We start from the raw sequence: 415,715 nt of genomic DNA on the forward strand, positions 1-415,715 counted from the left end.
GCTATTTTCATGGTGTTTATCATTAGATATTAAATATGCAATTCAATTTAATTGACTGCATCCATATTTTATTATGTTTCATCGCTCATTTTTCTATTTAAGTTGATATTACTATGGTAAATTGATTTATCAAGGGTACAAAAACAATTTGAAAGTTTTAAATTTAATTTATTTTTATTTTTACGAACTTTCTGTTGTTTAGTTCTTGACGAATGTCTGTGTTCTCGCTATTAGACACGAATATAACCGATGTTGAAGTGATCATTTGTTTTGGGTATGCTCCAAAAGGTCCTTCGAATGGATGTTAAGAAGATTAAAAGCAAATGCTAGTGCAAAAGGCTATTGCCTTCTCTGCTTGTGATCGGGTAGACTGTTTTTAGCAGCTGTGCCCGATTTTGTATGTAGAATCGGTATCCATTTCGATTCTGTTGAAGTGGGTAAAAATAAATAAAAAGCCCAGGTTGGGTAAGAAGAATGTAGATCGAAAAGAGGAAGGTTGCATGCCTACCGTAAACCAATTGATTCGCAAGCCGCGTATAGCGCCAGTTAGACGGAATAAGGTTCCTGCTTTGCAGTCGAATCCACAGAAGCGTGGTGTTTGCACACGTGTTTATACAACAACGCCGAAGAAACCTAACTCTGCTCTTCGTAAGGTTGCTAAGATTCGCTTGACGAATGGATTTGAGGTAATTGGTTATATCCCTGGAGAGGGGCATAATCTTCAAGAGCACTCTGTTGTGATGATTCGTGGTGGTCGTGTGAAGGATTTGCCAGGGGTTCGTTATCACATTATTCGTGGTTTGCTTGATACGCAAGGTGTTAAGAATCGTAAACAGCGTCGTTCAAAATATGGCGCGAAGCGTCCAAAATAATATTGAGAGACAAAGCCAATGTCCCGTCGTCATAGAGCAGAAAAGCGTGAAATTAATCCAGATCCTAAGTTTGGTGATTTGGTTATTATGAAATTTATGAATGCCATTATGTTTGATGGTAAAAAATCAGTTGCAGAGCGTATTGTTTATGGTGCGCTTGATTCTGTAGAGAAAAGAGTGAAAACAGATCCTGTAGAGTTGTTCCATCGGGCCTTAGAGAATGTTTCTCCTCATATTGAGGTTCGTTCACGTCGTGTTGGTGGTGCTACTTATCAAGTTCCAGTTGATGTTCGTCCTGATCGTCGTCAGGCTCTTGCTATTCGTTGGTTGATTTCTGCGGCGCGCGGTCGTAATGAGACAACGATGATTGAGCGTTTATCTGGTGAATTGATGGATGCAGCTAATAATCGTGGTTCTGCTGTGAAAAAACGTGAAGATGTTCATCGTATGGCCGAAGCTAATCGTGCTTTTTCTCACTATCGCTGGTAGAAGTTTTAAACTAAGGCAAATATAATGGCTCGCGAATATAAAATTGAAGATTATCGTAATTTTGGTATTATGGCGCATATTGATGCTGGTAAGACCACAATGACTGAGCGTATTTTGTTCTATACGGGTAAGAATCATAAAATTGGTGAGACCCATGATGGTGCCTCTACGATGGACTGGATGGAGCAAGAGCAGGAGCGCGGTATTACGATTACATCTGCTGCAACGACCACTTTTTGGGAAGGGCGTGATGGTCGCAAGCGCCGCTTCAATATTATTGATACGCCAGGGCACGTCGATTTTACGATTGAGGTTGAGCGTTCTTTGCGTGTTCTTGATGGAGCAATAGCGTTATTAGATGCCAATGCTGGTGTGGAGCCTCAGACAGAAACCGTTTGGCGGCAGGCTGAGAAATATCGTGTGCCTCGCATGGTTTTTGTTAATAAGATGGATAAGATCGGTGCTGATTTCTATCGTAGTGTAGAAATGGTTGGTTCTCGTTTAGGGGCTAAGGCGCTTGTTTTACAGTTACCGATTGGTGCTGAAAATGACTTTGAAGGTGTTGTTGATCTTGTTGAAATGAAAGCTTTAAAGTGGGATGGTTCTATTGGTGCTTCTGCGGTGATCAGTGAAATCCCTTCTGATTTAAAGGAAAAAGCTGAAGAGTATCGCGAGAAGTTGATTGAGATGGCGGTGGAGGTTGATGAGGCTGCGACAGAGGCGTATTTGGAGGGTGTTATGCCAACCAACGAGCAGCTTGTTTCTCTTATTCGTAGGGGAACCGTAGAGGTTCAGTTTCATCCTGTTCTTTGTGGTACAGCTTTTAAAAATAAAGGTATTCAGCCGCTTTTAGATGCTGTTGTTTCTTATCTTCCTTCTCCAATTGATATTCCAGCGATTAAGGGCATCGATGTAAAGACTGAGTTTGAGACGACACGTGAGTTTTCTGATGAGGCTCCACTATCTATGCTTGCTTTTAAAATTATGAATGATCCTTTTGTTGGTTCGTTAACTTTCTGTCGTATTTACTCTGGTAAAGTTCATAAGGGTGTTTCTCTTGAGAATACTGTGAAGAAAAAGAAAGAGCGTTTAGGGCGTATGCTTCAAATGCATTCAAATTCTCGTGAGGATATTGAAGAAGCGTTTGCTGGTGATATTGTTGCTCTTGCTGGTCTTAAGGAAACAACAACAGGTGATACGCTTTGTGATCCTTTAAAGCCTGTTATTTTGGAGCGGATGGAGTTTCCAGAGCCCGTTATTGAGATTGCGATTGAACCAAAGACAAAAGCAGATCAAGAAAAAATGGGTATTGCTCTTAATCGTTTGGCAGCGGAAGATCCTTCATTTCGTGTTAAGTCGGATGAGGAGTCGGGTCAGACTATCATTGCTGGAATGGGTGAACTTCATCTTGATATTATTGTTGATCGTATGCGGCGTGAGTTTAAGGTTGAAGCCAATGTTGGGCAGCCTCAGGTTGCTTATCGTGAGTCAATTACTAAAGTGGCAGAAATTGATTATACACATAAGAAACAATCGGGTGGTGCTGGTCAATTTGCTCGTGTAAAAATTGTTTTTGAACCGCATGAAGGTGATGATTTTATTTTTGAGTTGAAGATTGTTGGTGGTGCTGTTCCTAAAGAATATATTCCAGGCGTCCAAAAGGGAATTGAGAGTGTTATGGGGTCAGGACCTCTTGCAGGATTCCCTATGCTTGGTGTAAAAGCAACGCTTATTGACGGTGGTTATCACGATGTTGATTCTTCTGTGTTGGCTTTTGAAATTGCTGCTCGTGCAGCATTTCGTGATGGAGCAAAGAAGGCTGGTGCACAGCTTCTTGAGCCAATCATGAAAGTGGAAGTTGTTACGCCAGATGATTATGTTGGTGATGTTATTGGTGATCTTAACTCTCGGCGAGGGCAGATTTCAGGAACTGAAGCACGTGGTATTGCAACGGTTGTGAATGCGATGGTTCCTTTGGCAAATATGTTTGGTTATGTGAACAATCTTCGCTCTATGAGTCAGGGGCGTGCACAGTATACAATGCAGTTTGATCATTACGAGCCTGTTCCTTCGGCTGTTGCTTTGGAGATTCAAAAGAAATACGCGTAATTTCAGGTTGGTAATTAATTTTTAACTTAGTCCTTGCTTTGGACGGAAAATGGAGAGCTCAAATGGCGAAGAGCAAGTTTGAACGTACGAAACCACATGTTAATATTGGTACGATTGGTCACGTTGATCATGGGAAGACTTCGTTGACAGCAGCGATTACGAAATTTTTTGGTGAATTTAAAGCTTATGATCAAATTGATGCGGCACCAGAGGAGCGTGCCCGTGGGATTACCATTTCTACAGCACATGTTGAGTATGAAACGGAAAATCGTCACTATGCCCACGTTGATTGTCCAGGACACGCTGACTATGTAAAAAATATGATCACTGGGGCAGCGCAAATGGACGGTGCCATTTTGGTTGTTTCTGCGGCTGATGGTCCTATGCCTCAGACCCGTGAGCATATTTTGCTTGCTCGCCAAGTTGGTGTTCCAGCGATTGTTGTTTTTTTGAATAAAGTTGATCAGGTTGATGATGCAGAGCTTTTGGAGCTTGTAGAGCTTGAGGTTCGTGAGTTATTATCCAAATATGACTTCCCAGGTGATGATATTCCGATTGTTAAAGGTTCTGCATTGGCAGCACTTGAGGATAAAGATAAAAGCATTGGAGAAGATGCGGTTCGTCTTTTAATGAGTGAAGTTGACAGTTATATCCCAACACCTGAGCGTCCTGTTGATCAACCATTTTTGATGCCAATAGAAGATGTTTTTTCTATTTCGGGTCGTGGAACGGTTGTTACGGGTCGTGTTGAACGTGGTATCATTAAAGTTGGAGAAGAAATCGAGATTATCGGCATTCGTCCAACCTCTAAGACGACGGTGACAGGCGTTGAAATGTTCCGCAAGCTTTTAGATCAAGGTCAAGCAGGTGATAATATAGGGGCTCTGCTTCGTGGTGTTGATCGAGAAGGAATTGAGCGTGGTCAAGTATTGGCAAAGCCTGGTTCTGTTACACCACATACCCGTTTTAAAGCAGAGGCTTACATTTTGACGAAAGATGAAGGAGGCCGTCATACGCCCTTTTTCACGAATTATCGTCCACAATTTTACTTCCGTACGACGGATGTTACGGGTATAGTTACGCTTCCTGAAGGAACAGAAATGGTTATGCCAGGCGATAATGTTGCGATGGATGTGTCTCTGATTGTTCCGATAGCGATGGAAGAGAAACTTCGTTTTGCTATTCGTGAAGGTGGTCGTACTGTTGGTGCCGGTATCGTCTCTAAGATCATTGAATAAATAATGTGTGTGGAGCGCCTCGATTATCGAAGGCGCTTTATATGACAGGGAAATAAAGAGCATGAACAGTCAGAATATTCGCATTCGCTTGAAAGCGTTTGATCATAGGATTCTTGATACGTCGACGCGTGAGATTGTATCAACTGCTAAACGGACTGGTGCAAATGTCCGTGGTCCCATTCCGCTTCCGACGCGGATTGAGAAATTTACGGTTAATCGTGGACCGCATATCGATAAGAAGAGTCGTGAGCAGTTTGAGATGCGCACACATAAGCGTCTTCTTGATATTGTTGATCCAACGCCGCAAACAGTGGATGCGCTTATGAAGCTCGATCTTTCTGCTGGTGTGGATGTAGAAATTAAGCTCTGAGGTTTGAGGACAGAAGGAACAGACCCGATGCGTTCAGGTGTAATAGCACAGAAGCTGGGCATGACCCGTATTTATAATGATGCTGGTGAGCATGTGCCGGTGACAGTACTTCGTTTGGAGAATTGTCAAGTCGTTGCTCAGCGTACAGTTGAAAAGAATGGTTATACTGCTGTTCAATTAGGTGTAGGCTTTGCTAAGGTTAAAAATACTTCACAAGCTCTTCGTGGACATTTTGCTAAGGCTTCTGTTGAGCCTAAAGCAAAAATAGCAGAGTTTCGTGTGAGTCCCGATAATCTTCTTGAAGTCGGTACAGAAATTACAGTGGAACATTTTGTTCCAGGACAGAGAGTTGATGTGACCGGTACCAGTATTGGTAAGGGATTTGCTGGAGTTATGAAACGGCATAACTTTGGCGGACATCGCGCTTCTCATGGTAACTCGATCACGCATCGTGCTCATGGTTCTACGGGACAGTGTCAAGATCCTGGTAAAGTTTTTAAAGGTAAAAAAATGGCTGGCCATATGGGGCAGGTGCGTGTAACAACACAGAATATTGAAGTTATTTCCACTGATATTGAGCGTGGTTTGATTTTAGTGCGTGGTGCTGTTTCTGGTTCTAAGGGGTCTTGGATTTTGGTGAGAGATGCTGTAAAAAAGCGTCTTCCTGATAATGCTCCCAAGCCTGCTGGTATTCGCCGTCTTGTAAAGGAGAACACGGAAATGGTTGCTCCGGTGACGGAAGCCTCTGAAGTTGAGGGAGCCTAATAATGGATCTTGTAATTAAAACTCTTGATGGTAATGAAGCTGGTAAATTAAAGGTTTCTGAATCTATCTTTGATCTTGTCCCTCGTGAGGATATTTTGCAACGTGTTGTTCGTTGGCAGCTTGCACGTCGTCAACAGGGAAGTCATCAATCCCAAGGGCGCTCTGATGTATCACGAACGGGAGCAAAGATGTTTAAACAAAAGGGAACTGGGCGTGCTCGGCATTCATCTGCCCGTGCACCACAGTTTCGAGGTGGGGGTAAGGCGCATGGGCCAGTGGTTCGTAGCCATGCGCATGATCTTCCTAAAAGGATTCGTGCTCTTGGGTTGCGTCTTGCTTTATCTGCAAAATTAAAAGCAAAAGATTTAATTATTGTGGATGAGTTGACTGTTAAGGATGCTAAAACGAAAAAGCTTGTTTCTCATTTTTCTAAGCTTGGGTTTAATAATGCTCTCTTGATCGGTGGTAAGGAGATTGATATTAATTTTTTTCGTGCAGCATCGAATATTCCTAATATTGATATCTTACCAATTCAGGGAATTAATGTTTATGATATTTTGCGTCGCAGCAAACTTGTTTTATCAAAGGCAGCTGTTGAGGCTCTTGAGGAGCGTTTTAAATGACAGATCTTCGCCATTATGATATAATTATTAGTCCAGTTATTACTGAAAAGTCGACTATGATTTCTGAATATAATCAAGTTGCTTTTAATGTCGCGCCGAAAGCGACGAAACCTGAAATTAAGGCTGCTGTTGAGGCGCTTTTTAGCGTAAAAGTTGAAGCAGTTAACACGATAGTCCGTAAGGGTAAAGTGAAGCGTTTCAGAGGTATTGTTGGTCGGCAGAGTGATGTAAAAAAAGCGATCGTAACTCTGGCTAGTGGTCAGACTATCGACGTTTCGACAGGTCTTTAAAGAGGCTCGGAGATAGGAATAATGGCACTTAAGCAATTTAATCCAACGACACCTGGGCAACGTCAGCTTGTTATTGTGGAACGTTCTGGTCTTTATAAGGGGAAACCTGTAAAGATACTAACTGAAGGTTTGTCTTCAAAGGGTGGACGTAACAATCGCGGCCGTGTTACGGCTCGTTTTCAGGGTGGTGGCCATAAACGTAGTTATCGGTTTGTTGATTTTAAACGTCTTAAACGTGATGTTTCAGCAAAAGTTGAACGTTTAGAGTATGATCCTAATCGGACTGCTTTTATCGCTTTAATTCGCTATGAAGATGGTCAATTAAGCTATATTCTTGCACCACAGCGTCTTGGTGTTGGCGATTGTGTTGTTGCTGGTTCGAACGTTGATGTTAAACCAGGCAATGCTATGCCCCTTGGTAATATGCCGGTAGGCACAATTATTCATAATGTTGAAATGAAGCCAGGAAAAGGGGGGCAGATTGCACGTTCAGCAGGTGCTTATGCACAGTTGGTTGGACGAGATCACGGTATGGCTATTCTTCGTTTAAATTCTGGTGAACAGCGGTTAGTTCCTAGTAGTTGTTTTGCAACTGTTGGTGCTGTTTCAAATCCGGATCATGGGAATATTAATGATGGTAAGGCAGGTCGGTCCCGTTGGCGTGGTAAGCGTCCGCACGTTCGTGGTGTTGCTATGAACCCTGTTGATCATCCACACGGTGGTGGTGAAGGTCGTACATCGGGGGGACGTCATCCAGTGTCTCCTTGGGGTAAACCTACGAAAGGTAAGCGTACGCGCTCCAATAAAGCCACTGATAAGTTTATTATGCGTACGCGTCATCAACGCAAGAAATGAGAAAGGTAGTCTGAAGTGGTTCGTTCAGTTTGGAAAGGTCCGTTTGTTGACGGCTATCTTCTTGGTAAAGCAGAGAAGGTTCGTGCAAGTGGGCGCAATGAAGTTATAAAAATATGGAGTTGTCGCTCTACTATTTTGCCACAATTTGTTGGATTAACTTTTGGTGTTTACAACGGCAATAAGCATATTCCTGTTTCTGTTTCTGAAGAGATGGTTGGACATAAGTTTGGTGAGTTCGCTCCTACCCGGACTTATTATGGTCATGGTGCCGATAAAAAAGCGAAGAGGAAGTAGGAATGGGAAAAGCTAAGGTTCCGCGCCAGCTTAAAGATAATGAAGCAAAGGCTGTCACACGGACAATTCGTGTTAGTCCGCAAAAGCTTAATTTGGTTGCTGCAATGATTCGTGGTAAAAGAGTTAATGTGGCGCTTGCTGATTTGATGTTTTCGCGTAAACGTATTGCTGTTACTGTGAAAAAAACGCTTGAATCAGCGATTGCAAACGCAGAGAATAACCACGATCTTGATATTGATTCGCTTATTGTAGCAGAGGCTTATGTTGGTAAGTCGATCGTGATGAAACGTTTTCATGTTCGTGGTCGCGGGCGTGCTAGTCGAATTGAGCGTCCATTTTCACATCTTACTATTATTGTTCGTGAAGTTAGCGAAAAAGTGGAGGCCGCGTAATGGGTCAGAAGATCAATCCAATAGGACTTCGTCTTGGTGTTAATCGGACTTGGGATTCTCGTTGGTATGCTGATAGTGGTGAATATGGACGTCTTCTTCATGAAGATTTGAAAATTCGCTCTTATGTGCTTGAAGAGCTTAAACAGGCAGCGATTTCTAAAGTTGTTATTGAGCGCCCTCATAAAAAATGTCGTGTTACAATTCATTCTGCACGTCCTGGTCTCATTATCGGTAAAAAGGGTGCTGATATCGAGAAACTTCGTCGTAAGCTTTCAGAAATGACTAATGCTGAAACTTCATTGAATATTGTGGAGATTCGTAAACCAGAGATTGATGCTACGATTATTGCGCAATCAATTGCTCAGCAGTTAGAGCGTCGTGTTGCTTTTCGTCGTGCGATGAAGCGTGCTGTTCAATCTGCTATGCGTCTTGGGGCGGAAGGTATTCGTATTAACTGTTCTGGTCGTCTTGGTGGTGCTGAAATTGCGCGTATGGAATGGTATCGTGAAGGTCGTGTTCCACTTCATACCTTGCGTTCCGATGTTGATTACGGTACAGCAGAAGCTAAGACTGCTTATGGTATTTGTGGTATTAAAGTTTGGGTCTTTAAGGGTGAGATTCTTGAACATGATCCGATGGCTTCAGAGCGTCGTGCTACGGAAGCTGATCAATCTGGTTCTTCATTGAATCGTCGCCGCGAGAATACTTGATTTTGAGATTGAACTAAAGTTTGGAGTAGAGAACAATGTTGCAACCAAAGCGCACAAAGTTCCGTAAACAGTTCAAGGGCCGTATTCACGGTGTTGCGAAGGGTGGTACGGATTTGAATTTTGGTGCCTACGGTTTGAAGGCTGTTGAGCCGGAGCGGATTACTGCTCGTCAAATTGAAGCGGCGCGTCGTGCAATTACACGTTACATGAAACGCTCTGGTCGTGTGTGGATTCGCATTTTTCCAGATCTTCCTGTTACATCTAAGCCGACGGAAGTTCGTATGGGGAAAGGCAAGGGAAGTGTTGATTATTGGGCAACACGTGTTGCTCCTGGACGCGTTATGTTTGAGCTTGATGGTGTCCCTGAAGACGTTGCACGTGAGGCACTAAGGTTGGGCGCTGCAAAGTTGCCTATAAAAACGCGTTTCATCCAGCGTATTGCTGAATAAAGAGGTTAAGCGATGAAAGCCACAGAGTTACGGGCGCAAACGCTCGACCAAATGAAAGATGAATTGGCTAAGTTAAAAAAAGAGCAATTTAATTTGCGCTTTCAAAAAGCAACAGGTCAGTTAGAAAAGACTGCACGCGTTAGGCAGGTTCGTCGTGATATTGCGCGCATTAAGACTTTTCTTCGTCAAAGATTAAGTGAAAGTAAGGTTTAAGGAAATAAGAGATGCCTAAACGCGTTTTGCAGGGTGTTGTTGTTAGCGACAAAAGCGATAAGACTGTCGTTGTCAAAGTTGAGCGTCGTTATTCTCATCCGCTTCTGAAAAAGACTGTTCGACAGTCTAAAAATTATAAAGCGCATGATGAAAACAACCAATTTAAGATTGGGGATCAAGTTTCTATTCAGGAATCGAGACCAATTTCGAAAGATAAATGTTGGATTGTTGTAAAAGACAATGTAGCGTAATAAGTTGAGTTTATTGTTTTAAAATTTAACAGTGGTTTTTCGTTGATAAATTTGAAGATGATAACTTTGTCGTTATTTGGCAGGAAAATTCGATTGTATAAAAAATATAAGCGGATATATATGTTAAGAAAAGGTGGCCAGTCATGATTCAGATGCAAACAAACCTCGACGTTGCTGATAATTCTGGCGCTCGTCGTGTCATGTGCATCAAAGTATTAGGCGGTTCAAAGCGGAAATATGCTTCGGTCGGTGACATCATTGTTGTTTCGGTCAAAGATGCTATTCCTCGTGGCCGTGTTAAAAAGGGTGATGTTATGAAAGCTGTTGTGGTTCGTACGGCTAAGGATATTCGTCGCGCAGATGGTAGTGTCATTCGTTTTGATAGTAATGCTGCAGTTTTAGTGGATAACAAAAAAGAGCCGATCGGTACGCGTATCTTTGGACCTGTTCCCCGTGAATTGCGTGGGAGGAATCATATGAAGATCATCTCGCTCGCTCCTGAAGTGCTGTAAGGAGTCAATGTTATGCAGAAGATTCGAAAAGGTGATAGAGTTGTTGTTTTGTCCGGTAAGGATAAAGGGTCTAGTGGTGAAGTAATTAAGGTTAGTCCAAAAGAGAATAAGGCTGTTGTTCGTGGGATTAATATGGTTAAGCGTCACCAACGTCAAACACAGAAGCAAGAAGCTGGAATTATTTCTAAAGAAGCTCCGATTGATCTGTCTAATTTGGCAATTGCTGATCCTAAAGATGGTAAGCCTACACGCGTAGGCTTTCGTATGAATGCGGATGGTAATAAAGTACGTTTTGCCAAGCGTTCGGGAGAGTTGATTAATGGCTGAGGAAAGACAAACACCGCGTATGAAAGCGCATTATTTTGAGGTGATTCGTAAAGCACTTCAGGAGAAGTTTAATTACAAAAATGCGATGCAAATTCCGCGGATTGATAAAATTGTAATTAATATGGGGATAGGTGAAGCGACGGCTGATTCGAAAAAACCTTCCCTTGCTGCTGAGGATTTGGGACTTATAACAGGTCAGAAGGCCGTTGTTACCCGTGCGCGTAATTCTATTGCGACCTTTAAGGTTCGTGAAGGAATGCCTCTTGGGGCAAAAGTGACATTGCGGAAAGACCGTATGTTTGAGTTTTTAGATCGTCTTGTTACGATTGCTCTCCCTAGGGTTCGTGACTTTCGTGGTTTAAATCCAAAGAGTTTTGATGGCCGTGGCAATTTTGCTATGGGTATTAAAGAGCACATTGTGTTTCCAGAAATCAACTATGATAAGGTTGATCAAATTTGGGGTATGGATATTATCGTTTGTACGACAGCAAAAACGGATGATGAAGCGCGTGAGTTATTGCGTGCTTTTAATTTTCCTTTTCGTTCGTAACGGCAAATGTAGCGAGGTAAAATTATGGCCAAAGTAAGTGCCGTTGAAAAAAATAAGCGTCGTGAGGTGATGGTGAAGCGTTATGCTGCACGTCGTGCGCGTTTAAAAGCAATCGTTATGGATCAGAAGGTTTCTCTTGAAGAACGTTTTAAAGCTTCTGTTCAATTGGCAGAGTTGCCGCGTAATTCTTCGAAAGTTCGCGTTCGTAATCGCTGTGAGGTTTCAGGTCGTCCTAGGGCTTATTATCGTAAATTAAAAATGTCACGGATTGCATTGCGTGAACTTGGCTCTATTGGTTATATTCCTGGTATTGTAAAGTCTAGTTGGTAAGAGGAGATTATTTAATGTCTATATCAGATCCTCTTGGTGATATGTTAACACGTATTCGTAATGCACTTAGTCGTAAAAAAAGCAAAGTTGTTACTCCAGCTTCAAAGCTTCGTGCGCATGTTCTTGATGTTCTTCAGTCGGAAGGTTATATTCGCGGATATCATCAAATAGATTTAGGTGATGGAAAGGCTGAGCTTGAAATCGAATTGAAGTATTTTGAAGGGTTGGCGGTTATTCGTGAGGTTTCACGTGTATCAAAGCCCGGTCGTCGTGTGTATGTTTCTGCTAAGTCACTTCCACAGGTGGCAAATGGTCTTGGTATTTCGATTTTATCGACTTCTAAAGGTGTTATGGCGGACCATGAAGCGCGTGAACAGAATGTTGGTGGAGAACTCCTTTGTCGTGTTTTCTAAGTGTGTCCAAGAAAACAGAAGAAAAGTAGGTTAGAACAATGTCTCGTATTGGAAAGAAACCCATTTCAATTCCTTCTGGGGTTACTGCTACTGTTGAAGGTCAGCTTGTTAAGGCAAAAGGTCCAAAAGGTGAACTCAGTTACGTCGTTAATGATGAAGTCTTAGTTAAGTTTGAGGAAAATGTTATATCCGTTATGCCGCGGGATCAGTCAAAAGATGCACGCTCTAAATGGGGTATGTCACGCTCAATGATTGAGAATATTTTTTGTGGTGTGAAAGATGGTTTTGAAAAGAGATTGGAAATTAGCGGGGTTGGTTATCGTGCTGCTTTGCAGGGTAAGGATATTCAACTCTCTTTAGGCTTTTCCCATGATGTGGTTTATAAAGTTCCATCAGGTGTTACTGTAACTGTTCCTAAGCCTACAGAGATTGTTGTTTCTGGAATTGATAAACAGCAAGTTGGACAAGTTGCAGCGGAGATTCGCGAATATCGTAGGCCTGAGCCTTATAAAGGTAAAGGTGTTAAACATGCCGATGAACGTATCTTCCGTAAAGAAGGTAAAAAGAAATAAGGATTTTGTATTATGGTTTCATCTAAGGACATTATCCAGCGTCGTGCAAGGCGTGTTCGTCGTAGAATCAAGATGGTTTCTCATGATCGTCCTCGGCTGAGTGTTTATCGTTCAAATCAGAATATTTATGCTCAAGTTATTGATGATTTACGAGGATGTACACTTGTTTCGGCTTCTACTCTTGAAAGTGATTTGAAAAAATCATTAAAAAGTGGTGCTGATAAAGAAGCCGCTTTTGCTGTTGGTAAGTTAATTGCTGAGCGTGCTAAGCAAGCTGGTGTTAATGAAGTGGTTTTTGATCGTGGAGCCTATGTGTATCATGGTCGTATCAAAGCTTTGGCTGAGGCTGCTCGTGAAAGTGGTTTGAACTTTTAAAGTTTCCTATTTACGAATGTATCAGGATACTTTAGAATACTTCATTTAAGTTCTTCTTATCGGATGAAGAGCTTTTTTATCGTGCTTCCGGAAAAGAAAAAGGAATGAGGAATGGCACAAAAAGAACGTAATGATAAAGAAGAACGCGATAATGAATTTGTCGATAGGCTCGTTCATATTAATCGTGTTGCTAAAGTTGTGAAGGGTGGTCGGCGTTTTGGTTTTGCTGCTCTTGTTGTCGTTGGAGATCAAAAGGGGCGTGTGGGTTTTGGACATGGTAAAGCTCGTGAAGTTCCAGAAGCTGTTCGTAAAGCGACGGAATCTGCAAAGCGTGGGATGATTTATGTTCCACTTCGGTCTGGCCGTACATTGCATCATGATCTTGAAGGTCGTCATGGGGCTGGGTGTGTTTTGCTCCGTTCAGCATCTGCTGGTACTGGTATTATTGCTGGGGGGCCGATGCGTGCTATTTTTGAAGCTCTTGGGATGCAGGATGTTGTTGCAAAATCACTAGGATCATCGAATCCTTATAATATGGTTCGTGCGACATTTGATGCATTGAAGCATCAAATGCATCCAAGAGATATTGCTGCTCAACGTGGTATAAAATATTCGACTTTACAGGCGCGTCGTCGCCATTTAGTCGACATAGAAGGGTAGTTTCTGAGATTATCAGAAAAGGAATTAGGAAATGGTTCAGAAAAAATCTCAGAGTGGTAAAACTGTGACGGTAGAGCAAATTGGAAGTCCAATTCGGAATTCACAAATTCAGCGTGCAACCTTGAAGGGGCTTGGACTCAATAAAGTACGTCGGCGGCGCGTTTTGGAAGATACACTTTGTGTGCGGGGTATGATTGCTCAGGTTCGGCATCTTGTTCGCGTTATAGATGAAGATTAAAAGTTGCGGGAGTATTAGATATGAAACTCAATGAACTGCGTGATTGCGAAGGGGCAACAAGAAATCGTAAGCGTGTTGGACGTGGTATTGGTTCGGGTACAGGTAAGACAGGTGGTCGTGGTGTGAAAGGGCAAAGATCGCGTTCTGGTGTTTCTCTTAATGGTTTTGAAGGTGGGCAAATGCCTATCTATCGTCGCTTGCCAAAACGTGGATTTAGGAATTTCTTCGCTAAAACTTACAATGAGGTTTCACTGGGACGTATTCAATTGGCTGTTGATTCAGGTAAGTTAAGTATTGAAAAGCCTGTTGATATGGTTGCTTTGAAAGAGGCTGGTATTATTCGTCGTGTAAAAGATGGGGTTCGTCTTCTTTCTGATGGTGACTTGAAAGCTAAGGTTACCTTTCATGTTTCTGGTGCTTCACAAGCTGCTCGTGCTAAGGTTGAAAAATTGGGTGGCCAAGTTATTTTTCCTGATGTTGTTCGATAGTTTTTTGATATGAATAGTGATTTAAAGAAGAGCTACATCCACTCTTTTGAGTATCTTGTGGGGAATTGTTTAAATTCAGCTATTATTTGTGTATAAAGATATAAGTTTTAGGGTTATACTTCAGTTCTTTAAATCACTGAAGTATGAAGTGGAGACGTTTTATGGCATCAGCGGCAGAGCAATTTGCTTCCAATATAAACTTTGGTACCTTTTCGCGTGCAACTGAATTAAAGAAACGTATCTGGTTTACTCTGGCGGCGCTTCTTGTCTATCGTTTCGGTACTTATATTTCTCTTCCAGGTATTAATATTGATGCTTTGCGGCAAACATTTGAACATCATGCATCAGGTGTGTTAGGACTTTTTAATATGTTTGCTGGGGGCGCTGTTGGGCGTATGGCAATTTTTGCGCTTGGTATTATGCCTTATATATCGGCATCTATTATTGTGCAATTGCTCACGTCCGTTATTCCTTCTTTGGAAATGCTTAAAAAAGAGGGGGAGGTAGGTCGTAAGGTTATTAATCAATATACGCGTTATGTAACAGTCGTATTGGCTATTCTGCAAGCTTTTGGTATTGCGATTGCCCTTGAAAGCGGTATTGGGACAGGGCTTCAAATTGTTGTGGAACCAGGTCTCATGTTTCGTATCTCTTCTGTTATTACGCTTGTTGGCGGGACAATGTTTCTCATGTGGCTTGGAGAGCAAATTACATCACGCGGTGTTGGTAATGGGGTTTCTCTCATCATTTTTACAGGAATCGTAGCCAATTTTCCTTCTACTTTTGCTCAGCTTTTGACCGCGCATAGTCAGGCTGATTTATCGACTTTTCTTTTAATAGGAATTGTTCTTATTGCTGTTTTGGTTATCGGGGTTATTGTTTTTATAGAGCGTGCACAACGGCGAATTCTTATTCAGTATCCGAAACGTCAGGTTGGTAATCAAATGCTTCAAGGTGATATGTCGCATCTTCCTTTAAAATTGAATACTGCTGGTGTTATTCCACCCATTTTTGCTTCATCTTTATTGTTATTACCTGCCACTATTAATAATTTTTCTGATAAAATGCCGCAATGGATTCAGGCGATTTCTTATTCTCTTGGTCATGGACAACCACTCTATATGATTGTTTATGCGTTTTTAATGGCATTTTTTTGCTTTTTTTATACGGCTATTGTATTTAATCCAAGTGATACTGCAGATCAATTGAAAAAACATTCTGGTTTTATTCCAGGAATTCGTCCAGGTGAGCGCACAGCCGAATATATTGATTATGTTTTGACTCGTATTACTGTTGTGGGCGCTATTTATATTATCTTGGTTTGTTTACTTCCTGAATTTATGATATCTGCATTACGGGTTCCTTTTTATCTTGGGGGGACGTCCTTGTTGATTGTTGTGACTGTTACTCTTGATACGGTTGCTCAAATTCAAGGGCACCTTGTTGCACACCAATATGAAGGGTTGATAAAAAAATCAAAACTTCGTGGAGGTCGGAGAAATCGATGAGAATTGTTCTTTTAGGTCCTCCTGGAGCAGGAAAAGGGACGCAAGCTAAAATGCTAAGTGAGGAATATAATGTTCCTCATTTATCAACGGGGGATATATTACGTGAGGTAATTGCCAGAGAAACGGAAATTGGTAAAAAAGCTAAAGCTATTATAAGTTCTGGTGCTTTGGTCCCTGATAGTATTGTTAATCAAATCATATCAGATCGGATTGATGAAGCTGATTGTATAGACGGTTTTATTTTGGATGGATATCCAAGGACTGTAGGGCAGGCAGAGGCATTACAACATATCCTTAAGTCAAAAAATATGCGGCTTGATGCTGTTATTGAATTGTGCGTTGATGAGGACGCATTAATTGAACGTATGAAGAAGCGTGTTCAGGAGACACTAGCAGCTGGTGGACAGGTCCGTTTAGATGATAATCCTGTCGCTTTTGCAAAAAGATTAGTAGAATACCGTGAAAAAACAGCACCCTTATCAAAATTTTATTCAGATAGAGGCATGTTGAAGGTCATTGATGGAATGATTGATATTGCTGAAGTAACGCGTATGATTAAAGATTTTCTTTAATAAGATTTTTTTGAGAAAGCAATGAAAAGAGTTGACTTTTGAGATAAAATCTATCACAAACAATTTAATTTATTTCAATTAAATAAGCGGATTCGGAAGTATTTTTGTTCTGAGTCTATTCTTTTTTGTAAGGTACATCGGGTATTTTATAATAATTTGTCAACATAACTAAGGAGAGTAGGCGTGGCTCGTATCGCTGGCGTCAATATCCCAACAAATAAGCGTGTAATTATTGCGCTTCAATATATTCACGGGATTGGACCAAAATTTGCTCAAGAGATTATTGAAAAGGTTGGTATTCCCATAGGGCGTCGTGTGCATGAGCTTTCGGATGCTGAGGTTTTGCAAATTCGTGAGGCGATAGATCAGGGTTATCAAGTTGAAGGTGATCTTCGCCGTGAAGTTGCTATGAATGTTAAACGTTTGATGGACCTTGGTTGCTATCGCGGATTGCGTCATCGTCGATCTTTGCCTGTTCGAGGACAGCGTACACATACGAATGCTCGTACCCGTAAGGGGCCAGCTAAAGCAATTGCTGGTAAGAAAAAATAAGAATCTTTACGAAAGGTTTTTTTTATGTATTCTTTTTTCTTGTTAAGGTTGGTGTAATAAGAAAAAAGAAGGTGGAGCTGCTGATATTACGGCAGTGATGAGATCGTTGAAAGGAAGAATATGGCCAAGGAAGCCACACGTGTTCGTCGTCGCGAACGTAAGAATATTTCATCGGGTGTTGTGCATATTAATTCAACATTTAACAATACAATGATTACGATTACTGATGCCCAGGGGAATACCATTGCGTGGTCATCTGCTGGTGCTCAAGGGTTTAAAGGGGCACGTAAATCTACTCCTTTTGCCGCTCAGGTTGCTGCAGAAGATTGTGCGAGAAAAGCACAAGAACATGGTATGCGTTCTTTGGAAGTTGAGGTTTGTGGTCCTGGGGCGGGGCGTGAATCTGCTCTACGTGCATTGCAATCTGTTGGTTTTGTTATTACTTCTATTCGTGATGTAACACCGATCCCTCATAATGGATGTCGTCCGCGGAAAAGACGGCGTGTTTAATTGGGTGTTGTTTTTTTGTTATCAGAGATTTCTCTGGTGTTCACATTGGTCGTTACGATTGAATGGTAACGGAACTAAAGAACGGGAATAAAAATATGATCCAGAAAAACTGGCAGGAACTTATTAAACCCAATAAGGTTGAATCATCTAAGCATGATAATCCAAATATTACAAGTGTCATTGCTGAACCTCTTGAGCGGGGATTTGGCTTAACATTAGGAAATGCACTTCGTCGTGTGTTGTTATCTTCGCTTCGTGGTGCCGCTATTACTGCTGTGCAGATTGATGGTGTCTTACATGAGTTTTCATCAATCCCAGGCGTTCGTGAGGATGTTACAGATATTATTCTGAATATAAAGGAAATTGCACTTCGTATGGAAGAAGAAGGGCCTAAACGTGTCGTTGTTTATAAAGAGGGTCCTGGTGTTGTGAGAGCGGGAGATATCAATACCGTTGGAGACATGGAAATTCTTAATCCAGATCATGTTATTTGTACGCTTGATGAAGATGCTGAAATTCGTATGGAATTTATTGTCAATACAGGAAAGGGATATGTTCCATCTGATCGTAATTACGTTGATGATGCCCATATAGGACTTATTCCAATTGATAGTCTTTATTCGCCAATTCGTAAGGTATCTTATAAAGTAGAAAATACACGTGAAGGTCAAGTTCTCGATTATGATAAATTAACGTTAACGATTGAGACAAATGGTGCTGTTCATGGGGAAGATGCTGTTGCTTTTGCAGCACGCATTCTTCAGGATCAATTATCGTTATTTATTAACTTTGAAGAACCACAGAAGGAGCTTGTTGAAGAGGCTGATTCTGAGCTTTCCTTTAATCCTGCACTTCTCAAGAAAGTAGATGAATTAGAACTTTCCGTTCGTTCGGCAAATTGTCTTAAGAATGATAATATTGTTTATATTGGTGATCTTATTCAAAAAACAGAATCTGAAATGCTTCGGACTCCCAATTTTGGTCGTAAGTCATTGAATGAGATTAAAGAAGTTTTGGCATGTATGGGGTTGCATCTTGGGATGGAAATTTCAGCATGGCCGCCTGAAAACATTGATGATCTTGCTAAACGCTATGAAGATCAGTATTGAAGTTAGAATTTAAGGAGAGGACTTATGCGCCATAGTAAGTCAGGACGCAAGTTGAATCGGACTGCTAGTCACCGTAAAGCGATGTTTGCAAACATGGCAACTTCGTTGATCGAGCATGAGCAGATTGTGACAACACTTCCAAAGGCTAAAGAAATTCGTCCTATTGTTGAAAAACTCGTTACTCTTGGTAAACGTGGTGGTTTGCATGCGCGTCGACAAGCAATTGCAGCACTGCGTGATACAGGGAAAGTTGCAAAGTTATTTGATACACTTGCACCACGTTATGCATCACGCAATGGTGGGTATTTGCGTATTATGAAAGCGGGGTTTCGTAGTGGTGATAATGCGCCCATGGCTGTTATAGAGTTTGTTGATCGTGATGTTGAAGCAAAGGGAGCAGGAGATCGTGCTCGTATAGAAGCTTCAGAGGATAAAAAGGGAACTTCTTCATAACGTTTTTTATTCTGTTGAATTTTAAAAGGCCGCCTTGTCAGGGGCGGTTTTTTTTATACGTATTTTAAAAGTTTATTTTTTTTAAGAAATAGATGAGAAGAGAAAATTATAGGATATCAAATTATTTTATTTTTATAATATTTTTTCTTAAATAGGTTGTTTTTATTCTCTATTATGAAATATTAATAGAGATCTTGCGGGAATGTATTTTAAAAATTCTATGAATTCTCAACGAATGGGCTGATTTTATAAGGAGTAGATTTATGAGGTATTCTTTTGGGGTGCGGCTTTTTTTTGTGACTATGATGCTGATATCGTTTAATCATGCATATGCTCATGTTCCTCAAACACAAAAAGAGATCACTCTTTCATTTGCTCCTTTAGTTAAAAAGACTGTTCCATCTGTTGTCAATATTTACGCAGCTCGACAAATTAGAGCGCGATCTCCTTTTGAAGGTGATCCATTTTTTGAGCAATTTTTTGGTCGTTTGCAAAATAATTTTCCTGTTCGTAAGCAATCATCATTAGGGTCAGGAGTGATTGTTGATAAGCGTGGTTTGATTGTTACAAATTACCATGTCATTAAAGATGCAAGCGAAATTAAAGTAGCTTTTTCTGATGGGCGGGAATTTGAGAGTAAGGTCGTGCTTAAAGATGAAGCAACAGATATTGCCATTTTGGAAGTTGATGCAAAAAATACGCAGTTTTCAGTTCTTCCTTTGGGAGATTCTGATACTGTTGAAGTAGGTGATCTTGTTCTGGCTATTGGTAATCCTTTTGGTGTTGGTCAAACAGTTACAAGTGGTATTGTTTCAGCGCAAGCGCGTACACGTGTTGGGATTTCTGATTTTGACTTTTTTATTCAAACAGATGCTGCCATTAACCCAGGAAATTCTGGTGGCGCTTTAATTGATATGAAAGGTCAATTAATTGGAATTAATACCGCTATTTATTCGCGTTCCGGTGGTTCTGTAGGGATTGGGTTTGCTATTCCGGTTAATCTGGTAAAAGTGATGCTTGAGACTGTTAAACGCGGTGGAAAATATTTTGTGCCGCCTTATATTGGGGCCTCCTTTCAAAATGTTACACCTGATATTGCAAGTGGTTTAGGTTTAGAGCGTCCCTATGGTGCTCTTGTTATTGAAGTTATTAAAGACAGTCCTGCTGAAAAAGCCGGCTTAAAAGTAGGCGATGTTATTTTGAGTGTGCAGGGGGTACGCGTTGATAGTCCAGATGGTCTTGGTTATCGTTTGATGACAGCGGATGTTGGTCATAGTCTTGCTGTAGAATATTTACGAAGTGGAAAAACTTTAAAGACACAGATAACGGTTGAATCAATATCAGAGACAGCATTTTTAAAATCTGAAAAAATTATGGGTGAAAGTCCTCTTTCTGGTGCTGAGGTATTAGATTTAACACCGCAAAATAGTCGGCGTTTTCATCTTCCTATATCGGCAAAAGGTGTGGTGATTACCAATCTTGATGAGATGAGCAATGCTGCTGGAATTTTTCGGCCCGGAGATATTTTACGTGTTGTCAATGGTCATAAGATTCAAACAGTTCATCAATTGAAAAAGATTCTTATGCAAATGCGTTCGCGTACTTGGCAATTGGAATATGAACGTGATGGTATGTATATTCGCCAATTTATTCGTTGAGGTTGTTTTTGAAGAAAGATTTTTTTACTTCGTCGTTTGATCCTAAAGTTAATAAAAATCAGCCCCTTGCAGAAAGAATGCGTCCTTGTTCTCTTAATGAAGTTGTGGGACAAAAGCATTTAATTGGAGAAGATGGTGTGCTTTCACGAATGGTGGCAGCGGGCTCAATTGGATCGATGATTTTTTGGGGACCTCCAGGGACAGGAAAAACAACGGTTGCGCGTTTATTAGCACTTGAAATAAATTTTGCGTTTGAACAAGTTTCTGCTATTTTTACAGGCGTTTCTGAACTTAAAAAGATTTTTGAAGTTGCACAGAGGCGTTTTATGTCTGGAGATAAAACGCTTCTCTTTGTTGATGAAATTCATCGCTTTAATCGTGCACAGCAGGATAGTTTTCTTCCTGTGATGGAAGATGGTACGGTGGTTCTTATTGGTGCAACAACTGAAAATCCTTCTTTTGAACTTAATGCTGCCCTTCTTTCGCGTGCACGGGTTTTAACATTTCTTTCTCATGATCATGAAAGTTTAGCTATGCTTTTGAAGTGTGCTGAAGAGGTGGTAGGAAAGCTTCTACCCTTGGATAATGAGGCCAGAGACGTTTTGATAGGGATGGCTGATGGTGATGCACGGGTAGCCTTGACATTAGCAGAGGAAGTCTGGTCTGTTGTGCGTTTTGGAGAGATTCTTGATGCGGGTGCTTTGCAAAAAGTTATTCAGCGTCGTGCGCCTATTTATGATAAAGGAAGAGATGGGCACCATAATCTTATTTCAGCATTGCATAAATCCGTTCGTGGCTCTGATCCGGATGCGGCGCTTTATTATTTAACACGTATGTTGGATGCTGGTGAAGATCCTCTCTATATTGGGCGAAGATTAGTTCGTATGGCTGTTGAAGATGTCGGTTTGGCAGATCCTCAAGCGCTTGTCATTTGTAATGCGGCAAAAGACGCCTATGATTATTTAGGTCCACCAGAAGGAGAATTGGCTTTGGCGCAGGCTTGTCTTTATGTTGCAACGGCACCAAAGTCAAATGCCACATATCTCGCCTATAAAGCGGCACTGCGTTGTGCACAAAAAAATGGTTCTTTACCGCCTCCTAAACATATTCTTAATGCCCCGACAAAATTAATGAAGGAGGAAGGGTATGGAGAGGGGTATTGTTATGACCATGATGAACCAGATGCCTTTTCAGGACAAGAATATTTTCCTGAAAAACTTGGGCGTCAGAGTTTTTATAAACCCGTTGAGCGTGGATTTGAGCGTGAAATTATAAAACGTCTTGAATGGTGGAAACAATTGCGCAGAAAACGTAAAAGTTAACAATAAAATTTGAGTTAAAAGACGTTTTTATTGATTTTGGATTTATTTTTGTATCCTTCATGTCATTGTATGAACAATTTATATTTTAAACATTTATAATATTGCTCATTTTTTGATCTCTTAAAAAGAAATATCTTTTTACAGATTCACATTTAAATTAAGTCATTAAATTCTTAAGATACTTTATTTTTTATGGCTTTAATTGAGTAATCTATTGATTTATAGGGATAATCCGCTGTTTTGTATGTTGGATAAGAGTTCCAAATACCGTATGCTTTTCTCATTCTAAACCTAATCAATCAAAGCTATTTTCTTGTATGTTATAAGTGGGATTAATGTGTGGTAAAAACTCTATAAGAAAAAACTAAAAATGACTTTTATGAATTATTTCAAGTGTTGAAAGACGTCGCAACATTTTAGGGCTGGAAAAGTGTCTGATGGTAATCGTTGTTCCAAGCATAAAGTAAAGACATTGGTGCTTAATGGATTTTATAGTCTATCATGTATAAGTGCTGTCGCGAAATGGGTGTGACAAACGTTGATAGATGTCTTTTAAAAACAAGTGCGCGAATATACAATACAAGAGCATTTTGTTCTTCAATGTAGTAGGGTGTGGTTTTGCGTGATAATGTGTTTTTGTATGATTACAAGGGTGAGTCTTTTTCTTTCAGGACTTAGCCTAAGGGATAAGCTTAAACATTATGTTGAAATTTAAATTGTTTCTTTTCTAGAGAGAAAAAAATGTGTTAACTTGCTCTTCTATAGAGTATTTACTGGAACCTACTTTATATCATAAGGTAAAAGGACAGATCTTTATTTTGATGGTTATGATATGTTATAGAGGGATAGGGATGGAAAGAGTCTGTGAAAATTTGAATGCAAGACTTTCGTTAAATTAAAAGTGCAGTATACAGTTTAAGTGTTAGATTATTATGAAATCGGTCAAGGATATAATTGTGGATAAAACAAAAGCTCTCGATGCTGCTCTCTCACAAATTGAACGTTCTTTTGGTAAAGGCTCGATTATGCGTCTTGGGCAAAAAGAGCAAGTGGTTGAGATTGAAACGGTTCCAACAGGGTCGTTATCCTTGGATATTGCTTTAGGGGTTGGTGGGTTACCAAAGGGGCGTATTGTTGAGATCTATGGACCAGAAAGTTCTGGGAAGACAACATTAGCTCTGCATGCTATTGCTGAGGCACAAAAAGGAGGGGGGATTTGTGCTTTTATTGATGCTGAACATGCGCTTGATCCCATCTATGCGCGTAAGCTTGGTGTTGATTTAGAAAATTTGTTTATTTCTCAGCCCGATACCGGTGAACAGGCATTGGAAATTACAGAGACGTTGGTTCGTTCTGGTGCTGTTGATGTGCTTGTTGTGGATTCTGTTGCAGCTTTAACACCGCGAGCAGAAATTGATGGTGAAATGGGGGATGCTTTACCAGGATTACAAGCGCGATTAATGAGCAAAGCTTTGCGGAAACTTACAGCTTCTATTTTTCGCTCTAACTGTATGGTGATTTTTATTAATCAAATTCGCATGAAAATTGGTGTGATGTTTGGTTCGCCTGAAACAACAACAGGGGGAAATGCTTTAAAGTTTTATGCTTCTGTTCGTTTGGATATTCGCCGTATTGGCTCTATTAAAGATCGGGATATGATTGTTGGCAATCAGACACGTGTTAAAGTGGTGAAGAATAAGTTGGCTCCTCCCTTCAAACAGGTTGAGTTTGATATTATTTATGGGGAAGGTATTTCCAAGCTCGGTGAATTGATTGATTTGGGAGTCAAAGTGGGTATCGTAGAAAAATCTGGCTCATGGTTTTCTTATAATTCTCAACGTTTAGGGCAGGGACGTGAAAATGCGAAGCAGTTTTTACGTGAACATGCGGAGATAGCAGCAGAAATTGAAACGGCTTTGCGTCAAAATGCAGGTTTGATTGCGATTGAATTGTTAGAAAATGCAGGGGCAGACAATGCAGAGAGCGATGAAGCCATTTGATGGAGCGTCTTTTCGTTTATAATTTTTTCATTTAATGTTTTTTCTGTTTTTATTTGTTTGAGTTTTTTAATATACGATCATTTTTTTCTCAATTTTTTTGAAAAAATATTCCATTCTTTGATTAAATTGACTCTATGCGTGGCAAAGGGGATCTTTAATGAGGGAGATTTTCTTTTATGGTTTTGTGCTGTATTGAGCAGGTATTCATATGAATAGTGTTAATAATATCCGGTCAACATTTTTGGATTATTTTCATCGGAATGGGCATAAAGTTCTGCCTTCTAGCCCACTTGTTCCACGCAATGATCCTACACTTATGTTTACAAATGCAGGGATGGTGCCGTTTAAAAATGTTTTTACTGGACTTGAACAGTCTTCTTATAAAAAGGCGACAACGGCACAAAAATGTGTTCGTGCGGGTGGAAAACATAATGATCTTGATAATGTTGGCTATACGGCACGTCATCATACATTTTTTGAAATGCTGGGTAATTTTTCTTTCGGTGATTATTTCAAAGAAGAAGCCATTTTTTTATCATGGAATCTTTTAACAAAGGAATTCTATTTACCAAAAGATAAATTGCTGGTCACTGTTTATCAGAGTGATGATGTGGCTGCTGAATTGTGGCGTAAAATCTCAGGTCTTCCAGATGAAAGAATCATCCGTATTGCAACAGCTGATAATTTTTGGGCGATGGGCGATACAGGTCCCTGTGGTCCTTGTTCGGAGATTTTTTATGACCATGGTGATAAAATTTGGGGTGGTCCCCCTGGAAGTATGGAAGAAGATGGTGATCGCTTTATTGAGATTTGGAACCTTGTTTTTATGCAGTATGAGCAGCTTTCTAAGGAGACCCGTGTTGATTTACCACATCCTTCTATCGACACAGGCATGGGATTAGAGCGTATTGCTGCTGTTTTACAGGGCGTGCATGATAATTATGATATTGATCTTTTTCGTGCATTAATTGGAGCATCAGAAGAAATTACAGGGATTAAGGCCAAGGGTGATTTTATTGCCAGTCATCGTGTTATTGCTGATCATCTTCGTTCATCGGCATTTTTGATTGCGGATGGTGTTTTGCCTTCTAATGAAGGAAGGGGATATGTTTTGCGTCGCATTATGCGTCGTGCTATGCGTCATGCGCATCTTCTTGGTGCTAAAGAGCCTTTAATGTGGCAGCTTTTTCCTGCTTTAATCCGCGAAATGGGGCAAGCTTATCCTGAATTGGTGCGGGCTGAATCTTTGATTTCGGAAACTTTAAAATTAGAAGAAATACGTTTTCGTAAAACGCTTGAACGAGGATTGGGTTTGTTAAATGAAGAAAGTGCGCCGCTTAAGGAAGGGGATCATTTAAATGGTGAAGTTGCTTTCAAGCTTTATGATACCTATGGTTTTCCACTTGATTTAACGCAAGATGTGCTTCGGCGTCGTGGAATATCTGTTGATATTGATTCTTTTGATAAAGCAATGGAACGCCAGAGGCAGGAAGCACGTGCTCATTGGTCTGGTTCTGGTGAAGCTGTCACGGAGACAATTTGGTTTTCTATTCGTGATCAGGTAGGGGGGACAGAATTTTTAGGATATGAAACAGAAAAAGCTAAAGGTATTCTTACAGCTCTTGTGTGTGAGGGTAAAATTGTTGATGAGGTATCTGCAGGGCAGAAAGCTATTCTTGTGCTCAATCAGACTCCTTTTTATGGTGAATCTGGTGGGCAGATTGGTGATAGCGGTATCATTTCTGGTGAAAACTTTATTTTTGAAGTACATGATACTCAGAAAAAGGCTGACGGTGTTTTTATTCATCTTGGAGAAGTTAAATCTGGTCATGCATCGAGGTCTGATTGTGTAGAATTAACCGTTGATGTTATGCGGCGTAAAAAAATTCGTGCAAACCATTCTGCTACTCATTTGTTACATGAAGCTTTACGTCAAGTATTGGGATCTCATGTGACGCAAAAGGGCTCTCTTGTTTCGCCGGAACGGTTGCGTTTTGATTTTTCTCATCCAAAAGCTGTTTGTGCAGAAGAATTGAAAAAGATAGAAGATTTAGCCAATGAGATTGTTTTGCAAAATAGTAAAGTGACAACGCGCCTTATGGATGTTGATGATGCCATTTCTGAAGGAGCAATGGCGCTTTTTGGAGAAAAATATGGTGATGAAGTTCGCGTTATTTCTATGGGGGTTCCACTTGAACAGGAAGGATTAAAAAAACATTGGTCCATTGAGCTTTGTGGAGGAACACATGTGGAAAGAACAGGTGATATTGGTTTGATTCATATTGTTTCTGAAAGTTCTGTTTCAGCTGGAGTGCGGCGTATTGAAGCTTTAACAGGTGCTGCAGCGCGTCTTTATCTGAGCCGCCAAGATGAACGTATTCATGAAATCGCAGATCTTTTAAAAACTTCTTCTTCTGATTTAGAAGAACGGGTGAGAGTTTTGCTTGATGATCGTCGTAAATTTGAAAAAGAGTTGAATGATGTACGCAAAAAAATGGTGTTGAGTGGAGAAATGACAGAAAGTGGTCAAGATGATATTACCATCATCAATGGACTTTCTTTTATGGGGCGCATTGTCAAAAATATTTTACCACGGGATCTTAAGGCTCTCGTTGATTCTGGAAAAAAACAAATTGGATCTGGAGTGGTTTCTTTTATTAGTATTTCAGAAGATGGAAAAGGGAGTGCTGTTGTTGGCGTTACGGATAATTTAACGGATAAGTTAAATGCTGTTGATCTTGTTCGTATTCTGTCTGCTGCTCTTGGTGGTAAAGGTGGAGGTGGTCGTCCTGATATGGCGCAGGCTGGTGGTCCTGAGGGAAACAAGGCTGCTGAGGCATTTGCAGAACTAAAAAATTTTCTGGAAAAAATTTAAAAAGTAAAATTCTTTCTTATCGATGCTTTTTATATTTTTATCTTCAATTTAGCATCTAAGGATCATGAATATTGGTGTATTTATTACACTTTTGTTTTTCATGTTCCTTATAGAACCTTCATGAAGCACAAACCATCCCCCATATTAGCGCATTCACATGACCTAAAAAACATTTCTCGATGCTCTTAAAGCCCATTTTCACTACAGTAACCACGAATGATTTTAATTAATTGAGCGTACACAGATTTAAAATAAGAAAATTCTCCAAATATTGAGAACACTTATTCAACATATAAAACGATAAATTATTATAAATCAATGTGTTGAGATAATCAACTCACAACAAATGAAATATTAATATAAAACTTTAGATTTAGGCAATATTCATTTGGTTTATATCGATAATTCACTCATTTATAACTCTTGAAAACGATAAAACCAAATGAAAAAGTGATCATAAAAACAATCACTGTTTTTATCTTTTTTCTCTCAATGACTCTGTATCTACATTCAGCAATAATATTTTATTATTTTAAAGATATTCATTCGTTTTGAAATTTGTAAAGTTGAGATAGAAGAAAATATTAAAGCTGGAAGCTTTACATCTTTGATATTTTTTTAATGAAAGCGTGTACACGTTACTATGCAAAAATATATGCAATAGTTTTGTTCCAATCTCGTAAAATTGCAATATTAGAGAAAGCTCTCAATGGTTTTAATGGTTGTCTTAAATACCTAAAATGGATTATGGTATTCTTAGAAATCTGTTGATTTGTATCACACAAATACTCTTGTTGTGTTATATTGAACAGTTTATTTAGGGAACGTGTTTTGTGAAGTGTATCATTTTTACGACGCTATGGCTTCATGTAAGGAAATGACATTTTCTTTCTCTTTTTTTGGTGGTTGGATTGTTAAAGCACTTGCTTTTAAAAATTTAGAAAAACGACCTCCTTTATCAATCAATTCTTGAAAGCTTCCTTTTTCAATTAAATGACCCTGTTCCAAAAAAAGGACCACATCAGCATTGCGTATTGTTGAGAGGCGATGTGCTATAATGAAAGTGGTGCGGTTATGGCTGATGCAATCGAGCGCTTCTTTGACACGTGCTTCTGTTTCAACATCAAGAGCGCTTGTTGCTTCATCGAGAATGAGAATGGGGGCATTTTTTAAAACGGCACGTGCAATTGCTAGTCGCTGTTTTTCTCCACCAGATAGTTGAGATCCTCGCTCTCCTACCATGGTGTTATAGCAATCATCTTTCTTTAGAATAAAATCGTGGGCTTGTGCTATTTTTGCTGCTTCATAAAGTTCTTCGTTTGTTGCGCTTGCTTTTCCTATTGAGATATTGTCATGAATACTGCGGTTGAAAAGACCTGCATCTTGAAACACTGTCGCTAAAGATTTTCGTAAAGATTCGCGATTGATTGAGCGTATATTTATTTCATCAATGGAGATATGCCCAAAGCTAGGGTCATATACGCGTTGTAACAGATTGATTAAAGTTGTTTTTCCAGCCCCTGTTGGTCCGACAATCGCAACAGTTTGTCCTGCTTTAATCTTAAAGGAAACATCAAAAATACCTTGAGAAGAATTTGGGAATTTATAGGTAACGTGGTGAAATTGTATAGAACCCTTAACATTTTTTAGAGAAGGAAGATTTTGGGGTTCATTATTATGAAAGGTCGAGTCTTCCATTTCAAAAAAATCTTGCAGTTTTGCTTGTGAGGATATCGTACAATTAATAAAATTGCTCATTTGATCCAGACGACTAATCATGAGTTGTGCAAACCCAACAAAAGCAACGACTTCACCTACCCTTAATTGACCTCTTGTTACAAAAAAAGCTCCAAGGAGAAGAACACAAACGATTGAAACTGTGGAAGCCATTCGATTTAGTCCACTGGCGAGCGCCCACCAATTGAGAACAGGATTTTGTGCTTTAAGAAGGTCATTTGTATGTTGGTGTAGTATGGACGTTTCTTCTTTTATTCGGTTATAACTTTGTACAATAGAAACATTAGAGATTGAATCACTGACATGTTTAAAAAGATTATGATGATAGCATTCTACAGCGGCTTGTCCGTTTTTTGTTTTTTGCATAACTAAACGTGCAATTAATCCATAGATGATGGCAAGCACAACCAAGACTGTTGAAAGACGCCAATTCATGCTAAAGGCTGTGGGGATGAGAACCAATAAAGCAACAAGTGTTGAGAGATGTTGGCGCATAAAATCAAGCCATATGCTTGACATGGAGTCTATCGCGCGCAAAAGTGTATGGAGTGTGTTGGAAGTTCCGCGTTGTTGATGCCAAATTAAAGGCATGGCAATGATACGTTCAAAAGATTCTGTTAAAACCGTTAAACGGCGTCTATGGGTTAAGTGGTCCGCACTACGAGCCACAAGAATATAAGCGATAATATGGAAAAGACCAAAACAAACCCAAATGGCAAGGGTAGGGATAATTCCTGATTTTTCTGTAATGGAATCAATAACGTGTCCAAATAAAATAGGTTCTTCAATGGTGATAATCGCCAGCATAATATTAGCGCTACAGATTAAAAAGGATGCATTTTTTTCTCTGTTTAGGTAAGTGAGAACACGTGCATAGGTTTTGAATAAGGACACTGTTAAGGATCTCCATTCGCTGTTAAGTGCAAAGGCGGTTAATTTTTATAACACTTATAATTTTTAACTAATAAAATTTGAACGTTAGGAAAAGGCAATTTTGGATACTCATTGTAATATGGTGTGATAAAGCCAACAAAAATATGAATTTTTGCGTTTATAAAGGCGCAAAAATAGATCAATAAAATTATCAGTCCCAAAATTATTAGGTAAGGGAACTTTCATGGCAGGTGTAGAAATAAAAAAAGTTGAGGCAGACGAGGATGGAATGCGTTTAGACCGTTGGTTTAAAGCTTATTATCCAGGGCTTGGGTTTGGAGCTTTGCAAAAATTGTTGCGTTCTGGTCAGATACGGGTTGATGGTGGACGTGTCAAAGCCGATACGCGTCTTTGTATGGGGCAGTCTGTTCGTGTTCCACCTCTCCCTCTTGATGATACGACAAGTCTTCCAATAACGGATAAAACACTTCGTGGTCAGGATGATGGAGTTGTTTTGAAAAAAATGCTGCTATATGAAGATCCAAAGATTTTTGTTTTTAACAAACCAGCAGGTCTTGCTGTACAAGGAGGTTCTGGTTTAACACGTCATATAGACAGTATGCTTGAAGTATGGCGCAATAAAAAAGGTGAAAAGCCGCGTTTGGTTCATCGTCTTGATCGAGAGACGTCCGGCGTACTTATTGTTGCACGCTCAAGAGGGGCAGCGCAGGCCTTAACAGCGGCTTTCAGAGCACGGGAAACAAAAAAGACTTATTGGGCGTTGGTTCGAGGTGTTCCTAAAAAAAAGCAGAACAAAATTTCAACATGGATGGTCAAAGATGTAACAGCACAAGGTGATAAAATGCGTGTTTGTGAACATGGTGAACCCGATTCACAGCATGCGGTTTCCTATTATCGCGTTTTAGATGCGCGAGGGCGGGCTCTTTCATGGCTTGAAATGGAACCTTATACGGGGAGAACACATCAGCTTCGTGTGCATGCTGCCCATATAGATCATCCTATCATTGGCGATTCAAAGTATTTTTTTTCTGATAGTAACTGGACATTACCAGGAGGAATTCAAAACCGTCTTCACCTTCATGCACGCCGTATTCGTATTCCTCATCCATCAGGAGGCATATTGGATATCGTTGCTCCTTTACCTCCTCATATGGTTCAAAGTTTTAATCTTTTGTCTTTTAATGAGCGTGATGCTGAAACGGAATAAAAAATTTCATTTGTTCTTTTTTATTGATATCAATTTTGTCTATAAATTTGATTGAGATAGATAGGGTATGGTTTGAAGAGAATTTTAGTAATGGCTATGAGAGAATTATGGTTTTGAACGATGAATTTTAAAATCTCATAAGCTTTCTTTCTACAGTTTTTTTCATATTGATTGTATTGTTATTTTTAGTATAGAATGTATTTCAAATAGTCTTGTCTTATGAATCTGTTCCTTTGAATTATTTACAGGAGCCATATATTGGGAGGTGTATCTGTTGAGGGAGATCAATGAGATAAAATCTGAAGAATATTTACTGAAAAAGTAAGGATAGTTTTTGATTTTTTTATGAGGAATAATTGAGGGCTTCTACGAGATTTTTTAAGGAAAGCAGCTTCTTAAAAAATCTTATTTTCAAGAAAGTTTGTTCTATTATCGGTGTGATTTAATATATTTTTTATAGATTTATGGTTTGTAGCTTTGCTTACACAATGAGAACTGATGAGCAAAATTTTCCTTTTAATGATCAATTATTCTTTTTCTTATTGAGTTTATCTAAAAGATTATCTTTCACAAAAGAAGAAACAAGTTTTTGGAATCTTAGCGCTTCATTGAAGTGAACTCATCATATTGAAAAATATGCTATACTAAAAATTGTATAGAAAGCGTTTGGTGTGTTTTATGGCTCTGAGGAGGGAAAACACATTTTTTAAGATTATGGAAATGTTCCAAGAGGCGATAAGTTGCAATGAGGAGTGACTGATGGGATCATTGTTGATTGATGTTCATAACGTCTCAAAAACATACCGCAGCATAAACAGTGCCATTGGTTTTACCAACAAAGTGGTTTCTCTTTTTAGGCCTACTTATTCAAATTATCAGGTACTGAAAGAGATCAGTTTTACCTTGTTTTCAGGGCAAGCACTCGCCATCGTTGGTCCCAACGGAGCGGGCAAATCAACATTGATTAAAATACTTTCTGGCATACAAGCTGCTGATGAGGGAGATGTTAAAGTCCTAGGTCTTCATCCTTATAATGCCAAAAAAAATCTGTTCAAGTCTTTAGGAGTTGTCTTTGGTCATAAAAATTGCTTATGGTGGGATTTACCTTTACGCTACAGTTTGGACATGGTTCGTCCTTTATATGATCTTGAAGTGCATTCTTTTCACCGCGATCTTAAAGAAATTACTGAGCTCTTGAACATTGAGCATATCATGGATAAGCCTGTGCGTATGTTAAGCCTTGGTGAGAGAGTAAAAAGCGAATTAGCATTTAATTTGTCTTTTAGACCTCAATTATTGTTTCTTGATGAGCCAACGATTGGTCTTGATATTACGTCTAAACATGAAATCAGGGAGCTGCTTAAAAAACTCAAAAAAGAGCAAGGTATGGGATATATCATCACCAGTCATGATATGGGAGACATCGATGGTTATGTCGATGATATTATTCTTTTGCATAAAGGAAAAAAGAAGTTTCATGGCGATATTGATACGTTGAAAGAGATGATCCCCTCAAGTGTGAGAATAACGCTTTTTTGTGAACATTTGCCAACAGCTTCAACGCTTATAAAAGATATTGATGAATTCGCAATAAAATTATCTATCCCTTTCAAAGAGAAACACTTTAATGATGAAAAATGTACCCTAGAGATTTCACTCCTACGTGACGATGTTCCCCGTTTTATAAGAGAAATTGCAACAGAATTTAATTGTCCCTTCTCTGTATCCACCCCCTCACTTGAAGAGATGCTCCGTGTTAAATTTAAAGAATTTCTCTAATCATTGCTTTGCTCTCTTTCTCTTTGGCAAAAATGGATTGCTCACGATCCTCAGTGACAGGACAATGTTTTTTATCGATGTTGTTATGGGAACGCTATCGCCTTTTGTCATTCAACTTCTGTTATGGAGTGCCATTTTTTCTGATACGCGCGACAACATAAACGGTTTTGGCTTTCATGATATGATATATTACTATGCCTTTACCCTAGTTTTCTCACGCTTAAATAATGGTTATGGCATCATCCAATCTTTCTCTCAGCATGTTAAAGAAGGGAAATTAGAAGTCTATCTCACCAAACGATTCAGTTACATGACACAAATGCTGTTTACTTTTTTGGGTGAAAGTGTGCTCTATGTCTTGCCCTTACTGGCTGTTTTTGCTGTAAAGCTTAGTTTATCCTTTGAGAATATTTTAGGATTGGTCATCGCTTTTCTATTGTTCTTCTTCATTGTTGTTCTTTCACAATTTCTGTGTTTTTTTCTTTCTTTTGCTATTGCCTTATTGAGTTTCTGGGTAATTGAATACAATATCTTGCTCTCTTTTAGTATTCTTAGTTCTGCGCTTTTGGGTGGTACTCTTCTACCGCCATCTTTTTGGCCAACATGGCTCATTCCCTTGATGCAGTTTAATCCTTATCGTTTCACGATATCGGCTCCTGCTGAATTTTTTTCAACGCATGATGTGAAGGTGTTTCAGCAATTTATTGTGGGCAGTGTTTTTTATATTTTGGGTCTTTTATTCTTCATTCATATTGCTTGGAAGAAAGGAATGAAAGCCTATCATGGAGCGGGAGGATGAGGTGAAAAAAATCTTTTACTTTATCAGTATGAATGTGCATCGACAAATTGTTTACAGTAAAAACTTCACGGGAGCATTTATTCTTTCTCTGTGCTATTATTTTATTCAATTCATCTTTATTGATAAAATCTCTTCTTTTTCAGGAAACATTGGAAACTATAGTAGAGATGAAATTCATCTTATTTTTGTTGTCTTCATTTTACTTGGGATATTTTTGAATATTTTTACTACTTCTATTGAAACATTCTTTAAAAAAGTTGCAGAGGGAGAAATTGAGATTTATCTGACAAAGCCGATTTCAGTTTGGCTGTTAATGCTGTTTGGTTGGTGCAAACCTCTTTATCTGATCAAGCTCTTTATTGTTTGTGTGAGTGCTTTTCTCTTTGTCTCGCTACCGGATATGTCAGAGATAAAGCTGAAATGGCTTTTCTTTCTCGTTGCAATTTTTTGTGTCTTTATCGTCAATTTATGTTTTTTTATGATGTTCAACTTTATAACATTCATCACCAGTCGTAAGATGCCCGTTGCCTATTTTCATGCAATGCTTTACCAACTTTCCTTTATTCCCATAGCAATTTATCCCTTAAATTTTGTGAAATGGCTGCTGTTTTTGCTGCCTCTAGTTTTTTCTGCTTCCTTGCCTGTGTCCCTGTTGCTTGGTAAAAATGAGTGGTATATCAGCTATCTTTTGTTGAGCACTTTTCTTTCCATTGCCATGACTTTCATAATCTATAAAAAAACAATTCGTAAATTTAACGGATTAGGGGGATGAGATGAAAGTCAGCCTGATCATAAAAATAAAGAAAATTGAATGACTAATTCTATTATATCGTAAAATATTGTTATTGATGCTGGTGCTATAAGACAGGTAAAATCTGTGTTCATAGGTGTTTTTTATGAGATATATTGACGAATAATATTGGCATGTTCTCACAGCCACTAATAAGGGGGATGAAACAGAAATTAGAGATTTAATCTACTTAATTTTAGATGGAAGCTTGATGATAAAAGCAATGGTAAGGTGATACCACTAGCACTTTACAATACGAGCCGAATTTATTTTTTTGCGGTTATAGTGCTAGAAAATTATCAAAGATGGCTAATTTCTACATGTATCGAGCGTCGTTATAATAAAATAGTACAAATTTTGTTGGCATATTGGATATATTATTACGTAGGATGATTTCTTGCTTAAACAGCCAGAAACTTAACTGAATAAAAACGCTTAAGTAACTCTATAGAGTGTTAAAAGCTCCACTAAACACCATGATAGCAATTAGCACGATAAAGATTATATAGAGAATTTTAGCAGGCTGAAAGGGGATGATTTAGTTAATAATTACTTGAAAAACAAAAGGATAAGCTAAATTAGGTCGAGGTATGACAATGACAACGTAACTGAGTTCAATAACAAAATAAATATATTTCTAGTATTTTTTGTAAACCAATAGAAGAATAGTCATTTCTTTTGCGAATAACTCATTTGAGTTTATTAAGAAAAAGAGATTTTATTATATCATATTTTAACAGTATTATTACTTATATCATATATAATGTTTTTATTGATGTTATTTTAAATTTATATTTTATAATTATCTAAAACGTATCATAAATACTTTAATTATATCACTATAATGCCTTAAATAAAGTAGAATAAAATGGGTATTTCAAGCTCATCGCATGATTTAAGTAGTCGTTCATATTGATTAAGTTGATTTCACTCTGACAAGTTGTGATGTGGATGGTTATGACAAGGGCGTAAATGGCCTTCTGTAAGTTGGAAAAGGGCCACTCAGTGGTTCGGCTGTTTTAGGTGTTTATCATATTTTGGATTTTATACGGCTCAGTAATAGGAATTTCCTTAGTACATAAAATAAAAGAAAATAAAGTTATTAAAACTGCTAAGGCGATTGTGAGTCAATTCTTAGAACAAAGCAATGAAGAAAATGTCCCAAAAGGAGCGAGTTTAATAGGGAGATGGAGCAGTTTGGAGGCTAGTAGCATATCTAATATACTTTCTTTACTAGAAAGTCCCCAACCCATTACCAAACCAAAAGAGCATTTACTGCTTTTTCTCAAAGCGTATGGGCTTTTAATAATTAAAAGAATATTTTCTTATAAACTTTAAATTATCTTGTTCTTGAGTTTTTCGTATTACTAAACTGTGATTTTAAATCACGGTTTGCTGTTTTGTATTTATTGATAGGGCTATCAAGCTTTAATTCTGTAGCTTAGAATACCTTTTTTGACTATTATTATAAAATAATTCATTTGGCATATATAGTTTTTTATCATTTGTTTTGTTTAGAAAGAATATATATTTCTTTTATTTTTCTTAAAGTGTGGCATTATATTAATGTTAAAAAGCTATGATCGTGAAAGATAATAAACTTAAATTGAAGTTATTCTGTGATTTTTTAGAAGTGAATGGCTATAAGATCATTGAAATGTAGAACGATTTCTTTATGAATTAAAGTTAGCGTGTTCATTAATACTCTTTCTTATTTCACCTCGTTTAGTCTTTTCAGTCAAAGGACTAAGCTGTTTCTTGTGCTTACGCTAACTTCTACTCGTTTAGCTATTTCTTCTCAATCTATCATAAAGGGAAAATATTGTGTTAGAATATTCCAATAAAATATTTTTTAACTTTTCTATAAGCTTTAAAAATATTTATCTTTTTATGTTAAAAACACAAAATAAATAATTTACAAATTACATAAATATGCATTGTATTTATTATAAATATTTTATAACATAAAATGATACTTAAAATAAAGTTATCAATTAAAATTTTATGTTATATTCTTCTTGTCAGAAAATAAAGAGACATTATCGATAGGTGATGTGATTTTTTGTTTAAATGAGAAGTAAATAAAATTTATTTTGTTAAGTATTATATAGGTGTTTATGATGAAAGTATTTAATCATTGTATATTGTATATTGTTGCAATGGCTATTTTTTTTTCACAGGTTTTTTGTGTTAATGCCAATTCTTTAAATGATGGATTTCAGAATACTGGTTTCATTTCTGTCATGACACAAGAAAATAGAGTTACTAAAGCTGTTAATATGATTATGAGCCAATTTGAAGGACAAAGTGCTGAGAAAAATATCCAAAAGGTTGCGCTTTTAATGGGGATGGAGGCAGCGCTTTTTGGTTTTTTTGCATATTGTGTATATTTCTTTACTAGAAAGCCGCCTGATGCTACAAGAAGTAGCAGTGGAAAAGTGTTTGATGCTGCTACTCATAGTGTATGGGCTATGTAATCCTTGATGAATTTTAAGTTGTTCTATTATTGAATGTTTTTATTAAATAAGCCGTGATGTTAAATCACGGTTTATTTATTTTACAATCTGAATGATATTGATAAATTTATCCTTTTATATCCTTAAGATATTGTCTTCGAGATGGCAGTATAGAGTGCATTAAATTTAAATAATCAGTTGCTTTTTAAGGTTACTTAATTTTTTCTTTTCAAAATATGCATTTGAGCTCGTTTGTGGTTTATATTTTTTTATGATGAAATGCAGATGCTTTATTGAGATATCCATAAACAGTGCGTATCCATTCAAAAAATACAGGGTAATACAATCTTACTGTTATTGTGAATTTCATTTTGATGAACCCAAAAAGCATAGTGATACGTCTTACAAATATTTGCAAAAAATACTTTTATTGGAAGCTTTTAGTCTCTTTGTAGTTTACAATTTTTTTTATCATTTTATCTTAAGCAAAGAGAATATAGATTCATTTCTATTTCTCTATTTTATCTGAGAAGGGTGGAGTTGTACGAATGTCAAAAAAAGTCATGATCGTGGAAGATAATGAGCTTAATATGAAGTTATTCCGTGATCTTGTAGAAGCGAGTGGCTATGAAACCGTTGAAACACGTAACGGTCTTATGGCATTAGATTTGGCGCGTTCATCGATGCCATCTCTTATCCTTGTGGATATTCAGTTGCCAGAGGTCTCGGGAATAGATGTTATTAAACAATTAAAAGAAGATGAGGAATTGAGGTCAATCCCTGTTGTTGCTGTAACAGCCTTTGCTATGAAGGGGGATGAAGAACGAATTCGTGCCAGTGGATGTGAAGAATATATGTCAAAGCCCATTTCCGTTCCTCATTTTATTACAATGGTAAAACATTTTGTGGACTAAAGTTTTGTCAAGCAATGATGGAAAAAACATCGAAGAGTCTATGAGATTGCTAAGGTTATAATATAAAACATTCTTGTGCTTTAGCGCGTTGGTATATTTAGGTTCCCAAAACAGACTTTAAAAATTAAAATGAAGTTTTGATTTTTTGGGGTCTATTCTTCTTAGCTTTGTCTTAAGATAAGTAGTTGTTTTGCATTCTTGTTTTCTTATCGTTGGTATAGTTTTTTCTACATTCATCTAAAACTCTGTTTTAGCAAGAAGAAAAAAGCCCCGATGAAAACACGGGGCTCTGTACATTGCATAAAATATTGTACAAAAATTGAAATTAACGTTTTGAAAATTGGAAAGAACGACGCGCTTTTGCTTTACCGTATTTTTTACGTTCAACAACACGGCTATCGCGGGTAAGAAACCCCCCTTTTTTCAAAATTGAGCGAAGTTCTGGTTCGTAATAAGTTAAAGCTTTGGAAATACCATGGCGTACTGCACCTGCTTGTCCAGAAAGACCTCCACCTGCAACGGTTGCAATAATATCAAATTGGGTATCTCTATTTGTTGCAACAATTGGTTGACGAAGAATCATTCTTAAAACAGGGCGCGCAAAATATTTGTCAAATTCCTTGTTGTTAATGGTAATTTTTCCAGAACCTGGTTTAATCCATACACGGGCGACAGCGTCTTTACGTTTTCCTGTTGCATAGGCACGCCCTTGTGAATCAAGCTTTTGCACATGGACAGGAGTGACATTTTCATGAGCTTCCACAATATTTGTTACGACACTAAGCTCAGCAAGAGAATTAATTTCAGCCATAATCAAGCAATCCTTTTGTTTTTGCGGTTTAAAGCACTAACGTCAAGAGATTCGGGCTGCTGTGCTTCATGTGGATGTTGGTTTCCAGCATAAACACGGAGATTCTTCAATTGACGGCGACCAAGGGGACCACGTGGAATCATGCGTTCTACAGCTTTTTCAACAACGCGTTCGGGAAAGCGTCCTTCAAGAAGTTGGCGTGCTGTACGTTCTTTGATTCCACCAATATAGCCGGTATGCCAATAATATTTTTTATCCGTATATTTTTTGCCGGTAAGAGCTATTTTATCAGCATTGATGATAATAACGTTGTCACCATCATCAACATGTGGTGTAAATGTAGCTTTATGTTTACCACGTAAGCGGTTTGCAACGAATGTGGCAAGACGACCTAAAACAAGGTTTTCTGCGTCAATAATAACCCATTTTTTTACCACTTCAGTTGGCTTTTGTGAAAAAGTTGCCATAGAAGTATCCTTTATTAAAACCCTTGCACTATGAGTGTACTATGAGGGCATTTTGATTGTTTGCGTTGAAAATTGTTATCACAGCGAAAATATTTAACGCATCTTGTCTGCTCTGATATAATGTCTTTTGTTTAACGTCAAGAGAAAATAAAAACTTTATAAAACAGTATTTTATAATAGCGGTATTATGATACCTCATTAAATAAGCTTATGAATAATGTGGACAAGTTGCAGCGAAGATTCGCGAATATCGCAGACCTGAACCTTATATAAGGTAAAGGTGTTAAGCATGCCGATTAAATTTAAGATGAATGTTGCAAAAGGCTATTTTGTCTTTAACGCATGGTTGTATTTTATCGATCTTCATTATAAAATGAATACTGATGCAGTCGTCTCGTTATTTTCTCAATGTTGAATCTTCTGCTTGTGGTCAGGCTTGGTTAGATGCTCTTGATATTCAAGGGAGCAATAACGCGCGCGCTATTGCTCAAAAGTTTGGTTTTCCAGATCAGTTAGCGCGAGTCCTTTCAGCAAGAGATGTTGATGAAGCTGAAGCGGTTGCCTTTATTAATCCAACACTGCGTACACTCATGCCTGATCCAGAAAGTTTTATCGATATGCAATGTGCAGCAGAGCGCATCGTAAAGGCTATTTTCAATCAAGAACAGGTTGCAGTTTTTGGTGATTATGATGTGGATGGTGCCTGTTCATCAGCACTCATAGCGCGATTTTTTCGTTATTTTGGGCTTGAAGTCAAAATTTATATTCCTGATCGTATTGTTGAAGGTTATGGGCCGAATGAACAGGCCATGAGAATGCTCGTTCAAGAAGGTGCTCGTTTAATTATTACTGTTGATTGTGGCTCAAACAGTCCAGATGCCGTAAGAGCAGCAAGGCTTGCAGGTGCTGATGTGGTGATTTTAGATCATCATCAAATGTCAGAGGTTCATCAAGAAGCCGTTGCTCTTGTCAATCCTAATCGTCCTGATGATTTTTCTGGACAAGGGCATTTGTGTGCAGCAGGCGTTGTCTTTATTACGTTAGCGTGGGTTCATCGTTTGCTGCGGAAAAAACAATTCAAAGGGGGGCTTCCTGAGCTTCTCAGTATGCTTGATCTTGTTGCTTTGGCAACCATATGTGATGTCGTTCCGTTACAGGGTGTTAATCGCGCTTTTGTGGTAAAAGGACTTCAAGTTGCTCGTTCTATGCACAATCTAGGGATAGCAGCTTTAACAAAGGTAGCGCGGATAGGGGAGCCACTGAATAGTTTTCATTTAGGTTTTTTATTAGGTCCTAGAATTAATGCAGGAGGGCGTATTGGCGATCAAGCTTTGGGAGCACGTTTGCTGAGCTGTGAGAATAAAGATAAAGCGGACACAATAGCAGAACAATTAGATCAGCTTAATAAAGAACGCCAAGAAATGGAGAATATTCAATTAGCACAAGCAGAATCTTATATTGCCTCTCTTTATCAAGATCAAGAAACACCCTTATCACTTGTTATTTCTCATAAAGAGTGGCATCCGGGGATTATTGGTATTCTTGCGTCTCGCCTCAAAGAGCGTTTTTTTTGTCCTGTTTTTGCTATTGCTTTGAAAGAAGATGGAAGGGGTGTGGGGTCGGGACGCTCAATTAATGGCATAGATTTAGGCGCACTCGTTCGTGAAGCTGTTACACTTAATTTATTAGAAAAAGGAGGGGGACATGCTATGGCAGCGGGAATTACAATTCAATCAACAAAAATTGAAGTTTTTCGAAAATGGCTAGAAGACAAAGTTGCTGGAATGGTTTCACAATTACACGCAAAAAAGTCTCTTAGTATAGACGGTTCTCTTTCTGCTTCTGGTGTCAATCAAGAACTATTTGAGTTGCTTGAAAAAGCGGGGCCTTTTGGGACAGGGAATACAACACCTGTTTTTGTTTTACCTTCTCATCGATTAATGAATCTATCTGAAGTTGGTAAAGGACATCTTCGCCTCATTGTATCCAATGTGGAAGGTAAAAAACTACAAGGGATAGCTTTTCGTGCTGTAGGGACAGCGCTTGGTGATTTTCTGTCGAGAAATATTGGGGAAATAATTCATTTAGCGGGTCATCTTAGTTTGAATTATTGGAATGGAACCATTAATCCGCAGCTGCGCGTGATTGACGCTGCTGCAGTGGTTTAAGAAATACTCTTAAATGTCTAAATTAGAAGCAAAAGTAGAGTTTTCTTGTATGAAACGAAATCGTGCTTCTGCTTTTGTTCCCATAAGACTTTCTACAGTTTTTTTTGTTTCTTGTATTTCCACGGCATCAATAGAAACACGCAGCAATGTACGCTTTTGAGGATGCATCGTCGTTTCTTTAAGTTGTTCCGCACGCATTTCACCCAGTCCTTTAAAACGCCCGATTTCAATTTTAGCTTTTCCCGTAAATTCAGTTTTGAGCAGTTCATCCTTATGGATATCATCGCGTGCATAAGCAACTTTTCCTCCTTGTGATATTCTATAAAGAGGAGGGACGGCGAGATATAAATGTCCTTGATGAATAAGGTCAGGCATTTCTTGGAAAAAGAAGGTAATGAGCAATGATGCAATATGAGCACCATCAACATCAGCATCTGTCATGATGATAATACGTTCATATCTGAGATCTTTTTCACGATATTTAGAGCGTGTTCCACAGCCAAGAGCAAGGATAAGATCGCTAATTGTTTGGCTTGAGTTCATTTTTTCATGGGCAGCACTGGCAACATTGAGGATTTTTCCACGAAGAGGTAAAATTGCTTGATTTGCTCTATTTCTTGCTTGTTTGGCTGATCCTCCCGCAGAATCCCCTTCAACAATGAATAACTCAGCGCCAGCAGCATGGTTTTGGCTACAATCTGCAAGTTTCCGGGTAGGCGTAGTTTACGGACAGCTGTTTTTCGACTTATTTCTCTATCTTGGCGTCGTTTCACGCGTTCTTCAGCACGTTCAACAACCCAATCGAGAAGTTTTGTTGCTTCTTGAGGGGAATTTGCTAACCAATGATCAAAAGGATCACGGATTGCATTCTCAACCATACGTTGCGCTTCAATGGTTGCTAATCGATCTTTTGTTTGGCCAACGAATTCAGGATTTTTGATGAAAACTGAAAGTATTGCGACTGTTGAAATCATAATATCGTCAGATGTAATGATTGCTGCGCGCTTGTTTCCTATTAACTCAGCGTAGGACTTCAATCCACGCAAAAGAGCTTGACGCAGTCCTGTCTCATGCGTTCCCCCTTCTCCGGTAGGAATAGTATTGCAGTAAGACTGAACACAAGGATCACCGCCATGCCAAGCTATGGCCCATTCAACCGATCCATGGCCATTACTTTGTTGTGTTTTGCCAGAAAAAATTTCTGACGTTACGCGATATTCATCTTTTAGTGATGAAAGTAAATAATCTTTCAACCCATTGGGAAAATGAAAAACCGCTTTTTCAGGAATATTTTTGACGCCTTCAAGTATGTCGGGATCACAAGTCCAGCGAATTTTTACGCCGCCAAAAAGATAGGCTTTGGAGCGCGCCATCTTATAAATTTTTTCTGGATCAAAAGTTGCTTTTTCACCAAAAATTTCATGGTCAGGATGAAAACGAACGCGTGTACCACGGCGATTATAAATATCCCCCAAATCTTCCAATTCAGATTGAGGAATCCCCCGTGAAAAGCGTTGTCGATAAAGCCTTCGTTCTCGTGCTACTTCAACTTCCATATCATCTGAAAGAGCATTGACAACAGAAATTCCTACACCATGAAGTCCACCTGCGGTTTGGTAAGCTTTTCCATCAAATTTTCCTCCTGAGTGGAGTTGTGTCATAATAACCTCAAGAGTAGATTTATCCGGCATTTGAGGATGATTTTCAACAGGAATGCCGCGTCCATTATCTGTAACGGTTATATAACCGTTTCTCTCTAATGAGACCTCAATAGAGTCTGCATAACCTGCGACAGCTTCATCCATCGCATTATCGATAATTTCGGCAAATAAATGATGAAGTGCTTTACTGTCTGTTCCACCAATATACATTCCAGGGCGTAAACGTACAGGCTCTAAACCCTCAAGCACTCGAATAGAGAGGGCATTATAGTCGTCTTCTTGTGTATTTTTTGCACTTTTTTTTGAAATCATTGCTTTTGATTTCGTTGGAGATTGTAGAGTGCTTTCTTTTGTATTTACCCGAGATTGGGCTTTATTTAAAATACTAAAAAGATCCTTGTTGTTATCGCTCATAGCGTTTAACTATCTACCTCATAAATATAATCTTCATTAAAATAAGTTTTATGCCTGCTTTTTATTTAAAAATCAATGAACTTAGGAAACATCAATTGTTGGACCAAAAATTTGTTCAAAAGCCTGTTTGAGAGCAATATCAATATCATGCATTGTTACAGAACACCCTAAATCAAGAAAGCTGGTTATACCGTGATTTGCAATTCCACAAGGAACAATCCCTGAATAATGCGCTAAATTAGGATTAACATTGATAGAGACGCCATGAAAACTTATCCATTTACGCACGCGAATACCAATAGCTGCAATTTTATCTTCGGAAGAAAGCCCCTTTTGTTTTGATGGATAATGAGACTGTCTAACCCAGACACCAACGCGATCTTCTCTGCGTTCCCCTTTAATATTAAAGTTTGCAAGCATCCGTATGATCCATTCTTCTAAAGCACTAATGAAAGCACGGATGTCTTGTTTTCGGCGTTTAAGGTCAAGCATAATATAAGCAATACGCTGTCCTGGACCATGATATGTAAATTCACCCCCACGTCCTGCTTCATATACAGGGAATAAATGAGGTGATAAAAGATCCTTTTTATCTGCACTCGTACCCGCTGTATAAAGGGAAGGGTGTTCAAGAAGCCAAACTTGTTCATGGGCAGTTTTTGCAAGAATTTTTTCTACACGCTCTTCCATATAACGCAGCGCTTCAGGATATTCGACCAAATCATCACTTATTTTCCATTCAACGGGTGGATTTCCTAGAATTGCATTAAAATGATGTGATAAGTGATTACGATTGCTATGTTTCAATTCAAATGTCATTGGCAATATTTATCTTAATATTTGAGTTTGTATTATAACTTTAAAAAATAACAAGAAGTAAGATTAAGAGACAATTGATAAGAAGTGCAATGAATTTTATTTAAAAATTTATTATATTTATTTTACCATTTTCCTGTTGCACCACCACCACCTGATGATCCACCACCACCTCTAAATCCTCCCCCTCCTGAATGTCCACCAAAGATTCCGCCATAGCCTCTACTGCTTGCATTTAAATTTAGAAACCAAGGTGTGAAGATAAACCCCATCCAAAGATACTTTCGTGGACCTACTTTCTTACCAAAAATCATAGCAAGAAGGGGCAAACCAAAGATGATAAAGAGAATGAGAAACATGATTGTATTTATAATCATTTCTTCTTTTTCAGCTTGTTTACGTTGTTCTTCAATAACTTTAGCTTTTTGATTGATTCGAAAAGAAAACTCAGCATCACTGTGTGTAATCACTTTTATAATTGCATGAATGGCTTCGACAATTCCTCTTTGATAATTTCCTTCACGAAAATTAGGAATCATAAAGCTATTAATGATAACAGAGGAAATGGCATCTGTTAATTCTCCTTCCAGACCATAGCCTACTTCAATACGTGCTTCACGTTCATTGGGGGCAATGACGATTAATACGCCGTTATTGATCTGTTTTTGACCTAACTTCCATGTACGAAAAAGGGAATTACTGTATGTCTCTATATCATTGCCTGAAAGAGTAGGGAGGGTTACAAGAACAATTTGATCTCCTGTTTTTTCCTCGAGAGCTGTAAGCTTTTCCGTTAAATTTCTTTTTGTTGTATGATCGAGTAAATGAGCCATATCGTTGATATAGCCAGTTAAGCGAGGAAACTTCGTGTGTGCGTAAGTGACATCACAAAATGAGATGATCAGATAGAGAATGCTCAAAGGGATCCATAAACGTAGAAAAATATGACGTTTTATGGAGTATTGAAATAACTTCATTAATTAAAATTAACCTTTGGTGTTTGTTGGTTCTCCGTATCGATGGTAAAAGTTGGCATAGGTTTAGCATCACGAAACCATAATTTAGCCCAAATCATTGTTGGCATTGTTTTGAGTGCTGTATTATAGGCTCGGACTGTTTCGATATAATCACGGCGTGCAACGGAGATACGATTTTCAGTTCCTTCTAGCTGTGATTGAAGAGCAAGAAAGTTCTGGTTTGCTTTAAGATCTGGATAGTTTTCGACAACTGCCATAAGCCGAGAAAGTGCACTTGATAAATTGGCTTGGTTGTTGAGATATTGCTTTATTACTTCCGGATTATTCAACATATCAGCATTAATATTGACTTGCGTTGCTTTGGCACGCGCTTCAATGACATCTGTAAAAACAGCTTGTTCATGGGCTGCATAAGCTTTAACTGTTTCCACAAGATTGGGAATGAGATCTGTACGGCGTTGATACTGATTGAGCACTTCACTCCATGCAGCTTGTGCTTTTTCTTCATTTGTTGGTATTGTATTAAATCCGCAGCCACTTAAAAATGGTATTAAAAACACCAAGAAAAGTGCGATTGAAAATTGTCTTAACATTTTAATTGCAGGATAAGAAAATACGGTTGAAGCAATTTGTAAATTAAACATAAAAATATCTCCACAGCTATTTTATGTATTATATAGGATATATTTTCTCAGTAAAAAGTATTTTAATTTTTTTTAATATAAACTCATTGCTAAAAAAATATATTGCATGAATTTTTAGTTTTTTATCGTCTTGCGTTGTTATAGAAATAATAATGTTCTTCTTATAACTTATAAAAGTATATGTTTATCCCAAATAACAGAATGCAATATAAGGTAAGGTAGTATTTGATGATTTAATTCACCTTTATTTCTGAAATTAATCTATCTTCAAGATATAATTCTATTTCATCAAATGGGGAAAGTTTACCCACACCTTGTGGTGTTCCTGTATATATGATATCTCCACTCTTTAATTGAATGTAGCTGCTCAAAAAAGAAATTATTTTCTCAAAGCTAAAGATCATATTTCTCGTATTACCAAGTTGCCTTGTTTCACCATTCAGCTTCATTTCGAAGGTTATTGGATCATTTATTTTTTCCTTGTTTATGAAGTTAGAAACGTATGCGGCTCCTTTAAATCCTTTAGACAAAAGCCAAGGAAGCTTTTTTTCTTTTAATTTTGTTTGTAAATCTCTGGCAGTTAGATCAAGACCTATTGCTACGGCATCGTAGCATTTTTCAGCTTCTATCTCATCAACCATAAAGGTGTCCTTTGAGATTCTGAGCACAATTTCAGTTTCGAAATGGGTTTCTTTAGAAAAATTAGGGAGCTCAATTTGATTTCCTAAGATGAGTGAACTATAGGGTTTGCTAAAGATAACGGGCTCATCTTCGACGACATTGCCAAGTTCATAAGCGTGTTCTAAATAGTTGTATCCGACGCAATAAATACTATTAATCATAGGAGAACCCCTAAATTTTCATTTTCTTTGTACTGGAAAGATATAATTGTGTAAACAACATCTATTTCTCAATAGTTCAGAAGTAAGTTTTGATACCATTCATTAATTTGGGCTATAGCTTTTGACATGCATTTTTACGTATCACTGTTGAGATTAAAATAAAGTCTATATTAGATTAAAGTTCCTTTATTATACAAAGGCCATTTTGCTATGTATACGAGATATGGCATACAGTATCTTTTTTAAGTTAGTAAACACAAGGATAGTTTTACATACGCTTTTGAATTAAGTGAGATAATAAAGAATTTTATTCTTCGTAGGAGATCTCGAAGTAAATGTTGTTTTAAAGAATATTTATACAGTTCAATCGTAACTTTTAAATAAAAATAGGTGATGATCCAAAGAAAAAATGATAAAATTTTAGTCTATGATATTCTAGGTATATTGAGTATCTACCCGTTTGAGGTATTTGAGTTGTAGAGATGTTTGCTAAATTTATTTGCTATAGGTTTGAATATATTCAAAGGAATGTTTTGTTTTATTTTTAATATTATAATATATTATTTTATATATGTAAAAATTATATTATTATAATAAAAAAATGTAAGATTTTTTTCTATATATTAAAGTATAAAACAAATAAAAGAGGTTTAACGCATCCATTAATGTTGACGATAAGTCGCTAATATGTTGCTCTGTTAGCTCAAGCGGTCTTCTTTTCTTCTCTAAAGATAAACATTGTTATAATGAAAGAGAATGCCTATGGAAGGGGATTAGCAGTTAAGGAGATGAGGGTAAGGGGGAAAGGATCATCATGAAGCTTTGAATTATTTTAAAATTACTGTGTTTTGTATGGTTATTGTGGTCTGAGGGATGGGGCGCGCTTATGTTTTCTATTTTCTTATATAGCCAGTGCTAACTATGGTGGCTATTTAGTTATGGTGGCTGTTTAGTTATGGTGGCTGTTTGGTTGTGGGAGTATGTTTTTTTCGTTTGGAAGAATTGGAAAGATATTTTTATATTATTGGGTGCAGCTATCACGATGCGTGCGCTTATTATCGCTATGGCATTCATAACAAATTTTTTACTTGGTTATTTTGATCCACTTCTCTACCGGTACTAATGAAGTGGAGACAGATAATTGAGGCATTGGTGGTGTTCTGATTACAGAGTTAAGAAAAGCGCAAAATAGTAAATAATTCTTGTATATTTGATGATAAATGACTTTGAAGAGTATCGTTCATCAGTATATACGTGTATGTTCCTAAGCAATATTTGATTAGACTGCGTCATAGCTTTTGATGTCGATGTATTTAAAAAAATTACTGAAAAATCATCATTGACTGTGGCTTTTGGTAGAGTCGGCAAAAGAGTTGATAAAGGTTTTTATAATTGTGTACCTATGCTTTTGTCTCTCATCTTTTTTGTTTTAGTGACAAGCTGTGAGAGGAGGAAGTATTAAGTCCGTATATTTCTTTGTTACAGCATGATTTAATCAAAATGCACAAGAGAATTGATTTTAAATAAAAACATTTATAGGCAACCATAGAATATCTAGGTTGCACCTTAGTCTTTTATTTTTTGGGTATTCAATCTGTTTTAAAGCATTTGCAATATGTATGTTTTCAGGAAAAGCTATAACTCTTTTAGCTTTAAAAATATTTATTCAATTTAATTCTAATAAGCTTTTGGCAAAGAGAAGCTATGTTGAGTAGAATCTTATTAATACGGTTAAACTATATTAAATTTTTTATGGAAACATATTGTTAAACTTTTTGATCATTTAAACAGTTCATTTTATTTAGATTAAGATTCTTCAATTATTTTCTTCAGAAAATTTTTGTAATTCTATTGGTTTTTTGAAGATAGATTTTGTGATGATGATAAGGTTTTTTAAAGTTATCCAAGGCCTTTTTATTTTTAGTTTGAATGAATGTGGTAAGGTAGAGGAAGGGAAAAGATTGCGATTTTTTTGAAGCATTTGAGATGCTTTGGATATTTAGTATGGTTTGAAAATCTCGCAAAAAAGTTTTATCTGCAATCATTAAAAGATATATTCGAATTACTTTATTTCTGAATTTTGATTTAGTATACCTTTAAAAGTTGTAGTGTGATAGTCGTTTCTGTATTAAGGAAGATATGGAGTTAAATAAGAATACAAGGATAACCTATTGTTTTTATATCTATTTTTGCCATAAAATGAGTGTTTTGTTAAAAGAGACTTTGACAGGAAAAATTAAAAAAATTATCACGAGTAGAATTGGGTTGTAAAAAGGGTAAAGAGCTTTAAAAAAATCTGTAGAAGCTTGAGAAAAAGTATTTTTGAAGAATCTAAAAAAACTAGCTTTGAAATTAACTCTAAAATCAGATCCAATATAATAGAAAAGAAAAATAGAAATACATTATATAAGGCATTTTTATTTTTTATAGAGTTCTATTGTGCGTTTTGCTTTATCTTCAAGGGGGAGTTTAATTTTTTATACCCATGATGGCTTGTGTAAACTCTTTTATAAACCCAGTAGGAATTGTTGAATGATAAACCCATTAAGGTTCCCATTTTTATACTTAATAAAAGTGCTCGTTGGTATCATAAAATTTCTTCTAGTTTTTACTGTTACGCTAGCCTTTGGCACTTGAAATGTTTTATAAGCTTTTTTCGTTCTTTTTTTATACAATTTTATCCATACATCAGTTTTGCTTATAACGTACAAGCAAATGGTTTTCATTGATTTAAATACACAGATTTAAACTAAGAGAATCTTGCGATATTCAGATCTCTGAATTCAATATAAATAACACCATATTATTATACATCAATATATTATCTATTTTTTAAAATCTACAGTCTTTATTGTATTTGTCGTTAACAGTTCTTTGGGCAATAACTTTATCGTAAGGAATATTTTGTTAAATTATTCTTCTTTCAAAGAAACGTTATAGTTTTTGGTTTTATAGAAGGGGCAATAATGTTAGCATTGTACTTTAATTAAAAAAGAAAGAAAATTATGACGATTATACTAAAACCGGGCGGGGTAACGCTTAGCGAACTTGAAACTATTTATTTTAATGGTGAAATCAGTAAACTTTGTAATGATACGCATTTAGCGATTGAGAAAGGAGCACAGCGCATTGCTGAAATTGCTGCTGGAAGTGAGCCTGTGTATGGTATTAATACTGGTTTTGGGAAGTTAGCTTCCGTTAAAATTGATGCAGATAATGTCGCTGTTTTACAGAGAAATCTTATTTTGTCGCATTGTTGTGGGGTAGGAGATCCTTTAGCTGAGAATATTGTGCGTTTGATGATGAGCTTAAAGCTTATCTCTTTAGGAAGAGGGGCTTCTGGGGTTCGTCTAGAATTGGTCAATTTGCTGGAAAATATGCTTGCAAAGGGCGTCATTCCTGTTATCCCAGAAAAAGGATCTGTTGGTGCTTCAGGTGATCTTGCTCCACTTGCTCACATGGCGGCTGTTATGATGGGAGAGGGAGAAGCGTTTTTTCAAAATATTCGTATGAGTGGAGCGCTTGCGTTAGAAAAAGCAGGATTGTCCCCTATTATTTTAGCGGCAAAGGAAGGTCTCGCTCTTATTAACGGGACTCAGGCATCAACAGCACTGGCCCTTGCTGGACTTTTTCGAGCTTATCGGGCATTATGTGGTGGATTGTTGGCAGGGGCTTTGACGACAGATGCTATCATGGGGTCAACGGCGCCATTTCATTCTGATATCCATATTTTACGAGGCCATTATGGGCAGATTGCTGTATCGAAAACATTAGAAGAGCTTGTAGAGGATTCAGAAATTCGTGCAGCACATTTACGGGGTGATGAGCGTGTCCAAGATCCTTATTGTATACGTTGCCAGCCACAAGTTATGGGAGCATGTTTTGATATTTTGCTAGCGGCTGCAAAAACACTGATTATTGAAGCAAATGCTGTTACAGACAATCCTTTGATTTTAAGGAATGGTGAGGTTGTCTCCGGTGGGAATTTTCACGCTGAGCCTGTAGCATTTGCTGCTGATCAAATCGCTCTTGCTTTATGTGAAATAGGATCTATTTCTCAACGGCGTATTGCTCTTATGGTTGATCCAGCAGTTTCTTGTGGTCTTCCAGCTTTTTTAGCACACAATGCAGGTCTTAATTCAGGTTTTATGATCGCTGAAGTAACAGCAGCAGCTTTAATGTCTGAAAATAAGCAAATGGCTCATCCAGCTTCCGTTGATTCAACGCCAACTTCAGCTAATCAAGAAGATCATGTTTCAATGGCTTGCCATGGTGCTCGTCGGTTATTAGTAATGAGTGAAAACCTTTTTACGATTATTGGCATTGAAACACTTATTGCAGCACAAGGAATTGAATATCGTGCTCCTTTAAAAACAAGTATTCTTTTGCAGTCTGTTATGGAATATTTACGCAAGAATATTGCGTCTCTTAAGGAAGATCGCTATATGGCTCTAGATCTTCATCAAGCACATATACTTGTAAGCGAAGGGGCTTTATTATCTGTTTTACCAAAAACAATTTTTCCTCAATTAGAACTGAAATGATATTTATTGTTGAATTTAAGAGAGACCTAATGATGAGTTTTTTTATATAAGAATAGGGTAAATAATAATATATCTTCATAGTAACTAATAAATATTTTCTCATTTATTAGTTACTATGCAGTGGTTTTATATCCAATTATTTCCCTAATATTATCATTTCATAATGTAATCCATTTTATATAATATCGTAGAATAACATATTAGAAAGGCTTTTGGAGAGAGTTTTTAGAGTTTATTTTTATTATTTTATCTTTATTTATACTTATAAATATTATATTATGAATTGTCATTACTCAATAATAACCATTTTTATTGGGTATTTCTCTTTTTAAAAGATGGTTTACAATTTTTACTTTTAAATCACAAGAAAGGGGAAATAAATGTCTAAAAATCGCCTACTATGTGTTTTAATAGCAATCACTTTTTATTTTTTACAAATGATGGAAATTCTTGGAGTCTTTGGAGAGAAAGGTATCAACAAGATATTTTTATTGCTATGCGGGTACAGGAAAGGGATAGTTTTTTTCCGGTAAAAAGGAAAAATGTTATGGGTATTTCAGATAAAATAACTGAAGAAAAGGGAAATTCTCTTATTGGGCTAAATATTGTAAAGGTGATATTTATCGCAGTCGCTTTTTTCATTGGGATGCGTGCGTTTAAGTTGATCAGAGATTTTGCTACACGGGGTAAAAATGAATCTTCTAACATCTCTGAAGAATGGCGAAATTCACTTTATTCAGTAATAAATCTCTATCAATTGGCGTAAAAAGCTTGTTTTATGGGCTAAAAGAGGGTTTGCTTAAAGTAACAAAAAATTAATTGTACACAGAGTGAATGTGTCTGTTATGGATTTTTAGGCTTCTATTTCGGTGGACTGAAATAGAAGCCTAAAAGTTTAAACTGCATTATGGCTAATTTTCTCTGTAAAAAATTGAATAATACGAAACGAATTAAATGACAATTGTAAAAAAAATCATTATCACGTTATTCCGATAAAATAATACGAAATTGCAAGCTTATAAAAGCTGAATAATTTGCAATAAAAGTATTTTTTCATTGTTTAAAGCAAAGTGTTGGACTGGCTAATCTTCAATGTTTTTTTAAATATATTTTTGAAAGAAACATGAGCTTCATTTTTCATAAAGCTGTTATTGTGCTGTGGATTTTGTCAGCGTTTCAATAAAGAAGGAAAAAAATGGCAATAGATGAACTAAAACGAGGGATGAATAAGCGCCAAGTTATTTTTTTAGCTCTTGGTTCTGCTATTGGAACAGGTCTTTTTTATGGATCAGCCCAAGCAATTAAGCTTGCAGGCCCCAGTGTTTTGATTGCCTATTGTATTGCTGGTTTAGCTATTTTTATGGTTATGCGGGCTTTAGGAGAGATGATACTACATAATCCCTTGCCTGGTTCTTTTGCTCGTTATGCAGCAAATTATATATCGCCATTGGCAGGTTTTTTAACGGGGTGGACATATGTATTTGAGATGATTCTTGTTGGTTTGGCTGATATTACGGCTTTTGCCACTTATATGGGGTTTTGGTATCCTGATGTTGCTCCTTGGGTATGGGCATTGAGTATTACATTAATCATCACAGCTATTAATTTAGCCGCTGTAGAAGTTTATGGTGAACTAGAGTTTTGGCTGTCTTCTATTAAAGTTATTGCTATCATTGCGATGATTATTTTAGGGATAGTCATTATTTTCTTAGGGGGAGGTGCAGGTAGCGATTCTTCCACTGTTACAGTTCATAATTTATGGAATAATGGTGGTCTTTTTCCCAATGGTTGGTTTGGTTTTTTAGCTTGCTTTAGTGTTGTTGTCTTTGCTTTTGGTGGTATAGAAATCATTGGCATGGCAGTTATGGAAGTTCAAAATCCTCATCAAACGATTTCAAAGGCAATTAATTCTACTCCAGTTCGTATTTTGCTTTTTTACATCATGACGTTAGCTATTTTAATGTCTCTTTATCCTTGGAATGAGATTGGTCTTATGGATAGTCCTTTTGTATCTATTTTTGAAAATCTTGGAATCTCATATGCAGCAAATATTTTAAATATTGTTGTTGTTACAGCGGCTATTTCAGCAATGAATAGTGGAATGTATGGTGCTTGTCGTATGATACATGGTTTATCGCAGGAAGGTTATGCTTTAAAGAAATTTCAATATTTATCAAAAAACGGTATACCAGTTTTTATTATTTTGATGATCTTCGTTATTTTTCTTCTTGGTGCTGTCCTTAATTATTTTTATCATGAAAAGCTTTTTTTTCTTATTGCAGCGATGGCAACATTTGCGACGGTTTTTGTTTGGATGATGATTCTACTTTCGCAAATTTTTATGCGAATTAAGATGCCTAAAGAAGCACAGCATGATTTAAAATTTCCAATTCCATTTTGGCCAATAGGATCGATTTTTTCTATTGTATTTATGGTTTTTATTTTTATTCTCTTATGGTATTTCGATGAGACGCGCCCCGTTTTAATTGTCGGTATTAGTTGGATTTCTTGGCTTGTGGTTTGTTTCTATGCCCTTCAAATTTATAATTTAAAGAAAAGAAATTGCGATAAATAAAGATTACGCTAAAAAATAGCTGATGGCATAAAGGAAATGTGGTTGGGTATTATTCTCTAAAGATTGAACAAGCTAGATTAAAAGGAATCTACTCGTTATTATTTCGTTAGAAATTTTTGTGAATTATTGCTTATGATAACGACCCAATCATATAAATATTAGCTGCTGTTTGATGATGATTGGTGCCCTCAATTAAGCGCTTCATATTAAATGCCTAAAAGTATCAATAGATTTTACTAGGTACAAGATTATAGGGAAATATCTTTTTTACTTATTAATGAAGTTATATTTCACTAAAATAGGTATTATAAGAACTATTTTTATTATTTTATTTATATTTTTTATCTACACTCAATGAGCTAATAGCTCACATTGTAAGTTTTTTAAAAAATTAATTTTTAAAATTGTGTTATTTAAAAAGTCGATAGCCTTAGAAGCAAAAAGTATGCTGGACAGTGAAACAGTAAAAGCTGAGCAAGCTCAATACGATAAGTTAGAGTCATCTTGAATAGCCAATGAAGTCAAAGCAAGAGCGTAATCTGCGGTGTTTAGTAAAATAGGAAAAGAGTAAAGCCGTAGCAATAAAAAAGGTTGCACAAGAATCTAAAATCTAAAGGTCGTTTAGATGATTTAAAACAATTAGCCAATGGTGTGAAATTTATAGCAGAAGGGATAAAGAAGGTTTCTGAAAGATCCTAGAAGAAGGCTGTACGGTTAGAAACAGTAAGTGGATGAATTCAAAAAATTGCTAAGGAATCAAAAAATAAAGCATGTTTTGCCAAACATGGATGCCGTAGCAAGCATCATGCAGTGCTTATGAAGCGCGGAATAAAGCTCAAGATGCGAAGGGAGTAGAAAATAGCGCTAAGGTTACAACAGGCTTAGCGGAAATGGCAAGAAAAGAAGCTGATAAAATAGTAGAGAAAACCGATAATCGAGCGTATGAAGCCAATGTGATGTTAATCGAAAAAGTGATGTTGATGTGCACTTTGAACTCTTTGCTTGGATGCGTGATAAATAAGCAGATCTCTTATGTTGCTTGGTTACCTATTTAATGAAAAAATAAGACTTTATTATCGTTAACCCAAACCTAGCAAGAGAGATTTTAAAATATAATAAGCAAGGTGAACGCTTGTGTGGATGGAAATATGATTAGAAAAAGAACGACAAAACAGATAAAACTTACAGAAGCAGAGAAAATGCTTTAAGAAATGATGTACACCTATCAAAAAATGTCACGCTTTATGAAAAGGAGTGCATTTTTAATCTTTTTATCGATTTTTGATTTTTCTCCTCTCATGGATGCAATAGGTAATGTTTTTGTATATTTAAAACAGTGGTTCTCAAAGAATTAGATATCCTCAATTTCTTCTTAAAGTAATTAAAAAAACAATTTAAAAAGAGATTCTGATTCGTAATAAAATGAAAACTTCAAAAGTATTTGTTAGATTCATGAGCGTATTTTTTTACAGGATTTTGTAAATGTTTATATCCTTTGGAAAATCTTACGAAAACTTCGTATTGGTCCTTCATAATGCTTATTCGATATGCCTGAAAAATTAGACGTATCTACGCTATATCTTGTTTTTTTATAAGAATTAGCAAAAAATAACTACTCGTTGGTATGGAAGAAAAGGTCGTGAAGTGCTACTCTTTAAATCAAAAGATAGCATGCTTTTTAAGAAAAAAGCCGATTCTTTCTGCAAGAGTTTTACAATAAAAACTTCTGATTCATTTAGACGTGAAGTTGTTAGTATGTTTGTTAGAAACTTAGAGAAGTTTACAACAGGATTTAACAAGATTTAAAAAATTATTAGAGAAATTCGATCAAAAAACAGACGCCCTATAGAGGCATACCGTAAAATCCTATTCCCTTACTTTTATTCAGGTATCTCTAACCCATTAAAACATACATAAAATCAGTAAGTTACATAAGAAGTAAACACATATGGTGGGCGATGAGAGACTCGAACTCCCGACATCCTCGGTGTAAACGAGGCGCTCTACCAGCTGAGCTAATCGCCCAATATAATGATCAACAACTGAGTAGGACCTCTTTAAGGAAAAATTTTTCTAAACGCAAGAATAAAGATGGTATTTAATAATTTTTTTAAAAAATGCATAATCCTTCTTGACATAAACGAACGAACATCTTACACGACCGCTTGTACTAATAATGAATTAGTTCAAAAAAGTGCGCGGGTGTAGCTCAGTTGGTTAGAGTGCTGGCCTGTCACGCCGGAGGTCGCGGGTTCGAGCCCCGTCACTCGCGCCATTTTGTATTTTCTGGTAGAAATCACTTTTTAAGATATTCGTGTGCCGTAGGTTAGTGTGGGGTATCTAATTTAGGGGGGAATATTTTTTCTTCCTTTTTATATGGTTTATAAGAATAGGACTTGCGTCTTTCTTTGCTCTGCGTTACCTATGCCGATAAGAAAAATATCGCTCTGTATGCCTTTTGAGCATTATGAGTAAAATTAATAGAGCGATTATAAAATTTGTCTGTTTGAACTCGCAATGTCGAGTCGTTGTGTTAAACTCAGGCATTTTGTTACGATGGAAGAGGGTTATGGCTTATTTACTGAGCTCTTATTTGCCAGTTTTGATTTTTGTTATTGTGTCAGCGGTTATTACTGGGGTTTTGTTGATTATACCTTACATAGTAGCATATCGTTCCCCAGACCCTGAAAAGTTATCGGCTTACGAATGTGGCTTTAATTCATTTAGTGATGCGCGCATGAAGTTTGATATTCGTTTCTATTTGGTGTCAATTTTATTTATTATTTTTGATCTTGAAGTTGCTTTCCTTTTTCCTTGGGCTGTTTCATTCGAATCGATAGGTCTGTTTGGCTTTTGGTCAATGATTGTGTTTTTGGCGATTTTGACTATTGGATTTATATATGAATGGAAAAAAGGAGCTCTTGAATGGAATTAAGATCTAATAATTCAACAATTATGGCTCCAAAACCAAAAGGAATCATTGATCCCAGTACTGGTGAGTTGATAGGATCAGATGATCAGTTTTTTCGTGATATTAATGCGGAATTATCAGATAAGGGTTTTTTAGTTACTTCGGCAGATGCTTTGATTACTTGGGCACGTACCGGTTCTCTAATGTGGATGAGTTTTGGTTTGGCTTGTTGTGCTATTGAAATGATGCAGTGCTCAATGCCGCATTATGATAATGAGCGTTTTGGGTATGCCCCACGAGCTTCACCCCGTCAGTCAGATGTGATGGTGGTGGCAGGTACTCTAACAAATAAGATGGCACCTGCTTTAAGAAAAGTGTATGATCAGATGCCAGAGCCACGTTATGTGATTTCTATGGGATCATGTGCAAACGGTGGAGGATATTATCATTATTCCTATTCAGTGGTGCGTGGATGTGATCGGATTGTACCTGTCGATATCTATGTTCCAGGGTGTCCACCTACTGCAGAGGCCTTATTATACGGCATATTGTTATTACAGAAAAAAATCCGTCGTACCGGATCCATAGAGCGATAGAGAGTTTTCTTATCATGATGAATGAAGCATTGGCTGAACTTGCTGCTTATTTGGAAAATAAGTTAGGAAATAAGCTTGAAGAGACCATTCTTGCTTTTGGTGAATTGACCATTGTGGTACGTCTTGATGCAATTACTGATGTCTTAATGTTTGTTCGTGATGATTCTCGTTGTCAGTTTATTAATCTTACAGACATTAGTGGTGTGGATTATCCTTCTCGCGATAAGCGTTTTGATGTTTCTTACCAATTATTGTCTCCTCGTGAGAATTTGCGCTTACGTGTTAAAGTTCGTACGGATGAGAATACTCCTGTTGCTTCAGCTTGTACGGTTTATCCGGGTGCAGAGTGGTATGAACGTGAAACTTATGATATGTATGGAATTTTATTTTCTGGTCATCCGGATTTGAGACGGATTTTAACAGATTATGGGTTTGAAGGGTATCCTTTACGCAAAGACTTTCCTGTGACAGGATTTGTTGAGTGCCGTTATGATAATGAAGCAAAGAGGGTAATTTATGAGCCCGTTGTTTTGCGCCAAGAAATGCGTAATTTCGATTTTCTTTCTCCTTGGGAAGGAGGACAATATGCTTTGCCTCACGATGGGAAAGTAGATGGAGAAAAATAAGATTGGTTTTGATAAGGTAATATATTAGAGTCGTTTATTTCTTAAATAATTATTTTTTTTAGTGTGATAGATTTCTTTGATATTTGATATGAAGTTTTTAAGAAAGCAAGGGGTTGATTGTGGCTGAAGTTAATGTTCGAAACTTTAATATCAATTTTGGTCCGCAGCATCCTGCAGCGCATGGCGTTTTGCGTATGGTTTTAGAGTTGGACGGTGAAGTTGTTGAGCGTGTAGATCCACATATTGGGTTATTACATCGTGGCACAGAAAAATTAATGGAAACAAAGACTTATCTTCAGGCGGGGCCTTATCTAGATCGTTTAGATTATGTTGCTCCCATGAATCAAGAGCATGCTTTTGTTCTTGCAATTGAAAAGTTATTGGATATTGAAATTCCTAAAAGAGGGCAATTGATACGTGTTTTGTTTTCTGAAATTGGGCGTATTCTTAATCATTTGCTTAATGTAACAACACAGGCGATGGATGTTGGTGCTTTGACCCCACCGCTTTGGGGATTTGAACAACGTGAAAGATTGATGATTTTTTATGAGCGTGCCTGTGGCGCTCGTTTGCACGCAAATTATTTTCGTCCCGGTGGTGTGCACCAAGACTTACCGGAATCTTTAGTTGAGGACATTGGTAATTTTATTGATCCATTTCTTGTTTCTCTTGAAAAACTTGATGCGCTTGTGACGCCAAATCGGATTTTTAAGCAGCGTAATGTGGATATCGGTGTTGTCAGTATCAACGAAGCTTGGGCACGTGGTTTTTCTGGAGTTATGATCCGTGGCGCTGGTGTGCCATGGGATTTGCGTAAAAGTCAGCCTTATGAATGCTACGATGAAATGGAATTTGATATTCCTATAGGTAAAAATAGTGATTGTTATGATCGCTATCTTATTCGTATGGAAGAAATGCGTCAATCAGCGAAAATTATGCGTCAATGTGTAGAACGACTACTTGGTACTGAAAAGAATGGCCCTGTTTCAAGTTTGGATCGCAAAATTGTACCACCAAAGCGGAGCGAGATGAAAAGCTCGATGGAAGCACTGATTCATCACTTTAAGCTCTATACGGAAGGCTTTCATACGCCTCCTGGAGAAGTATATGTCGCCGTGGAAGCTCCAAAGGGTGAGTTTGGTGTTTATCTTGTTTCTGATGGAACCAATAAACCTTATCGCGTTAAGTTGCGTGCTCCTGGGTTTGCTCATCTCCAAGCCATGGATTTTTTGACTCGCGGCCATATGTTGGCAGATGCTACAGCTATTTTGGGGTCGATTGATATTGTTTTTGGGGAGGTTGATCGCTAATGTCCGTACGCCGTCTTGCCGATGATGTCTATCAGCCCGCAGAGTTTTCTTTTACAAAGGAAAATCAGATATGGGTGAAAAATACCATAAAAAAATATCCTGTAGGGCGTGAACAATCGGCTGTTATTCCGTTATTAATGCGTGCACAAGAGCAAGATGGTTGGGTGACGCGTGCGGCCATTGAGCATATCGCTCAAATTCTTTCTATGGCGTATATCCGAGTCTTAGAGGTTGCTACTTTTTATACTCAGTTTCAGCTTAAACCTGTAGGAACAAAAGCGCATGTTCAAGTGTGTGGTACGACTCCTTGTATGTTACGTGGTTCTGAGGAATTGATTAAAGTTTGTCAGAAAAAAATTCATCATGAACCTTTTACGACCAATCAGGATGGAACCTTATCATGGGAGGAGGTGGAGTGTCTTGGTGCTTGTGTTAATGCTCCTATGGTCATGATTTTTAAAGATACTTATGAAGATCTCACAGCGGAACGCCTTGAAGAGATTATTGATGCATTTGAGGCAGGAAAAGGTTCTGATATAGCGGTTGGTCCACAAAACAGTCGTCAATCGTCGGAGCCAATTAGTGGTTTAACATCTCTGCTTGAGGATGAAGAAAAAAGCAAATTGCCTAAGTCTTCAAAGAAAAAGAATCATAAGGGAGTGGAATCTTAGTTAAATATTTTTTTGAAAAGATATTTCATTATTTTATCCATATTCTAATGACATTTGATTTAAAATAGAAAGTTTTAAGAAGTTTTTTTAAATTGCATTTGAGGAAAAGCTAAAATGCTACGGGCAATAGAAAAAAAGGTGGGGTATGCTAGCTGATAAGGACCGTATCTTCACCAATATTTATGGTTTAAAAGACAAGTCATTAAAGGCTGCGATGTCGCGTGGGCATTGGAATGGTCTGAAAGAGATTATTGATAAAGGTCGTGATTGGATCATTGATGAGGTCAAAGCATCGGGTTTGCGCGGTCGTGGTGGTGCTGGTTTTCCTACCGGAATGAAGTGGTCTTTTATGCCAAAGCAGAGTGATGGTCGTCCTCACTATTTGGTTGTAAATGCTGATGAATCAGAGCCTGGAACATGTAAGGACCGTGATATTTTACGTCATGACCCCCATACTTTGATTGAAGGATGCGCAATTGCTACTTTTGCTATGGGAGCTAATGTCGCTTTTATTTATATTCGTGGTGAATATATTCGTGAGCGTGAAGCACTTCAAGCAGCTGTCGATGAGTGTTATGAAGCAGGTTTGCTTGGCAAAAAAACAAAATATGGTCATGCTTGTGATATTATTATTCATCATGGGGCTGGTGCTTATATTTGTGGTGAAGAAACAGCACTTCTCGAAAGTCTTGAAGGAAAAAAAGGGCAACCTCGTCTCAAACCGCCATTTCCTGCAAATATGGGCATTTATGGTTGTCCAACAACAGTCAACAATGTGGAGTCTATAGCGGTTGTTCCAACGATTTTACGTCGCGGAGCTTCGTGGTTTTCGTCTATTGGGCGTGCGAATAATGTCGGAACGAAGTTGTTTATGGTTTCTGGACATGTGAATGCCCCTTGTACCTTTGAAGAAGCTCTTGGTGTTTCTTTTCGTGAATTAATTGAAAAACATACAGGGGGTATTCGTGGCGGATGGAATAATCTTTTAGCGGTTATTCCAGGAGGGGCCTCTTGTCCTGTTGTTCGTGGTGAGGATATGGTTGATGCGATCATGGATTTTGATGGAATGCGTGATGTTGGATCTTCTTTTGGTACTGGTGGTGTGATTGTTATGGATAAATCAACCGATATTATCAAAGCAATTTGGCGTATAGCGGCTTTTTTCAAACATGAAAGTTGTGGTCAATGTACGCCGTGTCGTGAAGGAACAGGATGGATGATGCGTCTTTTAGGGCGTATGGTTGAGGGAAGAGCACAAAAACGTGAGATTGATCTTTTGTTTGAAGTTTCTAAACAAGTCGAAGGACATACGATTTGCGCGCTTGGTGATGCAGCAGCATGGCCAATACAGGGATTGATCCGTAATTTTCGTCCAGAAATTGAGCGTAGAATTGATGAATATACGCGAAATGTTGTTCAAAGAAAGAATATTGCTTTGGAAGCAGTAGGATAGAGATTTTTTAAAAGAGCAACTGAATGCAAATTTTAAGTGGATTGTCCGCAGGTTGGATGGGTGATGATAAATATCAAAGTTGATGGTAAAGAGATTGAAGTCCCTGATTACTATACGTTGCTTCAGGCAGCGGAGGCGGCGGGTGCTGAAATTCCGCGTTTTTGTTTTCATGAAACTTTATCAATTGCTGGAAATTGTCGTATGTGCTTGGTTGAGGTCAAAGGTGGTCCTCCAAAACCTCAAGCTTCTTGTGCGATGGGGGTTCGTGATTTACGATTGGGGCCTAATGGTGAAGCACCGGAAATTTTTACCAATACTGAGATGGTAAAAAAAGCACGTGAAGGTGTGATGGAGTTTCTTCTCATCAATCATCCTTTAGATTGTCCTGTTTGTGATCAAGGGGGCGAATGCGATCTTCAAGATCAAGCAATGCTCTACGGGCGAGATTGTTCTCGTTATACGGAAAATAAGCGTGCTGTAGAAGATAAATATATTGGGCCTCTTGTTAAAACGGTTATGACACGGTGTATTCATTGCACACGTTGTGTTCGTTTTACAACGGAAGTTGCCGGTATTTCTGAGCTTGGTTTGATTGGTCGTGGTGAAGATGCTGAAATTACGACATATCTTGAAAAAGCGATGACATCTGAATTACAGGGCAATGTGATTGATCTTTGTCCAGTGGGGGCTTTAACCTCAAAACCGTATGCGTTTCATGCCCGTCCTTGGGAATTGGTTAAAACAGAATCGATTGATGTGATGGATGCGCTTGGCAGTGCTATTCGTATTGATAGTCGCGGTCGTGAAGTTATGCGGATTATGCCGCGTACAAATGACGATGTAAATGAGGAATGGATCTCTGATAAAGCCCGTTTTATTTGGGATGGATTACGGACTCAGCGGCTTGATAGACCCTATATCCGTAAAGACGGAAAGCTTCAACCTGCCAGTTGGACAGAAGCTTTTGCGAAAATTAAAATGATGACCTCTAAGGTTTTGCCAGAAAAAATTGGAGCTATTGCTGGGGATCTTGCTTCTGTTGAAGAAATGTATGCCCTTAAAACGTTACTGATCTCGTTGGGTTCAAAGCTTTTTGATTGTCGTCAAAGAGGGGGAGCTTTATCGCCTGAATTTGGGCGTTCGAGTTATATTTTAAATCCTACAATTGCGGGGATTGAACAGGCTGATGCTCTCCTTATTGTAGGCTCTAATCCACGCCATGAAGCTGCTGTTTTAAATGCGCGCATTTTAAAGCGCCAACGGATGGGAAATTTTCCTATCGCGCTCATTGGAGAGAAAGTCGATTTACGTTATCCTTATTCTTATCTTGGATCTGGGAGTGATGCATTAAATACACTTATTTGTGGAGAGGATGCTTTTTATAATGTTTTAAAGGACGCAAGGAGGCCTCTTATTCTTATCGGAGAGGGGGCGATTTGCGGAAATGAAGGGTTATCTGTTTTAAAAAGTCTTGCTAAATTAGCGGATAATATTGGTGCCCTTAGCGAAGAATGGAATGGTTTTGGCGTCCTTCATAATGCAGCCTCAATTGTTGGAGGGTTAGACATAGGTTTTACTTCTCAGTTTGGGGTTGAAAATATTCTTAAAACCTGTGAGGTTTTATTTTTGCTTGGTGCTGATGAGGTGGAATTAGCCAATATAAAAGCTTTTAAAGTTTATATTGGGAGCCATGGTGATAATGGGGCGCACGCTGCTGATGTTATTTTGCCTGCATCGGCCTATACTGAAAAGTCAGGGCTTTATGTCAATACAGAAGGGCGTGTTCAAATGACAAATCGGGCTGGTTTTGCTCCAGGTGAAGCAAAAGAAGATTGGGCCATTTTGCGTGCCTTATCGGATGTGTTAGGACAAAGGCTTCCCTTTGATTCTCTTTCTCAATTAAGGCAATGTTTGTTTAATGAGTATCCACATTTTGATGCTGTTGATGATATCATGCCTGCAGATATAAGTGATCTTAAGGCGCTTGGTTCAAAAATGGTTTCCCTAGAAAGTCAAATATTTACTTCTATGGTTAAAGACTTTTATTTAACAAATCCGATAGCGCGTGCTTCTGCTGTTATGGCTGAATGTTCATCTCTAGCAAAAAGCCGTGCTATAGAAGTTGTAGAGTAAGGGCAAAGGAAAAGGAATAATGATGTATGATTTCTTTATAACTTGGTTGTTGCCATTACTCGTTATCGTTGGGAAGACACTTCTTCTTTTAGTTGTTCTCTTAGTATTGATTGCCTATCTCCTCTATGCAGATAGAAAGATTTGGGCTGCTGTGCAATTGCGGCGTGGTCCCAATGTTGTTGGTCCGTGGGGGTTGCTACAATCTTTTGCAGACTTAATTAAATTTGCTGTAAAGGAACCTATTATCCCTGCTGGTGCCAATAAAGGGGTTTTCCTTTTGGCTCCTTTTGTTTCAGCAACACTGGCTTTATCAACTTGGGCTGTTATTCCTGTCAATGAAGGTTGGGAGGTTGCGAAGATTAATGTTGGCTTGCTTTACATCTTAGCCATTTCATCTCTTGAAGTTTATGGGGTTATTATGGGGGGCTGGGCCTCAAATTCAAAATATCCTTTTTTAGGGGCTCTTCGTTCAGCGGCACAAATGGTTTCTTACGAAGTTTCTATTGGTTTTGTGCTTGTGACCGTTATTTTAGTAAGTGGATCACTGGATCTTACAACAATTGTTTTAAAACAAAGTTATGGGCTTGGTACAACTCTTGGTCTTCCTTTTAACAGTTTTCTTGATTGGAATTGGCTTATTCTTTTTCCAATGTTTATTATATTTTTTATTTCTGCGCTTGCAGAGACAAACCGTCCGCCTTTTGATTTGGTAGAAGCAGAATCTGAACTTGTTGCTGGTCACATGGTTGAATATTCTTCAACGCCTTATATGCTCTTTTTTCTTGGTGAATATGTTGCTATTGTTTTAATGTGTGCTTTGACAACCATTTTATTTTTAGGCGGTTGGCTTCCTCCCTTGGATGTTTGGTGGCTTAATTGGGTTCCTGGCATCATTTGGTTTGTTTTAAAAGTCTGTTTTGTGTTTTTTTGGTTTGCTATGGTCAAAGCATTTGTTCCACGCTATCGCTATGATCAACTCATGCGGCTTGGTTGGAAGGTTTTTCTTCCTCTCTCATTAGCAATGGTTGTAATAACTGCGGCTTTTTTAAAGTTTACAAATTTCGTTTAAGAGGAGATTTTACGATGTCAGGTTTTATTCAGGCGGCAAAGTCACTCCTTTTATTGGAGTTTGTGAGTGCTTTTTTCTTAGCTATGCGTCAGTTTTTTTCGCCAAAACCTACGATTAATTATCCTTATGAAAAAGGTTTTGTTTCTCAGCGTTTTCGTGGTGAGCATGCACTGCGTCGTTATCCCAATGGTGAAGAGCGCTGTATCGCCTGTAAATTATGTGAAGCGATTTGTCCGGCACAGGCGATTACAATTGAGGCTGGACCGCGACGTAATGATGGAACACGTAGAACTGTTCGTTATGATATCGATATGGTTAAGTGTATTTACTGTGGTTTTTGTCAAGAGGCTTGTCCAGTAGAGGCTATTGTTGAAGGCCCAAATTTTGAATTTGCAACAGAAACGCGTGAAGAACTCTATTATGATAAAGAAAAGCTTTTAATGAATGGTGATCGTTGGGAGCGAGAAATTGCTCGAAATATATTGATAGATGCGCCTTATCGTTAAGTGTATCGTTAAATGAGATGTCGGATAATTTTCCGATAAATTGTAATCTGGTATAAAGTTTGTACCAATCGTTTGGATAATTAAGGAGAAGCCTATGCTAACAGATCTAGCGGTGGCATTTTTCTATTTGTTTGCTTTTATTATGCTAACAAGTGCAGTGATTGTTATTACAGTACGAAATCCTGTGCATTCTGTTTTGTTTTTAATTCTTGCATTTTTTAATGCCGCGGCTTTATTTTTGCTTGCGGGAGCAGAGTTTTTAGGGCTTATTCTACTTGTTGTTTATGTTGGAGCCGTTGCTGTTTTATTTTTATTTGTCGTTATGATGCTGGATGTTGATTTTGCTGAGTTAAAGAGTGGTGCTCTTCGATATGCGCCTATTGGTGCTCTTATTGGCGTTATTATGGCCGTAGAATTGATTGTTGTTTTTGTGAGTAGTTACTTCTCTCCAGTTTTAAGAGCGCATGTTACGCAACCAATGCCAGATTTAGCGCAGCGAACAAATACACAAGCATTAGGTGACGTTCTTTATACGAATTATGTTTTTTATTTTCAAATTGCTGGAATAATTTTATTGGTTGCAATGATTGGTGCTATTGTTTTAACACTTCGTCATAAATCGGGAGTTAAGAGACAGTCTATTGCAGAACAAGTTTCTAGAACGGTAGAAAGTGCCATTGAAATCAAGCAGGTTGAATCAGGTAAAGGTATTTAAGGGGGGCTATGGATATGTATATTGATATTACGCATTATCTTGTTGTTTCTGCTTTGATGTTTACAATTGGTATCGCTGGAATTTTTCTCAACAGAAAAAATATAATTATTATTTTGATGTCTATTGAGCTTATATTACTCTCTGTTAATATCAATTTTGTTGCATTTTCAGCATTTCTTCATGATCTCGTTGGTCAGATATTCGCTTTATTTGTCTTAACCGTCGCAGCTGCTGAAGCTGCCATTGGTTTAGCAATTCTTGTTGTTTTCTTCCGTAATCGTGGTTCTATTGCGGTTGAAGATGTTAATGTAATGAAAGGCTAACCAGTGATGTATCATATAATTGTCTTTCTTCCGCTTTTAGGTTTTTTAATTGCTGCACTCGGTGGAAAAACGATAGGAGATCGTGCCAGTGAACTGATAACGTGTGGCTTTATGGTGCTTGTTGCCATATTGTCGTGGGTCGTTTTTTTCAATGTTGCACTTGGTCATGCTCCAGTGGTTGATGTGTTGGTCTTACATTGGCTCACTGTTGGTGGTTTAAGCTTTAATTGGGCTCTCCATATTGATACATTAACAGCTGTTATGCTTATTGTGGTGAATAGTGTTTCAGCATTAGTGCATATTTATTCAATTGGTTATATGCACCATGATCCTTCAAGATCCCGTTTTTTTTCTTATCTTTCTTTGTTTACATTTATGATGCTCATGTTGGTGACATCCAATAATTTGATTCAGATGTTTTTTGGCTGGGAAGGTGTAGGGCTTGCTTCTTATTTGCTTATTGGCTTTTGGTTTCAGCGCGATTCTGCAAATAAGGCTGCAATGAAAGCTTTTGTGGTCAATCGTGTTGGAGACTTTGGTTTTCTCTTAGGAATTTTTAGTATTTTCGTTTTATTTCAATCGGTCGATTTTGCCTCTATTTTTGCAAAAGCTGCAGATAATAGCTTTGTACAAGATATGACATTTTTAGGTTTGCAGCTTGATGGACAGGCAGCACTTACCATTACATGTCTTTTATTATTTATTGGTGCGATGGGAAAATCAGCACAATTTCTTTTACATACTTGGCTTCCTGATGCAATGGAGGGACCTACGCCTGTCTCAGCACTTATTCATGCCGCTACAATGGTAACGGCAGGTGTTTTTATGGTTGCGCGCATGTCACCCATTTTTGAACTGTCTTCAACTGCTTTGACCGTGGTTATTATTGTTGGAGCAACAACAGCCTTTTTTGCAGCCACTGTGGGATTGGTGCAGAATGATATTAAGCGTGTTATTGCTTATTCTACATGTTCTCAACTTGGGTATATGTTTGTGGCATTAGGTGTTGGGGCTTATGGCGCTGCTGTCTTTCATCTTTTTACGCATGCATTTTTTAAAGCATTATTATTTCTTGGTGCCGGTTCTGTCATTCATGCTGTATCTGATGAACAAGATATGCGAAAAATGGGTGGATTGCGCAAGCATATAAAGGTCACTTATTGGATGATGATGATCGGGACCATTGCATTGACCGGTGTTGGAATCCCAGGAACTCTTTTTGGAACGGCTGGTTTTTTCTCCAAAGATGCGATTATAGAGTTTGCTTTTGCATCCCATAATATTGCTTCAGGATATGCTTTTTATCTTCTTGTTTTTGCGGCTTTTTTGACAAGCTTTTATTCATGGCGGCTTATCTTTATGACATTCCATGGGAAGCCACGGGCAACGGCTGATGTTATGCATCATGTTCATGAGTCACCTCCAGTTATGTTAATCCCACTCTTTATTTTATCTCTTGGAGCAATATTTGCTGGTGTAGTTTTCCAACCTTACTTTTTTGGTGACTTCTATGATGCTTTTTGGAAGGGCGCATTGTTTACAAGCAGCCATAATCATATTCTTCATGATGCTCACCATGTCTTTAATTGGGTAAAATGGTCGCCCTTTATAGCAATGGTGCTTGGATTTATGTTCGCTTATTTATTCTATATTTCTTTTCCATTTCTTCCCAAGAAACTGGCTAATGCTATGCCAAGAATATATCAATTTTTGTACCAAAAATGGTATTTCGATCAATTATATGATTTTTTGTTTGTTCGTCCTACCTTTAAAATTGGTTCTTTTCTTTGGAAAGTGGGAGACGGTAAAATTATTGATGGCTTAGGTCCCAACGGTATTGCTGCGCGGGTTGTTGATATTACAAATAGAGTTGTTCGGTTGCAAACAGGCTATCTTTACCACTATGCATTTGCGATGCTTATAGGTATTGCATTGCTCATTACATGGATGATGATCGGGGGCGTAAACTAATGACCGATTGGCCTATTCTTTCTACGGTTACATTTTTGCCGCTTGTGGGTGTGCTTCTGATTTTGCTTATCAAAGATGATAGTGAAGCTGCGCGCCATAATATACGTAATGTCGCATTTTTTACGACGATATTTGTTTTTATTATTTCTTTAATTATTTGGATAGGATTTGATTCCACTAATCCAGACTTTCAAATGGTTGAAAAATTCAGTTGGTTAGGGAATGGCATTAGCTATCATATGGGGGTTGATGGTATTTCTATTCTTTTTGTTGTTCTTTCGGCTTTTCTTTTGCCTTTCTGTATTTTAGCAAGTTGGGAAAATGTTAAAGAGAGATTAAAAGCTTATATGATTGCTTTTCTTCTCCTTGAAGTTGCGATTATTGGAGTCTTTTGTGCTCTTGATGCAATATTATTTTATGTTTTTTTTGAAGGCAGCCTCATTCCAATGTTTATCATCATAGGGGTATGGGGTGGAGCACGTCGTGTTTATGCAAGTATCAAGTTTTTCTTATACACTTTACTTGGTTCAGTGCTTATGTTGGTTGCTCTTATGGCTATGTATTGGCAGGCAGGAACACTTGATATACCAACTTTACTCAATTATCAGTTTCCGGCTCATATGCAAATGTGGTTATGGCTTGCCTTTTTTGCTTCTTTTGCTGTTAAAATGCCAATGTGGCCAGTTCATACTTGGCTTCCTGATGCGCACGTGGAAGCACCGACCGCAGGTTCTGTTATTTTAGCCGGTGTCTTACTGAAATTAGGGGGATATGGTTTTCTTCGTTTTTCTTTACCGATGTTTCCTATTGCCTCAGCAGATTTTGCGCCTTTTGTTTTCACATTATCGCTTATCGCTATTATTTATACCTCGCTCGTTGCACTTGTTCAAAGTGACATCAAAAAACTTATTGCATATTCTTCAATAGCCCATATGGGATATGTAACGATGGGTATTTTTGCTGCGAATGAACAGGGGATACAAGGGGCTATTTATCAGATGTTGTCACATGGAATTGTTTCTGCGGCTTTATTTCTTTGTGTTGGGGTGATCTATGATCGCTTGCATACGCGTGAAATTTCAGCGTTTGGTGGTTTAGTCAATAATATGCCTAAATATGCTGTTGTTTTCTTAATTTTCACGATGGCAAATGTTGGACTCCCTGGAAGCTCAGGCTTTTTAGGTGAATTTTTAACCTTAATAGGTGTTTTCCAAGTAAATAAATTGGTTGTCATTTTAGCAACAACAGGTGTTATCTTATCAGCGGCCTATGCCCTTTATCTTTATCGGCGCGTGGTTTTTGGCTCCTTGGATAAAGAGAATTTAAAAGTGCTGGTAGATCTTTCTTCAAGAGAAAAATTTATTCTTTATCCGATGGTTGTTCTTACAATATTCTTTGGTATCTATCCAACGCCACTTCTTAAAGCGACGGCGTTTTCTGTAGAAGCCCTCATCAATAAGCTACACTAGATAAGGGAAGAATTCTTATGCAAAGTGAAATAATAACGCAATTAGTCTTAATTCTTCCAGAAATTTTAATTGCATTAGGCGCCATCATGTTGCTTATGATTGGTGTTTATTCCAATGGACGTGCTTCTTTAACTGTTACAGGTTTAGCCATGGCGCTTCTTGTGGCAACCATTATTATTCTCATCGTTTTTCCGAAGACAGGCTCATTTCAAACCAATGCGCTTATTATTGACTCTTTTGGTCGTTATATGAAAATTTTAATGCTTATTGGCGCGCTCTTTTCTCTTATCATGTCTGTTGGCTTTGCCAATGCGCAAAAGTTTAATATATTTGAATTTCCCGTGCTTGTTCTTTTAGCAACCCTTGGCATGATGTTTATGATTTCAGCGGGTAATATGCTATCGCTTTATATGGGGTTAGAACTGCAATCCTTAGCTTTATATGTTTTAGCAGCGATTAATCGTAACAATGTAAAATCGTCCGAAGCTGGTATGAAATATTTTGTTTTAGGCGCATTATCTTCAGGATTATTGCTTTACGGTATTTCTTTACTTTATGGTTTTACCGGTCAGATTGGTTTTCACGAAATTGCTCTTGCTTTAAAAGGTGAAAATTTACAATTGGGGGTCATTTTTGGAATCGTTTTTATTTTAGCTGGTTTGGCTTTCAAAATTTCTGCGGTTCCATTTCATATGTGGACACCTGATGTTTATGAAGGTGCACCAACACCGATTACAGCATTTTTTGCCGGTGCCCCTAAAATTGCTGCAATGGCTTTAATCATCCGTATTATTGTGATGACCTTTATTCCACTAGGGCGTATTGATGGTGTGATGCCTGCATGGCAACAAATTTTGGTTTTTATGGCGCTAGCATCAATGATACTTGGTGCGTTTGCTGCAATTGGTCAAAATAATATTAAGCGCTTAATGGCTTATTCATCGATCAGTCATATGGGCTATGCCCTTGTTGGTTTATCGGCTGGAGATATGATTGGGGTAAAAAGTGTTATTCTTTATATGACCATTTATCTTGGTGTTACGCTTGGCTCATTTGCTTTTATTCTTGGAATGCGATCTCAGAGTGGTAATGTTGAAAATATTTATGATCTTTCAGGATTAGCAAAGACAAATCCATTTATGGCGATTGTCATGACAATACAGCTTTTCTCACTAGCCAGTATACCCCCTATGGCTGGTTTTTTTGGGAAGTGGTATACATTTTCTGCTGCTGTTCATGCCGGTTTGACACCCCTTGCGGTTGTCGGTATGATCGCCTCTGTTGTTGGCGCTTTTTACTATTTGCGAGTCATTAAAATTATGTGGTTTGATGAAGCAAAAGCGCATTTTGTTATTCTATCAAAAGAGCTTCAGTTTTGTCTTGGTCTTTCTGCATTATTTATTTTATTTTACACCTTTTTTGGAATTTGGTTTGCTGAATTGGCAGAAAAAGCAGCCACTGCATTATTTTAATAAATATGGTTTATATTTTATCAGATTTTGCACAAAAGCAAGGATACACTGTTCAGTCGTACGAAAGTGTAGATTCCACAAATCTCATTGCACAGAAAAAAGCGCATGCTGGTCATTGTGGTTATCTTTGGATTGTTGCACAAGAACAATCACAAGGAAGGGCAAGAAGGGGGAGGTCTTGGTCTAGTCCAAAAGGGAACCTTTATTCTAGTCTTTTGTTAATTGATGATATAGCTCATGAAACAGCTGCACAGCTTGGTTTTGTTGCTGGAGTCAGTGTTGTAGAGGCAATAAAACAATTTATCAAAGATGAAAAGCAAACAAATAATATTGTGCGCTTAAAATGGCCAAACGATATTTTACTGAAAGGTGCTAAAAGTTCTGGAATTTTGCTTGAAATTTTTAAACTATCATCAGGACAATATGCATTAGTTATTGGTATTGGAATAAATGTAAAATATAATTATGAAGATGCACCTTATCCTACTTCAAGCTTACAAAATGTCGGTTTGCATATTGAAGCAGAACAGTTATTTACGGTTTTGACGGAAACTTTTTCTAGAAATTACCTTCTTTGGAAACAAGCAAAAGGATGTGAAATAATCCGAAATAAATGGCTTTTATATTCTGAGCACCTTGGAAAACATGTCAAAATTGTGAATGATAAAAAAATCATTGAGGGTATTTTTGATGGACTTGATCGTAATTTTAACTGTATTATCAAGCAAGAAGATGGGAGACAAGCTATTGTAACATGTGGAGATGTACATTTTGGTTCGGCTGCTTAAGTTCATGCGGGATGTTATTAATTTATAAAAGTTTATTACACGATCAGATTATCTTAAATCATTGAGGAGCTATTATATGATTGCAGCCAGTGAGAATGAATTTGTTTTTGTCCCCTTGGGAGGAGTCGGTGAGATAGGGATGAATTTGGCTGCTTATGGATTTGGCTCCCAAAATCTTCGCGAATGGTTGCTGGTTGATATGGGCGTTAGTTTTGCGGGTTCTGAGTTACCAGGAGTTCGATCTTATTCTTCCGGATATTCGTTTTCTAGAAAGTGAAAAACATAATATACGGGGTCTTGTTTTAACACATGCACATGAAGATCATTATGGGGCTGTTCTTGATTTATGGCCAAAATTACAAGTTCCCCTTTACTGTACAGCTTTTACGGCAGGGTTATTGGAAAGTAAAAGGCAATCCGATTTTATATCTTATAAAATGGCATGCAATATTTTTCAAGCAGGAGACTGTTTACAGGTTGGACCCTTTGCTATAGAGGCTATTGCTGTTAACCATTCAATACCAGAGTCTGTATCTTTAGCCATTACAACATCTTTGGGGACTGTCGTTCATACCGGTGATTGGAAAATTGATCATACTCCTTCGCTCGGGGCTATAACGAATGAAAAAAGATTTCGAGCTTTAGGTAATAAAGGTGTGTTAGCGTTGCTTTGTGATTCCACAAATGCGTGTCGGGATGGTATATCTCCATCAGAGCAGCAGGTTCAAAACAGTCTTTCTGAGATTATTTCAAAAGCTGAAGGGCGTGTTGCAATAGCAACTTTTGCTTCTAATATCGGTCGAATACGTTCTATTGCTCTTGCCGCTGAAGCTGTTGGGCGTAAGGTTCTTGTTATTGGGCGTTCCCTTAAGAGAACGATTATGGTTGCACAAGAGCTTGGTTATATGGATGGGTTAGCACCGTTTGTAACGGAGGATGATTATGGTTATATTCCACGAAAAGAACTTGTTTTAATTGTCACAGGGAGCCAAGGTGAGCCACATGCTGCTTTGGCTAAACTGTCACGTGAGGGGATGAGGAATCTTGCGCTTTCTGCTGGTGATACTGTTATTTATTCATCACGAAGCATTCCAGGAAACGAAAAAGCAATTCTTGAGATACAAAATCGTTTCATCGATTTGGGTATTAAAGTTATTACGAATGAAGATGCACTGGTTCATGTTTCAGGTCATCCCCGTCGTTCAGAACTTTTACAGATGTATGATTGGATAAAACCGCAGATACTTGTGCCTGTACATGGTGAGGCAATACATCTTACGGCTCAAGCGGCTTTAGCGCGTCAAGCAGGGATTAAAATTGTTAGGGATATCAGAAATGGTCATATGCTGCGTCTTGCACCAACACCTGTAGAAGTTATTGACCAAATACCTGTTGGGCGTATTTATAAGGATGGCTGTCTTCTTGGAGATGAGTATGAGCTAGGAATTCGTGAACGTAGAAAGTTAAGTTACGCTGGTCATGTTGTTGTTTCTCTCCATATGAATAGCAAGCATGAATTATTAGATGATATCGGTTTCAGCATATTGGGATTACCTGAAAGGAATGAAGAGGGGGAAAAATTGAAAGATATTCTTTTAGATATTGTGGAAAATACCGTTTATAACATCCCACGCATGAAACGAAAAAATAATGAAGTTATTCGAGAGGCAACACGACGTGCTGTGAGAGCGGCTGTTTATGAAATTTGGCAAAAAAAACCTCTCTGCACGGTTTTTTTACATCAGTCAAAATAAAGCATTTCCAGATTACATTATTTAAAAAGAGAAGAGCATTTTTATTTTACTGCTTAATTAAGAAAAATAGAGAATAAAGCACAACAAATTTTTAAACAATAAGATCGTTATATTTGCAAGTATTCAGATTGCAGTTATAGATGAATAGAGGGTATGTTAAATTATTTCAATATGATAGATCTGAGTAGGAGTTAATTATTTCAATGCGTCTTTCTCAATATTTCCTTCCACTTTTAAAAGAGAATCCTAAAGAAGCAGAAATTGTTTCTCATCGCTTTATGTTGCGTGCTGGGATGATTCGACAACAAACATCAGGAATTTATTCTTGGCTTCCTTTGGGAAAAAAAGTGCTTGATAAAGTTTGTAAAATTATTCGTGAAGAGCAAGAGCGTGCTGGTGCAATAGAAATATTGATGCCGACAATTCAATCCGCTGATCTTTGGCGTGAAAGCGGTCGGTATGATGATTATGGTTTGGAAATGCTCCGCATTAAAGATCGTCAAAAGCGTGATTTACTTTATGGTCCGACCAATGAAGAGATGGTGACAGATATTTTTCGCTCCTATGTTCGTTCTTATAAAGATCTTCCGCTTAATTTGTACCATATTCAATGGAAATTTCGTGATGAAATTCGCCCACGTTTTGGTGTGATGCGGGCACGAGAATTTTTAATGAAAGATGCTTATTCTTTTGATCTTGATTATGAAGGTTCTAAAACATCCTATAATCGTATGTTTGTTGCTTATTTACGCACTTTTTCTCGCCTTGGTTTAAAAGCAATTCCTATGCGTGCTGATACAGGTCCAATAGGGGGGGAACTTAGTCATGAGTTTATCATTTTGGCTGAAACGGGAGAGAGTGCTATCTTCTGTGATAGACAATTTCTTGAACTTAGCGTTCCCGATAGTTCAATCGATTTTAGTGATAAAACTATTTTAGGTGATACTGTTAAACAGTGGACATCTTTTTATGCAGCGACAGAAGAAATGCATAATGAGGAAGAGTGGGCTAAAGTTTCTGAAGGAAATCGTCTTTCAGCGCGTGGTATTGAGGTTGGGCATATTTTCCACTTCGGGACGAAATATTCTGCTCCTATGGAGGCAAAAGTTATGGGACAAGATGGAAAAGAGCATGTGGTCTCTATGGGATCTTATGGTATTGGACCTTCACGTCTTGTGGCAGCCGCTATTGAGGCTTCTCATGATGAAAAAGGAATTATTTGGCCAAAATCAATGGCACCGTTTGATTTTGGCATTATCAATATGAAACCCGATGATGAAAAATGTACAAAGGCGTGTGAGTTTCTCTATAAGGGATTAAAAGATGTCGGTTTTGATCCATTATTAGATGATAGAAATGAACGCCCTGGATCAAAATTTGCAACAATGGATTTGATTGGTTTGCCAACTCAAATTATTATTGGTCCCAACAGCATTGCACAAAATGAAGTTGAAATTAAAGATCGAAAAACAGGTGCAAAAAAATCTCTAAAGGTTGAAGATGTCATCAGCCAACTTTCTATAATTTAATAGGAAATGTTATGAAGAGGCTGAAAAATAAATGGTTTTCATCTTATGAGTGGATGATTGCTATTCGCTATATGATTCCCAATAAAAAGCATGCTGTTGCATCTGTTATTTCAATTATTTCTCTCATTGGGATTATGTTGGGGGTCTTCGCTCTGGTTGTTGTTATGGCAGTGATGAACGGCTTTCGTACAGAACTTCTTAATCGTATTCTTGGTATGAATGGGCACCTTATTGTCCAAACAGTTGATTCTGGTTTTGATGATTATAAGAGTCTTATTTCTTCTTTAGAAGCGACAAATGGTGTGAAATTTGCTTTGCCTGTTATTGAAGGTCAAGCGCTTGTTCAAGGTGAAGTTCAAGGTGGTTCTGGTGCATTAGTTCGCGGGATGCGCAAACAAGATTTAGAAAAACTTAAAACAGTCTCTCAAAACATTAAATTAGGATCAATTTCTCGGTTTGATCAAGAAGAAGGTGTTGCAATTGGAAGTGGCTTAGCAGAAAAATTGGGACTTACCGTTGGGAGAGATCTTCGTATCATTTCCCCTAATGGTGATGAAACCCCTTTTGGTGTCACACCGCGTGTGAAAGCTTATAAAGTCACTGCGATCTTTGAAGTTGGTATGTCTGAGTATGATTCAATATTCGTTTTTATGCCTCTTCATGAAGCACAAATGTTTTTTAATTTGGGCGATAAGGTCCAGTCTTTAGAGCTCTTTTTAAATGATCCTGATGCTGTTGATCAAATAAAACCTGTTGTAGAAAAAGCCATTGATCAACAGATCTATTTAATTGATTGGCGTACACGCAATCAGGCTTTTTTTTCAGCCTTACAGATTGAACGGAATGTTATGTTTTTCATTCTTTCTCTGATTGTTCTTGTTGCTGCTTTAAATATTATTTCAGGGCTCATTATGCTTGTAAAAGATAAAAGCCATGATATTGCAATTTTACGTACAATGGGTGTCCAACAAAGTGGGATTTTGCGTATATTTATTATTACAGGAATGATGATTGGTTTTATTGGAACAATATTGGGGTTAATTTTGGGTATTATTGCGACCTTGAATATTAATCATATTCAAGACTTTATATCTTGGTTATTTAATGTCGACGTGTTTAATCCTCAACTTTATTTTTTAACAAAACTGCCTGCACAAATTGAGTGGAAACAAACTGTCTTGGTTGCTATGATGGCTCTATTCTTGTCATTTCTTGCTGCTCTCATTCCGGCATGGCGTGCTGCTAAGCTAGATCCTGTACAAGCCTTGAGGTATGAATAATGACAGCAATTTTAGAGCTTGTAGAGATTGAAAGACACTTTTTTGAGAGTGATAAGCCGCTTATTGTTTTAGATAAAGCGAATTTTATTCTTAATCGTGGAGAGCTGGTTGCACTTGTCGCACCCTCTGGTGCTGGAAAATCAACGCTTCTTCATATTGCAGGCTTATTAGAAAAACCAACCGCTGGTGATGTGATGTTACGGGGTGTTTCTTGTGCAAAGCGCTCTGATCGTGAGCGAACAGCTATCAGACGAAATGATATTGGTTTTGTTTATCAATTTCATCATTTACTTCCAGAGTTTACGGCTTTAGAAAATGTTATGATACCACAGATGATAGCAGGATTAAAAAAAACCATAGCAGAAGATCGCGCGCGTAAATTATTGACGTATCTGCGTGTTTCTCATCGAGCACACCATCGTCCTTCAGAGTTATCGGGAGGAGAGCAACAACGTGTTGCTATCGCACGTGCTGTAGCCAATGGACCATCAGTTCTTCTGGCGGATGAACCTACAGGGAATCTTGATCCCGTAACTTCAGCTTATGTCTTTCAAGCTTTATCTGTTCTTGTTCGTCAATCTGGCCTTTCTGCTCTTATTGCAACACATAATTATGCTTTGGCAAAGCAAATGCATCGTAGAATTACACTTAAAGAACAAAAGATTATTGAACTTCCTTAAAGGAAAGATATAAATTTTAATACTTATATATTGAATGGTTTATATTAATTTATTCAAGGAGACTTTTTATGACAGTTTGTGTCGTTGACAAAAATCAACTGGATGTGCGTCGTCGTCGGTTGGTTTTTCGTGCATGGCATCGTGGTATTCGTGAAATGGATCTCATTTTTGGACATTATGTTGATTCTCATATCATTGAGATGAATGATAAAACACTCTGTGAACTTGAATATATTATGTCTTTTGATGATCGTGACTTACTCACATGGATTACCGGAGAAATTGCACCACCTTCTGAAGTTGATAGTCCACTTTTCCGTGATATTGCCAATTATCGTACTCGCTTAAATTATTGATTTTTATGCCTATATTTAAAAAAAATGTCATTCCCCCCAATAGTTCTGTTCCTATGATTTTTGATGGCGTTACAGATGGATTTGAAGCTTTTGCTCTTGCACAATTAAGTTCAGAAATTGCACAAGGTAAACCCCTCATCTATGTTGTCCGAGATGGAACAAAAATTGCTTATTTACAACAAGTTTTAAATTTTATTGAACCCAATTTGCCGGTATTTCAATTTCCTGCATGGGATTGTTTGCCTTATGATCGCGTATCACCAGGAATTGCTATTATGGCACGTCGATTATCGGCACTGGCACATATAGCCAATTTACGTCAAAATCCACATCCTGCAATTATATTAACAACAGCTAATGCAATTATGCAAAAGTTGCCTCCCCGTGAAGTGATAGAATCTCAGCTTATTCACGCACATGTAGGCCAGTGCCATAACATGGGGCATTTCATTCAATTCCTAGAAACCAATGGCTTTGAACGCGTTACGGTTGTCCGTGATGTTGGTGAATTTGCTGTAAGGGGAGGAATACTTGATATTTTTTCTCCTATGGATATTGAACCTTTACGTCTTGATTTTTTTGGAGATACCCTAGAGAGCATCCGCGTATTTGATCCAGAAAGTCAAAGAACAACACGCCAAAAAACTGAACTTTTATTACAGACAATGAGCGAAGTTGTTTTGACAGTTGAACACATCAGCCGTTTTAAAAGCAATTATACGCGTACATTTGGTGTATCACAAAAAAATAACATGCTTTATGAAGCGATTGCTCAAGGACGGCGTTTTGCTGGTATGGAACATTGGCTTCCATTTTTTTATGAAAAACTTGATAGTTTTTTTGAGCATTGTGGCGACGTACCCCTTGTTTTTGACCATCTTATAGAAGACGTTTTCGTTGAGCGTTATCGTCTTATTGAAGATTATTACAGTGCGCGTAAAGAGCGTGAAAATGATACAGAAAATACGACGTCTTATCATCCGATAGACCCTAATCTTCTCTATTTAACGCCAGAGCGTGTTTTGGAATGTGTGCAACAATCTTCACAGCGAATTGATTTTTCACCTTTTAATATTCCACAAAGTTTGGAGCAAACAGTTATTCACGCACAAGTTAAACAGGGGTATGATTTTGTAAAAGAGCGTAATGCGCAGGAAAAAAATGTTTTTTCAAGTGTTATTGATCACATTGCCTCTTTACGCGCTGCTGGCAAAAAAGTGCTTTTAGCGTGTTGGAGTGAAGGATCTCTCAATCGTTTGCTACAAGTTCTTGATGAGCATGGATTGAAAAAAATAGATGTTGTAAAATCCTTGCAAACTGTCAAAGCAACTCCACGAGATCGCATATTAGCTGCTGTTATCATGATAGAGCATGGTTTTGAGGCTGAAGATTTAGCTATTATAGCAGAGCAAGATATCCTTGGGGATCGCTTCATAAGATCACCAAAGCGGCGTAAGAGCAATACAAATTTTATTTCTGAGATTTCTGCTTTAAATTCTGGTGATCTTGTTGTGCATATCGATCATGGTATTGGCCAATTTGTTGGTCTAAAAACCATTACCACCACTGGAATTTTGCGAGATTGTCTTGAAATAAAATATGCTGGAGGTGATTTACTTTTTTTACCTGTTGAAAATATTGAGCTTCTCTCACGTTATGGCTCAGAAGGAACAGAGGTAAATTTAGATAAATTAGGAGGTGTTGCTTGGCAAGCACGTAAAGCTCGGCTTAAAAAACATTTATTGGAAATGGCAGGGCAATTAATCCGTATAGCTGCAGAGCGGACAACACGTGCTGCACCTGCTTTACTTCCACCAGTTGGACCATTTGATGAGTTTGTTGCTTGTTTTCCCTATGAAGAGACAGAAGATCAAATGAATGCCATTGATGCTGTATTAGATGATTTAGCCTCAGGTAAGCCGATGGATCGCTTGATATGCGGTGATGTTGGTTTTGGAAAAACCGAAGTGGCTATTCGCAGTGCTTTCGTTGCAGCATTAAATGGTTATCAAGTGGCTGTTGTTGTACCGACCACTTTACTTTCACGTCAACATTACAAGACGTTTGTTTCGCGTTTTCAAGGATTGCCGGTTAAAATTGGTCATGCTTCAAGGCTTGTAAAAGCGAAAGAACTTGTACAAGTTAAAAAAGGTCTTTCAGATGGTACAGTTGATATTGTCATTGGAACCCATGCACTCTTAAGTGGTGCAGTCAATTTTTTACGGTTAGGCCTTCTTATCATTGATGAGGAACAACATTTTGGGGTAAAACACAAAGAGCGTTTAAAAGAGCTTAAAAGTGATATTCATGTTCTGACACTTTCAGCAACCCCTATACCACGGACTTTGGGGTTGGCATTATCAGGGGTACGCGAACTTTCATTAATCACCACTCCACCCATTGATAGAATGGCGGTTCGTACTTTTATTTCACCATTTGACGCACTTGTTATACGCGAAACATTGCTTCGAGAATATTATCGTGGTGGACAAAGTTTTTATGTTTGTCCTCGTATTTCTGATCTGGCTTTTGTCGAAGAATATCTTAAAACCCATGTTCCAGAGCTCAAGTTCGTTATAGCACATGGACAAATGCCGGCTGGGAAACTTGATGATATTATGAATGCATTTTATGATGGGCAATACGATGTTTTGATATCGACAACCATTATTGAATCTGGTCTTGATATTCCAACAGCCAATACGTTAATTGTGCATCGTGCTGAAATGTTTGGTCTTTCTGCACTCTATCAGTTACGCGGGAGGGTAGGACGCTCCAAACAACGTGCTTATGCACTCTTTACATTTCCATCTGGTAAAGTTTTAACGCCTGCGGCTGATCGTCGTCTTAAAGTTTTACAATCTCTTGATACATTGGGGGCAGGCTTTCAATTGGCAAGTCACGATATGGATATTCGTGGTTCAGGCAATTTTTTAGGTGAAGAACAATCAGGACATATCAAAGAAGTTGGATTTGAACTCTATCAGAAAATGCTTGAAGAAGCTGTTGCTGAATTAAAAGATGGAGAGCTCAGTGAGGATAAGCAATGGTCGCCTCAAATTTCACTTGGCATAACTGTGATGATACCAGAAAGTTTTGTACCTGATTTATCATTACGGATGGGGCTTTACCGACGCTTGACAGAATTCGAGAATTTAGAACAGATTGATGAATTTGCAGCGGAGTTAATCGATCGTTTTGGTCCTTTACCCCTTGAAGTTCACCACATTCTAAAAGTCTTTCATATCAAAACATTGTGTCGAAAAGCAAATGTAGAAAAATTAGATGCTGGACCAAAGGGTATTGTCCTACAATTTCGCAATAACTATTTTGTCAATAGTGTTGCTCTTGTTCAGTGGGTGGGAAAACAAGGTTCAATGGCAAAAATTCGTCCAGATCAAACGATTGCTCTTATTCGGGATTGGGCTAAAGTCGATGAAAGACTTATTGGAGCAGCAACGATTATGACACAGCTTGTAGAAATGACAGAACAGCATTCTTTTTAAAGAAGTTTCTCTACTTTTCAAAATTACTCCTTAATTTTTATAAAATTATTTTATAAAAATAAACACTTATTGGTTTTTTGTAAGAAAAAAAATTAAGTTTACAATAAAAGAATCCTTTACATATGTATTTATTGTTCTTTTGTTATAGCACGTATTGATACAATTGAGAAAATACGCTAGGATGTATAACTGCGGTGAACACTTACTTATAAGTGTTTTTTATAAGTTTTCTAGAAAGAAAAATTTAGGGTTAAGATAACATGCTTTCTCCATTACAAAGATTACTAACAATAGTTTTTTTGTTACTCACTTTAATCCATGACGTAAACAATGCTCACGCCAAGTTTAACTTAACAGAATTATCGCTTTCTAATTTAACGCTTGATGAAAAATATAAACGTCTTAAAGAAAGACTGCAAGCTATTGAAGCGAGGAGAAAGTTTATTGAAAATAAATTTCCTGATTTAATGCTTTCGCAAGTACGCATTCATAATATAGAGCATGATAAGCTTATGCAAGAGCGAGAGGATCTCATTAAGGAAGGACTTCAGTTAAGTCTTGAATTGTACGATTTAGTAAACGAAAAAGAGGATTTGGTATATAAAACGCATAAAGCAAAAGAGTATGAGATAGGGGAGTATGAAAATAAATTAATTAAAGCAAAAGAATATCTGAAATCTCAACCAGCTTATGATTTGGGATTGGGTGGTGATGCAGAGGATATAGAGATTTTGAGCGATAGAGATCTTGATAAAATAATTAGGGAGAAGCTCATGTATATTTTTGCTTGCAAAATTAAAGAGAGTATGTTGCACAGTGATGTAGGGGGGGTATTACAGAGAGATTTTGGTTGGAAACAAGAAGACTTTAGTTGGGCGAAGGATGCAATTAATTCAATAGATCCTGAATTAATCAAACATCTTGAAGAAATGATGATGGTTAGTATCTCTGAGTTCGAAAAAAGGGTAATAAATCATATAAGTAATATGATAAAAGTTAACTCTCCAGATGTAAAAAGCGCTTCTTTATTAAAAAGCGCTCCTTTATTTTGCAGAACTATTAGAGAAATACATAATATAATGCTTTCAGAAAAGAGAAAGAATATTATAAATCGCACGGGATCTTATGTTGAATAATGGTTTAATTAGAGGAATATATATAATAGAAAGGCATTTATTTTTCATAAGTAATGCATTTGAAGTATTTTGTAAAAAAAAGTCAAAAATAATATCAGCTATTTTGTTGTTATGCATGAATATTTTTGTGTTTATGTATTTTTCTTTTCATATGATAAATATATTTCGTATTTTAAATATTATTTATTAATACGATAAGGGTTGTTAATCATAGATCGTAGTCATTTTATATAGGGACCAGAATGATATTTTATTCACGTTATAGAGTTGAAAGATGATATTCGTACGGTGGTGCAATAACATATTGAATGTTATAACTATATAAGCATAGGTTTATTCAGGAAATTTAAAGCAGTAACTCGAGAAATTAAGAGCATTGTTCAAGTTACGAATTAATGCAATTAAACCAGCATCTAAATATGTATAGAGTTCCGCTATTATTATTATATTTATAGTGGGATTAATGATCTCAGAAAAATTAGAATTCTTTTAAACTTCGAAGAACTGAAACATTGACAGTTTATTATTCATTTTATGAAGAAAGAAAAGTTTTTAAATTTTTCTATGGTCATATCATATTCAAACATTAAAAAATGCGTTTGATCTACTTATCATTAACAGTTCTTATTTCAACACGAATGCTCATATTTCTCAGTATACCTAAGCTTATTTTATGATAGTGTCTGTGAAGGGTACAACGTAAAATTTTCGATGAAGTGTATAAAATCTATTATTATCATTTTTGTTTAATAAAGGTATAACGGTGGCATGATCATACAATTGTTATTCCTCACTGTTGTACAACAACATTGGACACGTTAAATTATTTTATAAGGGGGGGCCTTTATTCCATTGTTCAACGATTTTTTATTTTATACAACCAACATCGTTTGTGATGGGGAAAGTGAATAGATTTGATTGTTTTAATACAAAGAGAGGTTTATTCTATTAGAATTTATATAAAATATTGACTTATAATAATTAATTATTTTTCTTAAATAAGAATATAATGTAAGCTGCTCTTATTCCAAACCTATTTACGTTGAATTAATCAAAACCATTCGTTGGTACATTACTAGGAAAGAAGAGCCGTGTGGAAACAACTGCACAAGAAAGGAATAAAATTTGCTCTTATGAATCGCTTCAAGTGCCAAAAGCTGTCGCCACACAGCGTTGAACGCAGGCAAAGCTGTGATAGCATCAGATGACTCTTTCATAAGCGTAAAGATGGGGATATTCAATAACTTTATCATTGTATCATATCAGTCAAGGGAGAAAAATTACCAATAAGGAAGAAATACTTTCCTTTTTACAGGCGCCATCGTGAAATGGTTTTAGGTACCTTAAGAAATGTGTTGAAAAAAAGCGTATAACTATACAATGGTGCTCTGTTTTTTATGAGGGCTATGACTTCGTAAAAGTAAGCGCGATAAACAAAAGCGTGAGACAATGCGTAATTTTCAATATGAAAAATACTAACTTCTTTTAATTAATATATTATTCTCTTTTAAAGAAAGTTTATTATAAAAATATTTTCGACAGTTATAGGTTTTCTGTCCGAGAAATAAGAAAAATAATTTCTTAGTAGTGTATTTTAAAACTCAATTTTTTTAGCCAAAAGCTACAAAATATACAAGTTTTATGACAAAAGCATACGATCATTGTTTCATAAACCAAGGATAAAAAGGACCTACAGAAAAATTTCTTACAATTTTTCAAAAACTGTAGGTTAGGAATGAGTTTAGTTTGTAAATGTCCTTATAATTTAACTTTATCCTTTTTATTTCATACAAAGGACATATAAAAACGTGGTTTTCATATGATATTTTGGAGTTTCATGCACTACAATATTCGTTGCTAAAGCTTTGTAGCCTCACATGAAGTGTAAGAAATTTAAATTCGTAAGATTTTTAAACTAGTATAAGACTTTATTGTAATTAGTATTGCAATATTGATTCGTTTGTGTAATCTTAGCGCCAATGTACAGAAGTGTTTTATGGATAGATTGCGTCAAACACGAGTGTGATCATAGGGGAATGCTATATCGGTATGTAAATTAAAATGCTCATCGTAGTTTTTTCTCTAAATTTGACTTTTTTTTTTATATTAAAGTAAAAATAATAAAATTAATTATCATTTCATTATAATTTAATAAATTTAAGTTGGAATTATATTTAATATTTTTTTAAAATTACTTAAAAGCGCATTGAAAGGATTAACTTAATCATGTCGCATAAAAATGTTTATTCTGCTGTTTCAGCATTAGTTGGAGCCGCTGCCCTTTTTCTTATAGCTGGTGTTTCTGCAAATGCACAAACTTTATCGCAAGGTTGGTACAAAGTTTGCAGCAAGCAGCATGATGTTGATATTTGTAATACAATGAATACGGTATTATCGAATACGGGACAACCTTTAACGGCTTTTAATATTGTTGAAATAAAAGGGAAACAAAATGAAAAGCGTATAGGTATTCAAGTGCCTACAGGTCGTTTTTTGCCAGAAGGTGTTCTCATTAAAATTGGTGATGATTTCTCTAAAAAAATTCCTTATATCATTTGTAATGGACCGAGTTGTATTGCCAATGATGTCTTAGATGATAAGCTTATCGCAGCTATGAAAAGTGGTACAAAAATGGTTGTAACCACTGTTAATTTCCGTGGTTCAGCTAATCCTATTGAATTTTCTCTTAATGGATTTACAGCTGCATATACCGGTCCTGGGATGGAAGAAAAAGATTTTCAACAAGAGCAAATAAAGCTACAGCAAGCCATTCAATCAAAACAAAAAGAAATTGAAGAGCGTATGCAGGCTGAGCAGGAAAAAGCAAAACAAAAGTGATACACACGACGCCATAGAATTAATTGAATTTTTCTATAATTTCTTATTTAAACCGCCACAGTTTCCTGTGGCGTTTTTTATTTTTAATCTTTTGTAAGAGTTTTACGTTTCCACCAACCAACACGCTCAGTTTTGGGAACATCATTAGGCGTTGATGAGATAACAACGGGTTGGTTGATTACTTCTTCAATTGGGGAAGGAGAGGATTCGACAGCTTTTTTCGTTTTCATTATATTTTCTTTCTCTAAAGTTTTTTGTGTTGTCTCTTTAGAGGGTGATTTTTTGCGTGTTTTACATGTTGATTTTTTACTGTTTTCAGGAATTTTATCCTCTACCTCAATAGATTTACCTTCTTTTTTTGTTTTAGTTTTACCGACTAAACGAGTTTTAGAATTTTCTTCAAGAGATTTTTGTTCGGCAGCATCTTGCTCATTCTCTATAGAAAGTTGACTTTCTACTGCTTTTGAAGAACGTGTTTTACGTTTTTTAGGTTTTACACTTTTATCAACTTTTTCCGTTTCATCTTGTTGTTGTACATGGAGAGTTTGTGTATCATTTTTTGTTTCTTCAAGTTGAGAAGGTGGAACACGACGTTTGCGATGTTCTGCTTTAATTTCTGCTAAAGCCTGTTTAGCAAAATCTCCCACTGGTTCTGCGTAAAGAATGCGAATCTGATGAGAGCTATTATCTTGATGACGTCGACCACCTCGACGCCCTCGACGGCGTCCTCGACGATAAGAATCATTACTCAACATATCTTCTTTTTTATGAACGATGGAGAGAGAATGATCAATAACTTCATTTTGATGATTTTTGCGCTGGCGCTTTTGGTTTGCTTCAATGGAAGAGGAATTTTCAATAGATTTACTCTTTATGAAAATAGCCTCTTCAATTTCTTGCTTACTATCATCTTCCAATGAAGAATGAGACATGCTCTGTGCTATTGTACCTTTAGAAATAACAAGATGTTGTGTTCCAATGCTATCATCTGCTTCAATACTAATATTAAGTTTAAAGCGAGTTTCTAAATTAACAAGAATATTACGCTTATGGTTTAATACATAAAGCGCTGTTGCTACGGGTGTACGTACGATAATATTATATTGCGAATTGTGAAGAAGATATTCTTCAATTGAGCGCATGACATGTAAAGCAATTGATGATTCAGAACGTATATTTCCTGTTCCCGCGCAATGGGGGCAGGGCTGTGTTGTACTTTCTAAAACCGATATGCGAATACGTTGACGACTCATTTCTAATAGGCCAAAGTGTGAAATATGACCGACTTGAATACGGGCACGATCATTTTTTAAACAATCTTTTAATTTTTTTTCGACCAGTCGCACATTGCGTTCTTCAAGCATGTCGATAAAATCAATTACAATTAAACCGGCAAGGTCACGTAAACGTAATTGACGGGAAACTTCTTCTGCAGCTTCAAGATTCGTTTGTAAGGCTGTTTTTTCAACAGAGAATTCTTTCGTGGAGCGGCCAGAGTTTACGTCAATAGCAACAAGGGCTTCTGTTTGATTAATAACAAGATAACCACCAGATTTTAAAGAAACTTGTGGTTGCAACATTTTATCAAGTTGAATTTCAATATTATTTCTTGCAAAAATGGGGGTTGGATCGCGGTAAGGTTGCACAACTTTTGCATGACTTGGCATGAGCATGCGCATAAAATCTTTCGCTTCACGATATCCTTGGTCTCCAGAGACAAGAATTTCACTAATATTCTTATTATAAAGATCTCGTATAGAACGCTTTATGAGATTGCTTTCTTCATGAACAAGGCATGGTGCTGTTGATTCGAGCGTCAAATTGCGAATGGTATCCCATAACCGCATAAGATATTCATAATCGCGTTTAATTTCAGCTTTTGTTCTATTGGCACCAGCGGTTCGTAGAATAACGCCCATACCTTTGGGGACGGCTAATTCTTTTACGATTTCTTTAAGACGCTTACGGTCTTGCACATTGGTAATTTTTCGTGAAATGCCACCGCCACGTGCTGTGTTGGGCATTAAAACAGAATAACGACCCGCCAAAGAGAGATAGGTTGTAAGTGCAGCACCTTTATTACCACGTTCTTCCTTGATAACTTGCACCAGCAAAATTTGACGTCGTTTAATGACTTCTTGAATTTTATACTGACGCCCTTGTTTTCTTTGATAAGTTGGGAGCTCTTCACGGATGTCCTCAGCACCAACCATTTCAATCTCATCATGAGAAATATCAGCTTCTTCTATATCCTCAACTGCTGCTGCTTCGGATATGGCATCATTTTCAATATCCGCTGCTAAGATATTGTTTTTTTCTTTTTTCTTTGTTTTTCTGGAACGTTTTTTGTTTTTAGTGGCTTCTTCCGTAAAAGAATCAGGAGAATTTTCTCCTACAGCTGCTTTTTCTTCTTCTTCAAGGAGAGCAAGGCGATCAGCAATAGGAATTTGATAATAATCCGGATGAATTTCAGAAAATGTCAAAAAACCATGACGATTTCCACCGTATTCAACAAAAGCTGCTTGGAGAGACGGTTCCACACGCGTGATACGTGCAAGATAAATATTCCCCTTGAGCTGTTTTCTATGTTCTGATTCAAAATCAAGTTCTTCAATTTTGTTGCCGTGAACAACAACAACACGCGTTTCCTCCGGATGGGAGGCGTCTATAAGCATTTTGTTTGACATAAGTTAATATCCTGAAGGCGACATGCACAATTTTATTCAAACGAATGGTATAATCATTCGTAAACATAAAAGGTGGTCTGCCATAAAAGGGAGGTACCAGAAAAACAGGATGGAATACTACGCGCAGATGCATGAGTGCATTTACACCATTTCTCATCATTATCTCCACCCGTTTTGTATGACTCATATTTCTTAAAAGTCTCCGGTAAATAATCTTTAAAACAGTTCGGAGAACCGAACCAACGAATCTTAAGTGATGCAATCCTAATGTTATAACATAGAATTTTTTCATCCATAACAAAGTCTCAACGCATAATATGCAACAATCCTTCTGAAGACAACTTACTATACGTTATAGATAATTTAGATGGCTATTATCAGCTAGGAAGCATAAATATTTCTTTTATGTTGATATCATACGTTTGGCAAGTAACAATGTAAATCATATACCATGATAATATCTTTGTTACCTTAAATTTCGTTTTGGGCTGTTTATAATGAAGAGAGTGAATATTTATTATAAATTAAAGAATAAATAGGTTCATCGTTTTATATAACCAAAATAAATTATTATAAATAGAATGCAGAGTATTTTTCTTATGATAAGAGTGTTTTTTACCCAAAATTTGAAAACAGCCTATTGGAATATTATTTCGCAATTCATATGCTTTTTATTATTATTTTTGCTATGTCAAACCAGTGTTCAAGCGGCGGATTCTTTAAGACTTATCAATTTTCGAACCATTGGTGATAGTGCTCACACACGTATTATTGCGGTTTTCAATTCAAAGCCAAATGTTCGTTTGCAGATTTTGGATAGGCCTGCACGTTTAGTTATTAATTTACCGACAGTTGATTTTTCAATGCAAAATACGCCTTTAAAAAAACAGAATAAATTATCTGTTATGCTATTAGATGTGCGTTATGCTGTCTCTGATATACGAACTTCACGCATTATTTTGACAAGTAAAACGGGTTTTATTGTTGAAAAAACTATCGTAAAAAAATTAGATAATGGCTTATGGCAATTGCTGATTGATATTCGTAAAAGTACACAAGAAAAATTTGATGAGATATTAAAGAATCAACAAAAAACTAATTTTGATATAAAAACGCCATTATTTCCAGTCCAGAATTTTCGTGTTGTTCTTGACCCTGGTCACGGTGGTATTGATGGTGGTGCACGGGGTGTAACGGGGATCTTAGAAAAAGATGTAACCTTAGATTTTGCGCGTGCATTACGAGATGAATTACAAAAGGACTTTCATATTAGTGTTGCTTTAACGCGTGATTCTGATACCTTTTTGAGATTAAGTGAAAGAGTTAAAAAAGCGCAAGAGTTTGATGCTGATCTTTTTATATCCATTCATGCAGATACAATTAATGTGCATTCTCTTCGCGGTGCCACAGTATATACCATATCAGATAAAGCTTCTGACGCGATTGCAAAATCTTTAGCTGAAAGTGAAAATAAAGTTGATTTGCTTGATGGCTTGCCAGCAGATGAAACGCTTGAGGTTACAGATATTTTGATGGATCTTACGCGGCGTGAAACGCATATGTTTTCGGTTAATTTTGCTAATAGTGTTATTTCAAGTTTACTAAAGAGTCATATTCACTTGATCAATAACCCTCATCGTTATGCTAATTTTCAAGTTTTAAGAGCTTCAGATATACCCTCTGTCTTGATAGAGATAGGATATTTATCCAATAAAGAGGATGAAAAGTTATTAAACAACCCTCATTGGAGAAAACAAATGGCAGCCTCTATTGCTCATTCTATTCGTCAATTTGCTGATTATCGGCAGAAAATGGTACAGCCTCTTTAAATTTGTGAGAAAATAGAGTAATCAGTATAGGATTTCAGTGTATCCTAGTCTAAATAAAATAGAAAACAATTTTTCTTTATCTCAATCTTGTGGTGATATCTACGTAATGTGGTTGAGGTAGCGTATTTTTTCTTTGATCAGTTCTTAAGAAAGCGATAGCTGTTTTTATGATGATTTTTTTAAGATATCTTGTTCGTTTTTTTGTTGCTACTGGGCTTTGTGGCGCAATAGCATGGGGTGTTATGACCAGTTGTCGAGCAAATGCACTTCCTGATTATGAAATTCTTTCACTTTATGAGCCACCGGTAATGACCCGTGTCCATGCTTCTGATGGAAGTCTTATGGCAGAGTTTGCAACAAAACATCGCCTCTATTTACCGATCCAATCCATACCAAAGCTTGTTAAAGATGCCTTTATTTCGGCTGAAGACAAAAACTTTTATCATCATTTTGGTTTAGATCCAGAAGGACTTTCTCGGGCTTTGATCAATAATATTCGTAATATTGGTTCTGGAAGACGTCCAGAGGGAGCGTCAACCATAACGCAACAGGTCGCTAAAAACTTTCTTTTAAGTTCAGAAACAACATTAGAGCGTAAATTTAAGGAAGCTATTTTAGCAATGCGTATTGAGAAAACTTACTCAAAAGATCATATTCTCGAACTTTATCTCAATGAAATTTACTTAGGTCGAGGTACTTATGGTGTAGCCGCTGCTTCTTTGACCTATTTTAATAAGTCCGTTAATGATCTAACGCTAGAAGAATGTGCTTATTTGGCGGCTCTTCCAAAAGGACCAGCCAATTATGATCCATTTAAGAATACAAAGCGCGCTATTGATCGGCGCAATTGGGTTATAGACCGGATGGTTGCAAATGGGTATGTAACGCGTGAACAAGGTGAAAAAGCGAAAGCTAAGCCTTTAGGAGCGACAATCCGAGGAAGTGATAACTATGTTTTTGCGGCTGATTATTTTACTGAAGAAGTACGTCGTCGTTTAATGCATCGCTATGGAGCGAAAACACTTTATGAAGGTGGGTTATCCATCCGTACAACGCTTGATCCGCGTTTACAACTTATTGCTCGGCGAGCTTTGCACAATGGATTAGTTAAATTTGATCATTCGCAAGGATGGCGTGGCGCTTACGCGCATATTGATCAGAAAGGTGATTGGGGGGAAGAGCTTGCGAATATCTCAGGCTTAAGTGATGTTCCTGAATGGCGTTTAGCCGTTGTTCTTTCTGCTAGTCCCAATAAAGTAAAGATTGGTTTACAGCCACAGCACAAAGCTTCGGGGATGCTCTCAAAAAAACGTGAAATTGCTATTTTATCTGAAGCTGATTCAAAATGGGCACTCCATGTTGTGAAGGAAAATGGTTATCGAAGAACTGTTCAGAGCTTGTCTGATGTTCTGCACGTTGGAGATGTCATTTTTGTTGAAAAGCTACCCAATACAAATAACATTTATCGTTTACAACAAATTCCAAAGGTTGAAGGTGCCATCGTTGCGATGGAGCCTCATACAGGGCGCGTTCTTGCGATGGTAGGAGGCTTTTCTTTTGCAGCATCTGAGTTTAACCGAGCAACACAAGCTTATCGTCAACCGGGGTCGGCTTTTAAGCCGTTTGTCTATGCAGCCGCACTTGATAATGGATATACGCCAGCATCGGTTATTTTAGATGGTCCCATCGAAGTTCACCAGTATAATGGTGAAGTTTGGCAACCTAAAAATTATGGTGGTACTTTTGCAGGACCTTCAACATTACGTTATGGTATTGAACGTTCTCGTAATCTGATGACCGTAAGACTTGCCAATGATATGGGAATGCCTCTTGTTGCTGAATATGCAGAACGTTTTGGTGTAGTCGATAAACTACAGCCTTATCTTCCCATGGCTTTAGGAGCTGCTGAGACAACCGTATTACGAATGGTTACAGCTTATTCTGTTATTGCCAATGGGGGACGCTCTATTAACCCTTCTTTGATAGATCGAATTCAAGATCGTTATGGGAAGACAATTTATCGTCATGACGATCGGATTTGTGAGCATTGTAATGCTCAGACATGGAATAATCAACGTGAGCCCACATTAATTGATGAAAGAGATCAAGTTCTTGATCCTATGACAGCTTATCAGATTACTTCGATGATGGAAGGGGTTGTTCAACGTGGTACTGCAGCGCGTTTACGTTATCTTAATCGACATATTGCGGCTAAAACAGGAACAACCAATGATTCTAAAGATGTCTGGTTTATGGGATTTACGCCCGATCTCGTCGTTGGTGTTTTTGTTGGTTACGATCAACCTGCTCCATTAGGATATAATGGAACGGGAAGTTCATTAGCAGCCCCTATTTTTGGTGAATTTATGGAAGATGCTCTTAAAGGAAAGCCAGATGTTCCCTTTAAGATGCCAAAAGATATGATTTTAATGCCCATTAATCGAAAAACAGGAATGCTTGCAGAAAGAGGAGATCAAGATGTTATTATAGAGGCATTTAAACCAGGAACTGGTCCTGCTGATATATATCAAGTCATTGGAGGTACGAATTCTTTTCAAGAAGGTGTTCCTGCAGTAACCACTTCTCCACAAGTCAATAAAGCTCTTGAAAGCGGGGCAGGTGGTCTGTATTAATTGACAAGATCTTTTTTGCTATGAACCTTGGTTTTTTTCTATTTTTTATAGTATCAGTTCTGTAAATAGAATGATGAATCCAAGCCATTTCTTTCTAGAATTTATTAAATTTGTATAAAATATTAAGAGATGTAATCAGAAAGAGTGTAAAAAATACGGTGTTGAATTATGCGAGCAGAAATAGAAACATTAGTTGATGAAATTCAAAAAGCAATTCAATTGCTAAGGGGGCATCTTTGACTGGGATCAATCATTAAAGCGTCTTGAATATCTTAATCAAAAAGCAGAAGATCCTACACTTTGGGATGATGCGCAACGAGCACAGGATATGATGCGTGAGCGTCAGCGTCTTGATGATTCAATCAATGGTCTTTTATCATTTACAAAAACACTTGAAGAATGCATAGAGCTCATTGCGATGGGTGAAGAAGAAAGTGATGTTGAAGTTATTGCTGATGCGGAAAATTCAATACGTAATCTTAAAAGTGAAATCGATAAAAGGCAAATTGATGTGCTTCTTTCAGGAGAGGCCGATCCCAATGATACCTATTTAGAAATTCATGCTGGGGCAGGGGGAACAGAAAGCCAAGATTGGGCTTCTATGCTCTTGCGTATGTATATGCGCTGGGCTGAACAGCATGAAATGAAAGTTGAGCTATTAGAAATTCATGATGGGGAAGAAGCGGGAATAAAATCAGCGACTATTCTTGTAAAGGGGCATAATGCTTATGGATTGTTGAAAACAGAATCAGGTGTTCATCGCTTGGTACGAATTTCTCCCTTTGATTCGAATGCAAAGCGTCATACTTCTTTTGCGAGCATTTGGGTTTATCCAGTTATTGATGACAATATTGAAGTTGATGTTTCAGAAGCAGATGTGCGTATTGATACATATCGTGCATCTGGAGCAGGAGGGCAACATGTCAATACGACAGATTCTGCTGTTCGTATCACACATATAAAAACGGGTATTGTTGTTCAATGTCAAACTGAGCGTTCTCAGCATAAAAATCGTGCTACGGCTTGGTCGATGTTACGGGCACGTCTTTATGAAGAAGAGCTCAAAAAAAGAGAAGAAGAAACCAATGCTGTTGAATCTTCTAAAACAGAAATCGGATGGGGACATCAAATTAGATCTTATGTTCTTCAACCTTATCAACTTGTAAAAGATTTGCGTACAGGCGTTGAAAATACTGATCCACAATCTGTTCTTAATGGGAACTTAGATGCATTTATAGAGGCCGCACTTTCTCAACGTATTTATGGAAAAGACAAAGAAGTTGAGGATATTCATTAGTCTCTCTTTCAAGCTGTGCAGATTTACTTTTTAAGCTATTTTTTTATTGATATCGTGAGGTACAGATAAGTCTTTATACTTGGAGAGGTTCAAAAAGACATTTTTCTGTTCTTTTTTTTCAAGTTTTTTCTTACAAGCTAATTCTGCTTATGATGTACCAGTGAATTTATTTTGATTAATTCAAGATAAAAAAGGATTTGAAAGGGGAGAATTTTAACAATTCAGGGAACTAATTTAAATGATAACTAATCAGTTATCTGTATAAATCACGACATCACGATATATTGTAAAAATTGAATTTGTTGGAAAAATAAAACAAATTGGAGAGAATGACTTTTTCTTTTAAAAGTAAGTTAAATACTCAGCTTACAAGTCATTATTACGATGTAAAAGAGTTGCAGCAGCTAAAACATTTTCAGCGTGTCCAGATACGCTGACCTTGCGCCATTCTTCTGCTATTTTTCCATTTTCATCAATTAAAAAAGTGCTCCGTTCAACACCCATATATTTGCGTCCATACATGCTTTTTTCTACCCAAACACCATAAGCTTCAAGGGTTGTTTTTTCTTCGTCGGAAACAAGGATGACATCAAGCCCATGTTTGATTTTAAATTTATCATGTTTTTTTACATTATCTGGAGAAATGCCAATAACAGTGACACCAATTTCATCAAATTTCATCTTTAATTGTGTGAAATCGAGTGCTTCAGTTGTGCAGCCACTGGTGTCATCTTTAGGATAAAAATATAAAACAACTGGTTTGCCTTTAAAGTCAGAAAGACAAACTGTCTCTCCTCCATCACGTGGCAAATTAAAATTGGGAGCAAGAGTCCCTTTCATTGATTTTGTCATTTTCTTATCTTTCTTTTTGAGTGAAAAAAACAATGACTAGCATACAGAGAAGGCACAAAGTTTCAACTCTCTAAAATAAAATTATTTCAAAGCTTTTTCGCGATCATACAAAAATTATTCTGTCATAAAAAATAAATGAAAAATGCGAGAGAAAAGCGCACAAAACATCGTTATCATGGATAAAAATCTATGGAATGAATGAGATATTCATAGATTATAGTGGTTTGATCAATACATGTTTTTTCTTACCAAAAGAAAGTTTAATGATGCCTTTTGTCGTAATATCATTTTCAATAACAAGGTGTGTTTCATCCTTTATAATTTGATCATTAACACGTATGCCTCCACCTTGAATATGACGGCGCGCTTCGCTGTTGGATTTTGCAAGTCCTGCTTTGACTAGAAGAGAGAGCAATCCAACCCCTGTTTTTAATTCTGTTGCGTTCATTTCAACGGTTGGAAGATTTTCTCCAAGTGTTTTTTCTTCAAAGGTTTTGCGGGCAGTTTCTGCAGCTGCCTCAGCAAGAGCGCGTCCATGCAACATGGCTGTAATCTCTGTTGCAAGAATTTTTTTGGCTTCGTTAATTTCAGTCCCTTGTAATGAAGAAAGTCTGAGAATCTCATCCATTGGCAATGTCGTATAAAGCTTTAGAAATCGTGTAACATCCGCATCTTCTGTATTGCGCCAATATTGCCAAAATTGATAAGGAGAAAGCATATCAGCATTCAGCCATACAGCACCATTCAATGATTTACCCATTTTGGCACCGGAAGAGGTCGTCAGCAATGGTGATGTTAATGCATATAATTGTGGTGCTCCTAAACGATGCCCTAATTCGATCCCGTTAATAATGTTTCCCCATTGATCAGATCCCCCCATTTGCATACGCAAGCCATAACGTTTATAAAGTTCAACAAAATCATAAGCTTGCAAAATCATATAATTAAACTCTAAGAAGGACAAAGAATGCTCACGCTCAAGTCTGAGTTTAACAGAATCAAATGACAACATACGGTTGACAGAAAAACATTTTCCTACATCACGCAGGAATTCTAAATAGTTTAAATTGCATAACCATTCAGCATTATTCACAATACAAGCATCGGTTTCTCGATCACCGAAGGTTAAATAGTTAGAAAATACCTTTTTAATACCCTCAATATTGGTTGCAATATCCTCTTGTGTTAGAAGCCGTCGTGCTTCATCTTTGAAGGAAGGGTCACCGATCAATCCTGTTCCTCCGCCCATCAAAGCAATGGGGCGATGACCCGTTTTTTGGAGCCAATAAAGCATCATAATCTGAAGAAGGCTTCCAGCATGTAAGCTTGATGCTGTTGGATCAAATCCAGTATAAGCGCTTACAGTTTCTTTTAAAAAAAGATCATCTAAGCCTTTTTCATCCGAAATTTGGTGGATAAAACCACGCTCGCTCATAATGTGTAAAAAATCAGATTTAAAGGCAAACACAGATTAAATTTCCTCATTAATAGGGTGAATTTATTGTATATAATAGATGATTATATAATGGATCATTAATCCCTTATCTACCATAAATGACACAAATCTCACAAGAGAGCGAGATATATTGGTCATGAAGAAATAAGATAGATGATCCTTCTTTTAGGCTAAACAAAGAGATGATCCAATAATAAAAAGGTATTTGTTTATCCTCACTTTATATTATGAAACAAAATTTAAGGAAAGCCGAAAAGACAGTCTAAAAAATAAGTTACTTCTTTATATCTAGAAATAAGCTTTGCGTTTTTTATCACTCTCTCGTGTTTTTCTAAGTGAGTGAAAGTATTTCCGGAGGAGGGGCGATAAGTTCATTGGTGATATGGCTATCTAAATAGTGGGCACATCGTTCAATAAGTTTTTCATGACATCCACTAAAAAAGTGATTAGCTTCTTCCAGTATTTCTTGTGTAATGACGATACCTTTTTGTGTTTTCAATTTATCGACAAGTATTTGAACATCCTTTGGGGGGCAACTTTATCGATACCACCATGAATGATAAGCCCAGAGGAGGGACAAGGTGCAAGAAATGAAAAATCATAAACATTCGGCTGAGGGGCAACAGAGATAAATCCCTCAATTTCCGGTCTGCGCATTAAAAGCTGCATACCAATCCATGCGCCAAATGAATATCCTGCTACCCAACAATTTTTAGAGTCTGGATGTTGTGTTTGCACCCAATCGAGAGCTGCAGCAGCATCTGAAAGTTCCCCTATTCCATAATCAAATTCACCTTGACTGCGGCCAATACCACGAAAGTTAAAACGTAAAGTTGTAAAGCCACGTTGCTGGAACATATAAAAGAGATCATAGACAATTTTGTGATTCATTGTTCCACCAAATTGGGGATGAGGATGCAAAATGATCGCAATGGGGGCATTTTTTTCTTGTGAAGGTTGATAACGCCCTTCGAGCCGCCCCGCGGGACCGTTAAAAATAATTTCTGGCATAAAAGGCTCCTTAAATGCTATAAAAGGCTCTCATTGACCTTGGTCGACTTTTACCATAGAATCTCTTAAATAATCATTAGATATTCTTTTTTTAATGCACTTTTCAAGCAAATTGCATTATTTTTTCATCCATTCAGAAGATAATAATGGCCGATGTAAAATGGATATAAAACGTCGATATTTTGATTATAATGCCACAACACCGCTCAAAAAAGTAGCGCGGATGGCGTTACTGGAATCTTTAGAGATATTTGGTAATCCTTCATCGGTTCATAAGGAAGGGCGTGCTGCTAAAATTTTATTGCAAAAGGCGCGCCGACAAATTGCTGAAAGTCTTAAAACAAATCCAGATAATGTTGTCTTTACTTCTGGTGCGAGTGAAGCAGCAATGACTTTGTTAACACCCTTTTACACGATGGGGAAGGCAAAGGTTCAGTTTTCTCATCTTTACCTTGGAGCAACTGAACACCCTTCTGTTGCAGAAGGAGGGCGTTTTCCAAAAGAGTTAATAAGTATTATTACTGTTGATCAAGATGGGCTTATTCAACAAGATAAATTAACATCACTCTTAAGGGATCACGATAAGACCAAAGGTTTACCTCTTGTTGCTATTCAAGCTGCAAATAGTGAAACGGGTGTTATTCAACCATTAAAAGAAATAGCTGCGATTGTTCGGGATTTAGGAGGTACTCTTATTGTTGATTTGACACAATATGTGGATAAAAATTTTGTTGATATTAACCAGCTAGGAGGAGACTTTTTTATACTGTCTGCACATAAAGTTGGCGGTCCTAAGGGAGTGGGTGCTTTTGTTTCATGTGGTCATCTTCTCATGCCATCCCCTCTTATTATCGGAGGGGGACAAGAAAAAGGTTTACGTGGAGGAACAGAAGCATTGCCTCTTATTGCTGCTTTTGGAGCAGCAATGGTTGACAGTTATAGCCAAGAAGAGATAAAACAGTTAGTATATTTGCGTAATAAATTAGAAGATGGACTCCAAAAAATAAGTCCAAATATTAAAATTTTTGGCAAAAGAGCTCAGCGTTTACTAAATACAACTTACTTTACTATAGAAAATATCAAAGCTGAAACGATGCAAATTGCTTTTGATTTAGAAGGTTTTTCTGTATCAGCTGGTTCTGCTTGTTCTTCGGGAAAAGTAAAACAAAGCAAAGTTTTGGAAGCAATGGGATATCATGTACCAAATGGTGCCATTCGCATTTCAATAGGGCGTAACACAACTTCTGAAGATATTGACGACTTTCTATTGTTTTTTTCTCAAATGATCAGCAAGAAAAAAGGATAAAACTCATCATGAGAAAATTATAAAAATTAGAATTATTTTAAAAATCAAATAACTTTGATTGAAATTTTCGCACTTTACCTATAGCCTTAAGAAATAACTTGCTTAACTTTACTCTTGAAAAAAACAAGACTTTTAAGTTACCGGTTTTTGATGCCCAAAAATGGAGAAATTTTATGCCGGCAGTACAAGAAACGATACGCCAAGTCCGTGAAATAGATGTTGACCAATATAAATATGGCTTTGAAACGAAAATTAAAACGGATAAAGCGCCCAAAGGTTTGAATGAAGATATTATCAGATTTATTTCTGCTAAAAAACATGAGCCTGAATGGATGCTAACATGGCGCCTACAAGCTTATCGCCGTTGGTTGACAATGCAAGAGCCTCATTGGGCACGTCTTGAATATCCTAAAATTGACTTTCAGGAGCTTTATTATTACGCAGCTCCGAAAAATCATACAGGACCCAAATCTTTGGACGAAGTAGATCCTGAATTATTAGCAACATACGAAAAACTTGGCATTCCCCTTAAAGAACAAGAGATTTTGGCAGGGGTAAGAAAACAGTCTGATCCCTCTACATTTGATGACAGCATGTCGGTATCGGGGCAGGTGGCTGTTGATGCGGTTTTTGATTCTGTTTCTGTTGTGACAACCTTTAAAAAGGAGTTGGCACGTGCAGGTGTAATTTTTTGCTCTATTTCAGAGGCGATTATTGAACATCCTGAGCTTATTAAAAAATATTTGGGAACCGTTGTACCAGCGGGAGATAATTATTATGCAGCTTTAAATGCAGCTGTTTTTACAGATGGTTCATTTGTTTATATTCCCAAAGGGGTTCGTTGTCCTATGGAGCTTTCAACTTATTTTAGGATTAATGAACGCAATACAGGGCAATTTGAGCGAACATTAATTATTGCTGCTGAAGATTCCTATGTTTCTTATCTTGAAGGGTGTACAGCCCCCCAACGTGATGAAAATCAACTTCATGCTGCTGTTGTTGAGCTTATTGCTCTTGAAAATGCAGAGATTAAATATTCTACAGTACAAAACTGGTACCCTGGCGATAAAGATGGAAAGGGCGGTATTTATAACTTTGTGACGAAGCGTGGAGATTGTCGAGGTGATAACTCCAAAATTTCATGGACACAAGTTGAGACTGGTTCCGCGATTACTTGGAAATATCCATCCTGTTTACTTCGCGGTGATAATGCGCGTGGAGAATTTTATTCTATTGCTGTTGCAAATGGTTACCAACAAATTGATTCTGGTACAAAAATGATTCATTTAGGGAAAAATACTTCCAGTCGTATTATTTCCAAAGGCATTTCGGCGGGTTTTTCAAATAATACTTATCGGGGACAAGTTTCAGCCCATCGAAAAGCACAAAATGCGCGTAACTTTACACAATGTGATAGTTTGTTAATCGGCAATGATTGTGGGGCGCATACAGTTCCTTATATTGAAGCAAAAAATGCAACAGCTCAGTTTGAACATGAAGCCACAACATCAAAAATTTCTGATGACCAACTTTTTTATGTTATGCAGAGAGGCATTCCCGAAGAAGAAGCCATTGCATTAATTGTCAATGGTTTTGTAAAAGAAGTTATTCAAAAACTTCCCATGGAATTTGCTGTTGAAGCGCAAAAGCTTATCGGTATTAGCCTTGAGGGGAGTGTTGGATGATTTTATTTAATGAGATAAGTAGAAGACTTGATGCAAAAAGGCTGTAACAGTAGAAAATAATGTAAAAAAGTAACTTCTATGGTGATGACCAAAAGAAGCTGTATGCTAAAGAAAAATACGCATTGATATCTGAAAAAACAGCCAGAACAAGACTTACAGCGAGAACAGGATTTAATGATGTTAGAGATAAAAAATTTGCACGCCCGTATCGCAGGGACGGATACAGAAGTTATTCGTGGTTTAAACCTGACGGTTCAAGATGGAGAAGTTGCCGCGATCATGGGGCAGAATGGTGCCGGAAAATCAACTTTGTCTTATTTGCTTGCTGGTCGTGATGATTATGAAATAACACAAGGGGATATTCTCTATAAAGGACAATCACTTTTAGAAATGGATCCAGCAGAACGTGCGGCATATGGTATTTTTCTTGCATTTCAATATCCCATGGAAATACCAGGGGTAGCAACAATGGAATTTTTAAAAGTCGCGATGAATTCTCAGCGCAAAGCACGTGGTGATGAAGAGCTTAAAATTCCTGAATTTATAAAATATGTTAAAGAGGTCTCAGCTAAGCTTGAAATAGATATGGACATGCTAAAACGTCCATTAAATGTAGGCTTTTCAGGGGGAGAAAAAAAACGCGCTGAAATTTTACAAATGGCACTTCTTGAACCTAAACTTTGCATTTTAGATGAAACGGATTCTGGTTTAGATATTGATGCATTAAAAATTGTTGCAGATGGTGTTAATAAACTTAAAGATTCAAACCGTTCATTTTTGGTGATTACCCATTATCAACGGCTACTTAATTATATTATTCCTGATACGGTACATGTCCTCCATAAAGGACGAATTATCAAAAGCGGAGACAAATCCTTAGCGCTTTATTTAGAACAAAATGGCTATGCTGATCTTATCAGGGAAGCGGTTTGAGGGTATTATGAAGGTACAGCAAGAACTTTTACCGGTTGAAAAAAATATTATTAGTAATTTCAATCAGTATATCAATGACTTACTGGGTGATAAAGTCGTATATGAAATTCGCAAGAGGGCTCTTGAGAAGTTTCAAGCGGCACGGCTTCCTTCCCGTAAAATCGAAAATTGGCATTATACCAATCTGCGCACGTTACTGAAATCTGTGAGTAATTTTTCAAAAGATCAAGATAATCAATCAATTGACGCCTTACTTTCAAAAAGCGCTGTTTTTTCCTTAAATAATGGAAAAGTAGCAACACAGTCAAAGGTAGATGAGATTACAATAAAATGCCTTTCAGATGCATTAGAAGATAATTCTGTAAAGATTGATCAAAACATTTCTGATGAAGATTTTATTGGGCAATTGAATACAGCTTTTGTTACAGATGGTTGGCTTTTTAACATTCCGGAAAATACAAAGCTAAATATACCTATTGAATTACAAAATATACAAATGGGAGGACAATCTCATACTTTTTCAGACATAAAAGTTGATAAAAATAGTCAAGTTATGTTTATTGAACATCAAGTTGGCAATGATCAAGATACTTTTGTCAGTTCAGTATTTTCATTAGACATTGCCGCTCATAGTGAGGTTACGTGGATTCTCATTCGCAATCGTGGTTTTAATTCGACGCAATTTGGTCGATTGCGTGCTGTTCTTGCTCGAGGAGCGAAGTTAGCACTTTATGTCATTAACATAGGAAGCCAACTCAATCGTCAGGAAGTCGATATTGAATTACAGGGGGAGGAATCTGATTTTCAATTGCGTGTTATCAATTTATTATCAGGACAAACACATAGTGATCTTACCATGACCGTTCGTCACGTGGAAGAAAAATCAACTTCAACTGAAATTATACGCAATGTGGTTACAGATAAGGCTGTTGGTGTTTTCCAAGGCATCATACGTGTTGCTCAAAAAGCGCAAAAAACTGATGCACGCATGGCCTGTAACAGCCTTATTCTTTCAGATGATGCTGAATTTAATGCAAAGCCTGAGCTGGAGATTTTTGCTGATGATGTTGCCTGTGGTCACGGGGCGACGGTTGCTAATATTAATCACGATTATCTATTTTATCTTATGGCGCGCGGTATCCCTTTTAAAACGGCTCGTGCTCTTTTGATTAAAGGATTTATTGCTGAGCTCATTGATGACATCAAACAAGATAATATCCAAACTGTTTTGGAGAATATTATTGGTCAATGGCTTGAAAAAAATGTTTAAGAGAGAAAAAATGGAAAATGACGTACAAACATGCAATTATAATGTCGACGAAATTCGACGTGATTTTCCTATTTTACACCATCAAGTTTATGGAAAGCGATTAGCATATCTTGATAGTGGTGCTTCTGCTCAAAAACCACAATCAGTCCTCAATGCAATGAATCATTATTATCACTATAGTTATGCTAATGTGCATAGAGGAATGTATTTTTTAGCTAATACAGCAACACAATTGTATGAAAATGCTCGTGAAACTGTTCGTGTTTTTCTGAATGCTCAAAAAGCTGAGGAAATTGTTTTTACGAAAAATGCAACAGAAGCAATTAATACGGTTGCTTATGGTTGGGCAATGCCCAAACTCAAGGAAGGTGATGAAGTTGTTCTAACGATCATGGAACATCATGCAAATATTATTCCTTGGCATTTTCTGCGTGAACAAAAAGGTGTAAAACTTATTTTTGTGCCCGTTGATGAAAACGGTATTCTGCACATTGAAGATTTCCAAAAGGCTTTAAGTGAAAAAACCCGCCTTGTTGCTATAACCCATATGTCCAATATATTAGGCACTGTGCCTCCTGTTAAGGAGATGATTAAGCGAGCCCATCAAAATTCTATTCCTGTTCTTGTTGATGGTTCTCAAGGAGCCATACATTTAACTGTTGATGTGCAAGATCTCGATTGTGATTGGTATGTTTTTACAGGACATAAGCTTTATGGTCCCACCGGTATAGGTGTTCTTTATGGTAAGGAACACCGGTTAGAAGAAATGCGTCCTTTTCAAGGGGGAGGGGAAATGATCGAGGAGGTAACAACCGATAAGGTTCTTTATAATGCTCCTCCTTATCGTTTTGAAGCAGGAACGCCTCCTATTGTTGAAGCTATTGGATTAGCTGCGGCTATTGACTATATACAAGAGAAAGGTCGCAGTACAATTCATGCCCATGAAATGTCTCTTTCAGCTTATGCGCATGAAAAACTGAAAACGATTGAATCATTGCGTATTTATGGTCACTCTCCCAATAAAGGCGCTATTATATCGTTTGCAATTGAAGGTATTCACGCCCATGATATCGCTATGTTTATTGATAGAAAAGGGGTTGCAATACGTGCGGGAACGCATTGTGCCCAGCCTTTATTACAGCGCTTTGGTTTAACATCTATTTGTCGTGCGTCATTAGCCATGTATAATACTCAAGAAGATATAGACCAATTCGTCGAAGCATTAAAAGAAACAAGGACATTTTTTAATGGGTGAGTTAATAGAAGAGCGTCATTCTACAGAAGCTGCTGAAACTGTAAGCGAAAATAAAAACTCTTACATATCAGCAATTCCCGCAGACGAAATTGATCGTATGACGAATGATATTATTGCTGCTCTTAAGACAGTTTATGATCCAGAGATTCCTGCTGATATTTATGAGCTAGGACTTATTTATCGTATTGATATCGAAGATGATCGTTCAGTAAAAATTGAAATGACTCTTACAGCACCGGGCTGTCCTGTTGCCGGTGAAATGCCAGGATGGGTAGAAAATGCTGTCAGTGCCGTTGAAGGGGTTTCGCATGTTGAAGTCACTATGACTTTTGATCCACCATGGACCCCTGAGTGTATGTCAGAAGAAGCACAAATTGCTGTTGGATGGTACTAACAATACTGTTTGTGGATACGTTATTTTTCACAAACAGTTAGATTTAAAAACGATCACATGCATTATAATAAACAAAAATTAGAACTTAACTGGATTGGAAAAGAAAAACGCCCCAAACTGGAACCTCGTATCTTATTAGAAGATGTTGAAAAATCTTATCATGCTTCGCATCAAATATCATCTCAAGATATTTTTGATAATAAACTTATTTTTGGTGATAATTTGCTCGCACTCAAGGCGCTTGAGCAAGAATATACGGGGAAAATAAAATGTATCTATATCGATCCACCTTATAATACCGGCAATGCCTTTGAACATTATGAAGATGGCTTGGAGCACTCCATATGGCTCAGTCTTATGAGAGATAGGTTAGAATTGTTACATCATTTGCTTGCGGATGATGGAAGTATTTGGATATCGATTGATGATGATGAACAAGCCTATCTGAAAGTGATGATGGATGAAATTTTTGGTAGAAAAAATTTCATCAACAATATTATTTGGCAAAAGAAATATGCCCCACAAAATGATGCAAAATGGCTTTCCGATAACCATGATTTTATAATGGTTTATGCTAAAGACAAAACGATTTGGCGTCCTCAATTGCTTCCTCGTTCAAGCGATATGGATGCCCGCTATAAAAATCCTGATAATGATCCTCGGGGTCCTTGGAAATCCGGAGATTTATCCGTAAAAAGGGTAACTCTTAAGGATATTTATGAAATCATCACACCTTCTGGTCGCAAAGTGATTCCCCCTCATGGCAGAAGTTGGGCTATGAGTGAAAAAAAGTTTTCTGAATTATTAAAAGATGATCGCATTTGGTTTGGTCCAACAGGAAACAACGTTCCTTCGCTAAAGCGTTTTTTATCAGAAGTAAAAATGCTATGGTTTCCATGACGATTTGGCCCTATACGGAAGTAGGACACAATCAAGATGCTAAAAGAGAAGTCAGAGCCTTTAATTCTGAGAGTGTCTTTACAACTCCCAAACCTGAGCGTCTCATGGAACGTATTATTCAACTTGCCACCAATCTCGGTGATCTTGTCTTAGATTCTTTTGCAGGTTCTGGTACGACCGGTGCCGTTGCTCATAAAATGGGCCGCAAGTGGATTATGATCGAACTTGGTGATCATTGTCACACCCATATTATCCCTCGTTTAAAACAAGTGATTGATGGAATCGATCAAGGGGGAATTTCCAAAAGTGTCAATTGGCAAGGTGGTGGTGGATTTCGTTACTATCGTCTTGCACCTTCTCTGTTGCAAAAAGATCCATGGGGGCAATGGATTATTAGTCGCGAATATAATGCGGCAATGCTTTCAAAAGCGATGTGTAAACATATGGGATTTACCTATGCGCCGGATGAAAATCACTATTGGATGCAAGGATATTCCACGGAAACAGATTATATTTATGTAACAACAAGTGCTATGACCCATGAACAACTGCGTATTATAAGCGAAGAGGTTGGTTCTCATCGCACATTGCTGATTTGTTGTACAGCCTTTGATACAAAATCAGCATCCTTTGAGAATCTGACACTGACTAAAATCCCCCGTGCAATATTAGAAAAATGTGAATGGGGAAGGGATGATTACAGTTTAAATATTGCCAATCTTGAACCAATGATTGAGGTAAAGGAAAACAACAAAGATAAAGATGATACGCAAGCAGAATTAGATTTATTTGGATAATATATAAAAAGCGGAGTCTCTCATGAACACTGTTGAAAAAAGGATTTCTGCTCGTCTATCCTTGCGTGATCCTCAACGTGAACTTTAAATATTTTGGTAAACATTTTAGAAAAGTTAGAGCTTTCTAAAAATGCTGATTTGGTTGCAGAATTAGAATTGGTAAAAAATCTTTATCCTTCTGTACAAGACTTTGAAAGAAACTTTCCTTCTTTTTGTTTTGCTTTAGCAACAGGCGTTGGAAAAACGCGACTTATGGGTGCTTTTATCAGCTATCTTTATTTGACAGGTCGTAGTCGTCATTTTTTTATTTTAGCGCCGAATTTGACGATTTATAAAAAATTAAAACAGGATTTTAGCCCCCAAAGTTCAAAGTATGTTTTCAGTGGCATGAGTGAATTTATTGCCAATAGACCCGTGATCATTACCGGTGAAGATTATGAAAGTGGTAAAGGTATTCGCGCCGATAAACAGAACTTTCACGGGCAAACGCGTTTGTTTGAAAATAGAGATACAGCTTTTATCAATATTTTTAATATTTCTAAAATAAATACAACGGATAATAAAAAAGGTGCACTAAAGTCGAGTACTCCACGGATTAAACGCTTACAAGAGACAATAGGTGAAAGTTATTTTGATTATCTCGCCAATCTTCCTGATTTAATTTTATTAATGGACGAGGCACATCGTTATCGTGCTTCTGCTGGAGCTGCGGCAATTAATGAGTTAAAGCCTGTATTAGGAATAGAGCTTACAGCAACGCCCAAAACAATAGGGGTAAAACCTGTAGATTTTAAAAATGTTGTTTATAGTTACTCACTTGCAGAAGCAATGAGGGATGGTTTTGTAAAAGAGCCTGCGGTTGCGACACGTAAAGACTTTCAACCTCAAAATTATACCCCTGAACAATTAGAATATATTAAATTACAAGATGCTATTCATGCCCATGAAAATGTGAAAGAAGACTTAATGGCTTATGCCAAAGATTATAATAAAAAGTTTGTTAAGCCTTTTATTTTAGTGGTTGCTCAAGATACAAATCATGCACAGAAATTGCGTGATTTATTAGAATCAGATGATTTTTTTGCGGGGGTTTATAAAGGAAAAATCTTAGAGATTCATACAAAGAAATCCAATATAGAAGAAGATCAAAATATTCAAAAGCTCATTGCGATTGAGGCTCCTCATGAGTCAACAGAAATTGTTATTCACGTTAATAAATTAAAGGAGGGGTGGGATGTTACTAATCTCTATACGATTGTACCATTACGTGCATCGGTGTCAGAAATTTTAACTGAGCAAACCATTGGGCGTGGATTGCGTTTGCCTTATGGATGTAGGACGGGTGTAGAAGCTATTGATCGTTTAACAATCATTGCACATGATCGTTTTCAAGATATTATTGATCGTGCAAACGATCCAAACTCAATTATAAAGAAGCATATTGAAGTTGGAGTAGGTGGGGATATACCCTCTGAAAAGACAGATATAGTGATGGTTCCAAGTCAAGCAGAAGCTTTATTGATGCAAACGGTGGTAACGGGTCACTCTAATATAAATGGAGCATCTGATTTACAAAATATCATCTCACGTAATACAGATTTCCCTATATTAACGTCTGAGGAGCAAGAAATTGCTGCTATCGCGTGGGATGTTATCGAAGAGAATGATAATTTACCAAGTTCTCAAATGCTTTGTTCTGAGTCGATACAAGAAAAAATAAGCAATCAAATTATGAGTGCTATGCCGTTAGCACAAAAGGCTCTCGTATCAAAAGTGGTTAAAACTCTAACAAAACAATTACCAAAATTGATCATAGATATTCCCAATATTGTACTCATTCCTTCGCGTGAGGTTACTTATGGTTTTTCTGATTTTGATTTGGAAAATCTAGAAAGCTTAAATTTGCAACCTGTTAGTCAAGAGCTTTTAATTCGAGAATTGCGCACACATAAAAGTATTTTTCTTAGCTCTAAGAATGAATATATCAAAGAGCCTCATCTTGAAAATTATATCATTCGTGGCTTAATTGATAATGACTTTATCGATTATGATAGCCATACACTGTTATTACGAAAATTAGCTGTCCAGATGGTCGAGCATTTCCGATCTTATTTACCCAATGATGCGGCTGTTGAGAACGTATTAATTCACTATCAGCATAAACTTAATAATTTTATTGTTGCACAATTAAGAAAACATCAATGGGAAACAGAAAAAGATTATGAAGTTAAAGTGACACGAGGTTTTACAACTTTAACACCTATCCATTATGTGTTGCCGCAAGGAACATCGCCTGTTGATTTTCGCAGTATTCCTGCCATTAAAAGCGATATTAAAAAACTTGTATTCAGCGGTTTTAGAAAATGCTGTTACCCTTTGCAAAAGTTTGATTCAGTAGAAGGGGAATTACGATTTGCTCAGATATTAGAGGATGATGCACAAGTATTGAAATGGATGAAACCTGCTCGGGGATTTTTTAGAATAGAATATGATAAAGGCTCAACCTATGAACCGGATTTTATTGTAGAAACGAAAGAGGCAAAATATCTTTGTGAACCCAAAAAAGCCTCAGAAATGCAAAATTCTATTATTTTAAAAAAGAAAGAAGCAGCAGTTCAATGGTGTTATCATGCAACGCGCTATGCGGCTACTTATGGCTGTAAAAAATGGCATTATGTGCTTATCCCTCATGATGTTATTCAAGCAAATAGGAGTTTTGAAGGTTTATGCGCAGAGTTTACCATTTCAGAATCTATACTTGAGAGTTCATAACGTTTAAAACAAATAAGTTTTTTATTGATGGATGTGAGGCTCAATAAAGTGTTTAAATATTATTTTTAATTTTGTGCGCTATTGCACCATTAATTTAAAAATATTGGGGATTGCTTAAATTATAAAATTATTATTTTTTTCTGAATACACGAAAATAAAAGAAAAAATATATAAAAGAATTATGCAATATTATGTTTTTTTTAAAAATCAACAGGTTATTATTCTTAACTCTAAAACATTTAAATACAATGGAATATCCAGAGGATAAAAGGGGGAGATTTTATATATGACTTTGAATTTAACAAACACTGTTTTTAATTTTTTAAAGAAAAACCCGTCAAAAAAATTTACGGCTCGAGAAATTGCTCAATGGATATTTGAAAATTACCCAGAAAAATGCCGCCAAAAACAAAAGCGTTCAACGGCAACGATCATGCCCCTTAAGAACGATACAGCTCTTATTCAGCAAATTGTCGCTGAAATAGGATCTAAGCGACCTCAGTTACAAAGGCGTTATCCAGAAATAAAAACCACAGAAGGACGACCACGGCAATATTATTTTACAAAACAAACAGATAACGCTGAAATTGATGCCGTAGAGGATAATACAGAGAGTAGAACAAAAGATGGTTCTGTTAAAGAACAAGATCTTTATCCGTTATTATCTAAATTTTTATGGTCAGAGCTTGCCGTTTACAGCAAGCGCATTAATGAGAAATGTTCTCACAATAAACATGGTTCGGGCGGAAACAAATGGCTTTATCCGGACCTCGTCGGGATACAAGATTTAAGTAAAGAATGGAATCGTGAAATCAAAGATTGCGTTTTGCAATATTTTGATAAAAAGACGAAGCTTTGGTCTTTTGAAGTTAAAGTTCTCATCAATCGTTCAAATTTACGAAAAGCATTTTTTCAAACAGTTAGCAATTCTTCATGGGCTAATTTTGGTTATTTAGTTGCGAGTGAAATTGAAGGTGTTGATACATTAAAAGAGTTGCGGATGCTTTCAAGTTTGCATGGAATTGGATTTATAAGACTCGACGAGGAAAATGCTTCTGAGAGTGAAATTATAATTCCAGCTAAAGAACGGACTGATATTGATTGGGATACTGCTAATAGATTAGTGGAGGAAAATAGAGACTTTCTTCATTATGTTAAGCTCATTCGTCAATTTTATCAAACTGGTGAGATACGTTCATCTGATTGGGATCATATGGGTTCATGAAAGGTATTTAAAAGACACTATTTGCTTAAAAGCTCTTTTTCAGAGTAATAAAAAATTACTCTCACTGTTTTATTTGCCTTATTATATTAATTTATAATAATATTCAGTCTTCTTTAATGTATCTTAGAGGTTAGAATATTGTAATATTCAATCGTTTCAAGCTATTTTATATTGATATTAAAACAATAAAATTTTTCGTGTATGTCTCAAGCGAAGGTGAGTAAAATTTCTTGCTCATATTGAGAGGCTTTATTACGTAGAATTTATATTTGTATCTTCTCAGTTCCGATTGTTGTTCGTCTTGATTATTGTTAAGCGCTTTATTATCCATATTAAACATTCAAAAAGAAATATCAATTTTATAAAATTATTAATTCTTGAAATAAATTTCTATTACATCTTATGCTAAAGAGAGTATATACTATCATAGTTTATCACAATACTCTCTTTATTTTCCAATAATACCGCACGCTATGCGTGCACCACCTCCACCAAGCGGTAATGGTTTATCTGATTGATTATCTCCTCCTAAATGAATTATTAATGAGCGCTCTGTAATTTCAGAGATTTTTTTCAGTCGTGGAGCAAGAACGCTCATCGTGGCATTCCCATGCTTATCAACATAAAGTGCTGGTAAATCACCAAGATGACCATTGATATTATAAGGTCCTAGATGTTTTCCGGTATGTTCAGGATCATAATGTCCACCTGCGCTTCCACCAATTATGTCATCTTTTGTATTACATGAAGGATTTTCATGTATATGAAAACCATGCATCCCTTCTGGTAAGGTAGACAAATGAGGAATGAAAACCAAACCATGTGTGTTTTCTTCAATTTGAATGCTACCAATAAACTTTTTTGAATTATTATCTTCTAGTTTATAAATATTTACTTTTGTTGATAGTGCTAATGCAGAGTTTTTATAATTTAAAAATGCTGTAAAAGCTAAAAATAATAGTATTATTCTTTTCACAAAATACCTTATTAAATAACATATAAATATAGATAAGTTATTTAACTTAAATTTACATAAAAATAATAGTTTATATAAAAAATATTAAAAATTATTACTAATTATAAAAAGTAAATAAGTTAAAATTTAAAATATAATTTTTTATTATAAAAAATTATATCTTTTTTTATCTGCAAAATAGTAAATATATCTCATTTATCTTTCTTCAAGAGATGCGTTTCAAAAAAAATTATTTTTTGAGGTATAATAAGAACTTAAGCCTATAAATTTAATAGGTGCGCGATGATTTTATTTATAATATGATGAACATTTCATCAAAAAACAGCATATATAATTTATGGATAAATTTAAGCTTTGTTCATAGAAAAAATGACGAAAACTTTTTATTTATCGTGAAATTTATAAGGGAAAGGACGATTATGATTCATATAAACTTCCCATAAAATACAGCATATACCGATAGCTCCCCCCATTCCTGATCCTATTAGTGCTCCTATGATTATTCCGGCAGAAAGTGCTATTCCGATACCCATGGCGATAACTGGACCAAATCCTGGAAAAGCAATATAGCCATAAGTAGCAAGAGTTGCTGAGATTGCTCCTGATATGCTACCGTTTAAACCGCCAATGAAAGCAAACTCTTTAATAGAGTGATAGCACTTTTTGAAAAAAAATTCCTTACAACGATGAATAGAAATATTGCTGTAAGTTTTTAAATTAATCATATTTTTTTCTTTCATGTTGAATGCTAACTGTGCCTGAGTAGTCAACGGATACAAGAAAATGGGACTTTTTAAACTTTACTAAGGCACGCCAGATTCCTTTGTCATCTAAACGCAATCGTTTAATATTCTTAAAACCATTTTGCATGAGACAGTTTTTAACTTGTGAAGCAGTAAATGAATTCTGACCAATTTTAGTGATATTTTGAGTAGTGTCGTAGATAAAGGTTTGACAATAAGGAAGATGAAAAACTTCACTAATTGAAGTAATGACGATCAATGAGACACATATAATCATCATAAAAAAAATACTTAAGTTTAAAAAATTATTTAGTTTCATCTTGTCACTCTTTAGTAAAAACAACACTTTATTAACCATTGTATTGCGAATCAGTTCCTAAGATGATTTTATTTTTAATATTATGCTTAACAACAAAACTTTTTTAAAATTTATTGATTAAATAAAACTGTTTTTTATTATTTAATTTATTATAAATAATATATTTTATGCTATTCATACTACTAAATAAAATTTAAATTACATTATGATTATATGCATAATTTATAAATATGCTTAAGTAATATAATTCTGATATTTTATACATTATATATAATAATATATAGATTATTTTTAATTAAATATGAGCTATAAAAATATTAATTTTTATATATTATAATACAAATAATAAATATTATTAAGATATAAGTATTAATATAAATAATTTTTATATTACTCATTTATAAAACATAAGTTATATCATAATAATTTATTTACTCTTAATTAATTAAAATTATTGGTATGTTATAAAATAATCTTGTGTATGAGTAAAAGTCGATGAAGGAACAAAATATTTCTTAGAAACGCTCTAAAATATAAGGAGATCAAAACATTAAGATAGAAAACAACTATAATGCGTACGGATTTTCAGATTTATAAACATAAAAATAATAGTTCAGTAGTTTTCCGTTTATACAATTAAGGGAGAGGGCTATTGCTAAATGAGTTTAAGTATTAAATGTCACTTTAAAACAAGCACATAAATGAGTGAAATAAACTCTTTAGTATACATGTTCTGTAATGCATAAGCTGAAATTTAAAATACACTTATATTATTGGACTATTTATGTTTTATGCCCTTATTATTATTTTTTGGCTTTCATGAGCAATTTAGATACAAAGCTAGCATTTATTTTGCATTATTATCCCTTATTTCTCAATAGAGTTATTTAGGCGATTTTATTGAAAATATTGGCATCATTTCCTTCAATCCATAACCGGGATATATTCCTTCACGCATAAATAAATTACGTAATGGCGAGCAATTATGTAATAAACCAAGTCCAACACTTCGTATGATATGAACAGGAAACATATGAGAAAGTAAAGTAGAATTAAGGGTATGAACAGCTGCACTTCGAATTAATATATCTGGTTTTCGGCATTTATTATACTGTGCAATAATTATCTCAGAGTTAGAATTGGATATTTTATCGGATAAAACATCAATCAAAGTTTGAACATCACGGAATCCTAAATTTAATCCCTGTGCTCCAATAGGGGGAAAAGCATGAGCAGCTTCACCTACTAGGATCGTTCGATTAGCAGCAAAACGATGAGCGAGAAGTCCTGAAAGCGGCCATGCTTGAATTGATGTTTCTAAGGTTAGTTTTCCAAGCATTGATTGCATTTGGTTTTCGATTATTTTTGCAATTGCTTTTGATTCTATATTCAATAATTCCTCAGCACGAGAAGGATGAACAACCCATACAAGACTGGATCTTCGGCCTGGTAGTGGAACCTGTGTAAATGGACCTTGTTCTGTATGAAATTCAGTCGATGTGTTTTGATGAGAAAATTCATGAGAAAAGTTGAGAACAAGTGCTTTTTGTGGATAGTTCCACTGTTTGACACTTATCCCCGCTGCCGCACGCGTAAGAGAATGCCGTCCATCAGCAGCAATAACAAGTGGTGCTTGAATGACCTTATCATCAGCAAGAATAATAGATACATGGCTTTTGGTATGATGAAAAGATTTGGCTTCAGAAACAAATCTTTTAATATTGGGCATTTGTGTAACAGCATCGTTTAAAGCATTGCTCAAGTCTACATTGGGTATATTATAGCCAAAAGCTTTTTCACCAATTTCAGCAGAAGAAAAATGCACTGTAGGAGCCCGCACAATCCTAGAAGTTATATCGATAATTCTCATGCATGATAAAGCTGCAGCTCGTTTTTGAAGACTATGCCAAATATTGAGTTTTTGCAGTGTGTGTATTGCAGGCATCATAAGAGCTGTTGTTCGTAACTCATCTGTATGAGCAGGAGGGCCAACAAGAAAAACAGAAAAACCCTCATGCGCAAGCCTCAATGCGGCTAACATCCCAACAGGACCTGCACCAATAACAATAATGTTTTTATATTCTTTCTTCTCAACGATCACAACAATTTGAGCCTTTCCTCATTGCGCAAATATTTTAACATTTCTAAATGATCGCTCTCTTTTTATTGTATGAAGCTCTTCTATTATATTATTAATAAATAATGCGATATAAAAAAGTAACCTTTTTATGATTTTTTTTATGCTGATTCATATCATGGATAAAAATGGCGTATTGATAAATGGATGAAGACTTTAAAAACGAGGATAAGAAAACCTTGAAACGTAAACTAACAAAAAAAATCAAAACAAATGCTAAATTATTACGCCATAAAAAAGTAACAATGCCACAAGCAAAAGCTTTTTCTGTTCATTTACTAACAGCTTCGGGATCATTTTTAGCGTTTCTTTCTCTTATATCGGCTTCTCAAAAAGAATGGACAGCTATGTTCTGTTGGCTTGGACTTGCACTTCTCGTTGATGGTATAGATGGACCCATTGCACGCAAACTTGATGTAAAATATGTACTTCCAACATGGTCAGGAGAGCTATTAGATAATATCATTGATTATGTAACTTATGTTTTAATTCCTGCTTTTGCACTTTATCAAAGTGGTTTTATGGGAGTAGGGCTCTCATTTTCATTGAGTGCAATCATTGTTATTTCATCGGCTATTTATTACGCAGATACGGGGATGAAAACCAAAGAGAACTTTTTTAAAGGGTTTCCAGTTGTTTGGAATATGATGATTTTTACACTTTTTGTCGTAAGACCAGAGGAGTGGATTACTTTTACCATCATTGTTTTATCGGCCATTATATCTTTCTTGCCAGTTTATTTCATTCATCCCGTAAGAGTTCTTCGTTTGCGGAGAATTAATTTTACAATTTTTCTCTTATGGTGTTTTTTTGGTGTTTCTGCATTTTTTTATCGCTTAGAGGCTCCATATTGGGTTAAAATAGGAATTTCAATAACAGGAATTTATATATATTGTATTGGCGCGATCATGCAGATATTTCCTCAGCTTGGAGCAAAAAATATAAAAAGAACAATAAAATAGTTTTTTAAGAAGGGGCGTGAGATGCAAATTGATTTTGGAGCAGGTGATGATATTTCTTTTACGAAAGAGGGCTGTGCTGGTATTATAAAGCTTACACGCTCTTCAGCATTAAACGCTCTTAATCAACGAATGGTTTTCGCTTTAAAAAAAGCTCTCAAGACATGGGAAACAGATGATGAGGTGTCTTGTGTCTTAATTGAAGGGGAAGGGCGTGCTTTTTGTGCTGGTGGAGATGTTGTAGAAATTTATCATATGGGAAAAAGTGCTTCTGCTTATGAATATTTTAGGGATGAATATAGTTTAAATGCTTATATTAAGCGTTTTTCAAAGCCCTACATTTCTTTTTTAAATGGTATTTGGATGGGAGGAGGGGTAGGCATTTCGCTGTATGGTTCCCATCGAGTTGTTACAGAAAATACAGTTTTTGCTATGCCAGAAGGGGCAATTGGATTTTTTACAGATGTTGGTGCAAGTTTTTTCTTCCCCTCTCTTCCCAATTATTTTGGCGTCTACCTTGCATTAACTGGTGCACGTATAAAATGGGGTGATTGCTTAAATTTGGGGTTAGCAACACACGCTGTTCCTGAAGTGGAATTCGATGTGATTAAGAAAGCAATTATTGAGAAAGGAAATCCTAATTTAGCTTTAGACGAGCGCGCAATTATAAGAGACTATGAAACGAGTCATGAAATACGTGATATTATTAACACTTGTTTTAGTGTCCAGACATTAGAAGAATGTCTTGAATCTCTTCATAAAAAAAGTAATGAAGGCATTTTATTTGCTCAAGAATGTTATGATATTTTACAGTCACGTTCCCCGATAAGTTTAAAAGTTATCTGGAAACAAATGAAACAAAATACGCATCGGACTTTGGAAGATTGCATGAAAATTGAAAACCGCATTGCACATCATATGATTAATTCACATGATTTTCATGAAGGAATACGTGCTATGTTAATTGATAAAGACAAGACGCCTCGATGGCAGCCAGATAAACTTTCAGATGTCACAGATGAAATGGTAAATTCTTACTTCCAACCTGTTGAACAAGAGTTATTATTGTGAAAAACAATTCACATAAACGGATTTCAAAAATTAACTTAATTTATAACTGTTATTTACGGTTTTTGGCGCTTATTTGCTTGAGCTTGAGTATTTTTTATTGGATACGCCTTGTTGGTGTTTTTCCAGGTGTTTTGTGGCGGTTTGACCTTATGCCTTGGCAGTGGCAATTTGCATCAGCTATATTGGCTATTCTCTATCCTATTGCCTTGATTGGACTTTGGATGTATTCGCTATGGGGCATTATTTTATGGTGTAGTGCAGCATTGATTGAAACAATAACAATCTATTATTCTAATTTTATTGATCAGCCATTTGTACCATTATTTCATGGAATATTATTTTTAGTCTTTGTGATCCTACAAATTATGATGATTTTCTTTAAAAGAGTAAAAAATAAAAAATGATATCGTCATTAACTTTAATGAAAAATATTTATAGAAAATAGTGATCATTAACTTTTGATGCCATAAGATTTATTTCCTCAAAAAAAGTTCCATAATATATATTATGCGATAATATGATAGAGAAAAAAACTCTAACCCAAATGAAGAGAATATGTTCTTAATGGTCTTTAAGGTATCTTCCTTAAAGACCAAATAGTTATCATGAAATACCGTATTATAAATTAAGAAAGATTATCGTGCTATCTTACAACGTTTCATACGCGCAAGATCACTCAAAACAATATTACGATTATTTAAAGCTGAAATTTCATTGCTTTCGCTTGATTTTACATCCATAAAAAACAAAGCTGGTACAAATATAACACCTGCTGCCGCTAAAGCTACGTTTTTGTTTCTTGCTTTAGAACGCTCTGCAATTGTATCATTAATCTGGCGTTTATTCGCATAAAACTCCCGTTGAATATCAGCGCAACTCATTCTTCCGTCATGTAATGTTGTCGTTGAAATATTTTTTTCTAAACGCCCCCTACAATCCTGTTAAGGAAACCGCTAAAGCCACAACACACATACCCCGCTTAAAACTCTTATGTATAAAAAACCTCATTTTTGACATAAAAAGACCAATTACGACAAAAACGAAACAAAATAAAGGGTAATTTTAAAAAAGTGCTTTTGTTTCAAAAATAAGACCTTGATATGCAGGCTTAACATGTGGTGGAAGGTAATTGATAACCTCATTGTAATCTAGAGATCTATCCATATGTGTCAGTATGGCTTGTTTGGGCTTTAAATATTCTATCCAGTGTAATGCTTGATCAACAGAAAAATGACTCGGATGGGATTTAAATTGAAGAGCTTCAATGATGAGGACATCCAAATCCATTAATTTAGATAATGTCTTTTCAGGAAACTCACTTACATCTGTACAATAGGCAACATTACCAATACGAAAACCTAAGGAATGAATGTTTCCGTGGTATTGTAAATGCGTCTTGATGTTTATTGTGCCACCCTGCCCTTGAATAATAAATTGGCTATCTTCATCGATAAGATGCTCTTTTAAGATGGGGGAATAAGATGAATCTTTTGCTGTTTGAAAACAATATCCAAAAGAATTTTTAAGATGCTCTAGTGTAAAGCTGTCGGCATAAATATCGATTAAACATTTTTGTGCAAGTGCATAACTGCGCAAATCATCAATACCGTGAATATGATCTGCATGAGAATGGGTGTAAAGAGCAGCATCAAGATGGTTGACATGCGCATCGATCATTTGTGAGCGAAAATCTGGACCTGTATCAATAACAATCGTTGTTTTTTTTCCTGATGGTTTAATGCGTTCAACTAATAAAGAACTCCTATAGCGTTTATTTTTAGGGTTATCCGGATCACATGCTCCCCAATCACCATTGGGCCGCGGGACTCCTGGAGAGGGACCACAGCCTAATATTGTAAATCGGTATTGATCACACATAGCTTTTACCTTATTTTATTTTTCTAAATAAATTAAAAGCATTACGCGTTGTTACTTGAGCTGTTTCTTCAAGACTTAAGCCAATTGTTTCAGCCAAAATAGCTGCAGTATAGCGTACAAAAGATGGTTCATTGGTTTTCCCCCGATGGGGAGTGGGGGCTAAAAAGGGTGCATCTGTTTCAATCAGCAACTGCTCATGGGGCACAATTTTTGCTATTTCACGAATTTCAAATGCATTTTTAAAAGTAAGAATACCTGAAAAAGAAATATAACCACCAAGTTCAATGCCCGCACGAGCAAGCTGCATTCCAGATGAATAACAATGAAGAATAAAGGGAAAAGTCCCTTCTTTTATCTGTTCGCGTAGGATTTTCTCCATATCGATATCTGCATCGCGTGAATGTATAACGAGAGGAATCTGTGTTTCTCGAGAAGCAATGATATGTTCTTGGAAAACTTTTTTTTGCTCTTCTGGTGTCGAATAATCATAATGGTAATCAAGTCCCCCTTCCCCAAACGCAACAATTTTAGGGTGATCTGAGAGCTGTATGAGTTCTTTGGCTGTAATATTTTGTTCCTCATGCGCATGATTGGGGTGTGTCCCAACAGAACAAAAGACTTGATTATAGCTTTGCGCAATGGCTAATAGCTTATCTAACTTATGAACATGAGTTGAAATTGTTATCATACGTCCAACGCCAGCATCCAAAGCCCGTTGGATAACATTATCTAAATCTTGTGAAAAATCTTCAAAATCAAGATGACAATGTGTATCAATGAGCATGAGAATCTTCTTTCTTCAAGATATAACGAGGGAAAATTGGTTCTGGTGGTGGAAGATCAATCCCTTCTTGAATTTTTGCATGAGCTATATGATACAACAATCGATCATTTTCAGCAACTGCAAGGCTATCAAGAAGCTTTGTTGCTGACTGGGGAATGAAAGGCAAAAGCATAATTCCTATTTGTCGCAAGATTTCTACAGTTATATAAAGAACTGTAGAAAACCGTTCTGGATCATTTTTCCGTAAACTCCAAGGTTGTTCGTTGGCAAAATAGCGATTGGCATCTGCTACAATTGAAAAAATAGCTGAAAGGGCTAAATGCATACTATGAGAAGACATCGCTTGGTGTACAGTTTCAAGAACTTGAAGAGACTGTTCTAAAAGCTGTTTATCTTGAACTAAAAATGCAGCGGGTCTAGGGACTTTTGCCTCACAATTTTTGGCAATCATAGATAAGGAGCGCTGTGCTAAATTACCAAGATCATTCGCAAGGTCGGCATTAATACGGTTTACAAGGCTTTCATGGCTATAACTACCATCTTGTCCAAAGGGCACTTCACGAAGAAGAAAATAACGAACCTGATCAAGACCATAATGATCAACCATTTCAAAAGGATCAACAACATTTCCAACAGATTTTGACATTTTGGCACCACGATTAAGTAAAAAACCATGTGCAAAAATATTTTTAGGCAGTTTAATTCCAGCAGACATTAAAAATGCTGGCCAATAGACGGCATGAAAACGAATAATATCCTTACCAATAATATGCGTATTGGCAGGCCAAAAATCACGTTTTTTTGAATCTTCGTTGAAAAAATTAATTGCTGATAGATAATTTGTAAGCGCATCAACCCAAACATACATCACATGTTTAGGATTTTCAGGAACAGCAATTCCCCAATTAAAGCTTGCTCGTGAAATAGAAATGTCTTTTAAACCAGATTTGATAAAACTTATAATTTCATTACGCCTCTCAAGAGGAGCAATAAAATTGGGATGTTTTTCATAATATTCAAGAAGGGCTTTTTCATAGCGAGAAAGTCTAAAAAAATAACTTTCTTCTTCATTCCATTCGACGGGAGAACCTAATTCCTTTTCGCGACGAATATTGTCTGGCCCAACTTCTGTATCTTTCTCTTCATAATAGGCTTCTTGGCGAACCGAATACCACCCCTTATAACGGCCGAGATAAATGTCGCCATTTTTTTCCATTTTTTTCCAAATTTCTTGACAAGCTTGATAATGACGTTCTTCTGTCGTACGGATGAAATCATCGTTAGAACAATTTAATACCGCAAGCATTTTTTGAAACACAGCACTATTACGATCTGCAAGTTGCTGAGGTGTCATACCCAATGCTGCTGCGGTTTGTTGCATCTTTAGACCATGCTCATCTGTACCCGAAAGAAAAAATACTTTTTTTCCGTTTAAGCGTTGAAAGCGGGCTAAAACATCGCTTGCAATGGCACTATAGGCATGTCCAATATGCGGCGTACCATTAGGATAAAAAATAGGAGTTGTTATGTAATATGTGTCACGCATGTTATACCCGTTGTAAAATGCCATAAATAGATATAATGACATAATGTCTGTTTATCATATTGTCACGGAAAAACTAATCCTCATGAATGATCTTATGAACTCTAAAAAGTAAGTTAATAACAAACTGCTTCTTATCGAGATTAAACAGTTGTATTTCCTCTATTTCTTGATGTATCTCTTGCCATTTTTGCGCATATTTTTTTGAGAGAAATAAGTTTCCTTTTTCAACGAACGTGATAGCTTTTTGTTGAATTTTATCAAGAATTTCATCACAAAACTGTTGAAATTGGAATGAGGAAGAAACAGATGAAAATGTTTGTGCAAGAGTGTGTACAAGTGTTGCGTTACAAACAGGTTGCTCTAGGAGAGCATCAATCGTTTTAATAATTTCAAGACCGTCATGGCAAATAAGTAAAGCAGCTTTTCGGGGACTTCCTTTAGATTTTTTAATAATCATTTCAATCGCTTTTTCATCAGATAAATCCTGGTTGGAAAAAATATGTGTAATGACTTTTTTCATTTCATCATAATTTAACGGGCGAAAAGAAATTTTTTGACACCGTGAATGAATGGTTGGAAGTAATTTTCCTGAGGAGTGCGCGATAATAATAAAGAGCGTCTTTGCAGGAGGTTCTTCAAGTATTTTAAGGATTGCATTGGCGGCATTTCTATTCATATCATCTGCGCAATCAATAATCACAATACGCCATCCATTATCTTGCGATGTTCGGCTTAAAAAATGCAGAATATCGCGGATATCATCAATGAGTATTCCTGTTTTAAACTTTTGTGTTTTTACATCAAATCGGCGCGAAATATACAAAAGACCAGGATGGCTTCCCTGAGTTATTTGGCGCCATGAAGTAGAATGAGGATCGGGTTTTAGAAAATCCCCTTTTTGAGAACTTAAAATATTCCAAGCAAGGTGAAATGCTAATGTGGCCTTTCCAATTCCATATTCTCCTTCAAATAATAACGCATGATGCAAACGCTCTTCTTTAAGCATTTGTGCCAAAAAATGACGAACATCTTCATGACCAAAGATAATATTATTCTGGGACGGAGATAAAATTGTATCAATATCATCATATTGGCGTAAAATATTTATATTACTCATGAAAACTGATCCAACAATCTCTGATGACAAATATTTTTGATTTGATGCGCAATGGTTTCTACTGAAGCAGTCGCATCAATGACTCGAAACCTATCGGGTTCTTGTTTAGCCAATTGAAGAAAAGCTTGACGCCTTTGTTCTTGAACTTCCAATTGATCTTTTTCAAAATAATCGATTTTTTCTGTTTTTTTTCTTCGCAAATTTGCACGCTTCATACCAAACGCTGCTGGCATATCTAATAAAAATGTTAAATGAGGCATGATACCATTGAGTGCAACACTCTCTAAAACAGAAAGAAGAGAAGGATTGACAGCTTCATTAAGTCCTTGGTAAACGCGTGTAGAATCAATAAAGCGGTCACATAAAACGATTTTATCTTTTTGCAAAGAAGGTGCGATAATCTCAGCAACATGGTCAGCGCGTGCTGCTGTAAACAAAACAGCCTCAATCAATGGTCCGTACTGTTGTACCTGCCCCGACAACAAAATATGCCGGATTGCTTCTGCTCCTGCTGTTCCTCCTGGTTCTCGTGTTATAACAACATCATAACCTTGGCATGTGAGAGATTTAGCAAGTAAAGAAATTTGCACTGTTTTTCCTACCCCGTCCCCTCCTTCGAATGTAATAAAATAACCTGACACGTATGAACCTTAATCTTATGAGTTTGTAATTACAAATATTTCCGTAACCATCCAATTGTTATTTCATAGAATGCATCTTTTACTTTTGTAAAGAAACTTCCTTTTTGAACATTTATTCCGGCAAAAACCGGTTTTTCCAAAAGAACCTTGTTATCTTCTAAAATTTGAATGACTCCAACGGATTGTCCTGAAACGATAGGAGCTTTCAATGGACCATGATATTTAATTTTTGCTTTAACATTAACTTCTTTTTCATTTGAAAGCATAAAACTTATTGGATTTTTGACAATCAGTGGAACAAAATTTTGCGTTCCACCATAAACAGAAGCACGACCAACCACTTTTCCTTTTGTGAAAATCGTTTTGAGATCAAAAGCTGTTATTCCCCATTGAAGAATGTGTTCTATTTCTTTTGTATGTTTTTTACCATCTTGCAACCCATTGATTGCTAAAAAAAGACGCCGATGATTTTTATAAATGGTGGTAACCATTGAAAATCCTTCTTTTTCACTGTAGCCAAAACCAAATCCTTCTACACCAATTTCCTTAGAAATAAGAGGATTTTTATTTCGTTGAAAAATATTATTCCAAGTAAAATGAGGTTCACGATAAAGTGCATAATAATCAGGATATTCCTGAGCAATATGACGCGCTAATATAATCATATCGCGCACTGTTACAAATTGTCCCTCTTCTGGAAGTCCTGTTGCATTAACAAAATGGCTTTGAGATAATCCAACTATTTTAGCGCGCTGATTCATCAGCTGTGCAAAATGAGCCTCATCTCCTGATATTCCTTCAGCAAGGATAATAGCAGCATCATTTGCATTGACAATAATTAAACCACGCAAAAGATCAGAAATACTGATTTGTGTCTTTATCTTTGCAAACATAGTAGTTGTACCGGAAGGGGCCCCACCCTTGCGCCAAGCATTTTCACTAACTTTAAATTTTTGTGTATTCCTTAACAATCCTTCTTTTAACTGATAAAAGACGACTTCCGCTGTCATCAATTTTGCTAATGAAGCAGGAAAAAAAGGAAGATCACTTTGTTTTTCATAAAGTATTGTTTCTGTATCATCATCGAGTAACAACACTTGTGAGGCAGAAATTTTAAAGCCTTGCGCTTGTCCCCACGTGTCAAATGCCAATATTCCCCATAAAATTAATAAGATCCTTAATGCTATACACATGAGCCCTCCTCTCATTCAAAGATCAGCAGAATCTACTATATAGGAAAAATTCTTCTTATTTCCGCAAATTAAGGAATTATTGACAATTTAAGAAAAGATTTTATTTTCATTCAGTATGAACAAAAATACAAGGATGTACTTTTTATCTTCTACGCAAGAGCTAATTTTAAAGCATAAAAGACAAAAAGGCTATTTATTGCTAGTATATTGATTTATCTATGCTAAATGATCATTTTTCTAACTTAAATCTGACCAAAATACTGTAATTTTTTCTCATTAGCCCCCCTTTGAAACAATTAAATTTGCTTTTTACTCTTCAGAAACAAGATTAGTATAGGGATAAAAATTAATATTATCAAAGAGATAATAAAAATACTTTTTATAAATCTCTCAAGTACTAAGAATTATTGCAAAACATAAGAACTTTGAAAAATGTATGATGCTAGTGGTTTATATCTTTCTACCTGTAAAGAGTGTGATGCTTAATCTGTCATAAAAATGGCCGGATAGTTATATTTTTCATGAGTTTGGTATGAAAGTCAGGTATACTTCCTTAAAATGAGCACGTATGAATTGGCAATACAAAAGTGTATTTGTTTGAGATGTTTAGTTGACATGAAGGGTGTTACTGCATTAAGAAATCAATAAAAGGTACGAGGAAATGTGTAATTTCTTCATGAGATATTACCTTGGATGTTTTCGAAGATTACAAAGTCGAATCAAAAGAAAATATTTCCTTCCTTTTGGACTTCATATTCTTTTCCAATTAGATTGTATAACCGTTTTTAGAGATTGTACAAACAGCTCACAAAATCCACTTGCCTATCATTGAGAAAAAGCTGTCATAGCAGAAAAAATTATGCGCTCTATTTAGAAAGCAAGAATAAACAAGTACCATCCTAGCAATAGATTGGAGAGACTTTCTAAATTATTCATAATAACACTTAACTCTGATCTTCTTTATCGCTTTTTATTTGAAAATGATATTGATCAAAAATCAACACTTTTTCTTAAAACGGTTGTAGCCAATTGAACTTTGTTTTTTTGTTGAGCTTACTTATAGAAGCAACTTGATCGAATGGAACGGGCTTATCAGCCATGATAGGACCAACTTCTGGCAATTTCACTGCAATAGTTTTTCTTCTTTTCGAAATATTTTCTAACGCTAATGAATATGAGGGAGCATTTCCAGGAGTATAAGAAGCCATTAAATATGCACCATCATAGTGGCCAACGGGAGCTTCAGAAATATACTCTACTTTAACATCTGCGACCCCCTTATCTACATAACCAAGGATTGCTGCAGCTTGTTTGGATAAATCAATGATACGGTCTTTCATAAAAGGTCCGCGATCATTCACTCTAACAATAAGTGAAGATCCATTTTTTAAATTAGTAACACGAGCATAGCTAGGCAAAGGCATTGTAGGATGAGCAGCCGTCAAAAGATTCATGTCATAAATTTCACCGTTAGCCGTTAAACGCCCATGAAAATCTGAACCATACCATGATGCTTCGCCAACACGTTTATAGGTTGGATCATGTTCAGGATAATACCATTTCCCTTTTATTCGGTAAGGTTTACCAACAACGGCCCGTCCACGTTTGTTTTCTTTTGATTGATTTTTCTTATTGGACATTTGCTTTGGTAGAACAGAAGTATCTACGTCAATTGGTTTATTATAATGGGAATCTTTTATTGAAAAATGTGCAGTTTGGCTTGCGCAACAAGATGCCAATGACTGAGAAATAACGATCATAGAAAATAATTGAAGTGTCGGTTTAATAATAGAAGCAAAATTCTTTTTATTTTTTGAAGGCATTTATTCAGTCCACTTATTTTTGTTAAGTACTGCTGTAAAAAAAACGTCACGCTCTCTGCACACGAGAGGACAATTCACGTTTCTAAATAATTTCTCTCGCTCTCGCGCATACACCACCCTTAAACCCAGCCTTCTATCAAAAAATTAACATATTGCTAACCATTTTGTGACTTTCATAGGAAATAAATGCACTATGTAAAAATGTTAAAAAATAAAAAATAAAAAAATCAATACGTTAGTGAAAAGTCATCTCATAATATAAATTGTGAATAAGTATGATGATTTGCTTATTTCATCTAATATAGAGAGTATAAAAAAATCAAACCATGAATTGTGAAAACGAGCAGCCACATCTGCTATCAATTCAGATGTCATTGCATCATGGAGTTTAAAGCACTTTTGGTTTAGACTGGAGAATATTCTATCAAAATGTTTGATGGAAAACAGTTGCCTGAAGAATCAATAAAAAACTCAAAAACAATTAGGATAGTTAAAAAAACTAAAAGGAATCGAAGCAGCAAAGATTCTCTAAATTTTGTATAGGCTATTGGTATTATTTAAATTTGGTGAGCGCGCAGGGATTCGAACCCTGGACCTACTGATTAAAAGTCAGTTGCTCTACCAGCTGAGCTACGCGCTCTCATACAAGCTATCTAGTTTGCAGAAAGTGAGGGGAACATACGGTTGACTTTTCATTTGGTCAACACCTTTTAAAAAAAAATATTATTATTTTTTCTAGTTATCAATAATTTTTGTTTTTTCTCCCTTTCCTTATCATAGCATAGTTACTCTTTGATCTTCTTTTGAAATCTCGATAAAAATAATTTAACTATAAAAATATCTCATAGATTTGAAGCACTAAAATTATAAGCTCTCCCCTTTTTCTCCTTACATGGGCAGTTGAGCATCATGGGGTGAGTAGAAAACACTCTTTTTTATCGCCTCATGTTTTAGTTTTCAATTTTTAATATGCATAAAGATTAATATAACCTATTGATTTTTTTTAATTTCTTTATCATCTCGAATGAGAGATATCAAATACTGCGAGGTTTTCGCATTTCAAATTGTTGTATATTGAAACAATAAAATCATTTGTTTGGCCAACATAAGGAGAAGAATAAAACGATTAAAAATGAAAATGCTTCGTGTATTTCTTTTTAACAACAAAAACTTATCGTAACATGAAGGTTGGGAAAAGTAGTATGATGCTATAGGACTGTTGAAATGTGAAGATAGCATTGCTCAATAGGTTTTATTGTAGTGGTAAGATTATTTTGATGGAAGCAAGCATCAAGCATATTGAGAGATATTCTTTAAAAAAAATATTTGAATGTGAAGTAAGGGCATTTTGAGGATGCGACTTTTTATTCATGCAAAATGATTCTATAACGAAAGTCAATTGTTCTATAAAATGAAGAAGATATGGAACAAAAAAAATTTAATCTCATTGAAAATATCAAATATGATTATACGTGACATTCATTATTGTAGCTGTAGATCATTGAACTAAAAAATAAGAAAATAGAAATGATATGCAAATTTTTTAAGTTTTTATACGAGAAATTAAAAAATACATAGATCTATTAAAAATAGAAAGGCGATACTGATCATAACTTTAGTTTCGGATAATTCAATCAGAGTTATAAAATATTATTTTTTAAATATTAATGTATTTTAATAATATATAAAAATATTATGATACCTTTATTAAAGTAAAATTTTATAATTATCACACATTAAATATGTATATAAATAAACATATTGTCTAATTAACTTTATATATAAGATAAAAATTAAGGAAAATAATTTTGATTTAGCTCAAAAAATGTAGAATTATTTTATATACATGTATTTTTTACGGTAATATTTTTTATTCTTTTGATTGGAACACTGAATGCTAACATGTAAACAATATGAGCTGCTTTTATTTATTCACAATCATATAAAAGAAATTGGTGTTTCTCCTTCTTTTGAAGAAATGAAAAATGCTTTAGAACTTTCTTCAAAGTCTGGCATTCATAAGCTCATGATAGCCTTAGAACAACGAGGTTTTATACGTCGTTTACACAATCGTGCTCGTGCAGTGGAGGTGATTCGACTCCCTGAAAAAATAACATTTAACCTTTCTCTAGCACGTAAGATTTCCCCTAGTATGATAGAAAAAAATAAAAGGGAAATATCAAAAAACTTGACTAATCCTGATAATTTAGAGGTAGAGAAAAAACAAAATACTACCATTCCTATTATGGGACGTATTTCTGCGAGCGTGCCCGCCTCTGCTATCCTGCAACAAATAAGCACACTTTCTCTTCCACATGATATGGTTAATAAAGGTGAACACTATGCATTAGAAGTTAAGGATAATTCTATGGCGGAGGCTGGTATCCTTGATAAAGATACGATTATTGTCAAACGTCAAAATACAGCAATATCAGGTGAAATTATTGTCGCATTTATTGATAAAAAAGAGGCAACATTAAAACGTTATCGACGCAAAGGAACCTCAGTTGCATTAGAAGCCGCTAATCCTCATTACGAAGCGCGTACATACAAATCCGAACGTGTAGAAATACAAGGAAAACTTACCGGACTTATTCGTAAATATTAAAAAATAAACCTATATACGCGATAGATATTGCAATAAAATGCAGCATAAAAAACTACGGAGTGTTTTTTGATATTATTATGCTATCTATACGTAGTTGATTTTCTTCCTACAGCTAAAAATGTGCCTCAATCGGTCTATAAACAATCAAAATCTCTGTTGAGCGAGTTTCAACTTTCCTCCCTCCCCTTCCCTCTTATATTTTTTACTTAATGCAAGGCTCAATAAGTAAGCATAAATATATTGATTTATAATGATAATTTAGTGTTATTCATATTGAATTAGACATTCAAATAACATAAGCTTTTCTCATTTCAAATCTCTCTATCTTGATCAATCAAAATCACTTGTTTGCACGTCAAAAGCGGGGTTGGCGTGTGGGTGAAAATTGTATAAGAAAGAGCTAAAAATGGCTTTTATGAACTGTCTTCCGTGCCAAGGTTTGTTGGCAACATTTTAGAGCTAGCAAATAGTGCGATGATGCCGGTTTTTTTTAATATTCAGCACGTACCTAAAAAACTTGAATGCTTTAAGGGGCTGTCTTATATCATCGTCCTTAATAAAAATATTTGACAGCGCAATAAGATAAAATTGTAAGCATACACAAAATATTATAGAAAAAAATCAAATAAATTTGTAACAGATTGTTATGTATAAAAATAAAGCACATTTATTGACTTTTTAAGTCAAAAAAATGGAATGCAATCGTTCATCATAATTATAGGGTTATCATGGTCGCTCCTCGTATTAGTTTTGTTTCCCTCGGATGTCCAAAAGCACTCGTAGATTCTGAGCGAATTATTACAAGCCTCCGCTCTGAAGGGTATGAAATTTCACGCCAACACCAAGGGGCTGATGTCGTTATTGTGAATACCTGTGGTTTTCTTGACTCTGCCAGAAAAGAATCATTAGACAATATTGAGGAAGCTCTCAAAAAAAATGGAAAAGTTATTGTAACAGGGTGTCTTGGTGCTGATCCTGATGTTATTCGACAAACATACCCTAATGTATTGGCCATTACAGGACCCCAAGCTTATGAAAGTGTTATAGAAGCTGTTCATAAAGCGATTCCTCCCGTTCATGATCCTTTTCTTGATTTAGTTCCTCCCCAAGGGATTCGTTTAACACCTCGCCATTATGCCTACCTAAAGATTTCTGAAGGATGCTCTAATCGGTGTAGCTTTTGTATCATCCCTACACTGCGTGGTGATCTTACTTCACGCCCCATCAGTGACGTTCTTCGCGAAGCTGAAAAACTCGTACAAGCGGGTGTAAAAGAACTTTTGGTTATTTCGCAAGATACGAGTGCTTATGGTATTGATCTGAAATATCTCGAAAACTCTTGGAAAGATCGCACAATTAAAACAAAATTTTTTGATCTGTGTCGCGAACTAGGCGATATGGGGATCTGGATACGTATGCATTACGTTTATCCTTATCCTCATGTGGATGAAGTTATTGAACTTATGGCAGCTAAAAAAATTCTCCCTTATCTGGATATTCCTTTTCAGCATGCATCACCGACTGTTTTACGTCATATGAAACGTCCTGCTCTTATGGAAAAAACAAACCGTAGAATTGAAAAGTGGCGAAAAATATGTCCAGATCTCGCTTTACGATCAACATTTATTGTTGGGTTTCCAGGCGAAACAAATGACGATTTTAATATGTTGCTAGAATGGTTAGAAGAAGCAAAAATTGAACGCGCTGGATGCTTTAAATATGAAGAAGTAAAAGGAGCTGTTGCAAATGATTTGGGATTAGAAAATATTCCTGAAGACGTAAAAGAAAACCGCTGGCATCGTTTTATGGCAAAACAACAACAAATTTCTGCACATCTTTTAAAGAAAAAAATTGGAAAAAGACTCCAAGTGCTTATCGATGAAAGTCAAGGAAAAGTAGCCAAAGGACGAAGTCAATATGATGCTCCAGAAATAGATGGTGTTGTCCATATATCATCGCGACGCCCCTTGCGTGTCGGTGAATTTGTCACCGTTAAAATTGAACAATCGGATTCTTATGATCTTTATGGTATAGCTGTTTGAAATTTTGGCTTTTTCTTTTCTCAATGCTGAAGATTTCTATCCGTATCGGTTAGAAAATTGTTTTCCATGATAGAGTCTGAATTACTTATATAATTTACTTCATGAGAATTTGCGGACAATCCCTGTCCTTAAGAATTTCTAGACACTCTAAAAATATTTAATTTAACAAGAAGTTAGCTATTATTTTGGTTGATCGTCATTTTAAATGACAGTGTTTTACGGCACAACAAGATAAGATAAAACCTACAAACCTCTTTCGTTTTTATTTTAAAAAGCGTAAATCAAGAATCATATTATTATTGGACTGTCATTGGTTATTTAAAAAAGCTTTTTAAATTGTGTTTTATGCATATCAGAGCGTCGCTTACGATATCATGGGGACTTTTTATGGATACAATATAAGAAAATTCGAAATAAAACGCCTATGGCTGTTAAATTGCAAAGCAATAAAATCATTATAAATAAGTATCTTATCTCAAATTCTTTAAACTTATTTTTTAATATCTCATTTTTATGAACATGTTTTAAAATCAAAGAATTTCTTATCGAGTAAGTGACTTGGACGCACATTCGTTAAAGCGCGAATCATTGTATCTTTACGTCCTAGCATTTGTTTTTCGATATTTTTTAACATTTCTTTCATGGCATTACGTTGTAAACCATCTTGGCTACCGCAAAGATTACAAGGAATAATCGGAAATTGCATTGCTTGAGCAAATTTTTCCATATCTTCCTCAGCGGCATAGACAAGAGGACGTAACACAAAAAGATCTCCTTCATCATTTTTAAGTTTGCCAGGCATAGCGGCTAATCGGCCCCCGTGAAACAAATTCATAAAAAATGTTTCCAAAACATCATCTCGATGATGACCAAGAACTAATGCAGAACACCCCTCTTCACGTGCAATGCGATAGAGATTACCACGTCGCAATCGAGAACAAAGTGAACAATATGTCTGTGTTTCTGCTAATTTATCTGTAACAATGGAATAAGTATCCTGATACTCAATACGATAGGGAATTTTATAAGAGCTTAAAAAATCTGGAAGAATATGTTTAGGAAATCCTGGTTGTCCCTGATCAAGATTACAAGCAAGAATTTCAACGGGTAGAAGACCACGCCATTTTAAATCTAAAAGAAGTGCTAATAAACCATAAGAGTCTTTTCCGCCTGATAAAGCGACAAGCCATTTTTTTCCAGTAGAGAACATAGAAAAATCATCCAAAGCTTGTCGCATATGACGCAAAAGCCGCTTGCGTAATTTATTAAACTCCACATTTGAAGGAGCCCGCCGAAATATGGGATGACAATTATCTTCTTCGCTTGCCAAAAGATTATCTTTCTCTTTGTTTTCTTCTATTGCCTGATATTCAACGAAAACATTATTCATAAGACTATGTCCTGCACAAGTAATAGCTTGTTTTGCAAAGACAAAAACAAACATAAAGCAAGTTTATATTTATATTTTTTGAATTTATAAAAACAGATACGAAAAAAAGAAATGGAACTATATAAGCCTATAACACTAGAATAGTGTAATAAACTCAACATAGAACCATTTCCAAAACACTTCCTAACTTCAAAGATTATAAAAACAACACAATAGTTTGAAATTATAACAATAGAAGAGAAACAATTTTTCTTATAGAAAAATTATCGAGAATAAAATTCAACGACCAGATTAGGCTCCATTTGCACAGCATAAGGGACATCTGCAAAAGCAGGAATACGTGTAAAGGTCGCTTTCATCTGTTTATGATCTGCTTCAATATAATCAGGGACATCACGCTCTGCCAATTGCACAGATTCTAAAACCAAAACAAGTTGTTTTGATTTTTCCCGAACCTCAATAACATCACCTGGTTTACAACGATATGATTGAATATTTGTACGTCGTCCATTTACATTCACATGACCATGATTAATAAATTGGCGAGAAGCAAAAATGGTAGGGACAAATTTTGCACGATAGACAACAGCATCCAAACGAGATTCTAACAAACCGATAAGATTTTCACCCGTATCACCCCGACGACGAGCAGCTTCCACATAAGTTTTATGAAATTGTTTTTCTGAAATGTCGCCATAAAAGCCTTTCAACTTCTGTTTAGCGCGCAATTGTACTCCATAGTCAGAAAGTTTTCCTTTACGGCGCTGTCCATGCTGACCTGGACCATAATCACGACGATTGACAGGAGATTTTGGACGACCCCAAATATTTTCCCCCATACGTCGGTCAATTTTATATTTTGTTGTTTCGCGTTTACTCATCGCATTTCCTTTTAAATAAAACACGAGATCTTAAGATCCCAAGGAAACGCGCCCTCCTCTGCCTTTAATGCTTAAAGACTGACAGAATAGCTTAACATACCAACATGCAAAGTTATTCACGGGACACGTCAATGATTGCTATTTTCTTGAGAGAAAAAGCTAAAGCATCTTTATTGCTCTCGTATCCCAAAGTCAACTCCTTTTATAAGCTTTAAGCCAAACCCTTTTAATAAATACTCCGTTGAAGATGTGAACTTTTTCGATGTTAGCAACGCAAAATCTTGATATTTTTTTATGGGTTGCTGATGTATTTTGTCCGAAAAGGGCAATAATGATCTGATATGTTTGGCAATTGCTTTTGCTGGATCAATCCATTTGACGGACCATAAAGCTTGTTCACGAAAGAGTTTAATCAAAAAAGGATAATGCGTACAGGCTAAAACAATAACATCAGTATATTTACCATCTTTTTCCACAAAACATGGTAAGATTTCTTTTCTTAACTCTTCTGAATCAATAGGTTTTTCCCGTAAATAATCTTCAGCAAATCCAGCAAGTTTTTCACTTCCTACAAGTTGAACATGACACTGTCCAGCAAACGCGTTAATCAATTCATTTGTATAGGCACGTTTAACGGTCCCAGGAGTTGCCAATACAGAAATAAAACCAGATTTTGTTTGTTCAGCAGCTGATTTAATTGCAGGAACCGTTCCGACAAAGGGGACATGCGGAAAGTTTTGCCGTAAATCTGCCATCATCAGTGTAGAAACAGTGTTGCAAGCAATTACACATAAGGAAGGGTTATAGCGTGTTAAAAGATTTGTAAAAATCTTTAAAATGTGCTCTTTTAAAGCGCTTTCTTCCCAATTGCCATAGGGGAATCCTTCATCATCAGCCACATAAATAAATTGTATTTCAGGGATAAGAGTGCGCGCTTGTCTCAACACTGTTAAACCACCAATACCACTATCAAAAAAAAGAACAGGCCGTTCATCCATCAATTTTCACACTTATTTTTAATTTTTTGACGATCACGTTCTTCAGGAGCTCTACTACCCCGTGGATATTGTGGAGAAAAATGATCTAATGAAGATATAACGCCTCGCAATAAGCGAACCTCAGATTCACTAAAGTTAGCGCGCGTAAAAACAGAGCGCAAATTTGTAAGCATAACCTCTTTTCGTTCTCGGGGTCTGAAATACCCACGGATATCCAAAGCTTCTTCTAATTGAGATAAAAAACCATGAAACACTGTTTTATTTGCAGGCTCCATCTCTACGGCACGAAATGCCGTATCGTTCACGTTTTCTAGACCTGCTTTCATCCATTCGTAAGACATCAAAAGAACCGCTTGCGCGATATTAAGTGACGCAAAAGCAGGATTAACCGGAAAAGTAATAATTTCATCAACAAGGCTGATTTCATCATTTTCTAATCCCCATCTTTCTCTTCCAAAGACAATACCTGTTTTATGTCCGATATTTTCACGCTGACGCAGTACATTTGCCGCTTCTACAGCACTTTTTACAGTTTTAAATCCACATCTTTCACGGGCTGTTGTTGCAAAAACATAGTGTAAATCTGCAATTGAATCACGCAATGTGTCAAAAATTACAGTGTTGTTAATGACATGATCTGCTTTACTTGCAGCAGCTATGGCTTTTTCATTTGGAAATGCTTCTCGAGGTTTGACGAGCCGAAGTTTAGAGAGTCCAAAATTTGCCATTGCCCTTGCGACCATACCAATATTTTCAGGAAGCTGCGGTTCAACTAAAATAATAATGGGACCATTTGTTAAATTTTTACGATTTTTATTCGTTCCAGCCATCAACTTTACCTAGTGCCATTTAACGATTTCTTTTTTCACTATTTTTTAATACAATATTCTTCATAGTACTTGAGTATTTTTAATGGCAAATTATAAACAATATTATTTTTTACTTAAAGAGTGTAAACTCCCTCCTCATAATAAATTTAAAAAGCCCTTAAAGTACACGATGGGGTTTGTAACAATTTATATAAGATATCGTAGCGTTTTTTTACATTAATTTTATCTTTTTTAATAAAGAATAGCCCCTATAAATCATAATCTCAGTTGAATTATGAAATTATAAACCCTAAAAAAGAGTATGCACTTTACGCCCAAACTTTTTCCTGCAAAGCTTATCCGTCGTTATAAACGTTTCCTTGCAGATGTTAAACAAGATGATCAACATGTCTTCACCGTGTCGGTACCAAATACAGGATCAATGCTTGGATTGACAGATTTCAACGCCAATATTTGGCTTTCATATCATAAAAATCCTAAGAGAAAATATGCCTATCAATTAGAAATTGTTGAATCCGATAATAGTTTGGTTGGCATTAATACCACTTTACCGAATAAACTTGCATTAGAAGCTATTCAAAACGGATTGCTACCAGAATTAAGTGGATATAAAACAATTTTAAAAGAACAACGTTATGGAAGACAATCACGCATTGACTTTCTTTTACAAGATGACAGTCTTCCTGATTGTTACCTAGAAGTCAAAAATGTTCATTTTATTCGCCAAAAGGGATTAGCAGAATTTCCTGATACCGTAACAAAACGGGGAGCTCGTCATCTTGAAGAACTCATACAAATCGTAAAACAAGGAAAACGAGCGGTGATGCTTTATGTTATTCAACGAGAAGATTGTACAGCTTTTTCAATTTGTCATGATCTTGATCCACTCTATGGACGTCAGTTTGATTTAGCATTAAAATCAGGGGTAGAATGTTATGCTGTAAAGTGTCACGTAAGTGTAGAAGGTATTTTTCCGATTCAGAGAGTAAAAATAGAAAACAGAAGAAACAATGACTGAATATATTGAATATAATAAAATCCCTTTAAAATTTAACGGGAAAATTCGCATTTTCGATGATTACGCTTTTGCTAAAATGCGTGAAGTTGGTCGTATTGCTGCAGAATGTCTTGATGCACTTACGGATATTATTAAACCTGGCGTCACGACGCAAGAAATTGATGATTTTGTATTTACTTTTGGAGCCCAAAAAGGTGCTCTTCCTGCTGACTTAAATTATCATGGATACAGCCATTCATGTTGTACATCCATTAATCACGTCGTCTGTCATGGTATTCCCAATAAAAGACCTTTGCAAGAAGGCGATATTGTGAATGTTGATGTGACCTTTATTCTTGATGGCTGGCATGGTGATTCAAGCCGTATGTATCCTGTTGGAAAAATCAAACGTGCTGCAGAACGCCTGTTAGAAATAACCTATGAAAGTCTTATGAAAGGAATCGCTGTCGTTAAACCTGGAGCGACGACAGGTGATATTGGTGCTGCCATTCAACAGTATGCAGAATCTGAACGGTGCTCAATTGTGAGAGATTTTTGCGGACATGGTATTGGTCAGCTTTTTCATGACGCTCCCAATATTCTCCATTATGGAAATCCTGGAGAAGGAATCGAATTAAAACAAGGGATGATATTTACCATTGAACCTATGATTAACCTTGGTAAGCCACACGTTAAGATTTTATCTGATGGTTGGACTGCCGTTACTCGTGATCGCTCTCTGACAGCACAATATGAACATACAATTGGTGTTACAAATGAAGGGTATGAAATATTTACACAATCGCCTAAAAATATTTTTTATATTCCAAATTTGCAGATCTAATGCACTGTAGAGGTGTTATGGCTAAAAAAACAAATCAAAAGGAAGATATTCAAAGTAATAACTTTGCATTAACATCAAGCTCTCCACTCATTCCAGTATCAGAAAGAAAAAGTAAAGAACCTAAGACAAGTGTACAGCTTGATAAACATTATCAAGGACATCGTGAACGTCTTCGAAAACGCTATTTAAAGTCAAAAGGAAATGCAATTGAAGATTATGAATATCTTGAACTGTTGCTTTTTCGTACGATACCCCGCGCAAATACAAAACCGATAGCTAAAAATTTGTTAGCACGTTTTGGTTCATTAGCTGATGTACTAGGAGCTGATATTCATCGACTTCAAGAAGTTCAAGGATGTGGTCCCGCAACGGCAATTGATTTAAAAATTATTTCAGATGTTGCTGGACGTATTGCTCGTGCGCAATTATTTAAACGTGATATTTTTTCATCATGGGATAAGGTATTAGCTTATTGTAAAGCGGTTATGGCTCACGAGACACGTGAACAGTTTCGTATTTTATTTCTCGATAAGAAAAATGGCTTACTTGCCGATGAGGTACAACAAATTGGAACGATTGATCATACTCCTGTTTACCCTCGTGAAGTTATTTCTCGCGCTTTAGAGTTGTCTGCATCAGGACTTATCTTAGTCCACAATCACCCTTCTGGCAATTCCACCCCCTCTGATGCAGATATAACAATGACATATAGATTAAAAGATGCGGCAAATGCACTAGGCATTACGATCCATGATCATCTTATTATTGCACGACATAACTATACAAGTTTTAAAGCATTAAAACTTGTATAAATCTTATGGGGAAAAGGATTTTATTCAAAGATGAATAGAAAATCAATTTTCTAAATCAATATCCAATATAGCCATTGAGAAATTATAGGATAGCTCATTTTCATCTTCATCTCGATAGATAACGCCTAAAAACTCATCCCCCATATAAACCTCACAAGAATCATCCTTTTTAGGTCGTGCTCTGACTTGCAATGCTGAGTTTTGGAATGTATTTTTTAAATAATTATCAAGTTTTTTTATTTCATCAGCATTCACTATGCTCTCCTTTTTTTGAGATGATTAAAATAATTGTGTGCCGCGTGAATAAGACACTCCTATGATTCTGTAAAGCCAGTAAAAAAGCTTAACCTGAATATTTTCTTAATATTATATATATTTATAGATCTTTCTTTAGATATTCATAAAGAGCTTTTATAAAAGGATTCTATCATTGTTAAATATATCCGTATAGATAAAAAAGTGGCAGAAAACTGTATATTTTAAATAATTTTACTTTATCTCCAACTTTAGCATCTGCATTTGTGATTCATATTGGTAAGAAAAATTAATTAAACCTTTATAAATTTGTTCTTTCTATAAAAGAATTTAAATAATCATAATTTTTTATTTAAAAATGCATTTTAAAACAAAAGATATTGTTACATTATCCAAGATAATATACAAAATAAGCAAATAAGAGTTTATTTCTCTTCCTATTTTGCATAGAAATTTACGTCACAATGGAAAAACTTTAAATAAGTTTTTCAGTTTATATGCAATAACGAATTAAGTATTTTGGTAAATGCTAAAATCTAAAAAAATTCTTATTTTATAGGGTAACGAGAAAGAAAATCGATCACACCTTTTTTATAAACTTTATCGCCTACAGCAAGCATATGATCTCGATTAGGAATCGATAAAGCTTCACCACAAGGCAACAAAGCTGCTAATGGCTCTGCAGCACCGCCAATCTCATCTAATGAACCAACGGCAACAAGTGCAGGTTGTTTAATTTTATAAACTTCAGATGCCGTTAACTCTTGTTTTGATGTGATAATACATGCAGCCAGAGCACGTCTATCGCTTTTCGTTTGATCAGCAAATTTACGGAACATTAAACCACGTGGATTAGTAATAGTAGAGGGATCTTCCGCTAAAAGAGCTTCAGCAACTGGTTCCCAATTTCCTGCTCCTGTTACCATACCAATCCCTAAACCACCAAAAATAACACTGTTTACATATGTCGGATGCAAAAGAGCCATAAAAGCACTAATACGAGCTCCCATAGAATATCCCATAACATGGGCTTTAGATAACTCTAAATGCTGTAATAGTCTTACTGCATCGCTCGCCATAGCCTGAGGTGTATAAAAGTTAGGATCATAACTTTTAACTGAATCCCCGTGACCACGATTATCTAGTGCAATAACGCGATATCCTGCTTCAGTAAGAATACGAAACCAACCCGTTGCATACCAATTTACCCGCGCAGAAGATCCAAAACCATGGATCAATAAAATAGGCGCGCCTTGCCCTTCTTCTCGATAAGCAAATCGCAAACCATCATATTCAAAAAAACGAAGATCTTCAGCTGTCATTTTTTATTGCACTCTCCACAAAGAACAGGATGAATAACACGCTGCCCTTTTTGTATCTGATTTTTAGAAACTTCACCAGCATTAATCTCAAGAGCAAAAGCAGCGGGAACGCCCGATGAAATAGTCTTTTTTGAAAATGGAGAAGTATTTTCAATAATCGATACAATAATCCCTTCAGAGTTTAAAAAAATCATATCTAAGGGTAAAGGTGTATTGGCCATCCACATAAAAAACTGTTGTTCATCTTCCGATTGATCGTTTTTTTGCTGCTTAAAGAGCATGGCGCGATCACGTGGAAAATCAGTTCGATACATTAAACCAGCTGCTGCTTGAGAGGGCGTAAAAGCAAGCTCTACCTTATAAGAAACTGTACCGTGCTTTGTGTGTATTTCTAAAGGAATTGGATGAACAGGAATCTCGATAGGCTCTTTTGCGACAGCAACGTGCATTTCTAACATACAAAGTATTGTCAATAAAATAATATGCCCTTTTTTAAAAGGCTTTAACATTCTCGTCTCCACCATAGAATTTTTTTAATTTTGTTTCTAAAATAAAAAACACCAGCACTTTAAAAGCCCAAAAAACAAGAGAGCTATTCCTTATATTTAGAATATGCACATTTTTTTCATTTACTTTATTAAATTTATGAGAGCCATAATAAGAACACTTCTCTAGCTATTTACGCAATAGCCCCCCTTTTAAAACACAGAAAAATACTGATTTTACTTGTAAAGTTCAATGTGCAACGATTTAATGTGTCGCAAAAGGAATCCCTATATCTGGATAAATTTCCGCTGTCATCAAACCTTTTTCCCCTTTACCAAAACGGACAAGAACAACTTGTCCCGAACGAAGCTCGGCTAAACCAAAACGGCGCAACGTTTCCATATGAATAAAAATATCTTCTGTCCCCTGCCCACGGCTAAGAAAACCAAAACCTTTATCACGATTAAACCATTTAACAATTGCACGTTCTAGTCCACTTTCTGGCGTAACAACAACATGCGTACGGGCTGGAACTTCCGATGGATGAACCGCTGAAGAACAATCGATGGATTTCACCTGAACACACTTTAATCCTCGTTCCGTTTTTTCCACAGCACAAATAATTTTAGCACCCTCCAAAGCTGTTTGAAAACCATCCCTTCGCATCACTGTAACATGTAATAATATATCAGGAAAATTAGGTAAATCAGGTACAATAAATCCATAACCCTTACTACCATCAAACCACTTAATGACACCACTGATTTCGATAATCTCCCCACAAGCACCTACACTATCCTCAGATAGGGAAAAATCCTTTAATGCATCCTTACTCGTCATAATAACGTGATCCTGTAGCTTATAAATTGCACAATATTGATTCTCAAAGCTTAAGTAAACATTGCTCTTGTATCAACACGCAAGCCCCAAGATAAGATTTCCCCATATTGTCGTATCACTTAAAGAATATTTATAAAATTATTTGATTGTACGCTTTACATATCTTACAAGGAATGCCCTGCAAAAAAGGTCATATAAAGTTTTTTTACATAATGATATTTTCATGAATGTGTAACTTGCATGATGATGAAGTTCAATATAAAGTAAAAAAACGACAATTTAATTCAAGGAAGATGCGCAATGCAATTGAAGAAAGTCCTTACGACAATCACAGCTTTTATGGCATTTACAGCGAATGTTTATGCGAATGAACCGATCAAAATTGGTGTTTATCTTCCATTAAGTGGTCAAAATGCCTTTGGAGGTCAGCTTGAAATTCGCGGTATCGAATTAGCCCATAAACAAGTTCCAGAAATTTTGGGACGTAAAGTAGAGCTTGTTATTATTGATAATAAGTCTGATAAAGTAGAAGCAGCTAATGCTGTTATGCGTTTAACAGCAAGTGAAAAGGTCAGTGGAATCATTGGTAGCTATGGTTCTTCACTCTCGTTGGCGGGTGGTGAAATATCTGAAAAAGCGAAGACTCCAACCATTGCAACGTCCTCGACGAGCCCCCTTGTTACGCAGGGTAAAAAATATTACTTCCGTGCTTGCTTCATTGATTCTTATCAAGGGAAAGGAATTGCAACCTATGTAAGTCAAACTTTACATGCAAAAAAAGCCGCTATTCTTAAAGATATTTCAAGCGATTATGCCATTGGTCTTTCAAGTTACTTTACGCGTGCTTTCAAAAAATTAGGTGGTGAAGTTATCGCAAATTTAAATTATAATTCTGGAGATCAGGATTTTTCTGCTGTTCTCACGCAAATTATCGCGCAAAAACCTGATATCTTATTTATCCCGTCTTATTTTTCTGAAGGTGCCATTATTATGAAACAAGCCCGAGAATTAGGGGCAAAGTTTCAAATCATAGGGGGAGATGCTATGGATAATCCAGAAACGGTTACGATTGCAGGAAGTGCTGCAGAGGGTTTTTTACATACAACACTTCCCTATAGTGAGGATATGCCCAATATGTCAGAAGCAGCGCAAAGATTTACAGAAGAATGGAAAAAAGCTTATCCTGACAAAGAGCCAAATATCAATTCAGTTTTGGGGTATACGAGTTATATGATGTTCATGAAGGCTATTGAAAGTGCTGGTAGTGCTGATCGTGAAAAAATTACGATTGAATTGAGTAAATTAAAAGACTTTCCAACACCTTTTGGTGATATGTCGATGGATGAAAATCATAATCCTAAAATTCCTATTGGTATTATTAAAATAAAGAATGGAAAACGTGTTTATTTAGAAGAGGTTAAACCTGCTTTTTAATTTAAGCATTGTACTTATCAAAATACAAAAGGTTGGTTTAGGATCTTTTTTATAACCAAGAGTTTAGTAATTTCTTATTATCCTATGTAAATTAACAAATGTGGAAGGATGAGAGATGAGCACTGAAATGTTCATCCAGTACTTTTTTAATGCGCTGGCATTGGGGTCTCTTTATGGACTTATCGCGATTGGTTACACTATGGTCTACGGTATACTGAGGCTAATTAACTTTGCTCACGGTGATATCTTTATGCTGGGAGCTTACTTTGTTTTCTTTTCCACAATCAGTTTTATGCCTGCTTGGGCTGCGCTTCTCCTTTTGTTTCTTGCTGCCCTTATTTATTATTCAGTTTTTATAGGTTTTAAAAGGCGCCCTCCAATTTATTGGGTTGCTGTTTTTTTAATTCTTGCGTTAGGGTTTATTTATTATTTTAAAATTTCTCCACAAGATTTTACTCCGGTCTGGGTTTTAGCTCTTTGTTTTTCGATTTTTATTACAAGTGCAGTGGGGATTATTGTTGATCAATTTGCTTATAAACCTCTACGCCATGCGCCACGTATTTCGGCACTGATCGGTGCAATTGGTGTTTCGTTTTTTATTGAAAACCTTGCTACTGTTCTCTTTAGTGGTGTTCCCAAAGGTGTAAAACAGCCAGATTTTTTGGTAACACCATTTTTATGGCATCTAGGTTCAGGAACAGAGGGTATCATTAGAATTGCTCCCATGTCTCTGATTGTTCCCATTGTGTCATTGATTCTTATTGTCTTACTGCTATGGATTATCCATAAAACAAAACCTGGTCTTGCTATGCGTGCAATCTCTCACGATATTGAAACGACGCGTTTGATGGGCGTTTCTGTCAATAAGGTCATTGCCTTTACATTTGGGATAGGCTCAGCACTTGCTGCTATAGCAGGAATTATGTGGTCTTTACGTTATCCTCAAATTCAGCCTTATATGGGCGTTCTTCCTGGTCTCAAAGCCTTTATCGCTGCTGTTATCGGAGGTATTGGCTCTATACCAGGAGCAATGTTGGGAGGATTGTTATTAGGATTTATTGAAATTATGATTATCGCATTTTTTCCCGCGTTATCTGGATATCGAGATGCTTTCGCTTTCATTTTATTGATTCTGATTTTATTGGTATTGCCCACGGGATTAATGGGTAAAAAAAGTCAGGAGAAAATCTAATGGCTAAGTCAGCGACAATTTTTTTATCGTGTATCAGTATTTTTCTTCTTATCATTTTTTTATTCTATGCGGATAATCATTTTAATGACTATACACTCCGTATCATAAATTTGATTGCTATTAATGCGATTTTGGCAATTTCACTTAATTTGATTTACGGCTTTACAGGTATGTTTTCCCTTGGACATGCCGGTTTTATGGCTATTGGTGCTTATGTCTGTGCAATTTTACTTCTGTCTCCAGAACAAAAAGAGATGATGTGGATTCTTGAGCCTATTGCTGAACCATTATCCCATTTGCAACTTCCTTTTTTTATTGCTGTTATTGTCAGTGGTTTGTGTGCAGCAGTTATCGGTTTATTGATTGCTTTGCCAATATTACGTCTTGGTGGGGATTATCTTGGAATTGCAACATTGGGTTTTGCAGAAATTATTCGCATTGTTATTACAAACGCTACATCACTCACAAATGGCTCTTTGGGAATCAAAGGGATCCCTCAAGAGGCGACATTATGGTGGAATTATGGTTGGTTAGCATTTACAGTTCTCTTTATTGTCCTCTTACTGAAAAGCAATACTGGCAATGTATTACGCGCTATTCGTGATGATGAAATCGCTGCAAAAACCATGGGTGTAAATGCTTTTTTCTACCGTAGTTTTTCCTTTACTATTGGAGCGTTTTTTGCAGGGATAGGTGGTGCATTGATGGCTGCTCTTATTTCAACCATTGATCCTAAAATGTTTAATTTTCTTCTCACTTTTAATATTTTGATGATTGTTGTTGCTGGTGGTCTTGGTTCAATTACAGGAAGTATTATTGGCAGTATTATTATTACAGTCATGCTGGAATGGCTTCGTATTATTGAAAGTCCCTTTGACTTAGGTTTTATACATATTCCAGAAACACCAGGACTTCGCATGGTTGTTTTCTCACTTTTATTGCTGGTCATTATCTTGTTTTGGAGAAAAGGGTTGATGGGACAACATGAATTCTCATGGAATGGAATTTATAGTTTTTTGACACGCAAAAAGCTTTCTAAGACTGAGGGAAAGCTATGAACGATACTCTTCTTTCACTCAATGATATTGTGATGCGTTTTGGCGGATTGGTTGCTGTCAATAATATTAATATAGGCATTAAACGAGGAAGTATTACTGGATTAATTGGTCCTAATGGCGCTGGTAAAACAACCGTTTTTAATATGATTTCTGGATTTTATGCTCCTACAAGCGGCACCATTATTTTTGATAAGCAAAAAATTTCTGGAGCGTCCCCTTATATTATCTGCAGACATCATATTGCGAGAACATTTCAAAATATTCGTCTTTTTTCAGGCTTAACAGTCTTACAGAATGTTATGGTGGGAGCACATGTTCGACAAAAATATCCTTGGTTTTCTTCAGCTCTCTTTTTTCCAAAAGCCTTAAAAGAAAAAAGAGAAGTTTATAGAAATTCTATGGAACTTCTTGAACGTTTACAACTTGATCATCTTGCTAGTCATTCTGCAACGGCGCTGCCTTATGGTGTGCAACGACGTTTAGAAATTGCACGTGCATTAGCAACAAAGCCCAAATTGCTTCTTCTTGATGAACCTGTTGCTGGTATGAATCCACAAGAAAGTGAAGATCTTAGAACATTCATATCAAAAGTACAAAAAGACTTTGATCTTACAATTTTGCTTATTGAACATGATATGAAAGTGGTTATGGGGCTTTGCCAACATATTTTTGTCATGGAATATGGCTGTTGTATTGCCAATGGTACACCAGATGAAATTCGTAATAACCCTAAAGTTATTGAAGCTTATCTTGGCGGAGATGTTTATGGATATTCTTAAAATAAAAAATCTTCATGTTCATTATGGTGCCATTAAAGCGGTCCAAAATCTTTCTATGTCGATAAAACGGGGCAGTATTGTCACTTTAATTGGAGCCAATGGTGCTGGAAAGAGCAGTATTGTACGCTCTATTACAGGACTTAATCGCTCTGTTTATGGAGAAATTAGCTATAATGGCCAATCCATTGTTAAAAAATCACCCGAAGAAATTTTGCGATTAGGGATTGCCCTCAGTCCTGAAGGGCGGCGTATTATGCCTCATCTTACTGTTTTAGAAAATCTTCATCTAGGTGCTTATATTCGTCATGATAAGCAGGGGGTTTCTCGTGATATTGAATGGATATTTGATCTTTTCCCACGCTTGCGTGAAAGATCAAAACAGTTGGGAGGAACAATGTCAGGTGGGGAACAACAAATGGTTGCTGTAGGGCGCGCACTTATGAGCAATCCAGATATGGTCATATTAGATGAACCCTCGTTAGGGTTAGCCCCCCTTCTCGTTCGGGAAATTTTTTCGATTATCCGAAAAATTAATGATATGGGAAAAACTGTTCTTCTTATTGAACAAAATGCATTTGCTGCACTTTCTATCGCTGATTATGCTTATATTTTAGAGGTCGGGCATATTTTATTTCACGGTGAAGGAAAAGCTATGCTTTCTGATCCGCGTGTTAAAGAAGCCTATCTTGGTGGATAAAGGCAAGAAATTAAGCAAATAGAGCTCATCTTTTCTCCTTAAAAAAATATTTCTCATCAGTTATAAACCATTGGTGCGAGATAGAAAAAAATAAAAAAGTAGGATAAGGGCGCAGCAGCGCTCTTATCCATTGTATTATTAAAAAACAATTTAGGAGGAGAAATGTTTCGTATTAATCTCGACGAGAATAGCATAACTAAATTAAATGATTTTCAGACTATTGTGCTTAATGATTCAGCTATAATTTTAATTGATTCAGTTTTTACAGAATCAGAAAATTGAAACTGTTGCGGTAAAACTTAATGTAGAGACAGAGATTTTAGCGTCAGATTTTTCAATCTTGTTAAGAGAACTAGAAAAGAATGGTTTTCTTTTAAAGAAGGAAAACTTGATTAGAGCGTCAGATTCGATTTTTGATCTTAAAAAATTATAGGTATCTGTGACACCTATTATACGTATTATCCAGAATTACAATAGCCCTCGTCCTATGTGCGATTGCTGGAAGATTAAGGAAAAAAATTGGCATACTCCAGAAAGTTTAATACCCATTATTTAGAATGTTGAAAGAAAAAGGAGCTGTCTCAGTGAGGCTTTCTGGGGGAAAACCTTTAATGCATCCAAAGCTTAAAGATATTTTATTAACGTTGAATGAACTAGATCGGCCTGTTGAATTAAATACCAATGGCATCTTATTGCATAAAAATTTATGGATTTCACAGTATGACATAAAAGAAATTGTTATTTCTATGGATTCAACGAGTGTCCAAGGATATTATGATATACGGGGAGCGAATAAATTTGATCGCGTGTGGAAAAACATTGAAATAGTTAAGAATCTTAAACCTCTGCAAAGTATAGGAATAAGAGCGACAGTTATCAAAGAGATTCTAGAAAATATTATTAATTTTATCGATTTTTGTATAAGCAAAGATGTCGATTATATCGGATTCAATCCGCTCGATACGTCATCATTTAGTTTTTCTAGAAAAAATAATACAAAGAATCGATCTGAGGCTTTAAGAAACAAAACTCTTCCGTCAAACGCCTCACTTTTTCATTTGAGAGATGAATTACCAAGGAAAGAATCCCCCTCCAGATTTATATAGATAAAAAGTTCCAAGAAAGGAAAATCGCATGGACGTCACAAAATTTTGTAAATTGTATTAATTATTACTTAGGCGAAAACTCTACGTACGTTTCGTCGCCGTTAATGTGTTTATTTCCATTTTTATCCTTGGTATTGGACTATAATGGAGATTAAAAAAATTGCTTTTATTCAGAATCTTTTGGAAATCTACAAAATTATGAGGCAATAGATTGGTCTGCTCAAAGCGTTTTAAAATCTTTGAAAGAATCTGGCGCATGTAGCGGATGTCGTGGGAAGGTATTTTGTGGATAAGGTTAAGCAGTTTAAGATTTATAGTGTTAGCAAGTCTACTGCTCTAGTGGTTGCTGTTTTACCACTTTTTTTGTCGGAAAAATTGCATTTGTCGCAAGCAGATATTGTTTTAATCGGTAGTTATTTTTTATTGCTTCCTTTGATCTTAGAAGTCCCCTTGGGTTTATTATCAGATGTTTATGGAAGTAAGCGCGTTATTTATACTGGGCTGTTTTTCTTTCTTTGCGGTTTTTTAGCTCTTTTTATGAATTATGCATATTTTGCTTACGCTACTTATTTGTTGTGTATTACATTAGCAGCCGCTTGTTTCTCAGGTGCGGAAGATAGTTTACTCTTTTCTGTAGTACCAAAGCATCGCACACTGTTTTCCGTTAAGTCCGAAGTGGCTGCTGTTACCTATAGTGTGACAACGGTACTTATTTTTTTAGGGGGAATACTTTATTATGTGCATCCTGCATTGCCTGTGATTTTTCAAATCCTTTCATTAATTTTTGCCATTTTTATGTTTTCAAAACTGACGAAGGGATTAGATAGTTTTCATATCAACGCTCATCCGAGTATTTTCACAGTTATGTGTGCTAGCCGTAAAGAAGTCAAAAATCCTTATCGCTTCACTCTTATTTTTTTAAGTGCAGTTTCAGCTTTTGCTATTTTGGTTAATAATCGAACTGTTTCTATCGCATTTTCTGATTTTTTGCCATTTCAACCTGCTATTTTGATTTCGATTATTTTTATCATTGGGAATTTTTTTTCAGCAAGTTCCAATATATTGTTTCAGAAATATTTTTCAAAATTTCAAAATCCTATTTTTCCCGTCTTAATGATTGGTTGTATGGTAACCATTGCTTTTTTTCTCATGTCATTTCAAATCATTGCGGCTCTTATATTAGGTTTTTTACTGCTATGTGTTTTTAAATCTGCTTATCGATCTTATCTGTCGTCTCTTCTTATAAATTCACTGATTGATCCCAAAGCTATCGCGACTGTTTTATCATTTTCAGCCATTATTACAGCCGTTGTATCCTTTGCATTTAGTTTTTTATACGGTCATATTTTTTCAACATTCTGGCAAGCTAATTTGTGGTTGGCAGTGGTTATGGCTGTGATTTTTGGGGTGTCTGCTTTAATTATTTTTGTCAGAAAACAAGAAATCATTTGGTTACAGCCTAAAAATGCACAATCGTCAAAACAACATTTCTTGAAACGCAAGCATCAAGAGTTTTGCTATGGGCAAATTTATCCGGAAGCATCGTGCATTAATGAACACATCAAGGATGGCTCTTTTCGACAAAGTCTCTATCCTGCCCCAAATTTGATAACACTTTGCGATGAAGTAATCGAATGGGAGTTTATTCGGGGTACTGTATTGAGCCAAATGGATTTGCTACATCAAAAGGCGATTATTGATCAAATCAATAAGATCTTTCAAGATCGATTAAGCAAAAATATAATCTTATCACATGGAGATTTACATCCTGATAATATCATTGTTACTCCTGATAATTATTTTATGGTCGTGGATTGGGATTTATGTCAAGAAGCCAGTCCGGAATTGGACATCTTAACATTTTTCACCAGTCCAAGATTATCTCTCAATTTAGAAGAACGGATAGACTATATTTCTCATTTGCTGTCTATATCAAAGGATGAAGCTTTACCAATGATAAAAGCGTTTGTAGCTAAAAAAATTTCTGATCTTTGTCTATACCAAAATATTTTCATGAAACAATTAGTATTGGATTATATGAACTTGAATGAGAAATTTCATGAGCGATAATATTGTAATTTGTAATGAAAATTGCAGTGCGGGCTGCAATCATTGTCCGTATTCGATGGAATGTATGGTGAGAGATGATGCGTTTCCTGAATCTTTATATACAATAAATGACATAAAATCTGATTTTATTATTTTTTCTGGTGGAGAGCTTTTTGAGCTCGATAATGATTTACTGCATAAATATACACTTGTATGTGTCTCATTTGTAAAAAATATTTTCGGATTGCAACAGGGGGCACATCTATATTCAACCATATTTGAAGCTATTAAAGAGCAATCCGTTCTTTTTAGGGATACAAATAGGCACAGATGTTATTTAAGAGATAAGGAAATGTTTTTGTGAAGTTTGATGATTATATCCACCACTTTTCTGCACAGAACATTCCTGCAGCTTCTTCAATAATGTGCGCTATTTGAAAAATAACTTCTTCAGAAAAAGGTTTACCAATCAATTGCAATCCTAAGGGTAAACCATTTGATGACAGACCAGCAGGAACAGAAATTCCTGGTAAACCAGCCATATTAACGGGTACCGTAAAAATATCATTAAGGTACATTGCCACAGCATCATTTTTTATTTTTTCATCAGCAATACCAAAAGCGGGTGTTGGTGTTGCTGGTGTAAGAATAGCATCAATGCCTGAATCGAAACATTGGTCAAAATCACGTTTTACAAGTGTTCTTACTTTTTGAGCTCTTAAATAACCGGCATCATAATATCCCGATGAAAGAACATACGTTCCAACCAAAATACGCCGCTTAACTTCATCACCAAAACCAACAGAACGTGTATTTTCATACATCTCAATGATGTCTTTTCCAGGTACGCGCAAACCGAAACGAACACCATCATAACGCGCTAAATTAGAAGAAGCTTCTGCAGGAGCTATAATGTAATAAGAAGGTAGAGCGTATTTTGTATGAGGTAAAGAAATATCGTGTATTTCAGCGCCTGCTTCTTTTAACCAATTTATTCCCTTTTGCCAAAGTTCAATAATCTCAGAAGACATTCCATCCAGATAATATTCTTTTGGAATACCAATTTTCATTCCTTTAATTGATTGACCAAGATAACTTTCATAATCAGGGACTGGTAAATTCATGGAAGTAGAATCTTTTTCATCAAAAGAGGCCATTGATCTAAGCAAGATAGCACAATCACGAACATCTCTAGCAATAGGTCCAGCTTGATCAAGGGATGAAGCAAATGCGACAACGCCCCATCGTGAACAACGTCCATAGGTTGGTTTTATTCCTACAGTTCCTGTAAAAGCTGCTGGTTGACGTATTGAGCCACCTGTATCTGTTGCTGTTGCACCAGCACAAATTTGTGCGGCAACAGCCGCAGCAGATCCCCCCGAAGAACCACCAGGGACGAGTTTTTCATTCGAGCCTTTTTTTCTCCAAGGACTAATAACGGGACCATAATAGGATGTCTCATTAGAGGAGCCCATAGCAAACTCATCCATATTAAGTTTCCCTAACATTACGGCACCATCTTGCCATAAATTAGCCGTGACAGTTGATTCATAGTGCGGTTTAAAACCATCAAGGATATTTGAACAGGCTTGCGTATGAACACCGCGGGTTGCAAAAAGATCTTTAATTCCTAAGGGAATTCCTTCCAAAAGTCTCCCCTCTCCTTTTGCCAAGCGGCACTCTGATTCAGCCGCCATTTTTCTTGCTTGTTCTGCTGTTATTGCTACATAAGCATTCAAAGTTGGATTAGCCAATTCAATAGCTTTTAAATAAGCTTCCGTTAATTCCGTTGCTTTAAGCTTTTTCTTTATGAGAGCATCACGAGCTTGTGCAATTGTGAGGTTTGTTAAATCAGTCATATTGGTTCTCAAATTTCAAAAATATAAAAAGTTACTCAACAATTTTTGAGACAAGAAAAAAATTTTCTTCTGTAACAGGGGCATTGGCGACAATATCTGCTGCTTTATTGCCATCTGTAACACTATCTTCACGCATTCGTAGAGTTATCGGTATTACAGATGTTAATGGATCAATTTCATCGACATTAACTTCATGCAGTTGCTCTACAAAACCTAAAACAGCATTAAATTTTTTCGTCATAGGTTCTACCTCATTATCGTGGATGGCAATCCGCGCTAAACGTGCAATCCGCTTGACGGTTTCTTGATCAACAGACATACTCTTTAGGCCTTTCTGTTTTTTATTTTATGAATTGATCTTTATTTGGCTATACAAGGCTGCGCTTGCAAGCGCAAGAATATTAGATAACATGAATAAAGAATATAATTATAGATCTGAAACATTAAAGAACATATTATAATTTTTATGGCTATTATTAATATAAATGAAGTTATGACCCATCTTTTGCCTGGACAAACAATAGCAGGCTTAGATTTAGGAACAAAAACGATTGGAATTGCGATTTCTGATATGGGGTTGACTGTTTCAAATCCACGTCCTGTACTCCAGCGAAAGAAATTTACAGAAGATGCTCACACACTTATTAAAATTTTTGACCATGAAAATGTAGGCGTTATCATCATTGGTTTACCTCTTAACATGAATGGAAGCAGTGGCTCTCGTGTTCAAGCAACCAAAGCTTTTGTGAGCAGTATGAAAGAGCATACAAAAATTCCATTTGTTTTTTGGGACGAGCGTTTATCAACAATTGCTGCAGAACGTTCTCTTTTAGAAATGAATGTATCACGCGCTAAAAGAGCAAATAGAATTGATTCGGCAGCTGCTGCTTTTATATTGCAAGGTGCTCTCAATAGAATTCAAAACTTTCATCATATGGAAGGATAGAGAACATTGAGCAAATGGCTTGCATTATAGCGCGCAATGAGCATTCCGTAGGAAGACCTCCATTGTCCCCCAAGGCGGCTTTCCATGTAGGCATTGGCAACATGTTCTATATCTGTAGAACGTAGTGATGCGGCTGCAGCAGCATAGGCTACTTGTTCAACAAAAAACCTTCCTGCTCCTTCATTTTCGGCTGCCATATCACCAGCAGACTTAATAATTTCGATGGCTCGTGGTCCTGCAGGACCAATATCAAGAGCAATTTTTTCTAACAATTTCTGAAACAATCCTGGTGCTTTTTTAGCAATAAGAATAGCATCTTTTACCAATTGATTAGCAGAGCTATTTCTCACAATTCGCGCAGGACCGTTATGCAGCATTTGCGATAATGGATTATTCTCTATAAAGCTTTCAATACCAAGTTGTGCAATAATTTCACCAATAATAGGTAAAACCAATTGACTGACGTGATAAGCAATAATAGGGGTCATAATGCGTGCAAAAGCGGCTTCAGAACGGTCATTTGCTGCATTGTCAAATGCGCGTGCTAGACGTAAAACCAATGCTTGCGAAGCAGCAATATCTAATGCAATATCTGCAAAAATACGTTCTGTTAGTGGTGGTAAAGGCTGATTGGGCATTTTTTTTCGGAAAAAATCTATACCAAATTGAAGGGCTGCTCGCAAAACACCGGCCGATATGACGGATTGATCGAAACGCATCATCGTTTCAATATCTTTAATAACTTTAAGCCCTTCCCCAGCATTTCCTAAAAGCCAGCCATAACTGCCTTGAAAATCAACAACTCCCTCTGGGGTTGAAAGTTCTCCAGAACGCTGAATTAAATGGCGAATCGATATAAATCCATTTAATGCACCATTTTCCTGTATGCGTGGAACAAAAAAGCAACTTAAATGACCATTTAACTCTGCACTAACAATATATCCATCAGCTGTAGGATTAATAACATTGGTTTTAACAACATTTAAACGATACAGATCACGTTCCATATTTTCATCGAAAGAAATTTTCTTAATATTTGGAAAATTGAAAGCGTTTTGTTCAATGTCATCAAAGGCACATGTTAGGGAAGCAGATTTTTTATGATGAATAGGCTTTGATGAGGAATCATATTGGCGAGACAAAAGAACATTTTGCCATTTTTTGAAGAGCTCACTATCACTAATTAAGACAGCAATCGCTGCACTGGTTATAATCACCTCGTTTAAATGCCCTGTTTCTAAACCAGCAGATAAAGCCAAACGAATCGCACGCGCTTGATAGCGTACCCCATTTTCTAAGCTCGTATTTTCCCAAAGCGAGGTAACCAATCCCGCTTGTCTAGAATATTGTTGAAGATCTTGATAGGAAGAATGTATTTCTAATTTTTCTGCCTTCTGTCCCCATTCATCATTATAATATAATAAAGGCTTATGATGATTGGCTAAGCAAGAGAGCCTCCATGCTTCTTGACTCGCAGCAAAATCTCCTATTTCCTCAAAGCTTGCTAATAAAAACTTAGGCAAATTAGAGGCCATACGAAACATAAGAGTATCGTTAAGAAATGTATTTTTTCGACGAGTATTTTGCGCAGATACAGCAGTCATAGGTCTATTCCTATATTCAAATCATTCATATCATAGACTATTTGTCTTTTTAGAGTTAAGAAACATTTATCATATTCAAACAAATGCCTGTTTAACCTGTTTTAAAGAGAGATAAAAAAGAATGCTATGATTCAAGATAATTTTTTTCCACTTTTCCCTCATGAACATCTTTTAGCTGTTAAAGATCTGAGTGTACAAGACCTTAATACATTGCTTGATCGTGCAGAAGAAAACATTACCTTTTCTAACAAAATTGATAAAAAAAAATCTATTTTGCGTGGACGGACTCAAATTAATCTCTTTTTTGAAGCTTCTACGCGAACACAATCTTCTTTTGAACTAGCAGGAAAAAGATTGGGCGCAGACGTGATGAATATCGCGATCGGTAACTCATCTGTAAAAAAAGGAGAAACACTCCTTGATACGGCCGCAACGCTTAATGCGATGAAGCCAGATATACTGGTTTTTCGCCATAGCAGTGCGGGAGCAGCAGCTTTATTAGCGCAAAAAGTTGATTGTTGTGTCATTAATGCAGGTGATGGTGCTCATGAACATCCAACTCAAGCTTTATTAGATGCTCTCACAATTAAAAAAGCAAAAGGTCGTATTGAAGGATTAACGGTTGCCATTTGTGGAGATATTCTGCACTCACGTGTTGCACGCTCTAATATCATTAGTCTTAATGCTTTGGGGGCTCGTGTTCGCGCTGTTGCCCCTTCCACACTCTTACCATCCGAAATTAATCATATGAGTGTTGAGGTTTTTAACACCATGAAAGAAGGTCTTAAAGATGCTGATGTTATCATGATGTTACGCTTACAGCATGAACGGATGACAGGTTCTTTTATTCCTTCCACGCGTGAATATTTTCATTATTTTGGCTTACATAAAGAAAATTTAGCCTATGCCAAAGAAAATTGCATTATTTTGCATCCTGGTCCTATAAACCGCGGTGTGGAGATTGCATCTAACATAGCTGATGGACCACAAAGCATGATTCATAGACAAGTAGAAATGGGAATTGCAGTGCGTATGGCGGTTATGGAGGCTTTATTAGATTCACGTTTGAAGACCAATGGAGAAAAAAAATGATAAAACCAATTGTTTTTCAACAGGCTCGTATTATTGATCCTTCACGTGCACTCGATGAAATTGGTACCGTTATTGTTGAAAATGGACAAATTATAGCCGCTGGAAAAGAAGCTTTAAATCAGGGAGCTCCTGCAGAAGCAGAAATTATTAATGCACAAAACAAAGCAATTCTCCCTGGACTTGTTGATGCGCGTGTTTTTGTTGGAGAACCAGGAAATGAAAATCGTGAAACAATTGCATCTGCAAGTCAAGCAGCTGCAGCAGGTGGTATTACTTCCTTCCTTATGATGCCAGACACTAAACCAATTATTGATAATGTTGCCCTTGTTCAATTTATTAAGCGCACAGCAGGGGAAATGTCATCGGTTAATATTTATCCTGTTGCGGCAATCACCCAAGGTTTCAACGGGAAAGAGATAACCGAATTTGGTTTGCTCAAGGATGCAGGAGCTGTTGCTTTTAGTGAAGGAAAAACAACACTTCAAAATTCATCTGTTATGCGACGTGCAATGACCTATGCACGCGATTTTGATGTCCCATTAATCCACGAAACGCAAGATAAAGATCTTACAGGACAAGGCGTAATGAATGAAGGACTACTCGCCAGTTGGCTTGGTCTTTCTGGTATTCCCCGCGAAGCAGAAGTTATCCCACTTGAAAGGGATCTACGCTTAGCAACATTAACGCAAACACGTTATCATGCTGCCCAGATATCGACAACACTTTCTGTTGATGCCCTTCGTTTAAGCAAACAACGTAGTGAGAAAATTTCAGCCGGTGTATCGATTAATCATTTATCTCTCAACGAAAATGACATTGGCCAATATCAAACTTCTTTCCGAATCATGCCTCCATTACGGACAGAAGAAGACCGTATAGCAATGATTGAAGCCATAAAAGATGGAACTATAGATATCATTGTCTCTTCCCATGATCCCCAGGGTATCGACGCAAAACAGTTACCATTTAATGATGCAGCAGCTGGTGCTATTGGTATGGAGACCTTATTGAGTGCGGCCTTACGTCTTTATCATGATGAGAGCCTATCTCTTCTACGGATAACTGAACTTTTGTCAACGATGCCTGCAAAGCTCTTTGGACTGAATGCAGGAACATTGAAGAAGGGTGCTTATGCAGATCTTATTGTGGTTGATCTTGAAGAACCATGGGTTGTTTCAACAGAGAAGTTTTATTCACGTTCGAAAAATACCCCTTTTGAGAATGCACGTTTTCAAGGATGTGTGCTCCAGACCCTTGTGAAAGGGAAAACCGTTTTTAAACTTGATCAATAAACTTAAAGAGATTCTTACATGAATGAAGCAGAAATATTTTTTCAGTCCACTCCATGGCTTATTTTCCTTGTATCTTATCTCATTGGTTCAATTCCATTTGGTCTTCTGTTTACGAAATTGGCTAAACTTGGCGACATAAGAACAATCGGTTCCGGCAATATTGGGGCAACAAATGTTTTACGAACAGGAAATAAAAAAGTTGCTGCTCTAACCCTTCTTTGTGATATGCTGAAAGGAGCTATCGTTGTTTTCATTATAAAGTTTTTTAGTGATCCGCTAGACAATAATATTCTTGTTTCTCTAGCGGGTTTTTTTGCATTTTTAGGACATCTTTTTCCCGTATGGCTTAAATTTAAAGGGGGCAAGGGTGTTGCGACCTATCTAGGTGTTTGCTTAGGAGTCTATTGGCCTGCAGCTATTATTTTTATTATTGTATGGAGTGCTATTTTCCTCCTCATGCATTATTCTTCATTATCTGCGCTTGTTGCTGTTACGGTCACGCCGATATTTGTTTTTTATTTTTCCGATTCTTATTTCTGTTGTATGCTAATTGTGATGAGCTTATTTGTATTCATAAAACATTCTGCAAATATCAGTAGATTATTAATTGGGAAAGAAAGTAAGATTGGTACGCAAAACGGAGATAAATGAAGGAATTCTGCTTACTGATCATCAACGTTTAAGCTGGTTACGGTTATTACGCAGTGAAAATATTGGTGCAGTTAGTTTTCGCAATCTCATTGATCATTATAAAACAGCAGAAAACGCTTTAGCAGCGTTGCCAGAGCTTAGTAGAAAAGGGGGTGGTTCTGCGTCTATTAAAATAGCAAGCTTAGAAGATGCAGAAAAAGAAATACAAAAAGCTGAAAAATTGGGTGTTCGATTTATCTGTATGGGGGAACCAGATTATCCAGCGTTTCTTAAGGTTACGCAATCCCCTCCACCACTGATTGCGATCAAAGGTAATGTTTCAATTTTTCAAAAAACTTCTGTTGGAATTATAGGCTCTCGAAATGCTTCAGCTGCTGGAAAAAAGCTTACGGCTCAATTTGCGCATTTTCTTGGAGAAGCAGGCTTTGTCATAATTTCTGGACTCGCTCGTGGAATTGATAGCATTGCGCATCAAGCAAGTTTAAAAACAGGCACTATTGCCGTCATGGCTGGGGGAGTTGATCATATCTATCCTCCTGAAAATAAAAAGTTATATGAAGATATTATTTTCAACGGTGGCGCCATTATCAGTGAAATGCCCATTTCCTGGAAGCCGCGCGCTATCGATTTTCCCAGAAGAAACCGTATTATTGCTGCTTTATCACTTGGTGTCTTGGTTGTGGAGGCTGCTTTGCGCTCAGGGTCTTTAATTACCGCACGTCAAGCCGCTGAAATGGGACGGTTAATTTTCGCCATTCCCGGTTCTCCGCTTGATCCAAGATCTGTTGGTACAAATAACCTTATCAAGGACGGTGCTCTACTCACCACACATCCTTCTGATATCGTAGAAACACTTACGCCCTTGATTGCACTACCTCAAAATTCTCAACTCAACTTTTTTGAAGAATCATCCTCTTTACAACTTGAAAAGGAGAGCTTTAATTCAACAGACGAAAGAAACGCTCATTTTTCTTTAACAGATGATGATGCGGCACGTGCAGCAGTTCTTTCTGCTCTTTCAACAACGCCAATAGACATAGACACACTCAGTACCCATTCAGGTGTTTCACTTCCAACTCTCTACCTCTTTTTAGTAGAACTCGAGCTTGCTGGAAAGCTTATTCGACACTCTGGTGGTTGTGTGTCATTGTCGAATCTTGATCTTCCCCAAGAGTCTCTGCACTATTAATAATGCTTTGTCCTTCTTTGGCAACCATATCCAAAAGCAAAGCTAAAAGCGGACTATGCGCCTGACGCGCCATCTGATTCATTTGCTTTGACATATCTGTAATATATTGGATAACTTTTAAATGATTTATAAACATAATCTTCTATCCTTGAGCATTTCCCCTCCTACCTCTCAATAGACGTTATCTTAGTATTTCGCCGTATGTTTTTGTAATAACAGTGGAAAATAAATCGTGTAATTCTATATAGGGTGCGTTTTAATAATAACAATCACAAGTTGTACAATATTCATGTTTTTTATATGGCTAATATTTTTTTTATGTGTTCTTAAGCAATTGCTATTAGCTATTCACATGAAAGGCGTTTATAAAAAAGTTTTTATTTCAATATTCGGGTAAAATTATGAATATCGTTATCGTTGAATCTCCAGCAAAAGCAAAAACAATTAATAAATATCTTGGATCTCAATACAAAGTTGTTGCATCATTTGGACATGTTCGTGATTTACCTGCAAAAGATGGCTCTGTTTTACCAGATCAAGATTTTTCGATGAAATGGGATATAGATTCTGCAGCCGCTAAACGTTTAAATGAAATAGCAAAAGCTGTTAAAGAAGCCGATAGCCTTATCTTAGCAACAGACCCTGATCGTGAAGGGGAAGCTATTTCATGGCATATTCTGGATGTTCTTCGCCAAAAAAAAGTTTTAAAAGATAAACCTATTAAAAGAGTTGTCTTCAATGCTATCACTAAAAAGTCTGTGCTTGATGCTATGGACAATCCACGTGATATTGATACATCACTTGTCGATGCTTATCTTGCCCGTCGTGCTCTCGATTATCTCGTGGGTTTTACACTTTCACCGGTTTTATGGCGTAAACTTCCTGGTGCACGGTCTGCTGGGCGTGTTCAGTCGGTTGCCTTGCGTATTATTTGTGACCGTGAATCAGAAATAGAACATTTTATCAAAGAAGATTATTGGTCTATTACAACACAGTTAAAAACCATCCGAAATGATCATTTCCAAGCAAGATTGACAAGGTTTAATCAAAGTAAGATTGGCAAACTTGATATTCAATCTCAAGAACAAGCAGACCAAATTCGTCTTATGTTGGAGAAGGCCCAATATCAGACACTTAGTGTTGAAGCGAAACCTACAAAGAGAAATCCTTTTCCTCCCTTTACAACCTCTACACTACAACAAGCGGCTTCTTCAAAATTAGGTTTTTCAGCTTCTCGTACAATGCAAATTGCCCAAAAACTTTATGAAGGCATTGAAATTAATGGTGAAACAGCAGGGCTTATTACCTATATGCGTACTGATGGTGTGCAAATAGCGCCAGAAGCCATTGATGCAGCAAGAAAAGTAATTCATGAATCTTTTGGAAAAGACTATATTCCTGAAAAGCCACGTTTTTATTCAACAAAGGCAAAAAATGCACAGGAAGCACATGAAGCAATCCGCCCAACTGATTTTCAACGGTCTCCCAATCAAGTCCGTAATTTTCTCGACAATGATCAGGCAAAACTCTATGAACTAATATGGAAGCGCGCGATTGCCAGCCAAATGCGTTCTGCTGAAGTTGAACGCACAACCGTTGAGATTGAAGCACAACATGGACAAGAGCGTGCAAATCTTCGTGCAACGGGATCTGTTATTCGTTTTGACGGATTTCTTTCTGTCTATACGGATCAACGAGACGAAGAAAATAATGAAGAAAATGAATCAACACATTTACCAGAAATAAATACGGGTGAAGCACTTACAAAAGAAAAAGTTGAATCTGTACAACATACCACAGAGCCCCCTGCTCGTTATTCTGAAGCCTCATTAATTAAAAAACTTGAAGAATTAGGAATTGGTCGTCCTTCAACTTATGCCTCCACATTGGCGACATTGTGTGATCGTGGATATATTGTCATTGATAAGCGGAAGCTTATTCCTGATGCTAAGGGGCGTATTGTTACAGCTTTTCTTGAAAATTTCTTTAATCGCTATGTAGAATATGGTTTCACAGCAGATCTTGAAGAAAAGTTGGATCTTATCTCTGATGGAAAACTTTCTTGGAAAGACGTATTACGCGATTTTTGGGATGGATTTAATGCATCTATTAGCAATATTCAAGAACTGCGTATCGCTAATGTTCTTGATGCTTTAAATGTAACATTAGCCCCTCTCGCCTTTCCTGAACGTGAAGATGGAAGTGATGTACGTTCCTGCCCTCTCTGTAAAGATGGTCAATTATCATTAAAACTTGGTCGTTATGGTGCTTTTGTTGGTTGTTCTAATTATCCTGAATGTAAATACACACGTCAACTTGGTACAGATATAGGAGAAGAGAATGAAGCTGTTCGCAATGACGAACCTATTATGCTTGGTATTGACCCTGAAACAGGAAAAGATATCTCTCTTCGTAATGGTCGCTTTGGTCCTTATATTCAACTGGGTGAAGGCAAAGAAGTTAAGCGTGCAGGACTACCAAAAGAATGGCAGGCAGAAAATATAACCTTTGAAAAAGCTTTGGCTTTACTGTCCCTTCCCCGTGAAATTGGTATTCATCCTGAAACTGGCAAAATGATTACGGCGACAATCGGACGTTATGGTCCCTACCTTAGTCATAATGGAAAATCTGCGCGCCTTCTTCATGCAGATGAAGTTTTTGATATTGGTATCAATCGCGCTGTTACAGTATTGGCAGAACAACAAGAAAATAAAACCAAGCAAAGCAGAACGGCATCTGCGGCATTGGCAACATTAGGGGAGCATCCAGAAGGAGGAACTATCACCGTGCGTAATGGACGTTATGGTCCTTATGTCAATTGGGGCAAAATTAATGCAACATTGCCAAAAGATAAAGACCCCATTAGTGTAACACTTTCAGAGGCATTAGAACTTATATCGGCTAAAGCATCGAGTAAAAAGACAACGTCAAAAAAAGCTTCTTCCAAAACAAAAGCAAAAACAAAAGAGACATAAATTTTGGCTAAAGGTGAAAAAAACGTAAAACGCCTCTCCTCAGTCAAGGGAGAAAAATTGCCCAATAAGGAAGAAATACTTTCCTTTATCCGTGAAAACCCTAATCGATCAAGCAAACGAGAAATCGCCAAAGCTTTTAATTTAAAAGGTGATTCTCGTATTTGGCTTAAAGATATATTGCGTGCCTTAAAGGATCAAAATCTTATATCTAAACAGCGCAAAAGAGAAATAAACAAAGGAAAATTGCCCCCTATTGCTTTAGTAAAAATTAGCGAACGGGATAAAGATGGCAGTTTTATTGCACAACCTCTTGAATGGGAAGGTACGCCAAAGCCCAATATTGAAATACACTCTTTTCGTCATATAAAAGGAGGAAGCATTGGCGTTGGGGATCATGCTCTTGTAAAAGTTTTTCGAAATAAAAACTCTCAAGGCTTTCCTTATACGGGGCGAATTATTCGTAAGATCGAAGTGCCCCCAAAGAGCATACTGGGTGTCGTACGAAAGTTAGAAAATAATCAATTGCGCCTTGAACCTATAGACCGCAAAAACAATGAGCTCATGGTTGAAATGTCTTCAAAAATGAAGGTCAAAGCGGGAGATCTCGTTGAAGTTGAAATAACAAAAAATACTGGTTATGGACTAAAAAGTGCGCAAATAAAAAATGTTTTAGGGCACATTAAGAGTGAGAAAACACTCTCAATGATTGCTCTTCTCTCAAAGGGAATACCTTATATTTTTCCTGAGAGTGTTCTTGAGCAGGTCAAACATATTAAAGCTGCCAATATGGATAATCGCGAAGATTGGCGACAATTACCATTTATTACGATTGATCCACCAGATGCAAAAGACCATGATGATGCCGTCTATGCAAGCAAGGATAAGGACCCAACAAATAATGGTGGCTGGATTATTATTGTGGCTATTGCCGATGTTTCTTACTATATCAAAACAGGAAGTGCTTTAGATAAAGAAGCATTAAAACGCGGAAATTCTGTTTATTTTCCTGATACCGTTGTCCCAATGCTTCCTGAACGCCTTTCTCATGATTTATGTTCTCTGCGTGAAGGAAAAGAAAGGCCCGCTTTAGCCGTTCGTATGATTTTTGATGCAAATGGTCATAAACAAAAACATAGTTTTCATCGTATTATGATGCGTGTAAGAGCCAAACTCTCCTATCAAGAAGTGCAATTGGCAAGAAAAGGACATATTCATAAAAAAATCACGCCCCTGCTTGAGAATATCTTGCAACCCTTATGGGAGGCTTATGCATGCCTTAAGATCGCGCGGGATCGTCGACAACCCCTAGAATTAGAAATAGTAGAAAAAAAGATTATTCTTGATAAAAATGGATGCATCCAAGATGTTGTGAGCGAAGAACATTTAGAAGCCCATCGTTTGATCGAAGAGTTTATGATACAAGCCAATATTGCAGCTTCTGAAACATTAAAAAAACATCACCAACCCCTCATTTATCGTATTCATGATAAACCCTCTCTTGCCAAACAAGAAATATTGCGGAATTTTCTTCAAAGTTTAGGGATATCCCTCTCCAAAAGTGCAGAATTAACATCAGCACGCCTTAATAGAATTTTAGAAAAAGTTGCTCATACCGAACAGCAAGAATTGGTCAATCAAGTTATTTTGCGTTCACAATCACAAGCAGAATACAATCCTAAAAATAGTGGCCATTTTGGTTTGAATTTGCAGAACTATACACATTTTACCTCACCAATCCGTCGTTATGCTGATCTCATTATTCATCGAGCACTCATTAAAGCTCTCAAATTAGGCAATGATCAATTAACAGATACCCAAGAACAAAATCTTGCAGAAATTGCTGCGCAAATTTCTCTATACGAGCGTCGTGCAATGATGGCTGAAAGAGAAACCATTGATCGGCTTGTGGCTCATTATCTAACCAGTAAAATCGGCCGTGTTTTTACAGGGCGCATCTCTGGAGTTATAAAAGCAGGTCTTTTTATCTCACTTGATAAACTCAATACAGATGGTTTTGTCCCTATTTCTACACTTAAAAATGATTATTATCATTTCGATGAAGCGCAACATGTTCTTATAGGACAACATAGCCATAAAGGCTATCAGCTCAGTGATATTGTAGAAGTAAGACTTATAACGGTACAACCTTTTGCTGGTGCTTTAAGCTTTGAGCTCTTAACAGAACCTCGTCCAATTAAATTCTCATCGAGCTCCTACCATAAAAACAAATTAAAAAAACAAAAGCATCGTTTTTATGGAAGAAAAAAATATTAATTAAAAATATTTCTTAAATTTTCATGATTTTATTTTAAATTATAATCCTTCAAAAATAAGCTCCTTGACCTCCTCTCCAAGAGCACATTTAATAAAAATACTATAATAATGCTTTAAAAGAAGAAATTTCCTATAATTAAGATTATTTATATATACAATATGCTTTTTTTAGCATATAAATCCATGCATTTTATATCTATAATATTTTATATCTACAATAAATGTATTAAATCTTGCAAAGTTTTTTATATTCAATGAATTGAAAAAATCTAAAAAAGATTATTTAATCTTTTTTTATTTCAGTTTTCCTCTTCATTGTTCGAGTAAACAAAAGTTTCTTAAACTATTCTTATGAAAAATTTTTTAGCCCCTCAAAATAATTCTTTGCGTGCAATTGCTGCCGCTATTGCAACCATTGGTACTGTTGGAATAGCATTGGGAATGGGAACACAACTTGTCTCTTTTCTTATGGCAGAGAAAGGGTTTTCCAACAGTACGATCGGTTATAGTGGAACAGTTGGTGGAATCGCCACAATTATTGCTGCTATTTTTACGTCGCGAATCGCCTTATGCTTAGGTATTTCTCAAACAATATTGCTTATGATGGTTATAGGATCTTTAAGTTTTCTAGGATTCTATTTTTTCGAATCCATATGGATTTGGTTCATTTTAAGATTTATATTACATTTTACCATGACAGTGATGTTTATCCTGTCAGAGTTTTGGATCAACAGTTATGCTCCCCCTAAAAAACGTGGTTTGGTTCTTTCCATTTATGCTATTGTCTTAGGATTAGGATTTGCCGTAGGTCCAACGCTGCTAATAAAAGTAGGAACACAAGGATTTATTCCTTTTGGCATTGGCTATAGCCTTATTATATTGGCTGCTATTCCAATTTTTACCGCTTGGAAATTAAGTCCAGAATTTCAAAAAAGCCAATATACGCCATTTTTTCGTTATCTTTTTCATGTTCCAAGTGCAATGATGGCTGTCCTTGTTTATGGTGCTATTCAAATGGGGGCATTGACTCTTATAACACCCTTTAGTTTATCCATTGGTTATGATGAGAATAAAGCAGCACATTTTATGGCAACGCTTGCACTTGGGAATGTCTTGCTCTTAATTCCTATCAGCATGATAAGTGATTATGCCCAAGATCGACGCTACCCGCTAATCAGTTGCGCTATATTAGGTTTTACGGGAACTTTCATGGTACCATGGATTATTCAATATCCATGGATTTTGATGACTGATCTATTCCTTCTTGGGGGTGTATCTGCAAGCCTTTATACTATTGGTCTTGCACATTTAGGGGCACGCCTCAAGGGCCAAGAACTTGCTGCTGCTAATTCTGCTTTTATTTTTTGCTATGGAATTGGCATGCTCATCGGACCTACTTTTATCGGAAAATTTATGGATATCTTTCATCCCTTTGGTTTTTCAATAGCTATGGCTGTTTTTTTTGGTTTATATGTTATTTTGGTATTTATCCAACTTATAAGAAAATTAATCAGCTCTTGACTTTTTTAAGAACATCCGTACTGTTGCCGGAAAATCTGATGATGTCGGAAATAATTTTTGACAGTGGTAATATTTTTTTCAGTATAAATAGGGTTTTTACATTATGGCTAAAGCAGCAACCATTAAGATCAAGCTTTTATCAACTGCAGATACTGGTTTTTTCTATGTAACAAAGAAAAACAGCCGCACAATGACAGATAAAATGAGCAAACGTAAATACGATCCAGTTGTAAAAAAGCACGTTGAATTTAAGGAAACAAAAATTAAATAAATAAGCCGCTCATTGTTGATAGGTTTTATATTCCAGAAAAAATATGAGGTTATTCCTCTTCAGAGTTATTCTCTGAGGGGTGTTTTCTTGTTTCCTTAAAAAAATTACTTTAAAATCTGTATAACTTTAAATTTGTATGTTCTGTGCAAATTTAGTTAAGTTGATTTATTGTTTAAGTTTCTTACATATCATACTGCATGAGTATTTGATTGTTATAATATCTAAAAAAATTTTATCATTAAAACGAGATGTTATTTCGTCATATGAATAAAAGTTTTTTGAAAGGATTATAAGTAATACTCAATAAAATGGGTTATAATAACAGTTTCAGTTTCTCTATTTTTTCATGAAAAAATTTCTTTCTCATCTTGGCCTAAGAAGTTTAAAAAAAAATATCGTTTTTAGTATTTTGATCGCTGCTAGCATATTTGTCATTATGGCAACTTATTTTAAGCAGACTCAACCAGTTTTTCAAAAAGAAAAATTTTCTTCTCAAAATTCTATTGAAGGAAAGGCACTCATTATTGATGGCGACTCCATCATGATTTCTTTTATTAAGATTCGATTGCTTGGAATTGATGCCCCTGAACTTCACCAATTGTGCGGAAAAAAGGAGACACGCTACCCTTGTGGGCTTGAGGCAAAAAAATATTTAGAACAATTGGTAGAAAATCAATCTGTTACATGTCACGGGCATAAAACTGATAAATACCACCGTATCCTTGCAACATGTAAAACGAAACATGTTGGCAATATCAATGCAGCGCTTGTACAGAATGGTTGGGCTGTAAGCTATCACAAATACCCTAAAGAGGAGAAAGAAGCCAGAAGAAAAAAAAGAGGAATATGGGCATCAAGTTTTCAACGACCGAAAGAATGGCGCAAAGCAAATCCTCGCATGGAATAAGAGAGATTCTTTATTTTTTACCGATGAAAAAATATAATCAGCTCATTAAACTTGAAAAAGAAATCTATTCCTGTCGGGTGTGTATCCAACAACCACATTATTTTCCTCCTCTTTCTCATGAACCAAATCCTATTGTTTATTTATCTAATACGGCTTCTATTGCCATTGCAGGACAAGCACCGGGCTTGCGTGTTCATGAAACTTCTATCCCTTTTAATGATCGTTCTGGTGAACGATTACGTGATTGGCTTAATGTAACAAAGGAAGAATTTTATAATAGGTCTCTCTTTGCATTTGTTCCTATGGGATTTTGTTTTCCAGGGTATGACAAAAATAAAGCTGATTTGCCACCAAGACGTGAATGTCGTGAAATGTGGCATGAAAAGATATTTCAAGCGATGCCGCAAATAAAGCTTGTTCTTGCTATTGGAAGTTATGCACAAAAGTGGCATATTACAGAATTAAAACATAAAACTGTCTCAGCAACCGTCAAAGACTGGAGGAATATTCTTTCCATACAGCAACCTAGAGGTTATAATGTTATGCCTTTGCCTCATCCATCATGGAGAAATACTGCTTGGTTACAGAAAAATCCATGGTTTAATAATGAGCTTGTTGTATATCTGCGTCATTTAGTGCGTGAATTTTTATAAATTAAAATATTGAGAAAAAATATGGATCGTCTTGATCGAAAAATTTTACATCTTCTACAAGAAAATGCTACGCTTTCTGTTGCTGATATTGCTAAAAAAGTGGGACTTTCGACCACTCCTTGCTGGCGTAGAATTCAAAAACTTGAAGAAGATGGCGTTATTCAGCGTCGTGTTGCTGTTCTTTCTCCAGAAAAGGTCAATGCGCATGTCACGGTTTTTGTTTCTATTCGCACAAACACCCATAGTCATGAATGGTTTAAGCGTTTTTCAACAATTGTACAAGAATTTCGTGAAGTCATTGAATTTTATCGAATGAGTGGAGATATTGACTATTTATTGCGTGTTGTTGTTCCCGATATTGAAGCTTATGATCTTTTTTATAAAAAATTAATTTCTAAAATTGACATCCGTGATGTTTCATCCTCTTTCGCAATGGAACAGATTAAATATACAACAGAACTTCCACTTAATTATATTAAATTACACGAAAAGGCGAATGAACAAAACTCTTAAGAGTTTTTTGATATTCTTCTCATCATCCTTTTAGGTATTCAGACTTTCTTGTTCCAAAACTGCCATTTGCGCATGTGTTAAAACAGCAGCTTTAACGATACCAGCAGCCATAGCGGCTCCTGCCCCTTCACCAAGGCCTATCCCTAAATCTAGGAGTGGCTCTTTCCCAATTTTTTTCAAAAGTCGACGATGAGCTGTCTGAGAAGAAACATGTCCAACAAGGGTATGTTCAAGCGCTCTTGGATGCATTTTATAAAGGATAGCAGCAGCAGCTGTTGCCACAAAACCATCTAAAATAACAGGTATTTTTTCCATTCTTGCTGCTAAAATAGCACCAACCATAGCAGCAATTTCACGTCCTCCTAGGCGACGCATTATCTCAAAGGGATCATTAAAATGCTCCTTATGCAAAGCGGTGGCTGTCTTAACTGCTGCTATTTTACGCTGATAAAAATCGTCATCAGCCCCCATATTATTTTCTATCCACTCTTCAACTTCTCCACCAAATAATGCAAAACATAAAGCTGAAGCTATTGTTGTATTTCCAATTCCCATTTCACCGATACATAAAAGATCTGTTCCACCAGCAATAGATTCCATGCCAAATGCCATTGTAGCAGCCGCACTTCGTTCGTCCATTGCGGCATCCTTTGTAATATTCATTGTTGGATATTCCAGTGCTAAATCAAAAATTTTTAATCCAAGATCATAAGCTATACAAATTTGGTTGATAGCAGCACCACCAGATGAAAAATTTTCGACCATCTTTTGTGTCATAGATTGTGGAGATGGTGTAACATTTTCTTCTACAATACCATGATTTCCAGAAAAAATAGCGACCAAAGGTCGTGTTACAATAGGTTTTTCCGTACCTCTCCACCCCGCATACCAAACAGCAATATCTCCCAGTTTCCCTAATGTTCCTCGTGCTTTTGTTAAGTTTTCTTGCCGCTTTTTAGCCAAAATTATAGAAAACTCATCAGCCACAGGTAAATTTGTAAGCAAAGCACGAAAATCATCAAATGGACGAGCGGTCATGAAAATACCTTTTAAAATCTACAATGTTTAATGAAAATTATATCATATAGATAGGGTATGAATAATTTATTGCTTTTTTAAATAGTGTTTTTAAAATGTTGAATCTTATAAAAGCGATGATTTTTGTATTCTATTTTCTACCCCAATAATAAATATGTAAAATATGAAAAAATCTAAAATATTATCAATATATTATAATTATCTTTAATATCACATTCTTAATCTATTTCTCTATTTAATAGACATCATCAGCATGCCGTTTAATATATAAATGCTAACCTTCTTATTCATAATAAAAGTAATAAATTTTCAAAAACTTATAAAGCAGAAGTAATTAAAATCATTGCAAATAAATCAAAATGCTAAAAATTCAAACTTTATAATATATATTAATTTGGGGGATGTTCTTCAATGAGAGCGGAAAAAGCTTCTTTCAAAATAGATATATCTGCATTTGGTTTTGTCGCATCATTTGATAATATTTGCCGCCATCGACGTGCTCCACTCCGCCCGTGAAATAAACCAATCATGTGACGCGTCACATGAGAAAGCCGTCCTCCCGATGCAATATGTTGAGCCGCATAATCACACATGGTCTCAATAAGATCACTCTCACTCAAAGTATTTTGTGATTCACCATAGAGTTCAAAGTCAATATGTTTTAACAAAGTTGGATTATGATAAACTTGGCGCCCAACCATGGCTGCATTACAGAAAGTCAAGTGCTTTTTTATCTCATCAATTGATTTAATTCCACCATTTATCCCAATGAACTTATGAGGATATTTACGTTTTAATTTATAAACTCTTTCATAATTAAGGGGTGGAATATTGCGATTTTCTTTCGGGCTTAATCCTTTTAGCCATGCTTTACGTGCATGGACCCAAAGAGCATCACACCCTGCATTCCAAACTTTATCCGCTAAAAGATCTAAAGCTAATTCTTCATCCTGTTCGTCAACTCCAAGCCGACATTTGACCGTTACAGGTATAGTAACGGCTTCTTTCATTGTTTCCACTGCATTTGCCACAATATCAGGTTGTAACATCAAACAAGCTCCAAATACACCCGCTTGAACACGATTTGATGGACAACCAACATTGAGATTTATCTCGTTATAACCAAAATCTTCAGCAATTCGTGCTGCTTCTGCCAACTTTTTCGGATCTGTTCCTCCTAATTGTAATGCAACGGGAGATTCTTCATGGCTGAAAGCCAACAATTGTTCGCGAACACCATGAATGACAGCATCTGCTACGATCATTTCTGTGTAAAGGAGTGCTTTTTTCGTTAAAAGACGATAAAAAAATCTGCAATGCCGGTCTGTCCAGTCCAACATTGGTGCTACTGCAAATTTTATAGGTGATGGAAGGTTGTAAAATATCACGAGGGTATTACTCTCATATCCCCATAAGTTTCTCTTTATACATAGAAAAATAGTTACTTTTTAGTTTATAAGAAGTTTTATTCTCTGATACCATCATGAGCATAATAAAAGCCTCTCTATTCAAATTCTTTATTCAGTTGATATAAAGGATTACGATAATCAATCATACTAAACCATACTTTCATGGAGTCATGCTTAGATATATAAATGAGAAAAGAAGATCTTCATCTATAATAAAAAAACTCATTTACCAGTTCTTTTTTATACTCATGAGCCTTCTATTTTTACATGTTTTAGCACAGAGTTTAGGATAATAAACTAAAACATGACATAACTTCCCTGATGAACTTAATTTTCTTTAGCCTTTTTCAATGTGTATAGCTTGTATCAATGTCTTCTGAAGAAAAATGCTTTACAACACTGCAGATAAAATCCGTCAAGCTAAATGACTATAAATGTTTTTCAATTCTTTTTGACTTTGCATATAGGAAGAAAGAGCAGCAACCTCTTGCTCATCAAAGAAGAGGCCAAGTTTTGAACGACGCCATAACACATCTTCACATGTTTTAGCCCATTCCTTTTCTATCAACCATTTTACTTCTACTTCATAAAGCCCATGTCCAAAATTTTTTCCCCTAACCACCTTACCATCTGCAAATATTACCAATGCTTCTGTACCATAAGATCGTGCAAGTCTGCGATGTGTAAAAGTATCTAAATCTGGCATCAAAAAAGCAATCCTATTTTCGATTGTATCTAATTGGTTATAAGGAAAATTACCTCCTGGAAGGACTGCATTAGCCGTCCATGATGCTCCTTTTTTGCCAAGCGCTTTTTCAACAAATTTCATCGCATCTTCAGCTAATTTACGATACGTTGTAATTTTTCCACCATAAAGATTAAGAAGCTTTGGTGTGCTTTCTGTTCCCATTTCTTTTAAAACGTAATCACGCGTAACTTCTTGTGCTTTTGAAGCTCCATCATCATAGAGTGGACGAACCCCAGAGTAAGACCAGACAATAGTTTCTGGTAATATTGGTTGTATGAAATATTCACTGGCTGCTGCACAAATATAATTAATCTCTTTATCTGTAATACGAACCTCAGCCGGATCATCCTGATAGTTGCAGTCTGTTGTTCCAAGCAAAGTAAACTCTTCTTGATAAGGAATAGCAAATATAATACGCCCATCACCATTTTGAAAAATATAAGCACGATCATGCGTATAAAGCTTGGGAACCAAAATATGAGAACCTCTAACAAGTCGTATTGGTGGATGTTCTTTACAATCTAATATGTTTGTCAAAACACGATCGATCCATGGCCCAGTCATATTTGCGATATAAGAGGCTGTAACACTGTATTCTTTCCCACTTAACTTGTCTAAAAGATCGATACGCCATTTATTATCTTCTTTTGTTAAAGAGAGAACTTCTGTTCGTACTTTTATATCAGCTCCCCACATTTCTGCATCACGTGCATTGGCAATGACTAAACGGGCATCATCTACTCTGGCATCAGAATATTCAAAACCTTTCTCATATTCTTTTTTCAGTGTAGAGCAAAAACTTTTTGAAAAATTAATTGTTTTACTGCGCCACAGTTTCTGATTCCATTTGCCTAAATAATCATAAATAAAAAGTCCACAACGCAACATCCAAGCAGGACGTAATTCTTTATGATAAGGAAGAAGAAAACGCAAAGGACGCACAATATGTGGCGCCATACGTAAAATAATCTCGCGTTCTTTCAGTGCTTCACGAACAAGTTTGAACTCATAGTGTTCAAGATAACGAAGCCCTCCATGAATAAGCTTTGTTGATGCACTTGATGTTCCTGATGCAAGATCGTTCATTTCAGCTAATCCCACTTTAAAACCGCGTCCAGCTGCATCTCTTGCCAATCCACATCCGTTTATTCCTCCCCCAATGATAAACAATTCATAATGTGTTGTGGTTTTCATAATTTTACTTTTCATTATTTAATTTTGTTTCACCTTACTCAATAAGGTAATAGGCAAAAATCAACACAAGCGTTCTTCATTGTACGATCAAGCTGCTTTTTTCCACAATAAATACGTATGAAAAGCTTTTTAAATACGTATGAAAAGCTTTTTGCCACCCTTTTATCAAAACAACATTTGACAAATTAACAGGGAGTTTTTTTCCTCCTTTAGAGATAATAATTCTTTCAAATATGTATCATATAAAAGCTTTTAGAAAAAAATTGATGTTTTCTCTCATTCGTGAATACACACTATAGCTAAATGCTTTATTGCACTTAGAGAACGCTTTTCATATAGTTCACTTAATCACACAATAGAAAATATGAAGGGATACAGATGACCCATCAACCTCAAAACTCGAAATTAATGCTTGTTTCAAAAATTTTACTCCCAGTTATGTTCAGTCTTTCAATCTTTTCACCTTCTTTATCAAATGCAGAATCGCACCCCAAAGCAGCAAATCATCTAAACTTAGAAAAGCTTAAAACACAACTTTTGGAAGATTCTAGCTTTTTATCTAAGCTTAAAGAAAAAATGATACCCGATACTGATTCTCATTATATTCAAAAAATTGTCAGAGAGTATCTTCTTACTCATCCAGAAATTATGATTGAAATGCAGCTTATCCTTCAAGACAAGCTGGAAAAACAGAATGAATACGAAAACCAAAGACAAACTTCAGTTATTCATTCTTTAGAAAAGGAAATTTTCCACTCCCCTCATGACGCAATTTTAGGAAATCCGAATGGTAAAAAAGTACTTGTTGATTTTTTTGATTACAATTGCGGATATTGTAAGATGTCATATTCATATATAGAAGACTTGATAAAAGAATACTCAGATCTACGCGTTATTATCAAGGACTTACCAATTTTAGGACCTGATTCCATGGCAGCTCATACGGTTGCTTATGCATTTCGAAAACAACTTCCAGAAAAATATCCACAGTTTTATAAAGCGCTCCTAATGAATCAGGGACGCGCAAATGAAGCTAAAGCTATAAAAATAGCTGTTTCATTAGGAGCCGATGAAAAAAAACTCCGTAATGCAATAAAAGATCCTAATTTACAAAACGCCTTTAAAGAAAATATTCAAATTGCCTCTACACTTCATATCACGGGAACACCCTCTTACATCATCGGTAATAAAGTATTTATCGGTGCAGCCAGACAAGATATTCTAAAAAAAGCAATAGATAATATACAGTGAGTAGCAGTTCTATATCTAATCTGTTCTAGAAAGAATACTGTAAGTGGAGTGATTTTAGGCTTTCTCTTTTTTGACAACAGGCTTATAAGTTCAATTTTGCATGAAGCAGATACGAATTTAAAATTGCAAAGTATAATGACTTAAAGGAAATAAATATCTTTAAAGCCTCAAAAGATATTATCCTTAAATCTAGAGATATTCGGTCATAAAATGAGATAATGACGATCTTTATCGATCAAGGAGTTAGAAATAAAATGGCAACAAAAAAAATAGATTCGGAAAAATATACCGCAATTGATACGGAAATTATTCGTGATCTTGCTGAAATTTTGAATGATACGAATTTAACGAATATTGAAGTTGAGCAAGGGGAGCTTCGTATTTGTGTTTCACGCCAAAATACCTCAACTTTTTCCGAACAAGCAGTCTATACCCCTGTTTCTACTCCTAGTTTTTCTGTAACATCTTCTCCAGTTGCAACAACTGAATCTCCCATACAATCTCCCCAAGAAGATAAATCAAAAAATACAATAACTTCTCCAATGGTTGGAACAGCTTATCTTGCTCCTTCACCAGGTGCACGACCGTTTGTAGAAGTAGGTCAAAAGGTTTCTGAAGGTGAAACATTACTGATCATTGAAGCCATGAAAACAATGAATCAAATTTCATCACCACGCTCAGGTACGGTAACGACTGTTCTTGTCAAAGATGCTCAACCCGTTGAGTTTGGTGAACCACTTATTATTGTTGAATAAAGCGAGGGGCAACCATGATTCGAAAAATCCTCATTGCTAATCGGGGAGAAATTGCTCTTCGGGTTTTACGTGCCTGTAAAGAACTTGGCATAAAAACCGTAGCCGTTCATTCTACTGCTGATGCAGATGCAATGCATGTTCGCCTTGCTGATGAAAGTGTCTGTATTGGCCCTCCTCCTGCTCGTGATTCTTATTTGAGTATTCAACAAATTATTGCTGCATGTGAAATTACAGGAGCTGATGCGGTTCATCCAGGTTATGGCTTTCTTTCTGAAAATGCAAAGTTTGCAGATGTTCTAGAAGCCCATGATATTACATTCATCGGTCCAACGGCTGCTCATATCCGAATCATGGGCGATAAAATCGAAGCCAAAAAAACTGCAAAAAAACTTGGTATCCCTGTCGTTCCTGGTTCAGATGGTGCTGTTACTGAAGAATCAGATGCTTTGCGCACTGCTCGTGAAATTGGTTACCCCGTTATTATCAAAGCTTCTGCTGGAGGTGGGGGGCGTGGTATGAAAGTCGTTCATTCTGAAGAGGAATTTTCTATAGCTCTCAAAACAACACGTTCAGAAGCAAAAGCAGCTTTTGGTGATGACGCTGTTTATATAGAGAAATATTTAGAAAAACCCCGTCATATTGAAGTTCAAGTTATAGGTGATGGTGCGGGAAATGCTATTCATTTAGGAGAACGAGATTGTTCACTTCAACGACGGCATCAGAAAGTATGGGAAGAAGCTACATCACCTGCCCTTAATGAGACTCAACGGGAAAAAATTGGCAGTATTGTTGCAAATGCCTGTGCTAAACTTGGATACCGTGGAGCTGGAACTATTGAATTTCTTTATGAAAATGGTGAATTTTATTTCATTGAAATGAATACGCGTTTACAAGTCGAACATCCTGTAACTGAAGCAATTACAGGTATAGATTTAGTTCATGAACAAATCCATATTGCATCAGGCTGTAAGCTTTCAGTGACACAAGACGATATTTGTTTCTCTGGTCATGCCATTGAATGTCGTATTAATGCAGAAGATCCTATTAATTTTACGCCATCACCTGGAATCATTACACATTTTCATACCCCTGGAGGTTTAGGAATCCGTGTTGATTCAGGTGCTTATTCAGGTTATCGTATTCCTCCTTATTATGATAGCATGATTGGAAAGCTGATTGTTCACGGGCGTACCCGTTTAGAATGCATGATGCGTTTACGGCGTGCGTTAGATGAATTTGTTGTCGATGGAATAAAAACGACACTACCTCTCTTTCGCGATCTTATTAATAATAAAGATGTTGCTGATGGTGATTATAATATTCACTGGCTAGAAAAATATCTTGCTCATCAGTCAGAGTCTTAAGATTCGTAGTTCAATAGAAAAATGCTAAATTCTCATCAAAGATTCTATAAGATACCACTAGGGATAATTTCAACGTTACTATAAACAATCGTGAGAAGAGGAATAAGCCTGATTATTTTTTTATTTGTTATATAATTTTTTTAAATATGCACATAATATACACAAGAATTGATAATTTTCTGTTTTCCTTTTTATGAGTTTGTGCTAACCCATACATGATTATGCCCTTATAGCTCAGTTGGTAGAGCACCTGATTTGTAATCAGGGGGTCGGGAGTTCGAATCTCTCTGGGGGCACCATTTTTGTGTCTTTAGTACATTGAAATCTATAGATTTTTATTTAAACAATCATTTTTAGACCACCTTCTACGGTTTATATAATTTTACCTAATTTGTTGTTATTTGCTCCGTATTTTTCTTTGGAGTGAATGCCAGAATCTCTTTTTTTCTCCATCTTACGGCTCTCCCTAGTTTATATGGTTCTGGAAATACTCCTTGAAGCACCCAATTGCGAATCGTTGTTGTCGATACACTAAAAAGCTCTGCACATTCACGGGTTGTTACATATCTATCGCCATCATCAAATATCATCTCATGACCTTTCTATCTTTTTATGTTATGTAAATAAGTAGGCTGTTAAGAAACACCTCTGTATTTAAAATTTGCAAATTTATTTGTTAGATGTGTTTAATTTCATATTTCCAATTTGTTAGTTGTGTAAGAGCCTTCGCAATTTCTCCCCTATGACACAAGCACACATCAGATTCAAAACAAGTAATAGCAACACGTTTTTTATCTAAAAAAAGCTGGTATAATTTTTCTATTACATGAAGATTATCCTTAAGAGTTGTATTTTGGTAATCTTCAAAAAGATATTCATAATCTTCTCGTGTTTTCAGATTACGCCTTTTTTCAGAGGCAATTCCAAGTTTAGGCATGTGCATATATTCAATGCCAATGTTGCTTACAGCTTTCTCTAATTGCCTTTTCGAAAACCCATATTTTCTACTTATTGGATTTTTACGAACATCACACAAAGCTTTGATATTATTTTCCATGAGACAATTCAGATAATGGTCTAGTGATTTTCCTTCATAACCAATGGTAAAAAAACAAGGCTTCTCATCTTTGGTGTTACACATATTTAATTTCCTTATGTAAATGGGTGGGGGTGCTGGGAGGAGAGAGCACCCCCATAATATCAAGCAGTTTTCGCTAAAATCTTTTGCATCTCTTAGTCTATTTCGGCTAAAAAGATTTCAACCGCTTGATTGATTTTTTTAATTTGTTCTTCATCACGGTTGACGCGTTTGATTTTCATACGGAAACCAGATGATTTGCCTACAAAACGTGGGTCATAACTGATAAAATCACACCATTTGCGCCCCGTACAAGCCATTTGAAATTGCATTTGTGCGTGATATTCAGGCTTGATATTACTATCGATAAAGAAGCGTAGATGATTTGGTGATTGTGGGCATTTAACCTCTACTAGACCGTTCTTACCAACAAGCCCATCTGGACTTGCACCAGCCATTTGAATTGTGGGATGTTGAATGAAACCACATCTTGTGACCTCTGTATCATAAATGAATGCATATTCTCTCAAAGCATCTTCTTCATGTTCAATGCCCCATTGCATAGCAGGCGTTGTATAAGATTGGCTTATTTCCTCTGTTAATCGCTCTGTCATAAGCTTTATTTTGTAATCTTCATATTTGCTTGTAGGTGTTCCTTTTGCCGTTTTACTGAGTATGTTATAAACGTTTGAAGCGGTGACTTTTCCTAAACGGGCTTGAAACCATTCTGCTGTTCTTTGTTCCATTTCACACCGCCTTTTGTTGCTCTTGTTGTGTTTTATTCATCTGAGAGCGTTTCTTTTTTTTTCAAAGCAAACAAAACGGTTTGTGCTTGTTTATAAGACATCTGTGTTAGATTTTTTACTCCTATGAAAGAAAGAATATCGCTTTCCTTTGCTTGCGTCTGTTCTATTAATTCTTTGATTTCATTCATTTGTTCAGGTGTGACACCTGCGATAAGCGTGTTGCCATCTGTATCATCTTCTTTGTTTGCGACATTAAGAAGCATGCCTAACAAGTATCTTCGTGCATAAGTAATTCTAGAACCAACAGATTGAGTGCTATTTTTGCTCCCTTGTCCATCAATTGGAAATGTTCCTTGTGTTGATATTTCATTTCCCGTGGGATGTCTCAAAGCCATTTCTAAAGTTATGTTGTTTGAATTCTGCTCTTTGATCTTAGCAGACAAGGAAAAGTGGTATTTTGCAAGAGTATCCTTTACTGCTTCAATATACTGATCAAGCGTTGCATATGTACTCTTTGTATGGGTATTAATAGCGTTTTTTTGGATTTTTTGATATTCCGTTTGCATAGCAGAAAGATCAAAGACAAAGTCTTGATAATTTTGTCGTTCTATTTCCTTTTCTCGCAATGCAATAAGACGCTCTAAGCGATCCATATCGACGTCATTTTCTAAAGCTTTGGTTAAAATGCGATCCATGGCTGTTTGTTTGGCTTCACCATCATTTGTTTGTTTTTCTAATTCGGTTTTCGTGATAGTTAACTCACTCATCTTGATTTCCTCCATTAAAGCGCAATTCCCCCGTGGCGTGAATCACGCATGTGTTAAAAGTTGTTTGGTTTGCTAGAAAGGGCTTATATGACGCTTCTCGTTCGCATGTACGATAAAAAGCACCAATTAAAACAGACTTTGGAACGCTCGCACGCGCTTGCAATTGTTCGCAGAAAAAATTTGCAGCTATTGTCGAATATCTCATGAAGAATGATAAACTTATTGAGACAGATGGTGGATTGTGGAATACGCGTGTTGAAAAAGAGCTAAAAGATTTTTCGGATAAAAAAGACCACATATCACAAGTTCGTAGTGAAACTGGTAAAAAAGGTGTGCAAGCAAAAAATGCGATAAAACAACATGTTAATAATTTTTCTGAAGCAAACGCTAAGCAAAATCAAGCTATAAAGAACCAGAATAAGAATATATATAAAAAAACTAATACTATCGTATTAGTAAAAAAAGAAATTGGTTCTGAAAATTTAGAAACAACCGATTTGGTTGAAGAGCCAATCGAGGTTGATACCCTCCAGAGCCAATCAGAACAAATCGAAACGGTAGAAACTAACCAACTACCCATTCACGAGCAAGAAAACGTTCCTAAGAAAGCAAAACGAACAAAAGCTAATCGAGATTGTCACTTACCTGCTGATTTCGAACCTAATTTGCAATACGCAATCGATCAAGGGTTAACGCATGATGAAGCGTTATTAGAATTCGAAAGATTTAAACTTCATTGGCAAGATAATCCAAGTCGAAATGCTAAAAAAAGTGATTGGCAAAAGGCTTGGTACAAGTGGATTACACACCAAGAATATGGATTGCTAGCCAAGAAACGAGAAAAATTAGAAAGGGAAAAACGCTATGCGAATGAACGCTATAAGCAACCATCAAACAACTTCTCCAGCAACCTCGCAGAAAGCTTCAGTGAACTCAAAGCAGCAATCTATGCTGGCGATACTTACGGATCAGAATGCAGCAGAAATACAGAGACTATCAGTTCATTTGAAAGAACTTGTAGAGAGGGTGGACCGGAGTTGGTATCCTCGGATCTCTGTGAGAGGAAAGCCGTTGACGCAGGCGGAAGAAGTGCAAACTTTGCAAGATTGTAATCGCTTACAAACACTGCTTTCACGGCAAGTTACAGTTGAACATATCGGGGCGGCAGCTTATTTGCTTTCTGGTCTCAAAATACCGGCAAATACAGACCCTGATGTTATTGCTTTGAACTATAGCATAGCGTTAGCAGACGCTTCAGAACACGCTCTTAAACGAGCTGTTAAGGATGTTATACGTGGACAAGCAAAGGGATTATCAAAGACATTTATGCCAACAGAAGCAGAGCTTGCAGAGTATTGCAGACAGGTAAAAGAAAACAATCTTTTTGGAGTTTCAGTTGTGAAATCGTATTTAACGTCACCTAATAGAACAGCAAAATAGTGAAAAGTGCTGATCATTTTTGGAATAGATATGTGTTTAAATCGACAAAAAGGCACCGTACAAAGTGATTTAAAGATTTTATGATAAAAATATCTGTAATATAAAACACTCTGTACGATCAAATTTGAGATAAATAAATCCATAGGTAAAATTAGGATTAAAGCATGACAATTTTAAAACATTTATCCTTAATAAACCGTAAGCAGCCCATGCAGAAAAAGTTCGTAGCAACAGCTGTTGGTTATGTTCCATGGGGAGATGGAGCAGCAGAGTATTTTTACAACCTCTACGAATATGAAGACGGTACAAGAGAGTGTGAAAAGTTTGATGGTGATCAGTATTACACTATACCAGAGAATGCGGATTTCAGCACAAAAGCGCAAGTGAAGGCATGGGTTTACGGTGGTACAGTACCTAAAAGCGTTCTCAATTACGAACCTCTCATTGATGAGATCAACAAAGAAATTAAAAAGTTATCAAAAGCCGCAGAAAGTAAAGAAAATAAACATGTTTACAGATAAGCAGATAAAAGCCTTATTTGGCATTGAAATTTTTATGTTTTTTAGGAATTAGAAAAAATCCCTACTTTATTCAAAGTATTTTGATATTTGCATCTTTTGGTTTGATAATGGTAACAAATATTTTTATAATTTTATGCAATTCTCATATTCCTTTTGAATTGCAAAATAATCCAAAATATAAACATGATGATACAACGGGTTGGGTGATACTAACACGTGATTTGCAACAATATATGCACAAACTCTTAAAGCTCATAATTTTAGCACTTGTCGTTTTAATTTTTCCAAATAGTTATAAAAAACAGTTTCTTTACCTGCCATTTCTAAGCCCGTGGAACATCAGTTTTCTTTTTCATTGGATACCGTATTTTGGTACTCAGATATTGCTCTTTGGTATGCTTTTTTAGTTTGTGTATTGTTTCTTATGTTTCATACACGCAGTTTAATAAACATATCCATTTATGCGCTACAGTCTTACACTAAAAACCAAAAGTAAAATTCCCGATTTATTAGCAAATTATTTATCGCATTGAACGAAGCATAGCATCACGTAAAATGGCATTAATTCGCGTTTGATAGCCTTTCCCTTGACTTTTAAGCCAAGCTAGCACGTCTGAATCCACACGCACTGTTGTGACAGTCTTTGTTGGTTTATAAAATGGATTGCGAACGGCGTTTTTCCAGAACGCATCATCAAGTGGTGGAATATCACTATGATCAATTGCACTCTCCGGCATTGCTGCGAGTTCATCAATTTCAACCCTCTGTTTATTCGTCAAAGGTGATAAATGACCTACATCAATTTCATAACGAACTTTCTTCTTCATAACGTTTTCTCTCTTTCAAATTAGCATGCCGCGCTGAAATAATACGGATAACCTCTATGCCATCTTTATCGTCGCAGACAGTATGCACTACAAGCAACAATAGAAAACCATCTACAAGTCCTAAAGTTTGCCAACGATATTCTCCGTTTTCAATACGGTCTTGTTTAACCATGGCGAATGGGTCGGCAAAAACACGAGAAGCGACTTCAAAACTTACACGGTGTTTTTTAAGATTACTTTTTGCTTTAGCTTCATTCCATTCAAACCTTATTTTCATATCTTATGTTAATATATTTATGTATGTATATCAAGAGTTTTAAATAACCAGTGAATTCTTCATGTTTTATGCACAATTAATATAATGTAATACTTTAAAAAAGTATGATTAATAAATTGAAATAATTGAAAAAATAAACAAATTATGATAAAATTTTATATGTATAAAATGCAAATCAAATGGAACTTACAAACATGTTGAATAAAGTGACTTTAATTGGCTATTTAGGGGATAATCCAGAGAGCAAAACGATGAATTCTGGTGCAGAAGTGGTCAATTTTCGGTTGGCAACCTCTGAGAGCTATACAGATAAAAACACGCACCAAAAAGTAGAGAAAATAGAATGGCATTCCGTGGTAGTGTTTAATCCACATTTGGCAAAAATTGCGCTTCAATACTTAAACAAAGGTTCAAAGGTTTACGTAGAAGGCAAATTACAAACCCGTAAATGGCAAGATAAAAATGGTCATGACCGTTACACAACAGAAATTGTTTTGTCACAATACAAAGGTGAATTGTATTTGCTTGATGCAAAGAAAGAGCAATCTCCCCCCTCACCCGTGACTTCTCAAAATTATGCTACAGCCTCTGGTGCCTCCGATTATAGCGCATCTCTTAATGACAGCGTGCCATTTTGATTGAAAAAATATGACAAAAAGAAAAAAACGAGCAAAACGCGGTCGTCCTCGCATTGAAGGTTGTATCAGAGAACCAAATGGTCGTATCTCACGAACCAAAATGCCTCGTGACCCTATCGATAAATTGGCAATTGAAATGCGTGCCAAACGCTTCTGTTTGACCATAGAAGAAGCAAAAAATCCGCTTTCCGGTACCTATATCGGACGGCTTTATCTGCAAGGCAACCTTAATCAAGATCAATACGATGCAGCACAAAAATATCTTGAAGTGAAAAATGATTATTTATGTGCAAAAACATTACCTAGTGCAATTTATGATGAAATGCCCTCATCTTCTGATGAAGCAGCTAGAAAAAAATGGGTTGAATTTACAACAAAACAATTTTCAAATATGCAAGAGGTAATAAAAGAAACACAACATCTTTACAGACAGTATAATTTTTATGCTGCATTACAATACCTTGTTATAGAAGATCAAGGATTATCATATCTTGTACCTTCATTACGTATCGTTCTTAATGCTCTTCAAAAATATTTTGACCCCAAAAATAAATGGTAAAGTTTTATGAGTATTTTTATAAAAGCATCAAAAACTCTTGAAATAGCTTTTAAAATGTTATATTTTTATATAATATTTTAGAGAGGGTGTTTTTATGCATACAACAAAATTGCGTAAAGTTGGAGGGTCAGTGATGCTTTCTATACCGCCTGCATTGCTTGATGTTCTTCATCTTACAGAAAATACGCAAGTTGGTTTGGCTGTTGATAATGGACAATTGATTGTGAAACCGCAGAAATTTCCTCGTTACACTCTTGATGAATTATTAGCCCAATGTAATCCTTCAGATGATTTTGCGGATGAGGATATGGAGTGGTTTGATGCTAAAGCTGTTGGTAGCGAGCTCTTGTGATGAAGCGGGGAGAAATTTGGCTTGTGTCTCTTGACCCATCTGCGGGTTATGAACAAAAGGGAACGCGTCCTGTATTGATTGTATCACCAGAAGCGTTTAATCGTGTAACGAAAATACCCATTGTCTTACCTATTACAAGCGGAGGAAATTTTGCTAGAACAGCAGGTTTTGCTGTCTCATTAATGGGGGTGGGATTGCATACAACCGGTGTGATACGTTGTGACCAACCACGCGCTTTGGATATTAGAGCGCGTCAGGGTAAGAAAATGGAAACAGTTCCCCCCATGATTATGAACGAAGTCCTTGCTAAACTATCAACATTCCTTACGTAGTTTCTTCAAATTTTTATCTTGTTGTCGTAAAACACCGTTCTTTGAGAGGCGAGAAAAGTCATGTAAAAGATTTATTTGAATAGAGAAATTTTGCGTCATTTTATTTCTCTGAGCACCAAATTGAGGTAAAATTAAAAAAATACAAAATATAGATTTTTTCTATTGACAATACGTAGAAAATTTTATTTAATGCCTGTGCTGTCACTGGTCGTATTGTGTCTAAAATTCAAAAAAATCCCTTAAAATTTGTTAAAATATTAAGCTTTAAAAGTAGTTTAACTTACTGTTTTTATTAAAAAAACTGGATTATCTATTTTGCACACATCAAAAGCCATTCATTGACCAATAATGTCATTAATTAACTTCCTCAAAAGGAGTGAAGATGAAAGCAATCATCACCAAACCAATGTGTGTTGTTGGCGACAACAAAAGCACTGTTCGTTTTGAAACATCAACTTTAAATAATCCATTTGTGGAGGTTTCCAATCAAGTCTACGCACGCCTCAAACGCGCCAATGCCGCAAAACCTTTTTTGGAAAGTAAAACAACAATAAAATCTGAAAAGATAAATGAACCAATTAAGCCAATAGAAAAAGAAGCCGTACAGATATCCTCTGAACCAAGTGCAGAAGAAATTTCACTTCAACAGACCGAAACATCTAAAGTTTCCAAATCATCAACACCTACGACAAAAAAGCTTAAAAGTTGAAATTAATCATCCATCAAGAATGGTATCTTCAACAGGTAAAAGATCCCTTTACCAATCTTCAAGCACCACGTCTTAATTGGGCTTTGCGGAACGCTATAAATACTTCAGCAAAACAAATCGAACGCTTTACTGAAAAGCAAGTTTCCGACCTCTCATCAGCCCAACTAAAGCGTATCAAAAAAGGTATTTATATTAAAGGAAAAGCTACCGCAAAGTTTCTCGAGACAGATATCATTGGTTCTGGAACACCCTTGCCTCTTAAATTTTTTCAAGCAAAAGAAACAAAACGCGGTGTGACCTACACAATGTTTGGAAAGAAAGAAATCTTGCCCCATGGTTTTATTAAGGGGGGAAATTTTCCAAAGCGTGTTGAATTAAAAAAAATGAATGGTCATGTTTTTCAAAGAGTAGACGACGATAAATTCCCCATTGCAAAACAAGAAGGACCTTCAATTGCTATAGTGATGTCTAAGCCAGAGATTACAAATTCTATTATAAAAAAAGCCAATGAAAGATTAACCAAAAACATACAGATTCAACTTTCTCGTCAAGAATACGCTGCCAATAAAAGAGGCTAGATCATGTTCTTAAGCTTTATCTATACATTACATATAGTTATTAGTTTACGCATTCCATATTCTTATTGTAATTTCAAAAACAGATCATCGCTTATGCTTTGCTTTTTCCATAAAAAAACCAATAAAATCAATGCAAAAGGTACTTTCCAGCGGGTTGGCTTCGTTGCGGGGCGGACGAGCGCGAACTATCGCTAGCGACAGAATTTTCAAATCGACTGGACATTGTACACTTAACATATTGATAAATAACGAATTTAATGCGAATTAATATACACACTATACAATCTATGATTATTTAGCTTCTGATCTCCCATTACAAAAAATGCCTATTACAGGATCTATTGCAAAGGAAAGACCTGATATATGTAGTTTAAAATTGTGTGATAATTATCTCTATGAGAATCCTTTATTAGTATCAGATAGCAAAGGGGATTCAGAATATTCTCCTTTGGCATCTCTTACTATAGTAGAAATTAAGCGTCCCATGAGAAATGATGCAAAAGCTGGTATTAAAACAGATCCTATTCAACAGGTCATGACTTATTTAAAAGAAATTCGTAAGGGTAAAGTATGTACCCCAAAGGGACGTCCAATAGATTTGGAGGGAAAAGTTCCCGGTTACTGTTATATCATCTGTGATCTAACTGACACAGTGAAAAGCTGTTGTAAACGTTGGGATTTAACAGAATCAGGCGATTGTATGGGATATTTTGGATATCACCAGAGCTATAAATCCTATATAGAGGTGATTTCATTTAATAAGCTCATAGCTGACGCCGAAAAAAGACATAAGCGCTTCTTTGAAGCTTTAGGATTACCATTAGGGTAGAATAAGAACGATTATATCTTTACTCTAATGGCTGTGAATACTTTATCATGCCGCTTCTGTTATAAACGCTGCCCACTGTTCCATGAGGGCATGGTGTTCTTCTAAAAAATCTGTCCGCATATAAGCTTTTGTAACTGAACTACCAACTGAATGGGCAAGAACAGTTTCGGCAATTTCAAATGGTGTTGACGTTGTTTCTGCTATCCAATCCCATAAGCGTGAACGGAAACCATGGGGGCGATAAGTCAAACTACAAACGGTCATATATTTTGCCATACTTGTATCAGAAATTGGCTTGCCGGTAAGACCAGCAAATAAAAAACCATTTTTTTCAAAGGGGAGTTTCAAAAGGAAGAGATTTTTCAATCACTTTTAAGACTTCATCACTCAATGGCACATGAATTTCCTACAATACTTTTCATATTTTCTTTCGATATTATCCATATATTCTTCTCTATTTGTTCAAGACGTAAATATCGCAATAGATATGACTGTACCCCAGTTAAAATAAGTAATTTCAGTGCTAAATTTGAAAGGATTTTATCATCCAAATTCTGATAAAATGCTGGAACCTCTTGCCAAGACATAGCCGGAATATTTGTGATGTAGTACGAGGCTTTCCTAAAAGGGCGCGTGCTTTCATACAAGCCTGTAGATAAACATCCAAACCAAAGACCGCAGCATATTTGAAACAAATGTTAATACGATTAAGTGCTTTTCATACCGTATCTGCTTTTTTACTTTCAAAAGCCGCCTGCACAACTCTTTAAAGCTATTACTTTGCTGTTTTAAGACAGTTTGTTCTCAGAAAGACAATAGGATCATTGCCTTCTTTAAGAATATCGCTATAATATTTAGCAAGCTCACGCGCTCCTTTAAAGAAAGTCTTGTGGCAGAACCAAGCCCCATTTACGGCGCTTATTGTAGTATGTATAGCGAAAAAACTAAGAATGTGTATTCTCTTTTCGAATATTCGACTACAGCCCCGCCCCATCATAATATTTTTCTTAAGAAGATGCTTTTACCAATGCTGCTGATAATCTATGAATCGCCCTCTCTTAATCCACCTTCTTGTTCACCTTTTAGATCACCTTAAATTTTTGATTTAAGATTTTTTCTTTAATTTTTAATTTTTTTATTAATGTTTTAATGCGACAAAGAGTGTGCTTATCAAATAAGCATGTCTTATATGATAATGAAAATTCTTTTATTAAAAAACCATAACCTTCTAGTATCCCTTTTTCTGTAAAATTAAAATTATCTATCGGCTCAACTAAAAGAACTTTTATTTTTTAGCTTTTATGCTTTTTCTCAAAGAGATGTGGGCTTTCAAGAATGAGCTTTTCTCGAGCTTTTTGTAACTGTTTAATGACTTCATCAATTTTTGATGGAGAACAAAAAGCTTCTTGACTATTCAACAAATGTAGCTTCTCTTTACCCTCGTATAAGCATTGTATCTGAGATTGAAGCATTCTAATTTCTTGAAAGAAAAGCCGTCCTGTTTCCTTAAAACCATTATTAAGTGAAAAAAGTTGATCGGAAATAGATAGCAACACCTGTTTTAAAAAGCGCTCATTTTCTTGGCGCTTACGGTATTCTAAAATAAGAGCGTGGCTTATCTCGTCTAATTGTTTTTTTGTAGAATTAATTTGACGCAATAAATTTGGTTTTTCCCCCATATCACCTTTTCTCACCTTCACAAGCATCGCATGAATGTTTAACAAATTAATTGCGGAATGAGATAAATAGTCAATAACTTTAGGCGTATTACCGTAGCGTTCCGGTGCAATCATCTCAAAACCACCTAATAATTGGTTTTTACATCCATCCCGCTATCTATTTTCTATTTTACAAAGCTATTCTAAAGAAAGTACTAAAAAATATTATCCCAATACATTATTCGATGAGCCTCTTCTCTCTTTTTACGATCAACGTGAAATTCGCGGAGAAAGAAAACGTATGGGGGCATAAAGGATAAGATGTGTTGTTTTTTCCAATACGCTACTACCATCAGCAAGAAGCGCTTGACTAGGTGACAACTCTGTGCCTTGCATAATTGTTGAAGCTAAAGAACCTTCTCGAGAAAGAGCCATCAATGTTGGTGAAGACGCAAATACATTGTGTGCCCCTCCATCCACATGAGAAAAATCAAGAACAGCTATTCCATTTTTACGCAACATTTCAATATCTGAACCATCTCCGACACGATGATGCCCACCTGTAAGACGCCCTGAAACAGCAAGAGCTTTATCCGCTCTAGATACTAAAATAGCTGTTGGCTGTGGGAGTTTTTTAATATCATTAAGTTGGCGCTCAAATACGTCAATATCAATATCTGGTGCAGCCATTAAAAAACTTGTAATACGACGAATAGGTTTATATTTTCCTTGTAAGGCTAAGGTTCTAAATGCTTCCATTATAACAAAATTGCCCATAGAATGCGCAATAACCGAAATTTGATCAGCACTGGTTTCACTAATAAGTGTCAAAAGCTCTATCAATCCATCACGAGCGAAATTAGCACTGTCACGATCATAAATATAAAGAGGGATTGACCCAGCAGAGGGCCAAGAATAATGTACAGCGACAACATCTAAAGAATAATCGTATGTAAACTGCGCCGTACGAAATGTCCCATCTGCAAAATTATTATTATATCCATGGATAAAAAGAAAAATTTCTCTTTTTCCTTTTGGCTTTTTTGCTAAAGCAGCATTTAATTGCTGCTTAAACTCTTTTTTATTATCGTATTTTTGCAATGCTACTGCTGCAAAATACTTATCATGTGTAGGTTTATACGCATTTATTTCAACAACTCCCTTTACATGTTTCTGAGGAATTCCTACATCAATGCGGTTATAATGTACTTTATTTGATCGCTCTGAGCCATAAGGTTGAGCGTAATTATTTTGCATCATACGGCTTGTTGCAACATACACTGGAACGATGGCTTTTGGAGAAATAGGTTTCTCTTCAACTTCCTTTTGTACAGCAGTCATAGAAGGGGTTGCATGCACTCCATGCCAAAGAACAGCACGCGAATCGCTACATGCTGATAATAAAGAAACCAAAATAAGAAGTGTTAAATACCTTAAAATCACTATACTTCTCACTGTAGCTCCACCAAATTCTTAAAAAAATAACATTTCAAATACACAGACAAAGTAATAAAAAATGAACTGTTACGAGAAACACATCAATAAATAACATACAAAGAAAGATTTTTCTATAATGGGAAAGATTTTTCTATAATGCGCATAGTCCCCCTCTCTATACAGATTCCTCTCGTTAATGAGAAATTAATTCTAATGGTGCGGTCGAGAAGACTCGAACTTCCACGGGTTGCCCCACAGCGACCTCAACGCTGCGCGTCTACCAATTCCGCCACGACCGCACATGCTTATTAAGCGAAGCATTTTGATCTTCAGCCTTTAACAAATCACAAAGAAAGGTACAAGCCAATTTTCTCTTTCCTATAATTTATTTTATCCGGATGGTTTATAACTTAGTAGTGATTACTAAAAATATAGGCTTTATTATGATCTTTGGACCATCATTATAAAATGGGCTTGTGCAGCTTGATTTTTTTCATAATAACCATGAAATTTTTTTGTAATTGTTGTAGATCCCTGCTTTTGGATTCCTCTCATAGCCATACACATGTGTTCAGCCTCAATCAATACGGCTACACCACGAGGTTTTAGGTGGATTTTCAAAGCTTGAGCCACTTGCGCTGTCATCGCTTCTTGTGTTTGTAAACGACGAGAAAAAATATCTACAACACGCGCAATTTTTGAAAGACCAACAATTTTTGCATCTGGAAGATAGGCTATGTGCGCTTTCCCTATAATTGGGATCATATGATGTTCACAGTGCGAATAAAAAGGAATATTCTTTACGACTACCGATTCATTGTATCCAGACACCTCTTCAAAAACGGTACCTAAAGTTTCTTCAACCGATTGATGATAACCATTAAAAAGCTCGCGATATGCCTTGGCTATACGTCTTGGAGTTTCTAAAAGCCCTTCTCTACTTGGATTTTCACCCACCCATAAGAGTAATGTACGAATCGCTTCTTCTACCTCTTCAATACTCGGACTCTTTTCTTTAGATAAAAGAGAATCCTTTGTGCCTTCTTTATTATGCATTCAAAAACTCCAACCTTAATTCTATACAAAACATTTGCTACAGACCTATTCCATTTTGTATAATCTCTATATAAGCGAATTAAAAGTTTAAACAATCACGTCTCTCAAAGTTTCAGGCAATATAGTGCATGATTGATGATATCTACAGTGATAAAATACTTGAATATGCTGCGCATATAAGCAGAATTGGGCGTCTTGATAATCCTGATGCAACATCAAAAAAAAGTGCATATCCTTGCGGCTCAACAATCACTGTAGATCTAAAGGTAGAAGATCATATCGTTACAGACTTTGCTCATGAAATACACGCATGTGTGCTAGGACAAGCCGCAACGTCACTTTTAGCATCTCATATCATTGGACAAACAACACAAGATCTTAAAATATTACGTGAAATTATTTATCAAATGCTAACGCAAAATGGACCTTCTCCTCAAGCTCCCTTTGAGGATTTTTCTTGCTTACAGCCTATTAAAGACTATAAAGTACGCCATGCTGCAACACTATTACCCTTTGATGCAACGATGGACTGTATTCAACAAATTGAAAGAAATAAATGCTCAAATCACAGTTTCGACAAAAAAAGATGACTCGAAATTACACCGGTGCTTGGCAAAAAACACCTGGACGATTATTGGGAATTTTCTTTATACGTTTCTATCAAATAACACTTTCGAGTCTTATAGGTAATCAGTGTCGCCATGCCCCAACTTGTTCAGAATATATATATGAAGCGATCGCACGCCATGGGCTTTGGGCTGGTGCATGGATGGGACTCTTTCGTATCATACGTTGTGGTCCCTTTGGAACAGATGGCTTTGATCCAGTCCCCCCTTCGCTTGGAAATTCTTGTTGTTTTTATAAACCTTGGCGTTATTGGAAAATTTCTGACAAACACAATAAATAATCCTTTTCTTTTTTCATATGTATTGATAGAAAAGATAGTCTATAAGCTTTTTACTCAATTTTCACGAAACCATCCGCAATCGTTGGCGGAATTGGATTAAGAGGGTGTTTTTATGTCTTGCTCTGTTTCTCTTTCTTTTCCCGATGGTTCAAAACGTAATTACCCCACCGAAATGACAGGCTTGGAATTAGCAGAATCCATTTCTAAATCACTCGCAAAAAAAGCAGTCGCCTATAGTCTTGATGGCATCATGCGAGATTTATCGGATCCATTGGGACAATCTGGTCAAGTAGAGATTATCACTCGAGAAGATTCACGGGCTCTTGAGCTCATAAGACATGATTGCGCCCATGTCCTTGCTGAAGCAGTGCAAGAACTCTTTCCTGATACACAAGTGACAATAGGTCCTGTCATAGAGAATGGGTTCTATTATGACTTTGCACGCCAACAACCTTTTACGTTGGATGATCTTACCGTCATTGAAAAGAAAATGCGTGAAATTATTCAACGCAATAAACCTTTTAGAAAAGAAATTTGGTCTCGTGAAAAAGCAAAAAGCGTTTTTTCTGAGAAAAAGGAATTTTATAAAGTTGAACTTATTGAAAGCATCCCAGACAATCAAGATTTAAAAATCTATTATCAAGGAGAATGGTTTGATCTTTGTCGCGGACCACACATGCAATCGACAGGGCAAATTGGCAATGCTTTCAAATTAATGAAAGTCGCAGGAGCTTATTGGCGTGGCGATGCAAATAATCCTATGCTTACGAGAATTTATGGAACAGCATTTGCGCATGAAAATGACTTAAAAGCCTACCTCCATATGCTAGAGGAAGCTGAAAAACGTGATCATCGCCGTTTGGGACGTGAAATGGATTTGTTTCATTTTCAAGAAGAAGGGCCAGGAATGATTTTTTGGCACCAAAAAGGCTGGAAAATGTTCCAAAACTTGATCAACTATATGCGTAGACGCCTTGATGATCATCAATATGCTGAAGTTAATGCACCACAAGTTCTCGATCGATCTCTTTGGGAAATATCGGGGCATTGGGGTTGGTATAAGGAGAACATGTTCAAAGTAATTCCAGCAGCAGAAGATGCAGACCATGGGAATGTTTATGCTCTTAAACCAATGAATTGTCCTGGTCATGTGCAAATTTTTAAACATGGTTTAAAATCTTATCGTGATTTGCCTATTCGACTTGCTGAGTTTGGTCTTGTTCATCGTTATGAACCTTCAGGCTCTTTACACGGTCTTATGCGTGTGCGTGGCTTTACTCAAGATGATGCGCATATTTTTTGTACTGATGAACAATTAGCCGATGAATGCCTGAGTATTAATGATCTTATTTTATCAACTTATGCCGATTTTGGCTTTAAAGAAATCAGTCTTAAGCTTTCAACGCGTCCAGAAAAACGCGTTGGATCTGATGCGTTATGGGATCATGCAGAAAATATTATGCAATCTGTCCTTAAAACGATTGAAACAAAATTTGCGGGACAAATCAAAACAAGTATTCTTCCGGGTGAAGGAGCCTTTTATGGTCCAAAATTTGAATATACATTAAAGGATGCTATCGGTCGTGAATGGCAATGTGGAACGACACAAATAGACTTTAATCTCCCTGAACGTTTTGGGGCATTCTATATTGATAAAAACTCAGAAAAGCGCCAGCCTGTTATGATTCATCGCGCCATTTTTGGATCAATGGAGCGTTTTCTTGGTATATTAATTGAAAATTTTGCTGGGCATATGCCACTTTGGCTTGCTCCAGAACAAGTTGTTGTTGCAACAATTACAGCCGAAGCCAATGAATATGCCCAAAAAATAACAGCAAAGCTTAGAGCTGTTGGGCTTTCTGTAACAACAGATCTTCGCAATGAAAAAATTAACTATAAAATACGAGAACATTCTTTACAAAAAGTTCCCGTCATTTTGGTCTGTGGTAAACGTGAAGCTGAAACAAACAGTGTAAATATGCGTTGCTTAGGAAGCCCAAATCAAACTCTTTTATCTGTAGAAGATGCCATTAAGCAACTCTCAAATGAGGCAACACCTCCTGATTTACAGCGTGTAATAAACGCATAACATCACAAAAGGTCGTAGAATATTAATCTTTACTATAAACGGTCATTTATAATCTCCAAAAAAATCATGAATCATAATCCATAAGAAAGGTTGATGATAAGATTGAATGTGGGAGCTATAAGCTGTTTAAAAGTAAACCATAAGCACGCGCATATTAACAATAGCAATTAATCTTTTACTTTATTGGTGATACACAGAAAATCATTATGATAATTAGTACAACCTTAGGCAAGAAAACTGAAAACAAGATTATCACAAATATGTAACTGAGTTGAATAATGATGTGTCTTATTCGTAAGATATTCTTATAAAAAAGATAACAATTTGATTTATAATGATATATATCTACCGCTATTTATCTTAAACGAGAATCTTCAATATCATAGGATTTTTTCATTTTAAATTTATTTATATTAAATCAATCAAAATTATTCGTTTGCATGTAATAATTCGAATCTGTGCCATATGAATAAAAACTATTTAGAAAGAGTTTTTAAAATGTCTACAATAATGCCCCGTCTCAAATAGAAGGGTCGTCGTGCATACTGGGAAAGCGCGCTTACATATCATGATGATGTCATCTTGTTACTTATAAATGTAAAGATGGAAGGGCTTAATGGCTTTATCGTTATGCCCTTTACATATAATCGCGAAATGGGCTTGAGAAGCTGTAAGAAATACCCTTTAACAGAGTACGTGAATTGATAACCCGATAGCATTCTATACGATAAAAGAATCCGCAACTTTGCTGACCAGATATTGCTTTAACATCCCTTGAGAGTTTAGTTATAAAGCTAAACTAAAGAAAAATAACAAAGTTTGGCGTTTATTCTTTCCTCTCTTTATATCTAACTAAATTTAATTTTTTTAAAAAAAATTAGTCAACGACAGATACATAGTAGGTTAGTGGTTGATCCGAGTTATATGCATAAAACGTCTGAATATCTCCACGAAACACATTACCGCGCAGATGCTCAATGTTGCGACTTACAACAAACTTTTAAAACGTAAATTTCATTAAAAAAAGAAGCAAAGTATAAAATATTATTGTTATCGAGCTCTATCAAGAACACGCTTACATTCCATGAGTTCAAATAGGATTTCTTGCAACAATGCTTTATCGGTTTTATCTTTATAAAGATTCACGGAACCAATAGCTGTTTCTTCCTCATTCCTCATGAAACTCAAAAGCCCAAAAGAAGACTTTTTTAGTTTATTGCTCGTATTTTCAAAAATTTGTCCTGCATGTCTTTTCTCTATAACCACATTCATGGCATCAAGATCGCCATGACCAAATGCAGCCACAAAAGCAACACCGTTCTCTTTCAAAAGACGTTGCACACCTTTTATCGTATAGCCTTGATCATACAACAACCGCTTAATACCATTGAGTAAATCAACATCGACTGGACGATAGTAGCGCCTCCCTCCCCCGCGTTTCATTGGCTTAATCTGCCTAAAACGTGTTTCCCAAAATCTTAAGACATGCTGCGGAAGCTCCAGTAACTCGGCTACTTCGCTAATTGTACGAAAAGCATCAGAGCTTTTATCCATTTTGCAACACCTTATCTAAAGCACGACAAATAATTTGATAATGACTCATTGCGTCTCAATTTCTCAACAAGATTAGTCAAAAATAAGACCTTGACTTCTTACTAAATAGCCTTTTTTCAATACAAATCTTTATTCTATACACTTTTTAACAAATACCAAACATTATCACGATATTTATTTATGGAATATCATTTTTCTGTTTTGCACGATGTGAATCTAAAATTCTCTGTTTAAGGACATTCGCAGCCTTAAATGTCACAACACGTCGCGGCGGAATAGGTGCTTCAACACCTGTTTTGGGATTTCGTCCAACACGTTCATTTTTACTGCGAACTTGAAAAGTTGCAAAAGAAGATAATTTAACCGCTTCACCTCTTACAAGTGAGTTGCAAATCTCATCCAAAATCAATTCGACTAAAGCTGCTGATTCAGTATGTGACAAGCCCACTTTTTTACAAACTACGCTCGCTAAATCTGCACGCGTTACTGTCTTACTTGTCATTATAACCACCTATTCAAATATTAAAAATTACAAAATGACTTATACGTTTTATTCAAATATGGTCAAGCACCCATAATTTACCAACGAATAAGAACTGCTCCCCACGTAAACCCACCACCCATGGCTTCTAACATAACAAGATCTCCTTTTTTTATTCTTCCATCGCTAACAGCTGTTGTTAAAGCCAATGGAACGGAGGCTGCAGAGGTATTACCATGTTGATCAATGGTAATCACAACTTTATCTGGAGAAATTCTCAGTTTTTTAGCAGATGCTTCAATAATACGCCTATTAGCTTGATGCGGTACAAACCAATCTAGTTGTGAAGAATCTATACCTGCCGCTGTAAAACAGTCATCAACCACATCTGTTATCATACCAACAGCATATTTAAAAACTTCCCGTCCTTCCATACGCAAATAGCCTACCGTTTGTGTTGTTGAAGGCCCACCATCAACATACAGCTTATCGATATGAGCACCATCAGAACGCAGTCTCGCAGACAATATGCCACGCTCAAAAATACTTTGCTCTTCAGTTTCTTGTGCTTCCAAAACAGCCGCCCCTGCACCATCACCAAATAAAACACATGTCGTACGATCTTTCCAATCCAAGATTCGAGAAAATGTATCGGATCCAATAACTAAAATCCTTTTAGCAGCTCCACAGCGTACATAAGCATCTCCTGTTGTTAAAGCAAAAATAAAACCAGAGCACACCGCTTGAATATCAAAAGCAAATCCATGGCTCATCCCCAAAGCATATTGAATTTCAACAGCAGAAGCAGGAAAAGTTCTATTGGGTGTTGAGGTTGCTAAAATAATACAATCAATGTCTTTTATTGTTAAACCAGCATTTATAAGGGCTTCTCGCGCAGCCTCAATGCCTAAAGAAACCGTTGTTTCATTTTTATTAGCAATATAACGTTGATGTATTCCAGTACGTTGAACAATCCATGAATCTGACGTTTCAACAAACTTTGCAATCTCATCATTTGACAAGCTTTTTTGGGGCAAAGCACTTCCTACACCACGTATAATTGATCGAATCATTCAGCTCTCACCTTTTTTTTAGATTTTTCATTTTTATTATAAGAGCTTATCATAAGGCTTCCTCATTCATCACCGTATCATCTTCTTGATTAAAAAGTGTCTCTTTATTCTCATGAAACCATCGTAAATCAGCCGTTATTTTTTGCAAAAGTTCATTATGAACCATCTCATAACCAACACGGATAGCAGAAGCAAAACCATTAGCATTGGCACTGCCATGGCTTTTTATGACAACACCATTCAAACCTAAAAGCACTCCTCCATTTACCCTATCGGGATCCATTTTATGTTTCAGTATACGAAAAGCATCTCGTGATAAAAAATAACCAAGAGATGTTAAAAAAGAACTGCGCATTGCAGAATTTAAAATCTCTGCTATTTGTCGTGCCGTTCCTTCTGCAGTTTTTAAAGCAATATTACCAGAAAATCCTTCTGTTACAACAACATCGACTGTTCCTTTTCCAATGTCATTACCCTCAACAAATCCTTTATATTCCAATCCTTCTAATGACACTTCACGCAATATCATCCCTGCTTTTTTAATTTCATAAAGTCCTTTAGCCTCTTCCACTCCCACATTTAAAAGGCCAACACTTGGTTTTTCAGTATGATATAAAGCGCGAAACATTCCCGCTCCCATAACCGCCAAATCAACTAACTGACGAGCTGAGGCACCAATCGTTGCTCCAATATCTAAAACGATACTCTCATTGCGAAGTGTAGGCCAAATACCTGCAATACCAGGACGTTCAGCCTCTGCTAACATTTTTAAACAAAAATAAGACATGGCCATAAGCGCCCCCGTATTACCAGCAGAAACACAAGCATCAGCTTTACCATTTTTTACCGCTTCAATAGCATGCCACATGGAAGATTTACCACGCCCATTGCGAAGCGCTTGGCTTGGTTTTTCATCCATGCGTGTATAACTTTCTGTAGGATAAAAGCGCGATACAGAATCCAAACTGGGGTATTTTTTTAAAATCGGCTTAACAATCTCCTCTATCCCATAAAACAGAAAATAAACATTTGATAATCTTTTTTGTACAATTGCTGCTCCTGCAATAGCTGCTTTTGGACCACAATCACCGCCCATGACATCTACAGAAATTCTAATCACGCTTGCATATCCCACATCTTTTTTTCACTAAAGTCTTTAAACATATATTATGATTTTTTGCTCCTGAATACTTATCAAGCATACCTTATGAAAACAGATTTGTAGAAAATACTGTTTTTATCATAGTATACAATAGATAACTTTTTTGTGTTTTTACAATTACTTCAAATTTTTTAAAACAAAAAATGGCGAATTTTTTTGCTCTGCTTCTTCTAAATTTTTAACCACATGTATATTTATCCCCTCTTTACGTGGATAATGATTAATAGACAACTCAAAAAATTCTTCCATGAGTGCACCAATATCAATTTTGTCATCATAAAAAACTTCTGGGGTATCAAGCCCCTCCACATCTAAAAATAATTCTCGTGTATCATCTGATATTTTTGGCTTCATCAAATCTGAATCTTCAGGAACAAAAACAACCTCAATATTTTCACGGAGAAAATTTTCTAATGGTTCTAATGTCACAACACATAACTGCACTATACGCGCTTGTAACAAACCTTTTATACGCACGCCGTGCTTTTTCCACGGAAAAATATGGAATTTTCCCTCACAAGATTTTACTTCAACTAAATCATGGTTCTGAGCTAAATGTGTACATTCTTTTTTATTTGCGCAAAGATGAACTCTGATCCCTTTAGCAGGAAGAGAACGTACGGATATTTGATAAGCCAAAGCAAATGTCATTTGAGAAACATTTTGAACATTCATTGACAACTCCTAAATATGAAAACATATAAAGCACAGTGCTTTGATTTAGCTCAAGGGAATTTTATCATTTTTTTCTTTTCTAAAGAAATTCTATATGGCATAATTCGCTCTATAACAGGGAAACTCAATGTAAGCTACGGTAGACTTAAGCTAAAATCAGAAAAGACTTGAGGTTGCCTTCTTGTCGTACATCTCAGTATAAAAAGGAGATATCATTGTTTCAAATGCCTCACATATTGGCCTTAATCAAACGTAAATTGTTTGTTGGTCTGTCAATAGCAAGCATCGTGACACTTGCGGGTTGTAGTTTGCTTGATTCCTCTGGGTCAAGCCAAGTTTATAGAGAGGGCTATATTCTTGGTAAAAATGCTCTAAGTTCTATTTCCATTGGTTCAAGTCAAGAACAAGTTCTTTTAACTTTAGGAACCCCTTCCTTAAAAACAAATTATGATAATGAAGTTTTTTATTACATCTCACAAACACGCTATCGTGGGATGCAATTTATGAAAACAAAGATTATTGATCGAAAAGTCTTAGCTATTTACTTCAATGGAAACCATCAGGTTGCAAAAGTTGCTAATTACGGTTTACAAGACGGTCAGGTATTTGATTTTATTACAAAAACAACACCGACGGTAACAAAAGAACATCCTTTCTTAATTCAAATTATAAAAGGCCCTGCGAATCCGCCTGCTCCTCACTAAGATATATAACTCTGCATACCGTTTTAATATTATTAGGTCTGATTTTATCAGGCCTAATAATGCAGGAAATTGTAATTTTTAGGATCTAACTTTTTTTGCCATACTGTCGAGAACTGCATTAACAAGTTTTGGCTCATCTCCTTCAAAAAACGCTTTGGCTATATCAACATATTCATTCATCACAACCGCAACAGGAACATCTTTACGATTGATCATCTCCCATAAAGCTGCTCGTAAAATTGCGCGCAATATAGAATCAAGACGAGAAAGAGACCATTCTGTGGAAAGCTGTTGATGAAGCAAAGGGTCAAGCTGCTTTTGATCTTTTACAACACCCGTTATAATTGCCAAAAACCATTGAAAATCAGCTTCAAGATACTGATCTCCATCAATATCTTTTCCCAAACGATAAGCCTCATATTCAGCTGCCGTTTCCATCACTCCCGAACCTACAATATCCATTTGATAAAGTGCTTGAACTGCAGCCAGTCTTGCTGCTCCACGTTTATTGGCTGAACGCGGAAAATGTCTGCTTTTTATATCAGCCATATTTAACGATTATCTCCAAATTTCTTTTTTAGAGCGATCATGCATAAAGCAGCTTCAGCCGCAAAACCACCTTTATTTTTTTCATTTTGTTTTGCACGCGTCCATGCTTGCTCTTCATTTTCAACAGTTAAAATACCATTTCCAATGGCTAAGTGCTTATGAACAGTTAAATCCATCAATGCCCGACAAGAATCATTAGCAACAATTTCAAAGTGATATGTTTCACCTCGAATAACACACCCCAGTGCAACATAACCATCATAAGATATCTTATTTTGTTCAGCAAAAGCTATTGCCGCTGGTATCTCTAAGGTGCCTGGAACCGTTATAATATCATAACTTACTTCAGCTTTTTGCAAAGCACTCACAGCACCTTTCAAAAGCGCATCAGAAATATCTTCATAAAAACGTGCTTCAACAATCAATACGTGAGATTTTTTACGTATCTCTTTCATCATAACGGAATTCCACAAAAAACGAATCAAAAAACTCAAAACTATAGAGCATAAAACTCTAAAGACGATCAATAGAGTTGTTGCTTATTTATCTTCTCTTTTAAAAGCTAAAAGCTTAGCAGCATAGCGAGCAAGTTGATCAATTTCCAGATTGACCCAGTCTCCAGTTTTAGCTTGTCCCCAAGTTGTTATTTCAAGCGTATGGCGAATAATTAGAACATCAAAAACACAATCATCAACACCATTAACAGTCAAAGATGTTCCATTAAGTGCAAGAGATCCTTTAGGAACAATGAAAGGCATAAATGGTTTTGAAACTTTTAAATAAAAACGAATTGCATCCCCTTCATTTTTTTGTTCAATAATTTCAGCCAAACCATCAATATGACCAGAAACCAAATGCCCTCCCATTTCATCACCCAATTTGAGCGAACGTTCTAAATTAACAAAAGTTCCTTTTTTCCATTGGGAAAGATTCGTTAAACGTAATGCCTCTTCCCATGCTTCAACAACAAACCAATTGAAATCTCTTTGTTTAAATCCTCGTTCCACAATTGTCAGACAAATTCCTGAACACGCAATTGATGCACCAATTGCTAAACTTTCTATAGCATAGCGTGTCGTAATCTTTAAACGTATCCCTTGTTTTAAAGACTGAACATCTTCAACACAACCGATATCCGTTACAATTCCTGTGAACATAATGTCTTACGTCTCCATTTATAAAAACGGTCATTTCCAAACATTCTTGTCTCAACTTTATGAAACTGCGAAAGATAATTTCCAAAATGAGGAGATTCAATACGATTTTCTCCTAAAACAACAGGGCTATAAAAACATATCAAATGATCAACACAACCAGCATTCAAAAAGTTTTCCCCTGTTTTTACCCCCCCTTCCAGTAAAACACTATTAATCCCATGCTTATAAAGCATCTGTAAAAGCGCAAAGGGTTCTACACAACCATTATTCATCTCTATCGAATAAATAGACACACCATATTGCTCCAATGCATTTTTTTTGCTTTTCTTTGAAAGATTACTATCACAAATAACCCAAGTCGGAATTTTTATAGCAGTTTGAACAACTTTTGCATCAAGGGGGATGGATAAATCTGCATCTAAAATAATACGAATTGGTGAGCGTATCTCCATCCCTGGCAAACGGCAGTTAAGTTGTGGATCATCTGCTAGTATAGTACCAAGACCAACAAGGATAGCATTATTTTGAGCTCGTAAAATATGCGTATGAGCATGAGAAAGCGTTCCACTAATTTTTACGCCCCCCTTCTCTTTTTTCCCCACACCATTATCGGCAGAAATTGCCATTTTGAAAGTAACAGCACAGCGTTGTACCTTCCTTATACACCAATGTGTCCATAAAGCTTCAAAAGCTTCTTCAGCTAAAATGCCCTCAACCACTTCAATACCAGCCGCACGCAAAAGAGAAAGTCCACGACCATTCACACGTTTATCACAATCAGTCAGAGCAACAACAACCCGAGAAATACCTGAATCAATAAGGGCATTAACACACGGAGAAGTTTTTCCATAATGTGCACAAGGTTCTAAAGTAACATAAACAGTCGCTCCTTGAGCCAAAGAACCAGCCATGCATAAAGCTTGCACTTCCGCATGAGGTTTGCCATGAAGAGCAGTTACGCCATAGCCAACAATAGACGGCTCTTCACCGTCACTGTTTTGCACAACTAACGCACCCACAGAAGGATTCTCACCTGTAAGTCCCACATGACGCTCTGCTAAACGAATAGCTGCAGCCATAAACCTTTCATCTTGCATTTTTTTATTCATCAAAACGAGATTCTGTATCCGCTATACTCTTTGACAACTCATCAATAACATCGTGAAAATCGCTTGCATTACGAAAATCTCGATATACAGAAGCAAAACGGATATAAGCAATATCATCTATTCTTTTCAATGCTTCCATTACAAGATGTCCAATTTTCTCTGAAGCTATCTCTGGTTCCCCCGCACTTTCAAGCTGACGCACAATGCCAGAAATTGCTCGTTCAATATGATCAGGATCAATATTACGCTTACGTACTGCCACATCAACCGATCGCATTAACTTATCACGATCGAACGGCTCACATCGTCCACTTTTTTTAGTTACTAAGAGCTCACGCAGTTGAACACGTTCAAAAGTTGTAAAGCGGCCACCACAGACAGAACATACACGGCGGCGGCGAATAACCGCCCCCTCTTCCGCGGGACGTGAATCCTTAACCTGTGTATCCTCATATTGACAGTAAGGACAGCGCATTTCTTTTATATCCTCAATGTGCGCTAAGATAAGCGTAAAGAGGAAATTGATTGGTTATCTCTTCCACCTTTTTCTTAACAGACATCTCAACAGCATGATTATCTTCATCATTTGTTACATTCCGAAGACCATCAAGAACTTCTGCGATTAGATGACCAACTTGAACAAATTCTTTTTCTAAGAAACCACGTGTTGTAGCAGCAGGTGATCCCAAACGAATTCCCGATGTAATAGATGGCGTTTCAGGATCAAAAGGAATGCCATTTTTATTGCAGGTAATATGAGCACGTCCTAAAGCCAATTCGGCACGTTTTCCTGTTAGATTCTTCGAACGTAAATCAACCAACAATAAATGATTATCTGTACCCCCAGAAACAATATCAAAACCATTACTCTGTAATGTTTTTGCTAACGTTTTCGCATTAGCAACAACATTGGCACTGTAACTCTTGAAAGAAGGACGTAAAGCTTCCGCAAATGCAACAGCCTTTGCCGCAATCACATGCATCAAAGGTCCCCCTTGAAGACCAGGAAAAATAGCAGAATTAATTTTTTTGGATAAAGCCTCATCATTTGTCAAGATCAAACCACCCCGAGGACCTCGAAGCGATTTATGTGTTGTTGTCGTTACAATGTGCGCATGGGGAACAGGTGAAGGATGCACGCCCCCAGCAACAAGACCAGCAACATGAGACATATCAACGAGGAGATAAGCACCAATCTCATCTGCAATTTCACGGAATCGTTCCCAATCCCAGAATCGAGGATAAGCTGAGCCTCCAGCTATAATAAGTTTGGGTTTACGTTCTTTTGCAAGCCGTTCAACTTCCTCCATATCAATAATCTGATCTTCTTGACGCACACCATAGGAAACAACGTCAAACCATTTTCCTGACATGTTGACAGATGAACCGTGGGTTAAATGACCACCAGCATTTAAATCCAGCCCCATAAATGTATCACCCGGATAAAGTAAAGCCAAAAAGACAGCTTGATTCATTTGACTACCAGAATTAGGCTGCACATTAGCAAAAGCAGCCCCAAAAAGCTGTTTGGCTCTTTCAATAGCTAAATCTTCAACGACATCAACAAATTGACAACCGCCATAGTAACGCTTTCTTGGATAGCCTTCTGCATATTTATTGGTTAAAACTGACCCTTGCGCTTCAAGAACGGCTCTTGAAACAATATTTTCTGAAGCAATCAGCTCAATCTCATGCTGTTGACGCCCAAATTCATCTCTAATGGCATCAAAAATTGCGCTATCAGCAGTTTGTAAATTATCATTAAAAAAGCGCTTTTGTGTGTCATTTTCTTGCTGAGTCATAAAACGTGTTCCTAATATTAAAAGATAAAATCACTAAACGATAACACAGCACAACATGTAAACAAAACATTTTAACCCCCTTACACTTAAAAAATAATGATACAAATATTTAAGTAATGATACAAATATTTATTTGTTATCTTATTTTTCGTGACAGAAACCACAAAAAAATGAGGTTAAACTTCTTCTTTTACACTCTTATTTGTTTATACTTTTTATGAAATATCTTTAATATAAATAAATTCAATGATTTAAGTTAATAATGATTTAGAATAATTAATAATACGAAAAGCTGGATATCGTTAAGATAAGTTAAGAAAAATTTTATCAAGGCAAGAAAGAATGGTAACCAAAGTTTTTATTGATGGTGAACACGGCACAACCGGACTACAAATACAAAAACGCTTAGAAAAGCGTACAGATTTAGAATTACTCTCTCTTGCTCATAAGGACCGTCATAATGTTCATCTGCGGCAAGACTATCTTAATCAAACCGATATTGCTATTTTATGTCTTCCAGATGATGCAGCACGTAAAACGGTTCATTGGCTTAAAAGGAATAAAAACATTAGGGTTATTGATAGCTCAACAGCCCACCGTGTCGCACCAAACTGGGTCTACGGTTTTCCTGAAATGACAAAAGGCCAAAAAAAACGCATTCAAGCAGCCCATTACGTATCTAATCCTGGCTGTTATCCGACCGGTGCCATTAGCTTGATTCGCCCCCTTCGCGAAGCAGGATTGCTAGACGCCGATTATCCCATATCGATTCATGCAATCTCTGGCTATACCGGTGGTGGAAAGCAATTGATCACAGAAATGGAAAATCAATCTCAAGAAAATATTCCGGAAAGTTATTTTATCTATGGACTCAATCTTGAACACAAACATGTGCCAGAAATTAAACTCCATGGACAAATCAACCACACGCCACTTTTTATACCCAGTGTTGGTCGTTTTCCTCAGGGCATGATTGTGAATCTTCCACTGCACCGTCATTTATTTACAAAATCAGCAAATTGTTCTGATCTGCGCGAAATTCTTACAAACCATTACGATGGACAAAATATCATTTCAGTTGCATCACAAGAAGAGACCTCTTCTCTTCAAAGACTAAATCCTGAATGTTTTGCCAATAAAGATGGTATGAAACTATTCGTATTTGGAAATGATCACGAAGGAATTTTTAATCTCTGTGCCCTCTTTGATAATTTAGGAAAAGGCGCCTCTGCTGCTGCTATCCAAAACCTCGATTTAATGCTTTCAGGCAATTAAACGCTATCTGGATACACACTTTTATTCAGCAACGCGATAGGCCCCTTTTGTTGCTCGCCAGTGCGCAACCGCAAAACATAACAATGCTAATGCCATACTTTGATGAATGAGTCCCAAACTTATTGGAACATGATGTAACAGCGTCAAGATTCCCAAAAGCGCTTGGATAATAATCATAATACAAATAAGAAATGCCCGGCGCGAGTGCGTTGAATGCGGAATATTTTTTTGCACATAGAAAGCATGAAAAACCGAGACAATAAATAAAAAATAAGCAAAAAACCGATGCACAAATTGAACCGTTAAAGAGTTTTCGAATAAATTGAGCCAAATAGGGCGATGTTCTAACAATCCATCAGGAATAATCTGACCATCCATAAGCGGCCATGTATTATAAACTTTTCCAGCATGAAGCCCTGCGACCAAAGCCCCCAAATAAATCTCTATTAAGACAAGAATAACAAGCCAAGCCGCGAAATATTGCACTCTTTTATTGGCAGGCTTTTCTGAATATTCTGCCAGTCCTCGAGATAAATAAGTAACAAAAATAATAACCAAACATGCCGTTATAAGATGAAATGCCAAACGATATTGGCTCACACTTGTTAAATTACTTTGTCCAATCCCTGAAGCAACCATCCACCAACCGATAAAACCTTGAAAAGCGATAAGAATTGGCACGACAATAAGCGGCAGTAAAATATTTTTTTCAATACGCTTTGTCGCCCAAAACCAAATCAGTCCCAATAAAGCGACAAGACCAACAAGACGTCCGAGAACACGATGTGCCCATTCCCACCAAAAAATAACCTTAAAAGCACTTAAAGTCATATCGCGATTAAGCAGTTTATACTGTGCTATCTGTTGGTATTTTAAAAATTCCTCTTGCCATTGTTCAATACCAATTGGTGGTATAATGCCATGAATTGGCTTCCATTCGGTTATTGATAATCCTGATCCTGTTAAACGGGTTGCGCCCCCTACCAAAACAATTGCCAAGCAAAGCAATAAAATAGTATAAAGCCACACCTGAATTTGCTTTCGATTTTTCTTCTGCACAGGTGTCAAAATGCTCTCGTTAAATTTTTTTACTGCCATCTATGATTGCCCCACGCTTTTCTCCAAATGCACATGCATTTAAAAGTTTAAACATTAAACCTTTATAGGATAATATCTACTATAACCTTAGAAAAATACAAGAACACCACGATAATATACGATACATATGTATCTTTTTTTTAAATTTATGCTGTAATAATGCGATAAACAGTCTTTGGAAAGGAATTGACCATCCGCATCATCCAATCCTGTTTATTCAGAACAGTATTACAAATATAATAGTCTGTTAGCTCTGCAAATTGCTCAACCCCATATTGGGGTTCGCTTGCCATCTCTAAAATGATAAAATCGTACTCTTTTTTAAATTCTTGTAATATATGAGAAATATCATTTGAAAAATCTTGTGCAGAAACAGCGCTCGTTAACCCCTGAGGGAGAATATCAACCCCCGTATCATAATCACGGTAAATGACATCATGAAACTGGGCATTGCCTGTTAAAATATCACTCAGTCCTCGATGTGGACCAATGACTTTCTCTATTTGTTGACCAGAAATATCGACCAATAAAATTGTTTTGTTCTCTTTTGCAAGATTAAGTGAAAGCTTTGCCGCTGTCCGTGCTGCCTCTGATCCAATGATTGAAATAACGGTTGAAGCACACCATTTCAAGACATCAGATAATCCTTCTATCGTAATAAAAGCCTCAAGATTTTTTGTTTCTTGAGAGACTAAAATATTCTGATTCTTCTTAAGAGAATTTTCTTTTGATCTCAAATCCTCTTCTGAGTGTTGCTCTCTTTTTCTTCTAAAGCACGGATAAAATAACATTATTCCAAGAAAAAGAGTAATGAAACTCACCAATGCACTCACAAGAATATTTTTTCCATAAAGAGATATAAAAGAAATTGGTGCTAATTTTGTTGGCATCACCACTTGGATCTTTGTATTTTTCAAGAGAAGAGAAGCATCATTCGAATCAATGACTTCTTCTTTCCCTTGAGCAGACTTAGTTATTGCTTTGTTTTGTGCATCAATTGCTGCTTTTATTTTATTTTCAAATTCATTAAATATTTGACTTAAAGATTGGAATTGATCTTTGACAAAAGAGCTCATTCTTTTTTTGAGCTGTTTTTCCAATTCCGTTGTAATAGCCTCATCTGAATGAATTTGATAAACGATCTGTAAAATTTTATTTTTCAATTGTTGAGAAATAGCCTCTAATTCTGCAGTCATTGCCTTAATTTGAGGATGCGTCCACCCCAATTGCGCAGCCATATGGGCTCTTTGCGTTTCCAAGAGATCACGTTTAGCTTCCAAAGCAACAATTGCTGAATTTTTTGCAATAAACGATAAAGACAGTAAAGATTGCCCCTTTTCACGCATCATATTAATTGTTGCATTCAAACTTGTTAAATGAATACGCTTTAAAGTTACTTGCGTTAATTGCATTGAAAGATCATGAAGCTCTGTTTGTTTTACACTATGTTGAATAAACGAATCGATCGATCCACGAAATTCCTGCATAATATTAACGATTGCAGTATTATCATATTGTTTGTCTTCTAACTTCTCATTTAACAAAGACTGTTTTTGGGACGTGACTGCTTGTGAAAATGCGGAAAACCAAGTTTCCACCCCCTGTTGAGCAGCTTCAAGTGTTTCAGCTTCAAAAGTAAGATCAATAAGGTTACCATGACGGGATAAATGGATATTTCCTTGATTTTGTTTCCAATAAGAATCCCTTAGAGAAACATGCGAATCATCTAAGAATAGAGACTTTGAAAATAAAAAGGCGATAATATTGTCTTGTTTTTCAATCGGGAGTGGCTTTCCTACAGAATCAGATAATGAGAATGTTAAAGTTGCTTGGTAGCCACGGGGCTGAATAAAATAATACATCCAAATCAAAGAGATACACAGAATTAATAACAGCAAAATAATCACAATGTTTCGCCATACTGTGTATATAAACAGTCTTTTATTATATTTAAGACTCATCTTTATTTTAACCAGCAAAATACTTCTTCATATTGTTTTATTAAGAGAAAGTAGTAACTATCCTCTTAACTTGCTGTGATATTATTTGGAAATAAGAAAAGCATAAAACTTAAGCAAAGATGTCCAACAATAGCTTAAAAAAAACTAATTCATATTTTTTTTGATGTTCTCTAGTTGCTTTTTTGCTTCAGAAGTAAGAACAGCTCTAATGGTAACAGACCCATCATCATGTCCTTCCTGCATTATTTCCGCAGAATTTTCATAAAACCAATCAATAAGCGACATTTCATGAGATTTTAAAAGATATTCAATGCGTTGAACCTCTCCAAAAATTCGCTTTTCAATGGCTCTTAATAGCTGATCGAGTCCTTCTCCCTTAAGCGCAGATACCATGAAGGCAGGATTTAACCGTGTCTTTGCGCTCGTTTGTAAAACATTCAATTCTTTTTCATCCAACACATCAATCTTATTCCAAACTTCTATGATATGCTCTGTATCATCAATATCGATATCAAGACTTGAAAGCACTTCTAAGACATCTTCAGCATGAGCACGATGATCAAGATCTGACATATCTCTTATATGAAGAATGATATCCGCTTCAACCACTTCTTCAAGGGTTGCTCTAAACGCTGCAATTAAATTTGTTGGTAAGTTAGAGATAAAACCCACCGTATCAGATAAAAGAATAGTTTTTCCATGGGGAAGATTAACTTTGCGCAAAGTCGGATCAAGCGTTGCAAATAACATATTCTTTGCCAAAACATCTGCACCACTTAAACGGTTAAAAAGCGTTGATTTTCCTGTGTTCGTATATCCTACCAAAGCAACAACAGGATAAGATGTTTTTTTTCTTTTTGCTCTATGAAGCGCACGTGTTTTAATAACCGTTGCCAATTCGCGACGAATACGAATAATCTTTTCTTGTAAAAGGCGCCTGTCCGCTTCAATTTGCGTTTCACCAGGTCCACCTAGGAAGCCACGTCCCCCCCGTTGTCTTTCCAAGTGCGTCCAACTGCGCACAAGGCGCCCTTTTTGATAGGACAAATGCGCTAACTCTACTTGCAACCCCCCTTCTTTTGTTCGGGCACGATCACCAAAAATTTCAAGAATTAAAGCGGTTCTATCAATAACTTTACAATTCCATAATTTTTCTAAATTACGCTGCTGTACTGGCGTTAAAAAGTGATCTATAATGGCAAGCTCGATGGAATATTCATTGATATAATCGGCAAGCGCATTTGCTTTACCTTTTCCAAAAAGGGTTGCAGGACGAGGCGTTGCAATGTTAATTGTTTCATAATTAACAACTTCTAACCTTATCGCACGTGCTAACCCCAATGCCTCTTGAACACGAGAAGAAAGAGAACGCTCTCTCAAAGAGTTTTCATTTCTATTTTCTTGGAAAATCGGTATCAAAACAAGCGCACGCACCTGCTTTATAATTTGTGAAAATACCCCTTCTAATCTCTCATTTTCATTTATCATAGCAATCTAAATACTTTATAAATGGGATAAGAAGTTTATCGTAAAGTGATGTGGTTACTCAGGACTTTCTCCTTCAAACATCTGTACAGGCTGTCCAGGCATAATCGTAGAAATAGCATGCTTATAAACCAATTGCGCGTGTCCATCGCGGCGCAAAAGAACACAAAAATTATCAAATGAAGTGACAATACCTGTGAGTTTCACGCCATTAACAAGAAAAATTGTAAGGGAAATTTTTTGCTTACGCACCGTATTTAAAAACACATCTTGCAGGTGTTGTGATCGCTCTGCCATTATTATTACACCTTCATCTCGATTGTATAAAATATTCGTGCATGCATATCGACTGAAAAATATCCAATTGTCAATGTAGAAGCCTCAAATTTTAGCAACAAACAACTGAAATTAGAGAAAAAAAGGCCCCTCACAACAATAATAGAGTACAGCTTACAAAAATCTACCATTAAATTCAAAATTTTTCCACGTTTACTTTTTTATGAGCTTACAATTAAAAAACAGATTTTTATACATCCCAAACATATACGAGATAATGAATGTCCTTCATTTAGAATCAATAGAAGTAAGTGGACAACAACATGTATTATCGATCATCGATATTTTATAGAAACATTCTCACCACACTGTTTTTAAGATTAATAACTGCCATCAAGATTGTCCTTATCTTTAAAGACGATAGGGTGATAAAGTTTTTGATAAAAACAAGTTGTAAACAGTATTTTTGTTTTTGTTCGTGTAAAATAATGAATTGTTTTTATTGTATTTTATAACCCTTTCAACAGAGGTTAAGATACTGCGTTAACTTTATTTTGATAAGTTTTCAATTTTTTTTCCTCAGCATATTCCTTTCTAAATAATTAACAGCTAGTATGCAGAAATTATACGGAAGAGGACGTATCCCTTTATTTCCGTCTGGAAGAGTACGAGGCGAGTATGGCACGCAGAACCAAATTGCAAACATTTGAAGTTGAAGTTGAAGAAGCCCTCACAAAAGCGATGAGCTTTGATTTCAATGATACGGGATTTGAAACGATATCATCCAATAATTCTGAAAATATTGTTGATGTCGATGATTTGGTTCAAAAAATTGCAATAGCAGAAGAAGAATATTTTGCTGAAAACGGTTCTTCAACTTTCATCTCTAATATTCATGATGACGCTGTTATTGATAAATCCGTTGTTGAACAGCTTTTTGCTCCAAAACCTTCATCTGATATTTCAGGGGGAACAGTTCACAATACATTGTTGTCGACAAAACTTCTTCCTGCAAATGATGATATAACAACCCCTATAAGTTTGGGGCCCTTAAAACAACGTTCTTCCTCTCGAATCTATTGGTATACAACAGCACTTAGTGCTTTATGGGCTGCGGGGGGAGCTTTTGTTGCCCATAAACTTGCCCCTACAGCATTTAGCTCCTTATCCAATATCAGCACTTTTATGACATCCTCAACAGGACTCGCTGTAGCAGCCGGAACAGCGATTCCTATCCTTATATCTTGGGGCGTTGCTCAATTAACAAAACGTTCAAACGAATTGCATAATATTGCTCTTCTTATGACGAATGCTGCACAACGTCTTAGTGAACCACAACATCTATCTGAAAAACAAGCTATTGCTATAGGACAAACCATTCGTGAAGAAGTAGCGGCAATGAACGAAGGCATTGAACGTACCCTTGGACGTGCTGTTGAACTTGAAGCAATCATACAAGGTGAAGTTCATAACCTAGAACAAGCTTATGCTGAAAATGAATCGCGCATTCATACACTCATTAAAGAGTTGAGTAATGAACGCATAGCCATTTTGAATCACGCCGATCGCGTACAATCAACAATTAAAGGAACCCAAAAACAACTGAGCGATGAATTTGGCTTGGTTACCTCTAAAATTGTAACCAATGTTGAAAAGCTTGCACAAACCCTTTCTCAAACTTTACAAAAACAAGGTGAAGATCTTGTTGAAAAACTATCCTATGCCGGTGATGGTGTAACAAATCAGCTTGTTGAAAAATTTAACCAAACAACAACACAAATTCAGCAAAAAAACACAAAGTTTTTCGATGAATTAGGAAAAAACTTTGATGGTTTTGCAAAGAAATTTGATTATAATGAGAAACAAATAGAAAAAATCTTTAGTGAAACAGCAGAAAAAGCCGAAGTGCATGCTGCTAAAATTGCAACACATATCCAAACAGTAACCGATCAAACGTTGCATGCTGTCGACGAAAAGTTTAAAGTCCTAGATAACGCTCTTATTGATCGCAATAATCAATCTCTACAAAATTTTGATGAGAAAATCTTAAAGCTTGACGATCAAGCACATAAACTTTCTTCTAAATTTGATAACGTAACCTCAAAAGCAATTGGAGCCTTTGAACAACGTTTAGCAACTGTTGATCTTTCTCTTAAAGAACACAGTAACAGCATCATTGATTCCTTCATAGAACGGAGTCAAGCTTTAGAAGATAATGCTGAAAAACTTGGTAATTTTTTGGAAGCTCATATCTTGAAAATAAATGAAAGTCTCCAGGAAAAAACAGCCGACATTACCCATGCATTTACGAGTGGACGTGAGACTATTCTTTCTGCCATTGATAAAAGTAAAGAAAACTTAAGAGAAGAAATTCAACATGTCGATAATGCCATTGTTGATATCATAAAAGAACGTTCGCAAGATTTTAAATTGCAACTTTCTGATCAACGAACCATCATGGCAGACATGCTCGATAATGAGAAGAATAAAATCACTGATGCATTAAAAAATCAGATTGATGTCTTGGCACAAAATACTTCTCGTATTGAAAAAGTTTTGACTGATAATGTTCAAGTCGTTGATAAACAAGCTGAGAATCATATTGCAAATATTATTCAATGCACAGATAAACTACAAGAAGTCATTGTACAAAGCTGCAATACAACGCAAGATGCTTTAGAAACACAAGCGAAAAATATTGATATCCGTGCCGATGCTCTGCGTGACTCTTTAGCAATTAATAGTTTTTCTCTCAATGAGGTTCTTGCCGATCAAGCACGCACTCTCGAGCAACGCATGGAAACAATCCATAACCTTATCGCAAAAAGTGATATCCGCGTTGATGTTGCATTGAAACAACAGATAGATTTAGTTGAAAGCGCCATTGTTGCCAATAATAAAAACATTACTGAAACGGTTCAAGATCATATTAAAAACTTTGAGAGCCACGTTGAAATTTTAAAGAATACTCTCTCTCAATCGAGTGGTATCTTCTTTGAAACTTTTGAAACGCGTATGGAATTATTCGATACAAATTTAGAAGATCGTGCGCACAAAATTTTTGAACGGACAACAACACTAGAGGCAACATTATCTGAAAAATTTAGCCAAGTCTGTGAAGCCATTGATATGCAAACATCTGTTATTGAGGAACGTTCTGACACGTTAAAAACGTCTCTCATGCTGAATAATGAGCAAAGTCAGATAATTCAACAAGCGCTGGAAAGCAATGTCAATGATATACGTGTTAGCTTAGAAGATTCTGTCAATATAGTCACAGATAACCTGCATGATAAGATTATAAAAGCTTCTGATATTCTTTCTTCTACGGGTGAACGAATTCTCTCATCTGTTACGAATGTTACCGCACAAGCTGAAAATATTCTCTCAGAGTCAGGCAATCGCATTGTCTCAAACGTTAAAAAAACAGTTTATGATACCAGTGAAAAAGTTCTGTCTGTTCTGTCTGAACAAACAGCACATACTGTCGAAGCTTTTGCAACAGCCAGTCATAACGCACAAGCATTATTAAATGAAACAATTCACACATCAACAACAGCAATAGAGCAAATCCTTAATGAGCGTTGTAACGTTCTTCACCACTCTATGCAAAATCTTGAAAATAATTTAGGACATCAGCTCTCTGATGTAACGAGCCGTCTGGAAGATGCAAGAAATCAAACAGCGACACAGATTTCAGAACATGTTGGAAAAATAACAAAACTGACAGATCACTTAAATCAAGCAGCGCAAAGTACAACAGAATCAATTGATTACTTAACACAGCATATTGGTGAACAGCTCTCTCTCTCCACACAAGACGCTGAACAAAGAATTTATGCCCATAATGAATCTTTAGTGAACAGCTTGAACAAAGCGAACTCTGAAACACTTCAAACAGTAACGACTATGAAGGAAGAACTTGTTAATAATGTCTCATCCATCTTAACGCAGTTAAATCAATCAATTTATAACTTCAACGAAAATGGTAATGTTTTATTATCAGCCGTTCAAAATATTGATGGTCAGTTTAATGAAACTACGAACAATTTTTTCCGCAATACAAACCAAGTAGCAGAACGTTTATCAGCCTCAAATCAAGCACTCAATAATAATGTTGAAATTCTGCAAGGACTCTCAAACAATACCTTTGAACAAATTAATCATATAACAAATAATTTTGGTGAACATACCAAAACACTTTCCCAAACTATTCATGTTCTTGAACAGTCTGAAAATTCATTGAATGCAACACTTAAAGAAAAACATAATACGCTTTCTTTATTAAGTGATGCTCTTGTTTCAAAGTCTCATGAAATTAATCAAATGATTGAGCATTATGAAAAAATCTTCAACTTAGCTCTTGAACGTTCTGATAAAAATGCGCGTAACGCCACAGATTCATTCCAAAAATCCCTTAATAAGCTTATTAGTGAAGCGTCAACACGTTTTTCAGGAGCAGCAGAAGATATACGTCGCTCCGCAGATGAAGTTCGTTTAGAATTTTCAAAGATTAATAATGATATTCATGAAAATGCTAAAAAGCTTCCAGAAAAAACAAAAGAAACAACACAAACAATTCGCACAGCTTTGAATGAACAAATTACAGCATTAAAAGACCTCATCAGTGTTATACAAAATGATCAAAAGGACGTAAAAGAACAGTTAATATCGGCATTTCCGACAGCATCAATGTTTAATAAAAGAAGTGAGAGTTCTTCTGAGTCCATTAAAAAAATCATACCCCCTAAACCTGTTTTGCAACAAGATCAAAGCAAAAAAAGACCCAATAAATGGGTGTCGAATCTCTTAGAAAGAGCTTCACGTGAAGAAGAATTTTACGATGAAAATCCAAATGATACTGTTTTAACACCCGTGCAAACAAAAACACGTCCTGAAAATAGTTCTCTTAACTCATTAGCATCGGGTATTTTGCAAGCTATTAATCACAATGCCATTGTTGAACTATGGGATCATTATCAACGTGGACAAAAAAACATTGTAACAGAGCGCCTTTACACTTCGAATGGAAAAAAAATATTTGAAATGATTCAGAAAAAATATATGAGTGATTTTGAATTTAAACGTTCAGTAAATCAATATGTCGCGGATTTCGAAAAGCTCTTACGTGATATATCGCGCAGTTCTGGTTCATCCAACTCAGTTCGCAAATACCTGATCTCAGATACAGGAAAAGTTTATACCATGCTTGCTCATGCCAGTGGGCGAATCCAATAGACAACAAAAGAAGAGAAAAAAGCTATTCTTAAGAAAAGTGGAGAAAATGTTTTTCCACTTTCTCGCTCTCCGGTTGTCTTAATTGCTCCTCATAGAGCGCTTTGCGATTAACTGGAGCTTTGACTTCAAAGATTGATAATTGACATGTGGTTTTCTTTGATAGCCTAAGCGATAACTCTAAAGAGAGCATGATAACTTATCAAATAGCCTATCATTCTAAAAACTATAAAGCTATTTTCTACTTGTTTATCCTTCCTTAAATCATTTATTTTTCATAGTTTTATAAAGGAAAAAATCGGTAACATTATTTTATTGGCTAATTCTCACAACTTTTTGTGCTTTTTATTAAAACAGCTCATAAGAAATATTTCTTTCTTAAAGTTTTTCATTCTCATCATAACTCTTACTTGAAATATGCAAGTAAATATTTTCTATTATAGTAAGAAAATTGGAATTGAATGAATCTTATTGGATTCAAATTTTCTATTCCACATATGAGATGTTTTATTATCAGTTATAAAATAGGACATCATATGGAATAGATGAGTCTCAGGTATAAAATGCGCAAAGACAGCTATTATAGCAACATCTTTTTTTATTAAAATACATACTTGTTCGTATATAAAAAATACAGCTCTAAACGATTGAAAGTTCAATAGAACAATAAACAACACGACTTCCATTTTTAACGTTCCAATTTTTTCATAAAGAGCTAAACAAACAGGTTATAACTTTCAAAGTATTATTGAAAAATTCTCCTACCTACGTTTAAAAACTCTAAATATAAAGATATATTTTATAAAAATCGCATAAAATGAGTAAGAAACACTCTCTTTATTATGTGAGCATTGCAAAAAAAATAATGTCTTGGTAATGTAATCATTAGTAGAATATTTTATTTGTTTTTAGACTCATAAATTTTGATGCGTTTTATTAAGGAAAGAAAAGTAGATGTGCTGCTACCCATGAAATGATTCATGCGCACAAATGAAAAGAAATATGAAACTTATTTTATGCTCCAGAACAATTTTCTCATACTGGAACAGTTTGTTCATGCTCGTGTATTTTGATATTCAGAGAAATGGGGATCTGTTATTAAACAAAACCTTATCGTAAATGGAACACTCATATAAACATATGCTAACTTGGATATCATAAAAATGTCTAGAGAACGAAATAGTAACTTCAGTTTACCAAAAGCTGAACTTGATAGTGCCGCCCTTTTTTATCACCAACACCCCAAACCTGGAAAATTAGAAATACAAGCAACAAAACCTCTTGATAATCAACGTGATTTAGCTCTTGCTTATTCCCCAGGCGTTGCTGCACCATGTCTTGCAATTCATGAAGATCCCAATCTTTCTGCTCAATATACATCTCGTTCTAATTTAGTCGCGGTTATATCAAATGGAACGGCTGTTCTTGGTTTAGGAAACATTGGGCCACTGGCTTCAAAGCCAGTTATGGAAGGCAAAGCCGTTTTATTTAAAAAATTTGCCAATATTGATGTTTTTGATATTGAAATTGATGCACTCGATATAGAGCAAATGGTACAAACGATATCTGCTTTAGAGCCTACATTTGGTGGTATTAATCTCGAAGATATTAAAGCTCCTGAATGTTTTGAAGTCGAAGAAAAGCTGCGTGCTAAGATGAATATTCCCGTTTTTCATGATGACCAACATGGAACGGCCATTATTGTTTCTGCAGCTGTATTAAATGCCTTAAATCTTTCCGGAAAAAAGATTGAAAATGCCAAAATAGTTACCTCAGGTGCAGGAGCTGCTGCCCTTGCTTGTCTTAATCTTTTGGTTCGTCTTGGTGCAAAAGTTGAAAATATTTGGCTTAGCGACTTAGAGGGCGTAGTTTATGAAGGCCGCCAAACCCTTATGGATCGTTGGAAAGTCAATTACGCACAAAAAACTGATGCACGAACTTTATCTGATATTATTGATGATGCGGATATTTTTTTAGGCCTCTCTGCGGGTGGTGTTTTAAAGCCTGAATATCTTAAAAGAATGGCTCCAAATCCACTCATTTTAGCACTGGCTAATCCAGTACCAGAAATTATGCCCGAAGAAGCATATTCTATAAGACCCGATGCAATGATCTGCACAGGGCGCTCTGATTATCCCAATCAAGTTAATAATGTCCTTTGTTTTCCCTATATCTTTCGCGGTGCACTAGACGTAGGTGCGACTGCCATTAATGAAGAAATGAAAATGGCTGCTGTTCATGCGATTGCTGCCCTTGCTCGTGAAGAAACTTCAGATGTTGTTGCACGTGCATACTCAAAAGAACCACCCATTTTTGGGCCAGACTATCTGATCCCCTCTCCTTTTGATCCGCGTTTAATACTGCGTATTGCTCCCGCTGTTGCTAAAGCAGCAATGGCAACGGGTGTCGCACTTCGTCCCATTGAAGATATGGAAGCCTACCATGATGTCCTCAATCGGTTTGTCTTTCTTTCTGGTTTAACAATGAAGCCTGTTTTTGCTGCAGCAAAAACAGCAAAACGTAAACGCGTCATCTATGCCAATGGTGAAGATGAACGTGTTCTTCGTGCAGCGCAAGTTGTTATTGAAGAACAAACAGCAATGCCCCTTCTTATCGGCCGTCCACATGTTGTAGAAGCAAGATTAAAACGCTTTGGTTTGAAAATTCGCCCTAATATAGACTTTGAATTAACAAACCCTGAAGATGATCCACGTTTTCGTGATTATGTTAATTTATTTTTTCATTATACAGGAAGACGTGGTGTGACACCTGAAATGGCCAAAACAATCGTGAGAACATCAACAACCGCTATTGCTGCCCTTGCCGTCATGCGTGAAGAAGCAGATGCAATGATTTGCGGCTTGGAAGGACGTTTTGAACGTCAACTCGAATTGATTGAACAAATTATCGGACTTGATCCTCATGTTCACCGTTTTTCTGCTATGAGTTTGCTAATCTCTCAACAGCGTACTCTTTTTCTCACTGATACTTATGTCAACGAAAATCCTTCTGCAGAAGAAATTGCTGAAATGACTGTATTGGCAGCTCAAGAAGTTGAAGCATTCGGAATAACACCTAAAGCAGCCCTATTATCGCACTCAAACTTTGGTTCTAAAAACACGGAAAGTGCGCGTAAAATGCGCCGTGCAACAGAAATTCTTGCCAAATTACATCCTCATTTAGAAGCTGATGGTGAAATGCATGGTGATGCTGCCCTTTCCAAAGTTTTTCGAGATCGTGTTTTTCCTGATTCTCGTCTTAAAAGTGAAGCGAATTTGCTTGTCTTTCCAACCCTTGATTCAGCCAACATCACGCTCAATACTGTTAAAAGTCTCACAAATGCACTCCATGTTGGTCCCATCTTAATCGGGGCTGCACGTCCCGCTCATATTCTAACGCCTTCAGTAACTTCACGAGGCGTTGTTAATATGACAGCCCTTGCCGTTCTTGCAGCAAATAGAAAAAATAAACTCGTAAAATAAATATACAATAAAACTTCAAGTTTTTTTAAATATTGAGGTATAGTACTTCACATATGATAAAGCTTTTTTCTCTCCAGAAAAGACTGCCATATTTTTGGTTAAGGCTTTTTTTTAAAGAGAAAAAAGGCTAGAAGAACTGTATTATATATATTTTTAATTGACTAACTCTATAATAAGGAATTCATACATTGCCTTCCACATTTGATAAAGTTGCTGATATTATTGCGGAAATCAGTGAAATTGATCGCAATACAATCACCCCTGAAAGTCACACAATTGATGATCTAGGAATTGATAGTCTTGATTTTCTTGATATTGTTTTCGCTATTGATAAAGCTTTCGGAATAAAAGTTCCCCTAGAACAATGGACGCAAGAAGTCAATGAAGGGACTGTTGCCACAGAAGAATATTTTGTTCTTAAAAACCTTTGTGCAAAAATTGATGCTCTCGTTGCCTTCAAACAGGCGGAGTAATTTTTTCACCATGCATGATCAATCTGTATTCATCACGGGTATAGGCCTCATAAGCTCTCTGGGGGAAGGAACGGATCAACATTGGAAACTCTTAAATGATCCAAACTGTAAACCAAACCTAGATTGTACGACTTTCTCACCCTACACAGTTCATCAATTGCCTAACATTGATTGGAGTTTACAAATTCCCAAAAAGAGTGATCAACGGCAAATGGGGACATGGCAACGTCTTGGTACCTATGCGGCTGGTCTTGCTCTTGATGATGCTGGCATAAAAAATAACGAACAATTCACGTCAACGATGGATATGATCGTAGCTGCAAGTGGAGGAGAACGTGATATTACTGTTGATACACAGATTCTTGCTAAAGCACGCACAGTCACCGATCATGCTTCTATGTTGAATGTCGCACTTTCAACCGAGCTTCGTCCAACATTATTTTTGGCACAACTTTCAAATCTTTTGGCAGGAAATATTTCAATAGTTCATAAAGTCACTGGATCATCCCGCACCTTTATGGGAGAAGAAGGCAGTGGACTTTCTGCACTTCAAATTGCTGTAGCCCGTATTCAATCAGGACAAAGTACTCATGCTCTTGTAGGAAGTTCCTATAATGCACAAAGTTATGATATGTTATTGGCTCATGAGCTTGGGGGGCTTTTAACTCATAATGGATGGAATCCGGTGTGGGATCGTGAAATTCACCCTGGTGGTGGTATTATCACCGGTTCTGGTGGTGTCTTTCTGGTTCTTGAAAGTGGAGAGCATGCAAAAAAACGGAATGCACGTGCTTATGCTGAAATTAACCAAATTATTACAGACCAAATAGATAGAACAAAAGTGCCGCTCAAAGAATCAATTGCGACAATGTTGAAAACGGTGGGCGCTGAAGATTCCCTAGCTATTTCGGGAGCCTCAGGTGCTCATAAAGCTACAAAAGCAGAACAAAATGCTCTTGATGATGCTGGTCTATCTTACCGCGGTATTACAACATTATTTGGTTATATGCGAGAAGCACAATTTCCTCTAGCACTTGCTCTTGCTGCACTTTCAATTGAAAAAAAACACTGTTTTCCAGCGTTAAGTCCTCATGAAAAACCTTTTTCTCAAAAAATAAATGAAATATTTGTTACAACTATTGGTATAAAAAGAGCTGAAGGTGTTGTACGTCTTACGGCTGTTTGAAGGGAAATTTCTATCGTGAAATATCATGATCATTTTGGACGTCCACTTGTCGCCATAACGGGAGCCGGCGTCGTGACATCATTGGGAAAAGGAAAACATGAAAATTGGCAAAAATTAACGAGCGGTGTAAGCGGCATTCACAAAATAACGCGTTTTCCTATTGAGGGATTAAATACATATATTGCTGGAACAATTGATTTTCTTAAAGAAAGTACGCTTGGTTCTTCGGCTCTTTCTGAAAAGCTTGCACATCTTGCTGCTGAAGAAGCTTTAGAACAAGCCGCACTTGATAAAACAAACTTTAATGGCCCCCTTTTTTTAGCAGCACCTCCTGTTGAACTTGAATGGAAAGCACGTTTTACTCTTGATCAAGAGGAAAAATTCAATCATGAGCCTTCTTATGCACATCTTCTTAAAATCTGTAAGCATAAACGCCATGAGGCACTTTTTGAAACCACACAATTTGGTGCAATTGCCGAAAAACTTCAAAAAACCTTTGGCACCAAAGGACTTCCCGTTACACTCTCCACGGCTTGTGCATCGGGTGCAACAGCAATTCAATTAGGCGTTGAATCTATTCGACGAGGAGAAACAAATCGCGCTCTGACCATTGCGACAGATGGATCAGTTTCAGCAGAATCTCTCATCCGCTTTTCATTACTATCGGCTCTTTCCACTCAAAATGAACCTGCAGAAAAAGCAGCAAAACCCTTCAGTCGTGATCGAGATGGATTTGTTATGGCAGAAGGCTCCGGTGCTCTTGTTTTAGAATCACTTCAAAGCGCATTAGACCGTAATGCTACAATTTTAGGAATTTTAGCGGGCTGTGGAGAAACAGCCGATGATTTTCACCGTACACGTTCAAAACCGGATGCCTCACCAGCCATTGAGTCTATTCGCAAAGCCTTAGATGATGCACAAATAGCCACCCATGAAATTAGCTATATTAATGCCCATGGAACCTCAACACCTGAAAATGAGAAAATGGAATATCTAGCGTTATCGACGGTCTTCGGTGACATTCTAGAACATATTCCAGTTTCTTCTAATAAATCAATGATTGGACATACTTTAACGGCTGCTGGTGCCATAGAAGCTGTTTTTTCGCTGTTGACCATTCAATCGGGGATACTGCCCCCTACAATAAATTACGATAATCCTGACCCTGCTATCCCTTTAGACGTCGTTCCTCATCATAGCCGTCAAGCCAATGTCAATGCCGTTTTATCAAACTCATTTGGATTTGGTGGTCAAAATACGAGTCTTGTTATCACAGCTTATAAAGGTTAGTCTTTTCACCAACTGACCAAAGTTCATCATACTGAAGCAATAGCGATAGTTATCAATTGAAGGGAAATAATAATGCGTGCACTACAATTGCTCAATGAACGCCAACTTGAAATCACCAATATTTCCCCGCCCCCTTCACCTGGATCAGGTGAAGTAACAGTGCGGATAAAAGCTGTTGCTCTTAATCATATTGATGTATGGGGATGGCGAGGTATGGCCTTTGCCAAAAGAAAAATGCCTCTCATCATTGGTGCAGAAGCCTCTGGTGAGATTGTAAAAATAGGGGATGATGTTGAACATCTCAAAGTTGGACAGATTGTCTCAATTTATGGTGCAAAAACCTGCGGAGTTTGCCAAGCCTGTCATGAAGGACGGGATAATCTTTGCACTGATGTACAGGGAGTCTACGGTTTTCATCTTGATGGATTTGCTTGTGAGCTTGTCAATTTACCTGCACGTTTATTGGTTCCAGCCCCTCCCCAATGTGATGAATTGCAAGCCGCTGTTGCTCCCATTACTTTTGGTACCGTAGAACATATGCTTTTCGATAATGCAAAACTACAAGCAGGAGAAACAATCCTAATACAAGCTGGTGGTTCCGGTATTGGCTCTGCAGCCATTCAACTTGCAAAACATATGGGATGCACCGTTATTACGACGGTAGGTTCAGATGAAAAAATTGAAAAAGCACACGCTCTTGGAGCAGATCATGTGATTAATTATCGTAAAGATCGTTTTGAAGGTGTCGTGCGCAAACTAACCCAAAAAAAAGGGGTTGATGTTGTTTTTGAGCATGTTGGTGTTGATACATGGAACGGTTCTCTGTTGTGTATGAAAAAAGGAGCACGCTTAGTGACGTGCGGTTCTACTTCTGGTGTTTCAGCCCAATTAAATCTCATGCAATTATTCCAACAACAGCTTAAGATATTTGGTTCATTTGGTTGTCGTATGGAAAATATGAAAAATGCCATGAAAAAAATGGCACAAAAAATCGTACATCCTGTCATTGATACAATTGTTGAGCTTGATGAAATTGACACAGCTTTAAAACGAATGGAAAGTCGTGATGTTTTTGGTAAAATTATTCTCAAAATCGATTAAATCATGATGAAGCATTCTTTAAAAAAACTCCTATATCGTATTAAAGTTATAGCTAAAAAAATATCCTACTTATTAGGGGCATATCTGCTCTTTTGTTCTTTATTTATTCTAAAATGCCTTCCAGCCAAAATGGGAATTTCCTTTTTTTCTTGGTTGGCAAAAAAGATCGGTCCCCTTGTACATCGTCATCAAATTACACTTGCAAACCTTGAGAGCGCATATCCAGAAAAAACAGAGCAAGAACTTCAGGCAATTGCAATAGAAATGTGGGAAAATATAGGACGCTTTCTGGCCGAATATATTTTTCTTGATAAAATTTTTGATTTTGATCCCCATGCGGACCAACCTGGTTTTATTGAAGTTAAAGGCGTTGAAATATTTAAGCGATTAAAAGAAGAAAAAAAGCCCCATATTTTTTTCACAGCGCATACTGGAAATTTTGAGCTTCTGCCCATTTGTGCACAAAGTTTTGATCTGAATGTTACAGTATTATTTAGGCCACCCAATAACCCTTATGTTGCCAAACGAGTCCTTAAAGCACGACAAACTTCTATGGGACATCTTGTTCCCTCAAAAGCTGGTGCAGCGTGGGCATTAGCAGGTAAATTAGCAGAAGGTGAAAATGTTGGTATGCTCGTTGATCAAAAATTTCGCCGCGGCATTATGGGAACATTTTTTAATAGACCCGTTAAAACTAATCCCTTAATTATAAAACTTGCACGACAATATGACTGTGATATTTATCCAGCACGCTGTATTCGTCTACCTGGAGGGCGTCATCGTTTAGAGCTGTATGAACATGTAGAACTTCCACGTGATGAAAAAAATGATATTGATATCGCTGCTTCTACGCAAAAATTAAATGATATTGTTGAAGCTTGGGTTCGTGAATATCCTGGACAATGGACGTGGTTACACAGACGTTGGGACATCTAACATAAGCTCTATTGCTTACAGAGGAAGGACAAATGTTAGCCTCAAAAGATATCAAAGATCTCACCGCAATTATCACAGCCTTACGAAATCCCGATAGTGGCTGTGTCTGGCATAAAAAACAAACTTTTGAATCCCTCATCCCCTATATGCTCGAAGAAGTTTACGAAGTCATCGATGCCATTGAACGAAAAAATCGAAGAGATCTCTGTGAAGAACTTGGAGATCTTCTTTTTCAGGTTGTCTATCATGCGACCATTGCACAAGAAGAAGGCAGCTTTACCTTTGAAGATATTGTTTATGCAATTACAGAAAAAATGATTCGCCGCCATCCTCACGTTTTTGGAAATGCCGAGCAAAGAAAACGTGGGTTTATAAAAGAAGAATGGGAATATATAAAAAAGAGAGAACAGACTGAACACAAAAAATTGTGCGAAGAAAATAACAATTCAAACATTCTTGCAAAAGTAAAACAAATCCAGCCAGCAAACCAAGAGGCTCTTTCTTTACAAGAAGCAGCATCTCAAGTGGGGTTTGATTGGAAAGAAAGTGATAAAGTTTTTGCAAAAATAGAAGAAGAACTTGAAGAACTTAAAGAAGCCATCAAAAATAGAAAAAATTCAGAGATAGAAGAAGAGTTTGGGGATCTTTACTTTGTCCTTCTTAATCTTGCACGCCACTTAGCAATTGATTCACAAAAAGCATTAAAGAAAACAAATATAAAATTTCGAAAACGTTTTGCTTATATTGAAGAAAAGCTATCCGCTCAATCTAAAGCACTCACGGACGCATCCTTGAGCGAAATGGAAATACTTTGGAATCAAGCTAAAAATGAATGATAAAAAATTAGACTTTTTCTATCAAAAAGAACAAGTTACCCAAAATCACTCAATAATAATTTACCTAAGCTTGGATAATTTCACGAAATTCAATTTGTTTTATATTGCTCCTGCGTAGCAGGACGAAGTTCAACCGACTCGCCACAGCCACATGCTGACACTTGATTAGGATTTTTAAAAACAAAACCAGAACGAAGTGTTGTTACTTCATAATCCATCTGTGTGCCTAATAAAAACAATACTGCATCACGCGCTATAAAAACACGAGCACCATTTACTTCAACCACATCCGCCTCTATCCCCTCTTCTTTAACGAGAGTAATTGTATATTCCATTCCTGCACAACCGCCTTTTTTGATCCCAATAAGAATACCTCGTGCATCTTTTGTATCCATAATCGCTTTAACACGATTTACAGCTGCTTCTGTCAAATTTATTACCGAAAAACGGCTCATTGTTTACTCTTTTCTTGGTTTAATGAATACTTTAAACATTTTTTCTCTACCATATTCTATCTGGTCCTTTAGAAAAAAAACAACAAGACATAAATTAAAACATCTTAACCTTTTTATTGGCATAAAAAAGCATCCCCCTAAAATGAGATTCTTGAGTGTACAAGAGAGAATTTATAATTTTTTGTCCACATAAAACACAAAATGCTTCTCCTATAAAAACTCTAAACAAAAGAAAATGTTTCAATCATATATTCGCTTCTATCTTTTTGAAACTATTTATTTTTTATGAGTGAATAAATATATCTCCCGCACTTAATTATTGCTCCTCCTTTTTCAATATCCCTAAAGTTACAAATCTTATCCCTTCATAATCTGCAAAAAGAGTTAAATCATAGATCTATTAACTATAATAGCTAACGATTTAGTGATAACAAAAAGCTTTACAGATTCATTGCTTATTTTGAACAAATAACAATATATTGATATGCAAAATTTTTTTACTTTCAAAAGCTATAGGCCTTAAGAGCATTTTATATTTTATTCTGTTTATTTTTTCTCTTGCCTTTAAAGAAACAGTCATTTAATCGTTACACGAACTCGGAGCGTAGCGCAGCTTGGTAGCGCACTTGACTGGGGGTCAAGGGGTCGTGGGTTCAAATCCCGCCGCTCCGACCATTCTTAAAGCGCTATAAAATATAAGCTTATTTAGGATTTTTCATTTCAATTGCACATATATGATTTTTTTAGTCAAGGTAGAATCGTGCAATAATGTTTTTATCATCAATTTGAGAAAAACTTTTTTTATAAGAACACAAGAAACGCGAGATTTTTGCCTCGCGTTATTTTATTCTTTAAAAAACTTATAATTATTCGGTTCTGATATTCTCTAACCTTGCTTTACGCAACAATGTCGCTGCTATCATTTTTGGTAGCGGGTGGAGACATCTGTACGGTTATCTTTTTGGGTTTTAATTCAGCAGGCGTTTCTCTTCTAAGCTGAATATGAAGAAGCCCGTCTCCAAGTTCTGCTCCAATAACCTTCACATGGTCAGCCAAATGAAAACGCCGTTCAAAAGCACGTGAAGCAATACCGCGATAAAGAAATTCTCGTTCTTCATCATTCTTCTCAGGCTTTCTATCTCCCTTAACAATTAGCTGATTACAATGCGTTTCAATATCAATTTCATCTTGAGAAAAACCAGCAACAGCCATAGAAATTCTATAAGAATCTTCAGTTAAACGTTCAATATTATAAGGGGGATAGGAAGAAATTTCTTCTGGTTGTGTCCTTGAATCAAACCAATTTAAAAGATGATCAAAACCTACTGTAGAACGATAAAATGGTGAAAAGTCTACTTGACGCATAACACTGCCCTCCTCTAGAGCGACTATAATTTATATTTGATTCACAAAGCTCCCAAATGGCAAACTTACCTGTGAACCCGCGGCCCCATCATGGCAACCACATTATATTATCTGGTAATTGTCTTTTCTTATTTCAACTCTTCTTTTGTACCTAAATTGATAAAAACGATCTAAAAAACAATATCCCCCCTTTCTTAATCCTTTTTCATCATTACATAAATATCACAAAGTCCTCTTGTTATCTCACCTTGCACTGAGCGGCAAATAACCTTAAAGGATTTCAATTGAAAACACCTCTTACCCCCATAGATGAGGATTCCACTCCTACCAATATCCATCATGGTACCCTTAAAATAGTTGCGGATCGCGAAATTCGTTTTGCGATAACATATCCTGAAGCGGAAAAGTCTAAGGGAACAATTGTTATTCTCGAAAATAACACAAATGTTTTAGAGTCATATTTATTAACCATAAATGAAATAGCTAAACGAGGGTTTCATACAGCAATATTTGACTGGTTTAATCCCCAAAAAACATCCTTCAAAACACGGAAAAAAAACCGACATTATTACTTTGATATAAATAATGATATTAATGACTTATATGAATTTCTTAAAAATGTTGTTTATCATAATTGTCCACCACCTTACTCTATGCTCACCTATGGTATGGGTGGACTAACAGCACTTAGCGGATTAGATTTTATTAATCATCAGTTTAATAGACTGCTCTGTGTTTCTCCTCTTTTTGCTCCATTCGGTAATAAAACAAATGGTTTTCAACATCAACTAACACAATTTCTTTCTGATATAGGTCTTGGTTTCATCCCCGCAAAAAGTGATAAAAAATTAAAAAAAATAAAACAAAAAGATATACAATTGGAACACACGCCTCAAGGATTATTCCCTTCCATTAAGCCCCCAACATCCCGATGGATGGCATCGGTATTTGATGCAATTGATTCTGTAAAGAAAAATATACGTCACGGACATTTACAAATTCCAACACTCTTTATTCTCGCCAATCAAAATAATCTTGCTAATAACATTGAAGTACGGCAATTATGCCAACACACACGCCTGACAGAAAGTATTACCATTACAGGCGCTGAACTTGATACAATTATGCATAACGAAGATTATAAAAAACAGTTTTGGGCTGCATTTGATGCATTTATCCCTGATAATGTCTCTGTAAAATAACAGCAGATTTTAGTTTCTGCTCAGCCCTATCCAAAACGAAGATTTCTACGAATAACGTTAATCTATGGATACTTCTTATATAATGAATTCCTTTTTTTAATTATGAATATGAATCATTTAATAGACTCTAAAAATAGGCCATAATTTAAATATTTATAAAGTTCTTTAACAATATATACTAAAGTATATTGTTATTTATCATAACATAACTTAATAATATAAATATATTTTAAATATAGCTTTTATTAATAAAATAAAGATGATAAAATTATCTTAACAAAACACTATAAATTTTTCTAAATAAAACTTCAAAAGACCCTTTTTTATTTATTGTATTGCAATTTTATACTTTTATTTTAAAGAGACATTTCTTAGCGATTCCATTCTATTTTATGACGGTGCCTATGAAGTAGTATATAGGGTGCCTCATTAAGCACAACTATCTTTACGCTTGTAAAGGAAGAGGCAGGCATCCATCATTATACTTTAGAAATTCCACCAATGTTGTCACATCGCTCTTAGCTACTTGAGACGCTTGCAAAGAAGCAAGCGCCATCACACTATTTTCCAGCACCCAATGTTGCGACAGACCTTGGCACTTAAGACGGTTCATGAGAATCATATTTATTATATAAATTTTATCCACATATTCATCCCGCTCGTTATGTGCAAGCAAGTGCTTTTGATTGATTCAATATAGATCGGTTCAAAATGAAAAGGTCTTATGATATTTGGGATTCTTAATTAAACATACAAAAAATGAATTATCTTTATAAATCGGTATATTAGCATTTAAGAAAAATATCCTAAAAACAAACTTCGTTTATAACTTTATTTACACGTTTCTATAAAACACAAATGATTATAAACATTCTATTTTGTGGTAGAGATTTTAAAAAACAATAAATTAACATAATATTCTTCTACTTTCCCAATATGGATAGTCCTGCCGCATTGATTTTTATACGTTTTTTAATAGAGTTCTGATAAGAGTAAAAAAGTTTACAAGAAAAAACAACGGTGAATTATCTTTAAAAAATCACATACATTTCGAATTTAACCAACTCACAACGAATATGCTGTATCCTAAATAAGAATGTAAGAATTAACCATTTTGCCATTCATTTCAATTATGAGCATTTTACTATCTTTTTTATAAATACTCTATATTGTATAATCGATGCGGCAAAAAACTCTGACAAATGGAGCCATTGGAACATAATCATGAAACGAATCCTGCTCGCAGAAGATGATAACGATATGCGTCGCTTTCTTGTAAAAGCCCTAGAACGTGCAGGCTACGAAGTTGCCGACTTCGATAATGGTATTAGCGCCTATGAACGTTTACAAGAAGAACCATTTTCTCTTCTCCTGACTGACATTGTGATGCCAGAAATGGACGGAATCGAACTTGCACGGCGCGCGACTGAGATTGACCCTGACTTACGAGTAATGTTCATTACAGGTTTTGCAGCGGTTGCACTCAATTCAAATAGTGATGCCCCTCCTGATGCAAAAGTACTGTCTAAACCATTTCACTTACGTGAACTCGTCAATGAGGTTGAAAAGATCCTTATCGCTGCTTAAAAAGATGCTTTTTTAAGTTATTTTCATCTGTTGTAAGAAAAAATGAAATTAAGCATTGACGTTTGTCGTTCTATATGGTGTATCCAACATCGGTGAATGGGCGTGTAGCTCAGCGGGAGAGCACTACGTTGACATCGTAGGGGTCACAGGTTCAATCCCTGTCACGCCCACCATTCGGCTTTTAGTATAAATAACTTATTAATTTTTCATGTGTTTTTAGAGGTTAGGGATACATGAATAAAAGTAAGGGAATGAAATTTTGCAATATGCCTCGATAAAAACATGCTCTACAGAATATTTCTAATATTTTTTTAAGTTCTGATAACACCTTATGGAATAAATTATCTAAAGGCGTTGTAAGCGCATTAACAGTTTCCATTGCAACGAATTAGGAAGTTTCATTGTAAAACTGTAAAATTTCTTTCAACAAACGTCGACTTTTTTCTAAAAAACATTGTTTGTCTTTTGATCCATTCCCCAATTTTATGATTCTTTCTTCTCTACTGACGTACACCTGCTCTCAAAATAGCTAGGAGATATAATAACAGTTTTATCGATGCATAAAACACTTGGTTTTTAGAGCAGTATTTTAAGCTTACCAATGACAGGATCATAAAATATTAAAAAGAGTAAAAAACACGATAAAGGAAATTTTTCTTTGATCAAGATATTGATTTATAAAAAATATTTTGTTTTTTAATATGCTGAATGAGAAGTCTGGATATTATAACATTCTCTCATTTCTAACCTCTCCCCATGTTGAATCACTTTCTTGTACGTCACAAGAAGAATTGACATGTGAATAAAAATTGTACTGGAAGGCACTAAAATATCTATAATGATCTGAAGAGCTAAAGTTTATCGCAACATTGATGGCTAGAAAATAATATACAATCTATCTGCTTGTTCCTGTATAAAGCGTAAAGATGATGGTATTTTATGGAATTCAGTATTATACTATTCACCAAGCGTCAACGTGAAATGGATTTTTTGAGGCTTTAAAGGCTATCTCTTTAAAACAAATACATAAACTATGCCACTCTATTCTTTGTACGATATCCTATTGAAACAATGATCGCCTTAAATCATATGCGTTTAGAACATCAGACCTTATCCGCATAGCACTTTACTACCAGCGTTATTCCATACTAAAATAGTTTTCGCATAGAGCAAAAACTATAAAGAAATAAGAAAAAATATTTAAAAATATAAATGTAAAATCTAAAAACTGCTCCCTAAGATACCATCCATTTTCATTCACAATTCAAATAGAATATGTAACATTACTGAAATTTATAGCCCTACTCTGAGCAAAAGTAACAAACACATTAAATCAGATTGGTAATAAGTGTATCTCATTGAAAAAAACAATATTTTATTTAGGTGGCACACACAGCATCTTTTTATGCAAAAATGTCATAACGCGCTATAAGGCATAGTTTTCATTACAGAAAAAACCTCCCCATTCTTTTAAAGGATGTTGTTCCTAAACGCTCATCATAAATAGAGAGCATTTTGATTCTTGAATGTTTCGTAAAACACTTCTGAATGGAAATCATCATACCTTTTATCTCATCAGAATCAATTTTACCAAAGATCATACTGAAAAACGCCATAATATTATTCATTAAAAAAATGAAAAGAAGCGCGTAAAAGAAAGTTTTGGCAGTCTGTTTTGTAAAGCATGAAATGCAACAAACATTAAAAGAATCAGCAATGCTTAAAAAACTAAACTTTTGTAGCCTGTTGATACTTTTTAATATGGTGATCCCGACAGGATTCGAACCTGTGACCCACGGCTTAGAAGGCCGTTGCTCTATCCAGCTGAGCTACGGGACCCAACTGATTATTTTCTCAATTTAAAACAGCAACTTTCAATTCAATGTGTCCATGGTTGCTGCCGATCACTGCGAAAATTATCAGAATAAGAAACAGTACGTCGAATCGACATGTGTGTTTTTTCTACGCGATAAGGAATAGCATTTTTGCGTGCAAAAGCAATTGCTTCTTCCTTCCTATTAAATCGTATTTTTACTTGATTATTCATATCAGAAGTTGCTGTATAGCCCATAAGAGGCTCTAGCATTTTTGCTTTCACCGGCTCATACTCTAGAATCCAAAAGCCTGCATTTCCCTTACCGGACTGCATAGCTGTTTTAGCAGGACTATAAATACGTGCGATCATGTCTTTTCCCTTCAGATTACACAACGCTTGAATGATCTTTTCTCACCACACGCACCCAACAGGATCATTTTCATACACTGCATCAAATACCATGGTCGGAGCGATAGGATTCGAACCTACGACCCCCTGATCCCAAATCAGGTGCGCTACCAAGCTGCGCTACGCTCCGCCATTTGAATTTACTTGCATGCATGCTTCCTAAAATTTTCACAACAGAAGTGCAAGAGCAAAAACACACTTTTTTCAATTTTGTTGTATTTCTTTACAAAAAAAAAACGTTTTTAAAATTTTTCCTACTCAATAACATATTTTATTGACGAAAATAGAAAATAATCGCCGTAAAAATCCAATCGATATAAAAAATAATAAACGCCTCTATAAAGAGGCCACAATTCTCTTCTGTTATAAGTAAACTCCCACTGCATAAGTTCTAAAGATATAATTTTTTAAAAAACAACTTAAATATTACAAAAAACTTTGCAAAAGAAATATAATGTCTCTATGATATTCATAAAAATCCAGCTGGATTAAGCTTCTTTCCCCTCTTTTTTATATTTCCCAAGAATAAAAAACTCTAATTTTTCCGTTCACCTTAAGAGAGCGCATGCTGCTATAAATCCAAGTCCATAAACAATAAACATTGCTTTAAACCATAAGCGTTTCATTGTAAATTGAAGTAAACAGCTCTTTTTAGAAACATTTTTATATACAAAAATATATAGCTTCCAAGTTGTGTTAGGATTATTGTTTGGCACAGTGTTTGATAAAAGGCAGTGACGTCTTTCCAATCCATTGCCGACATCTTTTGCGTTTTATGGCGTTGCTTGCCTAAAAGAGCACATGCTTTTTCTGTTGCTTATAAATCAACATCCAATCCCAAAGCAGCCGCATATTTGAGACAAGTATTAAGACGGACAAGAACTCTATTAGTTGTTGCAGCTTTTGTATGCCAAATAGGGGCAAGGGTATCACGTATGTCTGTTTGTGTAATTTCTGTAACAAGAAAACAACCTAATTTAGGGAGAATATGAAGGCATAATGGTAAAAACCAATATCCATCTTTACCGTCATCTTTTAATTCAACTTTACAACTTTCAAAAGCATCCAACGCGATATCTTTTAAATAATGGAGATTACTTATTGCCTCACGCTTTTGTTTATTGCGTTCTTTAATAGGGTCACGACCTTCACGTAAAACGGAGCGCCATTGGTTTGCACATTCACGGACTTGTTTTAAAGAAACGTCTCTTAAAGCAGCCAAGCCCATTTCACGACGGTGACCATGAATGGTATAACGGTAAAGCCATTGAACACCCCCATCTTTACGTTTGTGAAAAAGCAAGCCGGCACCATCGTTATATTTGCCGCCCCCAATGTTGCGATAGACCTTGGCACATAAGATAGTTCATAAGAATCATTCTAGTTCTTTCTTATATAGTTTCATCCACATAGCCCACCCGCTTGTGACGTACAAACAAGAGATTTTGATTGATTCAAGATAAACAGATTTGAATGAGAGAATCTTGCGTTATCGTTATTCAAGGATCTAACTCAAATTCAATAAAGTTAAATTACCATTATAAATCAATATCTTATAAGTTTCAAAAAGAATATTCATCCAATAAAATCTCAAAGCCAATTAAAAGAAATGCATAAATAAAGTGAAAAATAATATTTTTTTACTCTTAATTGATAATAAAAAAGCAGAAAATTTAAATGACTTGTCTTTCCTCATATTCAAAAAATAATAAAACGAAAGGAGATGTAAAACCGTGATAAGGAGTGTTTATATTTTTTTTCTATTCAAAACTTCAGCAATCACAGCGCGCGTTATTTTTCTTTTTCTTTGCAACGCTAACTGATCAACAGAATCAATAATATTCTTCAATGAAAATAAAGAACGTTCACAACGGCTAATAAGATAATAAACCGTATCTGGATGCACGATGAGCTGCCTATCGGAAAAAAGCTTAAAGGCAACAGCTGTTAACAATGCATCATCAGGCTGATTAATTTCAACGAACATCACCGAATTAAAACGACTTTTTAGATCATTTAACTTCAAATTCCAAGTAGAAGGAAGTGTTTGTGCCGTCATCAATAAAGTAGCTTTTCGTGCATTAACATTTGCTTGCTTAACGCTGTTAATTAAATGAAAAAGTTCTGTTTCATTAATTTCACCAGTATCAATATCCTCTATTAAAAATGATCTACCTAAAGAAGCCTTCGCAACAGCTTGATCAATTTCATTGTGCTGAATCCTAAATGCATTTGCTTTTTGGAGCCATATACTCGAAAAATGCGTTTTTCCAGATCCTTCTTTTCCAACCAAAACTGCAATAGGTAAGCTCCAATTTGGCCAGTGATCAATAAGCTGAAAAGCCATACGATTGCTTTGCGTTACCACTAAGTCATCGAATTGAAAAATCGGCTTATAAGGAAAATTTAAAGATAATTGCGTTTCACGCCCATTCATTTTAGCGGCTCCGAATTTCCACTTTGCGAATACATCTGAGAACTAAGATAAGTATGGAGAGCAAAACGAACTAAAACGCCAATAGCTGCTGCCGCAGGAACAGCAACAAGCATACCAGTAAAACCAAAGAGTGAAGAAAAAGCAAAAAGTGAAAACATCAACCATACGGGATGTAGCCCTACTGATGAACCTACAAGTTTTGGTTGAAGGATATACCCCTCAATAAACTGACCAATTAAGAAAAGTGCCATCACAACGATGATTCCACCCCAATTATTGGGATAAAACTGGACCCATGCAATACCAACAGAAAGAACTAAACCACTCATTGTACCAATATAAGGGATAAAGCTAATAAGACCAATCAACATACCAATCAAAAGACCAAAGTTGAGTCCTGCGACTGTTAAACCAATAGCGTAATACCCCCCCAATATGAGACAAACGGTTCCTTGTCCACGAACAAATCCTGCAATAGCTCTATCCATTTCATGAAAAATACTACGAACAGTTTCAAGATGATCACGCGGTATCAACGAATCAATTGCTGTAACCATACGTGGCCAATCTAATAACATATAAAACGCCACCACAGGCGCGACAACAAATAGGCTAATAATATTAACAATAGACTTTCCTGACTTTAAAAGTGAATTCAAAAGAGATGTAATAAGATCAGAACCTTCTCCTAAAAATCCTTTAATATTACGCCGTAATTCATTTGGATCACTTCCAAAATAACGTCTGATCCAATCAAAATCATGCTCAACAAAAAAAGTTTGAATACGATTAATATAAACAGGTAAGCCATCACTCACAAATTGCTGTATTTGCCAACTAATAATAGGAATCAAAATAATTAAAGCAGCAACAAAGATAATAACAATAAATAAAGTAATGAGGACAGTAGCAAACACACGATGAAGACCAAATTTTTCAAGGAGTTGAACAATAGGATTAAGAAAATAAGCCAACACAATTCCTGCAACAAAAGGAAGCAAAATTGATCCAAAAATAAACATAAAAAGTATGAAAAAAATCAGTGTCCCCAGCCAAAAAAAGATTTGTCTTTTCATATTATTGGGCACCGGTAATTGAGTATATGCGGGTATATAAGTTTTATAACGGTCACGGAATGTATTCTCGCTCACTTTCTTTTTCATCAGCTTCCAAGAAGACTGTCCGTGATTATCTGATATCTTGCTCATAAAATATCCTAAAAAAAAATTCTTCACAAAAATTATAAACATCTTCAAAATAAGGTACAAGAAAAGTTGCTTACTTTCTTATTAATATCTCTTGCAGAGAAAACTCTATCATGGCATTGCATAACGTCAAAACCTGATTTTCCATTACAAGGAAGGCTCCAATGAGCAATCAAGATCTTACAAATAATAAAACCAAGGCTGGGGATAAATCAAAAGTTGGTCTCACCTACGCAAAAGCCGGTGTCAACATCGATATGGGTAATGCTATGGTAGAAAAAATTAAACCCTTTATACGCGCAACAAAACGAGCCGGAGCAGATGCAGAAATTGGCGGTTTTGGTGGCCTTTTTGATCTAAAAGCAGCGGGCTTCACAGATCCTATCCTTGTTGCAGCCAATGACGGTGTGGGAACAAAATTAAAAATTGCCATTGAAGTGGGTATCCATAACACTGTAGGTATTGACCTAGTAGCTATGTGTGTCAATGATTTACTTGTACAAGGGGCAGAACCTCTCTTTTTTCTGGATTATTTTGCTACTGGAAAGCTTGACCCTGAACAAGGTGCCGCAATCGTTTCTGGTATTGCAGAGGGATGTAAACAAGCCGGCGCTGCTCTTATTGGGGGAGAAACTGCAGAAATGCCAGGAATGTATGCAGAGGGAGATTATGATCTAGCAGGTTTTGCTGTAGGAGCGTGTGAACGCAGTGCGCTACTCCCTTCAAAGAACCTGACTGAAGGCGATATTATCTTAGGTCTAAGCGCCTCTGGAATTCATTCCAATGGCTTTTCGCTTGTTCGACGAATCATCCAGCAAAATTGTTTCAAATGGGATGACCCTGCCCCTTTTTCCCAAAAAAACAGTCTTGGTACAGAATTTTTGACACCAACGCGCATTTATGTGAAATCGCTTCTTCCTATCATGCGAGAATACGAAGGAATTAAAGCTCTAGCGCATATTACGGGTGGAGGTTTTCCTGAAAATATTCCACGTGTCGTTCCCTCTTCTCTCTGCGCTGAAATTAACCTTTCTACCATCAAGGTTCCCTCCGTCTTTTCATGGATTGCCAAACAAGGTAAAATAGAAGAAACAGAAATGTTACGAACATTCAATTGTGGTATTGGCATGATCATTATCGTAGCACAACGTGTCGCTGAGAAAATTATACAAGCTCTTGAAAAAAATGGAGAGACTGTAACTCCCCTTGGCATTTTAACAAAACGTCAAGATCAAAATAAAGGAATACTTTATAAAGGAGTGCTGCATTTATGAGAAAACAAATTGTCGTTTTCATTTCTGGGAATGGATCCAATATGGTTGCCCTTTCTCAAGCAACTCAGCAAAAAGGATATCCGGCTGAAATCGTTGCGGTTATTTGCGATAATCCACGTGCAAATGGTATTGAAAAAGCACAACATCATAACTTACCTGTTCATATTGTTGATCGCAAAAACTACAAAACGAAAGAAGAGCATGAAGAAAGTATTTTCACGATTTTAAATCAATATAAACCGGATTTTCTCTGCTTTGCGGGGTATATGCGCCTTATCTCATCGCGTTTCGTAAAACTTTATGAGGGACGAATTTTAAACATTCACCCTTCTCTTTTACCTTCATTTAAAGGTTTAAATACACATGAAAGAGTTTTACAAGCAGGTGTAAAAATCACAGGTTGCACTGTTCATCTTGTTACAGAAGACATGGATGCTGGAAAAATCCTCGCCCAAGCAGCCGTTCCAGTCTATCCTGATGATACCACTGAAGACTTAGCACAAAGAGTTCTTAAAGCAGAGCATAAGCTCTACCCTGAAGCTTTGAAAACGTTTATTGAAGGAAAGAGAAAAATAGTTGACACGCAACAACAGCTCTTATCCTTTTGAGTAGGTAGATCAGCAATCTACAGTATTTTCCACAACACTGTACGTATCGATGACTATGAAATGTTGACAGAGGAAAGCCTATTTCTTCATAAATTTTTGCATAGAATATGAAACTTTTTTTGAAATTTAATTAAAATTCAAAATTATTCTTTTTTATTCAGTTCTCTGATATTACCACGAACTCTATTGATCAAAATACTCTCGTATTTCCCCTAAAAAATAAATGTGCTGTTTTTATTGTATTATGATGAAAGTGTTTCTTTAACTGTTATGGCTAACTGTTTGAGTGTAAAAGGTTTAGATAAAAAACCAAAAACAGCATCTTGTGGAAGATTCTTAGCAAAAGCATCTTTTGCATATCCAGAAACGAAAAGAAATTTGATATCAGGATAGAGTTTACGAACTTCCTTCAATAAAGTAGGACCATCCATTTCTGGCATCACCACATCAGAAACAATAATATCAACGGCGCTCTTTTTTCTTCAAGAATAGAAAGAGCTTCCACCCCGCTTGCCGCTTCTAAAACCGTATATCCTCTCATTTGAAGAGCCCTTACGCCTCCCATTCTGACCGCATCCTCATCTTCAACCAATAAAACAGTCGCAGATCCTGTTAGGTCTATATTTTTATCTTTCTCTTCATCTGTTTCAATCTTTTGAGAAATTTCTCCTTTTATATCTGGGATATAACGGGGCAGAAAAATATGAAATGTTGCTCCTTCTCCCTCTTTACTATCACAATAAATACATCCACCGCTCTGCTTGATAATTCCATAAACCATTGATAAACCAAGGCCTGTTCCTTTTCCAACTTCTTTGGTAGTAAAAAATGGCTCAAACATTTTTTCTTGTGTAGCAGCAGATATCCCCGTTCCTGTATCTGAAATAGTTAATTGCACATACTCACCAATTGCTAAACCAAGATGATTAAATTCAGCACTTTGTTTCTTGGTAATATTATTGGTCGCAATCGTAACAATACCTCCATCAACCATGGCATCACGCGCATTAATCACCAAATTCATAATCACACGCTGAAAAGATGCTTGATCGACTTCAACACTCCACAAATCTCTTCCATGGATAATTTTTAACTGAGTATTATTCCCCAAAAGTGGTAAAATAAGATTGCGAATGTCTGATAAAAATTCTGTAAAATCAACCTCTTCAGGTCGAAGAGTTTGCTTTCTAGAAAAAGCGAGTAATTGCTGTACAAGAGCAGCAGCACGATTTGCATTATTTTTAATATTGATCAGATCAGCATGAGCAGGATCAGAACTACGATGCGTATTCAAAAGCAGATCACATGACATTAAAATTGCTGTTAAAACATTATTAAAATCATGAGCAATACCGCCAGCCAATTGTCCAACAGCCTGCATCTTTTGACTTTGCATCATTTTATCTTCAAGCGTTTTTTGTTCGGTTGTTTCAATGACAGAGATAATAATCAAATTTTGTAGCGTATCACCATGATAGGGGGGGACAGACATAACATGGAGACGTAAATGACGTTCCTCATTCTTTTCTAAAACAGTTTCCAGAGAAACAAAATATTTTTTATTGGTCGCAATTTTTTGAAAGGCACGCTCTAACTGCCCATAATCATGACGAGAAATAACATCATAAAAATTGATAGTTTTATCCAAACATCCTGTGAGTGATGAAAAAGTATTATTCATATGGACCAATTGCCCAGCCTGATCCACCACAGCTATTGCAAAAGGACTCGCATCAAAATATTCTTCTAATATATTAGGTAGTTTTAATTGAGCGTTCTCTTCTTTTTCTATTTGCTGTGGAATGATTACAATACGATAAATAGCTTCTTCCTCTAAGAGAGAAGAAACAGATACAAAACAATGAAATATTTTCTCACCAATCGTTTGCGACTTTAAACATAATGAAAACCTATAAGGTAAAAGGTAATCTGAGTTTTGATATTTGTTGGTTTGCAAACGGATATCACTCCATGAACTCTGAGCGCCCACGCTCTCAAATAAAGAATCAAAGTGATATTGACCTACGGTAAAATTCGCTAAATCAATTGAAAACCATTCGGCAAAAACTGCATTGGCATAAAGAAGTGTACCTTGTGCATTAACGGATAAAAAACTAACAGGCGCTTGATCCAAGTGATTGATCGCCTCTTGAAGATTGGAGAAAAAAACTTCTTGGGTTTGTTGTAAATGCGAAATATCGCTAATGCGCCAAAACAAAAGCTTTTTTTCCCGCTTTGTAAGCGGTTGAACAGAAATATTATACCAAACCGATTTTTTTTGTGTAGAATCGGTAAAAATTGGTTGCTCTACTCTTAATGCTTCTTGCGCTGCAAGATTATTACAAGCTGCAGTTTTTAAGCGATAGGAAAGCGCACCCGCTCTTGGAAGATCAGCAATAACGCTATAACAAGACCCTTCAGGTTTATAAGTCAGAATTTTTTGATAGTTTTGATTAGAATAATAAACAAAACCAGAAAGATCAGAGATTACAATTGCATCATCGCTCTTATTAAAGATGCTAAAATCAAAGTCTTCATGCAACCACAATGCATGGTATCTTAAAATTCCCATTCCACTTAAAACGAGTGTTGCAACACCAATAATTGCTAGAATCAAAAAAAATGCCAGCGTAGCCTTTTGTAAATAACTTTGTGGATAAAAAAAATCTAAAATGCCCACGATGAAAAAGAAAACGAAGATAAAAGTAATACCCCAAATAGCAACTCTCCGATGAAAAGAAGATGCTAACCTTTCATTGTTCTCAAAACCTTTATTCATCTCTCTCATTGCCTCAGATTATAGTTGTTTTTATACTAAGAAATTTTTTTATATTCATTGTTAGAAAATATATACTATGATATTATCGCTTTAAGAAAGCTCACTTAGTTAAAAAGTTTATTTCTTGTCTTTAAGTAAACCTTTTAAGGGTATGTATATAAATTTGTCTCAATAAAAAATGATATTTCCATAGCAAAATGGGAGAAATTTTATGGTTAGCTGGTTATCAGACCAAATAGGTGTATCTGCTGCAAACATAACGATAAGCTTTTTATTTTTTATAATAACAATCGCAGCTATTACTATAATTGTCTTGTTTTTACGCCGTTTGAAAGCAGGAAGATTCAGCATTAACAGAAAAAAAACTCCATCAAGATTAGCATTATGTGAAGCAATTTCTATAGATCAAGCACACCGCCTTATTTTAGTTCGTTGTGATGATAAAGAACATTTGCTTCTTATTGGCGGATTAACAGACGTGGTTGTCGAATCCGATATTACAAGTACCTCCAGAATACAAAAGAAAGAAATCCCCCCCCATTCAAATCTCTCCCTCACAGAAAGAGACAATATGCTAGATAAAAACGCCTCTTCTTTTTCGAATCAAGAGGTACATGATTCAGCAATCACAGCTGAAATTGAAGGACGGCAGGAACCATCTTTATTTATCCCTACCCCTGAAAAATAAAATATACAATTTTATCACGACAAACTTTATTTGTTTATCATTTCAGTGACTTTAATCATCGCGATAAACTTTTTCACGTCGCTCGTGACGCTCTTGTGCCTCCAACGACAAAACAGCAATCGGCCGTGCCTCAAGACGCTTTAGACTAATAGGCTCGCCAGTTTCTTCGCAAAAACCATATGTCCCATTATCAATGCGCTCTAAAGCCGCATCTATTTTTGAAATAAGTTTCCTTTGACGATCACGAGCACGTAATTCGATTGTACGATCAGTTTCACAAGACGCCCTATCGGTCAAATCGGGCTGTCCCGCATTCTCTTCCTGCAAATTTTCCAAAGTCTCACGCGCTTCTTTTAAGATATCATTCTTCCAAGAAATCAACTTAGCACGAAAATACGCCCTTTGCCGCTCATTCATAAAAGGCTCATCTTCACTAGGGTGATATTGACCATCAATCTCTTCGCTCATGCAATAACAAATCTCCACATATGCTCTGTGGGATCTATATATTGTGCAATCCCCATTAACACAAGGGTAAAATGTTTTTTCATCACAATCTATAAGTGTATCTAAATACGCTATTTCGTCTTGATCGCTTTTTTGTCTAAATTAGATGCTTGATAAAAAATCATCAAAAAATGATCTTTCTCGTTTATAAAAAAATTCAAAAAAAAAGAAAATTAAAATATTAACGCCATCTTATCTCCACCTCCTTATTGTACTAAAATTTAAATGGAGCAACGCATTATTTAACACATAAGAAAAAAATAAAATCTTTATAAAGGCAAAGTGTGATAGCCACGATTTAAATACATCAAAGCATCTTTTTCTTGACTGCGGTTGATTGCAACAACTTCACCAATCAATATATAGTGGGTTGCATGTTCATGCCAACAAATCAAACGACAATCAAAAGATGCTAAAGCGTCTGAAAGACTAGGCGCCCCCGTCTGCAAAGTTCCCCATTGAGCAACATCAAAACGCTCATTTTCTGTAACATTGCAACGCCTTGAAAAGATATCTGCTAATGGACGATGTTTACCAGCCAAGCTATTAACACAAAAAATTCCATTCTCCATAAACACTTGATTCTTTAGATTATGGCGCATAAGACAAACAAGAAGAGTTGGGGGATTATCCGATAAAGAACAACACGCTGAAACTGTCACCCCGCGCTTTCCCTTAATGCCATTTGTTGTCACAATATGTACAGCACCTGCAAAATGACTCATAGCATCTCGATATTCTTGCGAAGAAATCGTAATTTTATCTTGAAGTTTAGACATTAAATATGTTTTATGATTTGGCATATCTTTCACTTATCAAACTTTAAAATTTCGAGCGATCTTTCTATACAAAGATCTATAATACATATCTATCTTTTTAGTCATAACACAAAAGATATTTGTGTATACACAGCGACATGATAAAATAGCCGATCAAGGAGATTTTAATGCCCCCTTCTCATCTCATTTCACCTTCACTCTTAGCGTCTGACTTTTCTAAACTGGGACAAGAAATATTAGATGTTGTTGATGCTGGTGCAGATTGGCTCCATCTTGATATTATGGATGGGCACTTTGTTCCTAACATCACCTTTGGTCCTGAAGTCATCAAAGCACTGCGCCCATTAACCAAAGCAGTATTTGATGTCCACCTGATGATCAAACCTGTTGATCCTTATTTGGAAGCTTTTGCAAAAGCTGGCGCAGATATTATAACTATTCATGCTGAAGTAGGTCCCCATCTTCACCGTTCACTCCAAACAATCAAAGCAATGGGTAAAAAAGCAGGAATTGCACTCAACCCAAGTACCCCTGAACATGTCCTTGAATATTTGCTTGATCAATTAGATCTCATCCTCATCATGACGGTCAATCCCGGTTTTGGTGGACAAAATTTCATCCCAGAAATAAAAGATAAGATTAAGCGCGTTAAAAGCATGATTGCCAACCGTCCTATTGATCTTGAAGTTGATGGTGGTATCACCGTTGATACAATTGGAATAACAGCAAAAGCAGGTGCCAATGTATTTGTCGCAGGCTCTGCAATTTATAAAAACGGAAACAAAGAGCTTTATAAAACACGTATAAGTGCATTGCGCCAAGCTGCAATTCTCTCACAATAAGGAAAAAAATAATGATCGCACGTTATTCTCGCCCTGAAATGGTCGCAATTTGGTCTCCCGAAACAAAATATCGTATTTGGTTTGAAATTGAAGCCCATGCCTGTGATGCCCTAGCTGAACTAGGGATTATTCCCAAAGAAGCCGCCAAGATCATTTGGGAAAAAGGAGCAGCTGCTAAATTTGATGTCAATCGCATTGATGAAATTGAAGCCATTACCAAACATGATGTTATCGCATTTCTAACCCATCTTGCTGAATTCATTGGACCAGAAGCGCGTTTTATCCACCAAGGCATGACATCATCTGATGTTCTTGATACAACGTTGAGCATTCAATTGATGCGTGCGAGTGATATTTTACTCAAGGATATAGACCAACTTCTTGAAGCCTTAAAAAGACGTGCTTTTGAACATAAAGAGACCATCACCATTGGACGCAGTCATGGTATTCATGCTGAACCAACAACATTTGGAGTCAAATTTGCTCTCGCATATGCTGAATTTTCCCGTTGTCGCAAACGTCTTCTAGCGGCACGCGAAGAAATTTCTACTTGCGCAATTTCAGGTGCTGTAGGAACTTTTGCCAATATCGATCCACGCGTTGAAGAACATGTTGCAAAAGCCTTTGGAATGCGTGCTGAACCCGTTTCCACCCAAGTCATACCGCGGGATCGTCATGCTATGTTTTTTGCAACACTTGGTGTTATTGCTTCTTCTATTGAAAGGTTAGCGATAGAAATACGCCATTTACAACGAACAGAAGTTCTTGAAGCAGAGGAACATTTCTCACTGGGACAAAAAGGTTCATCGGCAATGCCTCATAAACGTAATCCGGTTTTAACAGAAAATTTAACTGGGTTAGCCCGTATGGTCCGTGCATTTGCACTCCCTGCCATGGAAAATGTAGCCCTTTGGCATGAACGCGATATTTCTCACTCATCTGTTGAGCGCTATATTGGTCCTGATGCAACGATTACACTTGATTTTGCCCTTTCTCGCCTCACATCTGTCATTGAGAATCTCATTGTCTATCCAGAAAATATGCAAAAAAATCTCAATAAATTCCGAGGACTTGTTCACTCACAGCGGGTACTTTTAGCACTTACACAAGCAGGAATCAGTCGCGAAGATTCGTATCGGATTGTACAACGAAATGCGATGAAGGTTTGGGAACAGGGAAAAGACTTTTTAGAAGAACTGCTCCATGATAAAGAGGTTACCAATGCTTTAAGTGAAGCAGAGATTCGAGAAAAATTTGACCTTTCTTACCATACCAAACATATCAATACGATTTTTAAACGTGTTTTTGAACAACAATAAAACGACATAGAAATCCTAAATCTTATTCTATTGACGATCAAAATCTATTGTAAAAAAGAAAATAATTCATGAAAACAAATCAACTCGATATTCTTATTATTCCAGGCTACAAAGGATCTGGTCCTGATCATTGGCAAACACGCTGGGAAAAAAAATTATCGACAGCCCGCCGTATAGAACAAGCTCATTGGTCAAAACCTGTTTGTGAAGAGTGGGTTCATAAAGTTAAAACTGCCATCGCACAAGCGCAAAAACCTGTGATGATTATTGCTCATTCATTAGGCGTTCCTACCGCACTTCATGCAACTGTACAAAATACAGAAAAAATTTGTGGTGCTTTCTTTGTTGCACCTCCAGATGTCTCCAATGAAAAAATACGTCCCAAACATTTAATGACATTTGGCCCCTATCATCGTCAAAAATTGCCTTTTCCTTCCATTGTCATCGCCAGCCGCAACGATGAATTTTGTCAATTTTCCGTAGCAGAAAAAATTGCTAATGATTGGGGTGCACTCCTTGTTGATGCTGGCTATTCTGGCCACATTAACGCAGAATCTGGACACGGACCTTGGCCTGAAGGACTTATGGTTCTGTCTCACTTTCTTGCAAAAATTTAATCCAAAAGAGGGAATCTTTTTTTCATCGCCTCTAAATCTCCACCTTTGAGTAGATGTATCATGACAAAAATTATAAAAGTATCATAGCAATATCATTGAGAATTTCTATCAATTAGGATAGTATCACTTATATTAATATTATTAAAACCTCTCAAGATAACCAGAGAAGCATAATGAATCGTCGCCACCGTATTTATGAAGGCAAGGCCAAAATTTTATATGAAGGACCTGAACCAGGAACGTATATTCAATTTTTTAAAGATGATGCTACGGCCTTTAATGCAAAAAAACATGAAATTATTGATGGAAAAGGGGTTTTAAATAACCGAATTTCAGAACATATTTTTAGCCATCTTGGACGTTTGGGTATCCCAACACATTTTATCAAACGCATAAATATGCGCGAACAGCTTATTAAAGCAGTAGAAATCATTCCATTGGAAGTTGTTGTTCGAAATGTTGCGGCTGGCTCTCTTTCTAAGCGTTTAGGACTGGAAGAAGGAACCCCACTTCCACAATCCATCATCGAGTTCTACTATAAAAATGATTCTCTTGATGATCCTATGGTAACAGAAGAACATATCACTGCTTTTGGGTGGGCTGTTCCACAAGAGCTCGAAGATATCATGCAACTTTCAATTCGTATTAACGATTTTCTTTCTGGGCTTTTTGCCGGCGTAAACATCCAATTGGTTGACTTTAAAATGGAATTTGGCCGTCTGTGGGAAGATGAAACAATGCGCATTGTCCTTGCTGATGAAATTTCACCTGATTCTGCACGATTATGGGATATGCAAACACGAGAAAAAATGGATAAAGATCGTTTTCGTCACGATATGGGGGGGCTTATTAATGCCTATCAAGAGGTTGCAAAACGCCTTGGTATTATGAATGAAAATGAACCGCCACGACCAAGTGGTCCCGTTCTCGTAAAATAAAACTATCTATCAATACGCCTCTTAAAAGGAGAGGTTTTTTCAAGAACAGGAAGTAAAAAATGAAAGCACGCATTACAGTTACTTTAAAGGAAAGCGTCCTTGATCCACAAGGAGAAGCAATTGTTGGTGCTTTAAAAAGTTTAGCCTTCGAAGGTATTCATTCTATTCGTCAAGGAAAAGTTTTTGACATTGTCCTTGATGATCAACCATCTGAAACTGCAAAGAAAAAGCTTGAGCAGATGTGTGAAGAGTTACTCGCAAATACTGTCATTGAAAATTATACTATCGAACTTCTTTAAATGGAACGCTCATGAAAACTGCCATCATTCAATTTCCTGGATTAAATCGTGACCGAGATATGGTTGCAGCATTGCATCATATAACAGGAGTTGAGCCACTCAAAATTTGGCAAACAGAAACAGCAATTCCAGATGTAGATGTTATTATTATTCCTGGTGGTTTTTCTTATGGTGACTATTTAAGATGTGGTGCTATCGGAGCGCGAACCCCTATTTTAAAAGCCGTTCGTGAAAAAGCGAAAGAAGGTGTTACAATAATAGGCATTTGTAATGGATTTCAAATTTTGGCGGAAGCTGGATTATTACCTGGAACTTTAATGCGTAATGCTTCCTTAAAATTTGTTTGTCGTGAGGTCAAGCTTGAAGTCGTTAACGCCAAAACAAAATTTTCTCGATATTATTCTAAAGGACAAATTATTCGTTGTCCTGTTGCCCATCATGATGGAAATTATTTTGCTGACGATGACACATTAAAACAGATGGAAGACAATGAACAAATTGTTTTTCGCTACGCAGAAAATACAAATCCTAATGGCTCAATAAAAGATATTGCTGGTATTGTGAATAAAGCTGGTAATATTCTTGGTATGATGCCCCATCCTGAAAACCTTATTGAACCCGCCCATGGAGGAATTGACGGTCGTTTACTTTTTCAAAGTGTTTTAGAATTGGTTAATGACTGATGCTACAAAAATCTTTGTCGTCTATAACTTATAAAAACAAGGGTCTATATCATTTTTACATCATAAATTTATGAGCGAAGTTCTTTATAAACAACAATGGATATTATTCTCTAAACACATCATTATTTAAAATTGTTTTTGGTTTTGAAATCTATCCAACCAAACGAACAAAATCTTCAGCTTATGTTCTTATGAACATTTTTATTATTAAACTACGTAGTTTTCCATAATCTAAGCTGCTAGATTAAAAAAATTAAAATGCTAAATTTCGATTAATTTGACGGATAAATACTCATGAATCCTTGCAATAACATCACGATTACCCCAGAGCTCATTGCACAACACGGCCTAAAAGAGGATGAATATCAACGTATCCTAACATTAATTGGTCGAGAACCAACATTTACTGAATTGGGAATTTTTTCTGCAATGTGGAACGAACATTGCTCCTATAAATCCTCTAAAAAATGGCTCAGAACTCTTCCAACAGAAGGAAAGTGCGTCATTCAAGGACCTGGTGAAAATGCTGGTGTTGTCGATATTGGTGAGGGTCAATGTGTTGTTTTTAAAATGGAAAGTCATAACCATCCTTCTTATATTGAACCTTATCAAGGAGCAGCAACAGGTGTTGGTGGTATTTTACGTGATGTCTTTACAATGGGCGCCCGTCCTGTTGCTGCTATGAATGCATTGCGTTTTGGTGCCCCTCAACATCCCCGCACACGCCATCTTGTTGCTGGCGTTGTTTCTGGAATTGGTGGTTACAGCAATTCTTTTGGTGTTCCAACGGTTGGTGGAGAGACTAATTTTGATGAGCGTTATAATGGCAATATCCTAGTTAACGCTTTTGTCGCCGGTATTGCAAAGACAGATGCTCTTTTTTATTCTAAAGCACAAGGTGTAGGACTTCCCGTTGTTTATCTTGGTGCAAAAACAGGGCGTGATGGTGTCGGTGGAGCCACAATGGCTTCTGCTGAATTTGATGATTCAATTAGTGAGAAACGTCCAACTGTTCAAGTTGGTGATCCTTTTACAGAAAAATGTCTTCTTGAAGCCTGTTTGGAGCTCATGGAGCTTGGAGCTGTTGTTGCTATTCAAGATATGGGGGCTGCAGGACTTACCTCTTCTGCCGTTGAAATGGGTGCAAAAGGAAATTTAGGAATACAGCTTAATCTCGATACAGTTCCTGTTCGTGAAGAAAACATGACAGCCTATGAAATGATGCTTTCTGAAAGTCAAGAGCGTATGCTCATGGTTCTTAAACCGGAGCTAGAAAAGCAAGCAGCAGCCATTTTTCATAAATGGGGACTCCATTTTTCTATCATTGGAAAAACAACTGATGATTTACGTTTCCGTGTATTTCATCAAGGAGAAGAAGTTGTCAATCTTCCTATCAAAGAACTTGGTGATGAAGCCCCTGTTTATGATCGTCCTTGGAGTGAACCTGCAAAAAAAACCGTCCTAAAAGCAGAAGACTTTAAAAAAATTGAGAATCTTGGTGATGCACTTTTGTCCTTATTGAATTCTGCTGATCAAAGTTCAAAGCGATGGGTTTATGAACAATATGATACTCTTATCCAAGGAAATAGCCTTATTTGTCCAGGAGGTGATGCAGGCGTTATCCGTATCAACAATCAGAGTAAACGTGCTCTTGCTTTTTCTTCTGATGTAACACCTCGCTATTGTGAAGCAGACCCTTATGAAGGAGGAAAGCAAGCTGTCGCAGAATGCTGGAGAAATATTAGCGCGACAGGAGCAACACCACTGGCTGCGACAGATAATCTCAATTTTGGGAATCCTGAGAAACCTGAAATTATGGGACAACTGGTTTTTGCAATTAAAGGCATCGGAGAAGCTTGCAGAAGCCTAGACTTTCCTATCGTTTCCGGCAATGTTTCTCTTTATAATGAAACAAATGGGGAAGCTATTCTTCCCACTCCCACAATTGCTGGTGTAGGCCTTCTGAGTGACTGGTCTAAAATGGTAACAATAAGTGGTATGCAAAATGGAGATAGTCTCATTTTAGTGGGAAATTGTGGCTCTCATTTAGGACAATCAATCTATGCACGTGACATTTTAAATATTGATGCTGGTGCCCCTCCTCCCGTTGATTTGCAACTTGAGAAAAAGCATGGTCAGTTTGTCCGAGATGTCATTCATAGCGGTTTTGTTCATGCTGCTCATGATATTTCTGATGGGGGATTAGCAATTGCACTCGCAGAAATGGTCATTAAAGCAAGGAAAGGCATCAAGGCAAAACTAAGCCATAAATCGCCCCACCATGCGGAACTTTTTGGAGAAGACCAAGGACGTTATCTTTTAGCCGTTAAACCTGATGCACTCAACAGTCTTAAAGAGCATGCACAAACCCATGACGTTTCTTTAATAGAGCTAGGCCAAGTTGAAGGAGATTCGCTTGATATAGATGGGATATTCACACTTTCGATAGACAAGCTTACACAAGCCTATGAGAACTGGTTTCCACAATTTATGGGTGAAGCGTAAAAATCTATTCTTTTAAAACAGCTCTTACAAAAAAAATAAATAACATAGGAGAATAATGATGGCAATGAGTGCCCATGCAATTGAAACTCTTATTCGTGAAGGTATTCCCGATGCTATTGTAACAATTCGTGATCTTGCTGGAGATGGGGAACATTATGCTGCAGAAGTCATTTCTGAGAGTTTTCGTGGTAAAACGCGTGTTCAGCAACATAAAATGGTCTATGATGCCCTCAAAGGAAATATGGGAAATGATCTTCATGCCTTAATGTTACAAACGAATATTCCCAAATAAACTAAATTTCTTCTTGCATTCATTCGTTCAATACGATTAAAAATAGTATGAAGATCATTACACTACGAATCTGAGATATCGAGGGATAAAAATGACCACTGTTCATGATTTTATTGACAACGAAATTAAAACAAATGACGTCATTTTATTCATGAAAGGGACGCCTGATGCTCCACAATGCGGATTTTCAGGACAAGTTGTTCAAATCCTCAACTATTTAGGATTGGATTATAAAGGAATTAATATTTTGACTTCTGACGAGTTGCGTCAAGGAATCAAAGATTACTCAAATTGGCCGACGATTCCACAGCTTTATATTAAAGGGGAATTCGTAGGAGGCTGTGATATTGTTAAAGAAATGTTTCAAAACAATGAGTTACAACAACTTTTGAAAGAAAAAAATATTCCCTGTAATCAATCATAGGTATCTTTCATTTTATTCAGACTCTAAAAAAGAACTGTTTTTAGACGAAATCTTTATTTCAAGGATGCCGTATGTCGTATTTAGTTGATGAACAAACGCACAGTGATGCGATTAGGAAAAAAATTGGCTATAAAGAATTTGTTATTCTTATTGCTTCACTTATGGCTATTAACGCTATAGCTGTAGACATTATGTTACCGGCTATGCCCAATATTTTGGAAGGCTTAAATGTTCTCAACCAAAATGATCAACATTATATCATTTCGAGTTATCTTATTAGTTATGGTATTGCCCAGATATTTTTTGGCCCAATAAGCGATCGCTATGGACGACGCAAGCTTATACTTATCGGGCTTGCTTTTTATTCATTTACGGCGATTGGCTGCGCCTTTGTAACTGATTTTTCTCTCTTACTTGTTTTGCGTATTTTACAAGGTATTGGAGGCGCGGCTATGCGCGTTCTTACGGTTTCTGTCGTACGAGATCTCTACAGTGGTCGAAAAATGGCAGAAGTCATGTCTATTGTTATGATGGTTTTTCTTGTTGCCCCAATGGTTGGCCCCGCAGCAGGCCAGATCATTTTACTGCTCGGACACTGGCAATTTATTTTTGTGTTCATGGCGATGATTGGTTTTGGGTTAATAATTTGGATATTATTTCGCTTACCTGAAACACTTCACGAACAACGCCCTCTTTCTTTTTCTTCCATAAAACATAATTTATGGGTTGTTGTGACAAATCGTACAACACTTTGCTACACACTTGCAGCGTCCATCATTTTAGGCTGTATTTTTATTTCTGTTAATACATCACAACAAACCTATGAAGGAATTTATAATTTAGGTTTCTGGTTTCCTATAGCATTTGCCATCGGGGCTGCATTTCAAGCTTTTGCATCATTCATGAATTCTAAATTTGTCGGACGTCTTGGAATGCGACGTATTGCGCATACTATGCTTTTACTCTTTTGTGCCACTTCATGTCTCTGGTTTGTTGGATCCATTTTAGCAGGTGGTATTCTTCCTTTTCCTTTTTATATGGTATTATATTGTATATTAATGTTTGCCTGCGGTGGTCTTATGGCAAATTTCAATACTCTCGCTCTCGAATCCGTAGGCGAGATTGCTGGTACAGCTTCTTCTGTATCTGGCTTTCTTCAGACTTCTATCGGTGCAGGATTGAGCTTTTTTATTGCTCAACAATTTGATGAAACAACCATCCCAAACTCAGCAGGATTTTTCTTTCTCAGTCTTGTTGCCATCCTTCTTGTCTTATGGGCTGAACGTGGTCATCTCTTTAGGCAATATCATCATAATCCTAACGAATAAATATGCTTAAGAGAAGATTAGTACCATTTTCTTAATCAATAAAGCTATGCTTATTACACAAAATCGTATGCTTTTAAATAGAATACTCTTATATTATCCATCCATATATTTTTTTAAAAGATACACTTATTAAAGAATTAAGTTATTGATTTATAATGATAATATAGTGTTATTCATGTTGAATGAAAACTCTGAATATCGTAAGATTCTCTCATTTAAAATTTCTCTATATTGAATCAATAAAAACCATTCACCTGCACGTTAGAAACGGGATTAGTGTGTGAGTAAAACGGTACAAGAAAGAACTAAAAATGCCTCTTATAAACCGTCTTCAGTTACAAAATCTGAGCAACATTCTAGGGTGAACAAATAGTGTTATGTTGTCCGGCTTACTCTTTCACAAGCATAAGAATGAGGGGCTCAATAGATTTATCGTTATACTATTCACAGGCATCGCTGCGAAATGGGATTGGTGTCTTGAGAGATGTTTCTTTAAAACAAGCGTGTGAACGATGCACCCTATGGTTCTCTGTTTTTTGAGAAGGGCATGACTGTAGCTGGCCAGCAGGTTTTGTATATTTTGACTTAAGTTTTGTACCAATTTATTTTCTTTAAAATAATTTTAAGGAGCTCTCAAAGGGTCTTCAAAGACCTTTCCCATTTTTACCATCAAATTCCGATTTTTGCTATTTTTACCATTTCTTGCAATTTCAGAGCTCAAAATTAATTTTGACAAAATACGCAGTTAATGCATAAATTTTATATATAAAAACAATAAATTATTACGTATTCCTATCTAATCCCACCTCTTCCCACTTAATACAAAATCTACTGTCACCCTCCAATTTTCCCATATTAAGAACGCAATAAACAAAAGCATGAGGCAATACATAATCTCCATTATTTAAAAGATATTGCTCTGGATGTTTTTGAAAGCCGTAAAGCTGAATTAAAAGGTTATGGTAAAGATAGACATTGTTTTTTACCATTACGCTTTCATATTCTTCCCAAATTAGGTTGTCTCCCCGTTTTAGAGATTAGACAAACAGAGATACGCAATACCCTTACCCTTATTTGGCATACAAAAGCATCAAATCATTTTATGACAGTCCTCATGAATAATATAATGGTCAAATAATAAAATATATGAAAACCATTCTATCATCCTTATACTTATAAATCAAATAACTCTTTGTTTTTATTACAGTTTTTATTGCTATGATCGTTCTTAAAACTTGAAATAATGCATAAAAGGTATTTTTAATTCATTTCTTTATAATTTGCTATCGAAACACTAACCCTACTTGTGATGTGCAAGTAAGTCACTTTGTTTATTTCAACATGAATAAAGCATTTTATTTCATATAAATAATAATTGAATTATTCTTATAACTCAATTAGTTATCGTATAACAAAAACACATAACATTTCATGCTTTTATAAATTTTGAATAAAAACGTTCTATCCTTTAATTGATAAATTTTCCTGATTTTGGAAACCCTTTTGGAACCAGACGCCCGACACCCGCACGTGTTCCCATCCATTCAATGAGATCATCCGCTTGACGGTTAAAGACTCGTTCAGCACTATCTTGCCAACTTAAGCCTTCTGATAAATTAAAGGTCTTGGCATCAATAATACCACCCTCTTTGTAACGTTGTAGGCGAACCCCTTTACCACGATTCATTTCTGGTATTTGTTCAATAGAAAAAATAAGCATTTTTCGGTTTTTACCAACCACAGCAACATGATCACCATTAACCGGAACACAAAGCTTTACCTCATCAGGAAATTTTACATTCATCACTTGCTTTCCTTTTCGTGTATTGGCAATCACTTCTGCCGTAGGAACGATAAAGCCATTGCCGCAAGATGAAACCAAGAGCAATTTTTCTTCTGCATGATGCACAAAAGCCGTAAGAATATCATGCTCATCATCCATATCCACTAAAAGACGAATAGGCTCACCATGTCCCCGTCCTCCAGGCAAACTATTTGCACTAAGTGCAAAAAACTTTCCCCCAGTACTTATCAGTACAATCTTGTCGGTTGTGAATGCTGGAAATGCTAACTTTAAACTATCTCCTTCTTTAAAAGATAGCACTTTGTAATCGTTCAAATGCCCCTTCAAAGCACGCATCCACCCCTTTTCAGAAATAACAATAGTAACCGGTTCTTTTTCGATCATTGCTTGTTGAATATCGTCAAGATCATGTCTTGGTGCTTCTTCAAATGTTGTCCGTCTTTTTCCCAAGAGTGTTTCAGGACCAAATGTATTTCGAACTTTTTTGATCTCTTCTGAAATGATTTTCCATTGTTTTGTAGGAGAGGATAACAAATTCTGTAGTTTTTCTTTTTCACCCTTAAGCGCTTCAAATTCCTTACGAATTTCAAATTCTTCAAGCTTTCGTAAAGAACGCAAACGCATATTAAGAATAGCTTCCGCTTGATTTTCTGTTAATTCAAAACGATTAATCAGCTTGCTTTTCGGATCATCTTCTTCACGAATAATCTGAATAACCTCATCAAGATTCAAATAGGCAATAAGATAACCATGAAGAATTTCCAATCGGGCATCAATTTGATCAAGCCGATAATGAGAACGTCGAATAAGCACTTCTTGACGATGTTCAAGCCATTGCTGCAAACTTTCTCGCAACGAGAGAACATTGGGTATTTTTCCCAAAGATAAAACATTAAGATTAAGAGGAAATCGTACTTCAAAATCAGTCAATTTAAAAAGGGATTCCATAAGAAGTTCAGAATCAACCGACCGATTTTTGGGAACAAGCACAATGCGGATATCTTCTGCTGATTCATCTTGAATATCCTCAAGCATTGGTAAACGTCGTGCAAGCAACAATTCTGCCGTTTTTTCAATAAGGCGTGACTTTTGAACTTGGTAGGGAATTTCAGTCACAACAATCACATAAGAACCTCGGCTACCAGTTTCCTGATGCCAACGTGAACGCAATCGAAAAAAACCCCGCCCGATACGATAAGATTCCTCAATACTCTTTTTAGGTTCAACCAAAATACCACCGGTTGGAAAATCAGGTCCCAGCACAAATTGATTTAAATCCTCATCACGCGTATCGGGGTCTGCAATCAAATGCAGCGCCGCATCACAGAGCTCAGCAACATTGTGAGGAGGAATAGACGTTGCCATACCAACAGCAATACCTGAAGAACCATTGGCTAAAAGATTAGGAAAAGCCCCTGGTAGCACAACAGGTTCTTCATCTTCTTCATTATAGGTCAAACGAAAATCAATAGCATTTTCATTAATTCCCTCAAGCAACAATGCAGCTACTTCAGTCATGCGTGCTTCCGTATAACGCATAGCCGCAGCATTATCACCATCAATATTGCCAAAATTGCCTTGTCCATCAACCAACGGATAACGAACCGCAAAACTTTGAGCTAAACGCACCAAAGCATCATAAATAGATGAATCCCCATGAGGATGAAACTTTCCCATGACATCACCGACAATCCGTGCACATTTTGCATAAGAATGTCCAGGGTTCAGTTTGAGAAGACGCATCGCATGAACAATCCGCCGATGCACAGGTTTCAATCCATCACGCACATCAGGCAATGCACGATGCGTAATCGTAGAAAGTGCATAAGCCAAATAACGTTCTTGTAAAGCAGATCGTAATTCTATTGGTTCAATATGTTCTTTATCAAAAGGTAAATTCATTTTATCAGACATAGTATTAGAATAACAATTCCCACAATAATAAGAAGTTATTTTGTAGGATTTATTTCATGAAAACTTTTATGAGTTTAATTTTTTATTAAAAGTCAACGATATAAAAATAAACATTGCAATTAAAACATGAACAGAAAATTATATCAATTTGAAAAACTTATACATGTTTTTCTCCTTTTCCTAAACGATATATGAAAACATTTAATACATTATCAAAAGCTTCTTTCAATATCCTCTTTAAGGGATAGAAATAAAATATTTTCATTGTTAAAGAAAGAAAAAAGCATTTCAAAATAAATAAAAATCTAAAAAAATGCCATTATTTAGTTGATATATCTAAGAAAAATGCAAGCATGACATAACTTTTTAAAGCGATATGAAATAAATTTTCCTCGTCTTTCCAAAATTGAATCTATAGGATGAAAAAGTGCATTATTCCCATAAAAACGAAAAGACATTTTTTCTTTTATGACATTGTAAAAACTTTAATAAACTATAACTAATATATTGATATATAAAGATATTTTATAATTTAAACGAGACTTCTAAGTATTATAAAGTTTTTTCATTTCCAATTTATTCATGATAACTCAATCATTATCGTTTTCTTGCTTATCAAAAGATAAGAGCGACTATCCAAGCAAGAAATAAAAATACTGAAACCATTTGCATACAAAAATTTTCAAAAACATTAAAACCTAGAAGGCAGAATGATGGCTTACCCTTTATTTAATAAAGATTATACTAAATAATGGCTCTTATAGCAGTCACGGGTTAAGTTATATCCTTCACGAGTAAACATCGTAAAATGAGAGCAACTGCATTGAGAGGCATTTTTTTAGAAACCACGCTTCATGAAAAATCAACATAATAGCATTCTTTTTTCCTCTCTAAATCCATAAAAAGCATCTACACTCTTGAGAATCATCAAAGAGAAGAATCAAAACTCACACTACGAAAAAGGGACTATAACAATTCATTAATCAATTTTATGAATTATTTTTTTGAGGAGGAGCAATGCGAATTCCTAAATCATGTAATTGTGTAGACGAAACATCAGACGGCGCACTCATCAAAAGATCAAGCGCCTGTTGATTCATAGGAAATAAAGCAACTTCACGTAAATTTTTAACACCCTGCAATAGCATAATGATGCGGTCAATTCCCGCAGCCATACCACCATGGGGTGGAGCCCCATAATGGAATGCGCGATAAAGACCACCAAAACGATCTTCTACAACTTCCTTAGAAAGCCCTACAAGTTCAAAAACTTTAAGCATCATTTCTGGTAAGTGATTACGAATTCCACCAGATGCAATCTCATAACCATTACAAACAAGATCATACTGAAAAGCTTTAAGCGTAAGAGGATCTTGACACTCAAGAGCATTTTCCCCTCCTTGCGGCATGGAAAAAGGATTATGGGAAAAATCAATCTTTTTTTCATCTTCATTCCATTCAAAAAATGGAAAATCAACAATCCACGCTAAAGAAAAACTCTCTCTATCGACAAGGTCTAATTCTTCCCCTATCCGTATACGGGCTGCTCCAGCAAAAGATGCAAATTTTTTCGGGTCTCCTGCGACAAAAAAACAAGCATCACCACTTTCAAGGCCAAGTTGTATACGAATTTCTTCAGTTCTCTGCTCACCGATATTTTTGGCAATAGGCCCCGCTCCTTCAAACTTTCCTTCTTCTTCACGCCAGAAAATATAACCGAGCCCTGGTTGCCCCTCACCTTGTGCCCACCCATTCATACGATCACAAAAAGCACGGCTTCCACCCGTTTTAGCCGGAATAGCCCACACTTGCGCATTCTTATCATTTGCTAAAATCTGAGCAAAAACTTTGAAACCGGAATCACAAAAATGCTGAGAAACATCCTCCATAATGATCGGATTGCGTAAATCAGGTTTATCAGAACCGTATTTACGCATTGCTTCATCATAAGGAATGCGAGGAAAGTTTTGTGTTACCTTTTTTCCATCTGCAAATTCTTCAAAAATAGAACGCATAATGGGTTCCATCGTTGCTAAAACATCTTCTTGTTCAACAAAACTCATTTCAACATCTAATTGATAAAACTCACCAGCAAAACGGTCTGCTCGCGGATCTTCATCTCTAAAACATGGCGCAATTTGAAAATAACGATCAAAACCTGACATCATCAACAACTGTTTATATTGCTGTGGGGCTTGCGGTAGTGCATAAAATTTGCCTTGATGGATACGACTTGGAACCAAAAAATCACGCGCCCCTTCTGGTGATGAGGCTGTCAAAAGCGGTGTTGTAAATTCCGTAAAACCATTATTTTGCATAGCCCGTCTCATAGCCGCAATAATTTCAGTCCGACGCATAATATTTTTGTGCATAGTTTCCCGACGCAAATCAAGAAAACGATATTTTAATCGAATATCTTCTGGATAATCAGGCTCACCAAAAACCGGTAAAGGAAGCTCTTCAGATTTTGAAAGAATTTCGACCTCTTGTGCAAAAATTTCAATCTCACCTGTTGGAAGTGTTGCATTAATAACCTCATCAGAACGTGCACACACCTCTCCATCCACGCGAATAACCCATTCAGAACGCACTTGTTCAATAATTTTAAAAGCTGGTGAAGCAGGGTCCGCAACAATTTGTGTGATTCCAAAATGATCACGCAAATCCACAAAAAGAATTCCTCCATGATCACGAACACGATGAACCCATCCCGAAAGACGAACTTGTGTTCCTACATCACATCTACGAAGAGCCGCACAATGATGACTGCGATAACGGTGCATGTTTTTTGCCTTTGATTATAATATTCACATGCGCTACAAACGCTTTTTAATCACCATTTGTCAAGATATTAAGAATAAAAACGCGAAAATAAAGTCAATATAAAGAACAAAATTCAATTTATCGAATATAGTAGAATGATGAATCTTATTACACAAACAACAGATCTTGAAATTGCACTTAACGCTCTCAGCACCTCTGATTTTGTAACTGTCGATACTGAGTTTATCCGCGAAACAACTTTTTGGCCTCAACTGTGTTTAATCCAGCTTGCATCACCAGACGTTACCGTTCTGATTGATCCCATAGCACCAGATATTGATTTACAACCGTTTTTTGATCTTATGATCGATAAAAAAATTGTCAAAGTTTTTCACTCTGCTCGCCAAGATATTGAAACAATTTATTATCTTGGAGGCGTTATTCCTTCTCCTCTCTTTGACACACAAGTAGCAGGATCAATTTGCGGATTTGGTGATTCTATCTCCTATGATCAAATTGTACAACGCTGCACAGGGCATCATCTTGATAAATCCTCCCGTTTTACAGATTGGAGCTGTCGCCCGCTGTCTGAAAAACAACTGCTCTATGCCCTTGCTGATGTCACTTATCTAAGAGATGTTTATCTCCTCTTGAAAAAAAGGTTAGAAAAAGATCAACGTGTTCACTGGATGGATGACGAAATAAAAATCCTTTTAAATCCTAAAACCTATGATATGCCAGAAGATGAAGCATGGAAAAAAGTGAAAGGAAAAGTTAAAAAACCGCGTGAACTGGCTGTATTACAAAAGATAGCAGCGTGGCGTGAACGTGAAGCACGAAAACACAATATGCCCCGTCGCCATATCATGAAAGATGAATGTCTTATTGAAATAGCAACCCAACAACCAAAAGATGAAGCTGCGTTAAAACGGTTGCGCAGTCTTAATAAGAATTGGGATAAACGTTCAATTGCATCCTCATTAATCAAGGCTGTCCACGAAGGCTTAGAGGTCGATCTTTCTACTTTACCCCCTATTCCTAAACATAACCCACTCAATGATACAACAGCTGCGGCTATTGATCTGCTCAGAGTACTCTTAAAACTTGTTGCAAACGAAAACAGCATTGCTCCTAAAATGATTGCAACATCTAATGATTTAGAAAAAATTGCTAATGGAGGAATAAAGAAAAATATTCCCGCTATGAATGGCTGGCGCTATGAAATATTTGGTCAAAAAGCTGAACAACTGCTAAAGGGCCAGATAGGATTTTACTTTAACGATGGAAAAATAAGTACAAAACAGCTTTAATTCATATTTTTAATATTCTGAAATTTCCATAGAGTCTCTCAAGGGGGGGTATTTTGTGTCAAAATGAATGGAAAATCAAAAAAGAAAAGTTTTAAAACCTCTCCCCATTAAACTCGTTTTATTTGAAATAATATAGAAAAAAAACTCTGAGTAAATTTAAAAACATTCTCATTTTTAAAAATTTATTACGCTTCTTATCAAGATCAATAGGTATGCGCTTATAAGCCATCCATAAAAAAGTGTGAGACGAACAGACAACTTTTCATATTCATATAAAGTGTCTGAAAGAAAAAAATACTTATCAAAATTGCAATATAATCATTAAAAATGAACGAGTATAGAAACTAAAATACTTAAGCTTTTAGAGATAAAAGGTGAATGAATTAAAAGGAAAAATCAAGAAATTTCAAAAGCAAGAGGTTGTTTTATGATTTTTGATAACTTCTTTAATCGTCCAAGAGGACGTTCTCCCAATAAGCCAGCGTAATTTTTCGGGATCTTCAAAACAATATGGTCTACTTTTTTATGCCACAATAAATGAGGCAATATTCCTGCAACAGAAGCGCTAAAAAGATGAGCAATACGCATGGTTTCACCAAGAATACGTGCTTTCTCAATGATATTTTGCGTTGCTAATTGAAAAATGGGTAGAGATTCTTTATCAACCAGTAAACTCGTATTACGAAAAAAAACAGCAAGTGCCGCATAAAGACGCCCCTCGTGAGAAATTCCTGGATAAGATCCTAATGCTATCTGATTTGCCGCCTCATTGCCTCGATAATCTGGGTGTATACGCCAACCAATATCGGCAAGAAGACAAGCCGCTTGGCGATAACGACATTCATTTTCAGTTTCTGAAATGCCAAAAGCTTCAAAAGCTTTCGTTGTAAAGTCAATAAGTTCTTCTGCCTGTTTTGGTGAGCGCGCCCGTAAAATAGCCATTTCTGTGCACGCCGCAATGAGAGGGTCTGAAGATTGAATTGCCTGGGACAAACGTGAATAAAGAAAACCTTCACGAACGCCAGCGCCAGAAAAGATTATTTTTTCAAACTCCATACACTGAATAAGTTCGATAAGGACAATTGCCCCATAGGATAAAAGTTTCCGACGATTTTGTGAAACCGCTGCAATCCCTTTCATATTATCAATGTCGCCACTTGCGACAAGACGCAAAAAGTTCTCCATTTCCAAGGCATCAACTTCATAGCCATGCATAACAGGGAGCCGATAGTGTTTCATTGCCATATGGAGTTTTGCCAAATTACGCCATGTCCCCCCTACGGCATAAAAATAACGTGCCCGACCTTTACGCGTACGTGCAACAGAAGATTTATAAAATTGCTCATGCACAATTTTTGCGGCCACACTACTATCATTATTCGACATATAATGTAGCCGTAAACCACCTAATGGAAGCGTTATCCCTTCACCGACATCAGAATGATCAATATCAATTAACTCGAGACTTCCACCACCAAGATCCCCAGAAAGGCCTTTTGGTTGATAAAAAGTAGAGACAACTCCATAGGCCGAATACATCGCTTCTTCACTTCCTGAAAGAAGATATATTTTATTTTGTAAAACATTTTCAGCACTTTGAATAAATTCTAATCCATTTTTTGCATCTCGTGCTGCTGCCGTTGCTAAAGTATAGACCTTATCGGCCCCAATCTGTCGACAAAGCGTACGAAAACGTTCTAGTGTTTGCAATGCCATTTTCACCGAATTTTCTTCTAAAAATCCCGTTTTTGCCACACCATGACCGAGTCCACAAAGAACCTTTTCATTAAACAAAACCGTTGGTGAGCGAACAAGTCCCTCATAAATAACCAGTCGAACAGAATTTGAGCCAATGTCAATAACAGCAACAGGCTTGCGCCCTTTTAGCCGACCTTGAGCACCTCTATATGTCATTGGACTTCAGTCTTTATGCATTTCAGCTTGTTGCCGATGCAATGCAACCAAGCGCGAAATCGAAGATTCAAAAGACTTATTTATCCCCGAAAACCCTGTATTGGCCATAAAATACTCCTGCGCATTAAACGGACTTTCACCTCTCTGCGGTGTGATACGTTTTGATGTTCCGTTTTTGAGTATAGCAAAGCTTTGTTGATTATCAATGAGATTAGCCACCATAATTTGTAAAAGAATCTGCTGCCGCACCATTTTATTAAAAACTGGAACCAATATTTCAATCCGGTAGTCTAGATTACGAGGCATCATATCAGCAGAGCCGAAGTAAACAAAGGCATTTTCATTAGGCAAATCTTGACCATTCCCAAAACAAAAAATGCGACTATGTTCAAGAAAACGCCCTACGATTGATTTTACACGAATATTATCCGAAACTCCTGGAATACGAGGACGTAAACAACATATCCCCCGCACCACCAAATCAATCTGTACCCCTGCTTGACTCGCATGATATAAAGCATCAATAATTTCAGGATCAACCAATGCGTTTACTTTCATCCAAATAGCAGCACATTTTCCTTGTTGTGCATGAGCAATTTCTCCTTCAATATGCTCTAAGATACGACCACGCAATGTTAAGGGTGAAAAAGCAATTTTCTTTACCTCATTTGGACGCTCATATCGCGCGATATAATTAAATAATAATGCAACATCATGAGCGATATCATTATCCGTAGAAAAAAAAGAAAGATCCGTATAAGTTTTAGCGTTAACAGGATGATAATTTCCTGTTCCAAGATGAACATAAGAACAAAGACGTTTTCCTTCACATCTCACAACCAGAGACATCTTGGCATGTGTTTTTAAAGCAATAAAACCAAAAATAACTTGAACGCCAGCACACTCCAGATCTCGTGCCCAACGAATATTGGCTTCCTCATCAAAACGTGCTTTAACTTCTACCAAAGCAGTCACAGACTTTCCTTGTTTAGCAGCTTCAATCAGAGCACTAACAATTGGACTATCATTTGATGTCCGATAAAGAGTTTGTTTGATTTCTATAACATCAGGATCGCAGGCCGCTTGACGTAAAAATTGAACAACAATATCAAATGTTTCATAAGGGTGATGGATCACAATATCATTTTCACGAATAGCTGCAAAACAATCCCCATTATGTTTACGAATACGTTCCGGAACACGAGAAACATAAGGAGTAAACTTGAGATCATCACGAGGAATCGTAATAATCTCTGAGACCATATTAAGCGCTAAATACCCATCAAGAACATTAAGACAATTATCAGGAACAGCAAGACAATTTGCTATAAATTGACGCAAATTTTCTGGCATTTTTGTGTCAAACTCAATTCGAATAACCTGCCCACGTCTTCGCCTTTTAAGAGCTGTTTCAAAAAAGTGAACAAGATCTTCAGCTTCTTCTTCTACTTCAATATCACTATCCCTAATCACTCTAAATGTACCCATTCCATTAACCTCATAGTGAGGAAATAGATATTTGATAAATAAACAAATAACATCTTCAGATGCAATAAAACGAAAATGATTATCCTTTGAGGGAAGAAGAATAAAACGCCTCAAAAGCATTGAAATGGGCAATAACATTGTACATGAGTGTTGATCCGCCCCTCCAGATAATTGAAGCGCAAGAGATAATCCTAAATTAGGAATAAAGGGAAAAGGCTGTATAGAATCAATAGGCAAAGGTTTGAGAACAGGAAAGATTTTCTCAAGAAAATATTTTTCAAGCCACGACTTTTCAATTTCTGACAGATCATCAGAACAAATAATTTCAATATCATTCTTTTTAAATTCTTCACGTAAAATATTCAATTCCTGTAGTTGGCGAGCCTGCAACTTTGAAATCTCAGCTAATACAATATCAAGTTGTTCCTGTGGAGTATGCCCATCTGCACTGCACGTTGTAACATGAGCACGAACTTGAGCCGCAAGACCAGCGACACGAACCATAAAAAACTCATCAAGATTTGTCGCTGAAATCGAAAGAAATTGTAGCCGCTCTAGTAAAGGATGTTTTGGATTAGCTGCTTCCATCAAAACACGATTATTAAATTGTAACCATGAAAACTCTCGATTAATAAACCGTGCCGGATTTTTCATTGTTAAATTCGATATAGAAATTTTATCTGCTACCCTCTGTTCCATATATTCTCATTAATCTTCTTTTATGCTTTTAAAAAGCCTTTAGGAAATATCTCACATAATATTTTATAATATGTTATCATCATACGAACACATTAATGCTTAATTTTTCTCATCATGTTAGCATTTGATATTTTAAAATACTTAAAATTCCCTCCATACGCAAAGCGCTAAAAGTACGATAACTACTCTAATATAGCATAAAAGAGGGGAAATTTGTCTTAAAAAGCATCTTGCATTATTATAAGCTTTATTACAGACTCGTACTTGTAAAATAGAAGAACTTCATCATGCTTAATGAAATAATTTATTCTGGAGTGTGCACACCATGGCTGATCATAATATTCCCCATTTCCAAAATGACCTTGGATGTAAAACAATCGAAATTGGTGTAAAAGAATTTATGTGTGTGGGCGCTACACAACCATTCGATCATCCCCATATCTTTATCGACATGGGAGCAGCTGATGAAAAAGTCTGCCCTTATTGCTCAACACTTTATCGTTATGTTCCCTCACTCTCGTACGATCAAACAAACCCAACAGGATGTTTATACCAACCAGACAAGCAATTATAATAGGTTCTTTAGGCTTTTCTAACACCCTTTTAATTCTGCTTGTTTAATATGAAATCATTTGTGGACTCATCACCTATCATCGTTGGAGGGGGAATTGCTGGTTTAAGTACTGCTTTAGCGCTTGCTCATAAAGGAATCGCGAGTACCATTATTGAAAAGTGTAAGAAACTTGAAACTGTAGGCGCTGGTATTCAACTGACTCCAAATGCAACATCTATTCTCACACGCTGGGAACTTCTTAATAAACTTACTGAAGCTGCAACAATCCCACATTTTCTTGAGTTAAAAGATGGCGTATCTTTTAAAATACGTCTACGTGCTCCGCTTATCAATCTAACAGAAAAATATTGGAAAGCCCCTTATATAACAATTCATCGTGCTGCTTTACAAAAAATTTTATACAACGCCGTGATTGAAAATCCTTTGATCAAATACAAAGCAGGTGAAACGATTATCTCTTCTACCCAATCCGCAACAGACATTAAAATAACGACAATCAAAACAGATACAGGAATAGAACAGCTTTATTCAACGCCCCTCCTGATCGGATGTGATGGCGTTTGGTCAACATTACGGCAACAATCTCCTTTTCATGAAAAAGCAACTTTTAGTGGCTTTATTGCTTGGCGTGCAACAACAGCATTTGATAATTTTCCTCAAAACTTTCGTTCTTCGTTGCAAAATATGAAGACGATCACAGCTTGGATGGGACCCAATAATCATCTTGTTGTCTATCCCATTCAAGAATCAGAAAAAATTTTTAATTTTGTTGCTATCACAAATGGAGAAAATTCAAAAGAAGGATGGGCCCATAAAGGTGATAAAGAAAAACTCAAAGCTCTTTTTAAGGGCTGGAATTCAAAAATCTTACAAATCTTTGATCATATTGATGAATGGAGATATTGGCCGCTCTTTTACATGAAACAAAATCGCTTTGTAGGCTTAGAAAGACAAGTATTTGTTGGCGATTGTGCACATGCAGCTCTACCTTTTGCAGCGCAAGGTGCTGCTATGGCAATTGAAGACTCTGCCACATTAGCAGAAGCTCTTTCATTGAAAGATTTTTCATTAACCAAAGCACTTTCGCTTTACGAAACAATACGCATCCCCCGTATTGAAGCAGTAAAAAAACGCGGAGATTTCAACAAATTTGTTTATCATGCAACCGGTCCCATAGCAATAGCCCGTAACCTCATGATGAAAATTCGTACATCAGAGAGCATTATGTCAAATCTCAATTGGCTTTATATGTATGATGCGATGAATTCCATAAAAAACCATAATAAAAACTTATAAAATTCTTCTAATCCTTTGAATATTATCAAGGAAAGAGATTTTTGAGCTTTATGACACTAAAAGTTCATCATCATTTATCTCAAATAACAGAAAGATCTTTCGAAATCACCTTTTCGATTAAAAAAAACAGTTTCTAGCTCTCTAAATAAAGATACCACTTAAAATCAGTACCCTTCTTTAACTCAATTCAACATCAACAACACCCTGAATCAACTTCATAGCATTGGCGACATGTGAATTTACTTTATATCGCTTGGGAAGCGCAATTTCGACTTCTCGCAATCCGTCTTCCTGAATTAATATAATCCCAACCTCTCCATTCCCTCCAAGGTTTAAATTTTGTTCAATTTGTGGAAGCATATCAACTGTTTTTATAAAAAGACGCATCATTTTATGCTGCTGTAATGCTTCCTTTTCCAAAGATTGAATTGTCTCAATTCGCAAACTAACCCCTTCAGAGCGATTTTCTGCACTCACCGTAACAATAAAAGATTTTCCGGGTTCTAACATTTCTTCATAATCCGAGAGTGCTTCAGAAAAAAGAACCGCCTCATATTGTCCACTTGCATCAGAAAAATGAATGATTCCCATCTTTTTACCTGATTTTGTTTTTCGCACATTTTTTGCCACAACGGTTCCAGCAAGCCTTGCAGCCGTTGCTCCTCCTTTAACGGCATTGGAAAAATCACTCCAAGTCTGAACACGTTTTTTGGCAAGAATAGCTTGATACTCATCCAATGGATGCGCTGAAAAATAAAAACCTATTGCTTGAAATTCTCGATAAAGCTTTTCAGCCAGCAACCAAGGAGTGGTTTGTGATAAAATCAAAGGTTCTCTTAACCCACCTACCATTCCAAATATATCAACCTGCCCGCTCGAATTATCATCGAGAATACGAAGTGCCCGTGCATGAAGCGTTCCAAGATTAGCTAATAAAACCTCACGTGCAATGTTAAAACAATCAAAAGCGCCGGCACAAACTAAACTTTCCATCGCACGCTTATTGACAATCCGAGGATCAACACGCGCACAAAAATCTTCCAAGTCCTTAAAAGTCTGTTTCCCACGACTTGCAACGATATGATCAACAACCGTTTCTCCCACCCCTTTAATGGCTGCAAGAGAATAATAAATACAGTTATCACCAACCTCAAAAACACGATGAGATGTTTGTATAGAAGGTGCAATAACTTCAATACCCAACCTTAATGCTTCACGCCGAAAATCATTGAGCTTATCCGTATTCGTCATATCATATGTCATTGAAGCAGCTAAAAACTCAACGGGATAATTAGCTTTCATATAAGCTGTTTGATAAGAAACAATGGCATAAGCAGCAGCATGTGATTTATTAAATCCGTAATCGGCAAATTTTGCTAAAAGATCAAAAATAATATCAGCTTGCTCTTTATCAACACCACCAGCAACAGCTCCATTGACAAAACGCGTACGTTGCTTTTGCATTTCTGCGTGAATTTTTTTCCCCATAGCACGACGTAATAAATCAGCTTCTCCAAGCGAATAACCAGCCAGCACCTGAGCAATTTGCATCACCTGCTCTTGATACACAATAACCCCTTGTGTTTCTTTAATCAGATGATCTATTTTAGGATGAATAGAAGCTATTTCCTCTTCTCCGTGTTTGCGTGCATTATAGGTTGGAATATTCTCCATTGGACCAGGACGATAAAGTGCAACCAACGCAATAATATCTTCAATACGATCTGGCTTCATTCCAATCAGCGCCTTGCGCATACCAGAACTTTCCACCTGAAACACACCAACCGTTTCACCACGCGCCATCATAGCGTAGGTTACTTCATCATTGAGAGGAATATTTGACAAATCTATTTTGATCCCTTGTCTAGCAACAAAATCAACGGCCATTTTCAAAACAGTAAGCGTTTTTAATCCCAGAAAATCAAATTTTACCAATCCTGCCTGTTCAACATATTTCATGTTAAATTGTGTAACAGGCATATCAGAACGAGGATCGCGATACATCGGGACAAGCTCCCAAAGGGGACGATCTCCGATGACAATCCCAGCAGCATGCGTGGAAGCGTGACGATAAAGTCCCTCCAATTGAAGGGCTATATCTAATACACGTCCTATGAGCGGATCTTTTTTCTTTTCCTCTTCAAATTTCGGTTCATCCTTAATCGCATCAGCCAATTCCACCTGACTTCCTGGCGTAGCAGGAATGAGTTTTGTCAGATAATCCACCTGACGATAAGGAACTTCTAAAACACGCCCTATATCGCGTAAAACTGCGCGTGCTTGTAATTTACCAAAGGTAATAATTTGAGCAACTTGATCACGTCCATATTTTTTTTGAACATATTGAATAACTTCTTCGCGACGATCTTGACAAAAATCGATATCAAAATCTGGCATTGAAACACGATCTGGATTGAGAAAACGTTCAAAGAGAAGAGAAAAACGCAATGGATCAACATCAGTGATCGTCAAAGCATAAGCAACAAGTGAACCAGCCCCAGAGCCCCGCCCTGGACCAACAGGAATATCATGAGCCTTTGCCCATTTTATGAAATCTGAAACGATAAGAAAATATCCAGAAAATTGCATCCGTGTAATAACTGAAACTTCATAATCAAGCCGCTGCTCATAATCTGCAACGGTATAGCCTTCAGCTAATCCAATTGTTTCAAGACGCATTTTTAAACCAGCTTTAGCTTGATTTAACAATTCATTATCTTCTACCTTTAAAGTAATTTGTGAATCAGTAGATTGTTCTATAAAGCGAGGCAATATCGGATTTCGGATGGGAGAAGCAATATGACAACGTAAGGCAATTTCAACGCTATTTTCTAAAGCTTCTGGGAGATCAGAAAACAGTTTTACCATTTCATCTTGGGACTTCAAATAATGATCTGGCGTCACTCGTTTTCGCTCTGGATTAGAGACAATTTGTCCTTCTGCAACAGCCATTAACGCATCATGCGCCTCATATCCTTCTCTCTTCAGAAAAAAAGCTTCATTCGTTGCAACAAGGGGGATGTCATGCGCATAAGCTAATTCAATAAGACCAGCCTCTATTCTGCGGTCATAAGAACCATGCCGTTGTAATTCTATATAAAGACGATCAGTAAAAATTTTTTTCAAATAAATTAAACGCTCAACAGCACGTTCTTTTTTCTCTTCTGCCAAAGAAAGATTAATGGGTCCTCCCTTGCCGCCCGTTAAAGCGATGATGCCTTCACTATGCGCCGATAACCAATCCGCTTTAATATGAGGAGGATCAGTATCACATTTATCAAGATAAGCACGGCTCACAAGGCGAACCAAATGAGCATAACCGGTCTCATTAGCTGCCAATAGAACCATAGAACAAAAATCAGACGGATTCCGTCCTTTAACCAAACGTGAATGATCATTTTCATCACAAAAGTCAACGTTAAGCTGACAACCAATAATAGGTTGAACCCCATGAGAAAGACAATGTTGTGAAAATTCCAAAGCACCAAATAAATTATTGGTATCAGTAATAGCAACCGCTGGTGCATGATCTGAAATCGTCTGTTGAATAATTTGTGGGATTTTTAAAGCCCCTTCGAGCAAGGAATAAGCTGAATGCACTCTCAAATGAATAAAGCGAGGAAGAGAATTTTTATATTCTTGCATTTTATTTTTATCTTTTTTCACTCTCACAATTTTCCACTACAAAATAAACGCCAAACAGCACTGCACTCTTTAAAGAAACACCTTTAAGTTACCATAACTTTAAAGCAATAAATTCATCATTCCACATAGGAAAAATGTTTCAATTTTATTAATATTTATAAGAGAGTTCTATCAAGAAAATGCTTCTATTCACAGCAAATAAACGCTTAAAATAAAAAGAAAAATATAGATGATTTATATAAGAACTTTAATTTTTGCATTCTTTTTCTGTTTTTGTATTCTTTTATTATATTTCTCTTTAAATATTAATTTTTCTTTCTAAAACTTAATGTATAAAAAAACTCCTCTTTATGACTTTATCCCCAAGAGGCTCTTTGAAAGGTCTAGAAAAAACAAAAGGAGCAGATTAAATTTCCTCATGCCTCCAAGTCTTCTTATTCCTCTTTTTAATTCTATCCGAACGCTCTCTGGTATTACACCTAGAATCTATGGCTTATTGACAAAACTTTTAAATGTTAATCCTACACAACGTGAAGCAACCCTTATTGATCTTCTTCAATTAATGCCCCATTCTGTGATAGATCGTAGAAGGCGTCCCAGCATTGCTTATGCAAAAGAAGGAGAGATTGTTACGCTCGAAATTGTCATCGATCAACATCAACCACCACCCCGTGGACATAACAAAATCCCCTATCGTGTTAGCGCCCATGATGAAACAGGAAAAGTAAATTTAGTTTTTTTTCATGCTCAGCCTCTTTGGCTCAAAAAACAACTCCCCGAGGGAAAAAAAATTATTGTATCAGGAAAAGTTGAATGGTTTAACGAGCAACTCTCAATGGTCCATCCTGACTATATGGCTCCAAGCGAACAATCAAATCAGATTCCTCTCATCGAAGCTGTTTATCCCTCCACCGCCGGACTATCGACAAAAACACTAAGACGCGCCGTACAAAACGCTCTTGATTCTATTCCTTTCATCCCAGAATGGATAGACGAAAATGTTAAAAAGCAGCAGAATTTTTCTTCTTTTTCTGTTGCCTTACGCCGTATCCATGCGCCCATTAATCCTGATGATCTATCTTTAGATAGTACAGCACGAAAACGTCTTGCCTATGATGAACTGCTTGCCTGTCAATTAGCTCTAGGCCTTGTGCGTTTAAAAACAAAATCTCTTGTTGGTACCTCTCGACCATCAACAGGAATTTATACAAAAAAATTGCTCAATGTCCTCCCTTTTCAACTCACAACGGGACAAATAAAAGCGGTCGAGGATATCGCCAATGATCTTGCTTCACCAGAACCAATGCTAAGACTGCTCCAAGGTGATGTAGGGGCAGGAAAAACCGTCGTAGCACTGATGGCAATGGCACAAATTGCTGAAAATTCAGGACAATCAGCTTTAATGGCCCCCACAGAAGTGCTTGCTCGGCAACATTTTGCCACCATTACCCCTCTTGCCGAAAAAATCGGATTAAAAACAACGCTTTTAACTGGACGAGAAAAAGGAAAATTGCGGACAAATATCTTGAATGATATTTCATCAGGTCAAGTATCCATTGTCATTGGAACCCATGCTCTTATACAAGACAGTGTTATTTATAACAATCTCGCCTTAACTATTATCGATGAACAACACCGTTTTGGTGTGCACCAACGTATCGCTCTTACAGAAAAAGGCTATAAACCGGATATGCTGGTTATGACCGCAACCCCCATTCCTCGCACACTTGTTTTAACCGCTTTTGGTGATATGGATGTCTCTAAAATTACAGAAAAACCAAGGGGACGACAGCCTATTACGACAGCAATGCTTTCTTTGAAACGTATTCATGAGCTTATAGAACGAATCGCCGTTGCACTCGAAAAAGGAGAAAAACTCTATTGGATTTGTCCTTTAGTAGAAGAATCAATCTCTCTTGATCTCACCTCCATTGAAAACCGTTTTGCCTTTCTCCATGAGCGCTTTGGCTCTCGCGTCGGCATGATTCATGGTAAAATGTCTACAGTAGAAAAAGAAGCTGCTATGGAATCTTTTAAATGCGGGAATACACGTATTTTAGTTGCAACCACCGTTATTGAGGTAGGCGTGGATATTCCGGATGCCTCGATCATTATCATCGAACACGCAGAACATTTTGGCCTTTCACAATTGCACCAATTACGTGGACGTGTAGGACGAGGCGATAAAAAATCTTCCTGCATTTTGCTCTATAAAGATCCACTGACTAAAACAGCAGCAAAACGCCTGAATATTATCCGCAACACAGAAGATGGTTTTGAAATTGCTGAAGAAGATTGGCGCTTGCGAGGAGAAGGAGAACTTTTGGGTACAAAACAATCTGGTGTCCCTGAATTTCATATAGCAAACCTTGCAGTTCACAGTGATCTTTTGTCAATGGCAAGGAAGGATGCACGCTTGTTTTTACAACGTGATCCTCATCTTTCTTCTGAGCGAGGACAAGCTTTACGATTGCTCCTTTATCTTTTCGGGCACGATGATGCTACACGTCTCTTACGATCAGGATAACAAAGACTCTCTGAAAAAATAAAAATACCTCTCTCTTTAAATATGATTTTCTTTCTTGGTATCACTCATAAATGGCTTAACGCAATTCCTACACCATTATACTTCATGAAGGAAGAATAAACCAATAGCAGCATCTCCTCTCCCTATCTGGATTACGCTTGCATTAAAAGATTAAGCTATTGATTTATAAAAATAATATAACGTTATTTATATTAAATGAGAAGCTTGAATACCGTAGAATTTTCTCACTTTAAATCTATCCCATATTGAATCAATCAAAACCGTTTTCTTGCATACCACAAGCGGGGCTGTCTTTTTGGGTAAAATTACACAAGGACTAAAAATGCCTCTTATAACCCCTTTCACGTATCAAAGGCTGTCGCAATAGAGCTGGTTTGTGGTGGTGTTGATTTGCACCTTCACAAACCTAAAGACGGTGGTGCTCGATGGATTTTCCGATATACCACCTCATAGGCGACAGTCGTAATGTGGGCTTAGGGACCTTGGGAGAGGTTCCTTTAAAACAAGTGCGTGAATGAATATGCCCCCTAAATATATTCTGTTTGGAGCGATCTATTTTCCTTGAAAAATATTTCCTTATTAAAAAAGACAATAAACCAAAGCGTGAAGCAATACATGATTTCTATTATTAAAAATATTGCTTTAGATGATTTTGAAAGCCTTAAAGCTGAATTAAAGTGATGATAAGAATAGAAGTTGATTTGGATCTTTATGGCTTTATATTCTCTTCAAATGAGGCTGTCTGCCCGTTTAAAAATGCCCCCTAAAAGGATACACACTGCTCCTATCTTGCATACAAAAGAGACAACAGCCAACAGGGCTCTTATCTGTCTATAATATGTGTCTCAAACATGAAACTGCACGAGATGTGAATATTATAAGAAAAAGTACGCGCTTTCTTAGAATAGAAACCTACTACCATTCTTTTTACCCTTATATCCATACACCTGATCTGTTTTTTGACAGAATATTCATCATTCTATCATCAAGAATTTTAAATGAAAAAATCTCGTCTTTGGTGCTCTCTTTCAACAGAGAAAAATTGAAAAACAAACCATCATTATAAATCAATTTTTTACACTTAATTATTCTCTAAAAACTTAGAAAGACACAATCTATTTTTACTCAACTGTGACTGATTTTGCTAAATTACGTGGCTGATCGACATCTGTTCCCAATAAAACAGCCGTATGATAAGCAATTAATTGAATGGGAAGCACATAAATAATAGGAGCAATAAATTCTGGAACAACTGGTAAAGTAATTGTTGATAAAGTGTCCAGACAAGCTGCTTCAGCACCTTTTTGATCGGTGATCAAAATAATACGACCATTGCGCGCTACCACTTCTTGCATATTAGAAAAAGTCTTTTCAAACCATCGATCATAAGGCGCAACAACAATAACAGGTATTGTTTCATCCACCAGAGCAATGGGGCCATGTTTCAACTCACCCGCCGCATACCCTTCAGCGTGAATATAAGAAAGCTCTTTCAGTTTAAGGGCTCCCTCTAAAGCAATCGGATAAGAGGTTCCTCGTCCCAAATAAAGAACACTTTTTACATTCACCAAATCACGACAAAGAGATTCAATTTTACCTTCTAATTTTAAGACCTCATTTAAAATACGGGGAACTTCTGCCAACTGTTGAACCAATTGCTTTTCCATTTGAACTGAGAGACGCCCACGTTGTTTCCCAGCACTAAGCGCGAGTGAAGCAAGCGTTGCCAATTGACAGGTAAAAGCTTTTGTTGAGGCAACCCCAATTTCTGGTCCAGCAAGTGTTGGGAGAATAAAATCAGCTTCCCTTGCCATTGTTGATTGCTCAACATTGACAATTGTTGCTGTTTTTACACCCTGCTCACGACAATATCGCAAAGAAGCCAATGTATCAGCTGTTTCACCAGATTGAGAAACAAACAGCGATAACACATCAGACGTTATAGGGGGTTCACGATAACGAAACTCGGACGCAACATCATTATCAACATTTAAAGCGGCAAATTTCTCAAACCAATAGCGCGCAACTAAGGTTGAATAATAAGCCGTTCCACAACTTGCGAAAAAAATCCGATGAATATTTTTCCAATCAATAAAATTCTCAGAGGGTCGAACGGTATAATTTCCAAGATCAAGATAATGCGCTAAATTATGCGAAATCACTTCAGGTTGCTCAAACATTTCCTTGTGCATAAAATGACGGTGATTTCCCTTAGAAATCAATAAAGCTCCTTCAAGTAAGGTTGTCACAGGACGTTTTACGGGTTGATTGTCTCCGTCATAAATTGTAACGCCTTCGTGTGTGAGAACAGCACAATCTCCATCTTCTAGATAGCTAATATGATCAACGAATGGTGCCAAAGCAAGAGCATCTGATCCCACAAAAAATTCATCTTTTCCATAGCCAATGGCCAGCGGTGGACCAGAACAAGCTGCAATCATAAGGTTATCTTCGCCTTCAAAAATAAGAGCAATAGTAAAAGCCCCCTGCAATCTTTTCCAACTGGTACGCACGGCTTCTTGCGGAGAAAGACCACTTTTTAATGCACGCGTTATTAAATGCGCAATAACTTCCGTATCCGTTTCTGTTTCAAAGATATAACCATCCTCGATGAGTTCTTTTTGCAATTCTACAAAATTTTCAATAATCCCATTATGAACAACCGCAAGCTTTTCCGTTACGTGGGGATGCGCATTGCGTTCAACAGCAACACCATGCGTCGCCCAACGGGTATGGCCAATCCCTAAATTTCCCTCCAGAGGTGTTTTTTTTAATTTTTCTTCTAAATGAACAAGCTTTCCCTCAGCGCGTACACGAGAAAGATGCCCATTATGGACTGTTGCCACCCCAGATGAATCATACCCTCTATATTCAAGACGTTTTAATCCTTCCACTAAAGAAGATATAACACACCTTTTTCCAAGAATTCCAACAATTCCACACATTAAAAAGCTCCAACCCACATCTTAAAGATTTAAATTTTATAAAATAATCCAACAGCCTTTATTTAAAACGATAAATAATAAAATAATTCAAACATAGAATACGGCAATCTCTCAGAGCAAAACTCTTACTCATCGTTAGATCGGCATAAAACACAGAAATAGACTGAAAATGATCATTTTTTCTGTTTGTTTTTTGACAAATTGTTCCCTAACAAGCGCGCCCGAAATTTTATTGCATAGCCCTCTTTTATAACCTGTCGTGCACGCCCAAAAGCCATACTGTTCATAGGAATATTTTCAGTAATAACACTTCCTGAAGCAACATAAGAACCATCCCCTATTACCAATGGGGAAACAAGTGCCGTATTAGATCCAACAAAAGCATGATCACCAATCGTGGTTTTATATTTGTTAAATCCATCATAATTGCACGTAATGGTACCGGCTCCAATATTGGTATGTACACCAATTTCAGCATCACCAATATAACTTAAATGATTGATTTTAGAAGATTCTCCTATCTTAGCTTGTTTGACTTCACAAAAATTTCCAACCTTTACTGACTTTGCTAATTCTGTTCCAGGACGCAAACGTGCATAGGGACCAATCTGTGCATCTTGACCCACAACAGCACCTTCAAGATAACTAAATGCATGAATAACAGCACCAGAGTGTACTTTCACGCCTAATCCAAAATAGACATTTGGCTCTATCACCACCCCTGGTTCAATTTCTGTATCATAAGAAAAATAGACTGTTTCTGGTTTTAAGAGCGTCACACCTGATCGCATTAAATCGCGCGCCTTACGTTTTTGCCACAAAGAATCAGCCTCAGAAAGCTCAAGACAGTTGTTAGTTCCTACGATATCTTCAAAAGGAACTTCGACAACGCGCACATCTAGTCCTTCACGTGTTGCCAGAGAGGCAATATCCGTTAAGTAATATTCTTTTTTTCTATTGTTATTATCAACCTTCTCTAAAAGAGAAAGTGCGTGTTTTCCACGCATAGCAAGTATCCCCCCATTACAAAAAGAAATCTTTTTTTCTTCACTGCTCGCATCTTTTTCTTCTACAATTTTGATCAATTGACCATTTTTCTTGAGAAGTCGCCCATAACCTGTTGGACTTTTAGTATGAAAGCCTGCAAAAACAACATCGGCTCCATCAGCAAGTTCAGCACGAACTTTCAGCAATGAATCTTGCTGAATGAGAGGTGTATCCCCAAAAACAATGAGAACATCATCTGCTCCCTTTTGCAAAGCTAAACGAGCCGATAAAACAGCATGCGCCGTTCCTAAACGCTCTTTTTGTTCAAAAATCATCGCATCTTTTACAAATGACTGAACAACATGTGTAACTTCTTGAGCACCAAATCCTACAACAACAGCCAATTGTGAAGATCCTGCCAATTCTATTTGTTTTAGAACATGGCATATAAGAGGCAATCCAGCAATTTTATGAAGCACCTTAGGCAGAGACGATTTCATACGCGTCCCCTCACCTGCTGCAAGAACAATAGAAAGACAACTTCTAACCATAAAAACACACAAAACTAATGAGAAAATCCAAAAAAGTTTATAATATCGTGCAAACCAATATCTTCAACATAACTCAATGAAGGATAATGTTCTAAAAGCCAAAATGAAAGGTCCTGCATAGAGCCTGTTAAAAACAAAATCCCTGTAATAATGAGAAAAACACCAATAATTTTTTCAACTTTTCCTAAATGAATACGAAAAGCAGCTAAAAATCGCATAAAATGACTCGAAAATAAAGCTGCCAACACAAAAGGAATCGCAAGCCCTAATGCATAGACCGCTAATAAAATAGCTCCTTCTCCCACAGTTTCTTTTGTTCCAGCAAGCGTTATAATAGGACCTAAAATAGGACCAATACACGGTGTCCAACCAAAGGCAAAAGCTAAACCAATAACATAGGCCCCTAAAAGACCTGCCGGTGTTTTATGGGTCTGAAAACGCGCTTCGCGAAATAAAAAGTTAATCTTGAAAAGCCCTAAAAAATTTAAACCAAAAATAATAATAATCACTCCAGCAGCAAGAGCAAACCAATCACGATAATAACCGATGAACTTACCAATTGTACTTGCACTTGCACCTAAGGCTACAAAAACAGTGGTAAACCCCAGAACAAAAGCCATAACACAAGACAATAAAGCCCACCGTATAAAGACTTTCTCATCACGCTTTTCTGAACGAAAATCATCAATACCAACCCCTGCCATATAGCATAAATAAGGAGGAACTAATGGCAAAACACATGGCGATAAAAAAGAGAGTGCTCCCGCAAAGAACACACCAACCGTAGAAATTTCAATCAAAATGCCCCCCATTTCTCATCTCTCATCATAGTTTACCCCCATAAAAAACGATCAATCCGCATCTTCATCAATGCGTTGCATATTTTGTTCATTCGCCACCACACTTATATCTTCATCATGACCAGAAACGACAGAAAAAACTTTTTGATAAATTTTATCTTTATTTTTAGCAATGGCAATATACTCTCCCTCCGCTAACACAAGCGAAACATAAGCACCAACGGTTTCATACACAATATCACCAGAATCATTGGCAAGAGACCAACTTGTATCAGCAAGCGCTTCCCCTCCTTCTTGTCGTACCAGTTTTAAAACAATTTGAGCTGCTTGATGTTCAAGCGTAATTTCCGTAACTTTACCGGCCTCTACTTGAATATCCGAACGCGCCGTCGCATTAATAGAACCATAATGGGAAGCAACATGATAGCGGCCAGCTTTTAAACGCACAACGGATTGAGGCTTCACATTTGATAAAACTATCCCCGTATCATCATTTTCTTTTTCATCCTCATAAATCGTGAAACGTAATTCCTTTTCATTGATGATACCATTGAGCAGTGTCGCATTTAAAATAAGACCACCTGCCTCAAAGTGAAAGTTTTTCACAAGACGCTGCCCATTTTCTAGAAGAATCTGGCGCACAGCACTCATATGACCAAATGAGACATGAACAAGATACCTTCCAGGCTCAAGATCAAAACGCGCACTTCCCCCCTTATAGATTGCCACTAAGGGTAATTTATTATCAATCCCTAGAATAGGGGCATAAACCCGCCAGATAAGCCCTTTCTCAATATCTTGACGGCTATTTGTTAATTGAGCATTCAAAATGAGCTGTGCCTGAGATGCTAAATTCTCTTTTTCTGGCTCTTGAGTCTTTACAATAAAACTCCGTGATTGTCCTTGATCTGTTCCTTTTTCTTCACAAAACGCACAATGGCTCCAGAACAATAAAGTAAGCAACACACATAACCGCACACATCGGTGCACTATTTTTATAAGACTAGCCATTTTGACATTGTTGACCAACATGATATTTTTTTCAAGAAACAATATCACAAAGCTCCTACTTTCAAATTGAAAAGCTTACACCACAACCACACGATGAAACAGCATTGGGATTATGGATTTGAAAAGACTGCCCCATAAGATCATCAACAAAATCTATCTCAGCTCCTTCCATGAAGGGCAGTGAAAGTGAATCAATCAGTACTGTTGCCCCATCTTTTTTGAGAACAAGGTCATCTTTACACATTTCAGAAACCAAGTCATATTTATAAGAAAAACCAGAACACCCACCGCCTTCAACAGAAATACGTAATGCTATTTTTTCTGGTTCACGCAAAAGTATCTGTACAATTTGCTGAGCAGCCACATCTGAAATTTTTACATTCATTTTATATATCCTTGCATAAAACCATCAAGAAAGAGTATCCCACACTATAAAGAAAAATTTATTCATCATAAACTATTCTTAATTTTAAGATGATAATGGACAGCTTGCAATGGATATAGGCACGATCAACTTCAATTACCAATCTCGAGCCGTCTACAGTGCTCATCCGCAAACAAGCCGCGGTCGATTATTCCATGAGATGATGAGCTCTACACGCTCACCTTTTCAACGCGATAGAGATCGTATTATTCATTCTAATGCATTTCGACGTCTTAAACATAAAACGCAAGTGTTTATTGCTGATGAAAGCGATCATTATCGTACCCGCCTCACCCATTCCATAGAGGTTTCTCAAATTGCACGGACACTCGCTCGTGCCCTTTGTCTTGATGAAGATCTTGCTGAAGCCATTGCTCTTGTTCATGATTTTGGGCACACACCTTTCGGCCATGCAGGAGAAGAAGCTCTTAATGAAGCTATGGCTCATTATGGTGGCTTCGATCATAATGCACAAGCCTTACGCATTGTTACAAAACTAGAACAGCGCTATGCTAATTTTGATGGTCTCAACCTTACATGGGAAACCCTTGAAGGACTTGTAAAGCACAACGGCCCCCTTTTAGGTCCTCACGCGAAGAATAAAGAGGTTCCTCCTGATATTTTAGAATACAATGCAAAGCAAGATCTTGCACTCGATTGTTTTGCAGGACTAGAAGCACAATGTGCTGCAATTGCAGATGATATCGCATACAATGCGCATGATATTGATGATGGTTTACGATCGCAATTTTTAACACTCGATCAATTTGAACACGTTTCACTCACAACAGCAATCTTAAAAGAGATAACAAAGGAACATCCCCACCTTGACCAAGCACGACGCGGTTATACACTTGTACGAAGACAAATAACAACCATGGTTGAAGATGTTATCAAACAATCACACGAAAATTTAGCACGTATCAAACCAACCAGCATAAACGATATTCACCAAGCAAAACAAACCATTGTTACCTTTTCACCGTCAATGACCGTTTACGAAAAAGAACTAAAAAACTTTCTTTTTAAAAATCTTTATTACCACGAAGAAGTTCTTAGTCGTCGCAATGCAGCAAAATGCATTGTACAAAAATTATTCAATTGTTATTATGAAAGTCCAAATACAATGCCTGAAAGTTGGTGCAAAAAAGCAGAGCACTTAAAAAATCAAGAGTTAGCACGTCTGATTGCTGACTTTCTTTCCGGCATGACTGATCACTATGCTCTACGTGAATATCATCGTTTATTTGACCATAAAGATCATTTCGTTTAATGGCTTTTGGCATCATCATGGAAGCTCAATATGAATATCTTTAAAAACTTCGAAAAAAAAATTAAAAGTTCAATTGAATTATCTGATATAAAAGGAAAAAATGGAGAAGATCTAGATTTATCAAAAATCACCGTTGATCCCCCACGTGATTCTTCCCATGGTCATTTATCAACCAATGCTGCTATGGTGCTTGCAAAATCTGTTGGGCTCAGTCCCCGTGCACTTGCAGATAAAATTATAGAGTTGCTTAAAAATGATTCCTCCATCGAGAATATTGATGTTGCCGGTCCTGGTTTTATAAATATCAAGCTTACAAAATTATTTTGGCAAGATGCTATAAAATCCATGCTTGAATTAGGCCTTTCTTATGGTCGTATCCCAATGGGACAAGGCAAGCGTGTCAATGTTGAATATGTCTCAGCAAACCCAACAGGCCCCATGCATGTAGGACACTGTCGTGGAGCCGTTGTTGGAGACGTTCTTTCTAATTTGCTGCAATTTACAGGCTACAACATTACGAAAGAATATTATATCAATGATGCGGGTCAACAAATCGAAGTCCTCGCACACTCCGTGCTATTGCGTTATCGCGAAGCACTTGGACAAAAAATTGATGAAATCCCAGAAGGGCTCTATCCCGGAGAATACTTGATACCATTAGGTCAATCGCTGGCTCAAGAGTTTGGTGAGCAACTCCTCACAATGGATAAAGATGAAGCCTTATCTCTCGTGAAAGAACGAGCGATTCATGCAATGATGTCCATGATTCGCAAGGATTTGGCTGCTCTTAATATCTATCATGATATCTTTTTCTCTGAGAAAACGCTTTATGACGATAATGCTCGTGCTATTCGTGACACCATTAACGAGCTTACCTTAAATGGTTATATCTACAAAGGAACCCCCCCCCCTCCCAAAGGACAAGATGTAGAAGACTGGGAACCAAGCGAACAAACTTTGTTTCGTTCAACAGATGTTGGTGATGACCAAGACCGTGTTTTAGTCAAATCTGATGGCTCTTACACTTATTTTGCTGCAGATGTCGCTTATTTCCAAGATAAATTTAATCGTCATTTTGATGAAATGATTTATATTCTAGGTGCAGATCACGCCGGCTATGTAAAACGGCTAGAAGCCATGGCAAAAGCGATTTCTGGGGATAAAGCCCAATTAAGTGTTTTCTTATGTCAGTTGGTAAAACTCTTTCGCAATGGTCAACCTGTACGCATGTCAAAAAGAGCAGGATCTTTTGTCACTCTCAGAGACGTTGTCGAAGAAGTTGGTCGTGATCCAGTGCGTTTTATGATGCTATATCGTAAGTGTGAAGCACCCCTTGATTTTGATTTTGCAAAAGTAACAGAGCAATCAAAAGATAACCCCATCTTTTATGTACAATATGCCAATGCACGGTGTCATTCAGTCTTTCGTCAAGCACAAGAAACACTTCATATTGAAAGCTTTTCAAAGGACACATTGATCCCCTATCTTCATCGACTAACAGATGATAATGAAATACTATTAATACGCAAACTTTCTGAATATCCGCGTATCATTGAACAAGCCGTCGTTCATAAAGAACCCCATAGATTAGCGTTTTATCTCTATGACCTTGCCTCTAACTTTCATACCCTTTGGAATAAGGGGAGTGAAGACTTTAATTTACGCTTTATTCAGCCTGATGATAAAGATTTATCCTTTGCAAGATTAGGACTGATACAAGCTGTTATCAATATTTTATCATCCGGACTTACCATCATAGGAGTTGAAGCACCAATAGAAATGCGTTGAAAAAGTTCTATAAATACATACAATAGATACTGTATTGATGAACTTTTTCATGTATCCTTGCATGAGAGGGGGAAGATTTATAATTTTAATTAACAAATCAAAATTAACCATTGATTGCATGAAAATGCAAATCATCATGTGAGAAAAGCTATGAGCGATAACGATCGCAAAAATCCGCACGAAATAAAACAAGATCATGAACACCATGATCCTTTAGAAAGACTTACGCGCATTTTTAATCCGAACAAACAAAGCGGAAACCGAAATGAGCAATCTTCTTCACAGACAGATCGATCAACATCTCATCCCGAAACATCATCCCATGATGATGATTTTGATTTGTCCTTTCTAGAAGCAGAACTTGAAAATAATCTAACGCATGACTTACCCTTTGATGATCAAAATAAGCAATGGGATTTACACGCAACCAGCAATGCACAAGCGTCAAATATTGCCCAAACTGCTTCTTTCAACCATGTGAAACAAAATAATTTATCTGAAGAGAAATATTCTTCATCTACATCACCCAGCCATGATCATGATGAAGAACAAATTTTAGATGCGCTTTCTCCATTACCAATCCAAAAGAATCCACCTCCTCAACAAAAAACGCCTGCAACCAATACTGATCCTTTTTTTGAAAAAAATAATCCTATTTCACCATCAGAATCAAAAAAATTCTCCTTTAATGAATCTGAAAGACGAGAAAATAATAGAAATGCGACAGAAACTGTTGAACGAACTAATCGTTTTTCACAAACAACCTCACAACAGCCTGAAACAGCGAATATACAAAAAACTTATGATGACAATCAAAACTTCTATGAGACTTCCATAAATCATCCCTATAAAATTTCAGCAGCTCAAGACAATTGGACTGAAAAAAATTATACGGATGTTCCCTCTTCTTCTAAAGCAAATGAATCTTTTTCATCTTCTCACTTTGTGTCAGAAAGACAAAATGTGGAAAGAAATCAAACGGTAAGTGACTTGTCCTCACCTTTAGATTCTATACAGATTGATAAACAGTCTTCTTTAAAAGAATCTTCACAAGAAGCTCATACAGCTAGTTATCCTCGCTTTTTTCAAGGAAAAACCTCACAACAAGAAACTTATAGCGAAAAAAATCCAACATATAATGAGGCTCAAACCCAATATATTAATAAGATTAAAAATGTCTCTCACTCAAATAAAGAAATTTCATATGATGAAAATAATTTAGATGAGTTTCTTTCCTCATCAGACTCTCCTAACACGAAACAAACAGATAGCTTTTTTGCCCATAACTATACACACAGAGGTACTCTCCCTCCCAATGTTGATACTTATAATTTTTCAGAGGAAGTTGTGGAAAAAACTGGTCCTATTATGGTTCCAGAAGTCCCATATGAAGCCCCAGAATATGATGTACCAACGAGCGGTGCTTTAGAAGAAGAATTTGCTGATGTTCTCAATGTTGGAAATGTCCCAACAGACAATCTTTCTCAAAAACAACAGAAGAATGAAGTTTTTCACCAAACTGTATATAATTCAAAAGAAGGTGTTTATGTAAACTCTAAAGAACAGAATGCCGACTATTTTTCTGCCGCCAAAATGGAACATAATTCTCCCTCTTTTAGTGAGAATTCAACCTACACAGGCGCAGATGAAGACCTCACACATCACTCAGCGCCTCCTCCTTTTAAAAGCTCTATTTTTGGTAAAATTTTCATCAAAGGACTTTTTCTTCTTATTTTAATAGCCATTGGAGTCGCTGGTTATTCTCACTTTTTTATGTCTTCACAAAAAAATGAAGAAACGATCATTATCCACGCTGATAATACACCTTTTAAATTTAAACCAGAATCAACTGAAACGAAAAGTGATGTTGTCCATAATTTAGATATCTATAAACAAAGAACAGAAGAAAATGAGAAACAAGAAAATACACAAAAATTTCTTATTGATAACTCTGAACAACCTGAAAATTTAGAAGCGTTAAATTCAGAACACTCTTCAAACTTCTCATCTTCTTCTTCAAATGAATCTGATGTTGAAGATGCTGTCACACAAGCCATCAATCATACTATTCCAACGCGAGAGGTACGAACCGTTATTGTCAATAAAGATGGTACAGTAACACTTGCTCCTGTACATCAAGAAGAGGGTATGAATCAAACAGAGAGCAAAAGTGTAACTCAATCTGCAAAAACCATTGAACAAACGCCTGATGAGCTTCAAGATTCATCTGTTGTTTCATCGCATAATTCCGATAGCAACGACCCAAAAACAGAATATGATCTCAAAGATAATATTGATACAATAATCGCTAAAAATACTTCTAATTCGGATATTGAAGAAAAATTTATCCCAATTCCTTCTCATGCAGAAAGAAATACAGAACTCGAAACGCACGCTGCGTCTCACCCCACATCACCAAACAGAGTTATACTACAAAATTCAGAGGGCTATTATGTGCAACTTGCCTCTCAACCAACGCATGAGTTAGCTAAAGATTCTTTGAAAAAGATGAAATCCAAATTTGGATTCATTATCGGGTCCCGTCCTTTAAATATTCAATCAGCTTTTATACCAGGAAAGGGAACCTATTACCGTATTCGTATTCAAACGCAGAATCGTGATGAAGCCGTAAATCTTTGTGAAACCATTAAAAATTCTGGTGGAAATTGCTTCATCACACGCTAAATTAATCAATGCAACGGTTTTAAAGCCGTTGCATTATTTATTTCAAGGTCATGTACTTCAATAGCATTTAATTATTGATCAAAAATTTTAGAAATTAAAATCATCTCTGTCTTTTTTACTTATCTATTTATGCTGATTTTATCTTTTAATCTACGTTGATTTTCGTCTTATCTAAAAGATTATATTTACGAAAAAAATCACTGAGTATCCTTTAGGTATAAGGCACAGCAGGAGATGAATTTAAATCTTTTTGGGGTGTTGTGACCGTATGACTTGTTTCCGGAATATTAGAATGCGAACTATGTTCAGGAGATTTTGTAAAAAAAGATCCTAAAAAACCAAAAACAAACCAGATAATAACGAGCGCAAGAAGAATAGCAAAAATACCCTTAGCGATTGAAACACGCTGTTCATGATCTTTTCTTTCTGCTGCCATACGTTCTTCATATGTGTGATAATTTTTATCAATCATAGTGGATTCCTTTTCTCAATTCCCTTACCTTTAAATTTCTAGACAATATGCATATATGAAATCATTCAGGCATTTATTTTGAGAAAACGATAAAGAGAGATAAAGGTTCCAGTTTGTTGCATAAAGTTTGGAAAAAAACTAGAATAAAATCAGAGCATCTACCGACCTTTGATTAAATAATAACTCCTTTAAATTCTGTAATACCCCCCCCTTTAAATTTTGTAATAAAATATTGACACAAAGGATTTGCTAATAATAGAGTTGTAGTTAAAATATCTCTTTATTTTTATTAATAAAAAATAAAATAATCTCAAAAGGTTTTTCTTATGAACTCTCCCTTATCGTCACTTCCCTTTAAAATAGAAAAGAATCCATCACCTCTATCAGAAGAAAAACGTGAAGCAATTCTAAAAAATCCTGGTTTTGGTCAATTTTTTACAGACCACATGTGTACTATTCAATGGACTAAAGACAAAGGCTGGCATAACGCCGTTATTTCTCAATACAAAGCATTAGAAATTAATCCTGCAAGTACTGTTTTTCATTACGGACAGGAAGTTTTTGAGGGTTTAAAAGCATATCGTGCAAAAGATGGACGCATCTTGCTCTTCCGTCCTGATGCCAATGCACAAAGACTTATAGAGTCGGCGCAACGATTAGCCATGCCAGCATTACCAAGAGATATTTTTCTCAATGCCGTTCATCAACTTGTAAAAATTGATCAAAAATGGGTTTCAGATTCTCCTAATGCTAGCCTCTATATCCGTCCATTTATGTTTGGCAATGAAAACTTTTTAGGTGTTCGTCCTTCTCAAGAATATCTTTTTTGTATCATTGCCTCTCCAGTTGAATCCTATTTCAAAGGAGAAGAAAAATCTGTCAGCGTCTGGATTGAAACAGAGTATAGTCGAGCTGGTCCAGGAGGGACAGGTGTAGCCAAATGTGGTGGCAACTATGCAGCAAGCTTACTTGCACAAAAAACTGCAACTGAAAACAATTGTAGCCAAGTACTCTTCCTTGATATGGTTGAACATAAATGGATTGAAGAACTTGGCGGTATGAATGTCTGCTTTATTATGGATAATAATACACTTATAACCCCTCCTCTTAATGGAACGATCCTTCCAGGAATAACGCGTCATTCAATTTTACAATTAGCTCAACAAATGGGTTTAACGATAGAAGAGCGTCCTTATTCTTTTGCAACACTTCAAGAAGATGCAAAAAGTGGACATCTTAAAGAAGTCTTTGCTTGTGGTACAGCTGCTGTTGTTACCTCAATCGGTCGTTTTAGATATAAAGGAGGAGAATTTATTATCGGAAATGAAACGATTGGAGAAGTCACAAAACAACTTAAAACACAATTGGTTGGTCTTCAAAAAGGGAATATAGAAGACACAAATGGCTGGGTGCACTCTGTCCAGCTCTCATAATAAGACGATATTCTCATATCTACGCTTCCATGAATAACCTTCATGGAAGCGTATGCCCTAAAAGTCATCTTTTATTTTTTTAGAGATAACAAAAATATTAATCAAATTTTGAACGGTCTCTATGCTGTGCTTTAATATTACGGACTGTCCCCGTATGAGAGCGCATGACAAGAGTTTCCGTTTGAATATAGCGAGACGTGAATTTTACACCTGAAAGCATATTACCATCTGTCACCCCAGTTGCTGAGAACAAAACGTCACCCTTTGCCATTTCTTCCATTGTATAAATCTTATTGGGATCACTAATTCCCATTTTGGCTGCACGAGAAATTTTCTCTTCTGTATCAAGCAACAAACGACCTTGCATCTGTCCTCCAATACAGCGTAAAGCAGCAGACGCTAAAACGCCCTCTGGGGCTCCACCAATACCCATATAGATATCAATACCTGTTTCCTCTGGGGCCGTTGTATCAATAACAGCAGCAACATCTCCATCACCAATCAAGCGAATTGACGCCCCTGTCGCCCGCACTTCATCAATCAATTTTTCATGACGAGGCCGATCCATAATACAAACAGTGATCTGATTAACAGCGACTCCTTTAGCTTTTGCAAGAGCATAAATATTATCGCTAGGAGAAGCATCGATATCGACCAGTCCCTTTGGATAACTAGGACCAATAGCAATTTTGTTCATATAAACATCAGGAGCATAAAGGAGGTTACCCTTTTCAGCAATTGCAACCACCGCTAAAGAATTGGCAAGATTTTTAGCACAAAGTGTCGTTCCTTCCAGTGGATCAAGTGCAATATCAATCGCCACTCCATTTTGAAGACCTACTTTTTCTCCAATATAGAGCATAGGCGCTTCATCCCGTTCACCTTCACCAATCACCACTGTACCCTCAATAGGCAATCGATTAAGTTCCTGCCGCATTGCATCTACAGCCGCTTGATCCGCAGCTTTTTCATCGCCACGTCCGCGCCAGCGCGCAGCAGCAACAGCAGCACGTTCAGTCACACGTACCAATTCAAGTGTCAAAATACGATCAAGTCCATTTAAAGTCTTTTGAGTTGTGGGCATCTGAAAAAATCCTACCAAATGAATACCAGAAAAAATATGAGTCCTTATTAAACTCTAAGAATAAAGCTTTTGGCAAAGATGAAAACTTTCTACACGAAATAAAAGCATTCAAGCTTGTCTTAATCAAGATAAGTTATCAATTCTCTGCCACACGTTCAATACGAATGAATTGAGATTTTGCCACAAGATGCCCATCTTTTTCAATTTCTGCAAGTGCCTGTCGGACATTCACTTCTGTTGTTTCATGCGTGATTAAAATAATCGTTTTTTCAATCTGATTTTCTACAAAAGGTCTTTGAACAATCGACTCTAATGAAATGTGATGATCAGCCATATGCCTTGCAACTGCTGCAAAAACACCAGCACGATCATGAACATTTAAACGAATAAAATACCCCCCCGCATGATTTGAAATACGTGCTTTTTTATGAGGAGCAAGTTCTAATGCTGGACGTCTTAAAACAGGTGCATAATGAAAACCAAAACGTGCTTTTGCTATATCAGCCAAATCACCAATAACGGCTGATGCTGTTGCCATCCCTCCAGCGCCAGGACCGGAAAACAGTAATTCACCTAACAAATCACTTTGAATAGAAAGAGCATTGGTTACACCATTGATCTGTGCAATCATTGAAGATGTTGGGACCATTGTTGGATGAACGCGTTGCTCTATTCCAGAATCTGTTTTTAATGCAACCCCTAAAAGCTTAATTCGATATCCCAATTCATCAGCCGCTCGGATATCAATTTGCGAAATGTTATGAATTCCTTCAACATAAACATCATCTAACGAAACAGCTGTTCCAAATGCCAAACTTGTCAACAAAGCTAATTTATGAGCCGTATCATTTCCCTCAATATCAAAAGTTGGATCTGCTTCAGCATAACCAAGCCTTTGTGCATCTGCTAAACAATCTTTAAATGAAAGACCTTCCGTAAACATGCGTGTTAATATATAATTACAGGTTCCATTGAGAATCCCATAAATCCGCGATATGTGATTACTGACAAGTGATTCTCTCATGGCTTTAATAACAGGAATTCCTCCTGCGACCGCGGCTTCAAAATGAAGAAAAACGCCTTTTTGTTCTGCAATTATAGCTAACTCTACCCCATGTCGAGCAAGAAGAGCTTTATTAGCAGTCACAACATGATGTCCTGCCTCAAGCGCCCGCTTCACCGCGGTATACACAATATCCAACTCACCACCAATTAACTCGACAAAAACATCAATCTCATCAGAGGCAGCCATCTCCATAGGTGAATCAAACCATCTTATATTACTAAGATCAATTCCACGATCACGGCCTTTATCACGCGCACTAACAGCAACAACTTGGATGGATCGTCCACATTGACAAGCTAAACTATTCGCTTTTTCATATAGAGCTTGAACAACTGAAGTACCAACAATACCAAGTCCCGCAACGCCAATTTTTAAAGCTTCTGCCATTATCTAACCACTGATACCTATCTTTAATTGAAAAATCGTTTAAATGATGTGCCTATCAACACAAAGAATTCTTATATTCATCAGGACAAAAGAACCCCCCTTCTCTCCTCACGTTAATTTTTTCTAATAGAATTTATCCCCACTTGTTCAATCAAACTTCCTAAAAATATAAATATTTATTTTCTGCAAAGATTTTATAACCTTTATAAAAAAATCTCATTCAAAATAAAAATCTGCAAAACTGATAAATGCAAGTTATCGTAAAAATTTACCTTGTTTTTTTAAGAAAAAAAACTCTCATAAAAACTCAACTCTATTAACAAAAGATAGAAAGATCTCTCAAAAAACAATCCATAACAAACGAAAGAATACTGAAAACTTTGTAAGAAAACACAAACGTATCTCTTCTACATCAACAAGTATTAACCAAAAAACATTCTTTCATGTGATACGTCAAGAGAAAAAACAAAATAAAGCCGATTAGTAAATAATACCACATCTCTTTCTACCATTATATAGCTTAAACTCGTTCTTTAATGCAAACTCTTAACGTCATCCTATATCAAAACGGAATCTTACATGAAAGTAAAAACAAAAACTTATGTGTGTACAACATAATCCCGAGACATTATAAATATGGAGAATAAGTTTGCAAAATTCTAATCCTTACCTCAACTTATTTCTATCTCTTTGAAAAACAAACAAATTGAAATGACAAAAAACTAAATCAGCCCTTTACCTGCACTGCTTTATTTCAAAAAAAATATTTTTTCAATAACTGAAGAGAACAAATCAAAGAGCATTTAAATTTTTTACAGCCATCTATAAAATGAAATTGAGAAAACAACTTTCAAGATATTTCGTAAAAACTCTTTCAATATTTTTCATTTTTATCATTATAATCCTTTAATTTTGTTAACTTAACAAAGAGTTGATAGTTTATGTTTCAAAAGAAAACTTTTGTATGATTCGTCCCATTTGTTAACTTACTCATAGATATTGGCTTTCTACTTCATAAATTGTACTCTTTTTGCTTTATGATAAACTCAAATAAGCAACCTTCTGTATAAAAGTTCTCTCAAGCAAATTAAAAAATATTCACATGTACAAGCATGAGACAAAAATTAATAAAATATGCAAAAAATAAACATCGTTAGGAGGCTATTGTGGTCGCCTTTACCTATGCCTTCAAACTGAAAATAAAAAATGATATCATTCGTTAAGTATAAATTTTTACATTAAAGTTTTCTCTATCTATCATGATAACTTTATGTTTTTTTTACAAAAAATATTAAAAAATAAAATGATCAAAACAAAAGACACTCAAAAATTATTCAATAAAACACACTTTTTTCAAAAAAAAATGCCCCAGAGGGCTTGCGCAGTAAAAAGATCCTCTCTATAAGCCTCATCATTGGTTTGCGCCCATCGTCTAGCGGTTAGGACATCGCCCTTTCACGGCGGAAACAGGGGTTCGATTCCCCTTGGGCGTACCATTCCTTATTTTTATCTATATAATATATTGATTTTGTTCATGTTTTAAGAAGTTAGGGGTACTCAAATAAAAGTAAGGGAATAGGATTTACAAGAGGAATATCTTTGTAAAAAAGGTGTATGAATCATTATGTGATTCATTTTTTGTCTCTTTTTGAGAACAGTACTTTAATATGAGCAATTAATAGCAATAAAAATCAGCAAAATATAAATTAGTGAGCTTTCTCTCGTGAGAAGGTAATTTTGTAAATAATGCTCATACATATACTTTTAATTTTAAAATTAAAATCGTCCACACCCTCTGTGCATTTTTTTCAACTCTCAAAACTGAAATTGATTCCCAAAACGCACTTTAGACGAATTATTCTCACTACAGGGACTTTGATGTCACATTAAATTTTTCTATAAACAAACAGACCGTAATTTTAGAGTTCAAATAGCGATATAACAATAGACTCTCACTCACGCCAAAAAACAATTTAAGAAACCATAATTTAAAAATACAATCAATTTATCAAATAGTTAAATAGAAACTTTGATGATAACAATACACCCCCCTCCTCCCCAGTGACCTCCTTACATTATCTATTCAACGAACTTTTTATCAGTGATACAATGACGATAGATTTGCAAACATAGATTATATTTTTGCTAACACATTACTTCTTTTCCAAAATTAAACTCTTCAATAAAATTTTACACTCTATTGATCATATATTCTTCCCCCTTATATATTTATATGCCTTTTTTTCCCTTGTTTTTGCTTTTCATTATAAACCTGAAAGTGCTATAAAGTAATATCACTTAAAAGAAAAAGGACTTCTAATGGCAAAGATCAAAGTAGAAAACCCTGTTGTTGAACTCGATGGGGATGAAATGACCCGTATCATCTGGAAATATATCAAAGATAAATTAATCCATCCCTATCTTGATATTGATCTCAAATATTATGATCTTTCCGTCGAGAACCGTGATGCAACCAATGATCAGGTAACGATCAATTCTGCCAATGCTATCAAAAAGTATGGAGTTGGTATAAAATGTGCAACCATCACGCCTGATGAGGCACGTGTTAAAGAATTTAACCTAAAACAAATGTGGAAATCCCCCAATGGTACCATTCGTAATATTTTAGGAGGAGTCATTTTTCGCGAGCCCATTATCTGTAAAAATGTCCCTCGCCTTGTTCCTAACTGGACAAAACCAATTATTATCGGTCGTCACGCTTTTGGCGATCAGTATAAGGCAACAGATTTTAAGTTTCCAGGAAAAGGAAAATTGAGTATTAAATTTGTCGGTGATGATAATCAAGTTATTGAGCATGAGGTTTTTGATGCCCCAAGCGCAGGTGTTGCCATGGCGATGTATAACCTTGATGAGTCAATTCGTGATTTTGCCCGCGCATCTTTTAATTATGGACTACAGCGAAATGTTCCTGTTTATCTTTCAACAAAAAATACCATTCTAAAAACTTACGATGGTCGTTTTAAAGATATCTTTCAAGAAATATTCGATACAGAGTTTAAGGATAAATTCGAAAACCGTAAATTACATTACGAACACCGTCTTATCGATGACATGGTTGCATCTTCATTAAAATGGTCCGGTGGATACGTATGGGCATGTAAAAACTATGATGGTGATGTTCAATCTGATATTGTTGCCCAAGGCTTCGGTTCTCTTGGTCTTATGACTTCCGTTCTCATGACACCAGATGGTAAAATTGTTGAAGCAGAAGCCGCACACGGCACTGTAACACGCCATTATCGTCAGTATCAAAAAAATGAAGAAACCTCAACAAATTCTATTGCATCTATTTTTGCATGGACCCGTGGACTAGCGCACCGTGCCAAACTGGATAACAATGAGAAATTAAAAAACTTTGCCACAACATTGGAAGAAGTTTGTATTAAAACCGTTGAAGAAGGTTTTATGACTAAAGATCTTGCACTTTTGATTGGTCCTAAACAAAAATGGCTTTCTACAACAGGTTTTCTCGATAAAATTGATGAAAATCTCAAAAAAGCAATGGGCAATTAAGAAATAATTTAACTATAATTCAAAGCTCTGTTTAGAGCTTTGAATTTTTCTTGGAAAATTTAAAGAACTACTTTATAAGTAATAAAGAGAATAATTTTTTATTAAATAGCAAAACAGTAAAAAAAAGAGCTGGTCTGTGCTTTTATTAGGTAAAAATGGTCTCTGCTTTTTAACGTTTACGGGCGGAGTTTTGTTGCACGCCACCAACGTTTATATCGTTATTACCATTTTACCCTCTCTTATGAATCATATTGGCGGTGAAACATATTATTCTTGGGTAGCGGCTATCTTCATTGTCGCTTCACTCGTGGGAACTTCGCTTGCGACAAAAATATTAGGGAAGTTGGGTCCTCGCAACGCTTATGTTATCTCTGGACTGATCTTTAGCCTAGGAACTTTCCTCTGCAGCATTTCTTCATCTATGCCATTATTTTTAATAGGACGCTTTATTCAAGGCTTTGGAAGTGGTTCCTTGTTATCCCTATCTTATTCCATGGTACGTATTATTTTCAGCCCATCTTTATGGTCAAAAGCATTAAGTGTTATCTCAGGAGTGTGGGGAATATCAACCTTGTTAGGACCAGCAATCGGAGGTATTTCTGTATATTATGGTCTATGGCGAGCATCCTTTTGGATCCTTGGCGTATTCGCTATATTCTTCTCACTCATCGCCTTTAAATTTTTACCCAAAAAGAATGAAAGAAATGTTCCAACATCCCCCTTCCCTCTTCTCCAACTTCTCACACTCACCTTATTGATTTTTATTATTTCTGTTGGAGGGACTATGGAGACAACAATAGCAAAAATGTGCGGACTCGTTATCGGACTTAGTCTTCTTTTTGTTCTAGCAAAAATCGAATCATCATCCCTTCATCCTATGTTGCCACACAAAACCTTTTCTTTTTCTTCTGAAATTTTTTCTGTTTACGCATTGATCCTCGTTATAACAACAGTCATATACAGTCTAGAACTTTATTTTCCACTTTTTCTTCAAGAGCTTCATGGACAAACCCCACTTATTGCTGGTTATACAGCAGCATTGATGAGTTTAGGATGGACATGTGGAGCTATCTCAAGTGCTGGTGTCTCCACAAAGAAAATTCGAAACCTCATTGTATATTCCCCCCTATTAAAACTGTTATTCCTAACTATTCTTTTATGGCTCATCCCAACAAAAGTTTCCACACTTGGATATATTTTTATTATTTGCTTAGCACTTTTTTTTATTGGGATTAGTGCAGGCATAGCATGGCCACATTTGCTCACAAGGATCTTACAATGTACAAATGATGAAGATGCTCTGCGTGCCAGTGAATCCATTACCTCTGTACAGCTATTTTCAGCAGCCTTAAGTGCAACGCTAGCAGGTGTCATCACCAATCTTGCTGGCCTCTTTAACCCTGGAGGAACAATAGGCATGATCTTAGCAGCAAAAACTCTTCTTATAGTGCTTATGGGAGGGGTATTTTGTCTAGCTATTCCATTAGCATTACGCATTTCTTATTGCATATTAAAAAATCCAACAGGATACTCCAATAACGAAAGAAAAATATAAAAATTCCTTTTTCACTCAAAAAAGAAAAGTACTAAGCATGCTTCTCCAAAGACCAGGAAAAACAAAAAACTATTAATCCACCTAAAGTTAAAATACTCCCTAACACAGCTGTATATTCATAACTATAGCCCAATTTTAAAACCAATGCTCCAGATTCTGCACCAAGAGCGTTAGCAATATTAAAAGCAGATTGCATTAATGCGCCTGCCAAAATTTGTCCCTTGCGTGCAACATCCATAATTTTTGTTTGTATAGAAGGCATAGCCGCAAAAGAAGTCCCAACCAAAAAGCATCCTATTGCAGCTGTTAACGGAGCATAAGATAAAAAGAAAAAAAGAAAAAAAATGAATGCACTCCAAAGCATAGAAAAAAATATCATCGGCGAAATGCCTATTTTAACAGCCAATTTAGGCCCCAAGAGATTTCCACCCACCATCCCCAATCCAACTAAGGGCATAATAAATGGCACCCACTCAAGCGAGACACCAGAAATATGCATTAATGTTGACTTAATATAAGTGAAAACAGAAAATAATCCTGATGCTCCCACCGAAACCATTATCAAAAGAAGCCATACCTGCTTTTGCTTTAATGCTCCCATTTCGTCTAAAGGATTTGTTCTTAAGCTCCTTGAATCGCAAGGCAAAAATTTCCCAATAAGCAAACAACACAATAAAGCAATCATCCCCACAAGGATAAAAGCAATCTGCCAACCAATAAGTTGACCAAACCAAGTCGCAGTTGGTGCTCCTAAAACGGTTGCAATCGTTAAGCCAAGCATAACAGAACCAACGGCTTTTGAACGCTCATTCATTTTCACCATTGAAGAGGCAACCAAAGCTGCAAGGCCGAAATAGATTCCATGGGGAAGACCACTGAAAAAGCGTAAAACAACTAATACGCTAAAATCAGAAAAAAAAGCACTCGCAATATTTGCTAAGGCATAAAAAAACATCAACCCTATCAAAACAGTTTTGCGTGAAAATTGAGCTGTCGCAACAGCTAAAAGAGGAGCTCCAATCACAACTCCTAACGCATAAGCAGAAATATATTGACCTGCCGTAGGAATATCAACGTATGAACTTCGTGCCATCTCTGGCAAAAGCCCCATTGCCACAAACTCCGCAGTCCCAATAGCAAAACTCCCCACCGCAAGAGCCAAAATTGCTAAACGTCGCATTCTCGAATCAATCTCCAATGCAAGAATCTTTTGTTTATCAGAATCCTTCATACCATCACTTCTGGATAAGAGTTTTAGCTGTAGATATTTGTAATAGGTAAAATAAAAATTCAAAACATTGTTACACGCATGCCAAACCATTCCAATAATTTTTTAGAAATATTTTGATACACAAGCATTTTATGAATCTTTAAGTAAGATTCTTTAATAGAAGATCTTTTAAAAAACTAACGGTCATAGATGTATTCAACTATTTTTATATGCCCTAGCAGAGAATAAGCCCAGATAATAAACTTTATTTTCTCTCTTCAGCAGTTGTACAGTTTTATCCTAAAATTTCTATTTTAGAACAATATGTATCACACACTATAAATAACTCTAAAACTTATCGAAAAATGCATCTTCATTATCTTGATATTAGAATAGAATTTTTTCCCAATTTATTATTGCTTCGTTTTTATTACCTGAATGCATAGTCTCCAAATTGATAAGCTGTAATTTTAACGAATTCGCCATTCGTATGCATTATTGTAGAATATTTTAAAAGTTTTCATAATACATAATAATAGTGCTTGATCTCTCCATTGATTAAATAATCCTACTCTAATGATATTCAGCCTATCTCATCTCATAGAGGAATAATATAAAATAGCTTCTCACTCACTATCTATAAATTTAAAATATTCATGTAATATATTATCGTTTTTTATAAATTGCATTAATATAAAATAAATATAACAGTTTTTATTAAAGATATTTATTACCACTTTATAAAATAATATTTAAATTTTATATATTAATTATATTAAAATAATAAAAACATAAAATGTAAAAATGCATTTTAAAGAATATAATATTATTTTATTCTTATTTTAATTGTATAAAAATTTATCTGTTCTTCCGCATGTAACCTCTTCTTTACCTTTAGTAATAAAAAACACAAAGTCGCTCATAAAAATACAATTTTCATACTTCTTTAAGAGTTCGCTAACGCCTCATTAACATTGTTGCTTTAAACAATCATCAGAAACAGAAATAAACTGTTTTTCTCCGGATCAGGTAGCGCGTACCGGAGTAACAGTTTCTGTTTTTTATGATAATTATAACGTTTTGGAATAGTGCAATTTTATATTTTGGGGAGGCATTTCTAATTTCATTTTTTAATAAAATAAAGCACTATATGAAATGAGTATTTTAACGTCCTTGTGCCCATAAAGCACGCGTTTCAGAGCAAAAATCAGCATAACAGCCTTCTTCAATGGCATCACGAATTCCTTGCATCAATTGTTGGTAATAAAAAAGATTATTCCAAGTCAACAACATACCACCTAGAGATTCACCAGATTTGATCAAATGATGCAAATAAGCACAGCTATAATCATTTGCTGCCGGACAAAGTGACTGTGGATCAAGAGGATGGGGATCTTCTGCATAACGTGCATTACGCAAATTAATTCTGCCAAAGCGGGTAAAAGCTAAACCATGGCGTCCTGCACGCGTTGGCATAACACAATCAAACATATCAATACCACGCGCAACACTTTGTAAAATATCATCAGGTGTTCCCACCCCCATAAGATAGCGTGGTTTATCTTCTGGCAAAATCGGACAAGTAGCATCCAATACTGCTGTCATAACACTCTGCGGTTCACCAACAGCAAGCCCTCCAATCGCGTAACCTTTTAAATCCATTTCTTTTAATGCTTGAGCAGAACGTTCACGCAGTTTCATATTATCACCCCCTTGAACAATTCCAAACAATGCTTTGCTTGGCTGATCCCCAAAAGCTGTTTTACAACGTTGTGCCCACCGCAATGAAAGTTCCATAGCTTCTTCCATTTCTTTTTCAGTGGCCGGTAATGCAATACATTGATCCAACTGCATCTGAATATCAGCATCAAGAAGTCCTTGAATTTCGATAGAACGCTCTGGGCTCATTTTATAGTAGGCCCCATTAATATAAGAGCGAAAAATCACACCTTGTTCATTAATTTTACGAATGCCCGCCAATGACATAACTTGAAAACCACCAGAATCGGTTAAAATAGGTCCATTCCAGCGTGAAAATTCATGTAATCCGCCCAAACGCGCAACCCGTTCAGCTCCTGGACGTAACATTAAATGATAAGTATTCCCCAAAATAATATCTGCTCCAAGATCACGTATTTGATCCATATACATAGCCTTAATGGTTCCAGCCGTCCCCACAGGCATAAAAGCAGGTGTACGAACACATCCACGCCCCATTATAATTTCGCCTCGGCGTGCATATCCATCTTGCGCAATTTTTCTATAATGAAATGTCTTTATCATCACTCTCGTCTTCTTGATTCCATCAATGCATATCTCTATAGAAAGAAAAAATATCTTTCTTACGAGCATAGCCATAAGCTTTATGAATTAATTGTTGATTCGCTCAATATTGTAACCAGCATAAAAAATTAAATGAAATAAAAGAACATTTGTTTTTAAGAAATAACCAGCATAAAAAAATATCCTAACTTTAGAAAAGAGCAAAAATATCATACCTCAAAATATCAAGACTTAGTGCCCCAAAGTCTTAAGAGAACGGCGAAATTATTATTCCAGTAATTTCATCTTTACAGATTTCAGAAGCAATAATTTTGAACACATCCGCTTCCGATATTTTTACCTTTGAAAGATAAATCTTTATCTATTGGATAAAAGATTGGTTTATAAAAATAATTCATTTTCCGCATATTTTACATATGGAACGAGAGACCCAATTAGCGTAAAATTTTTTCATTCTAAACCTGTTTCATGTTGAATCCATTAAAATCTCTTACTTATACATTACAAGTGGATGAGCCATGTGAACTGAAATTGTGCAAGAAAAGACAAAAAATACCCCTTGCTCTCAAGTACCAATAGCAATTCGCGGAGGCATTAGGGAACTGGCAAAGTGTGTGAGAATGTCAGTACTCTTTTATGAAGCTATTAAGCGTAAAGATGGTATTGCTCAATAAGTTTTATATATTTCATAGGGACTTTATTTAGACCATTCACTAAATAGGCTTGTATATGCTAAGAGCATGTTTCTTTAAAACAAGCATGTAAATATGCAGCCCAAATAGTGTTCCGTTTCTTTACGCTTCATAAAAATATCAATGAGCATTACCATTATATTCTCTCACAATATTGAAAGAGCCCTTGGCACTATTCATAAGAGGCACTTTTATCCAATTGTTTCTCCCCACACCAATCCTACTTATGACATGTAAAAGAATGGTTTTGATTTCTTAAATCGCATGAATAACTCACCGATTAAACCCACTGTGAGAAAAAACTGTTTACACCCCCACATGCTTGGAAAGCTTACCCTTTAGGGTGAAGAAAAAATTCAATATCAAAGGAATTAAAATAAGAAAATTTTATAATATTCAAAGCTCTCATCCAATGTATAAAACAATAAATTATCATTATAAATCATTTTTTTAATATAGAAAGAAATTTGCCACTAAAATTATTAAGAAATTTTCTCATAAAATACAAACCTACAACCCGTATTTTTGCTACATTGTATTCGCAAATAAAAAAGGCCATAATCTCTTTTCTCAACACTTTACACATACATTCATATGATATAACGTTAAGAATATAGAGGTTTCTAAATTAGACATTACAGCCAATATCAATATAATACTCTATTACAAAACTTTACCTTATTTATATTGATATAATTGATCAGTTTTTTAAGAAAAATATCACCACAAAAAATAATTCATTCAAACAGTAAAGATACTCAATACAAACGATAAAATCATTATCTACAAAAAAATTAACTGGTATAAAATATAATAACTCCCCTATTATGAAATACAAAAACAATTGTAAAAAATCACGCTCCCTCTAAAGGTGAATATAACAAATTTGGTTATTCATATTCAAATTGCACAAACAAGTCATATTGAGATACAAAATACAAACTATGATAGCATGTTTTAGTAACGATAATATTGGAAAATAATATCAATATATTAATCTATAAGCATCGTTCATTTTTATCTGTTAAACGAAGGATCTTAATACCCTAAAACTTTATATGTTCAATCAACTAAAATTATTTTCTCGCACATCACAAGAAAGATTAACATGTCAATAAAAACACTTTTAAAAAACTAAAAATACTTTTTGTAAAATTTTTCAAATAGCAAGAGCTCTATTATAACATTAAAAGCTGGCAAACTAGATAATGACGCCCTTCTGCTTTTTCCCAAGCTTAAAGATGGTGGTACATGACAAACTGTATACTACTCATGGAGTTTATAATGATTCATTTCATGAACACCATCATGAAATAAAGTTGATATACGCTGAGAAATACTTAAAGAAAAGGTGTAAATGTGCAGTTTTGTTTGGGACTTTTTATTCCAGATGATGGGCATGGCTCCATAAAAACGAAAGCATAAGTCCGTGCATAATCGTTTTATTTTTAATGATATAAATGATTTTAAAAAAAGGAAAGCTGAATTAAAAAGTAAAGGACAAGTCTAACTTTTTGTGTTTATCTTTACACCTTTACGTTCTTTCCCAATTAGGCAATCTTCCTGTTTTGAGATTATACCAATAAGGATACACACAATACGCTGGCACTTCCACTTTACATATGAACACTGGAGCAACTAGGTTCTTGACCAGTGTCAATATGTAATTCAAACATGCCTACTGCATAAGAATTAGATGTTGATATATAAGTAGCAAAAAATCCCATACTTCTTCAGAAAAATAACATCATAAAACCATTAGAAAACCGACAACGATTTGAAGAAAATATCAGCTTTTATAAAATACTTTGCCAAACACTAATCCTAATATAGCTGACGTTGCTTTTTCTTATCCTAACAGCTGCTTGTACAAATCATTGGCACCATATCGTAAAAATCAGATTGAAGGAAATATAGAGACAATCTTTGGCTCGAAAATATGAAAGGTAAGCGTGATACTATAGAAAAGTTTCGTATACCTACCGATCAGGAAAGAGTCTTCCATTTTAGCAATTTACAATTGAAACATGTAGTATGATTCATACTATTTTGCATCCGTAGCAATAACAGCTTTGGTAATTACATCAGGATCAGTAACAGGTTCACCGCGTTTAATTTTATCAACATTTTCCATACCTTCAACGACCTGCCCCCATATGGAATATTGACGATCAAGCCACGGAGCATCTGCAAAACAAATAAAAAACTGCGAGTTAGCAGAGTTTGGATTCTGACTCCGTGCCATAGAAACTGTACCACGCTTATGAGAAAGATTTGAAAACTCTGCTGTTAAATTTGGTTTTTCAGAGCCACCCATCCCTGCACGTGATAAATTAAATTTTTCACTATCTTTTTTTCCAAATTGCACATCACCAGTCTGCGCCATAAAACCATCAATAACGCGATGGAAAATAACATTATCATAAGCCCCTTCACGGACAAGCTCTTTAATGCGTGCCACATGATGAGGTGCTAAGTCAGCAAAAAGCTCAATAACAACTCTGCCCTTCGTTGTTTCAAGAATTAAAGTATTTTCTGGATTTTTATTCTCAGCCATATGGAAAGCTCCTTTGATCTATTTCTCAACTTGTAAAGTAGCAGCATGAATAACATCAGGATTTGTTACAGATCCATTATTACTTGTGGACCCTTTTTTTATTTTATCAACAACATCCATCCCCTTTATAACCTCCCCAACAACCGTATACTGACCATTTAAAAAAGATGCATCATCAAAACAAATGAAAAATTGAGAATTTGCTGAATCTGGATCTTGTGAACGTGCCATCCCAACAGTACCGCGCTTAAACGGCTGCTTTGAAAATTCAGCTGGTATATTGGGATAATTTGAACCTCCCATACCAACGCGTTTTAGATCAAAATCCCTACTGTCTTTTTTTCCAAACTTCACATCACCAGTTTGTGCCATAAAACCAGGAATAACGCGATGAAACACAACATTATCATAAGCCCCCTCTTCTGTTAGTTTCTTGATTTGCGCAACATGCTTTGGCGCCAAATCAGGACGCAGACGAATAATAACGTCACCGTCTTTGAGAGATAAAACAAGAAGGCTTGCATGACTTGCTGAGTTAGAATCATCAGCAACAGCGTGCCATGAAAAAAAGCAAAAAACACATATCAAAATAGCAAAGAATCTACGAGACACAATTATTCACCTTTAAAAGACTGGAATTTCGAATGTAAAGCTTGTGCAATATGGGGTGGCACAAATGGTGTCACATCCCCTCCCATAGAGGCAATTTGACGAACCAATGTAGACGTTATCGCACGTCCAGAAACGCTTGCCGGCAAAAAAACAGTTTGCAATTCAGGAGCCATAATTGCATTCATCCCTGCCATTTGCATTTCATAATCAAGATCAGTACCATCACGCAACCCACGAATGAGAAACGAAGCGCCAACTTCACGTGCCTTCTCAATGAGAAGGTTATTAAAGGAAAGAACCTGCAACCGATCAGAATCGACACCAAACAAATCTTTCCCGACCTGCGTAATAAAACCAACGCGCTCTTCAAAGCTAAAGAGTGTTTTTTTGTTCGCCTGTATACCTATGGCGACAATCACCTTATCAGCTAACACAAACCCGCCTTTTAAAACGTCAAGATGGCCATTTGTAAGAGGATCGAAGGAACCTGCATAAAGAGCAATTTTCATGATTTCATTTCACCCTCTTCAAAATCATTTTTCTTCGCTCATATTAATTATATCAGAATGCTTCTCGCCTTCATCCTCCAATGAATGCGTATCATCTTCAGGTTCAGAAATACGCTCAACCGACACAACTCTTTCACCTTCAGCTGTATTAAAAATCGTCACTCCCTTTGTTGAACGACCAGCAGTGCGAATTCCCTCAACAGGGACACGAATAAGCTGCCCCCCATCTGATACCAACATAATTTGATCTTGCGCCTTCACTGGAAAAGCCGCTACTAATTTACCAATTTCAGCTGTTTTAGATGGATCTGTTGCACGAATTCCTTTTCCCCCACGTCCCGAAATCCGGAACTCATAGGAAGAAGAACGTTTACCATAACCAAATTCACTCACTGTCAAAAGCATTTGTTCACATGCATGGAGTTCTGCATAACGTTCATCTGTTAACTCTGTTGCAAGCCCCCCATCTTCTTCATCAAGAGTGACAATATCTTCAATATCAGCATCCGCACCAGCAGCACGCCGTTCATTCATCACACGTTTAATATAGGCAGAACGCTCAATGGACGTCGCCTCAACATGCTCTAAAATTGTCATTGAAATGACTTTATCACCTTTAGCCAAATTGATACCACGAACCCCTACAGAATTACGCCCTGCAAAAACACGGACATCTACAACGGGAAAACGAATACATTGTCCATTTGCTGTTGTAAGAACGACATCATCACGTTCTGTACAGGTTTCAACAGAAAGAATTTCATCTTCTTCATCAAGTTTCATGGCAATTTTACCATTACGATTAACCTGAACGAAGTCTGACAACTTATTACGACGCACAGTTCCACGTGTTGTCGCAAACATGATATCCAATGCACTCCAGCTTGCTTCATCTTCAGGTAAAGGCATAATCGTTGTAATGCGTTCGCCTTGTTGTAAGGGAAGCATATTGATCAAAGCCCGCCCACGCGATTGCGGTGTCCCTAACGGTAGTCGCCAAACTTTTTCCTTATAAACAATCCCACGTGATGAAAAGAAAAGAACTGGAGTATGCGTATTAGCAACAAACAAACGCGTTACAAAATCCTCATCCTTCGTGGACATACCAGAACGTCCTTTACCGCCACGGCGCTGTGCACGATAGGTATTAAGAGGGACGCGCTTAATATAGCCACTATGGCTCACCGTTACCACCATATCCTCTGGTGCGATCAGATCTTCACTCTCCATCTCAGCGCTACCAAAACCAAATACAGTCCGTCGCGGCGTTGCAAATTCCTCACGAAGAGCACTCAGTTCGTCCTTAACAATACGCAGTATGCGTACACGTGATGCTAAGATATCAAGATAATCAGCAATATCCGCACCAATTTTATTTAATTCATCAGCGATTTCATCACGCCCAAGGGCTGTTAGCCGTTGCAAACGCAATTCTAAAATAGCACGCGCTTGTTCTTCAGAGAGATTATAAGTACCATCCTCATGAATAATATGACGGGGATCATCAATAAGTCTAATCAAAGGCGCAACATCCATCGCTGGCCAGCGTCGCTCCATTAATTGTGTACGCGCAGTTTGGGGATCAGAAGCGTTGCGAATGAGCGCTATGATTTCATCAATATTGGCAACAGCAAGGGCAAGACCCACCAAAACATGGGCCCGCTCACGCGCTTTACGCAAAAGATATTTCGTTCGACGACTAACAACCTCTTCCCGAAAAACAACAAATGCACGAAGCATATCAAGCAACGTCATTTGTTCAGGTTTTCCTCCATTCAACGCAACCATATTACAACCAAAAGAAGTTTGCAGCGGCGTATAACGATATAATTGGTTTAACACAACTTCCGCAACAACATCTTTCTTCAACTCAATCACGACACGATAGCCATCACGATCAGATTCGTCACGCAAATCAGAAATTCCCTCAATGCGCTTATCTCGCACCAATTCAGCCATTTTCTCAATCATCGTTGCCTTATTAACCTGGTAAGGAATCTCACTCACAATGATGGCCTGTCGACCACTGCGAATTTCTTCAATATCAACTTTAGCACGCATAATAATTGAGCCACGCCCTGTTTCATAAGCTGAACGAACACCAGAATGGCCGAGGATAATTCCCCCTGTAGGAAAGTCTGGACCAGGAATGATTTCAATGATTTGATCAAGTGTGATAGCAGGATTATCAATCAAAGCGATACAACCATTCACAACTTCACCAAGATTATGGGGCGGAATATTGGTTGCCATTCCCACGGCAATCCCCCCTGATCCGTTAACCAAAAGATTAGGAAAACGGGCTGGTAAGACAACCGGTTCACGTTCACGCCCATCATAATTATCCTGAAAATCAACAGTATCTTTATCAATATCAGCCAAAAGCGCTTCTGAAACTTTTTCTAAACGACACTCAGTATAGCGCATTGCCGCAGGAGGATCACCGTCAACGGAACCAAAATTCCCCTGACCATCAATCAATGGATTTCTTAAAGAGAAGTCCTGCGCCATACGCACCAAAGCATCATAAATTGAAGCATCACCATGGGGATGGAATTTTCCCATAACCTCCCCAACAACACCGGCAGATTTACGATACGGCTTATTAAAAACAAGCCCCATCTCATTCATGGCATGAAGGATACGTCGATGAACAGGTTTAAGACCATCACGGACATCAGGAAGCGCACGCGAGACAATTACGCTCATCGCATAATCGAGATAAGAGCGTTGCATTTCATCAATAATACTGATTGGTTCAATACCGGTCAGCACATCACGTTCTGGCTGTGGAATAAGATCAGTCACAATTTCAAAACTTTCAAAAAAGAATCATTAAAGAATCGTTTGACTTTGTTTATATCGAAAAATACACTAAAATGCTAATTTCTCTCCCCTAACAAAGGAGAAATTTAACAATATTTTTCAAGATGTTATTAATTCTATTTAAAATTACCAATAATGAACAGTTTCCACTTCGCTAAATTTCAGAAATCTGAAAAAAACAAACCATAAAGAAATCGTAACACTGTAATTTAAAGACTCTTAAAAAGGTACATCATCATCCAATTTGTGAGAAAAACTTTCTTCCACGTGGCTATTATTTTGACCAAAAGTATTTCTCTGATTTGAGCTACTATCCGCAAAGCTACCACTGTAACTGCCTCCTTGACTTGCTCCTTGCTCCCCACTCGCTCCTCCGCGCCCATCAAGCATTTGCAATTCACCACGATATTTTTGCAAAACAACCTCTGTTGTATAACGATCATTTCCATTTTGATCTTGCCATTTTCGTGTCTGTAGCTGCCCCTCAATATAAATTTTGCTGCCTTTTTTTAAATATTGCTCTGCAACTTTGACAAGGTTCTCATTAAAAATAACAATATTATGCCACTCGGTGCGTTCTTTTCGCTCATTTGTATTTCGATCACGCCAACTTTCCGAGGTAGCAATACGCAAATTTGCCACTTGATCTCCTGAATTCAAACGGCGGATTTCAGGATCGGCACCAAGGTTACCAATCAAAATAACTTTATTAAGGCTACCAGCCATCGCATAAACTCCAAAATTTTAATTCGTAAAATAGTCTGTTATATAACAGTTATAACCATCTTGACCTTCAATTTACATGTCTGTAATTGACCTTCAATATGGATATTGCTATCCTTTCCCAATATTGTATCGGCATAACTATAGCAAAATATGATAACAACGCATAGTTTATTCCATCAGTAGAGAATAAAAACCTGCTTATTTGTATTTTTCTTTTTACAAAGCTTATACCTTCTTTCTGCGTTAAAGCAGTTAGACACATTGTAATTCTAAAAAAACAGTTCTATTCCGTTTTAGAGGCTCAATTTTTGTCACACATGCCAAGGATAAAATATGACTCATCAAAAATATATCTCCATTCGCGGTGCACGTGAACATAACCTCAAAAATATTGATCTCGACCTCCCTCGTGATAAACTCATTGTTATCACAGGACTTTCTGGTTCTGGTAAATCATCCTTAGCCTTTGATACAATTTATGCTGAAGGACAACGCCGCTATGTCGAAAGCCTTTCGGCTTATGCGCGTCAATTTCTCGAAGTTATGCAAAAACCCGATGTTGATCGTATCGACGGCCTTTCTCCCGCCATCTCTATTGAACAAAAAACAACCAGCCGCAATCCCCGCTCAACAGTCGGTACCGTTACTGAAATCCACGACTATATGCGCCTCCTTTTCGCACGTATTGGTATCCCTCATTCTCCTGCAACAGGACTCCCTATTGAAAGTCAAACGGTAAGCCAAATGGTTGATCAAATTATGGCCTTAGCAGAAGGAACCCGAATTTTTATTATGGCACCCTTGGTGCGAGGTCGAAAAGGAGAATATAAAAAAGAGCTAACAGAACTTCTAAAACAAGGATTTCAACGCGCTAAAGTTGATGGAACATTCTATGAAATCCCTGATATTCCGCCTCTTGATAAAAAATATAAACATGACATCGATGTTGTGGTAGACCGCATTGTTGTACAAAAGGATATCACCTCTCGCTTGGCTGATAGTATAGAGACTTGTTTACAGCTAGCCAATGGACTTGCCATTGCTGAAATGGCAGACCAACCCTTGGCACCAGAAAAAACAACAAAAGAATCTGCCCATAAGTCAAAAAATGACACACACAAACGGATTCTTTTTTCAGAAAAGTTTTCCTGCCCTGTATCGGGTTTCTCTATCCCTGAAATTGAACCACGCCTTTTTTCGTTTAATAATCCTTTTGGAGCCTGTCCTCTCTGCGATGGATTGGGCATCAAAAAGGCAATGGACCCACTGAAAATTATCCCCAATAAAAATCTTACCTTAAAAGACGGAGCCATTGCACCTTGGGCTAAATCAGATTCACTTTATTATAACCAAACCTTGGAAGCATTAGGAAAATCTTACGATTTTAAACTCACAGATCAGTGGTGTAAACTCTCTAATGAAGCACAACAAGCTATTCTCTACGGTACAAAAAGACATGAAATCCCTTTTATCTACAAAAATAATTCTGGCACCCACAAAATGACTCAACCTTTTGAAGGCATCATCCCCAATATGGAGAGGCGCTGGAAAGAAACCGACTCTGCTTGGTCCCGTGAAGAAATTGAGCGTTATATGTCTTCTTCACCTTGCCCAGCCTGTCATGGTTATCGTTTAAAACCAGAGGCACTTGCTGTAAAAATCCATGGAATGCATATTGGGCAAATATCAGATCTTTCTATTCTAAAAGCAGATGATTGGTTTGCCAATATCCATCAATATCTCACAGAAAAACAACGTAATATCGCCACACGTATTTTAAAAGAAATTCGCGAACGTTTAGCTTTTTTAAATCATGTGGGATTGGAATATCTTACCTTATCTCGAAATTCAGGAACCCTTTCAGGGGGAGAAAGCCAACGCATTCGATTAGCCTCCCAGATTGGTTCTGGTCTTACAGGGGTCCTTTATATTTTAGACGAACCATCCATCGGTTTACATCAACGTGATAACGAACGTCTTTTGGAAATGCTACGGCATTTGCGCGATCTTGGCAATACAGTCATTGTCGTTGAACATGATGAAGATGCTATTCTCACAGCAGACCATGTTGTCGATATGGGCCCTGCTGCGGGCGTTCATGGTGGTGAAATCATAGCGCAAGGGACACCGCAAGAAATTATAGAGAATCCAGCCTCTCTCACAGGTCAATATCTTTCAGGAAAAATGACTGTTAAAATGCCTCCTCAACGACGCAAAATATCAAAATCAAAAATCCTTAAAGTCATTGGCGCTAAAGGCAATAACCTTAAAAATATCAGTACGAACATTCCTCTTGGAACCTTCACATGCGTCACCGGTGTTTCTGGAGGAGGAAAATCAACATTTCTTATTGAAACGCTTTTCAAAGCAGCATCCCATCAGATCATGGGCAGCCATCACAGCCCTGCCAGCTATGATAAAATTGAAGGCTTAGAATTTCTGGATAAAGTCATCGATATCAACCAATCTCCCATTGGCCGCACCCCACGCTCTAATCCCGCAACCTATACAGGCGCTTTTACCCCCATTCGTGACTGGTTTGCCGAACTTCCAGAATCAAAAGCCCGTGGTTATAAAGCAGGGCGTTTTTCATTTAATGTTAAAGGAGGACGCTGCGAAGCCTGTCAAGGTGATGGAGTCATCAAAATTGAAATGCACTTTTTACCGGATGTCTATGTAACTTGTGATGTCTGTAAAGGAAAGCGCTATAATCGAGAAACACTAGAAATAAAATTCAAAGGACAATCTATCGCCGATATTTTAGATATGACCATCGAAAAGGCAGAAGAATTTTTCCACGCTGTTCCCGCTATTCATAATAAAATGGAGACCCTTATTAAAGTGGGACTGGGGTACATAAAAGTAGGACAGCAAGCCACCACGCTTTCTGGTGGGGAAGCACAACGTGTAAAACTTGCAAAAGAACTTTCACGCAAAACAACGGGACGTACACTTTATATTTTGGATGAACCAACGACAGGTTTACATTTTCACGATATTTCCAAACTTCTTGAAGTGCTGCATGAACTGGTCGATCAAGGCAACACCGTCATCGTCATTGAACATAACCTTGATGTTATCAAAACAGCCGACTGGATTATTGATTTAGGACCAGAAGGTGGAGATCGCGGTGGAGAAATCGTTGCAATTGGACGCCCTGAAGACATTATTAAAGTTCCCGCTTCCTATACGGGAAAATTTCTAAAAGATGTTTTACAGCGTCAATCTCTCTACAATTCCAACTCTTAAAAAGGCTTACTCTTGAATGCGTTACCTTGTAAATACAGCATACAAACAAAGCTTGTACTCTTATTGTTGCCTATAAATTAATACCTCATTTCAGTGTAGCAGCATATTTGAAACAAAGGCTAAAACGATTGAGCACTTTATAAACTGTTTTAGTTTTCGTATTGTACATTTGCGTGCTTGTTTTCAAGAAACATCTCTCAAAGCACCCAAAACCCATTTCGCAGTGCCAACCATGAATAATATAACGATAAAGCCCCCCTAGAATAATATAAAATCCACTGAGTATCCCTATCTTTACGCTTATGGAGGAATAAGTCGGGACCATCTATTGCCAGCCCTAAAGTATTGTGGACAAAATCTTGGCACGTAAGACGGTTCATAAGAAGCATTTTTATTGTACAGTTTTTACCCACATGGCCCACCCGCTTATGACGTGCAAGCAAGTGATTCTGATTGATTCAAGATAAACAAATTTGAAATGAGAAAAGCTTACGACATTCGAAGGGGGCGAGTTCAATATGAATAACGCTAGATTATCATTATAAATCAATCTTTATATTGACTAATAGGAATACACGCATAATTGCATATCTCTATTGTTTAATTTCTAAAAAGACCAGACAGCCTAATTTGAAAAGGATACGAAGTTTCAAAGGTATAAAACAGTTTCCGTTTTTCCCATCTCCTTTTAATTCATCTGAACGACCTTCAAAAATATCCACAACAATATCTTATAATGAAGATTGCGCATTAATGCTTATGCTTCTATTTATCGCGTTCCTTAATAAGATCCTATATCTTACATAATATAGAATGCCTCAGAGGGAATATATTTGCGTTACCAATTCCAGACACTTGTTAAAGAAGCATTTCTCAATTTCTCCAATTCCATTTACACGACAGCCCCTGCAAATGATATCCCGATACATTCATTATTGTACACTAACATCTTTATATTTATAATGGAAGTAAATCAGCACTATCATTATATTTGCCAATAAAAGCCTTTGCATTTGAAAGGCCGTTCATTACAAGAATTTTTGTTTCTCTCTTAATCGTTTTTTATCCACATATTCGTATTATTTATGATATACAAAGCTATTGTTTTTGATTGATTGACAATAAAAAAACCTTAAGAGGAGAAAATCTTACGCTATTAGATATCTCATTCAATATAACAAGCATCTAATTATCCTTATAAGTCAAGGTATTATATAAAAAACTCTTTTATTATGTTATTATGATTATTTATAAGGAGTGTAGATTTTTCCCCAAAAACAGTATTTTACTTTATTCTACAAAAAATCTTCTCCATAAAGGACATAAAATATCATCATTTTCGACTTTTTGTGCAAAAAGTATCTGTTGGACATCTTACAGTTGTCAATATAATGTGATGCAGTCTAAAAAGGCAAAATAACGTTGGAGATAATTTCAGCATGAAAAAAGTTGAAGCCATTATAAAACCTTTCAAACTTGATAAAGTGAAAGAAGCGCTTCAAGAAATTGGGCTACACAGTATTACAGTAACAGAAGCGAAAGGTTTTGGCCGCCAAAGGGAACATACAGAACTTTATCGTGGTACAAAATATGTTGTTGACTTTTTACCTAAAGTAAAGATTGAAATTGTTGTATCCGATGAAAAACTGGAACAAACTGTTGATGCAATACGAAAAGCAGCGCAAACCAAACATGTAGGAGATGGAAAGATATTTGTCTTTTCCATTGATGACGCTATTCGTATAGGCACTGATGAAACCGGTATCGATGCCCTTTAATACATAACGAAAAAATACATTTTTTATCCACATCAACGCCATATTAAGGAAATTAAATATGACAACCGCATCAGATATTATTAAACAGATTGCAGACAATGAAATCCGTTTTGTTGATTTACGTTTTACTGATCCACGAGGAAAATTACATCACGTTACAATGGATATCGCAGAGATTAGCGAAGATACCTTTAATGATGGTGTTATGTTTGATGGTTCTTCAATTGCAGGTTGGAAAACAATTAATGAATCTGACATGGTTTTAATGCCAGATCCCCAAACAGCGCATATTGATCCTTTTTTTGCTCAATCTACTTTGATCATATTTTGTGACGTATTAGATCCTGTCTCTGGTGAGTTTTATCGTAGAGATCCTCGCTCTATCGCCAAAAGGGCTGAGGTTTATATGAAATCTCTAGGCATTGGAGATACAATTAATGTAGGTCCAGAAGCAGAGTTTTTTATCTTTGATGATGTGCGCTATAAAACAGATCCTTACAATACAGGGTTTAAACTCAATTCAAGTGAACTTCCCTCCAATGATGATACAGAATATGAAATAGGCAATCTGGGGCATCGCCCACGAATGAAAGGGGGCTACCTTCCTGTTCCACCGATTGACTCTTGCCAAGATATGCGTTCTGAAATGCTTTCAGCACTCAAAGATATGGGCGTACAGGTCGAAAAACATCATCATGAAGTAGCAGCAGGTCAACATGAGTTGGGTATTCGTTTTGATACACTCGTTCGCGAAGCAGATAAGATGCAAATTTTTAAATATGTCGTCCATCAAATAGCAAATAGTTATGGGAAAACAGCAACCTTCATGCCCAAACCTGTTTTTGGTGATAACGGCTCTGGCATGCATGTTCATATGTCCATTTGGAAAGATGGTAAACCCATTTTTGCCGGAAATGAATATGCCGGACTCTCTGAAACCTGTTTATTTTTTATCGGTGGTGTTATTAAACATGCAAAGGCAATCAATGCCTTTACCAATCCATCCACAAACTCCTATAAGCGTTTGGTGCCTGGTTATGAAGCACCTGTCCTTCTTGCCTATTCGGCACGCAACCGTTCTGCATCTTGCCGTATTCCAATGAGTCATTCGCCAAACTCAAAGCGAGTAGAAGTGCGTTTTCCAGACCCAACAGCCAATCCCTACTTAGCATTTGCAGCCCTCTTAATGGCTGGTCTTGATGGCATCAAAAACAAAATTCACCCTGGACATGCTATGGATAAAGATCTCTATGATCTTCCATTAAAAGAACTCAAAGAAATCCCGACCGTTTCAGGAAGTCTGCGCGAAGCACTTGAAGCACTCGATAAAGATCGGGGCTTTCTTAAAGCTGGTGATGTTTTTGATGATGATCAGATTAATTCCTTCATTCAAGTAAAAATGCAAGAAGTCTTGCGTTATGAAACAACGCCTCATCCTGTTGAATTTGATATGTACTATTCTGTTTAAGAATCATACACATTCTTTTGATTTTTTTAATGGAGGCGAAAGCCTCCATTTTTGTGGATATTCTTCTTATGCAAGAGTGTAAAAGGCTTTTTGCTTATCTACTTTTCCTTTATAATGTGTCGAGTCTCTTCAAATTAATTAACAAGGTTTCTAATGACGCGAATTTGTTTTCTCGTTTCCATTTTTTTACGCATTGTCCTTATCACATCAACAACTCAAGCACATACAATTACAAACCAAAAGCTTGTAGCCCTTGAAAAAGCAACATCTGCTTATAGTAAAGCACTTAAAAACGCCGATGCAAATGCCATCTTAAATGCTATCCCTCCGGAAATCATCAACAGCTTAACCGCCCAAAAAAATCTTAGTCAACCACAATTTCTGCAAATCATGAAAAGCCAAATCAAACAGTTGGCAGAAAATTATAAGATTAAAAATATCCACATTGACCAAAATCAAAAACGTGAAGGTAAACTTGATAATGGCATTCCTTATTTTGTTATACCCGTAGAACTTATAACCACAACAAATTCTGGAAAAAAATGCTCTATTCAGACTGAAATTATTGCCCTCCTTCATAATGACCAATGGTATTTTATCCGAGGTAATGACGAAGCAATCTTAAATATAATAGATAAAGTATTTCCTGGCCTTGAAAAAGTAAAAATCAAGCCTCAAAAAATCACCCAAATACTGTGATCGGAAAGAATTATATAAAAAAGATTTAATCTTATAAACAAGTTCTAACAATTATAGCCGCAGCCTTAAATTCAGCCTTTTTATGGGCACGACGTGCCATTGTTTCTTGATCCGTTCCCCATTGCTCCATCATCCAATCTTCATCTAAATGGGCAATAGACCAAGCATGATCCGCATCAATTTTTCCTGAAGTAACCGCAAGAGCAATAAGAGCAGATCCCGTTAAAGTTGTCATCATATGAAGCGCAGCAAGCATATAAGGAGACTCAACGCTACGCAAATAATTGCTCACAGCTTGAAGTGCTTCTGGTGGTTGTTCCACATGCATCAAGCCTTCTGTTAAATAAAACCGTGCTCCTAGTTTTTTTTCTGCCCAATCTAATAAAGGATCCCATTGTTCAGATTGTTTTTGCACCAACTCTTTTGGTGTTTGTGCGCGATAAAAAATCATATCACAGGCAACAAAACGCAATAAATCTTCAAAAACAACTTGCATATCATCAGCAATACCATCAATAACAGTATTAACCAGACGCGTCATAGGCATCTTTACTGGATCAACAATGTCCTTTTGACTCTCAAATTCCTGAGCAATGAATTCAGCAAACACTTTCGTTGGCACAAGAAAACGACGCCTTGCTGGCGTTTTAACAGGACGTTCATCTAATAAGATCGTAAAGTCCCCCTCCTCATAAGCAATCTTCACTTCCCTATAAAACCGTTTTGAGTGTGGTTGGCATGAAAGATTTTGAATCTTTTGAACAGAACTATTTTTATTCAAATTATTTTTACTCAAAGACCTATCAAAATGATTCAAAATTTCACGCATATTGTTTTCACCTATGATATTTAAAAAGTATTTTTTTTCAAAGCTCTATATATTTTATTTAAGGTTTAAATTGATTTATTTTCCTATCCTACAAATTTTTCTATCTGAGCAGAAGAAAAAAATCTTACCCATCGCAATCTGATTTTAAAATATATCCTTAATATTAAACAAACAAGACAATGGTCTTGCCCATATATTTAGCAAAAGCTGTGAGGATAACTTTTAAAAAACTTTTTTATCTTACTAAAAAACTGAATACGTTAAATTTACTAATGAAAATCGGTTTATTACCTTGAAAGTTATCCATCTACAAGAGTGGTCTCCACACACACTCCAGTTTTTAAAAATGTTTTTTACAAAACTTTAAAACACAAAAACACACATTATTTAAAATATGGAAAAGTGTACTTTATTCATCAGCATACCTTTCAGATGCAAAAGTACTTCAATTATTCGTCTCATAATTTCTTCATGTGTAAAGTTTTTCCTGTCTAATATCATCACCTTAAAAAGAAGTATTTTTAATATAAAATGATAAGTATCATTGTATTTAAATAAATTATATTAGAACTATTCTTTGCAAAATAGCCAAATTTATCCTTTATTTTTTAAGTATAATTTTATTAAAATATATTAAAAATACAACTTAATTTATAATTAACTCATTATACTTAATATATTTCAGTAGTTTATTTAAATAATTAAAAGCATAGAGATCATACAATCTGAAAATAATATTTTTATATACACTTGGCCCTGAAAATACTAACTGTGCAGCTGCAGCACACTGGTAACTCAACAATCACAATCAAAATATTTTACCCACTGACTCAGGATCCCGTATTATTTTATACGCAACGCTTAAAGAGGCATTCAATGAATTTTCTCAGAAAAAAGATGGATATCTCCCAAGCTGTGCTGCTTACCCCGATTTGCATACAATCATATTTACACGTTTGGATGATATGCAATTATTTGACAGCATTATTATGTCTACCCACTCTATGGTTTTAGCGAAGCATAATAACTCTGATGAAATTAAAACTGTAGCAACTCATCCAGCCCTTCAATCTTTGGTAGCTCATCAATACGACAAAATATTTGCCAACAGTAATGCTGATGCAGCCGTGCTTTGTTAAAACTGAAAAAGCAGATGCTTGTATCACAACATCGGTTGCGGCAAACCGTTATAAGCTGGATATTGTTGAAAATTTTGGACAAGTGCCAATAACTTTTTTGCTCCACTCGCTAAAGTCAGCTCATCATGAAACAATCTGAAGCACTTCTTTCCATTGTTAACTTGGTTGACAAATTCCGTATGCGCCAAGAACTCGATGGGAGCATTAAGAAACCAACTTCAGCAGATAGCAATATGATCAATGAATTGATCACTCTGCTGAACCACCATGCAAAGTTATTGACGGATTATTTCCAGAACTTTTAGCGATTACTTCTAATGATCTTCATCAGTGGTTGCTCAGCGGTTTAACGGTCCCTCCTAAATTTGATAACACTTTGGCTGCTTTCAAAGCACTATTACCAAATGCTCCTTTATTTTTCTTAGGATCCAATGCGTGCAACAAATGGCCTCGATCCAGCAGGATTCCTGCTGGAATTCGTTACAGAATATCGTCATGAAACGACCTATCTTGCCGACGCCTCAAAATATACAAATAGTTATTCACCTTTTCAATGTATAAAAATGGGAATAGCATCAAAGGGTTTTTTAGAAGGCAATTGCATTTTCTATTCCCAAAATCGGTAGCGACTGCTCAGAAAATTGATAAGCAAGCGTTTGCTTTGTTTTTTTCAGAAAATTCGTTGATATTTACAATAAGCAGACAATTGTGGAAGCTGAACCTTTACTCTGTCAAGATAGTAAATTCCTGTTCGGTCAATTGCATAGCCGTAACTTATCTAAAGAAGACATTTACGATGTTCGCTGTCTGTGGGGTTATTATCACGACGATGCACATCATATTGGACCGCGGCCATTGGATAAGAATTTATATATAAAATTAAATTGGTTCACAGGCCTTCTAGAAGAAACTAAAGTTGATTTAATTATAGTGCGTATGATGCTCCAAAATCATCCAAAGTTTTGGAAAGAAATAACAGAGTTTGTCTTGTTAGAACGCATATTTTGTTATCCAAAAGGTTCTGATCAGCATATGACTTTCGATGCTGGTACAGGTATCTTGCTTTTTGAAATATTCATGCGTAACAAAGCATTGATTAAAACAGATCGAAGCTATCTTTAATTTGACTTAGAACGTCTTAAGCAAGTAATAATGTTGATGATTGAAGATATAGAAGCACTTGAAGCATTAGATGATGACGCTTATTTGGCAGGGGCTAAGGATTATATCCAAAATAATCTTGGAAGACCGGAAAACTTAAAGTCACGATTTAATTTTTCAACATCATATTATGCACGGCGCGTTATTGGGGGATTAAATCATTGAGTTTTTTAAAAGGACGGTTATTCTTATTTACTTTTGCCATTTTAGCATTGTTTTCCATAAGTTGGTTATTATCTAAGAATTTGGTGAGCAATATACCCGTCATGCATGCAGTTGGAATGAGATTATGTGCAACTACCGCCGCTTTATGGTTGATAACAGCCTTTCGTGAAAAAGCTGTTTTCAGATCCCTCCCACTGCTTTCCATGATACCTTCTTTTTCAATTCTATCGGTGTTAGGATTTTCTCTGTACTTTGTCTGCAGCTTTGAAGCCTTAAAATCACTCAAAGCCAGTGATTTAACCATGGTTTTAGCCACTATTATAGGAATGACCTATATATTGGGAACACTCACGAATAGTCTTATGTTTTCATGGTTCAAGCTTATTGGTATGATCATTGTCACTGTAGCGGCTATAGCATTCAATATAAATGGCATAGAGGTTGAATCTTATAGTCTAATAGGAATAGCTCTTGCCTTAACAGCAGCGCTTTCTTATTCGACTTATGGCTTATTGTCTAAACGTTATCTTAAAAATTTACCTTTGCTCACCTCACTGGCTTGGATTACGACAATTTCTGCCGCATCATTTATGCCGTTATTCATTTTTTATCCTACCCCCTCTTCTATCTTAAGTTAGAAGATATACTTAAAATATTAATTTTGGGAACTGTTTGCTCGGCACCCGTTTATGTATTGTACCAAAAAGTTCTCGCCGAAGGAGGCGTGTTATACGCCAACACGATCGGCGTATTATCTCCTTTTGCAGTGGTTGCATGTGAATGGCTCATCGGCTCAAACACTTCTCTCAATATGATCAAAATAATTGCCATGATCATGGCTGTTATAGGAATGACACTCTTATTTATAGATGCCTCAAAGGTATCTGCATTGCAACGACAACACCGTGCTAAAAATTCCAACTTTAATAAGGAAATAAAATGAAAAAACTCGCGTTAGTTTGCCAGCGCAATGCAAAACTACCCTTTATATTTGAAGCAGCACAAGTCGCTAATATCGAATTAGTCATGGTCTATGATAGCGCTGAAAGCGCTCCTATTCAGCTACCTACACAGCAGTTACTTCAACTTGGCAACTTCCTGTTTTTGAAAACCCAGAGGCAGCTTTAGAGACTTTTGTAGCAGGCGTAAAAGAACGCATTGCTGGAGTTATAACCCTTCGCGAAGAAGCCATTCTATGGACAACTTTGGCAGTAAAAAAGTCAATACTCCAAGTATTGAACCAGAAGTAGCAGCATTAACCCGAAACAAATATCTCATGCGTCAAGCTTTTGCTAAAGCAGGGCTTAGAACACCAAGATTTTTTTATATAGATAATCCAGAAGATCTATCACAAATACATGCCTTGAACTATCCATTGGTCATTAAACCCATCTCGGGATGGGCAAGTACAGGCGTAATGTTAGCTAAAAATTCCGCCGAACTTCCTGATCTCGTCAAAGCGGTATGGAATGTTCAGCATAAAGACATGGCACGTTTTAACGATAAAAATCAACCTATAGGTTTAGTAATAGAACAGTATTTGCTAGGAAAAGAATTCGTCGTAGAATGTTTTGTTGATACAGCAGGTATCCATGTTCTCGCCATTGGTGACAAAGGACAACCGGAAGGACCATGGTTTGAAGAAACAATTTATCGTCAACGCTGTGATAGAGATAATCCTCTCATTATTGCTTTATGTGAGACTGCATGCTCTGGAGTAAAAGCTCTTGGCATCAATATGGGTGCAGCCCATGTAGAGCTACGCCTAGATGCCAATAACTTACCTTATATCATTGAGATTGGTGCTCGTATCGGTGGGTCAGGTGTTTCCCATTTTATTGTGGAACAAAGAACCGAGATTTCATTTGCAAAACTCTGTATGAAGGCCGCTTTAGCTGAACAGACCCCAGACCTTCCCGATATACTCCCCGCTAAAAAAGTGGCTGCAAATTACATTATTCCTCTTCAGGGGTATGGACGTTTTTGCGGTTTTTCAGGTCTCGATAAGGTTGCACAACATCCTCAAACTGCTAGAATGATAATTTTCTTTGAAAACGATCATATTGCACCACCGCCACCAGCATTTGGTGGATATCCTGGTTTTATTTTCTCTGTTCATGACTCAGATCAAGAAGCACGCGATTACCATAAATGGCTTTATGATACCTTAAGCATCCTGTGGAAACATCATGATGATCAGTAACCCGATAAAGAATTTCTACGCAACCTCAATTTTGATATCAATCTCATCGAGACAGACGAAATCATAACGCGATTGCCTAAAACTCTGCCAACACTTCTTTTCTTTAAAATGCATATTTCAGAAACAAAGGATTGAGGGAGTCTATAACCTACTTTCCACCGCATTTTAATAGAAGCTCTTCAATATTTCCTATATTTGAAACAATAACAAAGACCTGCAATCGACTTGTTTAGCGTAATCAACCTCTTCGCCGCACGCCTCAAAAAAGGAAAAATAGCCTCCCACTCTAATTTAAGAGTTATATTTCACATCTATTGAACAAACAAGACATTGTCTTTTTCATATATTTAGGATCTGGTTTACATATTCAGCAACAGTCGCCAGAATAATTTTTAAAAAAAATTTATCTCAATTGAAAAATGTAGATGTTGAATTTAATAGTGATAATTTACCCATAACCTTGCACACGTCTCATCTAAAAAAGAGATCTTTACACAGCTTACTCACGTGTTTTTTTTAATGCTCCTTACAGAATATAAAACAAAGCAAAAAAAACCGCCTTACAAAAAACATGAACTGTGCATTTTGCGCACCATCCATATTCTCTTAACAGTAAAGTCTCCTAACCAGCAATCAGGATCCTGCCTGTTTTTTGATATCAGCATACCTCAAAAAAACAGTTCTTTTACAGCATAATAGGATCACAATACAGCTATTAAAAAAACTTATAACGAAAGCATCTCATATATTTGTAGCCAAAACGATACAAACAGATCTAGATTTTATCAGCAATTTTTTTGAAGTATTTGCGCCCCCTATCAACCAGATAAAGAGTTTAAAACAACCTGATACTTTGCTATTTATTAAAACATTAAGATTTTAAAAATCACATATATTATTTTTTTAAAAATTCATTAAAAATGATAACGTAATCCACCAGAAAAACGAACACCAGAAAAACCTGCCTTTGTTAACTTATGCTGATAGCTAAGATCACTATGAAGTGTGACTTTAGAAGAAAATTGCGCTTTAATACCCAAACCTGTTTCTACCGAAGAACCAAAAGAACCTAACTGGAAATCATCTTTGAGATGAGCAAATTGTTTTTCACCAAAACGATGTGCAAAATGAATATTGCCATTAAAAGAAATGGTACGATCTTTTTCATCTGCTGTAAATATTTTACTTAAATACCCTCCAATACGCATCAACCATTGATCCGCTTTTTTCATCTCAACATCAAATCCATCAATATCACGAAACTTATCAAATTGAAGATGTTGATAAATAAATTGAATCTGCGGATCAAGAATAAGACCTTCATGTCCTGTCATAAACATTTTACCAGCAGACAACGAAACATTCAGAGGTTTTGCTTTTAATGTCGCCGTCTTACCCCAAGCATGAGTAAGCACATCCCCTTTAAACAAACCATAAGATAAAAAACCATCCACATAAAAACCAGTGTTGTGTTTCACACTACCATATGCTGTAAATGATAATTTATTAAACGGACTCTTTTGACTTTGTTCCACGTTATGAGGTTGTAAGGAAAGCTTTCCATAGGTTCCTATAATTCCAAAAGATGTTGTACTATATGCCCTTTCCATTGTTTTAAGTAAAATATCTGTTTCTATGGCATTATAATCAACATTACCATCATACCCATATTCAAGAAGAGACAAATCTGAAACATAACGATAACTCCCCCCATAACCATAAACAGATGAAGCAAAATCTCCTTCAGTTTTTAATGACTTACGAAGAATAGACCGCGCAGCTTGTAACCGCTTTTGTTGATGACTGATATCCATAATCCCCACATGAAAAAAAGCATTTGGCAACAAAAGATAAGTCGGAACTTGTGGAACAACATCCCTAACCTTTAAATCAGAATGATGACTAACCGACATTCCTAAAGCAGGCTGAATATATTTACTTTCAAGGCGGAAATCCCAAAAATCTCCCTCTCCTTCAACCAATCTTTGAGAAGTTTGTGCATTCCCAAGAGAAGAAGCTGGACCATAGGCATGAAGATAATATTGGTAAGGAGACCCCTCTAATGCAATATAAGCACGATCTAACTGAAAAGAATCCTCTGCTGCTTTTCCAGAAACCTGAATAAGTGAAATACTATGAGCATTTTCCCCCGTTTCTACCTCCTCCTGATTTTCTACAATGAACTGCACATAAACCGTTGTTTTTCCAGAAACATCACCATGAATCAAAAGTCGATCAGTCTTTTTATTATCGAGCAAACCATCATTCCTGAGATAGGTATTGAGATAAATATCGGCCCTATCTTGCGCACTATAAACTTCTTTCTCTCCCTTCCCAATATAAAGTGTCTGATATTCCTGAAACATTGGCGTTTCAAAAGCAATAAAACCATCAGAAAGTTTTACAAATGAAATAAATGAACTTGTACGATTTGTAATGTGCGAATCTATCCCTCTTTTTCTTGTCAAAAACCATTTTGATCCTCCTGTCAAATAAAGCTCAACAACAGAATCACCGACAACACGAGTCCCTCCTATCAATGAAGAAGAATCAGCCAAAATCGCTACAGTTCCTCCTTTTTCAGCTGTTAATAATAAATCACCATAAATTTTTGTGCCTTCCGTTACCGCAATATAACTGTGGCTGTTCTGACTATGAATAGCTATTCCATCTGGAACCTCAAAAGCCGTCCTTTTCAAAAAGACGAGTCCCTGTTCGTGCACATTATTTTTTCCCTCCATCTCAAAATGCATACCATGTTTGTTACCTCCTGCCTTAATCGTTGAATCTTCAATATTAACCCGTGAAATTAAAAAACTTTCTTCCCTGCCCACACCAGATTGTGTATTAAAATCTTGTCCAATTGTTAAAACTTGTCCAATTGTTAAAACATGAACATCCGTAGAGACAATATTCGTATTTTTTAAATACACAGAACCCTGCTGTTTTACATTGAAAACTGGTAGAGCAATTTCTTTATTTTCTCTCTCTTTAGTTTTTTGACGTTTTGAAGTAATGCTCACACCATCTAAAGTTGCACTCCCCCCTTTCCCCACATAAAGCGCCGCAGAATCATTCACATCAATAGATCCCCCCTTCATTTGAATACTTGCATCAGCACTAACAAAAAGAGCACTCTCTCGACCAATCCCTTGGCCTTCTACTTTAACCTTTGTATTTGTTAGCGTAATAGATGCTCCTAAATTCTCTGCATAAGCCGCAACCTGAGAATTTTCAATCGTTCCACGATTAATTTCAATTATTCCGCTATCAGCTTTAAGACCTATTGACAGATTTTTAAAAGCTGAATCACTAAAAATAATTTTTCCTCCTCGTGATACAACAGCACCATAAATCTCTTCTATGCCTGCAGTACCTTCAACCTCTATACGCATTGCCTGAATGACTGTATTTTGTCCCTGTACTTCTATAGTAGCTGGAAAAGTGAGAAAATTCCCCTTCCCATTCTTTGGTTTAATAGGTTTCGTGAACTTATATGTTTGATCACTAATTGTATGCTTTTTACCATCACTGCATTCATAAGGTAATTTGTTGTCCTCACATGACAGAGATCCAAATGATCGAGACTGTGCCCCAACATTTATGTTTAACAAAAAAGAAAAAATAATTGCCGTAAAAACACACGAATACAAGTAATTATTAAATACTTTGATTATCATTGCTTTTCAAAACTTTCTTTTTTCAACAAAAAATGCTGGCAAAACAATAAACTACAAATTAAATACATTAAGAATAAAATATGCAAAGTTATTTTATTTTTTTCTGATAAATTGAGCTAGTTAATAATATGTTTTGTACTTTATGTAAAGAAAGAACAAAAATTAAAAAATATCATTGAAGATAACGGTCTCTTTAAGATTTACCCCCTAATACTGAGAGTATCACACAAAACACCAGAAAATTAATCTTTAAAAAATGCGAAGAAATATGAATGTTAAAGAGATATAATATTCAACTTATCTCATTTTCCAAAACAAAAATATAACAAAATGAGAATAACTTTTAAGCTTTAAGCAATCAAAATATGTTAATAAAAATATCATACAATGAGATACAATAAAAGATATTATCTGAAAACAGGTCATAAAATGAAAAGCTATTAACACCAAAACTACTTGTGTAATAACTAAATATTCAAATAAAAATAAAATATAGTGAAATATTCACTACCCTAAAATTGAAAAGCATAAAAATAAGATTTCATCAAAGTTAATTCTATGAAAGTAATCCGCTTATTATCATTAAAACAACTATTTTAATAAAGCTATTCTTCGTCATTCTTTATATTGAATAGATTTATAAATACTCCCCAATATCATCATCTGATAATAACACTATTACATACATCACAGCTGATGAATATAGTTATATTAGAGGATAAAAGAGCTCTGTTTATCCTTCCTCCATAATATTTTCATTCAATTATTGCTTTAAAGATGAGTATTTCACTTTTTCAGAGCTTTTTTTATTTTCTGGCGTTTTTTATCATTCTCAAGACGTAACATCAAATCTCGCTCCTGTTTTGTCGAATTGGTTACACCAAAAGTATCATTATCCATAACTTGCTGATACCCTGCTATCATTAAATTGGCTAAAAATGAATCACTTCGCGGCGCTGGTGAAAAATAGATTCCCTTCGAATCTTGCAATTTATAACGATAACCTGCTTTAGTCATGCACTCATAAATTGCTGCAAACTCACTTGCACGTGAATCCATATTTTCAGAAGAAGCGTATACTGGTTTCCAGCCACATTTTGATAGTGCTTGTTGGACAACAGACTTATTGACACCGGGCTTTTCCCACAATGCTAAGGTCGATGGGGGAGGTTTGTTGATACATCCAGCAGAGCTTAATAAAATTATAGCACTCAATAATTTCAATATTTTTTTCATTTCCCCCTCCTTCAATACCTACAATATCAAGACTGATAGGTCTGCTAATATTTGCTTACATACAAGATGACTCTCGCTAGCATATAGATATTGAAAAAACAACCCCACCCCTATACAAGTACAAGAATGTGAGATTTTTTGATTACAGCAGCCACAATACTTAAGGCTGACATTCAGGTTGTTCTTTGTGTTCTTTACAATGAGCACTATTCAAGCGCCTCTCTACACTTCGCTGAGGAATAACAGCATCAGGCTGACAAATGGAAAGATTATATTCCTTTTTCTCACACCATTTCACCCTTCCTTTATCTTGGAAACCCGCTTGTATCATGCATACACTGACAGATTCCTCTTCATTGAATCGCTCATTCATACTTCTGTCTAGATCAAGACGACCATCAAGATGCTGCATTCCGCATTCCAACAGAGCTTTTTTGATCTCAAGTTGATCTGCACCAAACTTTTCCCACATATCTACAGCTGTTCGAGAAGGCTGTTCCGGATAACATCCAGCCATAACAAATAGGGCTGTCCCGATTAATAATTTTAAAGTCTTCTTCATTTTTTATCCTTGAATAATTTTGATAATACAACACAACCTGTAATTTATTTTACATGCCATTTCTTCATTTAAAAAAAAATGATAGATATTATAAATTTTTATTACCATTTATCTCTTTCCGATAACGAGCTCATAAATACCGTATCAAAGATACAGCAAAGTTAATATTAAATCATATTCTATCAACATTATAATTAATATTTTGATTATAATTGGAACAGATATTTTTATAATTTTTTTGCGCTTGTCGTTATTACCTCCATGGATAAATAACATTAATTGTTGAACTGCTTTCTTCCATACAGGTACGAAAATACATGAATACGAGAATTATTGACCATTGCCTGTAGTCTTAAAACCCATATTCAGATGTAATTTTATATTTTTTACCAAAAGAGCTATTTAAATGCTTCTTGACACTCTTTGTAAAATAAAGCATTATGATGATAGATTAGGGGATTTTTCTCTTTAAAAATTTTCGCACCAACCTTCACTAATTCATCTTTATAGTGAAATCAAATTAGGCAGACGCAAGTTATTGCTTTTGCGTAAATGTTTACCTTCCTACTTTCTGAATCCTCATCTCAAAGGCGCTAGCCTCCAGCATTCTAACAATGCCCTACCTAAGTGAAATCTGTTCCTAGCTTATCCTACGAATATAGCAAGTTTATCGATGTTTTCAATAGCAACCCAGTAACACTAAAAAATGATTATGATCAATAAGTTAAATTTTTCATTGTTCTTGTTAGATAAACTTTTATAGAATTAAATGAATCGTAATTATTTTTTATACTTACAACTTACATGGCCATAACAATTATGGGATTAGAAATAGAGCCAATTAGCGCTCTCCCCTTATCTCTCTCAGTGGAGAGGTTGTTATAGTTAATAAACTGTTTGTTATAAACGGCACTATAAATAAAGAGTTTTTTATAAATTTCTTTAAAAGTGCAGCATCTAGAGTTAAAGGCACGACATAAAACATAGGCCAATTATAAGATAAACAGCGGGTTAAGTGTATTGCTCAATAAGATTTTTCTTCTATTCAAATCAACTTTTTGTTAGCCTTATAGAGAAAATATTGTAAATGTATATATTTTCCAGTCATATCTGAAAAAACTTTATACTATCAATGCAAATCTTGCACAAAACTCTATCGAAACAGTGCAAGTATTCAAAAAATACTGGTAATCAATAAAAATTTAACCGTAATTCTAGCTGGATTTTCAGTTTTTTCTCTATGAAAGCCAATCAACCGTTCTCTTCAAGCTACTCTTAAGCTGCACGAAATACCTAAATATTTTTATTAAAAAAATTGAAACTTTTTAAAGAGTTTTCTTATCGAGTCATACTCATTTAGACTCATTGAAAATTTGCCCTGAACATCTATGACACACATATCATCCTTTCATCCTTACCAATTTATCTCTCATAAACTATCAAAGCAATAATATTTTCTTTTCGCGAGATATGAATGATAAAATAACTCAAAAATGCATGACAGCAAAAAATTAAAATTTATAAATATTTTCAACTGAACATGTCTTATCATTTCATTACGAAAACAACAGTTAGTACTAAGAATATTTCTTTTTGAAAAACTTTTAGATAAAAAAATGAAATAATACATATCATATCCACCTTTCATTTTTTTAGAAAAATTTATAATTTTTAAAAATGAGAATGTTAGGTAACACACTCACAGAATTAATTTATAAAGAATTATTTTGGTTGAAACTTAAATATTTTTATAAAAAAGCCTTAGAAAGCGTATTAAAATGATTGACCTTTTGTCAGAAGTTTGTCAAAAAGCGTATCTAATTTGGAGGGGTGGCCGAGCGGTTTAAGGCACCGGTCTTGAAAACCGGCGTGCAGGAGACTGTACCGTGGGTTCGAATCCCACCCCCTCCGCCACAACACTTTTGTCGTGCTATAAATTATTGTAGCTTGCTGTAGCTTGCCAGCAGGTTTTGTATATTTTGCCACTAGGTTTTGTACTAATTTATTTTTTTTCAGATGATTTTTAAGGGGTTCTCAAAGGGTCTTCAAAGGCCTTTCAAAGGGTGTTTTAAGATTCGTAATTTTTTGTAAGAATCTATGGTTTTTTTCTTCTCAATCATCGGATCATCATTTTGAGCTCAAGCAGATATTTCTGAGAGATGAGTATGATCTGTTAAATCACTAAAGCATGTAAAGTCAGATTGGAAAGCAAGAGGGACGATTCCTGTTGGACCATGACGTTGCTTGGCTATGATAACTTCGGCTTTGCCCTTGGCTTGCTCCATTGCCTCTTTCCATTTGTGATATTCAAGCGTGCCTTCTTTGGGCTCTTCATTGTTGAGATAATATTCTTCACGATAAACAAACAACACAATATCGGCATCTTGCTCAATTGAACCTGATTCCCGTAAATCAGACAATTGTGGACGTTTATCTGTACGGTTTTCAACTTGTCGTGATAATTGTGAAAGCGCAATGATGGGAATATTGAGTTCTTTTGCAAGTGCTTTAAGCCCCATAGTGATGGCTGTAATCTCTTGAACGCGGTTTTCTAAAGAACGCTTTGAACCGCTTGTCATCAGTTGGATATAATCAATGATCAAAACATCTAGACCATGTTGTCGTTTAAGACGCCTTGCACGCGCAGCCAATTGCGCAAGAGATACAGCCCCCGTTTGATCGATATAAAGAGGAATGGTTTGAAGGGAACGCGTCATATGAACAATGTTTATAAACTGATCATCAGAAAGATTCCCTCGCCGTATATCAGAAGAAGAAACCTTCGTTTGTTCTGAGATCATGCGGGTTGCAAGCTGTTCTGTTGACATTTCAAGAGAGAAGAAACCAACAATCCCCCCTTCACCTTCTTTTGTGTTGCTATCACACTTGCAAGCATTGGCAATATTAAAAGCAATATTGGTTGCAAGGGACGTTTTCCCCATACCGGGACGCCCTGCTAGAATAATCAAATCAGATGCTTGCAACCCACCCATTTTCGCATCAAGGGTTTTAATATGGGTTGCCATACCAGAAAGCTTTGAAGAACGCTGTTTCGCAGCACTTGCCATGTTAAGTGCCTTTGTAATGGCGGTATTAAACTTTTCAAAACCACCCCCATATTTGCCTTTTTCGGCTAATGCAAATAACTGACTTTCAATCGCTTCAATTTGTTGCGAAGTGGTCAGTTCTAGGGGAGCATCCAAAGATCTATTCACAATTTGAGTGCCAAGGTTAATTAAAGAGCGGCGAATAAACAGATCATAAATAACGCTTCCATACTCTTGAGTATTGATGATTGTGATAGCCTCTTTGGCTAAACGCACCACATAATTAAAAACTGTGATATCTCCAACTTTCTCATCATTTGCAAAAAAGGGCTTCATGGTAATGGGATCGGCAACTTTTCCCTTTTGAACAATTTGTGAGATGATATCAAAAAGCCTTTGATGAAGGGCTTCAAAAAAATGTTCTGCTTTGAGAAAATCAGCAACACTCTCAAGCGCATTATTATTGATCATGATTGCCCCAAGCAAAGCTTGTTCTGCTTCAATATTATGGGGCAGTTGCCGAAAAGAAGAGGCAAAAGTATCTCTTGGGTTTTCTGCTTCTAACACATTTAATTTTCTCATGCCTCTTTTCCTTGATTTGGTGCCTCAAAGGTGATTTCTGTGGTGTATCCGCTTTGCTTTTCATAGCGATGGGTCACGGTTGCCGCATGCCATGGACCATTGATCTCTCTACGGAACCCTTGCAATAGCAGTGGTTGACCCGCCATGATTTCAGGGCGCCCCTCAAGGCTTACAGAACCACTGCCCATCGCGCGGCAAAGCCGATCCAACTCAGAAGCGCAAGCGGCTAAAGCTTCCGCCTCACAGGGGTAGCAGGTTCGCAGACGACGCACCGAACCATGATACCCCGTGCGATGTTTGACAAAATACTGTTGCCCTTTTGCGCGATCAAAATAAGAGGCTTCAATGGTGCCGTATTGGGTGCGCGGCTCAAGGCTAAATTCCCAATGGGAACAATCCTGTTGATGAATTGTCTGGAGAGGAAGATTGTCCCCGCTTAAAAATAAAAACCTATTGTCTTTGATCAAAAAACGCGCCTGCATCCGATCAGCAAGGCGGGTTAAAAAATCAATTGCCGATTGATCCGTGCGCACCACATAAGGCAAGGTTTGTTTGGTAAATTGTGGACTAACCTTTGCTTGATAGCCATGACGTTTGGCAAGGGTCTCAACAATCTTGCCAACGGTTTGATGGTCAAAATGTTCGCTCACCTGTTCTTTGATCTCCGCACGCATGGAAGCGCTTTTGCCACAAAGGCGTAAAATCTCTCCATCACTGCCCCCACAACTGATCACCGATTCTACAACAAAACGCCCCATAAAGGCACGAATGCTGTTCTCATAACCAAAGGTGACATGGAGTGCACTGCCCGCTGCTGGAACTTCTAAATCATTGCCGCTATCATCAAATTCTGCTTCAAAGCTATCGGCTTCATTACTCGTATTGTCCGTGATGGTTGCCGTTAAAAGACGCTGGTAAAAAACCTCATGAACAAGTTTATCCCCCGCCCTTACCTCAATAAAGGGATATGTGCGCATTAATCCCATAGCCGTTTGACCACACTGTTCTTTTCGCATGAGACAAATTCAGGCAAAAAGACTTTTAAGCCCCGCGGTAAAAAAGCCCCATACCCCGCAATTTCTGGATTAGCCTCCAGCGTGGCTTCTAAATAACCTTTTAATAAACCCGCTTGCCGCCGGTCTCCTAAAACAGACAAGGCATGCTGATAACAAATCAAGTCTAAACTCATATCCTCAAGCTCGACCACAATCTGCTTTGCGGGGATCTTCATGGGCTATCCTCCTCTTGTCCCCCCTGATATTGCCCTATTTGATACTGACCTTGCGGCTTTCCCCCATCAAAAAACGGTAACAGGCTTATGGAATAGCGAATGCGCCCCGATTGACCAGAACGGCTAATATAATCATGGTCTTTACGAATATGGGTAATCACGACTAAACCATGCATCAAAGCACTGTAGCTATCATCACGCATCCAACGGATCATCTGAACGGGTTTTGCAGCCCGAATGGTTCTGGTGATGGCATCAATGGCAACCCGATCACCAAACTCTTCTGGAAACAATACCCCGTGGAGGGTTTTGGGATCATTGCCATAGCCGGTAAATTGCAAACTAGGGGAGCGGCAAAGGATTTTGCATTCCTCTCTTCTCCTCATTTTGTTGTTTGCATTATTTTGTCTCACCATTCTTGTATTGCTTTAATCATATGACAATGAATAAACGTATCTTACCATTAATAAAGTAAAATGAAGAAACTATCAGTGTCTTATAATATTGTACTAAATATTAAAAAATACATTATGTATTTCATGATTAAATATTTCATATTTAAATATAAATTCAAATTTAATTTTGACAGATAAAGTAAAATAAATTATCAAAGTGATGAGTAATTGACGCAAAGCAATATCTATTTCTGTTCTTCTTTTGAAGAGTGCGGGGAAATGAGTATTGGGGGCTTTAAAAGGAGAATATTCGTGTATAAAAAATCCCTTCTGTCATCTATAGCGATAGCCACTATTGTGCTGTTTAATATTCAATTCAATGCACACGCTAAATCTCTTAAAGTTTCTGAAGAAGGACAAGTAGTTACTGGCGAAACTGGAAAAACCTATGAAACTCTTCATACCTTAAAAGGCGGTCAAATCACCGGAACTGATTTGAAGGTAACTGGAAATAAAGACACAAACTCAAATGCTAACACCTACGTTATAACCACTGAAGGAAAAGGCAGTGCAATTAAATTAACGGGAGATCAAACAACCATTAAAGGAGCAGATTCTGACATCCGCTTTGGTCTTGAAGCAAAAGATGATTCTATACTTCAAATGACTGGGGGAACTATTACCGTTTCCAATACTGGAGTTCACTTCTTGAACAGTAAGAACACCGAAAACAAACTAGAAAATGTGACAATATCCAGTGGCAAAGACGATGTATCACTCATCAATGGAATCGTTGTAGATGAAAGTACAGTCGCTTTAAAAGATGTAAAAGTAACGCAAGCAACCAGTGCCATAATTGCAGATAAAAACTCTACAATAACAGTCACCGGCGGATCATTTGAGAGCACAGGCGATGGAATATACGCAAAACAAGGAAGTTCCATTAATTTAAAGAATGCTATGTTCACATCATCTTATGGAAACGGTGTCTATGCAGACGGTTCAGATTCAAAAATTATAATGATAGGAGGAAGTGTAACAACGAAAAATAAATATTCTTCTGCATTGCGTACTGAAAACAAAGGAGTAATCGATGCTACAGATGTTACACTCACAACAGATGGTACAGGAACCGGTGCATTTGCATTTGGTGAAAGCACAATTGAACTGCACGGGCATACAACGATTAACAATACTTTTAATGGTCTTAGAGCAAACGATGGTGGCAAAATCACCAGCGAAAATTTAAATATCATCGGTGGAAAGTCAATTAATCACAATCCTGAAGAAGATAGCAATGGAATAATGACATGGAATCCTGGTAGCGAAATTAATTTAACGGGCATAACAACCATTAAAAATGTTGATATCGGTCTTTCTGCAAATGATGGAAGCAAAATTATTAGTAAAGATTTAATCATAACCGGAGGTGAGAACGAAAAAATAACTATTGGCGTAGAATCGTACGAAGATGGTGTAATTAAATTAAATGGTAACACAACCATTCAAGATATTGATATCGGTCTTGCTGCAGGTGAGGATGGTACAACCACAATGCGTAATGGTACCCAAAACGAAATAGAAGCAAAAAAAATTGCATTAATCGTGGAGAATGGCGGCCATATGGATCTCACGAATGTTTCTGCAACAGCAGAAATTGCTGGTTTACAATTCGCAAATTTTTCTGATAATGATCCACTTGACCCAAGTGATCCACAAAAATATCGTAGCAATGAAATCAATTTAAGCCATGCAATTTTTCACGTTGATAATGGTGCAGGAATTCTCGTTGGAGCTTTCGCCACAAAAAGCATTGAACATAGCCCTGCTCTATCAATCGGTACAGTCAATCTTAAAGATTCAGAAATCCATGGGGATATGTTATTAGATGATGGTATCTTTTGGAACCAAATTTCTTGGCAAGCTAAAAATATCTGGTATGATGAAAATATGAAAGAGATCGTCAACGGTAGTTTCACATTAAATGCAGATCATTCCACTTTAGAGGGCAGAGCAAAAATTGCACAAGAAAGAAACGTACGCTTTGACCTAAAAAATGGGACACAATGGCTCTTAAAAACCAGCACACAAGACAAAGATTCTGAGGGTCGTCTGCTTGATATCGCTCAAAGATCACGTTCTGATATTTCTGTACTGGATCTTGAAAATAGCTCTATTGCTTTTGCAGAACCAATAGAAGGTCATTACCACACATTGCATATAGGTTCTGGAAAACCAGAGACCAAAGCTGTCTATAATGTAACAGGCAATGGACAGATTTCTTTTAATACTTTTTGGAGTGATGGTAAGCCAATAACAGAGCAAAAAACCGATCGACTTTTGATTAATGGAAATGTTTCAGGAAATACGAACATTCTCGTCAATTTAAAAGGAAATGCTGCTCAAAAAAATATTTCTAATGTTGAGAAAAATGTGCGTGGACTTTCTCTTATCCAAGTTTCCGGAACAGCTGCAGAAGGCTCCTTTAAATTAGCCCATGGTTATACGACCATAAATGGTTCACCTGATAAATATATGCTCCGTGCTTATGGACCAGACTCAAGCCAAGGCGAAGCCAATATACAGCAAAATCTGTTCGAAGAAAAAAACGAAAACTTCTGGGATTTTCGTTTACAACCTGAGTTTCTTAATTCTAATCCAGAGTCCGGCTCTAATACCGGTGGCTCTGGTTCCAACTCTGGCTCTATTCCTGATCCTGAAACAAATGTGCATACACCTGTCGCACAAATGGCAAGCTATCTAGTCATGCCAAATGCTCTCTTCTATAGCGGACTGACTGATATGGCTGAACAAAACGCATTGTTGGACAATATCAGAACATCTGTTATAGGAAAAAAGCAGGGACAAAATAACGGCTTTTTCTTACACACCTATGGAAGCACAGGAACACTATCCTCACAAAATGCTCCACGTCAATATGGTTATAGTGGTGCTCATCTTCGCTATGCAGCTCTACAGGGGGGGGTTACCTTCGCAGCATTAGAAGGACCTAACACCACAACACATTTTGGTCTTATAGGAACCTACGGACAGCTTTCCTTTACGCCAAAAGATATGCAAGATGCTGGAAAAAACACCTTTGATAAATGGTCGCTCACAGCCTATGGAACCATACAACATGACAATGGCTTTTATCTTGATACCCTTTTATCCTATGGAATCCTAAAAGGAGACATCACCAATTCTCTCATTGGAACAACCGCAAAATTGAAGAATGCCAAAATGTTAAGCCTCTCCACAACTATTGGTAAACAATTTTCCACAGGTATTCAAGATGTAACATTTGAACCGCAAGCGCAAATTGCTTATCAACATTTGACGTTTGATACCATTTTAGATGCTGATAATCTGACGATTGACATGCAAAATCCTCATCAATGGATGATCCGTGTTGGCGGGCGTTTAACCAAAACCGTTGTGAATAATGAAAACAACCGCCCTATGTTTTTCTATGGAAAAGTAAATTTGATCAAAACCTTTGGGGATGATCAAGCCCTCCATATTGATAAGGATTATAAACGTGATCCTATGGGAGCGGCCATTGAAGGAGGGCTTGGTATTAGCGCACAATTGTCTTCAAACCTCTCTCTTCATGGTGATGTGAGTTATCAACAAAAGCTGCAAAAAACCGGTATCTCTGGAGCAAGATTTTCAGGCGGAATACGCTATAAGTTTTAAATAAAAACTATAAAATAGCTATTCTATTCAATTTAATAAAAAGGCAGCACAATATGCTGCCTTTTTTATTCTGGACACTCTTTCATGAAAAAAATCGCTCGAATAACTTTGTTGTTTATCCCCTAAAACACCATCTCCATCAAGAATTATTGATTTACGAGGCTAGTTATTATTTTGGAAACCTAGAAGCATATTAGATTGGATGCTTTCATCTCTCTCAAACAAAATGTTACAAAGCGCTTCATCCCCAAGTGAAAGAAAAACTTTCAGAAAAAATACCTAGAGAGGACTATGTCCAGCGCAAATTTTATTGATAAATCTTGCTTCATAAAATCCCTTACCCTTTTTCTCAAGAAAAATGTCAGAGGATTTTATTTAAAATATGTCAAAGCCCAAAATGATAAAAGCAGAGAGCTTTTAATAAAAGTGTGATTTCTAATAAAAGGGCAATTTTATTGACCACTGCACCATTCATTTCAACGATTCAACATGAAACTCTTTATATAACGTTTTTTCACTTAAAATATTTTTGCCTCCTCTTTATATGAATCTCCCAGCCATATTTTATTCGTGAATTTATCCATAAAGCTTAAGAAAAATGCGTTTTCAGACAATATATAGATAACAATATTGGAAAAGATAATAATAAAAAAGCTCTTTCTTCGCACTCTTGCTATATTTACCCTCCCATCTATAAGGCTTCATTGACACTGACCTATACTGTTTTTAAGCAAACAATTTTGAGAAAGCTCACCCCCTCTTCTCTCAAACTCATCTCATTGAGAAAAAATAAAACAATGGAAAAGCGATCAAAATCAATAAAATAGAGATGAATTTATTTAAGCGCAATACGGTGCCATCAATCTTAAGATGATATTGTAAAAGCAGTATCTATTTGTTCTATTTTCCTTATTTTACAGCGTCTATTTTCTAATAATAGGTTAAATTGTAAAACAACTCAATTTTATAAACATTAATATATTTAAATAAATTTTTATATAAATTTAATTTATAATAAAATATTCTATCATACACAGAAACTATAAAAATTTTACGACTTTCTACCAGTCATGCAGAAACTCAATTCCTTGAAATTTTTTGTGAAAAAAACATATCCAACGGAACTTGTGAGATATTTCATATACAAGATGATAAAAAATCATCGACGGATATTTAACGATAACGAGAGAATAGCAACAAACATTGCTGTCTCGAAAAACACTCCTACAATTGCCAAAACTGAAGGAACGAACAGCATAATCAACTCACTTAATAACATAATTATTATAAATATAAGACAATTTAATGAATTATAAAAAATATTTACTGTTTTGCCTAGTGTATGAAAACCCCAAATACCGTAAGATTTCTTCATTTAAACCCTGTACCATATTGAATCAACCAAGATCATGTCTCTTATGCATTATACACAGGGGAGACATATGAGGAAAATTATATAAAGCGGCATGCCTTTTTATGAAGCAGCTCAATCCCAAGGGCTGTCGCCATATTGGAACAGGCTAAAGTGTGCAATGATCTGTTCTTTATCAAGTGTAAAGGTGCCATCTTACTCCTTCACAAGCATAAAGATGATCGAGCATAATAGAGGATGGGGCTCTATAGATTTACCGTTATAGCATTCACAGATGCTGGCGCGAAATGAGCTGTGTTACCTCAGGAAAATAGGCTCTGCTCCTTTAAGAAAAGTCTCTTTACAGAAAACCTGTAAATACGACGTTCATATCTACTTCCATTCTTATTCTATATCAGAAAATCTGCTGAAATTTTGGCGAGAGCATCAAGCAATATACCCCATCTCAACGCTATAGAGCTTTTATAATAATTATCTTTAATAAGACAACTTTTAAATAGCATGCTTCATCATAGTTTTAGCATAAACTGACCAAGCTAGATTTTATGGAATCCATCGTTTTATTGCTTTTTACAATCATATATAAAAAGCTTTTCTAAAGCAAAACTTCAAATCATAGAGAACACCACAATATAATTTGTTTTGTTGTTTACAATAAAAACATAATGATATAAATACGTCTAGGTACTTGCGCCATCAGGGGAATGCAGTAAGCATCAAAGCATACCAAATACTAAAGGCATATCTATGTGTAAGAAATCTATTTATAAAAAAAATTTTTTGTTATGTACAATTGCTGGAACTTTCATTTTTTCTCATTTTTCTCCGACTTATGCAAATACACAACCGCCTAAAATGGTTCATAAAGTTAGCTTAGACAAGGACAAAAAAGAAGCTTTTGAAAATGTTCTTATCCGTCATAGGGAGACTGGGGTATCTGCTAGTGAGAAAGCAGTTGTCACAATTACAGACTCAATAATACACGCAGAATTAGCTGCTCTTTCTGTATCAAAAGGTGGGCGAATTAACGCTAAAGGAATTAATGCGAATACACTGTATAAAGGTTTAGAAACAAAAAACGGTATAATCAATATTGAAGATTCAACCATAGTGGTCCAAAAAGCAGGAGCTGCTGGTATTGTTGTTTATGAAACCCCCAAAAATACTATAAAAGAAGGTGAAAATGTTGTTAATGAGATTAGTCTTACCAAGAGCAAACTCCTTGTGAACAACGGTGTTGGTATTCGAGGGCCTTACGGTTCAAAAGCTATTGCTAAAATCCATCTTAAAGATTCAGAAATTCGTGCTGATGTTTTATTGAGAAATAAAACTAAACGTAAATATTATGACGACGACACTCTTCCTGTCTCTCTTGTATTAAGTGCCGACAATTCGATTCTAGAAGGAAGAACAAGAACCTTAAAAGTAAATACAACAGTTCTTACTCTGAACAATAAGAGCAAGTGGTACTTAAATGTCAGTCAAGAAGATGTAGATACTGATTTTAGTACTTTTAGCTTCGATCTCAGTGACCTTGAACAACGAGCACTTTCTACTGTTTCAGTACTAAACCTTAATAATAGCTCTATTATATTTAATGCACCACCTACCAATACAAAACTTGCTTTGGGAAAAGGGCAGTATCAGACCTTAAGTGTAGGACGGACCGCTCAGGTTTATCAATCGCGGGAAAACATGATCCCGACTGTAGAAAAAGCTTACAATGCAACAGGTAATGCGAATATCTATTTCAATATTGAATGGAGTGATGGTCTAGAAAAAGAACAGCAAAAAGCTGATCGCCTTCTTGTCCATGGAGATGTATCAGGCACCACAACAATCCATGTCAATAATCTTTCAAAAGGTGCGCCATCAAAAGCTAAAAATTCTATTTCTTCTAATATGCGTGGTCTTTCACTCATTCAGGTCTCTGGAGAAGCCAATGAAGATTCCTTCAAGCTTGCACATGGCTACATCACAATGAATGGATTACCATATAAATATACACTCAATGCCTATGGACCAACATCAAGCCATGGGAAAGCAGATAGTGCGCAAAGTCATTTAGGAAACGTATCTCAAGAATCAGAAGAAAATACTCTCAAAGATTATACGAGCTACGTTATAAACGAGAATGCTCTTGAAGGAGTTTCGAAAAATGTGAAAGATGAATCAGCATCAAACCCTAGGAAAGCAGACAGCGCGCCAAATCATTTAGATGAATATGAGAACTTCTGGGATTTCCGCTTACAAAGTGCTACGCTCGATAGCAAAAGAAATATTAGAGCCCTTGTTCCCCAAGTAGCAAGCTATTTGGTACTGCCTAATGCTCTATTCTCTGCTGGATTTTCTGATGTGAACAATCAAAATACACTGATAAACAATATGCGGACAACTGCCTTTGAAACAAAAAATAATAAAAACAAAGGAATCTTCTTATCTGCTTATGGTAATAGATTGACACTATCCTCTAGCCGTACGCCATTGCAATATGGCTATGGTGCTGATGTTCACTATAACGCTTTACAAGCAGGGGTTACATTAGCAGCATCAGAATATCAAAACATCACCACAAATTTTGGTCTTTTAGGAACTTACGGGAACTTAGCGTTTACCCCAAAGGATATGGAAGGTGCAGATAAAAGTACATTGAATAAATGGTCACTCGCTGGATATAGTAATCTTCGCCATAGCAATGGCATATACATCAATGCATTCTTATCCTACGGAACTCTGGAGGGAGACATCAAAACAGCTCTCATCGGAAAGACTGCAAAATTAGATAACACGAATACATTCAGTGCATCAGCAACCATTGGACAAGAGCGAACAGTTGGTGTTAAAAAAGTGATCTTTGAGCCACAAGCACAACTTGTTTATCAACGGCTCATGCTTGGCACTCTCACAGATGTTGATAACTTTGATGTAAATATGGGCACTCCTCATCAATGGTTGGTACGTATTGGTGGACGTGTGACACAAACTATATCCCCTGCTGAAAAAGATTTTGTCATTTCCTTCTATGGTAAACTGAACGCTATTAAAACCTTTGGTGACAGTGGCACAATACAAATTGGTGATACTTTCCACCTCGATTCTATAGGTTCTTCTATTGAAGGTGGTTTTGGCATGAATACGCAATTATCACAAAACATCGCACTTCATGCTGACGTTAATTACCAACATAAACTTCAAAAGGCGGGTGTATCTGGATTCCAGATTTCTGGTGGAATACAATACCGTTTTTAAAAGTCTCTGATCTTTATTTTAAAATATATGCAGCACTGTAATATCAACAGTGCTGCTTAATTTTGCATTATAAAAATGGAATGCGAAATTATTAACTTTGTATCTAAAAAAAGTATCTCTGCTTGTTTATTGAATTTAAATATATAACGAGTTATTTATTCCTGATGTATAAAAGATCTATAGAACTTCCATAACAGCAAGCTTTAAGCAACAAACATTCTTCCCAAATCCCTATTTCATAGCGTTTATGAAACGAAAGCTTATTAAGTAGACCTTTCTGCAATCCATGTTCGCTGAGTTATACGACCTTTTAAATTATAGAGCATCATATAAGTTTTGTTTTGTTGTTTACAATAAAAACATAATGATATAAATACGTCTAGGTACTTGCGCCATCAGGGGAATGCAGTAAGCATCAAAGCATACCAAATACTAAAGGCATATCTATGTGTAAGAAATCTATTTATAAAAAAAATTTTTTGTTATGTACAATTGCTGGAACTTTCGTTTTTTCTCATTTCGGTGCAACTTATGCAAATTGCAGTGCAACTTATGCAAAGTGCGATTCGCTTTATGCAGATGTAAAACCGGCTAAAAGCACTATACTTACAGCACGTGCAGTTGAAGGAGAAAACAACACTTTTAATGATGTTTTTGTTCGCGGTGGGCATGTTACAGGGCTTGCTACTGAAAAAAGCTTGACCGTCATTACAAAATCAACAATGCGTTCAGATGCGGTTTTGCTTGCCGCAAGAAAAGGTGGGCGTGTTGATGCTAAAAAGATTATAGGAAAAGCAGAAACCCGCGGATTAGAGATTGCAAACGGTATTATTAATGTTGAGGATTCAATCATAAACGTCTCTGGGCATCATATGAGTTGGGGCATCCTTTTTGATCACATTATACATGAGAATCTAAAAGAGAGCGAAAAAGTTATTAATAAAGCAACTTTAACAAATACAAAGCTTTTCGTGAAAAATGGTGTTGGTATTGTAGGGCCATACTACTCAAGGGCTATTGCCGAGGTAGAACTTAAGAATTCAGAAATTCGTGCTGATATGTTATTGAAAAATAGAATCGAAGAGGATAAAAATCCTAGCACGATTACGTTAACTGCTGATAATTCGCTTATGGAAGGAAGGGTAAAAACATTACCGCACAATACGGTGATTTTTACTTTGAATAATAATAGCAAGTGGCACTTAAAGATTAGTCAATTTGAAGCAGATAATGAATTTAGTTTATCTAGTAGATATAATCTCACTGATATTAATCAACGAGCACAGTCTTTCGTTTCAATCCTAAACCTTGATAGTAGTTCTATCATCTTTAATGCGCCACATGTATTGGTAAATAACCGTTATCAAACCTTGAATGTAGGAAGGCATCCAGCAAAAACAGAGCAAAGCAGACGTTTAAATACAACAACAGTTTACAATGCAACGGGCAATGCTAGAATTTACTTTAATACCCAATGGAGTAATGGTCTTACAAAAGAACAACAAAAGACAGATCGCCTTCTCGTTCATGGTGGTGTATCAGGCACCACAACGATTTATTTCAATAATCTTTCAAAGCATGCAGAACCATCCGATTCTAAAAAAGCAGGAAGTTCAATTCCTTCGAATGTACGTGGTCTCTCACTCATTCAAGTCTCAAGACAAGCCAATGAAGATTCCTTCAAACTTGCCCATGGCTATGTTACAATAGGGGGCTTACCTTATAAATATGTACTCAATGGCTATGGACCAACATCCAGCCGCGGAAAAGCCGATAAAACTCAAAGTCATTTAAACGGAATATTACAAGAATCAAAAGAAAAAGATGCGCAAAATACCGATGCATCATCCCTTGGAAAAGAAAACAATAGACAAGTTTTCTTGGAAGAAAATGATAATTTTTGGGATTTTCGTTTACAAAACGCGACTCTTGATAAGGAAGGAAACATCAAAGCTCTTGTTCCCCAAGTGGCTAGCTATTTGGTCATGTCTAACGCACTATTTTCTTCCGGATTAGCTGATGTAAGCAATCAAAATACATTGTTAGATAATATGCACTCAATAGTTTTTGGATTAAAAGGTCATAAAAAGAAAGGGATTTTCTTATCAACTTATGGTAGCAAGATGACATTATTTTCCAGCCGTAGTCCATTGGAATATGGTTATGGTGCAGATGTTGGCTATGCTGCAATACAAGCAGGCGTAACATTAGCAACGCTAGAAAGTCAAAACATAACCACGAATTTTGGTCTTTTAGGCACATATGGAAAGCTCGCTTTTACGCCAAAGGATATGGAAGGCTCTAACAAAAGCATACTAGATAGATGGTCCTTTACGGCCTATGGAAATCTCCACCATGACAATGGTCTTTATATTAATGCGTTGTTTTCTTACGGCGTTTTAAATGGACATATCGCAACAGCTCTTAGGGACAACACCACAAAGTTAAAGAATAAGGATATATTAAATATATCAGCAACCATTGGACAGAAATTAGCGACCAGTGTTGAAGGCTTGTCTTTTGAACCGCAAGCGCAGCTTATTTATCAACATGTTGCTTTTGGCACGCTTTCAGACATCGATGGCTTCCGAGTTAATATAGGCACTCCCCATCAATGGTTGGCTCGTATTGGAGGACGTTTAACAAAAACAATACTTCCCATTGAAAACGAGCGTGTTTTTTCTTTTTATGGTAAATTGAATGTCCTTAGAGCTTTTACTGAGAAGAGCACAATTGATATTATTGAACCTTTCTATCTTGATTCTATGGGCTCTTCCCTTGAAGGTGGACTTGGCATTAACGCACAACTTTCCAAGAATATCACACTTCATGCTGACGTTAATTACCAACATAAACTTCAAACAGCTGGGTTTTCTGGAATTAATTTTTCCAGTGGAATGCGTTATCGCTTTTAGAAATCTTAGCTTTCACTTTTGACAAATGAGCAGTGCTGAAATGTAAACAGTTCTGCCTATTTTGCCCCATTACAAAGAGTCGTAATGGGTCAGAGAGTGGTTCATTTCTTATCAAAAAAGAAAAGTATCATAAGGAACATCTTAATATCATAAGGAACGTCTCTATGCATAAGAATCTTTTGTTCTGTACAACCGCTTGTGCTTTGTTTTTTTCTTCTTTTACCTTCACATCGATAAGTCACGCCTCTAGCTTTAGTCCCCAAACATATCATGCCCTTGAAAAAATAGCCTCTGGCACCATGATGGGAGAGAGCTCGAACTTCAACCAAGCGCTTCAAAAAGGACTAGATGAAGAACTTTCAGATACTTTACACAAAGCTGTACTCAATACTTCAAACGGCGATGGGATAACGAACATAGAAAGAAAAGGAGTCTCCTCTCTTGCACATAAAAGGAATACCCCCCCTCTTCTTTATTCCAGCACAAGACAAAAACGTGCCAATGATAAACTATCATCCGCTGATGCCGTTTCACAGTACAAGGACAATTCATCCTCAAGAACAGATCGTGGAATGACACAGCTTGAGGTAAATAAAAATATCCAATCTGATATTGATCCCCAAACGGACATTGCTTCCTCAGCATTAAAAACGGCTCTTAACACATCCGCAGAATCTCATGTGAAATTGCCCATAAAGATTGAGAACATCCCCACCGCTAATACTGAAAATACGTCTAAGCTCACGGAAGATAAAGCAGCCGCACTTTCTTCTTCTCTTGATAAAGCAGAAAACAGTAAAACGCTTACGCCACAAATGGAAAACTCTTTAATTATGCCTATTGCAATGTTTGCTGTTGGGATTTCTGATTTCAACAATCAGAATATCTTGTTAGACAATATGCAAATAACAATGCTTGAATCCAAAAATTATCAAGAGAGAAGCATTTTCTTATCCACTTATGGCAATAAGAACACGTTTTTTTCACGGATTCATTCACAACAAGAGGGTAGTCAAGCAAAACAAGAAGAGGTACAGGCAAAACAAGAAAATGTTCAAGAAGAACAAAATGATGTTCAAGTAGAACAAGAGAGCGTTCAAGAAGAACAGGGAAATATTCATGCGGATATTCTCTATGCCGCATTGCAAGCAGGGGCAGCATTAATCGTGCTAGAAGATCAAAATATTAGCACTAATTTTGGTCTTTTCGGAACATATGGGAAATTGTCTTTTGCTCCTAAAAATGCAGAAAGCTTCCATAAGAAGATGTTTGATAAATGGTCACTCACCGCCTATGGAAACATTCAGCATGACGCTGGCATCTATGCAAGTGCATTTCTCTCTTATGGAATTTTAAAAGAAAATATGAGCAAAGATTTCATCACAGAGACCCCTAAAACAAATAATCAAAAAATATTAGGGGCATCTGCAGTTGTTGGTCAAAAACTATCAACAGCTTTTGAAGGTGTCACTCTAGAACCACAAGCACAGCTTGTTTATCAGCGTCTCATACTTGGTTCTTCCTCAAATGACCGAGCTTCTTCAAATAAGGATAACGCTAAAATAAACATCAGCAAACCTGATCAATGGTTGCTCCGTGTTGGTGGGCGTTTAACGCAAAACAAAGGCCACGCCCTTTCCTTTTATGGCAAATTGAACATGATCAAAACTTTTAGTCAAAATTTTCAACTGGCTGCTATGGGATGTTTAGTCGAAGGTGGTTTTGGTCTTCACGCACACTTATCGGAAAATATCGAGCTTCATAGTGATCTAAGCTATCAACATAAATTCAAAAAAGTGGGTATCTCTGGCATAAATATTTCTGCTGGAATGCGCTATCACTTCTAAAAATACTTGTATTAATATCTTGAAATATAAAGCCCCCTTATTATATCCCATTATGTCTTTTATAAAAAAACATAATGAAATATAATTTTATCTTTGATTATAAGAGGGGGGAAAATTAGGAATACACTTATATGAAAAAAAGCTTCTTACTATATACAGTTTCCAGTGTTCTTTTTTATTCTTCCACCAGCTTGTCTTATGCTCTTCATAGTACGCATCCATCACCAACGATAAATCTTCCTTCTCCACGCACCTCTCATCTCCCTGATCCTCATTGTCTAGAAGGTATATCTAGGTTTTTTGATCCATCTAGTCCATGCGATGCAGTTGGAAGCTTTCCTCCACCCTCCCCTTCCTTTTCACCTTCAACACCTAGCGCATCTACGCCCCTTACCCCATCTGGCTCCACAACAACACCCCCTCCTTCTAAAAGAACTGAATCTATAACACCTTCTTCCTCAAACACTGTAACTCTCCAAGTGCCACGTAAAAGAAGTTCAAGAAGCACTACAAACTCAGCTGCACAAAGAACTCCTATTACCCAATCTTCATCGACAGGAATGAACCCAAAATCAAGAAAACGTTCGGGTGCTTCCGATAATTTCTCTTCTAGGGACGATACAACACTTCCGAGTTCTACTTTATCTTCACAACGAGAATCGATACAATCTCCATTCAATTTACGGCCAACATCTGGAACATCTGAAGCTACAGAACCAAAACTTACAAGACCAACAGCAAAAGTATCACAAGCACCTAAAGAACCAGTGCTTACGCAACCAATATTTTCCATACAACCTGAAAAGTCAGCAGAAATCGAAGATATAAACGCTGGAGTTCAGGCTGAAAATGGTGAAACTGTCACTCTGCATAACAAAAACATTCGAGACAGAGGATTTGCTGTACATGCGGAAGGGAATAATTCAAAAATCCAAATGAACGGGGGAAACGTTGATGCTGGCTTTATTGCACTTAGTGCATCCAATGGTGGAGAAATTGATGCCTCAGGGATTACAGTAACAGTAGAAACAGCTGGTGTAGTCAGCACAGAAGGGACAGTCAACCTTAAAGACTCAAGCATCCATGTCACAGGCGAATTTGAAGCGAATGGTATTGTTTTTCGCAATAGTCTCTCTCGTGTCTCTCAAAGGCGATATCCACACAATGCTGAGAGAAATGCCAATGCCGCTCAAGAAGAAGGTATGGCCGATAGAGTAAATCTAGAGAGGACAAAGCTGATCGCTAAACATGGTTCAGGAATCAGCCTTTATGGATCAAACACAAATGGTGAAGTCAGCCTTAAAAATTCAGAAATTGATGCCGATATTTTAGTAAAAAATACAAAAAATGAAAGCGACTCCACAAACACTCTTACACTGGTTGCTAACCACTCTTCTTTAAAAGGACGGGTCAGAACTTCTACAGACAACAAAACATTTTTTGATCTAAAAGAAGAAACGAAATGGCACATAAGGCCCAATACAAATGCTTTAAATAGTGATAATATTTCAAATGGCGATACTGTTTTAGATGACTATGTACAGTTTGGTCTTGATGAAAAATCATTCTCTAGCCTTTCTACCTTACAGCTTACAGATAGTGCCATTATCTTTGACAAGCCCGTGGAGGGACAGTACCAGACTTTGTTGATAGGGTCTCAATTTCCACAAGAAGATGGAACTACGCATACAGCAGCGGTTTATAGTGCAACAGGTATTGCAGAGATTCATGTAAACACTCAATGGGACAAACATTCTCCTGTCAAAGAACAACAAACCGATCGCATTCTAATTAATGGTGATGTATCGGGGCGTACTATTGTTCATATCAATCTCCAGGAAACAGATAAAAAAACAACCGATAACTCTGCTGTTTGGGGAGAACACATGGCGTCACTTCCTTTAGGGACACATGGGGTTTCAATCATTCAAGTTTACGGACAAGCAAATGAAAATTCCTTCACGTTAGCCGGAAATTATATGACAATAGGTGGACAACCTTATAAATATATCCTTGCGGGCTATAAACCTGGGACATCTCATGAAAGCCAAAGTCTTTTGGGTAAGAATAATAATTTCTGGGATTTTCGCTTACAAAATGCCTATATTGATGAAGATAAAAAAGTTCGAGCACTTTTACCACAGGTGGCGAACTATTTAACTCTACCGAATGCTTTATTTTCTTCTGGATTTGCTGATGTTAACAATCAAACCACCTTGTTAGATACTATGCGAACAACAGTGTTTGGAGCAAAAGACCATAAAAAGAATAATCTCTTTTTTTCTTCTTACGGCGAGAAAGTCAGCTTATCTTCCAACCGTGGCCCACTGCGCTATGGTTATGATGCTGATGTAAACTATAAAGCTTTACAATTGGGAGTCATATTAGCCACCTTAGAAAGCAAAAACATAAGCACAAATTTTGGTCTTTTAGGAACATACGGAAAACTTGCCTTTACACCAAAAGGAATGCAAGATTCTGAAAAGACAACACTTGATAAATGGTCACTCACCGCTTATAGCGGCATCGAGCATCGAAATGGTCTATATGTCAATACTCTTCTTTCTTACGGGACCTTAAAAGGAAACATTACCACAGCTCTTGTTGGGAATGCTGCAAAATTGGATGGGACTGAGTTCCTTAATATATCGGCAACCCTTGGTCAGAAATTAGCAACCGACACAAAAGGACTGGTCTTTGAACCGCAAGCGCAATTGATTTATCAAAATCTCATGTTTGATATCTTCTCAGATGCCAATAGCTTAAAAGTAGACATGGGTAATCCACATCAATGGTTGGTCCGTTTTGGTGGACGTTTAACAAAAACGATCATGGCTAAGGAAGAAAACCAGGCTGTTTCCTTCTATGGTAAAATGAATGTTATCAGAACTTTTGGTGATGGCAAAACAATTAAAATTGCCGATACCTTTGATCTTGATCCTACAGGCTCTTCAATTGAGGGAGGCATAGGTGTAAATGCCTATTTTTCTCAAAATATTGTGCTGAACGGCGATATTAGCTATCGACAAAAACTGCAAAAAACTGGTGTATCGGGAGCTAATGTGTCGGGTGGCATACGGTATCGTTTTTAAAGCAAAAGAACTTTTAACTTCAATAAAATAAAAAAGAGCAGCACTTTGTGCTGCTTTTTGATTTAAACTTATATTTTTTTAATTTTCAAAAATCATTATTTTATCAAATAAGATATTGATTTATAATATTTTTATCCATTAAAGAAACAACTGTATATCTTAGCATTCTCTCATTCATTTCCAAGTTGTTCACCTTGAAGCAAGCAAAACTCTCCGCCTGCACATCACAAGCGAAAACATTGATATACGGTAAAAACAATTAAAGAAGGGCATAAAAATACCTCTTATGGCCCTAAAGACTATTCAAGATTGGCAAAGTAAATAATCATACCAACTTTCTCCTTTGCACTGCATAAAAATAGCAGCTTTGTACCATTCTTTTGTACTCCTCATAAAAGGCTTGATACACCCTCACGAAGCGTCCTTTATATTGTTCACAAACGTCACTCATGAAATGAGTGTGAGCATTGAAAAAGTTATCCTTAAAACAAGCATACGAATTGACAAAAACAAATCTATTCTATTTTGGGGATTTTCTTTTACATGAAGCGTATTTTCTCATGAAAAACCCACCCCTATCATTATGATATCTCAACCGCAGCAAAAAGACCAAACGAACCATTTTAGTGATTGCTTAGAGGCTCTGTAACGCGCCCCATAAAGATTTATTTGAGCTTCATAACCAAGATTTTTCTTTGTGAAAAACATATTTTTATGAATTGAGTAAGCACACCTTAAAAAAATTGAAAGGTAAACCGCCTCTCATTAAAAAAATCTATCTATTTCAAGAAAAATGATTTTTATTGCCAATTTTCTGAAATTACTTTACACATTAAAAGATGTTTTGGTCGTCTACGCAACGATCAAGTGGGCCTTGAAAACCCAAAACCCTAGCGTAAAAATAAACCTACTTTGTGGGTGTCTCGGAATTCCGGGAGATTTTGCTATGTCCAGGTGCATCTTACGCACTAAAAGAAAAATGCTGACTAGGGTTCAGTGTTTTCAAGCTCCCGGAATACTAATGCGAGGGCGCTCGCACTAGGTGGGGGCAAATGCGAACTCAAAACCTTAAACTTGATCTTTTTGTCGGCAAAAAAATTCGCTTGAGACGAAAAATCTTAGGAATGTCTCAAAAAACATTAGGAGACGCTTTAGGGATAAGTTTCCAACAAATTCAAAAGTATGAAAAAGGCTTAAATCGTGTAAGCGCAGGACGTTTAAAGGAAATCTCCGATATTTTGAATGTTCCACTTACCTTTTTTTACACGGATATCATCACAAACGAAAACGCCCCGTACCATCATGATGAAATTGCATCGAGAAAAGAGGAATATTTGCTTTTAAAAAACTTTAGAGTTCTTCCATCTGTCAAACAAAAAGCCATTTTAAAATTAATTTCCTGAACAAAATTAAAATGCTTTAAATGACCTTTATCCCTTAATTTGCTTTCTATTCTAAAGAATAAAATACTGTAATCGATAAATAACTCAGTTTTTAGTCAATTTTACTGAGCTGATTTCCTACGATATAAAACACGATACCTTTTCTTCGTAAGCATTCGTGCCCTTTATCAGCATTCATAAAAAAATCGAGAAACGCACCATAGCGATAGCACTCTTGTTTTTTCTTGAACTTCCTCTCCAGATCTATAAAAAATCCAGTTTTTCGTCTAGCCAAATTTTAGCTTATGACTACTGATATAAATGCATCCCCTCAAGGTCTCTGAACCTATCATTAACGAAATAATATTTTGATTTATAATCATAAATAATAATTTTAATTTTAAAACAAAATAGTGTAAGGGGTCTCTCATTACCACCCTTCTCCTATTGAGCAATCAATCAAAATCACTTTTTTCCCATCACAAGCAAGGGTGATGTATGAATAAAAAAAGAATAAAAATACCTCAAGAATCTCAAGTACCAAAAGCTGTCGCAACATTAAAAACTAGCAAAGTGTATAATGTTTCTGAGAAATAAGAAGAAATTTTTTTGCAATGCAAAAACCAAATTTGCATCAATCATGCTAACTTTCTTCTCTTCTTAAAGAACAAAGATCCTCAAGCCAAAACCAATCTGTAAACAATCCATTTTCTACTAAGTCGCATAAAATAGGTTGATAAAGATAATTTTTATCTCAAATGAAATGCTCCTAATAATTTAGGATTCTCTCATTCCAAATCTATTCCATGTTATATCAACAACAATCATTCGCTTAACACATCACAAGCAAAAGATATTAGATAAAAAACATTTAAGAATTGCTCCCAAATACCTATAATGAATTGTCTTAAGAACAAAAAGCTATCACAACATTGGATGGAACAATATATAACAATACAAATGGGGTTCTTCATTAAGCATAAAGATAGTCGTGCTTTATATTATTTCCATTAGAAGCTTATTATGCTCTTCACAAGCATCGTCGCGTCACAAACCGACATCACGAAATGATCTCTGTTGCGAGATGGGTGTAACTTACCTTCAAAAATATTTTTTTAACAAGCACATAAATTGATAATCCCAATATATTCCGTTTGGATTATTCTATTTTGCGTAAAGGATATACCCCCATTAAAAGTTGTATTTTACAGCCACTGTTCCAAAATGGGCGCTATTGCGAAATGGATGTGACAAACCTTGAAAAATATTTCTTAAAAAAAACAAGCGCGTATATTGGAAGCAATAAATATATTTTTTAAAAAATTCTGCTTTGCATGAGGGACGTGATCCCCTTAAAAAAGGCAATAAACAAAAATATGAAGAAGTGTATCATCTTCACTATTTAAAAGACAATGTGTTAGATGTTTTTGAAAATCATAACTGTAAACAAAAAAGAAACGGTAAAAACATCACCTTTACAGCTTTATAATTTTTTCCCAATGAAGCTGTTTTCTCGTTTCAAATATTAATCCTAATAAAGATAAATAGTATCTTCGCCCCAATTTTGAATGCTTTTTCCAATCTGGCATACAAAAACTGTAATAGCATAAAAAGCCCTAAAGCACTTTAACCTTTGTCTCAAACATGTAGCTTCCCACAGCATGCACTTTACACCACCACATTTCCAACAACAGTGCAGCATAAACTTTCTAGGCAATAGTTATCAAAGGTTCTAAAAAATATTGAGTAGGTAAAACTTTACGTCCCCACACTTTAAAAGAGGCTATTTCATAAGACATCACGAGGTAGTTTCAATATTCTCTTAAACCCGCTTCCTCGAACGAAAAAAACAAGCACCCACTCAACCCAATCTAATAAAACAATACCCTGTAAACACTCCAATTTCTCTTAAAGAAACTTTCACTCAGGCTTCCCACAGATGCGTGCAGTTCGTACCACTTAAGATAAAAGGAAGCTGATTTAAGGACACCGTTTTATAACACAACAGAATGATAATAATTTAAATACCCAAACGCGCTTAAAACATATATCCCCAACAAACAACCCTCTTTATGCAAATAACCGCCCTCCCTCATCATTATAATCTGCAAAACTATAATCACAAAGAACAACCAATATTCATCAAATTTGAATCATTCCTCTGTTTCTTTTGCATATTTAGGTACTTGCATAGCTTGGAAAAGATCATTGACAGCACTTAAATGAGCTTGAAGCAATTCACTATTACGTTGTAATTTTTCTTGTAAATCAGACAGCAAACTTTCAACCTCATGTTCAATATCTTGATTCATGTAACGCTTTACATCGCTCATGGATTTATTAAGATCACGCAAACCACGTATTTTACATAAACTTATTTCTTCGTAATCTGGAACACCACTGCTCTCTAGCATATTGCTTTCATAATCAACTACTTGTGCCAATCCCTTAACAGCAGCTACAAACTTTGTCATCGCCCAATCACGATCAATAAGATTATTATCAAGAACTTTCGCTTTTGCTGCAAAACTATCATCACCATATTGTACTACAGACATTTTTATTTCCCCTTCAACACTCTTGTTCAATCTTGCTTTCAAATGAAGGAGATTAAACAGTTTTTCTTCAATGCTGATACACTCAATTAAGTTCATTGTGCGAATATTACTCAGACAACAACACGACAATCCCTAAAAGGGTATACTTCTTCGACGTTCAACACATTTTATGAAATATTTCCGCCTTGCTCCAAACCATCATTGCTACGGTAGCAATTCACTAACACACGATGAACCTGAAACCTCTACACTATCAAAACTTCCAAGTTTTATTTATCTCTTCCGTCTTGCCTATCTCCTTCGTCTTGCCGATTTTATCGCCACCAAAATCAACAGAAAAAACACTGCTTTGACGATAATATTGGCGACAAAAAAGCACTTGCCACCACGACTTGCAGCATATAAAAACTTAAGTTCATTAAAGATTTCAGTATCTTACCGATAGCAGCATGTCACCCTCCATAACTTTATGGCCTTTTCTATACCTAAACCCGTATCTTCTTGCCTTATAAGATGATCCTACGAGATTATTGATCCACTCCAAAGATACATCCTCCCTCTACCCTTTTTGCATACACGCAAAATTTCGTATAAAATACAAAAAGAATGCACTTTTAAACAGATCAGCCATATAGCACTGTCGAAAAAGACATCTTAAAATAGCAAAACCGCCATCAATCTCTCTTTTCCAATTATCATTCGCTTTTCCTTGCAACAAACGGTTATATAAGATTTCTAAAACCTTTTCAAGCTTTTCTTAGCCAATCAGTTCGCTATGCCTTTAATCGTATATTCACATGCTTGTTTTAAAGAAACATCTCTCAATGCTCGCCGTCCCCATTTTGTGCTGGTACCTATAAATGGTATAATGATAACTCCTCTATGAAGTGTGTAAAATCCACTGTGTAAAATCCATTGAGCGCCCCCATCTTTACGCTTAATAAAAGAGCAAGCCTTATACATTTTGCCATTTCCAATGTTATATCTCCCTTAGCACTTTGAGACGGCTCACAAGAAGCACACCTTATCTTGTATAGTTTTTACCTACGCGGCCTTTCCCATTTGTAATGTGCAAACGGCATGGTTTTAGCTGTTTCAATATAAAAAAATTTAAAATGAAAAAATTCTACGATATTGAGAACTGCTATTTAAATCGAATAATGCTAAATTATCCTTATAAATAAAAATATTATCAATGCATAATACTTCCTCACATTGATATTTTCAAAATTTTTCCCCTCATCTTCCTTTAGATTATTTCACGCCATACCATACAGTTTACTCTTCATATCACTGCTTGACACGCGCTGCTGGTATAAAAACTATGGCATTACGAGAAAACGCTAGATATTCTCTTAAATATCTATATTCTATTCTTGAGCTCTTCCCCAAACTAAAAAATAAACCTCCCCCCACCCCAGCCAATAAAAAATGCATAAGAATAGTCATTTTATAATAAAAGCACAATTTCTACTACACTCCCCTTCTCATCATCCCCCTTTAAATAAAACCTTTCTCTTTCATAATAATACTGAAATATTTATGCTTACAAGCTAGGATATTTATTTAATAAAGATAAATTATTATTCTATATACTTAATAAAAAACTTGTAGAACTTGGTATAATCATATTTAAAATCTGTCCACTCTGTTCTATATTAAATAAATTAAAATCACTTGACATATACATCACAAACAAAGCCTAGTGGGTTGAAAAAAATATTAAAAGAAAAACACCTCTGATGATCCTTCGCAAATGCCAAGGACTATCGTCAATATTTGGAGGAAAGTGTACGATAATTAAATTTTTCTCTTTCACAAGTATAAAGATGGTAACATTCTATAGATTTTTACAGTATTAAAATTTTATATTATTTAATTGAAAGCTTTACTGTTACACTATCCACACGAACCACTATACTCATTAACAAGCGCCATCATAAAATACCCATAGTGTGCATTGAAAGATATTTCTTTAAAACAAGCGCATAAATGTACAATATAAGTGTATTAATATAGACTCCATAAGTCTATTCCATTTGGAACGTTCTTTTTTTCATACAAAGAGTATACTCCATAAGAACAGCCTTAGATCTTGCTATAGTGAAAAATCGGATCAAAAAATGTATTTTCTCCCCACCCTTTAAAGGATAAAGACTTTAACTCAATCTGCCCTTGTAATAAGCCGGCACCATTATTGTATCTCGCAGCCTCCAATGTTGTACGACAAACCTTAACACTTTGAGACAGTTCATAAGAAGTATACCTTATCTTATACAGTTTTTACCTACACGGCCCCGCTTGTAACATGCATGCAAATGGGTTTGTTCAATTCAACATGGAACAGATTTAGAATGAGAAAATCCTACAAGTATCAGGTATTCATTTAATAATATGCAAAACATTGAGTTATTATTATTCATCAATGCCTTACCGTGCACAGTATTAATTTTTGTCAAGCACGTTCTCTCTCCACTTCCCCCTCATGTGATAATTTAAACGAAAAACTCAATAAACAAGCCTATCAATACTCACCACATCCTCAAAAACACTTAAACGTTTCAAGCAAGCTTACATACCTTATACGATGCCATAAATGACAATATTTTACGGCATAACAGGATAAAAAATTTTTCTGCCAACAAAGCCTATCCTTCACTTTAAAAGCCTTTCTTTTTTATGCCTTACAGTCCTCCAGCTTCTCAAGCCTTTAAAAAAGAAAAAATTTAAAGCTTGCCGAATAGCGTGTATCAACATATATTACGAACTGTAATATATTGTTATTCACAAAATCACCTTCCAGAGAACAGAAAGAGGTTCTTATGGCAGATCTCGTAAGAGCCGCAGTGTTTTATTCAACCTTAATTATCAGCATCAATACGTTTGTTGTTATTTTAGCTCTCGTAATAGAGATATACTAAGCATATTCTCTTTTCGTGATCTGCATACATGAGCTTCTTCATTTCTTATAAAAATAAAAATTTAACTTTATAGATTCTCCCAGTTTCAAATATCGCACGCAGCTCTTTTGATATTAATTTCTGCTTTTTATATGTATTTTAAACCATAAGTTTCCGTCTTTTCATGCTCACTTAAATCTCAATCGTATCCCCACCTTAAAGAACAAAGATTTCTACAAAGTCCGATCTATAAAAGATTTGTCTTCTTATAGGGCAGGTTGTACTTGATTTTTCCCCTCAGGGCCTATCACGACCTTAAAGGATACTCTTTCATGAAACTTACGTTGCTCATTTACGCACTTATTTTAAAGAGATATTCTAGGCTCCCAAACGCATTGAACAACGGCACGCGTAAATAAGTATAATGATCTATCCACTCTCCTCACCTTTACATTTATAAAGAAGCAAGCCGGCACCATCACATACTTGTGCCAGCTCTAGAATGTATAAAATAACCTTTTACACTTGATACGGTTTACAAAAAGCATTTTTAATCTTTTCTTGTACAGTTGCACTCCACACGGCTCTCCCCGCTTTTTACATGCAAGAGACATAATTTTGATTGATGCAACATGAGAGAGATTTAAAATAAGAATATTTTACGATATTCGAGGGTTTAATTCAAGTTGAATAACGCTAGATTATCTATATAAATCAATATATTGTTGCTAGAATATAAGATCTCAAGGGATATGATAATAATCACATCTATAGGAGAGAAATTGAAACAAAGAATTTTTCATAAGCTCATAGCTCTTGTATGAGGTGTACCTAATGAAAAATAACTTAAAATAAAGCAACCTTCATGAAAAAAGAGAAGCACTTTTATCGCAATTAACGCCGCGCAAAAACAAACTGATATCATCTTTTAAAAAACACTCAAATTAACACAAATTTGTCATTATATATTATTTTTCATTTTCCGTATTTTTTTGAAAGCAACTCGCGGACCTCATCAGCCATCTTTGTTCCACGACTTGCACAACTAACCTTTATTAACCGATGCAAAGTTTCTGGTATATCAATCGTAAGACGCTTCATCTCTCCATGCGTATTTTCTTTTTGACTTTCTATCCATGCATCGGCCGTCAAAGGAATGGATTTACTGGTTGGTTTCGTGCCAATTTTGATTTTTTTATTCATCACGCTAACTCCTTGATTTCTGCTGCAACAGCTTCAATCTCCGCTGTTGCGGATCCTTGCTTATCAACTTCATAAACAGCTTTTCCCTGTGCAGCAGCTTCTGCAAAAATCACACGCTGTGCAACGCTAGAAGAAAGAACATGGACGGGGTATATGCCAAGAGCTTCGTTTACATCACGCCCTATCGCTGTATTAACTATTTTACGATTAATAACAAAAGCAGATTTGAGATTTTCTTTATAAACACGTGCCTCATCAATCAATTTTACAATTCCATCAGCAGCCCAAATATCATAAGGACTAGGCAAAACCGGTATAAGCACCAAATCTGAAGCCATAAGAGCACTACGAGCAAGATCAGTCACACGTGGAGGACCATCAATAATAATATGGTCATAACTATGACCAAGCTGCGCAATCTCTTTGTGAACAGTTGCACGCGGTAAACCAATAACTGAAAATAAAGGAGTATCTTCACGCGCTGCCGCCCAATCCAATGCGCTCCCCTGAGGGTCAACATCAATAAGCAATACCCTTGCACCAGTACGAGAAAAACTGGCCGCAAGATTCACGCTTAACGTGGTTTTTCCGACACCCCCTTTTTGATTCAAAAGTCCAATGATCATTTATGACGCCTTTCAGCATTATCGTGTTTACGATTATACAGAAAACAATAAAATAAACAAGCATGCAATACGTATAAATCAATCACTTTTCTTCATTTTTACGACAAAAAAAACACTCTTTCTGTATACTGTTCTTTTCGCATGACCAAAAATATTATGAAGACCGTGTTCTTGAAAAGATAAAGATAAAGATAAATAAAACAAAAGATACGCTCCCTTCCCCCACCTTAAAACGAAGCTTTTTAAACACATGATGATTTATAAACAATGGTCTAGCAATAATCTATATCCCCCCTTCCACTTCGTATAATGCGTTATTTTATATAGTATTATTTAACTTAAATGAGAGACCCGAATATCGTAGGATTCTCTCATTCCCAACCTGTTCCATGGATAAAGCCATCAAAATCATGTCTCTTGCACCTTACAAGCAAATTAACATGTGGAAGCCGTAAAACTATACACGAAAAAACTAAACTCTTATGAACAGTCTTATGTGCCAAGGGTTATCGCAATATTCTAGGGTTGGCACAAGTATGTGATGGCACAGACTTGCTTCTTCATAAGCGTAAAAGTAGGGAACTTCAATGGATTGATCGTTATACCTTTCACAAGCGCCAACGCGAAATGGGGATAACAAATCTTGAAAGACGTATCTTTAAAACAAACCTGTGAATATACAACTGGAAAGACATTTTATTCTTCATCTTCCCCCTTTCTTCGGCTTCCCCCTCCATGGGATTTATTTCATACAACACGACAAGAAAGCTCTGCCCTTCAATAGATAACAAATTATAAGGAATAACACACCATTTTGTATGGGTGGATAAGAGGATTGAAATTCATAAAATTTACTCATTTCTCCACTCTTATCTTCAATAAATTAAATCACTTATCTGCCATTACCAACAGAACTGACATATGAGAACAAATACTGAAAAAGAAGAATAAAAATACCTTTTATGTTAAAGACCAAGAACTGTTACAATAGTGGTAGCTTGTGTATAATGGTGCTGGTTTGTCCCTTTTCTTGAACTAAAGCTGGGTTGTGCACAATAAATTTTATACTCTTTGCACATAACTAAAGTGAAATAGGGTTGAGAGAAGTAAGGATATCTCCGCCCATAACCAAACACCCCAATGGAATATTCTCTACTTCGTAACAACAGTGAATAAAGAGAAAACGAGCGCCGTGCCTTAAGGGGAGAAACAACTTTTCATCTCCCCATAATTCAGTTTTATAACTTTAAAAGATATCTTAATATAATATCTTTTAAATAATGAAGATTGCTTATGGCCTCACGCTTTTCTTTATCTCTTTATCGCTTGTCTTTAAATAAGGGCACGACTCCCATGTAAAATAATGAACACCCCAAACGGAATAGATTTTGGGGATGTCTTCACAGGATTGTTAAATAACATCTCTTAAAGTACTCAAGCCTCTTTCTCAGCGGTATCCATAAATGCTATCATGCAAGTTTCATTAAGCACTATCATCTTGATGCTTATGACGGAGAAAACCGCGCCCATCACCCTCTTTAACAGCTCCCAACGATAAATTCTTGACACTTGAAATGGTCCACAAAAAAGCATTTTTACTCCTTTCTTGTACCGTTTCACGCCACATGAAGCCTCCCTGCTGATAACATGCAAGCAAGGGAGCGAGATTAATGCAACATAGAACAAACTTGAAAAAAGCCTATGGTATTTAAGATTCTCATTCAATACAAACAAATAACGCTAGGTTATCACCTATAATCAATGTCTCTACAAATCCATATCTTGTTTTAGGTTAATAACAAACATGTTGCATAGTAGAATATTTTTCACCTTACAACGCATTTTCCAAGCAGATCTTCTCGACAAAAGGGATATTTTTGTTAAGATGCCCTTGAAAAATCTTACCTTCATCATGTTCTTTTATATACCAAAGAATATCGTGAAGATAATGCGATTGGGAATAAGAAAAAATGAATTTACAACAAATTGAACCTAACATTTTTATTGGTGCTCAAATTAGTATAGAAAATATCAAAACATTGGCACAAGCAGGTTTTAAAACAATTATCTGTAACCGTCCCGATCATGAAGAACTTCATCAACCTGATTTTTCCAGCATTAAAACGATTGCAAATGACCATGGCATAAAAGCCTATCACATTCCCATTTCTCCTCCGACCATAGAAAAATCAGACGTTGAAGCCATGCAAAAAATTTTAAAAACAGCGTCTCTGCCTCTTCTTGCCTATTGCCATCACGGAACGCGTTCACAATACCTTTATCGATTAGCACGTCTTGAATCATAGACTTTACGCACTTGCCATATGCTCTAAAAGACAAAAATTCTTCAATCGATACCGAACAGCGTCTCTGCCTCTTCTTGCCTTCTGAAAACAATGGTCTAGCAATAATTTTTAGCTTACACCTTTCCCTTGGATTTCTCCCTTTATGGAGTCTCTTTCATACAACTCAAAAAGAAAGCTCTGCCCTTCAATAGACAACAAACATGCCTTTCCTAAAACCATAAAAATGCATGCAAATTCATAGGATGATCAAGAAAATATTATTTTCATCTCACTTTTCATCATGGCCTTAGCTTTTTTCTCTTCCTTTACCAATGCACCACATCCATACGGACCAAACATCTAAAACAACAGTAAAACTACTCTCCTCAGATTCCTTATAAAAGTCGCGCAAAGCATTTTATAAAAAATTGTAAGCCATACTCTATAATTAATTACAGCATATTGATTTATAGTGATCATTTATTATTCCACTCGTTGCATGAGAAATCCTAATATGTAGAATTTCTCATTATCTTCAGAATGAAAGGCTACACGACAGCGTGTTTAATCTATTTATCTTGAATTAATCCAAGTCCCATGTCTTTTACATTTCAAAAATAAAAAGAGTCCATATAAAAAATATCTCTTATGAACACTTTCACAGAGCCCAAAACGGGACAACCATTGGAAGCCCGTTAATATAACTCATGGTGCCGGCTTGCTCTTTTTATGAAGTATAAACATGATGTTTCATGTTTGAGACAAAGACTAAACTTTGCTTTCTCTGCTGTTATAAGTTCTTGTATGCCAGATGGAGATAAGTATATTATGTCGCTTTGTTTATGTACTTTCTGAAATAAGGAGAGAAGCCTAATTTGAGGAGGATATAAAGACGTAAAGTAAAAACCAATCTCCAACCTTGCCAATGACCTTTCAAGTGCTTTACGGCTTTCAAAAATATCTAGAGCTACATCTTTTTAAGAATGAAGCTGACACATTTGTCTTACACTTTTATTTCTCATGTTCTTTGAATAAAATCGTGTTTCTCACGTAACACAAAACGCTCAAAATAGAGTATCCAAAACAGAATATCTCCCCCCCAAATATCCTTGTGTTGCAAATTCACACGTTTATTTTAAGAAACATTTCTCAATGTATCCAAGCTCATTTTGTACCACCATCCGTAAAATAGTATAAAGATATGCACATTAAATATTTCCATCTTGATGCTTCATAAAGAAAAAAAGCCGACACCATCACACACTTTTCTAGCTCTAGAATGCTATTACAATCCTTGGAACTTGAGATAATTTATGAAAAGACATCTTTAGTTCTTATTTTATACAGCTTTTAGCTCATGCTTGTGATGTACAAGAAAATAATTTTAATTAATCCAGTATACACAAATTTGAAATAAGAAAATCTTACGGTACTTGAAAATTCTAATTCAAGTTAAATAATCCTAAAATATTATTGTAAATCAATGTTATGATATTCAATAAAGCTTACTTTATACTCTTCAAAAGTATTGTTGAAAAATGGCGAGAGGAAGCATTGAAATATTACTTTAAACAAGCCATAAATTGATAACACAAGTTGTATCCAGCATTCTATCTTTCTGAGAAATGTGATCCTATTCAAAGAATAAAAGAAGTGTGCGGTATCATCTTTAAGATGATAATGCTTTAAATATTTTTGAAAAAAACAAAACTAAATGAACCAAATTAAAAGAAGAGAAATGGTACACTGGTTGATCCCCTTTATCACGTTCTTTCTCCATGAAGCTATTGATTAGTCTCAATAATTATCCAAACAGATACTTGCAATACGCTCGCTCGGTATACAAAAGAGGCACAACTGAGAAAACATTCAACAGCCTTTTTATCTCAAACACATGTCTGTGTTGAATCTGACTATGGTTTGACAAACCACAACAAAAAATTGATGAGAAAAACAACGCCATACAGTCACAAATCAATCGGAAACGGATTGAAGAGAAACTCCAACTTTTTATCCAACAGTTTTAAAAAAACAATGACACCATTAACTTTGTTCTTATCCTAATAAGATGGCCTTACATGATAGGTGTTATAGCTATAAAAGACAAATGAAGATACAACTTTGAGCTTAAAAATATAAAAGGTCTAGAGAATACGATAACAGTGTCGTTCCTTTATATCAACAGCATGAGAAATTATAAAATAAGGACACCTGCTTTCTGGCAATCATTGCTTTTTATCTGCAGTGCATTCTGGTCTGCCTAATGTGAATCCCTCTCACCGCATAGAAGAGAAATAAAACTTAAAGTTTTCCCATCGGTTTCAGCCTCGTTTGTGTGATTGGTTCATCAAGAACCGCTGCTGACCACTGGTTTACTTTACAAGATTCCACAACAAGTCTTTTTTTTTGCAATATGCATCATATGACAAACAAAAATATTACAGGCGTAAAGCTTTACACAAAGCCAATATCATCATAAACAATGATACGGCATCAAAAAGGCACATCAGAAAAAAAGCAATAAGCTTCTAAAATAAAAAAAGTCATCGATTTTAAGTTTTGTAAAATTCTAAGGTTAAAAGCACAAGAAATTTTACAAACAACCTTTCTCTCACTTCTCTTCTTGCCAAATGCGCTGTGTGCTTATTCATTTACTTTTCATCATAGATTTTAACGGATCAGAAAGAAACAAGCAGTAAACTTTTGAGTAACAATAAACGCCATAAAATTAACTGTGAAAAAGACAATGTCTCAATCAGATCTCCAGATATTCGATTCTCCCTCTCAACAACGGAAAAAACATATATTCCATGATGTTTTGGAATATCTCTTTGTGATGATCATCACTTTAAGTGCTATTTGTACAGCTCTTTTCTCTTTTTCAGATACACTTAGAGCATATTTTTAAAAGTAAGCAGCTGATCCAATTTTGATAAGGGTTGAACTGTCTTTAGAATTTCTTTTGCTTTTTTTTCATCACGGTGCATTTGTGCAATCAAAGGTTCAAGTCCATCAAATTTTTCTTGTCCGCGCAAAAACTGGAAAAAAGAAACCGTACAGCTTTCTCCATAAAGGTCATCGTTAAAATCAAATAAATAGGTTTCCAAAAGTGGTGCCCCATCTTTAACAACGGTTGGACGACACCCAAAGCTTGCAACCCCATCATGCAAAACACCGTTAGCACGACGCAAGCGTACTGCATAAACGCCATGTGCCAAACGAACTTGAGGAGGCAATATCTGATTAGCAGTAGGAAACCCCAAAAGACGTCCAAGTTTATCGCCTTGAATAATATTGGAGCATACCCGATAGTGATATCCTAACAAATGGGCCGCTTTATCCACTTTCCCTTGTGAAAGAAGTTGCCGAATAAAGCTAGAGGAAATGACCAATGGTTGTGAATCTTGAGAATGAGAAACGCATGTATGAGAAACACAAGGAACCTGCACGACCTGAAATCCCTCTTCTTTTCCTCTTTGGCAAAGAAGATGGACATTTCCACTTTTCTGATGACCAAATTGAAAATTTTCACCTGTCACCACAACGGAAACATCAAAAGTTTCCTTTAAAATCGACCTGATAAATTCATCCGCTGACAGAGCTGCAAATTGAGCATCAAACGGCTGTTCAATCACGCCATCAAAGCCAAGGACTTTAAAAATTTCAGCTTTTTCAGCCGCCTCTGTCAAACGATAGACAGGCGCTGAAGGTTGAAAAAAACTTCTTGGATGCGGTTCAAAAGTTAAAACAACAGCGGGTTTCTTTTTTATCCTCGCAAAATCAAGTGCTTTTTGCAACACCACCTGATGTCCACAATGGACACCATCAAAATTTCCAAGTGCTAATACAGCGCCCCGCCAAGCTGAGGGAAACATATGAGTTCCCTGAAGACGTAAAAAATTCGCCATTACTGAAGTGCCCACATGATTGCTTTTGGTTTATAACCATAACGTTCTAGAAAAGAATGCAAAGCTTTCTTATCCATCACATCATTTTGCGTATAATCATAACGATGAATCCCCCCCATAATATAAAGGGCATCAAGACCAAAATGAGCCGCCCCCTTAATATCCGTTAAAAGACCATCACCAATCGCTAAAACTTGACTTTTTTCTACTGTCCCACGTATTTTTTGAAGTTTTTCAAAAGCACATTCATAAATAGGTGCATGAGGTTTTCCAGCAATGCGAACTTCCCCCCCTAATTGCTGATAAAGACGTGCCAACGCACCAGCGCACCAAAACTCCTTATTGCCATAGTGGACAATCACATCAGGATTAGCACAAATAAAAGGTAAATTGCGCGCTCTTATGCGACGAAACATTTCCTCATAAGCAGAAGGTTCTTCATCAAAATCTTCGAGAAAACCACTACAAACAACAACAGAAGCTTCCCATTCTTCAACAAATTCACACGCTAACCCTTCAAATAACACCAAATCACGTTGTGGACCAATGAAAAAAACTTTACGCGGCGCAGCACAAATGAGATCCCGCGTTACATCCCCAGAAGTAATAATGGCATCATAATAGTCACGATGAATATTCATGCTTTGTAATTGGGCCGCCACATCTTCCCGTAATCGAGGAGAATTGGTCAATAAAATAACCGTTTTTCCCATTTGTCGAATTTTATACAACGCTTTCAACGCTGGTTCAAATGCCTGCACACCATTATGCACCACACCCCACACATCACAAAAAACAGCATCATAATGCGCTATAACAGTCTCAATATGGGTAAGTTCATTCATGGTGCACCTATCTCTATTTATCACTGATCAAACTGTCTTTTACTTCAAAACTACTTACCGAAAGATAAAACTTCTGTCATCTTCTTTCTCAAACCATATCCTAACTTTGCACCGCTTATAAAAATCATAATGATAAAATAAATTCGTTAAATTCTGTAAAATTTTAAAACGCTTTATAGCAAAAGCTTATCATTCCACAATGCCCATTTTCTCATAAAAACTTCAAGTTTAAAAAACAACTGCATTAATCCAGTTTTTTATCGAAAATACTCAAATTCTTAAATGTGGAAAATAAACGGATTTAAAAACATCTAAAAATTGCTTTTTTCAGTATAAAATCATTGACTTACAACAATAATTTATTATTAACGTTTAATAAAAAGCCAAAATATCTTTTCTTATTGCACATTCATAATTAGAATGAGCCATAAAAACATTTAAAGATAAAGAATAAAATATTCCTTTCTCTCAAATGCAAAAAATTTCGTAACATTTTGAACGAACAAATTTATGTTCCAGCAATATATGCTATTGTGCATCTTTTTTTCAGTAAAAATAAAAGTATAATTTTTATCCTATCCATAGAAGCTTTATCTTTATACACTACACAAAGAACCATTGTGAAATGAGTGCGAACCTTAAGAAAGATCTCTTTAAAACAAGCATGTAAATATACGAACAGCCCAATCTATTTTGTTTTGTGTATTCATTGAGCACTTTCCTCTCATCATGCTTCTGGAACCGTATGAAAAACAAACCTTTTTGATTATGGGTCATAATCTTCGTTAAACGCCCCCTAGAGAGCTTAATCTTAAACCCTGTGTATTTGTTTTCTCTCTTTGCCAAAAGCAGGGCTGATAGCATAATTTTAATGAGTAAATCTTTTAAAAATTTAAAAGAAAACAGCCTTTCATTTAAAAAAAACCGATCCGTTTCAAGAAAAATGATTTTTATTACCAAGCTCTTAAAATAACTTTACACGTTAAAAAATGTGCTGGTCGTATACGCACCGATCAAGAGGAAAGACAAACCTTAAAACCTAAAAATGAATTTATCCCGCTTTATGGATATCCCAGAACTCTGGGAGATTTTACACTGTCCAGATACATCTTACGCACTAAAAGCAAAAAGGTTGAGTCAAGAGTACTTTTAGACTCCCTAAATACCAACGCGAGAGCACTCGCAACCGGAGGAGGCTTAAAGTGCAAATCAAAAATCCACATTTTATTGATATTTCGATTAGCAAAAGAATTCTTCACGAAACGCATTGCCATGGGGCTTTCTCAAAAAGCCTTAGGAAGCTTTTTAGGTGTCAGTTTCCAACAAATTCAAAAATACAAAAAAGGTTTCAATCGTGTAAGTGCCAAATCTTTACTGGAAATCACTCAAAAACTAGAGGTTCCGATAAGCTTGTTTTATGCTGATCTTTTAACAGCGGATATTGCCACAAAAGAAGATATTTCAGCACAAAACAATCACTCATACCATAATCAATACACCTATAACGAAAAAAAACACGCCCTTGTGAAAAACTTTAGAGAACTCAAAGAGAAAATACAAAAGGCAATTTTATGGTTGATTTCTGATTAGAAAAAAGACCCCTCAAACATTATTTGTTTATATATCCAGCATCTCCCTGCTCAAAATTTCTCATGGCTAATATCACCGCCCCGTAAAGCGCCATGTTTTACGGCATAAGAGACAAAGCACAAACCACGCCCTAAACGACACACACAACGCATAAAGCTTCCACACCCTAAAACTTCCCCTTATCTTTTGCAGCTCAACGTTTTTACGCTTTTACATCTTTACTGAAAATAGTAAAGGAAACTTACAAACCATCACTGCCCCTTTCTTAAAAAACTCAAAGGACCAAAGGAGCCCCCCACAGCGCTCTGTAAACAAAAATCTACAATCCCAATTTCCTCTCCAAGCAATATCCCCACACACAACACCTCTCTCAAAAAACATGTATCAAACTTCAAAAAATGAGCCCCGTCCGCTCATGCTATTTTTCACGCATCTCGTCATACCAACTCTTGTACACACCGCCCCTATCCATACACATCTTTCTCTCCTCTATAACCCCCATCAGCACCCCCATAGACTTCTCTCCTCTCCATCCCAGTTCCCCCTTCATTCCCCCCATCATCCTCTCCAATTTTGCTAATTTTTTAAAATTACTTTATTGGTGAGCACGTGTTCTTAGTCGTATACGCAACGACCAATAGAGAAAACAAACCGAAAACTTCGATACATGAATTTATCCCGCTTTGTGGGTATCCCAGAATTCCGAGAGATTTTGCACTGTCCAAGTGCATCTTACGCACTAAAAGCAAAAAGCTGATTCAAGGTCAGTGCTTGTTACTCCCAGAATACCAATGCGAGAACGCTCGCACGCGGCAAGGGAAAATGCCAAATTCAAAATCTTAATATTGATCTGTTTGTCGGCAAAAAAATTTTCTTAAAGAGAAAAGTATTAAGAATATCTCAAAAAGCCTTAGGAAGCCATTTAGTTGTTAGTTTTCAACAAATTCAAAAGTAGGAAAAAGGCTTAAATCATGTAAGTGCAAGATGTTTAAAGAAAATTTCAGATATTTTAAATGTTCCGGTTTCCTTCTTTTATGCTGATATCATCACAAAAGAAAACGCCCCATACCATCATGATGAAATTTCTTCAAACAGAGAAGAATATTTGCTTTAAAAAACTTTAAAATTCTCACCACGGTAAAACGCAAAACCATTTCACAATTGATCTCTGATCCTAATAAAAGCTTTTAAAACTATGCCCTACAACGTTAAAGTTTTTCTTTCCCAAAATTCATGCATATTTAAAGGACAGCCTTCTATTCCATTACGCATGCTGTTTTATTTAAGGCGATCTGCACTTAAACTTAAGGAAAAACTAAAGAATGTTGCTATCAATGTGTGAAATCCTTTTCTTGACTTCCCTCCCCTTAAAAGACAAAAGCTTCCACCTGTTCTGCTCTGTAAACAGTCCAGCTTCTTATCTCACCCCTTTCCTTGATTCACGTTTATATCCCCACCCTAAATGAAGAGGCTTTCATAAGCTTTAAAGAAATTCTTCATTGAATATCCACTACTCTCTCTCACCAAACTCCACATGCATACAAGTTTTATGCCTGACATCACCATACTTCAAATGATAGTATTTTACAGCACAACAGGATAAATACTTAACCGTATTTTAAAAAGCATTCTCCTTTTCACAATAGGAAACGCCATTTATTTTTAATAATATACATTGGATATACGAAAAACTTGTAAGATGCCTCCTATAAAGATTTAGTATCTGTTATAAATTCTAAAGACACGTTTTTCCCTCTAAAATCTCAATGCCACACAACACCTATCATAAGAAAACGTGATCCCATATTCTCGTAAAAAATAATACTCAAGCCAATAAAGTTGAAACAAAATATATTGTTGAATATATATTCAATAATATATTGATTTATAATGATAATGTATAGTTTTGCATAGTGTATGAAAATTCCCACATATCGTAAGATTTTCTCATTTCAAACCTGTCCCATGTTGAATCAAACCACACCATCCACTTGCACCTTAAAAACAAGTTGTACTTTAAAAGCAGAATGAATGTGTGGATAAAAACGATTAAGAAAAGATGAAAAAAGGCTTTTCATGAATCGTCTTAAAGGAAAGAGCTGTCGCAACACTCAAAAGTCAGCAACAAGTGTGTTATGATACCGACTTATTTCTTCACAAGCATCAAGATGGAAGTGCTCAATGGATTGACCATTATACATTGGCGATCATTGATAATAAAAAATGATAACGATTGCTTCTATAAACATGAAAGAAGTCACAATCAACGGCACAGTAATTTCTTTATTTGGAGCTTATAGATCACATCCATTGTTGAGATATGTATTTCTTAAAAGCCGTATCTACGATCTATAGAATCTATAGAATCAAGCTTTGGTAAGAAAAATATTTCATGATCTGCTTTTAGAACATTTTGACAATTTGTAGAGTCCTTAACAGCTGACGTTGAAAGAAAACTCTTCTTTCTCGCCCCATTCTTCTCTTAATTTTACAGCTTTTTTAATATTCCACACTATTTTTTTTCACACCTCGCTCCCAATAATAAAGCCATACAGAATAAAATATTTTTTAACCTTCTTTATATACCTTATCTGTTAACATTACCCCCAAAATGGGTTTTGAATTTTCATATTTCATGAAGAGATAACGTTATTATTCGTTGTTTTCTTTCACAGTGAATACTTTAAAATAAAATAACGCAAGAAGAGCTTACAATACCCATCGTATAAGTTTATCATAAAATACCATGAAAAAGAAAAAACAAAACTGAATAAAAATGATAAAATCAAAAGGTGCATACATGTTTTTATCCAACTGATTTCAAAGAGAAATACAGCAATAGGAATTGTTATTTTTTAGAAAATTTAAAAGCATTATAATGCTTGACATCACGACCAATGAACCACGAAGCCATAACAAGAAAAGGACAACCCCTTTTATTTATTTTTGGTCATTTTTCCCCCGTTTAAGGCTTAAATTAACGTGACCTCAAAATATAGAGAAAACAATCAACAATGCACTTCATTTTTATGAAGATTTCTTCATGAGGGTCTATTGGAGATCAATCCATCATTTGCAAGACTGAAATTTAGCAGCAGATAATTTTATAGAAAATTTCGCACCGAACGCCACAGATTGATCACTCTTAAAGAAGTGAACAAATATTGCTCAAAACTAAATTGCCCAATCTTGAAGATAAAATTCTGATTTTTAAAAAATTTCTATGATTTTTTTTAAGCCATTGTGAAATGTTCTATTAGTATACCAAGCATTCCACGATTTTTGAGATCTCTTTATTTTTTATCTTTACCCATCCCGTTCTAGAAATCTGTTTTTTAAACATTTTTTATCTTCTCACTTACTTCTTTAAGCACAAATATTCAAAAAACCTTTGCCAACAACAATGACATTTTCGTTCTTTCATCAAGTACATAAGCAAAGATAGAGAATCTATTTTGAGAGCAAATCTCTTTTGGAAATAGCAGTGTTATCTGCTCATTTTTATGAAAAAAGACGCTAATAATATCAAGGTTAATTCCAATTTTTCCAATAGCCTGTTGCAATTTTATGGGTAAAGTTTTCTTTATAAAAGTTTAAGTTAATATATTCACTAAAGTCAATCACCGACGTGAAAAGGGATTGTAAGAACCATTATCTCGCCGCCACTTGAAAGGTTCAGTAAAGTCACTTGACCAAAGACCAATCTTATTGTTACGCGCTTTTTCTTCTACATGATAATACTGTGTTGGAATAGGATTTTTACTCTCCTTTGAAAGCACCAGCATACCTTCGCTAAGACCTGCCTCGGCTAAATCAATCCCCTGAACAAAACACTGCGCATAATAAACACCATTGTGCATAAAAGCCTGCTTACAGGATAAATCCTCACCAAGTGTTTTGGTGACAAGCCAAGCCATTGTAACCGCACCACAGGGCCATTCTTGATCCTTAAACTTTGCTTTTTGACGAGGTGCACATGTGTCTACGCCATAAAGATGAATATCACGGGCGGTATGGGATCGCCAAGATTGTGCAGAAGGTGTTAGTAATTTAAATGTAACCCCGCTGGTGACCGATGCCCTACCATGAAAAACAATCCTATTATGTACATCATCGTTTGATATAATATTCTTTTGCGGGTCGAGCGCTGATTCATTTTTTTTAAGCACTGATTCAGTTTTTTCTAAGGACTGTTGGGTGATCGATTGACTCAATTTTTTTTCTTCCTTGTAGAGATCAAGAATATCTTGGATATCTTCTATCTTAAATGTTTTAAGAACGCTGAAATCTATTTTATCTTTATATTGGACTAATCCCCAAGCTACGGAACCCATAATGTAAATAATAACAATTAATTTAAATGGCATCTCTTAACACGCTCGCTCAAAAAAATCATTGTTTTTCGCTCCTTTCACATTATTTATCAGCAATACCATTGTTTTTAAAGAAAAAAATAAAAATATCTGTGCCGCAGATTAACTACACTTTGTAAAGAATAATATTATTTCTTTCCCTGTTTCAATATTGTTGTCTTAACCAATAATACAACTTAAAATTGCCATTTTTATATAACACAATCTTAACCTGAAAAGACTTCCGTCTCTTTAACAAAGAAGCATTTGAGAGTGAAGAGATTCACGATCAAGGCTTTAAAAGCAAAAAAACGAGGAGTTTAGACTGTCAAACAATAGCAGAGCTCTCCAAGCGTTAGAGGCAATGGAATGTCGAGATATGAACAAATATTGTTTGTTAAAGAGAGGTAAAATGACAGATAATAGATTTCAGAACATCATTTTTATCGTGACCATGCTGCTTTTTGCAGCAGTGTTTGTGTCTGATCTTTCTTATGCAGCTCCTACTTCTGGTGCGGATGGTTTTGGAAAACTCGATGATGTTTTAAAAAATATTGTAGATATGATGACGGGTTCAACAGCAAGGTTTATTGCCGTTATATGTGTTGCTGCGGTGGGTATTGGCTGGATGTACGGCTTTATTGATTTACGCAAAGCGGCTTACTGTATTATTGGTATTGGTATTGTTTTTGGGGCTCCTACTCTCGTCAGTAAATTAGCGGGCACGACGGCGACATAAAATGAATGAAGATACCCTTTTCCTTGCCTGTACACGGCCGGCCATGTTTGCCGGTGTGACCATGGAAGCGATGGCACTCAATGTCATGGCGACATCCATTCTCTTCATTTTGACCAGTGATTTTACCATGATGGGTCTTGGGATTGGGATGCACTTTATTTTGCGTGAAGTGACCAAATATGATCACAACCAATTTCGGGTATTATTTGCGTGGCTCAATACAAGAGGAAAACAAAAAAATCTCAGCCGATGGGGAGGCGGTTCTACCTCCCCCTTGCGCCTTGTCCGCACTTATAAGGAACTAAACTGAAGGAATGAAGCCGGTGAAACAGATGACAATGATGAAACGGGAAACTTTGCCTGAAGAATATATTCCCTACATTCGCCACGTCAATAAACATGTCATTGCTTTAAATTCGCGCTGTTTAATGGTTGTGCTGGCTGTTGAAGGTGTCAATTTTGATACGGCAGATATTGATCAACTCAATTCTTTACACAACCAATTAAATACTCTTTTGAAAAATATTGCCGATGAACGGGTGGCTTTATATTCTCACATCATTCGTCGCCGTGAAACGATTTACCCAGAAGGCCATTTTCTTTCATCTTTTGCAACAACATTAGATGAAAAATACAAGAAGAAAATGGTTTCGCAAGAACTGTATCGAAATGATCTATTTATTTCACTGCTTTGGAATCCGGCGGTGGATAAAACAGAACAACTCGCTTCATTTTTTCAGCGCTTAAGCAAAGCAAAAAAAACACAATCTGAACCTGATGAAGATGCTATTCGGAAACTCGAGGAGTTAAGCCAAGATCTCATGCAAGGTTTAGAAGAATATGAGGTCCGCCTTCTATCAATTTATGAACATGAAGGAATTTTATTTTCAGAGCAAAGTGAATTTCTCCATCAGCTGGTGGGTGGAAGACATGAACGTGTTCCTCTTACATTTGGCACCATTGCCTCAACGATTTACTCAGATCGTGTTATTTTTGGGAAAGAAATTATCGAAATTCGCCATGAAAGCAATGAACGCTTTGTCGGCATGTTTGGCTGGAAAGAATACCCTTCTAGAACCCGCCCAGGAATGACCGATGGTTTGCTTACCGTACCCTTTGAGTTCATCTTAACACAATCCTTTGTTTTTAAAAGTAAAGCGGCCGCCAGTGCCATTATGAGCCGCAAGCAAAATCAAATGATTAATGCAGCCGACCGTGCGAGCTCACAAATTGATGCGCTGGATGAAGCCCTAGATGATTTAGAGTCAAACCGTTTTGTTTTGGGCGAACACCACATCTCTTTAGCGGTTTTTGCAGATCATCCTAAAATGTTAACTGAAAACCTATCAAAAGCCCGTTCCCATTTAACCAATGGGGGCGCTGTCATTTCCAGAGAAGATTTAGGACTAGAAGCCGCATGGTGGGCACAACTGCCTGGAAACTTTAGCTATCGTGCGCGTTCAGGCGCCATTACCAGCAGAAACTTTGCGGCTTTATCACCTTTCCATTCTTTCCCCGTTGGCAAACTGAACGATAATGTTTGGGGAGCTGCTGTCGCATTGCTAAAAACACAAGCGGGATCACCTTACTATTTTAATTTTCATTATGGTGACCTTGGAAATACCTTTGTTTGTGGTCCATCAGGATCTGGTAAAACAGTGATTGTTAATTTTCTGCTTGCACAATTACAAAAACACAATCCCACCATGGTTTTTTTTGACAAAGATCAAGGAGCGGAAATTTTTGTACGGGCTGGGGGTGGAAAATATAAACCTTTAAAAAATGGACAACCCACCGGTATTGCCCCCTTAAAGGGCATGGAATACAACGAAAAGAATAAAATCTTTCTTCGTCATTGGATCTTAAAGCTGGTGACCAGCGAAGGGCAAATTGTGACCGAAGAAGAACGACAAGATATCGCCAAAGCCATCGATTCCTTAGAAAACTTACCCCGAACACAACGTTCTCTTGGTGCTCTTCAACTGTTTTTTGACAACACATCCAAAGAAGGGATTGCCATACGGCTACAACGTTGGATTAGAGGCAATGATTTAGGATGGGTTTTTGATAATGATCAAGATGATCTCAATTTAAATGCACAATTCATTGGCTATGACATGACCGATTTCTTAGACAATGAAGAAATTCGGCGCCCTTTGATGATGTATCTTTTTCACCGCATTCTTGACCTGATTGATGGACGACGCATCATTATTGTTATTGATGAATTCTGGAAAGCTTTGGAAGATGATTCCTTCAAAGCCTTTGCGCAAGATCGGCTCAAAACAATCCGTAAACAAAACGGCATGATGCTCTTTGCAACACAAAGCCCTAAAGATGCTTTGAACTCCACAATTGCCCACACAATTATTGAGCAATGCCCCACTCAAATATTTTTTCCCAATCAAAAAGCAAATTACAATGATTATGTCGAAGCTTTCAAACTCACTGAGCGTGAATTTGAATTGATACAATCAGAATTAAGCAGAGAATCCCGTCGTTTTCTCGTCAAACAAGGACAAAATTCTGTCGTTGCAGAACTTAACTTACGTGGAATGAACGATGAGATCGCCGTTTTAAGCGGCACAACCAAAAATATTGAACTCATGAATGAAATTATAAACGAACATGGCGCAGATCCTGAAAAATGGTTGCCCATATTTTATCAAAGGAGAAAAAATCAATGAAAAAATATGGCTTAGTAACACTGTTATCTTTTTCTTTTATTTCTCATGCGGCATCACAAATGTCCGATAATGTCGATGAATATTATCAACAAGCACTCGAGAACACACAAAAACTCGATGCTGCAAAATCAGAAACCGCTGCAGACATTTATAAAACAGTCAGTACAACTGCAACAGAAATTAAAAAAATAGGTACTGAACTTGAAGAACTAAAATTAAAAATAGATACAACAACAACCCAAACAGAAACTGGAGAAAAAACCAACCTTGAAGAATTGCAGAAACTTCAAGCCCGTCAACAGGATCTTCAGGTAAAAGCTTCTCTTCTTCAAGCCAATCTTCAAGCAAATTCTTTAAAGCTTCAAGCTCTTAATATGATTCAAGCCAAAGATAGAAAAACAAAAGAGGAGCTCCGTGAAGAAAGTGAGCAACAAAACCGTAAAATACTTCAAACACAGTTAAAAGAAGAAGAAGAAAAACTCAAAGAAAAACTTGGAAGTACTGGTACAAATGTCGGATTATAGTTTTTCTCCATTTGAAAGCATTTCAGGATATATTTTACAGCCTCTCGACGATGTGATGAACACAACAGTGAGTGGGTTATCTTCTGCTATTTCAGCGCCTTTAAATCTTGCCGCAATTATTTTTATTTTTCTGTATGGCTATAATGTTATGACAGGTCGTGTTGCCCTTTCTATGCATAGTCTTCTCAATAATGTTGTAAAAATCGTTGTTGTAACAACAATGGCAACGAATGCAGATACTTTTAATACGTATGTCAAAAATATTTTCTTTAATGACTTGTCCAACGCTATTGGGAATGCGTTGAACAGCAATCCTGCAAATTCGAATGTTTTTGATTATATTTTGTTAAAGGCAAGTGATCGCTATCAAGAAGTTTTATACCATGCTTGGTTTTTTGAAAAGATTGTTGTGGGACTTCTTGGTTCTATCATGCTTCTTGCTGTTATTCTCTTTTGTATCGGTGGTTTTATTGTGCAAATGTTTGCACAAGTTGCACTGGTGATGATTATAGGTCTTGGGCCTCTCTTCATTAGTTTGTATTTGTTCAATGCAACGCGAAAATACACCGATGCATGGATTACAACTTTGATCAATTTTACCATTCTGCAAGTTCTCGTGATCATGCTTGGAACCATTATATGTCAAGTTATCCTGCAGGTTCTTAACGTTTCATCTACTTCAATCTACATTCTTTTTCCCCCTGTCCTCGTCATTTCGATCATAGGGGTTATTATCTTCCGCGCTCTTCCTGGTATTGCCTCAGCATTATCGTCTGGTGGACCATATTTTAACGCTGGTATCTCTTCAGGAGGACAGGTTTTCACAATGCTTTCCAATAGTGCAAAAAGTGGTGGAATGATCGCTAAAAATGCAGCGTCAAAATTCTCTGGTGCGGCAGGTGCTGCTAAAAGTGCGGCCGGTGCTGCAGCAAAAGCAGCAAGATCTGGAGGTGGTCGTGGTCGATTTTAATGTCCAACACCTCTTTAAAAGAATAAGCCTTTTTGTTTTTTCCTTGCGTGCGCTAAAAGGCGCACGCACCATGATCCTATTCCATGAAAGACTTAACATCTTGGGTCTTACAGCAAAACCAATCACAATCTTGCATCCCATAAACTTGTAAACCTATTCAAAATCAAAGGCTCTCATGCATTATATTCCAAGATATCTGTGAGTTCAAAAAATGAAACGAAAAATAACTTTTGTTATGATCCTAACAATCGCATTAGCCGGTTGTGCCTCTTTAAGTGGGCCTAAAAAACCACCACGCTGTAATGGTAAACATACGCGTGCTCTCAATAAAGATAAGTGGAATTGGGACCATAAAAACATTGTCCATCAAGAAAAAGTCATCAAGCCTGTTAGCACGCCTATCATTCTCAATACTTTAGAAAACGAAAGAGCAACAGCCGACTTAGCAATTCATCCAGCTTTATTAAAGCCGACCATTGAAGCACGATCTGATAAAACTGTGGAGGTTATGCGTGAAAAGTGATGCCCTTGAAAAATATATAAAAGAAGCGCGCTCATTTGACATTGATCGCATGCATGGCATGCGCGTGCGAATGAAAATTTCTATGGCATTGACGGTGCTTTTTGGATTGATGACGATTGCGCTGGCTTTGGCTGTCGCAGCTTTAACACCTTTGAAAACAGTAGAGCCCTTTGTTATCCGCGTTGATAATTCAACAGGTATCATTGATACTGTAAGTGCTCTAAAAGAATCCTCTAAGGACTATGATGAAGCAATAACCCGTTATTTTGCCAGCCAATATGTTCGTGCTCGTGAAAGTTTTCAGTCATCAGAAGCAAAAAACAATTTTCGCTTGGTTTCTCTTTTATCTTCTCCAAAAGAGCAAAACCGTTTTGCACAATGGTATGCGGGCAACAATCCAGAAAGTCCACAAAATATTTATCGTAACACGGTTGTTACAGTTACAATCAAATCGATCTCTTTTATAAGCAAGGATCTTATTCAAGTTCGTTACTATAAAACGGTCAGAGACTCTAATGAAAAAGAAAATATTTCCCATTGGGTTTCAATTTTAAATTTTTCCTACATTAACGCACACATTTCAACGACTGACCGTCTTATCAATCCACTTGGCTTTCAAGTATCGGAATATAGATCTGATCCAGAGGTGATAAAATGATCAGACTTTTACAAACACTCTTTTTGATTTTTATGATCACTCAAGGCTTTCACACAGTCTCTTCATTTTCGGAAACAGCGCCTGTTAGCGCACGTAAAGATAACCGCATCAGATTTGTCAATTATGACCCCTACAATGTCGTACAAATCATTGGCTCCATCCGCTCTTCGGTTCAGCTGGAATTTGCCGATGATGAAGAAGTAACCTATGTAGGTATTGGAAATTCCGTTGCTTGGCAAGTTGCACCAGCCGGTCACTTTGTTTTTCTCAAGCCGCGTGAAGTCCAACCTGTCACCAATTTACAAATCGTCACAAGCCGTCAAGATGGAATAAAACGCTCTTATCAATTTGAACTGCAAGTGCGTGAAGGCGATGTTTCAGCCGGCAATGAGACGTATTTCTTGGTAAAGTTTCGTTATCCAGAAGATGAAGCCTTGCGTAAAAAATTAGCCGAAGCAGCAAAAGCCGAACAACATGAAGCAAATTTTGTCAATGATATTTTAAATATCCATGAAGATTTTGGTCCACGCAATTGGGCTTATGAAGCCCAAGGCTCACCGCTCATTGAACCTGTGGCTGTCTATGATAACGGGAAAACAACAACCTTTACCTTTCGAGGCAATATTGAAATTCCTGCCATTTACCTTGTATCACCTGATGGGCAAGAGGCTCTCATTCCCAAATCGATTAAAGGCAACAAGGTTATTGTTCATGCAACATCGGCACAATTCACGCTACGGCGTGGAAATGAAGTATTGTGCATCTTTAATAAAAGGTTCAGTCCCGAAGGAATTAACCCTGAAACAGGAACAACATCACCATCTGTACAACGTAAAGTGAACATAGGAAGCAGCCATGAATAACACCGTGGATGAAAAAAACATTAATGATCGCGATACCATCAAAAACGCTCAAGGGAAAAGTCAACAGAGCAATTTAGGCAAAATCATTGCTCTTGTTATCCTTTTCAGTGTCTGTCTTTATTTAGCCTATTCAACACTTATCACAGAAAAAAAACAACCTACAGATAAAAAACAATTGATTGAAACTTCAAAAGAAGGGAAAGTTATTAAACAAATAGAGCTTTTCCGTCCAGCAAAGCCTGCCCCCCTCTCCTTGAACAATCCCAACAAAATAACGCTCTGTTGCCCAAAGTTGAACTACCAACACCGAAAATAAATCAATCAAATCCTGATGATTCTTTACTGGAAGCAGCACAACGTGCCCCTGTATTGGCTTATGCGAATACACAACAAAGTAAAACAGCCTCACAAACAAATAATAGCGCTTTGCCTCACCAACTAGAAAGCAAACCTGATGAAACAACACAACGCTTTAATCATCTTCTCAAACCCACTGTTCTTGAAGGTATTCGAGCTTCAACCCTTGGCAATCGAAACTATATCATCACGATGGGAACGTCTATCCCTTGTATCTTAGAAACAGCTATCAACAGTGATCAACAAGGTTTTGCTAGTTGTATCGTCTCCAGAGATATCTTATCTGACAACGGCCGTGTTGTGCTTCTTGATAAAGGCACTCAAATTGTTGGTGAATATCGCGCCGGATTGAAAAAAGGCCAATCACGTCTTTTTGTGCTATGGAATAGGGCAAAAACCCCCAATGGTATCATTATATCTTTAGCTTCACCGGCAACAGACAATTTAGGGCGTTCTGGTATTGATGGTGATATTGATAATCATTGGTTAGAGAGGATCGGATCTGCCCTTCTTGTATCGCTGATAAAAGATGCAACACGCTATGCCAACAAACGTTTATCAAAAAGCCAAGACAAAGAAGAAACTGAAACCGTCTCTACAGGACAAAATATTGCAAATATTCTTGTCGAAAATTACGCCAATATTCCTCCAACCTTATCTAAAAACCAAGGGGAAATGGTCAATGTTTTTGTTGCCCGCGATTTAGATTTTTCCAGCGTTTACAAATTAAAAGTCATTGAAAATAAAAAACAGATTATCAATCGAGCTGTTTCAAGAAACTTTTACAAAAATTCTGCGATGCCTTTAAAATGAACCAAATTGTACACACCATGAGCGATGAAACCATCGCGATTGTTCTCACAAAACTTCAACCGATCAGTGCTTTTTTGAAAGATGAGAGTCTTTTTGAAATTGTTATCAATCGTCCTTATCAAGTGATGACAGAAGGGATGGGGGGATGGAAGACAATAGAGGTACCGGCTCTATCTTTTAATGAGCTTATGGGGATTGCGAAAGTTGTTGCATCTTATTCCAAGCAAAATATATCAGACAAGAATCCGATATTATCGGCAACCCTCCCAGGCAATGAACGCATTCAAATTGTCATTCCACCAGCTGTTGAAAAAGACACGATTAGTATGACCATTCGTAAACCATCTTCGCAGAGTTTTTCTCTCGAAGAGCTCGCCAATAAAGGTCTCTTTTCGCACTGTGAGCAGGTCTCTTTCACGCCATTGAATGATTATCCTACGCGTTTTAACGAACTAAAAATTATCGAGCATAACTTAGCCAACGCTTATTGTAACAAAGACTTTGTTTCCTTTTTAAATCAGGCTGTAAAATGCCAGAAAAATATTTTGATTGCAGGAAAAACCGGTTCGGGTAAAACAACATTATCAAAAGCATTAATTGCCAAAATTCCTCAAGACGAACGTATTATCACCATTGAAGACACACAAGAATTGGTGATCCCTCACCCGAACCATGTCTCGATGATCTATTCAAAAGATGGACAAGGTTTAGCTTCTGTTGGTCCAAAAGAATTACTTGAATCATCTTTACGAATGCGTCCTGATCGCATTCTTTTACAAGAACTTCGAGATGGTACAGCCTTTTATTATATCCGCAACGTCAATTCAGGCCATCCAGGTTCCATTACAACGGTTCATGCCTCAACAGCTCTTGCTGCCTTTGAGCAAATGACCCTTTTGGTCAAAGAAAGTGACGGGGGATGTGATTTAGAGCGTGATGATATTCGAGGTCTATTAATTTCAATGATTGATATCATCATTCAATGCAAACGAATAGAAGGAAAATTTAAGGTTACAGAAATTTATTATGATCCATTCAAACAACGCAATATCTTTGGAGGGGATTAAAAGAGATCACATCAGTTGAATATTCTTTTAAAGCAACGATTGCGCATAAAAGGAAAAAGGCATGAAAAAAACAACCAAAAACAGAGAAAATTTTTTATCAATGACAGCGGAAGAATTAAAACAACGACGCAAAACCGTCGATGCGGCCATCAGCTCCCATACGATAGAGGGAATAACGCTTCACTCCACAACACTGAAAATTTTAGAAGAATACGCAAGGGGAAATATTTCACTGGAAGAATTTAATATGCTTATGGAAAACGCGGTACTATAAGGAGATGAAAGATGCCCAAAGCAAAATCGAAAACAAAACATATAAACCACCCTTCTCCCCATAATTATCTCTATCCTAGTACCGATATACTCAAAAATAAATATGGAGAAACAGATTTAAATCTTTTTCGGGAAAAATGTTTTCATGATACAGAAAAAGGACTAAAGGTTCTGCGTGAAGAACCTCTACCAGAATGTTTTGATAGCATCTATCTATGCCATATTCATAAACAATTGTTTAGCAACACATTTGAATGGGCAGGGCAAATGCGCACAATTCCCTTTGCATTTGCAGATGGCAGTGTTGCCGCCATGCCATTCATGAAAAGAATGGAATGGGGAAATGATTTTGCAAGCGATGAGCAAATCCTCAAAGACTTACAACAATTAGAGGAAACACTTACTGAAAAAGAAAATTTACAAGGCTTATCGCGCAAAGAATTTATCTATGAAGCCGTACCACTATTTCTTTCTCTAAAACAAATACACCCATTTATAGATGGTAATGAACACACAGCAAACTTCTTTTTTGAAAATCTCGCCAAAGCAGCAGGCCATCGACTTGACTTTTCACTTGCAACAGAAGAACGCATGATGATGGCCTATACCCAAGCAACAAAATATGGCCATACACAACCCATGAAAGATCTTTTTGAAGATATCTCCAATCTAGAAAAAATAGGTCTTTTACAAGAATTCATGAACAACATGAAAGATCTTGGACGCAATGTTAATAATCATATTGTTATGGTTGCAAAAGAAGATGAAACCTACACAGGGATCTATCAAGGCACTAATTTTGAGGGCTTTATGCTCAATGTGCAAGGAGCTTACGTCATCGGCAAAAAAGAAGATCTCTCACCAGAGCAACGAAAAGCATTAAAACTCGGTGATACAATTACCTTTACCGCCCCGAAGACTGAAAACCTTGGAAACACCCTCATCCCTGAAGAAATATTAGAGCCTTTGGCAAAAAATAAAATAGACGAAATGATTGCAGAAAATGCGCGTGTTCACACAGCTCGAGACCAAATTCAACATTTGTCAAAAATTGTTTACGGGAATGCAACAAGATTAGACAAACAGATGCGAGAGATTATTCAAAATCCGCAATTGGGTCAACAGCTTGCAGAGCAGATTAACAAAGCACCAGAATCTATTTCTCATCTTGCAGGTTTCAATTTATGCGGATTACAAAATCAGGCACGTGTAAATGCTAAAAATCATCTTGAATTTCTTTGTACTGCAGTTATGAATTATACGTATACTGTAGAATATATGCGTCATGCAATCACTCAAGAACATGAAATAGAACAAAAACGCCGCGCAAAAGCGGTAGAAAAGCCAAGTAAAAGCTTACAAAATTTCCTTTGCTTATCACCAGAAAAACAAGAGGAAACTTTGCGTCAATCTCCTCAACGATACAAAGAACTCCAAAGTTTTCTACGCAATTTAGAGCATCGTCTTTCAGCAGACGAGTTTAATGCAATCAGACACAATGATTATGAAAAACTGGCTCAAAGTATTGGTGTATCAAAACAGACAGCACGAGAAATTACCAACACGGTTCAAAAAGCCAAAGAAGCACATACACAAGCCCACACACACAAACTCAATTATTCAAAAGAACACGCACTGTCTATGGCGAGCTAAAATATACATTCTTGCACATTTTATTGAAAGGCAGGTTCTTTTACACTCATGCCCACCTTGAACGGAGAAAATAAGACATGAATGCGCTTTTATAAAAACACGGTAATCCATTCATTGAACGCGAGAAAAATTATAAAAATATTCTAAAGAAATTGGGTGCGCTATAAATACCCATCAATTTGAAGAAAACGTGTTTTATCTAAAACGTTTTATACTTTAACACGATACACAAACAGTTCAATATTCTCAGGAATTATTACATTTTAAGGAAATAACGATGCCCAAAGCAAAGTCAAAAACAAAACATATAGACCACCCTTCTCCTCATCATTATCTCTATCCTAAAACTGTTACGTTAAAAAATAAATATGGAACAAAGGACCTTGATACTTTTTTGAAAAAATGTTCGCATGATACAACAAAGGCGATGATTAATCTGCGCGAAGAGCCTTTACCAGAAGCGTTTGATGCCACCTATCTATGCTATATTCATAAAAAATTGTTTAGCAACACATTTGAGTGGGCTGGTTTAACGCGAAATATCCCCTTTACCTTTTCAGATGGCACCACAGCCGTCATGCCCGAAATGAAAAGAACAGGCTGGAAAAATGCTTTTGCAATCGGAGATGAGATCCAAGAAGGTTTACAAAGATTAGATCAAACACTTGACGAAAAAAACAATTTTCAAGGCTTATCGCGCGAAGAATTTAACTCTGAAGCAATAAGCTTATTTAACGATCTCAATCAAATCCATCCGTTCAGAGAAGGAAATGGACGCACACAACGTGCATTTTTTGAAAATCTTGCTCAAGCCGCAGGCCATCAGCTTGATTTCTCGCTTGTCACAAAAGAACGTATGCTTCTTGCCAGTGTTGCAGTCGCAGAAAAGGGTGATCTAGGGCCGATGCAACATCTGTTTGAAGATATTTCCAATTCAGAAAAGATAGCTCTTTTAAAAGAATTTATGGATAATATGAAAAACAGCGGACGTAATGTGAATGATCGTCCTGTTATGGTTGTAAAAGAAGGTGAAACTTACACGGGAGTGTATAGAGGTGCTGGCCTTAACAGCTTTGCCTTCAATGTGAAAGGCGCTTACATCATCGGCGATAAAGAACATCTCACACCAGAACAACTCAAAACATTAAAACCCGGTGATCGATTTACCTTCACCGTTCCTCAAACACAAGAGTTAAAAAACATTCTCATTCCTGAAGAAAAATTAGCCCCTTTGACAAAAAATGAAAAAGCCGAAATGGTTGCAGAGGATGCCCGTGTTCACACAGCACGAGACCAAATTCAAAAGTTATCAAAAATTGTTTATGGTAGCTCAAAAACATTAGACAAACAGATGGTCGCCATTATTAAAAATCCAGCCTTAGGTCAACTGCTTGCTGAGAAGATTGAAAGGGTGCCAAGCTCTGTTTCTCATCTTGCAGGTTTCAGTTTATGTGGACTACAAAATCAAGCCCGTGCAAACGCTAAAAATCACGTTGATATGCTTTGTACTGCCGTTGCAAATTTTACGCATGCCGTAAAACATGCGGAGAGGGATATCATTCAAGAACATGTAACAGAACAAGCACGCCGTGCCAAAACAATAGGAATGCCAAGTCAAAGCTTGCAAGATCTTTTTGTCTTGCCAAAAGAATTACAACAAGAAGCTTTAGCAAAAAATCCTGAACTTAAAAAAGAGCTGACTACCTTTATCAAAAACATCAATCAACGTCTCTCAGCAACTGAACATCAAGCTGTCAAAAATAATGAGTATGATATATTAGCTCAAAGCATTGGTGTATCAGAGCATAAAGCCAAACAAATTACACAAGCCATTAAGCAAGCCAAAGAAGTGCACCAGCAAGCTTACGCACACACAGTCAACCGTTCAAATGCGCTCGCTATGGCCAGCTAAGAATGGATAAAATCTTCCTCTTTTATGAGAAAAGCGCATAAACGAAAATATCTTAGAGTTACTCTGCGCCTTTATAAAAAGAAAGATTGCACACCTGAAAAAAAGAGCATTTCACAGAAAATTCTAAAGAGAATTGAAAGTAAAATACAATGAAATACACTAAGACACAAATGGTCCTTATTTTAATCCCAATTGCTTTAGGTGCTTCAACAATATTTCTCGTCCCTCATTTTTTGTCGCTTATAACAAATGGATTAAAGAGTGATCAAGTTTATTGGATTCTTCGTTCAGAGCCTTTATTAATCTTAACACTAATGGCTGCTGTTTCATTGTTGTATTGTCTCTCGCAAAAACTGTACCTGCGTAAAATAATCACTTTTGTTTCTCTGGTCTTTTTTGGAATCACTGCTCTTTACTATATTGGAGGTGAAATAAAACGTTTAAGTCCCTATGTTGGCCAGCAAGGAATAACGTGGAGCTATGCGCTTCAATTCATGGATCCCATGGTTGTCTTTGGCATCATCATTGGTGTGTTTTTTTTCCTCATTCAATTCATTACAACCTCTCCACCTCAAAATAAGGTCAAGCGAGCCAAAAAGGGGGTTTTTGGTAACGCTTCATGGATGAATTTAAGAGAAGCAGCAAAAATCTTTCCTGCCAATGGACAAATTGTTGTAGGAGAAAGATACCGTGTTGATCAAGATAATGTGTGCAACATTCCCTTTGCACCTAGTAATAAAACAACATGGGGCAAAGGTGGAACAGCCCCTTTGCTAACTTTTAATCTTGATTTTGGTTCAACTCATATGATTTTTTTTGCTGGTTCTGGTGGCTATAAAACCACAAGTACAGTGGTTCCTACGTGTTTAACCTATCCAGGCTCTGTTATTTGTCTTGATCCTTCTACAGAAGTTGCCCCAATAGTCAAATTTGCCCGTCAAAATATGGGAAATAGAGATGTTATTGTTCTCGATCCCAGTTCACTTTTAACAAAAAACTTTAATGTCATCGATTGGCTTTTAGATGACAGCGTACCACGCACACAACGTGAAGCAAATATTGTAAGCTTTTCCAAACTGCTTCTCACAGATAAAAAATCAGATAATTCCTCAGCGGAATATTTCTCGACACAAGCCCATAATCTTTTAACAGCACTTCTTGCTCATGTCATATTTTCTGATGAATATGAAGACAATGAACGCAATTTAAAAACATTGCGCTCAATTCTCTCACAATCAGAAACAGCTATTGTCAATCAATTACGCATGATTCAAGACACAACCCCTTCTCCTTTTATTCGTGAAATGGTTGGTATTTTTACAGAAATGGCAGAACAAACCTTTTCAGGAGTCTATACAACCGCCTCCAAAGATACCCAATGGCTTTCTTTGTCCAATTACGCAGATCTTGTCTGCGGTAATGATTTTTCCTCCTCAGATATTGCCAATGGCAATACAGATGTTTTTCTCAATCTCCCTGCCAGCATTTTAAACAGTTATCCAGCGATTGGACGTGTGATTATTGGTGCTTTTCTCAATGCCATGGTTATAGCAGATGGTAACTATAAAAAGCGTGTTTTATTTGTCTTAGATGAAGTCGATCTTCTAGGTTATATGAATATTTTAGAAGAAGCTCGCGATCGTGGACGTAAATACGGAACATCCTTGATGCTCTTTTATCAATCCACTGGTCAGTTGGTCAATCACTTTGGGGAATCAGGAGCACGTTCATGGTTTGAAAGCTGCTCCTTTGTCAGTTATGCTGCTATTAAAGATCTCCAAACGGCTAAAGACATTTCAGAACGCTGTGGACAAATGACCGTTGAAGTCACCGGCACGAACAAATCAAGAGGCTTATCTTTAGGGAAGAGTTCATACAACATTAATTACCAACAAAGAGCCTTAATTTTACCTCACGAAATTATTCAGGAAATGCGTCAAGATGAGCAAATTATTCTTATGCAAGGACAACCCCCTTTGCGATGTGGTCGTGCTATCTATTTCAGAAGAAAAGATATGTTAGCCATAGCTGCAAAAAACCGCTTTGCTCCACAAAAGAAAAACTAATCCCCATGATGATATATTGACAAAAAATAACAACAAAAAAGCATACATTCCTGTTTAAAAAAACTATGAATAAAAAATCCCTCGCCCTACCTATAAGGAAAAATATGGTTAAAAATCGGTGACTTTTTCTTTTATACTATGCGCATCGTTTTACCAACACCCATGGTCTTTAAAAAGTTTTTATAAAAAACGCCCATATACTCAAACCAATAGCAACAGCAACATCTCCACCTAGAAACAGAACACATTCTTACAAAGTTTTTCATATATAATTTAGACAATATATTGATTTATAATGACAATTCATCTTTTGTATTGAATGATAGATCGAACCGCCTAAAATTCTCTCATTTCAAATCTGTTCCATGTTAAATCAATCAAAACCCTGTCGCTTGTACATCACAAGTGGGGGCCTCATATGGAATAAAATTGTACAAGAAAAGCATCCCTTTTCATGAACCGCCCCAAAACCCAAAGGATTGATCCGCAATATTTTAACATTGGCAAAGTGTGTGATAGTCCCAGCTTCTTTATGAAGCATAAAAATGGGAACGCTCAATAGATTTTATTACACTTCATGGGAGCTTTATCATTACACCATTCATGAGTATCCTCGTCAAATGGATGTATTAAAAGATATCTCTTTAAAACCAACCCGTGATGATACAACCCAATGGTGTTCTGTTTTACGTAAAGGGCATACCTTCATGAAAGAACATAATAAACAAAAGCGTGAAGTAATGCCTATCCCCCGAACACAAAAATATTTCAAAACACGCATCACCAATTTCAAAACAAAAAAAGCCCCTTTAAGACAAGAGCCCCCACACCCAAGAAAACCAACTTCCAAAAAAACATTCAAGATATACATCAAAATAAATAAATCATTCTTATATAAGCTTTCCCCCCTTTACGATATCATTGCGTGTTCTATTTTAACGTCCAAGCGCTGAAAAAACGCCTTTTCCTTTAGCCAAAGAAAGGTTTCTTCCTTTTATGGATCTTAAAGAAGCGCAATACAGTAAGAGCAATAATACAGCAGTAAGAAACATTTTGTTTAAAAAATGCACAAATAAAATATCCACATAAGACCAATAAGAAAAATATAATGGAGAAAATTCTTGATGATTGCTTTTATCCATAGATTTCCAAGCCTGAATGCTGTGTATAAAAATTTCCAATACCAGCCGCTAACCAAGAGCGATGCTACTCTCCATCTTCACGCCCTTCACCAAAGCGCTTTTGCAAACAACTTTACTAAAAGCAAAACGGCGAAAATCTTAAAAAACATTTTTCTTTTTAATCTCCTCGCCTCACCTCAAAGAATGAAGGATTTACTCAGAGCGTATTTATCAAAAATCTATCTTTTTCCCCTCACGGGATTCATACCGTCGTCTACCAGTATTTTACAGCACAACAAAACCATAAACAAAAGGAAACAGGCATGAAAACAATCGCGACAGATCATTTGACATCTTTCATACCAAAAGCCTTTCAAAAGCGTTACAAAACAATTGATACAACCATCCACACCCTTAAGGAACAACCTCTCATAACTCTCAAAGTCTTAAAAGAATACGCGAAGGGGGATTTTTAACATGACCCGCGTTTTAAGACGCGTATCAACCACCACCATACCTTCTTTAGGAGAGACTCTATGCTAGAGCAAAATTATCTATATAAGGGAACCAAAACACTCAAAAATAAATATAACATCAAAGATTCCAAAAAACTGTATGAACGCTGTGTTCAAGATACGGCACAAGAGGCTGTTAAATTTCGTCATGAACCACCACCTCAAAAATTTGATACCACTTATCTAAAATTAATCCACTGGAGCCTCTTCCACAAAACTTTTGAATGGGCAGGCCAAACCCGCGATAAAACCTTTACCTTTGAAGATGGCACCACTGCGCATATGCCGGCAATGCGTCCCAAAGGCTATGGAGTTCCTTTTGCTATCGGTCCGCAGATAAAAAAAGAGCTGAGACAACTTGAAAAAACTCTGAGCAAAAAGAACAATTTACAAGGCTTATCGCGCCAAGAATTTGCTGAACATGCCGCTGAAGTTTTTATGGCGCTTGAGCACGCACACCCTTTCCGCAAAGGCAATGGGCGCGTTAATCGAATGTTTATGGAAAAACTTGGACAAGCAGCAGGGCATCAGATTGACTTTTCGTTCATCACAAAAAAACGCATGACAGTAGCTTGTATTGAAGCCATGCAATATGACAATCCCCAACCAATGAAAGATCTTTTTGAAGATATCACCCATCCGCAAAAATCCGTTATTTTAAAAGAATTTATTTCCCAGATGAGAGCAGCTGGACTGGATGAAATTAACAATCGCATTGTTGTTACAGCAAAAGAAGGCATCTCCTATGACGGCACTTTTAGAGGCTTCTCAGCAGAAGGTTTTGTCATGGAAGTTGATGGCGGATTCGTCGTCGGTCACAAAGATGATTTTCCCCCAGAATACGTCAAAACATTACAAAATGGTGCTCGCATCTGCTTTCAAAAAACCAATGTTCAAAATGTAAAAGAAATACTGATCCCAAAAGAAACATTAGCCCCTCTCACAAATGAAGAGTTATTTGCAAGAATTTCAAACGACGCTTATGTTGAAGCATCCCGAAAAAAAGTCGAGAAATTATCCAAGATTGTTTATGGCAAAACACAAACCTTAAAAACAAAAATGGATATCACCACAGCAGATCCAAGCCTAGGAAATCAATTTGCCAATGAAGTTTTAAAAAATCCTCGATCACTTTCTAAACTTGCAGGAATAAAAATACTTGGTATAAAAAGTTCAAATCGCAGACAGGCAGAACAGGCTATTCCACAACTCAGCCAAGCACTTAAAAATTATGGCACAATAACACAACAAACAAAAGAAGAAATTCTAGAGAAACATCAAAGAGAACAAAATCGTCTAAGCCACGCTGTCAAAAGACCTGGAAGAAATTTACAAAATCTTTTTGCCTTATCAGAAGAACAACAAAGGGAAGCTTTATTGCATTCTTATTCACTCCGACAAGAACTCCATACATTTTCACGCCAACTACAAAGTCGTCTCTCCTCAGACGACCGTAAAGCCATACAAGAAAAAAATTATACAAGACTGGCGTGCCTACTTGGGACATCGGAAAGCAAAGCCAAAGACATTGCACACACTGTAAAGCACACCAGAGACGCACAATGTCAGTCCCGCAGCTTGAAAGTTAGTCGTTCCTCATCTCTCGCTCTTACCGGCTAAAAATGCGAAAATTCTAACCGCCAACAGGACTCTTTGTATCAACCATTTCATCGCGTTTGTCCCCCACGAATTATTTTAGAGTTTTACAAAAATAGTCCTAAAAATAAATCTTGTGATTTATTATAACTTATTGATAAAGTTTCACAAAAAAACTTTATAAAAGCCATAAAACTTCATTACATATAAACTATGAATAGCGTGAAATTTTTGAAAGATATCCAATTTTATATTTTCTTTTATCTTAAAAGATCTCAAAAAAGTTGGGAATGCACCAAAACCAAAGAGGTTTTCTAACATAATTAAAAGGAAACAGTCATGAAAAAAAGTCACCCACAGCAAGAACCCCAAAACCCAGAACCCCTCTACGCACAAGTAAATAAACCGCGCAGAAAAAGAGATGGTGTGCAAGCCCCTCTCCAAGAAGATCCCTCCAATAGATCAAGAACGAGAGAGCAAGGAAATTCTCCTTACAATACACCGGAAACAAATCCCTATGATACGCCGCCCCCTCAACAACCACGAGAAACGGTCTATACCCTCCAACAACCACCAGAAACAGTCTATGCTCCCCAATACCCACGAGGTGCGACCCGTGCAGCAACCATCAGGAGGGGGGCGCTTGAACCTTCTCTGAGAAACCCCACAAATCCCTATGAAGTCGTTAATCTAGCGACAGGTGAAGTAGAGTTTCAAGAAAAAAGAATCCCCTCTATGAACCACTTAACGAAAGCGCTGAGAATGTGCGGCACTCCCAAAGACAAGAGGAACACCTCTATGCAGAAATTGATCCAAGATCACAGAGCGGGCGCGCTCCTCAACAACCAACAGAAACTGTCTATGCAACACTTGAAATAGGCGCTGAGGGCGGGCAAGAACCACAACAACGCGCCAATCCTCTCTATGACTCATCTAGCGGAAGCACTGAGGATGTGCAGCGCCCCCAAAGACAAGAGGAACACCTCTATGCAGAAATTGATCCAAGATCACAGAGCGGGCGCGCGCCTCAACAACCAACAGAAACTGTCTATGCAACACTTGAAATAGGCGCTGAGGGCGGGCAAGAACCACAAAACCCAGACCCCCTCTACGCACGAGTAAATAAACCGCGCAGAAAAAGAGATGGTGTGCAAACCCCTCTCCAAGAAGATCCCTCCAATAGATCAAGAACGAGAGAGCAAGGAAATTCTCCTTACAATACACCGGAAACAAATCCCTATGATACGCCGCCCCCTCAACAACCACGAGAAACGGTCTATACCCTCCAACAACCACCAGAAACAGTCTATGCTCCCCAATACCCACGAGGTGCGACCCGTGCAGCAACCGTCAGGAGGGAGGCGCTTGAACCTTCTCTGAGAAACCCCACAAATCCCTATGAAGTCGTTAATCTAGCGACAGGTGAAGTAGAGTTTCAAGAAAAAAGAATCCCCTCTATGAACCACTTAACGAAAGCACTGAGGATGTGCAGCACCCCCAAAGACAAGAGGAACACCTCTATGCAGAAATTGATCCAAGATCACAGAGCGGGCGCGCGCCTCAACAACCAACAGAAACTGTCTATGCAACACTTGAAATAGGCGCTGAGGGCGGGCAAAAACCACAAAACCCAGAGCCCCTCTACGCACGAGTAAATAAACCGCGCAGAAAAAGAGATGGTGTGCAAACCCCTCTCCAAGAAGATTCCTCCAATAGATCAAGAACGAGAGAGCAAGGAAATTCTCCTTACAATACACCGGAAACAAATCCCTATGATACGCCGCCCCCTCAACAACCACGAGAAACGGTCTATACCCTCCAACAACCACCAGAAACAGTCTATGCTCCCCAATACCCACGAGGTGCGACCCGTGCAGCAACCGTCAGGAGGGGGGCGCTTGAACCTTCTCTGAGAAACCCCACAAATCCCTATGAAGTCGTTAATCTAGCGACAGGTGAAGTAGAGTTTCAAGAAAAAAGAATCCCCTCTATGAACCACTTAACGAAAGCACTGAGGATGTGCAGCACCCCCAAAGACAAGAGGAACACCTCTATGCAGAAATTGATCCAAGATCACAGAGCGGGCGCGCTCCTCAACAACCAACAGAAACTGTCTATGCAACACTTGAAATAGGCGCTGAGGGCGGGCAAGAACCACAAAACCCAGAACCCCTCTACGCACGAGTAAATAAACCGCGCAGAAAAAGAGATGGTGTGCAAACCCCTCTCCAAGAAGATCCCTCCAATAGATCAAGAACGAGAGAGCAAGGAAATTCTCCTTACAATACACCGGAAACAAATCCCTATGATACGCCTCCCCCTCAACAACCACGAGAAACGGTCTATACCCTCCAACAACCACCAGAAACAGTCTATGCTCCCCAATACCCACGAGGTGCGACCCGTGCAGCAACCGTCAGGAGGGGGGCGCTTGAACCTTCTCTGAGAAACCCCACAAATCCCTATGAAGTCGTTAATCTAGCGACAGGTGAAGTAGAGTTTCAAGAAAAAAGAATCCCCTCTATGAACCACTTAACGAAAGCGCTGAGAATGTGCAGCACTCCCAAAAACAAGAGGAACACATCTATGCAGAAATTGATCCAAGATCACAGAGCGGGCGCGCTCCTCAACAACCAACAGAAACTGTTTATGCAACACTTGAAATAGGCGCTGAGGGCGGGCAAGAACCACAACAACGCGCCAATCCTCTCCATGACAACGTTGGCAGAGCACCCCGCCCTCCTAGAATCACAAAAGAGATGGTTACGACAAAGATCTTACAAAATGCAGACTTTCAATCGAGTGTAATAGAAACCCAAAATTGGTGCCAAATTGTTTATGGTAACGTACATGCTATGAATGAACAACTTGCAAAGATTCTTGACGATCCTCAGAGTGCAGATCAAGTCTTATTCGACCTTGCAGCCAACCCTAAAAGCGCTGGAAAACTTGCTGGTAGGAAAATCCTTGGCTTTAAAAGCCCTGATCGAAAAGAAGCTGAAGATGGTTTTCGTCACCTTTGCTCTACCCTTGACAAGCATATATTTCAAACACAAAAGCTCTATGAAGTGTATACACGTGACCTGACAAGAGAAAGCGGTCAAAAACGAGAAAATCCAGAAAGAGACTCTGAACACAGACATCATCACCATCATCATCATCAGGCAAGAAGACGAGACCATGAGAGTCCAGAGCACAGCCCTCAACAACGCAGACATGGAAATAGCAAAGGGATGTCTTTTGCCATGTAAAGGGACATAGTCATAAAAACAAATAAATTTTTGTTTTTCATGTAATTTCTTTTTCAGTAAGTTTTTTGGCGTAAATCGTTTCCTTACGATTGCGCCAAGAATTGTTTTAGAACGTTACAAAAAATAGTCCTAAAAGTGGCTCCTGTTATTTATTATAACTTATTGATAAAATTTCATAAAAAAACTGTATAAAAGACACAAAGGTCCGTTACACTGATCTCGAATAGCGCAGGTCCTTGGAGGTTATTCAGTGCGATATCTTTCTTTGTATAAAAGTTATCGAAACTAAAAGTGGGGAATGCACCAAAGAGGTTTTCTAAAAATATTGAAAGGAAACAGGCATGAAAAAACATCAACCACACCCTTCTGAAAATCCAGACACCCTCTATGCAAAAGTGAATAAACAAAACAGAGAAAACCAGCCCCAACGAATCCCCGACGAGATAATATACGCATCTGTCAGCAACGTTACTCCCTCAAGAGGACGCCATCATCAAAGGAGAGAAGAGCCTGAAACAGACTACACACAAGTTGCTCCCTCAAGGCGCGAAGATAACGTTACATACGCATCTGTCAGCAGCGTTACTCGCTCAAGAGGCGGACAGCATCATCAAAAGCAACAAGAATCTGAAACTGTTTATGCAGAAGTTTCTTCACAACAAAGAGGAAACCCCTCCCTCTCACCTGAGCAAATGAGTGTCATGCTTTTAAAAGATCCACATGTTAAAGCATTTGGAGAAGAGGTTATGCATTGGGGTCAAATGGTTTATGGAAAAGACAATATTTTCCAGCAGCACTTGCAAGATATACTTACAGATCCCAGTAAAGGAAAAGAGCTTTCATATCAACTTGCAGCAAATCCTGAATCTATTCATAAGCTTGCTGGTAGACAACTCCTTGGTGTAAAAAGTCCCGATCGCAAGCAAGCTGAAGAGAGCTTTGGTTCGCTCATTGACGCTATTGATAGTTATACAAAAACTGTCGAAACAACAAGGGAGAGGCTTATACGAACCCCTAGGGCAGAACAAAGACGCCAGCAAGAAAATTCTCAACAAACTGAAAGATCTCATCACCACCATCGTCATCACGAAAGAGGACATGAAAGAGGACACGAACGCCATCATAGTCCAGAGCACAGCCCTCAACAACAACAAAAGCGTGGACATGGCAAAGGAATGGCTTTTGCCATGTAAAAGGGCATAAATGTAAAAATAGATCAATTTTTGTTTTTCATTTAATCTTTTTTGTAGTGAGTTTCTTGGCGTAAATCATTTTATTGTGATTGCGCCAAGAATTGTTTTAGAACGTTACAAAAAACAGTCTTAAAATAGACTTAAAAATGACCCCTATCATTGACTATAACGTATTGATAAAATTTCATAAAAAACACAAAGATCCATTAGATTAGCCGTAAATAGCGCAAAATTTTTGGAGCTCATTCAGTTTGATATTTTGCTTTGTGTAAAGGTTATCAAAGCATAAAAGTAGAGAATGCACCAAAAGGGTTTTCCAAAATAATTTTTAAAAGGAAACACGCATGAAAAAACATCATCCACACCCTTCTGCAAATCCAGAAACTCTTGATAAAAAGGTTCATGAATCACACAAAGATCGTAATCAAGATATCAGCAGAGGACAAACGTCCCAACAACCCGAAATATCCACTCACGAAGAATTTGCTGCAGGTGCAAAAGCAAGTGAATATGATATTCCTTCCTCTCAACGAACAAGAACTGTCCATCCCTTCAGACAACCCAAAATGTCCACTCACAAAGGATTTGGTACAGGTGCAAAAGCAAGTGAATATGATATTCCTTCCTCTCAACGAACAAGAACTGTCCATCCCTTCAGACAACCCAGAATGTTCACTCACAAAGAGTTTGCTGCAGGTGCAAAAGCAAGTGAATATGATATTCCTTCCTCTCAACGAACAAGAACTGTCCATCCCTTTCAACAACCCAGAATGTCCACTCACAAAGAATTTGCTGCAGGTGCAAAAGCAAGTGAATATGATATTCCTTCCTCTCAACGAACAAGAACTGTCCATCCCTTCAGACAACCCAAAATGTCCACTCACAAAGAATTTGCTGCAGGTGCAAAAGCAAGTGAATATGATATTCCTTCCTCTCAACGAACAAGAACTGTCCATCCCTCTCAACAACCAAGAATGTCCACTCACAAAGAATTTGGTGCAGGTGCAAAAGCAAGTTGGTATGATATTCCTTCCTCTCAACGAAGAGGAACAGCCCCTGCGATAGTTGATAGGAGTGTGCGTGAACCCTCTACGCGAAAACTTGTAAGTCCCTATGCAGTATTTAATCTGGAAACTGGTCAGAAAGAATTTCAACAACAAGAAAATCCCTTCTACGGCAAATCCGCTAAGGGGGCACAGGGCAGGCGCTCTCCTCAAGAACCAGAAGAACACATTTATAAAGAAATGGATCTGAATGCACAGAGTGCACAAGGAGTTAGCACTGACAGAACAACACTGCCTCCCAGAACCCCAAAAGACAGAATTACAACAAAGCTTTTACAAAATGCTGAATTCCAATATAGCGTAAAAGAAATCCAAGAGTGGTGCAAAATTGTTTATGGTAACGCGCATGCTTTAAATCAACAGCTTGCGCAAATTCTCGACGACCCTCATCAAAGAGAAACCTTATGGCGCCTTGCTGCTTCTCCTGAAAGCTTTGGTAAATTTTCGGGGAGCGAAATATTTGGTATAAAAAGCCAAGATCGTAAAAAAGCTGAAGAGGGCCTTATTGACCTCTGTGTAGCTTTTGAAAAACATGTAAAGGTGACAAAACGGCTCCATAAAGATTTTACCCATGAGGAGACAAAAGAAAAAGCTGAACAACACAAAAATCCAGAAAGAAACTTCGAACATAGGCATCACCACCATCATCGCCACGAAAGAGGAAGAGCAGACAATAATCCAGAGCACAGCCAGCAACAACAAAAACATGGACAGAGCAAAGGGATGGCTTTTACTATGTAAAAGGGTGTAAATATAAAAATAAATCAATTTTTGTGTTTCATTTAATTTTTTTTGCAGTGAATTTCTTGGCGTAAATCATTTTATCGTGATTGCGCCAAGAATTGTTTTAGAATGTTACAAAAAATAGTCCTAAAATAGACTTTAAAATGCCTCCTATCATTAATGATAACTTATTGATAAATCTTCACAAAAAAACTGTATAAAAGACACAAAGGCCCTTTAGACTAGCCATAAATAGCGCGAAATCTTTGGATGCCATTCAATCTTGATATCTTGCTTGTCTCTTAAAGTTATCAAATCATAAAAATGGAGAATACACCAAAGAGGTTTTCTAAAATAATTTTTGAAAGGAAACGTGCATGAAAAAACATAATCCTCCTCTGTCACCCTCTTCTCACATACGACAACTGATGGATCTCTATGAGCAAGCTGCCGCAGAAGTTTCATCCCCAGAAGCTGGCCATACAAGAGTTACATCACAAAGCAGAAAATTATCTACGATTGTAGAGGAAGATGAGCAAGAACCCTCCCAGTCAAAAAAAGAAGTTATGGCTGAAAAATCTGTATATACATCCGTTACGACTCCACCAAGAGCCTCTACAACAGGAGATCAATCGACACAAAGGCAGCAACAATCTGAAACGACCTATGCAACAGTTGCATCACAAAAAACAACGAGAACTCTCCGCGAGGAAGAAATCACTCTATTACTTCCGCACCATTCATTAGTTCGAATATATGGAGAAGAAATCCGACGTTTATCCGCAAGTGCCTATGGGAATCCGAATATTTTGCAAGAAAAAATGCAAGAAATTCAAAAAAATCCCGCAGTAGGAGAAGAGCTCTCATGGCGTATGATAGGCCATCCTGAAAGCATCGCTAAACTTTCCGGTATCAATGTATGTGGCTTCAAAAATCAAACACGCAGAAAAGCAGAAGAGAGTTTTTCCGCCCTAAGTATCACCATAGATGGTTATACAGAAGCCGTAAAATATGCAAGAGAGAGCCTATTACAATCTCCAGAGCAAGAAATCAGAAAATATGAATGTTTCATTGGGAAGGATGCTGTCGCTGAACTTTTACAAAAACCCGATCATCTGGAAAAAGAAAGACTTTCAGAGGCAGAAATTTCCACCAAAATTCACCAACATTCAAAGGTCAAAAGACACCATGCCCAAGTTAAATATTGGTGCACGGTTGTTTTTGGCAATGAAAATATTTTGCAATCACAAGTAGAAGTGCTTTTCCAGACCCCTGAAACAATAGAACAGCTCGCACAGCAACTTGCCGAAAATCCTCAGTCTTTTAATAAATACGCTGGTTGCAACTTTTGTGGTTTTAAAAATCAAGCACGCAGACATGCCGAAGCTGGACTTTCTCACCTCATTAATGCCGCTGACAATTATGCAACGGCTGTAACACAAGTAAGAGAGTACATTTTACAAACCGAGCAGGTAAAACAAGAACGCCATGAATCATCTGAGAGAGTGCAAAACTTTCAGCAACAAGAAAGCCTCTCACAGTTTGCTCAACGCCCTGGACCTTCAACAGTAACGCATGAAGGCGCAACGCCCTCTGGCCAACAAAGAGAAACAGATTTTCATTCTCGCAAAGCTGCCGCCCCAAAAGCGATGGCTTTTGCCAGCTAAACAGATCGTCAGTTTTTACGTTGCATCTAAAGTCTTGGCGCAACACAGGAAAAAAGTGATTTGCACCAAGAAAGGGAGAAAGTTGAAACAAAATTCATTCTCCTACTACTTCATTTAACCTATTGATAAAACAGTATCTAGAGAGTGATCATGATCTGCAGCAAGAGAGTTATATCTCGTAAAACCGCTTAGTTTCATATCCTCTCTCATAAGATTATGTAAAAAAGCATAAAACAGAATAAACACACAACGTGTATTCTTAAATGGTCTTTAAAAACAATATTGGAAGAGTTTGGAAGGAACATAGATGAAAAAAAGCACCCCCTCCCCTTTTATCACTCAAATGATGGAAAAATTTCAACAACCAGCTGAACAATCTCCCTCCAGAACATCTCCTCCACAAGTTTCTCAAAATTTGTCAAAACCACCTATACAAAAACACCCAGAGAACTTGCCCCCCCCCTCAAAGGTTGCACCCCCCCCACACACACGCATAAGAGAAAAAACACCAACCAGCACAACAATCCAAAAGACAGTCCCTCCAAATCCCATCTCCACGCACATAAAAGCAGCACCACAAAAATCACATAAAATCCAGCACAAACAAAAAACTCAAGAGAACGAACACCTCTATGCAACACCTACCTCGCAAAAATCTCCACGCATAAGAGAAAAAACACCAACCAGCACAACAATCCAAAGTCCAGAACCCCCAAACCCCACCTCCACGCACATAAAAGCAGCACCACAAAAATCACCGCATGAAAAAGATAAAAGCCAGCACAAACAAAAAACTCAAGAGAACGAACACCTCTATGCAACGCCTACCTCGCAAAAATCTCCACGCATAAGAGAAAAAACACCAACCAGCACAACAATCCAAAGTCCAGAACCCCCAAACCCCACCTCCACGCACATAAAAGCAGCACCACAAAAATCACCGCATGAAAAAGATAAAAGCCAGCACAAACAAAAAACTCAAGAGAACGAACACCTCTATGCAACGCCTACCTCGCAAAAATCTCCACGCATAAGAGAAAAAACACCAACCAGCACAACAATCCAAAGTCCAGAACCCCCAAACCCCACCTCCACGCACATAAACGCAGCACCACAAAAATCACCGCATGAAAAAGATAAAAGCCAGCACAAACAAAAAACTCAAGAGAACGAACACCTCTATGCAACGCCTACCTCGCAAACGTCTCCACGCATAAGAGAAAAAACACCAACCAGCACAACAATCCAAAATCCTGCCTCCCCCGTCCTGAGCGTTAGACCCAAAACATCACAGCACAGAAAAGTCAAGCAGCAAAGCAGTTCATCATCACAAAACAGTGAAATCTATGTAATCCCTCGTTCAAGAAAATCGCACCGAATAGGAGAGAGAAAACAAAGCGATGCTATCATCCAAAAAACGCACTCCACCAAAACAGCAAGAGAACAACAAAAACCGTCTCAGGAAAAAACAGCATCTATTAATACAATGGAAAGACAGCTCTTGCTCGTTGCATATCAAGAAGAAATACGATTTTTGTGCCAAAAGGTTTATGGTGAAAAGCTTATTTTAGAACAAAGAATAGAAGCCGTCAAAGAAAACCCCGATATGGGAGGAGAGCTTGTATTTCAAATTGAAAAGAATCCTACATCTTTTGCTCCGCTTGCTGGGAGAAAAGTTCTTGGCATAAAAAATCGTGCGCGCAAAACCGCTGAAAAAACGATTCCGAATTTGCGTGACGCCCTAGAAGGTTTTCTATATACCTTAAACTACACACAACAAGAGAATATTTCACAAAGTTCTCACACACAACAACGACAGCATCAACAAGAACAACAGGAAGGAGTAATCACTCAACACACACAAAATCTGCTCAATTCAGAAAAGAAAATTCAGCCCCTCTCAAATCAAGAAATTGCCCGCAGAGTTGAAAAAGATCCATCGGTTCAATATGGTCAAAGAGAGATTCAATATTGGAGCCAGATTGTTTATAAAGATTCATCTATTTTTCAATATAGAATGGAAGATATGCAAAAAATTCCAGGTATGGGAGAAGAGCTTGTATTTCAAATTGAAAACAATCCTACATTTTTTGCTCCGCTTGCTGGTCGAAAAATCCTTGGCATAAAAAACCAAGCGCGCAAAACCGCTGAAAAACATATTTCTACCCTTTGTACCGCTATTATGGATTATGCTGATACGGTAAAACAGTTAAGAGAAACCATTGTAGAAAACCATCAAACAGAACAACAACAACGCCATCAACCGCCTACCGATCTCGATAAAAAATTGCAAAAGCAGCAAAGCTTATCGCAACCCCCGAAGCTTCCTGAGCGCACAACAACAAAGCAACCTCAAGAGTTTGGAGAAACATCTCAACAAGAAGAGCAATCGGCTGTTCGAGCGCACAGAGCCAAAACATCAAAAGCAATGGCTTTGTCGTGATAGTCTCATCACGATTGGCTTTTTATAAAAAATTTTTGTGCCATTATCTGGCCCAAATTTCATCAAGGATAGCGTATAACATACAGAAAAATTTGAATAAATTATCATATGACAAAACGAATTGATAAAACTTAATGATAACATTTCATAAAAATGACCAACATTCACGTTGTTCCATCATGAACTTGGGCTCTAGGTGAAGAGGATCATTTTTTTCTATGACTCAAATCGGCATTCTTTTTTGAAGAAAACGCTAAAAAAATAACCGAAGGAAAAAAATGTAAATAAAGAAGCTTTTTTAGAAAATATGAAAAACTTAAAGGGAAATATACATGAAAAAAAACACAGAACATTGTGCCTCCTCCACGGAAGAATTGCCAGAACAGCATTCTGCAGTGAATGAAGCCATTTCAAAGAAAATCAATGACGAAGCGAAAAATTTCTTTTATTCCAAGGGCAGAGCACTTAAAAATAAATACCACATTAAAGATAAAGACCTGTTAAGAGGACGCTGTTTTGAGGATACAAAAAAAGAAATGATCAAACTGCTCCAAGAGCCCGCACCAGAGCAGTTTAATTCTTCCTATCTCAAATATCTTCATTACCGCCTTTTTTTCCATACATTTGAATGGGCTGGACAAACCCGTGAACAGCCTTTTACATTTGAAGATGGCAGTGTTGCTTCTATGCCCATTTTGAAAAGAAAAGAATTTACAAAACCTTTTGCGGTTGGCAGAAAAATCCAAGAGGGACTGGAAAAATTAGATAAAAAACTTGCTGAAAAGAATAATTTAAAAGACTTAAGCCGCGAAGAATTTGTTGAACATGCTGCTCTAATAATGATCGATTTGCATAACTTACATCCTTTCAGAGAAGGCAATAAACGCACCAAGAGGCTATTCGTTGAAAAACTCGCTCAAGCAGCAGGACATAAGCTGGACTTTTCTATCGTGAGCAAAAAGCGCAAAGATTTTGTCCGTGCAGCCGCCATGGAACGTGGCGATCCAGAACCCATGAAGCATCTACTTGAAGATATCTCGAATCCAGAAAAATTGCTCATTTTACAAGAATTCACCAACGCTATGAAAATGCTTGGAATGGGTGAAAGAAATTATTATCTTACTGTCTTCGCAAAAGACGGAGAAACCTATCGTGGGACCTATAGAGGCTGTGGCCAAAATGGCTTCATGATAGATGCTCAGGGAACTTTCATCTTGGGAAATAAAAAAGATCTCACATCAGAGCAAATAAAAACATTAAAAATAGGCGACTCCTTCTCCTTTACAGCGCCAAAAGCTCAAAGCCAACAAAAAAGAGCCACTCTTAAAGGCGATGAAATAACCGAAAAGAACAAAGACAAAGCATCCCCTCAAACAAAGAGAAAAGAAAAAGACTATTTTGTACCATGGGATACCTCTCCTGCTTTACATGATAACGTTGAAGTTATTTCCCAAAACTTGCAAGAAAAAGAACAAAGTGCACAACCAATGGCTCAGTCTTCTTCCTCTGTGAGACAAAAGCAAACATATTCGCAAGAAACCAATTTACAAACGAGCAAGACTGCGACAAATGATCAAATAACTGTCCAAATGACACAAGAGAAAAGCTCTGATCATCAAGAAAGAGCAAAACAGCACTCCCAAAAAGCAGTGGTATACTGGGACTCTGAAACAACAACAGCCGACACCACCTCTCTCATCTCACAAGATAAGTTATCCTCAACACCTAAAATCGAACAAGATTCTGCAGCAGATCACAATTTCTTTTACCCAAATAATACCACTCTAAAAAATAAATACGGAATAAAAGATTATCAACAATTAAAAATGCGATGTGCCCGTGATGTAGAAAAAGCAATGATTCATCTCCGCCAAGAAGCGCCACCACAAAAGCTAAACTCCACATATCTTAAACATATTCATCATACCCTGTTTAAAAACACGTTTGAATGGGCAGGACAAACCCGCGAAAAACCTTTTACATTTAAAGATGGCAGCGTTGCTTTTACGTCAGAGATGAAAAAAGCTGGGGTCCATTTTGCCTCAAAAAACCAAATCCAAGAAGGATTAAAAAATTTAGATCAAATGCTTTCTGAAACGAATAATTTAAAAGACTTAACTCGTGAAACATTTGTTGAACAAGCCACTGATCTGTTGCTACAGCTCAACTATACGCATCCTTTCAGAGAAGGCAATGGGCGTACACAACGAATGTTTCTTGAAAAAATTGGGCAAGTAGCAGGACACACACTCGACTTTTCTCTTGCCACAAAAAAACGTATGGACCTTGCCAGCTTTGCATCGCTACAACACAATACGAAAGAAGAAATGCAACATCTGCTTGAGGATATCTGCAATCCAGAAAAAAAACTGATTTTAAAAGAATTCATGGATAATATGAAAAGTATTGGGTTTAGAAATATTCATAATCAGCTTATTATGACTGCGAAAGAAGGTCATCTCTATGAAGGCTTCTACAGAGGGGCTAGCGCAAATGCTTTCATGCTTGATGTTAATGGTACTTTCATCGTAGGGAATAAAAAAGATCTCACTCCAGAGCAAATGCGAACATTAAAAATAGGTGACCCCTTCTCCTTTACAGCACAAAAAATTCAAAACCAACAAGAAATTCTAATCCCCGCAGAAACAGTCCCTCCCCTTCCACGCGACGAAATTATCACAAAAATAAAAAACAACCCATTCATTCAAGCAAAAAGAACAGAAATCGAAACTTTATGCCAAACCGTTTATGGCAACCGGCATATTTTGCGGGAAAGAATTGAGATGATCCATGAAAATCAAATGCGTGGCGAACAACTCACTTATCAAATCGCCACATCTGCTAAATCGATTGCTAAGCTTTCTGGCATAAATGTCTGTGGCATAAAAAATAACGCGCGCATCAATGCTGAAACCAATATTTTGCCCCTCTGTAGAGCCCTTGATTGTTATATCAATGTTTTTAAACAAACAGAAAAAGACATTCTCCATAACCATCACGAAAAACAAAAACGCAGTAAACAGTCAATAGAAATGCCTAAAACATGGATGCAAAATCTCTTTTCCTTATCAAAAGAACAACAGCAAGAAATATTATCAAAATCTCCTGAATTAAGGGTAGAAGTAAGGACTTATCATAAAAAAATCAATGAGCGCTTATCCTCAAGTGAGCATGGTGCTATAGAGGAAAATAATCCTGAAAAACTGGCTGAGAGTCTTGGTACTTCAACCCTCAAAGCAAAAGAGATTATGGCAATCGTCAAGCAGACAAAACAGATAGAACAAAGCCTATCCCCCACGTCTTTTTATACTTATGACTACAAATTTAATAAATGCTTAGCATCAAACCAGAGGTAACCTATCCCGCATTAATTGATCAAGAAAAACACTGAAAAAACATGTTCGAACACATTTGATCAAGAAGCAAGTAAAGCACAAAAAATGATAGAAAAGGTTCATTGCCCCATCAAGGAACAAGAAAATATTCAACCACATAAAACGCAATACGCAAAAGCCATGACTGTCTAAAAGTTCCTATAAGCCTTTCATTTTTTGCCCTCTCAGGCCAAAGTGCCCTCTCAAATCCCAAAAGATTTCCTTTACTCGCTATCTTCATCGGCAAACCAATTGTGCATCAATAAAATGTGAAAACCATCAAGGAGAAACTTTACTTACTTGCTGAAATTTCACCCCATCAACGATGAAAAAATCTCCACAGAGCAATGGATAAGGATTGATCATTTTTGAAAAGATCATTCACTCCTTAATCATCGCTTTAGCACTCTTGCCTGTGACGTTAGAAATAAGCAAAACGCCACTGAAAGATCACCTCTTGTCATCCTCTATTTATGGAATCTCTGAAACGGAAAGACTGCCTCATTTATGTCAAAAACATCAAACCATAAAAGTGAAAACCAATCACGCGCTTTAGCATCACCTTTGAACTCAACCTGACAAACTTTTAAAAACATTAAAAGCTCTGTCTTTTAAATCATGAAAACTGCATATTCCTTCACGCTTTTATTTTCACTCTTTAAATTTGGTATAACAAATTGATTAATAATGCGTATTCACTATTTTGTATGTTAAATAAAACCCCCCAATATCATCAGATTCTCTGATAACAAATCTCTCTCATGTGGCATCAATCAAACCATTCGTTTTACACGTTACAAATGGGATTAACGGATGGATAAAAAATGATGAAGCAAAGAGTAAAAATGCCTTAATCATGAATCGTCTCCCTTTTCATGAATCATCTCAATGCAAAATCTGTTACAACACTCAAAGGCTGGCACAAGTGTGTGATGTACCGTACCGGCTTATTACGTCATAAGCGTAAAGGTGAGCCACACCCCTCACGAAAAACACAACACCATTGGGGTATAGTTTTCATGAACAGAACATCACGCCTTAAGAGAGAAATGACCATTCTATATCCCTAAACTGTTATGACATCACGCCCATATTTCATTTTGAAAAAGAAATTTTAATTATTTTATGGCAACAATAAAAATTGTCATGCAACAATAAACAAGGAGCATTTTAAAAGTCTTCACGCATCATCATTGACAGAAAGATAAACACCGTCGTAAAACGCTGAAAGTATATTTTTGGATGGATATACAGATCAGATTTTCACAATTTTAAACGGTTTATTTTTCCTGTCATCGCTTTTCTTTTACCACAAACCCGATAGATTTTTATGACATTGATTAAAAAAATTGCAACAGTTGCTTCAGGAACTCTCATGAGCCGTATTTTTGGCTTTGTCCGCGAAATGCTTATGGCCGCAGCCCTAGGGACTGGTCCAGTTTCTGATGCCTTTAATGCTGCTTTTCGTTTTCCTAACACATTCCGCCGTTTTTTTGCTGAAGGTGCCTTTAATGCTGCTTTCATTCCTCTTTTTTCCAAAAAAATCACTGAAGATGGTCAAGAAACAGCATGTAAATTTGCAGAAGAAGTTTTTGGCGTTCTCTTTTCGCTGCTCTTACTGTTAACCATTGCGATGGAACTGAGTATGCCTTTTTGGGTCCGAACCATTATTGCTCCAGGTTTTAGCGAAGATGCAACAAAGTTTAACGCCACAATTCACTTTACTGCGATCATGTTTCCCTATTTAACCTGCATGTCGCTCGCTGCGATGATGGGGGGCATGCTCAATGCTCTGCGCCGCTATTTTATTGCTGCTGTTGCTCCACTCTTTTTAAATATTATTCTGATTGGTGTGCTCGCCTATGCTTGGATTTATAAACTTGACGCTTGGCATATCGGCTTAAATCTCTCTTGGGGCGTATTAGCCGCAGGGCTTCTTCAACTCGCCTTAATTTTTGTTGCTTTACGTCAAAGTGGCATGAAAATTTTCTTCCGCCGTCCCCATTTAACCCCTAATGTTCGCAAGCTCTTAACCTTAGCGTTCCCCGCAGCCATCACGGGTGGTATCACGCAAATTAATTTGCTCATCAATACCAACATTGCTTCTAGTCAATCGGGTGCTGTCTCTTCTTTGATGTACGCTGATCGCCTTTATCAATTGCCTCTAGGCGTGATTGCCATTGCTGTTGCAACCGTTCTTTTGCCAGAATTAACCCGCGCTTTACGAAGCAAAAAACATGAAGAAACACACCATTTGCAAAATCGCTCTATTGAACTCACACTCTTGTTAACACTCCCCGCCTCCATCGCTTTTTTGCTGCTCTCCACCCCTATTGTCAGTTTACTCTTTGAACGAGGCCAGTTTACCGCTCAATCAACACAGCATGTTGCACAATTATTGGGACTTTATGGACTAGGACTTCCAGCTTTTGTTCTCATAAAAGTCTTTATTCCTAATTTTTTTGCCCATGAAGATACCAAAACACCGATGATTTTTACAGGCATTTGCGTTTTCATCAATATCAGCCTTGCCTTAATATTATTTCCTCGTTTTTCAGCACGCGGCATTGTGATTGCTGAAATTACTTCCGGATGGGTCAATACCCTACTGCTTTGGGGAACCCTTATCAAACGAGGTTATTGGAAATACGACCTCCAACTGATCAAGCAAATATTATGCCTCATGATTGCTTCCCTTTTGAGTGCACTCGCGCTCTATTACGGTTTGAATATGCGTGGATTTTTATCTTTTCCCTTATCCTCAGAGGCCTCATTTTTCTTGCGTGCCAGCACCTTAGCCGGAATCATGCTCGGCATATTCTTGACCTATTTCAGTGTCTATTTTTTATCTAACCCCCGTTCCTTTTTTCACACGCTTAAAAATTTGAAAAAACGTCCATAATATCTATACTTTGTCAAAAACAATAAAACAAATAACTTTAATTGAAGAAAGCACACTCCTATGAATACCTTCACCCCCCTTGTCTTTTCGGGCGTACAACCGAGTGGTCACTTACATCTTGGCAATTATCTTGGAGCTCTTCAAAATTGGGTTGAACTGCAAAACGCTTATCACTGCCTCTATTGTGTTGTGGATATGCATGCCCTTACCGTCAACCCCAATCCTCTGATTTTACGCGAATCCACCAGAACAGTAACAGCCGCCTTTCTAGCCGCTGGTATTGATCCAAAAAAACACATTATTTTCAATCAATCACGTGTTTTTCAACATGCTGAACTCGCCTGGATTTTAAATTGTGTTGCCCGTATTGGCTGGCTTCAACGCATGACCCAATTTAAAGATAAAGCAGGAAAAGATCGCGAAAAAGCATCCCTTGGACTTTTTGCCTATCCCACGTTGATGGCTGCTGATATTTTAGTCTATCGTGCAACACATGTGCCTGTAGGTGAAGATCAAAAACAGCATGTTGAACTCACACGCGACATTGCACAAAAATTTAACAATGATTATGCACACCGTATTGCTGACTTAAATTTTGGCATCTCTATACAAACGGATGAAGAAAAAAGACCAAGATTTTTTCCTCTTCCAGAAGCGCTCATTGGAACAACAGCGCCACGCATTATGTCCTTGCGCGATGGAACAAAAAAAATGTCAAAATCAGATCCTTCAGACTTCTCACGCATTAATTTAACCGATGATGCTGATCTTATAGCCCAAAAAATACGAAAAGCCAAAACGGATTCTGCACCTCTTCCAGATTCCCTTGCTGCTTTAAAAGAGCGACCAGAAGTAGATAACCTACTTGGTATTTATGCTGCCTTTGCCAAAATCAGTAAAGAAAAAGTTCTTTTAGAATTTTCAGGTCAACAATTTTCACATTTTAAAACAGCTCTAGCCGACCTCGCCGTCCATAAGCTTGCCCCTATAACAGAAGAATTACGTCGACTTCATAAAGAAAGCGGTTATATTGACTCTGTTTTGCACGATGGCGCAGAACGTGCTAGTATGCTCGCAGAAGAAAACATGAAAAAAATTCGTGAAATTGTTGGATTTTTGCACAATACATAAAAACAATAAACTTAAAAAAAATGTAGAGAGCAAAAAAGCCGTTTGTACAAAATAGAGAAAGTGCATGATTTCTAAACCCAAAGATCCGAAAAAAGAACCCAAGAAAAAAAACTTAGTCATCATCGATGAAACACCAGAATGTCGGCGTGCCGTTGCTTTTGCCGCACAACATGCCCAAAATACCAATCGAACATTGGTATTGCTTTGTGTTGTTGATAGTGCAGAATTTCAACATTTCTTGGGAGTCAACAATATTATGCGTACAGAATCAACGCAAAGTGCTCATAAAATGTTAGGAGACATTGCCAGTGAAGTCCGCGCCTCCCATGCGCTTGAAACAGAAATAGTGGTGCGTGAAGGAAAAAAAATTGATGAAATTTCTAAACTGATCGACAAAGATAAAAGGATTGCACTGATTGTTTTAGCCGCCAGTGGCCATTCCGAAGGGCCAGGTCCCCTTGTTCAATTAATCGGAAATAAAGGGACAGCTTTTTCAATCCCTGTCATTGTCATTCCCAGCAATCTTGCCGATGAAGATATTAAATCTATTGCCTAAAAAATATAATATTTTAAAATGGTATGATCTTACATAATCCTTCATGATAAAAGGATAAAAGGAGAGACAATGTTTATTCAAACTGAAACCACCCCAAACCCTGCAACCCTTAAATTTCTACCAGGGCGCGTGGTTCTTTCCGAGGGTGTATTAGAATTTCGTAATCGTGAAGAAGCGGCTAAAAACTCACCTTTAGCAACTAAGCTGTTTAATATTCAGAATGTCAATGGTGTCTTTTTAGGCTATGACTTCATTACTGTAAGCAAAAAAGAGGGTGAATGGCAACATCTCAAACCTGTCATTTTAGGCACAATTATGGAACATTTTCTGTCCAATGAGCCTGTAATCACCACCAGTGCGACAACACAAGCCCAAGCCCATGCCCTTAACGAGGAATTTTATGACGAAAAAGACGCAGATATTGTCCTAACCATTAAAGAGCTGCTTGAAACACGTATTCGCCCAGCTGTTGCCAATGATGGTGGCGATATTACTTTTCGCGGCTTTGAAAATGGTATTGTTTACCTCAATATGCGGGGTGCCTGCGCTGGATGTCCCTCTTCAACAGCAACACTCAAACATGGTATTGAAAATCTTCTACGCCATTTTATCCCTGAAGTTTTAGGCGTTGAAGCCATGCCTCAATAAACATTGTCTTCAATTAAGTAAAATGACCACACAGATTGTCTTTCTGCAACAAGATAAAAAACATCGGATGTGAAAGTCTTACGTTATTTTATCCCTTATAATTTTAGACATAAGCCATACAGTCGTAAGAATACCATACTGCTTTAAAAAACTAGAAAATTATAAGGCTTCCCTTATCCCCACAGAATTTAAAATGGTTTTTCTCCTTTAAAAGCATTGTTTAAACCAACCCATCACAGACACGCAAGGATAACGCATAGGCAGAAGCGCGCTTTAAATTTCTTTTGCCTCATGAACTTGTCATGCAATTTTCTCCAAAAAAGGGATCCGTTACAGAAAATAGAACATCGTGTAAAACAGAGCACACACTTATCCCCCTTAACACATAATTTTGATGTGTTTCCGATGATAAAATCCCGCAAAATATTTTTGTAGCTCCCAATCGATAAGAATCACACTTTTACACCTTAAATGGAAATCCTGATAATCTTCTCATTTCAATTGTATTTATTGTATCAACCAAAATCATTCGCCGATACATCATGCATTGAAAGATAACAAAAACGATTTTTAAAATACTCCTTATGAACATTTTCAAATATAAGGATACAATATAGGAGCAAATATAAAAACTGTTGCAACGCTGAAAACCAGCAAAGTGTGCCATGATGCTGACTTGCCCTTTTAAATGATAGTTCCTAACGGCGTTTGCCTTATACCATGGGCATCATTGCAAAAATAGATTTAAGCACCTTAAGAAAGATTTTTTTAAAACACCATACCGGCTTTTCCTATTCTTGAAATTAAAAATTCTCCCTCTATCTCCCTCATTCTCATCCTTATCAATGAAAACGCCAAAAGTATCAAGACCTGTAAAGATTCATAAATTAAAGTTAGATCTATGAAGATTATTTGGGAAATGATCTAAGAAAAAGCGAAAAAATTCCCTCAATTGAGCCATCGTAAATTTTTCACTTTACGGCATTATTTTCCTTATAAAGTATGCACTTTAACTATTTTTTTATCAAGAACCATCTCGTCCTTACCATCAACCAACATGTTTGAAAGAAAAGATAGCCATTTCTCTGGCAAAATAGGACTTTTATATCCCAAGGGAAAACATAACGATTGGAAAAGAAGTTCCTATCGAAGAAAAAGATATAAACAACAAAAAGCAAAAACAAATATAAAAGGATAAATGCCTAAACTTTTTTAACAAACTCCGACTTCAAACTCATTTGACCAATTCCAGGAATTTTGCAATCAATATTATGATCCCCCTCCGCCAATCGAATATTCTTAACCTTCGTCCCACCTTTTAAAACAGAGGAAGCGCCTTTTACTTTCAGATCTTTTATCACCATAATGGTATCGCCGTTTGTCAAAATTTGACCATTGGCATCATAAACAATCTCGGAAAGAACAGTATTCTCATTCTTTTGAGGCCATTCATATGCGCATTCAGGACATACAAAATTTTCACCCTCTTCATAAGTATACGGGCAATCACAACGAAGACATTTGGGATATTGGGTCATAAATTCCCCTTTTAAAAGAAAAACCATTCACGATGACAGGTCATAAAACAATAAGTGTTTATTGTCCATTATTTTAGAAAAACGTGTCTTTTAACCCCCTCTCAACAGTGTTCATGCATGCGACCATTCTATACAATAGAATGTGTTGACAAGGATGATTGAACATTTTTCACCTTAAATCTCCGCATCATAAGATTCACGTATTATCACTGCTTTTCGTCAATCAATCAAAATCATTTCCTAACATATGACCAATGAAGTGAAGTAATGGATAAAACATATAACAAAAGAAACATCTTATCAACGCTTTCAAATGTAAGAATCAACATGGAAAACAGACCTAACTGTATGATGATATCACTTTGTTCCCTCATATAAGTAACAATGATAGTGCTCAATGGATTAACCCTTATCCCCTTGATGAACAACATGCATAAGATGAGAGATTTAAGAGAAACTTTTCTTAAGACAAACGTATGAAAGCCAAAAAAATACAAGAGAAAACATTGTACAAAAGATTGATTTATAATAATAATCTTCGTTATTGAATTTGAATCTTGAATATCGTACAGTTCTCTTTTTCCGAGTTGTTTTTATGTTAAAGCAATCCAAAACATGTCGCTTCCACATCACAAGCGAAGCTAATTTTTGGATAAAAATTGTACAAATAAAAATGACTTTTCATAAATCGCCTCAAGTAGCAAGATCTGTCAGCAACATTGGGAGCCGCTTCAAGTGCATGATGATGCTACATTACGTTTTTATAAACGTAAAAATGGTCAGGCTCAATGGATTAACCATTATCCCTTTCATAAAACAGCGAGCACAAGATAGGAGTCTTAAGAGAAGCTTCTTTAAAACCAGCATATAAAATTATAGCAATAATAATGTGTTATCTGACATACAGAACGGTCCTTCTATTAAATAGGTATTTCTATCAAATCATCAGATATCATTGGGCATAAATTTTCCAATGATGCTGATTATGATGACTTCAGTATTTGGTTTTACAAAGCCAACAGTTTTAAAAATCCAATCGAGATGTAAAAGTGGAAAAAACAAAGCACACGCAGCAACTAAAGCCCCTCTTATGGCTCATGGTTCATAAAATCACCTCCCCTAAAATCATACTCCCTAAAATCATGATATCTGTACAAGAAATATTCCAATAATCTTATGTGACAATATCAGGGCGATCTCGTCCCAATTTTTGTTGTATATTCAACAGTTTTAGAGCCACCTGTTGCAAAGGTTGAAGAACTTCTTGCGGATTTAAATTGTGTTTGCGCGGATCAGCTTCATATTGTTCAAAATAAAGCCGTAAGGTCGCGCCAAGCGTCCCTGTTCCCGATAAACGCACCACCAACCGCGCACCATTTTCGAAAAAAATACGAATACCCTGCCGCGTGCTCACACTTTGATCAACAGGATCATGATACATAAAATCATCTGCTTTTTGAACTAACAATCCAGCAATTTCAGTTCCAGCTTGTGGTAAGTTCTCCCGCAAGTGCTCTAGGAGTGCCAAAGCTTTGTCTTCATCAACTTCTTCATAATCATGACGCAGTGCATAAAAGCGCCCATAGCTGTGCCAATGCTCTTGAACAATTTGTGCAACTGTTTTTCCTGTTAGTGCTAAAAGATTTAACCAAAATAAGACAGCCCATAAGCCATCTTTTTCGCGGATATGATGAGAACCAGTTCCAAAGCTTTCTTCACCACAAAAGGTTATTTTTCCCGCATCCAACAGCGTTCCAAAAAACTTCCATCCCGTTGGTGTTTCAAAAAAGTTTAATCCACATTTTTCAGCCACCAGATCAGCCGCACGCCCTGTCGGCATAGAGCGTGCAACCCCCACAACACCTTTTTGGTATCCTTTAATAAGATGAGCATGCTCAACCATAATCGCTAAAGAATCCGAAGGCGAAACAAATTGCCCACGTCCAATAATGAGATTACGATCGCCATCACCATCAGATGCGGCGCCAAGATCTGGTGCTTGCTCTGACATCAATAAATCATAAAGAGGCTTAGCATAAACTAAATTGGGATCTGGATGACCGCCTCCAAAATCTGGTAAAGGAAGACCATTGACCACCGACCCTTCAGAAAACCCTAAGCATTTTTCAAAAATTTCATGAGCATAAGGCCCTGTTACCGCATGCATGGCATCAAACCGTAAAGTCAAACCACCCGCCACGGCTTTAGCAATACAATCAAAATCAAAAATCTCTTGCATCAAAGCAACATAATCAGCGACAGGATCAATAATCTCGATCTGCATAGCTCCCATAAAGGTCATCCCTTGCCGATCTAAGTCCACATCTGGAGCTTCAAAAATTTTATAAAAAGAAAGACGTTGTGATGTTGCAAAAATAGCTTCACATAAAGCATTAGGTGCTGGTCCACCATTGGAAATATTGTATTTGATCCCACAATCTCCATCTACCCCCCCAGGGTTATGGCTTGCAGAAAGAATAATGCCACCATGCGCATGGTATTTACGAATAAGATGCGAAACAGCAGGGGTAGAAAGAATCCCCCCCTTTCCTACTTTAATGCGAGAAACACCATGCGCTGCGGCCATCTTCAAGACAATCTGAAGCAGAGTCCGATTAAAAGTGCGCCCATCTCCCCCCAGAATCAACATTTTTCCTTCAAGAGGTCCAACATTATTAAAAAGCGACTGGATAAAGTTTTCCGCATAATGAGGTTGTTGAAAAACAGATACCTTTTTGCGCAAACCAGATGTTCCTGGTTTTTGCCCCTTAAAAGCTGTGGTTAAAACTGTCTTTATGGTCATAGTAATACCTTCATATTCTTTCTTTTAAGTTTAAGATGAAGAGTATTCAAAGTCGACCATTAATTCCACTTGACGCACGTATGAAATATTTGCACACTTGTTGGGATTAAGAATTTTTAAAGAAGCCCTTTGATTTAAAAGGCCCCTTTCCATACGCTTTTAAAGATGAAGGCTATTTTAAAACACAATTTTCGTAAATTTCGTAAAAAATACAGGAGCATCCCTATGATAAAAAAAACAGTTCCCAATGTCACATTTCATACACGTGTCCGCGATGAAGCAGTGGGGGGCGATAATCCTTATCGGTGGCAAGAAGTGAAAAGCGATGCTTACTTTAAAGGAAAACGTGTTATCCTTTTTTCTCTTCCTGGCGCTTTTACCCCTACGTGCTCAACCTTTCAGCTGCCTGACTTTGAAAAACTCTATGATGAATTTAAACAAGCCGGTATTGATGAAATTTATTGCCTTTCCGTCAATGATGCTTTTGTCATGAATGCTTGGGGAAAAGCACAAAATATCAAAAATGTAAAATTAATTCCCGATGGCTCTGGTGAATTCACACGCAAAATGGGTATGCTGGTTGCAAAAGACAATGTTGGTTTTGGCATGCGATCATGGCGCTATGCGGCTGTTATTAATGATGGTGTGGTTGAACAATGGTTCGAAGAAGCAGGTTTTTCAGACAATTGCGCAACAGATCCTTATGAAGTTTCTTCACCACAAAATATTTTAAAAGCTTTGAAAAACTAATTCCAACGCAAAATCATCTATTTAAATTTTACGACACAAATTTCCCTTGCTAGAGAAATTTGTGTCGTTTGTGTTTTTTTAAATCTATTTGTAACAATATTTCGATTGATAATAATCATTTAAACGTTATTCATATTACAGAAGAGTCTCGAATATCGAAAGTTTCTCTGATTTCAAAACTGTTTATCTTGAATCAATCAAACCCATTTGCTTACAGATCAAAAGCAGGGGAACCATGAGAGCTACGATTCGTACAACAACAGTGCCTTTAACAATGCCTTTTCATGAAATCGTCGAGAAGTGCCAAGGAGTAGTCCACAACATTTGAGAACTGGAAAAGTCATGTGATAGTGCCGTCTTCCTCCTTTAAAAGCGTAAAGATGGAAGCTCAATGACTTTTATATTGTTTCATGGGGGCTTTATCGTTATAGCATTTATGGACGTAGCCTCATGAAATAGACGTGCTGTGCGCTTTGAGCAATGTCGCTTTAAAACAAGCTCGTGAATATGTAACATAGCTATCTTCATGTTCCATTTGGGGCGTTTTATTTTACATGAAAATTACCCCCATGAAAGATACGCAATAAATAAAAGGCAATGCATCATCTTCATTATTTAAAAGAGATTGCTCTAGATGCTTTTGAAAGCCATAAAGTCAAACGAAAGAATGACGGTAAAGAGGAACATTGTTTTTTTACCTTTACGTCTTCTCCCCCGATGAGGCAGTCCACCGATTTTAGAGATGACACAAACTAAAGAAACCCACTACTCCCGCTTCCATCTGGCATACAAAAGCTGAAAACAGCTCACAGAGCTCTTAATTTGTTTTAATCTTTGTCTCAAACATGCGTGCTGCCTTGGGATTGGCTGTTGATTGACAAACAGGAACAAAAGCACAAGCTCTTTTAGGAAAATAACGCGATAAAGTCCAAAACTTAAACCTGCAATATTACAGCCTATTGCTTAAACCCCTTACCGCCTTTGAAAGGCCAAAATATCTTTTACTGTTTGCACCAATTGCTCTTCATCAACCATCACTTGTGCAGGACGGCTTTCACGCCATGTTTGATTATCCTTAATTTCCTGAGACAAACGTGCCCCTTCAATCAAATCTTTAATCTGTATTTTTCCATTCTCACGTTCTTGTGACCCTTGAATGACCACACAAGGAGCTTTGCGTCGATCAGCATATTTCATCTGCGCTTTCATTCCCGCAGCTCCCACATAAAGTTCCGCACAAATTCCCACATTTCGCAATTGCATTACCATTTTTTGATAGCGTGCAACAGCTTCTGGCTCTTTATCCATCATCAGCACCACAACAGGTCCAAGCGTATTTTTCACGGGCAATTTTTCAAGGTTTTGCAAAGCAGCAATCAACCGTGAAACCCCTATGGAAAAACCTGTTGCCGGAATATTTTCCCCGCGAAAACGCGCGACCAATCCATCATAACGCCCCCCACCCCCAACAGAACCAAAGACCACTTTTTGTCCATCATCATTGAAAACATCAAAAAGCAATGTCGCTTCAAAAACAGGTCCCGTATAATATTCCAATCCACGCACCACCGAAGGATCAATTTGAATGCGATTGCAATACCCATTAGCCGCAAAAATTGTTTGCATTTCCTCAAGCTCGCGAACCCCTTCAAGCCCTTGCGCACTCTGACCAACGATTTTTCTCAAAGCATCAAGTGTTTCTTCTGCCGTTTTTGCATCAATGGTCAGTAAGGAAAGAATATATTCAATCTCTTTATCTTTCAGCTCAGCGCCTTTTGTAAAATCACCACTTTCATCTAAACGTCCCTTGCCTAAAAGCAAACGCACCCCTTCAGGACCAAATTTATCCAATTTATCCATGGCTCGAAGAACAGTTAAGCGCTTTTCAAGCTGTTCTGTTTCCCCTAAACCAATCAACTGCAAAACACTTTCCAGAATTTTTCGGTTATTCAAACGAATGACATAATCATGGCGTGCAATACCTAATTTTTCCAAACTATCGGCTGCCATCATGCAAATTTCAGCATCTGCCGCAACAGTTGGTGTTCCAACAATATCCGCATCAAATTGCATAAATTGCCTAAACCGCCCTGGTCCAGGCTTTTCATTACGAAAAACAAACCCCAGCCGATAGCTACGATAGGGTTTTGGTAAGGTTTCAAAATTTTCAGCAAAATAACGGGCAAGAGGAGCCGTCAGATCATAACGCAAAGACATCCATTGTTCATCATCATCTTGGAGCGAAAAAACCCCTGCATTGGGACGATCTGAATCAGGTAAGAATTTTCCCAACACATCCGTATATTCAAAAATGGGTGTTTCAAGTGCTTCAAAACCGTAAAGTTCATAAACTTCACGAATTTGCGCAATCATGGTGTCAGTAGCATACAATTGCCCACTTGTACGATCCACAAAACCACGAGGTAAACGGGCTTTGGTTTTTTCTTGTTTTAATGACATTTTATTCTCTAGCAACAATATGTGTTTACGGATAACCATTATCCCATAGAAACAAACGCTGCAATGACTTTATCGCTCTTAAAGCTTTTAACAACATGTTAGAGGCTTTTATTTGACAAAAGCAATCCGCCTTAAAGCAATCTAAAAAAATTACCCTGCTTAAGGTCATGCCCTCCCACAAAACAAAACACCCACAATAAAGAACATCATTATATTGCCAGTTTCCCCCCCCTTGTTTAAAAATAGCTCTCTATGCTCTCACATTTATTTCATAAATAACCTTATGAATTGTATCATGATGTTCGCATAATGTCCTCTGAGCATAAGATAAAATCTTCATGAAAAGAATAAAGGTCCATGATACATCCCTCTCTCTGACACCCCAAATAAAAGCTGCAAGCCGCTCATACGCTTATAACATCCCTCAATGTTGTAAAAACTCTTGGCACGTAAAAGAGGATATCAAAAGGATTGTTATTTTTATCTTTAAGTATTTTCTCCCCCCCCCCAAGCCCTCCTTATTACGGACAGAGAAATGATCTTGATTGACCATAAAAAGCTTTAAAATGAGAAAAATCTTATACTATGAAAGGGGACTCTCACAAAACCAGCAAAACAATCAACGATGATCCTATTGTATCGAAAAACAAGAGCATTTGAAATGTCGTGATATGAAGTCAACTGCTAAGACCTGCTAAAAAAACAGACTGTTAATAATCTCCAAACTGTTTATAATTCATTGCCTATAGATTGGTGGAACTTTCAGAATTCCTATCCTTTAGCCGTTAAAAAGTCTAAGCGAAACAAGTGCATTATCGCTATAAGACTTCTCTAGACAATTTTATGAACATTTATAAAGAGGCATAACCCATATATTCATATGAAATCAGTTAAATGGAATAGGTTAGAAAAAAACACCAAATTGTTTACAAATGATTTCTTTAAAGTCAGCATAGATTAAAAATCTTCGTCTTTGAAAATAAGCGTAAAAGAGAAAGAATGGTGCTCCATCAATTCTTTAAAACATTTTAATTCTGATCAGAAATCAACTTTAAAATGGCTTTCTGCTTAGCAGATGGTAGAACTCTGAAACTTTTTAAAAGCAAATATTCCTCTTTGCTTGATGCAATTTCATCATGATGGTATGGAGCATTTTCTTTTGTGATGATACCCGTATAAAAAAAGGCAACAGGAACATTTAAAATATCGGAAATTTCCTTTAAGCGTCCTGCACTCACACGGTTTAAGCCGTTTTCGTACTTTTGAATTTGTTGGAAACTTACCCTCAAATGGTGTCCTAATGTTTTTTGAGACATTCCCAGCACTTTTCGCCTCAAGCGAATTTTTTTGCCGACAAAAAGATCAATATTAAGGTTCTGAGTTCGCACTTTAAGCCCCCTCCGGCTGCGAGTGCCCTCGCATTAGTATTCCGGGAGCTTGAAAACACTGAATCCGAGTCAGCATTTTGCTTTTAGTGCTGTGAAGCACCTGGACATAGCAAAATCTCCCGGAATTCTGGGACACCCACAACAGTGGGGTTATTTTCACGCTCGGATTTAGGGTTTTCAAGACCCACTTGGTCGTTGCGTATGCGACCAAAAACATCTTTTAATGTGTAAAATAATTTCAGGATTTTTGCAAAAAAAATAGTTTTTCAGGAGATTGCAAGATTTATTTTTCATGAGAAGTTACCGGCTTCTCAAATTCTTGTATACGCACGCATCAAAGTCGTACCACCATCCCCCCGCATTTCACAAAAGGATCTCACCCTTATTTCTCAAACCCGCCCCCTAGACAGCATTCTTAACCAATAAACAGCTTTTATTTTATCTCTCATGCAAGTTCCAGCAGGCAAGTTCCAGATGGATGATTACTCTGCTATCCCATTAAAACATTGTTATTAAGAGGATAGAGGACTTCATACGCAATGAGTAAAGTGGAACATTTTTATAAGGAAGATTGATCAGGAAGAGCCTTTCTCCCTTAGAGAAAGAGCCAAAAATTTAAGAGAGAAGCGTATTTTTAGATTGCTCAGCAAAATGATGAATGACATTTTTTAAATCAGCACTCTTTCGACCTACCTCTGTAATCGACCTTGAAATTGAAGGAATAATATTCGGCCATAGCCTTTGAGGAAACTGCTGAGTTAATTGTGTTATTGTTCCCCCTTGAGCCCCAATGCCTGGAACAAGAAACAAGCTATTTTCTAACTGTTCAATTGTCTCTTTTGCGTCACGACCTAATGTTGCACCAATCACTGCTCCGATAGGTCCAATATGGCGATATTGACTTGAAGATTGGCGATTATAGTCATAAATACGCTGTGCCAAATGAACGGAAACCGTTTGATCCCCAATGCGGGCATTTCGAATGTGCCTTCCTTCTGGATTCGACGATTGAACAACCATAAAAACCGCTGTTTCTGTTTCTTCTGCAATCTTTATCAAAGGAATGAGAGCCTCAAACCCTAAAAAAGGATTAACTGTCATAGCATCGGCTTTGAAAGGACTATTGGCACCAAGCCAAGCGCTACCGTAAGCTTCAGCCGTAGAGCCGATATCTCCTCTTTTGGTATCAGCCAAAACCAACAAACCTTGTTTTTGTGCATTTTCAATGAGTTCTTGCAAAACTTGAAGCCCCTCCACACCATACAATTCAAAAAACGCAACCTGCGGCTTTATTATCCCGACCCTCCCCACAACCGCTGTTAAGAGGATATCACAAAAATCTTTTAACCCCTTATAATCTGGACTCAAATTCCATGATTGCAAAACTTTATGACTCGGATCAAAACCAACACAAAGGGGTCCATATTTTTCACTATTTTTAAAAAAAGCTGAACAAAACATTTGATATCCTAACACGGTCTCTCTTTAAACTTTTTGATACAATCAAAAAGAACAGCATTTGTCAAAAGAATACCATCCTAACAACTCCAAGAAAGCACTCGCATGGATTGCTCTCATAGACCAAGTTTACTCTTCACTTATGAAAGGTATTTCCATTCATAAGACTTATCGCATGTTTATCAATCAAGATGTTGTTATGAGAGAAAAATTCAAACTTTATGACAAAATACGAACAAAAAAACACTTCATAGGATTCCGTTTAATGACCTCAAAGTCCTCCACCTTATCTCTTTCACACCCCCTTTATCTCTGATCAAAAAAAATCTCGATAAATAAGTTTTAAAAGAAAGTTAAAAAAAACGCTCCACCATAAGACTCTCAATCTTAAACTTTAGATCTTTTCTATTCACCTTGATCGCGACTCATTTATCCATGATGGGGTATAAACTTTGGAACATAATTGGCAAAAAGACATTGTATCTCCAGCATATTCAAGGAGATAAAACATGGAAACCCGCATTCCTGAAAACACAGCTTTCGATACGAATTTTTTCAGTGAAACATCTCGAGAAACGAAATATTCATTCTTTTATACCCCTATTTCATGGTCTGCCATTTTTGCTGGACTGGTGACAGCTCTTGCTGTTTCAATCTGCCTCTCTTTTCTCATTGCAGCTTTAGGTTTTAGCCAAATGGACTTTACCTCGTCCTCTCCTTTTAGAGGTTCTTTCCTCTCGATGGGTATTGGCTCTCTCATCGTTATGGTGATAAGCCTTGCTTTAGGAGGCTTTGTGGCGGGGCGTTTTGCTGAAATCTCTGGTGCTGTTCACGGCTTTCTCACTTGGGCTCTTGTAACATTACTGATGACGCTCCAAGCCATCCATGTAGTTTCCAGCACAGCAAACTTAAGCGCTAAAGCGGTTGGAAAAAATACTTCTATGATAGAACAAACTCTCGACAGCCTCCCCTCCCTCTTTTCAAAATTAAACAGCGAGGATTTTGCAAAGTTTTTTGCAATAAAAAATGATAATGGGATTAATTTTGACCAACTTGACAATGAATTACGCTCTCTTCTCAAGAAAAGCGATATTCCGGCTCTCAATCCTGAGCGTTTGAAACAAACCTATCAGGCAGCACTCAACGATATTAGTTCTGCGATAACCGCTTTCAAAAATGATCCTTCGCATTATCGCACCACTTTGAAAAATCTAGGAGATAGCCTTTCTGATCACCTAAAAACACTAACAGAAAAATTGAATCAAAGCGATATTATCAAAGCCCTGATGAACAATGGCATGAGCCGTGCAGATGCACAAAAAGCAACCACCAGCGCTGTTCAACTTTATCAAAGTGCAGAGGAAAAAACAGAACAAGCCCTCAAAACTCTAGAACAACAAGCCGATCGTTTATCTCAAAAGCTTGATGCTCGAGAAAAAGATGCTCTTCACATGGCTGATAAAGTCACGAACACAGCATCACACATGGGATGGTGGGGCTTTTTAGGCAGTCTGATAGGCGCCATAATTTCCAGTGTGTGTGGTTATTATGGCTACAGAAGCCGTAAGGATGTTTTAAAAGTTTAACAAACTTGTACCTCTAAAGCAAAACAAGCGTCAAAAAAAAGCTGCACCATCTGTGCAGCTTTTTTTATGCTCTTTGCATCTAAAACAACGAAAACAGCATCAGATATAGAATGGTAGAGCTTTTTAAGAAACCTAATAGACCCCTTCATTTCAAGCATTATGTGCCTTAGCAATTCTTCATTTTCAATCACAAATTATCCTCCCCCTTTATAAGACACACCGTAAAAAAAATAATCTTTTTAAAACATGATAGAGTATTTTTTATGCAAAATTCTTATATGCAACACAATATGATGTATGCAACCTTTTACCAAAGATCACACAATAAAGATCATATTCTCAAAACCACTCCACACGGCACTTTTAAATACTATAAAGGCATACAATGGACTTATCATTCCCGCAAAAAATATCTCAGAAAAGCAAAATTCCTCCTGCAATCATTGGACTACTCCCTCAAATATTTTCAGACCATTATACGAAGAAAGAGTTAAACCACTTATTTTTTAAATTCCCTGCTCCTGATAAAACAGAAGAAGATAGCAAAGCCTTTAAAACTAAGAAACGGCTCCAAGCCATCAATGGAGAATGCGATGAACCGCTTGAGATCCTTGGTAACCTACTTGGTGATTTTATGGACAACGAGTCTCATAAGTCCAACAGTTTCTCATTTGATAAGAGGTCAGAAGATCAAGGTAAGATTTTAGAAACATTAAAAAAAGATGGATTACAATACCACCGAGGAGGATATATTACAAAAGCAGGCTTTCTCTCTATAGAAGAATTGCAAAAAGAAGTTGCAAAGAACGGGCTATTAGCCGTAGACACTGAAATAAAGAGAGCATTAGAACAAATAGAAAAAGATCCAAAGGGTTCAGTTGTACGTGCAGCAAATCTATTGGAGGCATCTTGTAAAGTTTATCTCGACCACCACTCTATCTCATATAAAGAAACAACCAGCACGCTGCCCGCTTTATGGGACAAAGTGGTTGAAAAAGCTAAGATTCATCCCAAAAATATGGAGAAAAAACACTTAAACGATCTGGATCCAAATGACTTAAAAATGATTGCATCTGGTCTCTACCAAGTTGTCCAAGGGACCATGAATCTAAGAAACAAAAAAGGTGCATCCCATGGTCGCTCGGAAGCAAACTTTCGAAATATCAACCTCAAACCCCGTCATGCGCGCTTAGTTGTTAATGCCGCTTCTGCCCTTGCAATGTATATCTTAGAGTTACATCAAAAAACATCATCAAAAAAATACTCTCAATAAACGAAAAGATTGATCTTAACCCTTTCCTTTCATAAATTTCTTACCAGAAAGCAAACATTGAGGAAAAACCAATCCAAATCTTATAAAAACGGCAAACCTTTTGACCTTTGGAGCAGAGCCTTACACTTTTGTGAAGGTTCTGTTTTGCTCTCATACCAAAAGAATTGACAGTCAATAAACTCCTCAGTAAACTCACCAAGATCCACTTAAACAAGAATTTTATTTGGGGATAAAAAAGAATTCTACATGGGGAGAATATCAAGGGACAAGCATTGGAAGAAAACCATCAGCACTCCTAATCACATTTGTCCCGATTACAGCCTTTACAAACAAAGGGTTATTCTTAAAACCTGTGATTTGTGGGACAGAGCCAATATTGTAAAGACTATCAAGCAGGGGGCATCAGAATGCAAAAAAGAGATTCCTATAGCAAATCAGAAAAGTCTGTTATCTATACCGTCATCATCTCCAGCATATTACCCTTGCTAGACGGTAGTATTGTGAATGTCATCCTCCCTGATCTTAGCAATTATTTTTCAACGCAAGAAAATAATATACAATGGGTTGTAACCTCCTATTTCCTCGCCACTGTGCCAGGACTTTTGATAGCCGCTTTTCTGCAGGGGAGAATAGGCGTTAAAAAGACTTGGCTGCTTGCAAACGGCATTTTTATGCTTGGATCACTGGGGGTTGGATTAAGCTATGATTTTCAAAGCATTATCTCAGCCCGTATCGTTCAAGGGTTTGGAACAGGTCTTTTATTACCCTTAAGCCAAACCATTGTTGCCTTACAATTTGGACAAGACCGCGTTCGCCAAGCCATGGGGACAATCGCCGTACCAACGGTTTTCGCTCCGGCCTTTGGACCGCTTGTTGGTGCTTCCATTGCTCAATATGTCTCTTGGCGATTGTTATTTTTTATCAATATTCCGCTCATTTTATTAGCCATCGCCATTGGAATAAAACATTTAAAAACCAATGAAACAGTAAAAACAAAATTTAACGTACTAGCATTTTTAGCCTTTTCTCTATCCCTTATTTCATTTTTTTATCTCACAGAAGCCGGAAACATCCATAACAACAACACGCTCTCTCTCATAGCCCTAATAGCGATCATCTCTCTCATATTCTTCATTGTTTCTAATCAAAAAGCAAAAAACAAATTAATTGTCTTTAGTGGATTTACCAATGTACGCTACACATTGCTCATGATCATGGGGCTGATTGCCTCCTTTCTTTTTTATAGTTTTCTTGTTTATTACCCCCTCGCAATCGCCTTAGAAAAGCCCCATGAAACAAGCCTTCTCATCATTGGTGCCCTCCTTGCTCTACAAGGGGTTGGCGCATGGATTGGTCGAAAATTTATTTACCAGAAATGGAAAGAAAAATCTCCCTTTTTTATGATAGGAATTGGGCTTTTGATCTCAAGCTTTGGCTTATTATGCTTTGGCTATACAATCAGCATCGATGGATTGGGTTTCCTACTAAGAGGTATAGGGCTTGGTATTACCACCATTGTATGCCTATCCGCCCCCATTCAATATGTCGATCGTTTATACGTTAAAGATACAGCGGTTATCACACGCATATTACAGCAAATAGGTGGCGCTTTAGGTGGTGTGTTTGCTGGCTATTTTCTCCATATGCTGACAAAAGAAGTTCTTTCCCTTAACCAAACATATCTCATATTTTTCCTCTTCTCTATTGTTGCATTTTTACTGTTTGTCCTCACACTCGCCCTATCGCATAAGGAAAAGAACGCAAATTTATGAAATATTTTGTGAAACACTACAGCATTTGCAACTGTTGGAAAAAACAATGCGACTAATTCTCATATCTCAGGCAAAATATAAAAAATTCTATAGTCACAAGTCATTTTAAAAAATATTTTTGTAAACCTTTTATGCTTATTATACAGAAATAAAAAAATCGTATCATTACTTTTAATACAAGTAACCGACATAAGGAATTCCACATGGAATGACCAAAATAGTCTTTTACAAATTGCAATATTAGAACAAAAATTTCACATGTTAATTTATATAAAAATAAAATAGGAAATGCATTTTAATAAATGTAAAAGTAAATTATTTTATAAAAGAAAGTGCAAAAAAACACAAAGCACCCAGTACAACCTTAAAAGGCAATAAAAATACATGAGCAATATGGAAAAGCTAGATGGAAAAAGTATAGATATCGTAGAATAAAATATTGAACAGTTGAAACAACTGCTCCCTGAAGTATTTTCAGAGGGAAAAATTAAATTTGACTAGCTGCAAAAGATTTAAAAAAACTACCTAACTAAGAATAAAGACCATTATAATTTCACTAGTCGATGCCTTATTGTTTTTTCACCTTTCAATTTTGTATTTCCCATAGATAGAGAGTTTTTGGTTATTTTGTTCCACTTTTTATCATACATAATTTGATAAAGGCATTTTTGTTTCATTCTTCATTTCAGATTTTTCAATTTTTCCTTTACGTATTTTTTCTTATTTTTCTCACAAAATAGAGGCTTTTGCAAATCTACAAATGATTGTTTAGAAAGGTATGATGCTCGCCATATGATCTAGGAGTCCTTCTGGATGATACATGTAGCGCCATCATTGTGAATTTTGTGTTTTTATTTTATTGTGTTTTTTAATGTATTTTTACGTAAGAAGCCTATTTGGCTAATTTTCTGTTTGTCAGTGTTATTTTTACGCAGGCTTAGGTTTTACGAGGTTTATTCTGCTCGTCCTCGATGATTTGTTTTAGAGAGGCCTCTTACCTTAGAGGGAGTACAATTGGATAAGGTAGCATCCTCATTGTTTTTTTCGCGCGATGAGCTTGTATTTGTCCCATGGCACCTATATTTTCCCTAATTGATTTTTTCTGTTTGAGTTTATTGGGAGGGTGTTAGAGTTTTGATTTGTATGGTCTCTTTTTTCAGCGTTCAGATCTGTTTTTTATCCTGAAGATGCACCATACCTTGAGCACACCACAGGTGATGTTATTCATATTGTCTATGATCAATCATGTGATTGTGGCTATCATGGCCATACCTTACACCTTAAAGGAAGAACACCAACTTTTTATAATATTATGGGAACTTCAATTTCTGTACCTGATTTTACACATACCTTAAATCTTCTAGGCAGTAATATTTCGGCTGCAGATTTCAGCGCATTATAGTCAATCAACGTGAGAGCGGTGTTGGCGTTTTATTGTTTATTGATTCACGTCACAGTCTTTAAAAAAATGCTCTTTTATCATCGCTCTCATCTTCTTATCTGATAAAAGATATTATTAATAAATCACAATTTTTCCATGTTTGTTTTATGAGTAAAGCTCAATTTATTCAATCTTCAAGCTCTGCAAAAATAAAATCGTTTGTTCAAACGTCTCAATACCCTATCGTATCTAATGGTGATTTAGTGGAAATTAAATAATCTAAGATTACAACTTCATAAATAAGTTCTTGATTATGACTGGAATCTCACACGCTTTTTCTTTGCTCCTAACACAGCAAGTCCTTATCGTAAAAGTATTTTGAATAGAATGAAGAAACAGTTTTTAAAATACTTTTCACAAAAGTGTTTTTAAGATTTTTGTGCTAAGGATATGAATATGTGCTTTTGCACGTAGATATTCAGTTAAACTCAAACGAAAGATAGTAAGAGAGAAGATCTGAGTTTTAGCCAATAGCCTTATTTTTTTTACAGATAGAGAGCTTCAAATAGAGAATATCGTTGCGCATTTTTTTTGTTGTGGTGAGAGAAATCAGCTCTACCAATGATAGTTTAGCAGGTTATGATGCTGCGCGTATGAGCAAGGATTACTTCTGATTTTTGGAAGTACGTTGCATCCTTTTAAATTTATCGTTTTTTTAGGTGGAGGATCGAGTTATGGATTATGAGGATTTATCTATTTATTGATTTTTGGCACAATTTTATTTTGCAGAGATATGTGTAAGCGTTTTTAATGATGTTTTTTTGAGAATGGTTGCTTGTGTTTTTTAATATGTTTTTACGTTGTCTCCCTTCTCGGCTAAGTTATTTTTACGCAGATTTATGTTTTACGATGTTTATTCGGCTCGTTCTGCATGATTTGTTTTAGAGAGGCATTTTGCCTTAGATGGAATAGGATTGGATAAGGTAGCATCTCATTGTTTTTTTTACGTAATGAGCTTGGATTTGTCCCATGTTTCCAGTATTCATCCTGATTGATTTTTTTCTGTTTTCAGTTTATTGGGATCTTTTTAGAGCTTTGATTTGTATGAGCTCTTTTTTTCAGCATTCAGATGTTGGGCATAGAATTTTTTAGAGTAAATGCAGAATATATTGGGCGTTTTTAATATTGGTTTAATTTATCTT

General features: G+C 36.7%; 317 protein-coding genes, 11 tRNA genes and 20 pseudogenes (1 of these 348 running past the window's edge). 224 read left to right on the top strand and 124 right to left on the bottom strand.

Annotation, left to right across the window (positions count from 1 at the left end):
* Window positions 1–11, bottom strand: the beginning of a protein-coding gene (gene xth, locus AC6ER9_RS07530) for an exodeoxyribonuclease III (protein ID WP_497074131.1). 772 nt of this gene lie to the left of the window's left edge; only the first 11 of its 783 coding nucleotides appear in the window; it begins with the start codon at window positions 9–11; its stop codon lies off the left edge, out of view.
* A 489-nt stretch (window positions 12–500) separates the two neighbouring features.
* On the opposite strand from xth, the gene rpsL reads away from it, so the two are divergent.
* The 35 genes from rpsL to alaS all read left to right on the top strand — a co-directional run bounded on the left by rpsL (window position 501) and on the right by alaS (window position 26,944).
* On the top strand, window positions 501–872 hold the full coding sequence (rpsL, locus tag AC6ER9_RS07535; RefSeq protein WP_497074132.1) for a 30S ribosomal protein S12: 372 nt from the start codon (window positions 501–503) through the stop codon (window positions 870–872).
* An 18-nt stretch (window positions 873–890) separates the two neighbouring features.
* A complete protein-coding gene (gene rpsG, locus AC6ER9_RS07540; protein WP_497074133.1) occupies window positions 891–1,361 on the top strand; it encodes a 30S ribosomal protein S7 in 471 nt (156 codons plus the stop codon).
* A 24-nt stretch (window positions 1,362–1,385) separates the two neighbouring features.
* Entirely contained in the window at window positions 1,386–3,470 is a 2,085-nt protein-coding gene (fusA, locus tag AC6ER9_RS07545) for an elongation factor G (RefSeq protein ID WP_497074134.1), read from the top strand.
* 62 nt (window positions 3,471–3,532) lie between these two features.
* Entirely contained in the window at window positions 3,533–4,708 is a 1,176-nt protein-coding gene (tuf, locus tag AC6ER9_RS07550) for an elongation factor Tu (RefSeq protein ID WP_142417119.1), read from the top strand.
* Window positions 4,709–4,769: 61 nt separating this feature from the next.
* Window positions 4,770–5,078: a 30S ribosomal protein S10 gene (gene rpsJ, locus AC6ER9_RS07555; protein ID WP_005773267.1), complete on the top strand. Its 309-nt coding sequence runs from the start codon at window positions 4,770–4,772 to the stop codon at window positions 5,076–5,078.
* A gap of 27 nt (window positions 5,079–5,105) precedes the next feature.
* Window positions 5,106–5,843 (top strand): 50S ribosomal protein L3, encoded by a 738-nt coding sequence (rplC, locus tag AC6ER9_RS07560; RefSeq protein ID WP_497074135.1) that lies wholly within the window; start codon window positions 5,106–5,108, stop codon window positions 5,841–5,843.
* A 2-nt stretch (window positions 5,844–5,845) separates the two neighbouring features.
* The gene (gene rplD / locus AC6ER9_RS07565) at window positions 5,846–6,466 is read left to right on the top strand and encodes a 50S ribosomal protein L4 (RefSeq protein ID WP_497074136.1); all 621 of its coding nucleotides are present in this window, start codon (window positions 5,846–5,848) and stop codon (window positions 6,464–6,466) included.
* On the top strand, window positions 6,463–6,756 hold the full coding sequence (locus AC6ER9_RS07570; protein WP_497074137.1) for a 50S ribosomal protein L23: 294 nt from the start codon (window positions 6,463–6,465) through the stop codon (window positions 6,754–6,756). Before rplD ends, AC6ER9_RS07570 begins: the two co-directional genes overlap by 4 nt.
* 21 nt (window positions 6,757–6,777) lie before the next feature.
* Complete coding sequence (rplB, locus tag AC6ER9_RS07575) at window positions 6,778–7,611, top strand: 50S ribosomal protein L2 (protein ID WP_497074138.1); 834 nt, start codon at window positions 6,778–6,780, stop codon at window positions 7,609–7,611.
* A 15-nt stretch (window positions 7,612–7,626) separates the two neighbouring features.
* The gene (rpsS, locus tag AC6ER9_RS07580) at window positions 7,627–7,905 is read left to right on the top strand and encodes a 30S ribosomal protein S19 (RefSeq protein ID WP_497074139.1); all 279 of its coding nucleotides are present in this window, start codon (window positions 7,627–7,629) and stop codon (window positions 7,903–7,905) included.
* A gap of 2 nt (window positions 7,906–7,907) precedes the next feature.
* Window positions 7,908–8,297 (top strand): 50S ribosomal protein L22, encoded by a 390-nt coding sequence (gene rplV, locus AC6ER9_RS07585; RefSeq protein ID WP_497074140.1) that lies wholly within the window; start codon window positions 7,908–7,910, stop codon window positions 8,295–8,297.
* Window positions 8,297–9,007, top strand: a complete 711-nt coding sequence (gene rpsC, locus AC6ER9_RS07590) for a 30S ribosomal protein S3 (RefSeq protein WP_497074141.1) — start codon at window positions 8,297–8,299, stop codon at window positions 9,005–9,007. The genes rplV and rpsC overlap by 1 nt, the downstream gene beginning before the upstream one ends.
* Before the next feature lie 35 nt (window positions 9,008–9,042).
* A complete protein-coding gene (gene rplP / locus AC6ER9_RS07595) occupies window positions 9,043–9,456 on the top strand; it encodes a 50S ribosomal protein L16 (RefSeq protein ID WP_497074142.1) in 414 nt (137 codons plus the stop codon).
* Window positions 9,457–9,468: 12 nt separating this feature from the next.
* The gene (gene rpmC / locus AC6ER9_RS07600) at window positions 9,469–9,669 is read left to right on the top strand and encodes a 50S ribosomal protein L29 (RefSeq protein WP_497074143.1); all 201 of its coding nucleotides are present in this window, start codon (window positions 9,469–9,471) and stop codon (window positions 9,667–9,669) included.
* An 11-nt stretch (window positions 9,670–9,680) separates the two neighbouring features.
* Window positions 9,681–9,920, top strand: coding sequence for a 30S ribosomal protein S17 (rpsQ, locus tag AC6ER9_RS07605; RefSeq protein ID WP_497074144.1), 240 nt, complete (start codon window positions 9,681–9,683; stop codon window positions 9,918–9,920).
* Window positions 9,921–10,063: 143 nt separating this feature from the next.
* Window positions 10,064–10,432: a 50S ribosomal protein L14 gene (gene rplN, locus AC6ER9_RS07610; protein WP_004855715.1), complete on the top strand. Its 369-nt coding sequence runs from the start codon at window positions 10,064–10,066 to the stop codon at window positions 10,430–10,432.
* Window positions 10,433–10,444: 12 nt separating this feature from the next.
* A complete protein-coding gene (rplX, locus tag AC6ER9_RS07615; protein ID WP_497074145.1) occupies window positions 10,445–10,759 on the top strand; it encodes a 50S ribosomal protein L24 in 315 nt (104 codons plus the stop codon).
* On the top strand, window positions 10,752–11,309 hold the full coding sequence (gene rplE / locus AC6ER9_RS07620) for a 50S ribosomal protein L5 (RefSeq protein ID WP_497074146.1): 558 nt from the start codon (window positions 10,752–10,754) through the stop codon (window positions 11,307–11,309). The genes rplX and rplE overlap by 8 nt, the downstream gene beginning before the upstream one ends.
* 24 nt (window positions 11,310–11,333) lie before the next feature.
* Window positions 11,334–11,639, top strand: a complete 306-nt coding sequence (gene rpsN / locus AC6ER9_RS07625; RefSeq protein WP_497074147.1) for a 30S ribosomal protein S14 — start codon at window positions 11,334–11,336, stop codon at window positions 11,637–11,639.
* 14 nt (window positions 11,640–11,653) lie between these two features.
* Entirely contained in the window at window positions 11,654–12,052 is a 399-nt protein-coding gene (gene rpsH / locus AC6ER9_RS07630) for a 30S ribosomal protein S8 (RefSeq protein ID WP_497074148.1), read from the top strand.
* A 38-nt stretch (window positions 12,053–12,090) separates the two neighbouring features.
* The gene (rplF, locus tag AC6ER9_RS07635) at window positions 12,091–12,624 is read left to right on the top strand and encodes a 50S ribosomal protein L6 (protein WP_497074149.1); all 534 of its coding nucleotides are present in this window, start codon (window positions 12,091–12,093) and stop codon (window positions 12,622–12,624) included.
* A 12-nt stretch (window positions 12,625–12,636) separates the two neighbouring features.
* Window positions 12,637–12,999: a 50S ribosomal protein L18 gene (rplR, locus tag AC6ER9_RS07640; RefSeq protein WP_497074150.1), complete on the top strand. Its 363-nt coding sequence runs from the start codon at window positions 12,637–12,639 to the stop codon at window positions 12,997–12,999.
* 111 nt (window positions 13,000–13,110) lie between these two features.
* Complete coding sequence (gene rpsE / locus AC6ER9_RS07645) at window positions 13,111–13,659, top strand: 30S ribosomal protein S5 (protein ID WP_497074151.1); 549 nt, start codon at window positions 13,111–13,113, stop codon at window positions 13,657–13,659.
* 31 nt (window positions 13,660–13,690) lie between these two features.
* Window positions 13,691–13,897, top strand: a complete 207-nt coding sequence (gene rpmD, locus AC6ER9_RS07650) for a 50S ribosomal protein L30 (protein ID WP_497074152.1) — start codon at window positions 13,691–13,693, stop codon at window positions 13,895–13,897.
* A 20-nt stretch (window positions 13,898–13,917) separates the two neighbouring features.
* Window positions 13,918–14,385 carry a 50S ribosomal protein L15 gene (gene rplO, locus AC6ER9_RS07655; RefSeq protein ID WP_497074153.1) on the top strand — a complete coding sequence of 156 codons (468 nt, stop codon included), beginning with the start codon at window positions 13,918–13,920 and terminating at the stop codon, window positions 14,383–14,385.
* Window positions 14,386–14,546: 161 nt separating this feature from the next.
* Complete coding sequence (gene secY / locus AC6ER9_RS07660) at window positions 14,547–15,893, top strand: preprotein translocase subunit SecY (protein WP_497074154.1); 1,347 nt, start codon at window positions 14,547–14,549, stop codon at window positions 15,891–15,893.
* A complete protein-coding gene (locus AC6ER9_RS07665; RefSeq protein ID WP_497074155.1) occupies window positions 15,890–16,465 on the top strand; it encodes an adenylate kinase in 576 nt (191 codons plus the stop codon). Before secY ends, AC6ER9_RS07665 begins: the two co-directional genes overlap by 4 nt.
* 183 nt (window positions 16,466–16,648) lie before the next feature.
* A complete protein-coding gene (gene rpsM / locus AC6ER9_RS07670; RefSeq protein ID WP_497074156.1) occupies window positions 16,649–17,017 on the top strand; it encodes a 30S ribosomal protein S13 in 369 nt (122 codons plus the stop codon).
* Window positions 17,018–17,137: 120 nt separating this feature from the next.
* Window positions 17,138–17,527, top strand: coding sequence for a 30S ribosomal protein S11 (gene rpsK, locus AC6ER9_RS07675; RefSeq protein ID WP_100130778.1), 390 nt, complete (start codon window positions 17,138–17,140; stop codon window positions 17,525–17,527).
* A gap of 95 nt (window positions 17,528–17,622) precedes the next feature.
* Window positions 17,623–18,636 carry a DNA-directed RNA polymerase subunit alpha gene (locus AC6ER9_RS07680; RefSeq protein WP_497074157.1) on the top strand — a complete coding sequence of 338 codons (1,014 nt, stop codon included), beginning with the start codon at window positions 17,623–17,625 and terminating at the stop codon, window positions 18,634–18,636.
* Between the two features lie 24 nt (window positions 18,637–18,660).
* Window positions 18,661–19,089 (top strand): 50S ribosomal protein L17, encoded by a 429-nt coding sequence (gene rplQ / locus AC6ER9_RS07685; RefSeq protein ID WP_497074158.1) that lies wholly within the window; start codon window positions 18,661–18,663, stop codon window positions 19,087–19,089.
* Between the two features lie 263 nt (window positions 19,090–19,352).
* The gene (locus tag AC6ER9_RS07690) at window positions 19,353–20,747 is read left to right on the top strand and encodes a DegQ family serine endoprotease (protein ID WP_497074159.1); all 1,395 of its coding nucleotides are present in this window, start codon (window positions 19,353–19,355) and stop codon (window positions 20,745–20,747) included.
* An 8-nt stretch (window positions 20,748–20,755) separates the two neighbouring features.
* Window positions 20,756–22,069, top strand: a complete 1,314-nt coding sequence (locus AC6ER9_RS07695) for a replication-associated recombination protein A (protein WP_497074160.1) — start codon at window positions 20,756–20,758, stop codon at window positions 22,067–22,069.
* A 956-nt stretch (window positions 22,070–23,025) separates the two neighbouring features.
* Entirely contained in the window at window positions 23,026–24,069 is a 1,044-nt protein-coding gene (gene recA / locus AC6ER9_RS07700) for a recombinase RecA (RefSeq protein WP_497074161.1), read from the top strand.
* A 208-nt stretch (window positions 24,070–24,277) separates the two neighbouring features.
* The gene (gene alaS / locus AC6ER9_RS07705) at window positions 24,278–26,944 is read left to right on the top strand and encodes an alanine--tRNA ligase (protein ID WP_497074162.1); all 2,667 of its coding nucleotides are present in this window, start codon (window positions 24,278–24,280) and stop codon (window positions 26,942–26,944) included.
* 849 nt (window positions 26,945–27,793) lie between these two features.
* Here the strand turns inward: alaS and AC6ER9_RS07710 are convergent.
* Complete coding sequence (locus tag AC6ER9_RS07710) at window positions 27,794–29,575, bottom strand: glucan ABC transporter ATP-binding protein/ permease (protein WP_497074163.1); 1,782 nt, start codon at window positions 29,573–29,575, stop codon at window positions 27,794–27,796.
* A 223-nt stretch (window positions 29,576–29,798) separates the two neighbouring features.
* Between AC6ER9_RS07710 and AC6ER9_RS07715 the strand changes: the two genes are divergently transcribed.
* The 7 genes from AC6ER9_RS07715 to AC6ER9_RS07745 all read left to right on the top strand — a co-directional run bounded on the left by AC6ER9_RS07715 (window position 29,799) and on the right by AC6ER9_RS07745 (window position 37,520).
* Window positions 29,799–30,782 (top strand): RluA family pseudouridine synthase, encoded by a 984-nt coding sequence (locus AC6ER9_RS07715; RefSeq protein ID WP_497074164.1) that lies wholly within the window; start codon window positions 29,799–29,801, stop codon window positions 30,780–30,782.
* A gap of 759 nt (window positions 30,783–31,541) precedes the next feature.
* Entirely contained in the window at window positions 31,542–32,561 is a 1,020-nt protein-coding gene (locus AC6ER9_RS07720) for an ATP-binding cassette domain-containing protein (protein ID WP_497074165.1), read from the top strand.
* Window positions 32,562–32,625: 64 nt separating this feature from the next.
* The gene (locus tag AC6ER9_RS07725) at window positions 32,626–33,360 is read left to right on the top strand and encodes an ABC-2 transporter permease (RefSeq protein WP_497074166.1); all 735 of its coding nucleotides are present in this window, start codon (window positions 32,626–32,628) and stop codon (window positions 33,358–33,360) included.
* Window positions 33,344–34,132, top strand: coding sequence for an ABC-2 family transporter protein (locus AC6ER9_RS07730; protein ID WP_497074167.1), 789 nt, complete (start codon window positions 33,344–33,346; stop codon window positions 34,130–34,132). The genes AC6ER9_RS07725 and AC6ER9_RS07730 overlap by 17 nt, the downstream gene beginning before the upstream one ends.
* Before the next feature lie 1,041 nt (window positions 34,133–35,173).
* Window positions 35,174–35,488: a hypothetical protein gene (locus tag AC6ER9_RS07735; RefSeq protein WP_497074168.1), complete on the top strand. Its 315-nt coding sequence runs from the start codon at window positions 35,174–35,176 to the stop codon at window positions 35,486–35,488.
* A 779-nt stretch (window positions 35,489–36,267) separates the two neighbouring features.
* Window positions 36,268–36,627: a hypothetical protein gene (locus AC6ER9_RS07740; RefSeq protein WP_497074169.1), complete on the top strand. Its 360-nt coding sequence runs from the start codon at window positions 36,268–36,270 to the stop codon at window positions 36,625–36,627.
* Window positions 36,628–37,154: 527 nt separating this feature from the next.
* A complete protein-coding gene (locus tag AC6ER9_RS07745; protein ID WP_005773308.1) occupies window positions 37,155–37,520 on the top strand; it encodes a response regulator in 366 nt (121 codons plus the stop codon).
* Window positions 37,521–37,845: 325 nt separating this feature from the next.
* Here AC6ER9_RS07745 and rpsI read toward each other — a convergent pair whose 3' ends face one another.
* Both rpsI and rplM read right to left on the bottom strand, forming a co-directional pair.
* On the bottom strand, window positions 37,846–38,331 hold the full coding sequence (gene rpsI, locus AC6ER9_RS07750; protein ID WP_497074170.1) for a 30S ribosomal protein S9: 486 nt from the start codon (window positions 38,329–38,331) through the stop codon (window positions 37,846–37,848).
* A 2-nt stretch (window positions 38,332–38,333) separates the two neighbouring features.
* Entirely contained in the window at window positions 38,334–38,798 is a 465-nt protein-coding gene (gene rplM / locus AC6ER9_RS07755; protein ID WP_497074171.1) for a 50S ribosomal protein L13, read from the bottom strand.
* A 221-nt stretch (window positions 38,799–39,019) separates the two neighbouring features.
* On the opposite strand from rplM, the pseudogene AC6ER9_RS07760 reads away from it, so the two are divergent.
* Window positions 39,020–39,098, top strand: a pseudogene (locus AC6ER9_RS07760) (50S ribosomal protein L6); the annotation flags it as partial.
* 83 nt (window positions 39,099–39,181) lie between these two features.
* Entirely contained in the window at window positions 39,182–40,966 is a 1,785-nt protein-coding gene (recJ, locus tag AC6ER9_RS07765; protein WP_497074172.1) for a single-stranded-DNA-specific exonuclease RecJ, read from the top strand.
* A 9-nt stretch (window positions 40,967–40,975) separates the two neighbouring features.
* On the opposite strand, the pseudogene parE reads toward recJ, so the two are convergent.
* From parE to AC6ER9_RS07790, 5 genes and pseudogenes are all read right to left on the bottom strand, one after another.
* A pseudogene (gene parE, locus AC6ER9_RS07770) lies at window positions 40,976–43,041 on the bottom strand (DNA topoisomerase IV subunit B).
* An 81-nt stretch (window positions 43,042–43,122) separates the two neighbouring features.
* Window positions 43,123–43,860 (bottom strand): lipoyl(octanoyl) transferase LipB, encoded by a 738-nt coding sequence (gene lipB, locus AC6ER9_RS07775; protein ID WP_497074173.1) that lies wholly within the window; start codon window positions 43,858–43,860, stop codon window positions 43,123–43,125.
* A gap of 122 nt (window positions 43,861–43,982) precedes the next feature.
* Window positions 43,983–44,834: a TPM domain-containing protein gene (locus AC6ER9_RS07780; protein ID WP_497074174.1), complete on the bottom strand. Its 852-nt coding sequence runs from the start codon at window positions 44,832–44,834 to the stop codon at window positions 43,983–43,985.
* Window positions 44,834–45,478 (bottom strand): LemA family protein, encoded by a 645-nt coding sequence (locus tag AC6ER9_RS07785; protein WP_497074175.1) that lies wholly within the window; start codon window positions 45,476–45,478, stop codon window positions 44,834–44,836. Before AC6ER9_RS07785 ends, AC6ER9_RS07780 begins: the two co-directional genes overlap by 1 nt.
* A gap of 233 nt (window positions 45,479–45,711) precedes the next feature.
* Window positions 45,712–46,320: a fumarylacetoacetate hydrolase family protein gene (locus AC6ER9_RS07790; RefSeq protein WP_497074176.1), complete on the bottom strand. Its 609-nt coding sequence runs from the start codon at window positions 46,318–46,320 to the stop codon at window positions 45,712–45,714.
* A gap of 3,005 nt (window positions 46,321–49,325) precedes the next feature.
* Between AC6ER9_RS07790 and hutH the strand changes: the two genes are divergently transcribed.
* The 3 genes from hutH (at window position 49,326) to AC6ER9_RS07805 (ending at window position 53,439) form a co-directional block, all read left to right on the top strand.
* Window positions 49,326–50,864, top strand: coding sequence for a histidine ammonia-lyase (gene hutH, locus AC6ER9_RS07795; protein ID WP_497074177.1), 1,539 nt, complete (start codon window positions 49,326–49,328; stop codon window positions 50,862–50,864).
* 547 nt (window positions 50,865–51,411) lie between these two features.
* The gene (locus AC6ER9_RS07800) at window positions 51,412–51,630 is read left to right on the top strand and encodes a hypothetical protein (RefSeq protein WP_497074178.1); all 219 of its coding nucleotides are present in this window, start codon (window positions 51,412–51,414) and stop codon (window positions 51,628–51,630) included.
* Window positions 51,631–52,059: 429 nt separating this feature from the next.
* Window positions 52,060–53,439: an amino acid permease gene (locus AC6ER9_RS07805; protein ID WP_497074179.1), complete on the top strand. Its 1,380-nt coding sequence runs from the start codon at window positions 52,060–52,062 to the stop codon at window positions 53,437–53,439.
* Window positions 53,440–55,388: 1,949 nt separating this feature from the next.
* Here AC6ER9_RS07805 and AC6ER9_RS07810 read toward each other — a convergent pair.
* Window positions 55,389–55,464 (bottom strand) — tRNA-Val (locus AC6ER9_RS07810).
* Window positions 55,465–55,637: 173 nt separating this feature from the next.
* Here AC6ER9_RS07810 and AC6ER9_RS07815 point away from each other — a divergent pair.
* From AC6ER9_RS07815 to AC6ER9_RS07930, 24 genes and pseudogenes are all read left to right on the top strand, one after another.
* Window positions 55,638–55,714, top strand: a tRNA-Asp gene (locus AC6ER9_RS07815).
* A 294-nt stretch (window positions 55,715–56,008) separates the two neighbouring features.
* On the top strand, window positions 56,009–56,374 hold the full coding sequence (locus AC6ER9_RS07820; protein WP_497074180.1) for an NADH-quinone oxidoreductase subunit A: 366 nt from the start codon (window positions 56,009–56,011) through the stop codon (window positions 56,372–56,374).
* Window positions 56,365–56,946, top strand: a complete 582-nt coding sequence (locus AC6ER9_RS07825; RefSeq protein ID WP_497074181.1) for a NuoB/complex I 20 kDa subunit family protein — start codon at window positions 56,365–56,367, stop codon at window positions 56,944–56,946. The genes AC6ER9_RS07820 and AC6ER9_RS07825 overlap by 10 nt, the downstream gene beginning before the upstream one ends.
* 17 nt (window positions 56,947–56,963) lie before the next feature.
* Entirely contained in the window at window positions 56,964–57,572 is a 609-nt protein-coding gene (locus tag AC6ER9_RS07830) for an NADH-quinone oxidoreductase subunit C (RefSeq protein ID WP_497075316.1), read from the top strand.
* A 119-nt stretch (window positions 57,573–57,691) separates the two neighbouring features.
* Entirely contained in the window at window positions 57,692–58,882 is a 1,191-nt protein-coding gene (locus tag AC6ER9_RS07835; protein ID WP_497074182.1) for an NADH-quinone oxidoreductase subunit D, read from the top strand.
* Window positions 58,882–59,553 carry an NADH-quinone oxidoreductase subunit NuoE gene (gene nuoE, locus AC6ER9_RS07840; RefSeq protein WP_497074183.1) on the top strand — a complete coding sequence of 224 codons (672 nt, stop codon included), beginning with the start codon at window positions 58,882–58,884 and terminating at the stop codon, window positions 59,551–59,553. Before AC6ER9_RS07835 ends, nuoE begins: the two co-directional genes overlap by 1 nt.
* 145 nt (window positions 59,554–59,698) lie before the next feature.
* Complete coding sequence (gene nuoF / locus AC6ER9_RS07845; protein ID WP_497074184.1) at window positions 59,699–61,006, top strand: NADH-quinone oxidoreductase subunit NuoF; 1,308 nt, start codon at window positions 59,699–59,701, stop codon at window positions 61,004–61,006.
* Between the two features lie 63 nt (window positions 61,007–61,069).
* Window positions 61,070–63,139: an NADH-quinone oxidoreductase subunit NuoG gene (gene nuoG, locus AC6ER9_RS07850; RefSeq protein ID WP_497074185.1), complete on the top strand. Its 2,070-nt coding sequence runs from the start codon at window positions 61,070–61,072 to the stop codon at window positions 63,137–63,139.
* 22 nt (window positions 63,140–63,161) lie between these two features.
* A complete protein-coding gene (gene nuoH, locus AC6ER9_RS07855; RefSeq protein WP_497075319.1) occupies window positions 63,162–64,208 on the top strand; it encodes an NADH-quinone oxidoreductase subunit NuoH in 1,047 nt (348 codons plus the stop codon).
* A 14-nt stretch (window positions 64,209–64,222) separates the two neighbouring features.
* On the top strand, window positions 64,223–64,714 hold the full coding sequence (nuoI, locus tag AC6ER9_RS07860; protein WP_120101470.1) for an NADH-quinone oxidoreductase subunit NuoI: 492 nt from the start codon (window positions 64,223–64,225) through the stop codon (window positions 64,712–64,714).
* A 94-nt stretch (window positions 64,715–64,808) separates the two neighbouring features.
* Complete coding sequence (locus AC6ER9_RS07865; RefSeq protein WP_497074186.1) at window positions 64,809–65,429, top strand: NADH-quinone oxidoreductase subunit J; 621 nt, start codon at window positions 64,809–64,811, stop codon at window positions 65,427–65,429.
* 14 nt (window positions 65,430–65,443) lie between these two features.
* Window positions 65,444–65,752: an NADH-quinone oxidoreductase subunit NuoK gene (gene nuoK / locus AC6ER9_RS07870; RefSeq protein WP_497074187.1), complete on the top strand. Its 309-nt coding sequence runs from the start codon at window positions 65,444–65,446 to the stop codon at window positions 65,750–65,752.
* A 6-nt stretch (window positions 65,753–65,758) separates the two neighbouring features.
* On the top strand, window positions 65,759–67,723 hold the full coding sequence (gene nuoL / locus AC6ER9_RS07875) for an NADH-quinone oxidoreductase subunit L (protein WP_497074188.1): 1,965 nt from the start codon (window positions 65,759–65,761) through the stop codon (window positions 67,721–67,723).
* Window positions 67,723–69,192: an NADH-quinone oxidoreductase subunit M gene (locus tag AC6ER9_RS07880; protein WP_497075321.1), complete on the top strand. Its 1,470-nt coding sequence runs from the start codon at window positions 67,723–67,725 to the stop codon at window positions 69,190–69,192. The genes nuoL and AC6ER9_RS07880 overlap by 1 nt, the downstream gene beginning before the upstream one ends.
* A 17-nt stretch (window positions 69,193–69,209) precedes the next feature.
* On the top strand, window positions 69,210–70,664 hold the full coding sequence (nuoN, locus tag AC6ER9_RS07885) for an NADH-quinone oxidoreductase subunit NuoN (protein WP_497074189.1): 1,455 nt from the start codon (window positions 69,210–69,212) through the stop codon (window positions 70,662–70,664).
* Window positions 70,664–71,452, top strand: coding sequence for a biotin--[acetyl-CoA-carboxylase] ligase (locus AC6ER9_RS07890; RefSeq protein WP_497075323.1), 789 nt, complete (start codon window positions 70,664–70,666; stop codon window positions 71,450–71,452). The genes nuoN and AC6ER9_RS07890 overlap by 1 nt, the downstream gene beginning before the upstream one ends.
* A gap of 76 nt (window positions 71,453–71,528) precedes the next feature.
* A pseudogene (locus AC6ER9_RS07895) lies at window positions 71,529–73,206 on the top strand (ribonuclease J).
* 203 nt (window positions 73,207–73,409) lie between these two features.
* Complete coding sequence (gene proS / locus AC6ER9_RS07900) at window positions 73,410–74,735, top strand: proline--tRNA ligase (protein WP_497074190.1); 1,326 nt, start codon at window positions 73,410–73,412, stop codon at window positions 74,733–74,735.
* 11 nt (window positions 74,736–74,746) lie between these two features.
* Window positions 74,747–76,015 carry a lipoprotein-releasing ABC transporter permease subunit gene (locus AC6ER9_RS07905; RefSeq protein WP_497074191.1) on the top strand — a complete coding sequence of 423 codons (1,269 nt, stop codon included), beginning with the start codon at window positions 74,747–74,749 and terminating at the stop codon, window positions 76,013–76,015.
* The gene (locus AC6ER9_RS07910) at window positions 76,015–76,695 is read left to right on the top strand and encodes an ABC transporter ATP-binding protein (protein WP_497074192.1); all 681 of its coding nucleotides are present in this window, start codon (window positions 76,015–76,017) and stop codon (window positions 76,693–76,695) included. The genes AC6ER9_RS07905 and AC6ER9_RS07910 overlap by 1 nt, the downstream gene beginning before the upstream one ends.
* Window positions 76,696–76,763: 68 nt before the next feature.
* A complete protein-coding gene (locus AC6ER9_RS07915) occupies window positions 76,764–77,051 on the top strand; it encodes an FAD assembly factor SdhE (protein WP_497074193.1) in 288 nt (95 codons plus the stop codon).
* Window positions 77,052–77,056: 5 nt separating this feature from the next.
* The gene (mfd, locus tag AC6ER9_RS07920; protein WP_497074194.1) at window positions 77,057–80,557 is read left to right on the top strand and encodes a transcription-repair coupling factor; all 3,501 of its coding nucleotides are present in this window, start codon (window positions 77,057–77,059) and stop codon (window positions 80,555–80,557) included.
* Between the two features lie 260 nt (window positions 80,558–80,817).
* Window positions 80,818–81,693 (top strand): hypothetical protein, encoded by an 876-nt coding sequence (locus AC6ER9_RS07925; protein WP_497074195.1) that lies wholly within the window; start codon window positions 80,818–80,820, stop codon window positions 81,691–81,693.
* 2,226 nt (window positions 81,694–83,919) lie between these two features.
* Window positions 83,920–84,531: an invasion associated locus B family protein gene (locus AC6ER9_RS07930; protein ID WP_497074196.1), complete on the top strand. Its 612-nt coding sequence runs from the start codon at window positions 83,920–83,922 to the stop codon at window positions 84,529–84,531.
* A gap of 83 nt (window positions 84,532–84,614) precedes the next feature.
* Here AC6ER9_RS07930 and AC6ER9_RS07935 read toward each other — a convergent pair whose 3' ends face one another.
* Entirely contained in the window at window positions 84,615–87,218 is a 2,604-nt protein-coding gene (locus AC6ER9_RS07935) for an Rne/Rng family ribonuclease (RefSeq protein ID WP_497074197.1), read from the bottom strand.
* A gap of 599 nt (window positions 87,219–87,817) precedes the next feature.
* On the opposite strand from AC6ER9_RS07935, the gene AC6ER9_RS07940 reads away from it, so the two are divergent.
* The 3 genes from AC6ER9_RS07940 to prfB all read left to right on the top strand — a co-directional run bounded on the left by AC6ER9_RS07940 (window position 87,818) and on the right by prfB (window position 92,977).
* A complete protein-coding gene (locus AC6ER9_RS07940) occupies window positions 87,818–89,047 on the top strand; it encodes an N-acetylmuramoyl-L-alanine amidase family protein (protein WP_497074198.1) in 1,230 nt (409 codons plus the stop codon).
* Window positions 89,048–89,214: 167 nt separating this feature from the next.
* On the top strand, window positions 89,215–91,680 hold the full coding sequence (locus tag AC6ER9_RS07945) for a penicillin-binding protein 1A (protein ID WP_497074199.1): 2,466 nt from the start codon (window positions 89,215–89,217) through the stop codon (window positions 91,678–91,680).
* A gap of 168 nt (window positions 91,681–91,848) precedes the next feature.
* Window positions 91,849–92,977 (top strand): peptide chain release factor 2 gene (prfB, locus tag AC6ER9_RS07950; protein ID WP_497074200.1). Its coding sequence is split into 2 segments (ribosomal slippage): window positions 91,849–91,917 and window positions 91,919–92,977, totalling 1,128 coding nucleotides; the frame shifts between segments, so codons are not numbered across the junction.
* 366 nt (window positions 92,978–93,343) lie between these two features.
* Here the strand turns inward: prfB and AC6ER9_RS07955 are convergent.
* From AC6ER9_RS07955 to AC6ER9_RS07965, 3 genes and pseudogenes are all read right to left on the bottom strand, one after another.
* Window positions 93,344–93,829: a peroxiredoxin gene (locus AC6ER9_RS07955; RefSeq protein WP_497074201.1), complete on the bottom strand. Its 486-nt coding sequence runs from the start codon at window positions 93,827–93,829 to the stop codon at window positions 93,344–93,346.
* Between the two features lie 214 nt (window positions 93,830–94,043).
* Window positions 94,044–95,297 carry a tyrosine--tRNA ligase gene (tyrS, locus tag AC6ER9_RS07960; protein ID WP_497074202.1) on the bottom strand — a complete coding sequence of 418 codons (1,254 nt, stop codon included), beginning with the start codon at window positions 95,295–95,297 and terminating at the stop codon, window positions 94,044–94,046.
* A gap of 319 nt (window positions 95,298–95,616) precedes the next feature.
* Window positions 95,617–96,296: pseudogene (locus AC6ER9_RS07965) on the bottom strand (alpha/beta hydrolase).
* 160 nt (window positions 96,297–96,456) lie between these two features.
* Between AC6ER9_RS07965 and AC6ER9_RS07970 the strand changes: the two are divergent.
* The 9 genes and pseudogenes from AC6ER9_RS07970 to AC6ER9_RS08010 all read left to right on the top strand — a co-directional run bounded on the left by AC6ER9_RS07970 (window position 96,457) and on the right by AC6ER9_RS08010 (window position 108,833).
* Complete coding sequence (locus AC6ER9_RS07970; RefSeq protein WP_497074203.1) at window positions 96,457–97,602, top strand: cysteine desulfurase family protein; 1,146 nt, start codon at window positions 96,457–96,459, stop codon at window positions 97,600–97,602.
* A 173-nt stretch (window positions 97,603–97,775) separates the two neighbouring features.
* Complete coding sequence (sufB, locus tag AC6ER9_RS07975) at window positions 97,776–99,287, top strand: Fe-S cluster assembly protein SufB (protein WP_497074204.1); 1,512 nt, start codon at window positions 97,776–97,778, stop codon at window positions 99,285–99,287.
* A gap of 177 nt (window positions 99,288–99,464) precedes the next feature.
* Window positions 99,465–100,220: a Fe-S cluster assembly ATPase SufC gene (gene sufC / locus AC6ER9_RS07980; RefSeq protein WP_497075326.1), complete on the top strand. Its 756-nt coding sequence runs from the start codon at window positions 99,465–99,467 to the stop codon at window positions 100,218–100,220.
* A gap of 7 nt (window positions 100,221–100,227) precedes the next feature.
* Window positions 100,228–101,490, top strand: coding sequence for a Fe-S cluster assembly protein SufD (gene sufD / locus AC6ER9_RS07985; RefSeq protein WP_497074205.1), 1,263 nt, complete (start codon window positions 100,228–100,230; stop codon window positions 101,488–101,490).
* Between the two features lie 10 nt (window positions 101,491–101,500).
* Window positions 101,501–102,745, top strand: a complete 1,245-nt coding sequence (locus AC6ER9_RS07990) for a cysteine desulfurase (RefSeq protein WP_497074206.1) — start codon at window positions 101,501–101,503, stop codon at window positions 102,743–102,745.
* A complete protein-coding gene (locus tag AC6ER9_RS07995; RefSeq protein WP_497074207.1) occupies window positions 102,738–103,139 on the top strand; it encodes an SUF system Fe-S cluster assembly protein in 402 nt (133 codons plus the stop codon). The genes AC6ER9_RS07990 and AC6ER9_RS07995 overlap by 8 nt, the downstream gene beginning before the upstream one ends.
* Window positions 103,140–103,196: 57 nt before the next feature.
* Window positions 103,197–104,836 (top strand): annotated as a pseudogene (locus tag AC6ER9_RS08000) (site-specific DNA-methyltransferase).
* A gap of 93 nt (window positions 104,837–104,929) precedes the next feature.
* Window positions 104,930–107,608: a DEAD/DEAH box helicase gene (locus tag AC6ER9_RS08005; protein WP_497074208.1), complete on the top strand. Its 2,679-nt coding sequence runs from the start codon at window positions 104,930–104,932 to the stop codon at window positions 107,606–107,608.
* Between the two features lie 286 nt (window positions 107,609–107,894).
* Entirely contained in the window at window positions 107,895–108,833 is a 939-nt protein-coding gene (locus AC6ER9_RS08010) for a COG2958 family protein (protein WP_497074209.1), read from the top strand.
* Between the two features lie 448 nt (window positions 108,834–109,281).
* Here the strand turns inward: AC6ER9_RS08010 and sodC are convergent, their stop codons facing one another.
* The 4 genes from sodC to AC6ER9_RS08030 all read right to left on the bottom strand — a co-directional run bounded on the left by sodC (window position 109,282) and on the right by AC6ER9_RS08030 (window position 112,972).
* Entirely contained in the window at window positions 109,282–109,809 is a 528-nt protein-coding gene (gene sodC, locus AC6ER9_RS08015; RefSeq protein ID WP_497074210.1) for a superoxide dismutase [Cu-Zn] SodC, read from the bottom strand.
* A gap of 383 nt (window positions 109,810–110,192) precedes the next feature.
* Window positions 110,193–110,549 (bottom strand): hypothetical protein, encoded by a 357-nt coding sequence (locus tag AC6ER9_RS08020; RefSeq protein ID WP_497074211.1) that lies wholly within the window; start codon window positions 110,547–110,549, stop codon window positions 110,193–110,195.
* A complete protein-coding gene (locus tag AC6ER9_RS08025) occupies window positions 110,527–110,871 on the bottom strand; it encodes a hypothetical protein (RefSeq protein ID WP_497074212.1) in 345 nt (114 codons plus the stop codon). The genes AC6ER9_RS08020 and AC6ER9_RS08025 overlap by 23 nt, the downstream gene beginning before the upstream one ends.
* 883 nt (window positions 110,872–111,754) lie before the next feature.
* Window positions 111,755–112,972 (bottom strand): UbiH/UbiF family hydroxylase, encoded by a 1,218-nt coding sequence (locus AC6ER9_RS08030; protein WP_497074213.1) that lies wholly within the window; start codon window positions 112,970–112,972, stop codon window positions 111,755–111,757.
* A 179-nt stretch (window positions 112,973–113,151) separates the two neighbouring features.
* Between AC6ER9_RS08030 and pcsA the strand changes: the two genes are divergently transcribed.
* Genes pcsA through AC6ER9_RS08045 form a run of 3 tightly spaced genes read left to right on the top strand, consistent with a single transcriptional unit; the run spans window position 113,152 to window position 115,442 of the window.
* A complete protein-coding gene (gene pcsA / locus AC6ER9_RS08035) occupies window positions 113,152–113,970 on the top strand; it encodes a phosphatidylcholine synthase (protein WP_497074214.1) in 819 nt (272 codons plus the stop codon).
* 21 nt (window positions 113,971–113,991) lie between these two features.
* Entirely contained in the window at window positions 113,992–115,038 is a 1,047-nt protein-coding gene (locus tag AC6ER9_RS08040) for an enoyl-CoA hydratase/isomerase family protein (RefSeq protein WP_497074215.1), read from the top strand.
* Window positions 115,035–115,442, top strand: a complete 408-nt coding sequence (locus AC6ER9_RS08045) for a DUF6163 family protein (RefSeq protein WP_497074216.1) — start codon at window positions 115,035–115,037, stop codon at window positions 115,440–115,442. Before AC6ER9_RS08040 ends, AC6ER9_RS08045 begins: the two co-directional genes overlap by 4 nt.
* Before the next feature lie 231 nt (window positions 115,443–115,673).
* Here AC6ER9_RS08045 and AC6ER9_RS08050 read toward each other — a convergent pair.
* The 9 genes and pseudogenes from AC6ER9_RS08050 to AC6ER9_RS08090 form a co-directional block, all read right to left on the bottom strand.
* A pseudogene (locus tag AC6ER9_RS08050) lies at window positions 115,674–116,034 on the bottom strand (hypothetical protein).
* 66 nt (window positions 116,035–116,100) lie between these two features.
* A complete protein-coding gene (locus AC6ER9_RS08055; protein ID WP_497074217.1) occupies window positions 116,101–116,916 on the bottom strand; it encodes an MBL fold metallo-hydrolase in 816 nt (271 codons plus the stop codon).
* A 10-nt stretch (window positions 116,917–116,926) separates the two neighbouring features.
* The gene (locus AC6ER9_RS08060) at window positions 116,927–117,700 is read right to left on the bottom strand and encodes a TatD family hydrolase (RefSeq protein ID WP_497074218.1); all 774 of its coding nucleotides are present in this window, start codon (window positions 117,698–117,700) and stop codon (window positions 116,927–116,929) included.
* Window positions 117,690–119,246 carry a methionine--tRNA ligase gene (gene metG / locus AC6ER9_RS08065; protein WP_497074219.1) on the bottom strand — a complete coding sequence of 519 codons (1,557 nt, stop codon included), beginning with the start codon at window positions 119,244–119,246 and terminating at the stop codon, window positions 117,690–117,692. Before metG ends, AC6ER9_RS08060 begins: the two co-directional genes overlap by 11 nt.
* Window positions 119,247–119,319: 73 nt before the next feature.
* Complete coding sequence (locus AC6ER9_RS08070) at window positions 119,320–120,363, bottom strand: DNA polymerase III subunit delta' (protein WP_497074220.1); 1,044 nt, start codon at window positions 120,361–120,363, stop codon at window positions 119,320–119,322.
* Window positions 120,360–121,004: a dTMP kinase gene (gene tmk / locus AC6ER9_RS08075; RefSeq protein ID WP_497074221.1), complete on the bottom strand. Its 645-nt coding sequence runs from the start codon at window positions 121,002–121,004 to the stop codon at window positions 120,360–120,362. The genes AC6ER9_RS08070 and tmk overlap by 4 nt, the downstream gene beginning before the upstream one ends.
* A gap of 29 nt (window positions 121,005–121,033) precedes the next feature.
* Window positions 121,034–122,197, bottom strand: a complete 1,164-nt coding sequence (locus AC6ER9_RS08080) for a D-alanyl-D-alanine carboxypeptidase family protein (RefSeq protein ID WP_497074222.1) — start codon at window positions 122,195–122,197, stop codon at window positions 121,034–121,036.
* Between the two features lie 1,010 nt (window positions 122,198–123,207).
* A complete protein-coding gene (locus AC6ER9_RS08085) occupies window positions 123,208–124,020 on the bottom strand; it encodes a septal ring lytic transglycosylase RlpA family protein (protein ID WP_497074223.1) in 813 nt (270 codons plus the stop codon).
* Window positions 124,021–124,584: 564 nt separating this feature from the next.
* Window positions 124,585–124,660: transfer RNA gene (locus AC6ER9_RS08090), tRNA-Lys, on the bottom strand.
* A gap of 1,254 nt (window positions 124,661–125,914) precedes the next feature.
* On the opposite strand from AC6ER9_RS08090, the gene lexA reads away from it, so the two are divergent.
* Window positions 125,915–126,628 carry a transcriptional repressor LexA gene (lexA, locus tag AC6ER9_RS08095; protein WP_497074224.1) on the top strand — a complete coding sequence of 238 codons (714 nt, stop codon included), beginning with the start codon at window positions 125,915–125,917 and terminating at the stop codon, window positions 126,626–126,628.
* A 728-nt stretch (window positions 126,629–127,356) separates the two neighbouring features.
* Window positions 127,357–128,670, top strand: coding sequence for a 30S ribosomal protein S12 methylthiotransferase RimO (gene rimO, locus AC6ER9_RS08100; RefSeq protein WP_497074225.1), 1,314 nt, complete (start codon window positions 127,357–127,359; stop codon window positions 128,668–128,670).
* Window positions 128,671–129,181: 511 nt separating this feature from the next.
* On the opposite strand, the gene ttcA is transcribed toward rimO, so the two are convergent.
* From ttcA to AC6ER9_RS08120, 4 genes are all read right to left on the bottom strand, one after another.
* The gene (gene ttcA, locus AC6ER9_RS08105) at window positions 129,182–130,060 is read right to left on the bottom strand and encodes a tRNA 2-thiocytidine(32) synthetase TtcA (RefSeq protein WP_497075328.1); all 879 of its coding nucleotides are present in this window, start codon (window positions 130,058–130,060) and stop codon (window positions 129,182–129,184) included.
* A 263-nt stretch (window positions 130,061–130,323) separates the two neighbouring features.
* A complete protein-coding gene (rpsD, locus tag AC6ER9_RS08110; RefSeq protein ID WP_012231733.1) occupies window positions 130,324–130,941 on the bottom strand; it encodes a 30S ribosomal protein S4 in 618 nt (205 codons plus the stop codon).
* Window positions 130,942–131,111: 170 nt separating this feature from the next.
* Window positions 131,112–131,939 (bottom strand): glutamate racemase, encoded by an 828-nt coding sequence (gene murI / locus AC6ER9_RS08115; RefSeq protein ID WP_497074226.1) that lies wholly within the window; start codon window positions 131,937–131,939, stop codon window positions 131,112–131,114.
* Entirely contained in the window at window positions 131,939–132,769 is an 831-nt protein-coding gene (locus AC6ER9_RS08120) for an RNA methyltransferase (protein WP_497074227.1), read from the bottom strand. Before AC6ER9_RS08120 ends, murI begins: the two co-directional genes overlap by 1 nt.
* Before the next feature lie 301 nt (window positions 132,770–133,070).
* Here AC6ER9_RS08120 and sfsA point away from each other — a divergent pair, with 301 nt between their 5' ends.
* Genes sfsA through radC form a run of 3 tightly spaced genes read left to right on the top strand, consistent with a single transcriptional unit; the run spans window position 133,071 to window position 135,422 of the window.
* Window positions 133,071–133,787 (top strand): DNA/RNA nuclease SfsA, encoded by a 717-nt coding sequence (sfsA, locus tag AC6ER9_RS08125; protein ID WP_497074228.1) that lies wholly within the window; start codon window positions 133,071–133,073, stop codon window positions 133,785–133,787.
* Window positions 133,780–134,610 (top strand): type I methionyl aminopeptidase, encoded by an 831-nt coding sequence (map, locus tag AC6ER9_RS08130; RefSeq protein ID WP_497074229.1) that lies wholly within the window; start codon window positions 133,780–133,782, stop codon window positions 134,608–134,610. The genes sfsA and map overlap by 8 nt, the downstream gene beginning before the upstream one ends.
* A 17-nt stretch (window positions 134,611–134,627) precedes the next feature.
* Window positions 134,628–135,422: a RadC family protein gene (gene radC / locus AC6ER9_RS08135; RefSeq protein WP_497074230.1), complete on the top strand. Its 795-nt coding sequence runs from the start codon at window positions 134,628–134,630 to the stop codon at window positions 135,420–135,422.
* A 42-nt stretch (window positions 135,423–135,464) separates the two neighbouring features.
* Here the strand turns inward: radC and AC6ER9_RS08140 are convergent, their stop codons facing one another.
* The 4 genes from AC6ER9_RS08140 to AC6ER9_RS08155 form a co-directional block, all read right to left on the bottom strand.
* Entirely contained in the window at window positions 135,465–135,677 is a 213-nt protein-coding gene (locus tag AC6ER9_RS08140; RefSeq protein WP_497074231.1) for a DUF3126 family protein, read from the bottom strand.
* 548 nt (window positions 135,678–136,225) lie between these two features.
* Window positions 136,226–136,999, bottom strand: a complete 774-nt coding sequence (locus AC6ER9_RS08145) for an alpha/beta fold hydrolase (RefSeq protein WP_497074232.1) — start codon at window positions 136,997–136,999, stop codon at window positions 136,226–136,228.
* Window positions 136,996–137,508 (bottom strand): DUF192 domain-containing protein, encoded by a 513-nt coding sequence (locus AC6ER9_RS08150; RefSeq protein ID WP_497074233.1) that lies wholly within the window; start codon window positions 137,506–137,508, stop codon window positions 136,996–136,998. The genes AC6ER9_RS08145 and AC6ER9_RS08150 overlap by 4 nt, the downstream gene beginning before the upstream one ends.
* A gap of 241 nt (window positions 137,509–137,749) precedes the next feature.
* A complete protein-coding gene (locus tag AC6ER9_RS08155; protein ID WP_497074234.1) occupies window positions 137,750–138,325 on the bottom strand; it encodes a cold-shock protein in 576 nt (191 codons plus the stop codon).
* 300 nt (window positions 138,326–138,625) lie between these two features.
* Here AC6ER9_RS08155 and AC6ER9_RS08160 point away from each other — a divergent pair, with 300 nt between their 5' ends.
* From AC6ER9_RS08160 to AC6ER9_RS08195, 8 genes are all read left to right on the top strand, one after another.
* Window positions 138,626–139,759 (top strand): ABC transporter substrate-binding protein, encoded by a 1,134-nt coding sequence (locus tag AC6ER9_RS08160; protein ID WP_497074235.1) that lies wholly within the window; start codon window positions 138,626–138,628, stop codon window positions 139,757–139,759.
* A 115-nt stretch (window positions 139,760–139,874) separates the two neighbouring features.
* Window positions 139,875–140,951, top strand: a complete 1,077-nt coding sequence (locus AC6ER9_RS08165) for a branched-chain amino acid ABC transporter permease (protein ID WP_497074236.1) — start codon at window positions 139,875–139,877, stop codon at window positions 140,949–140,951.
* Window positions 140,951–142,009 (top strand): branched-chain amino acid ABC transporter permease, encoded by a 1,059-nt coding sequence (locus AC6ER9_RS08170; protein WP_497074237.1) that lies wholly within the window; start codon window positions 140,951–140,953, stop codon window positions 142,007–142,009. Before AC6ER9_RS08165 ends, AC6ER9_RS08170 begins: the two co-directional genes overlap by 1 nt.
* A complete protein-coding gene (locus AC6ER9_RS08175; RefSeq protein ID WP_497074238.1) occupies window positions 142,006–142,788 on the top strand; it encodes an ABC transporter ATP-binding protein in 783 nt (260 codons plus the stop codon). The genes AC6ER9_RS08170 and AC6ER9_RS08175 overlap by 4 nt, the downstream gene beginning before the upstream one ends.
* Window positions 142,775–143,485 (top strand): ABC transporter ATP-binding protein, encoded by a 711-nt coding sequence (locus tag AC6ER9_RS08180; protein WP_497074239.1) that lies wholly within the window; start codon window positions 142,775–142,777, stop codon window positions 143,483–143,485. The genes AC6ER9_RS08175 and AC6ER9_RS08180 overlap by 14 nt, the downstream gene beginning before the upstream one ends.
* A gap of 584 nt (window positions 143,486–144,069) precedes the next feature.
* On the top strand, window positions 144,070–144,591 hold the full coding sequence (locus tag AC6ER9_RS08185; RefSeq protein ID WP_497074240.1) for a radical SAM protein: 522 nt from the start codon (window positions 144,070–144,072) through the stop codon (window positions 144,589–144,591).
* A 285-nt stretch (window positions 144,592–144,876) separates the two neighbouring features.
* Entirely contained in the window at window positions 144,877–146,661 is a 1,785-nt protein-coding gene (locus tag AC6ER9_RS08190; protein WP_497074241.1) for an MFS transporter, read from the top strand.
* Window positions 146,651–147,004, top strand: a complete 354-nt coding sequence (locus AC6ER9_RS08195) for a hypothetical protein (RefSeq protein ID WP_497074242.1) — start codon at window positions 146,651–146,653, stop codon at window positions 147,002–147,004. Before AC6ER9_RS08190 ends, AC6ER9_RS08195 begins: the two co-directional genes overlap by 11 nt.
* Window positions 147,005–147,014: 10 nt before the next feature.
* Here AC6ER9_RS08195 and gatA read toward each other — a convergent pair whose 3' ends face one another.
* Both gatA and gatC read right to left on the bottom strand, forming a co-directional pair.
* Window positions 147,015–148,499, bottom strand: coding sequence for an Asp-tRNA(Asn)/Glu-tRNA(Gln) amidotransferase subunit GatA (gatA, locus tag AC6ER9_RS08200; RefSeq protein ID WP_497074243.1), 1,485 nt, complete (start codon window positions 148,497–148,499; stop codon window positions 147,015–147,017).
* 31 nt (window positions 148,500–148,530) lie between these two features.
* Window positions 148,531–148,818: an Asp-tRNA(Asn)/Glu-tRNA(Gln) amidotransferase subunit GatC gene (gatC, locus tag AC6ER9_RS08205; protein ID WP_497074244.1), complete on the bottom strand. Its 288-nt coding sequence runs from the start codon at window positions 148,816–148,818 to the stop codon at window positions 148,531–148,533.
* A 147-nt stretch (window positions 148,819–148,965) separates the two neighbouring features.
* Here gatC and ruvX point away from each other — a divergent pair, with 147 nt between their 5' ends.
* On the top strand, window positions 148,966–149,445 hold the full coding sequence (gene ruvX, locus AC6ER9_RS08210) for a Holliday junction resolvase RuvX (protein WP_497074245.1): 480 nt from the start codon (window positions 148,966–148,968) through the stop codon (window positions 149,443–149,445).
* Here ruvX and AC6ER9_RS08215 read toward each other — a convergent pair.
* Window positions 149,430–151,049, bottom strand: a complete 1,620-nt coding sequence (locus tag AC6ER9_RS08215; RefSeq protein ID WP_497074246.1) for an acyl-CoA dehydrogenase family protein — start codon at window positions 151,047–151,049, stop codon at window positions 149,430–149,432. The genes ruvX and AC6ER9_RS08215 overlap by 16 nt on opposite strands.
* A 126-nt stretch (window positions 151,050–151,175) precedes the next feature.
* On the opposite strand from AC6ER9_RS08215, the gene AC6ER9_RS08220 reads away from it, so the two are divergent.
* Genes AC6ER9_RS08220 through dprA form a run of 4 tightly spaced genes read left to right on the top strand, consistent with a single transcriptional unit; the run spans window position 151,176 to window position 155,273 of the window.
* Window positions 151,176–152,141, top strand: a complete 966-nt coding sequence (locus AC6ER9_RS08220; protein ID WP_497074247.1) for an aspartate carbamoyltransferase catalytic subunit — start codon at window positions 151,176–151,178, stop codon at window positions 152,139–152,141.
* Complete coding sequence (locus AC6ER9_RS08225) at window positions 152,138–153,433, top strand: dihydroorotase (protein ID WP_497074248.1); 1,296 nt, start codon at window positions 152,138–152,140, stop codon at window positions 153,431–153,433. The genes AC6ER9_RS08220 and AC6ER9_RS08225 overlap by 4 nt, the downstream gene beginning before the upstream one ends.
* Window positions 153,434–153,451: 18 nt before the next feature.
* Complete coding sequence (gene plsY, locus AC6ER9_RS08230; protein WP_497074249.1) at window positions 153,452–154,084, top strand: glycerol-3-phosphate 1-O-acyltransferase PlsY; 633 nt, start codon at window positions 153,452–153,454, stop codon at window positions 154,082–154,084.
* Entirely contained in the window at window positions 154,041–155,273 is a 1,233-nt protein-coding gene (gene dprA / locus AC6ER9_RS08235; protein WP_497074250.1) for a DNA-processing protein DprA, read from the top strand. The genes plsY and dprA overlap by 44 nt, the downstream gene beginning before the upstream one ends.
* Here dprA and AC6ER9_RS08240 read toward each other — a convergent pair.
* Complete coding sequence (locus tag AC6ER9_RS08240; RefSeq protein ID WP_244979417.1) at window positions 155,203–155,409, bottom strand: hypothetical protein; 207 nt, start codon at window positions 155,407–155,409, stop codon at window positions 155,203–155,205. The genes dprA and AC6ER9_RS08240 overlap by 71 nt on opposite strands.
* A 265-nt stretch (window positions 155,410–155,674) precedes the next feature.
* On the opposite strand from AC6ER9_RS08240, the gene topA reads away from it, so the two are divergent.
* The 7 genes from topA (at window position 155,675) to AC6ER9_RS08275 (ending at window position 164,387) form a co-directional block, all read left to right on the top strand.
* Window positions 155,675–158,248: a type I DNA topoisomerase gene (gene topA / locus AC6ER9_RS08245; RefSeq protein WP_497074251.1), complete on the top strand. Its 2,574-nt coding sequence runs from the start codon at window positions 155,675–155,677 to the stop codon at window positions 158,246–158,248.
* Window positions 158,249–158,251: 3 nt separating this feature from the next.
* Window positions 158,252–160,522: a ribonuclease R gene (rnr, locus tag AC6ER9_RS08250; protein ID WP_497074252.1), complete on the top strand. Its 2,271-nt coding sequence runs from the start codon at window positions 158,252–158,254 to the stop codon at window positions 160,520–160,522.
* Window positions 160,523–160,873: 351 nt separating this feature from the next.
* Window positions 160,874–162,043 carry an MFS transporter gene (locus tag AC6ER9_RS08255; protein ID WP_497074253.1) on the top strand — a complete coding sequence of 390 codons (1,170 nt, stop codon included), beginning with the start codon at window positions 160,874–160,876 and terminating at the stop codon, window positions 162,041–162,043.
* A gap of 103 nt (window positions 162,044–162,146) precedes the next feature.
* On the top strand, window positions 162,147–162,314 hold the full coding sequence (rpmG, locus tag AC6ER9_RS08260) for a 50S ribosomal protein L33 (protein WP_004864083.1): 168 nt from the start codon (window positions 162,147–162,149) through the stop codon (window positions 162,312–162,314).
* A 346-nt stretch (window positions 162,315–162,660) separates the two neighbouring features.
* Window positions 162,661–163,221, top strand: coding sequence for a thermonuclease family protein (locus AC6ER9_RS08265; protein WP_497074254.1), 561 nt, complete (start codon window positions 162,661–162,663; stop codon window positions 163,219–163,221).
* 23 nt (window positions 163,222–163,244) lie between these two features.
* Window positions 163,245–163,874 (top strand): uracil-DNA glycosylase family protein, encoded by a 630-nt coding sequence (locus tag AC6ER9_RS08270; protein ID WP_497075330.1) that lies wholly within the window; start codon window positions 163,245–163,247, stop codon window positions 163,872–163,874.
* A gap of 21 nt (window positions 163,875–163,895) precedes the next feature.
* Entirely contained in the window at window positions 163,896–164,387 is a 492-nt protein-coding gene (locus AC6ER9_RS08275) for an Lrp/AsnC family transcriptional regulator (protein ID WP_142416796.1), read from the top strand.
* A 30-nt stretch (window positions 164,388–164,417) separates the two neighbouring features.
* Here the strand turns inward: AC6ER9_RS08275 and cobT are convergent, their stop codons facing one another.
* The 3 genes from cobT to glpD form a co-directional block, all read right to left on the bottom strand.
* Window positions 164,418–165,425 carry a nicotinate-nucleotide--dimethylbenzimidazole phosphoribosyltransferase gene (gene cobT, locus AC6ER9_RS08280; RefSeq protein WP_497074255.1) on the bottom strand — a complete coding sequence of 336 codons (1,008 nt, stop codon included), beginning with the start codon at window positions 165,423–165,425 and terminating at the stop codon, window positions 164,418–164,420.
* Window positions 165,426–165,814: 389 nt separating this feature from the next.
* Entirely contained in the window at window positions 165,815–166,813 is a 999-nt protein-coding gene (gene dusA / locus AC6ER9_RS08285; protein ID WP_497074256.1) for a tRNA dihydrouridine(20/20a) synthase DusA, read from the bottom strand.
* Between the two features lie 436 nt (window positions 166,814–167,249).
* Window positions 167,250–168,794, bottom strand: a complete 1,545-nt coding sequence (gene glpD, locus AC6ER9_RS08290; protein ID WP_497075332.1) for a glycerol-3-phosphate dehydrogenase — start codon at window positions 168,792–168,794, stop codon at window positions 167,250–167,252.
* A gap of 360 nt (window positions 168,795–169,154) precedes the next feature.
* Between glpD and AC6ER9_RS08295 the strand changes: the two genes are divergently transcribed.
* The 4 genes from AC6ER9_RS08295 to AC6ER9_RS08310 all read left to right on the top strand — a co-directional run bounded on the left by AC6ER9_RS08295 (window position 169,155) and on the right by AC6ER9_RS08310 (window position 172,445).
* Window positions 169,155–170,027: a DsbA family protein gene (locus tag AC6ER9_RS08295; protein ID WP_497074257.1), complete on the top strand. Its 873-nt coding sequence runs from the start codon at window positions 169,155–169,157 to the stop codon at window positions 170,025–170,027.
* Between the two features lie 254 nt (window positions 170,028–170,281).
* Window positions 170,282–170,782: an acetyl-CoA carboxylase biotin carboxyl carrier protein gene (gene accB / locus AC6ER9_RS08300; protein ID WP_497074258.1), complete on the top strand. Its 501-nt coding sequence runs from the start codon at window positions 170,282–170,284 to the stop codon at window positions 170,780–170,782.
* 14 nt (window positions 170,783–170,796) lie between these two features.
* Window positions 170,797–172,146, top strand: coding sequence for an acetyl-CoA carboxylase biotin carboxylase subunit (gene accC / locus AC6ER9_RS08305; protein WP_497074259.1), 1,350 nt, complete (start codon window positions 170,797–170,799; stop codon window positions 172,144–172,146).
* A gap of 223 nt (window positions 172,147–172,369) precedes the next feature.
* Window positions 172,370–172,445: transfer RNA gene (locus tag AC6ER9_RS08310), tRNA-Thr, on the top strand.
* A gap of 87 nt (window positions 172,446–172,532) precedes the next feature.
* On the opposite strand, the gene AC6ER9_RS08315 is transcribed toward AC6ER9_RS08310, so the two are convergent.
* The 4 genes and pseudogenes from AC6ER9_RS08315 to AC6ER9_RS08330 all read right to left on the bottom strand — a co-directional run bounded on the left by AC6ER9_RS08315 (window position 172,533) and on the right by AC6ER9_RS08330 (window position 174,737).
* Complete coding sequence (locus AC6ER9_RS08315) at window positions 172,533–172,736, bottom strand: helix-turn-helix transcriptional regulator (protein WP_139413528.1); 204 nt, start codon at window positions 172,734–172,736, stop codon at window positions 172,533–172,535.
* A gap of 86 nt (window positions 172,737–172,822) precedes the next feature.
* Window positions 172,823–173,287: a DUF488 domain-containing protein gene (locus tag AC6ER9_RS08320; RefSeq protein ID WP_497074260.1), complete on the bottom strand. Its 465-nt coding sequence runs from the start codon at window positions 173,285–173,287 to the stop codon at window positions 172,823–172,825.
* A gap of 92 nt (window positions 173,288–173,379) precedes the next feature.
* Window positions 173,380–173,970 carry a lambda exonuclease family protein gene (locus tag AC6ER9_RS08325; RefSeq protein ID WP_497074261.1) on the bottom strand — a complete coding sequence of 197 codons (591 nt, stop codon included), beginning with the start codon at window positions 173,968–173,970 and terminating at the stop codon, window positions 173,380–173,382.
* A gap of 1 nt (window position 173,971) precedes the next feature.
* A pseudogene (locus AC6ER9_RS08330) lies at window positions 173,972–174,737 on the bottom strand (ERF family protein).
* Between the two features lie 84 nt (window positions 174,738–174,821).
* Between AC6ER9_RS08330 and AC6ER9_RS08335 the strand changes: the two are divergent.
* The 4 genes and pseudogenes from AC6ER9_RS08335 to AC6ER9_RS08350 form a co-directional block, all read left to right on the top strand.
* A pseudogene (locus tag AC6ER9_RS08335) lies at window positions 174,822–175,849 on the top strand (DUF1376 domain-containing protein); the annotation flags it as partial.
* A complete protein-coding gene (locus AC6ER9_RS08340; RefSeq protein ID WP_497074262.1) occupies window positions 175,809–176,177 on the top strand; it encodes a hypothetical protein in 369 nt (122 codons plus the stop codon). The pseudogene AC6ER9_RS08335 and the gene AC6ER9_RS08340, both read left to right, overlap by 41 nt.
* A gap of 164 nt (window positions 176,178–176,341) precedes the next feature.
* Complete coding sequence (locus AC6ER9_RS08345; protein WP_497074263.1) at window positions 176,342–176,698, top strand: hypothetical protein; 357 nt, start codon at window positions 176,342–176,344, stop codon at window positions 176,696–176,698.
* Window positions 176,685–177,194 (top strand): annotated as a pseudogene (locus tag AC6ER9_RS08350) (hypothetical protein). The gene AC6ER9_RS08345 and the pseudogene AC6ER9_RS08350 overlap by 14 nt, the downstream one beginning before the upstream one ends.
* Before the next feature lie 25 nt (window positions 177,195–177,219).
* Here the strand turns inward: AC6ER9_RS08350 and AC6ER9_RS08355 are convergent.
* Together AC6ER9_RS08355 and AC6ER9_RS08360 are read right to left on the bottom strand one after the other, a co-directional pair.
* Window positions 177,220–177,525 carry a BrnA antitoxin family protein gene (locus AC6ER9_RS08355; protein WP_497074264.1) on the bottom strand — a complete coding sequence of 102 codons (306 nt, stop codon included), beginning with the start codon at window positions 177,523–177,525 and terminating at the stop codon, window positions 177,220–177,222.
* A complete protein-coding gene (locus AC6ER9_RS08360; protein WP_497074265.1) occupies window positions 177,503–177,802 on the bottom strand; it encodes a BrnT family toxin in 300 nt (99 codons plus the stop codon). Before AC6ER9_RS08360 ends, AC6ER9_RS08355 begins: the two co-directional genes overlap by 23 nt.
* 194 nt (window positions 177,803–177,996) lie before the next feature.
* Between AC6ER9_RS08360 and ssb (AC6ER9_RS08365) the strand changes: the two genes are divergently transcribed.
* The 7 genes from ssb (AC6ER9_RS08365) (at window position 177,997) to AC6ER9_RS08395 (ending at window position 181,799) form a co-directional block, all read left to right on the top strand.
* Complete coding sequence (ssb, locus tag AC6ER9_RS08365) at window positions 177,997–178,440, top strand: single-stranded DNA-binding protein (protein ID WP_497074266.1); 444 nt, start codon at window positions 177,997–177,999, stop codon at window positions 178,438–178,440.
* A gap of 10 nt (window positions 178,441–178,450) precedes the next feature.
* Complete coding sequence (locus AC6ER9_RS08370; protein ID WP_497074267.1) at window positions 178,451–178,999, top strand: hypothetical protein; 549 nt, start codon at window positions 178,451–178,453, stop codon at window positions 178,997–178,999.
* A 94-nt stretch (window positions 179,000–179,093) separates the two neighbouring features.
* Window positions 179,094–179,351 (top strand): AbrB/MazE/SpoVT family DNA-binding domain-containing protein, encoded by a 258-nt coding sequence (locus AC6ER9_RS08375; RefSeq protein WP_497074268.1) that lies wholly within the window; start codon window positions 179,094–179,096, stop codon window positions 179,349–179,351.
* Window positions 179,351–179,683 carry a type II toxin-antitoxin system PemK/MazF family toxin gene (locus AC6ER9_RS08380; RefSeq protein WP_497075335.1) on the top strand — a complete coding sequence of 111 codons (333 nt, stop codon included), beginning with the start codon at window positions 179,351–179,353 and terminating at the stop codon, window positions 179,681–179,683. Before AC6ER9_RS08375 ends, AC6ER9_RS08380 begins: the two co-directional genes overlap by 1 nt.
* A gap of 382 nt (window positions 179,684–180,065) precedes the next feature.
* Window positions 180,066–180,392 (top strand): hypothetical protein, encoded by a 327-nt coding sequence (locus AC6ER9_RS08385; RefSeq protein WP_497074269.1) that lies wholly within the window; start codon window positions 180,066–180,068, stop codon window positions 180,390–180,392.
* Window positions 180,389–180,970 carry a hypothetical protein gene (locus tag AC6ER9_RS08390; RefSeq protein WP_497074270.1) on the top strand — a complete coding sequence of 194 codons (582 nt, stop codon included), beginning with the start codon at window positions 180,389–180,391 and terminating at the stop codon, window positions 180,968–180,970. The genes AC6ER9_RS08385 and AC6ER9_RS08390 overlap by 4 nt, the downstream gene beginning before the upstream one ends.
* 322 nt (window positions 180,971–181,292) lie before the next feature.
* Window positions 181,293–181,799: a hypothetical protein gene (locus AC6ER9_RS08395; RefSeq protein ID WP_497074271.1), complete on the top strand. Its 507-nt coding sequence runs from the start codon at window positions 181,293–181,295 to the stop codon at window positions 181,797–181,799.
* A 45-nt stretch (window positions 181,800–181,844) separates the two neighbouring features.
* On the opposite strand, the pseudogene AC6ER9_RS08400 reads toward AC6ER9_RS08395, so the two are convergent.
* The 5 genes and pseudogenes from AC6ER9_RS08400 to folE all read right to left on the bottom strand — a co-directional run bounded on the left by AC6ER9_RS08400 (window position 181,845) and on the right by folE (window position 185,950).
* Window positions 181,845–182,782, bottom strand: a pseudogene (locus AC6ER9_RS08400) (tyrosine-type recombinase/integrase).
* Window positions 182,783–183,091: 309 nt separating this feature from the next.
* Entirely contained in the window at window positions 183,092–183,592 is a 501-nt protein-coding gene (locus AC6ER9_RS08405) for a hypothetical protein (RefSeq protein ID WP_497074272.1), read from the bottom strand.
* 135 nt (window positions 183,593–183,727) lie between these two features.
* Window positions 183,728–184,912: an alpha/beta hydrolase gene (locus AC6ER9_RS08410; RefSeq protein ID WP_497074273.1), complete on the bottom strand. Its 1,185-nt coding sequence runs from the start codon at window positions 184,910–184,912 to the stop codon at window positions 183,728–183,730.
* A 196-nt stretch (window positions 184,913–185,108) separates the two neighbouring features.
* Window positions 185,109–185,193 (bottom strand) — tRNA-Leu (locus tag AC6ER9_RS08415).
* Window positions 185,194–185,335: 142 nt separating this feature from the next.
* The gene (folE, locus tag AC6ER9_RS08420) at window positions 185,336–185,950 is read right to left on the bottom strand and encodes a GTP cyclohydrolase I FolE (protein WP_497074274.1); all 615 of its coding nucleotides are present in this window, start codon (window positions 185,948–185,950) and stop codon (window positions 185,336–185,338) included.
* A gap of 128 nt (window positions 185,951–186,078) precedes the next feature.
* Between folE and AC6ER9_RS08425 the strand changes: the two genes are divergently transcribed.
* The 3 genes from AC6ER9_RS08425 (at window position 186,079) to thrS (ending at window position 188,946) form a co-directional block, all read left to right on the top strand.
* Window positions 186,079–186,540, top strand: a complete 462-nt coding sequence (locus AC6ER9_RS08425) for an iron-sulfur cluster assembly scaffold protein (RefSeq protein ID WP_497074275.1) — start codon at window positions 186,079–186,081, stop codon at window positions 186,538–186,540.
* Window positions 186,507–186,857 (top strand): membrane protein insertion efficiency factor YidD, encoded by a 351-nt coding sequence (gene yidD / locus AC6ER9_RS08430; RefSeq protein WP_497074276.1) that lies wholly within the window; start codon window positions 186,507–186,509, stop codon window positions 186,855–186,857. Before AC6ER9_RS08425 ends, yidD begins: the two co-directional genes overlap by 34 nt.
* A 112-nt stretch (window positions 186,858–186,969) precedes the next feature.
* Entirely contained in the window at window positions 186,970–188,946 is a 1,977-nt protein-coding gene (thrS, locus tag AC6ER9_RS08435; protein ID WP_497074277.1) for a threonine--tRNA ligase, read from the top strand.
* 1,050 nt (window positions 188,947–189,996) lie between these two features.
* On the opposite strand, the gene AC6ER9_RS08440 is transcribed toward thrS, so the two are convergent.
* The 5 genes from AC6ER9_RS08440 to AC6ER9_RS08460 form a co-directional block, all read right to left on the bottom strand.
* The gene (locus AC6ER9_RS08440; RefSeq protein WP_497074278.1) at window positions 189,997–190,500 is read right to left on the bottom strand and encodes a MerR family transcriptional regulator; all 504 of its coding nucleotides are present in this window, start codon (window positions 190,498–190,500) and stop codon (window positions 189,997–189,999) included.
* Between the two features lie 178 nt (window positions 190,501–190,678).
* Window positions 190,679–191,002, bottom strand: a complete 324-nt coding sequence (locus tag AC6ER9_RS08445) for an integration host factor subunit alpha (protein ID WP_497074279.1) — start codon at window positions 191,000–191,002, stop codon at window positions 190,679–190,681.
* A 77-nt stretch (window positions 191,003–191,079) separates the two neighbouring features.
* The gene (locus tag AC6ER9_RS08450) at window positions 191,080–192,054 is read right to left on the bottom strand and encodes a beta-ketoacyl-ACP synthase III (RefSeq protein ID WP_497074280.1); all 975 of its coding nucleotides are present in this window, start codon (window positions 192,052–192,054) and stop codon (window positions 191,080–191,082) included.
* Window positions 192,055–192,103: 49 nt separating this feature from the next.
* Window positions 192,104–193,174, bottom strand: a complete 1,071-nt coding sequence (plsX, locus tag AC6ER9_RS08455; protein WP_497074281.1) for a phosphate acyltransferase PlsX — start codon at window positions 193,172–193,174, stop codon at window positions 192,104–192,106.
* 159 nt (window positions 193,175–193,333) lie between these two features.
* Window positions 193,334–193,891, bottom strand: coding sequence for a YceD family protein (locus AC6ER9_RS08460; protein WP_497074282.1), 558 nt, complete (start codon window positions 193,889–193,891; stop codon window positions 193,334–193,336).
* A gap of 224 nt (window positions 193,892–194,115) precedes the next feature.
* On the opposite strand from AC6ER9_RS08460, the gene AC6ER9_RS08465 reads away from it, so the two are divergent.
* A complete protein-coding gene (locus AC6ER9_RS08465) occupies window positions 194,116–194,595 on the top strand; it encodes an outer membrane protein assembly factor BamE (RefSeq protein WP_497075337.1) in 480 nt (159 codons plus the stop codon).
* 78 nt (window positions 194,596–194,673) lie between these two features.
* Here AC6ER9_RS08465 and nusB read toward each other — a convergent pair whose 3' ends face one another.
* From nusB to glyA, 6 genes are all read right to left on the bottom strand, one after another.
* Window positions 194,674–195,144: a transcription antitermination factor NusB gene (gene nusB, locus AC6ER9_RS08470; RefSeq protein ID WP_497074283.1), complete on the bottom strand. Its 471-nt coding sequence runs from the start codon at window positions 195,142–195,144 to the stop codon at window positions 194,674–194,676.
* Window positions 195,145–195,146: 2 nt separating this feature from the next.
* A complete protein-coding gene (locus tag AC6ER9_RS08475; RefSeq protein ID WP_497074284.1) occupies window positions 195,147–195,602 on the bottom strand; it encodes a 6,7-dimethyl-8-ribityllumazine synthase in 456 nt (151 codons plus the stop codon).
* Between the two features lie 81 nt (window positions 195,603–195,683).
* Window positions 195,684–196,301: a riboflavin synthase gene (locus AC6ER9_RS08480; RefSeq protein ID WP_497074285.1), complete on the bottom strand. Its 618-nt coding sequence runs from the start codon at window positions 196,299–196,301 to the stop codon at window positions 195,684–195,686.
* Entirely contained in the window at window positions 196,283–197,410 is a 1,128-nt protein-coding gene (ribD, locus tag AC6ER9_RS08485) for a bifunctional diaminohydroxyphosphoribosylaminopyrimidine deaminase/5-amino-6-(5-phosphoribosylamino)uracil reductase RibD (protein WP_497075340.1), read from the bottom strand. The genes AC6ER9_RS08480 and ribD overlap by 19 nt, the downstream gene beginning before the upstream one ends.
* Complete coding sequence (nrdR, locus tag AC6ER9_RS08490) at window positions 197,403–197,885, bottom strand: transcriptional regulator NrdR (protein WP_497074286.1); 483 nt, start codon at window positions 197,883–197,885, stop codon at window positions 197,403–197,405. The genes ribD and nrdR overlap by 8 nt, the downstream gene beginning before the upstream one ends.
* Window positions 197,886–197,898: 13 nt before the next feature.
* Window positions 197,899–199,212, bottom strand: a complete 1,314-nt coding sequence (gene glyA, locus AC6ER9_RS08495; protein ID WP_497074287.1) for a serine hydroxymethyltransferase — start codon at window positions 199,210–199,212, stop codon at window positions 197,899–197,901.
* Between the two features lie 342 nt (window positions 199,213–199,554).
* On the opposite strand from glyA, the gene argC reads away from it, so the two are divergent.
* Window positions 199,555–200,487, top strand: coding sequence for an N-acetyl-gamma-glutamyl-phosphate reductase (gene argC / locus AC6ER9_RS08500; protein ID WP_497074288.1), 933 nt, complete (start codon window positions 199,555–199,557; stop codon window positions 200,485–200,487).
* A 21-nt stretch (window positions 200,488–200,508) separates the two neighbouring features.
* On the opposite strand, the gene AC6ER9_RS08505 is transcribed toward argC, so the two are convergent.
* From AC6ER9_RS08505 to hfq, 4 genes are all read right to left on the bottom strand, one after another.
* Complete coding sequence (locus AC6ER9_RS08505) at window positions 200,509–201,585, bottom strand: COX15/CtaA family protein (RefSeq protein ID WP_497074289.1); 1,077 nt, start codon at window positions 201,583–201,585, stop codon at window positions 200,509–200,511.
* A gap of 146 nt (window positions 201,586–201,731) precedes the next feature.
* Window positions 201,732–203,546: a GumC domain-containing protein gene (locus tag AC6ER9_RS08510; RefSeq protein WP_497074290.1), complete on the bottom strand. Its 1,815-nt coding sequence runs from the start codon at window positions 203,544–203,546 to the stop codon at window positions 201,732–201,734.
* A 144-nt stretch (window positions 203,547–203,690) separates the two neighbouring features.
* Window positions 203,691–205,034, bottom strand: coding sequence for a GTPase HflX (gene hflX / locus AC6ER9_RS08515; protein ID WP_497074291.1), 1,344 nt, complete (start codon window positions 205,032–205,034; stop codon window positions 203,691–203,693).
* A 54-nt stretch (window positions 205,035–205,088) separates the two neighbouring features.
* Window positions 205,089–205,328, bottom strand: a complete 240-nt coding sequence (gene hfq / locus AC6ER9_RS08520) for an RNA chaperone Hfq (protein ID WP_005773461.1) — start codon at window positions 205,326–205,328, stop codon at window positions 205,089–205,091.
* Window positions 205,329–205,985: 657 nt separating this feature from the next.
* Here hfq and AC6ER9_RS08525 point away from each other — a divergent pair.
* The 8 genes from AC6ER9_RS08525 to mazG all read left to right on the top strand — a co-directional run bounded on the left by AC6ER9_RS08525 (window position 205,986) and on the right by mazG (window position 219,846).
* On the top strand, window positions 205,986–210,545 hold the full coding sequence (locus AC6ER9_RS08525) for a hypothetical protein (protein WP_497074293.1): 4,560 nt from the start codon (window positions 205,986–205,988) through the stop codon (window positions 210,543–210,545).
* Between the two features lie 1,160 nt (window positions 210,546–211,705).
* Complete coding sequence (locus tag AC6ER9_RS08530; protein WP_497074294.1) at window positions 211,706–214,024, top strand: NADP-dependent malic enzyme; 2,319 nt, start codon at window positions 211,706–211,708, stop codon at window positions 214,022–214,024.
* Window positions 214,025–214,212: 188 nt separating this feature from the next.
* Window positions 214,213–214,497, top strand: a complete 285-nt coding sequence (locus tag AC6ER9_RS08535; protein WP_497074295.1) for an acyl carrier protein — start codon at window positions 214,213–214,215, stop codon at window positions 214,495–214,497.
* Between the two features lie 10 nt (window positions 214,498–214,507).
* Window positions 214,508–215,683, top strand: coding sequence for a beta-ketoacyl-ACP synthase (locus AC6ER9_RS08540; protein WP_497074296.1), 1,176 nt, complete (start codon window positions 214,508–214,510; stop codon window positions 215,681–215,683).
* 15 nt (window positions 215,684–215,698) lie between these two features.
* Entirely contained in the window at window positions 215,699–216,973 is a 1,275-nt protein-coding gene (locus AC6ER9_RS08545; RefSeq protein ID WP_497074297.1) for a beta-ketoacyl-ACP synthase, read from the top strand.
* Window positions 216,974–217,045: 72 nt separating this feature from the next.
* Window positions 217,046–218,074 carry a zinc-binding dehydrogenase gene (locus AC6ER9_RS08550; protein ID WP_497074298.1) on the top strand — a complete coding sequence of 343 codons (1,029 nt, stop codon included), beginning with the start codon at window positions 217,046–217,048 and terminating at the stop codon, window positions 218,072–218,074.
* A 6-nt stretch (window positions 218,075–218,080) separates the two neighbouring features.
* Window positions 218,081–219,010: a lipid A biosynthesis lauroyl acyltransferase gene (locus AC6ER9_RS08555; RefSeq protein ID WP_497075341.1), complete on the top strand. Its 930-nt coding sequence runs from the start codon at window positions 218,081–218,083 to the stop codon at window positions 219,008–219,010.
* A 32-nt stretch (window positions 219,011–219,042) separates the two neighbouring features.
* Window positions 219,043–219,846 carry a nucleoside triphosphate pyrophosphohydrolase gene (mazG, locus tag AC6ER9_RS08560; RefSeq protein WP_497074299.1) on the top strand — a complete coding sequence of 268 codons (804 nt, stop codon included), beginning with the start codon at window positions 219,043–219,045 and terminating at the stop codon, window positions 219,844–219,846.
* Between the two features lie 89 nt (window positions 219,847–219,935).
* On the opposite strand, the gene AC6ER9_RS08565 is transcribed toward mazG, so the two are convergent.
* A complete protein-coding gene (locus tag AC6ER9_RS08565; RefSeq protein ID WP_497074300.1) occupies window positions 219,936–220,301 on the bottom strand; it encodes an iron-sulfur cluster assembly accessory protein in 366 nt (121 codons plus the stop codon).
* A 598-nt stretch (window positions 220,302–220,899) separates the two neighbouring features.
* On the opposite strand from AC6ER9_RS08565, the gene AC6ER9_RS08570 reads away from it, so the two are divergent.
* Window positions 220,900–220,976, top strand: a tRNA-Pro gene (locus tag AC6ER9_RS08570).
* Between the two features lie 222 nt (window positions 220,977–221,198).
* On the opposite strand, the gene AC6ER9_RS08575 is transcribed toward AC6ER9_RS08570, so the two are convergent.
* Window positions 221,199–221,666, bottom strand: coding sequence for an Hsp20 family protein (locus AC6ER9_RS08575; protein ID WP_497074301.1), 468 nt, complete (start codon window positions 221,664–221,666; stop codon window positions 221,199–221,201).
* A 284-nt stretch (window positions 221,667–221,950) separates the two neighbouring features.
* Here AC6ER9_RS08575 and AC6ER9_RS08580 point away from each other — a divergent pair, with 284 nt between their 5' ends.
* Window positions 221,951–222,868, top strand: a complete 918-nt coding sequence (locus tag AC6ER9_RS08580) for a serine aminopeptidase domain-containing protein (protein WP_497074302.1) — start codon at window positions 221,951–221,953, stop codon at window positions 222,866–222,868.
* Between the two features lie 445 nt (window positions 222,869–223,313).
* On the opposite strand, the gene AC6ER9_RS08585 is transcribed toward AC6ER9_RS08580, so the two are convergent.
* Entirely contained in the window at window positions 223,314–223,481 is a 168-nt protein-coding gene (locus AC6ER9_RS08585; protein ID WP_497074303.1) for a hypothetical protein, read from the bottom strand.
* A 611-nt stretch (window positions 223,482–224,092) separates the two neighbouring features.
* On the opposite strand from AC6ER9_RS08585, the gene cpdR reads away from it, so the two are divergent.
* Window positions 224,093–224,455 (top strand): cell cycle two-component system response regulator CpdR, encoded by a 363-nt coding sequence (gene cpdR / locus AC6ER9_RS08590; RefSeq protein WP_005773448.1) that lies wholly within the window; start codon window positions 224,093–224,095, stop codon window positions 224,453–224,455.
* Window positions 224,456–224,553: 98 nt separating this feature from the next.
* Window positions 224,554–224,628 (top strand) — tRNA-Val (locus tag AC6ER9_RS08595).
* A 1,589-nt stretch (window positions 224,629–226,217) separates the two neighbouring features.
* Here the strand turns inward: AC6ER9_RS08595 and AC6ER9_RS08600 are convergent.
* From AC6ER9_RS08600 to AC6ER9_RS08625, 6 genes and pseudogenes are all read right to left on the bottom strand, one after another.
* Window positions 226,218–226,294 (bottom strand) — tRNA-Arg (locus tag AC6ER9_RS08600).
* 40 nt (window positions 226,295–226,334) lie between these two features.
* Window positions 226,335–226,640, bottom strand: coding sequence for an ETC complex I subunit (locus AC6ER9_RS08605; RefSeq protein ID WP_497074304.1), 306 nt, complete (start codon window positions 226,638–226,640; stop codon window positions 226,335–226,337).
* 92 nt (window positions 226,641–226,732) lie between these two features.
* Window positions 226,733–226,809: transfer RNA gene (locus AC6ER9_RS08610), tRNA-Pro, on the bottom strand.
* Between the two features lie 558 nt (window positions 226,810–227,367).
* A pseudogene (locus AC6ER9_RS08615) lies at window positions 227,368–228,058 on the bottom strand (tyrosine-type recombinase/integrase); the annotation flags it as partial.
* 368 nt (window positions 228,059–228,426) lie between these two features.
* On the bottom strand, window positions 228,427–229,116 hold the full coding sequence (gene hdaA / locus AC6ER9_RS08620; protein ID WP_497074305.1) for a DnaA regulatory inactivator HdaA: 690 nt from the start codon (window positions 229,114–229,116) through the stop codon (window positions 228,427–228,429).
* Window positions 229,113–230,324, bottom strand: a complete 1,212-nt coding sequence (locus AC6ER9_RS08625) for an AI-2E family transporter (protein WP_497074306.1) — start codon at window positions 230,322–230,324, stop codon at window positions 229,113–229,115. Before AC6ER9_RS08625 ends, hdaA begins: the two co-directional genes overlap by 4 nt.
* 161 nt (window positions 230,325–230,485) lie before the next feature.
* Between AC6ER9_RS08625 and purM the strand changes: the two genes are divergently transcribed.
* Complete coding sequence (gene purM / locus AC6ER9_RS08630; protein ID WP_497074307.1) at window positions 230,486–231,595, top strand: phosphoribosylformylglycinamidine cyclo-ligase; 1,110 nt, start codon at window positions 230,486–230,488, stop codon at window positions 231,593–231,595.
* Window positions 231,592–232,203, top strand: a complete 612-nt coding sequence (gene purN, locus AC6ER9_RS08635) for a phosphoribosylglycinamide formyltransferase (RefSeq protein ID WP_497074308.1) — start codon at window positions 231,592–231,594, stop codon at window positions 232,201–232,203. Before purM ends, purN begins: the two co-directional genes overlap by 4 nt.
* A 242-nt stretch (window positions 232,204–232,445) precedes the next feature.
* On the opposite strand, the pseudogene AC6ER9_RS08640 reads toward purN, so the two are convergent.
* Window positions 232,446–234,982: pseudogene (locus AC6ER9_RS08640) on the bottom strand (response regulator).
* A gap of 211 nt (window positions 234,983–235,193) precedes the next feature.
* Here AC6ER9_RS08640 and AC6ER9_RS08645 point away from each other — a divergent pair.
* Window positions 235,194–235,670: a flagellar biosynthetic protein FliO gene (locus AC6ER9_RS08645; RefSeq protein ID WP_497074309.1), complete on the top strand. Its 477-nt coding sequence runs from the start codon at window positions 235,194–235,196 to the stop codon at window positions 235,668–235,670.
* A gap of 51 nt (window positions 235,671–235,721) precedes the next feature.
* Here AC6ER9_RS08645 and dksA read toward each other — a convergent pair whose 3' ends face one another.
* Window positions 235,722–236,138 (bottom strand): RNA polymerase-binding protein DksA, encoded by a 417-nt coding sequence (gene dksA / locus AC6ER9_RS08650; protein WP_497074310.1) that lies wholly within the window; start codon window positions 236,136–236,138, stop codon window positions 235,722–235,724.
* A gap of 308 nt (window positions 236,139–236,446) precedes the next feature.
* The gene (locus AC6ER9_RS08655; RefSeq protein WP_497074311.1) at window positions 236,447–236,980 is read right to left on the bottom strand and encodes a flavin reductase; all 534 of its coding nucleotides are present in this window, start codon (window positions 236,978–236,980) and stop codon (window positions 236,447–236,449) included.
* A 143-nt stretch (window positions 236,981–237,123) separates the two neighbouring features.
* On the opposite strand from AC6ER9_RS08655, the gene rpe reads away from it, so the two are divergent.
* From rpe to AC6ER9_RS08710, 11 genes and pseudogenes are all read left to right on the top strand, one after another.
* Entirely contained in the window at window positions 237,124–237,798 is a 675-nt protein-coding gene (rpe, locus tag AC6ER9_RS08660) for a ribulose-phosphate 3-epimerase (RefSeq protein WP_497074312.1), read from the top strand.
* A gap of 11 nt (window positions 237,799–237,809) precedes the next feature.
* The gene (purB, locus tag AC6ER9_RS08665) at window positions 237,810–239,117 is read left to right on the top strand and encodes an adenylosuccinate lyase (RefSeq protein ID WP_497074313.1); all 1,308 of its coding nucleotides are present in this window, start codon (window positions 237,810–237,812) and stop codon (window positions 239,115–239,117) included.
* A 68-nt stretch (window positions 239,118–239,185) separates the two neighbouring features.
* Window positions 239,186–239,734 (top strand): RBBP9/YdeN family alpha/beta hydrolase, encoded by a 549-nt coding sequence (locus AC6ER9_RS08670; protein WP_497074314.1) that lies wholly within the window; start codon window positions 239,186–239,188, stop codon window positions 239,732–239,734.
* Window positions 239,735–239,907: 173 nt separating this feature from the next.
* On the top strand, window positions 239,908–240,672 hold the full coding sequence (gene purC, locus AC6ER9_RS08675; protein ID WP_497074315.1) for a phosphoribosylaminoimidazolesuccinocarboxamide synthase: 765 nt from the start codon (window positions 239,908–239,910) through the stop codon (window positions 240,670–240,672).
* Window positions 240,673–240,731: 59 nt separating this feature from the next.
* Window positions 240,732–240,971 (top strand): phosphoribosylformylglycinamidine synthase subunit PurS, encoded by a 240-nt coding sequence (gene purS / locus AC6ER9_RS08680; RefSeq protein ID WP_497074316.1) that lies wholly within the window; start codon window positions 240,732–240,734, stop codon window positions 240,969–240,971.
* Between the two features lie 11 nt (window positions 240,972–240,982).
* Complete coding sequence (gene purQ, locus AC6ER9_RS08685; protein ID WP_497074317.1) at window positions 240,983–241,654, top strand: phosphoribosylformylglycinamidine synthase subunit PurQ; 672 nt, start codon at window positions 240,983–240,985, stop codon at window positions 241,652–241,654.
* A gap of 294 nt (window positions 241,655–241,948) precedes the next feature.
* Complete coding sequence (gene purL, locus AC6ER9_RS08690) at window positions 241,949–244,159, top strand: phosphoribosylformylglycinamidine synthase subunit PurL (protein WP_497074318.1); 2,211 nt, start codon at window positions 241,949–241,951, stop codon at window positions 244,157–244,159.
* A gap of 58 nt (window positions 244,160–244,217) precedes the next feature.
* Window positions 244,218–244,451 (top strand): BolA/IbaG family iron-sulfur metabolism protein, encoded by a 234-nt coding sequence (locus AC6ER9_RS08695; protein WP_497075343.1) that lies wholly within the window; start codon window positions 244,218–244,220, stop codon window positions 244,449–244,451.
* A gap of 91 nt (window positions 244,452–244,542) precedes the next feature.
* Complete coding sequence (grxD, locus tag AC6ER9_RS08700; RefSeq protein WP_497074319.1) at window positions 244,543–244,875, top strand: Grx4 family monothiol glutaredoxin; 333 nt, start codon at window positions 244,543–244,545, stop codon at window positions 244,873–244,875.
* Window positions 244,876–244,946: 71 nt separating this feature from the next.
* Window positions 244,947–246,203 (top strand): multidrug effflux MFS transporter, encoded by a 1,257-nt coding sequence (locus AC6ER9_RS08705; RefSeq protein ID WP_497074320.1) that lies wholly within the window; start codon window positions 244,947–244,949, stop codon window positions 246,201–246,203.
* Window positions 246,204–247,062: 859 nt separating this feature from the next.
* Window positions 247,063–247,338: pseudogene (locus tag AC6ER9_RS08710) on the top strand (integrase); the annotation flags it as partial.
* A 333-nt stretch (window positions 247,339–247,671) separates the two neighbouring features.
* Here the strand turns inward: AC6ER9_RS08710 and parC are convergent.
* Together parC and aspS are read right to left on the bottom strand one after the other, a co-directional pair.
* Window positions 247,672–249,921 carry a DNA topoisomerase IV subunit A gene (gene parC / locus AC6ER9_RS08715; RefSeq protein ID WP_497074321.1) on the bottom strand — a complete coding sequence of 750 codons (2,250 nt, stop codon included), beginning with the start codon at window positions 249,919–249,921 and terminating at the stop codon, window positions 247,672–247,674.
* 989 nt (window positions 249,922–250,910) lie between these two features.
* A complete protein-coding gene (gene aspS, locus AC6ER9_RS08720) occupies window positions 250,911–252,704 on the bottom strand; it encodes an aspartate--tRNA ligase (protein ID WP_497074322.1) in 1,794 nt (597 codons plus the stop codon).
* 135 nt (window positions 252,705–252,839) lie between these two features.
* On the opposite strand from aspS, the gene rnd reads away from it, so the two are divergent.
* Window positions 252,840–253,994, top strand: coding sequence for a ribonuclease D (gene rnd, locus AC6ER9_RS08725; protein WP_497074323.1), 1,155 nt, complete (start codon window positions 252,840–252,842; stop codon window positions 253,992–253,994).
* A 396-nt stretch (window positions 253,995–254,390) separates the two neighbouring features.
* On the opposite strand, the gene ppx is transcribed toward rnd, so the two are convergent.
* On the bottom strand, window positions 254,391–255,908 hold the full coding sequence (ppx, locus tag AC6ER9_RS08730) for an exopolyphosphatase (RefSeq protein ID WP_497074324.1): 1,518 nt from the start codon (window positions 255,906–255,908) through the stop codon (window positions 254,391–254,393).
* A gap of 6 nt (window positions 255,909–255,914) precedes the next feature.
* Complete coding sequence (locus AC6ER9_RS08735; protein WP_497074325.1) at window positions 255,915–258,095, bottom strand: RNA degradosome polyphosphate kinase; 2,181 nt, start codon at window positions 258,093–258,095, stop codon at window positions 255,915–255,917.
* A gap of 325 nt (window positions 258,096–258,420) precedes the next feature.
* Here AC6ER9_RS08735 and AC6ER9_RS08740 point away from each other — a divergent pair, with 325 nt between their 5' ends.
* Together AC6ER9_RS08740 and AC6ER9_RS08745 are read left to right on the top strand one after the other, a co-directional pair.
* The gene (locus AC6ER9_RS08740) at window positions 258,421–258,669 is read left to right on the top strand and encodes a zinc-finger domain-containing protein (protein ID WP_497074326.1); all 249 of its coding nucleotides are present in this window, start codon (window positions 258,421–258,423) and stop codon (window positions 258,667–258,669) included.
* Window positions 258,670–258,717: 48 nt separating this feature from the next.
* Window positions 258,718–259,965, top strand: a complete 1,248-nt coding sequence (locus AC6ER9_RS08745; RefSeq protein WP_497074327.1) for an FAD-binding protein — start codon at window positions 258,718–258,720, stop codon at window positions 259,963–259,965.
* Between the two features lie 177 nt (window positions 259,966–260,142).
* Here the strand turns inward: AC6ER9_RS08745 and dnaE are convergent, their stop codons facing one another.
* The gene (gene dnaE / locus AC6ER9_RS08750) at window positions 260,143–263,631 is read right to left on the bottom strand and encodes a DNA polymerase III subunit alpha (RefSeq protein WP_497074328.1); all 3,489 of its coding nucleotides are present in this window, start codon (window positions 263,629–263,631) and stop codon (window positions 260,143–260,145) included.
* A 397-nt stretch (window positions 263,632–264,028) separates the two neighbouring features.
* Between dnaE and recG the strand changes: the two genes are divergently transcribed.
* The gene (gene recG, locus AC6ER9_RS08755) at window positions 264,029–266,137 is read left to right on the top strand and encodes an ATP-dependent DNA helicase RecG (RefSeq protein WP_497074329.1); all 2,109 of its coding nucleotides are present in this window, start codon (window positions 264,029–264,031) and stop codon (window positions 266,135–266,137) included.
* A 1,142-nt stretch (window positions 266,138–267,279) separates the two neighbouring features.
* Here the strand turns inward: recG and glmS are convergent.
* From glmS to AC6ER9_RS08780, 5 genes are all read right to left on the bottom strand, one after another.
* Window positions 267,280–269,103 carry a glutamine--fructose-6-phosphate transaminase (isomerizing) gene (glmS, locus tag AC6ER9_RS08760; protein ID WP_497074330.1) on the bottom strand — a complete coding sequence of 608 codons (1,824 nt, stop codon included), beginning with the start codon at window positions 269,101–269,103 and terminating at the stop codon, window positions 267,280–267,282.
* Between the two features lie 173 nt (window positions 269,104–269,276).
* Window positions 269,277–270,641: a bifunctional UDP-N-acetylglucosamine diphosphorylase/glucosamine-1-phosphate N-acetyltransferase GlmU gene (gene glmU, locus AC6ER9_RS08765; RefSeq protein ID WP_497074331.1), complete on the bottom strand. Its 1,365-nt coding sequence runs from the start codon at window positions 270,639–270,641 to the stop codon at window positions 269,277–269,279.
* 14 nt (window positions 270,642–270,655) lie between these two features.
* Window positions 270,656–271,444, bottom strand: a complete 789-nt coding sequence (locus AC6ER9_RS08770) for a cytochrome c biogenesis CcdA family protein (RefSeq protein ID WP_497075345.1) — start codon at window positions 271,442–271,444, stop codon at window positions 270,656–270,658.
* Between the two features lie 48 nt (window positions 271,445–271,492).
* On the bottom strand, window positions 271,493–272,500 hold the full coding sequence (locus AC6ER9_RS08775) for an RgsD C-terminal domain-containing protein (protein ID WP_497074332.1): 1,008 nt from the start codon (window positions 272,498–272,500) through the stop codon (window positions 271,493–271,495).
* A 13-nt stretch (window positions 272,501–272,513) separates the two neighbouring features.
* Window positions 272,514–272,837 carry a HesB/IscA family protein gene (locus tag AC6ER9_RS08780; RefSeq protein WP_497074333.1) on the bottom strand — a complete coding sequence of 108 codons (324 nt, stop codon included), beginning with the start codon at window positions 272,835–272,837 and terminating at the stop codon, window positions 272,514–272,516.
* A 109-nt stretch (window positions 272,838–272,946) separates the two neighbouring features.
* Between AC6ER9_RS08780 and AC6ER9_RS08785 the strand changes: the two genes are divergently transcribed.
* The 3 genes from AC6ER9_RS08785 to AC6ER9_RS08795 all read left to right on the top strand — a co-directional run bounded on the left by AC6ER9_RS08785 (window position 272,947) and on the right by AC6ER9_RS08795 (window position 278,622).
* Window positions 272,947–274,149: a deoxyguanosinetriphosphate triphosphohydrolase gene (locus tag AC6ER9_RS08785; protein WP_497074334.1), complete on the top strand. Its 1,203-nt coding sequence runs from the start codon at window positions 272,947–272,949 to the stop codon at window positions 274,147–274,149.
* A 30-nt stretch (window positions 274,150–274,179) separates the two neighbouring features.
* Complete coding sequence (gene argS, locus AC6ER9_RS08790; RefSeq protein ID WP_497074335.1) at window positions 274,180–275,937, top strand: arginine--tRNA ligase; 1,758 nt, start codon at window positions 274,180–274,182, stop codon at window positions 275,935–275,937.
* Window positions 275,938–276,087: 150 nt separating this feature from the next.
* Window positions 276,088–278,622 carry an SPOR domain-containing protein gene (locus AC6ER9_RS08795; RefSeq protein WP_497074336.1) on the top strand — a complete coding sequence of 845 codons (2,535 nt, stop codon included), beginning with the start codon at window positions 276,088–276,090 and terminating at the stop codon, window positions 278,620–278,622.
* Between the two features lie 211 nt (window positions 278,623–278,833).
* Here the strand turns inward: AC6ER9_RS08795 and AC6ER9_RS08800 are convergent, their stop codons facing one another.
* A complete protein-coding gene (locus AC6ER9_RS08800; RefSeq protein ID WP_497074337.1) occupies window positions 278,834–279,094 on the bottom strand; it encodes a hypothetical protein in 261 nt (86 codons plus the stop codon).
* 326 nt (window positions 279,095–279,420) lie between these two features.
* Here AC6ER9_RS08800 and AC6ER9_RS08805 point away from each other — a divergent pair, with 326 nt between their 5' ends.
* Window positions 279,421–280,527 carry a branched-chain amino acid aminotransferase gene (locus AC6ER9_RS08805; protein ID WP_497074338.1) on the top strand — a complete coding sequence of 369 codons (1,107 nt, stop codon included), beginning with the start codon at window positions 279,421–279,423 and terminating at the stop codon, window positions 280,525–280,527.
* Between the two features lie 97 nt (window positions 280,528–280,624).
* Here the strand turns inward: AC6ER9_RS08805 and glpX are convergent, their stop codons facing one another.
* Both glpX and AC6ER9_RS08815 read right to left on the bottom strand, forming a co-directional pair.
* Complete coding sequence (gene glpX / locus AC6ER9_RS08810; RefSeq protein WP_497074339.1) at window positions 280,625–281,611, bottom strand: class II fructose-bisphosphatase; 987 nt, start codon at window positions 281,609–281,611, stop codon at window positions 280,625–280,627.
* 136 nt (window positions 281,612–281,747) lie between these two features.
* Complete coding sequence (locus AC6ER9_RS08815) at window positions 281,748–283,064, bottom strand: homoserine dehydrogenase (protein ID WP_497074340.1); 1,317 nt, start codon at window positions 283,062–283,064, stop codon at window positions 281,748–281,750.
* A 1,421-nt stretch (window positions 283,065–284,485) separates the two neighbouring features.
* Here AC6ER9_RS08815 and AC6ER9_RS08820 point away from each other — a divergent pair.
* The 3 genes from AC6ER9_RS08820 (at window position 284,486) to AC6ER9_RS08830 (ending at window position 288,153) form a co-directional block, all read left to right on the top strand.
* A tRNA-Glu gene (locus tag AC6ER9_RS08820) sits at window positions 284,486–284,560 on the top strand.
* 823 nt (window positions 284,561–285,383) lie between these two features.
* Window positions 285,384–286,598 carry an NADP-dependent isocitrate dehydrogenase gene (locus tag AC6ER9_RS08825; RefSeq protein ID WP_497074341.1) on the top strand — a complete coding sequence of 405 codons (1,215 nt, stop codon included), beginning with the start codon at window positions 285,384–285,386 and terminating at the stop codon, window positions 286,596–286,598.
* Between the two features lie 136 nt (window positions 286,599–286,734).
* A complete protein-coding gene (locus tag AC6ER9_RS08830; RefSeq protein WP_497074342.1) occupies window positions 286,735–288,153 on the top strand; it encodes an MFS transporter in 1,419 nt (472 codons plus the stop codon).
* 31 nt (window positions 288,154–288,184) lie between these two features.
* On the opposite strand, the gene AC6ER9_RS08835 is transcribed toward AC6ER9_RS08830, so the two are convergent.
* The 7 genes from AC6ER9_RS08835 to ssb (AC6ER9_RS08865) all read right to left on the bottom strand — a co-directional run bounded on the left by AC6ER9_RS08835 (window position 288,185) and on the right by ssb (AC6ER9_RS08865) (window position 299,568).
* Complete coding sequence (locus AC6ER9_RS08835; RefSeq protein ID WP_497074343.1) at window positions 288,185–289,384, bottom strand: MFS transporter; 1,200 nt, start codon at window positions 289,382–289,384, stop codon at window positions 288,185–288,187.
* A gap of 1,143 nt (window positions 289,385–290,527) precedes the next feature.
* Window positions 290,528–291,646: a tRNA guanosine(34) transglycosylase Tgt gene (tgt, locus tag AC6ER9_RS08840; protein WP_497074344.1), complete on the bottom strand. Its 1,119-nt coding sequence runs from the start codon at window positions 291,644–291,646 to the stop codon at window positions 290,528–290,530.
* Between the two features lie 2,736 nt (window positions 291,647–294,382).
* Entirely contained in the window at window positions 294,383–294,895 is a 513-nt protein-coding gene (locus AC6ER9_RS08845; RefSeq protein WP_497074345.1) for a peptidylprolyl isomerase, read from the bottom strand.
* An 18-nt stretch (window positions 294,896–294,913) separates the two neighbouring features.
* On the bottom strand, window positions 294,914–295,507 hold the full coding sequence (locus AC6ER9_RS08850; RefSeq protein ID WP_497074346.1) for a peptidylprolyl isomerase: 594 nt from the start codon (window positions 295,505–295,507) through the stop codon (window positions 294,914–294,916).
* A gap of 2 nt (window positions 295,508–295,509) precedes the next feature.
* A complete protein-coding gene (gene coaD, locus AC6ER9_RS08855) occupies window positions 295,510–296,016 on the bottom strand; it encodes a pantetheine-phosphate adenylyltransferase (protein ID WP_497074347.1) in 507 nt (168 codons plus the stop codon).
* A gap of 24 nt (window positions 296,017–296,040) precedes the next feature.
* Entirely contained in the window at window positions 296,041–298,824 is a 2,784-nt protein-coding gene (gyrA, locus tag AC6ER9_RS08860) for a DNA gyrase subunit A (protein ID WP_497074348.1), read from the bottom strand.
* Between the two features lie 237 nt (window positions 298,825–299,061).
* Window positions 299,062–299,568 carry a single-stranded DNA-binding protein gene (gene ssb / locus AC6ER9_RS08865; RefSeq protein WP_497074349.1) on the bottom strand — a complete coding sequence of 169 codons (507 nt, stop codon included), beginning with the start codon at window positions 299,566–299,568 and terminating at the stop codon, window positions 299,062–299,064.
* Between the two features lie 333 nt (window positions 299,569–299,901).
* Between ssb (AC6ER9_RS08865) and uvrA the strand changes: the two genes are divergently transcribed.
* Window positions 299,902–302,817, top strand: a complete 2,916-nt coding sequence (gene uvrA / locus AC6ER9_RS08870) for an excinuclease ABC subunit UvrA (protein ID WP_497074350.1) — start codon at window positions 299,902–299,904, stop codon at window positions 302,815–302,817.
* 596 nt (window positions 302,818–303,413) lie between these two features.
* On the opposite strand, the pseudogene AC6ER9_RS08875 reads toward uvrA, so the two are convergent.
* A pseudogene (locus AC6ER9_RS08875) lies at window positions 303,414–303,548 on the bottom strand (integrase); the annotation flags it as partial.
* 708 nt (window positions 303,549–304,256) lie between these two features.
* Here AC6ER9_RS08875 and AC6ER9_RS08880 point away from each other — a divergent pair.
* The 3 genes from AC6ER9_RS08880 to AC6ER9_RS08890 all read left to right on the top strand — a co-directional run bounded on the left by AC6ER9_RS08880 (window position 304,257) and on the right by AC6ER9_RS08890 (window position 306,762).
* A complete protein-coding gene (locus tag AC6ER9_RS08880) occupies window positions 304,257–304,595 on the top strand; it encodes a P-II family nitrogen regulator (RefSeq protein ID WP_497074351.1) in 339 nt (112 codons plus the stop codon).
* Between the two features lie 58 nt (window positions 304,596–304,653).
* Complete coding sequence (gene glnA / locus AC6ER9_RS08885) at window positions 304,654–306,063, top strand: type I glutamate--ammonia ligase (RefSeq protein WP_497074352.1); 1,410 nt, start codon at window positions 304,654–304,656, stop codon at window positions 306,061–306,063.
* A 153-nt stretch (window positions 306,064–306,216) separates the two neighbouring features.
* Complete coding sequence (locus AC6ER9_RS08890) at window positions 306,217–306,762, top strand: hypothetical protein (protein WP_497074353.1); 546 nt, start codon at window positions 306,217–306,219, stop codon at window positions 306,760–306,762.
* A 31-nt stretch (window positions 306,763–306,793) separates the two neighbouring features.
* Here the strand turns inward: AC6ER9_RS08890 and AC6ER9_RS08895 are convergent, their stop codons facing one another.
* The gene (locus AC6ER9_RS08895) at window positions 306,794–307,591 is read right to left on the bottom strand and encodes an ATP12 family chaperone protein (RefSeq protein WP_497074354.1); all 798 of its coding nucleotides are present in this window, start codon (window positions 307,589–307,591) and stop codon (window positions 306,794–306,796) included.
* 989 nt (window positions 307,592–308,580) lie between these two features.
* Between AC6ER9_RS08895 and AC6ER9_RS08900 the strand changes: the two genes are divergently transcribed.
* The 8 genes from AC6ER9_RS08900 to AC6ER9_RS08935 all read left to right on the top strand — a co-directional run bounded on the left by AC6ER9_RS08900 (window position 308,581) and on the right by AC6ER9_RS08935 (window position 312,259).
* Complete coding sequence (locus AC6ER9_RS08900; RefSeq protein WP_497074355.1) at window positions 308,581–308,730, top strand: hypothetical protein; 150 nt, start codon at window positions 308,581–308,583, stop codon at window positions 308,728–308,730.
* A complete protein-coding gene (locus AC6ER9_RS08905) occupies window positions 308,711–308,869 on the top strand; it encodes a hypothetical protein (RefSeq protein WP_497074356.1) in 159 nt (52 codons plus the stop codon). The genes AC6ER9_RS08900 and AC6ER9_RS08905 overlap by 20 nt, the downstream gene beginning before the upstream one ends.
* A 569-nt stretch (window positions 308,870–309,438) precedes the next feature.
* Entirely contained in the window at window positions 309,439–309,852 is a 414-nt protein-coding gene (locus tag AC6ER9_RS08910; protein WP_497074357.1) for a hypothetical protein, read from the top strand.
* A gap of 30 nt (window positions 309,853–309,882) precedes the next feature.
* Window positions 309,883–310,056 (top strand): hypothetical protein, encoded by a 174-nt coding sequence (locus AC6ER9_RS08915; protein WP_497074358.1) that lies wholly within the window; start codon window positions 309,883–309,885, stop codon window positions 310,054–310,056.
* Window positions 310,057–310,139: 83 nt separating this feature from the next.
* Window positions 310,140–310,694 carry a DMT family transporter gene (locus tag AC6ER9_RS08920; RefSeq protein WP_497075347.1) on the top strand — a complete coding sequence of 185 codons (555 nt, stop codon included), beginning with the start codon at window positions 310,140–310,142 and terminating at the stop codon, window positions 310,692–310,694.
* 86 nt (window positions 310,695–310,780) lie between these two features.
* Entirely contained in the window at window positions 310,781–310,999 is a 219-nt protein-coding gene (locus AC6ER9_RS08925; RefSeq protein ID WP_497074359.1) for a hypothetical protein, read from the top strand.
* Window positions 310,996–311,184, top strand: a complete 189-nt coding sequence (locus tag AC6ER9_RS08930) for a hypothetical protein (protein WP_497074360.1) — start codon at window positions 310,996–310,998, stop codon at window positions 311,182–311,184. Before AC6ER9_RS08925 ends, AC6ER9_RS08930 begins: the two co-directional genes overlap by 4 nt.
* A 67-nt stretch (window positions 311,185–311,251) precedes the next feature.
* On the top strand, window positions 311,252–312,259 hold the full coding sequence (locus AC6ER9_RS08935; protein ID WP_497074361.1) for an ATP-grasp domain-containing protein: 1,008 nt from the start codon (window positions 311,252–311,254) through the stop codon (window positions 312,257–312,259).
* A gap of 914 nt (window positions 312,260–313,173) precedes the next feature.
* On the opposite strand, the gene AC6ER9_RS08940 is transcribed toward AC6ER9_RS08935, so the two are convergent.
* The 3 genes from AC6ER9_RS08940 to AC6ER9_RS08950 form a co-directional block, all read right to left on the bottom strand.
* Entirely contained in the window at window positions 313,174–315,939 is a 2,766-nt protein-coding gene (locus tag AC6ER9_RS08940) for an autotransporter outer membrane beta-barrel domain-containing protein (protein WP_497074362.1), read from the bottom strand.
* Window positions 315,940–316,725: 786 nt separating this feature from the next.
* Complete coding sequence (locus AC6ER9_RS08945) at window positions 316,726–317,175, bottom strand: hypothetical protein (protein ID WP_497074363.1); 450 nt, start codon at window positions 317,173–317,175, stop codon at window positions 316,726–316,728.
* Between the two features lie 160 nt (window positions 317,176–317,335).
* Window positions 317,336–317,737, bottom strand: a complete 402-nt coding sequence (locus tag AC6ER9_RS08950) for a hypothetical protein (protein WP_497074364.1) — start codon at window positions 317,735–317,737, stop codon at window positions 317,336–317,338.
* Window positions 317,738–319,561: 1,824 nt separating this feature from the next.
* On the opposite strand from AC6ER9_RS08950, the gene AC6ER9_RS08955 reads away from it, so the two are divergent.
* Window positions 319,562–319,651: transfer RNA gene (locus AC6ER9_RS08955), tRNA-Ser, on the top strand.
* Between the two features lie 224 nt (window positions 319,652–319,875).
* On the opposite strand, the gene AC6ER9_RS08960 is transcribed toward AC6ER9_RS08955, so the two are convergent.
* From AC6ER9_RS08960 to AC6ER9_RS08975, 4 genes and pseudogenes are all read right to left on the bottom strand, one after another.
* Window positions 319,876–321,366, bottom strand: a complete 1,491-nt coding sequence (locus AC6ER9_RS08960; RefSeq protein ID WP_497074365.1) for a replicative DNA helicase — start codon at window positions 321,364–321,366, stop codon at window positions 319,876–319,878.
* On the bottom strand, window positions 321,363–322,343 hold the full coding sequence (locus tag AC6ER9_RS08965) for a phage late control D family protein (RefSeq protein ID WP_497075349.1): 981 nt from the start codon (window positions 322,341–322,343) through the stop codon (window positions 321,363–321,365). The genes AC6ER9_RS08960 and AC6ER9_RS08965 overlap by 4 nt, the downstream gene beginning before the upstream one ends.
* The gene (locus tag AC6ER9_RS08970) at window positions 322,343–322,597 is read right to left on the bottom strand and encodes a tail protein X (RefSeq protein WP_497074366.1); all 255 of its coding nucleotides are present in this window, start codon (window positions 322,595–322,597) and stop codon (window positions 322,343–322,345) included. Before AC6ER9_RS08970 ends, AC6ER9_RS08965 begins: the two co-directional genes overlap by 1 nt.
* Window positions 322,594–322,956 (bottom strand): annotated as a pseudogene (locus tag AC6ER9_RS08975) (phage tail protein); the annotation flags it as partial. The gene AC6ER9_RS08970 and the pseudogene AC6ER9_RS08975, both read right to left, overlap by 4 nt.
* 348 nt (window positions 322,957–323,304) lie before the next feature.
* Here AC6ER9_RS08975 and AC6ER9_RS08980 point away from each other — a divergent pair.
* From AC6ER9_RS08980 to AC6ER9_RS09005, 6 genes are all read left to right on the top strand, one after another.
* Window positions 323,305–326,691, top strand: coding sequence for an autotransporter outer membrane beta-barrel domain-containing protein (locus tag AC6ER9_RS08980; protein WP_497074367.1), 3,387 nt, complete (start codon window positions 323,305–323,307; stop codon window positions 326,689–326,691).
* A gap of 2,119 nt (window positions 326,692–328,810) precedes the next feature.
* Window positions 328,811–331,312: an autotransporter outer membrane beta-barrel domain-containing protein gene (locus tag AC6ER9_RS08985; protein ID WP_497074368.1), complete on the top strand. Its 2,502-nt coding sequence runs from the start codon at window positions 328,811–328,813 to the stop codon at window positions 331,310–331,312.
* A gap of 446 nt (window positions 331,313–331,758) precedes the next feature.
* Window positions 331,759–334,227 (top strand): autotransporter outer membrane beta-barrel domain-containing protein, encoded by a 2,469-nt coding sequence (locus AC6ER9_RS08990; RefSeq protein WP_497074369.1) that lies wholly within the window; start codon window positions 331,759–331,761, stop codon window positions 334,225–334,227.
* Window positions 334,228–334,391: 164 nt separating this feature from the next.
* Window positions 334,392–336,074, top strand: a complete 1,683-nt coding sequence (locus tag AC6ER9_RS08995) for an autotransporter outer membrane beta-barrel domain-containing protein (protein ID WP_497074370.1) — start codon at window positions 334,392–334,394, stop codon at window positions 336,072–336,074.
* A gap of 131 nt (window positions 336,075–336,205) precedes the next feature.
* The gene (locus AC6ER9_RS09000) at window positions 336,206–339,166 is read left to right on the top strand and encodes an autotransporter outer membrane beta-barrel domain-containing protein (protein WP_497074371.1); all 2,961 of its coding nucleotides are present in this window, start codon (window positions 336,206–336,208) and stop codon (window positions 339,164–339,166) included.
* A 1,052-nt stretch (window positions 339,167–340,218) separates the two neighbouring features.
* Window positions 340,219–340,569: a helix-turn-helix domain-containing protein gene (locus AC6ER9_RS09005; RefSeq protein ID WP_497074372.1), complete on the top strand. Its 351-nt coding sequence runs from the start codon at window positions 340,219–340,221 to the stop codon at window positions 340,567–340,569.
* 2,132 nt (window positions 340,570–342,701) lie between these two features.
* Here the strand turns inward: AC6ER9_RS09005 and AC6ER9_RS09010 are convergent.
* The 6 genes and pseudogenes from AC6ER9_RS09010 to AC6ER9_RS09035 form a co-directional block, all read right to left on the bottom strand.
* Entirely contained in the window at window positions 342,702–343,106 is a 405-nt protein-coding gene (locus AC6ER9_RS09010; RefSeq protein WP_497074373.1) for a flagellar protein FlgN, read from the bottom strand.
* A gap of 792 nt (window positions 343,107–343,898) precedes the next feature.
* Window positions 343,899–344,096, bottom strand: a pseudogene (locus AC6ER9_RS09015) (hypothetical protein); the annotation flags it as partial.
* 2,885 nt (window positions 344,097–346,981) lie between these two features.
* Window positions 346,982–347,209: a hypothetical protein gene (locus AC6ER9_RS09020; protein ID WP_497074374.1), complete on the bottom strand. Its 228-nt coding sequence runs from the start codon at window positions 347,207–347,209 to the stop codon at window positions 346,982–346,984.
* The gene (gene parA, locus AC6ER9_RS09025) at window positions 347,209–347,835 is read right to left on the bottom strand and encodes a ParA family partition ATPase (protein ID WP_497074375.1); all 627 of its coding nucleotides are present in this window, start codon (window positions 347,833–347,835) and stop codon (window positions 347,209–347,211) included. The genes AC6ER9_RS09020 and parA overlap by 1 nt, the downstream gene beginning before the upstream one ends.
* A gap of 1,195 nt (window positions 347,836–349,030) precedes the next feature.
* Window positions 349,031–349,154 (bottom strand): annotated as a pseudogene (locus tag AC6ER9_RS09030) (integrase); the annotation flags it as partial.
* Between the two features lie 164 nt (window positions 349,155–349,318).
* Window positions 349,319–349,462, bottom strand: coding sequence for a hypothetical protein (locus tag AC6ER9_RS09035; RefSeq protein WP_497074376.1), 144 nt, complete (start codon window positions 349,460–349,462; stop codon window positions 349,319–349,321).
* A 343-nt stretch (window positions 349,463–349,805) separates the two neighbouring features.
* Here AC6ER9_RS09035 and AC6ER9_RS09040 point away from each other — a divergent pair, with 343 nt between their 5' ends.
* Window positions 349,806–350,141, top strand: a complete 336-nt coding sequence (locus AC6ER9_RS09040) for a protein tyrosine phosphatase family protein (protein WP_497074377.1) — start codon at window positions 349,806–349,808, stop codon at window positions 350,139–350,141.
* Between the two features lie 2,870 nt (window positions 350,142–353,011).
* On the opposite strand, the gene AC6ER9_RS09045 is transcribed toward AC6ER9_RS09040, so the two are convergent.
* Together AC6ER9_RS09045 and AC6ER9_RS09050 are read right to left on the bottom strand one after the other, a co-directional pair.
* Window positions 353,012–354,028: a bifunctional riboflavin kinase/FAD synthetase gene (locus AC6ER9_RS09045; protein WP_497074378.1), complete on the bottom strand. Its 1,017-nt coding sequence runs from the start codon at window positions 354,026–354,028 to the stop codon at window positions 353,012–353,014.
* Window positions 354,028–354,873, bottom strand: a complete 846-nt coding sequence (locus AC6ER9_RS09050) for a TIGR01459 family HAD-type hydrolase (RefSeq protein WP_497074379.1) — start codon at window positions 354,871–354,873, stop codon at window positions 354,028–354,030. Before AC6ER9_RS09050 ends, AC6ER9_RS09045 begins: the two co-directional genes overlap by 1 nt.
* A gap of 1,202 nt (window positions 354,874–356,075) precedes the next feature.
* Between AC6ER9_RS09050 and AC6ER9_RS09055 the strand changes: the two are divergent.
* Window positions 356,076–356,463 (top strand): annotated as a pseudogene (locus tag AC6ER9_RS09055) (helix-turn-helix domain-containing protein).
* Between the two features lie 829 nt (window positions 356,464–357,292).
* A pseudogene (locus AC6ER9_RS09060) lies at window positions 357,293–357,654 on the top strand (helix-turn-helix domain-containing protein).
* 2,429 nt (window positions 357,655–360,083) lie between these two features.
* Here the strand turns inward: AC6ER9_RS09060 and AC6ER9_RS09065 are convergent.
* A complete protein-coding gene (locus AC6ER9_RS09065; protein WP_497074380.1) occupies window positions 360,084–360,830 on the bottom strand; it encodes a hypothetical protein in 747 nt (248 codons plus the stop codon).
* A gap of 397 nt (window positions 360,831–361,227) precedes the next feature.
* On the opposite strand from AC6ER9_RS09065, the gene AC6ER9_RS09070 reads away from it, so the two are divergent.
* The 30 genes and pseudogenes from AC6ER9_RS09070 to AC6ER9_RS09215 all read left to right on the top strand — a co-directional run bounded on the left by AC6ER9_RS09070 (window position 361,228) and on the right by AC6ER9_RS09215 (window position 398,104).
* Window positions 361,228–361,554, top strand: coding sequence for a TrbC/VirB2 family protein (locus AC6ER9_RS09070; protein WP_497074381.1), 327 nt, complete (start codon window positions 361,228–361,230; stop codon window positions 361,552–361,554).
* A 1-nt stretch (window position 361,555) separates the two neighbouring features.
* On the top strand, window positions 361,556–361,864 hold the full coding sequence (locus tag AC6ER9_RS09075) for a VirB3 family type IV secretion system protein (protein WP_497074382.1): 309 nt from the start codon (window positions 361,556–361,558) through the stop codon (window positions 361,862–361,864).
* Window positions 361,865–361,886: 22 nt separating this feature from the next.
* Entirely contained in the window at window positions 361,887–364,241 is a 2,355-nt protein-coding gene (locus AC6ER9_RS09080; protein WP_497075351.1) for a VirB4 family type IV secretion/conjugal transfer ATPase, read from the top strand.
* Window positions 364,238–364,765 (top strand): type IV secretion system protein VirB5, encoded by a 528-nt coding sequence (locus AC6ER9_RS09085; RefSeq protein WP_497074383.1) that lies wholly within the window; start codon window positions 364,238–364,240, stop codon window positions 364,763–364,765. The genes AC6ER9_RS09080 and AC6ER9_RS09085 overlap by 4 nt, the downstream gene beginning before the upstream one ends.
* Window positions 364,752–365,735, top strand: a complete 984-nt coding sequence (locus AC6ER9_RS09090) for a TrbL/VirB6 family protein (RefSeq protein WP_497074384.1) — start codon at window positions 364,752–364,754, stop codon at window positions 365,733–365,735. The genes AC6ER9_RS09085 and AC6ER9_RS09090 overlap by 14 nt, the downstream gene beginning before the upstream one ends.
* A gap of 211 nt (window positions 365,736–365,946) precedes the next feature.
* Window positions 365,947–366,258, top strand: coding sequence for a type IV secretion system protein VirB7 (locus tag AC6ER9_RS09095; RefSeq protein WP_497074385.1), 312 nt, complete (start codon window positions 365,947–365,949; stop codon window positions 366,256–366,258).
* Window positions 366,212–366,916: a VirB8 family type IV secretion system protein gene (locus AC6ER9_RS09100; protein ID WP_497074386.1), complete on the top strand. Its 705-nt coding sequence runs from the start codon at window positions 366,212–366,214 to the stop codon at window positions 366,914–366,916. Before AC6ER9_RS09095 ends, AC6ER9_RS09100 begins: the two co-directional genes overlap by 47 nt.
* Entirely contained in the window at window positions 366,913–367,779 is an 867-nt protein-coding gene (gene virB9 / locus AC6ER9_RS09105; RefSeq protein WP_497074387.1) for a P-type conjugative transfer protein VirB9, read from the top strand. The genes AC6ER9_RS09100 and virB9 overlap by 4 nt, the downstream gene beginning before the upstream one ends.
* A pseudogene (gene virB10, locus AC6ER9_RS09110) lies at window positions 367,772–368,949 on the top strand (type IV secretion system protein VirB10). Before virB9 ends, virB10 begins: the two are co-directional and overlap by 8 nt.
* On the top strand, window positions 368,946–370,016 hold the full coding sequence (virB11, locus tag AC6ER9_RS09115) for a P-type DNA transfer ATPase VirB11 (protein ID WP_497074388.1): 1,071 nt from the start codon (window positions 368,946–368,948) through the stop codon (window positions 370,014–370,016). The pseudogene virB10 and the gene virB11 overlap by 4 nt, the downstream one beginning before the upstream one ends.
* 61 nt (window positions 370,017–370,077) lie before the next feature.
* Window positions 370,078–370,290 (top strand): antitoxin VbhA family protein, encoded by a 213-nt coding sequence (locus AC6ER9_RS09120; protein WP_497074389.1) that lies wholly within the window; start codon window positions 370,078–370,080, stop codon window positions 370,288–370,290.
* 11 nt (window positions 370,291–370,301) lie between these two features.
* The gene (locus AC6ER9_RS09125) at window positions 370,302–371,942 is read left to right on the top strand and encodes a BID domain-containing T4SS effector (protein ID WP_497074390.1); all 1,641 of its coding nucleotides are present in this window, start codon (window positions 370,302–370,304) and stop codon (window positions 371,940–371,942) included.
* A 277-nt stretch (window positions 371,943–372,219) separates the two neighbouring features.
* Window positions 372,220–373,854 (top strand): BID domain-containing T4SS effector, encoded by a 1,635-nt coding sequence (locus AC6ER9_RS09130; RefSeq protein ID WP_497074391.1) that lies wholly within the window; start codon window positions 372,220–372,222, stop codon window positions 373,852–373,854.
* A gap of 149 nt (window positions 373,855–374,003) precedes the next feature.
* Window positions 374,004–375,920, top strand: coding sequence for a Ti-type conjugative transfer system protein TraG (gene traG, locus AC6ER9_RS09135; RefSeq protein ID WP_497074392.1), 1,917 nt, complete (start codon window positions 374,004–374,006; stop codon window positions 375,918–375,920).
* A 1,444-nt stretch (window positions 375,921–377,364) separates the two neighbouring features.
* A complete protein-coding gene (locus tag AC6ER9_RS09140) occupies window positions 377,365–377,517 on the top strand; it encodes an antitoxin VbhA family protein (RefSeq protein WP_497074393.1) in 153 nt (50 codons plus the stop codon).
* 60 nt (window positions 377,518–377,577) lie between these two features.
* On the top strand, window positions 377,578–379,176 hold the full coding sequence (locus tag AC6ER9_RS09145) for a BID domain-containing T4SS effector (protein ID WP_497074394.1): 1,599 nt from the start codon (window positions 377,578–377,580) through the stop codon (window positions 379,174–379,176).
* A 315-nt stretch (window positions 379,177–379,491) separates the two neighbouring features.
* Window positions 379,492–380,031 carry a hypothetical protein gene (locus tag AC6ER9_RS09150; RefSeq protein ID WP_497074395.1) on the top strand — a complete coding sequence of 180 codons (540 nt, stop codon included), beginning with the start codon at window positions 379,492–379,494 and terminating at the stop codon, window positions 380,029–380,031.
* Window positions 379,917–380,753 carry a hypothetical protein gene (locus tag AC6ER9_RS09155; RefSeq protein WP_497074396.1) on the top strand — a complete coding sequence of 279 codons (837 nt, stop codon included), beginning with the start codon at window positions 379,917–379,919 and terminating at the stop codon, window positions 380,751–380,753. The genes AC6ER9_RS09150 and AC6ER9_RS09155 overlap by 115 nt, the downstream gene beginning before the upstream one ends.
* Window positions 380,754–380,833: 80 nt before the next feature.
* A complete protein-coding gene (locus AC6ER9_RS09160) occupies window positions 380,834–381,286 on the top strand; it encodes a hypothetical protein (RefSeq protein WP_497074397.1) in 453 nt (150 codons plus the stop codon).
* Complete coding sequence (locus AC6ER9_RS09165; protein ID WP_497074398.1) at window positions 381,172–381,819, top strand: hypothetical protein; 648 nt, start codon at window positions 381,172–381,174, stop codon at window positions 381,817–381,819. The genes AC6ER9_RS09160 and AC6ER9_RS09165 overlap by 115 nt, the downstream gene beginning before the upstream one ends.
* Window positions 381,705–382,403, top strand: coding sequence for a BID domain-containing T4SS effector (locus AC6ER9_RS09170; RefSeq protein ID WP_497074399.1), 699 nt, complete (start codon window positions 381,705–381,707; stop codon window positions 382,401–382,403). Before AC6ER9_RS09165 ends, AC6ER9_RS09170 begins: the two co-directional genes overlap by 115 nt.
* 341 nt (window positions 382,404–382,744) lie before the next feature.
* Complete coding sequence (locus AC6ER9_RS09175; protein WP_497074400.1) at window positions 382,745–383,596, top strand: BID domain-containing T4SS effector; 852 nt, start codon at window positions 382,745–382,747, stop codon at window positions 383,594–383,596.
* A gap of 344 nt (window positions 383,597–383,940) precedes the next feature.
* Window positions 383,941–385,401, top strand: coding sequence for a BID domain-containing T4SS effector (locus AC6ER9_RS09180; protein ID WP_497074401.1), 1,461 nt, complete (start codon window positions 383,941–383,943; stop codon window positions 385,399–385,401).
* Between the two features lie 359 nt (window positions 385,402–385,760).
* Window positions 385,761–387,050: a BID domain-containing T4SS effector gene (locus AC6ER9_RS09185; protein WP_497074402.1), complete on the top strand. Its 1,290-nt coding sequence runs from the start codon at window positions 385,761–385,763 to the stop codon at window positions 387,048–387,050.
* A gap of 307 nt (window positions 387,051–387,357) precedes the next feature.
* Complete coding sequence (locus tag AC6ER9_RS09190) at window positions 387,358–389,493, top strand: BID domain-containing T4SS effector (protein ID WP_497074403.1); 2,136 nt, start codon at window positions 387,358–387,360, stop codon at window positions 389,491–389,493.
* A gap of 332 nt (window positions 389,494–389,825) precedes the next feature.
* Window positions 389,826–392,849, top strand: a complete 3,024-nt coding sequence (locus AC6ER9_RS09195; RefSeq protein WP_497074404.1) for a BID domain-containing T4SS effector — start codon at window positions 389,826–389,828, stop codon at window positions 392,847–392,849.
* Window positions 392,850–394,197: 1,348 nt separating this feature from the next.
* Window positions 394,198–395,769 (top strand): murein biosynthesis integral membrane protein MurJ, encoded by a 1,572-nt coding sequence (gene murJ, locus AC6ER9_RS09200; RefSeq protein ID WP_497074405.1) that lies wholly within the window; start codon window positions 394,198–394,200, stop codon window positions 395,767–395,769.
* Between the two features lie 60 nt (window positions 395,770–395,829).
* On the top strand, window positions 395,830–396,900 hold the full coding sequence (trpS, locus tag AC6ER9_RS09205; protein WP_497074406.1) for a tryptophan--tRNA ligase: 1,071 nt from the start codon (window positions 395,830–395,832) through the stop codon (window positions 396,898–396,900).
* Between the two features lie 64 nt (window positions 396,901–396,964).
* Window positions 396,965–397,456: a universal stress protein gene (locus AC6ER9_RS09210; protein WP_497074407.1), complete on the top strand. Its 492-nt coding sequence runs from the start codon at window positions 396,965–396,967 to the stop codon at window positions 397,454–397,456.
* Window positions 397,457–397,525: 69 nt separating this feature from the next.
* Window positions 397,526–398,104 (top strand): NifU family protein, encoded by a 579-nt coding sequence (locus tag AC6ER9_RS09215; RefSeq protein WP_497074408.1) that lies wholly within the window; start codon window positions 397,526–397,528, stop codon window positions 398,102–398,104.
* A 1,202-nt stretch (window positions 398,105–399,306) separates the two neighbouring features.
* Here AC6ER9_RS09215 and AC6ER9_RS09220 read toward each other — a convergent pair.
* On the bottom strand, window positions 399,307–399,642 hold the full coding sequence (locus tag AC6ER9_RS09220; RefSeq protein WP_497074409.1) for a zinc ribbon domain-containing protein YjdM: 336 nt from the start codon (window positions 399,640–399,642) through the stop codon (window positions 399,307–399,309).
* Window positions 399,643–400,816: 1,174 nt separating this feature from the next.
* Window positions 400,817–402,445 (bottom strand): alpha-D-glucose phosphate-specific phosphoglucomutase, encoded by a 1,629-nt coding sequence (locus tag AC6ER9_RS09225; protein ID WP_497074410.1) that lies wholly within the window; start codon window positions 402,443–402,445, stop codon window positions 400,817–400,819.
* A 225-nt stretch (window positions 402,446–402,670) separates the two neighbouring features.
* Here AC6ER9_RS09225 and AC6ER9_RS09230 point away from each other — a divergent pair, with 225 nt between their 5' ends.
* Entirely contained in the window at window positions 402,671–403,195 is a 525-nt protein-coding gene (locus tag AC6ER9_RS09230; RefSeq protein ID WP_497074411.1) for a peroxiredoxin, read from the top strand.
* Window positions 403,196–404,167: 972 nt separating this feature from the next.
* Here AC6ER9_RS09230 and hisS read toward each other — a convergent pair.
* From hisS to pyrF, 3 genes are all read right to left on the bottom strand, one after another.
* Window positions 404,168–405,655 carry a histidine--tRNA ligase gene (gene hisS, locus AC6ER9_RS09235; RefSeq protein ID WP_497074412.1) on the bottom strand — a complete coding sequence of 496 codons (1,488 nt, stop codon included), beginning with the start codon at window positions 405,653–405,655 and terminating at the stop codon, window positions 404,168–404,170.
* 1,028 nt (window positions 405,656–406,683) lie between these two features.
* Window positions 406,684–407,043 (bottom strand): helix-turn-helix domain-containing protein, encoded by a 360-nt coding sequence (locus tag AC6ER9_RS09240; RefSeq protein WP_497074413.1) that lies wholly within the window; start codon window positions 407,041–407,043, stop codon window positions 406,684–406,686.
* 615 nt (window positions 407,044–407,658) lie between these two features.
* A complete protein-coding gene (gene pyrF / locus AC6ER9_RS09245) occupies window positions 407,659–408,504 on the bottom strand; it encodes an orotidine-5'-phosphate decarboxylase (protein ID WP_497074414.1) in 846 nt (281 codons plus the stop codon).
* A 506-nt stretch (window positions 408,505–409,010) separates the two neighbouring features.
* On the opposite strand from pyrF, the gene AC6ER9_RS09250 reads away from it, so the two are divergent.
* On the top strand, window positions 409,011–410,087 hold the full coding sequence (locus tag AC6ER9_RS09250) for a DUF3792 domain-containing protein (RefSeq protein ID WP_497074415.1): 1,077 nt from the start codon (window positions 409,011–409,013) through the stop codon (window positions 410,085–410,087).
* Here AC6ER9_RS09250 and AC6ER9_RS09255 read toward each other — a convergent pair.
* Complete coding sequence (locus tag AC6ER9_RS09255; protein ID WP_497074416.1) at window positions 410,084–410,278, bottom strand: hypothetical protein; 195 nt, start codon at window positions 410,276–410,278, stop codon at window positions 410,084–410,086. The two genes, AC6ER9_RS09250 and AC6ER9_RS09255, sit on opposite strands and share 4 nt — an antisense overlap.
* Before the next feature lie 194 nt (window positions 410,279–410,472).
* Here AC6ER9_RS09255 and AC6ER9_RS09260 point away from each other — a divergent pair, with 194 nt between their 5' ends.
* Both AC6ER9_RS09260 and AC6ER9_RS09265 read left to right on the top strand, forming a co-directional pair.
* Window positions 410,473–411,360 (top strand): abortive infection family protein, encoded by an 888-nt coding sequence (locus tag AC6ER9_RS09260; protein ID WP_497074417.1) that lies wholly within the window; start codon window positions 410,473–410,475, stop codon window positions 411,358–411,360.
* Between the two features lie 407 nt (window positions 411,361–411,767).
* Window positions 411,768–413,132 carry an MFS transporter gene (locus AC6ER9_RS09265; protein ID WP_497074418.1) on the top strand — a complete coding sequence of 455 codons (1,365 nt, stop codon included), beginning with the start codon at window positions 411,768–411,770 and terminating at the stop codon, window positions 413,130–413,132.
* The last annotated feature ends 2,583 nt before the right edge of the window (window positions 413,133–415,715 follow it).

The sequence above is a fragment of the Bartonella sp. SL317 genome, assembly GCF_059687655.1.

What these genes read in the sequence shown, in the direction of transcription:
- AC6ER9_RS08380 (WP_497075335.1), top strand. Translation starts at nt 179,351, where the DNA reads ATGAAGCGGGGAGAAATTTGGCTTGTGTCTCTTGACCCATCTGCGGGT.
- AC6ER9_RS08945 (WP_497074363.1), bottom strand. Translation starts at nt 317,175, where the DNA reads ATGAAAAAAATATTGAAATTATTGAGTGCTATAATTTTATTAAGCTCT.
- ttcA (WP_497075328.1), bottom strand. Translation starts at nt 130,060, where the DNA reads ATGAATAATGTTTTCGTTGAATATCAGGCAATAGAAGAAAACAAAGAG.
- AC6ER9_RS08405 (WP_497074272.1), bottom strand. Translation starts at nt 183,592, where the DNA reads ATGATTGCACCGGAACGCTACGGTAATACGCCTAAAGTTATTGACTAT.
- traG (WP_497074392.1), top strand. Translation starts at nt 374,004, where the DNA reads ATGAAATACACTAAGACACAAATGGTCCTTATTTTAATCCCAATTGCT.
- AC6ER9_RS08085 (WP_497074223.1), bottom strand. Translation starts at nt 124,020, where the DNA reads ATGCCTTCAAAAAATAAAAAGAATTTTGCTTCTATTATTAAACCGACA.
- AC6ER9_RS07665 (WP_497074155.1), top strand. Translation starts at nt 15,890, where the DNA reads ATGAGAATTGTTCTTTTAGGTCCTCCTGGAGCAGGAAAAGGGACGCAA.
- AC6ER9_RS08740 (WP_497074326.1), top strand. Translation starts at nt 258,421, where the DNA reads ATGGCTGATCATAATATTCCCCATTTCCAAAATGACCTTGGATGTAAA.
- AC6ER9_RS09000 (WP_497074371.1), top strand. Translation starts at nt 336,206, where the DNA reads ATGAAAAAAAGCTTCTTACTATATACAGTTTCCAGTGTTCTTTTTTAT.
- nrdR (WP_497074286.1), bottom strand. Translation starts at nt 197,885, where the DNA reads ATGCGCTGTCCTTACTGTCAATATGAGGATACACAGGTTAAGGATTCA.
- purB (WP_497074313.1), top strand. Translation starts at nt 237,810, where the DNA reads ATGATCGCACGTTATTCTCGCCCTGAAATGGTCGCAATTTGGTCTCCC.
- AC6ER9_RS08565 (WP_497074300.1), bottom strand. Translation starts at nt 220,301, where the DNA reads ATGAGCCGTTTTTCGGTAATAAATTTGACAGAAGCAGCTGTAAATCGT.
- murI (WP_497074226.1), bottom strand. Translation starts at nt 131,939, where the DNA reads ATGGATGAACGGCCTGTTCTTTTTTTTGATAGTGGTATTGGTGGTTTA.
- AC6ER9_RS08935 (WP_497074361.1), top strand. Translation starts at nt 311,252, where the DNA reads ATGGACAACTTTGGCAGTAAAAAAGTCAATACTCCAAGTATTGAACCA.
- AC6ER9_RS07935 (WP_497074197.1), bottom strand. Translation starts at nt 87,218, where the DNA reads ATGTCAAACAAAATGCTTATAGACGCCTCCCATCCGGAGGAAACGCGT.
- AC6ER9_RS08255 (WP_497074253.1), top strand. Translation starts at nt 160,874, where the DNA reads ATGAAAAATTTTTTAGCCCCTCAAAATAATTCTTTGCGTGCAATTGCT.
- AC6ER9_RS08845 (WP_497074345.1), bottom strand. Translation starts at nt 294,895, where the DNA reads ATGGCTGAGAATAAAAATCCAGAAAATACTTTAATTCTTGAAACAACG.
- AC6ER9_RS08145 (WP_497074232.1), bottom strand. Translation starts at nt 136,999, where the DNA reads ATGACAGCTGAAGATCTTCGTTTTTTTGAATATGATGGTTTGCGATTT.
- AC6ER9_RS07805 (WP_497074179.1), top strand. Translation starts at nt 52,060, where the DNA reads ATGGCAATAGATGAACTAAAACGAGGGATGAATAAGCGCCAAGTTATT.
- hfq (WP_005773461.1), bottom strand. Translation starts at nt 205,328, where the DNA reads ATGGCAGAGCGATCACAACACCTGCAAGATGTGTTTTTAAATACGGTG.
- AC6ER9_RS08465 (WP_497075337.1), top strand. Translation starts at nt 194,116, where the DNA reads ATGCCTCACATATTGGCCTTAATCAAACGTAAATTGTTTGTTGGTCTG.
- AC6ER9_RS09190 (WP_497074403.1), top strand. Translation starts at nt 387,358, where the DNA reads ATGAAAAAAAGCACCCCCTCCCCTTTTATCACTCAAATGATGGAAAAA.
- AC6ER9_RS08605 (WP_497074304.1), bottom strand. Translation starts at nt 226,640, where the DNA reads ATGATCGCACGTATTTATAGTCCTGCTAAAACAGCTATGCAGTCCGGT.
- folE (WP_497074274.1), bottom strand. Translation starts at nt 185,950, where the DNA reads ATGCATAATAAAGAAGGCACAAAGGATTCTCTTTTATCTAAAGAAAAG.
- ssb (WP_497074349.1), bottom strand. Translation starts at nt 299,568, where the DNA reads ATGGCTGGTAGCCTTAATAAAGTTATTTTGATTGGTAACCTTGGTGCC.
- AC6ER9_RS08510 (WP_497074290.1), bottom strand. Translation starts at nt 203,546, where the DNA reads ATGAGTCTTAAATATAATAAAAGACTGTTTATATACACAGTATGGCGA.
- rplM (WP_497074171.1), bottom strand. Translation starts at nt 38,798, where the DNA reads ATGGCAACTTTTTCACAAAAGCCAACTGAAGTGGTAAAAAAATGGGTT.
- AC6ER9_RS09215 (WP_497074408.1), top strand. Translation starts at nt 397,526, where the DNA reads ATGTTTATTCAAACTGAAACCACCCCAAACCCTGCAACCCTTAAATTT.
- AC6ER9_RS08585 (WP_497074303.1), bottom strand. Translation starts at nt 223,481, where the DNA reads ATGAACCGTCTTAAGTGCCAAGGTCTGTCGCAACATTGGGTGCTGGAA.
- AC6ER9_RS07930 (WP_497074196.1), top strand. Translation starts at nt 83,920, where the DNA reads ATGTCGCATAAAAATGTTTATTCTGCTGTTTCAGCATTAGTTGGAGCC.
- AC6ER9_RS08970 (WP_497074366.1), bottom strand. Translation starts at nt 322,597, where the DNA reads ATGAAGATCCCCGCAAAGCAGATTGTGGTCGAGCTTGAGGATATGAGT.
- AC6ER9_RS08060 (WP_497074218.1), bottom strand. Translation starts at nt 117,700, where the DNA reads ATGCTCATTGATACACATTGTCATCTTGATTTTGAAGATTTTTCACAA.
- rplD (WP_497074136.1), top strand. Translation starts at nt 5,846, where the DNA reads ATGGATCTTGTAATTAAAACTCTTGATGGTAATGAAGCTGGTAAATTA.
- nuoE (WP_497074183.1), top strand. Translation starts at nt 58,882, where the DNA reads ATGTCCGTACGCCGTCTTGCCGATGATGTCTATCAGCCCGCAGAGTTT.
- ppx (WP_497074324.1), bottom strand. Translation starts at nt 255,908, where the DNA reads ATGACATATAGAGGTGCTCAAGGTCGGCTAAAAGGGCGCAAGCCTGTT.
- AC6ER9_RS07955 (WP_497074201.1), bottom strand. Translation starts at nt 93,829, where the DNA reads ATGACAAAATCAATGAAAGGGACTCTTGCTCCCAATTTTAATTTGCCA.
- AC6ER9_RS09265 (WP_497074418.1), top strand. Translation starts at nt 411,768, where the DNA reads ATGCAAAAAAGAGATTCCTATAGCAAATCAGAAAAGTCTGTTATCTAT.
- parA (WP_497074375.1), bottom strand. Translation starts at nt 347,835, where the DNA reads ATGATCATTGGACTTTTGAATCAAAAAGGGGGTGTCGGAAAAACCACG.
- AC6ER9_RS08195 (WP_497074242.1), top strand. Translation starts at nt 146,651, where the DNA reads ATGAGCGATAATATTGTAATTTGTAATGAAAATTGCAGTGCGGGCTGC.
- AC6ER9_RS08360 (WP_497074265.1), bottom strand. Translation starts at nt 177,802, where the DNA reads ATGAAAATAAGGTTTGAATGGAATGAAGCTAAAGCAAAAAGTAATCTT.
- AC6ER9_RS09065 (WP_497074380.1), bottom strand. Translation starts at nt 360,830, where the DNA reads ATGCCATTTAAATTAATTGTTATTATTTACATTATGGGTTCCGTAGCT.
- rpe (WP_497074312.1), top strand. Translation starts at nt 237,124, where the DNA reads ATGCCCCCTTCTCATCTCATTTCACCTTCACTCTTAGCGTCTGACTTT.
- AC6ER9_RS08540 (WP_497074296.1), top strand. Translation starts at nt 214,508, where the DNA reads ATGCATGATCAATCTGTATTCATCACGGGTATAGGCCTCATAAGCTCT.
- AC6ER9_RS09010 (WP_497074373.1), bottom strand. Translation starts at nt 343,106, where the DNA reads ATGTCTGTAGTACAATATGGTGATGATAGTTTTGCAGCAAAAGCGAAA.
- accB (WP_497074258.1), top strand. Translation starts at nt 170,282, where the DNA reads ATGGCAACAAAAAAAATAGATTCGGAAAAATATACCGCAATTGATACG.
- AC6ER9_RS08835 (WP_497074343.1), bottom strand. Translation starts at nt 289,384, where the DNA reads ATGAAGGATTCTGATAAACAAAAGATTCTTGCATTGGAGATTGATTCG.
- plsY (WP_497074249.1), top strand. Translation starts at nt 153,452, where the DNA reads ATGAATGAAGCAGAAATATTTTTTCAGTCCACTCCATGGCTTATTTTC.
- rplV (WP_497074140.1), top strand. Translation starts at nt 7,908, where the DNA reads ATGGGAAAAGCTAAGGTTCCGCGCCAGCTTAAAGATAATGAAGCAAAG.
- AC6ER9_RS08930 (WP_497074360.1), top strand. Translation starts at nt 310,996, where the DNA reads ATGAAAAAACTCGCGTTAGTTTGCCAGCGCAATGCAAAACTACCCTTT.
- AC6ER9_RS08345 (WP_497074263.1), top strand. Translation starts at nt 176,342, where the DNA reads ATGACAATTTTAAAACATTTATCCTTAATAAACCGTAAGCAGCCCATG.
- AC6ER9_RS08440 (WP_497074278.1), bottom strand. Translation starts at nt 190,500, where the DNA reads ATGGATAAAAGCTCTGATGCTTTTCGTACAATTAGCGAAGTAGCCGAG.
- AC6ER9_RS07800 (WP_497074178.1), top strand. Translation starts at nt 51,412, where the DNA reads ATGGGTATTTCAGATAAAATAACTGAAGAAAAGGGAAATTCTCTTATT.
- nuoN (WP_497074189.1), top strand. Translation starts at nt 69,210, where the DNA reads ATGCAAAGTGAAATAATAACGCAATTAGTCTTAATTCTTCCAGAAATT.
- AC6ER9_RS09185 (WP_497074402.1), top strand. Translation starts at nt 385,761, where the DNA reads ATGAAAAAACATAATCCTCCTCTGTCACCCTCTTCTCACATACGACAA.
- rimO (WP_497074225.1), top strand. Translation starts at nt 127,357, where the DNA reads ATGGTCGCTCCTCGTATTAGTTTTGTTTCCCTCGGATGTCCAAAAGCA.
- AC6ER9_RS08990 (WP_497074369.1), top strand. Translation starts at nt 331,759, where the DNA reads ATGTGTAAGAAATCTATTTATAAAAAAAATTTTTTGTTATGTACAATT.
- rpsQ (WP_497074144.1), top strand. Translation starts at nt 9,681, where the DNA reads ATGCCTAAACGCGTTTTGCAGGGTGTTGTTGTTAGCGACAAAAGCGAT.
- AC6ER9_RS08785 (WP_497074334.1), top strand. Translation starts at nt 272,947, where the DNA reads ATGGATATAGGCACGATCAACTTCAATTACCAATCTCGAGCCGTCTAC.
- rplB (WP_497074138.1), top strand. Translation starts at nt 6,778, where the DNA reads ATGGCACTTAAGCAATTTAATCCAACGACACCTGGGCAACGTCAGCTT.
- AC6ER9_RS08295 (WP_497074257.1), top strand. Translation starts at nt 169,155, where the DNA reads ATGACCCATCAACCTCAAAACTCGAAATTAATGCTTGTTTCAAAAATT.
- AC6ER9_RS08445 (WP_497074279.1), bottom strand. Translation starts at nt 191,002, where the DNA reads ATGACAAGTAAGACAGTAACGCGTGCAGATTTAGCGAGCGTAGTTTGT.
- rplE (WP_497074146.1), top strand. Translation starts at nt 10,752, where the DNA reads ATGGCTGAGGAAAGACAAACACCGCGTATGAAAGCGCATTATTTTGAG.
- AC6ER9_RS08815 (WP_497074340.1), bottom strand. Translation starts at nt 283,064, where the DNA reads ATGGCAGAAGCTTTAAAAATTGGCGTTGCGGGACTTGGTATTGTTGGT.
- purQ (WP_497074317.1), top strand. Translation starts at nt 240,983, where the DNA reads ATGAAAACTGCCATCATTCAATTTCCTGGATTAAATCGTGACCGAGAT.
- AC6ER9_RS08985 (WP_497074368.1), top strand. Translation starts at nt 328,811, where the DNA reads ATGTGTAAGAAATCTATTTATAAAAAAAATTTTTTGTTATGTACAATT.
- AC6ER9_RS07720 (WP_497074165.1), top strand. Translation starts at nt 31,542, where the DNA reads ATGGGATCATTGTTGATTGATGTTCATAACGTCTCAAAAACATACCGC.
- AC6ER9_RS08940 (WP_497074362.1), bottom strand. Translation starts at nt 315,939, where the DNA reads ATGATAATCAAAGTATTTAATAATTACTTGTATTCGTGTGTTTTTACG.
- AC6ER9_RS08995 (WP_497074370.1), top strand. Translation starts at nt 334,392, where the DNA reads ATGCATAAGAATCTTTTGTTCTGTACAACCGCTTGTGCTTTGTTTTTT.
- AC6ER9_RS08900 (WP_497074355.1), top strand. Translation starts at nt 308,581, where the DNA reads ATGTCTACCCACTCTATGGTTTTAGCGAAGCATAATAACTCTGATGAA.
- tuf (WP_142417119.1), top strand. Translation starts at nt 3,533, where the DNA reads ATGGCGAAGAGCAAGTTTGAACGTACGAAACCACATGTTAATATTGGT.
- AC6ER9_RS08550 (WP_497074298.1), top strand. Translation starts at nt 217,046, where the DNA reads ATGCGTGCACTACAATTGCTCAATGAACGCCAACTTGAAATCACCAAT.
- AC6ER9_RS08450 (WP_497074280.1), bottom strand. Translation starts at nt 192,054, where the DNA reads ATGATTCGATCAATTATACGTGGTGTAGGAAGTGCTTTGCCCCAAAAA.
- rplF (WP_497074149.1), top strand. Translation starts at nt 12,091, where the DNA reads ATGTCTCGTATTGGAAAGAAACCCATTTCAATTCCTTCTGGGGTTACT.
- AC6ER9_RS08025 (WP_497074212.1), bottom strand. Translation starts at nt 110,871, where the DNA reads ATGAAACTAAATAATTTTTTAAACTTAAGTATTTTTTTTATGATGATT.
- ribD (WP_497075340.1), bottom strand. Translation starts at nt 197,410, where the DNA reads ATGAATAAAAAAATGCAAGATGAAAGGTTTATGGCTGCAGCTATTCGT.
- rplP (WP_497074142.1), top strand. Translation starts at nt 9,043, where the DNA reads ATGTTGCAACCAAAGCGCACAAAGTTCCGTAAACAGTTCAAGGGCCGT.
- AC6ER9_RS09120 (WP_497074389.1), top strand. Translation starts at nt 370,078, where the DNA reads ATGAAAAAAACAACCAAAAACAGAGAAAATTTTTTATCAATGACAGCG.
- AC6ER9_RS08165 (WP_497074236.1), top strand. Translation starts at nt 139,875, where the DNA reads ATGAGCACTGAAATGTTCATCCAGTACTTTTTTAATGCGCTGGCATTG.
- mfd (WP_497074194.1), top strand. Translation starts at nt 77,057, where the DNA reads ATGCCTATATTTAAAAAAAATGTCATTCCCCCCAATAGTTCTGTTCCT.
- map (WP_497074229.1), top strand. Translation starts at nt 133,780, where the DNA reads ATGACTGAATATATTGAATATAATAAAATCCCTTTAAAATTTAACGGG.
- AC6ER9_RS08055 (WP_497074217.1), bottom strand. Translation starts at nt 116,916, where the DNA reads ATGTGTGATCAATACCGATTTACAATATTAGGCTGTGGTCCCTCTCCA.
- AC6ER9_RS09220 (WP_497074409.1), bottom strand. Translation starts at nt 399,642, where the DNA reads ATGACCCAATATCCCAAATGTCTTCGTTGTGATTGCCCGTATACTTAT.
- AC6ER9_RS08965 (WP_497075349.1), bottom strand. Translation starts at nt 322,343, where the DNA reads ATGCGCACATATCCCTTTATTGAGGTAAGGGCGGGGGATAAACTTGTT.
- AC6ER9_RS08240 (WP_244979417.1), bottom strand. Translation starts at nt 155,409, where the DNA reads ATGTTTATAAATCATTTAAAAGTTATCCAATATATTACAGATATGTCA.
- AC6ER9_RS08645 (WP_497074309.1), top strand. Translation starts at nt 235,194, where the DNA reads ATGGTTAGCTGGTTATCAGACCAAATAGGTGTATCTGCTGCAAACATA.
- AC6ER9_RS08960 (WP_497074365.1), bottom strand. Translation starts at nt 321,366, where the DNA reads ATGAGAAAATTAAATGTGTTAGAAGCAGAAAACCCAAGAGATACTTTT.
- AC6ER9_RS09005 (WP_497074372.1), top strand. Translation starts at nt 340,219, where the DNA reads ATGCGAACTCAAAACCTTAAACTTGATCTTTTTGTCGGCAAAAAAATT.
- AC6ER9_RS09230 (WP_497074411.1), top strand. Translation starts at nt 402,671, where the DNA reads ATGATAAAAAAAACAGTTCCCAATGTCACATTTCATACACGTGTCCGC.
- gatC (WP_497074244.1), bottom strand. Translation starts at nt 148,818, where the DNA reads ATGTCTGTTGATCAAGAAACCGTCAAGCGGATTGCACGTTTAGCGCGG.
- AC6ER9_RS09210 (WP_497074407.1), top strand. Translation starts at nt 396,965, where the DNA reads ATGATTTCTAAACCCAAAGATCCGAAAAAAGAACCCAAGAAAAAAAAC.
- AC6ER9_RS09090 (WP_497074384.1), top strand. Translation starts at nt 364,752, where the DNA reads ATGTCGGATTATAGTTTTTCTCCATTTGAAAGCATTTCAGGATATATT.
- AC6ER9_RS08915 (WP_497074358.1), top strand. Translation starts at nt 309,883, where the DNA reads ATGTTGATGATTGAAGATATAGAAGCACTTGAAGCATTAGATGATGAC.
- AC6ER9_RS09130 (WP_497074391.1), top strand. Translation starts at nt 372,220, where the DNA reads ATGCCCAAAGCAAAGTCAAAAACAAAACATATAGACCACCCTTCTCCT.
- purN (WP_497074308.1), top strand. Translation starts at nt 231,592, where the DNA reads ATGAGAAAACAAATTGTCGTTTTCATTTCTGGGAATGGATCCAATATG.
- AC6ER9_RS08225 (WP_497074248.1), top strand. Translation starts at nt 152,138, where the DNA reads ATGATAAAACCAATTGTTTTTCAACAGGCTCGTATTATTGATCCTTCA.
- grxD (WP_497074319.1), top strand. Translation starts at nt 244,543, where the DNA reads ATGACCACTGTTCATGATTTTATTGACAACGAAATTAAAACAAATGAC.
- AC6ER9_RS09050 (WP_497074379.1), bottom strand. Translation starts at nt 354,873, where the DNA reads ATGAATGAACTTACCCATATTGAGACTGTTATAGCGCATTATGATGCT.
- thrS (WP_497074277.1), top strand. Translation starts at nt 186,970, where the DNA reads ATGTCTTGCTCTGTTTCTCTTTCTTTTCCCGATGGTTCAAAACGTAAT.
- AC6ER9_RS08180 (WP_497074239.1), top strand. Translation starts at nt 142,775, where the DNA reads ATGGATATTCTTAAAATAAAAAATCTTCATGTTCATTATGGTGCCATT.
- AC6ER9_RS07990 (WP_497074206.1), top strand. Translation starts at nt 101,501, where the DNA reads ATGGAAAATGACGTACAAACATGCAATTATAATGTCGACGAAATTCGA.
- AC6ER9_RS08745 (WP_497074327.1), top strand. Translation starts at nt 258,718, where the DNA reads ATGAAATCATTTGTGGACTCATCACCTATCATCGTTGGAGGGGGAATT.
- glmU (WP_497074331.1), bottom strand. Translation starts at nt 270,641, where the DNA reads ATGGTTAGAAGTTGTCTTTCTATTGTTCTTGCAGCAGGTGAGGGGACG.
- AC6ER9_RS08395 (WP_497074271.1), top strand. Translation starts at nt 181,293, where the DNA reads ATGCCTATTACAGGATCTATTGCAAAGGAAAGACCTGATATATGTAGT.
- AC6ER9_RS08905 (WP_497074356.1), top strand. Translation starts at nt 308,711, where the DNA reads ATGCAGCCGTGCTTTGTTAAAACTGAAAAAGCAGATGCTTGTATCACA.
- AC6ER9_RS08175 (WP_497074238.1), top strand. Translation starts at nt 142,006, where the DNA reads ATGAACGATACTCTTCTTTCACTCAATGATATTGTGATGCGTTTTGGC.
- topA (WP_497074251.1), top strand. Translation starts at nt 155,675, where the DNA reads ATGAATATCGTTATCGTTGAATCTCCAGCAAAAGCAAAAACAATTAAT.
- AC6ER9_RS07825 (WP_497074181.1), top strand. Translation starts at nt 56,365, where the DNA reads ATGGAATTAAGATCTAATAATTCAACAATTATGGCTCCAAAACCAAAA.
- AC6ER9_RS07940 (WP_497074198.1), top strand. Translation starts at nt 87,818, where the DNA reads ATGATAAGAGTGTTTTTTACCCAAAATTTGAAAACAGCCTATTGGAAT.
- sufD (WP_497074205.1), top strand. Translation starts at nt 100,228, where the DNA reads ATGAAGGTACAGCAAGAACTTTTACCGGTTGAAAAAAATATTATTAGT.
- AC6ER9_RS08170 (WP_497074237.1), top strand. Translation starts at nt 140,951, where the DNA reads ATGGCTAAGTCAGCGACAATTTTTTTATCGTGTATCAGTATTTTTCTT.
- yidD (WP_497074276.1), top strand. Translation starts at nt 186,507, where the DNA reads ATGCTCAAATCACAGTTTCGACAAAAAAAGATGACTCGAAATTACACC.
- AC6ER9_RS09145 (WP_497074394.1), top strand. Translation starts at nt 377,578, where the DNA reads ATGCTAGAGCAAAATTATCTATATAAGGGAACCAAAACACTCAAAAAT.
- tgt (WP_497074344.1), bottom strand. Translation starts at nt 291,646, where the DNA reads ATGATAAAGACATTTCATTATAGAAAAATTGCGCAAGATGGATATGCA.
- rpsI (WP_497074170.1), bottom strand. Translation starts at nt 38,331, where the DNA reads ATGGCTGAAATTAATTCTCTTGCTGAGCTTAGTGTCGTAACAAATATT.
- AC6ER9_RS07910 (WP_497074192.1), top strand. Translation starts at nt 76,015, where the DNA reads ATGACAGCAATTTTAGAGCTTGTAGAGATTGAAAGACACTTTTTTGAG.
- argS (WP_497074335.1), top strand. Translation starts at nt 274,180, where the DNA reads ATGAATATCTTTAAAAACTTCGAAAAAAAAATTAAAAGTTCAATTGAA.
- nusB (WP_497074283.1), bottom strand. Translation starts at nt 195,144, where the DNA reads ATGGCTGATATAAAAAGCAGACATTTTCCGCGTTCAGCCAATAAACGT.
- AC6ER9_RS07830 (WP_497075316.1), top strand. Translation starts at nt 56,964, where the DNA reads ATGAATGAAGCATTGGCTGAACTTGCTGCTTATTTGGAAAATAAGTTA.
- metG (WP_497074219.1), bottom strand. Translation starts at nt 119,246, where the DNA reads ATGCGTGACACATATTACATAACAACTCCTATTTTTTATCCTAATGGT.
- AC6ER9_RS08950 (WP_497074364.1), bottom strand. Translation starts at nt 317,737, where the DNA reads ATGAAGAAGACTTTAAAATTATTAATCGGGACAGCCCTATTTGTTATG.
- AC6ER9_RS08890 (WP_497074353.1), top strand. Translation starts at nt 306,217, where the DNA reads ATGACGCGAATTTGTTTTCTCGTTTCCATTTTTTTACGCATTGTCCTT.
- AC6ER9_RS07570 (WP_497074137.1), top strand. Translation starts at nt 6,463, where the DNA reads ATGACAGATCTTCGCCATTATGATATAATTATTAGTCCAGTTATTACT.
- AC6ER9_RS08805 (WP_497074338.1), top strand. Translation starts at nt 279,421, where the DNA reads ATGAACTCTCCCTTATCGTCACTTCCCTTTAAAATAGAAAAGAATCCA.
- AC6ER9_RS09070 (WP_497074381.1), top strand. Translation starts at nt 361,228, where the DNA reads ATGACAGATAATAGATTTCAGAACATCATTTTTATCGTGACCATGCTG.
- ssb (WP_497074266.1), top strand. Translation starts at nt 177,997, where the DNA reads ATGTTGAATAAAGTGACTTTAATTGGCTATTTAGGGGATAATCCAGAG.
- AC6ER9_RS08020 (WP_497074211.1), bottom strand. Translation starts at nt 110,549, where the DNA reads ATGAAAGAAAAAAATATGATTAATTTAAAAACTTACAGCAATATTTCT.
- lexA (WP_497074224.1), top strand. Translation starts at nt 125,915, where the DNA reads ATGCTAACATGTAAACAATATGAGCTGCTTTTATTTATTCACAATCAT.
- AC6ER9_RS09150 (WP_497074395.1), top strand. Translation starts at nt 379,492, where the DNA reads ATGAAAAAAAGTCACCCACAGCAAGAACCCCAAAACCCAGAACCCCTC.
- rpsJ (WP_005773267.1), top strand. Translation starts at nt 4,770, where the DNA reads ATGAACAGTCAGAATATTCGCATTCGCTTGAAAGCGTTTGATCATAGG.
- AC6ER9_RS08275 (WP_142416796.1), top strand. Translation starts at nt 163,896, where the DNA reads ATGGATCGTCTTGATCGAAAAATTTTACATCTTCTACAAGAAAATGCT.
- rpsL (WP_497074132.1), top strand. Translation starts at nt 501, where the DNA reads ATGCCTACCGTAAACCAATTGATTCGCAAGCCGCGTATAGCGCCAGTT.
- fusA (WP_497074134.1), top strand. Translation starts at nt 1,386, where the DNA reads ATGGCTCGCGAATATAAAATTGAAGATTATCGTAATTTTGGTATTATG.
- AC6ER9_RS08270 (WP_497075330.1), top strand. Translation starts at nt 163,245, where the DNA reads ATGAAAAAATATAATCAGCTCATTAAACTTGAAAAAGAAATCTATTCC.
- AC6ER9_RS07820 (WP_497074180.1), top strand. Translation starts at nt 56,009, where the DNA reads ATGGCTTATTTACTGAGCTCTTATTTGCCAGTTTTGATTTTTGTTATT.
- AC6ER9_RS07745 (WP_005773308.1), top strand. Translation starts at nt 37,155, where the DNA reads ATGTCAAAAAAAGTCATGATCGTGGAAGATAATGAGCTTAATATGAAG.
- murJ (WP_497074405.1), top strand. Translation starts at nt 394,198, where the DNA reads ATGACATTGATTAAAAAAATTGCAACAGTTGCTTCAGGAACTCTCATG.
- AC6ER9_RS08375 (WP_497074268.1), top strand. Translation starts at nt 179,094, where the DNA reads ATGCATACAACAAAATTGCGTAAAGTTGGAGGGTCAGTGATGCTTTCT.
- rpsH (WP_497074148.1), top strand. Translation starts at nt 11,654, where the DNA reads ATGTCTATATCAGATCCTCTTGGTGATATGTTAACACGTATTCGTAAT.
- rpsK (WP_100130778.1), top strand. Translation starts at nt 17,138, where the DNA reads ATGGCCAAGGAAGCCACACGTGTTCGTCGTCGCGAACGTAAGAATATT.
- AC6ER9_RS08795 (WP_497074336.1), top strand. Translation starts at nt 276,088, where the DNA reads ATGAGCGATAACGATCGCAAAAATCCGCACGAAATAAAACAAGATCAT.
- AC6ER9_RS07740 (WP_497074169.1), top strand. Translation starts at nt 36,268, where the DNA reads ATGATGAAAGTATTTAATCATTGTATATTGTATATTGTTGCAATGGCT.
- rpsE (WP_497074151.1), top strand. Translation starts at nt 13,111, where the DNA reads ATGGCACAAAAAGAACGTAATGATAAAGAAGAACGCGATAATGAATTT.
- parC (WP_497074321.1), bottom strand. Translation starts at nt 249,921, where the DNA reads ATGTCTGATAAAATGAATTTACCTTTTGATAAAGAACATATTGAACCA.
- cpdR (WP_005773448.1), top strand. Translation starts at nt 224,093, where the DNA reads ATGAAACGAATCCTGCTCGCAGAAGATGATAACGATATGCGTCGCTTT.
- AC6ER9_RS07865 (WP_497074186.1), top strand. Translation starts at nt 64,809, where the DNA reads ATGCTAACAGATCTAGCGGTGGCATTTTTCTATTTGTTTGCTTTTATT.
- AC6ER9_RS09175 (WP_497074400.1), top strand. Translation starts at nt 382,745, where the DNA reads ATGAAAAAACATCAACCACACCCTTCTGAAAATCCAGACACCCTCTAT.
- nuoK (WP_497074187.1), top strand. Translation starts at nt 65,444, where the DNA reads ATGTATATTGATATTACGCATTATCTTGTTGTTTCTGCTTTGATGTTT.
- AC6ER9_RS09080 (WP_497075351.1), top strand. Translation starts at nt 361,887, where the DNA reads ATGACAATGATGAAACGGGAAACTTTGCCTGAAGAATATATTCCCTAC.
- AC6ER9_RS08735 (WP_497074325.1), bottom strand. Translation starts at nt 258,095, where the DNA reads ATGGAACAGAGGGTAGCAGATAAAATTTCTATATCGAATTTAACAATG.
- alaS (WP_497074162.1), top strand. Translation starts at nt 24,278, where the DNA reads ATGAATAGTGTTAATAATATCCGGTCAACATTTTTGGATTATTTTCAT.
- AC6ER9_RS09040 (WP_497074377.1), top strand. Translation starts at nt 349,806, where the DNA reads ATGAATTTACAACAAATTGAACCTAACATTTTTATTGGTGCTCAAATT.
- AC6ER9_RS08530 (WP_497074294.1), top strand. Translation starts at nt 211,706, where the DNA reads ATGTCTAGAGAACGAAATAGTAACTTCAGTTTACCAAAAGCTGAACTT.
- AC6ER9_RS08425 (WP_497074275.1), top strand. Translation starts at nt 186,079, where the DNA reads ATGATTGATGATATCTACAGTGATAAAATACTTGAATATGCTGCGCAT.
- virB9 (WP_497074387.1), top strand. Translation starts at nt 366,913, where the DNA reads ATGATCAGACTTTTACAAACACTCTTTTTGATTTTTATGATCACTCAA.
- rpsC (WP_497074141.1), top strand. Translation starts at nt 8,297, where the DNA reads ATGGGTCAGAAGATCAATCCAATAGGACTTCGTCTTGGTGTTAATCGG.
- rplN (WP_004855715.1), top strand. Translation starts at nt 10,064, where the DNA reads ATGATTCAGATGCAAACAAACCTCGACGTTGCTGATAATTCTGGCGCT.
- AC6ER9_RS08220 (WP_497074247.1), top strand. Translation starts at nt 151,176, where the DNA reads ATGATTCAAGATAATTTTTTTCCACTTTTCCCTCATGAACATCTTTTA.
- AC6ER9_RS07715 (WP_497074164.1), top strand. Translation starts at nt 29,799, where the DNA reads ATGGCAGGTGTAGAAATAAAAAAAGTTGAGGCAGACGAGGATGGAATG.
- nuoG (WP_497074185.1), top strand. Translation starts at nt 61,070, where the DNA reads ATGATAAATATCAAAGTTGATGGTAAAGAGATTGAAGTCCCTGATTAC.
- rpsD (WP_012231733.1), bottom strand. Translation starts at nt 130,941, where the DNA reads ATGAGTAAACGCGAAACAACAAAATATAAAATTGACCGACGTATGGGG.
- uvrA (WP_497074350.1), top strand. Translation starts at nt 299,902, where the DNA reads ATGACTCATCAAAAATATATCTCCATTCGCGGTGCACGTGAACATAAC.
- AC6ER9_RS08880 (WP_497074351.1), top strand. Translation starts at nt 304,257, where the DNA reads ATGAAAAAAGTTGAAGCCATTATAAAACCTTTCAAACTTGATAAAGTG.
- AC6ER9_RS08575 (WP_497074301.1), bottom strand. Translation starts at nt 221,666, where the DNA reads ATGCGTCAAGTAGACTTTTCACCATTTTATCGTTCTACAGTAGGTTTT.
- AC6ER9_RS09125 (WP_497074390.1), top strand. Translation starts at nt 370,302, where the DNA reads ATGCCCAAAGCAAAATCGAAAACAAAACATATAAACCACCCTTCTCCC.
- AC6ER9_RS07995 (WP_497074207.1), top strand. Translation starts at nt 102,738, where the DNA reads ATGGGTGAGTTAATAGAAGAGCGTCATTCTACAGAAGCTGCTGAAACT.
- AC6ER9_RS07730 (WP_497074167.1), top strand. Translation starts at nt 33,344, where the DNA reads ATGGAGCGGGAGGATGAGGTGAAAAAAATCTTTTACTTTATCAGTATG.
- pcsA (WP_497074214.1), top strand. Translation starts at nt 113,152, where the DNA reads ATGGATGAAGACTTTAAAAACGAGGATAAGAAAACCTTGAAACGTAAA.
- glyA (WP_497074287.1), bottom strand. Translation starts at nt 199,212, where the DNA reads ATGACTCAGCAAGAAAATGACACACAAAAGCGCTTTTTTAATGATAAT.
- sufB (WP_497074204.1), top strand. Translation starts at nt 97,776, where the DNA reads ATGCCGGCAGTACAAGAAACGATACGCCAAGTCCGTGAAATAGATGTT.
- purM (WP_497074307.1), top strand. Translation starts at nt 230,486, where the DNA reads ATGAGCAATCAAGATCTTACAAATAATAAAACCAAGGCTGGGGATAAA.
- rnd (WP_497074323.1), top strand. Translation starts at nt 252,840, where the DNA reads ATGATGAATCTTATTACACAAACAACAGATCTTGAAATTGCACTTAAC.
- pyrF (WP_497074414.1), bottom strand. Translation starts at nt 408,504, where the DNA reads ATGTTTTGTTCAGCTTTTTTTAAAAATAGTGAAAAATATGGACCCCTT.
- coaD (WP_497074347.1), bottom strand. Translation starts at nt 296,016, where the DNA reads ATGAAAATTGCTCTTTATGCAGGTTCCTTCGATCCTCTTACAAATGGC.
- AC6ER9_RS08705 (WP_497074320.1), top strand. Translation starts at nt 244,947, where the DNA reads ATGTCGTATTTAGTTGATGAACAAACGCACAGTGATGCGATTAGGAAA.
- purC (WP_497074315.1), top strand. Translation starts at nt 239,908, where the DNA reads ATGAATCGTCGCCACCGTATTTATGAAGGCAAGGCCAAAATTTTATAT.
- AC6ER9_RS08505 (WP_497074289.1), bottom strand. Translation starts at nt 201,585, where the DNA reads ATGGCAGTAAAAAAATTTAACGAGAGCATTTTGACACCTGTGCAGAAG.
- rplC (WP_497074135.1), top strand. Translation starts at nt 5,106, where the DNA reads ATGCGTTCAGGTGTAATAGCACAGAAGCTGGGCATGACCCGTATTTAT.
- glmS (WP_497074330.1), bottom strand. Translation starts at nt 269,103, where the DNA reads ATGTGTGGAATTGTTGGAATTCTTGGAAAAAGGTGTGTTATATCTTCT.
- AC6ER9_RS08150 (WP_497074233.1), bottom strand. Translation starts at nt 137,508, where the DNA reads ATGTTAAAGCCTTTTAAAAAAGGGCATATTATTTTATTGACAATACTT.
- AC6ER9_RS09085 (WP_497074383.1), top strand. Translation starts at nt 364,238, where the DNA reads ATGAAAAAATATGGCTTAGTAACACTGTTATCTTTTTCTTTTATTTCT.
- AC6ER9_RS08895 (WP_497074354.1), bottom strand. Translation starts at nt 307,591, where the DNA reads ATGCGTGAAATTTTGAATCATTTTGATAGGTCTTTGAGTAAAAATAAT.
- mazG (WP_497074299.1), top strand. Translation starts at nt 219,043, where the DNA reads ATGTTAGCCTCAAAAGATATCAAAGATCTCACCGCAATTATCACAGCC.
- AC6ER9_RS08625 (WP_497074306.1), bottom strand. Translation starts at nt 230,324, where the DNA reads ATGAGCAAGATATCAGATAATCACGGACAGTCTTCTTGGAAGCTGATG.
- AC6ER9_RS08010 (WP_497074209.1), top strand. Translation starts at nt 107,895, where the DNA reads ATGACTTTGAATTTAACAAACACTGTTTTTAATTTTTTAAAGAAAAAC.
- rplQ (WP_497074158.1), top strand. Translation starts at nt 18,661, where the DNA reads ATGCGCCATAGTAAGTCAGGACGCAAGTTGAATCGGACTGCTAGTCAC.
- AC6ER9_RS07915 (WP_497074193.1), top strand. Translation starts at nt 76,764, where the DNA reads ATGACAGTTTGTGTCGTTGACAAAAATCAACTGGATGTGCGTCGTCGT.
- argC (WP_497074288.1), top strand. Translation starts at nt 199,555, where the DNA reads ATGGTAACCAAAGTTTTTATTGATGGTGAACACGGCACAACCGGACTA.
- rplR (WP_497074150.1), top strand. Translation starts at nt 12,637, where the DNA reads ATGGTTTCATCTAAGGACATTATCCAGCGTCGTGCAAGGCGTGTTCGT.
- AC6ER9_RS07690 (WP_497074159.1), top strand. Translation starts at nt 19,353, where the DNA reads ATGAGGTATTCTTTTGGGGTGCGGCTTTTTTTTGTGACTATGATGCTG.
- dksA (WP_497074310.1), bottom strand. Translation starts at nt 236,138, where the DNA reads ATGAGCGAAGAGATTGATGGTCAATATCACCCTAGTGAAGATGAGCCT.
- rplO (WP_497074153.1), top strand. Translation starts at nt 13,918, where the DNA reads ATGAAACTCAATGAACTGCGTGATTGCGAAGGGGCAACAAGAAATCGT.
- AC6ER9_RS08480 (WP_497074285.1), bottom strand. Translation starts at nt 196,301, where the DNA reads ATGTTCACAGGAATTGTAACGGATATCGGTTGTGTTGAAGATGTTCAG.
- AC6ER9_RS08070 (WP_497074220.1), bottom strand. Translation starts at nt 120,363, where the DNA reads ATGAGTAATATAAATATTTTACGCCAATATGATGATATTGATACAATT.
- cobT (WP_497074255.1), bottom strand. Translation starts at nt 165,425, where the DNA reads ATGACCGCTCGTCCATTTGATGATTTTCGTGCTTTGCTTACAAATTTA.
- AC6ER9_RS07680 (WP_497074157.1), top strand. Translation starts at nt 17,623, where the DNA reads ATGATCCAGAAAAACTGGCAGGAACTTATTAAACCCAATAAGGTTGAA.
- rplX (WP_497074145.1), top strand. Translation starts at nt 10,445, where the DNA reads ATGCAGAAGATTCGAAAAGGTGATAGAGTTGTTGTTTTGTCCGGTAAG.
- radC (WP_497074230.1), top strand. Translation starts at nt 134,628, where the DNA reads ATGGCTAAAAAAACAAATCAAAAGGAAGATATTCAAAGTAATAACTTT.
- AC6ER9_RS09095 (WP_497074385.1), top strand. Translation starts at nt 365,947, where the DNA reads ATGAAACGAAAAATAACTTTTGTTATGATCCTAACAATCGCATTAGCC.
- AC6ER9_RS08695 (WP_497075343.1), top strand. Translation starts at nt 244,218, where the DNA reads ATGGCAATGAGTGCCCATGCAATTGAAACTCTTATTCGTGAAGGTATT.
- rpsG (WP_497074133.1), top strand. Translation starts at nt 891, where the DNA reads ATGTCCCGTCGTCATAGAGCAGAAAAGCGTGAAATTAATCCAGATCCT.
- AC6ER9_RS08315 (WP_139413528.1), bottom strand. Translation starts at nt 172,736, where the DNA reads ATGATATTTGATGATGGCGATAGATATGTAACAACCCGTGAATGTGCA.
- recG (WP_497074329.1), top strand. Translation starts at nt 264,029, where the DNA reads ATGCCTCCAAGTCTTCTTATTCCTCTTTTTAATTCTATCCGAACGCTC.
- AC6ER9_RS08800 (WP_497074337.1), bottom strand. Translation starts at nt 279,094, where the DNA reads ATGATTGATAAAAATTATCACACATATGAAGAACGTATGGCAGCAGAA.
- hflX (WP_497074291.1), bottom strand. Translation starts at nt 205,034, where the DNA reads ATGATAAATGAAAATGAGAGATTAGAAGGGGTATTTTCACAAATTATA.
- nuoF (WP_497074184.1), top strand. Translation starts at nt 59,699, where the DNA reads ATGCTAGCTGATAAGGACCGTATCTTCACCAATATTTATGGTTTAAAA.
- glpX (WP_497074339.1), bottom strand. Translation starts at nt 281,611, where the DNA reads ATGCCCACAACTCAAAAGACTTTAAATGGACTTGATCGTATTTTGACA.
- purS (WP_497074316.1), top strand. Translation starts at nt 240,732, where the DNA reads ATGAAAGCACGCATTACAGTTACTTTAAAGGAAAGCGTCCTTGATCCA.
- AC6ER9_RS07945 (WP_497074199.1), top strand. Translation starts at nt 89,215, where the DNA reads ATGATGATTTTTTTAAGATATCTTGTTCGTTTTTTTGTTGCTACTGGG.
- hisS (WP_497074412.1), bottom strand. Translation starts at nt 405,655, where the DNA reads ATGTCATTAAAACAAGAAAAAACCAAAGCCCGTTTACCTCGTGGTTTT.
- rpsN (WP_497074147.1), top strand. Translation starts at nt 11,334, where the DNA reads ATGGCCAAAGTAAGTGCCGTTGAAAAAAATAAGCGTCGTGAGGTGATG.
- AC6ER9_RS09260 (WP_497074417.1), top strand. Translation starts at nt 410,473, where the DNA reads ATGGACTTATCATTCCCGCAAAAAATATCTCAGAAAAGCAAAATTCCT.
- AC6ER9_RS07725 (WP_497074166.1), top strand. Translation starts at nt 32,626, where the DNA reads ATGTTTTTTATCGATGTTGTTATGGGAACGCTATCGCCTTTTGTCATT.
- AC6ER9_RS08160 (WP_497074235.1), top strand. Translation starts at nt 138,626, where the DNA reads ATGCAATTGAAGAAAGTCCTTACGACAATCACAGCTTTTATGGCATTT.
- AC6ER9_RS08525 (WP_497074293.1), top strand. Translation starts at nt 205,986, where the DNA reads ATGGCACGCAGAACCAAATTGCAAACATTTGAAGTTGAAGTTGAAGAA.
- glnA (WP_497074352.1), top strand. Translation starts at nt 304,654, where the DNA reads ATGACAACCGCATCAGATATTATTAAACAGATTGCAGACAATGAAATC.
- proS (WP_497074190.1), top strand. Translation starts at nt 73,410, where the DNA reads ATGCGTCTTTCTCAATATTTCCTTCCACTTTTAAAAGAGAATCCTAAA.
- AC6ER9_RS08655 (WP_497074311.1), bottom strand. Translation starts at nt 236,980, where the DNA reads ATGCCAAATCATAAAACATATTTAATGTCTAAACTTCAAGATAAAATT.
- purL (WP_497074318.1), top strand. Translation starts at nt 241,949, where the DNA reads ATGAATCCTTGCAATAACATCACGATTACCCCAGAGCTCATTGCACAA.
- AC6ER9_RS08265 (WP_497074254.1), top strand. Translation starts at nt 162,661, where the DNA reads ATGAAAAAATTTCTTTCTCATCTTGGCCTAAGAAGTTTAAAAAAAAAT.
- AC6ER9_RS07925 (WP_497074195.1), top strand. Translation starts at nt 80,818, where the DNA reads ATGCTTTCTCCATTACAAAGATTACTAACAATAGTTTTTTTGTTACTC.
- AC6ER9_RS09250 (WP_497074415.1), top strand. Translation starts at nt 409,011, where the DNA reads ATGGAAACCCGCATTCCTGAAAACACAGCTTTCGATACGAATTTTTTC.
- AC6ER9_RS08120 (WP_497074227.1), bottom strand. Translation starts at nt 132,769, where the DNA reads ATGGCTGGAACGAATAAAAATCGTAAAAATTTAACAAATGGTCCCATT.
- AC6ER9_RS08355 (WP_497074264.1), bottom strand. Translation starts at nt 177,525, where the DNA reads ATGAAGAAGAAAGTTCGTTATGAAATTGATGTAGGTCATTTATCACCT.
- secY (WP_497074154.1), top strand. Translation starts at nt 14,547, where the DNA reads ATGGCATCAGCGGCAGAGCAATTTGCTTCCAATATAAACTTTGGTACC.
- AC6ER9_RS09035 (WP_497074376.1), bottom strand. Translation starts at nt 349,462, where the DNA reads ATGTGGCGTGAAACGGTACAAGAAAGGAGTAAAAATGCTTTTTTGTGG.
- trpS (WP_497074406.1), top strand. Translation starts at nt 395,830, where the DNA reads ATGAATACCTTCACCCCCCTTGTCTTTTCGGGCGTACAACCGAGTGGT.
- rpmC (WP_497074143.1), top strand. Translation starts at nt 9,469, where the DNA reads ATGAAAGCCACAGAGTTACGGGCGCAAACGCTCGACCAAATGAAAGAT.
- nuoI (WP_120101470.1), top strand. Translation starts at nt 64,223, where the DNA reads ATGTCAGGTTTTATTCAGGCGGCAAAGTCACTCCTTTTATTGGAGTTT.
- AC6ER9_RS08320 (WP_497074260.1), bottom strand. Translation starts at nt 173,287, where the DNA reads ATGTGTAACACCAAAGATGAGAAGCCTTGTTTTTTTACCATTGGTTAT.
- AC6ER9_RS08370 (WP_497074267.1), top strand. Translation starts at nt 178,451, where the DNA reads ATGACAAAAAGAAAAAAACGAGCAAAACGCGGTCGTCCTCGCATTGAA.
- sufC (WP_497075326.1), top strand. Translation starts at nt 99,465, where the DNA reads ATGTTAGAGATAAAAAATTTGCACGCCCGTATCGCAGGGACGGATACA.
- rpmD (WP_497074152.1), top strand. Translation starts at nt 13,691, where the DNA reads ATGGTTCAGAAAAAATCTCAGAGTGGTAAAACTGTGACGGTAGAGCAA.
- AC6ER9_RS07905 (WP_497074191.1), top strand. Translation starts at nt 74,747, where the DNA reads ATGAAGAGGCTGAAAAATAAATGGTTTTCATCTTATGAGTGGATGATT.
- AC6ER9_RS09180 (WP_497074401.1), top strand. Translation starts at nt 383,941, where the DNA reads ATGAAAAAACATCATCCACACCCTTCTGCAAATCCAGAAACTCTTGAT.
- AC6ER9_RS08385 (WP_497074269.1), top strand. Translation starts at nt 180,066, where the DNA reads ATGAAAGCAATCATCACCAAACCAATGTGTGTTGTTGGCGACAACAAA.
- AC6ER9_RS09140 (WP_497074393.1), top strand. Translation starts at nt 377,365, where the DNA reads ATGAAAACAATCGCGACAGATCATTTGACATCTTTCATACCAAAAGCC.
- recJ (WP_497074172.1), top strand. Translation starts at nt 39,182, where the DNA reads ATGCAGTCGTCTCGTTATTTTCTCAATGTTGAATCTTCTGCTTGTGGT.
- ruvX (WP_497074245.1), top strand. Translation starts at nt 148,966, where the DNA reads ATGGCTATTATTAATATAAATGAAGTTATGACCCATCTTTTGCCTGGA.
- AC6ER9_RS07785 (WP_497074175.1), bottom strand. Translation starts at nt 45,478, where the DNA reads ATGTTTAATTTACAAATTGCTTCAACCGTATTTTCTTATCCTGCAATT.
- lipB (WP_497074173.1), bottom strand. Translation starts at nt 43,860, where the DNA reads ATGACATTTGAATTGAAACATAGCAATCGTAATCACTTATCACATCAT.
- AC6ER9_RS07790 (WP_497074176.1), bottom strand. Translation starts at nt 46,320, where the DNA reads ATGATTAATAGTATTTATTGCGTCGGATACAACTATTTAGAACACGCT.
- nuoH (WP_497075319.1), top strand. Translation starts at nt 63,162, where the DNA reads ATGTATGATTTCTTTATAACTTGGTTGTTGCCATTACTCGTTATCGTT.
- AC6ER9_RS09225 (WP_497074410.1), bottom strand. Translation starts at nt 402,445, where the DNA reads ATGACCATAAAGACAGTTTTAACCACAGCTTTTAAGGGGCAAAAACCA.
- AC6ER9_RS09045 (WP_497074378.1), bottom strand. Translation starts at nt 354,028, where the DNA reads ATGGCGAATTTTTTACGTCTTCAGGGAACTCATATGTTTCCCTCAGCT.
- AC6ER9_RS08555 (WP_497075341.1), top strand. Translation starts at nt 218,081, where the DNA reads ATGAAGCATTCTTTAAAAAAACTCCTATATCGTATTAAAGTTATAGCT.
- AC6ER9_RS09195 (WP_497074404.1), top strand. Translation starts at nt 389,826, where the DNA reads ATGAAAAAAAACACAGAACATTGTGCCTCCTCCACGGAAGAATTGCCA.
- sfsA (WP_497074228.1), top strand. Translation starts at nt 133,071, where the DNA reads ATGCACTTTACGCCCAAACTTTTTCCTGCAAAGCTTATCCGTCGTTAT.
- hutH (WP_497074177.1), top strand. Translation starts at nt 49,326, where the DNA reads ATGACGATTATACTAAAACCGGGCGGGGTAACGCTTAGCGAACTTGAA.
- AC6ER9_RS07780 (WP_497074174.1), bottom strand. Translation starts at nt 44,834, where the DNA reads ATGAAGTTATTTCAATACTCCATAAAACGTCATATTTTTCTACGTTTA.
- nuoL (WP_497074188.1), top strand. Translation starts at nt 65,759, where the DNA reads ATGTATCATATAATTGTCTTTCTTCCGCTTTTAGGTTTTTTAATTGCT.
- AC6ER9_RS08475 (WP_497074284.1), bottom strand. Translation starts at nt 195,602, where the DNA reads ATGATGAAAGAGATACGTAAAAAATCTCACGTATTGATTGTTGAAGCA.
- AC6ER9_RS08040 (WP_497074215.1), top strand. Translation starts at nt 113,992, where the DNA reads ATGCAAATTGATTTTGGAGCAGGTGATGATATTTCTTTTACGAAAGAG.
- AC6ER9_RS08080 (WP_497074222.1), bottom strand. Translation starts at nt 122,197, where the DNA reads ATGTGTATAGCATTAAGGATCTTATTAATTTTATGGGGAATATTGGCA.
- AC6ER9_RS07880 (WP_497075321.1), top strand. Translation starts at nt 67,723, where the DNA reads ATGACCGATTGGCCTATTCTTTCTACGGTTACATTTTTGCCGCTTGTG.
- AC6ER9_RS09075 (WP_497074382.1), top strand. Translation starts at nt 361,556, where the DNA reads ATGAATGAAGATACCCTTTTCCTTGCCTGTACACGGCCGGCCATGTTT.
- AC6ER9_RS08825 (WP_497074341.1), top strand. Translation starts at nt 285,384, where the DNA reads ATGGCAAAGATCAAAGTAGAAAACCCTGTTGTTGAACTCGATGGGGAT.
- rpmG (WP_004864083.1), top strand. Translation starts at nt 162,147, where the DNA reads ATGGCTAAAGCAGCAACCATTAAGATCAAGCTTTTATCAACTGCAGAT.
- AC6ER9_RS08780 (WP_497074333.1), bottom strand. Translation starts at nt 272,837, where the DNA reads ATGAATGTAAAAATTTCAGATGTGGCTGCTCAGCAAATTGTACAGATA.
- aspS (WP_497074322.1), bottom strand. Translation starts at nt 252,704, where the DNA reads ATGCACCGTTATCGCAGTCATCATTGTGCGGCTCTTCGTAGATGTGAT.
- gatA (WP_497074243.1), bottom strand. Translation starts at nt 148,499, where the DNA reads ATGACTGATTTAACAAACCTCACAATTGCACAAGCTCGTGATGCTCTC.
- hdaA (WP_497074305.1), bottom strand. Translation starts at nt 229,116, where the DNA reads ATGAATGGGCGTGAAACGCAATTATCTTTAAATTTTCCTTATAAGCCG.
- AC6ER9_RS08215 (WP_497074246.1), bottom strand. Translation starts at nt 151,049, where the DNA reads ATGACTGCTGTATCTGCGCAAAATACTCGTCGAAAAAATACATTTCTT.
- AC6ER9_RS09020 (WP_497074374.1), bottom strand. Translation starts at nt 347,209, where the DNA reads ATGAATAAAAAAATCAAAATTGGCACGAAACCAACCAGTAAATCCATT.
- accC (WP_497074259.1), top strand. Translation starts at nt 170,797, where the DNA reads ATGATTCGAAAAATCCTCATTGCTAATCGGGGAGAAATTGCTCTTCGG.
- AC6ER9_RS08670 (WP_497074314.1), top strand. Translation starts at nt 239,186, where the DNA reads ATGAAAACAAATCAACTCGATATTCTTATTATTCCAGGCTACAAAGGA.
- virB11 (WP_497074388.1), top strand. Translation starts at nt 368,946, where the DNA reads ATGAACCAAATTGTACACACCATGAGCGATGAAACCATCGCGATTGTT.
- AC6ER9_RS08460 (WP_497074282.1), bottom strand. Translation starts at nt 193,891, where the DNA reads ATGAATGTTCAAAATGTTTCTCAAATGACATTTGCTTTGGCTTATCAA.
- AC6ER9_RS08325 (WP_497074261.1), bottom strand. Translation starts at nt 173,970, where the DNA reads ATGGAACAAAGAACAGCAGAATGGTTTCAAGCCCGTTTAGGAAAAGTC.
- AC6ER9_RS08155 (WP_497074234.1), bottom strand. Translation starts at nt 138,325, where the DNA reads ATGACGAGTAAGGATGCATTAAAGGATTTTTCCCTATCTGAGGATAGT.
- AC6ER9_RS07970 (WP_497074203.1), top strand. Translation starts at nt 96,457, where the DNA reads ATGGATATAAAACGTCGATATTTTGATTATAATGCCACAACACCGCTC.